This window comes from bacterium SCSIO 12827 (assembly GCA_024397995.1).
Classification (GTDB): Bacteria; Pseudomonadota; Alphaproteobacteria; order Rhodospirillales; family Casp-alpha2; genus UBA1479.
Genome location: CP073746.1, coordinates 1314785 through 1776157 on the forward strand (window position 1 = coordinate 1314785; position 461373 = coordinate 1776157).

General features: G+C 62.5%; 427 protein-coding genes, 8 tRNA genes and 1 pseudogene (2 of these 436 only partly in view). 258 read left to right on the top strand and 178 right to left on the bottom strand.

The features are described from left to right. A protein-coding gene (locus KFF05_06190; GenBank protein ID UTW52946.1) for a tetratricopeptide repeat protein crosses the window boundary here: on the top strand, nt 1-43 show its end. The gene continues 1649 nt to the left of window position 1, outside the view; the window shows 43 of its 1692 coding nt (coding positions 1650-1692); the start codon falls outside the window, past its left edge; the stop codon is at nt 41-43. Nucleotides 44-159: 116 nt separating this feature from the next. Continuing rightward, nucleotides 160-1482 (top strand): (Fe-S)-binding protein, encoded by a 1323-nt coding sequence (locus KFF05_06195; protein UTW52947.1) that lies wholly within the window; start codon nt 160-162, stop codon nt 1480-1482. 6 nt (nt 1483-1488) lie between these two features. Here the strand turns inward: KFF05_06195 and KFF05_06200 are convergent, their stop codons facing one another. The 6 genes from KFF05_06200 to KFF05_06225 form a co-directional block, all read right to left on the bottom strand. Continuing rightward, nucleotides 1489-2475 carry an esterase-like activity of phytase family protein gene (locus KFF05_06200; protein ID UTW52948.1) on the bottom strand — a complete coding sequence of 329 codons (987 nt, stop codon included), beginning with the start codon at nt 2473-2475 and terminating at the stop codon, nt 1489-1491. Between the two features lie 83 nt (nt 2476-2558). Continuing rightward, nucleotides 2559-2828 (bottom strand): hypothetical protein, encoded by a 270-nt coding sequence (locus tag KFF05_06205; protein ID UTW52949.1) that lies wholly within the window; start codon nt 2826-2828, stop codon nt 2559-2561. Nucleotides 2829-2949: 121 nt separating this feature from the next. Continuing rightward, nucleotides 2950-3648, bottom strand: a complete 699-nt coding sequence (locus KFF05_06210; GenBank protein UTW52950.1) for a hypothetical protein — start codon at nt 3646-3648, stop codon at nt 2950-2952. Between the two features lie 149 nt (nt 3649-3797). After that, nucleotides 3798-5666 (bottom strand): cobaltochelatase subunit CobT, encoded by a 1869-nt coding sequence (gene cobT, locus KFF05_06215; GenBank protein UTW52951.1) that lies wholly within the window; start codon nt 5664-5666, stop codon nt 3798-3800. Nucleotides 5667-5718: 52 nt separating this feature from the next. Then, nucleotides 5719-6726 (bottom strand): cobaltochelatase subunit CobS, encoded by a 1008-nt coding sequence (gene cobS / locus KFF05_06220; GenBank protein UTW52952.1) that lies wholly within the window; start codon nt 6724-6726, stop codon nt 5719-5721. A 93-nt stretch (nt 6727-6819) separates the two neighbouring features. After that, a complete protein-coding gene (locus tag KFF05_06225; GenBank protein ID UTW52953.1) occupies nt 6820-7398 on the bottom strand; it encodes a J domain-containing protein in 579 nt (192 codons plus the stop codon). A gap of 357 nt (nt 7399-7755) precedes the next feature. On the opposite strand from KFF05_06225, the gene KFF05_06230 reads away from it, so the two are divergent. Continuing rightward, a complete protein-coding gene (locus KFF05_06230; protein UTW52954.1) occupies nt 7756-8007 on the top strand; it encodes a ribbon-helix-helix domain-containing protein in 252 nt (83 codons plus the stop codon). A 13-nt stretch (nt 8008-8020) separates the two neighbouring features. On the opposite strand, the gene KFF05_06235 is transcribed toward KFF05_06230, so the two are convergent. The 5 genes from KFF05_06235 to KFF05_06255 form a co-directional block, all read right to left on the bottom strand. Continuing rightward, a complete protein-coding gene (locus KFF05_06235; protein UTW52955.1) occupies nt 8021-8608 on the bottom strand; it encodes a DUF2889 domain-containing protein in 588 nt (195 codons plus the stop codon). A gap of 150 nt (nt 8609-8758) precedes the next feature. After that, nucleotides 8759-9208: a CBS domain-containing protein gene (locus KFF05_06240; GenBank protein UTW52956.1), complete on the bottom strand. Its 450-nt coding sequence runs from the start codon at nt 9206-9208 to the stop codon at nt 8759-8761. Nucleotides 9209-9391: 183 nt separating this feature from the next. Further along, entirely contained in the window at nt 9392-10669 is a 1278-nt protein-coding gene (locus KFF05_06245) for an HlyC/CorC family transporter (protein ID UTW52957.1), read from the bottom strand. Nucleotides 10670-10729: 60 nt separating this feature from the next. Beyond that, nucleotides 10730-11866: a 3-dehydroquinate synthase gene (gene aroB / locus KFF05_06250; GenBank protein UTW52958.1), complete on the bottom strand. Its 1137-nt coding sequence runs from the start codon at nt 11864-11866 to the stop codon at nt 10730-10732. After that, the gene (locus KFF05_06255) at nt 11863-12405 is read right to left on the bottom strand and encodes a shikimate kinase (GenBank protein UTW52959.1); all 543 of its coding nucleotides are present in this window, start codon (nt 12403-12405) and stop codon (nt 11863-11865) included. The genes aroB and KFF05_06255 overlap by 4 nt, the downstream gene beginning before the upstream one ends. Before the next feature lie 200 nt (nt 12406-12605). Here KFF05_06255 and KFF05_06260 point away from each other — a divergent pair, with 200 nt between their 5' ends. From KFF05_06260 to xerD, 3 genes are all read left to right on the top strand, one after another. Next, nucleotides 12606-12746 carry a hypothetical protein gene (locus KFF05_06260; protein ID UTW52960.1) on the top strand — a complete coding sequence of 47 codons (141 nt, stop codon included), beginning with the start codon at nt 12606-12608 and terminating at the stop codon, nt 12744-12746. After that, nucleotides 12727-14814: a hypothetical protein gene (locus KFF05_06265; protein UTW52961.1), complete on the top strand. Its 2088-nt coding sequence runs from the start codon at nt 12727-12729 to the stop codon at nt 14812-14814. Before KFF05_06260 ends, KFF05_06265 begins: the two co-directional genes overlap by 20 nt. A 62-nt stretch (nt 14815-14876) precedes the next feature. Then, nucleotides 14877-15761 carry a site-specific tyrosine recombinase XerD gene (gene xerD, locus KFF05_06270; GenBank protein UTW52962.1) on the top strand — a complete coding sequence of 295 codons (885 nt, stop codon included), beginning with the start codon at nt 14877-14879 and terminating at the stop codon, nt 15759-15761. Nucleotides 15762-15783: 22 nt separating this feature from the next. Here xerD and KFF05_06275 read toward each other — a convergent pair whose 3' ends face one another. From KFF05_06275 to KFF05_06310, 8 genes are all read right to left on the bottom strand, one after another. Next, entirely contained in the window at nt 15784-16605 is an 822-nt protein-coding gene (locus KFF05_06275; GenBank protein ID UTW52963.1) for a DUF2189 domain-containing protein, read from the bottom strand. A gap of 131 nt (nt 16606-16736) precedes the next feature. Continuing rightward, on the bottom strand, nt 16737-18068 hold the full coding sequence (locus tag KFF05_06280; protein UTW52964.1) for an amidase: 1332 nt from the start codon (nt 18066-18068) through the stop codon (nt 16737-16739). 38 nt (nt 18069-18106) lie between these two features. Next, the gene (locus KFF05_06285; protein UTW52965.1) at nt 18107-18313 is read right to left on the bottom strand and encodes a hypothetical protein; all 207 of its coding nucleotides are present in this window, start codon (nt 18311-18313) and stop codon (nt 18107-18109) included. 63 nt (nt 18314-18376) lie between these two features. After that, complete coding sequence (locus KFF05_06290) at nt 18377-19744, bottom strand: TRAP transporter large permease subunit (GenBank protein ID UTW52966.1); 1368 nt, start codon at nt 19742-19744, stop codon at nt 18377-18379. 48 nt (nt 19745-19792) lie between these two features. Further along, a complete protein-coding gene (locus KFF05_06295) occupies nt 19793-20374 on the bottom strand; it encodes a TRAP transporter small permease subunit (GenBank protein ID UTW52967.1) in 582 nt (193 codons plus the stop codon). Between the two features lie 108 nt (nt 20375-20482). After that, complete coding sequence (locus KFF05_06300) at nt 20483-21589, bottom strand: TRAP transporter substrate-binding protein (GenBank protein UTW52968.1); 1107 nt, start codon at nt 21587-21589, stop codon at nt 20483-20485. Nucleotides 21590-22000: 411 nt separating this feature from the next. Continuing rightward, nucleotides 22001-22966: a D-glycerate dehydrogenase gene (locus tag KFF05_06305; GenBank protein UTW52969.1), complete on the bottom strand. Its 966-nt coding sequence runs from the start codon at nt 22964-22966 to the stop codon at nt 22001-22003. A 45-nt stretch (nt 22967-23011) separates the two neighbouring features. Next, entirely contained in the window at nt 23012-23716 is a 705-nt protein-coding gene (locus KFF05_06310) for a GntR family transcriptional regulator (GenBank protein ID UTW52970.1), read from the bottom strand. 99 nt (nt 23717-23815) lie between these two features. Here KFF05_06310 and KFF05_06315 point away from each other — a divergent pair, with 99 nt between their 5' ends. The 6 genes from KFF05_06315 (at nt 23816) to KFF05_06340 (ending at nt 30112) form a co-directional block, all read left to right on the top strand. Beyond that, a complete protein-coding gene (locus KFF05_06315; GenBank protein ID UTW52971.1) occupies nt 23816-25060 on the top strand; it encodes a hypothetical protein in 1245 nt (414 codons plus the stop codon). Between the two features lie 222 nt (nt 25061-25282). Beyond that, entirely contained in the window at nt 25283-26260 is a 978-nt protein-coding gene (locus KFF05_06320) for a CoA ester lyase (GenBank protein UTW52972.1), read from the top strand. Between the two features lie 167 nt (nt 26261-26427). Next, complete coding sequence (locus tag KFF05_06325; GenBank protein ID UTW52973.1) at nt 26428-28182, top strand: EAL domain-containing protein; 1755 nt, start codon at nt 26428-26430, stop codon at nt 28180-28182. A 14-nt stretch (nt 28183-28196) separates the two neighbouring features. Further along, nucleotides 28197-28547, top strand: coding sequence for a hypothetical protein (locus KFF05_06330; GenBank protein ID UTW52974.1), 351 nt, complete (start codon nt 28197-28199; stop codon nt 28545-28547). A 60-nt stretch (nt 28548-28607) separates the two neighbouring features. Continuing rightward, a complete protein-coding gene (locus tag KFF05_06335; protein ID UTW52975.1) occupies nt 28608-29564 on the top strand; it encodes an acetyl-CoA carboxylase carboxyltransferase subunit alpha in 957 nt (318 codons plus the stop codon). Nucleotides 29565-29611: 47 nt separating this feature from the next. Continuing rightward, nucleotides 29612-30112: an MAPEG family protein gene (locus KFF05_06340; GenBank protein ID UTW52976.1), complete on the top strand. Its 501-nt coding sequence runs from the start codon at nt 29612-29614 to the stop codon at nt 30110-30112. Nucleotides 30113-30129: 17 nt separating this feature from the next. Here the strand turns inward: KFF05_06340 and secA are convergent, their stop codons facing one another. Continuing rightward, complete coding sequence (gene secA / locus KFF05_06345) at nt 30130-32853, bottom strand: preprotein translocase subunit SecA (GenBank protein UTW52977.1); 2724 nt, start codon at nt 32851-32853, stop codon at nt 30130-30132. Nucleotides 32854-33098: 245 nt separating this feature from the next. Between secA and KFF05_06350 the strand changes: the two genes are divergently transcribed. The 3 genes from KFF05_06350 to KFF05_06360 all read left to right on the top strand — a co-directional run bounded on the left by KFF05_06350 (nt 33099) and on the right by KFF05_06360 (nt 35829). Beyond that, the gene (locus KFF05_06350; protein UTW52978.1) at nt 33099-33941 is read left to right on the top strand and encodes a peptidylprolyl isomerase; all 843 of its coding nucleotides are present in this window, start codon (nt 33099-33101) and stop codon (nt 33939-33941) included. A 67-nt stretch (nt 33942-34008) separates the two neighbouring features. Beyond that, nucleotides 34009-35253: a bifunctional glutamate N-acetyltransferase/amino-acid acetyltransferase ArgJ gene (argJ, locus tag KFF05_06355; protein ID UTW52979.1), complete on the top strand. Its 1245-nt coding sequence runs from the start codon at nt 34009-34011 to the stop codon at nt 35251-35253. A gap of 108 nt (nt 35254-35361) precedes the next feature. Continuing rightward, on the top strand, nt 35362-35829 hold the full coding sequence (locus KFF05_06360; GenBank protein ID UTW52980.1) for a (deoxy)nucleoside triphosphate pyrophosphohydrolase: 468 nt from the start codon (nt 35362-35364) through the stop codon (nt 35827-35829). A 257-nt stretch (nt 35830-36086) separates the two neighbouring features. Here KFF05_06360 and KFF05_06365 read toward each other — a convergent pair whose 3' ends face one another. Further along, nucleotides 36087-36698: a CPBP family intramembrane metalloprotease gene (locus tag KFF05_06365; protein ID UTW52981.1), complete on the bottom strand. Its 612-nt coding sequence runs from the start codon at nt 36696-36698 to the stop codon at nt 36087-36089. A gap of 5 nt (nt 36699-36703) precedes the next feature. Further along, nucleotides 36704-37096 carry a MarR family transcriptional regulator gene (locus KFF05_06370; protein UTW52982.1) on the bottom strand — a complete coding sequence of 131 codons (393 nt, stop codon included), beginning with the start codon at nt 37094-37096 and terminating at the stop codon, nt 36704-36706. A gap of 315 nt (nt 37097-37411) precedes the next feature. Here KFF05_06370 and KFF05_06375 point away from each other — a divergent pair, with 315 nt between their 5' ends. Further along, a complete protein-coding gene (locus tag KFF05_06375) occupies nt 37412-37861 on the top strand; it encodes a glycine zipper 2TM domain-containing protein (GenBank protein UTW53604.1) in 450 nt (149 codons plus the stop codon). A gap of 151 nt (nt 37862-38012) precedes the next feature. Further along, nucleotides 38013-38768 carry a competence/damage-inducible protein A gene (locus KFF05_06380; GenBank protein ID UTW52983.1) on the top strand — a complete coding sequence of 252 codons (756 nt, stop codon included), beginning with the start codon at nt 38013-38015 and terminating at the stop codon, nt 38766-38768. A 9-nt stretch (nt 38769-38777) separates the two neighbouring features. On the opposite strand, the gene bluB is transcribed toward KFF05_06380, so the two are convergent. Continuing rightward, entirely contained in the window at nt 38778-39446 is a 669-nt protein-coding gene (gene bluB / locus KFF05_06385; protein ID UTW52984.1) for a 5,6-dimethylbenzimidazole synthase, read from the bottom strand. A 105-nt stretch (nt 39447-39551) separates the two neighbouring features. Between bluB and KFF05_06390 the strand changes: the two genes are divergently transcribed. From KFF05_06390 to KFF05_06405, 4 genes are all read left to right on the top strand, one after another. After that, nucleotides 39552-39638, top strand: a tRNA-Leu gene (locus tag KFF05_06390). A 234-nt stretch (nt 39639-39872) separates the two neighbouring features. Beyond that, nucleotides 39873-41591, top strand: a complete 1719-nt coding sequence (locus KFF05_06395; GenBank protein UTW52985.1) for an Eco57I restriction-modification methylase domain-containing protein — start codon at nt 39873-39875, stop codon at nt 41589-41591. A gap of 3 nt (nt 41592-41594) precedes the next feature. After that, complete coding sequence (locus KFF05_06400; protein UTW52986.1) at nt 41595-42680, top strand: restriction endonuclease; 1086 nt, start codon at nt 41595-41597, stop codon at nt 42678-42680. 208 nt (nt 42681-42888) lie between these two features. Then, nucleotides 42889-43431 carry a hypothetical protein gene (locus tag KFF05_06405; protein UTW52987.1) on the top strand — a complete coding sequence of 181 codons (543 nt, stop codon included), beginning with the start codon at nt 42889-42891 and terminating at the stop codon, nt 43429-43431. A gap of 11 nt (nt 43432-43442) precedes the next feature. Here KFF05_06405 and sugE read toward each other — a convergent pair whose 3' ends face one another. Both sugE and KFF05_06415 read right to left on the bottom strand, forming a co-directional pair. Continuing rightward, nucleotides 43443-43763 (bottom strand): quaternary ammonium compound efflux SMR transporter SugE, encoded by a 321-nt coding sequence (gene sugE / locus KFF05_06410; GenBank protein ID UTW52988.1) that lies wholly within the window; start codon nt 43761-43763, stop codon nt 43443-43445. Between the two features lie 135 nt (nt 43764-43898). Further along, nucleotides 43899-44219 carry a hypothetical protein gene (locus KFF05_06415; protein ID UTW52989.1) on the bottom strand — a complete coding sequence of 107 codons (321 nt, stop codon included), beginning with the start codon at nt 44217-44219 and terminating at the stop codon, nt 43899-43901. 423 nt (nt 44220-44642) lie between these two features. Between KFF05_06415 and KFF05_06420 the strand changes: the two genes are divergently transcribed. Beyond that, entirely contained in the window at nt 44643-46589 is a 1947-nt protein-coding gene (locus KFF05_06420; protein UTW52990.1) for a cyclic nucleotide-binding domain-containing protein, read from the top strand. Between the two features lie 9 nt (nt 46590-46598). Here KFF05_06420 and KFF05_06425 read toward each other — a convergent pair whose 3' ends face one another. Genes KFF05_06425 through KFF05_06435 form a run of 3 tightly spaced genes read right to left on the bottom strand, consistent with a single transcriptional unit; the run spans nt 46599 to nt 50009 of the window. After that, the gene (locus KFF05_06425; GenBank protein UTW52991.1) at nt 46599-47900 is read right to left on the bottom strand and encodes a phosphopyruvate hydratase; all 1302 of its coding nucleotides are present in this window, start codon (nt 47898-47900) and stop codon (nt 46599-46601) included. Continuing rightward, the gene (locus tag KFF05_06430) at nt 47897-48889 is read right to left on the bottom strand and encodes a phosphotransferase (GenBank protein UTW52992.1); all 993 of its coding nucleotides are present in this window, start codon (nt 48887-48889) and stop codon (nt 47897-47899) included. Before KFF05_06430 ends, KFF05_06425 begins: the two co-directional genes overlap by 4 nt. A gap of 4 nt (nt 48890-48893) precedes the next feature. After that, nucleotides 48894-50009: a chemotaxis response regulator protein-glutamate methylesterase gene (locus tag KFF05_06435; GenBank protein UTW52993.1), complete on the bottom strand. Its 1116-nt coding sequence runs from the start codon at nt 50007-50009 to the stop codon at nt 48894-48896. Between the two features lie 195 nt (nt 50010-50204). On the opposite strand from KFF05_06435, the gene KFF05_06440 reads away from it, so the two are divergent. The 12 genes from KFF05_06440 (at nt 50205) to KFF05_06495 (ending at nt 65326) form a co-directional block, all read left to right on the top strand. After that, entirely contained in the window at nt 50205-51386 is a 1182-nt protein-coding gene (locus KFF05_06440; GenBank protein UTW52994.1) for a phosphoserine transaminase, read from the top strand. Nucleotides 51387-51400: 14 nt separating this feature from the next. Continuing rightward, a complete protein-coding gene (gene serA / locus KFF05_06445) occupies nt 51401-52975 on the top strand; it encodes a phosphoglycerate dehydrogenase (protein ID UTW52995.1) in 1575 nt (524 codons plus the stop codon). 140 nt (nt 52976-53115) lie between these two features. Next, nucleotides 53116-53733 carry a helix-turn-helix transcriptional regulator gene (locus KFF05_06450; GenBank protein ID UTW52996.1) on the top strand — a complete coding sequence of 206 codons (618 nt, stop codon included), beginning with the start codon at nt 53116-53118 and terminating at the stop codon, nt 53731-53733. A gap of 321 nt (nt 53734-54054) precedes the next feature. Further along, nucleotides 54055-55107, top strand: a complete 1053-nt coding sequence (locus KFF05_06455) for an extracellular solute-binding protein (protein ID UTW52997.1) — start codon at nt 54055-54057, stop codon at nt 55105-55107. Continuing rightward, nucleotides 55104-56864 (top strand): iron ABC transporter permease, encoded by a 1761-nt coding sequence (locus KFF05_06460; GenBank protein ID UTW52998.1) that lies wholly within the window; start codon nt 55104-55106, stop codon nt 56862-56864. Before KFF05_06455 ends, KFF05_06460 begins: the two co-directional genes overlap by 4 nt. Before the next feature lie 15 nt (nt 56865-56879). After that, entirely contained in the window at nt 56880-57971 is a 1092-nt protein-coding gene (locus tag KFF05_06465) for an ABC transporter ATP-binding protein (protein UTW52999.1), read from the top strand. A gap of 34 nt (nt 57972-58005) precedes the next feature. Beyond that, nucleotides 58006-58788 carry an aldolase gene (locus tag KFF05_06470; protein ID UTW53000.1) on the top strand — a complete coding sequence of 261 codons (783 nt, stop codon included), beginning with the start codon at nt 58006-58008 and terminating at the stop codon, nt 58786-58788. A gap of 191 nt (nt 58789-58979) precedes the next feature. After that, on the top strand, nt 58980-59735 hold the full coding sequence (locus tag KFF05_06475) for a transporter substrate-binding domain-containing protein (protein UTW53001.1): 756 nt from the start codon (nt 58980-58982) through the stop codon (nt 59733-59735). Next, a complete protein-coding gene (locus KFF05_06480; GenBank protein UTW53002.1) occupies nt 59719-61260 on the top strand; it encodes a HAMP domain-containing protein in 1542 nt (513 codons plus the stop codon). The genes KFF05_06475 and KFF05_06480 overlap by 17 nt, the downstream gene beginning before the upstream one ends. Before the next feature lie 106 nt (nt 61261-61366). Further along, nucleotides 61367-61558, top strand: coding sequence for a hypothetical protein (locus tag KFF05_06485; GenBank protein UTW53003.1), 192 nt, complete (start codon nt 61367-61369; stop codon nt 61556-61558). A 65-nt stretch (nt 61559-61623) separates the two neighbouring features. After that, nucleotides 61624-61809 (top strand): hypothetical protein, encoded by a 186-nt coding sequence (locus KFF05_06490; GenBank protein UTW53004.1) that lies wholly within the window; start codon nt 61624-61626, stop codon nt 61807-61809. A gap of 136 nt (nt 61810-61945) precedes the next feature. Further along, complete coding sequence (locus tag KFF05_06495) at nt 61946-65326, top strand: PAS domain S-box protein (GenBank protein ID UTW53005.1); 3381 nt, start codon at nt 61946-61948, stop codon at nt 65324-65326. Nucleotides 65327-65357: 31 nt separating this feature from the next. Here the strand turns inward: KFF05_06495 and KFF05_06500 are convergent, their stop codons facing one another. The 6 genes from KFF05_06500 to KFF05_06525 form a co-directional block, all read right to left on the bottom strand. Continuing rightward, on the bottom strand, nt 65358-66191 hold the full coding sequence (locus tag KFF05_06500) for a methyltransferase domain-containing protein (protein UTW53006.1): 834 nt from the start codon (nt 66189-66191) through the stop codon (nt 65358-65360). Beyond that, nucleotides 66184-66990, bottom strand: coding sequence for a class I SAM-dependent methyltransferase (locus KFF05_06505; protein ID UTW53007.1), 807 nt, complete (start codon nt 66988-66990; stop codon nt 66184-66186). The genes KFF05_06500 and KFF05_06505 overlap by 8 nt, the downstream gene beginning before the upstream one ends. Before the next feature lie 480 nt (nt 66991-67470). Next, nucleotides 67471-70098 (bottom strand): glycosyltransferase, encoded by a 2628-nt coding sequence (locus KFF05_06510; protein ID UTW53008.1) that lies wholly within the window; start codon nt 70096-70098, stop codon nt 67471-67473. A 255-nt stretch (nt 70099-70353) separates the two neighbouring features. Continuing rightward, nucleotides 70354-71754, bottom strand: a complete 1401-nt coding sequence (locus KFF05_06515; GenBank protein UTW53009.1) for an MmgE/PrpD family protein — start codon at nt 71752-71754, stop codon at nt 70354-70356. Between the two features lie 81 nt (nt 71755-71835). Next, nucleotides 71836-72756 carry a homoserine O-succinyltransferase gene (locus KFF05_06520; protein ID UTW53010.1) on the bottom strand — a complete coding sequence of 307 codons (921 nt, stop codon included), beginning with the start codon at nt 72754-72756 and terminating at the stop codon, nt 71836-71838. Nucleotides 72757-72833: 77 nt separating this feature from the next. Next, nucleotides 72834-73805 (bottom strand): ATPase, encoded by a 972-nt coding sequence (locus KFF05_06525; protein ID UTW53011.1) that lies wholly within the window; start codon nt 73803-73805, stop codon nt 72834-72836. Nucleotides 73806-73996: 191 nt separating this feature from the next. Between KFF05_06525 and KFF05_06530 the strand changes: the two genes are divergently transcribed. From KFF05_06530 to KFF05_06555, 6 genes are all read left to right on the top strand, one after another. After that, on the top strand, nt 73997-74476 hold the full coding sequence (locus tag KFF05_06530) for a 4Fe-4S dicluster domain-containing protein (GenBank protein ID UTW53012.1): 480 nt from the start codon (nt 73997-73999) through the stop codon (nt 74474-74476). Between the two features lie 16 nt (nt 74477-74492). Beyond that, nucleotides 74493-76340: an aldehyde ferredoxin oxidoreductase family protein gene (locus KFF05_06535; GenBank protein ID UTW53013.1), complete on the top strand. Its 1848-nt coding sequence runs from the start codon at nt 74493-74495 to the stop codon at nt 76338-76340. Nucleotides 76341-76344: 4 nt separating this feature from the next. Beyond that, nucleotides 76345-77580, top strand: coding sequence for an NAD(P)/FAD-dependent oxidoreductase (locus KFF05_06540; GenBank protein UTW53014.1), 1236 nt, complete (start codon nt 76345-76347; stop codon nt 77578-77580). Nucleotides 77581-77595: 15 nt separating this feature from the next. Next, nucleotides 77596-77847 (top strand): MoaD/ThiS family protein, encoded by a 252-nt coding sequence (locus tag KFF05_06545; protein ID UTW53015.1) that lies wholly within the window; start codon nt 77596-77598, stop codon nt 77845-77847. Between the two features lie 4 nt (nt 77848-77851). Next, nucleotides 77852-78154, top strand: coding sequence for a hypothetical protein (locus KFF05_06550; GenBank protein UTW53016.1), 303 nt, complete (start codon nt 77852-77854; stop codon nt 78152-78154). 100 nt (nt 78155-78254) lie between these two features. Further along, entirely contained in the window at nt 78255-78557 is a 303-nt protein-coding gene (locus KFF05_06555) for a ferritin (protein UTW53017.1), read from the top strand. A 21-nt stretch (nt 78558-78578) separates the two neighbouring features. Here the strand turns inward: KFF05_06555 and der are convergent, their stop codons facing one another. The 3 genes from der to KFF05_06570 form a co-directional block, all read right to left on the bottom strand. After that, entirely contained in the window at nt 78579-79985 is a 1407-nt protein-coding gene (gene der / locus KFF05_06560; protein UTW53018.1) for a ribosome biogenesis GTPase Der, read from the bottom strand. A gap of 58 nt (nt 79986-80043) precedes the next feature. Continuing rightward, on the bottom strand, nt 80044-81369 hold the full coding sequence (locus KFF05_06565; GenBank protein ID UTW53605.1) for a PQQ-binding-like beta-propeller repeat protein: 1326 nt from the start codon (nt 81367-81369) through the stop codon (nt 80044-80046). A 125-nt stretch (nt 81370-81494) separates the two neighbouring features. Next, on the bottom strand, nt 81495-82154 hold the full coding sequence (locus KFF05_06570) for a tetratricopeptide repeat protein (protein ID UTW53019.1): 660 nt from the start codon (nt 82152-82154) through the stop codon (nt 81495-81497). 185 nt (nt 82155-82339) lie between these two features. Here KFF05_06570 and KFF05_06575 point away from each other — a divergent pair, with 185 nt between their 5' ends. The 4 genes from KFF05_06575 to KFF05_06590 all read left to right on the top strand — a co-directional run bounded on the left by KFF05_06575 (nt 82340) and on the right by KFF05_06590 (nt 87381). Next, nucleotides 82340-82651, top strand: a complete 312-nt coding sequence (locus tag KFF05_06575; GenBank protein UTW53020.1) for a hypothetical protein — start codon at nt 82340-82342, stop codon at nt 82649-82651. Nucleotides 82652-82705: 54 nt separating this feature from the next. After that, nucleotides 82706-83425 carry a sel1 repeat family protein gene (locus KFF05_06580; GenBank protein ID UTW53021.1) on the top strand — a complete coding sequence of 240 codons (720 nt, stop codon included), beginning with the start codon at nt 82706-82708 and terminating at the stop codon, nt 83423-83425. Nucleotides 83426-83449: 24 nt separating this feature from the next. Continuing rightward, nucleotides 83450-84307 (top strand): type 1 glutamine amidotransferase, encoded by an 858-nt coding sequence (locus KFF05_06585; GenBank protein UTW53022.1) that lies wholly within the window; start codon nt 83450-83452, stop codon nt 84305-84307. A 497-nt stretch (nt 84308-84804) separates the two neighbouring features. After that, nucleotides 84805-87381, top strand: a complete 2577-nt coding sequence (locus KFF05_06590) for a HAMP domain-containing protein (GenBank protein UTW53023.1) — start codon at nt 84805-84807, stop codon at nt 87379-87381. Between the two features lie 32 nt (nt 87382-87413). Here the strand turns inward: KFF05_06590 and KFF05_06595 are convergent, their stop codons facing one another. From KFF05_06595 to KFF05_06605, 3 genes are all read right to left on the bottom strand, one after another. After that, the gene (locus KFF05_06595) at nt 87414-88034 is read right to left on the bottom strand and encodes a DNA-3-methyladenine glycosylase 2 family protein (GenBank protein UTW53024.1); all 621 of its coding nucleotides are present in this window, start codon (nt 88032-88034) and stop codon (nt 87414-87416) included. A 9-nt stretch (nt 88035-88043) separates the two neighbouring features. Beyond that, complete coding sequence (locus KFF05_06600) at nt 88044-89222, bottom strand: iron-containing alcohol dehydrogenase (GenBank protein UTW53025.1); 1179 nt, start codon at nt 89220-89222, stop codon at nt 88044-88046. 70 nt (nt 89223-89292) lie between these two features. Beyond that, entirely contained in the window at nt 89293-89922 is a 630-nt protein-coding gene (locus KFF05_06605) for a FecR domain-containing protein (GenBank protein ID UTW53026.1), read from the bottom strand. Between the two features lie 191 nt (nt 89923-90113). Here KFF05_06605 and KFF05_06610 point away from each other — a divergent pair, with 191 nt between their 5' ends. The 4 genes from KFF05_06610 (at nt 90114) to KFF05_06625 (ending at nt 95596) form a co-directional block, all read left to right on the top strand. Further along, nucleotides 90114-91157 (top strand): threonine-phosphate decarboxylase, encoded by a 1044-nt coding sequence (locus KFF05_06610; protein ID UTW53027.1) that lies wholly within the window; start codon nt 90114-90116, stop codon nt 91155-91157. Further along, nucleotides 91150-92919: a tetratricopeptide repeat protein gene (locus tag KFF05_06615; GenBank protein ID UTW53028.1), complete on the top strand. Its 1770-nt coding sequence runs from the start codon at nt 91150-91152 to the stop codon at nt 92917-92919. Before KFF05_06610 ends, KFF05_06615 begins: the two co-directional genes overlap by 8 nt. A gap of 146 nt (nt 92920-93065) precedes the next feature. Then, entirely contained in the window at nt 93066-94499 is a 1434-nt protein-coding gene (locus tag KFF05_06620) for a methyl-accepting chemotaxis protein (GenBank protein UTW53029.1), read from the top strand. 134 nt (nt 94500-94633) lie between these two features. After that, nucleotides 94634-95596, top strand: coding sequence for a tetratricopeptide repeat protein (locus tag KFF05_06625; GenBank protein UTW53030.1), 963 nt, complete (start codon nt 94634-94636; stop codon nt 95594-95596). Nucleotides 95597-95605: 9 nt separating this feature from the next. Here KFF05_06625 and KFF05_06630 read toward each other — a convergent pair whose 3' ends face one another. From KFF05_06630 to radA, 5 genes are read right to left on the bottom strand one after another with little or no spacing between them, the layout of a single operon-like run. Next, a complete protein-coding gene (locus tag KFF05_06630) occupies nt 95606-96796 on the bottom strand; it encodes a glycosyltransferase family 4 protein (GenBank protein ID UTW53031.1) in 1191 nt (396 codons plus the stop codon). Between the two features lies 1 nt (nt 96797). After that, nucleotides 96798-97529 (bottom strand): SDR family NAD(P)-dependent oxidoreductase, encoded by a 732-nt coding sequence (locus KFF05_06635; protein UTW53032.1) that lies wholly within the window; start codon nt 97527-97529, stop codon nt 96798-96800. A 5-nt stretch (nt 97530-97534) separates the two neighbouring features. After that, nucleotides 97535-99037 (bottom strand): amidophosphoribosyltransferase, encoded by a 1503-nt coding sequence (locus KFF05_06640; protein ID UTW53033.1) that lies wholly within the window; start codon nt 99035-99037, stop codon nt 97535-97537. 60 nt (nt 99038-99097) lie between these two features. Then, nucleotides 99098-99796 (bottom strand): CvpA family protein, encoded by a 699-nt coding sequence (locus tag KFF05_06645; protein ID UTW53034.1) that lies wholly within the window; start codon nt 99794-99796, stop codon nt 99098-99100. Nucleotides 99797-99821: 25 nt separating this feature from the next. Beyond that, nucleotides 99822-101246 (bottom strand): DNA repair protein RadA, encoded by a 1425-nt coding sequence (gene radA / locus KFF05_06650; GenBank protein UTW53035.1) that lies wholly within the window; start codon nt 101244-101246, stop codon nt 99822-99824. 159 nt (nt 101247-101405) lie between these two features. On the opposite strand from radA, the gene KFF05_06655 reads away from it, so the two are divergent. Then, complete coding sequence (locus tag KFF05_06655) at nt 101406-101954, top strand: hypothetical protein (protein ID UTW53036.1); 549 nt, start codon at nt 101406-101408, stop codon at nt 101952-101954. Continuing rightward, complete coding sequence (locus KFF05_06660; GenBank protein ID UTW53037.1) at nt 101951-102799, top strand: CoA ester lyase; 849 nt, start codon at nt 101951-101953, stop codon at nt 102797-102799. The genes KFF05_06655 and KFF05_06660 overlap by 4 nt, the downstream gene beginning before the upstream one ends. 61 nt (nt 102800-102860) lie before the next feature. Here the strand turns inward: KFF05_06660 and KFF05_06665 are convergent, their stop codons facing one another. From KFF05_06665 to KFF05_06715, 11 genes are all read right to left on the bottom strand, one after another. Beyond that, complete coding sequence (locus KFF05_06665) at nt 102861-103874, bottom strand: hypothetical protein (protein UTW53038.1); 1014 nt, start codon at nt 103872-103874, stop codon at nt 102861-102863. Nucleotides 103875-103955: 81 nt separating this feature from the next. Then, nucleotides 103956-104729 (bottom strand): ATP-binding cassette domain-containing protein, encoded by a 774-nt coding sequence (locus tag KFF05_06670; protein UTW53606.1) that lies wholly within the window; start codon nt 104727-104729, stop codon nt 103956-103958. A 7-nt stretch (nt 104730-104736) separates the two neighbouring features. Beyond that, complete coding sequence (locus KFF05_06675; GenBank protein UTW53039.1) at nt 104737-105510, bottom strand: ABC transporter permease; 774 nt, start codon at nt 105508-105510, stop codon at nt 104737-104739. A gap of 5 nt (nt 105511-105515) precedes the next feature. Continuing rightward, nucleotides 105516-106652 (bottom strand): alanine racemase, encoded by a 1137-nt coding sequence (gene alr / locus KFF05_06680; protein ID UTW53040.1) that lies wholly within the window; start codon nt 106650-106652, stop codon nt 105516-105518. Next, on the bottom strand, nt 106639-108087 hold the full coding sequence (locus tag KFF05_06685) for a replicative DNA helicase (protein UTW53607.1): 1449 nt from the start codon (nt 108085-108087) through the stop codon (nt 106639-106641). Before KFF05_06685 ends, alr begins: the two co-directional genes overlap by 14 nt. A gap of 300 nt (nt 108088-108387) precedes the next feature. Further along, nucleotides 108388-109632, bottom strand: coding sequence for a class I SAM-dependent methyltransferase (locus KFF05_06690; GenBank protein UTW53041.1), 1245 nt, complete (start codon nt 109630-109632; stop codon nt 108388-108390). A gap of 200 nt (nt 109633-109832) precedes the next feature. After that, entirely contained in the window at nt 109833-110591 is a 759-nt protein-coding gene (gene rplI / locus KFF05_06695; GenBank protein UTW53042.1) for a 50S ribosomal protein L9, read from the bottom strand. Between the two features lie 15 nt (nt 110592-110606). Continuing rightward, nucleotides 110607-111557: a DUF2232 domain-containing protein gene (locus KFF05_06700; protein UTW53043.1), complete on the bottom strand. Its 951-nt coding sequence runs from the start codon at nt 111555-111557 to the stop codon at nt 110607-110609. 52 nt (nt 111558-111609) lie between these two features. After that, a complete protein-coding gene (gene rpsR / locus KFF05_06705) occupies nt 111610-111870 on the bottom strand; it encodes a 30S ribosomal protein S18 (protein ID UTW53044.1) in 261 nt (86 codons plus the stop codon). Beyond that, nucleotides 111867-112316, bottom strand: coding sequence for a 30S ribosomal protein S6 (rpsF, locus tag KFF05_06710; protein ID UTW53045.1), 450 nt, complete (start codon nt 112314-112316; stop codon nt 111867-111869). Before rpsF ends, rpsR begins: the two co-directional genes overlap by 4 nt. 174 nt (nt 112317-112490) lie before the next feature. Then, a complete protein-coding gene (locus tag KFF05_06715; protein UTW53046.1) occupies nt 112491-113009 on the bottom strand; it encodes a general glycosylation pathway protein in 519 nt (172 codons plus the stop codon). A gap of 192 nt (nt 113010-113201) precedes the next feature. Here KFF05_06715 and fabD point away from each other — a divergent pair, with 192 nt between their 5' ends. The 5 genes from fabD to mltG all read left to right on the top strand — a co-directional run bounded on the left by fabD (nt 113202) and on the right by mltG (nt 117758). Then, nucleotides 113202-114161: an ACP S-malonyltransferase gene (gene fabD / locus KFF05_06720; protein UTW53047.1), complete on the top strand. Its 960-nt coding sequence runs from the start codon at nt 113202-113204 to the stop codon at nt 114159-114161. Between the two features lie 42 nt (nt 114162-114203). After that, nucleotides 114204-114941: a 3-oxoacyl-[acyl-carrier-protein] reductase gene (fabG, locus tag KFF05_06725; protein UTW53048.1), complete on the top strand. Its 738-nt coding sequence runs from the start codon at nt 114204-114206 to the stop codon at nt 114939-114941. Nucleotides 114942-115124: 183 nt separating this feature from the next. Continuing rightward, a complete protein-coding gene (locus tag KFF05_06730) occupies nt 115125-115358 on the top strand; it encodes an acyl carrier protein (protein UTW53049.1) in 234 nt (77 codons plus the stop codon). Nucleotides 115359-115437: 79 nt separating this feature from the next. Then, on the top strand, nt 115438-116703 hold the full coding sequence (gene fabF, locus KFF05_06735; protein ID UTW53050.1) for a beta-ketoacyl-ACP synthase II: 1266 nt from the start codon (nt 115438-115440) through the stop codon (nt 116701-116703). 71 nt (nt 116704-116774) lie between these two features. Then, nucleotides 116775-117758, top strand: a complete 984-nt coding sequence (gene mltG / locus KFF05_06740; protein UTW53051.1) for an endolytic transglycosylase MltG — start codon at nt 116775-116777, stop codon at nt 117756-117758. 21 nt (nt 117759-117779) lie between these two features. On the opposite strand, the gene KFF05_06745 is transcribed toward mltG, so the two are convergent. The 3 genes from KFF05_06745 to KFF05_06755 form a co-directional block, all read right to left on the bottom strand. Further along, the gene (locus tag KFF05_06745; protein ID UTW53052.1) at nt 117780-118106 is read right to left on the bottom strand and encodes an NIPSNAP family protein; all 327 of its coding nucleotides are present in this window, start codon (nt 118104-118106) and stop codon (nt 117780-117782) included. A 69-nt stretch (nt 118107-118175) separates the two neighbouring features. After that, complete coding sequence (locus tag KFF05_06750; protein ID UTW53053.1) at nt 118176-118940, bottom strand: SDR family oxidoreductase; 765 nt, start codon at nt 118938-118940, stop codon at nt 118176-118178. 80 nt (nt 118941-119020) lie between these two features. Then, the gene (locus KFF05_06755; protein ID UTW53054.1) at nt 119021-119794 is read right to left on the bottom strand and encodes an SDR family NAD(P)-dependent oxidoreductase; all 774 of its coding nucleotides are present in this window, start codon (nt 119792-119794) and stop codon (nt 119021-119023) included. A 133-nt stretch (nt 119795-119927) separates the two neighbouring features. On the opposite strand from KFF05_06755, the gene KFF05_06760 reads away from it, so the two are divergent. After that, complete coding sequence (locus tag KFF05_06760) at nt 119928-120806, top strand: YicC family protein (GenBank protein UTW53608.1); 879 nt, start codon at nt 119928-119930, stop codon at nt 120804-120806. A 19-nt stretch (nt 120807-120825) separates the two neighbouring features. Further along, on the top strand, nt 120826-121458 hold the full coding sequence (gene gmk, locus KFF05_06765; GenBank protein ID UTW53055.1) for a guanylate kinase: 633 nt from the start codon (nt 120826-120828) through the stop codon (nt 121456-121458). Here gmk and rsmA read toward each other — a convergent pair. The 7 genes from rsmA to KFF05_06800 form a co-directional block, all read right to left on the bottom strand. Continuing rightward, nucleotides 121455-122282, bottom strand: coding sequence for a 16S rRNA (adenine(1518)-N(6)/adenine(1519)-N(6))-dimethyltransferase RsmA (rsmA, locus tag KFF05_06770; protein ID UTW53056.1), 828 nt, complete (start codon nt 122280-122282; stop codon nt 121455-121457). The two genes, gmk and rsmA, sit on opposite strands and share 4 nt — an antisense overlap. A gap of 7 nt (nt 122283-122289) precedes the next feature. Beyond that, nucleotides 122290-123309, bottom strand: a complete 1020-nt coding sequence (pdxA, locus tag KFF05_06775) for a 4-hydroxythreonine-4-phosphate dehydrogenase PdxA (protein ID UTW53057.1) — start codon at nt 123307-123309, stop codon at nt 122290-122292. A 2-nt stretch (nt 123310-123311) separates the two neighbouring features. Beyond that, complete coding sequence (locus KFF05_06780; protein UTW53058.1) at nt 123312-124613, bottom strand: peptidylprolyl isomerase; 1302 nt, start codon at nt 124611-124613, stop codon at nt 123312-123314. A gap of 18 nt (nt 124614-124631) precedes the next feature. After that, nucleotides 124632-126956, bottom strand: coding sequence for an LPS assembly protein LptD (gene lptD, locus KFF05_06785; GenBank protein ID UTW53059.1), 2325 nt, complete (start codon nt 126954-126956; stop codon nt 124632-124634). Nucleotides 126957-126961: 5 nt separating this feature from the next. Next, complete coding sequence (gene lptG, locus KFF05_06790; GenBank protein UTW53060.1) at nt 126962-128062, bottom strand: LPS export ABC transporter permease LptG; 1101 nt, start codon at nt 128060-128062, stop codon at nt 126962-126964. A 17-nt stretch (nt 128063-128079) separates the two neighbouring features. Further along, a complete protein-coding gene (lptF, locus tag KFF05_06795) occupies nt 128080-129192 on the bottom strand; it encodes an LPS export ABC transporter permease LptF (protein ID UTW53061.1) in 1113 nt (370 codons plus the stop codon). A gap of 102 nt (nt 129193-129294) precedes the next feature. After that, complete coding sequence (locus KFF05_06800) at nt 129295-131082, bottom strand: acyl-CoA dehydrogenase (protein UTW53062.1); 1788 nt, start codon at nt 131080-131082, stop codon at nt 129295-129297. Between the two features lie 145 nt (nt 131083-131227). On the opposite strand from KFF05_06800, the gene KFF05_06805 reads away from it, so the two are divergent. Beyond that, complete coding sequence (locus KFF05_06805) at nt 131228-132697, top strand: D-aminoacylase (protein UTW53063.1); 1470 nt, start codon at nt 131228-131230, stop codon at nt 132695-132697. A gap of 6 nt (nt 132698-132703) precedes the next feature. Here the strand turns inward: KFF05_06805 and KFF05_06810 are convergent, their stop codons facing one another. The 5 genes from KFF05_06810 to yaaA all read right to left on the bottom strand — a co-directional run bounded on the left by KFF05_06810 (nt 132704) and on the right by yaaA (nt 137607). Continuing rightward, complete coding sequence (locus tag KFF05_06810) at nt 132704-132937, bottom strand: DUF2061 domain-containing protein (protein UTW53064.1); 234 nt, start codon at nt 132935-132937, stop codon at nt 132704-132706. A gap of 210 nt (nt 132938-133147) precedes the next feature. After that, nucleotides 133148-133966 carry a hypothetical protein gene (locus tag KFF05_06815; GenBank protein UTW53065.1) on the bottom strand — a complete coding sequence of 273 codons (819 nt, stop codon included), beginning with the start codon at nt 133964-133966 and terminating at the stop codon, nt 133148-133150. A gap of 136 nt (nt 133967-134102) precedes the next feature. After that, nucleotides 134103-135227, bottom strand: coding sequence for a DSD1 family PLP-dependent enzyme (locus KFF05_06820; protein ID UTW53066.1), 1125 nt, complete (start codon nt 135225-135227; stop codon nt 134103-134105). 98 nt (nt 135228-135325) lie between these two features. Beyond that, nucleotides 135326-136657 (bottom strand): chromate efflux transporter, encoded by a 1332-nt coding sequence (gene chrA, locus KFF05_06825; GenBank protein ID UTW53067.1) that lies wholly within the window; start codon nt 136655-136657, stop codon nt 135326-135328. Nucleotides 136658-136818: 161 nt separating this feature from the next. After that, entirely contained in the window at nt 136819-137607 is a 789-nt protein-coding gene (yaaA, locus tag KFF05_06830) for a peroxide stress protein YaaA (protein ID UTW53068.1), read from the bottom strand. 135 nt (nt 137608-137742) lie between these two features. On the opposite strand from yaaA, the gene KFF05_06835 reads away from it, so the two are divergent. From KFF05_06835 to KFF05_06845, 3 genes are read left to right on the top strand one after another with little or no spacing between them, the layout of a single operon-like run. Then, nucleotides 137743-138093 carry a Spx/MgsR family RNA polymerase-binding regulatory protein gene (locus KFF05_06835; protein ID UTW53069.1) on the top strand — a complete coding sequence of 117 codons (351 nt, stop codon included), beginning with the start codon at nt 137743-137745 and terminating at the stop codon, nt 138091-138093. 11 nt (nt 138094-138104) lie between these two features. Further along, a complete protein-coding gene (locus tag KFF05_06840; GenBank protein UTW53070.1) occupies nt 138105-139649 on the top strand; it encodes an MFS transporter in 1545 nt (514 codons plus the stop codon). Between the two features lies 1 nt (nt 139650). Further along, nucleotides 139651-140409 (top strand): sulfite exporter TauE/SafE family protein, encoded by a 759-nt coding sequence (locus KFF05_06845; GenBank protein UTW53071.1) that lies wholly within the window; start codon nt 139651-139653, stop codon nt 140407-140409. Here the strand turns inward: KFF05_06845 and KFF05_06850 are convergent. The 4 genes from KFF05_06850 to KFF05_06865 all read right to left on the bottom strand — a co-directional run bounded on the left by KFF05_06850 (nt 140406) and on the right by KFF05_06865 (nt 143432). Continuing rightward, nucleotides 140406-141233 (bottom strand): chromate resistance protein, encoded by an 828-nt coding sequence (locus tag KFF05_06850; GenBank protein ID UTW53072.1) that lies wholly within the window; start codon nt 141231-141233, stop codon nt 140406-140408. The genes KFF05_06845 and KFF05_06850 overlap by 4 nt on opposite strands. A 141-nt stretch (nt 141234-141374) precedes the next feature. Beyond that, nucleotides 141375-141887, bottom strand: coding sequence for a GNAT family N-acetyltransferase (locus KFF05_06855; protein ID UTW53073.1), 513 nt, complete (start codon nt 141885-141887; stop codon nt 141375-141377). 125 nt (nt 141888-142012) lie between these two features. Beyond that, complete coding sequence (locus KFF05_06860; GenBank protein UTW53074.1) at nt 142013-142492, bottom strand: hypothetical protein; 480 nt, start codon at nt 142490-142492, stop codon at nt 142013-142015. Nucleotides 142493-142631: 139 nt separating this feature from the next. Then, entirely contained in the window at nt 142632-143432 is an 801-nt protein-coding gene (locus KFF05_06865; GenBank protein ID UTW53075.1) for a helix-turn-helix transcriptional regulator, read from the bottom strand. A 152-nt stretch (nt 143433-143584) separates the two neighbouring features. Here KFF05_06865 and KFF05_06870 point away from each other — a divergent pair, with 152 nt between their 5' ends. After that, the gene (locus tag KFF05_06870) at nt 143585-144904 is read left to right on the top strand and encodes an MFS transporter (GenBank protein ID UTW53076.1); all 1320 of its coding nucleotides are present in this window, start codon (nt 143585-143587) and stop codon (nt 144902-144904) included. A 91-nt stretch (nt 144905-144995) separates the two neighbouring features. Here KFF05_06870 and KFF05_06875 read toward each other — a convergent pair whose 3' ends face one another. The 5 genes from KFF05_06875 to KFF05_06895 form a co-directional block, all read right to left on the bottom strand. Then, entirely contained in the window at nt 144996-145571 is a 576-nt protein-coding gene (locus KFF05_06875) for an exonuclease domain-containing protein (GenBank protein ID UTW53077.1), read from the bottom strand. After that, complete coding sequence (locus KFF05_06880; protein ID UTW53078.1) at nt 145568-146647, bottom strand: threonylcarbamoyl-AMP synthase; 1080 nt, start codon at nt 146645-146647, stop codon at nt 145568-145570. Before KFF05_06880 ends, KFF05_06875 begins: the two co-directional genes overlap by 4 nt. Continuing rightward, nucleotides 146562-147347, bottom strand: a complete 786-nt coding sequence (gene cysQ / locus KFF05_06885) for a 3'(2'),5'-bisphosphate nucleotidase CysQ (protein ID UTW53079.1) — start codon at nt 147345-147347, stop codon at nt 146562-146564. Before cysQ ends, KFF05_06880 begins: the two co-directional genes overlap by 86 nt. 92 nt (nt 147348-147439) lie before the next feature. Further along, nucleotides 147440-148885 (bottom strand): AmmeMemoRadiSam system protein B, encoded by a 1446-nt coding sequence (gene amrB / locus KFF05_06890; GenBank protein ID UTW53080.1) that lies wholly within the window; start codon nt 148883-148885, stop codon nt 147440-147442. A 49-nt stretch (nt 148886-148934) separates the two neighbouring features. Beyond that, nucleotides 148935-149783 (bottom strand): hypothetical protein, encoded by an 849-nt coding sequence (locus KFF05_06895; protein UTW53081.1) that lies wholly within the window; start codon nt 149781-149783, stop codon nt 148935-148937. 147 nt (nt 149784-149930) lie between these two features. Here KFF05_06895 and amrS point away from each other — a divergent pair, with 147 nt between their 5' ends. From amrS to KFF05_06935, 8 genes are all read left to right on the top strand, one after another. Next, nucleotides 149931-151058, top strand: coding sequence for an AmmeMemoRadiSam system radical SAM enzyme (gene amrS, locus KFF05_06900; protein ID UTW53082.1), 1128 nt, complete (start codon nt 149931-149933; stop codon nt 151056-151058). Between the two features lie 73 nt (nt 151059-151131). After that, the gene (locus KFF05_06905; protein UTW53083.1) at nt 151132-151923 is read left to right on the top strand and encodes a class II aldolase/adducin family protein; all 792 of its coding nucleotides are present in this window, start codon (nt 151132-151134) and stop codon (nt 151921-151923) included. A gap of 187 nt (nt 151924-152110) precedes the next feature. Next, the gene (locus KFF05_06910) at nt 152111-153616 is read left to right on the top strand and encodes a leucyl aminopeptidase (protein UTW53084.1); all 1506 of its coding nucleotides are present in this window, start codon (nt 152111-152113) and stop codon (nt 153614-153616) included. A gap of 31 nt (nt 153617-153647) precedes the next feature. Next, nucleotides 153648-154172, top strand: a complete 525-nt coding sequence (locus tag KFF05_06915; GenBank protein UTW53085.1) for a hypothetical protein — start codon at nt 153648-153650, stop codon at nt 154170-154172. Between the two features lie 53 nt (nt 154173-154225). After that, nucleotides 154226-154675, top strand: coding sequence for a DNA polymerase III subunit chi (locus tag KFF05_06920; GenBank protein ID UTW53086.1), 450 nt, complete (start codon nt 154226-154228; stop codon nt 154673-154675). Between the two features lie 61 nt (nt 154676-154736). Then, nucleotides 154737-155759, top strand: a complete 1023-nt coding sequence (locus KFF05_06925; GenBank protein UTW53087.1) for a cyclase family protein — start codon at nt 154737-154739, stop codon at nt 155757-155759. A 70-nt stretch (nt 155760-155829) separates the two neighbouring features. Further along, nucleotides 155830-157062: a CoA transferase gene (locus tag KFF05_06930; GenBank protein ID UTW53609.1), complete on the top strand. Its 1233-nt coding sequence runs from the start codon at nt 155830-155832 to the stop codon at nt 157060-157062. Then, a complete protein-coding gene (locus tag KFF05_06935; GenBank protein UTW53088.1) occupies nt 157059-157970 on the top strand; it encodes a CoA ester lyase in 912 nt (303 codons plus the stop codon). Before KFF05_06930 ends, KFF05_06935 begins: the two co-directional genes overlap by 4 nt. Before the next feature lie 25 nt (nt 157971-157995). On the opposite strand, the gene KFF05_06940 is transcribed toward KFF05_06935, so the two are convergent. Both KFF05_06940 and KFF05_06945 read right to left on the bottom strand, forming a co-directional pair. Then, on the bottom strand, nt 157996-158550 hold the full coding sequence (locus tag KFF05_06940; GenBank protein ID UTW53610.1) for a YjbE family putative metal transport protein: 555 nt from the start codon (nt 158548-158550) through the stop codon (nt 157996-157998). Between the two features lie 138 nt (nt 158551-158688). After that, entirely contained in the window at nt 158689-160314 is a 1626-nt protein-coding gene (locus KFF05_06945) for a choline dehydrogenase (protein UTW53089.1), read from the bottom strand. A gap of 267 nt (nt 160315-160581) precedes the next feature. On the opposite strand from KFF05_06945, the gene KFF05_06950 reads away from it, so the two are divergent. The 4 genes from KFF05_06950 (at nt 160582) to KFF05_06965 (ending at nt 164548) form a co-directional block, all read left to right on the top strand. Next, the gene (locus tag KFF05_06950) at nt 160582-161664 is read left to right on the top strand and encodes a TRAP transporter substrate-binding protein (GenBank protein UTW53611.1); all 1083 of its coding nucleotides are present in this window, start codon (nt 160582-160584) and stop codon (nt 161662-161664) included. Nucleotides 161665-161778: 114 nt separating this feature from the next. After that, nucleotides 161779-162393 (top strand): TRAP transporter small permease subunit, encoded by a 615-nt coding sequence (locus KFF05_06955; protein UTW53090.1) that lies wholly within the window; start codon nt 161779-161781, stop codon nt 162391-162393. Nucleotides 162394-162395: 2 nt separating this feature from the next. Continuing rightward, nucleotides 162396-163715 (top strand): TRAP transporter large permease subunit, encoded by a 1320-nt coding sequence (locus KFF05_06960; protein ID UTW53091.1) that lies wholly within the window; start codon nt 162396-162398, stop codon nt 163713-163715. A 53-nt stretch (nt 163716-163768) separates the two neighbouring features. Further along, nucleotides 163769-164548, top strand: coding sequence for an IclR family transcriptional regulator (locus KFF05_06965; GenBank protein UTW53092.1), 780 nt, complete (start codon nt 163769-163771; stop codon nt 164546-164548). 50 nt (nt 164549-164598) lie between these two features. On the opposite strand, the gene KFF05_06970 is transcribed toward KFF05_06965, so the two are convergent. From KFF05_06970 to KFF05_06985, 4 genes are all read right to left on the bottom strand, one after another. Next, entirely contained in the window at nt 164599-165141 is a 543-nt protein-coding gene (locus KFF05_06970) for a hypothetical protein (GenBank protein ID UTW53093.1), read from the bottom strand. Nucleotides 165142-165328: 187 nt separating this feature from the next. Further along, nucleotides 165329-166498 (bottom strand): MFS transporter, encoded by a 1170-nt coding sequence (locus KFF05_06975; protein ID UTW53094.1) that lies wholly within the window; start codon nt 166496-166498, stop codon nt 165329-165331. After that, nucleotides 166495-167343: an ABC transporter substrate-binding protein gene (locus KFF05_06980; GenBank protein UTW53095.1), complete on the bottom strand. Its 849-nt coding sequence runs from the start codon at nt 167341-167343 to the stop codon at nt 166495-166497. The genes KFF05_06975 and KFF05_06980 overlap by 4 nt, the downstream gene beginning before the upstream one ends. Then, nucleotides 167340-169238 carry an ABC-F family ATP-binding cassette domain-containing protein gene (locus tag KFF05_06985; protein ID UTW53096.1) on the bottom strand — a complete coding sequence of 633 codons (1899 nt, stop codon included), beginning with the start codon at nt 169236-169238 and terminating at the stop codon, nt 167340-167342. The genes KFF05_06980 and KFF05_06985 overlap by 4 nt, the downstream gene beginning before the upstream one ends. A gap of 501 nt (nt 169239-169739) precedes the next feature. On the opposite strand from KFF05_06985, the gene KFF05_06990 reads away from it, so the two are divergent. Further along, nucleotides 169740-170660: a LysR family transcriptional regulator gene (locus KFF05_06990; GenBank protein UTW53097.1), complete on the top strand. Its 921-nt coding sequence runs from the start codon at nt 169740-169742 to the stop codon at nt 170658-170660. Nucleotides 170661-170869: 209 nt separating this feature from the next. Continuing rightward, a complete protein-coding gene (ndk, locus tag KFF05_06995; protein UTW53098.1) occupies nt 170870-171292 on the top strand; it encodes a nucleoside-diphosphate kinase in 423 nt (140 codons plus the stop codon). Here ndk and KFF05_07000 read toward each other — a convergent pair. Both KFF05_07000 and KFF05_07005 read right to left on the bottom strand, forming a co-directional pair. Then, entirely contained in the window at nt 171289-171942 is a 654-nt protein-coding gene (locus KFF05_07000) for a phosphoribosylglycinamide formyltransferase (protein UTW53099.1), read from the bottom strand. The two genes, ndk and KFF05_07000, sit on opposite strands and share 4 nt — an antisense overlap. Next, nucleotides 171939-173036 (bottom strand): phosphoribosylformylglycinamidine cyclo-ligase, encoded by a 1098-nt coding sequence (locus KFF05_07005; protein UTW53612.1) that lies wholly within the window; start codon nt 173034-173036, stop codon nt 171939-171941. The genes KFF05_07000 and KFF05_07005 overlap by 4 nt, the downstream gene beginning before the upstream one ends. Before the next feature lie 164 nt (nt 173037-173200). Here KFF05_07005 and KFF05_07010 point away from each other — a divergent pair, with 164 nt between their 5' ends. Genes KFF05_07010 through KFF05_07020 form a run of 3 tightly spaced genes read left to right on the top strand, consistent with a single transcriptional unit; the run spans nt 173201 to nt 176018 of the window. Continuing rightward, nucleotides 173201-174289 carry a DUF2066 domain-containing protein gene (locus KFF05_07010; GenBank protein ID UTW53100.1) on the top strand — a complete coding sequence of 363 codons (1089 nt, stop codon included), beginning with the start codon at nt 173201-173203 and terminating at the stop codon, nt 174287-174289. Further along, the gene (locus KFF05_07015) at nt 174286-175365 is read left to right on the top strand and encodes an AI-2E family transporter (GenBank protein ID UTW53101.1); all 1080 of its coding nucleotides are present in this window, start codon (nt 174286-174288) and stop codon (nt 175363-175365) included. Before KFF05_07010 ends, KFF05_07015 begins: the two co-directional genes overlap by 4 nt. Next, nucleotides 175362-176018 (top strand): DNA replication protein, encoded by a 657-nt coding sequence (locus tag KFF05_07020; GenBank protein ID UTW53102.1) that lies wholly within the window; start codon nt 175362-175364, stop codon nt 176016-176018. The genes KFF05_07015 and KFF05_07020 overlap by 4 nt, the downstream gene beginning before the upstream one ends. On the opposite strand, the gene KFF05_07025 is transcribed toward KFF05_07020, so the two are convergent. Continuing rightward, nucleotides 175978-177021, bottom strand: a complete 1044-nt coding sequence (locus KFF05_07025) for a glycosyltransferase family 1 protein (protein UTW53613.1) — start codon at nt 177019-177021, stop codon at nt 175978-175980. The genes KFF05_07020 and KFF05_07025 overlap by 41 nt on opposite strands. 201 nt (nt 177022-177222) lie before the next feature. Between KFF05_07025 and KFF05_07030 the strand changes: the two genes are divergently transcribed. Together KFF05_07030 and KFF05_07035 are read left to right on the top strand one after the other, a co-directional pair. Then, nucleotides 177223-178002 carry an SDR family oxidoreductase gene (locus tag KFF05_07030; GenBank protein ID UTW53103.1) on the top strand — a complete coding sequence of 260 codons (780 nt, stop codon included), beginning with the start codon at nt 177223-177225 and terminating at the stop codon, nt 178000-178002. 37 nt (nt 178003-178039) lie between these two features. Further along, the gene (locus KFF05_07035) at nt 178040-178414 is read left to right on the top strand and encodes a response regulator (GenBank protein ID UTW53104.1); all 375 of its coding nucleotides are present in this window, start codon (nt 178040-178042) and stop codon (nt 178412-178414) included. Between the two features lie 43 nt (nt 178415-178457). Here the strand turns inward: KFF05_07035 and KFF05_07040 are convergent, their stop codons facing one another. Together KFF05_07040 and KFF05_07045 are read right to left on the bottom strand one after the other, a co-directional pair. Continuing rightward, complete coding sequence (locus KFF05_07040) at nt 178458-180179, bottom strand: HAMP domain-containing protein (GenBank protein UTW53105.1); 1722 nt, start codon at nt 180177-180179, stop codon at nt 178458-178460. Then, complete coding sequence (locus tag KFF05_07045) at nt 180176-180595, bottom strand: hypothetical protein (protein ID UTW53106.1); 420 nt, start codon at nt 180593-180595, stop codon at nt 180176-180178. The genes KFF05_07040 and KFF05_07045 overlap by 4 nt, the downstream gene beginning before the upstream one ends. A gap of 315 nt (nt 180596-180910) precedes the next feature. Between KFF05_07045 and KFF05_07050 the strand changes: the two genes are divergently transcribed. Both KFF05_07050 and KFF05_07055 read left to right on the top strand, forming a co-directional pair. Next, the gene (locus tag KFF05_07050) at nt 180911-183115 is read left to right on the top strand and encodes an RNA degradosome polyphosphate kinase (GenBank protein UTW53107.1); all 2205 of its coding nucleotides are present in this window, start codon (nt 180911-180913) and stop codon (nt 183113-183115) included. A gap of 34 nt (nt 183116-183149) precedes the next feature. Next, entirely contained in the window at nt 183150-184697 is a 1548-nt protein-coding gene (locus tag KFF05_07055; GenBank protein UTW53108.1) for a hypothetical protein, read from the top strand. Between the two features lie 12 nt (nt 184698-184709). Here KFF05_07055 and KFF05_07060 read toward each other — a convergent pair whose 3' ends face one another. The 3 genes from KFF05_07060 to KFF05_07070 are packed head-to-tail and all read right to left on the bottom strand — an operon-like array spanning nt 184710 to nt 186808. Then, on the bottom strand, nt 184710-185330 hold the full coding sequence (locus KFF05_07060) for a glutathione S-transferase family protein (protein ID UTW53109.1): 621 nt from the start codon (nt 185328-185330) through the stop codon (nt 184710-184712). Nucleotides 185331-185348: 18 nt separating this feature from the next. Then, on the bottom strand, nt 185349-186500 hold the full coding sequence (gene rnd, locus KFF05_07065; GenBank protein UTW53110.1) for a ribonuclease D: 1152 nt from the start codon (nt 186498-186500) through the stop codon (nt 185349-185351). Next, nucleotides 186497-186808 (bottom strand): NIPSNAP family protein, encoded by a 312-nt coding sequence (locus tag KFF05_07070; GenBank protein UTW53111.1) that lies wholly within the window; start codon nt 186806-186808, stop codon nt 186497-186499. Before KFF05_07070 ends, rnd begins: the two co-directional genes overlap by 4 nt. A 141-nt stretch (nt 186809-186949) precedes the next feature. Here KFF05_07070 and KFF05_07075 point away from each other — a divergent pair, with 141 nt between their 5' ends. Continuing rightward, nucleotides 186950-187726, top strand: a complete 777-nt coding sequence (locus tag KFF05_07075) for an enoyl-CoA hydratase/isomerase family protein (GenBank protein ID UTW53614.1) — start codon at nt 186950-186952, stop codon at nt 187724-187726. Between the two features lie 32 nt (nt 187727-187758). Beyond that, nucleotides 187759-188493, top strand: a complete 735-nt coding sequence (locus KFF05_07080) for a queuosine precursor transporter (protein ID UTW53112.1) — start codon at nt 187759-187761, stop codon at nt 188491-188493. Between the two features lie 84 nt (nt 188494-188577). On the opposite strand, the gene KFF05_07085 is transcribed toward KFF05_07080, so the two are convergent. Next, nucleotides 188578-189102: a tetratricopeptide repeat protein gene (locus KFF05_07085; GenBank protein UTW53113.1), complete on the bottom strand. Its 525-nt coding sequence runs from the start codon at nt 189100-189102 to the stop codon at nt 188578-188580. Between the two features lie 286 nt (nt 189103-189388). Here KFF05_07085 and aspS point away from each other — a divergent pair, with 286 nt between their 5' ends. Beyond that, entirely contained in the window at nt 189389-191197 is a 1809-nt protein-coding gene (aspS, locus tag KFF05_07090; protein UTW53114.1) for an aspartate--tRNA ligase, read from the top strand. A 235-nt stretch (nt 191198-191432) separates the two neighbouring features. Beyond that, nucleotides 191433-192359: an SPOR domain-containing protein gene (locus tag KFF05_07095; protein ID UTW53115.1), complete on the top strand. Its 927-nt coding sequence runs from the start codon at nt 191433-191435 to the stop codon at nt 192357-192359. A gap of 87 nt (nt 192360-192446) precedes the next feature. On the opposite strand, the gene KFF05_07100 is transcribed toward KFF05_07095, so the two are convergent. Continuing rightward, the gene (locus KFF05_07100) at nt 192447-192749 is read right to left on the bottom strand and encodes a hypothetical protein (protein UTW53116.1); all 303 of its coding nucleotides are present in this window, start codon (nt 192747-192749) and stop codon (nt 192447-192449) included. A gap of 693 nt (nt 192750-193442) precedes the next feature. Between KFF05_07100 and KFF05_07105 the strand changes: the two genes are divergently transcribed. Beyond that, the gene (locus tag KFF05_07105; GenBank protein UTW53117.1) at nt 193443-194321 is read left to right on the top strand and encodes a DUF1849 family protein; all 879 of its coding nucleotides are present in this window, start codon (nt 193443-193445) and stop codon (nt 194319-194321) included. Here the strand turns inward: KFF05_07105 and KFF05_07110 are convergent. After that, nucleotides 194305-195222, bottom strand: a complete 918-nt coding sequence (locus KFF05_07110; protein ID UTW53118.1) for an ROK family protein — start codon at nt 195220-195222, stop codon at nt 194305-194307. The genes KFF05_07105 and KFF05_07110 overlap by 17 nt on opposite strands. Nucleotides 195223-195351: 129 nt before the next feature. Here KFF05_07110 and KFF05_07115 point away from each other — a divergent pair, with 129 nt between their 5' ends. The 3 genes from KFF05_07115 to KFF05_07125 all read left to right on the top strand — a co-directional run bounded on the left by KFF05_07115 (nt 195352) and on the right by KFF05_07125 (nt 198947). After that, entirely contained in the window at nt 195352-195819 is a 468-nt protein-coding gene (locus KFF05_07115) for a hypothetical protein (GenBank protein UTW53119.1), read from the top strand. A gap of 75 nt (nt 195820-195894) precedes the next feature. After that, nucleotides 195895-196647: a hypothetical protein gene (locus tag KFF05_07120; protein UTW53120.1), complete on the top strand. Its 753-nt coding sequence runs from the start codon at nt 195895-195897 to the stop codon at nt 196645-196647. 137 nt (nt 196648-196784) lie between these two features. Then, nucleotides 196785-198947 (top strand): alpha/beta hydrolase, encoded by a 2163-nt coding sequence (locus tag KFF05_07125; GenBank protein ID UTW53121.1) that lies wholly within the window; start codon nt 196785-196787, stop codon nt 198945-198947. A 16-nt stretch (nt 198948-198963) separates the two neighbouring features. Here the strand turns inward: KFF05_07125 and KFF05_07130 are convergent, their stop codons facing one another. Next, nucleotides 198964-199554: a TetR/AcrR family transcriptional regulator gene (locus KFF05_07130; protein ID UTW53122.1), complete on the bottom strand. Its 591-nt coding sequence runs from the start codon at nt 199552-199554 to the stop codon at nt 198964-198966. 232 nt (nt 199555-199786) lie between these two features. Between KFF05_07130 and KFF05_07135 the strand changes: the two genes are divergently transcribed. From KFF05_07135 to KFF05_07150, 4 genes are all read left to right on the top strand, one after another. Beyond that, the gene (locus tag KFF05_07135) at nt 199787-200341 is read left to right on the top strand and encodes a carboxymuconolactone decarboxylase family protein (GenBank protein ID UTW53123.1); all 555 of its coding nucleotides are present in this window, start codon (nt 199787-199789) and stop codon (nt 200339-200341) included. A gap of 146 nt (nt 200342-200487) precedes the next feature. Next, entirely contained in the window at nt 200488-201027 is a 540-nt protein-coding gene (locus KFF05_07140; protein UTW53615.1) for a cytochrome P460 family protein, read from the top strand. Nucleotides 201028-201210: 183 nt separating this feature from the next. Continuing rightward, nucleotides 201211-201441 carry a hypothetical protein gene (locus tag KFF05_07145; protein ID UTW53124.1) on the top strand — a complete coding sequence of 77 codons (231 nt, stop codon included), beginning with the start codon at nt 201211-201213 and terminating at the stop codon, nt 201439-201441. A gap of 218 nt (nt 201442-201659) precedes the next feature. Further along, complete coding sequence (locus tag KFF05_07150) at nt 201660-202619, top strand: MBL fold metallo-hydrolase (protein ID UTW53616.1); 960 nt, start codon at nt 201660-201662, stop codon at nt 202617-202619. On the opposite strand, the gene KFF05_07155 is transcribed toward KFF05_07150, so the two are convergent. Continuing rightward, nucleotides 202601-203200, bottom strand: a complete 600-nt coding sequence (locus tag KFF05_07155; GenBank protein ID UTW53125.1) for a DJ-1/PfpI family protein — start codon at nt 203198-203200, stop codon at nt 202601-202603. The two genes, KFF05_07150 and KFF05_07155, sit on opposite strands and share 19 nt — an antisense overlap. A gap of 38 nt (nt 203201-203238) precedes the next feature. Then, nucleotides 203239-204273: a GlxA family transcriptional regulator gene (locus KFF05_07160; GenBank protein ID UTW53126.1), complete on the bottom strand. Its 1035-nt coding sequence runs from the start codon at nt 204271-204273 to the stop codon at nt 203239-203241. 161 nt (nt 204274-204434) lie between these two features. On the opposite strand from KFF05_07160, the gene KFF05_07165 reads away from it, so the two are divergent. After that, the gene (locus KFF05_07165; protein ID UTW53127.1) at nt 204435-205307 is read left to right on the top strand and encodes a 3-keto-5-aminohexanoate cleavage protein; all 873 of its coding nucleotides are present in this window, start codon (nt 204435-204437) and stop codon (nt 205305-205307) included. A gap of 94 nt (nt 205308-205401) precedes the next feature. On the opposite strand, the gene KFF05_07170 is transcribed toward KFF05_07165, so the two are convergent. The 3 genes from KFF05_07170 to KFF05_07180 all read right to left on the bottom strand — a co-directional run bounded on the left by KFF05_07170 (nt 205402) and on the right by KFF05_07180 (nt 210330). After that, on the bottom strand, nt 205402-205728 hold the full coding sequence (locus KFF05_07170) for a helix-turn-helix transcriptional regulator (GenBank protein ID UTW53128.1): 327 nt from the start codon (nt 205726-205728) through the stop codon (nt 205402-205404). 206 nt (nt 205729-205934) lie between these two features. After that, nucleotides 205935-209138, bottom strand: coding sequence for an efflux RND transporter permease subunit (locus KFF05_07175; GenBank protein ID UTW53129.1), 3204 nt, complete (start codon nt 209136-209138; stop codon nt 205935-205937). Nucleotides 209139-209157: 19 nt separating this feature from the next. Beyond that, nucleotides 209158-210330 (bottom strand): efflux RND transporter periplasmic adaptor subunit, encoded by a 1173-nt coding sequence (locus KFF05_07180; protein ID UTW53130.1) that lies wholly within the window; start codon nt 210328-210330, stop codon nt 209158-209160. Nucleotides 210331-210618: 288 nt separating this feature from the next. Here KFF05_07180 and KFF05_07185 point away from each other — a divergent pair, with 288 nt between their 5' ends. The 6 genes from KFF05_07185 (at nt 210619) to KFF05_07210 (ending at nt 216982) form a co-directional block, all read left to right on the top strand. Continuing rightward, nucleotides 210619-211911, top strand: coding sequence for a c-type cytochrome (locus KFF05_07185; GenBank protein UTW53131.1), 1293 nt, complete (start codon nt 210619-210621; stop codon nt 211909-211911). Between the two features lie 46 nt (nt 211912-211957). After that, nucleotides 211958-212887 carry a histone deacetylase family protein gene (locus KFF05_07190; GenBank protein ID UTW53132.1) on the top strand — a complete coding sequence of 310 codons (930 nt, stop codon included), beginning with the start codon at nt 211958-211960 and terminating at the stop codon, nt 212885-212887. An 89-nt stretch (nt 212888-212976) separates the two neighbouring features. Then, on the top strand, nt 212977-213255 hold the full coding sequence (locus tag KFF05_07195) for an exodeoxyribonuclease VII small subunit (protein ID UTW53133.1): 279 nt from the start codon (nt 212977-212979) through the stop codon (nt 213253-213255). An 18-nt stretch (nt 213256-213273) separates the two neighbouring features. Then, entirely contained in the window at nt 213274-214173 is a 900-nt protein-coding gene (locus tag KFF05_07200; GenBank protein ID UTW53134.1) for a polyprenyl synthetase family protein, read from the top strand. Nucleotides 214174-214250: 77 nt separating this feature from the next. Continuing rightward, nucleotides 214251-216176: a 1-deoxy-D-xylulose-5-phosphate synthase gene (gene dxs, locus KFF05_07205; protein UTW53135.1), complete on the top strand. Its 1926-nt coding sequence runs from the start codon at nt 214251-214253 to the stop codon at nt 216174-216176. 59 nt (nt 216177-216235) lie between these two features. Then, a complete protein-coding gene (locus KFF05_07210; GenBank protein ID UTW53136.1) occupies nt 216236-216982 on the top strand; it encodes a TlyA family RNA methyltransferase in 747 nt (248 codons plus the stop codon). A 7-nt stretch (nt 216983-216989) separates the two neighbouring features. Here the strand turns inward: KFF05_07210 and KFF05_07215 are convergent, their stop codons facing one another. Beyond that, the gene (locus KFF05_07215) at nt 216990-217313 is read right to left on the bottom strand and encodes a rhodanese-like domain-containing protein (protein ID UTW53137.1); all 324 of its coding nucleotides are present in this window, start codon (nt 217311-217313) and stop codon (nt 216990-216992) included. Between the two features lie 111 nt (nt 217314-217424). Between KFF05_07215 and KFF05_07220 the strand changes: the two genes are divergently transcribed. Continuing rightward, a complete protein-coding gene (locus KFF05_07220) occupies nt 217425-218753 on the top strand; it encodes a tetratricopeptide repeat protein (protein ID UTW53138.1) in 1329 nt (442 codons plus the stop codon). A 15-nt stretch (nt 218754-218768) separates the two neighbouring features. Further along, complete coding sequence (locus tag KFF05_07225; protein ID UTW53139.1) at nt 218769-219323, top strand: hypothetical protein; 555 nt, start codon at nt 218769-218771, stop codon at nt 219321-219323. Between the two features lie 15 nt (nt 219324-219338). Here KFF05_07225 and KFF05_07230 read toward each other — a convergent pair whose 3' ends face one another. After that, a complete protein-coding gene (locus KFF05_07230) occupies nt 219339-219581 on the bottom strand; it encodes a hypothetical protein (protein UTW53140.1) in 243 nt (80 codons plus the stop codon). Nucleotides 219582-219782: 201 nt separating this feature from the next. Further along, nucleotides 219783-220946 carry a mandelate racemase/muconate lactonizing enzyme family protein gene (locus KFF05_07235; protein ID UTW53141.1) on the bottom strand — a complete coding sequence of 388 codons (1164 nt, stop codon included), beginning with the start codon at nt 220944-220946 and terminating at the stop codon, nt 219783-219785. Nucleotides 220947-221063: 117 nt separating this feature from the next. On the opposite strand from KFF05_07235, the gene KFF05_07240 reads away from it, so the two are divergent. Continuing rightward, a complete protein-coding gene (locus tag KFF05_07240) occupies nt 221064-221936 on the top strand; it encodes a LysR family transcriptional regulator (protein ID UTW53142.1) in 873 nt (290 codons plus the stop codon). A gap of 2 nt (nt 221937-221938) precedes the next feature. Here KFF05_07240 and aroC read toward each other — a convergent pair whose 3' ends face one another. Continuing rightward, entirely contained in the window at nt 221939-223009 is a 1071-nt protein-coding gene (gene aroC / locus KFF05_07245; protein UTW53143.1) for a chorismate synthase, read from the bottom strand. A 27-nt stretch (nt 223010-223036) separates the two neighbouring features. Continuing rightward, on the bottom strand, nt 223037-223849 hold the full coding sequence (gene fabI / locus KFF05_07250) for an enoyl-ACP reductase FabI (protein ID UTW53144.1): 813 nt from the start codon (nt 223847-223849) through the stop codon (nt 223037-223039). A gap of 154 nt (nt 223850-224003) precedes the next feature. On the opposite strand from fabI, the gene KFF05_07255 reads away from it, so the two are divergent. Then, entirely contained in the window at nt 224004-225305 is a 1302-nt protein-coding gene (locus KFF05_07255; GenBank protein ID UTW53145.1) for a YihY family inner membrane protein, read from the top strand. A gap of 2 nt (nt 225306-225307) precedes the next feature. On the opposite strand, the gene KFF05_07260 is transcribed toward KFF05_07255, so the two are convergent. Together KFF05_07260 and KFF05_07265 are read right to left on the bottom strand one after the other, a co-directional pair. After that, a complete protein-coding gene (locus tag KFF05_07260; GenBank protein ID UTW53146.1) occupies nt 225308-226174 on the bottom strand; it encodes a DnaJ domain-containing protein in 867 nt (288 codons plus the stop codon). A gap of 42 nt (nt 226175-226216) precedes the next feature. After that, entirely contained in the window at nt 226217-226693 is a 477-nt protein-coding gene (locus KFF05_07265) for a glycine zipper 2TM domain-containing protein (GenBank protein ID UTW53147.1), read from the bottom strand. 180 nt (nt 226694-226873) lie between these two features. Between KFF05_07265 and pdxH the strand changes: the two genes are divergently transcribed. The 4 genes from pdxH to KFF05_07285 all read left to right on the top strand — a co-directional run bounded on the left by pdxH (nt 226874) and on the right by KFF05_07285 (nt 230578). After that, nucleotides 226874-227494 carry a pyridoxamine 5'-phosphate oxidase gene (gene pdxH, locus KFF05_07270; GenBank protein UTW53148.1) on the top strand — a complete coding sequence of 207 codons (621 nt, stop codon included), beginning with the start codon at nt 226874-226876 and terminating at the stop codon, nt 227492-227494. Nucleotides 227495-227592: 98 nt separating this feature from the next. Beyond that, nucleotides 227593-228465 carry a cation diffusion facilitator family transporter gene (locus KFF05_07275; GenBank protein ID UTW53617.1) on the top strand — a complete coding sequence of 291 codons (873 nt, stop codon included), beginning with the start codon at nt 227593-227595 and terminating at the stop codon, nt 228463-228465. Then, the gene (locus tag KFF05_07280; protein UTW53149.1) at nt 228462-230036 is read left to right on the top strand and encodes an AAA family ATPase; all 1575 of its coding nucleotides are present in this window, start codon (nt 228462-228464) and stop codon (nt 230034-230036) included. The genes KFF05_07275 and KFF05_07280 overlap by 4 nt, the downstream gene beginning before the upstream one ends. A gap of 83 nt (nt 230037-230119) precedes the next feature. Next, nucleotides 230120-230578 carry a hypothetical protein gene (locus tag KFF05_07285; GenBank protein UTW53150.1) on the top strand — a complete coding sequence of 153 codons (459 nt, stop codon included), beginning with the start codon at nt 230120-230122 and terminating at the stop codon, nt 230576-230578. Here KFF05_07285 and KFF05_07290 read toward each other — a convergent pair. Beyond that, nucleotides 230575-231219 carry an SOS response-associated peptidase gene (locus KFF05_07290; GenBank protein ID UTW53618.1) on the bottom strand — a complete coding sequence of 215 codons (645 nt, stop codon included), beginning with the start codon at nt 231217-231219 and terminating at the stop codon, nt 230575-230577. The two genes, KFF05_07285 and KFF05_07290, sit on opposite strands and share 4 nt — an antisense overlap. Here KFF05_07290 and KFF05_07295 point away from each other — a divergent pair. The 3 genes from KFF05_07295 (at nt 231218) to KFF05_07305 (ending at nt 237344) form a co-directional block, all read left to right on the top strand. Further along, a complete protein-coding gene (locus tag KFF05_07295) occupies nt 231218-231994 on the top strand; it encodes an SDR family oxidoreductase (GenBank protein ID UTW53151.1) in 777 nt (258 codons plus the stop codon). The two genes, KFF05_07290 and KFF05_07295, sit on opposite strands and share 2 nt — an antisense overlap. 96 nt (nt 231995-232090) lie before the next feature. After that, the gene (locus tag KFF05_07300) at nt 232091-233035 is read left to right on the top strand and encodes a TAXI family TRAP transporter solute-binding subunit (GenBank protein UTW53152.1); all 945 of its coding nucleotides are present in this window, start codon (nt 232091-232093) and stop codon (nt 233033-233035) included. A 178-nt stretch (nt 233036-233213) separates the two neighbouring features. Next, nucleotides 233214-237344 (top strand): hypothetical protein, encoded by a 4131-nt coding sequence (locus KFF05_07305; protein ID UTW53153.1) that lies wholly within the window; start codon nt 233214-233216, stop codon nt 237342-237344. Nucleotides 237345-237372: 28 nt separating this feature from the next. On the opposite strand, the gene cobA is transcribed toward KFF05_07305, so the two are convergent. Further along, nucleotides 237373-238173: a uroporphyrinogen-III C-methyltransferase gene (cobA, locus tag KFF05_07310; protein UTW53154.1), complete on the bottom strand. Its 801-nt coding sequence runs from the start codon at nt 238171-238173 to the stop codon at nt 237373-237375. Nucleotides 238174-238341: 168 nt separating this feature from the next. Here cobA and KFF05_07315 point away from each other — a divergent pair, with 168 nt between their 5' ends. The 3 genes from KFF05_07315 (at nt 238342) to KFF05_07325 (ending at nt 241966) form a co-directional block, all read left to right on the top strand. Further along, the gene (locus KFF05_07315; GenBank protein ID UTW53155.1) at nt 238342-239400 is read left to right on the top strand and encodes a COX15/CtaA family protein; all 1059 of its coding nucleotides are present in this window, start codon (nt 238342-238344) and stop codon (nt 239398-239400) included. Between the two features lie 107 nt (nt 239401-239507). Further along, nucleotides 239508-240437, top strand: a complete 930-nt coding sequence (locus KFF05_07320; GenBank protein ID UTW53156.1) for an exopolyphosphatase — start codon at nt 239508-239510, stop codon at nt 240435-240437. Between the two features lie 152 nt (nt 240438-240589). Then, on the top strand, nt 240590-241966 hold the full coding sequence (locus KFF05_07325; protein ID UTW53619.1) for a S41 family peptidase: 1377 nt from the start codon (nt 240590-240592) through the stop codon (nt 241964-241966). Between the two features lie 24 nt (nt 241967-241990). Here the strand turns inward: KFF05_07325 and cysC are convergent, their stop codons facing one another. The 3 genes from cysC to KFF05_07340 form a co-directional block, all read right to left on the bottom strand. Continuing rightward, nucleotides 241991-243907: an adenylyl-sulfate kinase gene (gene cysC, locus KFF05_07330; protein UTW53157.1), complete on the bottom strand. Its 1917-nt coding sequence runs from the start codon at nt 243905-243907 to the stop codon at nt 241991-241993. Further along, nucleotides 243907-244701 carry a sulfate adenylyltransferase subunit 2 gene (locus KFF05_07335; GenBank protein UTW53158.1) on the bottom strand — a complete coding sequence of 265 codons (795 nt, stop codon included), beginning with the start codon at nt 244699-244701 and terminating at the stop codon, nt 243907-243909. Before KFF05_07335 ends, cysC begins: the two co-directional genes overlap by 1 nt. Nucleotides 244702-244815: 114 nt before the next feature. After that, nucleotides 244816-245574 carry a phosphoadenylyl-sulfate reductase gene (locus tag KFF05_07340; protein ID UTW53620.1) on the bottom strand — a complete coding sequence of 253 codons (759 nt, stop codon included), beginning with the start codon at nt 245572-245574 and terminating at the stop codon, nt 244816-244818. A 323-nt stretch (nt 245575-245897) separates the two neighbouring features. Between KFF05_07340 and KFF05_07345 the strand changes: the two genes are divergently transcribed. From KFF05_07345 to KFF05_07360, 4 genes are all read left to right on the top strand, one after another. Beyond that, nucleotides 245898-248819 (top strand): molybdopterin oxidoreductase family protein, encoded by a 2922-nt coding sequence (locus KFF05_07345; protein ID UTW53159.1) that lies wholly within the window; start codon nt 245898-245900, stop codon nt 248817-248819. A 1-nt stretch (nt 248820) separates the two neighbouring features. Then, entirely contained in the window at nt 248821-249564 is a 744-nt protein-coding gene (locus KFF05_07350; GenBank protein UTW53160.1) for a 4Fe-4S dicluster domain-containing protein, read from the top strand. Nucleotides 249565-249592: 28 nt separating this feature from the next. Then, a complete protein-coding gene (locus KFF05_07355; GenBank protein UTW53161.1) occupies nt 249593-250540 on the top strand; it encodes a dimethyl sulfoxide reductase anchor subunit in 948 nt (315 codons plus the stop codon). 174 nt (nt 250541-250714) lie between these two features. Next, entirely contained in the window at nt 250715-277498 is a 26784-nt protein-coding gene (locus tag KFF05_07360) for a FecR domain-containing protein (GenBank protein ID UTW53162.1), read from the top strand. Between the two features lie 109 nt (nt 277499-277607). On the opposite strand, the gene KFF05_07365 is transcribed toward KFF05_07360, so the two are convergent. Beyond that, on the bottom strand, nt 277608-279968 hold the full coding sequence (locus tag KFF05_07365) for a PAS domain-containing protein (protein UTW53163.1): 2361 nt from the start codon (nt 279966-279968) through the stop codon (nt 277608-277610). Nucleotides 279969-280219: 251 nt separating this feature from the next. Here KFF05_07365 and KFF05_07370 point away from each other — a divergent pair, with 251 nt between their 5' ends. After that, nucleotides 280220-280855, top strand: a complete 636-nt coding sequence (locus tag KFF05_07370) for a transglutaminase-like cysteine peptidase (protein ID UTW53164.1) — start codon at nt 280220-280222, stop codon at nt 280853-280855. Nucleotides 280856-280872: 17 nt separating this feature from the next. Here KFF05_07370 and KFF05_07375 read toward each other — a convergent pair whose 3' ends face one another. Further along, nucleotides 280873-281067: a hypothetical protein gene (locus KFF05_07375; GenBank protein UTW53165.1), complete on the bottom strand. Its 195-nt coding sequence runs from the start codon at nt 281065-281067 to the stop codon at nt 280873-280875. Nucleotides 281068-281194: 127 nt separating this feature from the next. On the opposite strand from KFF05_07375, the gene KFF05_07380 reads away from it, so the two are divergent. Next, nucleotides 281195-282799, top strand: a complete 1605-nt coding sequence (locus tag KFF05_07380; GenBank protein ID UTW53166.1) for a peptide chain release factor 3 — start codon at nt 281195-281197, stop codon at nt 282797-282799. After that, complete coding sequence (locus KFF05_07385) at nt 282796-283437, top strand: gamma-glutamylcyclotransferase (protein ID UTW53167.1); 642 nt, start codon at nt 282796-282798, stop codon at nt 283435-283437. Before KFF05_07380 ends, KFF05_07385 begins: the two co-directional genes overlap by 4 nt. 1 nt (nt 283438) lies before the next feature. On the opposite strand, the gene KFF05_07390 is transcribed toward KFF05_07385, so the two are convergent. The 3 genes from KFF05_07390 to KFF05_07400 form a co-directional block, all read right to left on the bottom strand. Beyond that, nucleotides 283439-283768: a DHCW motif cupin fold protein gene (locus KFF05_07390; GenBank protein ID UTW53168.1), complete on the bottom strand. Its 330-nt coding sequence runs from the start codon at nt 283766-283768 to the stop codon at nt 283439-283441. Nucleotides 283769-283770: 2 nt separating this feature from the next. Next, the gene (locus KFF05_07395) at nt 283771-284685 is read right to left on the bottom strand and encodes a DMT family transporter (GenBank protein UTW53169.1); all 915 of its coding nucleotides are present in this window, start codon (nt 284683-284685) and stop codon (nt 283771-283773) included. 100 nt (nt 284686-284785) lie between these two features. Next, the gene (locus tag KFF05_07400) at nt 284786-285688 is read right to left on the bottom strand and encodes a DMT family transporter (GenBank protein ID UTW53170.1); all 903 of its coding nucleotides are present in this window, start codon (nt 285686-285688) and stop codon (nt 284786-284788) included. Nucleotides 285689-285847: 159 nt separating this feature from the next. On the opposite strand from KFF05_07400, the gene KFF05_07405 reads away from it, so the two are divergent. Then, nucleotides 285848-287215 carry an MATE family efflux transporter gene (locus KFF05_07405; protein ID UTW53171.1) on the top strand — a complete coding sequence of 456 codons (1368 nt, stop codon included), beginning with the start codon at nt 285848-285850 and terminating at the stop codon, nt 287213-287215. Between the two features lie 6 nt (nt 287216-287221). Here the strand turns inward: KFF05_07405 and KFF05_07410 are convergent, their stop codons facing one another. From KFF05_07410 to rlmB, 5 genes are all read right to left on the bottom strand, one after another. Continuing rightward, nucleotides 287222-287566, bottom strand: a complete 345-nt coding sequence (locus KFF05_07410) for a TraR/DksA family transcriptional regulator (protein UTW53172.1) — start codon at nt 287564-287566, stop codon at nt 287222-287224. A 32-nt stretch (nt 287567-287598) separates the two neighbouring features. Next, nucleotides 287599-289359 carry an arginine--tRNA ligase gene (locus KFF05_07415; GenBank protein UTW53173.1) on the bottom strand — a complete coding sequence of 587 codons (1761 nt, stop codon included), beginning with the start codon at nt 289357-289359 and terminating at the stop codon, nt 287599-287601. Between the two features lie 125 nt (nt 289360-289484). Continuing rightward, nucleotides 289485-289560 (bottom strand) — tRNA-Thr (locus KFF05_07420). A 130-nt stretch (nt 289561-289690) separates the two neighbouring features. Beyond that, nucleotides 289691-290176, bottom strand: a complete 486-nt coding sequence (locus KFF05_07425) for a hypothetical protein (protein UTW53174.1) — start codon at nt 290174-290176, stop codon at nt 289691-289693. Between the two features lie 89 nt (nt 290177-290265). Beyond that, nucleotides 290266-291114 carry a 23S rRNA (guanosine(2251)-2'-O)-methyltransferase RlmB gene (gene rlmB / locus KFF05_07430; protein ID UTW53175.1) on the bottom strand — a complete coding sequence of 283 codons (849 nt, stop codon included), beginning with the start codon at nt 291112-291114 and terminating at the stop codon, nt 290266-290268. A gap of 185 nt (nt 291115-291299) precedes the next feature. On the opposite strand from rlmB, the gene KFF05_07435 reads away from it, so the two are divergent. From KFF05_07435 to KFF05_07680, 50 genes and pseudogenes are all read left to right on the top strand, one after another. Beyond that, a tRNA-Tyr gene (locus KFF05_07435) sits at nt 291300-291385 on the top strand. Between the two features lie 181 nt (nt 291386-291566). Beyond that, nucleotides 291567-291640: transfer RNA gene (locus KFF05_07440), tRNA-Gly, on the top strand. Nucleotides 291641-291755: 115 nt separating this feature from the next. Continuing rightward, nucleotides 291756-292945 (top strand): annotated as a pseudogene (tuf, locus tag KFF05_07445) (elongation factor Tu). Nucleotides 292946-293030: 85 nt separating this feature from the next. Further along, nucleotides 293031-293106 (top strand) — tRNA-Trp (locus KFF05_07450). Nucleotides 293107-293203: 97 nt separating this feature from the next. Continuing rightward, entirely contained in the window at nt 293204-293401 is a 198-nt protein-coding gene (gene secE, locus KFF05_07455) for a preprotein translocase subunit SecE (GenBank protein ID UTW53176.1), read from the top strand. 3 nt (nt 293402-293404) lie between these two features. Next, a complete protein-coding gene (gene nusG / locus KFF05_07460) occupies nt 293405-293935 on the top strand; it encodes a transcription termination/antitermination protein NusG (protein UTW53177.1) in 531 nt (176 codons plus the stop codon). Between the two features lie 148 nt (nt 293936-294083). Next, complete coding sequence (gene rplK, locus KFF05_07465) at nt 294084-294512, top strand: 50S ribosomal protein L11 (GenBank protein ID UTW53178.1); 429 nt, start codon at nt 294084-294086, stop codon at nt 294510-294512. 5 nt (nt 294513-294517) lie between these two features. Beyond that, nucleotides 294518-295216: a 50S ribosomal protein L1 gene (rplA, locus tag KFF05_07470; protein UTW53179.1), complete on the top strand. Its 699-nt coding sequence runs from the start codon at nt 294518-294520 to the stop codon at nt 295214-295216. A gap of 368 nt (nt 295217-295584) precedes the next feature. Continuing rightward, nucleotides 295585-296106: a 50S ribosomal protein L10 gene (rplJ, locus tag KFF05_07475; protein UTW53180.1), complete on the top strand. Its 522-nt coding sequence runs from the start codon at nt 295585-295587 to the stop codon at nt 296104-296106. Nucleotides 296107-296161: 55 nt separating this feature from the next. Continuing rightward, nucleotides 296162-296542 carry a 50S ribosomal protein L7/L12 gene (gene rplL / locus KFF05_07480; protein UTW53181.1) on the top strand — a complete coding sequence of 127 codons (381 nt, stop codon included), beginning with the start codon at nt 296162-296164 and terminating at the stop codon, nt 296540-296542. A gap of 309 nt (nt 296543-296851) precedes the next feature. Continuing rightward, nucleotides 296852-301015, top strand: coding sequence for a DNA-directed RNA polymerase subunit beta (rpoB, locus tag KFF05_07485; GenBank protein UTW53182.1), 4164 nt, complete (start codon nt 296852-296854; stop codon nt 301013-301015). Between the two features lie 62 nt (nt 301016-301077). Then, on the top strand, nt 301078-305259 hold the full coding sequence (gene rpoC, locus KFF05_07490) for a DNA-directed RNA polymerase subunit beta' (GenBank protein UTW53183.1): 4182 nt from the start codon (nt 301078-301080) through the stop codon (nt 305257-305259). A gap of 525 nt (nt 305260-305784) precedes the next feature. Further along, nucleotides 305785-306156 (top strand): 30S ribosomal protein S12, encoded by a 372-nt coding sequence (rpsL, locus tag KFF05_07495; GenBank protein UTW53184.1) that lies wholly within the window; start codon nt 305785-305787, stop codon nt 306154-306156. 12 nt (nt 306157-306168) lie between these two features. Further along, nucleotides 306169-306639 carry a 30S ribosomal protein S7 gene (rpsG, locus tag KFF05_07500; GenBank protein UTW53185.1) on the top strand — a complete coding sequence of 157 codons (471 nt, stop codon included), beginning with the start codon at nt 306169-306171 and terminating at the stop codon, nt 306637-306639. Nucleotides 306640-306663: 24 nt separating this feature from the next. After that, entirely contained in the window at nt 306664-308739 is a 2076-nt protein-coding gene (gene fusA / locus KFF05_07505) for an elongation factor G (protein ID UTW53186.1), read from the top strand. 29 nt (nt 308740-308768) lie between these two features. Then, on the top strand, nt 308769-309959 hold the full coding sequence (gene tuf / locus KFF05_07510) for an elongation factor Tu (protein UTW53187.1): 1191 nt from the start codon (nt 308769-308771) through the stop codon (nt 309957-309959). 58 nt (nt 309960-310017) lie between these two features. Further along, nucleotides 310018-310326 (top strand): 30S ribosomal protein S10, encoded by a 309-nt coding sequence (gene rpsJ / locus KFF05_07515; GenBank protein ID UTW53188.1) that lies wholly within the window; start codon nt 310018-310020, stop codon nt 310324-310326. Nucleotides 310327-310337: 11 nt separating this feature from the next. Then, nucleotides 310338-311165 (top strand): 50S ribosomal protein L3, encoded by an 828-nt coding sequence (rplC, locus tag KFF05_07520; GenBank protein UTW53189.1) that lies wholly within the window; start codon nt 310338-310340, stop codon nt 311163-311165. 5 nt (nt 311166-311170) lie between these two features. Continuing rightward, nucleotides 311171-311791, top strand: a complete 621-nt coding sequence (rplD, locus tag KFF05_07525) for a 50S ribosomal protein L4 (GenBank protein ID UTW53190.1) — start codon at nt 311171-311173, stop codon at nt 311789-311791. Next, complete coding sequence (locus tag KFF05_07530; protein ID UTW53191.1) at nt 311788-312111, top strand: 50S ribosomal protein L23; 324 nt, start codon at nt 311788-311790, stop codon at nt 312109-312111. The genes rplD and KFF05_07530 overlap by 4 nt, the downstream gene beginning before the upstream one ends. Nucleotides 312112-312162: 51 nt before the next feature. Continuing rightward, nucleotides 312163-312999 carry a 50S ribosomal protein L2 gene (gene rplB, locus KFF05_07535; protein ID UTW53192.1) on the top strand — a complete coding sequence of 279 codons (837 nt, stop codon included), beginning with the start codon at nt 312163-312165 and terminating at the stop codon, nt 312997-312999. 11 nt (nt 313000-313010) lie between these two features. Continuing rightward, on the top strand, nt 313011-313289 hold the full coding sequence (rpsS, locus tag KFF05_07540) for a 30S ribosomal protein S19 (protein UTW53193.1): 279 nt from the start codon (nt 313011-313013) through the stop codon (nt 313287-313289). A gap of 2 nt (nt 313290-313291) precedes the next feature. Then, on the top strand, nt 313292-313672 hold the full coding sequence (gene rplV / locus KFF05_07545) for a 50S ribosomal protein L22 (GenBank protein UTW53194.1): 381 nt from the start codon (nt 313292-313294) through the stop codon (nt 313670-313672). After that, complete coding sequence (gene rpsC / locus KFF05_07550) at nt 313673-314353, top strand: 30S ribosomal protein S3 (GenBank protein ID UTW53195.1); 681 nt, start codon at nt 313673-313675, stop codon at nt 314351-314353. Nucleotides 314354-314398: 45 nt separating this feature from the next. After that, nucleotides 314399-314818, top strand: a complete 420-nt coding sequence (gene rplP, locus KFF05_07555; GenBank protein ID UTW53196.1) for a 50S ribosomal protein L16 — start codon at nt 314399-314401, stop codon at nt 314816-314818. A gap of 3 nt (nt 314819-314821) precedes the next feature. Beyond that, nucleotides 314822-315028 carry a 50S ribosomal protein L29 gene (gene rpmC, locus KFF05_07560; GenBank protein UTW53197.1) on the top strand — a complete coding sequence of 69 codons (207 nt, stop codon included), beginning with the start codon at nt 314822-314824 and terminating at the stop codon, nt 315026-315028. Between the two features lie 17 nt (nt 315029-315045). Further along, nucleotides 315046-315282 carry a 30S ribosomal protein S17 gene (gene rpsQ, locus KFF05_07565; protein ID UTW53198.1) on the top strand — a complete coding sequence of 79 codons (237 nt, stop codon included), beginning with the start codon at nt 315046-315048 and terminating at the stop codon, nt 315280-315282. Nucleotides 315283-315339: 57 nt separating this feature from the next. Further along, nucleotides 315340-315708, top strand: a complete 369-nt coding sequence (rplN, locus tag KFF05_07570) for a 50S ribosomal protein L14 (protein UTW53199.1) — start codon at nt 315340-315342, stop codon at nt 315706-315708. A gap of 15 nt (nt 315709-315723) precedes the next feature. Beyond that, nucleotides 315724-316038: a 50S ribosomal protein L24 gene (gene rplX, locus KFF05_07575; protein ID UTW53200.1), complete on the top strand. Its 315-nt coding sequence runs from the start codon at nt 315724-315726 to the stop codon at nt 316036-316038. 16 nt (nt 316039-316054) lie between these two features. Next, a complete protein-coding gene (rplE, locus tag KFF05_07580; GenBank protein UTW53201.1) occupies nt 316055-316600 on the top strand; it encodes a 50S ribosomal protein L5 in 546 nt (181 codons plus the stop codon). 26 nt (nt 316601-316626) lie between these two features. Then, entirely contained in the window at nt 316627-316932 is a 306-nt protein-coding gene (gene rpsN, locus KFF05_07585; GenBank protein UTW53202.1) for a 30S ribosomal protein S14, read from the top strand. A gap of 18 nt (nt 316933-316950) precedes the next feature. Beyond that, nucleotides 316951-317349: a 30S ribosomal protein S8 gene (gene rpsH / locus KFF05_07590; protein UTW53203.1), complete on the top strand. Its 399-nt coding sequence runs from the start codon at nt 316951-316953 to the stop codon at nt 317347-317349. A gap of 35 nt (nt 317350-317384) precedes the next feature. Next, complete coding sequence (gene rplF, locus KFF05_07595; protein ID UTW53204.1) at nt 317385-317918, top strand: 50S ribosomal protein L6; 534 nt, start codon at nt 317385-317387, stop codon at nt 317916-317918. Between the two features lie 3 nt (nt 317919-317921). Then, nucleotides 317922-318284 (top strand): 50S ribosomal protein L18, encoded by a 363-nt coding sequence (gene rplR, locus KFF05_07600; protein UTW53205.1) that lies wholly within the window; start codon nt 317922-317924, stop codon nt 318282-318284. Between the two features lie 33 nt (nt 318285-318317). Continuing rightward, on the top strand, nt 318318-318920 hold the full coding sequence (gene rpsE / locus KFF05_07605) for a 30S ribosomal protein S5 (GenBank protein ID UTW53206.1): 603 nt from the start codon (nt 318318-318320) through the stop codon (nt 318918-318920). Between the two features lie 14 nt (nt 318921-318934). Then, complete coding sequence (gene rpmD, locus KFF05_07610; GenBank protein ID UTW53207.1) at nt 318935-319126, top strand: 50S ribosomal protein L30; 192 nt, start codon at nt 318935-318937, stop codon at nt 319124-319126. Between the two features lie 23 nt (nt 319127-319149). Next, nucleotides 319150-319707, top strand: a complete 558-nt coding sequence (gene rplO / locus KFF05_07615; protein UTW53208.1) for a 50S ribosomal protein L15 — start codon at nt 319150-319152, stop codon at nt 319705-319707. A 43-nt stretch (nt 319708-319750) separates the two neighbouring features. Continuing rightward, entirely contained in the window at nt 319751-321091 is a 1341-nt protein-coding gene (gene secY / locus KFF05_07620) for a preprotein translocase subunit SecY (GenBank protein UTW53209.1), read from the top strand. Then, nucleotides 321091-321741 (top strand): adenylate kinase, encoded by a 651-nt coding sequence (locus tag KFF05_07625; GenBank protein UTW53210.1) that lies wholly within the window; start codon nt 321091-321093, stop codon nt 321739-321741. The genes secY and KFF05_07625 overlap by 1 nt, the downstream gene beginning before the upstream one ends. 229 nt (nt 321742-321970) lie before the next feature. Beyond that, the gene (gene rpsM / locus KFF05_07630; protein ID UTW53211.1) at nt 321971-322339 is read left to right on the top strand and encodes a 30S ribosomal protein S13; all 369 of its coding nucleotides are present in this window, start codon (nt 321971-321973) and stop codon (nt 322337-322339) included. A gap of 24 nt (nt 322340-322363) precedes the next feature. Next, entirely contained in the window at nt 322364-322756 is a 393-nt protein-coding gene (gene rpsK / locus KFF05_07635; protein UTW53212.1) for a 30S ribosomal protein S11, read from the top strand. A gap of 154 nt (nt 322757-322910) precedes the next feature. After that, nucleotides 322911-323927, top strand: coding sequence for a DNA-directed RNA polymerase subunit alpha (locus tag KFF05_07640; protein UTW53213.1), 1017 nt, complete (start codon nt 322911-322913; stop codon nt 323925-323927). A 136-nt stretch (nt 323928-324063) separates the two neighbouring features. Continuing rightward, nucleotides 324064-324492 carry a 50S ribosomal protein L17 gene (rplQ, locus tag KFF05_07645; protein ID UTW53214.1) on the top strand — a complete coding sequence of 143 codons (429 nt, stop codon included), beginning with the start codon at nt 324064-324066 and terminating at the stop codon, nt 324490-324492. Between the two features lie 173 nt (nt 324493-324665). Beyond that, nucleotides 324666-326111, top strand: a complete 1446-nt coding sequence (locus tag KFF05_07650) for a DegQ family serine endoprotease (GenBank protein UTW53215.1) — start codon at nt 324666-324668, stop codon at nt 326109-326111. Then, nucleotides 326108-327424, top strand: a complete 1317-nt coding sequence (locus KFF05_07655) for a replication-associated recombination protein A (protein UTW53216.1) — start codon at nt 326108-326110, stop codon at nt 327422-327424. Before KFF05_07650 ends, KFF05_07655 begins: the two co-directional genes overlap by 4 nt. A 50-nt stretch (nt 327425-327474) precedes the next feature. Continuing rightward, nucleotides 327475-327852 carry a fluoride efflux transporter CrcB gene (gene crcB / locus KFF05_07660; GenBank protein UTW53217.1) on the top strand — a complete coding sequence of 126 codons (378 nt, stop codon included), beginning with the start codon at nt 327475-327477 and terminating at the stop codon, nt 327850-327852. After that, on the top strand, nt 327852-328883 hold the full coding sequence (locus KFF05_07665) for an RluA family pseudouridine synthase (GenBank protein ID UTW53218.1): 1032 nt from the start codon (nt 327852-327854) through the stop codon (nt 328881-328883). The genes crcB and KFF05_07665 overlap by 1 nt, the downstream gene beginning before the upstream one ends. Before the next feature lie 275 nt (nt 328884-329158). Continuing rightward, complete coding sequence (locus KFF05_07670; GenBank protein ID UTW53219.1) at nt 329159-329842, top strand: response regulator; 684 nt, start codon at nt 329159-329161, stop codon at nt 329840-329842. A 15-nt stretch (nt 329843-329857) separates the two neighbouring features. Then, a complete protein-coding gene (locus tag KFF05_07675; GenBank protein UTW53220.1) occupies nt 329858-331009 on the top strand; it encodes a DUF2336 domain-containing protein in 1152 nt (383 codons plus the stop codon). After that, nucleotides 331002-332072: a PAS domain-containing sensor histidine kinase gene (locus KFF05_07680; protein UTW53221.1), complete on the top strand. Its 1071-nt coding sequence runs from the start codon at nt 331002-331004 to the stop codon at nt 332070-332072. The genes KFF05_07675 and KFF05_07680 overlap by 8 nt, the downstream gene beginning before the upstream one ends. Before the next feature lie 349 nt (nt 332073-332421). On the opposite strand, the gene KFF05_07685 is transcribed toward KFF05_07680, so the two are convergent. Continuing rightward, on the bottom strand, nt 332422-333252 hold the full coding sequence (locus tag KFF05_07685) for an OmpA family protein (GenBank protein ID UTW53222.1): 831 nt from the start codon (nt 333250-333252) through the stop codon (nt 332422-332424). Between the two features lie 92 nt (nt 333253-333344). Further along, a complete protein-coding gene (locus tag KFF05_07690; GenBank protein ID UTW53223.1) occupies nt 333345-333821 on the bottom strand; it encodes an OmpA family protein in 477 nt (158 codons plus the stop codon). A gap of 309 nt (nt 333822-334130) precedes the next feature. Between KFF05_07690 and KFF05_07695 the strand changes: the two genes are divergently transcribed. The 3 genes from KFF05_07695 to KFF05_07705 are packed head-to-tail and all read left to right on the top strand — an operon-like array spanning nt 334131 to nt 337877. Next, a complete protein-coding gene (locus tag KFF05_07695) occupies nt 334131-334808 on the top strand; it encodes an HAD-IA family hydrolase (protein ID UTW53224.1) in 678 nt (225 codons plus the stop codon). Next, a complete protein-coding gene (locus tag KFF05_07700) occupies nt 334805-337114 on the top strand; it encodes an AsmA family protein (GenBank protein UTW53225.1) in 2310 nt (769 codons plus the stop codon). The genes KFF05_07695 and KFF05_07700 overlap by 4 nt, the downstream gene beginning before the upstream one ends. A 43-nt stretch (nt 337115-337157) precedes the next feature. After that, nucleotides 337158-337877 (top strand): ATPase, encoded by a 720-nt coding sequence (locus KFF05_07705; protein UTW53621.1) that lies wholly within the window; start codon nt 337158-337160, stop codon nt 337875-337877. Nucleotides 337878-337892: 15 nt separating this feature from the next. Here the strand turns inward: KFF05_07705 and KFF05_07710 are convergent, their stop codons facing one another. Further along, nucleotides 337893-338465 (bottom strand): response regulator, encoded by a 573-nt coding sequence (locus KFF05_07710; GenBank protein ID UTW53226.1) that lies wholly within the window; start codon nt 338463-338465, stop codon nt 337893-337895. 297 nt (nt 338466-338762) lie between these two features. Between KFF05_07710 and KFF05_07715 the strand changes: the two genes are divergently transcribed. From KFF05_07715 to KFF05_07730, 4 genes are all read left to right on the top strand, one after another. After that, nucleotides 338763-340295 (top strand): acyl-CoA carboxylase subunit beta, encoded by a 1533-nt coding sequence (locus KFF05_07715; protein UTW53227.1) that lies wholly within the window; start codon nt 338763-338765, stop codon nt 340293-340295. Between the two features lie 45 nt (nt 340296-340340). Continuing rightward, nucleotides 340341-343217 (top strand): YdbH domain-containing protein, encoded by a 2877-nt coding sequence (locus KFF05_07720; protein ID UTW53228.1) that lies wholly within the window; start codon nt 340341-340343, stop codon nt 343215-343217. Nucleotides 343218-343338: 121 nt separating this feature from the next. Next, on the top strand, nt 343339-344223 hold the full coding sequence (locus KFF05_07725; GenBank protein ID UTW53229.1) for a TauD/TfdA family dioxygenase: 885 nt from the start codon (nt 343339-343341) through the stop codon (nt 344221-344223). After that, complete coding sequence (locus KFF05_07730) at nt 344220-345440, top strand: CoA transferase (GenBank protein ID UTW53622.1); 1221 nt, start codon at nt 344220-344222, stop codon at nt 345438-345440. Before KFF05_07725 ends, KFF05_07730 begins: the two co-directional genes overlap by 4 nt. Nucleotides 345441-345539: 99 nt before the next feature. Here the strand turns inward: KFF05_07730 and KFF05_07735 are convergent, their stop codons facing one another. Beyond that, nucleotides 345540-345965 carry a helix-turn-helix transcriptional regulator gene (locus KFF05_07735; GenBank protein ID UTW53230.1) on the bottom strand — a complete coding sequence of 142 codons (426 nt, stop codon included), beginning with the start codon at nt 345963-345965 and terminating at the stop codon, nt 345540-345542. A 110-nt stretch (nt 345966-346075) separates the two neighbouring features. Between KFF05_07735 and KFF05_07740 the strand changes: the two genes are divergently transcribed. The 3 genes from KFF05_07740 (at nt 346076) to KFF05_07750 (ending at nt 348199) form a co-directional block, all read left to right on the top strand. Beyond that, nucleotides 346076-346279, top strand: a complete 204-nt coding sequence (locus tag KFF05_07740) for a hypothetical protein (protein ID UTW53231.1) — start codon at nt 346076-346078, stop codon at nt 346277-346279. Between the two features lie 90 nt (nt 346280-346369). After that, the gene (locus KFF05_07745) at nt 346370-346978 is read left to right on the top strand and encodes a methyltransferase domain-containing protein (GenBank protein ID UTW53232.1); all 609 of its coding nucleotides are present in this window, start codon (nt 346370-346372) and stop codon (nt 346976-346978) included. Between the two features lie 48 nt (nt 346979-347026). Continuing rightward, nucleotides 347027-348199, top strand: coding sequence for an NAD(P)/FAD-dependent oxidoreductase (locus KFF05_07750; GenBank protein ID UTW53233.1), 1173 nt, complete (start codon nt 347027-347029; stop codon nt 348197-348199). Between the two features lie 10 nt (nt 348200-348209). Here KFF05_07750 and KFF05_07755 read toward each other — a convergent pair whose 3' ends face one another. From KFF05_07755 to KFF05_07770, 4 genes are all read right to left on the bottom strand, one after another. Continuing rightward, a complete protein-coding gene (locus KFF05_07755) occupies nt 348210-349904 on the bottom strand; it encodes a tetratricopeptide repeat protein (protein UTW53234.1) in 1695 nt (564 codons plus the stop codon). Between the two features lie 82 nt (nt 349905-349986). After that, entirely contained in the window at nt 349987-350688 is a 702-nt protein-coding gene (locus KFF05_07760; protein UTW53235.1) for an NAD(P)H-dependent oxidoreductase, read from the bottom strand. An 8-nt stretch (nt 350689-350696) separates the two neighbouring features. Continuing rightward, nucleotides 350697-351632 (bottom strand): N-carbamoyl-D-amino-acid hydrolase, encoded by a 936-nt coding sequence (locus KFF05_07765; protein UTW53236.1) that lies wholly within the window; start codon nt 351630-351632, stop codon nt 350697-350699. A 75-nt stretch (nt 351633-351707) separates the two neighbouring features. Next, on the bottom strand, nt 351708-353099 hold the full coding sequence (locus KFF05_07770) for an SLC13/DASS family transporter (GenBank protein ID UTW53237.1): 1392 nt from the start codon (nt 353097-353099) through the stop codon (nt 351708-351710). Between the two features lie 155 nt (nt 353100-353254). Here KFF05_07770 and KFF05_07775 point away from each other — a divergent pair, with 155 nt between their 5' ends. The 3 genes from KFF05_07775 (at nt 353255) to KFF05_07785 (ending at nt 355977) form a co-directional block, all read left to right on the top strand. After that, nucleotides 353255-353485, top strand: coding sequence for a 2TM domain-containing protein (locus KFF05_07775; protein UTW53238.1), 231 nt, complete (start codon nt 353255-353257; stop codon nt 353483-353485). Nucleotides 353486-353677: 192 nt separating this feature from the next. Beyond that, complete coding sequence (locus KFF05_07780) at nt 353678-355663, top strand: acetyl/propionyl/methylcrotonyl-CoA carboxylase subunit alpha (GenBank protein UTW53239.1); 1986 nt, start codon at nt 353678-353680, stop codon at nt 355661-355663. Between the two features lie 26 nt (nt 355664-355689). Then, nucleotides 355690-355977, top strand: a complete 288-nt coding sequence (locus tag KFF05_07785; protein UTW53240.1) for an acylphosphatase — start codon at nt 355690-355692, stop codon at nt 355975-355977. On the opposite strand, the gene KFF05_07790 is transcribed toward KFF05_07785, so the two are convergent. Together KFF05_07790 and KFF05_07795 are read right to left on the bottom strand one after the other, a co-directional pair. Next, nucleotides 355974-357998 carry a HAMP domain-containing protein gene (locus KFF05_07790; protein UTW53241.1) on the bottom strand — a complete coding sequence of 675 codons (2025 nt, stop codon included), beginning with the start codon at nt 357996-357998 and terminating at the stop codon, nt 355974-355976. The two genes, KFF05_07785 and KFF05_07790, sit on opposite strands and share 4 nt — an antisense overlap. Nucleotides 357999-358255: 257 nt before the next feature. Continuing rightward, nucleotides 358256-358780: a heme-binding protein gene (locus KFF05_07795; protein UTW53242.1), complete on the bottom strand. Its 525-nt coding sequence runs from the start codon at nt 358778-358780 to the stop codon at nt 358256-358258. Nucleotides 358781-358923: 143 nt separating this feature from the next. On the opposite strand from KFF05_07795, the gene KFF05_07800 reads away from it, so the two are divergent. Next, a complete protein-coding gene (locus KFF05_07800) occupies nt 358924-359883 on the top strand; it encodes an MBL fold metallo-hydrolase (protein UTW53243.1) in 960 nt (319 codons plus the stop codon). 9 nt (nt 359884-359892) lie between these two features. Here KFF05_07800 and KFF05_07805 read toward each other — a convergent pair whose 3' ends face one another. Next, nucleotides 359893-360291 (bottom strand): hypothetical protein, encoded by a 399-nt coding sequence (locus KFF05_07805; GenBank protein UTW53244.1) that lies wholly within the window; start codon nt 360289-360291, stop codon nt 359893-359895. Between the two features lie 10 nt (nt 360292-360301). Then, a complete protein-coding gene (lipB, locus tag KFF05_07810) occupies nt 360302-360964 on the bottom strand; it encodes a lipoyl(octanoyl) transferase LipB (GenBank protein UTW53245.1) in 663 nt (220 codons plus the stop codon). Between the two features lie 110 nt (nt 360965-361074). Between lipB and KFF05_07815 the strand changes: the two genes are divergently transcribed. The 15 genes from KFF05_07815 to KFF05_07885 all read left to right on the top strand — a co-directional run bounded on the left by KFF05_07815 (nt 361075) and on the right by KFF05_07885 (nt 371161). After that, nucleotides 361075-361161: transfer RNA gene (locus tag KFF05_07815), tRNA-Leu, on the top strand. A gap of 170 nt (nt 361162-361331) precedes the next feature. Continuing rightward, a complete protein-coding gene (mgtE, locus tag KFF05_07820; GenBank protein ID UTW53246.1) occupies nt 361332-362747 on the top strand; it encodes a magnesium transporter in 1416 nt (471 codons plus the stop codon). A 71-nt stretch (nt 362748-362818) separates the two neighbouring features. Next, nucleotides 362819-363235: a MerR family DNA-binding transcriptional regulator gene (locus KFF05_07825; GenBank protein UTW53247.1), complete on the top strand. Its 417-nt coding sequence runs from the start codon at nt 362819-362821 to the stop codon at nt 363233-363235. 109 nt (nt 363236-363344) lie between these two features. Then, nucleotides 363345-364136, top strand: a complete 792-nt coding sequence (locus tag KFF05_07830; GenBank protein UTW53623.1) for an aspartate dehydrogenase — start codon at nt 363345-363347, stop codon at nt 364134-364136. A gap of 82 nt (nt 364137-364218) precedes the next feature. Then, nucleotides 364219-364686, top strand: a complete 468-nt coding sequence (locus tag KFF05_07835) for a PaaI family thioesterase (protein UTW53248.1) — start codon at nt 364219-364221, stop codon at nt 364684-364686. Between the two features lie 9 nt (nt 364687-364695). Beyond that, nucleotides 364696-365088 carry a hypothetical protein gene (locus tag KFF05_07840; GenBank protein ID UTW53249.1) on the top strand — a complete coding sequence of 131 codons (393 nt, stop codon included), beginning with the start codon at nt 364696-364698 and terminating at the stop codon, nt 365086-365088. Continuing rightward, the gene (locus KFF05_07845) at nt 365085-365522 is read left to right on the top strand and encodes a hypothetical protein (protein ID UTW53250.1); all 438 of its coding nucleotides are present in this window, start codon (nt 365085-365087) and stop codon (nt 365520-365522) included. Before KFF05_07840 ends, KFF05_07845 begins: the two co-directional genes overlap by 4 nt. 18 nt (nt 365523-365540) lie before the next feature. Beyond that, nucleotides 365541-366728, top strand: a complete 1188-nt coding sequence (locus KFF05_07850; GenBank protein ID UTW53251.1) for an acetyl-CoA C-acyltransferase — start codon at nt 365541-365543, stop codon at nt 366726-366728. Between the two features lie 26 nt (nt 366729-366754). Continuing rightward, nucleotides 366755-367441, top strand: a complete 687-nt coding sequence (locus tag KFF05_07855) for an SDR family oxidoreductase (GenBank protein ID UTW53252.1) — start codon at nt 366755-366757, stop codon at nt 367439-367441. 16 nt (nt 367442-367457) lie between these two features. Beyond that, entirely contained in the window at nt 367458-368069 is a 612-nt protein-coding gene (locus KFF05_07860) for a 2-hydroxychromene-2-carboxylate isomerase (protein ID UTW53253.1), read from the top strand. A 6-nt stretch (nt 368070-368075) separates the two neighbouring features. After that, nucleotides 368076-368480, top strand: coding sequence for a rhodanese-like domain-containing protein (locus KFF05_07865; protein UTW53254.1), 405 nt, complete (start codon nt 368076-368078; stop codon nt 368478-368480). Between the two features lie 100 nt (nt 368481-368580). Next, entirely contained in the window at nt 368581-369372 is a 792-nt protein-coding gene (locus KFF05_07870; GenBank protein ID UTW53255.1) for an enoyl-CoA hydratase/isomerase family protein, read from the top strand. A 35-nt stretch (nt 369373-369407) separates the two neighbouring features. Then, complete coding sequence (locus KFF05_07875; protein ID UTW53256.1) at nt 369408-369947, top strand: response regulator; 540 nt, start codon at nt 369408-369410, stop codon at nt 369945-369947. 102 nt (nt 369948-370049) lie between these two features. After that, nucleotides 370050-370487, top strand: coding sequence for a DUF1489 domain-containing protein (locus KFF05_07880; GenBank protein ID UTW53257.1), 438 nt, complete (start codon nt 370050-370052; stop codon nt 370485-370487). Nucleotides 370488-370663: 176 nt separating this feature from the next. After that, a complete protein-coding gene (locus KFF05_07885; protein UTW53258.1) occupies nt 370664-371161 on the top strand; it encodes an Hpt domain-containing protein in 498 nt (165 codons plus the stop codon). An 18-nt stretch (nt 371162-371179) separates the two neighbouring features. On the opposite strand, the gene KFF05_07890 is transcribed toward KFF05_07885, so the two are convergent. After that, nucleotides 371180-371734: a hypothetical protein gene (locus KFF05_07890; protein ID UTW53259.1), complete on the bottom strand. Its 555-nt coding sequence runs from the start codon at nt 371732-371734 to the stop codon at nt 371180-371182. Between the two features lie 95 nt (nt 371735-371829). After that, nucleotides 371830-373221, bottom strand: a complete 1392-nt coding sequence (locus KFF05_07895; protein UTW53260.1) for an aspartate aminotransferase family protein — start codon at nt 373219-373221, stop codon at nt 371830-371832. Between the two features lie 177 nt (nt 373222-373398). On the opposite strand from KFF05_07895, the gene KFF05_07900 reads away from it, so the two are divergent. Further along, complete coding sequence (locus KFF05_07900; protein ID UTW53261.1) at nt 373399-374232, top strand: universal stress protein; 834 nt, start codon at nt 373399-373401, stop codon at nt 374230-374232. Nucleotides 374233-374267: 35 nt separating this feature from the next. Here the strand turns inward: KFF05_07900 and KFF05_07905 are convergent, their stop codons facing one another. From KFF05_07905 to KFF05_07930, 6 genes are all read right to left on the bottom strand, one after another. Beyond that, complete coding sequence (locus tag KFF05_07905; protein ID UTW53262.1) at nt 374268-375176, bottom strand: alpha/beta hydrolase; 909 nt, start codon at nt 375174-375176, stop codon at nt 374268-374270. Nucleotides 375177-375261: 85 nt separating this feature from the next. Further along, the gene (locus tag KFF05_07910; GenBank protein ID UTW53263.1) at nt 375262-376191 is read right to left on the bottom strand and encodes an ABC transporter permease; all 930 of its coding nucleotides are present in this window, start codon (nt 376189-376191) and stop codon (nt 375262-375264) included. Beyond that, a complete protein-coding gene (locus tag KFF05_07915) occupies nt 376188-377153 on the bottom strand; it encodes an ABC transporter permease (protein UTW53264.1) in 966 nt (321 codons plus the stop codon). Before KFF05_07915 ends, KFF05_07910 begins: the two co-directional genes overlap by 4 nt. Before the next feature lie 140 nt (nt 377154-377293). Continuing rightward, nucleotides 377294-378232 (bottom strand): hypothetical protein, encoded by a 939-nt coding sequence (locus KFF05_07920; GenBank protein ID UTW53265.1) that lies wholly within the window; start codon nt 378230-378232, stop codon nt 377294-377296. A 112-nt stretch (nt 378233-378344) separates the two neighbouring features. Beyond that, on the bottom strand, nt 378345-380024 hold the full coding sequence (locus tag KFF05_07925) for a peptide ABC transporter substrate-binding protein (GenBank protein ID UTW53266.1): 1680 nt from the start codon (nt 380022-380024) through the stop codon (nt 378345-378347). Nucleotides 380025-380052: 28 nt separating this feature from the next. Further along, nucleotides 380053-380730 (bottom strand): orotate phosphoribosyltransferase, encoded by a 678-nt coding sequence (locus tag KFF05_07930; protein ID UTW53267.1) that lies wholly within the window; start codon nt 380728-380730, stop codon nt 380053-380055. A 402-nt stretch (nt 380731-381132) separates the two neighbouring features. On the opposite strand from KFF05_07930, the gene KFF05_07935 reads away from it, so the two are divergent. The 5 genes from KFF05_07935 (at nt 381133) to KFF05_07955 (ending at nt 386727) form a co-directional block, all read left to right on the top strand. Next, entirely contained in the window at nt 381133-383115 is a 1983-nt protein-coding gene (locus KFF05_07935; protein ID UTW53268.1) for a tetratricopeptide repeat protein, read from the top strand. Nucleotides 383116-383277: 162 nt separating this feature from the next. Then, complete coding sequence (locus KFF05_07940; GenBank protein ID UTW53269.1) at nt 383278-384003, top strand: GntR family transcriptional regulator; 726 nt, start codon at nt 383278-383280, stop codon at nt 384001-384003. Next, nucleotides 383994-384794 carry a phytanoyl-CoA dioxygenase family protein gene (locus tag KFF05_07945; protein UTW53270.1) on the top strand — a complete coding sequence of 267 codons (801 nt, stop codon included), beginning with the start codon at nt 383994-383996 and terminating at the stop codon, nt 384792-384794. Before KFF05_07940 ends, KFF05_07945 begins: the two co-directional genes overlap by 10 nt. Before the next feature lie 6 nt (nt 384795-384800). Then, on the top strand, nt 384801-386123 hold the full coding sequence (locus KFF05_07950; GenBank protein ID UTW53271.1) for a flagellar biosynthesis protein FlgA: 1323 nt from the start codon (nt 384801-384803) through the stop codon (nt 386121-386123). Between the two features lie 127 nt (nt 386124-386250). After that, nucleotides 386251-386727, top strand: coding sequence for a hypothetical protein (locus KFF05_07955; protein ID UTW53272.1), 477 nt, complete (start codon nt 386251-386253; stop codon nt 386725-386727). Between the two features lie 43 nt (nt 386728-386770). Here KFF05_07955 and KFF05_07960 read toward each other — a convergent pair whose 3' ends face one another. Continuing rightward, a complete protein-coding gene (locus KFF05_07960) occupies nt 386771-387289 on the bottom strand; it encodes a hypothetical protein (protein UTW53273.1) in 519 nt (172 codons plus the stop codon). 136 nt (nt 387290-387425) lie between these two features. On the opposite strand from KFF05_07960, the gene KFF05_07965 reads away from it, so the two are divergent. Together KFF05_07965 and KFF05_07970 are read left to right on the top strand one after the other, a co-directional pair. After that, complete coding sequence (locus KFF05_07965; protein UTW53274.1) at nt 387426-388436, top strand: mitochondrial fission ELM1 family protein; 1011 nt, start codon at nt 387426-387428, stop codon at nt 388434-388436. A gap of 74 nt (nt 388437-388510) precedes the next feature. Next, nucleotides 388511-389509 (top strand): hypothetical protein, encoded by a 999-nt coding sequence (locus KFF05_07970; GenBank protein UTW53275.1) that lies wholly within the window; start codon nt 388511-388513, stop codon nt 389507-389509. A 9-nt stretch (nt 389510-389518) separates the two neighbouring features. Here the strand turns inward: KFF05_07970 and KFF05_07975 are convergent, their stop codons facing one another. Beyond that, nucleotides 389519-390367 (bottom strand): fumarylacetoacetate hydrolase family protein, encoded by an 849-nt coding sequence (locus KFF05_07975; protein UTW53276.1) that lies wholly within the window; start codon nt 390365-390367, stop codon nt 389519-389521. A gap of 197 nt (nt 390368-390564) precedes the next feature. Here KFF05_07975 and KFF05_07980 point away from each other — a divergent pair, with 197 nt between their 5' ends. From KFF05_07980 to KFF05_08000, 5 genes are all read left to right on the top strand, one after another. Further along, a complete protein-coding gene (locus tag KFF05_07980) occupies nt 390565-391185 on the top strand; it encodes a pilus assembly protein (protein UTW53277.1) in 621 nt (206 codons plus the stop codon). 8 nt (nt 391186-391193) lie between these two features. Then, the gene (locus KFF05_07985; protein ID UTW53278.1) at nt 391194-391751 is read left to right on the top strand and encodes a pilus assembly protein; all 558 of its coding nucleotides are present in this window, start codon (nt 391194-391196) and stop codon (nt 391749-391751) included. 65 nt (nt 391752-391816) lie between these two features. Continuing rightward, entirely contained in the window at nt 391817-392533 is a 717-nt protein-coding gene (locus tag KFF05_07990) for a DUF3047 domain-containing protein (protein UTW53279.1), read from the top strand. An 80-nt stretch (nt 392534-392613) separates the two neighbouring features. Further along, nucleotides 392614-393930 carry a GSCFA domain-containing protein gene (locus KFF05_07995; protein ID UTW53280.1) on the top strand — a complete coding sequence of 439 codons (1317 nt, stop codon included), beginning with the start codon at nt 392614-392616 and terminating at the stop codon, nt 393928-393930. Nucleotides 393931-394021: 91 nt separating this feature from the next. Beyond that, nucleotides 394022-395011 carry a hypothetical protein gene (locus tag KFF05_08000; protein UTW53281.1) on the top strand — a complete coding sequence of 330 codons (990 nt, stop codon included), beginning with the start codon at nt 394022-394024 and terminating at the stop codon, nt 395009-395011. An 81-nt stretch (nt 395012-395092) separates the two neighbouring features. Here the strand turns inward: KFF05_08000 and KFF05_08005 are convergent, their stop codons facing one another. The 3 genes from KFF05_08005 to KFF05_08015 all read right to left on the bottom strand — a co-directional run bounded on the left by KFF05_08005 (nt 395093) and on the right by KFF05_08015 (nt 401120). After that, on the bottom strand, nt 395093-398218 hold the full coding sequence (locus tag KFF05_08005) for an efflux RND transporter permease subunit (protein UTW53282.1): 3126 nt from the start codon (nt 398216-398218) through the stop codon (nt 395093-395095). Between the two features lie 64 nt (nt 398219-398282). Continuing rightward, on the bottom strand, nt 398283-399500 hold the full coding sequence (locus tag KFF05_08010) for an efflux RND transporter periplasmic adaptor subunit (GenBank protein ID UTW53283.1): 1218 nt from the start codon (nt 399498-399500) through the stop codon (nt 398283-398285). Between the two features lie 165 nt (nt 399501-399665). Beyond that, nucleotides 399666-401120: a VWA domain-containing protein gene (locus tag KFF05_08015; GenBank protein UTW53284.1), complete on the bottom strand. Its 1455-nt coding sequence runs from the start codon at nt 401118-401120 to the stop codon at nt 399666-399668. 229 nt (nt 401121-401349) lie between these two features. Here KFF05_08015 and KFF05_08020 point away from each other — a divergent pair, with 229 nt between their 5' ends. The 9 genes from KFF05_08020 to KFF05_08060 all read left to right on the top strand — a co-directional run bounded on the left by KFF05_08020 (nt 401350) and on the right by KFF05_08060 (nt 410647). Then, a complete protein-coding gene (locus KFF05_08020; GenBank protein UTW53285.1) occupies nt 401350-401529 on the top strand; it encodes a Flp family type IVb pilin in 180 nt (59 codons plus the stop codon). A 276-nt stretch (nt 401530-401805) separates the two neighbouring features. After that, nucleotides 401806-402333 (top strand): prepilin peptidase, encoded by a 528-nt coding sequence (locus tag KFF05_08025; protein ID UTW53286.1) that lies wholly within the window; start codon nt 401806-401808, stop codon nt 402331-402333. Between the two features lie 9 nt (nt 402334-402342). Then, nucleotides 402343-403344 (top strand): Flp pilus assembly protein CpaB, encoded by a 1002-nt coding sequence (cpaB, locus tag KFF05_08030; protein UTW53287.1) that lies wholly within the window; start codon nt 402343-402345, stop codon nt 403342-403344. A 14-nt stretch (nt 403345-403358) separates the two neighbouring features. After that, nucleotides 403359-404849, top strand: a complete 1491-nt coding sequence (locus KFF05_08035; GenBank protein ID UTW53288.1) for a type II and III secretion system protein family protein — start codon at nt 403359-403361, stop codon at nt 404847-404849. A 50-nt stretch (nt 404850-404899) separates the two neighbouring features. Then, nucleotides 404900-405751: a hypothetical protein gene (locus KFF05_08040; GenBank protein UTW53289.1), complete on the top strand. Its 852-nt coding sequence runs from the start codon at nt 404900-404902 to the stop codon at nt 405749-405751. Then, complete coding sequence (locus tag KFF05_08045; protein ID UTW53290.1) at nt 405748-406983, top strand: pilus assembly protein CpaE; 1236 nt, start codon at nt 405748-405750, stop codon at nt 406981-406983. Before KFF05_08040 ends, KFF05_08045 begins: the two co-directional genes overlap by 4 nt. Before the next feature lie 308 nt (nt 406984-407291). Continuing rightward, the gene (locus KFF05_08050) at nt 407292-408692 is read left to right on the top strand and encodes a CpaF family protein (protein UTW53624.1); all 1401 of its coding nucleotides are present in this window, start codon (nt 407292-407294) and stop codon (nt 408690-408692) included. Nucleotides 408693-408701: 9 nt separating this feature from the next. Beyond that, the gene (locus tag KFF05_08055; protein UTW53291.1) at nt 408702-409670 is read left to right on the top strand and encodes a type II secretion system F family protein; all 969 of its coding nucleotides are present in this window, start codon (nt 408702-408704) and stop codon (nt 409668-409670) included. Next, entirely contained in the window at nt 409667-410647 is a 981-nt protein-coding gene (locus tag KFF05_08060; protein UTW53292.1) for a type II secretion system F family protein, read from the top strand. Before KFF05_08055 ends, KFF05_08060 begins: the two co-directional genes overlap by 4 nt. Nucleotides 410648-410777: 130 nt before the next feature. On the opposite strand, the gene KFF05_08065 is transcribed toward KFF05_08060, so the two are convergent. After that, the gene (locus tag KFF05_08065; GenBank protein UTW53293.1) at nt 410778-411605 is read right to left on the bottom strand and encodes a tetratricopeptide repeat protein; all 828 of its coding nucleotides are present in this window, start codon (nt 411603-411605) and stop codon (nt 410778-410780) included. Nucleotides 411606-411734: 129 nt separating this feature from the next. Here KFF05_08065 and KFF05_08070 point away from each other — a divergent pair, with 129 nt between their 5' ends. Continuing rightward, on the top strand, nt 411735-412187 hold the full coding sequence (locus tag KFF05_08070) for a MarR family transcriptional regulator (GenBank protein ID UTW53294.1): 453 nt from the start codon (nt 411735-411737) through the stop codon (nt 412185-412187). Between the two features lie 18 nt (nt 412188-412205). Here the strand turns inward: KFF05_08070 and KFF05_08075 are convergent, their stop codons facing one another. The 3 genes from KFF05_08075 to KFF05_08085 all read right to left on the bottom strand — a co-directional run bounded on the left by KFF05_08075 (nt 412206) and on the right by KFF05_08085 (nt 414979). Then, nucleotides 412206-412883: an HAD-IIIA family hydrolase gene (locus KFF05_08075; GenBank protein UTW53295.1), complete on the bottom strand. Its 678-nt coding sequence runs from the start codon at nt 412881-412883 to the stop codon at nt 412206-412208. 21 nt (nt 412884-412904) lie between these two features. Continuing rightward, nucleotides 412905-414128 carry an acyl-CoA dehydrogenase gene (locus tag KFF05_08080; GenBank protein ID UTW53296.1) on the bottom strand — a complete coding sequence of 408 codons (1224 nt, stop codon included), beginning with the start codon at nt 414126-414128 and terminating at the stop codon, nt 412905-412907. Between the two features lie 113 nt (nt 414129-414241). Beyond that, complete coding sequence (locus KFF05_08085; GenBank protein ID UTW53297.1) at nt 414242-414979, bottom strand: hypothetical protein; 738 nt, start codon at nt 414977-414979, stop codon at nt 414242-414244. A gap of 194 nt (nt 414980-415173) precedes the next feature. On the opposite strand from KFF05_08085, the gene KFF05_08090 reads away from it, so the two are divergent. The 9 genes from KFF05_08090 to KFF05_08130 all read left to right on the top strand — a co-directional run bounded on the left by KFF05_08090 (nt 415174) and on the right by KFF05_08130 (nt 423293). Then, nucleotides 415174-415749 (top strand): hypothetical protein, encoded by a 576-nt coding sequence (locus KFF05_08090; protein UTW53298.1) that lies wholly within the window; start codon nt 415174-415176, stop codon nt 415747-415749. 7 nt (nt 415750-415756) lie between these two features. Continuing rightward, nucleotides 415757-416647 carry an alpha/beta hydrolase gene (locus tag KFF05_08095; protein UTW53299.1) on the top strand — a complete coding sequence of 297 codons (891 nt, stop codon included), beginning with the start codon at nt 415757-415759 and terminating at the stop codon, nt 416645-416647. Between the two features lie 113 nt (nt 416648-416760). Further along, nucleotides 416761-417243, top strand: a complete 483-nt coding sequence (locus tag KFF05_08100) for a hypothetical protein (GenBank protein UTW53300.1) — start codon at nt 416761-416763, stop codon at nt 417241-417243. Between the two features lie 184 nt (nt 417244-417427). Beyond that, nucleotides 417428-418030, top strand: a complete 603-nt coding sequence (locus tag KFF05_08105) for a hypothetical protein (protein ID UTW53301.1) — start codon at nt 417428-417430, stop codon at nt 418028-418030. Between the two features lie 234 nt (nt 418031-418264). Next, on the top strand, nt 418265-419503 hold the full coding sequence (locus tag KFF05_08110) for an amino acid ABC transporter substrate-binding protein (GenBank protein ID UTW53302.1): 1239 nt from the start codon (nt 418265-418267) through the stop codon (nt 419501-419503). A gap of 159 nt (nt 419504-419662) precedes the next feature. After that, nucleotides 419663-420565 carry a branched-chain amino acid ABC transporter permease gene (locus tag KFF05_08115; GenBank protein ID UTW53303.1) on the top strand — a complete coding sequence of 301 codons (903 nt, stop codon included), beginning with the start codon at nt 419663-419665 and terminating at the stop codon, nt 420563-420565. A 144-nt stretch (nt 420566-420709) separates the two neighbouring features. Continuing rightward, nucleotides 420710-421636, top strand: coding sequence for a branched-chain amino acid ABC transporter permease (locus KFF05_08120; protein ID UTW53625.1), 927 nt, complete (start codon nt 420710-420712; stop codon nt 421634-421636). Next, complete coding sequence (locus tag KFF05_08125; protein UTW53304.1) at nt 421633-422382, top strand: ABC transporter ATP-binding protein; 750 nt, start codon at nt 421633-421635, stop codon at nt 422380-422382. The genes KFF05_08120 and KFF05_08125 overlap by 4 nt, the downstream gene beginning before the upstream one ends. A gap of 134 nt (nt 422383-422516) precedes the next feature. After that, nucleotides 422517-423293 carry an ATP-binding cassette domain-containing protein gene (locus KFF05_08130; GenBank protein UTW53626.1) on the top strand — a complete coding sequence of 259 codons (777 nt, stop codon included), beginning with the start codon at nt 422517-422519 and terminating at the stop codon, nt 423291-423293. A 1-nt stretch (nt 423294) separates the two neighbouring features. Here KFF05_08130 and KFF05_08135 read toward each other — a convergent pair whose 3' ends face one another. The 3 genes from KFF05_08135 to KFF05_08145 form a co-directional block, all read right to left on the bottom strand. Continuing rightward, entirely contained in the window at nt 423295-423828 is a 534-nt protein-coding gene (locus tag KFF05_08135) for a hypothetical protein (GenBank protein UTW53305.1), read from the bottom strand. A 321-nt stretch (nt 423829-424149) separates the two neighbouring features. Beyond that, nucleotides 424150-425862: a dihydroxy-acid dehydratase gene (locus KFF05_08140; GenBank protein ID UTW53306.1), complete on the bottom strand. Its 1713-nt coding sequence runs from the start codon at nt 425860-425862 to the stop codon at nt 424150-424152. 43 nt (nt 425863-425905) lie between these two features. Beyond that, nucleotides 425906-426325: a hypothetical protein gene (locus KFF05_08145; protein ID UTW53307.1), complete on the bottom strand. Its 420-nt coding sequence runs from the start codon at nt 426323-426325 to the stop codon at nt 425906-425908. Between the two features lie 173 nt (nt 426326-426498). Between KFF05_08145 and KFF05_08150 the strand changes: the two genes are divergently transcribed. The 3 genes from KFF05_08150 to KFF05_08160 are packed head-to-tail and all read left to right on the top strand — an operon-like array spanning nt 426499 to nt 429686. Continuing rightward, nucleotides 426499-427914: a circularly permuted type 2 ATP-grasp protein gene (locus KFF05_08150; protein UTW53627.1), complete on the top strand. Its 1416-nt coding sequence runs from the start codon at nt 426499-426501 to the stop codon at nt 427912-427914. A gap of 16 nt (nt 427915-427930) precedes the next feature. After that, nucleotides 427931-428875 (top strand): alpha-E domain-containing protein, encoded by a 945-nt coding sequence (locus KFF05_08155; protein UTW53308.1) that lies wholly within the window; start codon nt 427931-427933, stop codon nt 428873-428875. Nucleotides 428876-428882: 7 nt separating this feature from the next. Continuing rightward, complete coding sequence (locus KFF05_08160) at nt 428883-429686, top strand: transglutaminase family protein (protein ID UTW53309.1); 804 nt, start codon at nt 428883-428885, stop codon at nt 429684-429686. Nucleotides 429687-429689: 3 nt separating this feature from the next. Here the strand turns inward: KFF05_08160 and KFF05_08165 are convergent, their stop codons facing one another. The 10 genes from KFF05_08165 to KFF05_08210 form a co-directional block, all read right to left on the bottom strand. Then, nucleotides 429690-431396 (bottom strand): Na(+)/H(+) antiporter subunit D, encoded by a 1707-nt coding sequence (locus KFF05_08165; protein ID UTW53310.1) that lies wholly within the window; start codon nt 431394-431396, stop codon nt 429690-429692. Further along, complete coding sequence (locus KFF05_08170; GenBank protein UTW53311.1) at nt 431380-431655, bottom strand: hypothetical protein; 276 nt, start codon at nt 431653-431655, stop codon at nt 431380-431382. Before KFF05_08170 ends, KFF05_08165 begins: the two co-directional genes overlap by 17 nt. 2 nt (nt 431656-431657) lie before the next feature. Further along, nucleotides 431658-433229, bottom strand: coding sequence for a monovalent cation/H+ antiporter subunit D family protein (locus KFF05_08175; GenBank protein UTW53312.1), 1572 nt, complete (start codon nt 433227-433229; stop codon nt 431658-431660). After that, entirely contained in the window at nt 433226-434716 is a 1491-nt protein-coding gene (locus KFF05_08180) for a monovalent cation/H+ antiporter subunit D family protein (protein ID UTW53628.1), read from the bottom strand. The genes KFF05_08175 and KFF05_08180 overlap by 4 nt, the downstream gene beginning before the upstream one ends. A 44-nt stretch (nt 434717-434760) precedes the next feature. Beyond that, nucleotides 434761-435129: a cation:proton antiporter subunit C gene (locus tag KFF05_08185; GenBank protein UTW53629.1), complete on the bottom strand. Its 369-nt coding sequence runs from the start codon at nt 435127-435129 to the stop codon at nt 434761-434763. A 67-nt stretch (nt 435130-435196) separates the two neighbouring features. Further along, nucleotides 435197-435619, bottom strand: coding sequence for a Na(+)/H(+) antiporter subunit B (locus tag KFF05_08190; GenBank protein UTW53630.1), 423 nt, complete (start codon nt 435617-435619; stop codon nt 435197-435199). After that, entirely contained in the window at nt 435619-436206 is a 588-nt protein-coding gene (locus KFF05_08195; GenBank protein UTW53631.1) for a DUF4040 domain-containing protein, read from the bottom strand. Before KFF05_08195 ends, KFF05_08190 begins: the two co-directional genes overlap by 1 nt. After that, nucleotides 436203-436559 carry a monovalent cation/H(+) antiporter subunit G gene (mnhG, locus tag KFF05_08200; GenBank protein ID UTW53313.1) on the bottom strand — a complete coding sequence of 119 codons (357 nt, stop codon included), beginning with the start codon at nt 436557-436559 and terminating at the stop codon, nt 436203-436205. Before mnhG ends, KFF05_08195 begins: the two co-directional genes overlap by 4 nt. A 2-nt stretch (nt 436560-436561) precedes the next feature. Beyond that, a complete protein-coding gene (locus tag KFF05_08205) occupies nt 436562-436858 on the bottom strand; it encodes a pH regulation protein F (GenBank protein ID UTW53314.1) in 297 nt (98 codons plus the stop codon). A 4-nt stretch (nt 436859-436862) separates the two neighbouring features. Then, nucleotides 436863-437351: a Na+/H+ antiporter subunit E gene (locus KFF05_08210; GenBank protein UTW53315.1), complete on the bottom strand. Its 489-nt coding sequence runs from the start codon at nt 437349-437351 to the stop codon at nt 436863-436865. Nucleotides 437352-437571: 220 nt separating this feature from the next. Between KFF05_08210 and KFF05_08215 the strand changes: the two genes are divergently transcribed. The 6 genes from KFF05_08215 to KFF05_08240 all read left to right on the top strand — a co-directional run bounded on the left by KFF05_08215 (nt 437572) and on the right by KFF05_08240 (nt 439524). Continuing rightward, a complete protein-coding gene (locus KFF05_08215; protein ID UTW53316.1) occupies nt 437572-438078 on the top strand; it encodes a DUF192 domain-containing protein in 507 nt (168 codons plus the stop codon). 47 nt (nt 438079-438125) lie between these two features. Beyond that, a tRNA-Pro gene (locus tag KFF05_08220) sits at nt 438126-438202 on the top strand. A gap of 131 nt (nt 438203-438333) precedes the next feature. After that, nucleotides 438334-438642: an ETC complex I subunit gene (locus tag KFF05_08225; protein UTW53317.1), complete on the top strand. Its 309-nt coding sequence runs from the start codon at nt 438334-438336 to the stop codon at nt 438640-438642. A 44-nt stretch (nt 438643-438686) separates the two neighbouring features. Then, nucleotides 438687-438763 (top strand) — tRNA-Arg (locus KFF05_08230). Between the two features lie 33 nt (nt 438764-438796). Continuing rightward, nucleotides 438797-439162, top strand: a complete 366-nt coding sequence (locus KFF05_08235; GenBank protein ID UTW53318.1) for a Lin0512 family protein — start codon at nt 438797-438799, stop codon at nt 439160-439162. Continuing rightward, nucleotides 439159-439524 carry a Lin0512 family protein gene (locus tag KFF05_08240; GenBank protein UTW53319.1) on the top strand — a complete coding sequence of 122 codons (366 nt, stop codon included), beginning with the start codon at nt 439159-439161 and terminating at the stop codon, nt 439522-439524. Before KFF05_08235 ends, KFF05_08240 begins: the two co-directional genes overlap by 4 nt. A 24-nt stretch (nt 439525-439548) precedes the next feature. On the opposite strand, the gene KFF05_08245 is transcribed toward KFF05_08240, so the two are convergent. Then, nucleotides 439549-439836 carry a histidine kinase gene (locus KFF05_08245; GenBank protein ID UTW53320.1) on the bottom strand — a complete coding sequence of 96 codons (288 nt, stop codon included), beginning with the start codon at nt 439834-439836 and terminating at the stop codon, nt 439549-439551. Nucleotides 439837-440039: 203 nt separating this feature from the next. Between KFF05_08245 and KFF05_08250 the strand changes: the two genes are divergently transcribed. Then, nucleotides 440040-441044 carry a hypothetical protein gene (locus tag KFF05_08250; GenBank protein UTW53321.1) on the top strand — a complete coding sequence of 335 codons (1005 nt, stop codon included), beginning with the start codon at nt 440040-440042 and terminating at the stop codon, nt 441042-441044. A gap of 203 nt (nt 441045-441247) precedes the next feature. On the opposite strand, the gene msrA is transcribed toward KFF05_08250, so the two are convergent. Then, on the bottom strand, nt 441248-441886 hold the full coding sequence (gene msrA / locus KFF05_08255; GenBank protein ID UTW53632.1) for a peptide-methionine (S)-S-oxide reductase MsrA: 639 nt from the start codon (nt 441884-441886) through the stop codon (nt 441248-441250). Nucleotides 441887-442044: 158 nt separating this feature from the next. Between msrA and KFF05_08260 the strand changes: the two genes are divergently transcribed. The 6 genes from KFF05_08260 (at nt 442045) to KFF05_08285 (ending at nt 446335) form a co-directional block, all read left to right on the top strand. Then, nucleotides 442045-442212, top strand: a complete 168-nt coding sequence (locus tag KFF05_08260; protein UTW53322.1) for a hypothetical protein — start codon at nt 442045-442047, stop codon at nt 442210-442212. Nucleotides 442213-442239: 27 nt separating this feature from the next. Beyond that, a complete protein-coding gene (locus KFF05_08265; protein UTW53323.1) occupies nt 442240-442878 on the top strand; it encodes a hypothetical protein in 639 nt (212 codons plus the stop codon). Nucleotides 442879-442968: 90 nt separating this feature from the next. Continuing rightward, on the top strand, nt 442969-443235 hold the full coding sequence (locus KFF05_08270; protein ID UTW53324.1) for a hypothetical protein: 267 nt from the start codon (nt 442969-442971) through the stop codon (nt 443233-443235). 43 nt (nt 443236-443278) lie between these two features. Further along, nucleotides 443279-444445 carry a TRAP transporter substrate-binding protein gene (locus KFF05_08275; GenBank protein UTW53325.1) on the top strand — a complete coding sequence of 389 codons (1167 nt, stop codon included), beginning with the start codon at nt 443279-443281 and terminating at the stop codon, nt 444443-444445. Between the two features lie 70 nt (nt 444446-444515). After that, a complete protein-coding gene (locus KFF05_08280) occupies nt 444516-445034 on the top strand; it encodes a TRAP transporter small permease (protein UTW53326.1) in 519 nt (172 codons plus the stop codon). Then, the gene (locus KFF05_08285; protein ID UTW53327.1) at nt 445034-446335 is read left to right on the top strand and encodes a TRAP transporter large permease; all 1302 of its coding nucleotides are present in this window, start codon (nt 445034-445036) and stop codon (nt 446333-446335) included. The genes KFF05_08280 and KFF05_08285 overlap by 1 nt, the downstream gene beginning before the upstream one ends. Nucleotides 446336-446342: 7 nt before the next feature. Here KFF05_08285 and KFF05_08290 read toward each other — a convergent pair whose 3' ends face one another. From KFF05_08290 to KFF05_08305, 4 genes are all read right to left on the bottom strand, one after another. Further along, the gene (locus KFF05_08290) at nt 446343-447668 is read right to left on the bottom strand and encodes a TRAP transporter large permease subunit (GenBank protein UTW53328.1); all 1326 of its coding nucleotides are present in this window, start codon (nt 447666-447668) and stop codon (nt 446343-446345) included. Continuing rightward, nucleotides 447665-448207 (bottom strand): TRAP transporter small permease subunit, encoded by a 543-nt coding sequence (locus tag KFF05_08295; protein ID UTW53329.1) that lies wholly within the window; start codon nt 448205-448207, stop codon nt 447665-447667. The genes KFF05_08290 and KFF05_08295 overlap by 4 nt, the downstream gene beginning before the upstream one ends. 20 nt (nt 448208-448227) lie before the next feature. Beyond that, the gene (locus KFF05_08300) at nt 448228-449319 is read right to left on the bottom strand and encodes a TRAP transporter substrate-binding protein (protein ID UTW53330.1); all 1092 of its coding nucleotides are present in this window, start codon (nt 449317-449319) and stop codon (nt 448228-448230) included. A gap of 444 nt (nt 449320-449763) precedes the next feature. Next, complete coding sequence (locus KFF05_08305) at nt 449764-449967, bottom strand: hypothetical protein (GenBank protein UTW53331.1); 204 nt, start codon at nt 449965-449967, stop codon at nt 449764-449766. A 179-nt stretch (nt 449968-450146) separates the two neighbouring features. Between KFF05_08305 and KFF05_08310 the strand changes: the two genes are divergently transcribed. Both KFF05_08310 and KFF05_08315 read left to right on the top strand, forming a co-directional pair. Next, entirely contained in the window at nt 450147-451064 is a 918-nt protein-coding gene (locus KFF05_08310; GenBank protein ID UTW53332.1) for a LysR family transcriptional regulator, read from the top strand. A 61-nt stretch (nt 451065-451125) separates the two neighbouring features. After that, nucleotides 451126-451491 carry a response regulator gene (locus KFF05_08315; GenBank protein UTW53333.1) on the top strand — a complete coding sequence of 122 codons (366 nt, stop codon included), beginning with the start codon at nt 451126-451128 and terminating at the stop codon, nt 451489-451491. Here KFF05_08315 and KFF05_08320 read toward each other — a convergent pair. From KFF05_08320 to metC, 4 genes are all read right to left on the bottom strand, one after another. After that, on the bottom strand, nt 451488-452135 hold the full coding sequence (locus KFF05_08320; protein ID UTW53334.1) for a MarC family protein: 648 nt from the start codon (nt 452133-452135) through the stop codon (nt 451488-451490). The two genes, KFF05_08315 and KFF05_08320, sit on opposite strands and share 4 nt — an antisense overlap. A 175-nt stretch (nt 452136-452310) precedes the next feature. Continuing rightward, the gene (locus tag KFF05_08325) at nt 452311-453450 is read right to left on the bottom strand and encodes a GTP-binding protein (GenBank protein UTW53335.1); all 1140 of its coding nucleotides are present in this window, start codon (nt 453448-453450) and stop codon (nt 452311-452313) included. Next, entirely contained in the window at nt 453434-453838 is a 405-nt protein-coding gene (gene hisI / locus KFF05_08330; protein ID UTW53336.1) for a phosphoribosyl-AMP cyclohydrolase, read from the bottom strand. Before hisI ends, KFF05_08325 begins: the two co-directional genes overlap by 17 nt. A 22-nt stretch (nt 453839-453860) precedes the next feature. Then, entirely contained in the window at nt 453861-455051 is a 1191-nt protein-coding gene (metC, locus tag KFF05_08335; protein UTW53337.1) for a cystathionine beta-lyase, read from the bottom strand. Nucleotides 455052-455299: 248 nt separating this feature from the next. Between metC and KFF05_08340 the strand changes: the two genes are divergently transcribed. From KFF05_08340 to KFF05_08360, 5 genes are all read left to right on the top strand, one after another. Next, on the top strand, nt 455300-456319 hold the full coding sequence (locus KFF05_08340; GenBank protein UTW53338.1) for an amino acid ABC transporter substrate-binding protein: 1020 nt from the start codon (nt 455300-455302) through the stop codon (nt 456317-456319). A 292-nt stretch (nt 456320-456611) separates the two neighbouring features. After that, on the top strand, nt 456612-457709 hold the full coding sequence (locus tag KFF05_08345; protein UTW53633.1) for an ABC transporter permease subunit: 1098 nt from the start codon (nt 456612-456614) through the stop codon (nt 457707-457709). 36 nt (nt 457710-457745) lie between these two features. Further along, nucleotides 457746-458861: an amino acid ABC transporter permease gene (locus KFF05_08350; GenBank protein ID UTW53634.1), complete on the top strand. Its 1116-nt coding sequence runs from the start codon at nt 457746-457748 to the stop codon at nt 458859-458861. A 78-nt stretch (nt 458862-458939) separates the two neighbouring features. After that, nucleotides 458940-459668 carry an amino acid ABC transporter ATP-binding protein gene (locus KFF05_08355; protein UTW53635.1) on the top strand — a complete coding sequence of 243 codons (729 nt, stop codon included), beginning with the start codon at nt 458940-458942 and terminating at the stop codon, nt 459666-459668. A gap of 272 nt (nt 459669-459940) precedes the next feature. After that, the gene (locus KFF05_08360; protein UTW53339.1) at nt 459941-460768 is read left to right on the top strand and encodes an SDR family oxidoreductase; all 828 of its coding nucleotides are present in this window, start codon (nt 459941-459943) and stop codon (nt 460766-460768) included. Between the two features lie 22 nt (nt 460769-460790). Here the strand turns inward: KFF05_08360 and KFF05_08365 are convergent, their stop codons facing one another. Continuing rightward, nucleotides 460791-461373, bottom strand: partial view of a sulfite exporter TauE/SafE family protein gene (locus KFF05_08365; protein UTW53340.1) — the 3' portion only. Its footprint extends 170 nt past the window's final position; the window shows 583 of its 753 coding nt (coding positions 171-753); its start codon lies off the right edge, out of view; it ends in the stop codon at nt 460791-460793.

Genomic DNA, 461373 nt, shown 5'->3' on the forward strand with positions numbered 1-461373 from the left:
GATGCGCAAGCGCGCCGAAGCCGGGAAAGCGGCCGCGGACTGACGGCCCCAGGGGTCTGATAAACTCCCGCTTTGATTGTCCGGTGACAATACTTCCATTGCGCGTGGCCGGGCGCCGCCGCTAGCTTTCACCCAGGTATTACGTTCGGAGGCACAGCCATGGACGGCCAGGAAACCTTCATCGATAGATTGGACGGTCAGGTGCGCGCCATCGCCGACGCCTGCACGGCCTGCGGTGCCTGCGTGCGGACCTGCCCGACGCCGGGAATCCTGGGGCTGACCGCTGGTGACGGCGAAGCCGTCGCGGACGGGGTCCGGGACATCCTGCGGGACGGCCAGGGTGACGCGGTCTCGGCGGCCTGGGCCGATGCCTGCTGCGGCACGGGCAATTGCCTGAGCGTTTGCGAAGAAGGCATCAACCCGCGGGTCATGCTGGCCATGGCGCGGCGCCGGATGGCCGAGGCGGCACCCGAGGCCGAACGCAAGGATGCGGGCAAGGCTGCCTTCAAGGCGATGAGCCGGGGTGTGCGCGTGCTGTCGCGCCTGCAACTGCCGCCGGACCTCATGAACCGGCTCAGCCCGGCATCCCATCCCGAACGGGACACACCACCCGACATCGTATTCTACACCGGCTGCAACATGCTGAAGACGCCGCACATCGGGTTGTTGTGCCTGGACATTCTGGACCGTCTGAATGTGTCCTACGAAGTATTCGGTGGGCCCGCCAACTGCTGCGGTATCCTGCAGTTCCGGCCCGGCGACACGGCCAACTCCGGGCGCCAGATCAACAGCACCATGGACCGGTTCACCAGCACGGGGGCGGCCCAGGTGGTGTCCTGGTGCCCGACCTGCCAGATGCAGATGTCGGAGGTCATGACCGCCGTGCCGGCCCAGCCCAAGCCCTTCGACAACCTCATGATGCCCGTGTTCCTGGCCGACCGCCTGGACGACCTGCGCCCGCTGATGACGACGCCGGTTAACAAGCGCGTGGCCCTTCATGAATATCCGGGATCACCCGGCGTGGTCGATGCGGTGAAGGTGCTGTTGGGCGCCATCCCGGGGCTGGAGCTTGTCGACCTGGAACACCCTGGGGTCGGCTATCAATTGACTTCCCTCGATGCGATGCCGGACCTTCAGAAACGCCATATCGCCGGCACCTTCCGTCAGGCCGAGGCCAAGAGCGTGCAGGTCCTGGCCGGGGTGTTTCACGCCGACCACCGGGAGTTGGTCAGCCATCAGAACGAATGGCCGTTCGAGATCGTCAATTACATGGAACTGATCGGGGAAAGCCTGGGCCTGCGTCATCCCGACCTGTTCAAGCGCATGAAGCTGATGCAGGATGCCGACGAAATCCTGGCCGACGCACAGGACATGATCGCGCTCCACGGCCTGGACGCGGACGAGGTCCGGGCGGTGATCCTTTCCGACATCCTAGGCGAACAGAAGCTGCCGCCGGACCGGGCCCTACATCCGGCGGAATGACGCCGGTCAGTCCGTCAACTCGAACATCATCAGCAGCGTCCGCTGCGGCCCGAAGCGGTTGAAGTTGTTGTCGGAAATCAGGAACAGCAGGGTTTCTCCCTTGGGGCCCTTGACGGCCTCGATGCCTTCGAAATTATCGACCGTCGGGGGGGCGCGGATATCGGCCAGCAATTCCCCGGACACTTCGGCGCCGGCGCGGATGCCGCTGGCCTTGATGCGGCGGAGGCGCGACCGGGCCCCTTCGCGCGGGGTGAAATAGCGTTCGACCACCACCACGTCGCCGCCGGGCAGGGTCGCGGCGCCGGTCGGGCGGTAATTGTCCTCGGTCCGGTAGATCAGCACGCTCCATCCCTTCGGATTGCTGACCCAGGCCAGATAGGTGCCGCCGCGGCCCTTGCCTTCGGCGATGGCGAAAAGGCTGCCGTCGTTCAGCAGGGTCAGGGCCTCGATCCCGTGGTTGTCGGGGGCGTTTTTCATCTCGGCGGGCAGGGGCAGGGGACTTGGTTCGGTCTGGTTCGGCGGATAGGCCCAAAGCCGGTGAATGCGTTCGAAGGCAATGATGATCTCGCCGTCAACGCCCGGCGCCATGGATTCCGCATCGGCCATGGACTTGTCGATCAAGGGGATTCCGCCGGGACCCGTCAGGGTGAAGATTTCCGTATTGGCAAGGCCGCGCAGGTTGCCGTCGGGGTCATAGACCAGATGAGCGTCCAGACGGTTGCCTTCGTCCGTCAGCGCGACCAGGCGCTTGCCGTCGGCGCTGAGGCCCAGGGCGGAAAACCCGCCGAAACGGTCGGACCGGCTGAGCAGTTCAGCCCCGCCCCGATAGGTCAGCTTGCCGATGACCTTCTGTTCTGGATTCTCGGCGTTCAAGGGGACAGGGATGGACTGAACGTCGACGGTGTCGGCGGCTGCCGGGCCGTGGCCAGCCAGAAGCAGAAGGCCGACCCCGGCCAGGACGCGGTGGGCGGTTCGGGCGATGCGACGGTGCATGGCGGGCGAGGTCCTCTCCCAAAAGGTCATTTTGTTCAGGATGGGGGGACGGGCGGGCGTTGTCCAGCGCAGGTAGTGATAGCTCAGAATCCAGTATCGGCTTCCGGCGTGGTCTTGCGGGCACGCATATGGGACGGAACGCGGTTTGCTTCCTCCGGCCCCAGTTCGCGGCAGCTGCTGTCCGTCACGGTGACCGCCCTTCGTACCGCCCCTTCTGTCAGGTTGTACATGGGCTGTTCGGTGAACTTAGCCTGGGCGAAGGTGCAGTAGGATTCGCGGGAAAACCACATCTCAACCTGGACCGTGCCGTCGACCTGCGGCACGGTGAGCATCAGGGTCAGCAGCCAGCCCATGGCGGTGGTCCTTTTCGGCAGGGTAGGCGGGATCGGACGGGGCGGGGCGTCAGGCTCATGGTCCTGATCTTACAGGGCCTTTGTGAACCCTTGATGACCCCCCAAGCTCGTGCGGCAGGCGTTAGGGCTTCTGCTTGAGCTTCTTTCGGCCCTTGCGGATCGTCACGTAGTAGTCGTCGAACAGGTCGATGATCTGGGACATCAGGAAGCGGCCGGAATCCCATTTCTGCATCAGGTCGGGGCGGATGTGGCGGACGTAGCGGCGGAAATCGTGGCACACGCGGCGGTCCGTGGTCCGGCGGAAGGCGACCATCTCCTGGGTGTCCTGGGGCATGCCGGCGTCGGTGATGTACAGCTGCTGCCACAGGCGCGCCTCGCACTCCAGGTCGATGGGCCGGTCGTGGCCGAAGCGGTTCTTGAGGCGCTGCAGGCCGTGGCCGATCAGTTCGTGCACCAGCACCGCCGCCAGTTCGTCCACCGGCCAGTTGGCGCCGAAGCGGCTGACGATGACCGTGAAGTCGCGCTTGCCGTCCTGGGGCTGAAATTCGCCGACCAGGAAGGCGGCGACGATGACCCTGGACAATGAGCGTTCAGGAAAGGCGGCGTCGTAGATGATGCGGATTTGACCGGCGCTGGACAGGGTCTCGAAGCCCCTGGCGGCGACGGGCGACGCCTGCAGAACGCGGTCGACAGCCGCCTTGATCTTGGCCACCGTGGCGGCGGGATCGGCCAGCGGAATGTCGAAATCAGCCTTGGGCGGCAACTGCATGCCGACCAGGTCGATGCCCCGGTGCGCCTCGCGCAGGGCGGCCAGGGTCATGGGCCGGAGACGCCAGACCGTATCAACAAGGTTCTGCGCCCATCCCGGGGTCGGGGCGGTCAGGATAAACAGGGTGGCGGCAAGGGCGGCCAGAAGGGGAAACCGTCTGGAGGACGGGAGGGGCGGTCCGCGGCGGCGGGCCGAAGCGGTCACCCCGCCCGGCGGCGGCCGCGGGCAGCGCCGGAACCTGCGGCCGGATTATCCTCGTCGAACAGTTCGGCCAGATTGGCCATCATGGTGCCGCCCAGTTCCTCGGCATCGACGATGGTCACGGCGCGGCGATAATAGCGGGTCACGTCATGGCCGATGCCGATGGCGGTCAGTTCCACGTCGGACTTGTTTTCGATGAAGCTGATGACGTCGCGCAGATGTTTTTCCAGATAGTTGCCTGGGTTGGCGGACAGGGTCGCGTCATCGACCGGCGCACCGTCGGAAATCACCATCAGGATGCGCCGCTGTTCTGGGCGGCCCAACAGGCGGTTGTGGGCCCACATCAGGGCCTCGCCGTCGATGTTTTCCTTGAGCAGCCCCTCGCGCAGCATCAGTCCCAGGTTGCGCCGGGCACGGCGCCAGGGCATGTCGGCGGCCTTGTAGACGATATGACGCAGATCGTTGAGGCGGCCAGGGTTCTTGGGCTTGCCCTTTTCGACCCAGTCTTCGCGGGACTGCCCGCCCTTCCATGAGCGCGTGGTGAAGCCCATGATCTCGACCTTGACCCCGCAGCGTTCCAGCGTGCGGGCCAGGATGTCGGCGCTCATGGCGGCGACGGTGATGGGTCGGCCGCGCATGGATCCCGAATTGTCGATCAACAGGCCGACGACCGTATCGCGGAAATCCGTATCCTGTTCCTGCTTGAACGACAGTGGGTGCAGGGGGTCGGTCACGACCCTGGACAGGCGGGCGGCGTCCAGGACCCCTTCTTCCAGGTCGAAGTCCCAGGACCGGGTCTGCTTGGCCATCAATTTTCGTTGCAGACGGTTGGCGAGGCGCGCAACCACGCCCTGCAGATGTGACAGCTGCTGATCCAACTGTGCGCGCAGGCGGGTCAGTTCCTCGGAATCGCAAAGCTCTTCCGCCTCGACAACTTCGTCATAGGCCTGGGTGAAGGCCTTGTAGAGTGCCAGGTCGTCGGGTGCGTTGCGCGGCCAGCGGTCGTCCCAATCGGTCGGTCCGGCGGGTTCTTCCTCGCCGTCGCCGGACATCACGTCGTCGTCGAACCCTTCGGTCGAAAACTCCATGTCGTCGGACATTTCCGCCTCGCCTGATTCGCTGGACAGCGAGCCGTCGGTGTCCATGTCGGCATCCGGGTTCTGGTTCTGGTCCTGCCCCTGTTCGGCGTCGTCATCCGCGGAATCCTGCTGATTCTCGGGCTCCGAAGGTGCCGGTGCGTCGGTCATCATGTCGAGGGCGACGATCATCTCGCGCACCAGGTTGCCGTAGGCTTCCTGATCCAGGGCGTTCTTTTCGAGTTCGGCAAGCTGCGGGCCGACCTTGCGGTTCAACTCGTCGCGCCACAGATCGACGATATGCTTGGCTTCCGCGGGCAGGTTTTGGCCGGGCAGGCGTTCACGGGCCAGCAGGCCGAGAACCTCGGGCAGCATGGCGTCTTCGCGTTCGGTCACGCCGCCATAGCCCTTGGCGCGGCATTTTTCCGCCAACAGAAAGTCCAGGTTGCCGGCGACACCGACCATGCGTTGGGCACCAAGGCTTTCGCAGCGCGCCTGTTCCAGGGCTTCGAACACGGCGTGCCCGTCGGGACCCGTGGGCGCCATGCGGCGATGGACGTCGGCATCGTGATAGCGCAACCGCAATGCCAAGGCATCGGCGACGCCACGCAGTTTGGTGATGCCTTCGGCGCTGGGCGGGCCGGAAGGGGCGGGCAGGTTGACGGCTTCTTCGGTGGCCGAAGCGCCAGAGGCCTGAAAATGAACCTCAAGCTCTGGGCGATTGGACATCGCCTTGACCGCGGCCGCCGTGACGCGTTTCAGAAGATCTGCCGGGCGTTCCGAATTGTTCATGTCCTATGGCCCCGATTCCCGTCCGGATACGGCCCGGACGGGCGTGGGTGTCCTATTGCAGCACCGCGCGCATGGCGGAATCGGGAAGTTCCTCGCCCATGCAGCGCTGATAGTATTCTGCCACGACCGGGCGTTCGATTTCGTCGCACTTGTTGAGGAACGTCACCCGGAAGGCATAGCCCGCGTCATTGAAGATACGGGCGTTTTCAGCCCAGGTGATGACCGTACGCGGTGACATGACGGTCGAAATGTCGCCGTTCATGAAGCCCGAACGGGTCAGGTCGGCCAGTTCGACCATGGCGCTGACCTGTTCCTTGCCTTGTTTGGAGGCATAGTCCGGCACCTTGGCGCAGACGATTTCAACTTCCTCGTCATGGGGCAGGTAATTGAGGGTCGACACGATGCTCCAGCGGTCCATCTGACCCTGGTTGATCTGCTGGGTGCCGTGGTACAGGCCCGTGGTATCGCCGAGGCCGACCGTATTGGCGGTCGAGAACAGGCGGAAATAGGGATGGGGCTTGATGACCTGGTTCTGGTCCAGCAACGTCAGTTTGCCGTCGACTTCCAGCACACGCTGGATCACGAACATCACGTCCGGGCGGCCGGCATCATATTCGTCGAACACCAGGGCCGTCGGATTGCGCAGCGCCCAGGGCAGGATGCCTTCGCGGAATTCGGTGACCTGCTTGCCGTCGCGCAGGACAATGGCGTCCTTGCCGATAAGGTCGATACGGGAAATGTGGCTGTCCAGGTTAACCCGGATGCACGGCCAATTGAGGCGCGACGCGACCTGTTCGATATGGGTCGACTTACCCGTGCCGTGATAGCCCTGAATCATGACGCGCCGGTTGTAGGCAAAGCCGGCCAGGATCGCGAGCGTCGTTTCGCGGTCGAAGCGGTAGGCTTCGTCGCGTTCGGGGACATGTTCCTCGGCTTCGGAGAAGGCCGGGACTTCCATGTCGCTGTCGATGCCGAAGGTCTGGCGCACGGAGACGGTGACGTCCGGCACCTGATGGGCCGCATCGATCCCGGGGGTGGCGGTCGATTCCAGAGTTGTCATGCAAATGTTCCAGTTTCTTGAGGCCGCCCCGACGGACGCGGGGCGAAGATCGGTCATGTTTGGCAAACGTCGTAGGGGTTAAGCGGCGGGCCGTCAAGGGCCGAGAAAGTCCAATAACGCCTCATAGGCCTCGGTGACTTTCTTGAATTCTTCCTCCGCCGCCTTGGTGCCGCCGTTGGCGTCCGGATGATGGCGCTTCACCAGTTCCTTGTATCTGGACTTCACGTCGTCAATGGTCACCGGGATTTCAAGGCCAAATACGGAAAGGGCCCGTGAGGTCTTTGGGTCGGTCTTGCGCGCGTCGGTCGCGCGCGGGTCCGCCTGGGGGCCTTGTGACCGCGCATTGGCGTCACGAATCGCGTCGTCATTGCCGAAGGGGTTGAAAATGCGTGAACGGGTGAACTTGGGGGCATCGCCAGCCCCCAGTTTCCAGGTCGGTCGCTGCCATACGGTGTCGTTGCGCACGTCCGCCTCGACCTGATCTTCGTCCATGCCTTTGTAATAGTTCCAGTTGCGGTTGTACTCCCGGACATGGACCAGGCAGAACCAACGGTATTCGTTCAAGGCATCACGGGACCGCGGCGCCTTGAATTCGGCATGGCCGTCGCATCCGGGCCATTCACAGACCGACTCCGCTTGGCGGGATTCGCGATTTTTAAGCAATTCACCCATGACGACACTATGCGCGTGCCCTTTGTTTCAGACAAGACATGTGGATGTTACGGGGGCGAAAATGCACCCGGATTCCGTCGTTATCCGAAGGGTTGAAAAACAGACATATAACCTTCGTCTAACTTGAATTACCTTGCGTTATCCCTAATTCTGAAGGCAGTGAGCGGATGATTCCGCCATAACGTCGGTAATTTGGCGCCTTCATGTGGCGTCTGTGAACCGGTGGGGGAAAGTTTTGGAGGCGGCAGTGCGATTTGTTCTGCTGGGGTGACAGGCGTAATGCGAGTATAATAATCGCCACATACAATAAAAGAGGGTGTCAATCGGACTATGCAAAGCAAACTTATAAGCCGAAACGTGACCGTCAACGGCCGCAGAACCAGCCTGCGGCTTGAAAACGCAACGTGGGATGCTTTGGATCAAATCTGTGAATGCGAAAAGACGACCGTTCACGAGCTCTGCTCGATGATCGAAAGCGTTCGCTTCGGCTCGTCCCGAACATCAACGGTGCGGGCCTTCATCGTGACCTATTTCCGTCTGGCGGCGAACCGTACCAGCATCGAAGTTGGAATTGCCGACAAGGCCCTGACGGCCTTCAAGACGACTTGACGTCCGGGCCGGGTCAGCCGGCCTTCTTTCCTTCGGCCCCGGCGGGGCCATCACCATCTTCTTCATAGAATTCGGGCCAACGAACCTTAACCACAGGGCCGTTGCTGCGAAACGCATAGCAAGTATCAATCAAGGGTGATTTCTTGCCGGGGCCGGGTTCACCCCGCTTCTTGCGGGCGGGAAAAATGGTCTGGAATGCGGTCACCGCCATGGGCCCCATCACGAGGTCGCGCAGATGGGTGCAGCCGTGCACGCCGCCCATGGCTTCGGCCACGGCCCTGCGCCAGCCCGGCCCGACTTTCAATCCGACCAACTTGGAAAATGCCTGGGCGACGTCGCCGCACATGGAAAACGGGCTCGATTCCGTCGATGCTTCGGCGGCCGCGACCACCATGTCGCCGGTCAGGGTCAGGCGGATGAGCATGTCGTGAATGGGCTCGCCCGCCGCGATGCCGCCGCGATCATGGTTTTCAAAGGTATAGGTCTTGGTATCGGTCAGGCGGCCTTCGATGTCCCACAGGCCATCGTCGCGCTCAAAGCCGAGACATTTAATGTCACGGGTGTGGATATGCTTGCGGGCGGCGGGTTTGCTGAGGGGCATGGGCGGGTTTCCTGTTAGGCGAGTTGAGGCCGCCGCTGGGAAGCGGGCGGGGCGTATCGTCCGATGACTTTATCGGCTGTCGGCCACGGGCGGCAAGAGATGCGGCGGGCCGCTGGCGGGCCCCCATGAAAAATAATTTATCTCAATAGATTAGGCGCTGTACCGATCGCCAAAAACGAAGGCTTCCGTCTCGCGGATGTTCTCTTCCAAGCCTTCCTTGACGGCTTCGTAAAGATCTCGGATCGACACCATGGCGACGCATTTGCCGTCCTCGCCCACAACCGGAAGGTGGCGATAGCGGCGGGTCAGCATCAGTTCAAGCGCGTCCGAGGCCCGGTCGTTCGGCGCCAGGGTATCCGGATTGGCGGTCATGATGTCGCCGACCTTGATTTCGCTGGGGCGTTTGTTTTCCGCCACCACACGGCGGGACAGGTCACGTTCCGTCAAAATGCCGATCAACGCCTTGTTTGTATCCAACACGATGATCGCCGCGACATTGGCCGCAGTCATGTCCTTGGCGGCCTGTTCCGCCGTGGCGTCGATGGTGGTCGCTGTCAGTTCCGTGCGCTGAACGATGTCCGGAATAATCTTGCGCTGCATCGGACGTTTCCTCTCGTTGACCGTGTTACCCGGACGTTTGCCGGGCTTTGCCACGGTGCGACAATTGTTGCGTCATTGTACGGGAATTGCACCGCCGGGTTAAGAATTAACGGATGCTCATGTTAACCGTTAACCGGCCGATACATCGGGGCGCGATCATGCATCCCGTCTTGGGGCGGCAGGTCAGTCGGTGGCTTCGCCGGGTTTGGGCGGGGTCACGCGCAGGCGGGTGATTTGATGACGCTGACGGGCCACGATGTCGATGCGGAAACCGAACAGGCGGAATGACTGGCCGACCTCGGGAATGCGCCGGGCTTCGTGCAACACCAGACCCGCGACGGTCGCGGCTTCTTCGTCGGGCAGGCGCCATTCATACTGGCGGTTGAGGTCGCGGATCGTCACCGTGCCGTCGACCAGATACGATCCGTCGTTCTGGGGTTCGACCCCGGCGACGCTCAGGTCGTGCTCATCGTCGATGTTCCCGACGATTTCCTCGATGATGTCCTCAAGGGTCACGATGCCCTGCAGGCTGCCGTATTCGTCGACGACCAGGGCGAAATGCTCGCGCCGTTCACGGAACGCTTCCATCTGATCTAGCAGCGGTGTGGTCTCCGGAATGAACCAGGGTTCGGCGGCAATTGCCTTGATGTCGAGATTCGAAAGGTCTTCTCCGGCGGCGTTGACGGCGCGGAACAGGGCCTTGGCATGCAGAACGCCGATGATGTTGTCCGGCTCGTCCCGCCACAGGGGGACACGAGTATAGGGGCCGTCAAGTACGGCCGCGATCAGTTCCGCCGCGGGCAGGCCGGCGTCCAGGGTGTGCACGCTGGACCGATGGATCATGATTTCCCCGACTTCGACGTCGGCCAGGTCGAGGACGTTGCGCAGCATCACCCGCTCAAGGCCCGTTTCCTCGTCGCCGGTGTGCAGTTCGATGGCGCCGCGCAGTTCTTCCTCGGGCTCGTGTTCGGCATCGTCGGACGCGCGGATGTCGATGCCGCACATATGAAACAGGCCGCGCACGATAAGCTCGACCGTGCGCGTTATCGGCGACAGAAAGGCGACCAGTATCCTGACCGGCGTGCTGACCGCGAGGGCCACCGTGTTGGCGTTTTTAATGGCGTAGGTCTTCGGCATGACTTCGGCGAAGATCAGCACCAGAAGGGTCATGACCAGGGTCGCATAGGCGACACCGGCCTCGCCGAAATAGGTGATCAGCAGGCTGGTCGCCAGCGACGAGGCCAGGATGTTGACCAGGTTGTTGCCGAGCAGGATGGCGCCGATCAGGCGCTCCTTCTGGTCATACAGCCGGTTGACCACCGCCGCCCGCTTGTCGCCGCCCTGTTCCAGACGGTGCATCAGCGGTTGCGAACTGGCGGTCAATGCCGTTTCCGAGCCCGAAAAGAACGCCGACATCAAAAGCAGGAAAAAGATGATGATCAGGCTTGTTTCGTCTTCCATGACTTCCGCTCATTCAATGTGCCGGGTGGTGCCTTGGGCGCGCCGGCGGGTGGGCCCGGGTCAGCCCCGGGCACTGAGGAATTCGTTGAGGACATCGGCCACCGGGCCGGTCGGCACGTCGTGTTCGATGAACGCCTCGCCGATGGCCCGGGCCAGGATGAAGGTCAGCTTGCCGTCCTCGGTCTTCTTGTCCTTCATCATGTGCCCCAGCAGGCGGTCCGCCGTCCAGCCGCGGGTGTCGAGGCGCGAGAGGTCGCCCGGCAGGCCGGTGGCGTCAAGGTGGGCGCGAAGCCGCGCCGCGTCGTTGCCTTTGCAATGCCCCAGGCGGTTCGCCAGGGTCAGTGCCATGACCATGCCGATGGCCACGGCTTCGCCGTGCAGCAGGCCGCCGCCGTAGCCGGTCTCGGCCTCCAGCGCGTGGCCGAAGGTATGCCCCAGATTGAGCAACGCACGCTGTCCTTGTTCCGTTTCGTCGGCGCTGACGATGCGCGCCTTGGCGTCACAGCAGGTCAGGATGGCGCGGCGGCGGGCCGCGGCGTCCCCTGCCAACACGGCGGGACCATTGCCTTCCAGCCAATCGAAGAAATCGGGCATGTCGATGACGCCGTATTTCACGACCTCGGCATAGCCGGCCTGCAGTTCGCGGGGGGGCAGGGTGTCGAGCACGCCTGTATCGGCAAGAACCAGACGCGGCTGATAGAAAGCGCCCACCAGGTTCTTGCCTTGGGCCGTGTTAATGGCGGTCTTACCCCCGACCGATGAATCGACCTGGGCCAGCAGGGTTGTCGGGACCTGGACGAAATCAATGCCACGCAGGGTCAGCGCCGCGCAGACGCCGGTCAGATCGCCGATGACGCCGCCGCCGAGGGCGATCAAGGTCGTCTTGCGGTCGATTCCGCTGGCCAGCAGGTCGCCGATGACCTGTTCAAGATGGGCGAAATCCTTGGTCTGCTCGCCGGGTTCCAGAATGATCGTGCGGCTGGCGATGTCGGCGCCGGCCAGCGCCGTTTCCAGGGTCGCAAGATGTCCGGCGTCGGCGACGTTGCGGTCGGTGATCACGGCCACCCGGCGGGACCGCAACACGGGCGCGATCAGGCGCCCGGCATCTGCCAGCAGGCCCGCACCGATCAGGATGTCGTAGCTGCGTTCGCCCAGGTCGACGCCCAGGCGTTCGATCGTCGTGCCGTCAATGGTCATGCTGTGCCGTCCGTCAGTTTTTCAATGATCTTGTCGGCGGTCTTTTCCGGGGTTTCATCGACGCTTTCAATGATGATATCCGCCTGTTCGTACACAGGATAACGCTCATTTATCAATTGCTTCAGTTTCTCCGTGGGATCCGTGCCCTTTAGCAACGGCCGCCCGGCGGCCCGCCGTTTGGTGCGGCGCTCCAAAATCGCCAGATCGGCGCGCAGCCAGACGCTGATCGCTGCCTCGGCGATGCGCGCACGGGTGCGCGGGTTCATGAAGGCGCCGCCGCCGGACGACAGAATCATCGGCGGGCCGTTCAACAGGCGGTCGATGACCCGTTCCTCGACGTCGCGGAACGCCGGTTCGCCGTAGATTTCGAAGATATCCTCGATACTGCAGCCGGCGGCAGTTTCCACTTCGTCGTCGGAATCGATGAACGGTAAGTCAAGTTTGGCGGCCAAGATCCGGCCGACGGAACTTTTCCCGGCGCCCATAAGGCCGACCAAGACGATAGTTTTTTGTTGTTTTTGAATGGGTTGAGAAGACATGGACCTGTAACTTGTGGGCTGCGGATGGCGTCGGGCGGGCGGCGTTGAAAGCGGGGGGACGAGCCGATAAACTCCGGCCTGCCCGCCGCCGCCGGAAAAATGCCATAGTCACAGTCTAGCAGAAAGCCTGAAGACAGTGGCAAACCCCGATCCGACGGTCACCAAGATCACCCGCGAAGACGAATAGGCCCGCCCTCCCGATGAAAAGTATTTCCAAGATCATCCTCATCCTCGCCCTGGCCTTGGTGCTGGGCGGCGGGACGTTCCTGGTTACCTGGGATTTCCCCGCGCCGTCCAAGGACGTGACGAAAGTTCTCCCCGATGACCGGTTCCCGCGCTAAGCGCCCGGTTTCGGTATCGCGGCTGGCTGCCTTCGCGGTGGCGCCGTTGTTGCTGATCACCCCGTTAAGCCATCCGCAGGCCCAGGCGCCTGCGGCGGATGCGCCGGCGGCCCTGCTGCCGGGCGCACAACCGCCTGTTGCTGAGCCGGTGGCCCTGCAGCCGCCGGCCGCGCTGGCGCCGCCGCGGGCCCTGAAACCACAGGCACCCGCAGCCCCCGTTCAACCCCCGGCGGGCCTAGGGGCGGCCCGGCCAGCGCCGGGCGCGCCTTCGGGCGGTGAACCGGGGGTTCAGGTCGATACCCTGGATAAAGTCGATCCGGAGACGGCGGGCGTCATCGGCCCCGACGAAGGCGGCCTGGGCTTCGATCTCTGGCAGGGCGCTGATCGCGCCTATGTCGCGGCCCTGATGACGAACCTGCCCGTGCGGGCACCTTCGCCGGTGATGCGTGCATTGATGCGCCGGCTGCTGTTGACCGCGGCCCAGCCCCCTGCCTTGGCCAAACCGGCTGAGGGTGATGGCGCGGATGCGGTCAAGACGAAACCGGTCAGTCTGATTACCCTGCGCGTGCAACAGCTTGCCGCCATGGGGGACGTCGCCGGGGTTGGCGACCTGCTGGCGGCGATCCCCGGCAGCATCACCGATCCGGCCTTGCTGCAGGTTGAAGCCAACGCCCGTTTCCTGGCCAATGACAATGCCCGTGCCTGCGGCATCACGGCACATCAAATTCAGGCGGGGGGGGGGCCTTACTGGCAGAAGGCGATGATTTTCTGCCAGATCCTGGCTGGCGAGCCGGAAAAGGCGGAAATCGGCCTTTCCATGCTCAACGAACTGGGGGCAAGGGACCCGGCGTTCTATGCCCTGAGCGACCGCCTATTGGGCGGCACGACCGGGGAATTGACCACGGTGACCGAAGCCGATGGCCTGTTGCTGGCCATGGCGCGGGCGGCCAAAACGCCGTTGCCGGCCGACGCCACGCGGTCAGACCGTCCGGGCGTGTTGCGCGCCATCGCCGTCAACCCAAACGTGGGACCGGATATCCGCCTGGAAGCCGCCGAGCGTGCCGAGGCCGCCGGAGCCCTCGATACCGAGGCCCTGCGCCAGCTCTATTCCAGCGTCACCTTCGATCCGGGCGACCTCAAACGCTCGTTGTCGCGGGCCGACGAAATCGGCGGGCCCGTCGCCCGCGCGCTGCTCTACCATTCCGCCTTGTCGCAGACCGTGCCGACGGCCCAGGCCGAGATCATCGACAAGGCGCTCAAGATTGCCGTCGGCGAAGGCCGCTATGGCGCCGCCGCGCGGGTGTTTCATCCGCTGGTATCGAAAATTCCACCGTCGGCGGACCTGTTGTGGTTCGCCCCGGACGCGGTACGTTTGATGTTGTCGACGGATGATCCCACGGGTGCCGAAGCCTGGTTCAAGCTGCTGCAGGCGAGTGCATTGTTCCAGGACGACAGCCGCAACCTGCTGATCCGCATGACGCCGCTGGTCCGGCTGGTCGGGACCATGGGGCTGGAGAACGAGCCCCGTGATCTAAGTGTCTGGTGGCGTTCGATCGCGGGCGAGAAAGACGCCGCCCGCCGGGCGGCGCTGCTCTATGCGCTGCTTGATGGTCTGGGCGAGGATGTGCCGCTCGACGCTTGGCAGGCGATGGGGCCGGTGATCGGCCATGCATCGGCGGAAACGGTCCACCCGGCGCTGTGGTTCCGCCTGTTGTCCGTGACCGACAAGGTGGCCGCATGGACCGCCGAACGCGAAGCCCGTGAAACCGCCGCTGAATCATCGGCGGCCCTTGACGTGGCGCAGGCCGCGCCGACGGGCGAGCCCATGCGTGAGGCGCAACTCGGCACAACCGACGTGCTGCCGGCACCCACCGTGGCCGATGAAACGGTTCTGCCGCCCCATCGCGGCGAGGTCATCCTGATGGTGTTGGCGGCGATCGGCGATGGCGGCACGGCGCGGGCTCAGGCTCAGGTTCTGCGTCAGGCGGTGATCAGCCTGCGCGCCATCGGCCTTGATCAGGAAGCCCATGACCTGGCGCTGGAGGCCGCGCTCGCGGCGGGCCTGTAATCCCGGCGGAAACTCGCGAAGGGAGGCAACTCCTGTCCCGTTACATCAGCCTATTTCTCGACATGCTGGCCGCCGAAAGAGGTGCGGCCCGTAATACGATTGAATCCTACGGCCGGGATCTGGACGACTTCGCGTCGTTCTGCGCCCGGCGCAAGACGGCCGCCGACGCGGCCGGCCCGGATGACGTCACGGCCTATATGAAGCGCCTTTCGGGTGCAGGCATGGCGGCCAGTACCCAGGCCCGGCGGTTGTCGGCCCTGCGTCAATTCTTTCGCTTCCTGCAGGCGGAACGCATCCGCGACGACGATCCGACACAGGCTGTTGATGCGCCGCGTCAGGCGCGCTCACTGCCCAAATACCTGAGTGAGGAAGAGGTCGAACGCCTGCTGACCGCGGCCCGCGAACGGCCGGGTGCTGACGGCCTGCGCACGGCGGCCTTGCTGGAAGTGCTTTACGCCACGGGTCTTCGCGTGTCGGAACTGGTCGGCCTGCCCATGGCGGCGGTCGCCCGCGACGGACGGGTGCTGATCGTGCGCGGCAAGGGCGGGAAGGAACGCATGGTGCCCATCGGTGGCCCGGCGCGCGATGCCCTTGGCGATTATCTGGCCGTGCGCGACGGGTTTTTGGGCAAGGACAAGGATGCGCGGGCGGCCTTCCTGTTTCCGTCCCGTGCGCAACAGGGCCATCTGACGCGCGCCCGTTTCGGGCAGATTCTCAAGGAACTGGCGGTTGCCGCCGGCATTCCGCCGAAACGGGTATCACCGCACGTCCTGCGTCATTCCTTCGCCAGTCATCTGTTGGCCCACGGCGCCGATCTGCGGTCCCTGCAGCAGATGCTGGGTCATGCAGACATCTCGACCACGCAGATCTACACCCATGTCCTGGAAGAGCGCCTGAAGGCGCTGGTTGACCAAGCCCATCCCTTGGCCAAGGCCCCCCTGGATTAGGTGGAGAGGGGCAGTCTATCCCTCAGGGCGGCGCGACCGCACGGCGGTAGAGATGCCAGGTGGCGTGACCCAGCACCGGCAGAACCAGAAACAGGCCGATCAATCCGGACAGCAGGGCAAGGGCGATCATGGCGGCGATGGTGGCGCACCAGATCGCCATCACCCGTGGGTTAAGGGCGACGAACCGGACGCTGGTCAGCATCGCCGTGATGAAATCGACATCGCGATGGAACAGCATCGGGATGGAAATGACCGAATAGGAAAACACGGCGAAGGCGATGAGCGCCCCGGCTGCATTGCCGACCATCAGGAACAGCCAGCCCGATGGCGTGGTGAAGATGTCATAGATCAGTTCGCGGAATCCGAAGAACTGGAACCCCATGAAGCCGAAGGACAGCAGGGCGGCGATGTCCATCCAGAAGAACAGGGAAAACCCGGTGACCAGCGCCATCCACCCCAATTCACGGCTGAACATGGATTTCACGGTTCCCAGCACGATGCCCCAGCTGAGCACAGCACCCCCGTCCGGGGTAGGGGCTTCCAGGCGCTTGCTGATTACATAAAAGCCGCTGGCGATGAAAGGCGCGATGAGGGCAAATCCCGCCGCTAGGGGATAGACCAGATACGGCAGGTCGAAGGCGACCAGCATCAGAATCAGCAGCCAGCCACCGAGCACATAAATTCCCGCGAAAAAGATGTCGTAGGTAGGGGCTGCCCGGAAATCCCGCAAGCCCAGGGCGAGAACGTCGATCAAGTCATTGACGCCGACACGCATAACCTGCGGTGGCGGCGGGCGAGTTCCCCGGGGGACGGCCGGCGCGGCGTCGACGCTGGGGGCGGTCATGCGCTTATCCTTCCAGGCTCGCATCCATCGAGCCCCGTCTAATAACCATATAAAAAATGTGGATTGATGTCGACGAAGATCGGCGGACAGACACAGAATAAGTTGTGAAGGAAGGAACGGGGGCGCGCTTGTCAGCCTTCCGCCGCCACCTTTTCGACCAGCCAGCGCGCCGTGCGCAGCAGGCGCGCGTCATCGTTTCGCGCGCTGACCAACTGAACACCGATGGGCATGCCGTTGGCCCCCTGCATCAGGGGAATGGTCACCGCCGGTACACCCAGGTATGTCCAGGTTGAGCAGAACACCGGATCGCCCGTGGCATCCAGGCCCTTGGGCGCTTCGCCGCAGGTTGCCGGGGTCAGGATGGCGTCGAATTCCTCGCCCAGGCTTTTCACCCAGCCGGCCAGATGAACCCGCATGTCGACGCATTCGTTGAAATCGACGGCGGTGACCGTCTTGCCTTCCTCGATCATGGCGCGCAGCACGTCGCTCAGCTTATCTTCGCCGCGGGCCACGTATCCGGACAGGTAGCGCACCAGATCGGCACACATGATCTTGCGCAGGTTGTCGACGGCGCCATTGAAAGGATCGGGCAGGGTGACTTCTTCGCATTGATCGCCAAGGAATTCGCGCAGTTCTTCGAACGCTTCCTGGGCATCCGGTTCCGCGCGGTCCCAGACCGGGGATTTGACGAAGGCGAAGCGAGGTTCGATGGGGGGCTCTTGGCGGGTGATCTCCGACAGGCGCGGGGCGGCGGCCGGCTTGGTGTCCGGATCAGCCGGATCGTGGCCGATCAGACAATCGCTGATCAGGGCGGCGTCTTCCAGGGTCCGGGCGAACACGCCGACGTGGTCGAGGGTTCGCGACAAGGCCAGGGCACCGGCGCGGGAAATCCGTCCATGCGTCGGCTTGAAGCCGACGACACCGCAGAACGACGCCGGGCGAATGACGGACCCGTTGGTTTGTGAGCCGATCGCCAAGGGCACCATGCCTGCCGCGACGGCGGCGGCGGAACCGCTGGACGAGCCGCCCGGGGTGCGTTCCGGATCATGCGGGTTGCAGGTCTTGCCGGGGGAATAGACGGCCAGTTCCGTGGTCACGGTCTTGCCCATGATCACGGCACCGGCGGCCCTCAACAGGCGGACGGCGGCGCTGTCGTCATCGGGAAGACGGCCCTTGGACAGGACGGTGCCGTTTTCCGTGGGCAGGTCCGCCGTATCGAAGATGTCCTTGATGCCGACGGGAATGCCGTGCAGGGGGCCGGTCGGCGCACCACTGGCATGCAGTTCGTCACAATGGGCGGCCTGGCGGCGGGCGAAGTCCGGGTCGAGATGCGCCCAGGCGCCGATGGCGTCTTCTTTCGCGTTGATCCGCGCGAGGCAGGCCTCGACCAGTTCCGTGGAGGTGATCTCACCCCGTTCGATCATCCCAACCAATTGGGATGCGCCCAAATCCGCCAAATCCATGGTGCCGGTTCCTAAAGGTATGCCAAACCCGCGATGGTTCAGTCTGATGTGGTCTTCTTCAAGGTGGAGTCCCAAAGGTCGTAGAGGACCAGGGCCAGCACGCCGAGGCTGATGACCCAGAACGGCAGCCCGCCCCAGAACCCGGCGAAGCCGTGGGAGATGCCCCAGGCAAGGCCGAGGACGAACGCCGCCACCATTGCGGTGCCGAGGATGCCACAAATTTGTTCGAATACCCTTGATCTCATGATCGGTTCACTCCTGAAATCCTGGCTTGGATCACCCTTGTTTTGGTTTCGCTCATGCCGGCGTTACGGGATGTACTTGCCGAAGAAGTAATCGGGCAGGAACAGCGCAATCCCCGGGTACTGATACATCAGAACCATGACGGCGATGACGATGGCCAGGTACGGCATGATGCCCCTGAAAATTTCCATCAACTCGACGGCCTTGCCCATCACCCCTTTTAGATAATAGGCGGACATCGCCATGGGTGGGGTGAGGAACGACGTCTGCAGGTTGAGGGCAACCAGCATGGCGAAGAAGTAAGGATTGACGTCGAAGGTCTTCAGCATGGGCAGGAAAATCGGTACGAAGATGATCAGGATTTCCGACCATTCCAGGGGCCAGCCCAGCAGGAAGATGATCACCTGGACAAGGATCAGGAACTGCCAGGGCTCCAGGTTGAAGCCGAGGATGAAGTGTTCGATGATTTCGTGCCCGCCCAGATAAGAGAACACCGAGGCGAAGGTCCAGGACCCGACGAACAGCCAGCAGACCATGGCCGTCGCCTTGGCGGTCAGGTAGACGGATTCCTTGAGCATCTGCCACGTCAGGGAGCGATACATGCCCGCCAGGACGATGCCGCCGAAGGCTCCCATGGCGGCAGCTTCGGCTGGTGTTGCTAAGCCGGCGAGGATCGAGCCGAGAACCAGCAGAATGAGCGCCGTCAGCGGCACGAAGGATGTCAAAAGCTGCCAATAGACGATGCGCGGGGGCGGCACGTCTTCGGCCCGCGGCTTCGGCGCGATGGATGGATTGAACATCACGCGGATGATGACGTAGAGAATGTAGGATCCCGCGAGCAGGAAGCCGGGAAAAATCGCGGCGGCGTAGAGGCGTAGCGGCGACAGTTCTGCGATCGCGGCATAGACGATCAGCATGATCGACGGCGGGATCAAAATCCCCAGTGTGCCGCCGGCGCAGATCACGCCGGATGCGAAGCTCTTGTCATAATTGGCCTTGGCCATGGCTGGGAAGGCCAGCAGCCCCATCAGGGTCACGACGGCGCCGACGATCCCACTGGCCGTCGAGAACACGGCGCAGGTAATCAGCGCGGCGATGGCCATGGAGCCCGGCAGGTTCCGCGCCGCCATCTGCAGTGCGTAAAACAGCTTGTTGACGATGTTCGCGCGTTCGACCACGTAGCCCATGAACAGGAACAACGGGACGGCGACCAGCGTGTCGTTCTCCATCACCGAGTAGGTGTTCTGGTTCAAAAGGTAGAAGATCTTATTGTTAAAGATGTCGGCGAAGGTCGTGATGCTGCCGGCTTCGTAATAGGCGAAATAACCAAAGCCGACGCCCATGGCGAGCAAGGTGAAGGCCACCGGAAATCCGAGCAGCACCATCACAATGAAAAGCGACAACATCAAAATCGCTACTTCGGGGTTCGTCATTCTATAACGTGCTCCGTCTCACCAAAAGTCGGTGTGTAATTATGAGAATCAGGCCTGCGTCTTGGCGGCAGCGGCCTGCTGTTGCAGCAAGATGTCTTCGGTTTCCTGGGCGTCCTTGAGACGCGGCAGCCAACGGCCCGACTTGATCGCGAGATAGCAGCGCATGCATTCGGCGACGCCCTGAACAATGAACAGGCCGGCGGCCAGCGGGATCAGGGTCTTGAAGAAATAGATTTGGATGCGGGCCGGGCTGTTCCAGCTGACTTCCTTGTAACGCCATGAATCGGAAGCAATTTCAGCGCCGTACCAGGCCAGGGCCAGCATGCCCGGGAAAAAGAAACAAAAGTATAAAATCAAATCAATGCGCGCCTGCCAGCGGACCGACAGCAGGCGATAGACCACATCCGCCCGCACATGAGTGTCCTGGGCAAGGGCATATGGCCCGGCCATCAGGAACAAGGCGCCGTACATCTGAACCATCATGTCGAAGGCCCATACGGTCGGGGCATTCAAAGCATAACGGACAAATACTTCATAAGAGACCGACAGGGTCAAAATCAAAATGCACCAACCAAAGGTGCGCCCGACCCAGATGCTCAATTCTTCAATGGCATGGATAGTTTTTATCACGGCTTGGTTTCCCGCCCTTGATGGCTCAGGTCTTGAGGGACAGCCAGTTATGGCTGCCCCTCAATACCGAATTTTTTCGGATTGATCCTAGGAAAAAAAGGGATCAGATCAACCGAAGTAGTGCTTGTAAGCGATACCGTAGTCAGGCTGGTTCAGCAGCAGATAGCCCATGACCTTCTTGGCGTAGTCCTTCTGCGAAGCAACCACCTTGGCGAAGAACGGATCTTCGTCGGAGATCTGCTTGATAACGACGTCCCAGGCCTTCAACTGATCGGCCATGACGGCGTCCGGTGTGCGGAAGACATTGACGCCGTGCTTTTCCTTCAGCGCGACCAAGTCGTCGGCGTAACGCAGCGTGTTGTTCCAATAGAAGTTGGAGTTTTCCGCTTCCGACGCATATTCCAGGATCGACTGGAGTTCCTTGGACAGGGAATCGAACTTCTTCTTGTTGAAGGTGATTTCGAAGCATTCCTGCGACTGGTGGAAACTGGCCAGATGGTAGTGCTTGGAAACGTCCTGCATCCCGAAGTCCCTGTCCGAGGTCGGGTTGTTGAACTCGGCCGCGTCGATCAGACCGCTTTTCATGGCGGGCTGAATTTCGCCGCCCGGCAACTGAACAACCGATAAGCCCATTTCCTGACAGACGTTGGCCGCCAGACCAACGGTGCGGTACTTGAGGCCCTTCATCTGGGAAGCGTCTTTGATTTCTTCCTTGAACCAGCCAAGGGGCTGGGCCGGCATTGGGCTGTTGAAGAAGCTGACCAGGTTCAGGCCGAGGCTGCCCATCAACTCATTGAACAGAGCTTTTCCGCCACCGTAGTGGATCCAGCCGAGCATTTCCTGAGCCGACCAGCCGAAGCAGGGGCCGGTGCCGAACAGCGATGCCGCTTTCGACTTGGAATACCAGTAAGCCGGCACGTAGTGGGCGCCGTCGAGAACGCCACGATGGACGGCGTCCTGCATCTGACTGGTCTTCACGACCGAGTTGACGGACAGCAGATCGAGCTTCAGGCCCTTGCCGGCCATCTTGTTGACGCGTTCGACATAGCTTTTGGCGTTTTCAAGAAAAATGCCACCGCCCCAAGCGGCTTGAATTTTCAGAACCGTGGGGGCCGCCGTCGCGATGTTCGGCATGGCAAGAGTAGCAGCAGTCGCTCCGGCGGCAACGGCGCCGCCTTTAAGGAACTTACGCCGGTTCACTTTTGTGGTCGTCATGTGTTTCCTCCCAATTAATAATCAGCGAATAACCACCATCCGCCGATGGGTATAATTTGCGCGATGCTCGCGCGTTTAATGAACAGCCCAAGACGTCGTGTTGATTTTTTTTGCAATCCCCCGGGCTCGGTTACAACCGCTCCCAAGCCATTAGTGGCGGGGAACCGTTATATCCTGTCGGGAATCTTCCCAATACGCAACGCGAAGGCAAGGCTTTTTCCCTGTATGACTTTTCCTGCAGACGATGCGACACGGATTCGTTGAGGTGCACCCGCAGGGGCTCGGATCAAGATTCCGGGCCGGGGACGGCGGGAAATCGGGGTCCAGAGCGGCCCGCCCAGCTGCTGTCGCTGCAAATGCCGGACCGTGGGTGTTTTTCACGATGCGGAATAGCGCGCTGATTACAGTGTCTCAGGCGACCCGGTCGCCGGGGGTGCCGCCGGCGAAATAGGCGTCAAGATTATCGAGGGCGCGGAATCCCATTGCGTCGCGGGTTTCCCGATTGGCGCTGCCGATGTGCGGCAACAGGAATGTGTTGTCGAGCGCGATCAACCGCTTATCGACATTCGGTTCGTTGTTGTAGGCATCAATCCCCGCCGCGAACAGTTTGCCCGATTTCAAGGCGTCGACCAGCGCGTCGTCGTCGATCACCGCCCCCCGGGCGGCGTTGGCCAGGACGGCCCCATCCGGCAGCAGGGCGAAGCGCGCGGCATTCATGATGCCACGGGTCTCCGCCGTCACGTTGCAGTGAAGCGAGAGGAAATCGCAATGCGGCAACATGTCGTCCAGGGTGTCGTGCCAGACAGCCCCTTTTTCCTTGTCCGGGCTGAGGCGGGAACGGTTGTGGTAGTGGATTTCCATGCGGAAGGCGCGTGCCAGATCGGCGACCGTCTGGCCGACCCGGCCCATGCCGAGAATGCCCAGCCGTTTGCCGGTGACGCCCAGGCCGACCATGAAGGCGGGCGACCAGTCCTTCCAACCACCTGAGCGCACCAGGCGCTCACCCTCGCTGGCGCGCCGCGCCGCGCCGAGCATGAGCAGGATGGTCGTCTCCGCCGTGGCGTCGGACAGAACCTCGGGCGTGTTGGTGACGATGACGCCGTGTTTCTTCGCCGCCTCGACGTCGACATGGTCATAGCCGACGGAGAAATTGGCGATGATCTTCACGCGCTCGGGCAGCTTGGCGAAGACCTCTTCCGTGAAGTGTTCGGTATGGCAGGGCATGATGGCGTCCACGTCCTGGGCTGCTTCGATCAGCGCGTCTTTTGTATAGAGTTTGTCCGTCGGGTTCAGGCGCGCGTCGTAATCGCGGGACAGCCGCGCGTGCACGGCGTCCGGCAGTTTGCGGGTGACGAGTACGGTCGGTTTGGCGGCCATGATTTCCTCCCATCAGGTTGTCGGCATGGGGGTACACCACGGCGTCTAGCCTTGTCGAGGGGGAGCCTCCATTGCCGGCTGGTAGATGTCCATGTCGCGCACGGGTTCGGACACCATGACCTGGCCCAGAAGCTCGTCGCGCAGGTCGGTCAGATAAACGTAGGTCTGGGCTTCGGCCTTTTTCTTTTCACCGTCGCGTAGGATCGCCAGGGCATCCTCGATCCCGGCACGCAGGCGCGGAATGATGACGTCTTCTGCCCACAGCAACGAGATGATGCGTTCCGACCAGTCAAGCATGGGGGCGAGTGCATCCGCCGCGCGCCGGTTGCCGGTGATGCCGAGCACCGCCAGACGAAACCGCCGGTCGGCTTCGAACATGGCGGGGCGGGAGCGGTTAACCTCCGGCTTGGCGGCGTCGCGGGCAATGGCATCCAGCGACCGGATGTCGTCGGCGGTGATCATCTCCGTCGCCATGCCGGCGGCGGCCAGTTCGATCAGCAAGCGGAAATCGAACACTTCCTGGATGTCGCGGACGGTGACGCGGGACACCGTATAACCCTTGCGTGGGGCGGACAGGATCAGGCCGTCGTGGACCAGGCGGATCAGGGCGACCCGCACGGTGGCCAGCGTTGCCTCGTAACGCCGGCAGAACTCCTGTTCCGTCAGGTCCTGCCCCGGCGGCAGGGCGCCCTGAATGATGTCGAAGCGGATGCGGTCGTAGACCAGATCGCTGAGCTTGGGTTTCTCCATGAGAAAACTGATAGCATCAGATTCATCTTTTAACAATGTCAGATGTGGATTATAGACATATCAGATGATTTAACCTCTTCCAGGTGCAGGACCCTCCTCATGACCAAAGATCGCTTCGGTAACGACTTCGCGCCCGGCCTCGCCTATGCGCGCGGCGACATTCTGTCCTCGACCGCCGATGATTTGGCCAAACTGCGGGCCGCCTGGGAACATATCCGGGCGCGCGAGGCCAAGGGCGAGGACACGGTCAACGCCTCGGGCCTGGAGCGCTGCATGTCCGTGGAGCCGGGGGAGGAACACCTGCTCGACGACGAGATGGCGGCGGCCCTGCTGACTGACGAACTTCGTGAACTGGGATTGAGGATGTTCGGCGGCGATGGCGACCGCCACGACATCATGATGACCAACCGGTTGACGGCGGGCCTGCTGATCGCCGCCGACGTGGTGGTGCCCGAGGGATCGCACGTCATCGGCTTTTCGCCGACCTACAGTCATCCGGCGGTGCAGCGCGCGGCCAAACACGCACGGGCGACCTTCACCGACCTGACGGACATCCGCGATGTGGAGGCGGCGCTGCGCGCAGATCCCAAACCGGGGGCACTGTTCCTCACGCGATTGGCGGTCAGTTATCAAATTCTGGACGAGGCCGACCTGCGCCGGGCGGCGGACATCGCCCATGGTCGGGGCATTCCGGTGATCGTGGACGATGCCGGGGGCGCACGCGTCGGGCCGGCCTGTTTCGGTCAGCCGCGCACCTTGGAGTTGCCCGTAACGGTCGCCTGCACAGGGTTGGACAAGTACGGCACACTGGGCCCGCGCTTAGGGTTGATCGGCGGCGAGGCGTCCGTGATCGCCGCCATGCGCGCCCGTGCCTATGAAATGGGGATCGAGGCCCGGGCCATGCTGTTCCCGCAGGTTGTCCGGTCGCTCAAGTACTACAGCGACGAAAAGGTCCAGGCCCTGGTCGCCTGCACCATGACCGTGCGCGACGCGGTGGTCGCGGCGCTTGGCGCCGACCGGGTGCATGTCACGCCGGTGACGGCGCAGTTGAAGGCCGAGGATATCCTGGAGATGGCCATGGCGCGCAGCGGCGTGAACGAAGCACCTTGCGTGCCTTACGAGGCAACGGCGGGCCTCGCCATGCTGCTGCTGCGCGATTACGGCATCCTGACCGTGCATTTCGCAGGTATCCCGCCGGGAACCTCGGCGCTGATGTTGAAGTTCATCTCACCCCAGGTGTTGGCGGCGGTCGGCGGGGCGGATGCCTTCGCCCGCGCCATCGACGCCTCGATCGGCAAACTGGGGAGGTCATCGCCGACCCTGCGGCCCTTGCCCGCCTGCTGAAGGGGGCTGAGGCTTCGGTCCCCGCGTTGCCGGCGAATAGGTGGAGCAGCGGATCCGGGGTTTTTTCCGCATTGCGGTAAGCCTTCCATTCGTGGCTGATTTGCCCTTGCGGGCGCTTGGGGGGCTGGTTATGTTGCGCCCGCGAAATAACAATTCATAAGCGGTGGCGCCATCGGCTTCGAAACCCGAGAACGCCGCCTCATTCGGACGCAGGAGATTCAGATGAGCTTTCATATCGTCGAACAGGCGCCGGCGCGCTTGAACCGCAGCGAACTGGCCGTTCCCGGTTCCAACCCCACGTTCATGGAAAAGGCTGCCAAAAGTAACGCCGACGTGGTGTTCCTGGACCTGGAAGACGCCGTCGCCCCGGATGACAAGGCGCCTGCGCGCAAGAACATCATCGCCGCCCTGAACGATCTGGACTGGTCGGGCAAGACCGTGTCCATTCGCATCAACGGCCTGGATACCCATTACATGTACCGCGATCTGGTCGAGATCCTGGAAGGGGCGCCGGGCAAGCTTGACCTGATCATGATCCCCAAAGTCGGCACGGCGTCGGACGTCTATGCCATCGATATGATGGTGACCCAGATCGAAGACGCGACCAAGGTGTCCAAGCGCATCGGCTTCGAGCTGATCATCGAAACGGCCTTGGGTATGCAGAATCTGGCGGAAATCGCCCAGGCGTCCAAGCGCAACGAATCCCTGCACTTCGGTGTCGCCGACTACGCGGCGTCGACCAAGGCGCGGACCACCGTCATCGGCGGCCCGAACCGGGACTATGCCGTGCTGACCGATCCCGACGACGCCGGCAACCGCGACGTTCACTGGGGTGATATGTGGCATTACCCGATCGCCAAAATGGTCGTCGTCGCGCGCGCCAACGGCCTGCGCCCGATCGACGGCCCGTTCGGCGATTTCTCCGACCCGGACGGCTACAAGGCCCAGGCCATGCGCGCCTCGACCCTTGGCTGTGAAGGCAAGTGGGCGATTCATCCGTCGCAGATCGACCTTGCCAACGAGCTATTCAGCCCGTCGGAAAAGGAAGTGACCCAGGCCCAGCGCATCCTCGACGCCATGGACCAGGCTCAGAAGGAAGGCAAGGGCGCCGTCTCGCTTGACGGTCGCCTGATCGACATCGCCTCCATCCGCCAGGCCAAGGTATTGGTGGAAAAGGCGGCGCAGATCAAAGGTTCCTGATCTGTCTTTTCGGCATTTTTGAACAATAAACGGCGGGTTCCCTGGATTTGGGACCCGCCGTTTTCGTTTCTGTCCCCAGGGTGCCAAATCTATAGCGAAAGTAGGGATGTTCATCGCCCGCATAAGGTTTCTATAATGCCCGCAAAATACAAAGGGCAGGGACGGATATGGCGGAAACTTCCGCACAAGAGGGCAATGGCGCACGCCGGGTTTCGGACCGGGAGCGGTTCATTGCATTCTCTTTCTGTTGGGCCGAAGCCATCATCGAGCTCGACAGCGAGCGAACCATCACCTTTGCCGGCGGTATCCTGCCGCTTTTGACGGGTAAGGATCCGCGCACCCTGAAGGGCATGACGATCCTCGACATCATCGCCGACGAGGACCGTCCGTTGGCCGAACAGATGCTTGACGCCATCGCCCGCACCGGCCGGTTCGACAATATCCATCTGCGCTTCAAGGGAGCCAACGGCAATTCCCAACCCCTGGTGACCTGCGGCTACCGCAATCCGGAATTGGAAAACCGCTATTTCCTGGCATTCCATTTGGCCGGCGGCCTGTCCACGGACAAATCCCTGAAGAAAACGGGCAAGGAAGGGCTCTACGACGCCGACAGCTTCGGCAAGATGGCGTCCAAGATGTTGGCAGAAGGGGTCGACGGCGCCGACAAGATGACCCTGGTCGAACTCGACGGCTTGACCGAAGCTCAGGAGGAAATGGACGAGGCCCAGCGCGAGAACCTGATGGGCGCGGTGGGGTCGGTCCTCAAGATGTCGTCGGTCAACGGCGACGCGGCGGCCAAGCTGGGCGATGGCAAGTACGGGGTGGTCCACGGCCAGGGCCTGGACGTGGACGCCATGAAGGCGCGGATCTCGTCCCTGATCCAGAACATCGCGCCCGAAGCCGATGGCATCTCCGTCGGCGCGGCGACCATCGACGCCGGCGACGGCCTGACCGAGGAAAACCTGACCAAGGGCGTGATCCACGCACTCAACGAATTTTCCAAGTCCAAGGGCGGGGCGGTATCGCTCGAAGCCCTGTCGGGTAGCATGGACGACTTGGTCAAGGACGCCATGGAAACGGCGGAAACCTTCAACCGGGTGGTTAAGAAATCCGATTTTCGCATGGCCATGCATCCGATCATCGGGATCAAGGACGGAGTCATCCACCATTACGAGGCGCTGGCCCGGTTCCAGGGAAAGCATGGTGAAAGCCCCTACAAGTACATCACTTTCGCCGAGGAAACGGGCCTGATCGGGGCCTTCGACCTGTCCGTCATCGACAAGGTCATGGTCTGGATCGACGAGAACAAGGATTCCCCCCTGTTTGCCTCGGTCGCCGTCAACATCTCGGGCAACTCGATCGTCGACAAGCGCTACATCGACGGCCTGCAGGATCGCCTGAAGGCCAACCCCTGGACCCAGGGCAAGCTGATCTTCGAATTGACGGAATCATCGCGGGTCGAGGATCTGGAAACCGCCAACGAGTTCATCCAGAACCTGCGCGGCATGGGCTATCCCGTGTGCTTGGACGATTTCGGCGCCGGGGCGGCCAGTTTCCAATACCTGTCCGCCATCGATGTCGACGTGGTGAAGATCGACGGCCCGGTGGTCAAGAACGCGGAAGCGATCGAGCGCGGCCGGGCGTTCCTCACGGCGTTGGCGTCGTTCTGCCGGGAACTGAAGGTCGAGACCATCGCCGAAATGGTCGATACGCCGGAAACGGTATCGTTCTGCCACGCCTGCGGCATCGACTTCGTGCAGGGCTTTTTGTTCGGCCCGCCCAAGTTCGATCTGACTGAGTACAGTGATTTCCGCGACAAATTGGCGGCCTCCACCGCGCCGGGCGCCAAGGCCTCGGGGCCGCTGACCTCAAGCCACGCGACGTCGTCCGCATCGGCCGCGCCGGAACCGGGTGCGTCCTGACAAGGCCACGGCCGATGGACATCTATCACATCTGGTGCACCCTGAAGGACGGCGTCGGCGACATGGCCTTCGCCGGTCATGTGGGCAAATATCTGGACCATCTGAAGGATCAGGGGCACATCGCGGGCTGGCGGCTGACGCGGCGCAAGTTGGGCCTGGGCCCGGAAGATCTCCCCGAATTCCACATCATGGTCGAAGTCACGGGCCTGGCCCAATTGGATGAGGCGTTCGGTCACGTCGCCACGCGGGCAGAGCCCGTGGAAGGTCTTCACCATTGCGTCAACAGTCTGGTTTCAAAGGTAAAATTCGCGCTCTACCGGGACTTTCCCGACCCCGTCCGGAAAACGGGTGAAGAACGGTTCTAGCGGCGATTTCGGCGATTTTCAGCGTCGCCAAGATGCGAAGGCCTGTGCTAGAAAACGCAGATGCACAATTACCTGGATTTCGAAAAGCCCATCGCCGAGCTTGAGGGCAAGATCGAGGAGCTTCGGCACCTCTCGTCCGACGGCCAGATGAACATCGCCGACGAAGTCGGCAAGATGCAGGCCAAGGTCGACAAGCTCCTGGTCACGACCTATCAGAAGCTCACGCCCTGGCAGAAGACGCAGGTGGCGCGCCATCACGACCGCCCCCATGCCATGGACTACATCAATTCCCTGATCGACGATTTCACGCCCCTGGCTGGCGATCGCCAGTTCGCCGAAGACCCGGCCGTGGTCGGCGGCATGGGCCGTTTCCGCGGCCAGTCGGTGGTCGTCATCGGCAACGAAAAGGGATCCGACACGGTTGCCCGCGTGCGCCATAATTTCGGCATGGCCAAGCCCGAGGGCTACCGCAAGGCCCAGCGCCTGATGAAGCTGGCCGACCGCTTCAACCTGCCGGTCATCACCCTGGTCGATACGCCCGGCGCCTATCCGGGGGTCGAGGCAGAGGCCCGCGGCCAGGCCGAAGCCATCGCCCGGTCGATCGAAGTCTGCTTCGGCATCAAGGTTCCCTTCGTCTCCGTCGTTATCGGCGAAGGCGGGTCAGGTGGCGCTATCGCGCTTGCCGCCGCCAACGTGGTGGTGATGATGGAACATGCGGTCTATTCGGTGATTTCGCCGGAAGGCTGCGCCTCGATCCTGTGGCGCGACGGCGACATGGCGGAAACGGCGGCGGGGGCGTTGAAACTGACGGCGCAGGATCTGGCCGACCTCGGCGTCATCGACGCCATCGTTGCGGAACCGCTGGGCGGTGCGCACCGCGAACGGGATCAGGCGATCCAGTCGGTCGGCAAGGAAATCGACAAGCAGCTCGCCGAATTGGCGGCCCTGCCCGGTGACGCCCTGCGCAGTGCCCGGCGTGAGAAGTTCCTGAAGATGGGTGCCAACGGCCTCGCCTGATTTCTCGCCGTCTTCCGTGCAGGCGCCGGCAAGGGTAGTCTCGCAGGATGACATCCGCACAGAAAATGACTCTCTGGCTCAGCGCTCTTGGCGGCGCCGGTTTGGCACTCGTGCTCTGGGGCCTGCTGGCTTGGCTCGACGGTTGGCCGGGGCCGATTCCGGACGCGGGGGAGCGCATCGGCCTTGCCTTGAAGCTCGCGGTCCTGCTGGTCGTGGTGCAGGGGGTGGCGCTGACGCGGCTGATCACCGGGGCCATCGATCCGCTTACCGATGCGCCTACAACCTGGCGCCGCGTCGACATGCGCGTGCTCGCCAATACGGTCGAGCAGACACTGATCTTCCTGCCGCTCTATCTGGCGGTGGTGATGGTGATCAAGGCCGATGAAAGCCCCTGGCTGACGGCGCTGCCCGTGGCCTTCGTGCTGGCGCGAATTGCGTTCTGGATCGGCTACCGCATCAGCCCCATGGGCCGGGCACCCGGCATGGCGGCCGGGTTCTTCATCAATCTGGGGATGCTGGGCTTCGTGATCGCGCGGTTTCTCTGCTGACTGCTCGGGGTTTGTGACTAAACCTTACCGTGGCAGTGCTTGAACTTGTTGCCCGACCCGCAGGGGCAAGGGGCGTTGCGCGGCACCTTGCCCCAGGTCGCGGGGTCGTTGGGGTCGACCTCGGGGGCGGCCTGGCGATTGACCACGGTCATGGTCGCCGAACCCTCGGCCTGTTCGTCCTCGCCGCCCATATATTCGGGGCTGTCGTGATGGGCCTCGCCCTCGTCACCGGCGCGGGCGGCCAGGTATTCCTCTTCCGAGAAGTCCATGCTGAGTTCCACATGGGCCAGCATCATGGTGGTGCGCTCGCGCAGGCCGACCAGCATTTCCTCGAACAGGGCGAAGGCTTCCTGCTTGTACTCGTTCAAGGGGTCGCGCTGGCCATAGGCACGCAGCCCGATGCCGTGGCGCAGGTGGTCGAGGGTCAGCAGGTGGTCCTTCCACAGCTGATCCAGCAGTTGCAGCAGCACGGCCTTTTCGACCGAGCGGAAGATTTCCGGCCCGGCGTTGGCGGCCTTGGCGGCGATCTGTCCGTCCACGGCCTGGGTCAGGCGGTCGCGGATTTCGGCATCGGCGATGCCTTCTTCCTTGGCCCATTCCTGGACCGGCAGGTCGAGCCCGAAGACCCGCAGGATTTCCTCATGCAGGGTGTCCATGGCCCACTGCTCGGCATAGGCCTTTTCCGGCATGGTCAGGGCAACCATGTCATCGATCACCTGGTGGCGCATGTCGGCGACGTCCTCGGACACGTCCTCGGCCGCCATCAATTCCTTGCGCTGCTCATAGATGACCTTGCGCTGATCGTTCATGACGTCATCGAACTTCAGCAGGTTCTTGCGGATTTCGAAGTTCCGCTCTTCAACTTTCTGCTGCGCCTTTTCCAGGGCCTTGTTGACCCAGGGGTGGACGATGGCCTCGCCTTCCTGAAGCCCCAGTTTCTGGAGCATGCTGTCGATGCGTTCCGACCCGAAGATGCGCATCAGGTCATCTTCCAAGGACAGGAAGAAGGATGAGGCGCCGGGGTCGCCCTGACGGCCGGAACGGCCGCGCAGCTGATTGTCGATGCGCCGGCTTTCGTGGCGTTCCGTGGCGATCACATAAAGCCCGCCGGCCTGCTTGACGATCTCGCGGTCGGCCGCGATCTCTTCGGCGATCTTCTTGTAATGGGTTTCGTATTCCGGGGTGCCCGGCTCGGCCTTGATTTCCTGCAGGGCGCGCATGTCGACGTTGCCGCCCAACTGGATGTCGGTGCCGCGGCCGGCCATGTTGGTGGCGATGGTGACGCCGCCGGGCCGCCCGGCCTGGGCGATGATCTGGGCTTCCTGATCGTGGAAGCGGGCGTTCAGAACGTTGTGTTCGATCTTGCGCTTCTTCAGGCGGGCCGACAGTTCCTCGGATTTCTCGATGGACACGGTGCCGACCAGAACCGGCTGCTTCCTTTTGTGGCAGTCCTCGATCAGGTCGAGGATCGCCTCGAACTTCTCGCTGCCCGTGCGGAACACGATGTCGTCCTCGTCCTTGCGGATGCAGGGCACGTTGGTCGGAATCTCGATCACCTCGAGACCGTAGATCTGATGGAACTCGCCGGCTTCGGTCATCGCCGTGCCGGTCATGCCGGCGAGCTTCGGATACAGGCGGAAATAATTCTGGAAGGTGATCGAGGCCAGCGTCTGGTTCTCGTTCTGGATCTCCACGCCTTCCTTGGCTTCCAAGGCCTGGTGCAGGCCTTCGGAATAGCGCCGGCCCTCCATCATGCGGCCGGTGAATTCGTCGATGATGACGACCTTGCCGTCCTTGACGATGTAATCCGTGTCGCGCTGGAACAGGATATGCGCCCGTAGCGCCGAATTGGCGTGATGGACCAGGGCGATGTTGTTGATGTCGTAGAGCGAGCCGTCGTCGAGCAGGCCCTGCTCGCGCATCATCGCTTCAAGCTTTTCCATGCCGGCTTCGGTGAAGGTGACGGAGCGCGCCTTTTCGTCCTTTTCGAAATCGTCGGGGGTGACGTTCTTCAGCAGCTTGTCGACGGAGACGTAGAGGTCCGAATTGTCCTCGGTCGCGCCCGAGATGATCAGCGGCGTGCGCGCCTCGTCGATCAGGATGCTGTCGACTTCGTCGACGATGGCGTAGTTGAAGGGCCGCTGAACCATGTCGTCGAGCGAGAACTTCATGTTGTCGCGCAGATAATCGAAGCCCAGTTCGTTGTTGGTCGCATACGTGATGTCGCAGCCATAGGCGGCGCGCCGTTCGTCGTCGTCCAACCCGTGCTTGATGACGCCGACGGTGAGCCCCAGGAAATCGTAGACCGGCCGCATCCAGTCCGCGTCGCGCGAGGCCAGGTAATCGTTGACCGTGACGACATGGACACCCTCGCCGGAAAGGGCGTTGAGGTAGACCGCCAGGGTCGAGACCAGGGTCTTGCCTTCACCGGTCTTCATTTCCGCGATTTGGCCCCGGTGCAGAACGATGCCGCCCAGCATCTGCACGTCGAAATGGCGCAGGCCCAGGGTGCGCTTGGAGGCCTCGCGCACGGTGGCAAAGGCTTCGACCATGATGTCGTCGATGCTTTCCCCCGCTTCGAGGCGCTGTCGGAAGGTGGCGGTGCGGGCCTTGAGCGCATCGTCGGACAACTTCTCGAGTTCAGGCTCAAGGCCGTTGATGGCATCGACGTCCTTTTGCAGGCCGTTCAGGTACCGGTCATTGGCGGAACCGAACAGGCTCTTGGCGATGGCGCTGAACATTCGGGGGTCGTCCTTGAATGGGTAAATGAATATGACAAGTATGAAGCGATTGTGGCGGTTCCTGGGCGGAATCGCTGGGGAAGAGATAGAGGGGCTCCCCGGTCCTGTCAATGCGGGCCGCCCCATGAGGTTCTTGAAATTACCCTCACATTCAAATGATTGTCACGGCGACCGGTCGGCGGGTAGGGTGGGGCCCAATCCAGCGGCCGAAGGTTCGGTCGTCTTTCAACGAAAAGGATCTGTTTATGACGTTTCAAAACGCCCTGCGCGCAGGTGGTGTCGCGGTCTTGATGGGTCTGGCGCCCCTAAGTTTTGCCGCGGCGCCGGTTCTGGCCGCCGACGACCCGGTGGCCGCCACGGTGGACGGCACCAAAATCATGCGCTCCGAGGTCACCGAGGCCTACAGCCGCCTGCCGGCCGAATACCAGCAGGTGCCGCTTGAGCAGATCTACCCGGCGTTGCTGAACAGCCTGATCGACACCAAGCTGGCGGCCATCAAGGCGCGCAAGGAAAAGATCCATGAAACGGCCGAGTTCAAGGAGGAACTGGCGGCGTTCACCGAACGGCTGCTGGGCTCGACCCTGATTCAGCGGGCGGTCGATGCCAAGGTCACGGACCAGGCGGTCGCCGCGCGCTATGCCGAAGTCACAAAGGACATGGGCGGCCAGGTCGAAGTCCATGCCCGCCATATCCTCGTGAAAACCGAGGATGAGGCGAAGGCGGTGATCAAGGAATTGGCCGGCGGCGCCGATTTCGCCGATACGGCGAAGAAGAAATCGACCGGTCCTTCCGGCCCCAACGGCGGCGACCTGGGTTATTTCGGCAAGGGTCAGATGGTGCCCGAGTTCGAAAAGGCGGCCTTCGCCCTTGATAAGGGAGCGATGACCAAGACGCCGGTGAAGACCCAGTTCGGATGGCATGTCATCAAGGTCGAGGACAAGCGTTCACAGCCGGCCCCCTCGCTTGAGGAAATGGAACCGCAGATTCGCGACAGCCTGACCCGCGAGATCGGCGCCGAGGTGACCAAGGGCCTGCGCGAGACGGCGAAAATCGAACGCTTCAATTTGGACGGCACTCCGGCTAAGTAGGAGGCGATTCAAGGCCTTCCCCGACCAGGGAAGGCCCTTCCAACTCCTTGCAGACGCGAGTTCGACCATGGCCAAGACCAAGCCCAAAGTCTCCCCCCTGGCGCCCGAAGCCTTCCCGACCATTCCGCCGATCGACGGCGTGCGCGTAGCCACCCGTGCCTGCGGCGTGCGTTACAAAGGGCGGACGGACGTCCTGCTGGTCGAACTGGCCGACGAGACCCAGGCGGCGGGGGTGTTCACCAAATCGTTGACCGCGTCGGCCCCCGTGGATTGGTGCCGCAAGTCCCTTCCGGGCGGCATCGCCAACGGGCTGATCGTCAATTCCGGCAATGCCAACGCCTTCACCGGGCGGCTGGGCGAGGATGCGGTGGAACAGGTGGTCGAGGCCGTGGCCGACCGTCTGGCCTGCCGGCCGTCACGAGTGTTCGCGGCGTCCACGGGCGTGATCGGCGAGCCGCTCAATTTCAAGTCCATCACCGACAATCTGGACGCCCTGGCGGCCGATCTTGCCCCCGGCAAATGGGACGAGGCGGCCAAGGCCATCATGACCACCGATACCTTCCCCAAGGGGGCGGTGAAGGAAGCCCAGATCAACGGCACCAAGGTCACCATCGCGGGCATCGCCAAGGGATCGGGCATGATCGCGCCGGACATGGCGACCATGCTGGCCTATGTGTTCACGGATGCGAAAATCCCGGCCCCCGTTCTGCAGGGCATCCTGGCCCCGATCTGCGAACGCACGTTCAATTCGATCACCGTGGACAGCGATACATCGACCAGCGATTCCCTGATGCTGTTCGCCACGGGGGCGGCGGGCAACGCCGACCGGTTCTCCGGCCCCGACGATGCCGCGCTCAAGGATTTCCGGACCAAGGCGGAAGCGGTCATGCGCGACCTTGCCCATCAGATCGTGCGCGACGGCGAAGGGGCGTCAAAGTTCATCGAAATCACGGTCACCGGCGCCGACAGCGACGCCGCGGCCAAGCGCATCGGCCTGTCGATCGCCAATTCGCCCCTGGTCAAGACGGCGATCGCCGGCGAAGACGCCAACTGGGGCCGCATCGTCATGGCCGTGGGCAAGGCGGGTGAGAAGGCCGAACGCGACCGCCTGAACATCGCCATCGGCGGCATCACCATCGCCGCCAACGGCCTGGCCGTGGACGGCTACGACGAAGCTCCGGTGACGGCCCATATGCAAAGCCCGGAAATCAACATCGCCGTCGACGTCGGCGTGGGCAACGGGCGGGCCACCGTGTGGACCTGCGACCTGACCCACGGCTACATCGACATCAACGCCGACTATCGGTCTTGATATGAACCCTCAGTCGCCGGGCGGACGCCTCCGCGTCCTTGGCTCTCGCGCTGACCGCGCGGCGCCCGCTTGGGCTTGCCTCGACGCCTTGAAAAGGCGCCTCGGTTAATGGCGCCCGCGAACCTTCCCGAAGGCGGCTGCTGGGATGCGGAATTCCGCAAATCCCAGGGCGACGTGCGGACGGTCATCGTGGTCGCCGCCGTGCTGGTCGATATCGATGGGCGGGTGTTGGTCGCGCAAAGGCCCGAGGGCAAGGCCATGGCCGGCCTGTGGGAATTCCCCGGCGGAAAACTGGAAGTCGGCGAATTGCCGGAAACGGCCCTGGTCCGCGAACTGAAGGAAGAACTGGGCATCGACCTGACGGAAAGCTGCCTGGCGCCCCTGACCTTCGCCAGCCACCTTTATGAAGATTTCCACCTGCTGATGCCGGTCTATGTCGCGCGCCAATGGAAGGGTGAGCCCCGGGGCCTCGACGGCCAGGCCCTGAAATGGGTGCAGCCGGTGAAACTGCGCGACCTGGCCATGCCGCCGGCGGACGAACCCCTGGTCGCCCTGATCCGTGATTTCCTGGGTTAGAGCCTATCATCTTGATACGGAACCGCTGAGACGTCGGAGGACGTGTTCTGGCTAGGAAGGCGGTGCGCAGCGATGCGGTGTCATCGGAAGCGCCGCCTGACGCCGCCAGAGCGCGTCATCCGCCGCCTGCGGTCGGTTGTCCGGGCTTCCGGCGTCGTCGAGGCCGCTCGCCGATGCCCCGCATCGCCGTCACGTCCTCTCCTATCAGGAAACCCGGACAACCGATCTCAGCCGCTTCCGTATCAAGATGATAGGCTCTAGCTGAAATACCAGAGGTCCACCACGAAATGGACCAGGATGACCAGCGCCAGGCTGCGGCTTCGCCGGTAGAGATACATCAGCAGTACGCCCCAGACGATGGCGATGGCCGTATCGGCCAGGCCCTGGGGCAGGTGCAGCAGGCCGAACACCAGGGATGATCCGACATACAGCCCGGTGACGCCGCCGCCCCGGGCATGCCACCAATCAGTCCACAGGCGGCGGAACACCAGTTCCTCCGACACCGCGACCAGGACGAGGCCGAAGGTCAGGTCCACGGCCTGCCAGACCTCGTTTTCCGGGGGCGGGAAGGAGACTTCGGGGAACAGGGCCGTATCGAAGGCCGCGCGTTGGGCCAGGCCGCCGGTCCAGGTATCGGCCGCGATGATCGCGGCGGCCCCGCCCAGCGCCAAAAGCCAGACCCGGTCGGTGATCGGCGGCAGGGGGCGGCGGAAACTGTCCGTCAGCGCCGCCCAGCCGAGTGCGATGATCAGGGCGCGCTGGGCGTAGTCGATCAGGTAGACGTCCGTATCAACGGCGGCGAACTTGATCCAGCCGGCGTAGAACAGGACGAGAAGAAGAGCGAGCCGGAACCCCGGGCGGGCCGTCACGGCGGTCACCGCATGCCGTTGATCAGCTTGCAGGTCTTGAACATCTCGGTGATCGAGCAGTCATAGAACGCGTCCATGCGGCTGCGCAGATCCGCCGACAAGGTCAGCAGTTTGGAGCGCGCGTCCTTGGGATTGTCCTGTTCGATCAGAAGGCCCTTCTTCAGGGCGACGTCCAGGTATTTGCCCGCCGTATGCGCGCTTTTGATGCTGGTCATGAACTTGAGTGCATCCGTCTTGCGCACGGGCGTGCGGGCGCGCCACATGTTGTTGAACAGGTCCCAATAGGCAGCGTCGTAGAAATCCGTGTCGCCTTCGAATACTTCGACCCATTCGCGGCCAATGGCGTCGTTGAGCTCCATATAGGCGCGATGCTGATCGTTGCTGAAAGACAGCGTCATTGCTTGTTTTCCCCATAACCTTTTGCGGTGCCCAGGCTCCCCCCATGGACGACCGCATCCCCGCGTTTCTTATATCGCAATGGAAACTAGATGCAAAAATGAAATTAGTTATTGACATCAATTTTGCATGTAATTATACATATGATGTTTCATCAATCCGCCAACGGGGGACATACCGGTTCCGGCGGACCATTGAAGGAGGACGTTATGAACACGACCAAGATGCAGACGACTGAACAGGCCGGTTCCGCCGGCAGCCATCGGACGGTCCGGCGCGCGGCCCGCGGGCCCGTGTTCGCCGCCGTCGCGGCCCTGATGGGCGTGGTGATGCTGGGCGGTTGCGTCACCGACGGCAACACCGGCATGAAGCAGGGGGCGGGCACGCTGCTCGGCGCCGGGCTGGGCGGCCTGGTCGGCTCGAAGATCGGCGGCGGCCGCGGCCAGTTGGCGGCGGTCGCGGCGGGCGCGCTTTTGGGCGGCTTCATGGGCAACGAGGTCGGGGCATCCCTTGATCGTGCCGACCAGATGTACCAGCAGCGCGCCCAGAACACGGCCCTGCACACCGCCGATTGGCAGCCTGTCGCCTGGTCCAACCCGGACAGCGGCAATTCGGGCACCATCACGCCGGTCCGCACCATGCAGAACACCAACACCGGCGAGGTCTGCCGCGAATACCAGACCTCGGTGACCATCGGCGGCCGGGTCGAACAAGGCTACGGCACCGCCTGCCGCACCGCCGACGGCGCTTGGCGCCTTTCCAGCTAGTCAAAATCCCCCCGACAGGGACGGTTCGACCTCCTTCCCTGTCCCTGTCCAAGCCCTGACCGTCCCGCATCCGTGCGGGGCGGTCTTGCTTTGGGCCGTTGCCTTGGGGGCACTGTTCGGGCTAGCTACATGCCGCCGAGCCGGAGGACACATGAGCAACCCCAAGACCGTCACCGCCTGCCTGATCATCATCGGCAACGAGATTCTGTCGGGCCGCACCCGCGACGCCAACCTGCAGTTCCTGGGTGAAAACCTGAACGCGCTGGGCATCCGCCTGATGGAAGGCCGCGTCATTCCCGATGTCGAAGCGACCATCATCGCCAATGTGAACGACGCCCGCGCCCGTTTCGATTATGTGTTCACCACCGGCGGCATCGGGCCGACCCATGACGACATTACCTCGGCCTGTATCGCCAAGGCCTTCGGCCGCAAACTGATCCGCCATCCCGATGCGGAAAAACTGCTGCTCGCCCATTACAAGCCCGAGGACGTGACCGAAGCCCGCATGAAGATGGCCGACGTGCCGGAGGACTCGATCCTGCTCGACAATCCGGTCAGCCGCGCCCCGGGGTTCCAGGTCGACAACGTGTTCGTGCTGCCGGGCGTGCCCCGGATCATGCAGGCCATGTTCGACCTGTTCAAACACCGGCTTACGGGCGGGGCGGAGATGCTGTCCAAATCCATCGCCTCCTACACGCCGGAGGGCAAGATCGCGGCCCGCCTGACGGCGTTGCAGGACGAACACCCGGCGCTGGAGATCGGCAGCTATCCGTTTTCCCGCGACGGCAAGCACGGCTCGACCATCGTCATCCGCGGCACGGATGCGGCCGACATCGCCGATGCGGCGGACAAGCTCCGCGCCATCATGCGCGATCTGGGCAACGACCCCCAGGAAGTGGATTTGTAAGACGCGCGCTCAGCGCTTCAGGATGAATTCGGACACATCGGCCCGATCCTGCCAGCCGGCGCGCACCAATTCCGGCTCCAGGTGCTCCTCCTCGGGCAGGCCCAGGCACAGATAGGCGACCAGGTGCCAGTCTTCGGGGACGTCGAGGATTTGCGACACACGGCCGGGATGGAGGATCGACACCCAGCCCACGCCGACCCCCGCCGCCCGCGCCGCCAGCCACAGGGTATTGACGGCGGCGACCACGGAATAGGGCAGCATTTCCGGCATGGTGTTCTGGCCCAGGCCGTGCCCGCGCTCCGTCGCCCGGTCGGCGAACACGGCCAATTGCACGGGCGCCTTGTCCAGCCCCGCCAGCTTCAACCCCGCATAGGTCTGGGCGCGCTCCCCGGAATAGCCCTGAAGGGCGTCCGTATTGGCGGCCTCGAAATCGTCGCGCACCGCCTTGCGGCGGGCCGCATCCTCGACCACGACGAAGCGCCAGGGCTGTGAATTGCCGACGCTGGGCGCCAGCGCCGCCTGGGCCAGCAGGCCTTCCAGCAGGCCGTCGGGCAGGGGGGTGGCCAGGAATCGCCGCACGTCGCGCCGCCACAGCAACAGGTCGCGCAGCTTGTCGCGGAAGGCCGCGTCGAAATCCGGTGGCTGCGTGCCGGGGCCTGGGTCGGGGCGCTCGCTCATGGGGTCGAGGTGTAGCCCCTGCCGCGAAGGCGGGCAACCCGTCCTTGGCCCTTGCGATGGAAAGCCCGTAGGATTACCAGAGGCATGCCGCAACGGCGGCCGCGCGCGGGCGTGGTGAAATTGGTAAACACAAGGGACTTAAAATCCCTCGGCCTTACGGCCTTGTCGGTTCAAGTCCGACCGCCCGCACCATCCGCCTTCGCTTACGGTTCGGTGAATTAGATATCTGTGTTCCCATAATGTTCTATTTTCTTGTATTCTCTCTGCTGTGATTGCATTCTGTAGTGCGGGGTACAGCAGTGCGGCAAGGCAAATACGAGGTTGAAAATGGGCCGATACTCTCTCGTAAAACAGCAATCAACGCCTCAGGATTCGCATTGTTTTCGAGGGGGTTCGCCTCTCGATACGTTGACTTCCGGTCGGGCTATGGCACGTGCACTGGTGGCCAGTGTTGATGAATCCGATTGCCTTGCTTTGGCCCGGGCGTTTGGAACGCACGTGATATCTGTGTGGTGGGAGGCTTTTACCGCCTCTGAAACGACAATGATTTCTCTGCGCGCTCCCCTGGAGCCGTTCGAGATGATCGACCTTCCTACCGCTGTAAAAAATTTGGCTGACAGCCTCGGTAAAGCGGCAGCGCAACTTGAAGCCGAGGTGGCTGCTTATCATATCGGTCTCATCTACACTTCCACGCTGCCGCTCACGCACCGAGCTTCGTTCGGCGTTTATTATACGCCACCATGCCTGACGGATCGGTTGATTGCTCAAGCCACTTACAGCGGTGTCGATTGGGCTACCTGTCGCGTTCTCGATCCAGCCTGTGGCGGTGGTGCTTTTCTTGCGCCCGTGGCTCGTCGCATCCTTGACGAGTTGACGGACTGTACCCCACGTATCCTGATCGAGAATATTGCCAACCGCCTGCGTGGTTACGAAATCGATCCCTTTGCAGCTTGGCTATCTCAGGTCGCACTCGATGCCGTGCTACTGCCCATTACTTTGGCAACGGATCGTCAGCTTCCTGTTGTTGTCACTGTTTGTGATAGTCTCCGCAAAAATCCGCCGCGCGATCAGTTTGATCTTGTTATTGGCAATCCGCCTTATGGTCGGGTTCGTTTGGCCCCGGACGATCGTGCGCACTTCAAGCGTAGCTTATTCGGTCACGCTAACCTCTATGGGTTATTCACAGACATGGCACTGCGTCACACCCGTTCCGGAGGTGTGGTCGCCTATGTGACACCGACTAGTTTTCTCGCCGGAGAGTACTTCAAAAATCTCCGCGACTTGCTTGGCCGGGATGCTTCGCCCGCAACGCTCGATTTCGTCTCTGTTCGTAAAGGTGTTTTCGACGACGTTCTGCAGGAGACCCTGCTCGCAACATATAAGCGAGGCTCACTCCGTTCCCCTATTGTGGTCCACGAGATCACGCCTGAGAACGATTCCGGCCTGACCGTTGAATATGCAGGATCTTTTGATATTCCGTCGGATTTTTCTAGGCCTTGGATTTTGCCCCGCTGCGCGGAACAGGCTCCGCTTGTCTCCTTGCTTATGGGAATGGAGCACCGTCTTTCCGATTGGGGGTATACCGTCAGCACGGGCCCTTTGGTTTGGAACCGTTACAAGGATCAACTTGCCGAACGGCCGGGCCGGAACCGCTATCCGCTGATATGGGCCGAGGCTATTACTTCGGATGGCCGATTCACTTGGCGTGCCGAGAAAAGAAACCATACACCTTGGTTCGAGATACGAAATGGTGATGACTGGCTTGTTACTGATAACCAATGTGTTCTATTACAGCGTACCACGGCAAAGGAGCAAAACCGCCGGTTGATTGCCGCGGCTCTCCCAGCGGATTTTCTTGGGCGACACGGTGCAGTAGTCATCGAAAATCATGTCAATATGTTGCGACCACTTACCGAAAGCCCATCGATTTCTGCGGACGTTCTGGCTGCTTTTCTCAATAGTGCCGCTGCTGATCGTGCCTTTCGGTGTGTCAGCGGTAGTGTCGCCGTATCTGCGTTTGAGTTGGAGGCGTTGCCCCTCCCAACTCCTGACGATCTGAAGCCTCTCTCCCGATTGGTCCGGGATAATGCCAGCCGTGCGCGGATCGAGGCAGCCTGTTCTAGGCTCTACGAGGGAACCGCCTGAGTCATGTCTGTGCTCCCGCCCTATGTTTCTCGAGATTTCGTAGCAGAAAGACTACCTCTAATCTTTCCCGAAGGCACGCCAAACCGGACTTATTGCGTGCGGGAACTGGCGGCCAGTACTGTCTTCGCGATGCTTTATATTGGGGCAGTTGAAGGTACCGAACGTTACCTTGGTCCGGTCCATGTTTATCGCATGACCAAAGAGCAAGCCGCACAGTCTGGCGATGACATGCGCTTAGGTTATGCCAGTTCAGTATTGAAGAAGAAATATGTTACTCAAGGCACGCGTTGGTATGCTGACAATACTCGCGAGCCGATCCGCGATGAAACTTTGCGCGAGGGCTTGGTTGCCATCGGGGCCGTTTTTACGCGAACCGATTTGCCAACCACCTCCAGTAAGCCTCGATATGCGCTCAAATCAAACTTCGCAACATTGTTTGATCCATCTCTGGATGGTGCTGCACTTGAAACCGCCATCGGCAACTTTCAGGAAACGCACCTGTCCAAGAGTGCGCTTGCGCGCGTCTCGATCATGCGTGCGGGTGCCGCCGCTGGGGCGAGTGGCGTATTAGTCTCGTTCCCCAACAGGGAAACCCGCCAACTCGCACCAGGTCCCAGTTCAATCATTACGCAGGCTGTCATTGAAGTTTTTGCGCCTGCATTTCTAGAAAATCCCGCTGTGCTGTGGCTCAGCGAAAGCGGCAACAAGGTTGTCGCTCGTGACGACAAGCTTGCCGCTGCCATCGGCCTCAAAATCGAAGCCGATAAAAATCTACCGGATATCATCCTTGCGGACCTCGGCCCGACTGAACCGCTCCTCGTTTTTATTGAAGTGGTTGCCACTGATGGTGCTGTCACGACACGCCGACAAAAAGCGTTGTTAGCCCTTACCGACGAGGCGGGGTTCTCGCGAGATCAAGTGGCGTTCTTGAGCGCCTATCAGGACCGGGAGACCGCTGGGTTTCGTAAAACCATCACAGGGCTCGCTTGGGGGGCATTTGCTTGGTTTGCATCTGAGCCTGATAAGCTTGTCATTCTTCGAGACGGCGGGAGTAGCCCGGCCCGTCTCGCCGACCTGCTGGCTTTCTGACGATAGTGTAAGAGGGTTTTATAATCCCTCGGCAATTTCGGCTTGTCGCTTCAAGTCTGGCTGCCCCCTGCTTTCGCTTCGCTACAGCGCGGTTAAGCCCTCAACACGAAATCGTCACCCCCTCGCCACAGGATCGCCCCGTTGCCCCCTAGGATGCCGTACTGTCGGCGCCGCCGCCATTCACAGGCTTAACGAGGGGACGCAATCCATGACCACTGAGAACCCGACCGCGCGCTTCCACGAACAGTTGGGCGGCGATGCCTTGCTGTCGGTTTTGTCGGAGGCCCAGGACACGGTGCGCAGTTACGACAACAAGGCCCAGATCATGGGCGTGGGCTACATCCTGGCCTTGCAGGTGGTGTTGCGCAGCGGCGCGCAGATTCCGGTGCCCATTGATCAGGCGGGGCTTTACGTGTTCGCGGGCTGGGCCATTCTGGTGCTGCCGATCATCATGTTCGCGTTGGTGCTCTATCCGTCGCACGCCAACAAGGTGTCGCGGAAGCGCGATTTCGGGGCCTGCGTGGGGGCGATGTATTTCGATCCGTGCCGCAGCCCCGATGTGGACGCCTATGTGCGCACCGTGGCCGGCGCCGACTGGGTGCGCGAGACGGCCTGCGAGATCATCAAGGTGTCGGACATCCGCGACAAGAAACGCACGCGCTTCCTGCGGGCCCTCTATTGGACCGGCGGGTCGTTCGTCATGCTGTTCCTGGCGCAGATGGCGCGGGCCTCGGGCCTGCTTGCCGAATAGGCCGAAGCCGCTTAAGCCGACGACGACAGCTTCAACCCGACGATGCCCGCCGCGATCAGGCCGATGCAGGCAAGGCGCACCGCCGTTGCCGGTTCGTTGAACAGGAAGATGCCGAAGGCGGCGGCCCCCAGGGTGCCGATCCCGGTCCACACCGCATAGGCGGTGCCGAGCGGCAGGTCACGCACGGCCAGGCCCAGCAGGAGCATGCTGGCGATCAGCGCCGCCGCCGTGGCGATGCTGGGCAGGGGGCGGGTGAAGCCGTCGGTGTATTTCAGGCCGATGACCCAGGCGATTTCGAACAGACCCGCGACAAACAGGTAGATCCAGGACATGGGCGCGCTCTCATGATGGGTTTGGGTGGTGGTTGGACATGACGATCCGGGCGTGCCAGCCTGTTCCCGATGATCTGGGGCGGCCGCCCGGATGGGCATTCATGAATGCGGGATGCGGCGCCGTCAACCGGCGCGTTAATCGTGCGCGGGAAAGGTTGTGCTCAGGGTGTCCAGATAATGTTCGAGCTTCTTGCGGAAGGTGTCGTGCAGGGTGACCAGCTGCGTGCGGGAATCGTTTTCCTTCTGCCGCTTGTCGATCACGTTGTCGGTGGCCAATTGGGCGATCAGCTTCAGGGTCGTCGATTTGGACGCGGCCACGGACACGCAGATGTCCGAGACGTTGAGGTTCTGTCCGGCGTATTGGGCCTCCGCAATGAGGAAAAGAACGTCCCAGGTCAAATTCTGGGTGCCTGCATTTCGGTACAGGGCATTCTGGGCCGCGCGGGATTTTTGCACCCAACGGACCTTTTTTAGGTATTTCGTATACTCCGCTCTTGCTTGAGTTCGAGCGTTCACCATGCTGGCCCCCTCCCCCGAAGGTTTTGCTTTTAATGCGCTGGATTCCTTACGGAACACCACTCGTATATTCTTTTACAATCGTAAGCGTGAGCAAAAAAAGGTCTAGAAATTAGAGGGAATTCCCGTTTCACGATAGTAAGCGCGGATTATTCCTTCGCGAAAATTTCACAATGTGCCCGCATGGCAGCCTTTTACGGCGTATTTGTCCAGAGACTTGCGCCTGATAATCATACGCGGCATCCTAACGGCAATTCTCGCCCGCCGGAACAACCGGCGGCGTGCTTTTGAGGGGGTGCGGTTGGTACGTGGCGCTGTCTGCAGGAGACGGCGCCCAGATCAGCACTTGGGGACCTAACCAACATGCAAACGAACCTTGCGGGGAAGACCTATGAGGTCCAGACCGAATCCGACGGCAAGTGGACCTTTTTCGCTTCCCATAATGTAAAATCGCAGGCCATCCAGCAGGCGCAGGCCCTCTTGGACTCCCACAAATATTCGGGCGTCAAGGTGATCGCCGAAAGCGACCGCAAGGGCGACGAGATCATCTTCAACGAACGGGCCGAGGTCACGGACAAGGGCCTGACCGTCGTGCCCATCGATTCCTCGCCGGTCTGCGAGACGCTGTCCGATTGCTATCAGTTGGAGGCCCGCCGCACGATCGGGCGCCTGCTGCGTCAATACCTGGACGACGTCGGCATGACGGCCATGGAATTGGCCTTCGATTTCGGCCGCCTGAAGATGCTGGAACGCGACGACAAGCTCTATATCGGTGCCCTGTCGCGCCTGGCCAGTTTGCAGGTCGACAAGGACGCCGGTGAAAAGCCCGTCGACCGCCAGAACAAGCTGGAACGTCTGTACAACCAGCTTGTGGCCAACGCGCAAAAGATGATGAAGCGCGAGGACCTGAACGAGGCCCTTCAGGCGGGCGGTCTGCAGGCCCTGATCGACAAGGTCAATGCCGAGGCCCCGGCCGATGAGCGCCATATGCTGATCCTGGCCGGCCTCGCGGTCCATTTGGGCGAGCAGGGCGATTGGAGCGGCAAGATCGAATCCCTGGTCACGCTGTTGGGCGGGCAAGCGGGCGTCGTCGTTCAGGCTTATGTCGATGAGGCCTTGGCGGAAATCCTCGACGGCACCGCCGCCATCACGGAACTGCTGGGCGGCGTCGCCGACGCGGCATCCGCCCACCGCATGCTGGTTCAGCTGTGCCAGGGACGGCTGCCGGAAGTGAAAAATCCGCTCAGCTGCATCAACGAGCTGAACAAGACCATGGCGGCTTACGAACTGGAGAACGCGCGTGACGCGATCCTCGGCCGGGTCGCCCGCGGCATCGGCGGGGTCAAGCCGATGACCCGTGAGGGCAAGGAAGGCGAGCGCACGGCCCTGGTCACCCTGATCCGCAATCTTGAAGGTTATGCCGGGTTGCTCGGTGGCCCGCAGATGGCCGAGGCCCTGACCCTGCGCGCCAAGATGGCCCTGGGCCGCGAGGACGGCGATCTCAGCGCCGAGGAAGCCGTCGCCAGCATCCTTGCCTATCTGCCGTCCCTGCCGTCGCGGGCGGGTTTCGTGCTCGACCTGTCGGCCACGGACACGGGCGCCAAGCAGCAAGCCGCCGTGGTCCGCAACCTGGCCCAGGCCATGCGCGGGTTGACCGGCGTCGACGCCCTGACCGGCGGCGGCCAGGATGCGAAGATGGCCAAGCGCGTGGCCGATGTGCTGAAGGAAAAGATCGCCGCGGCGGGCTTGCCGAATGAATTGAAACGGACGGCGGCCGCGACCCTGGACAAGGCCCTGGCCAACGGGGCCGCGGCGGGGGGCGCGCCGAACGGCGCGGCACCGCAGGAAAAGCGCTGGGACGAAGGGGCTCAGAAACCGGCACAACCGGCACCGGCCGCTGCTCCCAAACCCGCCCCGGCGCCGGCACCTGCGGCGGCGCCGGCCAACGGTGGCGGCAAGGGGCCGGAGCAACGCAAGCTGGTCAAGGGCCAGATATTGTTCGAGGAAGGCGATGCCGGGACTGAGGCGTTCCTGATTTCCACGGGCGCGATTGAGATTTATCGGCGCGGCGCCATCGAGCAGAGTCTGGCCACGCTCGGCGCGGGCGAACTTCTGGGGGAACTGTCGCTGATCGACGATCAGCCGCGCGCCGCCTCGGCCCGCGCCGCCGAGGATTCGGTGCTGATCGTGCTGTCCAAGGAATCCCTCAAGGCCCGCCTGCAGCGCCTGGAGCAGACCGACAAGGTCCTGCACCGTCTGATGGGTGTGCTGGTCAACCGCCTGCGCGGGATGGCCCGCTCGGCGGAATAGGCGGTCGGCCTAACCCCAGGGAAAGGCCGAACGGGGCGGCAGGGCGGCGGAGCCGATGGCGTCGGCGACCCGTAGGCCTTCGTTCCACTTCACCATGCGTTCGGACCGCGTGAACGACCCCACCTTCAATTGCTTCGCCCCCCAGCCGACGGCCAGATGGACGATGGTCACGTCCTCGGTCTCGCCCGACCGGGCGGACACGATGGCGCCGATCCCGGCATCCCGGGCGGCGTCGAAGGCAGCCTTGGTTTCCGTCACCGTGCCGGCCTGGTTCGGCTTGATCAGGGCGCAGTTGAGGGCGCCGTCACGGGCCGCCGCCTGGACCCGGCCCGCGTTGGTCACCAGGAAGTCGTCACCGACGATCTGCAATGACTTGGGGGCGGCCTTCGCGAAGGCGAGGAAGCCTTCCGCGTCGTCTTCGCTCATGGGGTCCTCGACGGACACGATGGGATAGCGGCCGACCCAGCCCAGCAGCATCTCGGCCAATTCCTCGCGCGACATGTCGCGGTCCTCGCGGGCCAGGCGGTAACGCCCGCCCTTGCCGAATTCCGAGGCTGCGATGTCGAGCGAGATGGCGACCTGCTCCCCCGGTTTCAGCCCGGCCTTCTCGATGGCCTGGACCAGGGTTTCGGCGGCGTCCTCGTTGGCGTCGAACGCGGGCCAGAAGCCGCCTTCGTCGGCGACGCCCTGCAGCACGCCGCGTTCGGCCATGATCTTGCCGGCGGCGATATAGACCTCGGCGGTCCAGGCCAGGGCCTGTTCATAGTCGTCGGCGCCGGTGGCGATGACCATGAAGTCCTGCACGTCGATGCGCCGCCCGGCATGGGCGCCGCCGCCGAAGATCTGAATTTCCGGCAGGGGCAGCAGCGGCAGGCCCGGTGTGCCGCCCTGATCCCAAAGGTACTTCCACAAGGGCTGCCCGGCTTGCGCGGCGGCGGCATGCAGCACCGCCATGGATACGGCGATGGTCGCGTTGCCGCCCAGGTTGGCCTTGTTGGGCGTGCCGTCCAGCGCGATCAACGCTTGGTCCACGGCCGCCTGATCGCCGGCATCCATGCCGGTCAGCGTCTTGGCAATGGCGCCGTTGGTCTGCTTCAGGGCATCCGTCACGTCCCAGCCGCCGAACCGGGGGCCGCCGTCGCGCAGGTCGATGGCTTCATTGCTGCCGCGCGACGCCCCCGCGGGCGCGATGGCCCGGCCGAGCGCGCCGCCGGCCAGGGTCACGTCGGCTTCGACGGTCGGCCGCCCCCGGGAATCCCAAACGCGGCGGGCCTTGACGGCGGTGATGGTGGTGGCGGAGGAGGCCGTCATTGGCGGAGTTCCCTTTCCCAGGCGTGGCGGACGTCCGCCAGAATTGGCGGCGGTGTGGTGATCAATGGTCGGGCCGTGCGCCGCACGCGGTCGCGCTCAGCTTCGGCGGTGATGTATTCGACGGGAGACTTACCGTCCACGCGGGCCAGGAACAAGGCTGGAAGCAGGGCGGCGGCCCGGGCCTCGATCGCGGGCTCGGCGGCGTATCCGGCGGCCAGCGCGTCGAAGCAGGCGAGGAACCCGTCCGTCGCGGCGGGCGTCCACAGGCATTTCAAAAGCAGATGGTTGAGGCAGAAGGCCAGGTCGAAGGCCGGATCGCCGTACCAGGCGCATTCGGCATCCAGGAACACCGGCTCGGCCCCGTCGACCAGGATGTTCTTGGGGCTGACGTCGCCATGTACCAAGGCCTCGCGGTGTGACGCCGTGGTCTTGGCCAGGGCCTCCATCCGGGGGGCGAGGTCCGCATGGGCGCCGCCCGTGGCGATCAGATAGGGCTCCAGGCGAATGGAATAGAAGGTTTCGTCCGTCCTGAACCGCTGGGCCACGCCGTCGTCGCCCGCCGTCCCGGCGTGAACTCGTTTCAGGCATTCCCCGACCCTGCGCGCGAAGGCGGGGTCCGCCCGTCCGGCGTGCAGTTCGTCTTTCCAGATCGGGTGAGCCTCTGGCTCCAGATAGGCCATGGCGAACACGCCCTGGTCCGCGTCATGGGCCAGCACGCGGGGGGCGATGCCGGGCTGCAGACCGTTGGCGGTTTCCATCCAGGCGACTTCGAAGGCGTTGCGCTCGACCGGCGCGAACCAGTCGGCCTTGACCTTCAGCTTGGCCAGGGCGCGTTTGACGCAGACCGGCCCGCGCGCCAGGTCCGCGCGCCAGATGTCCGATGACACGCCGCCGGCCAGCGCCGTATAGGCGGGGGTTTCATCCGGGGCGGCGAGGCCGCTTTGACGCAGGAAAGCCGTCAGGAAGTCATCCGCATTGGTGGTATTCATGGTGTTATTTCCCTGCGGCAGCTTGGGCGATGAATTTGAACAGATCGCCCAAGGGCAGGATTGCGTGGCAGTCCCCGGCGGCCGCCACCGCCCCCGGCATGCCCCAGACGATGCTGCTGTCCTTGTCCTGCACGGCGACGGTGCCGCCGCCGTCGGCGACGGTCTTGGCCCCCACCTTGCCATCCGATCCCATACCGGTCAGCACGACGAACAGGATGTTTTCCGCGCCATAGGCCTCGATCAGCCCGCGCATCATGGGCTCGGCCGAGGGTTTGCAGAAATTTTCCTCAGGCCCGTCGTCGATCTTGATTTGCACCCTGCCGGCGTTTCGTGTCGGGACCATGTGGAATCCGCCGGGCGCAATATAGACCTGTCCGTTCTTGATCGGATCACCGTCTTTGCCTTCGGCGCAGGGCCATCCCGTGCGCCGGGTGATGTGTTCGGCGAGCGCGGTCGTGAACCCGGGGGGCATGTGTTGGGTCACGAAGATCGGCTGGGTAACGTTACGGGGCAGGTCCTTAAACAGGGCAAAAAGGGCCTGCGGGCCGCCGGTCGAGCTGGCGATGGCGATGGCTTTCGGGACATGGGGACGACGTTGGCGAACCTCCCCGGAGGGTTGGTGTTCGAAGCGATGGGCGGCCGGCGGCGGGGCGATCACGCGGGTGCCCTTGTCGCGGCGTGCCCGGCCCAGGCCCAGGGACAACTCGGCGATCTGGCGGGTGAATTCGGGCTCGGCAATATGCGGCGTGTGGCGGGACGGTGCCTGGATGAATTCGGCGGCGCCGGCGACCAGGCCGGCCATGGCGTTCTTCACGTTGGCGAAGGTCAGGGTCGCGACCAGCACGACCTGGGCGTCGGGGTCGACCTTCAGCAGACGCGACAAATCGGTCGCCAACTTGACCTTGGCGTCGCCGATGTCGATGAAGATCACGTCGATGGCCTGGCGGCGCAGATGGCTCACGGCATCGATGCCGTCCGTCGCCTCGGCGGCAACATCGACTCCGTCCAGGTCGCGCAGCACCGTCTTGACGGGCTCCGCGACAACGTCCGATGTGCCGACGACCATGGCCTGGATCGCACCGGAAGGGGTGCCTGAAGTGCTGGTGATGCTGTCCGCCATTGCGGCTATGCTCGTTTCCTCGTTTTGTCCGACCATAGTCGCTGGACTTGGGCGAGACAATGGCGTGCGGCGGCCAAACGGTGCCTCCCCTGCGGGTGGTGATTGACCGGAGCCGGGCAACGGGCGTATACCCGCCATGGGCCAGGTCCCCCCAACGGGATCGGACCCTTCTGGAAGCGAAGGGAGTAAAATTCGATGCCAGTTCCTCAGAAGCCGAGCACCCGCCCGGCCAATCCGTGCTTTTCGTCCGGCCCCTGCGCCAAGCGCCCCGGATGGACCGTAGATGTCCTTAAAGATGCCTTTCTCGGCCGTTCTCACCGCCATGCCACGGGCAAGGCGAAGCTGAACGAGGTCATCACCCGTTCCCGCAAGATTCTGGGCATTCCCGACGACTATTACGTCGGCATTCTGCCCGGTTCCGACACCGGCGCCTTCGAGGCCGCCATGTGGAACCTGCTGGGCGAACGCGGCGTCGATATCCTGTCCTGGGAAAACTTCGGTAATGAATGGACCAAGGACGGCGTTCAGGAACTGAAACTGGACAACCTGCGCACCTTCACCGCCCCCTTTGGCGAACTGCCGGATTTGTCCCAGATCGATTTCAACAACGACGTGGTGTTCACCTGGAACGGCACCTCGTCGGGCGTCATGGTACCCGACCGTGGGGCCTGGATTCCCGCCGACCGTGGCGGCCTGACCCTGGTTGACGCGACGTCCTGCATCTTCGGCGTCGATCTGCCCTGGGACAAGCTGGATGCCGTGTCCTGGTCCTGGCAGAAGGTCATGGGCGGCGAGGCCGCGCACGGCATGATCGCGCTGAGCCCGCGCGCGGTGGAACGGCTCAACACCTTCCATCCGGATCGGCCCATCCCCAAGGTCTTCCGCATGAAGAAGAACGGCAAGATCAATCCCGAGCCGTTCGAAGGGGCGACCCTCAACACGCCGTCGCTGCTCTGTGTCGAGGACGCGCTCGACGGTCTGCGCTGGGCCGAGGACATCGGCGGCCTGCCGGTTCTGCTGGGCCGCGTGCAGTCGAACTTCGAAGCCCTCAGCCGTTGGGTCGAGCGTACGCCCTGGATCGACTTCCTGGCTACCGACCCCAAGGTGCGGTCCTGCACTTCGGTGACGCTGAAGATCGTCGACCCGGCCTTCAACGGCCTGAGCGAGGACGACCTGCGCAAGACGCTGCGCCGCATTCCCAAGATGTGCGAGGCCGAGAGGGCGGGGTACGACTTCTCCGAACACCGCGCCGCCCCGCCGGGCTTCCGCATCTGGTGCGGCGCCACGGTGGAGACCTCGGACCTGGAGGCCCTGTTTCCCTGGATCGAGTGGTCGTTCCACCAGATCCGCGCCGAGCTTGCCGGTGAAGCCGCCTAAGGGCGGAAACCGTCATGCCAAGAGTGCTGATTTCCGACAAGATGTCGGGCCTTGCGGCGGAGGTCTTCCAACGCCGCGGGATCGAAGTGGACGTGAAAACGGGCCTTTCGCCCGAGGATCTGTCCGCCATCATCGGGGACTATGACGGCCTGGCCGTGCGCTCGTCGACCAAGGTGCGTGGTCCGATCATCGAGGCCGCCAAAAACCTGAAGGTCATCGGCCGCGCCGGGATCGGCGTCGACAATGTCGATCTGAACGCGGCTACGGCCAAGGGCATCGTGGTGATGAATACGCCGTTCGGCAATTCCATCACCACGGCGGAACACGCCATTGCCATGCTGATGGCCCTGGCCCGCGACATCCCCGCGGCCAACGCCTCGACCCATGCCGGAAAGTGGGAAAAATCCCGCTTCATGGGGGTCGAGATCACGGGCAAGGTGCTGGGCATCATCGGCTGCGGCAACATCGGTTCGGTCGTCGCCGACCGGGCCCAGGGGTTGAAAATGCGGGTTATCGCGTTCGATCCCTACCTGGGCGAAGACCGGGCGACGGAACTGGGGGTCGAGAAAGTGACCCTCGACGAGCTTCTGGCCCGCGCCGATTTCATCAGCCTGCACACGCCGTTGATCGACGCCACGCGCCATATCATCGACGCCGATGCGCTTGGCAAGACGCGAAAGGGCGTGCGCCTGATCAACTGCGCGCGCGGCGGCCTGGTCGACGAGGCCGCCCTCAAGGCGGCGCTGGACAGCGGCCATGTGGCGGGGGCGGCGATCGACGTGTTCGAGGAAGAACCGGCGACGCAAAGCCCGCTGTTCGGCATGGACCAGGTGGTGGCCACGCCGCACCTAGGGGCGGCCACGACGGAAGCCCAGGAAAAGGTGGCCGTGCAGATCGCCGAACAGATGGCCGATTATCTTCTGGATGGGGCCGTGTCCAACGCGCTCAACATGCCGTCGGTGACGGCGGAAGAAGCGCCGCGCCTGAAACCCTACATGACCCTGGCCCAGCAGCTTGGCAGTTTCGCCGGGCAGGCGACGCGCTCGGCCATCCGCGAGGTCACGATCTCCTATGAAGGGGTATGCGGCGAACTGAACTGCAAGCCGCTGACCGCCGTGGTTCTGCAGGGGCTTCTGGGGCCCTCCATGGAAGGCATCAACATGGTCAACGCGCCGACCATCGCCAAGGACCGCGACATCATAGTGCGCGAGGTGCGGACCGACGACGCGGGGGCATTTCATTCCCGCATCGAGGTGACGGTGACGACGGAAAACCAGACCCGGTCTCTTGCCGGTACCCTGTTCCATGACAGCCCGCGTTTGGTCGAGATCAAGGGCATCCCCATCGACGCGACCCTGGGCAGGAACATGCTTTACATCACCAACTACGACAAACCGGGCCTGATCGGGGCGTTGGGATCATTGTTGGGCGATGCCGGCATCAACATCGCGACCTTCAACCTGGGCCGCGCCCAGGCCGGCGGTGACGCCATCGCGCTGTTGGAAGTGGACGAGGCTCCGCCGCCCACGGTTCTGGCCAAAATCCAGGGGCTGGAACATGTCATGATCGCCCAGGCGATGAAGTTCTGAGGCTGACGGCGCACCGGCGTTGGCGCGCCTTCGGGCGAGCTTCCACGGGCAGAATTATATTGACTTGCCATACCCTCGCTGGTGTACGTCACCGCAACATAAAGCAGCTTTCCGAGGGGCATCGTGCGGATTGAGCGAAAATGACGACGAAACGGGCAGGCCCGGATGCGGGCGGCTTTGGCGTCGCGGGGGCGGACCTTTCCGACAAGATCGCCGGTATCGGTGCGCGCATTCGGTTCATGCGTCGCCAGCGCGAGATGTCTCTCGATCAGCTTGGCACCGTATCCGGATTGACCAAGAGCTACCTGTCCAAGGTGGAACGGGGCCTGTCCGTACCGTCCATTTCCACGGCCATGAAGGTGGCCGACGGCTTCGGTGTCAGCATCGGTGAATTGCTGGGAGCCGAACAGGGCGACCAGACCGTACATGTCGTCCGCAAGAGCGAACGCGAGGCCTTCATGGGACCGAGCGGCGGGGCCGGCGGTTACAACTATGAACTCCTGTCCGGCGGCAAACGGTTCAAGACCATGGAACCGTTCATCATGCGCCCCCCCTTCGAATTCGAGGGCCGCCGTCTGTTCGAACACCGGGGTGAAGAATTCATATTCGTGCTGTCGGGGGAAATCGAGATTGAGTTCCCGGCCCGGCGCTTCATCTTGAAAGCCGGGGATTCAATATATTTTGAATCCCATCTGCCCCACCGATCACGGTCCGTGGGCGCGGTGAACGCCGAAGTCTTGGTTGTCGTCACCGGCTAAGATCGTGATGCCCACCGGGTTTTATCGCATCCCGGCCCCTTTCCCGCACTTGAACAATGTTTGGAGCCGACCGCTATGCCGCCTTGCGGCGGCGCGTGCGCATCTGTGAACTTATCCACAGGATACGATGTGTCAGTAGTGACACAGTGTGTCATTGATGCTAGACATGATTTGGGTGTGCTGTCATTGGGGGCGAAGAAGGGTACGGACGTTGATGGAACGAAACGTATCGTTGAAGGCGAATTTTGCCTGTCTCAAGGAATTTTGGGACGGCCGCGGCACCACCTTCGCAACCCATGTTTCAACAAACAGGAGGTTGCCATGTTTCTCATACCAAAACGAAAATTTCGCCGTGGTCTGATAGCGGCGGTTCTTGCTGCGTTCGCCTGGGGTTCTGCCCCGGCGGCGGCGGACAGCGCCCCCGCGTTGGTCAAGGCGGCCAAGGCCGAAGGGGAGCTAGTCCTTTACACCGCCATGCAGCGCAAGGTCATCGCGGATTCCGTCAAGCAGTTCGAAAAGAAATACGGAATCAAGGTGACCTTCGTCCGCAAGGGATCGGGCGGAACGATTCAGTTGATCGAAGCCGAACGCAAGACCGGGGCCTACAAGGCCGATGTCGTCGATCTTTGGGACCCGGCGACCTTCCGCCTGTGGAAAGAGCAGGGCTTGTTCATGGCCTATAAGCCAGCTGGTGGCGACAACATCGCCGGTTTCCTGCAGGATAAGGATTGGGAGATCGTCACCGCGTCGCCGGTGACGGAGGTCATCGTCTACAACACCCGGTTGGTGAAGGCGGAGGACGCGCCGAAAAGCTTCAAGGACCTTCTCGATCCGAAATGGTCGGGCAAACTGGCCCATTCCGATCCCAACTATTCGGGATCGACGACCATGGGGGTCAATGTCCTAGCCAACCTGTACGGCTGGGAATTCTACGAAAAGTTGGCCGCGCAGAAGCCGCTGATCGTGCAGAGCATCGGCGCCGTGCCGCGATTGTTGTTGTCGGGCGAGGCCCATGTCGGGGTGCTGGCCGTCGACGCGGACATCAAGGAGTTCAAGGCCAAGGGCGAGCCGCTGGCCGTCGTCTACGCCAGCGAAGGAGTGCCGTTCTTCACCTGGGATGCGGGAATTCTCAAAACCGCCACACACGTCAACGCGGCGAAGTTGTGGATGGATTTCCTGATGTCGAAGGAACATCAGGCTTATCTGGCGACGCGGATGTACTATCCCAGCCGCACCGACGTCGACCCGCCCGTGGGCGCGCCGCCGCTGAAATCCCTCAAGTTCATGAACCCGGACCTCGCTTGGTTGCAAGTGAACAAGAAGGAACAGAACAACAAGTTTACCGAAACCATGCGTGAAGCGACGCGCAAATGACGTCGTCGGCTTCGTTGCTTCCTTCCTCCGCCGCGGGAGGCCGGGGGATCTCCTCCGGCCTCGCCGTCGCCGCGCTTCGCAAAATCCGTCACGAACGGGGTAAGGCGCTGCTTCTGGCCGGTTGTGTCGCCGTTCTGGGATACTTTCTCATCTACCCCTTCAGCCTGATGCTGGTTCGGGGGATCCAGGACCCTGTAACCGGTGCGCTGACGCTTTCCGTCTACGAGGCCATGATCACCGATCCGGCCTTCTATGCGGCGTTCCAATCGTCCCTGATCATTTCCTTGGGCACGTTGGCCGTCTGCGTTGTCCTGGCCGTGCCCATGGCCTGGGGCGTGTCGCGGTCCGACATGCCGTATCGGGGAACGATCCGGGTCCTGACCATGCTGACCTTCGCGACGCCCAGTTTCCTTGGCGCCATCGCTTGGATCCTGTTGCTCGGCCCCGGCGGGGGTGAGTTGAACCTGTTCATCCGCTGGCTATTCGACCTGGAAAGTTCGCCCTTCAACATCTTCGGGACGGGTGGGATCATCTTCGTGTTTTCCCTCTACCTTTATCCCTACGTGTTCTTCGCCGTGTGTACGGCGCTGGACAACATCGATCCGGCGATGGAGGAAGCGGCGGCCATGCTGGGCGCCAGCAAGCTGCGGACGACCTTTACCGTGACGCTACCTCTGGTGCTGCCAGCGGTCCTGGCGGGTGGTGCCCTGGTGTTTCTGGAATCGACGGTCAACTTCGGCGTGCCGGCCATCGTCGGCCTGCCGGTCCATGTCGAGACCCTGACTACGCGCATCTATTCCCTGTTCCAGTTTCCGCCCCAGTACGAAATGGCGGCGGCCACCGCCGTGCCGATCATCCTGATTGTCGGGCTCTGCGTGCTGATACAGCGGATGGCCATCGGCAACCGCACCTACGTCACCGTCGGCGGCATCTCGGGCCGGCGCGACCGGGTTCGGCTCGGCCGCCTCGGCTGGGTGTTGAGCGGCCTGTCCTTCACGGTGATCGCGGCCAGCATCCTGCTGCCGTTCCTGGCGCTGCTGGTGACCTCGTTAAAACGCACGTTCGGCAATCCGGTCGGGTTCGACAATCTGACGCTGCAGCATTTCAAGAACGTGCTACTGGGGTCGACGGCGCAGGATGCCATCCTCAACAGTCTGATCCTGGCCGCCGGCGCGGCGACCGTCTGCATGGTGTTGGCGGTGATCGCGGCCTGGCTTGTCGAGCGCACCAAGCTGCCGGGACGGGGGCTTCTCACCTTGCTGGTCATGGCCTGTTTCAGCTTTCCGGGCGTCGCCCTGGCGGTGGCCTTGATCTACGCGTTTTCGAACGGGCCGTTGGTGCTTTACGGAACCATGTGGATCCTGCTGCTGTCCTATTCGATCCACGGCCTGCCGGTCGTCTTCAACTACGCCCGGATCGGCCTGCGGCAGGTCAATCCGGAACTGTCCGACGCGGCGGAAATTCTCGGCGCGTCCTGGCACCGGGCGTTTCGTGACATCACCGTGCCGCTGATCAAAAGCGGCATCATTTCCGGCGGATTGATCGTCTTCGTGCTGATGATGCGTGAATTCGGCAGTTCCGTTCTGTTGTCCGGCGGCGGCACCGAAGTGGTCGCCGTCATCATCTATGAGTTCGCGGAAGAGGGCGACAACGGGCGCATGGCGGCGCTGTCGCTGATCGTGTTCGTCGTCAATTTGATCGTGGTCGCGGCCGCGCATCATTTGCGGCGGGCTTGGTCTGATCCGGACAATTCGTAACAAGGACCGATAGACATGAGCGAACGCTACAAACTGGAAATCAAGAACGTCAGCAAGACCTTCGGGGATTTCCAGGCGGTTAAATCCGTATCCCTGGACATTGCCGAGGGTGAATGCTGGGTCTTCCTGGGACCCAGCGGATGCGGCAAGACGACGACCCTGCGCATGGTCGCAGGGTTTCTCGCACCAGACGAGGGGGAAATCCACATCGACGGACAATGCGTCGCCGCCGGGGGCCATTTCATTCCGCCCGACAAGCGGGGTATCGCCATGGTGTTCCAAAGCTACGCCGTGTGGCCCCATAAGACCGTCTACGATAACGTCGCCTACGGCCTTAACCTGCGTGGCGTGTCAAAGGACGAGGAACGCCGACGGGTCCATGACGCGCTTGCCCTGGTTCAGCTGGACGGTCTGGCAGACCGTTATCCGGGGATGCTCAGCGGCGGACAGCAGCAACGGGTGTCGCTGGCCCGAGCCATCGTCATTGAACCGAAATTGCTGTTGTTGGACGAGCCGCTCAGCAACCTGGATGCCCGTCTCCGTGAACAGATGCGATTCGACTTGAAGGAATTGCAGCGGACTCTGGGGCTGACCACCGTCTATGTCACCCATGACCAGTCCGAAGCCATGGTTCTGGCCGATCAGATCGTCGTCATGGAGAACGGGATGATCGACCAGATCGGCACACCGGCGGAAATCTACGGCCGCCCGCGGACCCGCTTCGTCGCCGATTTCGTGGGCCAGAGCAACCTGATCGCGGGTGCCGTCGTCGACGTATCCGATGGCAAGTTCACGATCGATCTGGACGGCGCCGGGCGCTTTCAGGTGCCCACGGACATCGCCGTCGACCACCGGCCGAAACCGGGCGAGGCGGGATTCCTGTGCATCCGGCCGGAAGACATGAGCCTGGGCCGGGGCGGCGAAGCCACGGGGTTTCACGGTCAGATCAGTTCCCGCACCTATCTGGGGGCGAGCGTCGATTATCAAGTGCGGGTGGGGGCGTCGGACGATTTGCGGGTCAGTCTCCACGCATCAAACGATTTCAATACCGAGGAGGCCGTCACCGTCGCCTTCGATCCGGGAAAATGCTCCTGGCTTGTCGGATAACGGCGTCTGGCGGCGCAAACAAAGGAAAACGTCTATGGAACAACCCAAGTTCAAAGAAAAAACCACGTTTGAGGCGCGGGCGACCGCGGACATGAAGAAGCATCTTCTGGTCCCCGATTGGTCGGTGCGCGAAAAGCTGGCCCTCAGTTGCCGCATGCTTGCCGAGGCGGGGCACGAATCCGCCATCGCCGGGCAGATCACGGCGCGCGGCGATGACCCCAGCACCATGTGGACGGCCCGCTTCGGTCTGGGATTGGAGGAAACCCAGGCGAGCGATTTCATTCTCGTCGATAACGACCTGAACGTGCTTGAGGGCGAAGGCATGCCCAACCCGTCGAACCGGTTTCACCTTTGGGTCTATCGCGCGCGGCCGGATGTGCGCTCGATCATGCATACCCACCCGCCCTATGTGTCGGCCCTGTCCATGATCGGTGTGCCGTTGAAGGTCTCGCACATGGACACCGGCATGTTCTATGAGGATTGCGCTTATTTGGACCATTGGCCCGGCCCGCCCATCGGCGATGAGGAAGGGGCCATCATTTCCGAAGCCCTGGGCGACAAGCGGTCGATCCTGTTGGCTCACCACGGACAACTCTGCGCCTGCGGCACGGTCGAGGAAGCGGCGATCATGTCGATGTTCATCGAGAAGGCGGCGCGCCTGCAATTACTGGCGATGTCGGCGGGTACGATCCAGGACCTGGAGCCCAAGCACGCCCGGGCCGCGCATGATTATCGCCTTAAGCCGGAACCGTTGGGGGCCACGTTCCACTATTACGCCCGCCGCGCTCTCAAGGCGGACCCGAATTGCCTGAACTGACCGGACACCCGGGGTGTTCCCGGGCCTGTTCCGCCGGTGGCGGCGGTCCGGGAACACACTCCTCTCGTAACAAAGTTTGAATATTAGATCTGTATCGTGTTTTCTGGGGACATCGTGGCGCACGTCGTGCGGTTTCGCGGTGCTTGGCCCGGGAGAGATGGATGCTCCGATTCTGCTGTGTCGCCGTTGCGGTGCTGTTGCTGACCTGGCCGGCGCGGGCGGAAACCATCCGTCTGGTTTATGAGCCCGTCGAAAACCCGCCGCGCTATTACGGCACCACGGCCAAGGTTCCGAAAGACAGGCCTGGGGTTACCATCGAGGTTTTCCGCGAGGCCGCGCGCCGCCTGAATGTTTCGCTCGATTTCGAACGTGTGCCCTGGAACAGGGGACTGTTCATGGTCGAAACAGGCGAAGTCGATGGTATTTTTCACGCCAGCTACCATCCGGAAAGAGCAGAATTCGGCGTTTATCCGACGCTTGCCGACGGCAAAACGCCGGATGAGTCCCGGGCCGTCTTCTTTCAATCCTATTCCTTTTATGCCCGCCGCGAGGCCGGTGTGTCCTTTGACGGGCGCAGGCTGCGCGGCACGCAGGGCCGCGCGGTGGCGGTGACGCGGGGATATTCGATTATCGGCGAACTTAAAGCCCTTGGTATTCCTTTTGAGGAAGAACGCACGCAAACATTGAATCTTGCGAAATTAGACAACGGACGCGTTGCGGCCTACGCGGAACTTGATAACATGATCGCGCCCTACTTGGCGGACAATGGCGGGCCATTCACTGGAATCGTCATGCTGCGGCCCGCGATTTCGGTCAAGGCTTACTATCTTCTGTTTTCCAAGCCCTTTCATAAGAACAACACAAAACTTGCTGATGCCTTCTGGAATGAAATCCGCGCCATCAACCGCTCGTCCCTTATCGACGAGATCATTGGGAAATACCGCTAAGGCCAACGGCACGCCGAACGCAGGCAGCCGCACCCTTGCCGGGCGCTTGTTTTCATCCATCTTCCTGGCGTTTCTGGGTATCGGCCTTTTGATCACAGCCATTTTGGTCTGGGATGTCCTGCGCCGCGCGGACGAAGAGATCGACCGCGAAATCCGCATCGTCAAAAGCGCCTTCCATGATCCCATCGCGGATCAGCTTTGGGCCTATGACGAGAAGGAACTGGGGGCGGTTCTGACGGCCTTGGTGCGGCTGTCCGTGGCCCAGGGGGTGATTGTCGAGGACCCGTTCAGCGGCCGCCGCTTGGGGGCCCATGGCGTCATCAGCAGCGGCGACGGCTCCGGCATGGCGGTGCACTCATTCGATGTTCATTACGTCGCCCAGGGCTCGGACAGGGCCCGGCACCTCGGGCATGTCAGCCTGTTGGTGCCGGCGAACCTGGCGCTTACCCGGTCGTGGCTGTCGATCATGCTGATTTTCACCGCGGCGATGGTGAAGCTTCTGCTGATCTGGATTTTGTTCAGCTATTTTGCCCAACGCCAATTGGTGCGACCGCTGTCCCGTCTGTCCGATGCGGTCGACCGCATCGACCCGGGTTTCAGGCCTTACTCGAGCATCCAGGCGGTGGGGCCTGGTGATGGCGAGCTCAAGCATCTTCAGGATGCCTTCAACCGGCTTCTCAATCGGCTGGAATCCGCCCATGCGGAACGCGCCGCCTACGAGGAGGAATTGATCGGTGCGCGCGCGCAGTTGGAAGACGCCGTGGCCGAGCGAACCCGGCAGCTGGACGGGGCGCGGCGCCGTGCCGAAGAGGCCAGCGTCGCCAAGTCGCGGTTCCTTGCCATGATGAGCCACGAATTGCGCACGCCGTTGAATTCGATCCTGGGGTTCTCGCAATTCATGGTCGATGAGATCATGGGCCGCATGGGCAATGCCCAATACCTGGAATATGCCGGTGACATTCAGCATTCGGCGCGCCACCTGTTGGATGTCATCAACGATATCCTGGACATCTCCAAGGTCGAGGCCGGTGAAGCCAAACTGGAAGAAGAGGATTTGGATCTGCGCGACCTGGCCGCCGCGGTACAGCGCCTGATGTCGCCGCGCATCAGCGCGAAAAGCCAGGTCCTGTCCATCAATATTCCCGACAGCATGCCCAAGCTGCGGGCCGATGGCCGCGTGATCCGCCAGGTCCTGGTGAACCTGTTTTCCAACGCCAACAAGTTCACGCCCGAAGGCGGCGGCCTGACGATGTCGACCGGCGTCGATTACCGGGGCGGCATCCGGATCGAGGTCGCCGACACCGGCATCGGTATCGCCGCCGAAGACGTGACGTTGGTCCTAGAAGCGTTCGGTCAGGTCCGCACCAGCCATACCGTGACTCATGAGGGCACGGGGCTGGGACTGACCCTGTCCAAGCAACTCGTCGAATTGCACGGCGGCGACCTCGCCATTCAAAGCGAGGTCGGTAAGGGAACGACGGTGATCCTGCGGTTCCCGGCGGATCGGACGATCCGGCTCAGCTGACATTCCACCTTCATGCATGGCATGGACTTTGCTTCATCGGCATTGAGACGAACGTCATTGTCAAAATGACACCGTCAAGCCGAAGCATGCAAAGCCGGAGCCGAACATGGATAAAGAACTTGCCGCCCTGCACCAGAGAATCAGTCACATCGTGGGTGACGCCGAAGAAACGGGACGGGCAGATGTTCGCTGTTTCGATCTCAGCAGCCTGACCGAGACGGAATGGCAACAACTCGCGTTACGAAACGAGATCAGCGTCAAGGGCGCGGCAAGACGACATTCACGGTTTGATAGCTGACCGCAGCGGGGGCCGGGGGGTCTTCGTGCCGAGAATGTATTCAGCAGGTCTAAGAGGTGAAGATAATGAGCGACGAAATCAACACCCTGCACCAACAGATCAAATCCCTGTTGGACGAAACGGTCGGCACCAAAGGCGATGATCTGGGTAAGGACCGGCGTATGTCCGACGCCGAACGGCGCCTGTTGATCCGTGCCCGGATGGCCAGTGGCCCGCGTGCCGGTGGAGAGTGGCGCAAAGGGGCCTTTTAAGACATTATTGCATCGTCGATCAGAAAACTTGGTTCAGGCCTTAGTGTGAAATCCCGTGTGTTGATGCATTAGTGTGAAATCCCGTGTGTTGATGCATTCCTTTACGCTGGGGAGAATCTGGAAAGGAAGCGCTTAAATGGCCGCTGACCGTGCCATCCGCCCATCCGTTATCGGCATTATCGGGGTCACGCTGACAATCGTGGTGTCTATTGCCGCGGGAATTTTTCAACATATTGATAACAATAACCGCTATCACGAGCGGCTTTCCGCACTGACCAAGGAATTCACGACGCTGGTCACGGAACGTTTCCAGCTTTACCAGTACGGTCTGCGGGGAGCGCGCGGCGCGATTATCGCCGGCGGCCGGATAAACATCCCTCGAAACACCTTTGAGGAATACTTCACGTCGCGTGAAAAATTCCAAGAGTTCCCCGGCGCACGCGGTTTCGGGTTCATCGTCAAAATATCGAACGAACAAACGGCCCGATTCATCGAAGCAGCGCGTGTGGACGAGTTTCCTTCATTCAATCTGCGCGAACTTGCCCCGAACACGGGCGAACGTTTCATCATCAAGTACATCTATCCCCTCAAGGGCAACGAAGGGGCGACGGGGCTTGATATCGCGTCGGAAAGCAATCGGCGAACCGCCGCGTTGAGCGCGGCGCGAAGCGGTGAAACCCGGCTGACGGCACCGATCACTCTGGTACAGGCATCGGGTCAAACCAACCACGGGTTTCTTATTCTGATGCCCATCTACTGGCGGGCGAATGTGCCGGATGATCCGGAAAAACGCATCGCGGAAACCGTCGGGTGGAGCTATGCGCCCCTGGTCGTCAGCGAGGTTTTGAAGGATCTGGGCCCGCGCCGGGAGGAAATCGCGTTTTCGATCACGGACGTCAGCGACGGGATCGAATTCTATCGTTCGCCCGGATTCGATCCCAAAGTTGAAGCGGTCGTCGGCAAGGGGGTTGAGGTGTTCGGCCGCAATTGGCGTCTGCGCTTTCATCCGCGTCCGGCATTCGCCAAACGATACGGGGGCATCCAACCGGGTATGCTCGGCTTGACCCTGGTTTTGCTGGGTATTCTGGGCACCGCCACCGCATTCAATTTCGCGCGAAACCGGGCACGGGCCCTGCAGGCTCGGCAGGAAGAAGAGGAACTGGCCTACAAGATCATCGACGCGACGCCCCAGGCGTTGCTTGTTGTCGACCAGGCCGGAATCATCATCCGCGCGAACGCTTATTGCGAACGTGTTTTCGGCTGGTCCATGTCCGACCTGCTTGGGAAATCCGTCGATGACCTGGTGCCGCTCGACATGCGGGACGCACACAAGGAACTGCGCGAATGTTACGATTATAAGCCCCGCAATATGGGTAGCCGCCAGGACTTGGAAGCGGTGAGGGCTGACGGAACGCGGTTTCCCATTACCGCCCGTCTCGCCCCCTTGTCGATCGGCGACAGAAAGCTGGTTGTCGCGGGTGTCACCGATATTTCGGCAGAACGCGAAGCCGTCAAGGTCATGGCGGCAAGCGAACAACGCTGGCAGGAGGTGGCGAACTCTCTGCCGCAGCTTGTCTGGACCTGCAATGCCGACGGTGTCTGTGACTTTCTCAGTCAGCAATGGGCCGACTATACCGGCGCGCTGACAGAACCGCTGTTGGGCACCGGTTGGCTTGACTGGGTCCATCCAGACGATCAAGACGACTTGATGGCCGTCTGGCGGAAATCGGTTGAAACCAAGGTGCCGTTCGCGTCTGAATTCCGCATCAGGGGGGCTGACGGGACCTACCGGCTGTTTTTCTCCCGCGCCGATGCCGTCATAGATGCGGATGGAAGCGTCCTGCGGTGGATCGGCTCCAACACGGATATCGAGGATCGGCACCAAGCGGAACTTCAGGTTCGCGGTCTGTTACAGGACATGGAGGATCGTGTCGCCATGCGCACGGCGGAACTCGATACGGCCCTGCGTGACCTGCGCAACGTGTTGGACAGCGTGCCGTCGATGATCGCCTATTGGGACCGCAATCAGCGCAACCGGTTTGCCAACAAGGCCTACGAGGAATGGTTCGGCGTGACCCCCGAATGGCTGCAGGGGCGCCTGATGTCCGAATTAATGAATGAGGATACCTACCAGGAAAGCCTGCCCTATATCGAAGCCGCATTGAAGGGAGAGCCTCAGTCATTCGAACGGGAACTGACCGATATCCACGGCACGGTCCGCTCCTTGCAGGTGCATTACCTGCCGGATGATACCGACGGAGAGATTCTCGGGTTCTATGTCGTCGGTTTCGACGTGACGGAGATCAGGGCGTCAGAGCTTGCGCAGAAGCAGGCGAGGGAGGCGGCGGAGGCGGCAACCCGCGCCAAATCGGCGTTTCTGACATCCATGAGCCATGAACTGCGCACGCCGATGAATTCCATCCTCGGGTTCACCGACATTCTGCTCTCACAACATTTCGGCGCACTCAATGACAAGCAGCTTGAACACGCCGGCCTGATCAAAAGCAGCAGCCGCCACCTGCTGAACCTGATGGACAGCGTGCTCGAATTGAGCAAGATCGAGGCTGGCCGTATCATGATATCGATCGAGCCTGTCAACGTCACCGCGGTCGTGAAATCCGTCATCGCAACCCTCGAGCCCCTGGCGGAAAAATTCGAGGTTGAAATACGGGCGGAGAACCTGGGCCGGGGTGACGTATTCGTGACGGCGGACATGACACGTCTGACGCAGGTCCTGATCAATCTTGGTTCCAACGCCATCAAGTACAATCACGCGGGCGGCTGGGTGGAATTTTCGTGCGAGGCCGTTACGGCGGACATGTCACGCATCATGGTCGCCGATAACGGCCGCGGCATTCCGGCTGACCTGCAAGACGGGGCCTTTCAGCCGTTCAATCGTCTCGGCGCCGAACAAGGCAAGGTCGAGGGAACCGGAATCGGCCTTGCCTTGGTCAAGAACTATGTCGAGTTGATGGGCGGGCGCATTGATTTCGAAAGTACGGAGGCTCAGGGAAGCCGGTTCTGGGTCGATCTGCAATCGGCGGACGTCGGCGGCGGCATCAAGACGACGGAGAAGAGCAAAGAGGCTGATGTCAAAACGCGCCGGATGGCCGGCCGTATGAAGGTTCTGTATGTCGAGGACAACGACATCAACCGGGCGCTGTTCGAGAACTTCATGGAGATGCTGGAGGACGTTGACTACCTAGAGGCGGAAGATGGGACGACGGGGCTGGCCATCGCGCGGGAAGTGCGCCCGGAGGTCATCTTCCTGGACATCGATCTGCCGGACATGAGCGGATACGACGTCCTTGCGGCAATCAGAGCGGATCCCGACCTGCGTGACACGCCGGTGATCGCCCTGACCGCCAATGCCATGTCCGGCGATGCCGAACGCGGTTTGGAGGCGGGCTTCGAGAGATATCTACCGAAGCCCTTTGGCCTGGATGAAATTCTCGGGGCCGTGACCGAGCAGCAGGAGGCCATCGAACGCAGAAAGCATCCGCGCAAAAAGACATGAGCCGCCACGGCTTGGCCGTGGCGGACAATGCTCACCCCTTCTTGAAGTGCAGGATGCCCCAGGCGAGATACCCCTTGTCGGCGCCGTCGACCCAATGGTCGAGCCCGCGCAGCATGTTGTCGACGTAGGACTTGCCCGACAGACGGACGATTTCGTCATAACGGCTTTTCAGATCCTCGCCGACCCGGAAGTAATGGGTGCGAAGCTGGCCCAGCATGGGTGACATTTGCACCTCGTTGAGACCGCGCTTGGCGAATTCCGCCCGGTAGAACGCGAACGACCCCAGGGTGGACAGATGAATGCGATCCAGGATGGGTTGCAACACGCCTTCGGGTACGTCGTCGGCCTGCATGGGGTCGGTGAAGATGACTTGCCCGCCCGGCGCCAGGACCCTGGAAATCTCGTCGAGAACGCGGGGGCGGTCGCCGGAATGGAGAATGGCGTCCTGCGACCACACAAGGTCGATGGAGGCGTCTTCGGCGGGAATGTCTTCGAACGAGCCGTGAACCACGTCGATCAGGCCTTCCAGGCCTGTTTCCGCGTTCTTGTCGCGGTTCAGGTCGTTCTGGGTCTCGCTCAGGTTCAGACAGGTCACGTGACAGCCGTAGTGGTCCGCCAGGTAGCGGGCGGAGCCGCCGTATCCGGCTCCCAGATCGATGACTCGTGTCTTCCGTCCCAGTCCCGACACCTGCAGGGCCATGGTTTCCACGGTGCGCCGACTGGCTTGGGCGATGGCTTCATCAGGGCTGTTGTAGATGCCGATATGAATGTCCTCGCCGCCCCAGACGTTCTGGTAGAAGGCGTCGGCTTCCGACGAATCGTAATACTCTTCTGCCTTCTGGACCGCCTGTGATCGCCTACTCATGATAATTCTTCTCCGCAACATGGATGAAAAAGTCCGGGTCGTTTTCCTGATAGGTTTCCTGGAAATCGCCGTAGGTCTTGATCTTTTGGAACCCGACGTCGGTCAGCAGCTTGCGCGTATAGGCCTTGCGCAGGGGAAACATGTTGAGATGGAACTGCGAGCCGTCGGGGAATGAGTAGCAAAAGCGGGCCAGACCATCGTCGATATGCTCTGGCTCGGCCGATACCTGATCGCCGCAGTAATAGTATTTGTGCTTCGATGAAAATCCGTGATCGAGCATGCCGTCGTAATTGCGTTGATCGAGAATCAGAATGCCGTCCCATTTCAGGGCGGCATAGAATTCGGCCAGGGCCCGGCGGCGGTCGTTCTCATCGAACAGATGGGTGAACGAATTTCCCAGGCAGATGATGGCGTCGAACTTGCCGTGCACGTCTTTGTTCAGCCAGCGCCAGTCGGCATGGGCCGTGTGCAGCACGAGGTTGCGTTCGCGCGCATTTTCGAATGCCTTGGTCAGCATCTCCGCGTTGCCGTCGGCACTGGTCACGTCGAACCCGGCCTTCAGCAACTGCACGGAATGGAATCCGGTGCCGGTGGCGGCGTCGAGCACGCGATGCTTGCCGCGGGCCTTCAGGATGTCGATGAAGAATTGGCCTTCACTTCCCGCGCGGGCGTCCCAATCGATCAGTTCGTCCCATTTTTCCACAAACGTTTGGACGTACTCCCGCTGGTAGTGGTCGGTTTTGCGGGTTTCCAGCGGATTGTCGCCGAAATCCTGTTGTTCTTGATTGATGTCGTCCATTGCGGCCCTCCAAGGCGTCGTAATTGATCTATGACCGCCTGAAAACAGACGGCGCACAGCAACGGGCGGACCCGGAAGGGCCCGCTCGAATGGTCAACGGCACGGCGCAACTCGGGGCGACAAGGCCCGGACGTGCCGAAGCGATCTGGTTTTATTTGGCGGTTGAAAGGATCCAGAACCCGGTCCGCATTATTGCGATGGGGAATCCGAAAGACGCGTTTTCCTGTTGTCGTTACCCACCCCGTAGGGGTAGCGGGACCGGTGCGATCCCGACGCGTCCACCGCCTGGACAGCAGGTTTTCATGCCCAACCAGCCTTTGCGTTCTCAGGCAAATGCCAGCATGCCGCCCACGGCCAATGGCGCAAGGGTAACAGTCGGGGAGGGGCGGATCAACCTGACCCCCGGGGAAAACCGGCCGGACAAAGGATGGGTGGGCGGCAAGGGCCGGATTACCGGGTCTTGCACGGGATGTGAAAGTTTTATGCCGCCGCTTGATCGGCCGTTTTGGCGGTATCCAGGGCGGGATTACAGATGCTGGCCGCCGCCTTGTCACGGGTCAGGCGGGCGGTGTCCCGGCGTTCCAACACGAACATGGCAGTCGCCGCCAGGAACGGCAGGCTCTGCACCAACAAGGTTCCGGCGAACAGGTATAGTTCGATGATCCCCGTCGTATTGACCGCGAACAGGGCGGCCGAGCTGGCCATCAGGGCCAGGCCGATGCGGGTTTCCGTGCGCACGGGTGATGCCGGGGCGGCCTTGGTGGTTGGGCTGCCTGCCTTTTGAGCCTTGCCCTTCTGGGTCACGCTGAACGGCAGGTCCGGCACCTTGATGCCGTCATAGATGGCGCGTGCCACGGTCCATTGCAGGCTGGCGGCGGCCAGGGCGGCGCCGGCGATGCGCGCCGGGCCGATCTTGACCCGCGCCATGTAAAGCAGCACGCAATGCAGCAGCCCGGCACCGAACGCGGCCAGGATCGGCAGGGTGAAGGGGATCGGCGGCAGCATCACGCCGACGAACAAAATGAATGGCACCCAGGCCAGGTTGACCACGGCGGCGAGTGCGCCAACCGCGTCCGACAGCCAATGCAGCCAGCCGGTGATGTAATGGACCTTCTGCCCCCGGGTCAGGGTCTTGGCACCCGGCAGCATATGGCGCCAGTGCTTGAAGAAAATCTGTACGGCGCCGTAGGCCCAGCGATGGCGCTGTGTCTTGAACGCGCGGTAGGTGTCCGGCAGCAGACCCCAGCCATAGCGCCGGCGCGTATAATGGGCGTGGTATCCCGCCTCGAACAGGCGCAGGCCCAGTTCCGTGTCCTCGGTGATGGTGTCCGGCGACCAGCCGCCGACGGCATCGAACGCGGCGCGGCGGACCAGCAGCATGGTGCCATGGGCGATGATCGCATCGGCCTCGTTGCGCTGAACCATGCCGATGTCGAAAAAGCCCGTGTATTCGGCGTTCATGCAGCGCGCCAGCAACGAGCGTTCGCCGTCCCGGTGGTCCTGGGGGGCCTGCACCATCGCCACCTTGGGGTCGGCAAAGGCGGGCGCCAGATCGCGCAGCCATTTGGGATCGACCACATAGTCGGCGTCGAGCACGGCGAGAATTTCCGCGTCCGGGGCGACATGGGGCATGGCCGCGGTCAGGGCCCCGGCCTTGAACCCCGCGATCTTGGGGAAGTTGAGGAACTTGAAACGCGGGCCCAGTTTCACGCAATGGGCTCGCACGGGCCGCCACAGACTTTCGTCGTCCGTGTTGTTGATGATCACCACGACCTCGAAGTCCGGATAATCCAGACCGGCACAGGAATTCAGGGTCTCGATCAGCATGTCCGGGTTTTCCCGGTAGGCGGGAATCTGGATCGATACCTTGGGCAGAGGGGCATCCGTTGGTGCGTCTTCGGCCCGCCACAGGCGCTTGGGCCGGGGGCCCAGGGTGACCTCGGCGACCTCGTCCAGCTTGCCCAGGGTAACCAGGGTCAGCGGCAGCATCAGCACCATGCCCAGGCCCCAGGCGATGGCGGATCCCACGTTCAGGTAGTTCTCGAAGGGGTAGAGCAGCGCCACGGCCACGGCGGCGGAGAGCGCGTTGGCGGCAATTGCCATGGCCAGGGCATGGCCGAAGGTCGGCCGCCGCGTCATCAGCCACAACACGGTCATCACGGCGCCCAGGATTAGCGCCAGGATGCCCCGCCGCCATTGTTCGGGCTGTTCGACCGCGCCGGCCAGGGAGAACTTGGCAGTGCCGTCATGGTCGAACACACCCCAATAAGGGCCGACGCTTCCTTCCATGGTCTTCCAGGGTTGATCGAAGGCCTCCATCAGGTTGTAGCCGATGCCGTGGCGCGAGGCCTCGGATATGAACTGGCGGATGATGGTGGCCTGTGTCATGGGGTCGGGGCCGGCCTCGCGGTTGCGGTAGCCGCGTGACGGCCAGCCGAATTCGGCGATGATCGCCTCCTTCCCGGGGAAGGTATCAAGCACTTCGCGGTAGCGTTCGAAAGTATAGGAAACGGCATTCTGCGCGCCGACGGCTTCCCAGTAGGGCAGCACGTGGATCGACATGAAATCAACCTCGTCGACCAGATCAGGATGGGACAGCCAGCGGTCCCAGGTTTCACCGGTGGTCACCGGGACGGGCACGCGGGTGCGCACCTCGCGGATGATGGTGATCAATTCTTCCAGCGTCAGGTCTTCGCGGAGCAGCGTTTCGTTGCCGACGAACACGGCACGGATGTTGGAATACTTGCGCACCAAGGCGACTGCGGTCTCGATCTCCCGCCGGTTGGAGGCCTCGTCGCGGCCCAGCCAGATGCCGAGCATCACCTCGATCCCGCGGTCCTTGGCAAGCGCGGGCACCTGCGCCTGAATGCCGCTGACCGTGTAGGTGCGCACGGACCGGGATACGGGTTTGATGACGTCCAGGGCGTGGGCCAGTTCACGCAAGGTTGCCGACCGCCCGAACCAGACTTCGCGCGGGGCGCCGATGTTGAAGGACATGGATTGCACCTTGCCCGTCACGTCGGGCAGCACGGCCGTTTCCAAGGTCGTGGCCCAGGCCAACCCATGCAGGACGGCGGCGACCAGGGCCGCCGCGAGAACGTTCTTCATCTTATTTCAGGCACCCAAGAGCGGTAACGCGGTTGAACCGCTTCACGCGGCGCTTCCGGGCCGCACGGCAGAACGACGGATACTTAAGGCGCGCTGTACCCCGCGCAAGGGGCGGTGAGGCGACACTGCCGGAGTTTCAGGCTCTTTTGGTCACCACGGCGCAGAGATTGCGCCAGTTTGCACCTGCGAACAAGAGGCAGAATTCACAAATTTTCAATCACCCGTAACGGCAGCCGGGAGCAAACGAAACGGACGTTAAGCTTTCGTTTCCATGAGCTTGACGAGTTCGGGAATGCTGGCCGCGGTCTCCAGGGACATCAGGCCGTCGAACAGCGGGCGCAGGCTGCCATGAGGCAGGGCCCGGCCGGCGCAATCTTCGAATTTGTCCCACAGTTCGTCCCGCGACATGGTGTTGTCGCCGCTGCGTCCGATGAGGTTCGACACGGTTTCCGAAAGCTTGCGCCCGTCCTTCAGGGTGACGATGACTTCCGCCCCCCAATTGTCCTTGTCGTCGCCGTCCAGGTCGGGGTGGGGGCGTGCCGTGGTGACCGCGACCAGGCGTCTGACGGCATCCTCGCGGAAGGCGTCACCCTCGAAGTCCTTCAGCTTCACGGTGCCGTCCAGAAGCGCGCGCGCGACTGTGTATTGGACCGAGAACTTGGCTTCCAGCTCGCTATCGGGCATCGGCGTGTTGGTATGCCTGAGGCGCCGTTGATGCGGCATGATCTCGATTCCCGCGACGGCTTCGGCCGGGATGTCATGCTTGCCGGCCAAACGCTGCATGGCGGTGATGCATTGATGGGTCGATCCGCAGCAAGGGAATTGCTTGATCGCCAGGTCCTCGGCCTCGATCGCCCAGGGGCCGTTGTCCCAGCCGTCCAGCAGGCGTTCGGCGGCATAGGTGCCGGGGCCGTTGAAGACCTCGAAAAAGCCCTGATGGTGTTCCATGGCTCCGGGGTTGGCGTCATGGCCCTGTTCGGCCAGCAGCACGGCCAGTACGCCGGACCGTGCCGAATGACCGACATGCAGCGGCTTGGTCATGGTGCCGAAATTGGCCTTCAGGCCGCTTGCCATGGACGCCGCCATGGCCAGCGCCATGGCCGTCTGTTCCGTGGACAGGCCGATCAGACGCGCCGCACCCGCGACGGTTCCGAAAATGCCCAGCGTCGCGGTCGGGTGCCAGCCCTTGTCGTAGTGATGGGGGTGGACGGCACGGGCCAGGCGCATTTCCGCCTCCAGCCCGACGGCGTAGGCGGTGATCAGGCTTTGGCCGGAAAGCCCCCGGTCTTCGGCCAGGGCGAACAGGGGGGCGACCAGCGGCACCGACTGATGGCCGCCGAACACGGAGGAGAAATCGTCGAAATCAAGCGCGTGTGACGCGATGCCGTTGACGAAGGCGGCGTCGAGCGCGCTGGTCCGGCGTCCCGTGCCGAACACCAGTGCCGAACCCGGCGCCGTGGCGACGCCCGGCGTACCGAGGGCGATCTGCGTGCTGGCTTCGGGCAGGCCCGCCAGGGTCACGCCGACGGTATCGGTGATGCCCAGTTTGGCGAGCCACAGACCCTTTTCGGAAATCACCTTGGGGTCGTAGCCGATGATACGCTCCGCCAAACGCGTCAAAAGCGCGCGCTGGTCCGTTGCGGAAATATTGTTCATGGTTGCCTCATCCCTTTATCGCCGGGTTTTTAAGCCCGTGCGCCTCCCTTGATTGTATACAATATCAAGGTGCGGCCGGCGTCAATCCTCGCCGATCCTCTGGGGATCGAATGGCGTCGACTGATAGACCATGTTGATCCAGTTGCCGAACAGGATGTGAGCATAGGCGCGCCAGCGGTTGACCGGCGTCTTGGCCGGGTCGTTGCCGGGGTAGTAGTTGGCGGGGACCTGAATGTCCGCGCCCTTTTCGGCATCACGGCGGTATTCGGCGTCCAGCGTGTCGGAATCGTATTCCAGATGATTGAACATGTGGACGTGATTGAGCTTGTGGTCGTGGACGAGGGCGATGCCCGTGGCCGCCCCCTCCATGAGGATTTCCAACTGTGGGAAGGGCTTGAGGTCGGCGGCGTGATTTTCCGTGTGGCGTGACACGGGAATGTTCAGGCTGTCGTTCAGGCCCCGGCACAGTTCCGACGCGGTGTTGAGCACCTGGTGTTCGAACACACCGAACGCCTTGTGCGGCAACTGATACTTGGGAATGCCGTAGAAATGGTGAAGCGCCGCCTGAGCACCCCAGCACAGGTTGAACAGGCTGTGCACATTGCCCCGCGACCAGTCGAAGATCTGGCACAGTTCATCCCAATAGGTGACGGCTTCGAACGGCAGTTGTTCGATGGGGGCGCCAGTGACGATCAGCCCGTCGAACTTCTGGTCCGTGACCTGGGTCCACGGATGATAGAAGTCGATCATGTGCTGTTCGTCGACGGTCTTGGGTTTGTGCGTCGTCAGCGCCAACAGATGCATCTCGATCTGCAGGGGTGTCGCGCCCAGCACGCGGGCCAACTGGGTTTCCGTCTTCTGCTTCAACGGCATCAGGTTCAGCACCGCGATGCGCAGCGGGCGAATATCCTGAAGCATCGCCTGGTCATCGCCGATGATCGGCACGCCCTCTTTTTCCAGGACGGCGCGGGCGGGAAGGTCTGACGGAATCTTGATCGGCATGGCGGCCTGTCCGGCGTTGGTTTCAGGTTGGGTCTGTACGTGTTTGGTGCGGTGCCGCGGGCGCGGCGGAGACGGTATTAGAAATCCAATGCCCGGCGTTGGGCGCGGGCAAGGCATGCGTTCACATAGTGTGTGGCATTGGCCGCTGCAACCTCGTTGTCGGCGGATTGGGCGCGCATGGTTTCCAGCACCCGCCACAAAATTTTGTTGGCGTCAGGCACCAATTGACCCTGGGGCGGGTCGGTGAACAGGTCGGCGACGTCGATGGTGAAGCCGTATTTTTCCGCCATCCGGGCATAGCGCGGCTTGCGGTCCTGGACCAGGGCGGGGAACAGGGTGCGGGCAAAATCCTTGGGCCCGACACCCTTGCCGTCGGCAGGTTGGCCGGCCAGGTGCTTTTCGATAAACGAGGGGTAATAGAACAGGGGCTTGGGGTCGCTCTCGGCGCGTTCCTTCAGCGCATCCTCGTCGGTTTTACCGGCCCGGATATAGAGGATCAGGGTATCGGCGCGGAGTGCCGTGATCACGGGGTCGTCGGGATCGTCCAGATCGACGATTTCGCACAGGCTGCCCGAGGCATCGTTGATGAAATCCTTGCAGCGGTAGATTTCCCAGGCCTTGGCGATGAAGTGACCGGTGTCCTTCATGGCTTCCTGTTCGCCCCAGCGATAAAGTCCCTGGCGCTTCAGGAACGTGGCCTTGTCCAGGCCGCCTTCGGCAGGGTCACCGTACATGCCCAGGAACGTGGATACGGGATCCAGGTTGTCGACGCTGATGTTGTGGTTGATGTAGATGGAATCCGAGCGCAGGAGGTTGGCCACGAACCTGTCCTGCATGTGCATGATCTTGTACTTGATGTTGTCCAGGATGTGTTCGGCGAGGTAGCGCGTGCCGATGCGGTAGTCGGCCGAATAGTGATACCAGTCCGCATGGCGGCGCAGGCTGGTGGACAGCATGGTTTTGCCCACGCCGGACATGCCCAGCAGCGTGATCGCGTGGGGCAGTTGGCGGAACGCCTCGAAATCGTTGAGATATGCTTCAGAACTCATGCCCATGGTTTGGCGTGCGGCGTTTCGCTTGTAAAGAGCTTTGATTGCGCCCTGGCCCGCAAAAATTAATTCCAGGCCCCCGTGGGTGGAGTGCTAAGCTTGTGTCAGGATAAATATGGCGTCCGGGACCGCGAAACTGCGGGAAACCGACCGGAACGCCTCGACCAGCAAACACCGAACGGGAGGATTTCATGCTGAAAGCCTTGAACATTGATCCGGGCAAATGCACGGGCTGTCTGCAGTGCGAACTTGCCTGCTCTTTCGAAAACGAGGGCGTGTTCAATCCGTCCAAGTCACGGATCAAGGTCTTCAATTTCCACGACCAGGGCCGCTTCGTGCCTTATACCTGCACGCAATGCGACGAGGCCTGGTGCATGCACGCCTGTCCGGTCGACGCCATATCCCTGAACAAGTTGACCGGGGCCAAAGAGGTCAACGACAACCTCTGCGTCGGCTGCAAGGTCTGCACCATCGCCTGTCCCTTCGGCACGGTGAACTACAACTCCGCCACCGGCAAGGTCATCAAGTGCGACCTGTGCGGCGGCGATCCGGAATGCGCCAAGGCCTGCCCGACCGACGCCATCACCTATGTGGACGCCGATTGGACCGGCTTGGACAAGATGCGCAAATGGGCGGCCAAGACCGACGCCGGCCAGCAAGCCGCGCACTGAAGGGGAGGACAATGTCATGGCATGGGCACGGCGGATTCTGCGGGTCAACCTGACCAAGGGCACCTGCACGCATGAACCCCTCAACATGGAATGGGCCAAGCGCTATCTGGGTCAGCGCGGCCTGGCGACCAAATACCTGACGGAAGAGATCGACCCCAAGGTCGATCCCCTTGCACCGGAAAACAAGCTGATCATGGCGACCGGTCCGCTGACCGGCACCTGCGCGTCCACGGCCGGGCGCTATTCGGTGATCACCAAGGGGGCGCTGACGGGCGCCATCGCCTGTTCCAATTCGGGCGGTTTCTTCGGCAACGAAATGAAGAACGCCGGGCTGGACATGATCATCTTCGAAGGCCGCGCCAAGGCGCCGGTCTATCTGTTCATCGATAACGATGACTGCCGGCTGCTCGATGCCTCGGGCTATTGGGGCACCTCCGTGTGGGACACGGAAGAAGGCATTAAGGAAGCCCATGGCGACGCCCAGATCCGCGTCGCCTCGATTGGCGTGGCGGGCGAAAAGGGCGTCAAATTCGCCTGTGTCGTCAATGACATGCACCGCGCTGCCGGGCGATCCGGGGTGGGTACGGTGATGGGGTCCAAGAACCTGAAGGCCGTCGCCATCCGCGGCACCAAGGGGGGGTCCGTCGATGACATGCCGGCCTTCCTCAAGGCCACGGCCGAGGGCAAGAAGGTGCTGGCGGAAAACGCGGTGACGGGCCAGGGACTGCCGGCCTACGGCACCCAGGTTCTGATGAACGTGATCAACGAAACCGGCGCCTTGCCGACCCGCAATCACCGCGACATTCAGTTCGAGGGGGCGTCTAAAATTTCCGCCGAGGCCATGGCCGAACCGCGTGAATCGGACGGCAAGCCCAATCTGGTGCGCAATGCCGCCTGCTTCGGTTGCACCATCGCCTGCGGGCGGGTGTCGACCATCGACCGCACTCATTACACGGTGGCTGATCGGCCGCAGTATCAGAAGGCATCGGGCGGGTTGGAATACGAGGCCGCCTGGGCGCTAGGGGCGGCGACTGGCGTCGACGATCTGGACGCCCTGACCTTCGCCAACTTCATCTGCAACGAACAGGGGATTGACCCCATCTCGTTCGGCGCCACGGTGGGGGCGGCGATGGAGATGTTCGAGGATGGTGTCATCACCACCAAGGAGACCGGCGGGATCGAGGTCACATTCGGGTCCGCCAAGGCGCTGACGGATCTGGCCGAGCTTTGCGGCCGGGGCGAAGGCTTCGGGGCGGAGATCGGCCTGGGGTCCAAGCTGCTCTGCGCAAAATACGGCAAGCCGGAACTGTCCATGTCCGTGAAAGGTCAGGAGTTCCCGGCTTATGACGGCCGGGGCATCCAGGGCATGGGGCTGACCTATGCCACCTCCAACCGGGGGGCCTGCCATCTGCGTAGCTATACCGTTGCGTCGGAAATCCTGGGCATTCCGGAAAAGACCGATCCCCTCGTCACCGACGGTAAGGCGGGTTTGGTCAAGGCGTTCCAGGACGCGACGGCGGCGGTCGACAGTGCGGGCATCTGCGTGTTCACCACCTTTGCCTGGACGCTGGAGGACATCGCGCCTCAGATCGACGCCGCCTGCGAGGGCGACTGGAGCGTCGAGGCCCTGTTGGCAACGGGGGAACGGATCTGGAACCTGGAACGCCAGTTTAATCTGGCAGCGGGCTTCACCGGCAAGGACGACAATCTGCCTCCGCGCCTGATGAAAGATGCGGCCAAGACCGGTCCGGCCAAGGGCCTGACCAGTGGTTTGGACAAGATGCTGCCGGAATATTATCAGCTGCGCGGCTGGTCCAAGGACGGCGTGCCGACCAACGAGACCGTCAGCAGGCTGGGGCTGTAGGGACATGACCTATGTCATCATCGGCGCCGGCCCGGCGGGGGTCGTCGCGGCGGAAACGCTTGCCAAGACGGACCCGGGGTCTGACATCGTGCTGTTGGGCGGAGAAGCCGATCCGCCTTATTCCCGCATGGCCATTCCCTATGTGCTGACCGGCATCATCGACCACGGCGGCACGCACCTGCGCAAGACGGCCGGGCATTACGACACGCTCGGCATCATCTATCGCCAGGTCAAGGCGGCGGGTATCGACGTCAAGGGCAAGAAGGTCGCCCTGGAAGGCGGCGGCGAACAGCCCTACGACAAACTGCTGATCGCCACCGGGGCGAGCCCCATCAAGCCGCCGGTGCCGGGGCTCGACCTGCCCAGGGTGCATCATTGCTGGACCCTCGACGACTGTCGGGAGATCGAGAAGTTGGCTCAGAAAGGCTCCGAGGTCGTCCTCATGGGGGCCGGCTTTATCGGCTGTATCATCTTGGAAGCCCTGGTCGAACGGGGCGTCAAGCTTACTGTGGTCGAGGCGTTGGATCGCATGGTGCCGCGCATGATGAACGAGACGGCGGGCACCCTGATCAAGGACTGGTGTCAGGCCAAGGGCATCACGGTCCATACCTCGACTAAGGTGACGGAGGTCGGCGAACAGAACGGCCGCCTGGCCGTCGCCATGGATAATGGGGAAACGGCGTCCGCCGACTTGGTGGTCGTCGCCGCCGGGGTGAAATCCAATATCGGCTTCATCGACGGCACCGGCATGAAGGCGGAACAGGGCATTCTGGTGGACGAGTTCCTGCGCACCTCCGTCGACGGCGTCTATGCCGCCGGCGACTGCGCTCAGGGACCGGATTTCGGCGGCGGTTTCAACGTCCACGCCATTCAGCCGACCTCGACCGAGCACGGCCGCTTCGCCGCCCTCAACATGGCGGGTAAGGTCACGCCCTATCGGGGCTCGTTGCAGATGAACGTGCTGGACACGGCGGGGCTGATCTCGACCTCGTTCGGCGACTGGGAAGGAGGCGAGGGCACGCAGAGTGCCGAAGCCCTGGACCGCGCGCGTTTCAAGTACCTGCGCCTGAACTTCAAGGACGACGTGCTGGTCGGTGCCCTGTCGCTTGGGCGCACGGACCACATGGGCGTGCTGCGTGGCCTGATTCAGAACCGCACGCCGCTGGGCCTGTGGAAGGCACGACTGATGGACGACCCGCACCGCATCATGGAAGCCTATGTCGCCCATGCCTATGCCTGACGGCGGGGGTAACCCATGAAGATCCGGGTCAAGCTCTATGCTTCCCTCGCCGAACATCTGCCGGCGGGGACCAAGGGCAACGAGGCGGATCTGGAGGTTGCCGCCGACGCGACCCCGGCTACGGTCATCGCCCAGCTCGGCTTGCCGGAAAAGATGTGTCATCTGGTGTTGCTGAACGGCGTCTATGTGGAACCCTCGGCGCGGGCGGCCACGATCTTCAACGACGGCGATGCGCTCGCCATGTGGCCGCCGGTGGCGGGGGGCTGACCCCGTGGCTGGCGAAGAGGCACCCGTCATCATCAGAAAGGAAATGGCCCTGACGCGGGCGGCTTTCTTTCGCGGCATCGCCAAGGCGCTGAGCACCGAGGCCTTCGTCGAGACGGCGGATGGCGTTGTGCTGGAGCAGGACGGCAAACGTCTGGAGATCGCCTTAGGGGCTGAACGCATGCGCCGCATCGCGCTGATCGAGATCGAAGTCATGGATGTGACGCTTGGGTTCCACGGCTATACCGGGGAGGATCGAGCTGCGGCGCTGGTGGCGTTCGACCGGGCGTTTCAGCGGGGTGGGGGTTGATTAGGATAGTTTTTTAGAAACATTCTAACTTTGAGTGTTGATCCCGATGGTGTATCCACTATCTTTAATGTCCACACACGATTTGTATTAAGGAGCTCCCATGTCGAGTGAAGGTTTCCACGAACCCCTGGAAAAGCTGTCCGAAGAGACCATGGACCGTCATCGCGCCATTGTTTCCCTGATGGAGGAACTGGAGGCCGTCGATTGGTATCAGCAGCGCGTCGATGCCACCTCGGATCCGGAGCTCAAGGCGATCCTGGCCCATAATCGGGACGAGGAAATCGAGCACGCCGCCATGGTCCTGGAATGGCTGCGCCGCAGCATGCCGCAGTTCGACAAGGAACTCCGTGAAACCCTGTTCAAGGACGGCCCGATCACCGGCCATCACGGCGACGACCACTAAACCGCCGTCCGGCGGCGGGGCCTATTTCCGGTCCGCGTAGGGGTTGTCGCTCTTGCGGTAGATCAGGCGGATCGGCACGCCGTCGAGCCCGAAGTGGTCGCGCAGGCCGTTGACCAGAAAGCGGGTGTAGCTGTCCGGTAATTCGGTCGCCCGCGTGCAGAACACGATGAACGTGGGCGGGCGGGCCTTGGCCTGGGTCGCGTAGCGCAGGCGGATGCGCTTGCCGCCCTTGCCCATGGGGGCGGGGTGGACTTCCTGCATATCGCTCAACCAGCGGTTCAGGTCGCCCGTGCCGATGCGCGTGTTCCACAGGTCATAGGTTTCGGTGACCGTGGGCAGAAGCTTATCCAGCCCCTGGCCGGTCAGGGCGGAGCAGGTAATGACGGGTATGCCCCGGACCTGCGGCAGGCTGGTCTGCAGGCGGTCGCCGAGGCGTTGGATCGTCTCGCCCCGGTCCTTGGCGGCGTCCCACTTGTTGACAGCGATGATCAGCGCGCGGCCTTCTTCGATAACCTGGCGGGCGATGGTCAGGTCCTGCTTTTCCAGGACCGCGTCGGCGTCCAGCACCAGCACCACGACATGGGCGAAGCGCACGGCGCGCAGGGTGTCGCGGGTGCTGAGGGATTCCAGCTTGTCGGTGATCCGTGCCTTGCGCCGCAGGCCAGCCGTGTCGATCAGCCGGTAATCGCGCCCGCCATGGTGCCAGGAAATGGAGATTGCGTCGCGGGTGATCCCGGCCTCGGGCCCGGTCAGCATGCGGTCTTCGCCGAGCAGGCGGTTGATCATGGTCGACTTGCCCACATTGGGCCGGCCGACGATGGCGAGTTGCAGGGCCTTGGGCTCGGCTGCGTCGTCGCAGTCTTCTTCGTCGTTGAATTCCTCGAGGTCGGCGAATTCATCTTCAATGTCGTAGGCTTGCGTGCCTTCGGCGGCGGCCTCGGCAAAGGGGATAAGCCGGTCGTACAGGTCCGACAGGCCGAGCCCGTGTTCCGCCGAAAAGGCGACAGGTTCGTCCAGGCCCAGGGAATAGGCGTCGAACAGTCCGGACTCGCCGGCCCGGCCCTCGCACTTGTTGGCGACCAGGATCGACGGCGTGCCGCGGGCCCGCAGCCAGGACACGAAATGCTGATCCATGGGCGTCACCCCGGCCCGCGCGTCGATTACCATCAGCGCCACGTCGGCTTCGTCCAAGGCCCGTTCTGTCTGGCCGCGCATGCGGGCTTCCAGGCTGTCGTCGGTGACGTCCTCGAGCCCGGCGGTGTCGATCAGCCGGAATTTCAGGTCGGCAAGCTTGCCCTCGCCCTCGCGGCGGTCGCGGGTCACCCCCGGCGTATCGTCGACGATGGCCAATTTGCGCCCAACCAGACGGTTGAACAGGGTCGATTTGCCGACGTTGGGGCGGCCGATGATGGCGATGGTGAAGGGCATGACATTGGCCGGGCGCGTGTCCGATCCTGATTACCTAAACTGGGTTACGGGTACTGGGTTACTGATAAACGATCAATTCCGCGTCGTCGGACAGGAAGATGACCCGGCCGTCGGCGACGATGGGCGGCACGGAAATGCCGTCGGGCATTTCGACCTCGCCGATGAACTTACCCGAATAGGGCGACAAAGCCCAGGCCACACCATGCGATCCGGCCACGATCAGGCGGTCGGAGGCCAGGATGGGGCCGGTCCAGACGACGGGATCGCGCTGCTTTTCCGGGTTTTCGAAACGGGGCAGGGGGCGGACCCAATAGACGCCGCCGGTATCGCGGCTGACGGCGGCGACTTCGGCGTCGTTGGTCAACACGAAGATGTAGTCCCCGGCGATCCAGGGGCTTTCGATGCCGCCGATATCCCGCTCCCAGATGCGCCGGCCCGTGCGCAGGTCATAGGCCGCCATGATCCCGGAATGGCTGATCGCGATGACCCGGCCGCGATCGATGATCGGGCGGCCCCGGATATGCGACAGGGCGGAGACGATGTCCGAACGCTTCAGGGACGCCAGGGAATCCGACCACAGCAGGCGGCCGTTTTCGGCCCGCAGCGCCACCAGTTCGCCGGACGAATAAGGGACGACGACCACACCTTGATCGACGGCCGGGCTGCCGCTGCCGAGAAGGGAGGCGGACTCGGTAATGCCCGAATGATCCCAAAGCTGCTGGCCCGTGTTGGCGTCCAGGGCGAAGGTGCGGTTATCCAGGGTAATGACGAAGACCCGTCCGCCGCGCACCGTGGGGGCGGCGTGCATGGGGCCGCTCAGCACCGTGCGCCAGATTTCCTTGCCCGTCGCGGCATCCAGGGCGATGACATGGCCGAACCCGGTCGCGGCATAGACGCGGCCGCCCTCGGTGGTGACGCCGCCGGATAACAGACCATCGTCGGCTTCGGCCTTGGGCGCCAGTTCGACGTCCCAGATGGTGTCGCCGGACTTCATGTCGACGGCATAGACCTCGGACTCGGAATCCATGGTGAAGATGCGCCCGCCCGCGGCGACGGGGGAGCCGAGAATGCGTAACTCGTCATCAACGCCCTTGCCGACGTTCGTGCTCCAGGCCTTGGTGATGTTCTCCGGCACCAGGATGTGGTGCATGGCATGGTTCGGGTAGCCGCCCGGCTGCGGCCATTCCGGATTTGGCGAGGGGGCCGGTAGCAGGATCTGATGATCCTTCAATTCGGCATCGGCCGCCAAGGTCCGCTGATTTGTGAGGATCGCGATGCGCGTGCCCGGCAGCGGGACCTCTTCCTTGGAAAACAGGTCTGTCAAATAAGTGCAGCCGCCGACACTTAAGGGCGCCGCCAGGGCGATGGCGATGGACAATGCCATGCCTCGGGCCGTGCCGCGCGAACAAGCCCGCAGGCCCCGTTCCCGGCGATTTCCGCTATTCGGCGCAGCCATACCGATTGTTCCCCTGTTCCCCGTGGCCTACCCTGATTAATTCAGGGGCCCTTTTAACGCAATATCGTTAACAATTCCGTTGCGCGTTGGCGCATGCGGGCCGGCGTTTCCGCATCCTTCGACAGGGTGCTGTAGATTTCCACTGCCTTGGCCTTGTCCCCGGCGCGAAGCGCCAGCGCCGCCGCCAGTTCCTGGGCGCTGAATCGCCACGGATTGCCCGCCTCCATAAGCGGCATCAGGCGGTCCTGAACCTTTTTGGGATCGGCGCTGGGGTCATTCACTTCCAGCCCAGCCGCCAGGACCACAGCAAGGTCCTGATACAGTTTTCCGGCCCCCGTGTCCGCCGCGATGGCGTTATAGGCGGCGATGGCCCCGGCCGTATCACCGTTCTTGGCGCGCAGTCCCGCTTCCTGAATGCGGGCAAGCAGGCCGTAACCGCCGCCTTCGCCGGACAGGTTTTTGAACGCGCCGGCCGCTGCTTCCGTGCTGCCGGTTTCGGCCAGTTTCTGGGCGGCGGCAAACCGGTCACCCAGGGTCTGGCGGGTTTCCAGGTCGTATTTGACCCAGAACTGGTACCCGGCGGCGGCCGCAACGCACAGCCCCGCCGCGACGAGAATGATCTTGCCGTAGCGGCTCCAGACCTTGTGGAACTGTTCCTGGCGCAGTTCCTCGTCGATTTCGCGGATCAGGCTGTTTTCTGTATGATCGGCCACTTTTGGCTCCCGTCGGTAACGGTTGGAATTGGCGGGGAAAATAGTGGCCTTTTCCCGCGATAGCAACTGGCGGTGGCGGGGGACGGTTATGAAGGGATTTACGGCTCCTTAACAATGATGGGCGACAATGCACGGTGGTGGCGGTCTAATGCGCCGTATCCCGTATCGAAGGGCGACCCAAGGGAATGAAACGACTTCTTGCGATTTTCACCGTCTGTTTGCTGACGGCCGGCTGCGTCGGCATTGTCGGGGCCGAGGGCGTATCCGTCATGGCGACGGATAAGACGGTCGTTGATCATGTCATCTCGTTGTCGAGCGGCAAGAACTGTTCGACCCTCCGCAAGGACCTGGGCATGACCTATTGCGAGGAGGACGAGAAGGTCCCGCAGATGAACGTGTTCTGCTACCGCACGCTGGGTGAGATCACCTGCTATGACAGGCCGGTGTACGACGGCAAGCAGGAGCAGGTCCGCCAGGGCGGCGAAAAACCCCGCTGATCGCCGTAACGGACGCTTGTCCTTAAGGGCCTGCCGTCGTTCAATGGCCGCTCCATGCGATTCCTTGCCTATACATTGTTGCTGTCCACGCTCCTGGGTTCCGGCTGGGCCGCCTGGTTCTTTTTCGGCGCGCCTGCCCAGGATGATGATCCCGAACTGACCGCGTTGAAACAGCGCGTGGCGCAGCTCGAGCAATCCGTGGAGAAGGGCGATCTGAACGCCCGGGTCGACCTGGGGTGGATCTTGATCCGCAAAAATTCCCGACTGCCCGATCCGGACCGCGCCGTCGCCCTATTTCGCGAGGCCGCCGGCAAGGGGGCCGTCAGGGCGCAATACGCCCTCGGTTGGGCCTACGCCAAAGGGCGCGGCGTGCCCGTCGACTATACCCAGGCGGCGGAATGGTACCGTGTGGCGGCGACGGCAGGCGGCGACGCCGATGCCCAGTTCGCGTTGGGTGAGCTCTATTTCCGAGGCCTTGGCGTGGCCAACGACTACGGCCGCGCGATCGACCTGTACCGCGCTGCTGCGATGCGCGGCCATCCGATCGCTCAATACCTCATGGGCGTCATGTACCAGGAAGGTTGGGGCGTGAAACGCGATCTGGTCGAGGCCTACAAGTGGCTGACCTTGGCAGCCCCCCATGCGGCGCGCATCCAGGCCCATAACCCTCAGTTCGACCCCCGGGGGCAGCGTGAGCAACTGATGGTCAAGCTGAACCGAACCCAGATCAATCTGGCTGAACGCAGGGCCCGTGAGATGACGACAGGCAAATGAGGAACAGGGCATGGGGGATTTAACATGACCGCGCCGACGCTGCGTCTTCTCATCATTGAAGGCAACACGGCGGCTGGTAACGCGGCCATGGCGGCTGCGGGGGCGGGCAGCAATGCCGATCAGTACGCGGATGCGGTCCGGCGCTCGGTCCCTGATGCGGACATCCATGTCGCCCATCCCGCCGATGGAGCGGTCGTCCTGCCGGCGGGGGCGGCCTTAAGTGATTTCGACGGCGCGATCCTGGGGGGCTCGGGCCTATTCGTGCGCGCCCAGGGAAATGCCCCCGAGGTTCAGCGCCAGGTTGATCTGGTGCAGGCCCTGTTCGAGGCCGGCGTGCCGATGTTGGGAAGTTGCTGGGGGCTGCAGGTCGCGGTGGTTGCCGCCGGGGGCGACGTGGCGCCGAGCCCCAACGGCCGCGAGGTCGGTATCTGCCGCGCCATCACGCTAAGCGACGCGGGGGCTGTGTTTCCCATGTTCGCGGGAAAGCCGGGAACGTTCGACTCCCTCGCCATTCATTACGACGAGGTCACCCGCCTGCCGTCCGGCGCCGCCGTGCTTGCCGCCAATGCTCACAGTCCGATCCAGGCGGCGGCGTTCACCTTCGGAAAAGGCGCGTTTTGGGGTGTCCAGTATCATCCTGAATTTTCATTTCCCCACATGGCGCGGCTGATCCGGCGCTACGGCGCAGACATGGTGACGCAGGGCATCTATCCCGATCAGGCGGCCATGGACCGGGAGACCGAGGCCATGCTGCGCTTGGATGTCGATGCCGAAGAGCCGGTGGCGAACCTGGATTTTGGTGAAACGGTAACGGATACGTCGATGCGATGTCGGGAAATCGACAATTGGCTGCAGTTTTGTCGAAATGAAAAATCGAACTGAATGCGGTGTTGGTGGTCAATTTTTTAGTTTTTTGCGCATTAATTATTAGGATAATATTATTTAAAATAAATATATAAATTATTTTTCTTAAGAAATTTAATATTTATAATTATAATATAATAAAATTAACCATATTAATTATTTGTATATTTAAAATATTAATTTGGTCATAAAAATTACTGGATGTTTTGTATCTAGTACTTTTGTATAGCTAGGATCCCTTGAAGATTCAGGGGTACCCTTTGGCCATGCTGGGGAATTGGGAGTGGCATTCATTTCATGGACACACAGGGGCTTGTCATATCTGCGTCCGTAATCAGGGCAGAGGTGAGGTGTTCCTGATGGCATTCAGCCGGATGAGGAACTCGTCTGTTTCGAAACTGACGAGATTAGAATTTTCGCATAGGATGCATGGCCCTTGAGGGGGAGGACTGCCCGTACCTGCAGGAAACAATGTGGGACGGAGGATCAAATAACCAAGAAAAGGGTTTGGGACGATGAATGACCAAGAAAAGCCCGTCGCCGAGGATGCGGTGGAGGCCCCTTCCGTGGACGAGGTGGGGCCGGAATCTGCGCCTGATGAGGTGACGGCGGAAGTTGAAGATCACGCGGCCGTCGATGATGCCGCGACGCCGGATAACCTGGGGCAGGAAACACCTCCCGAAGAGCAAACCGCATCACTGCCTGGGAGGACGAGGCGTAGCGGAATGGGCATCGGGGGACGGCTGCTGTTGTCCGTTCTGGCGATTTTCGCGACGACGGTTGTCGCCATTGTCATCGGGTGGGTGTCGATGACCTCGTCATCGAATACCTTGAGCGAAATCTCTCATGTGAAATCTCCGGCCGTGGCGGATGCGCTTCGCCTTTCGGAAACGGTCGCGCGCATTACCTCCATCGCGCCGGCCCTGGTCGCCGCGAAGACGACCGATGAACGCGAAAATATCGCCGCGCGGGTACAGTCGATCTTCGAGCAATTCGCCGGGATCGTCGCCAGTGCCAAGATCGGCGCCGAGGTCATGACCAATCTGCAGTCCGGTGCCGACGAGTTGAAGGCGCTGCTCGGTGAGATCGAGGCAAAGGTCACCGAACGCAATAGGCTGGCCGGCGCCCGCGTCGCGTCAATGGAGAAATTGCGGGCCCTGCACAAAGAATTCGCCGTCGGCGCCGCCGGGATTATTGACGACGTGACCTTCAATCTTTCCCTCGGCGTCGAGGCCGTTGATGTAACCCAACCGGGCGCGTTGCTGGAATTCGTCGAGTCCGGGGTGGAACCCCTGGCGGCGGCCATGAACGTGAAGGCGGAAGCCAACCAGATCGTTGGTCTGCTGGGCAATGCGGCGACGGAAACCCAAAGCGAAAACCTGCAGTCGCTGCGGGAACGCTTCCTCACATCAAAGTCACAATTCCTGGACGCGATGTCGCTGACCGGTGAGTCCGATGCGGCGCAAAACCTGGCCGATCAAGGCGGCAAGTTGCTTGCCTTTGGTGTCGACGAAGGCAATGTCTTCGACAACCGCATCGCCGAACTGAAGACGCAGGATGACATCGAAGCCCTGATGGCCAAAAGCCGCGAGCTTTCGGCAAAATTCAGCGACGACATCGCAGGCGTGGTCGATGTGGCGGAAACGCAGATGGCAGAAGAGGCGGCGGCGGCGGAAGCCTCCGCTGCGGCGAACAAGAAGGTTCTCATGTTCCTGGCCGGGTTCTCGCTGCTGATCGCCGCGGGGGTCTACCTGATGTACGTGCGCCGGCTGGTGGCCCGCCTCGTGACCCTGTCGGGCAATATGGTGGCGCTTGCCGATGGTGACCTGACCATCGCGGTTGATACCCACGGATCGGACGAGATCGCCTCCATGGCCGGCACGGTTCAGGTGTTCAAGGAGAACGCCCAGGAAGTGAACCGCATGGCGTCGGAGCGCGAGATCGAAGACCGCCGCAACCGGCGACGGTTGCGCAGTCAGGTTTTGGCGCTCAATGCCGCGTTGGAGGAAGAAGTCGCCAAGGCCGTTGATCTGGTCAAGGAGCGGGTATCGACGGTCGAGAACTCCGCCCGCTCGGCGGCGGACCTGTCGCAGTCGGCCCATACACAGGCCTCGACCGTGGCATCGGCGGCCGAGGAAGCGACGATCAACGTGCAGACCGTCGCGTCGGCGGCGGAGGAACTCTCGGCCTCGATCAACGAGATTTCCTCTCAGGTCGGTCAGTCGTCGCAAATCGCGCGGCAGGCGACCGAGGAAGCGGACCGCACCAACGCCCAGATCCAGGGCCTGGCCCAGGCGGCGGAGAAGATCGGCGAGGTCGTCAGTTTGATCACCGACATCGCCGAGCAGACCAACCTTCTGGCCCTCAACGCCACCATCGAGGCGGCCCGCGCCGGCGACGCCGGCAAGGGCTTCGCCGTGGTCGCAAGCGAGGTCAAGAACCTGGCCAATCAGACCGCCAAGGCGACGGAGGAAATCGGCAAGCAGATCGGCGACATTCAGTCGGCGACGCAGAACAGTGTCGAAGCCATCGCCGGCATCACCAAGACGATCTCGGACATCAACGAGATTTCATCGTCGGTGGCGGCGGCGGTCGAACAGCAGGGCATGGCGACCCAGGAGATCGCCCGCAACGTGGAGCAGGCGGCATCGGGCACCCAGGAAGTGTCGTCGAACATCATCCAGGTGACAGAGGTCGCGGGCCAGTCCGGCGACGCGGCGTCGCAGCAGTTGGAGGCGGCGGCCCAGGTCAAGTCGGGCATCGACCACATGAACGAACGCCTGTTGGAGATCATCCGCGACAGCCAGGACCCGGACTATTCGACGCGCCATCCAATGGGGCAGACGGTCACGGTCACGGTGGCGGGAGTGGCCAAGGAGACAACGTTGCACAGCCTGTCCATGGGTGGCGGTGTGGTGCTCGACCGCGGTCTTGAGGTTACGGAAGGCGATACCTTCACCATCGATCTGCCGGATCTTGGGACTTACGAGGCTTCCATCGTGGCCAAGACCGAAGATCATACCCATGCCCGTCTGGATATGAATGACGCGGATGCGGAGCGCCTCATGGCGTTTGTCAGGGGCCTGGGTTAGATCGTCATTGCGGAATTTGGGGCCGCCGGAAGTTATACCTCCGGCGCGCCAGGTCCGCCCGTGAAGCGGTAGTAATACCACAGCATCAGGGCCGCGGTGGACCGCCACGGCCGCCAGCGCTCGGCGATGACGGCCAGTTCCTTGGGCTTGGGCCGGGCGTCAAGGCCCATCAGGCGGGCGGCTGATTCCGCCAAGGCCAGATCACCCGACGGCATGACGTCGGGCCGTCCCAGCGCGAACATCAGATAGATTTCCGCCGTCCATTGGCCGATGCCCTTCAGCCGGGTCAGGGTCTCCAGGACCTCGTCGTCGGGGGCGTGGTGCAGGGCGTCGAAATCCAGTTCGCCCGACACCACGGCGTCGGCCACGCCGCGGATGTATTTGACCTTCGGCCGGGACAGGCCGAAGGCGCGCAGGTCATCGTCGGTCTTGGCGAGAACGGCCTCGGCGCTCACCGTGCCCAATCCGGCTTCGACCCGGCGCAGGATGGCGGCCCCGGCATGGGCGGATACCTGCTGGCCGATGATGCTGGCGACGATGGCCGGGAATCCGTCCGGGCGGCGGCGGGGCAGGGGGGCACCGGCTTCGGCATAGGCGCGGGCCATGTATTCGCATTGGTCGACCAGTTCCAGAAGGCCGGGTGTGGCGGGCATGGCGGTGTCCTATCCCAGAGTGCCGGAAAGGGCGCGGACCATGACGCCGCGCAGTGCCGCCGCGTCCACGGGTACCGGGTTTTCACGCGCGGTGACGTCGGCGGCGGCGGTTTCCGACAGGGCATTCAAATCGTCCGTGCCGACCCCAAGGCCGTCCAAGGTATGGGGAATGTCGAAGGTGTCGCGGATCGTCAGTGTCCAATCCATCAGGCCGGTGAAATCGGCCCGGGGCAGACCCATGCAGCGGGCCAGTACGGCGCAGCGTTCGTCGATGGCTGCCCGGTTGTGGTCCAGAACATAGGGCAGCACCACGGCGTTGGTCAGGCCGTGGTGGCTGTCCTTATGTGCGCCGATGGCGTGGGAGATCGCATGTACCGCGCCCAAGCCTTTGTTGAAGGCGACGGCGCCCATGGCGGCGGCGGCCATCATCTGGCTCCGCGCTTCGATATCGTTGCCGTCGGCGACGGCGCGCGGCAGCCAGGCGGCGATCAGGCGCATGCCCTCGGCGGCGATGCCATCACACAGGGGATTGTAGGTGGTGGCGCAATAGGCCTCGATACAATGAACGGCGGCATCCATGCCGGTCCAGGCGGTCAGGTTCGCGGGCAGGCCGGTGACCAATTCCGGGTCGCATATCACCGTGCGGGCCAGCAGGTTTGCGTGATAGAGGATGCGTTTGGTCCGCGCGTCTTCGTCGGAGATGACGGCGGCATAGCCCATTTCCGACCCGGTGCCGGATGTCGTCGGCACGGCGATCAAGGGAGCGATGGCCGTCCCATTGATTTCCCGGTAGCGCGGCCCGCCCACGGCATAGTCGAGGGCGGGGCCATCGTGGTCGGCCTGCAGGGCGATGGCCTTGGCCGCATCCATGGCGGATCCGCCGCCGATGGCGATGATGCCGTCGTGCCCGCCGTCCCGAAATGCGGCGGCCCCGGCAGCGACGTTGGCCGCCGTGGGGTTGGATTTGACCTGGGAAAACACCTCGCCGTCTAGGCCCGCGTCGGCCAGGGAGGCTCCGGCCGCGGCGACGATGTCAGATGCCGCTAACCCCGCGTCGGTGACGATCAGGGGTCGCTTGATGCCCAGACGCGCCGTCGTCTTACCCAATTCGATCAGGCGCCCAGGTCCGAAGCGCACGGTGGTGGGAAAAGGCCAGATGGCGGACAGGCGGGCAAGGTCGACGGTCATGGAGAAAGGCATCCTGTGAGTCAGTTACGGGGCGCCAGTTTCCCCAGGCCGGGGTTAAATGTCCACTGCCCTAGAAATCGACCGTCGCCAGCGCGCGGGTCACCTTCGTCTGGGCCCAGGTGATGGGGGGTGCTGGCGGCTGGTTTTCCGATGGGATGCTCGTCCCCTGGCCGACGGTGTTCAGTTCCACCGTTCCCGCCCGCGTGGTGACCGTGACGGCGGTGCCCTCCAGCAGGGCGACCTCGAACGTCGTGTCCAACGTGCCGCCCCAAACGGTGGTACCACGGATGCCGATGGTTGCTGTGTTGGTGGCGACGGTCATGGCGTCGGGGTTCCGTGCGGCAATCGCGCCGGACGCCGCCTTGAACGCACCGGAAAGAAGACGCAGGGTGATATTTTCCTTGGACGGCGCATCCTCGAAATCCGACAGCGCGAAGGTTGCCCGTTCGCCCAAGGTCACGACCGACCCGTCGCGCAGGGAAAATTCAAGACGGGCACCTGCGCCGGTTGAAATCACGTCACCGACAAGAACGTTGCTGCCGACCATCAGGGGCCGGGGTGTCGCATCCTGCATGGCCATGGCGCCGTCTTTCAGGCGCAGGACTTTGCCCGCGACGTCGCCCTCGGCAGCCTGCGCCGCCGGCCCCGCGATCATCAGGAACAGGGCGGCCAACAGCCCCATGGCCAGTGTCCTGCGCATAAGCGATTCTCCTTCTCTCCCGGATCGGCACAACCGCCGAGACGACCAACATCATCGTCCAATTGGGCGACAATGTGGCCTACCTTGGGGCTTTCGTCCATGGTCGGGAGGGTGTTAGTGATCCTGCGGGGCGGCCCGGTATGGGGTGGCTGCGAAATGGGGATAGACTGACCCGCAGATAGGGAGCATCCGTGCCACAGCAAGACGACGAATTCGGGGTTGAAGGTCACGGTGGTGACCTCGCTGCTGCCACGGTGCGTTTCGGCGCGCCGTCGGCCGGCTGGATTGATCTGTCCACGGGCATCAATCCGACGCCATATCCAGTGACCGAGCTATCGTCCGATGCTTGGACGCGGCTGCCGCAGTCGACCGGCCTGAAGGCCCTGAAGACGGCGGCGGCGGATGCCTATGGCGCCGCCGGGCCGGAGTTGGTGGCCTGCGCGCCGGGGACCCAGGCGTTGATCCAGGTGCTGCCCCGGGTGCTGGGCGCATGCCGGGTGGCGGTTCTCGGCCCGACCTATGCCGAACATGCCGCGGCCTGGCGGGCATCGGGAGCGGAGGTGGAAGACCTGGCGGATCTGCCGCCGCCGGATCGCTCATTGGTGTTGATTAATCCCAACAATCCGGACGGCCGTGCGGTTGATCCGGAACGGCTGACGGCCTGGGCCCGTGACGCGGCCGAGGCCGATCACTGGCTGATCGTTGACGAGGCCTTTGCCGATGTCCGCCCGGACATTAGCCTTGTCCCCGCCCTGCCTTTGACGAACGTCATCATCCTTCGATCCTTCGGTAAGTTCCATGGGCTTGCGGGACTGCGCCTGGGCTTCGCCCTTGTCATGCCGCGCATGGCGCGCCGACTGGAAGCGGATATGGGGCCCTGGGCCGTGTCCGGGCCGGCCCAGGAAATCGGCGCCCGGGCACTGTCCGATCAGGTCTGGGCGGCGGCGGAACGCGCTCGTTTAGCGGGCCACATGGTCCGCCTTCGAGGTCTTCTGACCGGCGCCGGTCTGGGTGTTGTCGGTGGCACCGATCTGTTCGTGCTGGCTGATCATGCCGACGCTCCGGCCCTCTACGATCATCTGGCGGGGGCGGGGATCCTGGTTCGGCGGTTCCGGACAAATTCAAACTGGCTGCGGTTCGGCCTGCCGGGAGAGGAAGATCAGTGGCAACGCCTGGAAAAGGCGCTTTCGGCCTTCGCCGGAACCGCGCCGATCCTGGACCGTCGTCATGGCTGAGACGATGGATGCCCTGGCGCGGGGGATCGCCCGCCATCAGGCCGGCGACCTGGCAGCTGCCGAAAAAGCCTACCGAGCGATCCTTGCCGACCATCCTGATCATGCTGATGCCCTGCACCTTCTGGGGCTGGTGTTCTATCAAAAAGGCGATGCGGCGACAGCCATGGAGCATATCCGCCGGGCCATCAAAACCGATCCCCGCGCGGCCATGTATCACGCCAACCTGGGGCGGGTGCTGATGGCCCAGGGGCGGGCGTCCGAGGCCGCGGAGGCCTATCGGGATGCCGTGGCATTGACCCCCAACGACGCCGCCGTGCATTCGGACATGGCGGCCGCCTTGGTGACCGCGGGTGATTTCGATGCCGCGCGGTCGCGCGCACGGCTGGCCCTGGAACTTGCTCCTGATCTGGCGCCGGCCCATCTCAATCTGGGTCTCGCTCTGCAGGGCGGCGGGGCGTCGGCGGCGGCCGGTGCCGAGGCCTGCTTTCGGCGGGCGGCGACGCTCGACCCCAATTTGGCCGACGCCCATCAGGCCCTGGGCCAATTGCATCAGGGGCGCGGCGAGGACGATGTGGCCATGGAATGCTACCGTCAGGCGATCCAGGCAAACCCCGGCATGGCAGAGGCCCATTGCAATCTGGGCAACATCCTGCGTGAACGCCTGGATCTGACCGCCGCCATGGCCCAGTACGATGCCGGCCTGTCGGCGGCCCCCGACATCGCCGCCCTGTATGCCAATAAGGGCGTGGCGCTGCACGAACTGGGGCGCTTCGACGACGCATTGCTATCCTATGACCGTGCGCTGGCGCTTGATCCGGAGGATGCGGAATGTCGGCGTAACCGCGCCATGACTCTGCTGTTGCTGGGCCGCTTGGCGGAAGGCTGGCAGGCCTATGAGGCGCGCTGGAACACGGCCCGTTTCAAGGGTCAGGGCCGGGGTGGAAAGGTGCCGCGCTGGACCGCCGCCGAGGCCGAACCCGGGGCGACGGTTCTGGTGCGGGCGGAACAAGGGTTTGGCGACACGATCCAGTTCGCCCGCTACACGGCGCTGCTGGCGGCAGCTGACCAGCATGTCATCCTGGAGTGCCCGGCAGCCTTGAGACGGCTGATGACGTCCCTTGATGGGGTCATTCAGGTGGTCGAGCAAGGGGACGACAGGCTGCCCGGCCATGATTATCAGATCCCCCTGATGTCGCTACCGGCTGCCTTCGCCACCGACCTTGCGACGATCCCCGCCGACGTGCCTTATCTTCGGGCTCCCGATCAGGATTGCGCCGATTGGCGCCGACGCCTGGACAAGCTTGCGGGCCCGCGCATCGGCATCGTCTGGAAGGGCAGCCCCGATCACCCCCGCGACCGGGTGCGCAGCCCCGGTCTGGCGCCGCTGTTGCCCCTGTTCGACCTGCCGGGAGTGGTCTTCGTCTCGCTGCAGAAGGATGGCGGTGACGCGGATCTGGCCGCCCATGGTGCCGATGCCGTTGTCGATATGACGCCGGACCTGCGTGACTTCGCCGCGACGGCGGCGCTGATCGAATGCCTTGATCTTGTCGTGACCTGCGATACCGCCGTCGGTCATCTGGCCGGGGCGTTGGGAAGGCCCGTGGCGATGATGTTGCCCCAGGTGCCTGAATGGCGCTGGTTGTTGGACCGGGATGACACGCCTTGGTACCCGACCATGCGACTGTTCCGCCAACCGGCCGCCGACGACTGGGAGGGTGTGGTCAAATCCCTGGTTTCTTATATCCGCCGACATTGGTTGTGAATTCATAACAATACATTCGTGAAATAACCCCCCTGCCATGTAAAATTTTGGACGAACACTTGGCGTTCGAAGAAGATCGTGGCACCCTTTTTCGAACGCTATGTAAGCTACCGAAAAGAGTGGCTGTTTTGCATGGGGAGGTGCAAATGACCGACGTCCAGAGCAGGGCGGAGGCTGATATCACGCCGTCCGCAGCCCAGCAGATCGACTACAACGCATTTGCCAACGAAATCCTGAAACGGGTCGAGGATCTGAGCCTGGAACTGGCCGATGTGGCCGGCGATGTGGAATCCATCACAAGTCACTTCCAACAGCAGACGGATATGGTCGATCAGATGCGACAGAAGGCGCAGGAACTGATAGACGCCTTCAATCGCATCGACGCAGCCGGTGGCGATACCTCGCGGGCGGCCCAGGAAGCCGGGTCAGTGATGAATGACTCCCGCGAACAGGTGACCGGCGCCGTGTCGCGCATCGCAGCCTTGGTCTCTTCCGTGACCAACATCGAACAATCTCTGGGCGTGCTGGAAAATTCCCTTTCCGGGGTGACCAAGATCACCCAGGACATCGAGGCCGTATCCAAGCAGACCAACCTTCTTGCCCTTAATGCCACGATAGAGGCGGCCCGCGCGGGTGAGGCGGGCAAGGGGTTCGCGGTCGTCGCGGGCGAGGTCAAGGCGCTGGCCAATCAAACGGGCAAGGCCACCGGCGCCATCGACGAGGCGGTCGCTGATCTGGCGTCCAACGTGTCCGGGCTGATGAACACCAGCCAGAAGACCATCGGTATGGCTGAGGAAGTGAACGCCGGCGTCGGCCAGATCAACAGCGCCGTCGACGGCATCGGTCAATCCATCGGCACCGTGGAAAACCAGATCGCCGAAATCGTCGGCGCATCGTCGTCGTCGCGCGAGCAATGCAACGGGTTCATTAACGAGATGGAGCGCCTTGTTTCCAGCTTCAAAGAAACAGGCGATAAGCTGCAAACGGCGGAACAACGCGTCAGTTCTTTGCTGGAACGCGGCGAAGGCATGATCGGCCAGATCAATCAAGCCGGGCTTGAAACTTCGGACAGCCGCTTCATTCGGGAAATCCAATCCCGAGCCAATGAGATCGCCCGTCGCTTCGAAGCCGCCTTGGACTCAGGTGAGATCACCGAAGAGGCCCTGTTTTCGGAGGCATATGAGCCGATCCCCGGCACCAACCCGGAACAATGCATGACGCCCTTCGTTACGCTGGCTGATCGTCTGTTGCCGGACATCCAGGAGCCTATGCTGACCTTCGATGACAAGGTCGTGTTCTGCGCCGCCGTCGACCGCAATGGGTTTTTGCCGACCCATAACCTAAAGTTTTCGCAGCCCCAGGGCGATGATCCCGTGTGGAATAACGGTAACTGCCGCAATCGGCGCCTGTTCAACGACCGCACGGGCCTACGTGCTGGCCAGAACACGCGGCCTTTCTTCCTGCAAACCTACCGCCGCGACATGGGCGGGGGAAATTTCGTTCTGATGAAGGACCTGTCGGCTCCGATCACTGTACGCGGGCGCCATTGGGGTGGGTTGCGCCTGGGCTACAAAATCTAAAGCGCTCAGCCCGGCCTTGTTGCCTTCGTGCATTGCGCCGGGGGCGCCTCATCTGTTAAGTCCAGCCTTGGAATTCATCCTTCCGGGCCGCCTTCCGGCGGTCCGGCGGCTTCGCCGATCGGAGAGACGTGAGAATGACAAGGCTATTGGTGCGCCTGGCGGCCATTCTGTTGCTGACGGTTGCCGTGATCTGGCCGTCCGGCCCCGCTCAAGCCCAGGCAGCCCAGGATTTCGAAGCCGGCGTCGCCGCGGCCAAGGCCGGCAGTCTACAGCAGGCGATCGACCTGTTCACCAAGGCGATCGACGCGGACACGCTGAACGATGGTGACCTGGCACGGGTTCACAACAACCGGGGCGCGACCTATCGACGGCTGGGCAATATCAATGCCGCGATCCGCGATTTCTCCCGGGCCATCAAGTTGCGCCCCAAATATTACCGAGCCCATGTCAACCGGGGAGCAGCCTACGGTGATGCCGGGAAATTCAAGGATGCGGAAGAAGACTATGCCGAGGCGGCCAAGCTTCGCCCCCAGGAGATGACGACGTTCATGGAACGGGCAAAGACCCGTGCCCAAAGCGGCCGCCTGGATACCGCCATTCTGGACCTCAACGAAGTCCTGCGCGTGCAGCCGCGCAACCGTGAGGCCCTGGTTCTGCGCGGCAAGTACTATCGATCCCAGGGTGATTATAAGCGGGCGCTCGGTGATTTTTCCTTGGCCATCGAGTTGAAGGGTACGGAATCCGATTATTTCACCGAACGGGGCCTGACCCAGGCCTATCTCGAAGACTATCCGGCGGCTCTGTCCGACATGAACATGGCGGTCAATCTAGGCGCGGGTGATCCGGAAAACTTTTATTACCGGGGGCTGGTCCATGGCGCGCTCGGCAATCATGTCAGCGCGATCGAGGATTACAGCCGCGCCATCGCGCTTAAACCGGGATATCTGGCGGCGCTTTACGCCCGCGCGCTGGCTGCCCTGGGCGCGGGCGACGCCAAGATGGCGCGGGCTGACGCCCTCAAGGTTCTGGAACTGGACGCGGCCCATGGCGGCGCTGCTCGGGTGATCAAGACCCTGGACGAACCGCCGGTTCGTTGACCGCAGCATTCAAGGCGTCAGTCGATCCAATTCCGTCAACAGCCTGCCGATCTGGTTGCGCCAGGACCAATCCTGCATGAAGGCGTTGGCGGCCTGTCCCCTGCGGCGGGCTTCCGTGCGGTCCTGATAGATCGCCTCCAGGCTCTCGACGATTTCCTCCACATCGGGCTCGCGCCAATGGTCAGATCCTTGCGGGCCGAAGGCGACGGGCGTCTGGCGGGTCAGCGGATAGCAGTGATCGTCGGTCCCTTGTGCGCCGATCAGGTCCAGGTGTCCGCTGTTGGCCGACAGCACGCAGGGCAGACCGGCGGCCAAGGCTTCCATGGCGACCAGATTGGTGCCGCCTTCACAGCGGTTGGGAAACACGGTCGCGTCGCATTCACGCAATAGCGCCGGCATGTCGGCGTTGAAGGTCGGGCTGAGGTCCATATGGGCCCCTTCCGGCACGCCCTGGGCGCGGACCCAGTCGTTGATGCAATTGGGGAACGGCTGGTCCATGGCGGGCGGTCCGCTGACATGGGGGCTTGCCGCCATATCAGCCATGATTTCCGGCCAGGGGTTCAGCCAGACGGTGACCAGAAGGGCGTCCGGATGGCGGGCATGGAACTTCTTGAACGCGGCGACGACCAGATCCTGGCCCTTGCGCAGTTCCAGCTTGCCGCCGGAAAACACCACGAAGCGGTCGCCGAACCGGCCCGTGCGCGGACCGGGGGTGAAGGCGTCGGGGTCGATGCCCTGGAACACGCAGCCGACGCGGGGAAACCCCAGGTCGCGCAGGATGTCGGCGTTCCAGGTCGACCCTGCCATCATGATCTGGAAATGGGCGTTGCGGGCGACCACGTCGTCGCCAAACACCATGTTTTCGAAGAACGTGAAGCCCACGTTCGGCTCGCCCCGAAAACGCGCGGCGGCGGGCGGCTCCTCCAGATTGTTGCCGAGGGAATGCAGGACATGGACGCCACCCAAGGTTACATTCCCCTGCGCGGCGCCGACCTGTTGTTCGATCTGGCGCTGTTCGGCCATCAGGGGCTGGAAAAGGGTGCGATCGCTGGCGTCAATCAATTCCGGTTGCATGGCGAACAGGGTGACCGGTTTGGGCGTCCCCCGGCGCAGAACTTCGCGCAGCAGGTTGGCCCCGAACACGCCCCAGCCGTGAACGGCGGAAGGCGGCCAGGTCAGGGCGATGGCGTTGACTGCCATGTCAGGTTTCCGCTGGGGTTTCCTTCGCGGTCACGATCTCGCCATGCAGGGTGCAGGCGGGTTCGCACAAACGCACGAAATCATCTGTGATCGAGGCCGGGTCCTTGACCGTTTCCGGGTCTTCACCGGGGAAGGCGCGGGCGCGCATGTTGGTCCGCGTTGCGCCGGGGTTGAGGATGTTGACCTTGACGTTGGTCGTCACGGTTTCCTCGGCATAGATCCGTGTGGCCATTTCCAGCGCTGCCTTGGACACGGCATAGGCCGACCAGTAGGCGCGCGCCTCGTGCCCGACCGTGGAGGTGACCATCACCACGCGCCCGGCGTCGGAGGTGCGCAGCAGCGGGTCGAACGAACGGATCAGGCGCCAGTTGGCGGTCGTGTTGATAGCCATGACCTGATCCCAGACCTTGGGGTCCGTATGGGCCAGCGGACTGAGGTTGCCCAGCATGCCGGCATTGCCGACCAGGATGTCGAGCTTGCCGTGGCGATCGAATAGGGCGGCACCCAGGCGGTCGATGGCGTCGAAATCGGTCAGATCCATGGGGACCAGCGTGGCGTTGCGGCCCGATGCGGCGCGGACCTCGTCGTCCACTTCCTCAAGCGCGCCGGTGGTGCGGCCGATCAGGATCAGTTCCGCGCCCTCGGCGGCGAAGCGTTTTGCCACGGCGCGGCCGATGCCCCGGGTCGCCCCGGTGATCACTGCGATCCGGTTTTCGAGACGGCCGCCCGACAAAAGCCCTAGCCCTCTTCCAGAAGGGAAAGCTGGCGTGGGCCCCGGTCCGCTTCGCGGTCGGTCAGGGGAATGGGATACTCGCCGGTGAAGCAAGCGTCGCAATAGCGCGGGATTTCCATGTCGCGGCCAACCTCTCCGACAGCCCGGTAAAGTCCGTCCCAGGAAATGAAGGCCAAGCTGTCGACGCCGATGATGTCGGCCATGCCTTGGAGGTCGTGCTGGGCGGCGAGCAGTTGCGAGCGTTCCGGTGTATCGATGCCGTAAAAGCAGGAATGGGTCGTCGGCGGGCTGGAAATCCGCATGTGGACCTCGGTGGCCCCTGCGTCGCGCACCATTTCGACGATCTTCACGGACGTCGTGCCGCGGACGATGGAATCGTCAACCAGAACGACGCGCTTGCCCTTCAGTTCGGCAACGTTGCCGTTGTGCTTCAGGCGCACACCCAGGTGGCGGATGTTATCCGTCGGTTCGATGAAGGTGCGCCCGACGTAATGGTTGCGGATGATCCCCAGTTCGAAGGGAATTCCCGTCTCGCGCGCGAAACCGATGGCCGACGGCACGCCGGAATCCGGCACGGGCACGATGACGTCCGCCTCAATGGGGGATTCATGGGCCAGTTCAGCGCCGATGCGCTTGCGCACTTCGTAGACGTTCTGCCCTTCGATGATGGAATCGGGGCGCGCGAAATAGATATGTTCGAATATGCAGAACCGACGTGTGCGGCTTGTGCCGAAGGGGTGGTAGCTATTCACGCCATCGGCGTCGATGACGATGATTTCGCCCGGCTCCACGTCGCGGATGAAGTCGGCGCCGATGATGTCCAGCGCGCAGGTTTCCGATGCCAGGATGTGGGAATCGCCCAGCCGGCCCAGGACCAGCGGCCGCACGCCCATGGGGTCGCGTACGCCGATCAGCTTTTTCTGTGTCATGGCGACCAGGGAATAGGCACCTTCGATCTGGCGCAGGGCGTCGATCAGCCGGTCGATGACATGGCCGGCGTCGCTGACGGCCATCAGGTGAATGATGACCTCGGTGTCGCTGGTCGACTGGAAGATGTTGCCCCGTTCGACCAAGGCCTGGCGCAGTTGATAGGCGTTGGTCAGGTTACCGTTATGGGCGACGGCCAAGCCGCCGAAGATGAATTCGGCGAAAAGGGGCTGGATGTTGCGGATAAACCCGCCGCCGGATGTTGAATAACGCACATGGCCCATGGCAACGCTGCCCTGCAGGCGGGCCATGGTGTCCAGGTCGTTGAAGTTGTCGCCGACGAGGCCAAGGGCCCGGTGGCTGTGGAACTGTTCGCCGTCGTAGGCGACGATCCCGGCCGATTCCTGGCCTCGATGCTGAAGCGCGTGCAGGCCCAGCGCCGTATGCGCGGCGGCGTCTTCATGGCCGTAGATGCCGAATACGCCGCATTCCTCGCGCAGCTTGTCGTCGTCCCAGGGGCCGGCTTTGCGATGGGCCGACGCCGTGAAGGGAGAGGCGGGCAGGAGCAAGGGAGAATTCATGTCGGGTATGTACTCCGGATTGGATCGCTTTTCATCGTTATTTTGCTCCGGCGGGCCCGATTATTTGCTTTGGCCGGTGGCGTTTTCGATGGCGCGGTCCATGATCGCCCGCTCTTTCGAGCCATAGGCGTCCTTTGGTGTGGTTTTCCCGCCGTCCGCCGGCGGGGTGAACAGGCGTTTGAGGGCTTCGCCCTCGGTCTTCGGGACATTGGGCATGCGTCCGGAAAAGCCCGAGGGGGCGGCTTCCTTCAACTTGTCTTCCAGGTTTTCGGGAATCAGGCCGCGCAGGGTGTCAGATCCCCGTAAAATCAGGGGCATGGACTTGGCCTCGCGGATCCATTTCGGCTGTTCCTCGGGCGTCATCAGGAATTCGATGCCGAGGTAAATCAGGCAGACCATGAGCCCCCCCCGCACCAGGCCGAACAGAAAGCCCAGGGATCGGTCGAGCACGTTAAGCGAACTTTGCTGGATGTGCCGGGCGATGGCGCGGATGATGAAGGACAGGGAAAACAGGGTGAACACGAAAACCACGACGCCGGCCGCCAGATCCGCCGCAAGCTGGATGGGGATCAGGTCGCGGGCATAGGGCTGGACATGGGGAAAGCCGTAGATGGTCGCGAAGATGGCGCCGATCCAGCCGCCGATCGACAGGATTTCGTGCATGAAGCCCCGGGCATAAGCGAACACGGCGGATACCAGCAGCACCGCGAGGACGGCAAGATCAACCACGTTCACCGGCAGGTCCTTGAGGGTTTCCATGTCGCGGTTCGCTTCCGGCGCCGGGTCACGAAGCGGACCGGGCGGGCTGCCTGGGCGCAGCACCTGTTTCGAATAGGGTTACAAGGTCGTCCAACCGTTCCAGCGCCTTCACCGTCAGGCCCGCGTCGCGGGCGGCCGCCCCTTCCTTGCTTTTGCCCCGGACCTTCGGCACGAAGGCGCCGGTAAAGCCCAGTTTGCCGGCCTCTTTCAGGCGCACATCCGTGCGGCTGACGGGGCGGATTTCCCCGGACAGGCCGATCTCGCCGAACACCACCGTTTCCGGCGGTAGGGCCACGCCCGTCAGGGACGACACCAAGGCCGCGGCGACGGCAAGGTCCGCCGCCGGCTCACCGATGCGAAGTCCACCGGCCACGTTTAGGTACACGTCACATGCCCCCAGCGCAAGGCCGCACCGGGCTTCGAGAACGGCCAGGATCATGGACAGGCGGCCGGAATCCCAGCCGACCACGGCGCGCCGCGGCGTGCCCAGGCTGGAATGCGCCACCAGGGCCTGAATTTCGACCAGCACCGGCCGTGATCCCTCGATTCCGGCGAACACGGCGGAACCGGCCTCACGGCCGTCGCCATCATCGCGGTCGCCCAGGAACAGGGCCGAGGGATTAGTGATTTCCTTGAGGCCGCCGTCGGTCATTTCGAACACGCCGATCTCGTCGGCGGGACCGAAGCGGTTTTTGACGGCGCGCAGGATGCGGAATTGGTGGCCGCGCTCGCCCTCGAAATACAGCACCGTATCGACCATGTGCTCAAGCACCCGGGGGCCGGCAATGGTGCCTTCCTTGGTCACATGGCCGACCAGGATCAGGGCGAAGCCCCGGCGCTTGGCCAGACGGATCAACTCCTGGGCCGAGGTCCGCACCTGCGCCACCGTGCCGGGGGCCGATTCCAGGGTATCGACGAACATGGTCTGGATGCTGTCGATGATGACCAGATCCGGGCCGCCGGGGGCGTCCAGGGTGGCCACGATGTCGCGCACGTTGGTCGCCGCCGTCAGCTGCACGGGGGCATCAGACAGGCCCAAGCGCCGGGCGCGCAGGCGAAGCTGTTCGACCGCTTCCTCGCCCGAGATATAGGCCGTCGAGTGATTGGCGGCCAGTTTGGCCGCGACCTGCATGAGAAGGGTCGATTTGCCGATTCCCGGATCGCCGCCGACCAGCACGGCGGAGCCCTGCACCAGACCGCCGCCGGTAACCCGGTCGAACTCTTCCATATTGGCGACCCAGCGGGGCGGTTGGGGGGTTTCACCCTTCAGGCCGACGAATTCGATCCTGCGGCCTTTGCGTCCGGTGCCCAGGCCCTTGGGCGTGGCGTCACCTTGGGATTCCTCGACCAGGGTATTCCAGGCGTCGCAGCCGTCGCACTTGCCCGACCACCGGTGATGGACGGCGCCGCATTCCTGACAGACGTACTGGCTCGCCGGGCGCTTGGCCAATGGAACCTTGCCTTTCCGGGGTGATCGAGATGGGCAGTTCGAATTTGCTTCTCATATCGCGTGGGGCGGGCAGGGGCAAGGCAAACCCGGGCTGACGCCAGTTGCGAATCTTGCCCGTCGCCCGGTTTGCCGCCATAAGAATGCGGTCGGGAGGACATCATGAGCGACGATAACGACGCAGCACCGGAGCTTACACCGGAGGCCGCCGAACGCCATGTTGAGCGGGGCATGGTATTAGCTGACCGCATGGATCTGGACGGGGCGCTTGCCGATTTCGCCGCCGTTGAGGCCGCTTTGCGGTTTTCCCACGATCCGGCGGCGCGTGTGCAATGGGCACGATCTCTTAATGGCCTCGGGTTCATCGATCTGATGGATGCCAAGACGGCGCGGGCGGCGGTTTCGGAACTGGATCAAGAGACCGAACGGGCAGTTCGCTGGGGGCTGAAACAGGCGCTTGCGCGGTTCGATCAATCTCTCGCAATTCAGGCTGAACCTGCCTATCGAGCCGATGCGGCAGGTAACAGGGCCTACGCCTTGGCCTTGCTGGGGCGCACCAATGATGCGCGGGAGGCCTTCCGCCGTCTGTTCACGGAAGGTGGGCGCGATGCCTATGACGGCCAGGTGCGGGATATGGAACGCCACGCGATCCCTGAGGACCGGGCGGTCCGGCGGTTAATCGACGAAATCTGGGAGGAAATTGCAGAATGACATTACGGCGAAGCGTGCTGTTTTATCCGGCGCTGAGTGTGGAACGTTGGGACGAGGCCATGGGCTCGGGGGCCGATATGGTCGTGTTCGATCTGGAGGATGGCACCGTGCCCGCCCGCCGGGCCGAAGCCCGCGTCGCCGTACTGCCGCTGTATGCCGGGCAACGCAAGGAAGGCCAGCCGCTGCGCCTGCTCAGGGTCAACAACCCGCGCACGGAGGACGGCCTGCGCGATCTTCTGGCCGTGGTTGACTGCGCCGATGCGCCGGACGGCCTGATCCTGCCCAAGATCGAACACGCGGAGGAAGTGCGCTGGGTCGCGGACGTCCTGCGCCCGCGCCATCCCAATCTGGAACTCGTGGTGCTGATCGAAAGCCCGCGCGGGATCAAGAACGCCATGGAAATCGCCTGTTCGACCGCCGGGCGGGACGGCCCTCAAATCACTTGTCTGTTCTTGGGTACGGCGGACTTTTCCGCCTCCATCGGCTCGGACCTGGGATGGGACGCGCTGGCCCATGCGCGGGCGGAAACGGTCCTGGCGGCGCAGGAAGCCGGGATCGATGCCATGGATGGCGTGTGGTTCGACCCGTCGGACGAAGCAGGGTTGATCGATGAGGCCGGGCGCATTGCAGCCATGGGCTTCACGGGAAAGGCGTCCTATGACCAAGTCCAGATCCCGCATATCCACGCGGCATTCACGCCAACCCCGGCGCAGGTCGATTGGGCGGAACGGGTGCTGACCGCCGCCGCCGCCGATCCCTTAGGCACGGCCCGCGTCGACGGAAAGATGGTCAATGAATCCATCGCCCGCCGCGCCCGGCGTATTCTTGATCGCCGACCGGCGTAGGCTAATCTCCGGGGCAGTGTTCTTGGCCCTCTGGACGGGGGTTAAGGGACGCGATGCTGACCTACTTCAGGTATTTTCCAAAGGTGTCCGACGCCCGCCCGCATCGGCTGGCCGGATGGTCTCTTGTATCCATGGGGATCGCCAGGAGAATGCGTGTGACCACAGGGGTTTCGAGCCTGGAATTCAAGATGGGTCCGACACGCCGCGCAACGCCCGCAAGAACCTGTTCGTCGAACACCTCGATATCCTGGAACGCCTTGCTGAGTTCCACGTTCAGGATACTCAGGATATAGGGAAATTGCCGGCATACGTCGGAAACGGCGCGTTCGTCCGTGATGAAGATAAAGGGCATGACGTGGGTCGGGCCGCGCTTCCACTTACCCAAGCTGCGCGGAAGGGTGACGTGACGTAGAACGATCGCCACGGGTGCGATCGTGGTGTCGCGCACCGTCGGGGTAAATGCGGGCAGGGGCATGTCCTGCTGGGATGGCTTGGTCTTTGGCGTGTCCGCGACGTCTTTTTGTGGATCGGCGGGGCCCTGGCCGGCCGCATGCTCTGTGCGGTCAATATTTTCAGTCGTCGGGGCACCGCCGATGGCCAGGGCCGCGATCACACCGATCAACAGGACCGTCAGGACGAGGCCCAGGCCAATGAAGTATTTGGGGTTCTTGAAAAGAAGGTAGATGGTGTTTTGCGCAGATGCCGAACCGGCCGCGCTGCGCCGGTTCTTTCGGCGTTTCTTTCTTTTCTTGTCGGCCAGATAGGCCTGGGCCATTTCCTGCCGCTGAACCTTGATTTGGCGCAGCATGGCGATGGCGGCATCCGATGGGACGGCGCCACCCGATTGGGCCAGCAGGTCGTCAAGTTGCCGGATTAATTGTGCAACCTGAAGCTCGTCGTCATCCCGGGTGAACAACTGCCGGATCACGATCATCATGCAGGCGCGCAGATTTTCCGACGTTTGGGCGGTGCGGATCACCGAAACCAAACCCTGATCGGGGTCTTCGAAGACTTTTTCCCAATCGGTGACGCCGTCCGGCGTTTGCGGAAAGGCCGGTTTGTTCGTCTCAGCCATTTTCATCACATTCTTTTTCAGGTGTGATGCCCATAAGACAGGCAAGCATTCCCCAACCATCTAATTGGGGACGGGAAATTCTCAGGCCCGCACCTGCATCTTGATCGGCCCGTCGACGCGGCCATGGACGAACTGGTCGACGACCGGATTGGCCGCCGCTTCGGCGGAATCCGGGTCACCTGCCCAGACGATCCTGCCCTGGTACAGCATGGCGATGCGGTCGCCGATCTTGCGCGCGGATTCCATGTCATGAGAGATCGACAGTGCGGTCGCCCCGACCTCGCGGTTCACGTGGACGATCAGTTCGGTGATCATGTCGGCCATGATCGGGTCCAGCCCCGTCGTCGGTTCGTCGAAGAAGATGATTTCAGGGTCCGTGGCGATGGCGCGGGCAAGACCCACGCGTTTCTGCATGCCGATGGACAGGTCCGATGGCGAGGCGTCGGCCAGATGCGGCTTGAGGCCGACCAGGGCAAGCTTCTTCAGGGCGATCTCGCGGGCTTCGTCGCGCCCGCATTGCTTCCGCGACAGCAGCCCGAAGGCGACATTTTCCCACACGGGCAGGGAATCGAACAAGGCGCCGCCCTGAAACAGCATGCCGACCTGGCGGTTGACCTGGTCGCGTTCCGAGGTCGAAAGGCCCGTCACTTCACGGCCGTCGATTTTGATGGACCCCGCATCGGGCCGCAGCAGGCCCAGGATGCACTTCAGGGTCACCGACTTGCCCGTGCCCGAACCGCCGATGATGACCACGCTTTCGCCGCGGGCGATGTCCAGATCGATCCCGGTCAGAACCTTCTTGGGCCCGAAGGCCTTGGTCACGCCACGCAATTGGATTTTCGGCTCGGCCATGATGCCCGCCTTACAAGCCGAAGAACGCTTCGGTCAGGATGTAGTTGAAGCAGAGGATAAGGATCGAGGCCGAGACCACGGAATTGGTCGTCGCCGCCCCCACGCCCTGGGCGCCGCCCTTGGAATAATAGCCGTGGTAGCAGCCCATCAATGCCACCAGGAAGCCGAACACCGACGCCTTCACAAGGCCGGAGATGACGTCCAGCGGCTCCAGGAAGTCCCAGGTGTTCTGCAGGTAGATGGCCGGATTGAAGCCCAGCTTATAAACGGCGACCAGGAAGCCACCGAACACGCCGATGATGTCGGCGACGAAAATCAGGATCGGCAGCATGATCACGCCGGCGATGATGCGCGGCACCACCAGATATTTGATGGCGTTAGTGGACAAGGTGGTCAGTGCGTCGATTTGTTCGGTCACCCGCATGGTGCCGATTTCGGCCGCCATGGAAGCCCCAACGCGCCCGGCGATCATCAGGCCACCCAACACGGGGGCCAGTTCGCGGGTCACGGACAGCACGACCACGTTGGCGATGGCGCCCTCGGCCGAGAAGCGGGCGAAGCCGGTATAGCTTTGCAGCGCCAGCACCATGCCCGCGAAGATCGCCGTCAGGCCGACCACGGGCAGGGAGAAATACCCGATCTCGATCATCTGGCGGATCATGATGCGGGGGTAATAGGGGGGCAGGAAGCAATGGGTGACCGCAGTGGTGGCAAACATGATCAACCGCCCTGCGGCGCCGAGAAAGGCCAGGAAGACCCGGCCGATGGCTTGCAGAAGCTTCATCGTGGCTAGGCCGCGCCGCCCGCGTAAACGCGGTGGTATCGATGGCCGAGCGAGGTCAGAATTTCATAGCCGATGGTACCGGCCTGGGCGGCCAGGTCGTCGACCGTGTGATGCTGGCCGATCAGGTCGACCGTCATGCCGGGCCGGCATTGGGCCTCGGGGACGGTTGTCACGTCGATGGTGATGAGATCCATGGATACCCGTCCCACTAGGGGCGCCTCGTAGTCCCCGATATACGCCGTCGCCCGGTTGCCGAGGGAACGGAGATAGCCGTCCGCATAGCCCACGGGCAGGGTCGCGATGCGGGAAGGGCCCGCGATCCGGTGGGTGGCACCGTAGCCAACGGTCTCGGTACTGTCAACGTCCCGAACTTGCAGGATTTTTGCTTTTAGACGAACGACTTGCGCCATGGGATTGGGGCTGCCGGGGGTTGGGTTGACGCCGTAGAGGGCGACCCCCGGACGGGCCAGATCGAAGTGATAATCGGGTCCCAGGAACACGCCTGATGAATTGGCGAAGGACGCCCGTCCCATGGGCAGATGCGTTCGTGCGCTCCGGAACAGGGCAAGCTGCTCTGCATTCTGCGGGCTGTCTTCGTCGGCGGAGGCGAGATGGCTCATCACGGTTTGGATGTCGAGACCGTCGAGCAGGGAGGGGTCGGCTACTACGCGGGCAAATTCATGCCGGTCCAGGCCCAGGCGGCACATGCCGGTATCGACATGCAGGACACAGGGCAGGAGCTGTCCTACCTTGGCGCAGAAGGCGCGCCAGCGCGCGACATCGTCCAGGCAATTGAGGGCGGGGACCAGATTGTGTTCCAGGAACGCTGCTTCGGCCCCTGCATGGGCCCCATTCAGGACATGGATGCGGGCGTCGGCCAAATGCCTGCGCAGGGCCACGCCTTCGTCCGCATGGGCGACGAAAAAGTCGCGGGCCCCTGCCGTCCACAGCGCCGTGGCCGCCGGGCCGATGCCGATGCCATAGGCATCCGCTTTGACCACGGCCGCCGCCGTGGCGCCGTCGGTAAGCCTACTTGAAATGAGTCGGTAATTGGCTTGAAGGGCGGCCAGGTCGACGGTCAATACAGCGCCGGCCAGATGCGCATCGACGCCGCCGGATTGCTGTTCGTCAGTCTTCGCCATGGAAGCGCTGGCGGTAGGGGTGGTCCTTCGACAGGTTGCCGAACCGCGTGAAGGCGCCGTTGAAGTGCATGGGCACGTTGCCGATGGGGCCGTGGCGCTGCTTGGCGACGATCACTTCGGCGACCTGATGGATATCCTGCAAGGCGCCTTCCCAGCGCTCCAGACGTTCGACCAGCTTGCCGTCGTCTTCGTCGGCGCGGCGCGACGGCTTCTTGCGCTCCATGTAATATTCTTCGCGGTAGATGAACATGACCACGTCGGCGTCCTGTTCGATGGAACCCGATTCACGCAAATCGGCGAGCTGCGGACGGGGCGGGTCGCGCTGTTCGACCGTTCGCGACAGCTGCGACAGAGCCAGCACGGGAACTTCCAGTTCCTTGGCCAGGGTCTTCAGGCCCCGGGTGATTTCCGACACTTCCTGGACGCGGCCATCGCTGCGGCTGGTCGAGCTGCCGGACACCAGCTGAAGATAATCGATCACGATCAGGCCCAGGTTATGGCGGCGCTTCAGGCGCCGGGCGCGGGTGCGAAGCGCGCTGACAGTCAACGCCGGGGTGTCGTCGATGAACAGCGGAATGTTGTGCAGGGTGGTCGAGGCACTGACCAGCTTGGTGAACTCGTCGTTCTCCAGAAGTCCCTTGCGGATGCGGTCGGAGCCGATTTCCGCCTGTTCCGAAAGAATACGGCTGGCCAACTGTTCGGCCGACATTTCCAGCGAGAAAAAGCCGACCACGGCCCCCTCGGCTCCCTGGGTGCGGGAATGGTTCCAGGCCACGTTGAAGGCAATGTTGGTGGCCAGGGCTGTTTTACCCATGGAAGGCCGGCCGGCCAGGATGATCAAATCCGATGAATGCAGACCGCCCAGCAGCGCGTCCATGTCGATGAAGTCGGTGGCCACACCGGCCAGCCCGCCGTCGCGTTTGTGGGCCAGTTCGGCGGAATTGATGGCGGCGACGACCGAGGACTTGAAGTCCTGGAACCCACCTTCGTAATTGCCCGAGGTGGCAAGATCGTACAGCGCCTGTTCGGCACGCTCGATCTGGTCCGTCGCGGTCTCGTCGACCTCGCCGCCGTAGGCGCCGTTGACCACGTCCTCGCCCAGGTTGATCAGCTCGCGCCGCAGGTACAGGTCATAGACGATGCGCCCGTATTCGCGGGCGTTGATGACGGTGACGGCGCTGGCGGCAAGGTCGGTCAGATAGGCCGGACCGCCGATTTCCGACAGGGAATTCTCGTTTTCGAAAAACCGTTTCAGGGTCACCGGGTCGGCGATCTGTCCGTGGTCGATCAGCTTTTCCGCCGCCTGATACACCCGGGCGTGCTGTTCGACGGCGAAGTGCTCCGGCTTGAGGAACTCGGCGACCTGCTCATACGCACGATTGTTGACCAGAAGCGCGCCGAGCAGCGCCTTCTCCGCATCCAGGTTGTGCGGCATGGAACGGAACCCCGCCGCCGCGCCATGGTCATGACCACCGCCCGGATCGCCATGGTGGGGCGCGCTGTCGTGGTACGGATCTTCGGGATGCGACAGGGTGTCTTCGGGGGGATCGGTGAGGGTCGTGTTCATGGCTCTGTGGTAATCCAAAGCCCGCGCGACGGGGAGAGGAATAAGGAATCGCAGGGTGGATGAAACCGCATACCCAGCGGTCGGAATGTGAGTATGGGGATGAATTGTGGGTAAATTCAAGGCGGCGGGCCGAATGCCGGGGCAGGCGCGGGCTTGGGCCTTATGGCGTCAGGCGGCGGCGCCGTCGCGGGTTGATGCCTTTTGCCGGCGATTCGCGCGCTTTTCCCATTCGGTAATGTAATCGCGGGTCAGCGGCAGCGCGTCGCGCTTCTTCGTTAGCTGAATCTGGAACACCACGTTGTCCATGTTTCGGAACGAACATTCGCTGGCTGCCAGATAGTACTCCCACATGCGGCAGAAACGCTCGTCATAAAGCGCTTTGGCCTCATTACGCCGCTTGTGGAAGCGGTGGCGCCAGTGTTTCAGGGTTTCGGCGTAGTGCAGGCGCAGGATTTCCACGTCCGTGGTGATCAGGCGTGTTTGTTCGACGCTGCGCATGACCTCGGACAGGGCCGGGACATAGCCGCCGGGGAAGATGTATTTGCGGATCCAGGGGTTGGTTGCGCGTGGAGTTTCCGATCGCCCAATGGTGTGGATCAGCGCCACGCCGTCGTCGGTCAAAAGCTTCTTCACGGTGTTGAAGTATTCCCGGTAATGCGTGATGCCGACATGTTCGAACATGCCGACGGATACGATGCGGTCGAAGGTGCCCGTCTGTTCCCGGTAGTCGCGTAAGTGGAATTCAACCCGGTCGGACAGCCCCGCCTTTTCCGCCCGTTCCCGGGCCACGCCGAGTTGCTCCGTCGACAAGGTCAGGCCCGTGACCTGGGCCCCGAGTTCACCGGCCAGATAGATGCCCAAACCACCCCAACCGCAGCCGATGTCCAGCACCTTCATGCCGGGTCCGATCATCAGCTTGGCCGCCAAGTGGCGCTTTTTGTTCAACTGCGCGGTATCCAGGCTGTCCTGTGGGGTCTGGAAATAGGCGCAGGAATACTGCCGGTCCCGGTCCAGGAACAATTCGTACAACCGGCCGTTGAGGTCGTAATGATGGGCCACGTTCTTCCGTGCCCGTGACGCAGGGTTGTACTGCTGCAAGCGGCGGAAAAGCGTATCCGCGGCGGCGACCCAGGTCATCATCGGGTGTTCCCCGCTGCCATCCATATTGGCGGTGATGAAGTCTAGGAAATCGAAGATCGTGCCGTCCTCGACTGTGAAGGTGCCGTTCATATAAGCCTCGCCCAGGTATAGGCCCGGGTTGAAGAACAGCTTCCAGTGTAGGGACGGGTCGTGGAACCGAATGGTCAGATTGGCGCCGGGGGAACCGGAAAAGACGTGTTCACGTCCGTGGGCGTCGATGGCCGTCAACCTGCCGGTCTGAACGATATGGCGTAGAACATGCGCGAACAACATTTCCACCTCCCCGGGGCAGGAATGTCTGTTCTTACCCCTGGGCGTTTCCCTGAAACGCAAAAGCAACCGTGGGACTTTATAATTGTTCTAAAAAATGCCGACGGAGTCAATCCGTCCTAATCCGTGGTGTCCGGGCACGAAAAAAGGCGGCCCCGGTGGGACCGCCTTCTTTCACCTGTTCCGCCGGATGGGCGGGAGGCTTACTTGTCTTCGTCGGCCTTTTCGGCGTCATCGCCTTCGGCTTCAGCAGCTTCGGCCGCTGCTGCGGCTTCCGCGGCAGCGGCGGCGGCAACGGCGCGGGCTTCGGCATCGGCCTTTTTCTTGGCGGCGGCTTCGGCCTCGTCAGCGGCGTCTTCGGCGGCTTCGGCGACGGCTTCGCCGGCGACGTCTTCCTCGAACACGGCATCGGCCTGGGCTGCAACGGCTTCGGCGGCTTCGGCCGCGATGTCGGCGGCTTCCTTGGCATCATCGCCGACCAGCGCCACGCCGGTATCGGCCTGGACTTGGGCTTCGTCCGGGGTGCGGGCGACGTTGGCGGTGATGGTCACCGTGACTTCCGGGTGCAGGCGCACGATCACGTCATGCAGGCCCAGGGTCTTGATCGGGCGGGCCAGTTCGACCTGGTGGCGGGCGACGGTGAAGCCGGCGGCTTCCAGGGACTCGGCGACGTCGCGGGCGTTGACCGAACCGTACAGTTGCCCGGCTTCGCCGGCCTGACGGATCAGGACGACCTTTTCGCCGTCCATCTTGGTCGAGACGGCTTCCGCTTCCTTGCGGTTTTCCAGGTTCTGGGCTTCGAGCTGCGCCTTCTGGGCCTCGAACACGCGCTTGTTGTCTTCGGTTGCGCGCAGGGCTTTCTTTTGGGGCAGCAGGTAATTGCGGGCAAAGCCGGCCTTGACCTTAACCACGTCGCCCATCTGGCCCAGTTTCTCGATACGTTCCAACAGGATCACGTCCATTGCGATCTCTCCTACTCAATCATCATGCGGCGAGGTGCCGCCTGCGGGGCCGGTTAGCCGGTGGCGAATGCCGCCCCATTGTTCCAGAACGCCGACCGCGGCGGTCACAAGAAGACCGGCCCAACCGACAATGAAAATTAGAAAGTAGACAGCCACCAGGGCCAACGTCCCGTTCCGGACCCGCCGCGCCCAGTGATGGATGACGGCGAGGCCCAACAGGAAGAACGGTACGGCCAGGGCCAAGGTCAAGTTGCGGGCGAGGAACTGGACCTCGCCGCTTGCGACCAGGGACACCAAGGCCGTCCCCACCATGGCCCAGGAAATCCATTCCGGCAGGACCATGTTGGCGTACCGCGGAGTCGGACGCAGGTTGCGCCCCATCCGGGCCAGGAAGGCCTGCGCCACGGCGGCGCTGACCAGGGCCATGATGACCCAGCTCGATCCCAGGGATGCCGGCAGAAGCGGGCCGTAAAGCTCCACCATTTCGTCACGCGCCGCCTGCGGCGTGTTTGGCGACACGGCCGCCAGAACGTCGGTCAGACGGTCGGTAACGATGGTGCTGAGGCCCGTGCCGTTGGCATAGAACACCAGACCCGCCAGAAGCATCATCGTCGCCGCCATACCGGACAGGCCGGCGACGATCGGACCCGGGGCCATCCATTCCGTATGGCCGTCGGGTGCCGTGCGTTGAAGCATCGCCTGCCGGATCACGGTCCAGGCCGGCAGCAGGTGGACCAGGGCGAATACCCCGGCCACCAGCACGCCGCCCAAAGCCGTTGCCGCGACGAAACCGCTGAGCGTCGCCACCGTGCCCGCCGTCGCGCCGAAGGCGAAACCGGCCATATAGATGGGCAGGGCGGCAACATAGAACAGCAACAACCCACGGGGGGCGCCGTTCAGGGCCGGCATGGCCGCCACCAGGCTTAAAAGACCTGCACAGATGGCGATCAGAAACGATTTCGGCATCGGCTTAAGTATCCCTGTTCCGTGCCCCGTTTCCGCGGGGCACGGTTAGCAGTTACTTCACCACGTAGGGAAGCAAGGCAAGGAAGCGGGCTTGTTTGATGGCTTTGGCAAGTTCACGCTGTTTCTTGTTGGAAACGGCAGTGATACGCGAGGGGACGATCTTTCCGCGTTCGGAAATAAAGCGGCCCAGCAGGCGCGTGTCCTTGTAATCGATCTTCGGACCATTCGGCCCGGCGAACGGGCAGCTTTTACGGCGCCGATTGAAGACCGGGCGGGCGCTACGGCCGGCCGGCTTTCCGGTTTCTTCACTCATGCGTCGTCTCCTTTGTCGCGATTGCGACCGGAGTCGCCACCATCGGAATCAGGGCGCGGGCCACGGTCGGGGCGGTCGCCCCGGTCAGGGCGCGGGCCCCGGCGCGGACGTTCGTCGCCGCGGTCCTTGTTCTGGATGATCACGGACGGACCTTCTTCAAGTTCGTCGACGCGCAGGGTCATGTGACGCATGACGTCTTCGTTGATCCGCATCTGGCGCTCCATCTCGGCGACGGCATTGGCCGGCGCGTCGATGTTCATGAGCATGTAGTGGCCCTTGCGGTTCTTCTTGATCCGGTATGCGAGGTTGCGCAGCCCCCAGTATTCTTTCTTCTGGATGCTGCCGCCGCCGCCGGCGATGGCTTTTTCGAAGGTTTCTACCAGACCGTCGACCTGTGCGGACGAAATGTCGGGTCGCGCGATGAACACGCTTTCGTAATAAGGCATATAAGCTCCCTTTGGCTTGTCTCAGCCCCCACCCTGGGGACATAGCCGGTCATCAGAGTTTCCTGACCGACAAGGAGGTCGGGGAATTTGCCCCGAGGCGGCGCACTATACACATTCCCGGAACCGGCGCAAGCGCGCAGAATTCTTGGATTTAGGTGTCAATGAAGGGAGGGATCAGCCCTCCTTTTTCGTCAACTGTGCCGCCTTTGCGTTCAGCCATTGGAACACGCCGAGGCCCAGGGTGATGACGACGGCGGTCAACAGCAGGTACACCGGATAGATCAGGCGCGGAATATCGTTGTCCTTGATCGAGCCGAAGATCAGCACGATGGCCTCCAGGCTGATGGCGATGGTGATGATGGTGAAGAACTTTGTCAGCGTCGCCCGGGCTTCCGATGCGGCGCCCAATTCCCGGTTGCGGAACACCTCTTCGTCCAGCAGGTACTTCGACACGTCGATGACCGCCAACCCCAGAACCGACAGGGCGACGCCGTCCAGCAGGGGCGTGATGATGCCCGTACCGGCATGGAACGCTTTCCAGATCTCGCCAAGGCCATAACCGACAATGCCGATTGAAATTCCCAGCAGGATCAGGGCGACAATGAAATAGATCATTTTTCCGCACATCACGGAAATCCGCACCTGGGCGTCCTCGACGTCGTAACCCTTGGTTTCCTGGGCTTCGTCAGTCACGTTCGGGGTTCCTTATCGATTGGTAGATTTCAGAGCATCTGATATCTTATTCAGTAATTTCAATATTTTAAAGCCGTGGGCGGTGATGTGACCGCGGTGGGGATGGGGGCGCGACCGTGTGCCCTTGACAGGCCGGGGGCGGGGCGGCAATACCTCTCGCCCCAATTCAACGAAGGGAGCACAGTCGCTTTCATGGCACGCGCACTGATTTTTCCGGGGCAGGGGTCCCAGACCGTCGGCATGGGCAAGGACATCCATGATGCCTTCGCCGCCGCCCGCGAGGTCCACCAGGAAGTGGACGAAACCCTGAAACAAAAGCTTTCCAAGATCATGTTCGAGGGACCGGAGGACGAATTGACCCTGACGGCCAACGCCCAGCCCGCGATCATGACCGCGAGCCTGGCCGTCCTCGCCGTGCTGAAATCCGAAGGCGGGTTCGACCTGAAGGCGCAGGCCGGTTTCGTCGCCGGCCATTCGCTCGGCGAATATTCGGCCCTGGCCGCTGCCGGGACGTTCACTCTGGCTGATACGGCGCGGCTGCTTAAGACGCGCGGTACGGAAATGCAGAAGGCCGTGCCCGTGGGGCAGGGCGCCATGGCGGCGCTCATGGGTCTGGAAATGGACGCGGTCGAAAAGGTCTGCGCCGATGCCATGGCCGCCCCCGGCGCCATGGAGGGCGAGGTCTGTCAGGCCGGCAATGACAACGCGCCGGGCCAGATCGTGATTTCCGGTTCCACCGCCGCGGTCGAGCGAGCCTGCGAACTGGCCAAGGAAGCCGGCGCCAAGCGGGCGGTTCTGCTGCCCGTGTCAGCCCCTTTCCATTGCGCCCTGATGCAACCCGCCGCCAATGCCATGGATGAGGCTCTGGGGGCGGTGCAGATCAACGCCCCGGCCGTGCCGGTGATGGCCAATGTCACCGCCGCCCCGGTCGAGGACCCAGGCGAGATCAAGCGCCTTCTGGTCGAACAGGTGACCGGAATGGTGCGATGGCGTGATTGCGTCACGCAGTTGAAGGCCCAAGGCATTGATACCCTGGTCGAAGTCGGCTCGGGCAAGATTCTGGCCGGCCTGGCGCGCCGCATCGACCGCGAGATCACCGTGCAGAATGTCGGCACGCCGGACGAGGTCGAGGCATTCCTGGCCTCGCTGTGACGCAGGCTGAGCTGTATAATTAAAGGGATAGAGGAAACCGCGATGTTCGATCTTACGGGAAAAACCGCCCTGGTCACCGGGGCCTCGGGTGGCATCGGCGGGGCCATCGCCCGCGCCCTGCACGGTGCGGGGGCCACGGTCGGCTTGTCGGGCCGCCGGGTTGATGCGCTGGAACCCTTGGCCAAGGAACTGGGAGATCGCGCCCATGTCCTGCCCGCCGACCTGTCGTCGGCCGAGGGCACGGACAAACTGGTCGCCGACGCCGAATCGGCCATGGGCGGCATCGACATTCTGATCAACAACGCCGGCCTGACCCGCGATACCCTTATGTTGCGCATGAAGGACGAGGACTGGCAGGAGGTCATCGACGTCAACCTGACCGCCGCCTTCCGCCTGTCACGGGCGGTTCTGCGCGGGATGATGAAGAAGCGCCTGGGCCGAATCATCGGCATCACCTCCATCGTCGGGGTCACCGGCAACGCTGGGCAGGTCAATTACGCGGCGTCCAAGGCCGGCATGATCGGCATGTCCAAGTCGCTTGCCCAGGAAGTGGCGGCGCGCGGCGTTACGGTCAACTGCATCGCCCCAGGCTTCATCCAGACGGCGATGACCGATGACCTGACCGACGCCCAGAAAGAGGCTATCATGGGGAGTATTCCCGCGGGACGCATGGGGACCTCGGAAGAGATCGCCGCCGCGGCGCTATACTTGTCGAGTGACGAAGCCGCCTACGTGACGGGCCAGACAATCCACGTCAACGGCGGTATGGCCATGATCTAGGCCAAAATTCCGGTCCTTGCAGGGACGTGAACAATGGTATGTAGAGGTGGCTGGTCAAACGCGTTCGATATGTGATAGGAAGCGGGCGAACTTGGTCCGGGACCCCCGAAATCCCGCCGCCACCGTCAGAATTTCAACCTTTATTTCCTGATCCATCAATAGGGAATCAACAGGGGAATCGATATGAGTGATGTTGCTGAACGCGTAAAGAAGATCGTCCATGACCACCTCGGTGTGGATGAAGCCAAAGTTGTTGAAAACGCGAGCTTTATCGACGATCTGGGCGCGGACAGCCTCGACACGGTGGAGCTGGTCATGGCATTCGAGGAAGAGTTCGGTATCGAGATTCCCGATGACGCCGCCGAGAAGATCCTGACCATCAAGGACGCCGTCACCTTCATCGAATCGCAGCAGTAATTCTGCTTGATTTCGTCCCACCTGCGCCCGTCCCCTTCGGGGGCCCGGGCGTTCGTGCGGCCTGATGAGATAAGCGAACATGAGACGTGTCGTCGTAACCGGACTGGGTATCGTCAATTCCCTCGGCACGGGTGTCGACCTTAACTGGTCACGCCTGCTTGCCGGGCAATCCGGGATTCGTAAGTTCGAAGGTTACGAAGAATACGACCTGCCGGCCAAGATCGGCGGCACCGTGCCTGTGGGCGACGGGTCCGACGGTACCTTCAATGCCGAGGCCTGGGTCCCGACCAAGGACCAGCGCCGGATGGACACGTTCATCATTTACGGCATGGCCGCCGCCATTCAGGCGATCGAGGATTCGGGCTGGAAGCCGGAAGCCGATGAGGACCGTTGGAAGACCGGCGTCCTGATTGGTTCGGGCATCGGTGGCCTGCCGGAAATCGCCGGCGGCGCCATCACCGTGCACGAAGGCCGTGCCCGGCGTCTCAGCCCGTTCTTCATTCCGGCCAGCCTGATCAATCTGGTTTCCGGCCATGTCTCCATCCGCTATGGGCTCAAGGGTCCGAATCACGCGGTGGTCACGGCCTGCTCGACCGGGGCGCACGCCATCGGCGATGCGGCCCGCCTGATCATGTGGGAAGATGCCGACGTGATGGTTGCCGGCGGGGCCGAAGCGGCGATCTGCCCCTTGGGCGTCGCCGGGTTCTGCGCCGCGCGCGCGCTTTCCACGGGCTTCAACGATACCCCGGAAAAGGCGTCCCGACCTTGGGATCAGGACCGTGACGGCTTCGTCATGGGCGATGGTGCCGGTGTTGTCGTGCTTGAGGAACTGGAGCACGCAAAAAAGCGCGGTGCCAAGATTTACGCCGAAATCGTCGGCTACGGGATGTCGGGTGATGCCCACCACATCACCGCCCCGGCGGAAGACGGCGACGGTGCTTTCCGTTGCATGCAGGCGGCCCTCAAGCGGGCCGGCATGAACCCGGAAGACATCGATTACGTGAACGCCCATGGCACCTCGACGCCGCTTGGCGACGAGATCGAACTGGGCGCCATCAAGCGCGTGTTCGGCGATGCGATCAACGGTGTCTCCATGTCGTCGACCAAATCCGCGGTCGGCCATCTCCTGGGGGCTGCGGGTGCAGTCGAAGCGATCTATTCGATCCTCGCCATGAACAACAGCATCGTCCCGCCGACCCTCAACCTGGACAATCCGTCGGAGGCCTGCAAGGGCGTCGATTTGGTGCCGCACACGCCCAAGGAACGCAAGGTGCGCGCGGCGCTTTCCAACTCCTTCGGTTTCGGCGGCACGAACGCTTCTTTGGTGTTCAAGGCCTACAACTGATCCTTTTGATTTTCGCAAAAGCGTCACCGTGCGCCTTCCGGCGCGCTCGGGATTTGCGGTAGTCTGGCGGCATGATCCGCAGACTTACCCTCGCCGTTCTGGTTCTTTGCGTGCTCGCCGCCGGGGCGGCCGGCGGCGGCTGGTTGTGGTTCAGCAAACAGATTTCCCGTGACGGACCCCATGCAATGGACGAGGTCGTGCTGATCCCGCCGGGCAGCCATATTCAGGCCATCGCAACGACGTTGGTTGATCGCGGAATTATTCGCTCAGACCTTTTGTTCCGCCTGGCCAGCCGCCTGGGCAAGGCCGACCGCGCCCTGAAATCCGGTGAATTCCGCATTCCCGCGCGGGCCAGCGTGACCGGCGTGCTCGACGTGCTGACCAGGGGGGAGACGGTGGCCCGCACGTTCACCATTCCCGAAGGACTGACCGTGGCGGATGCTCTTGAGATTGTCGCCAAGGCAGAGGGCCTGATGGGGCCGCTACCGGCTCCACCGGACGAGGGCCGCCTGCTGCCGGAGACCTATCATTACGCCTATTACGACACCAAGGTGCAGGCCGTGCGCCGCATGGAACAGGCGATGGACGCAGCCCTGGCCAAGGCCTGGGCCGGGCGCGACGAGGGCCTGCCACTGAACAGCCCGGGGGAGGCCCTGGTTCTCGCTTCCATCGTCGAAAAGGAAACGGGTGTTAAGGCGGAGCGCGCGCGGGTCGCAGGCGTGTTCCTCAACCGTCTGAAGCGCGGCATGAAACTGCAGTCCGACCCGACGGTGATCTACGGCATTACGGAGGGCAAGGCGCCGCTCGGCCGGGATCTGACCCGTGCCGATTTGGACGCGCCGACGCCCTGGAACACCTATGCCGTTCACGGCTTGCCGCCGACGCCGATCGCCAATCCGGGGCTGGCGGCGATTGACGCCGTGCTGCACCCGGAGGCGACTAAGGATCTCTACTTCGTTGCCGACGGCACGGGTGGCCACGCTTTTGCGGAAACCCTCCAGGGGCACAACCGCAACGTCGCGAAATGGCGGAAGATACAGCGGAACGGAAAGTAGGGGACCGGTCTAAAGCGGAGCTTATTTGACCTTTGAAAAAGCCGTCGGCTTCAGAATGACGTTTTCCAAGGTTGCGACGATGGCGCCGTCTTTTTCCGTTTCGGCCCGTTTGGCGATCCATTCGGGGTCGCTTTGGAAGGCGGTCCACTTCTCATCACGTTCAGCCAGGGATTCCCATTCCAACAGGTAATACAGGTCCTGGTTGGAGGGGCCGATTTCCGTTGTCCAGAATCCCGCCTGACGAATCCCGTGCCGTTCCCAGATCGCCAAAGTGATGGTGTCGAAACGCTTCAGCAACGCGGGCAGGCGTCCCGGAACGCAGTGATAAATTCTCAGTTCGTGGATCATGTCGGCTCCTTTTTTTGTCGGTGCGGAATACTATTTCGGTCTGCGGCAGTTGCCCACCATTTCGATGACCTATTCCTTGCCGCCGTTGATGGTCAGGATGGTGCCCGAGGTATAGGCCGACAGCGGACTGGCGAAGAAAGCGGCCGTATGGGCGACTTCTTCCGGCAAACCGGCGCGACCGAAGGGCAGAGACTTGTGCAATTCGGGCCAGCGTTCGGGGTCGCCGAACTGAGCCTCGGCCTTGGTGCGGGCCAGCATGATCGCGCGTTCGGTCAGGATCGCCCCCGGGTTGATGCCGATCACGCGGATGCCGTCGCCGTGGGCGCCATGGGCCAAGGCCTTGGTGAAGCCCATCAGGGCTGCGTTGCCCGCCGCCCCCGCGATGTAGCCGGGTGGATGGCTTTCGCCCGCATGGCCGATGATGTTGACGATGACGCCCGATTTGCGCGCCGCCATGGTGGGATAGATTTCCCGGCACATGGAAATGAAGCCGTAAACCTTCAGATCCCAGGCCTTGCGCCAGGTTGCGTCGTCGACTTCGGCCAGGGTGCCCGGCGGAATGGCGCCCGCGTTGTTGACCAGAATGTCGATCTCGCCGACTTGGGTGACGACGGATTTGACCGCGGAATCACGCGACAGGTCGGCGGCGATGGTCTCGACATTCACCTGGTTCTTGGCGCGGATGGCCTGGGCCGTGTCCTCAAGGGCCTGGGCATCGCGGGCGACCAGGATCAGGTCGCATCCTTCCTGGGCCAGAACCTCGGCCACGGCCTTGCCGATGCCCTTGCTGCCACCGGTGACCAGGGCGCGCTTGCCCGCAATCTGTAAATCCATGGATGTTCCTCCCAGAACAGGACGTGGTGTCTGATTGCAGGGAACGGCAGGTAAGGGCAGCGGTCAAGCCGCCGTCAGCACTACCATTCCCGCTCGGAAAGTTTGCGGTTCAGGATCGGGTCCGTCCAAGCCGGCGGCAGAGCCGCCAGCAGCCAGACCGCCAGATGCATCTGCCAGGGAAAGACGATGCGGGCATCATCGCGGGCGAGGCCCCGGCGGATAATCGCCGCCGCCTTGTCCGCCGCCATCAGGAACGGCATATCGAACTTATTGGCGTCTGTAATGCGGCTTTCGACCCAGCCGGGGCAAACCACGTTGATGCGCACGCCGGTCTTCAGCCGCTCCCCCCGCAATCCTTCGCCCCAGGTCTTGACCATGGCCTTTGACGCGGAATAGGCCGACGACGTCGGCAGGCCCCGGAACCCGGCGATGGAGGCGATTAGGGCGATCTGGCCGCGGTCTCGCCTGTCCATGGCGGCCAGTGCAGGCAGTACCGTGTTGACCACGCCGTCCACGTTGACCGCGAGGATGCGACGGGTGCGGTCCGGCCCATCGGCCAAGCCCGAGGTCGAATTGGTGATGCCCGCGTTGGCGATGACGAGATCCAGGGGCATTTTTTCGTCGGCTTCTTTGATCCAGGCGGCCATGGCGTCGGCATCGGTCACGTCGATGATCCGCCCTTCCGCAGTCGCCCCCCGCTGGCGGCATTCCTCGGCCACGGCATCAAGCCGCCCCTGATCGCGCCCGGACAGGTATATCGTCGTGCCGTGCCCGGCATAGGCCAAGGCAAGGGCGCGGCCGAGGCCGCTTGAGGCGCCGCTGATGAGAACGGATTTGGGATGGCTGAGGCTCATCCATCGGTTATAGGGCCCCGGCGGGGGGAAGGGGAAGCCTGCGCCGCTTGTTGGCGGCGAATGCGCTCGGTATAAGTTTTGCTTCGCCCTTGGCACCACGACCGAAAAGGAAAGCACTTTGGCCATCAGTTCAATGACCGGGTTCGCCCGCGCCGAAGGCAGCCAGGACGATCTGACCTGGGTCTGGGAGGTGCGTAGCGTCAACGCCAAGGGCCTGGACCTGCGGTTTCGCCCGCCGCCGGGGTTCGAGGCCCTGGACCCGCTGGTTCGCGCCAAGGTCAACGCGACATTCAAACGCGGCAGTGTGTCCGTGAACCTGTCGACCCGGCGTGAGACGGGCGGCGGCGCCTACCGCATCAATGACGATTTCCTGGCCCAGGTCACGGCCCGCATGGCGCGTCTGAAGGACGAGGTGCCGGACGCCCGCCCACCGTCGCTTGACGGTATCCTGGGCTTGCGTGGGGTGATCGAGCCCATCGACGAGATGATGGCGGAGGATGACTTCGAGGCCATCGCCAAGGCCATGATGGCGGACCTGGGCAAGGCACTGAGCGGTCTGGCCGCCATGCGCGACGAAGAAGGGGCGCGGCTTCTGGCCGTCCTTTCGGGCCAGATCGACCAGGTCGCCGACCTGACGGCCCGCGCCGGCCAGGTCGCGGGGGCGCAGCCCGACGCCATCCGCCAGCGCCTGAACGACCAAATTCAGCGTCTGGTCGCCGACAACGCGACGATGCCTGAGGAACGCTTGGCGCAGGAAGCGGCCATGCTGATGACCAAGGCTGACATCCGCGAGGAACTGGACCGCCTTGCCGCCCATACCCAGGCCGCGCGGGAGCTTCTCGCCAAGACCGAGGGCCCCGTGGGCCGGCGCCTTGATTTTCTGTGCCAGGAATTCAACCGCGAGGCCAATACCTTGTGTTCCAAGTCGCCGGATACGGATCTGACGACCCTGGGGCTCGATCTGAAAACCGTGATCGACCAGCTTCGCGAGCAGGTCCAGAATATCGAATAAGACGGATAGGGACGGCATCATGGATGAGATTTCACGCAGGGGTATGATGCTGGTGCTGTCGTCGCCGTCAGGTGCGGGCAAGACCAGCATTTCACGCCGTCTTCTGGCCGAGGAAACGGGCATCGTCATGTCCGTGTCGGCGACCACCCGTCCGCCGCGTCCGGGCGAGGTCGACGGCAAGGATTACTATTTCTACGACCAGGAAACGTTTGCCAGGATGATCGCGAACAACGAGTTCCTGGAGCACGCGACCGTGTTCGACAATTCCTACGGCACGCCGAAGAAACCCGTGTGGGATGCCCTGGACAGCGGCCAGGACGTGCTGTTCGACGTTGACTGGCAGGGCACCCGAAAGCTCCGGGAAAGTGCTCGTGAGCATTTGGTCAGCGTGTTCATCCTGCCGCCGTCCATCGCTGAATTGGAAAACCGCCTGAAGGGGCGCGGCCAGGATTCCGACGAGGTCGTCGCAGGGCGCATGGCCCGGGCCAAATCGGAAATGAGCCATTACGAGGAATACGACTACATCGTCATCAACGACGACCTGGACGCCAGCGTCGAGAACGTGAAGGCAATCCTCAAGGCCGAGCGTCTTAGGAAGGACCGTCGGACGGGACTGCTTGATTTCGTCCAGGGCATGGGCGTCGCGGGCTAGGCGTTTCGTTCCGCCAAGAGCCGCGCCAAGGCGCAAAATTCTTCCACTGACAGGTCTTCCGCCCGGGCTTCGGGATTGATCCCGACCCGTGCCGGATCGAGCCCGATGCTTTTCAGGCTTGAGCGCAGCATCTTGCGCCGCTGGCCGAAGGCTGACTGAGTCACTTTTTCCAGGTCGGTCATGGCGGCAGGCGCCAGGGGTTCGGGGCGGGGGATCACTTCAACCACGGTCGAGGCGACCTTGGGGGGCGGCGTGAAGGCTTCCTTGGAGACATTGAACAGCGGGCGTACCTGGGCCCGCCATTGGGTGATGACAGAGAGCCGGCCATAGGCCTTGCTGCCCGGTGCGGCAGTAAGGCGGTCGGCGACCTCTTTCTGGAACATCAGGACCATGCGGGTGAACTGATTTGCCTGCCGCAGCCATTGCAGCAGCAGCACGGTCGACACGTTATAGGGCAGGTTGGCGACGATGGCGCGCGGGGCCGGGGTCAGGGCGACCAGGTCCGTCTCCAGGGCGTCGGCCTCCAGGATGTGCAGGCGGCCCGGATAGGCGTCCTGCAGTATCTGCAGGGCGGCGACGCAGCGGCGGTCCTTCTCGACCGCCCAGACGGCGTCGGCGTCGCTTGCCAGTAAGGCACGGGTCAGGCCGCCCGGCCCGGGGCCGATCTCGATCACGTTGACGTTGTCGAGCGGGTCGGCCGCGCGGGCGATGCGTCCGGTCAGGTTGCCGTCCAACAGGAAATGCTGGCCCAGGGACTTTCGCGCGCCCAAGCCGAAATCATGGATCACGTCACGCAGGGGCGGCAGGTCAGTTGGGGCTCCCATGGGCGGGTCAGCCGCCCTGTGCCCGGTTGGCGGCGATCAGGCGCGCCGTCACCATGGCGGCGACCAGGCTTTGTTCGCTGGCCTTGCCCGTGCCCGCGATATCCAGCGCCGTACCGTGATCGGGCGAGGTGCGCACGATGGGCAGGCCCAGGGTCACATTGACGCCGCCGTCGAAGTCCAGTGCCTTGACGGGGATCAGCGCCTGGTCGTGATACATGCAAAGGGCGGCGTCATAGCCCTGCCGTGCGCGCGGGCTGAACAGGGTGTCCGGCGGGGCCGGCCCGGTTGCGTCGATGCCCTCGGCGCGAAGCAACGCCACGGCCGGGGCCACAATGTCGCGGTCTTCGGTGCCGAGCGCGCCGTCTTCGCCGCCATGGGGATTCAGTCCGGCGACGGCCAAGCGGGGGGTGTCGATGCCGAAATCACGTTTGAGGGCGGCCGCCGTGATGCGGCCTTTGGCGACGATGGCCTGAGTGCTGAGACCGGCAACCGCGTCGCGCAGGCTGATATGAACAGTCACCGGCACCGCGCGCAGGGCGTCGCAGGCGAGCATCATCACCGGCTCGTCCCCGCCGCAGAGTTCGGCGATATACTCCGTATGTCCCGGATGCTTGAAACCGGCAGCGTAGAGCACGGATTTCTGGATCGGGTTGGTGACAAGGCCCGCAGCGGCGCCGTCGAGCGACAGGTGCACGGCGCGCTCGATGGCGTGAACGACGGCACCGGCATTCGCAGGATCGGGCGTGCCGGGGGTGACGGGCGCGGGTAGGCGCTCCGCCAGGACAGGCAGGGCGCGGTCGAACAGGGCGGCGGCTTCTGCCGGGTCGGAAATTTCCTCAATCGGGATGTCTATTCCCAGATGACTTGCGAGGGCGCGCAGGCGGTCCGGATCGTCGATCGTGAAAAACGGCCTGGTGCGGCTACGTGCCGAGGTCCAGGCACGCAGAGTCAATTCGCCGCCGACCCCGGCGGGCTCGCCCATGGTCAAGGCAAGCGGGCGAAGGGCGGTCGCCGCGGTCGTGGCCATGTCTATCGCCGTTCGATGAAGGCGTTTCGCCGAAGGTCGCGCAGGAACTGCCGCGCGGCCAGGTCCAGACGGTCGTTGACCAAACGGTTGCGGACTTGGGTCCGCAGTTGCGCCTGGGCGTTTTCCGAAATGCGTTCGCAGACCATGAACAGCATGAACGCACCGGGCACCTTGATGACCTCGCTGGGCTTTCCGTCGGGCAGATCCTTGATGGCGTCCCGCACCAGGGGCGACAATTGGCTGGTGCGGAGACGCAGAGTGTCGGAGGTCAGCCCGCCGGCGACTGTTTTCGGCGTCGCCGCCATGGTGGCGCAATTGTCGGCGCGCAGGCGCAGGCGTTTCGCCAGGTCGCGCTTTCCTTCCAACTCGCTGGCCGGGCCGGTGTCCGAGACCGGGATCATCAATTGTTGCAGCACGATGCTGGGGTCGACAGCGGGCCCGGCAGCGCCCTGGGACACGCGCTGATCCCGCAGCCAATAGATTATCCAACCGGCGGCGGTGCGGATGGGCGGGGAAAACTCTCCGGTCTTAACGGCGGAAAGGGCGCGCGAAACTTCCGGGGCCAGCGAATTCAGGGAGACCCAGCCCAAGTCGCCGCCGACGGCGGCAGTCGGGCTCTGTGAAAAGGTCGTGGCCATTGCCTGGAACGGCGTGCCGTTCTTCAGTTCACCCAGAATTCTTTCGGCAACGCCCCGCACTTCCTGGTTCTTGGGCTGCTCATCCACAGGTAGGAAGATTTCCGACAACAAGGCTACGGGCTTACCCTTTTCGGCATCAAGGCGGGCAATTTCCTCGTCCACTTCCTCGTCGGCGATTTGGGTCAGCGCGCGGAACCGCAACCGCAGGGCATCGTTCCACGCCAGATCGGCGCGGATTTGCTGATAGAGAACGTCCTTGGACAGACTCAGGCTTTCCAGAAGGTTGAGCATGCCGTTCGCGGGCATGCCGCGGGCTTTCTCAAACCTTTGGACGGCGGTTTCGACGGTTTTGTCGTCGATCTCGATGCCGAGGGTTTTTGCTTCCTGGCGTTTCAGTTCTTCGTCGATCAGGGTGTCGACGATTTTGGGCGCCAATTGTTGCGCCGTTTCGCGGGTGGCCGGCAGGCCGGACATGGCGATGACGAGTTTCAGGCGCGCATGAAGATCGTATTCCGAGATCGGCGCGCTGTTCACTGTGGCGACAATGCCCATGCGTTGTGCCTGGGCCGGTGCCGACAGGCCGGCGGCAATCGCCAGCGTCAGGACGACGGCAAGTCGGGCAACCAGGAAGAATGGGGCGGATCGGAGTCCGGCGGAAGCAATCATGATCTGCGGTAATCGCATTTAGAAGGTGATCTGTCCAAGAGTCTTTAACAGCAGGTTGATGGTAAAGGCGTCTGTCGGTTGCAGATCTCTGTCCTCGTAAAACGTCCGCGACAAACGGGTCGTTACGATCAGGCATTCGTTTTCGAATACCAGGTCGCTGACGATGGAGCGCATTTCATTGGCCGCCAGGTCACGAACGGCGCTGACGTTGATGCGCCAGTCCCGGGATACTTGCGAGGATGCAGAGAACGACAGTTCCTCACGGCCGGTGAATTCACTGTCCACCGGCTCTTCAAAGAAGATATAGCCGAGAGACCCGCGCAGCAACGGGACACCGGCGCTGGCTTGTACCTGATGGCGCCGGGCGGAGAACCCGTCCTTGGCGATCTGCGTACGGTAGGCGAGATCAAGATAGGTTGAAGGGTTTATGCGTGCGGTGGCGACGATGTCGGAGAGGTCGTCTTCCAGGCCGCTGCCTTCGGAGAAGGTGTCGTCGGTGTGGAACCGGTACGTCTGGCCTACGAGGAGAGAAAGGCCGAGGCCGGTTGGGCCGTACAGCCCCCATTTCAGGCCATAATTGACGCGGGTGCCGCCTTCGACCCTGTCGATGCCCCCGAACCGGTTCACGTCGAACAAGTTGGTGTCGTCGAATTCGAACTCCTGGCTGTCCTCATTCGGAATTTCTGCCGGGTTTCCGCCATTCGGGCTGGTGATGACATTGATGATGGGCTCAAGCGTCTGGCTGGCTTTGCCCAACTGGCTGATCAGCGGGAACCGCCAATCAAGGGATGCATAGGGGTAAATGCGGCCGGTCAGGCCTGTGAAATCGGTGTCGTTATCGCGGCTCACGTTGTTGACGTGATAGGCGTCAGCCCAAATTCCGGTGGAAAAGCTGAACAGGTTGCCGATGGAATCGGAAAACCGCCGGTTCCACGACGGACGGATGGAAATGCGCCGGGTGTCATTGCCGCTTTCATCACGCGATACGGCAAGCAGGCTGGCATCGACGTTAAAGTTACCGCCAAAACGGTCGGGCTCGCCGACGTGGCTGAATTCAACCAAGGGCAGGACCAGGGGGCTGTCGATGGAATCCGCCTCGGCGCGCTGGTCTTGGAAGGAATAGGCATTCACCGCAAGATAGTTGCGGCCACGGAAGCCTTCGGCGAACACTCTGCTTTCCAGCACGGACGGGCTGTTGAAACCGAACCGGCGCAGGTAGGTATCATCGGTGGCACGGTTGATGTCGAACCCGGCGCGCCAGGTTTTGTTTATGTCCCAAATACCTTCCGAGAATACGTGGCCGCGGAAATCGCCTTCGGAGTCGTTGATGCCACTAACCTGGGTGTCGAGCTTGCCGTTCATGAACCGCTTGCGGTAATCGAGCGTCAACTGGAACCCTTCGGATTCGGAAAGTGCCGGCGTTGCGGTGACATCGGACGATTCGTCGAAGGGATAAAAATAGGGCAGTCGTGTCACGAACCCGAGGTCGGATGATCCGCCAAATCCGGGTGCCAGGAATCCCGCCTTGCGCCGAATGCTGGGATCGGGATGGATGAAATAGGGCGTGTAGAGGACCGGATAGCCGTAAACTTCGAGCCAGGCATCCCGATATTCGATCGTCTTATTGCGCTTGTCGTGGATGACGCGGACGGCCTTGATCTGCCAAAGCGGCGGCGCGTCGGGGTCTTCTGCGCATTGATTGCAGGGCGTATAGACCCCTTTACGTAATTCGGTGACGACCGCGCCGGAGCGCTTGGCGCCTTCCGCCGCAAGGCGAGAGCGGTCGGTGAGGATGAGGCCGATGTTACGGACAAGACCATCCTTCAGGTCGCCGGTGATGGTGATCTGGTCGGCGAACAAGGTTTCGCCGGACGGCTCCAGAATGGTGATGTTCCCGGCCGCCTGCACGATGTCCGTATTTTGATTGTAGGTGACCTTGTCGGCCAGCATCGTGCGGTCGCCATGGGTGATTTCCACATTGCCGTAGGCCGATACCAAACCATTTTCCTGGTCGAAGCTCATTTCATCGGCCAGCAGGTTGACCGGGATTTCCGGCTGCCCCTCGATCTGCGCAGGCGCTTCGCCGCGCGGTTCTGGTCGCGCGCGGGGCAGCATTGGCCGAATGGGCGCAGCGATAGGTTCGGAAACGGGGGCGGCGGGGCGCGTCATGGGGGTGCCGGCGGAAGGCTTGATGGGCCGTGGGGCTGTTTGAAACAGAATGCCCAGCGGTCGTTCGGCGGTCGCGCCGGTCAGGCCGGCCCGCGCCGGCGTCGGCGCGGCCAGCACCGCCGCCAGAATCGGTGCGGTCAACAGGCTGAGAACTTTTTGCCGACTGTTCCGCATGGCGTTCAGCCGTCTTCCAGATGGAGCAGCATCGCGGCGCCCAGCATGGTCGCGACCCCGGAGGGGGTCCACGCCGCGAGCAGCACGGGAATGCTGTCCGACAGGCCAAGGGCAAAAACGATATCGGAGAAGAAATAGAGGACAAAGCCGGTCAGCACACCGCCAGATACGATGTATGTCGTGCCGCCGCGCCGGGTCTGACGCAGGGTGAAGGTCGCGGCGATCAGCACCATTGCGCACATCAAAAGCGGTGCTGACAGGAGCGTGTGCCAGTACAGCCGGTGGCGGACAGCCGAAAACCCGGCGGTCTCCAACGTGTTGATGAAGTGCGGCAAGTCCCAGAAGGACATGGTTTCCGGCGGCGCGAAGTTGTCCTGGATACGGTTGACGGTAAGATCCGTCGGCAACCAGAAATCCTTCTCGAAACGGGCCGGGGCCTCGGGTTCGAACAGCCAGGCTTCCTTGAGGCGCCAAAAGCCGTCCTCAAGGCGGGCGGATTGTGCGTCGATCCGCTGACGGAACGTGTCCTTGCCTTCGTACAGGAAGACCAGGACATCACGCAATTCGACCTCGCTTTTCTGTTGCAGAACGCGTTCCGCGTGGACGACGCTTTGGCCCTTTTCATCGGCCTGGCGCAACCACAAACCCGAATTGGAAATCGACAGGAAACTGGTGTGTCCTTCGATGCGGGTCGCCTCCAGCCGTTCGTAGCGGGCAAGCATGGACGACGACAAGGGGTTGATGACCGTGATCTGCAAGAGGCCCAGCAGGAAGGCAAGAAACAGAACCGGCAGCATGAACTGCCAGGCGGAAATTCCCGTTGCCCGGGTCACCACCAGCTCGTTGGTGCGCGTCAAGCGCCAAAAGGCCGCCATGCCGCCGAACAGGATGGCGAACGGAAAGGTCTTCTGTCCCATGAATGGAAGCTTCAGAAGGGACATCTCCATGACCATCGCGAAGGTAACGGAATCGTGCTGGGCCGTACGCCGCAGCAATTCGACGGAATCGAACAACAGGATCAACATCAGGAACAGGCAGAAGATGCCAAGGAAGCTGATCAGGAAATGCCGCCCGATATAGACCGAAAGGATCGCAGACAATCGCATGCCGTTCTCCTCCCCCCTCAGGCCGTCTTGGCCACGGCCGGCGCCGCCGACGGCGCGCGGACCATGACCAGCCAGGCCAACGGGATGGGCATCAGAACGACGGCATAAAGCAACGGCATCAGTTCCAGGTTTTTGGCGACCATGTTCTCCACGCCCAGGATGATGGCCTGCAGAACGACCATGCCGCCGACGGCGGCGAGGACGCGCACAGTCTGGGTCCGGCGGCCGAAATTACCGGTCAGCAGGCAGCTCAGGCCGATCACCGCGAAAGTCAGGCAGAGCATGGGCGCAATCAGCCGCCGATGGGCCTCGACGATGAATTTCCCGACGTTCTTCTGGCCGATCAGATGGGTCTGGTTGGGGGTGTCGAAAAGTTCGTCAAGCGTGCGCTCCCGGGGTTCGCGCCATCGCGCTCCTTGGGGGCCGCCGATGGCCAGATTGTAGACCCATCGGTCGAAATACAGGATCGACAGTTTGTTGGTGGCCTTGTCGACTTCCTGACGGTTGCCCTTGAACATGACAACGCGGGGGCCTGTCGGGGTGTCGATCATCGCCCCGCGGTCGGCCATCAGAGTGAACGGCTTGGCCTTGTCGCGGGTGTCGTGAACCAGGATGCCGTGCAACTGTCCGTCGGGCGTGCGGGCGCGGACATAAACCGTTGTCGTCCGCCCGACGTTGTTGAATTCGCCTTCCTTCAACAGGACATGGGAGACGCTGTTGCGGATGTCCCACTGCAGATCGCGGAATGCGCGATACGATTCCGGGACCAGTTTCAGGTGTAGGGTGTAGGACAGAACGACGATGACAGCGGCCAGTATCAGCGCCGGTTTGGCGAGCGCGAACTGGCTGAGGCCCGCCGCCCGCATGACCACAAGTTCACGGTCGGTAATCAACTTCGCATAGATGAACACGACGACCGTGAACAACGCGATCGGCAGGATGACGATCAGGAAGTTGGGCAGCAAAAGCCCGGAAAGATAGAAAAAAGTTCCCGCACTCAATCCCCGATTGACGATCATCTCGACAAACCGCAGCGACTGAGTGAGCCAGATGATGCAGGTCAGCCCCGTCGTCACCAGGATCATACCAACCACAAGTTGGTGCAATATGTATCGCGTCAGCGAGTTCATTCGAATCCCCAGGGAATGAGGACCTCAAACTGTAGGAAAAAGGTTAATAAATCAAGGCACAAACCCTGATTTTCCGGGCCGTTGCGGGGCGCGAGGCAGGAACTAGAAGGCGTCCGGTGAAACCGTTGCGATCGTGCCGCCGCCGGCCAGGATCGTCGCCCGCAATGCCGCCGCCTGGGGCAGGTACTGTTCGGCGAAGAAACGGGCGGATACGATCTTGTGATCCAAGTAGGGATCGGTGTCGCCCTGGTCCTTGCGTTGGGCCGCGCGCAAGGCCCCCTGGGCCAGTAACCAGCCGCCCGTGGCGATGCCCATCAGGCGCAGGTAATGCACGGCGCCGGCCGCCGCGGGGGCAGGGTCCTGAGGCCAGGTTTCGACGATCCAATCGGTCGCCGTTTCCAAGGCGCGGACAGCGGTGGTCAAGGGTTCGGCCAGATCGTCCAGGCCGTTGTCATCAGCGGCAAGGTCGGCGATGGTCTCGCGCATGGTCTTGATCAGTTCGCCGGCGGCGATGCCTTCGTCGCGGGCGACCTTGCGGCCGACCAGATCGTTGGCCTGGATGCCGTTGGTGCCTTCGTAGATGCGGGTTACGCGGATGTCCCGCGCGTGCTGCGCGGCGCCCGTTTCCTCGATATAGCCCATGCCGCCGTGAACCTGAATGCCGAGGTCGGCGACCTCCGACGCGATGTCGGTGGAAAAAGCCTTGGCCACGGGCGTCATCAGGTCGATGAAGGCCTGGGCGCGGGCACGTTCCGCTGTATCCGTGTGATTCCGGGCGATATCGACAGCCCCCGCCACCCGGTAGGCAATGGCGCGGATGGCTTCGGTCTGGACCCGCATGGCCAGCAGCATGCGGCGCACGTCCGGGTGATGGATGATGGTCACCGGATCAGCCCCGCCGCCGGTTAGGGCGCGGCTCTGCACGCGCTCCTTGGCGAAATCTCGGGCCTGCTGATAGGCCCGCTCGGCGATGCCCACGCCCTCCATGCCGACGGCAAGGCGGGCCGCGTTCATCATGATGAACATGTATTCAATGCCGCGGTTTTCCTCGCCGATCAGGAAGGCCTTGGCGCCGCCGTCGTCGCCGTAGGACATAACGGCGGTCGGGCTCGCGTGCATGCCCATTTTATGTTCGAGCGAGACACAGCGCAGGTCGTTGCGGGCACCCGGATTGCCGTCCGCGTCGGGCAGGAACTTGGGAACCACGAACAGCGACAAACCCTTGATGCCCTCGGGCCCGTCGGGGGATCGTGCCAACACCATGTGCACGATATTTTCGGCCATGTCGTGTTCGCCATGGCTGATGAAGATCTTCTGGCCGCGCAGCAGGTAATGGCCGTTCGCACGCTCGGCCTTGCAGCGAATGCGCGCGAGGTCTGATCCGGCCTGCGGTTCGGTCAGGTTCATGGTCCCGGCCCATTGCCCGGTGACCAGTTTTTCCAGGTAGGTGGCGTTGATCTCGTCGGACCCGTGGGACAGCAGCAGTTCGATCGCGCTTTGCGTCAGCATGGGGCAGAGGGCGAAGGACAGGTTGGCGGCATGCCAGATTTCCGACACCGCCGTCGCGACCAGCACGGGCAGGCCCTGGCCACCCCAGTCTTCCGGCGCCCAGATGCTGTTCCAGCCGGATTCGACAAACTGCTGATAGGCGTCGGGGAAGCCCGTGGGCGTGCGCACCACGCCGTTATCCAGGACGCAGCCTTCCTGATCGCCCGTATGGTTCAAGGGGGGCAGAACCTCCGTGCCGAACTTGCCGGCTTCTTCCAGGATCGCGTCGACCAGGTCCGGCGTCGCGTCGGCGTAGCCGGGCAGCCGGTTCACGGCGCCCAGGCCCGCGATTTCGTTCAGCGCGAAGCGCATGTCGTCCAGGGGGGCTCGGTATTCCGCCATTGGATGTCTCCTCAATCCCTCGGTTGTAGGCAAGGTTTCGGGCGCTGACAACGGTGCCGTTACGTCAACGGCGGCGGCTGTCTGGTGTGCAGCCCAGAGCCATGTAATATGGCGCCCACCATCGACCAGCAGGAGACCATCCGCCATGCCCACCTACGACCTTTTGATCACCGGCGCCGACGTCATCGACGGCACCGGCGGACCGCGCCAACGCGCCGACGTGGCCGTTTCCGGCGACCGTGTCGCAGCGGTTGGCAATCTCGTGGCGGAAGGGGCCAAGGCCAAGGAAACGATCGACGGTACGGGCCTAGCGCTGGCCCCTGGATTCATTGACGTGCATACCCATGATGATCGGCTTGTCCTGACCCAACCCAGCGTCGCGCCCAAGACCAGCCAGGGCGTGACCACGGTGGTCACCGGAAACTGCGGCGTCTCGCTGGCCCCCTTCACGGCCTCTTGCCGGGCGGGTGAGGCCGACCCGCCGGGCCCCATGGCGCTGCTGGGCGGCTGGGCGGATTACCGCTTTCCCACCTTGGCCGATTACAACGCCGCCCTGGCCGACAGCCCGGCCGCCATCAACGTGGCGTCCCTGGTCGGCCATACGACCCTGCGCGCCGGAGTGATGATGGATACCTTTGACCGCGCCGCGACCAAGGCTGAGATCGATGCCATGGCACGGGTGCTGGAACAAAGCCTGAAGGATGGCGCCGTCGGCCTGTCGACGGGGCTGGCCTATCCCACGGCGATCCACGCGCCGACGGACGAGATCGTGGAACTGGCGGCTTGTTTGAAGGATTTCGGGGCGCTCTATACCACCCATATGCGCAACGAAGGGCCGGATCTGGTCGATTCCGTGGACGAAACCATCGACATTGCCCGGCGTTCCGGTGCGGCCACGGTGATTTCCCACCACAAATGCGTCGGCCGGGAAAACTGGGGAAAAAGCCACGACAGCCTGGCCCACATCAAAGCGGCGCAGAAGGACATGACACTGGATTTCGACGTCTATCCCTACACCGCGACCTCGACGATCCTGTTGAAGGATTTCCTCTCGACCTCGGAAAAGACCGTGCTGACGTCGTCCGCTACCCATCCGGAGATGGTCGGCCGTGAATTCGACAGCATCGTCGACGAATGGGGCTGTTCCGTGGACGAAGCGATCCGCCGCCTGTCGCCCGCCGGGGCAGTCTATTTCCGCATGGACGAGGACGAAGTGCGCCGCATCATGGCCTTTCCGGGGGCGATGATCGCGTCGGACGGCCTACCCATCGACGAAGGCCGCCCGCATCCGCGTCTGTGGGGGACCTTCCCCCGGGTGCTCGGCCATTACTGCCGGGACGAAGGCGTCTTCAGCCTGGAGGAAGCGGTCCACCGCATGTCCGGAAAGCCGGCAAGCGTGTTCGGCCTGAAAGACCGAGGCGTGATCCGTGAAGGAGCCTTCGCCGATCTGGTGCTGTTCAATCCCAAGACGGTGATCGACCGCGCCACCTTCGACGCCCCGGAAACGCCCGCCGGCGGGATCGAGCGGGTTTATGTGAACGGCGCGCTGGTCTGGCACGACCTGGCCTGGACCGGGGCGCGGCCGGGACGGCGGGTCGGGCGGGCCGTGGCCTAAGCCGTTTTACGCCGCCGCCGGGGCTGTTCCGTCGGGGTTGGTTCGCTCATCCCGGGGGGCGTCCTTCACCTTGCCCCACAGGGCTTCGTGGACCGAGTAGGCGACGGTCTGGACCATCGGTTCGATGATGCCCACGCCCAAGGCGACGTGCCAATCGCGGGTCAGGACATAGGCCACCGTCACGGCGACCACCAGGTGCATGGCGGAGTAGGTGCCTGTTTTGATCAATTTGCGTGACATGGTCGGTTCCTTTCGGGTGGCGTGCCGAGCCGTAATCCGGCCGGCCTTGTTGAAAGGAATATAATGCAATTGCGAATTATTATCAATAAATACAGAAATGAATTATTCCATTCCCGGTGATCGATAAAACCACTTTCCGAGCGATCCCGGACATGAAAAAGGCGGGGCCAGATGGCCCCGCCTTTCCCGGTAACAGACTAGGGTTAAAGCCTATTTTCCGAACAGGCCCTTGAGCTTTTCGCCCGCGCCCTCGATGGCCTTGCCGGCCCCTTCGGTGACCCCGCCGGCACCTTCGGTCACGCCTTTCACGGCGTCGGTCGCCCCCTTGACCGCGCCTTCCATCATCTTGGCGGCGTTGCCGATCAGCTTTTCCGGATTGATGGACATGATGCCGGCCGTCAGCTTGTCGATCACGGCCTTGGTCACTGCGGCGGGGCTGGTGCCGCCGGAATCCTTGCCGATGTCGGTCAGGGTGATGTCGGGCAGGGCCGCCTCAAGCGTTTTCCCGTCCAGGATGCCCGCGCTCAGGTTCACCCTGCCGCCGGTGATGGTCAGCTTTTCGATCACCAGCTTCTGTTCCTCGCCGGAGGACGGTTCTTTTTTGGCCTCGCCGCCGGAGCCCGCGAATTTCTTGGCATAGGCGTCGACGTTCGCCTTGATGGCGTCGACGTTGGAGGTGCCGCCGGCTTTCTCATACGTCACGATCGGTCCCGTGATGGCGATGGACTTGATGACGATCGGGTTCTTGCCGATGGAGTCCTTATCGATCTGCAGGGAGATCGCGCCCAGTTCGAACGCACTCGGTGTTTTGAAGCCCGTGGGATTGCCGACGGTCAGCCCTTTCATCGCGCCGGTGCCCTGGAACATATCCAGGTCCACGGAATTCAGGGTCACACTGGCCTGGGTAGCGTCGCTGCCGATGGTTTCCACGGCGGACTTCACCAGATCGCCGGCGAACACGAACAGGTAGATACCGACGGCGACGATGAGGGCGATGATCGCGCCCAGGATGTAGACGATTTTATTCATGACGGACTTTCCTTTGATTCAGCCGAAGTCGTGATATCTCAACACAGCCGCCTGTGCCGCCGCGTCCTCCTCCGTGTCCAGGGGCATCTTAGGCGCAACCGGGGCGGGCGGTCCAAGACTTATGCCATTGATCTCGTCAGGTCAGGGCACCCCGTGCCGTGACCTGCCACAGGGCTTCGACCCGACCGTTGCGCACGCCCACGTACCAGTCATAGAGGTTCACGGTCGGATCGCAATGTCCGGGGATCAGGCGCACCTTGTCGCCCAGCTTGAGGGCCTGACGTGTCTCGCTAAGATCCAGGCGCCCGTGTTCGTCCGATGGCTTGGAATAGGTAACGTCCTCCAACTCGGAAACCAGGGGAAAGCCCTGGTCGTTGCCGAGCGCCTTGTGCCCGGCATCGACGACGCAGAAGTCGTCGCCGGTTTTGGACATTACGGTGGCCAACACGAACAGGGAATTTTCGAAGGCCTGGAACGGCTTGCCGTCGGCCATGCGGTTCTGGCCATAGTCGGCATCCATGAACACGTAGGATCCGCACTGCAGTTCGTTCCAAACCTTGGACTTGGTGTGGAATTCATAGGTGCCGGTGCCGGCGCCGCCGACCGTGTCGCAGTCCAGTCCGACCTCGGCCAGTTGTTCGACCGTTTTCTTGGTCAGAACCTGGGCGGCGTTGATGGCCATCTTGCGTTCGGCGAAATCGCGGATGTGCTGGGCCGATCCCTGATAGGCCTGTATTCCGGCGAACCGCAGGTTGCGCGACCGATCAATTTCCTTGGCCAGGGCCACCGCCGCTTCGCCCGGTGCCACGCCGCAACGCCCGGCGCCGACGTCGATTTCCACCAGCACGTCCATGATCACGCCGACCTGGCCGGCGGCGGCGTTCAGATCCGCCACGTTATCCGCATCGTCGGCGCAGACCGCGACCTTGGCGTGACGGGCCAGGGCTGACAGACGGTTCAGTTTGTGACGCCCGACCACCTGATTGGAGATCAGCACGTCATTGATGCCGGACTGGACCAGAGCCTCGGCCTCCGAGACCTTTTGGCAGCACACGCCGACCGCACCCAGTTCCATCTGCAGGCGTGCGATATGGGCCGACTTGTGGGTCTTGGAATGGGGGCGCAGGCGGACGCCGGCTTCCTTGGCGAACTCGGCCATTTTCCTCAGGTTGCGTTCGAACGCATCGAGCTCGATCAAGAGGGCCGGCGTGTCGATATCTTCGGCGGCGTCACCGATACGCGCAGGTGCGGGTTGCGGCATGGGAAGTCTTCTCCTGATGGTGCCCCCGGTCCGGGGATGCGCATTTGATAGCGCCGGATCGTCATGCGGGCAACGCCCCTGTTGCCGCCGATTATTGGCTAAACGAGTCCGATTGCCCCCAACACGGCGCCGATACCGACCAGGGCCGGGATGGGCACCTTGCCGGAAAGCAGCAAGGCCAGGGCCCCCGTGGCGACGGCGGCGGCGGCCCAATCGACACTGCCAGATGCCGTGACCAGAACCGATTCCCCCAAAAAGACCGCCAGGTTGAAGATCACGCCGACCACGGCGGTGGTGATGCCGGACAACGCCCGCCGGGCGTGTTCGTTTTTTTGCAGGGCGTCCACATAAGGGGCCCCCGCGATGATGAAATAAAACGACGGCAGATAGGTGACATAGGTCGTCAGCGCCGCCGCCAGCAGCCCGGCGGCGACCTGCGACAGATGCGCCGCGCCGGCGCCGTTCCATCCGGCAAAGAAGCCGACGTAAGTATTGACCAGAACCAGGGGCCCCGGCGTGGTTTCCGCCAAGGCCAAGCCGTTCAGCATGTCGCCCGGGGCGATCCAACCATGGGTGTTGACCGCCGCATCGGTGATGTAGGGCAGCACCGCATAGGCGCCGCCGAAGGTGACCAGAGCCGCCGTGGTGAACAGCTTGGCCACGGCCAGGAACGGCGCCGGGCCGGCGATCACGACCAGGGCTGCCACCGGCAGGGCCAACAGCACGAGGAACAGGGCGGTGATGCCCGCCAGCCGTGTCCAGGGGTTGCCTGCCGGGCGCTGTATGTGGTGGCTGTCGCCCTGGCCCGCGTCGCCGCCATGGCCATGCCCGCCGACCCGGCCCAGGGCCGGAATCATGGCGCCCAGGACGCCGGCGGCCAGGATGATCAGCGGGAAGGGCACATGGGCGAAATGCAACGCCGCGAAGGCCGCCGCCGCCAAGGCCACGGCGGGAAGTGAATTGCAGGTCTTCTTGCCGATCCGCCACACGGCGAACACGATGATGCCGATGACGGCGGGCTTGATGCCGTTGAAGATCTTGATGACCCAGGTATTGTCGCCATGGGCGGCGGCGACCCAGGCCAGCGCCATCATCAGAATGGCACCGGGCAGGAAGAACAGGGTGCCGGCGGTCACGGCGCCCCAAATGCCGTGCAGGCGCCAGCCGATATAGGCGGCCAACTGCTGCGCCTCGGGCCCCGGTAGCAGCATGGAATAATTGAGGCCGCGCAGGAACGCCTGTAGGTCGATCCAACGTTTCTTGTCGACGCAGTCAGCCTGCATGATGGCGATCTGGCCGGCCGGGCCGCCGAAGGAAATGAACCCCAGGTGCAGCCAATACCACGCCGCTTCGGCAAAGCTGACGGCGGGCGGGGTGCTTTGGGTTGAGGTTTCAGGCTGTGGCTGGGGGGCGGCGGTTTCTGCATCCATGGCTGTACCCTATCGTTCAGCGGCGGCCCGGAACCGATTGGCGCCGGGTCGGGCCTACGTCAGGGCAGATCTTGGACGACAATGCCGCCTGATGGTGCCGGGCGTCTGCCGTATGCCCGGGGATCGAAAATGGTAGCGCGCCAGCAGGGTCGGCACCAAGTCTATTTCGTCACCTTGGGCGGCTGCTTGCGGGAAAATACCCAGGTCTTGTCGTCGCTTTGATCCGCCTGAAAGCGATAGCCGCCATCCGTGAACTTTTTAAGACCATCTGCGGTTTCGATGCGGTTGACGATCATGTAGCGCGCCATCATGCCGCGCGCCTGCTTGGCGAACAGGCCGATCACGCGGGCCTGGCCTTGGTTGATTTCCTTGAACACGGGCGTGATGACCGGGGCCTTCAAAGTCTTGGGGGCAATGGCCTTGAAATATTCGTTGGATGCCAGGTTCACGATCGTCGGGTCCTTGTGTCCCTCCACGGCCTGATCGACGGCCTTGGTCAGGGCGCCGTCCCAGAATGCATACAGGTTTTCGCCGCCGGGGTTGGCGAACTTCAGGCCCATTTCCAGGCGATAGGGCTGGATCAGATCCAAGGGCCGGAGCAGGCCGTAAAGCCCCGACAGGATGCGCAGGTGATCCTGGGCGTATTCCAGGTCGGCCTTCGACATCTCGCGCGCCTTCAGACCCACATAGGTATCGCCGTTGAACACCATGGCCGCTTGCTTGGCGTTGCTCAGGTCGAAGGGCGGCTTGAAATCCTTGAACCGCTGGAAATTCTGGTCGGCCAGGGTTTCGCTGATGCCCATCAGGTTGCGCAGGTCCTGGCGCGTGAGCTTGCGCGCGGCCTGGACCAGTTTCTTTGACTTGGCCAGGAAGTCGGGCTGGGTATGGCTGTCCAGGGGCGGGTCGGTCTCGAAATCCAGTTTCTTGGCGGGGGAAATTAGGGCCAGCATGTCGGGGTGCCTCTGCGCTGTGGGTCGGGGCGGGCGGCATGCCGCCGGGCGGCGGCTTGGCAAAACTCAATGCCGATGACATATAGGGGCTTGTGCCCGTATCGTAAACGGCGAACGACGAAAAGGGAGGGGGCGATGCTTACCATCTGGGGCTTGAAGACCTGCGACACCTGCAAGAAGGCGCTGAAGTGGCTGGCCGATGAAGGCATCGCTCATCAGGTGAAGGATGTCCGCGCCGACGGCGTGCCGGCGGCCGAACTGGCGCGCTGGATCGACGTCGTGGGCTGGGAAACACTGGTCAACAAGTCATCGACCACCTGGCGCGGGCTGCCCGACACCGACAAGGACGGCCTCGACGCCGCCAAGGCCAAGGCGCTTCTGGCGGCCCATCCGACCCTCATCAAGCGGCCCGTATTCCTGTCCGGGGATGATGTCGTCGTCGGCTTTCGCGATGCCCAGAAGGCTGCACTCAAGGCCGGGGGCTGATCGGCCGGGCCATGTCCATTTCAGAGCGCCTGGCGCCGTCCCAATCCCTGAGCGAGGACGAGGTTGAAACCGGGCTGAAATGGCTGGTGCACAACGGCGTCTGGGCCCAGGGGATGGAGACCCTGGCGCTGGGCCCGATCTTGGTCGCTTACGCGCTGTACCTCGATGCATCGAATCTTGCCATCGGTTTGCTTGCGGCCCTGCCGAACCTGGGGCAATTGGCGCTGCTTCCCGCCGTTCAGGTGGTCGAGAAGGTGCGTCGGCGGCGCTTGCTCGCCGTCGTTTTCGGAGCCGCCAGCCGGCCCATGCTGCTGGTCATGGCGGCGGCGGTGCTGGTGCCGTCGAAAGAGGTGGGTTTGTTCCTGCTGCTGCTCGGGCTCACGCTGCGCTACAGCCTGGGGGCCTTCGTCGGCTGCTCGTTCAATTCGTGGATCCGCGACTTGGTGCCGGAAAACCGCATGGGGGCCGTGTTCGCCAACCGCCTGATGTGGATGACCGGGATGGGCATGGTGGTCAGCCTTCTGGCCGGTGTGTTCGTTGATGAATGGAGCCGCCTGCTGCCCCACCGCGAGGCCTATGGATATTCGATCCTGCTGGTCCTCGCCTTCCTGGCCGGCTGCGTCAGCGTCTACTGCATGTGCCGCATTCCGGAACCGGCGATGCCGCCGGCGGAACGCCATCTGCCGCTGAGCGAACGCCTAGCGCAGCCCTTGAAGGACGTTAATTTCCGCAATTTGGTGATCTTCCTGGGGTCCTGGAATTTCGCCATCAATCTGGCGGCCCCCTTCTTCACGGTCTACCTGTACAAGCGCCTGGGCCTCAGCGTCACCATGGTGACGATGCTGCTGATCATCAGCCAGGCGGCCAACATCGCGGTGATCAAGACCTGGGGGCGGATCGCCGACCGGGTGTCCAACAAAGGGGTGTTGACTGTCGCGGCGCCGTTGTTCGTGCTGTCGATCTTTCTTTGGACCTTCACGACCCTGCCGGAAAAGCATGTCCTGACCATTCCGCTGCTGGTCGTCATTCATATCCTGACCGGTGTTTCGACGGCCGGGGTGACCCTGGCATCTGGCAACATGGGATTGAAGCTGGCCCCCCGCGGGGCAGCGGCGAGCTACCTTTCCGTCTCGTCCCTCATCACCGCGATCTGTGCCGGCACGGCCCCCATCATCGGCGGCCTGTTCGCCGACTGGTTCACGGACCGCGAACTGACCCTGATCCTGCGCTGGACCGAACCGGAAACCCGCCATGTGTTCCAGGCTATTAACCTGCGCCATTGGGATTTCTTCTTTGGCTTGGCGGCGGTTTTGGGGTTTCTATCGCTCAACCGCCTGCGCCAGGTCAAAGAGGTCGGCGAGGTCGAGGAGGACATCGTTCTGGAAGAGCTTATGGCGACGGCCCGCCAGGGCATGCGCAATCTGACCTCCGTCGCCGGCCTGCGCTCGGCGGCGACATATCCCGTGGAACTTCTGTTCCGCAAGGTACGCCTGCGCCGGCGCAAATCCGGCGCCGCGCCGCCGGCCCCCATCACCCCCGACGGACCCGCCCCCTGACATGATCACAGATCCCCTATTCTATTTCCTCGCCGTGCCGGCGGTCCTGATCGCGGGCATTTCCAAGGGTGGGTTCGGCTCGGGCCTGGCGCTGATCGCCGTGCCCATGATGTCGCTGATCGTGCCCGTTCCCATGGCGGCGGCGATCATGCTGCCGGTGCTGATGTCCATCGACTTCATCAACATCTGGGTCTACCGCAAGGACTTCAGCGCCCCCGACCTCAAGGTGCTGCTGCCGGGGGCGGTTCTGGGTACGGCGGCCGGTTGGGCCGGGTTCCAGTTCATGACCGAGGAAGGTACGCGCCTGATGGTCGGGCTGATCGCCATCGTCTTCACCCTCGACCACTGGCTGCCCCTGCGGCCTAAGCCCGACGGCGCCCGCCCGCCCGGCCTGCGCGGAGTGTTCTGGGGCATGTGCGGCGGCTTCACCAGTTTCTTCGCCCATGCGGGGGCGCCGCCGGTGCAGGTCTACCTGCTGCCGCGCGGCCTGGCCAAACGGCCCTTCGTCGGCACCTTCGCGATCTTCTTCTGGGCCGTGAACCTGATGAAGTTTCCGGCCTATTGGGAACTGGGGCAGTTCACGCCGGAGGTTCTCTGGACCGCGCTGGTTCTGGTGCCCCTGGTGCCCATCGGCATCCGCATCGGCCTGTGGGGCCAGAACCGCCTGTCGGACAAGGTGTTCTTCGGCGTCTGCTACGTGCTGCTGTTTTTTACCGGCATCAAGCTGACCTGGGACGGCCTGCGGCCGTTGATCGGTTAGACCGGGTTGGGAGTCCAGTTGTGGGTTTCCGCCGATGCGTGGCGGGCCCAGGCGAACAGCGCGTCATAGACCGCCATGCCGGCGTCGAGCATGGCGAGATCGTCGTCCTCGTACAGCGCCGACATGCCCAGGGACGCCGCCAGCAGCCCGGCGCATTCGGGGGCGAGATCAAGTTTTCCCGTGTCGGCTCCCCTGACGATTTCCGCCAGTCGGTCCAGGGCCGGGTCCGTGATGCCCGACCAGGCGACGAAGGCGTCGAAGCTGCAGTTCTCGTCGACATGACTGAAATCCACATCCGGGATGTCGTATGGGGTGCCGCCGGTTTCTTTCGCCACGTCGGACACGAACTCCTTGCCGACGTAATGAAACACGGCGTCCGGGTCGATGAAGCGGCGAATGAACCAGGGGCAGGCGATGCGGTCGATCTTGGGCCGCTCGCGGGTGACCCAGATGCTGGGCCGGTCTTCGGGGACCAGGCCACGCTTGACGGTGACGCCGCCCGCGTCGGCGAAATGCTCGATCCCGCCATCCAGGTAATAGGCGTCAATGCCCTGCGCCCGTAGGGTCGCGGCGGCACTCTGGCTGATCGCATGGCCGTGTACGCAGTAAACGACGACCGAGCCTTCTTCAGGCAGGTCTTCGGCCCAATCGACCGCCGCCGCATGGTCGCGCCACGTCGCCGTGGCGATCATGGCATCGGCCTTGTCGAAGGCCGCGCGGCGGCGCACGTCGACGATGATGGGGCAGGCGTCCGTACCGATCAGGCGGTTCAACTCATCGGCGGAAACGGCATTGGCGGACAGGGGGAGAGTAGCGGCGACCATGGCTCAAACCTCTCTTGCATCAGAGGGCCGAGCAGTGCTTGGGCGGACCGCCGCCTTGAACGTCGCCGGGGGACTGCGTGACCCCGGTGGAATGGGTGATTTTATACACTGGATCTGAGGTGCGCGCAACGGCGCGGCATCTCAACGCAGACCGAACGCGGTCTGCGGCCTACTGAACATCGACTGAAACTCTGGGCTGCTTCTATCCACGCCGTAAACATTCTCGTATATGTCGCCGAGCCAATCCCGCAAGGACGCCGCAGAGATGCTTGTCAGGTGTTCCGCCGCGCCGATGAGAATAACCATGGGGGGAGGCGTGCCGGCTGTCTTCAATGGCAGAATGTAGCCAAAGTCCTCAATCACCCGCGCGCCGTGGCGCCGGTAGAACCCGATGCGGCGGCTCTCCATGCTGTCGCCGGATTGGTCGGTCGGGGGAGGTGCCTCGACCTCCAACAGCACAGGGGTATCGCCCTGGTCGGTCAGCACATGGTCCAGCAGCCGCCCGCCGATGCCCTGGTTGCGCAGCGCGGGCGTCGTGGCGAAGTACTCCAGAAGCGCGAAGTCCTGGTGGTCAGACCGGTAGACGATGCTGAACGCCGCCACCTGGCCCGCCTGTTCCGCGATATGGATGCAGTAACGGTCGCTCTGCGCCATCCGCGCCAGGGCGTCGCGGTCCTTGCGTTCCGACGCCGGGATGGAGGCGACGTAGATGTCCCAAATTGCCTGGAAAACCTCATCTGTACTGGAGCCGGCTCTATCGCCGAAATTGACCTGCCGGATTACGGTGCTTGTATCGATTGCGTCAGTTCCTTCTTCAGAATTGTTTGAGCGTAGTGTTGAAATTTTTTCTTGAACTGCTTCGCATTATCGGCGGAATCAAACCAGTCCCAGTGACGCGCTCCCTCTTGCTCGATGATGGGCTCCCAAGTTTCTTTTAGGTCAGAATTTTTCTGGCAACGGTCATGAATGGCTTCGAGAAAGTTCCAAACCATGAATGCGTAAAGGTCGTATTTTTCCGACTGCTCCGCCGTCGTGATCGTCTGGGGAGAATGAACGTAGGGATGATCGAAGGCGATCTTCAGAATCTCAAAGTAATTCTTGTCGATGTCATCATAGTGGATGAATTTTTGTGTCTGTTTAAACGCATACACGGAATAGATCAGCGCAAATATGGCCAGGAGCGCGCCGATTGTAGCCGCAGTGCCCTGCACGCCCTCCCAACCCGACCAACTCAATACCGAAGTTATGAATTCCCACACGGACCTGCCCTCCTTATTTAAAACAAAAGTTCCGACCGTTCCCGTTTAAGGGTACGGAACCTTCAAAAGTATATACAACCTTTCGGTGAGGTTCTTTGTTGACATCTAGCAAGGCCGGTGCCGGTGTCGGGGCTTGAGGTCAGGTCTTGAAATACCGCCCCGGCGACACGCCCAACGTCTTCTTGAACATGGCGATGAAGGCCGACGGGCTGTCGTAGCCGAGGTCGAGGGCCGTCGCCGTCACCGGTTGGCCGGCGGCAAGCAGTTCCAGGGCCTTGAGCAGCCGGGCCTGTTGCCGCCAGGCGCCGAAGGTCATGCCCGTATCCTTGACGAACAGCCGCGCCAGGGTGCGCGAACTGGCGCCCGCCGACTTGGCCAGGGCGTTGAGGTTCGTATCCAGCGCCGGGTCATTGATCAGGGCTTCGGCGATGCGGCGAAGGCGTGAATCTTCGGGCCAGGGCAAATGCAGGGGGGCCTGATCGAGGACCCGCAACTGGTCGAGGATCACCGCCATCAGGCGGCCGTCCGGGCCGTCGGCATCATATTCGGCGGGTATGGCGACGGCGGTGCGGATCAGTTCGCGGAGCAACGGCGACACGGTTACGACGCTGCAGGCCTGGGGCAGGTTGCCGGCGGCTTCCGGGCTGACCCAGAGGCTGCGCATCTTGACGTCCGTGGGGAAATCGACCCGGTGTGCCATGCCGCCCGGCACCCAGACGGCGCGTTCCGGCGGCACGACCCACACACCGGCCTCGGTCGTCACGGCCATGACGCCGGAAATGCCATAGACCAGTTGGGCGCGGGGGTGGGAATGCCAGCGCGTCGCCTGACCCGCCGGATAGTCGGTGGCGGCGGCGACCACGGGGCGCGGCACGGCCTGCAGGGCCTGGACCCGGTCGATGTTGTCCTGATGGGTTTGTTCGCGAAAGGGGCCGTCCATGCGGAGCCTCGTTTGTCCGTTTCGCGATATAAATTGACAGAATACCGAAAGACTGTCGAGGCAGGTTCGTGCATCTATCCTAAACGACCACCATGACCAGACCAAAAACCCGGATGGGCATAAAGCCTCACGGGGAAGACGAGGAAACGACCATGTCCTACAACGACCGCCACGGCGTCCAGTTTCTGTTCCTGAACATCGGCCATCTGCTGGATCATTTATTCCTTCTCATCTACGCGACGGCCGTCGTAACCATGTCCCTGGATCCGGCTTTTCAGCTGACTTTCGCGCAGGCAATCAAAGAGTTGGTTGGCGCCCTGCCGTTTGAGGGAGGGGCTACGAACGCGATCGTCGAATGGGCGGACGGATTGACCGAAAAGGGGTCGTACGGGTTTCTCCTGGCGCTCTCGACCGCGAGTTTCGTCGCCTTCGGGGCGTTCTCTCTTCCCGCGGGGTGGCTGGGTGACAAGTGGTCCAAGCACGGCATGATGACCGTGTTCTTCATCGGCATCGGCACGGCATCGGTCATGACCGGTTTTGCCAACGGACCTTATCAGGTCGCCGGGGGCTTGCTTGTCATCGGCATCTTCGCCGCCATCTATCATCCGGTCGGCATCTCCATGGTCGCGGAAAACGCCAAGTCGCTTGGCCGGGAGTTGGGCATCAACGGCGTGTGGGGCAATTTCGGCGTCGCCTGTGCCGCCGTGGTTTCCGGCTTTCTGACCGATCACTACGGTTGGCGGGCCGCCTTCATCGCGCCGGGCGTGATCTCGATCCTTGTCGGCCTGGCCTATCTGGTGTTTTCCCGGAACGCGCCGGAGCCCCACCCGCTCGCCAAGAAAGACAAGTTCATCGGTGCGACGCCGGAACAGGTCAAACGCGCGATCTTCGTCGTGCTGTTGGCGTCGGCACCCGGCATGCTCATTTTCAATTCGACGACGAACTCCCTTCCGAAGCTGTTCACCGAACGGTTGGGCGACCTTGCTGGAAACGTGTCACAGGCGGGATTCTGGGGTTTTGGCGTGTTTGTCGTTGCTTCCATGGCCCAGGTCATGATGGGGCATCTGTTGGACAAGTATCGTCTGAAACCGATTTACATTATCGCCGTTGCGCTGCAGGCACCGCTGATTTTCTTGGTCGCTTATGCCTATAACGAAGGTCTGCTCGGTGCGGCCACGGCGATGATGTTCATCGTCTTCTCGATCATCCCGATCCACGACACCATCATCGCGCGGTTCACATCCAAGGAAATCCGCTCGCGGGTGTTCGCGTTGAAATATCTGGTCGGATTGCTGGTTGGCGCCGCGGCGTTGCCGCTGACGGGGTGGCTGCACTCGGTGGTCGGCGGCTTTACGGTGGTCTTTCTCGTGTTGGGTGCGCTTGCTGTGTTCGAATGCTGCGTCACCTTCTTTCTTCCGGCCCGCGACCACCTGACGCAACAGGCCGAAAATGCAGCTCAGCCCGCGGAATGACCCCACACATACCGTAGGCGCGGAGCGGCTCCATGCACCAGCATGGGGCCGTTTTGCTGTCTGGGGATCGGCTGGACGGGGGGCGGAAAACTTAGAACCGGCCCACCTTGCGTGCCCGGCGCAGCGCCTCGGCGACGCAGCGGCTGTCGGAAAGTCCCTGATGCATGGCACCGGGCGGGGTGAAGTCCATGAGTTCCGGCAGGTCCGAGCTGTTGGGCACCCAGTCAACGCCGAGGTGCGTCATCACCACCGCGCGCACATCATCACATCTGCAATCGGCGAAGGGATTGGCCAAGCCGTATAGCTGACAGTTGGTGACGATATGGCTGAACTCATCGCCAAATCCGAAGGCTTCCGTGGACGGGCCAACAAATTCGGCGAATTCGCCCAGGGCCACTTTCAAATCCACGCCTTCGCGGTTTAGGCGGTCTTGGGTGATACCCGTAAGGTCCGTGAAATAGCGGTCGAGGGTCGAGTTGATGCGGGGGCGGACCAAAATTTCGAAGGCACCCAGTTCTTCCAGGTCGGGCGTATCGGCCAGCCTGACCGCGCCGATCTGAACGACCTCCATTTCTTCGCCGGGGCCTGACCAGGTCCGTTGCCGGGACCCCTCCCAGGCGGTCCACTCCAGGTCCATGACGATCAGTGCCTGATCGTCGCCCCTCATTCCTCCGTATCCTCCGTCCGCGCGGCACGGATCAACCGGTCGTTGATCGCCCGGCCCAGTCCCCGGTCGGGGATCGGCATGACGGCGATGGCCGGGGCCGGCCCATTGTCCAGGTCGTGCAGCATGGCGAACAGATTGGCGGCGGCCTCGGTGGTATCGCCCGTAGGGCTCAGGTTCAGGCATCCTGCGGGGGCATCCGGGCCGAAGCCCAGCAAGGCTTCATCCGTCTCCGCCCGCTGCGCGTTCAGGCGCAGCCGCTTCGACGGCGCGTAATGGCGGGCCAGCATGCCCGGGGAGCGCGGCCCGCCGGGGCCGATCTCGTGAGCTTCGGCGACCGGACCATAGGCACCGCAGACGGCCTCGATGTCTTCCCGCGCAAGGCCACCCGGGCGCAGGATCACCGCGCGGTCGCCGGTGGCGTCGACGACCGTGGATTCCAGGCCCACGGTACAGGCGCCGCCGTCCAGAATGATTTCCGGCCCACCCTGATCGGGGCCGGGCAGGGAGGCCGCGACATGGGCGGCCCGGGTCGGGCTCATATGGCCCGAACGGTTGGCGCTGGGTGCCGCGATGGGCAGGCCGCCCGCTTTTAGAAGGGCCTGACCCACGGCATGGTTCGGGGCGCGGATGGCGACCGTGTCGAGCCCCGCCGACACCAGTCGCGACAGCCTGCAATCCGCCCGCCGGGGCAGGACGACGGTCAACGGCCCCGGCCAGAACGCATCCATCAACACGCGGCCAAGCGCCGTGATCTCGGCATAGTCAGCGGCGGCGTCGGCATCGGCCACATGCACGATCAGGGGGTTGAATTCGGGACGGTCCTTGGCGGCGTAGATGGCGGCGCAGGCGGCGTCATTGGTGGCGTCGGCGCCCAGGCCGTAAACCGTTTCCGTGGGAAAGGCGACCAAGCCGCCCGCCTGAAGAACATCGGCCGCGCGGGCGATGGCGGCGGGGTCCGCCGCATCGGCGATCAAGGACAGGGCGCTGCCGCTATCCGTCAAGGCCGATCCCCTTGCCGACCGCGATGAAGTGGGGATTGTCGAGCCCGATCTTGCCGTAGGCCAGAGGGGCGCCATCCGTCGTCAACACGCGGCCGCCGGCAAAATTCAGGACCGCATGGCCCGCCGCCGTATCCCATTCCATGGTCCGCCCGAACCGGGGGTAGATGTCGGCCGCCCCTTCGGCGATGCGGCAGAATTTCAGCGAACTGCCGGCGCCGATGCGATGCACCACGGTATAGCGTTCCAGGAACGCATCCGCTTCTTCGGCCCCGTGGGAGCGGCTGACCACGGCGGTCAGCCCTTCGGCCGGGGTTTCGCGTGATGCGATGAGGGTAAGCGGGCCGTCGCCGGTCTGCTTGAATGCACCCGGCGCGCCGGCCAGGAAGGTTTCGTTCAGCACGGGCAGATGCACCACGCCCAGGACAGGTGTGCCGTTTTCGATCAAGGCGATGTTGACCGTGAACTCGCCGCTGCGCTTGACGAATTCCTTGGTCCCGTCCAGCGGGTCGACCAGCCAGAACACGGGACCGTTGGGCTGTTTCAGGCCCTTGGCCTCGACCGCTTCCTCGCCGACGATGGGGATGTCGGCGGAAATCTCGCTTTGGATCGCCTGGGTGATCAGGGCTTCGGCAAGTTGGTCTGCCTGCGTGACCGGGGAGTTATCGCCCTTGGTCTCGACCTCGAAATCGGTTTTGTAAACGGTGAGAATCTGCGCGCCCGCGCGCTTGGCGATATCCGCCACCTGTTCAAGCAGGGTCAGGTCGATGGTCAGCATGTCCGGTGCGCCCGGTTATGGGAAATGGGGGATGGGTCCCGTTTCGGTTTGTCGCCCGTGCGCCGCGTGGAGTCAACCGACGGCGGCGTAGGCTATGACGGTTGGGCGCGCCACAGCGGGCGATCGGCGGGCAGGTCCGCAGATTGGGCTTGCTCGGCGACGAATCGCCGCGCCGTGAACGTGGATGACCAGTGATTGCCCGCCATCCCGGCCTTGCGCTTCAGATGCATCAGGAACGCCCGCTTGTCGGGTAGTTGCTCCCAGACAGATGGCAAGAACAGGGCGCGCTTGCCGCCGTCGGCGATGACCAGCCCGTCGATGCCGGGGCGCAACTGGGCTAACAGGTCGGCCTCATCACGGACGGTCATGGGGGCCTGGGGGCTGAGCACGGAGATTGAGAGAGTGATCTCGGGCAGTTCCGATGCCTCCAGTTTCGGGAAACGCGGGTCGCGGAAGGCGGCGGCATAGGCGTTGACGGCGACGTCGGTCAACAACGGGCGGTGCGCTTCCGGTGAGCCGATACAGCCGCGAAGTTGCCCGTTTTTCTTGAGCGTCACGAAGCAGGCCCCGGGGGCGGCCAAGTCGCCAGAGGCGGTCGACATGTCGGGCATCAGGGGCTGGCCCGTTTCCAGGCCGTGCTCGATGGACGATGCGGCCAGGCGCAGCAACGTTGTGCCGTGGCGGGCGAGCAGCGCCTTGGTCTGGGCCGCGAAATCCGTTTCGTCTTCTTGAACGGCGGCCGCCGGGTTTTCCATGAACAGCCAGGACCCATAGCCGACGACCCGGTCGCGCGGCCCCGCCGTGTCGCCCGAATTGCGCAGGTCCACGGTCTCGACCGTCATGCCCTTCGCCTTGGCCAGTTTCAGCAGACCGCCCAGCGGAAAGCGGCCGCAGGCGCCGTGGGTGGAAATCTGCTCCGGCGCCAGGGCCTCGATGGCCCGGCAGGTGCGCCGGTCGATCGCTTGGGCGCTGTCGTAATCGAGATAATGGCTGAGATCCGAAGACACCACGATCAGCGTTTCCGGCCCGCCCCAGAGTTTCTCCAGCACCTCCGCGACCTGGTCCGGCGTGGCCTGGCCGACGACCAGCGGCAGAACCTTGAAATCGTCGAGCACGCGCATCAGGAACGGCAGGTGGACCTCCAGCGAATGTTCCTGGGCGTGGGTGGCGTCGAACACCTGGACCTGGGGCAGATCGGCGATCAAGGCCGCCGCCGCTTTGTCGATCTCGACCGGTCCCAAGGGGGTGTCGAAGGCGTCGGCCCCCGACAGCGCCAGGCCTTTCACCGCGACCCGGTGGCAGGGGCCCAGCAGGATGACCCGTTTGATCCGCCCGTGGGCCGGCTTGATCCGCGCATAGGCGCTGGCCGCCACAGCCCCGGAATAGACATAGCCCGCGTGCGGCGCGACGATCGCCTTGGGCACGGGGCCGACGGTGATCTTGGCGTCGTCCCAGCACCGGGCGATCAGGGCGTCCAAATCCTGCGGCCGGTCCGGATAGAACGATCCGGCGACGGTGGTGGGGCGAATTGCGGTCATTTGTTTAATCCATATTTGGACACGTTACGGTTCCAATGGAAAATGTCAGTCAGCCTGTGAAACTGTTCTCCCAATCTTTGAAGTCATTGGGATCCGGCATCATTTCAGGATGCTTCACTGTCGATAAATCGATTGTCGAAATACTTGGGGCAGGTTCGCCAAATTCTGAAACAAAATGATGCTGTAAAACCTCGCCATGCTTTTTCAAATCATCGACCAACATCTTCGAAAACATGATGCAACTATCATTTTGCATGCACATCGAATCTACCAAGTTTCTGTGGGTTTCGTCACCGCTTCCGTCTTCATTTAGCAGGCCGAGATAAATTAGCGTTTTTTTGCGATGGTCATCAAATTTCGCAGCCTTAAAGGCCCGAATAAATTCTCGTCGATTTACCAGCGTTTGGTTCAGTGAGTGTGTGGCCTGGCTAAGAGTGGCGACAAGATTGATTGGTCTGCCAACTACAGAAAGTTGATCAAAAACGACATCGCGTAATTGCTCATTTGGATTTGGGAATGGATCGACCGTTTTAAGCTCGATCAGTGCGTTGAACGATTTTGCTGTTGGGTCACCAGCGGCTCTTCGGTGTTCGAAGTCAAAAAATCGCTTAGTTTCCTCATCGAAGCTTTTCTTGATATTGGCGAATATCTCGCATTTCAGGCCGAAATGGGTGTTGAACGATGCATATGCTAAGGATATCGCTTTATTAGTTGCGCGAATTTCCTTTTCTATTTCGTTGCGTTTTCGTGAGCGCTCGGCAAATTTTTGAGCGCCTCTTGCACCAAAATAAGCACCGAGCGCTGCGGTCGCACCAGCAATCAAGGATGTTTCAAAGAGGTTACTGGTTACGACTTCGACGACCAGCTTTTGAATGCCTAATAGGGCGTTCTCAATCACGTGCACGACATTGCCACCGAGGAGAAGTTAATCGGAATGTGCATGCATTTGCCTGTCCATGGAACAATGTTGGCGCGGGGTATGGTGCATGACTACATGATAATATAGGCCCGTTCGGGGCCATTCCACAGCCGTTCGAGGAAATAGATGGCGTCCGCCGAAACCGATATTGAAACATTCCCCGACGCCTTTCCCGGCCGTTATTGGCACAAGCTGGACGACGGGCGCATTCAATGCGACGTCTGCCCCCGGTTCTGCAAGCTGCGGGCGGGGCAGCGGGGGCTGTGTTTCGTGCGCGCGTCGGACGGTGAGCAGGTGGTGTTGACGACCTATGGCCGGTCGTCGGGATTCTGCATCGACCCCATCGAAAAGAAGCCCTTGAACCATTTCTATCCCGGTACGCCGATCCTCAGCTTCGGCACGGCGGGCTGTAACCTGACCTGCAAGTTCTGCCAGAATTACGACATCTCCAAGTCCCGCGAATTCGACAAGCTGCAGTCCCTCGCCACGCCCGCGATGATCGCCGAGGCCGCCGTGCAATCGGGCTGCAAGTCCGTCGCCTATACCTACAACGACCCGGTGATCTTTCTGGAATACGCCGTCGACACGGCCAAGGAGTGCCGCAAGCGGGGGATCAAGAACGTGGCGGTCACGGCGGGCTACATCACCCCTAACGCCCGCACCGAATTCTTCCAGCATATGGACGCGGCCAATGTGGACCTCAAGGCCTTCACACCCGAGTTCTACAAGGAACTCTGTTCCGCCGATCTGGAACGGGTGAAGGAAACCCTGGTCTACATCAAGCACGAGACCGATTGCTGGCTGGAGATCACGGACCTAGTGATCCCCGGCCGCAACGACAGCGAAGCCGAGATTGACGCGATGACCAAATGGATCGTCTGCGCCCTCGGCCCCGACGTGCCGGTCCACTTCACCGCCTTCCATCCCGATTGGAAGATGATGGACGTGCCGCCGACACCGCGGGAAACCCTGGTCCGCGCCCGCGAGATCGCCATGAAGAACGGCATCCGATACGCCTACACCGGCAACGTCCACGACAAGGAGCATCAGTCGACCTATTGCCACAACTGCGGCGGCGTCTTGATCGGGCGGGATTGGTATGAACTGTCCGATTTCAATGTCACGACGGCGGGCAACTACCCCGGCAACTGCGCCGCTTGCGGCGCGGAAATTCCCGGCCGCTTCGACGGGCCGGCGGGGGACTGGGGACGCAAGAGGGTGCCGTTACGGTTTCAAGGGGCCAAGGCGGTTTAGGGGGCTTGCGCCTGCGCCCCCATTGTATACAATCCGCCGTTCGCAGATTTCATTCAGGGAGAGGACTCCGACCATGGCCCCCGACGCTTCCGCCGCCTACGACGCAAACCGCCCCGCCGACATCAGCCCCGAAGAATGGGAGGTCCGGGTCAACCTGGCCGCCGCTTATCGTCTGGTCGATCTGTTCGGCTGGTCGGACCTTCTGGGCACGCATCTGTCGGCCCGCGTGCCGGGACCGGACGAGCATTTCCTGATCAATCCCTTCGGCGTGCTGTTCGAAGAAATGACGGCGTCGGCCCTGATCAAGGTCGACGAGCACGGCACCTGCCTGACCAATTCCGAATACAGCATCAACCCGGCGGCCTTCGTCATCCATTCCGCCGTGCATCTGGCCGTGCCGGAACTGAGCTGCGTCATGCACACCCACACCCGGGACGGCGTCGGCGTTGCCTGTCAGGAAGACGGTATTCTGCCGATCTCGCAGCAGGCGCTGTCGATCTATGCCCATACGGCCTATCACGATTACGAGGGGCTGGCCGTCGACCTGGATGAGCGGGAGCGGCTGGTCCGCGACCTGGGCGACAACCGGGTCATGGTGCTGCGCAACCACGGCCTTCTGACCGTCGGCAAGACCATCGGCGAAGCCTTCATGTGGATGTACCGGGCGGAGCGCGCCTGCCGCTATCAGCTGTCGTTCCAGCAGTCCGGCGCCAAGCTGACGCCGATCCCGCAAGAGGTCATCGACAAGACCGTGGAGCAGGGCAAGATCGCCAATTCGCCGAACGGCCACCGTCCCATCGGCCAGAAGGAATGGCCGGCGCTGCTGCGCAAGCTGGACCGCGCCAACCCCGGCTACGACGCCTGATCCGCGAAATTCCAGGCTGCCTCCGGCAGAATCCCCTTCACCAGAAGGGGCATGGAACCCTATATAGTGGAACCCATCCATTCGGCGCGGGCGATTCCGCCTGCGCGTCATTACGCCGTCGCGCGACCGGACCCATCGTTGGGGGACGCGCGCGGCGTCCCACATGAATAGTCCCAAGGACAGATAGATGAAAATCACCTTCGCCAATCCCGCACTTCCCGCCCAGGGCGTCGTCGTCGTGACCGCCACCGAGGACGCCAAGCTGTCGAAAAGCGCCACCGTCCTGGACGTCAAGCTGGGGGGAGCGATCACCCGCGCGGCCAAGGCCGCCAAGTTCAAGGGCAAGGCGGGCGAAAGCCTCGACCTGATGGCGCCGGACGCCAAGTTCGAACGTGTCGTCGTGGTCGGCCTGGGCAAGCCGGATGAATTGAAGGACCTGAGCCTGCAGGAAGCGGGCGGGCGCATCTATGCCATGCTGTCCGGCCAGGGCGCCGCCGCCACCGTGGTGATCGACGCCATAGATGGCGGCAAGATGACGGCCGCCGACATGGGGGCGAACCTGGGATTCGGCGCGCTGCTGCGGTCCTACCGTTTCGACAAGTACCGGACCAAGGAGCCCAAGGAAAAGAAACCGGTTCTGAAGGCGATCAAGGTTCTGTGCCCGACATCGGCCAAGGCCAAGGCGGCTTTCACCGATATGGAAAAGGTCGCCGAAGGCGTGTTCTTCACCCGCGATCTGGTGTCCGAGCCGCCGAACGTGCTCTATCCCGCGACCCTGGCCAAAGAAGCCCAGGCGCTGAAGAAGCTGGGCATCAAGGTCACCGTGCTGGGTGAAAAGGAAATGGCCAAGCTGGGCATGGGCGCACTTCTCGGCGTCGGCCAAGGCAGTGCCCGCGAAAGCAAGATGGTCATCATGGAATGGACCGGCGTTGCCAAGTCAAAACCCGCCAAGGCGCAACAGCCGGTTGCCTTCGTCGGCAAGGGGGTGACCTTCGACACCGGCGGGATTTCCCTGAAGCCCGCCGCCGGCATGGAAGACATGAAGTGGGACATGGGCGGTTCCGGCGTGGTCATCGGCCTGATGAAGGCCCTGGCCGGACGCAAGGCCAAGGTCAATGCCGTCGGCGTGGTCGGCCTGGTGGAAAACATGCCGGGCGGCAACGCCCAGCGGCCGTCGGACATCGTCAAATCCATGTCGGGTCAGACCATCGAGGTCCTGAACACGGACGCCGAGGGCCGCCTCGTCCTCGCCGATGCGCTGTGGTACACGCAGACCAAATATAAGCCCAAGTTCGTCGTCGATCTGGCGACCCTGACGGGGGCGATCATCGTGGCACTCGGCAACGAGCGCGCGGGCATGTACGCCAACGACGATGCCCTGGCCGACCAGATCTTCCAGGCCGGTGAAGCCGTGGACGAGCTGGTCTGGCGCATGCCGCTGGGCAAGGCCTATGACGAGCTGATCAATTCCGACGCCGCCGACATGCAGAACATCGGCGGGCGCTGGGGCGGGTCCATCACCGCGGCTCAGTTCCTGCAGCGCTTCATCAAGGACGGCACCCCCTGGGTCCACCTGGACATCGCCGGGACGACCTGGTCGAAGAAGGCCAAGCCGGTCACGCCCAAGGGCGGCACCGGATACGGGGTGCGCCTGCTGGACCGGCTGGTCGCTGACCACTACGAAGCCAAGTAAGGGGCATCGAGGGCATGGGGAAGGCGACGGTATGAAGCGTTTGATCGGCTCTCTGCTCGTCGCCTTCGGCCTGTCGGTCGGGTTCCTGATTGCCGAGGTGCCGGACAGTGCGGCGGCGGAACCGGCCACGGCCGCTGCCCCGGCCGCGCCCTCGGCGGCGGCTCTGGAATTCGTCCGGCGCACCGGCCTGAACAACAACTTCGTTCAATTGCTCGCCAAGTTCGGGGCCATGACCCGGACCGTGCAAAGCCTGATCGGCAAGTTCGGGCTTGAGGCCGTGACCGAGGTGTTCCGCGCCCAGGTCAACCAGACCGTCGGCAAGTACGGCGATGAATGGACCGCCAACCTGGCCCGCATCTACGGCGCCGAGTTCACGGTGGAGGAATTGGACTCCCTGGCGACCCAGCACAACGACTCACCCCATTTCGCGCGCATGGTCGCCTTTCGCGATACGGCGGGAAAGCGCATGCGCGCGGCCAGCAACGATTTGATGGAAAAAGCCCTGTTCGAGGTCGTCAAGGGCACGGCGGAGCATTTCCCCACACTCGGCAAGTAGCCGTTCCGGCAGGTGTGGCGGAACGGACAGGTTCAAGGCAGGCAAGCGAGATCGTGACCGACATTTCCTTCTATCACTTGGAACGCTCGCCGCTTGAACAGGCCCTGCCCAAGCTGTTGGAAAAGACCCTGGCCGCGGGCAAGCGGGCGCTTGTCCTTGCCTCCAGCGAGGAACGGGTCGAGGCCCTGGCACAGACGCTCTGGACTTACGATCCCGGTTCCTGGCTGCCCCACGGCACACCGAAGGACGGCAATCCGGAAGACCAGCCCGTGTGGCTGTCGACCGATCCGGAAACTCCCAACCACGCGACCTTCCTGTTCCTGACCGACGGCGCGACGTCCGAGTGGGTTGATGCCTATGAGCGCTGTTTCGAGCTGTTCGATGGCCGCGACCCGGACGCCGTTCAGGCCGCCCGTGATCGCTGGAAATCCTACAAAGCCGCCGGCCACGACCTGAGCTATCTGCAGCAGACGGCTCAGGGGGGCTGGGAAAAGAAGGCCTGACTTTCAAGAACCGCACGTCCGAAGAAGGCGGCGGTGATCATACGAAAAACGGAGGATACAGATGACCAACCCGCGCTGGGTCAATCGGCCCGAGGGATCGAATTGGGGCGATTTCGGCCCCGACGACGAAAAGGGCCGCATGAACCTGCTGACGCCCGAGGTCGTGATGAAGGGCGTTGCCGAGGTGAAGGAAGGGCTGACCTTCTGTCAGTCCCTGCCGCTCGACATGCCGGGCGGCAATTCCGTCAATCCGAAGCGCCATCCCCCCGTGATGCACCCGACCAAGCAGGACGGCGCCGATTATTACAACTTCATCTGGGACAAGCATTCCCGTCCCGGATCGACGGACGTCAGCGCCGATGATCTTGTCGTGCTGCATACCCAGTATTCGACGCAATGGGATTCACTTGCTCACTTCGGGCAACTGTTCGATGCCGACGGCGACGGCATTGCCGAGCCCTGTTACTACAACGGCTGGCGCGCCGGCACCGACGTCGCCGATCCGGACGTGCACAATCACGTCAAGACCGACCGCCTGGGTATTGAGAACATGGCCGAGGCCTGTGTCCAGGGACGCGGCGTGATGATCGACCTGCACGGCCACTACGGCAACGAGCGCGTCGCCGTGAACCACGCCATGCTGATGGAGGTGATGGAGAAGGACGGCGTGACGGTGGAGGAGGGCGACATGGTTCTGCTCCATACCGGCTGGGACGAGATGATCATGTCCATGGCCGGTGATCCGGATGCCAAGAAGCTTCATGCCAGCTGCGCCGTGCTCGACGGCTGGGACGATAAACTTTTGCAGTGGATCACCGATAGCGGACTGACGATCCTGGTGTCCGACAACATGGCCGTGGAGAATACGAATTATCCCGGCCATCCTGAGGACGATCACTGCCGCCTGCCGATCCACCGGCACTGCCTGTTCAAGATCGGCGTGCACCTGGGCGAAATCTGGTATCTGGCCGAACTGAAGAAGGCGCTGAAGGAACGGGGCCGTTCGCGGTTCCTGTTGACGGCGCCACCCCTGCGCCTTCCGGGTAGCGTCGGTTCGCCCGCCACGCCCATCGCGACCATCTGATGGACGGACGACGATGACCGAGGACACGCCCAAGACCGGCCCGACGCGTCTGGACGCCAACAAGGTCGACATGTCGCAGTTCGGCCTGCACCGGAAGGACTATCAGCCCGACGCCAAGGGGCCGCTGCACGGCGTGCGCGTGGTCGACATGTCGCGCCTGGTCTGCGGCAACCTGCTGACCTTCAACCTGGGCGACATGGGGGCCGAGGTCATCAAAATCGAGCCGGCAGGCAAGGGTGATCCGCTTCGCGCCTGGGGCGACGGCGGGATCGAGGCGCAATGGAAGGTCTACGCCCGCAACAAGAAAAGCATGGCGCTCGACCTGCGTGACCCCCAGGCCATCGCCATCGTCAAGAAGCTGGTCGCAGGCGCGCAGATCCTGGTCGAGGGCTTCCGCCCCGGGCGGCTGGAGGAAATGGACCTGGCGCCGGAAACGCTCTGGACGATCAACCCCAAGCTGGTGATCGTGCGCATCTCGGGCTACGGGCAGTCGGGGCCCTATAAGGAACGCCCGGGGTTCGGCTCCGTCGTCGAAAGCATGTCGGGCTTTGCGTCCCGCAACGGCTTCGGGGACCGGGAGCCGGTGTTGCCGCCCTTCGCGCTCGCCGACTCAGTCGCCGGATTGCAGGGTGCCTTCGCCACCATCGTGGCGCTGCGCGCCGCCGAACAGGACGGCGGGAAGGGGCAGGTCGTCGACTTGGCGTTGCTGGAGCCGCTTTACGCCATCATGGGGCCGGAAGCCTTGGTCTATCAGCTGACCGGCAAAAGCCGCCCGCGCACGGGATCGTCCTCGACCACGGCGTCGCCGCGCAACGTGTATGAAACGTCCGACGGAAAATTCATCGGCATGTCGGCCTCGATCCAGACCATGGCCGAACGGGTATTCCGCATGATCGGCCGGGAAGATTTGATCACAAAGGAAGGCTTCCGCACGAATATGGAGCGCGTGAAGAACCGCGAGGAAGTGGACCGTATCGTCGGCGGCTGGATCAAGACCAAGACCTTGGCCGACGTCGCCAAGACCTTCGAGGAACAGAGCATCACCGCCTCGCCGATTTACGAGCAGGACGACATCCTGCGCGACGAGCATTTCCGCGAGCGCGAGGTGATCATCGAACTGCCCGACGACCAGCTGGGCACCGTGCCCATGCAGAACGTCAGCCCGCGCCTGTCGGAAACGCCGGGCGTGATCCGCAGCCCCGCACCGCTTCGGGGACAGCATTCCGTGACGTTGCTCGAGGAACTGGGCTACGGCGCGGCCGAGATTGAAAATCTGAAAGAAAAGGGAGTGGTCGAAGGATGACCGATAAAAATACCACCGGTGCGGAACAGCCGATTGTCTGGCGTTCGCTGCTTTATGTTCCCACCAACAACGAAAAGTTCGTCGCTAAGGCCCACACCCGGGGCGCCGACGGCATCATCCTGGACCTGGAAGACAGCGTCCCTGAACAGGAACGCCAGCGCGCCCGCGACATGCTGCCCGACGCGGTCAAGTCGGTGACGCAATCGGGTGCTGATCCCATCGTGCGCATCAACCGGCCGATCCGCCACATGGTCAAGGACGTGGAAGCGGCGGTGAAGGCCGGTGCCCGCGCCTTATTCGTGACCAAGGTCGACGGTGCGGGACATCTGAAACTGGTGGCCGAGCTGGTCGGCGAGGTCGAGCGCGAGGCGGGCCGCCCGCAAGGTTCGGTCAAGCTGGCCGCCATGGTCGAGACGGCGGACGCCTATTTCCGGGCCCATGCCATCGCCCGGGCTTCGTCCCGCCTGATCGGCATGAACCTGGGCGGCGAGGATTTCGCCATGGAAATGGGCATGGTGCCGGATACGGAAACCCTGCTGGTGCCCAAGCAGACGGTGATGATCGCGGCCAAGGCGGCGGGTCTGATGGCCATGGGTTTCATCGGCACGGTCGCCGATTACAACGACACCGAAGGCTTCCGCGCCGCCGTGCGCAAGTCGGTCAAGTTCGGCTTCGACTGCGCCAGCGTTATCCACCCGTCGGGCGTGGCGATTTTGAACGAGGAATTCACCCCGTCAGCGGAAGCGGTCGACCATGCGCGGCGCGTGATTGACGCCTACGCCGAGGCGCAGAAAGCGGGCAAGGGCGCCATTACCATCGACGGCAAGATGATCGACGTGCCCATCGTGATCCGTGCGGAGAAACTGTTGGCGCGCTACGAGGCGATCCGGGCTCGCGCCGGAAACTGACGGTCTGCCAGGGCGGGGATGGTGGCTACAGCATCCCCGCCGCGGCGGTCGCGACCTGATTGCCGCCGCGCCAGATCATTTCCACCGCCACATAGGCGACGACGATCAGCCCGGCGTAGGCCAACCACTTGTGCTTTTCCAGCAGCGACGCCACCCAGTTGGCGGCGAAGGCCATCAGCAGGATCGACAACACCAGCCCGAACACCAGCATGCCCGGCGCGTCGTGGGCGGCGCCCGCCACGGCCAGCACGTTGTCCAACGACATGGTTACGTCGGCGATGATGATCGAGGTCACGGCGCTTCTCATCGTCTTGACTTCGCCCGTCGGCTCGGCGTCGGGATCAGGTGTTTCCAGGCTACCCGAACGGATTTCCTGCCACATCTTGTAGGCGACCCACAGCAGCAGCAAGCCGCCCGCCAAGGTCAAGCCGATGATGCTGAGCAACTGATAGGTCACGGAGGCGAAGATAATGCGCAGCACCGTGGCGACGATGATACCGATGGCGATGGCTTTGCGGCGAAGTGCTACCGGCAGGCCCGCCGCCGCCATGCCGATGATGATGGCGTTGTCACCGGACATCACCAGATCGATGAAGACGATTGAGGTGAAGGCCTTGAAATTGAATTGCAGGAGGGGGTCGAGAAATTCCACGGGCGGGCTCTTTCGTGCGTTCGTGCCCGCCGCGGGGGCGGGATGGGCGTGTCGGGCGCGGGCGCCCTAGCGGTTGTCCTCAATGATCATGTCGGACGCCTTTTCGCCGATCATGATGGCCGGCGCGTTGGTGTTGCCCGACGTGATGGTCGGCATGATCGAAGCATCGGCGACCCTTAAGCCCCGGATGCCCCGGACCCGAAGCCGGTCGTCGACGACGGCGTTCGGATCGCGGCCCATCTTACATGTCCCGACAGGATGATAAATGGTCTGTGCGATGCGCCGTGCCCCTTCCAGAAGTTCGTCATCCGTTTGGGCGTCGCTGCCGGGGCGCATTTCTTCGGCAACATAAGGAGCGAGGGTCTTGGTTTCGACCAGCCGGCGCGTCAGCTTCAGGGATTCGATCGCAGTTTGTTGGTCCAGATTCGTTGACAGATAATTAGGCCGTATCGTCGGGTGGGCGAAGGGATCGGGGGAGGAGAGGCGGATATCCCCCCGGCTTTCCGGGCGCAGTTGGCAGACCGACAGGGTAAATGCCGAGAATCGGTGCGTGCCTTCGCCAGGGCTGTCGGCACTCCACGGCTGCACATGGTATTGGATCTCCGGCGTTTCCAGTTCGGGCCGCGTCTTGGCGAAGATCGCGACCTGGCTTGCCCCCATGGTCAGGGGGCCGGAGCGGCGGAACAGGAATTCCAGGCCCATCAGGACCTTCTGGATCGGATTGCGGGCCTGATCGTTCAGGGTGATGGGCCGGTGGGTGCGGTAGATGGTGCGTAATTGCAGGTGATCCTGCAGGTTGCCGCCGACGCCGGGCATATCCTGGGTCACGGGAATGCCCATGTCCGTAAGGTGTTGCGCCGAACCGATGCCCGACAGCATGAGAATTTGCGGCGAGCCGATGGCGCCTGCCGACAGGATCACCTCGCCCCGGCAGGCGGCGGCCTGGGGCGTGCCCTTCACGTCGAAGGCGACGCCGGCGCAGCGCCCGTCCTCTAGGATCAGGTTGCGGACCTGGGCATGGGTGCGAATGTCCAAATTTTGGCGGCTTTTGACCGGGTTCAGATAGCCGACGGCGGTCGAGCAGCGCAGCCCGTTGCGGGTGGTCAGCTGAAAATAACCGGCCCCTTCCTGGTCGTCCCGGTTGAAATCGTCCCGTTCGGGAATGCCGAGTTCGCCCGCCGCCTTGATAACGGCGTCGCAGATTTCCCGGCGCACCCGCATGTCCGATACGGCGAGAGGGCCGTCCGCGCCATGAAAGTCGTCGGCGCCGCGTTCCTGATTCTCGGCACGTCGGAAATAGGGCAGTACGTCCGCGAACGACCATCCTGCGTTGCCCAACTGCCGCCAGTGATCGAAGTCCTGCGGCTGTCCGCGGACATAAAGCAGGCCGTTGATGGAACTGGACCCGCCCAGAACCTTGCCGCGCGGCCAGCTGATGCTGCGCCCGCCCAGGCCCGGGTCGGGGGCGGTCTTGAAGCACCAGTCTGTTGCCGGATTGTTGATGGTCTTGAAGTAGCCGACGGGGACGTGAATCCAGGGATTGGTGTCGCGCCCGCCGGCCTCCAGCAGAAGGACCCGTTTGGCAGGATCGGCGCTCAGACGGTTGGCGAGCACGCAGCCGGCAGAGCCGGCGCCGATGACGATGTAATCGTATTCCGGCGCACCGGTGAGGGGGGAAGTCTCTACATCCATCGTTGGCTCGTCGTCGTCCTGATTCCGTTGGTTGTGGCGGCGGACTGCTGGAATGAGGCCTCCGCGATGCCGTTCTCATGGGGTGAGGTCGCGAAATCATCGTTGCAGATAATGCTTATGTTTGCAATAATGATACTTAGAAGTCTCAATAATGATAATTAAATACGGCTTCTTGACGGTCCCGGCGGCAATTGTGCACGGCAGGCCCCCATGTTTGGGAGTGGAAGCATGAATAAAATCAAATCTTTATTTGCCGTGTTCGCCCTGATGGCGTTCGCGACGGCCGCGGTCTTCGCGCCCGGCACGGCTGAGGCCAAGAAAGTCAAAATCCGCGTGCAGTCGGTGATCCCGTCCAAGGCGGATGAAGTCACGATGCTGAAGGATTACGCCGACAACGTCGCAAAGTTGACCAATGGTGAAGTCGAAATCGAAGTTCTGCCCGCAGGGGCGGTGGTCGGCGTCAAGGAAACGCTGGAGGCCGTCGACAAGGGGCTGATCGAAGGCGGATTTGCCTGGACCCACTACTGGTCCGGCTATCATCCGGCGGCCATGCTGTTCGGGTCTCCCGTCGCGGGCGGCGGTGTCGGCATGGACAACATCGCCTGGGTCAGCTGGTACCAGTACGGTGGCGGCCGCGCGCTTTATGAACAGCTCTGGAAAGAGATGGGCATGAACATCAAGGGCTTCATCCTGCAGCCCGTGGGCCCGGAAGCCTTGGGTTGGTTCAAGGAACCCATCAACTCCATGGCCGATTTCCGCAAGTACCGGTTCCGTACGCCTCCGGGCATCCCCGGTCAGACCTACAAGGACATCGGCGTCGCCTCGGTGGCCATGGGCGGTGGTGATATCTTGCCGGCCCTGGAAAAAGGCGTGATCGACGCCGCCGAATGGTGCTGCCCGAAACCGGACATGGTGTTCGGCTTCCAGAAGGTGCTGAAGCACTACTATCTACAGGGTCTGCATCAGGTGGTCGTGAACGCCGACATGTACCTGAACGGCGACGTCTGGAAGAGCCTGACCCCGCATCAGCAGCAGGCGATGGAAATCGCCGCCGATGCCTCGCTGTCGCGTGCCATGAGCTGGCGCATCTATGAAAACGGCAAGGCGCTGAAGGAACTGGTGGAAAAGCACGGCGTCATCCTGCATGACACGCCCGCCGATTATTTCACCGAATACATGGAAGCGGCCCGCAAGAGCCTGGAAAAGAACGCCGCCGAAAACCCGTTCTTCAAGAAGGTCTGGGATTCCCAGAAGGACTTCGCCGACATCGCGGTGCCGTTCTGGGCCGGGGCGCAAACGTCGAACGCCAATCTCGGCAACGCCTACGCCAACAGCAAGAAGAAAAAGTAGGCTGATCTCCTGCACATGACATCCGCCGGACATTCGGGGGCGGGCGCCACTGCCCGTCCCCGCATTGTCCGGTTGTGTCTCCCTGCGGAACCCTAAACGGAAAAGAAGGTTCGGATGGCTGATCACGACCCGAATCCCGGTGAACTGGATATCACCGATGAGCTGATCGCCGAGCGCCGGGGCGACCCGTCGGGCAAGATGCCGGACGACATGCCCCGCTGGATGGCGCTGACGATCACCGGCATCGACCGGTTCAGCCTAATCGTCGGCAACATTGTCTGTTGGCTGACGGTGCCGCTCTTCGCTGCCATGGTTTACGAGGTCGTGGCGCGTTACGTATTCATCGCGCCCACCATGTGGGCTTATGACATATCGCGCATGCTGTACGGCGCCTTGTTCATGCTCGGCGCTGGCTACGCCCTGTCGAAGGGCGTGCATATCCGCGCTGATTTCCTCTACCGCCTATGGCCGGACAAGATGCAGGGGCGCATCGATCTGCTGCTGTATCTGGTGCTCTATTTCCCCGGCATGCTGGTGTTTCTTTACATGGCAACCGACTACGCCACGCTGGCCTGGATCCGTGGCGAGAAAGGCATGGATACCGCCTGGATGCCGCATATGGGGCCGATTAAGACGGCGCTGCCCGTGGGCATCGCGCTGCTGATCATCCAGGGCATCTCGGAAACTCTCAAAAGCTACTACGCCGCGACTAAGGGAAGGTGGCCCTGATCATGGAAAATGAAATCCTGGGTCTTGTTCTGATCGGGGTGATGCTGCTGGCGATTTTCGTCGGCTTCCCAATCTCCTTTACGCTGATTTTCCTCGGCTTCGTGTTCGGCTACATGGGCTTTGGCCAGGTCGTGTTCTACCTGATGACGTTCCAATTCTCGAACGTCATGCTGGAACAGACATTGGCGGCCGTCCCTCTATTCATATTCATGGGGATATTGATGGAGCAGGCGGGCCTGATGGAACGCCTGTTCTCCGCCGTGCAGTTGATGTTGTCGCGGTTGCGCGGGTCGCTTTATCTGGCCGTGTTGTTCGTGTCGACGATCTTTGCCGCCGCGACGGGTATCGTCGGCGCCTCGGTGACAATCCTTGGCATCATGGCAGCCAAGACCATGAACAGATCCGGATACGATGTGCGATTGGCCGCGGGGACGATCACCGCCGGCGGGACGCTCGGCATCCTGATCCCGCCCTCGATCATGCTGGTGGTCATGGGCCCGGTGCTTGAGGTGCCGGTCACGGACCTGTTCGCCGCCGCCATCATCCCGGGCATCATGATGGCCTTCCTTTATGCCGTCTATGCGGTTGGCCGCTGCATGATCAATCCGGAACTGGGGCCGCCGTTGGCGATCGAGGACCGCGCCGCCAACATGGGCGAGATCGTCCGGGAATTCATTCTTGGTCTGGTGCCGCCGGCGCTTCTGGTGTTCTCGGCGCTGGGCTCCATCATGTTCGGTTTGGCGACCCCGACCGAAGGGGCGGGCTGCGGTGCCGCCGGCGCCTTGTTGCTGACGCTTGCCTATCGGCGGATGACCTTCAAGAAATTCAGGGAAGCCTTGATCAAGACGTTGGAAATCTCGGCCTTGATCCTGATTCTGGTCGCGGCCTCCAACTTCTTCGGCGCCGTGTTCTCGCGGCTCGGCACGCCGACCATGCTGACGGAAGTGCTGCTCGGCCTCGACCTGCCGCCCATGGTTCTGCTGATCATGATCATGGCCTTGATCTTCCTGCTGGGCTGGCCCCTGGAATGGGTGCCGATCGTGCTGATCATCGTGCCGATCCTGTTGCCGCTGATCGAACAACTGGGATTCAATCTGGTGTGGTTCGGCATTCTGGTCGCGGTCAACCTGCAAACAGCTTGGCTATCGCCACCGGTAGCGTTATCAGCATACTTCCTGAAAGGCGTGGTGCCGGAGTGGGATCTCAAGGACATTTACATCGGCATGATGCAGTTCATGGTGATCCAGCTTATCGGCCTCATCCTGATCATGGTCTTTCCCCAAATCGCGTTGTGGCTGCCGGGCTACATCTACGGGGAATAGGTTCGGCGACGGTGGTGCGTCGATTTCGGTTCATGCGGATGGCATAGTTGGTTATGGCGAACAACGGAGACGAAAAGGGTTCGCGGTCGATCCGTGCGCTGGAGATTGTCGAGGCCATGGTTGGCGAGGGCCGGCCCCTGAGTGCGGCCAAGATCGCCGACCTGACCGGCCTGCCCAAGGCGACGGTGCATCGACTGTGCGCATTATTGACGGAAACGGGCTTCGTGACGCCGTCGCCGTCCGGCGATGGATTGAGCATCGGTCCCAGGCTGCGCGACCTTGCCATGGCGACCGTCGCCGTCGATACGGACTACAGCCAGCGCCACCGTATCCTGACCGATCTGTCGCAGGAAATCGGCGAGACCTGCAATTTCAACATCCCGTTGGGCGGGGAGATGTATTACATCGACCGTGTGGAGACCAAATGGCCGCTGCGCACGCAGTTGCCGATCGGTTCACGGGTGCCTTTGCATTGCACGGCCAGCGGCAAGCTCTACCTGTCCTCGTTGCCGGCCGGGCGGCGGCGCCAGATGATCCAGGCTCTCGACCTGATCCCCCACACGCCGGGCACGATCACCGAACCGGATGCGCTGCTGGCCAATCTTGAAGGTATCCGTCGGGAAAAGGTCGGCACCGACAACCAGGAATTCATCGAAGGCATGGTCGCGGTCGCCGTGCCCGTCACCGACGCCAAGGGACGCTTGGCCGGTACGCTTGCCTGTCACGGGCCGACCGTGCGCATGTCCATGGAAATGGCGCAGTCTTTCGTACCGGCGCTGCGCCGCGCGGCGGCTAAGCTGTCCCAGGTGGGCGGCGAGTTGGCTTCTGAATAGATCAATATAGGGGGCTGGCGGAATACCTCCACCTGCGTGAGGAAACGTCGTCAGCTATCGGCGCGGCGGCGTTTCACCGTCGCCTGATGGCCTTTTTTGCCTTTGGCCGTTATCTCGGCGCGCTGTGCCTGGGCTTCCCGTGATTCCTTGGTCTCTTCGCGGATCTTTTCCTGCATTTTTTTGTGCTTGGCATATTTCCGTTTGGCGACCAGTTCGCGGTAGGCCTTCTTGTTCTTCGAGATCTTCGACCAGAACAGAACCTGGGTGATGACGGAGCCCATGAACCACAATACCGGCATGGACAGCATGGTCGTGACCCAGAAGATGGCCTGAATGGCGTCAATCCGGCCGGTTACGTTCATGTGGTAATAGAAGATGACCGCAACCAGGCAGATCTCATAGAACAGCAGGATTCGAAAGCCGTTGGTTTCCTGAAAGGCGATGGGTTTCAGCGGTCCGCCGAACGCCTTGAAGATGCTGGACAGCATGCCGCCGATGACACTCGACAGTAACAGCACCAGACAGGTCGCGGCGACCAAGTCCGTATCTTTCGTGAACTTGAAGATTCCCAGCAGTGAATCTAGGTAACCCACGTCTCACCTCCGTACCCTCAGAAATTCCCCACCCCGGGTGATCTCGATTTTATGATTCATTGGTTAAGGGTTCACTTATAAAACCAATCTGTACGTATTTGTATTCGGTTTCTGTTTCGAAAGCCGCAAAAACCAACGCAAATTGCTTATACAATCAAGAATTCGAATGTGTCTTTGAGAGGGGATTTCACCCGCCGGAGGCTGCCTTGCTGCGTACCAATATTGAGAATCCGGCGAATCCGGCACCGGCCAGGGCGAGCACCGACATGGTCCAGAAGGCGCCGCCGCCCAGAGACGCGAACAACAGTCCCGCGCCATAGGACGCGGCGCTCATGCCGACGCCCAGAGTGATGGCGAACAGGCTTTGCGCGGAGGCCGACAGGGACGGGTCCACCCGCTCGGTGATCAGATGGATGATGCCCAGGTGTGTCGCGCCGTAGCTGAGCCCATGCAGGGCCTGCAACAGGACCAGCCATTCAAGGTCCGTTGTTCCGGCCGTTCCGGCCCAGCGCAGGGTCGCGGCGGCGGCACCGATGGCAATCATGCGAACCGCGCCGATGCGCCGCACGGTGGCGGCGGCGAACGTGAACAACAGAATTTCGGCAATCACGCCTTCGGCCCAAAGCGCGCCGATGACATCCGCCCCGTGGCCCGCCGCCAACCAGTGGATGGAGCCGAAGTTGTAGTAGACCGCATGCGACGCCTGAATGCAGGTTGCTGCCATCATCGCCGCCATGAGACCGGGTACGGCCATGATCTCGCGGAACGGCCGACCGTCTTTCGCGGCGACCGGCGCGCGCGTGTCGGGCAGGGCAAGGGCGCATAGGAAGGTCAGGGCGATGGATGCGAAGATCGACCAATGGATCCAATCGACCGGGGCGTCGGTTAGCAACAGTCCCATGCCCCAGGCGCCGACGATGAAGGTGATCGAGCCCCACAGCCGCACCCGGCCGTAGTCGAAGGGAGTGCGCTCCCGGGTCAGCATGGTCAGGCTTTCCATCAGCGGCAGCACGGGCCCCCTGCTGGCATAGAACACCACGGTTACCAGGATGATCGGCCAGAAGCCCTCGGCCCAACGGAAGGCAAGGAAGGTCATGGCGCCTAAGAGGCTGAGCAGTACCAGGATGCGTTTGCGTTCGCCGGCACGGTCGGCGGCGCGGGCGAAGTAGGGGGTGACGGCCAGCCGGGCCAAGGTTCCCAGGGCGAACACGAGGCCGATCTGTTCCGCGTCCAGGCCCCGATCCTTGAGCCACAGCGGCCAGAACGGCCCCATGATGCCCAGCGCCAGAAAGATGCCGCCATAAAATACGGCCAGCCGCAAAGGGGCCCGGCGTGGCGCGCTCGTGTCCGGTGTCATGGGCGGGATGCCGACATGCTGTCGGCCAAATCCTTGAGATAGGAAAGGCCTGCAGCTGCGCGCACGCCGTACCAGGACAGCATCTCGCCATCGACCAGCTGCGCCTTGGCGGCGTGGTCCGGATGGTCGGTGCGGAAGGCGGTCAGATGGTCTTCGCCGAAAGGAAAGGGCTCGGATGAAAACAGCACCCGGTCGACGTTGTCGAGGACGGCATCGGTCATGTCGAATTCGGGATAGCGCGCCGCTGCCGGCGGCGCCCAGGTGTGCCAGCCGATCAGGTCGAGGGTGCGCGCGATATAGGTGTCCGGCCCCACGGTCATCCAGGGGGTTTTCCAGATCAGGTAGAGGACGCGGATCTCCATCACAGGCCGGGCCACGGCGATTGCCGCCAGGGAGTCCTCGAACCGCCGCGCCAGGGTTTCCGCCGCCTCGTCACGCCTGAACACGCCACCCAACAGGCGGATTAGCGGGGCGTTGTCGGCGGGTTCAATCGGATGGGTGACCACGGGGACGATGCCGCGGGCCGCCATTTCCTCGGCCATCTCTTTCGGGTTTTCATCGACGTTGAGGACCACATGGGTGGGGGCCGCCGCTGTAACCTTCTGCCAATTCACCTGCTTGGTGCCACCGACGCTTTTGACCCCTTTGATCCTATCCGCAGGATGGACGCAGAAGGCCGTGCGCCCGACGATATTGTCGCCCAGGCCGAGCGCGAACAGGGTTTCGGTCAGGGACGGTACCAGAGACAGGATGCGGGCATCGGGGGCAGGGTCATGACGGCGCCCGGTCCAGTCGGTCAGCCGCGGCGCGGCGGATGCCGGGATGGACGGCACGGACGTGGTCATGAGGCTTCGTCCAGGGCTCCGTCGATGGTTTCCTGGGCGCTCAGCCATTGCTGTTCCGTTTCGGCCAGCTTGTCCTTGGCCTTCTTATGGGCGAGTTGAAGGTCCATCAGCTTGGCCGTCGGGCCGTTGTAGATTTCGGGATCGGCCATCTTGGCCTCCAGGGCGGATATCTCCTGGGTCAGCTTTTCCATCTTGCGCTCGGCGTCGATGATGGATTTACGCAAGGCAGCCGTTTCCTCGCGGCGGCGGGCGCGCTCGCGGCGCAGCTCTTTCTTGTCGATCACGGGCAGGCTGTCGCCGTCTTTGGCGGCGCGAATTTCGCGGCGGGCCTCGCGGCGCTGTTCCATCAGCAGCCCGGCATAGGCATCCAGGTCGCCCTCGAAGGGCTTGCAGGCGCCGTCGGCAACCAGCCACAGGCGGTCGCAAACAAGGTCGATCAGATGCGAATCATGGGTCACCAGAACGATGGCGCCGTCGTATTCGTTCAACGCCTGGACCAGGGCCTCGCGGGCATCCACGTCCAGGTGGTTGGTCGGCTCGTCCAGGAACAGGATATGCGGTGCCTCGGTGCTCATCAGCGCAAACAGAAGCCGCGCCTTCTCGCCGCCGGACAGGACTTCGACCTTGCTGTTGGCAAGGTCGCCGGAAAATCCGAACCGGCCCAGGTGGGACCGCACCTTGGTTTCCGTCGCCATGGGCATGATCCGCGCCATGTGCTGGAACGGGGATTCATTCAGGTTCAATTCTTCCTGCTGGTGCTGGGCGAAATAGCCGATCTTCAGCTTGGACGACTTGACGATTTTGCCGGCCTGCGGTTTCAGGCGGTCTGCCAGCATCTTGATCAGGGTCGATTTGCCGTTGCCGTTGGCGCCGATCAGGCCGATGCGGTCGTCCATGTCGATGCGCAGGTCCAGATTCTTCAGAATCGGTTCGGCGCCATAGCCGACGCTGACCTCGTCCATGGCGATCAGAGGCGGCGACAGGGGGGCGGGGTCGGGGAAGTTGAAGGTCGTCGTTTTGTCCTCGACGACCGAAGCGATGGGTTCCATGCGAGCCAGCATCTTCATGCGGCTTTGCGCCTGCTTGGCCTTGGTCGCCTTGGCCCGGAACCGGTCGACGAAGGATTGGATGCGGCGCTGTTCGGACAACTGCTTGGCCTGCAGTTTGACCTGTTGGGTCATGCGTTCACGGCGCGTGCGCTCGAACCGGTCGTAATTGCCGGCGTAGCGGGTCAGCTTCAATTCGGACAGATGGGCGATCTCGTCGACGACCTTGTTGAGCATCGTACGGTCATGGCTGATGACCAGCAGCGTACCGGGCCAGGACGCCAGATAGGTTTCCAGCCACATGGCCGCTTCCAGGTCCAGGTGGTTGGTCGGTTCGTCCAGCAACAGGAAATCGGGGCGCGAAAACAGGGTTGCCGCCAGCGCCACGCGCATTCGCCAGCCGCCGGAAAATTCGCTGCAGGCGCGGGCCTGGGCGGCTTCGTCGAAGCCGAGCCCGGACAGGATGCGGGCGGCGCGGGCAGGGGCGGTCTGGGCATCAATATCGGCCAGGCGGTTGTGGATATCGGCGATGCGCATCGGGTCTTTCACCGTTTCGGCCTCGGCCAAAAGGGCGCTGCGTTCCGTATCGGCGGCCAGAACGGTGTCGAGCAAACTGATCGCCCCCGAGGGCGCTTCCTGGGTTACCGTGCCGATGCGGGCACTGGGGCGCACGCGCACAGAACCTTCGTCGGGGTGAGCATCACCGAGGATCATCCGGAACAAGGTCGTCTTGCCGGTCCCGTTGCGTCCGACAAGGCCCATCTTCCTGCCCTGGGGCAGATGCAATGTGGCCTTTTCGAACAGCACGCGGCCGCCCAGGCGAAAAGTCATGTCGTTTACATGCAGCATAGTCGGGGTGATAGCACGGGCCGCGCGCGGTGGAAACGCCCCGTGACGGGGTCAGGCGGTGATTTAAAACAGGAGGGACAAATAAAATGCCGGGCCGCGGTTGGTGGGGGGAGGAGGAGCCGCGGCCCGGCACAGGTACCGAAAGACATGACTATGGGGGGAGAGGAGGATCAGCCTTCCGGTACAAAACGAAACGGGCTCGGAAAAGGTCGCTAATCTTGTGGAACGCGCCCCCTAATGCTCCTGCGTTCCTATACAGTAATTTCCGGTATATGAAGCGTTTCGTCAATAAGTCTAAAGGCTAGTGGATCAATGTGATGAAGTTGGTGGAACGCAAGGAAAAGTGGCCGAAAAAGTCTAAGTTCAGATACATTTTTAGGTTGATTTTCTGATAACAAACGATGCGCAGCGGTGGGTTTGGTGTCGCGTTCGATCGATTTAAAATCAATTTCCTGATCGCGCTTCCTTGAACAAATCGAAATGCACGATTAGATCAAATGCATGAGCACCCGGCTTCCGACTCTTCGACAATTGCAATACCTCATCGCTGTTGCCGAGGACGGGCATTTCGGCCGGGCTGCCGAGCGTTGCTTCGTTACGCAGTCGACTCTCAGCGCCGGTATCCAGGAATTGGAATCGATCCTGGGAGTTACCGTCATTGAGCGTACCAAACGCCGGGTTACGGTGACGCCGTTGGGGCTTGAACTGGTCGCCCGCGCGCGCCGTGTCCTGGCCGAGGTCGAAGACATGACCGTGACCGCCAAGGCGAGCACGCGGCCGTTGACCGGTCTGTTGCGCCTGGGGGCGATTCCCACGATCGGGCCTTACGTCCTGCCCAAGGTGTTACCGCCGCTTCGGGCGTCTTATCCCGAACTGCGCCTGTTCCTGCGCGAGGATCGCACCGCCCGCCTGGTCGATCAACTGGTCGGCGGCGAGTTGGATGCGGCGCTGATCGCGCTGCCTTATGACACGGCGGATCTGGAGCACATGGTCCTGGCCGACGATCCGTTCTGGCTGGCCGTCCCGCGGGACCATCCCCTGGCTGGGACCAAGGACGCGGTGGCGCCCGATGTGCTGGATTCCGAGGATCTGTTGTTGCTGGAGGATGGCCATTGTCTGCGCGACCATGCGCTGGCCGCCTGTCGGCGCCAACCGGCCCCCGGCCGTTCCGATGCCTTTCAGGCGACAAGTCTCTATACCCTGGTCGAGCTGGTGGCGGGCGGATTCGGCACCACGCTGTTACCCGGCGTAGCGCTGCAATCGGATCATATCAAGGCCGCCGATGTCGTGCTTCGGCCGCTGGCCGGCGGCGTGGGGCGGCAGATCGCCCTGGCATGGCGGCGCAATTCGGCCCGCCGGTCCGAATACAAGTTGTTGGGACAGTTCCTTAAAAATCAACTGTCTCCGGGCAAAGCCGCCTAGCCGGCCACCAAAGTACTGGAATACGTCGACCCTTTTCCTTGCATGGTGGGGCAGGAGGGACTATAACCCGCGCCGTTTCCGGAAAACCCTTGGGGCGGACCGGAATTTCGGATGCCGAAAACCCGGCCCAAGGATGCCGTGGACGGCCAGACAAAAAATTACCGACAACAGAAACCAGCCGAACGAACAACCATACAAGGGGATCGACCATGGCTCTTGAGCGTACGCTCTCCATCATTAAACCCGATGCTACCCGCCGCAACCTGACCGGCAAGATCAACGCCCGGTTCGAGGAAGCGGGTCTGCGCATCGTCGCCCAGCGCCGCGTGCGCCTGACCAAGGAACAGGCGGAAGGCTTCTACGACGTGCACCGCGAACGGGCGTTCTTCAACGACCTCGTCGCCTTCATGACCTCGGGCCCCGTCGTGGTTCAGGTTCTCGAAGGGGACAATGCGGTCGTCCGCAACCGCGAGATCATGGGTGCGACCAACCCGGCCAACGCCGATGAGGGCACCATCCGCAAGGACTTCGCCGAAAGCATTGAGGCGAACTCGGTCCACGGTTCCGACTCGCCGGAAAATGCGGCCAAGGAAATCCGCTATTTCTTCGCGGAACTGGAAATCGTCGGCTAACCCTTCGGGTTCAGCAACGCGCTTTCTTGAGCGACCGCGCCGGCAATGACGGCGCGGTCGTTTTCGTCTATGGAGACCCGGCCCTCGGCGATCAGGCGCACGGCCAGCGGATAGATATCGTGTTCGCGCGCCAGCACCCGGGCGGCCAGACTGTCCGGCGTGTCGTCGGGATGTACGGGCACCACGGCCTGCACGATGATCGGCCCTGTATCCATTTCCTTGCGCACGTAATGCACGGTGCAGCCGGCGAACCGGGCGCCTCGCGCCAGCACCCGTTCCTGTACGTCCAGGCCCTTGAAGGCCGGCAGCAGCGACGGATGGATATTGATCATCCTGTCACGCCAATGGTCGACGAATTCATCGGACAGCAGGCGCATGAATCCGGCAAGGCAGACCAACTCCGTTCCCGCCGCTTCCATGGCGGCCGTCATCTCGCGGTCGAAGGCCGCGCGGTCGGTGAATTCCTTGTGATCAATGACGCGGGTCGGGATACCGGCCTTGGCGGCGCGCTCCAGCCCCATCGCACCGGGCCGGTTGGACAGCACCAGAATGATTTCGGCGGGGAAGGCCGGATCGGCGGTCGCGTCGATCAGGGCCTGCAGGTTCGATCCCCGCCCGGAAATCATCACGGCGAGTTTCAGGCGGCTCATGCCGCGCCCCAGGCCTCGTCCAGATTGCCGACATGGACATCCTCCGGTCCGTCGGTCTTGACGACCCGGCCGATGTTGAACACATCCTCACCCGCCCCCCGGAACAGGTCTTCCAGGCGCTGCGCCTGATCGGCATCGACGATCACGATCATGCCGACGCCACAGTTGAAGGTGCGCAGCATTTCATGGGGCGTGATGCCGCCCGCCGTGCGCAGCCAGGTAAACACGGGCGGCAGGGGCCAGGCAGCGGCGTCCAGGTCGACACCCAGGCCGTCCGGCAGGACGCGGGGAATGTTTTCCAGCAATCCGCCGCCGGTGATATGGGCAAATGCCTTCACGCCACCGTGGGTGGGCCCGGAGCGGATCGCCGCCAGGCACGACTTCACGTAGATTCGCGTCGGCGTCAGCAGGGCATCAGCCAGGGTCACGCCATCCTGGAACGGGGCCGGGGCGGCGAAATCAACGCCCGCCCGCTCGGCGACCTTGCGGACCAGGGAGAATCCGTTGGAATGCACGCCCGAGGACGCCAGGGCCAGCACCACATCGCCTGCGGCGACATCGGTGCCGGTCAATTCCTGGCCGCGTTCGACGGCACCCACGGCGAAGCCCGCCAAATCATAGTCTCCGGCCGCGTACATGCCGGGCATTTCCGCCGTCTCACCGCCGATCAGGGCGCAGCCGGCCTGCCGGCAACCATCGGCGACGCCGGATACGATCACCGCTGCGGCCTCGGGTGCCAGCTTGCCGGTCGCGAAATAATCCAGGAAAAACAAGGGCTCCGCCCCCTGGACCACGAGATCGTTGACGCACATGGCGACAAGATCGACGCCGACGCCGGCGTGGCTGTCTGCGTCGATGGCGATTTTCAGCTTGGTGCCGACGCCGTCCGTGGCGGCGACCAACACCGGGTCCTGATAGCCGGCGGCACGCGGATCGAAGAATCCGCCGAATCCGCCGAGCCCGCCCATGACACCAGGGCGGTTCGTGGATTTGGCCATCGGGCCGATGGCGGTGACCAGCGCGTTGCCGGCGTCGATGTCGACGCCCGCGTCGCGGTAACTCAGGCCCGCGCCGTGTTTTTCCGTGTCGCTAATCCCTTCCTCCCTCGGTCGGGTGTGCTAGATTGTGCGCCGTCCGGGACCGGCCCAAAACGCGGGTGGGTCCGACGGTGTCGATGGAGGCGAAGATACTTAATCCCCGGCGGTTTGCAACGCACGATTGGTGCCTTGGCGCGCGTGGCTGGGCTGCTCCGGCCGCGGTGCTCTGTCTTCTGCTGGCCGTGCTGGCGCCCCATGGCGCGCTGGCCCAGATCGCCAATCCCTATGAGGTCCAGGGCGTTACCGTCGACGTGACGGCCGAAACCGCGTCCGCCGCCCGGGCGCAGGCCCTGCGCGAAGGACAGCAGCGGGCCATGACGATCCTTCTGGAACGCATGACCCTGAAGTCCGATTATCCGCGCCTGCCCGCCCTGTCGCCCGAGGAAATCACCGAATACATGCAGGACTTTTCCGTCGCCGAGGAAAAGACCTCCGCCGTGCGCTATCTGGCCAAGTTGAACTACCGGTTCCGGCCGGGTGAGGTGCGCGAGTTGTTGCGCGCCTTCAACATTCCGTTCGCAGAAACACCGTCCAAGCCTGTGCTGGTTCTGCCGGTACTGCGCCGCGCCGGGGCGTTGCTGTTGTGGGACGATCCCAACCCCTGGCGCTCGGCTTGGCAGCAACGGTCCAGCCAACTCAGTCTGGTGCCGACGGTCTTGCCGCTCGGCGATCTTGCCGACGTCGCGGCGATCGGCGTTGACCAGGTCGTACAGGGCGATCAGCAGCGCCTGCAGGCCATGGCCAAGCGCTATGACGCGGGCAGCGTCGCCGTCGCCTTTGCCTCGATCCGCCATGATCCGGCGCGCTCGCTCTGGGTGCTTGACGTGACCTTGACCCGCTACAACCTGACGATTGATCCGCAGACCACGGTCGTCACCTATGTTTCCGAATTTGGCGAGACGGCGGATTCGTTGCTGGCCCGCGCGGCCAAACTGGTCACTTCTTTGATTGAAGACAACTGGAAGCGCGACAACCTTCTGTCGTCGTCTCATCAGGAAGCCATCGCCGTGCGCATCCCCATCACGGACCTGCGCGACTGGCTGGACATGAAAACCCGCGTTCATTCCGTCGCCGTCGTGCGTGAGACGGAACTGGTTCAGCTGTCGCGGTCCGAGGCGCAGGTCATCCTGCATTACATCGGCGATATCGGTCAGCTGATCATCGCCCTGGAGCAGGCGGACCTTGCCTTGCGCGGCGAGGGTGACCAGTGGACGCTCGAGAAACTGAGCGGCCGGAAGAAAGCCGGATGAGCCGCGAAGCGCGCATGGCCTATTGGCTGATCGGCCTCATTGTCGCAGGGTTCCTAATCCACCTGCTGAGCGCCATTCTGCTGCCCTTCGTCGCCGGCATGGCGGTGGCGTATTTCCTGGATCCGGTCGCTGACCGGCTGGAAGCCAAGGGCCTGTCGCGAGCGCTGGCGACGACCGTTATCACCATCGCTTTCTTTGCCGGCGTCATCGGCATCATCGCGGTGCTGCTGCCGCTGTTGCAGCATCAGGTGGTCGGGCTGGTCAAATTGGCGCCGGAGGTTTTCGCCCATTTCCGCGCCTGGGTCGAACCGCTCCTGGCCGATCTGCAACTGCACTTGCCGGCAACCGACAGCCAGGATCTGCGCGACGCCGCCAGCAAGTACGGATCGAAAGTGATTCAATGGGTGACCAACCTGCTGGCGGAGATCTGGAGCGGTGGGCTCGCGTTCCTCAACGTCGTGTCCCTGGTCCTCATCACACCGATCGTATCGTTCTACCTGCTGCGGGAATGGGATGAGATCGTTGCCTGGGTCGATTCCTATCTGCCGCGCGATGCGGCCCCTGAAATCCGTGAACAGGCCCGCCGGATCGACGAAACCATGGCCGGGTTCATCCGTGGTCAGGCCTGTGTGTGCCTGACGTTGGCGACGATTTACGGTGCCGGGCTGACCATGGCCGGGTTGAATTCGGGGTTGCTGGTCGGCGTCGCTGCCGGGGCCGTGTCCTTCATTCCCTATTTTGGCGCGGCGTCGGGCATGACCGTGGGCCTTGCCATCGCCTTCTTCCAGTTCGGGTTCGAAAATTGGGGACCGATCGCCGCTGTGGCCGGTGTGTTCCTGCTTGGCCAGACTTTGGAAAGCTACGTGCTGACCCCGCGCTTCGTCGGCGACCGGGTCGGCCTGCATCCCTTGTGGATCATCTTTGCCCTGATGGCGGGTGGGGCCATGTTCGGTTTCACCGGCGTGTTGCTGGCCGTGCCGGCGGCGGCCGTCATCGGCGTGCTGATCCGCTATGCCCTCGGCCGCTACAAAAGAAGCGCGCTCTATAACCACGAGGCGGGAGGCGGCGGCACTTGACCGGCCCGCGCCAAATCCCCATCCCCTTCGAGCACCGCCCGGCCCTGCAACGCGACGACTATCTGGTCACTCCCGCCAATGCCGAGGCCGTCGCCTGGATCGACCGCTGGCCCGACTGGCCGGGGCCGCTATTGGCCGTATGGGGGCCCGAAGGCTGCGGCAAAAGCCATCTTGCCCAGGTGTTCCTGGCGCGTACCGGTGGGCGGCTTCTGACAGTGCCCGATGCGGACGTGGTCGAGGCCGGCGGCGCCTATGTCCTTGAAGACCTGGACCGCATCCCGTCCTTGGACGAGGAAGCCCTGTTCCACCTGTTCAACGCCTTGAAATCGGCGGAGGGCCGCATCCTGGTCACTGCCCGCACGGCGCCCGCCCGTTGGCCCCTCGCGCTGGCCGATCTGGCGTCGCGGCTGAAGGGATCGCCCGCGGTCGAGATCACGGCCCCCGACGACGCGCTTCTCGCGGCCTTGCTGGTCAAGCATTTCTCGGACCGGCAACTGCGCGTGGATGCGGAGGTCGTAGCCTACATGGTGCCGCGCATGGACCGCACCTTTCAGGCGGCGGCCGACCTGGTCGCCGCTATCGACGCCGAGGCGCTGGCGCGCAAGCGGGCGGTCACTGTGCCGCTTGTGCGGAAGGTTCTTGAGGCGGGGTGAACGGCGCCAGGTAGTCGACGAATTCGCTGACCACTGTGTCCCAGGAAAATTTCAGGGCGTGTTCGCGGCACAGCACCGGGTCGATACCCTGGGCCCTGACTGCGGCAATCGCCAGGTCGGTGTCGAGAACGCCCACGGTCGAGGTGCCGATCACGTCCTTCGGCCCTGTCACGGGAAAGGCCGCCACGGGCACGCCGCAGGCAAGCGCTTCCAACATCACCAGACCGAAAGTGTCGGTCACGGATGGAAACACGAAGACGTCGGCGGCGTTGTAGTAACGCACCAGATCCTGATCGCCATCGGCGATGAAGAACGGCGTTTCCGGATATCTGGCCATCAAGCCTTGGCGGGCCGGGCCGCTGCCGACGACGACTTTGGAGCCGGGCAGGTCCAGATCAAGGAACGCCGGCAGGTTCTTTTCCACCGTGACCCGGCCCAGGAACATGAACAGCGGGCGCGGCAGGTTCAGGTGATCCAGATAATCCTTGGGGCCCGGTTTGAAGATGTCGGTGTCGACGCCGTGCGACCAGGGCCGCAGGTTGGTGAAGCCCTTGGCCGCCAATTCGTCGTGGACGGAATGGCTGGGCACCATGACCCGCGACGACGGCGCATGAAACCCCCGGATCCAGCGGTACAGCAGACCGAGCGGCACGAACGGGGCGCGGGCGTGGATGTATTCGGGGAATTTGGAGTGATAGGCCGTTGTAAACGGAAGGTTGCGGGCCTTGCAGTAGCGCCGCGCGGCGGCGCCCAGGGGGCCTTCGGTGGCGATGTGGATCGCCCCGGGCGCGAAGCCGTCCAGCATGTCGGCCACCCCGCGGCCGGGAAACAGGGATAGCCTGATTTCCGGATAGGTCGGGCAGGGCAAGGTGGTGAACAGATTGGGCGAGATCACCTGGATCTCATGTCCCAGCGCCTGAAGGCGGTCGACCACCGTGCCCATGACGCGGACCACGCCGTTGGGTTGCGGGTACCAGGCATCGGTGACGATGGCAATGCGCAGGAGGGGGCTGTTCAAGGGCAGGGCCTTTGGCCGGTTTCAACCAGCTTCTTCTGGGATCCGGCCCCATGGAAGTAAAGTGACGTTCTCATGACAGGGCGGGCCTGTGACGGGGGCTCTTGACCGGGTGGGGTCTTCCCATGTCCTATAGCGGCCAATGATCGGCGCGAGATTGCCGCCGCAACATAAAAAAGGAGACATCACATGGATTTAGGGATCAAAGGCAAGACGGCGCTGGTGTGCGCCGCGTCCAAGGGCCTGGGCCGGGGCTGCGCCTTTTCGCTGGCCCGCGAAGGCGTCGACGTGGTTATCACGGCGCGCACGCCGGGCCCGCTTGAGGAGACGGCCGAGCAGATTCGCAAGGAAACCGGCGTCAAGGTCACCGCCGTGGCCTGCGACATCACGACCGAGGAAGGCCGCAACCTAGCCCTCGCAGCCTGTCCCAATCCCGACATTCTGGTCAACAACGCGGGCGGCCCGCCGCCGGGCGATTTCCGCGACTGGGACCGCGACGACTGGATCAAGGCGGTGGACGCCAACATGTTGACGCCGATCTTCCTGATCAAGGCGACCGTGGACGGCATGATCGAACGCAAGTTCGGCCGGGTGGTCAACATCACCTCGGGTGCGGTGAAGTCGCCGATCGAAATTCTCGGCCTGTCGAACGGCGCGCGCGCCGGTCTGACCGGCTTCATTGCTGGTCTGTCGCGCAAGACCGTGCGCCACAACGTGACCATCAACAATCTGCTGCCGGGGCCGTTTGACACGGACCGCCTGCACACCAACATGAAGGTCAAGGCCGATCAGGCCGGCATCAGCGTCGCCGAGATGACGGCCAAGCGCGCGGCAGAGAATCCTGCTGGTCGCTTCGGCACGGCCGAGGAATTCGGCGACATGTGCGCCTTCATCTGCTCCGATCAGGCTGGTTTCATGACCGGGCAGAACTTCCTGATGGACGGCGGCGCCTATCCGGGAACCCTATGATGGCAGCAGCACGGGCCGAAACGACACCGGTGTCCGCATGACGGTTATTCTTGTCATTGATGACGACGAGGATATGCGTGACGTCATCTCCATGACGTTGATCCGTGCCGGATACGAGGTGGTGACCGCGACGGACGGCGAGCACGGCATGGCCGCTGTGAAGGGTCGTCTGGATACACCATTCGATCTGGTCATCAGCGACATCTTCATGCCGGCCAAGGATGGGATTGAGTTTCTGGGCAGCCTGCGCCAGCTTTATCCCAACCTTCCGGTCATCGCGGTGACCGGTGGGTTCACAGGCGTCAAGAAGCCGTATGCGGATTCCATGACCGCCATGGGCGCCACGCAAAGCCTGTTGAAGCCCTTTACACCGGCAGAACTGCTGTCTGCCGTGGAAGCTGCCTTGAAATGACGTGCAGGCGGGGCGGGGGCAATGCCGCCCCGCCTGCGTGTTTTCAGAGGGCCTTTACGTCCGCAAGGAACGTCTGAACCTGAACCTTGAGTTCTTCGGCCTGCTGCGACAATTCTTCGGCAGCGGTCAGGACCTCGGTTGCGGCGGCGCCCGTTTCCTGTGACGCGGTATTGACGCCCACCACGTTTTCCGCAACCTCGTTGGCACCCTGCGCCGCCTCTTCGACATTGCGGGCGATTTCTTGGGTTGCCGCACCTTGTTCCTCAACCGCGGATGCGACGGAGGCGGAAATTTCATCGACCTGGGAAACGGTTTTGCCGATGCCTTCGATCGCCGACACGGCGGCGTTGGTCGCATTCTGAATGCCGGAAATCTGGTCGGTGATGCTTTCGGTTGCCTTGGCGGTCTGGTTGGCCAGATTCTTGACTTCCGAGGCGACGACGGCAAACCCCTTGCCTGCATCGCCGGCCCGGGCGGCCTCGATCGTCGCATTCAGGGCCAGCAGATTGGTCTGTTCCGCGATGTCGGTGATCAGCGCGACGACTTCCCCCACCTTGTTGGCCGACAGGGCCAGGTTCCGGATCAAGTCTTCCGCCGTTTTGGATTCCTGGACGGCATCCCGGATGATGGTGGTCGTCTGGGTCATCTGCCGGTTGATCTCGGTGATCGAACTGGACAGTTCCTCGGCGGCCGCCGACACGGTCTGCACGTTGGCCGATGCCTGTTCGATGGCGGCCGACACGTTGGCCGTTCTGTCCTGGGTCGTGCTGGCGGTTTGCGTCAGGGTCTCCGCCGTTGACTGCATTTCGACCGAGGCCGCCGACACGGTCTGCAGGCGTTCGCTGACCTTGGCGTCGAATGCGCTTGTCAGTTCCTCCATGCGCTTGGTCCGTTCCTCGCGGCGGGCCTGGTTCGCCCGTTCCTGTTCCTCCAGCTTCCGGCGTTCGATGCCGTTCTCCTGAAACACCACAAGCGCCTTGGCCATGGCGCCGATTTCATCGCTGCGGTTGACGCCGTCGATCTGGGCTTCAAGATTGCCGGCGGCGACGTCGGACATTTCCCGGGTCATTGCGGTAATCGGCTTTGAAATGCTTCGGCCGATCAGAATACCCATGGCGGCGACGATCGAGATGACGATGGCGGCGGAAACGGCGATAGCCACCAACAGGTCGTGCAGCGGGGCGAAGATTTCCGATTGATCGATTTCCGCGATGACGGCCCATCTGGTGCCCAGGAAATCCAGCGCGGTATAGGCGGAGACGACGGGAATACCGCGGTAATCCGCGATCTCGTCAATTCCGGTCCCGCCTTCCAGGGCGTGTTTCACGGATTCGGATTCAACCTTCGTCTTGAGGATGGTCGAGTCCTTGGCAAACCGCGAGTCGCTGCGCATCAGGAAATCGCGACCGACTAGGTAGGTTTCTCCGGTTTCGCCCATACCGTCCGCGGATTGCATGATCTCGTTAATACGCGCGATCGGCATCTGAAACGCGAGCACGCCGATGATCTTGCCGTCGAAATTCTTAACTGCGGTCGAGATGAAGCTGGCCGGCGCTCCGTTGCTCGGCGCATAGGGCTTGAAGTCGAAAAACGCCGCCTCGCCCGGCGTCTTGTCCATTGCGCTTTGATAGGCGCGGCCCAAATCCGTATCGCGCCATTTGCCCGACAGAACGTTTGTCGCGAAGTCCGGTTCCTTGAACACGGTGTACACAAGGTTGCCCCGGGCATCGAAAATGAAGACGTCGTAGTATCCCCGCTCTGTCATGAATTCGCGCAGCCAGGGGTGATACGCTTTATGGGCGGAGGCATAGCTTGACCCGTCCGGTGCGACGTCGAGCAAATGCTTGTTGCCGATGGGGTTTGGATTGTCGGTGATATAGCGCTTCTGGAGTTCGGGGCCCGCTTTGTCGCCAAGCTCGTTCCATGCGCGGGAGAATCACCCAGCGCGCGGCGGATCAAGGGGCTGTCCGATTGAACCTTCAAGTCCTGACGGATGCTGTCCAGGTAACTGTTGATAAATTGGGTTTTGGCGCCGCCAAGCGCGGTCAGTTTTTTCTCGGCTTCTCCTTGCAGTTCGATTGCGGCTTTCCGATAGGACAGCGCGCCGGTTACCACCGTTGCGAGGACAGAAGCGATGACAATCGCCAACGGGACCTTTTTCGATATCTTTAAAGTGGGCATGTAAGGACTTCTCCTGATGTTGATTTCCGGTCCGCGCGTGGGCTCGATGGGTGGCTCGGCTCTGCATCGATGTGGGCGCCAGCCGGCAGAATTTTCAAAATGAATGCATTTTTGACAAAGCTTCCCCCGGATTCCCGGAGAAAAGAGGCGCGCCAGCGCCAATGGTGCCGAATAACGCAACATCTGTGCCGAATGCCGATGGATGAGAAAGGGGGGCGTTTATCGAACGTAACTTAATCCCCTTTAAAGGTTGTCATAATACGATAACCTTTGGCCCCGGTGACTTCCCGGAGGCAGAGGGATAAGATCATCGACATGGACGATATTCAGTTGGAAACCCCGGCCAAGACCGGAGAACACGCCGAAGGCGCCGGCAACGGCGGCGCCAAGGAAGGCGGGGCACGGGCACCGCAGCGCCGGGCCCGCACCCAGCAGCTGCGTGAACGTTACATCAACCGGGAAATCTCCTGGCTGGCCTTCAATTCGCGGGTTCTTGAGGAAGCCAACAACCCCCACCATCCGTTGCTGGAACGGCTGCGTTTCCTGTCGATCTCGGCATCGAACCTGGATGAGTTCTACATGGTCCGTGTCGCCGGCCTTAAGGGGCAGGTGCGGGCCGGTGTGGGCACGCCGTCCGAAGACGGCCAGACCCCGGCGGAACAGCTTCACGCCATCCATCAGGAGGTCGGCCGCCTGATGCAGGCTCAGCACGCCTGCTGGAGCAACCTGATGAAGGAACTGCGCGGCGAAGGCATCGCCGTGGTCGGTCCCGACGAACTGACCTCGCGGGAAAAGACCTGGTTGCGCAAATATGTCGACGGCATCATGCCGGTGCTGACGCCGCTTGCCATTGATCCGGCCCATCCGTTCCCCTTCATGCCCAACATGGGCTTCTCCCTGGTCCTGGCGCTGACCCAGCGCGGGATGGAAGAACCGTTGCGGGCCCTGTTGCCGGTTCCCAATCAACTTGATCGGTTCGTCCGCCTGCCGGGCGAGGCCATCCGCTTCATCCCGCTGGAAGACGTTATCGGCCTGTTCCTGGACCTGTGGTTCCCCAGCTTTGAGGTGCTGCAAAAAGCCACATTCCGCGTCATCCGCGACAGCGAAATGGAAATCGATGAAGAGGCGGAAGACCTGGTCCGGACCTTCGAATCGGCGCTCAAGCGCCGGCGCCGGGGCACGGTCATCCGTCTGACCTTCAATGCCGACGCGCCCCAGGAATTGCGCGATTTCGTGATTTCCGAAACCCATGCCTCGCCCGAGGACGTGATGCCGAACCCGGGCCTGCTCGGGCTGGTCGACACCAAACAGCTGATCCTCAGCGAACGGCCGGATCTTCTGTTTGCGCCGTTCAACGCGCGCTTTCCGGAACGTATCCGCGATTTCGGTGGCGACATCTTCGCCGCCATCCGCCAAAAGGACATCATCGTCCACCACCCCTATGAAAGCTTCGACGTGGTGGTGCAGTTCGTGCGTCAGGCGGCGCGCGACCCCAACGTGGTGGCGATCAAGCAGACGCTTTACCGGACCAGCAACGATTCCCCCATCGTCGCGGCCTTGATCGAGGCGGCGGAGGCGGGCAAGTCCGTGACCGCCCTGGTCGAACTGAAAGCCCGGTTCGACGAGGAAGCGAATATTCGCTGGGCCCCCGACCTGGAACGGGCGGGTGTGCAGGTGGTCTACGGCTTCGTCGACATGAAGACCCATGCCAAGGTCAACATGATCGTACGGCGTGAGGGCAGCGACCTGCGTCCCTACTGTCACTTCGGAACCGGCAACTATCACCCGATTACGGCCAAGATTTACACGGACCTCAGTTTCTTTACCTGCGATCCGTTGTTGGCCCAGGATGCGTCCAAGCTGTTCAATTACATGACTGGTTATGCCAAGCCGACGGCCATGCAGAAGCTGTCGTTCTCGCCGCTGACCCTGCGTGACCATTTGGTGGATCTGATCGAGGCCGAGGCCGCCAATGCCAAGGCCGGCAAACCCGCCGGGATTTGGGCCAAGCTCAATTCCGTCGTCGACCCGGTGATGATTGAATCGCTGTACAAGGCGTCACAGGCCGGCGTGAAGATCGAACTGATCATCCGCGGTATTTGCAGCCTGCGCCCGGGCGTGACCGGCATGTCCGAGAACATCCGGGTCAAGAGCATCGTCGGACGTTTCCTGGAGCATTCGCGAATTGTTTGTTTCGGCAACGGCCACGCATTGCCGTCGCGTCATGCCAAGATCTTCATTTCCTCCGCCGACTGGATGCCGCGCAATCTTAACCGCCGCATCGAAACCCTGGTCCCTATCGAAAACGAGACCGTGCATGCCCAGGTTCTCGACGAAATCATGGGCGCCAACCTGAAGGACACGGCACAAAGCTGGATCCTGAATGGCGACGGCAGTTTCTCGCGGTTGGATTCCGACGGCTTTTCCGCGCATAATTACTTCATCACCAATCCCTCGCTGTCGGGCCGCGGAAGTGCGCTCGACAAAAAGCCTGGGAAGAAGGGGCAGAGCGGCAGGTAGCCGTCCATCGACCGAAAAGAAGCCCGGCGGAAGTATGAGCCTTTTCAGAGACACCGGCACCGGCGATGCCGCGTCCAAGCGTGGCCTGTTCGGCGATGACCGTGCCCATGGGCGCGTCGCCGTGGTCGATATCGGATCGTCGTCGGTGCGCCTGGTCGTCTACGACACGCCGGCGCGCCTGCCGGTTCCCATCTTCAACGAAAAATCCGACTGCGGCCTGGTGCGCGGCCTGGCCAAGACGGGCAAGCTGAACAAGAAGGGCGTGGTGCGCGCGCGGGCGGCCCTGGCCCGATTCATCCGCCTGGCCAAGGTGATGGGGGTCGAGCGCCTGGAACTGGTCGCCACGGCCGCCGTGCGCGACGCGGCCGACGGGCTTCACTTCGTCGAGGAAATCGAGAACACGTTCAAGGTTTCGGTGCAGATCCCGTCAGGCGCGGAAGAAGCGCGGCTGTCGGCGTTGGGCCTGTTGATCGGTGTGCCCAAGGCGGATGGGCTGCTCGGCGACTTGGGCGGCGGGTCGCTTGACCTGATCAGTCTGGACAAGGGGCAGTTCGGCGCCAATGCGACCTTGCCGCTGGGCCATCTGCGGCTGCCCGACGCCGTTGGCAGCGACATCCGCAAGGCGGGGCCGCTGGTTGAGGAACAATTGGCCCAGCATGACTGGCTGAAGGACATCCGCGGCCGCACCCTGTTCGCCGTCGGCGGGTCATGGCGTGTGCTGGCGCGTATCTTCATCGAACAGACCCATTATCCGGTCCATATCATCGACGGCTTCACCATGGGCTATTCCGACCTGCGCCATCTGTGCCAGGTGCTGTCCGGCCTGGGCAAGGATTCCCTGCAGCAGATGCCGATCCCCCGGCGGCGTATTGAAACCTTGCCGTTTGCGGCCCTGACCATGGACAAGCTGTTGAACGTGGCGCGTCCGGAAAAGATCGTGTTTTCCGGCTTCGGCATGCGTGAAGGGCAGATGATCAAAGGACTGCCCAAGGAAATCCGCAGCCAGGATCCCCTGGTTGCCGGTTGCGAAACCCTGGCAGAGCGCAGCGGCCGTTTTACCGTGTCCGGCATTGAAATGCGTGACTGGATGTCGCCCCTGTTCCCGGGCGAGTCGGCGCGGCATGCGCGGCTCCGCTATGTTGCTTGTCTGTTGTCGGATATCGGCTGGACCGAACATCCCGACTATCGGGCGGAACACGCCTTTTTCCGTGTCCTGCGTCTGCCATATGCAGGACTGACGCATCTTGATCGGGCGTTCCTGGCCATGGCCGTGCTGGTTCGCTACAACGGCAATCCGGAGCTGCCCTATGCGGCCCCCGTCCTGCACCTATTGGACGAGGACGACCGGCGGATCGCCAACGCGATCGGCCTGGCTTTACGTCTGGGGCATACGGTGTCCGGTTCGGCCCCGGACTTGATTGGGCGCACGACGTTGAAGCCGACACGGGAAAAGCTGTTTCTGGGCCTGCCGGTCAAGGACCGCGACGTGTTTACCGGCGATGCGGTCGAACGACGGCTGAAGACCCTGGCGACGGCCATGGGATTCGGCGCTTCGGCCTTCGGCAAGGCAGCGGAAAGCTGACGCCGGGCCAGATTAACCCTCAATCAGCGGCACGGACTGGAAACAGTCGAGCGCCATGGCGGCGTCGTAAATACGCTTCAGCCGGGGATGCTTGTCCCAATCCAGTTCCCGTTCGTGGCGGAACCGGACATGGCCCATGGCGGCCGCTGCGGTGATGTCCGCCTGGGTTAAGTTCTCACCGAAGAACCAAGGGCTGTCGGCGGATGCTTCGGTCTCCAGCCATTCCAGGCACAGCTTGATCTGGTGGCGCACGCGATGGCGCCATTGCAGGGATGGCGCGTTGGCGTGCAGATTCTTATCGATGGACAACGCCACGCTTTTTTCCGCCAAACCCCAGCCGATGGTGACGGCGCGCAGGACGGCGCGGCGCTCGGCCCCTTTCTCCGGGGTCAGGGCCTTTTCCGGGCCTGCTTCCTCGTCCAGGTAATCCAGGATCATCTGGCTGTCGAAGATCTTCTCCCCGTTCGGCAGGATCAGCACCGGCACCTTGATCAGCGGATTGATCTCGGCGACCTGATCGGCATTGCGGAATACGGACAGCACGTCCCGTTCATACGGAATGCCGTAATACTGCATGGTCACGGCGACGCGCCGCAGGAACGGGGAATCGTACTGTCCGACAAGACGGTGCATGAAAGCCGGGCTCCGTAGCTACAGGTCGACGACCGTCAGGACACGGTCCTTGATGGCCAGGCCCATGCGTCCGTCACGCAGCTTCAGGGCGGCCTCACCGAACAGTTCGCGCCGCCAGCCCTTGAGCGCCGGCACATCGGCGTCCTCGCCAAAGGCGGCGATGGTGTCGATGTCTTCCGAATTGGCGATCAGGCGCTGCGCCACGCCGGACTCCTCGGCGCACATCTTCAGGTACACCTTCAACAGGTCGGCCACGGGTCCGATGCCGCGCGGCAGGACGAGTTTCTCCACCGGTGTGGGGCATTCGTCATCGGGCAGGGCCCGACCGCGCTCGACGGCTTCCATGATCTGGCGGCCCTGCCAGCCCTCGGCCATCTTTTGCGACAGGCCGCGGATGCGGGCCAGGTTCTCGACCGACTTGGGTGGGTGGTGGGCGATCTCGACGATGGACTCGTCCCGCACGATGCGGTTCCGGGGCACATCGGCTCGTTGGGCCTCGATCTCGCGCCAGGCCGCGACTTCGCGCAGGATCGCGAGCAGTCGCGCCGTCGGGCGCCGGACCTTGAGCCGTTGGTAGGCTTCCATGGGATCGGTTTCGTAGAAGCTGCGGTTGTGCAGGGCTTCCATCTCGGAGGCGACCCAGGCAAGGCGGCCGCTTTTTTCTAGCTTGGCCTGCAGCTTTTCATAAACCGTGCGCAGGTGCGTCACATCCGACAGGGCATAGCTGATCTGTTTGTCCGACAGCGGCCGGGCGGCCCAGTCCGTGAACCGCGAGCTTTTGTCCACGGTCGCCTTGGCCAGCTTGGCGACCAGGGTTTCGTAACCCACGGAATCGCCGAACCCGCAGACCATGGCGGCGATCTGGGTGTCGAACACAGGGGCAGGGCAATCGTCCATGGCGCGGCAGAAGATTTCCATGTCTTGGCGGGCGGCGTGGAAGACCTTCAGCACGTTGCGGTTGGCCAGCAGCTCGAACACGGGCGTCAGGTCGATGCCCGGCGCCAGGGCGTCGACCGCCGCCGCACCGTCGGGCCCGCCGATCTGCAGCAGGCAGAGCACCGGCCAATAGGTCCGCTCACGGATGAACTCCGTGTCCACGGTTACGTATTCCACGGTCGCAAGCGGTGCGCAGAACGCCCGCAGTTCGTCGTTGTCGGTAATCAGGTTCATTTCAGCGGCGAGAAACTGACGGGCGTGATCAGCTTGTTTTCCTGCTTCACCAGCATCCCGGCGGATTTCTTTTTGTAGACGGCCCAGTCCGGATCGGCGTCGCGGGCGGCGCGGCGGCGTTCCATGTCGGTCAGGTCATCATAGCTCCAAAGATGCACGAATTCGTTCTGTGGCCCGACGGAGGTCGTGAAATATCCGATGAGGTTCAGGTGGCGAAGCTGAACGGGCAGGCCTTCGGCCTCAAACAGGTCCAGGTACTGTTTGTTCATGCCGTGCTGAACGGTATAGGTGCGGTGGTCGATGATCATGTTGGGCTATCCTCCTTGGGCGTCGGGCGGTCCTTCGTGCCGGGCCGCTACGCCGTTATACGCTAGAGAATTGCCGCGCCAAAGTGAAACGCTGCGATCTTGCCAACGTGGCCAAGGCACGGAATGCTGCGCGCAACAAACATGGAGGACATTTTGAGCGATACCATTTTGCGTGACGACCGCGGCGGGGTGACTTGGCTGAGCGTGAACCGGCCGGACAAGCTGAACGTACTTAATTCGGCCCTGATGACCGAACTGACGCAGACCCTGCGTGCCCTGGCCGAAGACCGGGATTTGCGCGCCGTGGTGATCACGGGTGCAGGCGATCGGTCATTTGTCGGCGGCGCCGACATCGGCGAGATGGCGGCCCTCGACCCCACGTCGGCCCGGGCCTTCATCACGCGCCTGCATGGCGTCATGGCGGCGATCCGCGACCTGCCGGTGCCGGTGATCGCGCGCATCAACGGCTATTGCCTGGGCGGTGGCATGGAATTGGCGGCGGCCTGTGATTTCCGCATCGCGGCCGACAACGCTAAATTCGGCATGCCCGAGGTCCGGGTTGGTCTGCCCAGCGTAATCGAAGCCGTGTTGCTGCCGCATCTGGTCGGCTGGGGGCGCACCCGCTGGCTGCTGATGACGGGCGAGATGATCGATGCGGCGACGGCCCATCAGTGGGGCTTTGTCGAATTTCTGACCAAACCGGAAGACCTGGACGCCGTGCTCGATCGCTCCGTGCAGGCCATCGTCGAATCCGGCCCGCACGCGATCCGCACACAAAAGATGCTGATCCAGTCGTGGGAGAGCCTGACCCCGGACGACGCCATCGCCGCGACCATTCCCGTGTTCGGTGACAGTTTCGAGACCGGCGAGCCCCAGGCCATGCTTGGGGGCTTCCTGGCGCGCAAGGCGAAGGGTTAGACTGCGGGCGCAACACCTTTGGGGGAAGGGCAATGGGCGACCGCTCGGAAGTCGTATTCAGCATCCTGATGGCGGCCTTCGTGGTCGTCCTGGTGATGACCAATGTTCTCGCGGGCAAGCTGTTTCTGGCCTTTCCCGAGACTTTCCCTGACGGCCTGTTCGGCGAAACGGTGACCCTGACCGCGGGGTTGATCACCTATCCCTTGACGTTCCTGATTACGGACGTGGTTTGCGAGGTTTATGGCCAGCGTCGTGCCAATCTGATGGTTTACACAGGCTTCGCCATGAGCGTGCTGATCCTGGGCGTGATCCAGATCGCCCTGGTCGTGCCGGGATCGCCCGTCTGGCCCGCCGGCAATGCCAACTACGACACGGTGGAGCAGATGCAGCAGGCTTATGAAAGCGTGTTCACCCTGCCGGGCATGCTGATCCTGGGATCCATGACCGCCTATCTGGCGGCCCAGTTGCTGGACGTGAAGCTGTTCCATTTTTGGAAGCGGGTGACGCGGGGCAAGCATCTGTGGCTTCGCAACAATGCTTCGACCATGATCAGCCAGCTTGCCGACACCTGCATCGTCAATTCGATCTTCCTGGGGTTCGGGCTTGGCCTGGCCTGGGACGTGGTGTTCAAGATCATCGTCGCCAGCTATCTGGCCAAGCTGGTCATTGCCCTGGCAGACACGCCATTTATCTACCTGGGTGTCTGGTTGGTCCGCCGGATCGCCCATCTGCCGGACCCGGACGGCGGCATCGACAACCTGGTGTAATCCCCGCGCAGAACAGCGATCAGGGGCGCGTGTGCCGCGCCCCTGATGTGTTTAAGAGACTTTTAGGGCGGTGGCGCCTAGCGCCTACCAGCGTCGTTCCGCTGTCTCGCTCATGCCGTCGATGAAGCTCTTGAGCATGGCCACTTCGGTGCAGCCCTGCGGGCACAGGCCTTCGAGCCGGGCCAGGAGTTCCCGGGCCGTGTCCTGCTGGCCCATTTCCACGTAAAGCTCGCCCATGTATTCAAGGGCTCCCTTATGGTTGGGCTCGATGGTCAGCGCGCGTTCATAATAGTCGAAGGCGACATCGTAATGGCCAAGCTTGCGTGAGGCATAGCCTCGCAGGTTCCAGCCGTCGGCGTTGTCGGGGTATTGGGCCGTATAGGGCATCAGGGCCGCCAGGGCCGGTTCGAACTGGCTCTTTTTCAAAAGTTCCTGAATGTCGCGAAGCGCCTTGCCTTCCTTGTTGTCTTTGTCCTTATCGTCGGTCGACGTCGTCGGCGTGTCACTGCCCGCGGCTTTGGCCTGCTGGGCGGTGACGAACGGGGAGAAGGCAATCAGGGCGCCAAGCGCCAGGACGGGAAGGGCGGTACGCCAAGTGGTGGTCATCATTGGGGCTCCTAACATCTTATGTCAGGCCGTCGCTGGCCGTGTTCGCAGGTGCAGTATAGCAGCTTTTTCAGAAAATCACCTGTCTCGCGTATGTAGTGCCGACGACCGGGGGCGGTGGCCGGTCGGCAAATTCCCTCTGGATTTTCGCCGTTCGACCGCCTAGAAACCCGGGACGTTTGGGCCGCCGGTTCCGGACGTCGGCGGCGTCGTCAGACGAACTTTCAGGGCGCGCGATTGCCCCGCCGGACCAACTCCATCGCGCGCGCGAACCATGAGAAGTAATCCAATGCACCCTTACCGCACCCATACCTGTGGCCAATTGCGCGAAGACAACGTCGGCGACACCGTTCGCCTGTCGGGCTGGGTCCACCGCAAACGCGACCACGGCAACCTGCTGTTCGTCGACCTGCGTGACCATTATGGCCTGACGCAATGCGTGATCGACGTGTCCGGCAGCCTGTTCCCGGCGGTCGAGGGCGTGCGCCCGGAAAGCGTGGTGACGATCACCGGTCCCGTGGTCAAGCGGTCGGAAGAAACCATCAACCCGTCGATCCCGACGGGCGCCATCGAAGTGCGCATTGATGAATTCCATGTTGAGAGCGCGGCCGAGATGCTGCCGCTTCAGGTGTTCGGTGATGCCGACCTGGGCGAGGAAACGCGCCTGCGTTACCGCTTCCTGGATCTGCGCCGCGAACAGCCGCACGCCAATATCATCCTGCGCTCCAACGTCATTTCATCGATCCGCCGCCGCATGGTCGATCAGGGCTTCCTGGAAATTCAGACCCCGATCCTGACCGCGTCGTCGCCCGAAGGGGCCCGCGACTACCTGGTGCCGGCGCGCAATCATCCGGGGCATTTCTATGCCCTGCCGCAGGCCCCGCAGCAATTCAAGCAGCTACTCATGGTGTCCGGCTTCGACAAGTATTTCCAGATCGCGCCCTGTTTCCGCGACGAGGACGCGCGGGCCGACCGTTCGCCCGGCGAGTTTTATCAACTCGACCTGGAAATGGCCTATGTCACCCAGGAAGACGTGTTCGCGGCGCTGGAACCCGTTCTGTCCGGCGTGTTCAAGGAATTCGCGAACGGCCGCAAGGTGACGGAAGGCGCGTTCCCGCGCATTCCCTATAAGGAATCAATGCTGAAATACGGCAACGACAAGCCGGACCTGCGCAACCCGATCGAAATGTCGAATGTCACCGATACCTTCGCCGGTTCCGGCTTCAAGGTGTTCGCCGGTATGATCGAAAAGAACGAGAAGGTCCGCGTCCACGCCATTCCGGCGCCGGGCGGCGGCAGCCGCGCGTTCTGTGATCGCATGAATTCCTGGGCGCAGAGCCAGGGCCAGCCGGGCCTGGGCTACATCTTCTTCCGTGACGGCGAAGGCGCCGGCCCGGTCGCCAAGAATATCGGTGAAGATCGTACCGCGGCGCTCAAGGCATCGCTTGGCTTGAACGACGGCGATGCGGTGTTCTTCGTGGCCGGTGTGCCGGGCGAGTTCGCATCCTTCGCCTCGGCCGCGCGCACCAAGATCGGCCAGGATCTGGACCTGATCGCCAAGGACCGCTTCGATTTCTGCTGGATCGTCGATTATCCGATGTACGAGCTGAATGAGGACACGGGGCGCGTCGACTTTTCGCACAACCCGTTCTCCATGCCCCAGGGCGGGCTGGAGGCCTTGGAAACCATGGATCCCCTGGATATTCTGGCCTACCAGTACGACATCGTGTGCAACGGGGTCGAGTTGTCCTCGGGCGCGATCCGGAACCACAAGCCGGACATTATGGTCAAGGCGTTCGAGATCGCGGGCTATTCCAAGGAAACCGTGGAAACGGAATTCGGCGGCATGTATCGGGCTTTCCAGTTCGGCGCCCCGCCGCATGGTGGTTCCGCCCCGGGCATTGACCGCATCGTGATGATGCTGGCCGACGAGCCCAACATCCGCGAGGTCATCGCCTTCCCCATGAACCAGCAGGCACAGGATCTGCTCATGGGGGCACCGTCCCTGGTGCCTGACGAGCGACTCAAGGAACTGCACCTTAAACTCGCCCTGCCGAAGAAAGCAGGCCCCCAGGCCGGCGGTGAATCGCAGGGGTAGAAAATCTTCTGCCGTCAACCACCCGGGATTCTGTAAATAATAAAAAGAGGTTAGCCGGCTAGAAAAAGCTGGCCCCCGATTCGCGCCTTCGGCTATAACGAATCGGTAGAAGACTTAAAAAATAATAGTCGTTTCGGTTGGCCGCGACGGCCGGGGAGCGAAACGGCGATAGGGTGAACCATTTTTACGGGGTGAGTTTGCCGGTGCGGCTGCCGGTGCCCTACTGGGGGTTAAGATGCGGAAATCCGTAATCGTCGTCGGTGCGTGCGCGCTATTGGGCGGATGCGCCCTGCCGGTTCCCATCCAAGTCGCGTCCTGGGCCATCGACATCATCTCTGTCGTCACCACGGAAAAATCCATCACGGATCACGGCCTGTCGGCACTGACCAGCAAGGACTGCGCGCTCTACCGCGCGGTAACCGAGGAAGACAACGTCGTCTGCCGCGACGTCGACGACCGTAAGGACGTCATGACTGCCGACGCGGGTAAGGACGCCAAGGCCTTGGCGGACAAGGACATCCTGCCAACGGCCCCGGGCTTCGAAGCCATTGAGGCCCAGGTGGCCAAGGCGGACACGGTTTCTGCCATTGACCCGACCGTGGTGCCGTCCTCCGAGACCGCCGTTCAACCTGCGCCCGGTAACGAACAGCCGGTGACCGTCAATATCGATCTGGCCGCATTGCAGCCGGTGACGGAAAAGATTGATCGCCCATTCGTCCGCTTCACACAGCCTGAGGTCGATGTCGTTCAGGTTCCGGCCGCGGCCTTGCAGACTGCCGCGGCCCTGCCGTCGGCTGCCGTGGAGAATGGTAAGCCCAAGGAAGGGTTCTATTACGTGATCGGCAGCTTCCGGGGCAGCGAGCGGGCGAAGCGTCACATGCAGACCTTCAGGTCCCTCATGCCGGCGGTTCTGCACGGCAAGATCGGCCGCGATGGACGCGACGTGTACCGCGTCGTCGTCGGGCCGTTCGACGGACAGGAACGGACCGGTGCGTTCCGCCGTATCAAGCGGGCGGGGATTGCCGATACCTGGGCGATTCGGGTGTCACCAAAGGACTGGTCGATCGCCGCCAAGCTGCGTCCGATCGAGCAGGCCGACGCCAGCGCCGCGCTCAGCGCGCGGGATTGGCCCGGCCTGGCGCACTTCATCGTCCAGCATTAAGCCGCTTTCCGGTTTAAGAGATTATCGGTAGAGCCCGAGAGCCTGCCGTCGGGCGACTTTGCCCGGGGCATCCAATCGATGCGTCGTTCAGGCCGCCATCGGTCTGCCGGAACCGTCGGGCGGGCCGTCCAGGGTCAGCAGCAGGTTGACGATGTGTTCGGTCTTGCGCACGAGCCGGGTGTTCTGCGGATTATAGCGGCGCTCGAAATTCAGCCGATCCTCCCATTGCGTGACATAGTCCCGGGGCCGGTCGGGCCCGGCAGGCTCACCGGTCAAGGCGCCCACCGTGTCGTTGTAGTCGGGGTGGAGTTCGGGCTGGAATGCCAGCAATTCATAGTCTTCATAGGTCAGCACCCCGGCGGCGTAGAGGTCCAGGCTGACCTCGGCCATTTGGCGGGGGGTGAGGTCGCGCAGGGACAGGCCGCTCGTCAGAACACTGAATAGAGTCGGTTCGGGGGTTTCATCCTGTGCCGGCCCTTCGCTTTCACAAGCGTCAGGCGGCGAAATCGGGGTCAGGGGGACAAGTTCGCGTGACGGGCTGCCCAGGCCGGAAAACGGAGAGGCGGGGGCTGGGGATGTTGAAAACAGGTCTACATACGAAATTGGCTGATGTTCTGCTCCCATGAGCAAGGCTCCTTCTTCGTCCGAACGCGATCCGTTCGAGAAACTGAAGGTGTCGAGACCCGGACATGCCAAAGGCGCTGGTCTCCCGTGGACAGTGTGAAACGCGCCTCAGGTGCGGGTTCGGCTGCGGGCCGAAGCACTCCTCATCGCATTTCGTCCTGGCACGGGCTTCGGGGTCTGTTCTATCGCCGTCATGAGTGCCTCCAAATCGTCGGCATGTGGGCTTCGCCACATCCATTTACTCGCTGAAATCCAACGCAAAAGTCGGGCCAGCCGGCAGATGGCGGTTTTTCATATGCTTAACGGAAAATGACTAGGCATAAACCTGTCCGGCCCGGCAATTCCTGCCGACTTGGCGGGCATAAATTGCCGGTCGAAACGGCCGTCCGGCCATGGACAGAGCGCGTTGCGGAGCCTAGTCTCGGCATTGCGGAATTGCTCTTGGGAAGAAACACCGTCATGCCGATCCAACGGTCTACCCGTCGCCGGGACCTGCCGGCGTTCCGCCGCCGGGCATTTGCCGCCGGGGCGGCGATGCTTTTGTTCGCGGGGCTGGCCGTGGCGGTCATGCCGGGGGCTAAGGCGGCAGGGGCGACGGAGCCGAAACTGACCAGCCACCGGGCGGCCTACGAGATCACCCTTAATCAAAGCCGCGAAGGCGTCGGGCCGACGGCGGCGCGCGGCCTCATGGTCTATGAATTCACCGACGCCTGCGAGCGCTGGGTTGCCGAAAGCCGCATCGTGCTTGATGTGGTCTATGGCGAGGAAACGCCGGTGCGCACGGATTGGGGCTTCACCAGTTGGGAATCGAAAGACGGTCGTGACTATGGCTTCAGCATGACCCACAAGCGCAATGAGCGACTGGAAGAGGATCTTAAGGGGACGGCGCGGCTTGATCCCGGCAAGGGCGGCGAAGCGGCCTTCGCCGGCAATGTCGCCAAGCAAATTCCCCTGCCCAAGGGCACGCTGTTTCCCACGGCCCACCTGCAGGCCAGTCTGAAGGCGGCGCTTGCCGGCCAAAAAGTGTTTTCCCGCCCGATGTTCGACGGCGGTAGCCTGGACAACCCCTATGACACCAATGTCTATATCGTCACCGCGAAGGACCGCAGCGACAAGACGCGCGCACTTTTGAAAAAGGCCGGATTCACGCCCGAACTGCCTGTGTGGCGCCACCAGTCGGCGTTCTTTTCCATGACATCCGGGGAAAGCACGCCCGTGTTCGAGCTTGAAGTCGATTACCGCGCAGACGGTGTCGCCGAACGGATCATCCAGTCCTTCGGTGATTTCGCCATCCGCATGACGCCGGTCAAGATGGAACGGATCAAGGGCGGCTGCTGATTTCTGCCGGCCACAGCCAGGCCGCACCCCGCACGCCCGAGGCGTCGCCGTGACGGGCCGGGACAAGGCGGGTCGCCACCTCATCGGAAAATACCCATTGCCCCCAAAGTCGCGGCACGTTCGCATATAGCCGGCCCAGGTTCGACAGCCCGCCGCCCAGGACGATGGCGTCCGGGTCCAGGATGTTGATGATGATGGCAAGGGCGCGGGCCAGGCGGTCTTCGTAGCGCGCCAGGGTGGCGCCGGCGGCGGCATCGCCGGATTCGGCGCGGGCGGCAATGTCCGGCGGGAACAGGTTCTCACCCGTAGTGGCCAGATGATCGCGGGCCAGGGCGGGGCCGGACAAAAAGGTTTCGATGCAGCCGGACAGACCGCAATAGCAGCCTGGACCCGGCCGTTCGTCGTCCTGGGGCCAGGGCAGGGGGTTATGGCCCCATTCACCGGTGATGGCGTTCCGGCCCGTGACCGGTCGGCCGTTCAGGGCGATGCCGCCGCCGACGCCGGTGCCCAGGATCACGCCGAACACCATTTCGGCTCCTTCGGCGGCGCCGTCGGTGGCTTCGGACACAGCGAAACAGTTGGCGTCATTGGCCAGGCGCACGGGGCGGGCCAAGGCGTCTTCCAGGTCCCGGTCGAATGGATGGCCGATCAACCAGGTCGAATTGGCATTCTTGATCAGGCCGGTGGCCGGAGAGAGGGTTCCGGGAATGCCGATGCCGACATGCGTGATCGCCGCACCTGCCATTGCCTCCAGATCATTGACCAGGCCGCGAATGGCCTCAACGGTGGCGCGGTAGTCGCCTTGTGGCGCGGCAATGCGGCGGCGCGCGGCGACCGACCCGGCGTGGTCCAGCACCAGGCCTTCGATCTTGGTGCCGCCCAGGTCAATTCCGGCGCGCATGACCGAAGAGAAAATTAATATTCATGGTGTGACCGCCGTCATGTCCAAAACGAAACGAGGTTAATACTTTTTTACCATTCGGTCCTTAGAACTAAGCGGAACGATCGCTTAGGGACGAGGAAACCGAAGATGACCATCATCGCCGAAATTACGACCGAGAAAAGGGACGTTTATCCGGTGTTTCGCGGACTGACCGAATTGGGCGTAAGCAACGCTGACCTGGCCGAGGCGCTTGAAGCTTCGCCGGCGGCCGTGGCGGCCTGGCGCAGCGGCGAGGCGCGCATGCCGGCCCGTCTGATCGCGTTTCTGACGCTGATCCTCGATTCCCTGGTTGAACGCAAGGGGAGTGAGGCCGCCGTCACCGCCTCGATGTTCCCGGGACTGCCGGAGGCGGGCCAGATCCGCACCGTGCGGGCGCGCGACAATCTTCAGCAGCAGCAGGCCTTCAATTGCGGTTTTGACCGCGCGCATATGGAATCGGGCCTGCGCTTGTTCCTGAACTGGCGAAATCGTAAGGTGTTCACGGATACACGGTTCGTGGGCGTGGAACGCGGCCGAGCCGCGGATATCGGGCATTTGGGCGTGGCTGCCACCTGACGCCGATCAATGCGGTCGGGGGACCGCAGGCGAAAGGGGCCCGCACAGGGTGCCATGGGGTAAGACGAGGGAAGTATGAGCGACAAACTGTTCGGATTGACGGAAGAAGGCGTCAAGACCGCGCTGGATATCAAGACCCGCTATAAAAAGCGGGAACCGCTGGTTGTGCCCTCCGACGGCGACAAGTTCCTGGCGCCCGAGAATTTCCTGAATTCGACTATTGATCTGGGCGGTCTCGAAGACCCGCTGCCGCTTGCCCTGGTGTCGGCCCGAGACCCGGAAGCCCCCATGGCCCTGGCCGCCGTGGCGCGCCTGTCGCCGCTTGGCCGCAAGACGCGGTTGATTTCCGGCATGTTTGAGATCGTCGGCGACATCTCCAAGCACGAAGCGGTCAAGAACGCGATTTCGCTGATTACGGAAAGTGCGTTCGATCCCAACGCCATTGCCAAGCTGCGCCGCGAAACCTCGCGCTTCATCGTGCGCACGCGGGCCGAATACACCACCGCGCTTCGCCAGAACCTGCACAACCTGATGGACGGCAGCGTGTCGCCCCGTTACTTCGTGCAGGAATTCTTCCAGCTGACCGAAGCTGGCAACATGCGCAACGACATCCGCAAAAAGCTGGTGATCAGCCTGCTGATGTCCGAAACCGTGCGCCCCAGCGTCAAGTTCCTGATGCTGGAAAACTTCCATGAAATGCCGGCGCCGGTGCAGACGGCGATCATTCAGGCGCTGCTGCGCGCTGATTCCTCGCGCCATGTCGACCTGATGAAGGAAGAACTGCGCTGGATCGTCGCCCAGGGCGTCGAATACAGCCGCGCCCACTGATCCAATCCCACCGATCCTCTTGGCGCCATGACCTGATCCGGTAAACCCGTTCTGGGTCCTCCCAAGGCGCGTTCTCGCCCTAATTGAAATATTTTCCCATGCGCGTAGGATGTGTAGGCGCTTGGGGAGTAAGTGCAATGCGGATGACGAAATTGCCAGGGATGGGTATGCGGGAGCATATGCAACCGGCGCGGATCATGACGTATTTGCGGATCACCGCCGCCTTTGGTGTCACTTACGTTCTGATGACGGCGGCCGCAAGTACCACTTTGGCCCAATCGACGCTGGAACGGGTCAAGGCACGAGGGGCCGTGACCTGCGTAACGTGGCAACAGCCCTATTTCTTTTCGCATTACGGCAAGGGGGGCGGCAGAGGCATGGACGCCGACTCATGCCGGGCCGCGGCCGCCGCAGTGTTCGGCGATCACAAGCGGGTCAAATATGTATTGGGCCAGAGATCCTTCAACGAAATAGTGGTTGCGGCGGTGCAAGGTGAAATCGATCTCATTCCCAGAGTGTCCTGGCAATCAATTCAAAAGTTCAAAAAAACCATGCGTCCGACGTCGCCCGTGTTCATGGATGGTCAGGGCATTCTTTTGTTCGACCCTGGGCAGCGGGGCGTTTCAGCCGATCTCGGCGGCAAGACAATCTGTACGTATTCGGGGCACAAGTATGAGAAACGTCTGAGAGATTATCAGCAGACGTCGGGAATGGCGTTCAAGATTGACAGCAAATTGTTCGAAAGCCGCCAGTTGTCGCGCACGGCCGATACCCTGTACAGCGCGGTCAAGGATGGCAAGTGTGATGCGTTCAGCGATAGCATCCTTCGGCTGGACGAGATCGCGCGCAAGGTTGATCTTAACGCCTATGTTTTCAACGACACGGTTGCCGTCGATGCCATGGTTCCCGCCGTGGGGCGCGGTGACAATGATTGGGCCAGCGTTGTCTCCGGCGTGGTGAACATGATGGCGTTGGCGGATCAACTGGGATGGTCCGACAAAGAGAAGACCTTCACGAGAAGACACTACTTCGGCGTGTCGCCTAAGGAAGTCGTGTCGTGGATATCGAGCGCGGGAAAGAAATTCGGCCTGTCCGGCGAATGGGCTTTCGATGTGCTTGGGCAGGTGGGTAGCTATCAATCCACTTTTGCGGCGAATTTGGACGGCTTGCGCGGGTTCCCGCTCGTCAGGCGGATCAATGCCGTGGCCACCGAAGGCGGCTTGCGGTCGGCTGGTGTTCCCTTGGAGCGGTCATGGGAGTTGAAGGCGATCCCGAAAGACGTCTCTCCTGCGGTGCGGACGGTCTTTGTTGCGACAGATCGCGTCATTGACACCGAAGCCGACCGCTTCCGCTTTAAGTTCAAAAGCGCGCATGCTGACAACATCAGGTTGGCAAAAGCCGTCGTGGCCTTGCGCAAGACCACGAAAGAGGCGTCGGGCGATATCTGGGGCCTAGTGTATCAATCGATGGATGCAGACGGCATTCCTGAGATCGGGCTGCGTGATACAGAAAGTTCCCTTTACGGTGCGGCCTCCGACTTTTTCGATGATATTCGGCAAGCGCTTCAGGCCTTGAAGAGCGCGCCGAATTATAAGGCACCAGCAATTCTGGTCTACGTCCACGGGTTCCAAAACTCCTTCGCCAATTCCGTCGAGACCATGGCTCGGATGATGAGCAACATAGGGTTTCCTTGCGTCCCCGTCGTATTCGCCTGGCCGACGAACGGCGGCCCCAATTACATCGCCCAACGGGACCGTGTCGCCGATGCGGGGGATGCCCTGTCGGTCTTTCTGCAGACGTTGCACGCGGAGTTCAATGGCGCGGACGTCCATGTGCTGGCCCATAGCCTGGGCAGCGCCGTTACGATCAAGGCATTGCATGAACTGCAGAAGCAGGGGGCCGCGCCGGTCAAGCTCTCGGAATTGATCTTCGCGGCCGCCGACCATCCGCCGGGCGATTTCTACAACACGGCGAAAGAGACCGTTCAGGGGCACATCGTGGACAGGGTGACGTCCTATGCATCATCGAATGACAGGGTATTTGGAGGACGCGGAATCGTCACCGCAAGCCCGCGCGCTGGCTATATCGAGAACGGTCGGATGCGCCAGTCAAAATGGGTGGATTCAATTGATGCATCTGATGCAATCGGCGAATGGAAAGGGCATTCGAATATCTTCAAGTCGCCCTATTTGCTGTTCGATTTTAGCGAAGTCCTGGCCGGACAACCCATGACCCTCCGCAGCGTGACGCTCGAATGTGCGTCAGAGACGGGTTATTGCCGGGTACGCCAAGTGAAGTGATTGGTCTCTGCGTGCGTTAGGTCGGCTCTGGAATTCGACTTGTCATCGCTTTATCGATCAACACCGCCGCCGCCGTCTTGGCGACCGCCGCCGCGCGCGTGCGGTTCTGAGATACTTGGGCGGTGACGGTGGCACCCTCCAGCACCATGGCCAGTTCTTCAGCCAGGCTGGCCGGGTCAGGTGCTCCCATGCCCCGGCACTGTTGCTCGATATAATCGCAGATCATGGATTTGAACGCTTTGCACTGGTGCCGCACGGGGGTGTCCGGGTCGGAAAATTCGCCGACCGCGTTGATGAACATGCAGCCGTAGAACGAATTGTCCTCGAACCAGGCGCGGGCGGCGTCGAACACGGCAAGAAGCCGTTCCTTCGGCGTGGTTCCGCGGCTTTCGACCTCGCGCATGAAGTTATTGCGGAATAGGCCGTCATATTTGCGAAGGGCTGCCAGGATCAGTTCATCTTTGGACCGGAAGTGGCGGTACAGCGTCTTTTTCGACACCCCCGATACGGCCAGGATCCGGTCGATGCCCGTCGCGTGAAAGCCGTGTTTGGCGAACAGGTCGATGGCCGTGTCGATCAGTTGTTCGCGTCTTTGAGAGTCGCTCATCATTGCACCATGGGGATACTAAGTTGTCTCCAATTTATAGGTAATTTGTGGCCGGCGCAAATCTTCATAAAAATCAGATAGCTAAAAAATATTGGGAAATACCTATGTTCACAAAGGTGTGAGTGACGGATTTTTCGTTTTTCGAATGGAGACAGATCTGTTACCTAGTGCGTCACCAGGGAGACAGATTTGTCTCCCTCCTTTAACCGACAACGCAAAAGGAGTTACGCACATGCCCAGAATTCAACCCGTCAATCCCGCCGAAGCCAACGGTGATGCCAAGGTTTTGCTGGACGGGGTCAAAGCCTCGATCGGCGCGGTGCCCAACATTTTCGCCACCTTCGCCCAGTCGCCGAAAGTCCTCGAAGGCTATCTCGGCCTCAACAAGGCGTTGAGCGGCGGCCTTCTCAACGCCCGCCTGCGCGAACAGATCGCCCTGGCCATCGCCGGCGCTAATGCCTGTGATTATTGCGCCTCGGCACACACGGCCATCGGCAAGATGACCGGTGTCGCCCCGGACGAGTTGACCCGAAATCTTGCTGGTCAGTCCGAGGATGCCCAGGTGCAGGCGGCCCTGACCTTCGTGCGCAAGGCTGTGGCGGCCCGCGGTTTGGTCGCCGACGCCGATGTTCAGGCCCTGCGTGACGCGGGCTTTGGCGACGGCGAAATCGTCGAGATCGTGGCGCATATCGGCGTCAACCTGCTGACCAACTACTTCAACCACATCGTCGGTACGGATATCGACTTTCCCGTGGTTCGCGCCAACGCCGACGCGGCGGCGGCGTGATCCGGCACGGGGGCGGCACCGCCACCGCCGCCCCCGTCGTCGGCCGTTGGTTTTCAATTTTCGATGGGGAATTCGCAGATATGACATCGACAGAATACAGCGGGTGCTGCGTCCTGCGCCTGATCCTGGTGGCCGCGGCCTCGGCGATGGTTTTGATCCTGGCCATTGCCGTTGATACGGCCTTCGCGCAATCCAACCGTTCCAATTTCGCCGACGGCGCCGTCGCCGCGGACGGCAGCCTTCGCGTTCCCGAAGGCTTTCGCGCTCGCTACGTCATGCTCGGCGCCTGGGCCGTGGCCGGTGACGCGGACACGGACGGCAAACTTGGCCTGCACGTCGTCTACGCGCCCGGCGATGCCGTCACGGCCTATCGGCAAACCGGACAGTTCCCGGACGGTAGCGTCCTGGTGAAGGAACTGTTCAACGGCAAAACCGAAGACCTGACCACCGGCCAGGCAACCAGCGCCGCCGACGTTGCCGGATACTTCGTCATGGTCAAGGACAGGAAAGGGCGGTTTTCCGGAAATCCCCTGTGGGGTGACGGCTGGGGATGGTCGTTCTTCGCCGCCGGCGAGACGGAAAAAGCCCAGACCAAGGATTACGTAACCGATTGCCTGGGCTGTCATGAGCCGGCCCGCGCCACGGACCTGGTCTACGACTACGCCTATCCGGTTCTCCGGAAATGATGACACGGCATGCCGGGGCGGCAGGGGCTGCCTCGGTATGCTTGTGGTCGTGCATACCTATTCACGCTGAATCCTATACTTTCGGTCAATAGTGTTTGATCGCGTTGTCTGCGATAAAGAACGCGGACAACAACGTCCTCCTTCAAAAACATCCGCTTAAGGAAGATGAGGAGAACCAAGCCGATGAGACCGCAATTGTTGGTTTACGTATCGCGCAACGACCCGGAATATTTCGTCATCACGCCAACCCATTTGGCGCATCAGGCGCATGTCGATTTCTATTGGAGTGCTTCCGACGATCAGCTTTCCCTGGTTCCCCGGGAACGGGCGCGGGAGGTGCTTGAACGCCTTGGCTGTGAAAATGCCGAGACCGTGGCGATTGATGAATCCGGGCCGTTCTGCCATGCCGCTTAGGGCGGGCCTCATCCCCCTCAGCCGTCCTTAATCCGTTCCCTGACGCCGCGACCACCCGGCTTGCCGGGGCGCCGTCATGCGTGGTAGCAGTCACATTCCCGCCCTGACGACCATTCGGAGCCCATCCTTCCGTGTCTTTCCAACCCGATTATGCCTTCGACGGTGAACCGCCCCTTGGCGAAACCTGGGAGGTCGCGCCCGGCGTGCGCTGGCTGCGCATGCCCCTGCCGTTCAAGCTGAACCACATCAACCTGTGGATGCTGGAAGACGGCGACGGCTGGACCCTTGTCGACACCGGTATCAACACCGAGGAAACCCGCACCGCCTGGGACCGTGTGTTCGAGAACACCCTGGGCGGCAAGCCCGTCACACGCATCATCGTCACCCATTTCCATCCGGACCATGTGGGCCTGGCCGGCTGGTTGGCGGCGCGCTTCAAGGTGCCGCTGTGGATGCCCTACACGGAATGGGCCACCGGGCGGATGCTCAGCTTCGAAACGGGACAAACGGCGGGGCCAGTGTCTCACGCGTTTTACAAGGCCGCCGGCTTTACCGGCGACCGTCTGGACCAGGTCGAACATCGGGTCGGGCGTTACGGCGGCAATATTTCGCCCATTCCGGCGGCCATCCGGCGCATCGCCCATGGGGATGAATTCGCTGTCGGGACCCATTCCTGGCGTGTGATCGAAGGCAACGGCCATTCGCCGGAACATGCCTGTCTGTACTGTGCGGACCTGGGTGTGCTGATATCCGGCGATCAGATTCTGCCCAAGATCAGCCCCAATGTCTCCGTCTGGCCGCAGGAGCCGGAGGCCGATCCCCTGGCGCGGTTCCTGGACAGTCTGAAGCGGTTCAAGGACTTACCGGCCGATACCTTGGTGCTACCGTCCCACAACTGGCCGTTCCGAGGGCTTCTGGAGCGCCTGGACGACCTGGCCGCCCATCATGTGGAACGCCTGGACGCCGCCCAGGCCGCCTGTGCGGCGCGGGACGGCGACGGCGGGGCGACGGCGGTCGACGTGTTGGAACACCTGTTCAAGCGCGAGATGGACACCCACCAGATGTTCTTCGCCATCGGCGAAAGTCTGGCGCATTTGCATCACCTGATGACGCTTGGGCGGGTGAGCCGCTCCGTCGACGCCGCCGGGGTCTACCGCTATCAGGCGGCCGCCGTATAGGGCGGGGCGGGGAAGTATTCGATCCCTTTCTGGACGAAGCGGGCGAATTCAGGGCTTTTCAGCTGGCCCAGCAGCCACAACGACATGTCCATGCCGGCGGAAATGCCCGCCGAGGTGACGACATTGCCGTCGCGCACGAAGCGCACATCGTCCATAACCTCGACATTGCCGCCGCCGCGCAACAGGTCGACCGCCGCCCAATAGGTCGTCGCCCGCTTGCCCTGCAGCTGACCCGCCCGGTGCAGCAGCAGCGCACCCGTGCACACGCTGGTCACCCAGCTGCAGTCCGGCGCAACCTTCTTCAGCCAGTCGATTTCCGGCCCGCCGTTGGCGAAGATCGCCCGCGTGCCCTGGCCGCCGGGGACCAAGACGATGTCCAGCTTGGGGTGGTCGTCCAGGGTGTAATCGGTGACGATCCTGAGGCCCTTCGCGCAGGTGATTTCACGGCTGCCCGATCCGATGGTGCAGACGGCGAGGCCGGAATCTTCCTGCTTGGCGGCCCAGGAGAACACTTCCCAGGGGCCGATGGCGTCCAATTCTTCCATGTCGTTGAAGGCGAGAATGCCGATTTGCGTGGTCATAATGATGTCTCCGGTCAGGGTTGGGTTTCGGGAAAGGGTCAGGCGGGTGCCAGGGAGGCAAACCGCATTCGGTAGTCCTGGGGGCTGACCCCCAGATTGCGATGAAAGGCCCGGCGCATGCGTTCTTCGTCACCGAAGCCGCATTGCCCGGCGATCAGCTTGACGGGCAGGTCACTGTCTTCCAGGAGGTTGCGGGCCGCCTCGATGCGGGCCTCTTGGACAAAGCCGGCGGGCGTGCGGCCCGTGGCTTTCTTGAAATGACGATTGAAGGTGCGCAGGCTCATGGCGGCCTGTTCGGCCATGGTTTCGACGCTGATGTCCTCAGCCAGCCGGTCCAGCAGCCAGATCTGCACGTCGCGGATGTTTCCCCGCGGTGCCATCTGCGCCGATAGTTGGCGCGAGAACTGGGTCTGGGAGCCCGGACGCTTCATGTACATGACCATCTCCCGCGCCACCTCGAGCGCCAGGGCCTTGCCGTGGTCTTCCTCCAGCAGCGCCAAGGCAAGGTCCATGCCCGCGGTCACGCCGGCCGAGGTATAGATGTTACCGTCCTTGATGAAGATCGGGTCAGGTTCGACCCTGACGTTGGGAAAGCGGTCGGCCAGATTTCGGCAATGGGCCCAATGGGTCACCGCGCGGCGTCCGTCGAGCCGCCCGGCGGCGGCCAGAACATAAGCTCCGGTGCAGACGGAAACCACGCGCCGCGCCGATTTCGTCAAGCGGCGGATGTCGTCGATGGTATCCGCGTCTTCGGTGAACTTCAGGGACCCCTTGCCGCCGGCGCAGATCAATGTGTCGAACGGCGGGACCGCGTCTTTGAGGGCGCTATCGGCGAATAGGGAGACGCCGGTCGATGTGCGTACGGGGCCCGAGCGGCCGGCGATCATGCGCAGGTCATAAAGTGGTCCGTTGCCGCCGGCAGCCATATGGATTTCGTTGGCGGATCCGAATACGGCGGCGGGCCCGGTCGCGTCGATGATCTGGCAACGGTCGAAAATGACGATGCCGATCCGCTTCGGTGCGGTCTGTCGGCGCGCGGATATATCCGCCTGTGATGTCGTATCGGGTGCCATGGCCGTAGTGTGCGGCGGCCCGGTGTTTGGCGCAATGACAACGACCCCGCTTTTTATGCCATTTGTTCTGGGCAGATGTTTACCGACCTGTTGGCGACTTTCCGCCCGGCCGCCGCTGTGCGTATGATGTCGGCACAATAAACCAGGAGGAAATGGCCACCATGAGCCAAAAGACAATTATCACCTGCGCCGTCACCGGGTCGGCGCCGACCACACAGAAAACCAAGGCGACGCCCGTCACGCCGGAACAGATCGCGCAGTCGTCGCTCGACGCCGCAAAGGCGGGGGCGGCGATCTGCCACATCCATGTGCGTGAACCCGACGGTACGCCGAGCATGAAGTTCGAGTACTACGAAGAAGTCGTGAAGCGCATCCGCGACGCCGGCTCGAACATGATCATCAACCTGACCACCGGACCCGGTGCCCGCTATATGCCGAGCGACGAAGATCCGCTGATCGCCGGCCCGGGCACGGAATATGTCACCCCGGAAAAGCGCACGGCCCACGTGGAAAAGCTGAAGCCGGAGGTTTGCTCGCTCGACGTCGCGACCATGAACTTCGGCGAACGCGCCTTCATGAACGTGCCGCGCCATATGCGCGTCATGGCCGACCGCATCAAGGCGGCGGGCGTGAAGCCGGAATTGGAAGTGTTCGACACCGGGCACATCGAACTGTGCAAGCAGCTGATCAAGGAAGGGCACATTGAATCGCCGCCCTATTTCCAGCTGTGCCTGGGCATTTCCTACGGCGCCACGGCGACCCCGGAAGCCATGATGCACATGCGCGACCGGCTGCCCGAAGGGGCACCCTGGTCGGCGTTCGGCATCTCGCGCCAACAGTTCCCCATGGTCGCCCAAGCGGTCCTTCTGGGGGGCAACGTGCGGGTCGGGTTGGAAGACAACATCTATTTGGGGGCCGGCGAACTGGCACCGTCCAACGCGGCCCTGGTCGAACGCGCGGCAGCGATCATCGAGAATCTGGGATCGTCGGTTGCCACGCCGGACGAGGCACGGGGCATTCTCGGCCTGGGCTGATCCTATCTAGGGAACTGCCGGGCGGCGTTACGCCACCCACATGAAATAACCGGCACGGGGGCGGCAATGCCGCCCCCCAAGCCGGTTTCATGCATCAAACGGCGATACGCGCCTTTTCGATGACGGCGGGCATTTCGAACAGCCCGGCCAGCGCCTCAAGGATCGTCATCGCTTCATCACCGCGCAGGGAATAATAGATCGTCTGCGCGTCGCGGCGGGTTTTGACCACGCCGTCATGGCGCAGGCGCGCCAGATGCTGCGACAGGGCGGACTGAGACAGTCCGACGATGGTTTCAAGTTCGCCCACGCATTTTTCGCCGCGGGCAAGGTGGCACAGCACGAGAAGGCGGTGAGGGTTGCTCATCGCCTTGAGAAGGGCGCTGGCCTGTTCGTGATTCTGTTCTACGGTATAAGTTGGCATGGCGGTTGTTATTGTCCTTATTGCGATGGTTGTTGTTGCTATTGACCGCGCCCGTTCACCCTCAGGTTTACGCGCGGTGGGGTGCTAGGGGCTTATATAAGCATTTTCTCGGGCGGATAAAACCGGACAAAAGGCCAGGGTATGCCCATACTTTTGGACAGACCGTGGTCTAGACGTTTCGATTCTTCGATTTATGGTCATCACGGTTATTCAGCTGCCTGGGGGTCTGCGGTGGGGGCATCGGTGCCGTGGCCGGCCGAAGGTTTCCCCCGTTTTTCACCGACCCCGATGACAAGGGTTAAAAGGGGCGGAATGATGGCAAGGGTCAAGATCGCCGACAGCGACAGGCCACCCAACACGACCGACCCCAACCCGCGATAAAGCTCCGAACCGGCCCCCGGGAACACCACCAGCGGCATCATCCCGAACACGCTGGTCAAGGTGGACATGAAGATCGGCCGGATTCGGTTGCTGGTCGCCTCGCGGATTGCCTCGGCCGCGGTCATGCCGTCTTCGCGGAGGTGCACCAGAGTTTGGTGAACCAGCAGGATGGCGTTGTTGACGACGATGCCGATCAAGATCACGAAGCCCAGCAGGGTCAGCATGTCCAGCGGCTGGAATGTGAACATGTTCAGCAACGACAGCCCGACCACACCGCCCGCCGTGGCCAGCGGCACCGAGAGCATGATGATGAGCGGATACAGGAAGCTTTCGAACAGAACCGCCATCACCAGATAGACAATGATCACGGCAATCCCCAGGTCGAGCTTCATGGCCTGCCAGGTCTGGTTCAGCTTGTCCGCCGTGCCGGTGAGGCGCAGCGATGTGCCGGGCGGCAGGCCCTCTGCATACATGGGGTCGATGATCTTGGTTTTGATGATGTCGAGCGCCTGTTCCAGCGGCACGTCGTCCCGCGGCAAGATCGATAGCGTCACCGCGCGCTGACGTTCGAAGTGATTGATCTGGGTCGGGCCCGTGGTCATTTCAATGTCGGACAGGGACGCCGCCGGAATGATCAGCCCGGCCGAGGTCACGACCGGCAGGTTGCTGATGCCTTGTGTTTCGGTGACCTGATCCAAGGGGCCCTTGATCATCAAATCGACCAGTTTGTTGCCGACGGTGATTTCGGCGATGCGCAGGCCGTCGTTGAAGGCGTCGATGGTGTCCGACAGCTGGCGCGCGGTCACGCCGTTGTCGGCGAGCTTCACCCGGTTGGGGCGGATGCGCAGTTCGGGCGCCCCCAGGACCAGTTCCGGCTGCGGGCGGACTTGGTTGCCTTCCTTGCGGGGGAACTCCTGGTTGACGCGGTTGAAGGTCTTGAGCGCCACCTCCATCAGCGGCTCCAGGTCCGGGCCCAGGATGTTCAGGTCGATGGCGCGGGTACCGGTGACGCCGCGCCCAAATAGGGAGCGTTGGGTGATCTGGCCAAGGGTGCCCGGTTCCTTGAAGGCGGCCTCGCTGAGGATCGGGATCAGGTCCTTGACCCGCGTCGGATCATGGGCGGCGGCGCCCAGAATGGTGCGGCCGCGGAAGGTGACGAAGAAGAAGCGGTTCAGCTTGGGCCGGCCCTGAGCGTCCGGCTCCGGTCCCGAGACCTCGGCCAGCAATGGGAAGACCTCTTTCTCATAGCCGCGGGCGATCTGTTCCATGGTGTCCAGGTTGTAGCCCGGCGGCGGCACGATGAAGCCGATGATGAGGTTACGGTTGCCGCTGGGGAGATACTCCAGCTTGGGCAGCAAAAGCCAGGTGACGCCGGTGCAGATGCTGCACAGAACGGTGACCATGATGACGGAGCGCAGACGCGACGCGGTGACCCATTTGGTCAACCCCATCAGCGACTTCATGAACAGGGCCGCGAAATCGTCGATCACCGGGATATGGCGGCGGACGATGCTGTCCTCGCCGGGCGATCCCAGAATGCGATTGGCCAGCGCCGGGATCAGGGTGACGGCGACCAGCAGCGAAATCAGCACAGAGACGGAGAGCGCCACGGCGATGTCGCGGAACAGCTGGCCGGCCTCCAGATCCATGACCAGGACCGGAATGAACACCATCACCGTGGTCAAGGCGGATACCAGGACAGCGACCCAGACCTGCTTGGCCCCGCGGTAGGCGGCTTCGGCCCGCGTACGGCCCAATTCGCGGTGGCGGAAGATGTTTTCCAGCACCACGATCGCCGCATCGACGACCATGCCGACGGCGAAGGCGATCCCGGCCAGCGAGATCACGTTCAGCGACCGGCCCATGGCGGCCATGGCGACGAAGGCGCCGATGACGGACACGGGGATCGCCATGGAGACGATCAGCGTCGCCCCGCCCGACCGCAGGAATAGCAGCAGCATGAGCGCGGCGAGTGCCCCGCCAACCACGATGTTCTGCTGCACAAGGTCGATGGACGAATTGATGTAGATGGTTTCGTCATAGACCTGACGCAGTTCCAGGGCTTGGGAGGGAAGGGCGTATTCGTTCAACTCCTTCACGGCTTCGCGGATGCCGCGCATGACCTCGATCACGTTGGCGCCGCCTTCACGCACGGCGTTGAAGGCCATGGCCGGCTGGCCGTTGAAGCGGATGCGTTCGGTCGGCTTGGAGGTGTCCCAGGCCACGGTCGCGATATCGCCCACGGTAACGCGGGCGAAGCGGCCGGTCGTGGGGTCGCGGTCCGAGCGCAGGATCACGCTGGATACGTCTTCCAGGCGCTGGAATTCACCCTCGGTGCGCACCACGTAGCGGCGCTTGCCTTCGTCCACGTCGCCCGCCGAGACCGAAGAATTGGCGGCGCGCAGCTTGTCGACCACGTCCGTCACGGTCAGGCCGTAGCGGGCCATGCGGTCCGGTTCGACGAAAATGGTCATTTCCTTGCGCGCGGCGCCATACAGGTTGACCCGCGCCACGCCGGCCACGCGTTCGATGCGGTCCTGGATCACCTCCTCGGCGAAATCGCCGAACCGGTGAATTTCCTCGTTGTTGCCGGGCTTGCGGATGATCACGAACCAGGCGATGGGGTTGTCTTCGGCACTGGCGGTCTGGATCGACGGCTCGTCCGCTTCCTCGGGATAGCCGTTGACCCGATCAAGCCGGTTGGACGCCAGCAACAGGGCCTTGTCCATATTGGTGCCGATGGCGAATTCCAGATTGATGCGCCCGCGCCCGTCCTGGGATTCGGAGCGGATTTCCTCCAGCCCCTCGATGCCCTTCAGGACCTCTTCCTGTTTGACGATGATTTCGCGCTCGACCTCGGCAGGGGCGGCGCTGGGCCAGACTGTTTCGACGCTGATGACCGGTTTGCGGATGTCCGGCGTCAACTGGATCGGGATCGAATAGAGGGCCACCACACCGAACAGAATCAGCATCAGCACCGCCGCCATGACGGCGATGGGTCGCTGGATAGATAGCCGGATCAGGTCCATGGGGGGGCGTCTCCGGGCCTCAGGTCTTCGGCTTAGGCGCCGGGGCCGTGTCGGCGGCGGGGGCAGCCTCGCCGCGGTTCGGCGGCGGGGTGAACGAGATGTCCTGGCCGGGGCGCAGGCGTTCGTTGCCGCGCACGACCACTAGGTCGCCCGCGGCCAAGCCGCTCTCGACGATCAGGCGGCTGCCCATGGCGGCGCCCAGGCGCACCGGGCGGACAAGGGCTTTGCCCCCTTCGTGCAGGAACACGACGGTCTTGCCCAGGCGGTTGAGGATGGCGTCCTTGTGCACGGTGACCACCGAGGCGGCGCGTGCGGCGGGAATGCTGAGCGTCACGCTTTGGTTCGCGGCGATGCCGGTCCCGTCGGCCAGCGCATCAAGGCGGAAGCGTACCGTGCGGGTGCGGGTCTGTGGATTTTCATCGGGCACGACGGCGCGCACGCTGGCTCGGATCGTCGTGGCGGCGGACACCGCAGCAGTGACGCCGACGCCGGGAACCAGACCGCCCACGTTGCGTGACGGCACGTCGGCCTCAATCTCCAGATTCGTGTCGTTGATCAGGGTGATCAGGGGATCGCCCAGGTTGACGAAGGCGCCGGCCTCCGTGTGACGGCGGGACACGACGCCGCCGTAGGGGGCAACGACATCGGCATAGGACAAGGCGATCTCTGCCAATCTAAGGTTTGCCTTGGCGCTGGCCATCTGGGCGCCGGCAACGGCGATTTCGGCCCTGGCGACGGCGACTTCCTGCAGTTTGTCGTCAAGCCGGGCCTGCGAGAACGCGGCCGATTTGCGCAGGCCTTCCAGGCGTGACAGTTCCTGTTGGCGGAGCTTCAGGGTTTCCTGGGCTGTTTCCAGGGCGGCCTGGAAGCGGTTCAATTCGGCCGCCTTCAATTCCTGTTCCCACTTCAGGCTGTCCTTGACCAGCACGGCCAGGACGTCGCCCTTGGCGACCCGATCGCCGACATCGACCCTGAATTCGGCGACGGGACCGCTGATCCGCGCTGCGACGGGGCCGGCCTGGCGGGCGATGAAGCGACCGATCACCGGTACGTTCTGATGCGAAGCCTCGGTTACCACCCGGTCGACGACAACGGGCACGGCCTGCGGTGCTTGCGCCCGGGCGGTTGCCAGAGATAGCAAGGCGGCAGCGATTGTCGATAGGGCAAAGACGGTGGGCCGGGCTGCGGACATCAAGGGGCGTTCCTCTGGTTCGGGCCCGAATTCGGGTCTGGGCCTGCGGCGGGCGCCAGTTTAGGCAGGGGCCGTGCGCCCCGCAATCAGTATTGCAAGCAAATTTGCACGTAAATCCCCGTCAAGGCGGTCTATTTGCGCATGGCGAAAAGGCGGTTGGCAAGGGGCGGGGCTTCTTCCAATATATTTACCATGCCGATGCTGACCGCCCCGCGCGCCGACCTTCCCATCCATGGGCCGACTGTCCGGTTGCCCCGCGTTTTCCAGTTTTTGGTGGGTTGCTTTGCGATGCTGTTGGCCGCGGCGATGCCGGGCGATGCGCGCGCCGACCTGATCGGTCACGGCGGTATGGTGCGGGCCGTCGACGTATCGCCGGACGGCCATTGGGTCGTCACGGCCAGTTTCGATTTCACGGCGCGGTTGTGGGATTTCGGGACGCAGGCGGAAGTGGCCGTCCTTGACGCCCACGAAGGGCCGGTGACCAGTGCCGTGTTCACCCCCGACGGCAAGCATGCCGTGACCACCAGTGACGACAAGTCGGCAATTATCTGGGACGTACCTGCGGGCAAGCTTGTCCGGCGGCTGACCGGGCACGGTCATAAGGTCATGGCGGCGGCCGTGTCGCCCGGCGGCAAGCAGATCGCCACCGGTTCCTGGGATAAGACCCTGCGGATCTGGGATATGGCGACAGGCGAGGCAATCCGTGTGATCACACATTCCGCGCCGATCAACGATGTCGCTTTCGTCAACGGCGGCGCCTGGGTAGCCGCCGGCGGGCACGACGGCAAGGTCGGAATGTGGTCGATCAAAGACGGTCGCCTACAAGGTGTTCTTGAGGGGCACCGTCAGGGCATTACGAAAATGAATGCGTTGCCCGGGGGGAAGCGCCTGTTGACGGCCAGCATCGACCGCACGCTGCGCCTGTGGGACATCAAAACGGGCGCGGCCGTCTCCGTCCTTACCCATAGCGAGGATCGCACCGGCCAGGTCTATGCCGCGGCCGTATCGCCGGATGGGCGGCGGGCTTTGTCGGCGGGCCGGGACGGGCGCCTGATGGAATGGGATCTGGCGACCGGGGCGATCCTGACAACCATTCCCGCCCACGAAAAAATCATCTGGGCCGCCCGCTTCGCACCGGACGGCCGCTTTGCGTTGACTGCAAGCGCCGATGAGACCACCGCCGTATGGCATCTGGAAACGGGGGACCGCATCGGGCTCAAGGCCAGCGACAAGACCGGCAAGCAACCCTGGCTGTCGAGCGATCACCCCGGGGCCCGGCTGTACACCAAATGCGCCAATTGCCATGCCTTGAACACCCAGGCGGCGACGCGCTCCGGCCCGCATTTCGAAGGGTTGTGGGGGCGGCGGGTCGGTGCGGTCGAGGGCTATAACTATTCCGGTGCGCTCAGAAACAAGTCCTTTACTTGGAATGAAAAAACCCTATTTGATTTGTTTTACCAGGGGCCTGACAAGTTTTTGCCGGGTACCAAGATGCCGGTGCAGCGGGTGCCTGACAAAGAACAACTTGCCAATCTCGTGGACTATCTCCGGGTTCTGACGACAGGCGGGGCGAAACAGTGACGCGAACCCGTCCTGAGGACAGGAGCGGGAGAAAGGAACGACGCCAATGACGACGCAGCTATATTTCCATCAAGCCTGCGTGGAGCATGACCCGGGTCGCGGCCATCCGGAATGTCCAGAACGCCTGCGCGCGGTCATGCAGGCCTTGGAGGCTGAGCCGTTCGCCAATCTGCTGCGCCTTGAAGCGCCGATGCTCGACCTGGGTGTGGTCGAGAACACTCACGGTCACGACTACGTGGAAACGGTGATGGACAACGTGCCCACGGAAGGGCGTGTCTACCTGGATCCGGACACCAGCATGTCGCCGAAATCGGCGGAAGCCGCACTCCGCGCCGCCGGCGGCGCCTGTTCCGCGGTCGATGCGGTTCTCAGCGGCGAAGCACGCAACGCGTTCTGTGCCGTGCGGCCGCCGGGCCATCACGCGGAATCGTCGCAGGCCATGGGGTTTTGTCTGTTCAACACGGTCGCCATCGCCGCCCGTCACGCCCAGCGGGCCGAGGGCATCGAGAAGGTCGCCGTTGTGGATTTCGACGTTCACCACGGCAACGGCACGCAGCATTCGTTTCAGAACGACCCCAACCTGTTCTATGCGTCGTCCCATCAATGGCCCGCCTATCCGGGCACGGGCAAACTGCAGGACACGGGCGTGGCGGACAACATCTGCAACCTGCCGCTGAACCCGGGCGACGGCACGGATGCCTTCCGCCGGGGCTATCGCGACCGCATCCTGCCGGCGCTGCGTAAGTTCAACCCTGATCTTCTGATCATTTCCGCTGGATTCGATGCCCATGCGCGGGACCCATTGGCATCGCTGATGCTCACGACCGAGGATTTTGTCTGGGTCACGGTCGAACTTTTGCGGGTTGCCCGCGACTGCTGCGACAACCGGGTGGTGTCTTGTCTTGAGGGGGGGTATGACCTGAACGCCCTGGCGGAAAGCAGTGCGGGGCATGTGCGTGCCCTGATGACACAGTAAACCTCTGAATTCCGCCACCGCCGGGGCTTCGCACTTGCGGTACGGGGGCGGGGGCCCTACACTCCCGCGCCTTGTCGATAAGGTATTCCATGGCCAAGCAGAAAACCCCAGACACCGACACCCAGACGGAAATTCCGGCGGATGTCCGCGCGCTGAGCTTCGAGGACGCGATGAGCGAGCTTGAAGATATCGTGCGCGGGCTGGAGCAGGGGGCCGGGTCCTTGGATCAGGCCATCGATTCCTATTCGCGGGGCGTCGCGTTGAAGACTCATTGCGAGGCCAAGCTCAAGGAAGCGCAACTGCGTGTCGATAAGATTGTCGTCGGCAGCGGCGGCACCCTGACGACCGAACCCGCCGACCAAGAATAGTCCCGGAAAAAGAAGTAAATGAAAGATTCCAATTCGGAGTTTCAGGCCGCACTGGGCGACAACGCCAAGCAAGTGACGGACATGCTCGATGCCTTGATGCCGCTGACGGACACGCCCGAGGCGCGCGTGGTCGAAGCCATGCGCTATGCCTCCTTGGCCGGTGGCAAGCGGGTTCGTCCGTTTCTGGTAACGCAGAGTGCTGCACTGTTCGGCGTTGATACGACATCGGCCCTGCGCGCGGCGGCGGCGGTTGAAATGGTCCATTGTTATTCCCTGGTCCACGACGATCTGCCGGCCATGGATGACGATGACCTGCGCCGCGGCCAGCCGACTTGCCATATCAAGTTCGACGAGGCGACGGCAATTCTGGCCGGCGACGCCCTGCTGACCAAGGCGTTTGAGGTGCTGGCTGCACCGGAAACCCATTCCGATGCCCGGGTGCGCGCCGATCTGGTTCTCGCCCTGGCCAAGGCGGCCGGCGACCACGGCATGGTCGGTGGGCAGATGATGGATCTATGGGCGGAAAAGAACCACCTGGACATGGCCCAGATCACCCGTTTGCAGCGCATGAAGACCGGCGATCTGATTGCCGTTTCCGCGGAAGCAGGGGCGATCCTGGGCAAGGCCTCGGACGAGGCCCGCACGGCCCTGCATGCCTATGCCCACGACATTGGCTTGGCCTTCCAAATTGCCGACGACCTGTTGGATGTCGAAGGTGATGCGGCGCTGGTCGGCAAGGCGACCGGCAAGGACGCCGATGCCAACAAGGCCACCTTCGTATCCCTGCTGGGCGTTGACAAGGCACGTCAGCAGGCTGACATGCTCAGTGAACAGGCCGCGGCACACCTTGAAATATTCGGCGAAAAAGCCGACCTTCTAAAGCAATTGGCGCGATTCATCGTCGAACGGCGCACCTGATTCGACCGATACGACAGAAGCAACAGCAACAAGTGGTCCGGACCGTGTGTCCGGATATCAATTTGAGGGTCTGAAACTTGGAACAAGAAAGCCTCACCCCGATCCTGGACCGTGTCAGCGATCCCAAGGACATGCGGGATTTTTCAGTCGATGAGCTGAAGCAGCTGGTCCGTGAACTGCGCGACGATACGGTGCGTAGCGTGTCGATCACCGGTGGCCATCTGGGCGCGTCCCTGGGCGTGGTCGAGCTGACCGCCGCCATCCATCATGTCTTCGATACGCCGAATGATCGTCTGATCTGGGACGTCGGCCATCAGTGCTATCCGCACAAGATTTTGACCGGGCGTCGTGAACGCATGCATACCCTGCGTCAGGGCGGGGGCCTGTCGGGCTTCACCAAGCGCACGGAAAGCGAATACGACCCGTTCGGCGCGGCCCATAGCTCGACCTCGATCTCGGCCGGCCTGGGCATGGCCGTGGCAAGCAAGCTGGCCGGTGTGCCCAAGAACGTCATCGCCGTGATCGGCGACGGCGCGATGACCGCCGGTATGGCCTACGAAGCCATGAACAACGCCGGGTCCATGGACGCCAAACTGATCGTGATCCTGAACGACAACGACATGTCGATCGCCCCGCCCGTGGGCGCCTTGTCGGCATACCTTTCGCAGCTGATTTCGTCGAAGCAGTTCCGCTCCGCCCGTCATTTCGCCAAGGAACTTGCCAAGAAGTTCCCGCGCTCCATCGAGCAGGCGGCGGCCAAGGTCGATGAATACGCCCGCGGCATGGTGACCGGTGGCACCCTGTTCGAGGAACTGGGTTTCTATTACGTCGGTCCCATCGACGGCCACAACCTGGACCATCTGCTGCCCGTGCTGAAGAACCTGCGCGATGATGCGGTGCCGGGTCCGGTCCTGCTGCATGTCGTCACGGAAAAGGGGCATGGCTACAAGCCGGCCGAGGAATCCGCCGACAAGTACCACGGTGTGTCCAAATTCGATGTCGTCACCGGCAAGCAGCACAAGGCCATCGCCAATGCGCCGAGCTATACCTCGGTGTTCGCCAAGGCTCTGATCGCGGAAGCCAAGGACGACGACAAGATCGTCGCCATCACCGCCGCCATGCCCGGCGGCACGGGGGTCGATAAGTTTTCCGAAAACTTCCCGGACCGTTCCTTCGACGTCGGCATCGCGGAACAGCACGGCGTGACCTTTGCCGCCGGCATGGCGACCGAAGGCTACAAGCCGTTCTGCGCGATTTATTCCACCTTCCTGCAGCGCGCTTACGATCAGGTCGTCCACGACGTGGCGATCCAGTCGTTGCCGGTGCGCTTCGCCATCGACCGGGCCGGTTACGTCGGGGCCGACGGCTCGACCCATTGCGGCGCTTTCGACCTGCCGTACCTCTGCACCCTGCCGGGGTTCGTCGTGATGGCGCCCTCGGACGAGGCCGAACTGATGCACATGACGGCAACCGCCGCCGCCATCGACGACCGCCCGTCGGCGATCCGCTATCCGCGCGGCGAAGGTGTCGGCGTCGAACTGCCGGCCAAGGGCACGGCGCTTGAGATCGGCAAGGGCCGTATCGTGCGCGAAGGCTCGGCCATCGCCATTCTGTCCCTGGGCGCTCCCTTGCATGAATGCCTGAAGGCGGCCGAAGACCTTGGCACGCGGGGGCTGTCCGTGACCGTCGCCGACGCACGGTTCGCCAAACCGATTGACGAGGACTTGGTGCGCAAGCTGGCCAATGACCACGAAGTTCTGGTTACGGTCGAGGAAGGCTCCATCGGCGGCTTCTCCGCCCAGGTGCTGCAATTCATGGCAAACGACGGGCTGTTGGAAAACGGCCTGAAGGTGCGCGCCGTGACCATGCCCGACGCGTTTATCGAACAGGACAAGCCCGAAGCCCAGGTCGCCCAGGCGGGCCTGGATGCCGCCGGCATCGTCGCCACGGTGATGTCGGCCCTCGGCCGCGCCGACGAATTGACCGAACCCGCCCGCGCTTAAAGGCTGTGCGGGTGGCGGCCGGCGTCGCCAAGCCGCGTTCGGCGGGGTAGTCTCGCGCCATGGCAAAAGCACCGAAAATCCGGCTTGACCAATTGCTGGTCGACCGTGGCCTGGCCGACAGCCGGACCAAGGCCCAGGCCCTGGTCATGGCGGGACTTGTCTACGGCACCGATCGCCGCTTCGACAAACCCGGCGCGCAAATCGCGGCCGACACGGACATCTCCGTCAAGGGCAAAGACCATCCCTGGGTGTCGCGCGGCGGGCAGAAGCTGGCCAAGGGCATCGACCATTTCCACATCGACCCCACGGGCCTGATCTGCCTCGATCTTGGCGCCTCCACCGGCGGCTTCACGGATGTGTTGCTGACCAATGGCGCCGCCAGGGTTTATGCCATCGACGTGGGGCAGGGGCAGTTGGATTGGAAACTGCGCACGGACGACCGGGTGGTGGTGCTGGAAAAAACCAACGCCCGGCACCTGACGGCGGACCAAGTGCCCGACCCGATTGATCTGATCGTCTGCGACGTCAGCTTCATCGGCCTGGAAAAGGTCCTGCCGCCGGCCATGGCATTGGCCAAGCCGGGGGCTCGTCTGGTCGCCCTCATCAAGCCGCAGTTCCAGGCCGGCCCTGGCCAGGTCGGCAAGGGCGGCGTGGTCCGCGACCCGGCCGTTCACCAAGCCGTCTGTGACGAGGTCGAGGCCTTCGTCGCGAACGACTGCGGCTGGACGGTGCTGGGCATCACGCCAAGCCCCATCAAGGGGCCGGAAGGGAACATCGAGTTTCTGATCGGGGCGGTGAAGCCCTAGGCGTGGATCAGCCGGTTTCGACCTCGTACCCCGCCATGACCCAGGCCTGGATGCCGCCGGACAGGTTGTAGGCGTCGTCGACCATGTCGTTCTGCAACAGATAGCCGCCGACCTGCATGGAGCGCATGCCCATGGCGCACATGAAGACCAGGCGCTTGCCCTCCAGCCCGGCCAGCATTTCCAGATCGAATCCCGACATCGGGTTGTGCAGGGCGCCGGGCACGCGGGCCTGGGCCAGTTCATCGGCCTCGCGCACATCGATGATGACAGCGCTGCCGTCGTCCAGCCATTGTTTGACCTGGCGCGCGTCGGTTTCGATCATCTGCTTCATATCGGTTTCCTGCTTTGTTGGTTGGGACGGGATCGTGCCCGGTCGCGTCCCAGGACCATATGGTGTAATTTTCCCGCCTGCAAAATGGAATACGGGATCGAGCATCTGACCATGGCCATCTTTACCGACAAACGTGACCTCACCCTGACGGCGGCCGGCGCGGAGGCAGCCCAGGCCTTCGACCATGTCATGGACGGCTATCTGTCCATGGCGCCCGATACGGGGGACCGGCTGAAAGGCGCTTTCGCCGCCGATGGGGATATGGCCATGGCGCATTGCCTGAAGGCCTATTTCATGATGCTCATGGCCATGGGCGGCTTGATGCCGAAGGCAGAGCAGGCCGCCGCCAAGGCGCAGGAACTGGCGGTCGATGCCAGTCCGCGTGAACAGATGCATGCCCGCGCGGCGGGCCTGTGGACGGCGCGCAACATGGATGGTGCCGCCCGGGTGTGGGAGGAAATCCTGCTGGACCACCCGCGCGATATCCTGGCCGCACGCCTAGCTCATTTCGCCAATTTCTATTCCGGCGACGCCCGACGGCTGCGCGATTCCGTGAACCGGATCATGCCGGCCTGGGGCGAGGGCGTGCCCGGGTTTTCCTATCTCAAGGGCATGCAGGCCTTCGGATTAGAGGAATCGGGCGATTACGCCCAGGCCCAGGCGGCGGCGGAAGCGGCCATCGAACTGGAGCCCATGGACCCCTGGGCGACCCATGCCTTTGCCCATGTCATGGAAATGCAGGACCGTCAGGACGACGGCCTGGCCTGGATCGAGCGCCTGCGCCCCCATTGGACCCAGGCCAATAATTTTCAGAACCACATCTGGTGGCACGAAGCCCTGATGATGATGGACCAGAAACGGATGGACGATGTCATGGCGCAGTACGACGCCCATGTCGCCGCACCGGAATCGGAAGAATATCTGGACATCTGCAATGCGGTCTCGCTGCTGCAGCGGTTGGAGATCATGGGCCTGGATGTGGGCGGGCGCTGGGCGCCGCTGGCGGCCAAGGTGCGGGACCGCACGGAAGAACACATCCTGACCTTCGTCGACCTGCACTATGCCTTGGCCCTGGCCGCCATGGGCGACGGCAAGGTCCACGAGATGCGGGAATTCATGGCGGCCTATGAAGGGGTAGAGGACGACAGCAATCTGCCGATCATGAAGGCGCTCGGCGTGCCCCTGGTCGATGCATTGATTGCCTACCGCGAAGGGCGATACGGCGACGCAACCGACGCCATGATCCCGGTGCGCTACGAGATATGGATGATGGGCGGCAGCCATGCGCAACGCGACCTGTTCAACCTGATCCTCATCGACGCCGCCCGAAAATCGGGTAATGCGGCGCTGACCCGCGCGTTGCTGGCGGAGCGCCGCGCCGTCATGCCGCATGACGATTGGACGGAAAAAGCGTTCAACGAATTTTCTGCGGTTAGCTAGGCGGAGGTTGAATTCATGATCTGGCTCATTCTCGGGCTCGTCATTTGGAGTGCCGCCCATCTGTTCAAGCGCGTGCTGCCGCGACAGCGCGAAGCCCTGGGCAATAAGGGGCGGGCGCTGGTCGCCCTGTTGGTGCTGATCAGTTTGGGCCTGATGATCATGGGCTACCGGGCGGCGGAAACGGACTTTCTCTACGCCCTGCCGATGTGGACCTGGCACGCCAACAACGCACTCATGCTGGCAGCCTTGTTCCTGATGGACATCGGCCGGGTGAAGGGCGTCGTCCGCACCAAGATCCGCCATCCCATGCTGTGGGGGGTGACGCTCTGGGCGGCAGCCCACCTGTTGGTCAACGGGGACACGGCGGCGGTCGTGCTGTTCGGCGGGCTGGGTCTATGGGCGTTGATCGAAATGGCGGTCATCAACTGGGCCGAGGGGCCGTGGACGCCACCGGAACGCGGCAGCTACGCCAAGGACGCCATGATGCTGGCGGCGGCGGCCGTCCTGTTCGCCGTGATCGTCGGCATTCACTACTGGCTGGGCTATTCGGTGATCGCGGCCCTGAACTGAACCGCTGCCTTGCGGTCAGTCCAGATAGATCGGCGGGGTCTGCATGGCGCCTTCGAAGGTTTCGGGGATTTCCGCTTTTTCGATATCGTCGGCTTTTTCGTCGCGGGGCGCGCAGACGGGTTCGTCAAACAACGTGCGGTACATGGCACAATCCCGGTCGGTGACGCCGGAAATGACATGGTCGGTCGGGCCCTTGCCCGTGGTGGCATAGGAAATCCCATCAAAGACCAACGAGACGACCGTCAACGGATTGATCACGGGCGCGCAGCCGGACAAGGCCGTAATGACGTGCGCAGCCGGAAGCAACCGGCTTAGGGGCCGGGCAGGGCGCTTTTGGCGCGAAATGACGGTTTTGTCGTGCGCGAGTTTCTGACTCATCATGGCCGGTCTGGTACCACATCAATGCTGCAACGCAGCATACACGATTGGTGCCAGCAGCCATGCGTGAGGCGCGTAGGGTCACTCGGCCAGGTCGCGCATCACCTTGATCAGGTCCGACTTGCCTTCGAAACCGATGCCGGGCAGGTCGGGCATGACGATGTGGCCGTCCTCGACTGTGACCGTGTCCGGGAACCCGCCGTAGGGCTGGAACAGGTCCGGATAGCTTTCATTCCCGCCGAGGCCCAGGCCCGCCGCGATGTTGAGCGACATCTGATGCCCGCCGTGGGGGATGCAGCGGGCGGGCGACCAGCCGGCCCTTTCCAACTCGTCCAGCGTGCGCAGGTATTCGACCAAGCCGTAGGCGAGGGCGCAGTCGAATTGTAGCCAGTCGCGGTCGGGCCGCATGCCGCCGTAACGCAACAGGTTGCGCGCATCCTGGTGGGAGAACAGGTTTTCCCCTGTCGCCATGGGGCCGGGATAGAACTCGGCGAGCGCCGCCTGCAAGGCGTAGTCCAGCGGGTCGCCCGCTTCCTCGTACCAGAACAGGGGATAGTCCCTGAGCATCTTGGCGTAGGCGACAGCGGTTTCCAGGTCGAACCGGCCGTTGGCATCGACAGCCAATTGCGCTTCCGAGCCGATTTCGCTCAGCACGGCCTCGATGCGGCGGCGGTCGTCATCGATGGGCGCGCCGCCGATCTTCATCTTCACCACGTTGTAACCGCGGTTGAGGTATCCGCGCATCTCGGCCCGCAGAGCCGTGTCGTCCTTGCCGGGATAGTAGTAACCCCCGGCGGCATAGACGAAGACCTTGGGGTCGGCATCGCGGCTCTTCATCTGCGCCAGCAGGCGGAACAGAGGCAGGCCCGCGATCTTGGCCGTGGCGTCCCAGACCGCCATGTCGATCGTGCCGACGGCGACGGAGCGCTCGCCATGGCCGCCCGGTTTTTCGTTCTGCATCATGGCGGCCCAGATCTTGTGCGGGTCCAGGTTGCCGCCGCCGTCGTCCAGCAGGCTTTCCGGATCGGCTTCCAGGATGCGGTCACGGAACCGTTCGCGGATCAGCCCGCCCTGACCATAGCGGCCGTTGGAATTAAAGCCGTAGCCGACGACCCGCCGCCCGTCGCGCTCCACATCCGTGACCACGGCGACCAGGCTCGCGGTCATCTTGGTGAAATCGATATAGGCGTTGCGGATGGGCGATGAGATCGGCTTGGTGACCTCGCAAATGTCGATGATGCGCATGGGGGGCGTTCTCTTCGGCTGTAGCTGTTCAGGGAATGTTGCTAAGAGTGATACATAAAGCCCCGGCCGCAGGGCCAATGCCAAGAATGAATTGAGTTATGCGCGAGCCACATTGCCATGGAAATTGACTGGTTGAAGGATTTCCTGGCGCTTGAGGAGTATGGGACTTTTTCCCGTGCCGCTGATGCCCGCAACGTCTCACAGCCGGCGTTCAGCCGCCGCATCCGCGCGCTTGAGGATTGGATCGGCGCCCCCCTGTTTCGGCGCGGTGCGCAGGGGGCGGGGTTGACCCTGGCGGGGGCGCATTGCAAACCCCTGGCCGGAGATCTGTTGCGGGCCATTGAGCAGGCCCGCCGTGATACCCACGCCGTTGGCGAACGCGATACAGCCTCCCTGTCCATCGCCGCGACCCATGCCCTGTCCTTCACCTTCTTTCCCGCCTGGATCCGTGCCCATGCGGATTTCCAGGACCTGGGCACGGTCAACCTGGTGTCCGACAGCATGGACGCCTGTGAGCGCATCATGCTGGCCGGTGAGGTGCATTTCCTGCTCTGCCATTGCCATGACGGCATGCCGAACCGCCTCAATTCCGAGCGGTTCGAGAGCATCGTCGTCGGCGGCGACACCCTGGTTCCGCTGCGCGCGCCGGACGGGGCGGAAGGACGCTTGCTCGGGTACGGCCCGGCCTCGGCGCTTGGGCGCATCCTGGAGGGGGTAGCGCCGGTGAAGGCCGCGACGGCAGCCTTGGAAACGGCCTTTACCTCTCATCTGGCTGCAACCCTCCTGACCATGGCGCGCGAGGGCCATGGCGTCGCCTGGCTGCCCCATACTTTGGCGGCGGACGATCTGCACGACGGTCGGTTGGTTCGCGCCGGGGGTGAAAACTTGGACGTGGCGATGGAAATTCGACTGTTCCGTGCGCCCGATTGCCGCAACAAGACCGCCGATGATCTATGGGCGCGGCTGCGGGACGCTGGGAGCGGGGGGTAAGCTTATCCGCACTGCGCCCGATGGCGCAGCAGATGGTCCGCCAGGACGCAGGCCATCATGGCCTCGCCGATGGGCACGGCGCGGATGCCGACGCAGGGATCGTGGCGGCCCTTGGTGACGATTTCCGTGTCTTCGCCGGACTTGGTGACGGTCTTGCGCGGCGTCAGGATCGACGACGTCGGCTTGACGGCGAAGCGGCAAACCACATCCTGACCCGATGAAATGCCGCCCAGAATGCCGCCCGCGTTGTTGGACAGGAATTCGACGTCGTTGCCATGGGCGCGAATCTCATCGGCGTTCTGCTCGCCGGTGATGCGTGCGGCTTCGAACCCGTTGCCGATTTCCACGCCCTTGACGGCGTTGATGCTCATCATCGCCGACGCCAGGTCCTGGTCCAGCTTGCCGTAGATCGGCGCCCCCAACCCGGCGGGCACGCCCGAGGCCACGACCTCGATCACGCCGCCGACGGATGACCCCGCTTTGCGGATGCCTTCCAGATAGGTCGCGAATTCCTCCGCCGCCTTGGCATCGGGGCAGAAGAAGGGGTTGTTGTTCACTTCGTCCCAGTCCAGGCGCGCGCGGTCGATCTCTTTCTCGCCCATGATGACGAGGCCGGCCTTGATGGTGATGCCGGGGCCCAAAATCTTTCGCGCAACGGCACCGGCGGCGACCCGCATGGCGGTCTCCCGCGCGGACGACCGCCCGCCGCCCCGGTAATCGCGGATGCCGTACTTTTTCCAATAGGTGTAATCGGCATGGCCCGGGCGGAATTTCTCGGAAATCTCCGAATAATCCTTGGACCGCTGATCCATGTTTTCGATCAACAGGCCGATGGGGGTGCCCGTGGTCACGCCGTCGAACACGCCGGACAGGATTTTCACCTGGTCCGGTTCCTGGCGCTGGGTGGTGTATTTGGATTGTCCCGGGCGGCGTTTGTCGAGATGAACCTGGATGTCGGCCTCGGTCAGGCTCAGCCCCGGGGGGCAGCCGTCGACCACGCAGCCGAGGGCCGGCCCATGGCTTTCGCCGAAGGTCGTGAAACGGAACAGATGGCCGAAAGAATTGTGGGACATGGGGCCCCTTTTAGCACAAGCGCCTGATCAGACGACCGAAATATCCGGCGCGTCGACGGCCTTCATGCCGACGATGTTATAGCCGCAATCGACGTGATGGGTTTCGCCCGTGACCCCCGACGCCATGTCGGAAATCAGGTAAAGCCCGGCACCGCCGACGTCTTCCAGGGTCACGTTGCGGCGCAGCGGCGAATTGTATTCGTTCCACTTCAGGATATAGCGGAAATCGCCGATGCCGCTGGCGGCCAGGGTCTTCATGGGCCCGGCGGACAGCGAATTCACCCGGATGCCTTCCTTGCCCAGGTCTTCGGCGAGGTAGCGCACGCTGGCTTCCAGCGCCGCCTTGGCCACGCCCATGACGTTGTAGTGCGGCATCACGCGCTCGGCCCCGAAATAGGTGAGGGTGATCATCGAGCCGCCTTCGGTCATCAGCTTGCGCGCGCGTTGTGCGACGGCCGTGAACGAATAGCAGGAGATGTTCATGGTTTTCAGGAAGTTATCCAGGGTGGTGTCGATATACCCGCCCTTGAGCTCTTCCTTGTCCGAATAGGCAATGGCGTGGATGACGAAATCCAACTTTCCCCATTTGTCGGCGATGGCGTCGAACACGGCATCGACGGAGGCCATGTCGGTCACGTCGCAGGGCAGGACAAGGTCAGAGCCGACGCTTGCGGCGAGCGGCGCCACGCGCTTCTGGAGGGCTTCGCCCTGGTAAGTGAAGGCCAATTCGGCGCCCTGGTCGTGGGCGGCCTTGGCAATGCCCCAGGCGATGGAACGGTCGTTGGCCACGCCCATGACCAGGCCCTTCTTACCGGACATCAACGGCGATGCAGAAGCCATCTGTCTCCTCGAGTTTTTTGTTAGGAACCGGTTCGTCACCAGCGGGTTAGCTTAGTGCGTTCGGGCGAATACTTGCAGTTTGCCCGAACTCCCATGCCATATAGTATGGGGCGGGGGACGTCAACGGGAGGTTCCCTTAGGAGGCGTCAAAGCCATGGATAACCGCGGTTTCGTGCGGCTTGCAAAGGCCCAATGGCGCATCTGGCGCAGCGTACTTGTCATCGCCTTTCGGCGGTTTCAGGCCGACCAATGCCTGCGCATGGCGGCATCGCTCAGCTATACCTCGCTGCTGGCGGCCGTTCCGCTGACCGCCATCGCCTTCGCCATGCTGGCGGCCTTCCCGGTGTTTGAGGGCGTGCGTGAAAGCTTCCAGGACGTGCTGTTCGCCAATTTTCTACCCGATGCGGCGGAATCCATGCGCGAACATTTCGACAAGTTCGTGCGCAACACGGCGACCTTGTCGGCGGTCGGGATCGTCGCCCTGGCGCTGACCGCCATCCTGCTGCTGGGCACCATCGAATCGGCGCTTAACACCATCTTCCGGGTCACCCGGCCGCGGCGGCTGGGCCCACGTCTTCTTGTGTTCTGGGCGATCATCACCCTGGGGCCGCTTTTGCTGGGCGCCAGTTTCTCGCTGTCGGCCTATTTCTTCGCGGCGACGCAATGGATCGGGGTCGATCCCGCAGTGGGCACTCTGGGCGAGGCGGCAAAGCTTCTGCCCACGGCCATCATGATGGTGCTGCTGACCCTGTTCTACGTGACCATTCCAAACCGTCCCGTGGCCTTTATGGGGGCTGTCATGGGGGCGATCGTCGCTGGGCTTCTGATCGCCCTGCTGCGCAAGGGGTTTGGTTTCTACGTCACCAATTTCCCGACGTATCAGAACATCTACGGGGCGCTTTCGGCGGTGCCCATCTTCCTGATCTGGATGTATCTGTCCTGGGCCGTGGTGCTGCTGGGCGCGACATTGACCGCAACCATTTCCGAATGGCGGGAGGCCGGGGGACGGCCGGTTCATCACGGCAAGTCCCCGGCGTCACGCCTGACCACGGCCATGGCGGTGCTGGCCTGTCTGTTCGCGAAAAACCGTGACGGTGGCGGGGCCAGCCGCCGGGAACTGATCCGCGCCGCCAGGGTGTCCCTGGCGGTGTTGGAACCGCTGCTGGAAGACCTGCGCGGGCGGGGTTATGTGGAGCGCACGTCCCGCAATGCCTGGGTTCTGTCCCGCGACCTCCATGTTGCGACGCTCCATGAACTGTATCGGGACCTGGGATTGGGCATAAATGACGATGACGAAAGCCTGGGCGTGGGCGGCTGGCAGGGCGTCTTGGCCCAGCAGCTTGACGGTCTGCGCCGCCGCAACACCGAAGCCATGGGGCTGCCTTTGGCAGAAATCCTGGCGGTGGAAGATGATGGTGACGACAAGGGGGCCGCGTCCCTGAAAAGCGTTTCCTAGGGTTAGGACGCGCGGGCGCCGGTTTTCTTTGCCCATTTTTCAACGAAGGCACGCAGTTCCGGATCGGGCTTTTTGGGCAGCATGACCTTCAGCGTCACGAATTGGTCGCCGGGTTTGCCGCCGTCATCATCCTTCAGCCCCTTGCCCTTGAGGCGCAGAACCGTGCCCGTGTTGGCGTTTTCCGGCACGGTGACGCTGACCTCGCCGTCCAGGGTCGGGGCCTTGATCTTGCCGCCCAGGACCGCGTCCGCCAGGTCAACGGGCACCTCGACATGGACGTCGCGGCCGTCGATGCGAAACCGCCCATCTGCATCGACCTTGACGATGACCAGCGCATCACCGGGCTTGCCGCCGCCCAGGCCGGGCATGCCCTGTTCCTTCAGGCGCAGAACCTGCCCGTCGCGGGTGTCCTTGGGAATGGCGACCTTCAGGCGTTTGCCGTTGGTCATGCTGATGAATTTGGTGCCGCCCTGCATGGCTTCGGCGGCGCTCAAGGTCAGGGAATAATTGACGTTGGCGCCATCGACCGTGACGGTCTTTTCCTGGCGTTTCTTCTGGCGGAAGGTTTCGAACGGATCCTTCTTCCACCGCCGGGTTTTGGCCCGACCCTTGGCGTCGTAACCCGCCGTCCCTTGGCCGGATAGGGGCTGACCGGTCGCGTCAATTTCGCCGTCGTCATAGCGTTTGCGACGGTCGGCGTTGGACAGCACCTCGTAGGCGGCGGTCAGTTCCTTGAAATCGTCCTCGGCCCAGGGGTTGCCGGGATCCAAATCCGGATGGCGCTCACGCGCCGCTTTGCGGTAGGCGGATTTGATTTGGTCCGGCGTGGCATTCTTGGCCACACCGAGAATTTTATAGGCATCCTTCATGCCGCCCCCAGCCCCCGCTGCGTGCCTTCACAGACGCGGAGATCAGTTGACGACGCGCCAGGTTCCGTCGGGCTGCCGACAGGCCGTGCCGGTCGCCTTTTCGGTCTTGCCGTCGACGACGATGGAGGTTTCGTATTCGCGGCAGTTGTGGCCCTCGGCCGTCTGGTAGGTCTTGGTCGGGGTGAAAGTGCCGGCGGCCTTGGAATCTGGGTTGTTCCAGGACGCGGTCTGGTTGGTCTTGTTGTATTCCAGGGCGTCCTGGGCGGTGCGCTGGGCATAGGCTTTATCGGCCTTGTCGAGGGACTTGCCCGTTTCGCCGCCAAGCCAGGCACCGGCAAGAGCACCCACGGCGACTGCCGCCAACTGGCCCTTGCCGCCGCCGAACTGCGAGCCGGCTAAGGCACCCAGGCCGGCGCCCAGAAGGGTGCCGACGGTTTGCTTGTCGCCCTGCTTGTCCGTTCCGCAAGCGGTCAGCGCCAAGGCCAGAACCGCAACCCCGGTGAATTTCACGATGTTCATTCCGATGACCTCTTCGAATGTGCGTCCGTCTGGTTTCCTGCGTCCGCGCTGTTACCGGCGGCGGGATCTGCATTTTATACGCAATCGCCGTTAAAATCCCATATCCGCCGTCATGGACATTATCATGTCAAAGGATTATGGCAGACCTTTGACCATATTCGCCGATCGGAAACGAGACCCATGGACCAGAAATCCCAGGATGACGCGCTGCCGCGCAAACCGGCTACGGACGACCCCATCGAAAAGTTCCGGGGCTGGCTGGGCGAAGCCGAGGGCAAGGAAATCAGCAACCCGAACGCCATGGCGCTTGCCACGGCGACGGCGTCGGGACGGCCCAGCGTGCGCATGGTTCTGTTGAAGGACGTCGATGACCAGGGCTTCGTGTTCTACACCAACCTGGAAAGCCGCAAAGGCGGGGAATTGGCGGAGAACCCCTTTGCTTCCCTGTGCTTTTACTGGAAGACCCTGGAACGTCAGGTCCGTGTCGAAGGGGCGATCCGGCCGGTCAGCCCGGCCGAGGCTGATGCCTATTACGAAAGCCGTCACCGGTCTTCGCGCATCGGCGCCTGGGCATCGCGTCAGTCGCGGCCCATGAAGACCCGCTTCGACCTGGAAAAGCGGGTTGCCGAGTTCACGGCCAAGTTCCATGTCGGCGCCATTCCCAGGCCGGATTTCTGGTCGGGATTCCGCGTCGTTCCCGAACGCATCGAATTCTGGACCGAAGGTGCCTTCCGCCTGCATGAACGCATTGTCTATCACCGCCTCGGCACGGGCTGGGAGACGGAGCGCCTGTTCCCGTGAGCGACGCGACCGAGCCCCCGATCAGTGAACAGGCAACCGCCACCCAGGCGGCGACCGTGGCGGCGAGTGGCGGCCTCGACAGCCGGGCGGCGAGGCTCATGCGGGCCGCAACCTATGCTTCCGTTGGGGCCGCCCTGGTCCTGATCAGTGTCAAATTCGCTGCCTGGACGCTGACCGAGTCGGTCAGTCTGTTGTCGACTCTGATCGATTCCATGCTCGATGCCTTGGCCTCGATCGTCAACCTGATCGCGGTTCACCATGCATTACAGCCGGCCGACCGCGAACACCGTTTCGGCCACGGCAAGGCCGAGCCGCTTGCGGGCTTGGCCCAGGCCGCTTTCATCTGCGGGTCGGGGGCGTTCCTTTTGCTTCAGGCGGGTGAGCGTCTGATCCACCCCAAGGCCATCACCAATACGGATGTCGGCTATGCGGTGATGGTGTTCTCCATCGTCGTCACGGTCGCCTTGGTGCTGTTCCAGCGTTATGTGGTGCGGCGCTCGGGATCGGTGGCGATCAGCGCCGACAGCCTGCATTACCAGACCGACGTGATGATCAACATCAGCGTCATTGCCTCGCTCTATATCGCATCGGAATTCGGCATCACCATTGCCGACCCCCTGTTCGCCGTGGCCATCGCCGGCTACATCGTCATCGGCGCATTGAAGATCGGCAAGCAGGCGCTCGATATCTTGATGGACAAGGAATTGGCCGATGAGGAACGGGCCCGCATCCGCGAGATCGTGACCCGCCACGCCGATGTGCATGGCATGCACGACCTGCGCACACGGTCGTCGGGCGCCCAGGTATTCATTCAGATGCACGTGGAAATGGCGCCGGACATGACCTTGCTGGAGGCCCATGACGTGACGGACGCGGTGACGGCGGATCTGCTGGCGGTCTATCCCAACGCAGAGATCATCATCCACGAGGATCCGGAAGGCCTGGAGGAGGACCGGGCGGTCTTCCGATGAGTGGGACCGACAACCAAGATCAGCGCGCGGTCATCGATTTTCTTGCCGATCCCAGAGCCTTCGGCCTGCCGCCTGGGGCGGTGGTCGCGCGCCAGGAAACCCATGTGTCCCACATATTCCTGGCTGGCGACCGGGCCTACAAGCTGAAGAAACAGGTCCGCTTTCCCTATCTTGATTTCTCAACCCTGGAAGCGCGCCGCCGCGCTTGCGAAGTCGAGGTGACCATTAACCGGCGTACGGCGCCTGCGATTTACCTGGGCACGGTGGCGGTTACGGATGAAGGGGGCGGGCGTCTGGCGCTCGGTGGTGCGGGCGACCCGGTCGACTGGCTGGTCGAGATGCGGCGGTTTCCCGACGGTGCCCTGTTCACTCATCTGGCCGACGCGGGGGCGCTCAACCGCCGCCTGATGGAAAGCTTGGCCGACAGTGTTCAGGCCTTTCACGGCACGGCCGAGATCGACCATGAACGCGGTGGGGCGGCGGGGATTCGCGCCATCATCGACAACAATGACGCCAGTTTCCGCAGTGCCCGGGGCGGCTTGTTCAATGCAGGCGACATCAATGCCCTGACCGAGGAGTCCCGGCAACTACAGGATCGTCTGGCGGCCCTGCTGGACGCGCGTCGGGACGGTGAGCGGGTGCGTCATTGCCATGGCGACCTGCACCTGGCGAACATCTGTCTGTTCAACGGTCAGCCGACCCTGTTCGACGCCATTGAATTCAACGACGCCTTCGCGCGCATTGACGTTCTCTACGACCTTGCCTTCCTGCTTATGGACTTGGACCTACGGGGGCACCGGCGTTTGGCGTCCTTCGTGCTCAACCGTTACCTCGACCGCGTCCCCCTGGATAGCGGCGATCTCGACGGTCTGGCCCTGATGCCGTTGTTCCTGTCCATGCGTGCCGCTGTGCGTGCCCATGTCGGGGCGTCCCAGGCGGCGGCTTTGGCGGATGCGGCCGAAAGCCGCCGCCGCGCCGGGCGCGCGCGGGAATACTTTTTCCGTGCCCAGGAATACCTGGCCCCACCGCCGCCGGTGCTGATCGCCGTCGGCGGCCTGTCCGGCAGCGGTAAAAGCCGCCTGGCGCGGGAACTGGCGCCCCATCTGGGGGCCGTGCCTGGGGCCCGCGTGGTGCGCACGGACGTGCAGCGCAAGCGCCTTGCGGGCATCGACCTGTTCGATCGTCTGCCGCCGGAAAGCTATACGCCCGAGTCTTCGCGCCGTACCTATGACGCCTGTTTCGATGAGGCCGCCCGGGCGCTTGCCGCCGGCCAGTCCGTGGTGTTCGATGCGGTGTCGCTGAAGCCCCAGGAAAGGGACGGGATCGAGGCCCTGGCCGGGCGGTACAAGGTGCCGTTCCTCGGCCTGTGGGCCGACGCGCCGCTTGCCGTGCGTCTGGAACGGATCGAGGCCCGCGAGCATAACGTCTCCGACGCGGGGGCCGAGGTTGCCCGCCGTCAGGAAGAACTCGATCTGGGCGAGGTGACCTGGACTGTCATCGACAGTTCAGGGACACGCAAGAACACGGTCGCGGGGGCCCTGGCGATGATCCGCGACCGCGGGCTGGCGTGATGGCCTGCCGCGGCTGAAGGGTCGTGGCCACGCATCCGCCATGTTAGATTGCCGGGCCAAAGACAGAAAATCCGGACCTCCCCATGTCCCAGTTTCACCGCCGTATCCTGACCGCCGCGCTGGGCGGGCTTGAAGAAGAACAGGCCGTCTATTTCGCCGATATCGCGGAAAAGCTGGGCGAGGATCCGCGCACGGAACGCATGCCTAATCTGGTCTATCTGGTGCTGGCCGACACGGTGCAATTCATGCCGACCTATTTGGCCAAGAAGGAATTCATCAATCGGCTGCTGCGCTTCGTCGAGCGCAATCACCGACGGCTCGCGCGCATCATCTATGACCCGGCCTTCCTTAGCGATAAGACCCTGCTGACCCCCGTCACGGGCGCTTTCGTGGCCGAAGTCGTGGAGGCAACCCTCATCCATTACGAGGAGGGCGAGATCGATGCGGGCGAACAGATCGTCCACCGCATGGCCTTCGACGAAAGCGGCGGCACGCTCAATTTTCCCTATGTCGATGATGAGGACGAAGACGAAGAGGACTAGAACAATTCGCCCTGCACCCGCTCGGGCATCTGTTCCTCGTACATCAGGTCGCCCGCAAAGGGGTGCAGTACGGAGCGGGCATCGGCGAAAGACGGCGCTTTCAGCCATGTATCCGTCCCCGCGTCATCCAGGATCACCGGCATGCGGTTGTGGATATGTGCGATGGCAGGGGCGGGGGCGCAGGTGACGATGGTAAAGGCCGCGCCATCGGTCAGGCCGGCGAAGGCGGCGGGGCCGGCGGTGGTCACGGCGATGCGATTCTTACGTTTGCTGCCGTCGTTGGCCTTGCGCCATTCCAGATAGGCGGTCATCGGCACTAGACAACGCCGTTCCAAAAGCGGGCGGAAGGTCGGCTTTTCCGCGAGCGTTTCCGTCCGGGCGTTGATCAGCGGCTTTTTGTCCCAGGTGACGGTAAGGCCCCAGCACATCAGGCGCGGCCCGGTTCCGTCGATGATCAGGGCCTGGTCCGTCGGCCGCATGTCGTCCGTGTTGGGCACGGGCGGCGGGGCGTCCAGATGGAACTGATCCATGATCACCTGGGGGCTTGCCGACATTTGGTAACGGGCGCACATGGCGGCAGTATAGGACAGGGCAAACGGGCCCTGGAATAGCCAGCATGTTTGCCGTAACGTCCAGCCCATGACAGGGAGCGGAGACACACAGCCCACGGCGGCAGCCGATCAGCGCGTGCGCACGGTGGTTATCACCGGGGCCAGCCGTGGTATCGGCCATGCGACGGCGCGGTTCTTTCTGGCGCGCGGTTGGCACATCATCACCTGTTCGCGGGAAGACACGCCCGAAGAGTGCAAGCGCGATCCGCAATGGACCTGCCACATCCCGACGGACCTGTCCGACGTGGCCAGCGTCGAAAACTTTATCGAAAAGGCCAACGCGGCCCTGCCTGAAGGGCGGCTGGAAGCGCTGGTCAACAACGCCGGGATGTCGCCTAAGACACCGTTCAAGGAACGGCTCGGCTGCCTGAACGGGGACTTGAATGCCTGGCAGGAAGTCTTCGACCTTAATTTCCTGGCCCCGCTGCGCCTGTCGCGGGGGTTTGCGTCGGCCCTGCACAAGGGCGACGGCGCCATTGTCAACGTGACTTCCATCGCCGGCCATATGATCCACCCCTTCGCGGGCTCGGCCTATTCCATCTCCAAGGCGGCCCTGTCGGCGTTGACGCGGGAAATGGCCAACGAGTTCGCGGCCCTCGGCGTGCGGGTCAACGCAGTGGCGCCGGGCGAGATTGAGACGGAAATGATTCAGCCCGAATACGAGGCCCTGATCCCGCGCATACCGCTCGACAAGATGGGCTCGCCCACGGACGTGGCCGGGGCCATTCATTACCTGTGTTCTGACGATGCGCGCTATGTCACCGGTACCGAGATCTGGGTCACCGGCGGCCAGCATATGGTTTAATCAGCCGGCACGGGCCGTTCACGAAATCGTCGCTTGCACCGAACTGGGGAGGGGGATCACACTCCCTGGTCATCATTCCTTGCAGCGGGGGTCGTCATGCGGGCATTCGGTCGATTGGTTCTGGTGTGTGTCCTGGTTCTTGGGTTTCAGGGGGCGGCCCTGGCAGGCAAGACCAAGGTGTCCCTTGGCACGGCGACCAAGGGTGGCGGGTTCGAGGTGTTCGGTGGCGGTGCCGCCCAAGTCGTTAACGAAACCGACCCGACCTTGGATGTGATGCCCGTCGGCACCAAGGGCAGCCGTGAGAACATTCCCCTGTTGGAAGCGGGAAAACTCGATACCGCCCTGGTCGCCAGCCTGCCGGCCTATGAGGCCTTCAACGGCGTCGGCCGGTCACCCACAAACCTGAAAATCATCACCGCCATCTATTCCACCTTCGGCATGTTCGCCGTGCGCGGCGACAGCCCGGCCGCGTCGTTTCGTGATCTGGTCGGCAAGCCGGTCGCCTGGGGCACCAAGTCGTCGGGGCTGACGCTGCTCGGCAAGTATGTGTCGGAGGCCCTGAGACTGGACCGTGACAAGGATTTTCAGGCACATTTCCTGGCCAAGGCCGGGGATGGGGCGCCCATGCTGCTGGATGGCCGGATCGACGGTTTCTGGGGTGGCGGGGTCGGCTGGCCCGGCTTCGTCAAGGCCATGAAGGGGGGCGGGCGGCTCGTCGGGCTGAGCAATCCCGATGTTGCCTTGGTCAACGCCAAGTATCCGTTCCTCAAGCCCTTCACCCTGCCTGCCGGCTCCTACGAAGGACAGAAGGAGGCCGTGACCTCTGTGGCGTCCTACAGTTTCCTGCTGGCCCGCGCCGACCTGCCCGATGATGTCGCTTACCGCTTGGCCAAGGCCTTGCACCAGGGGCATGGCGTGTTGGCGGGGCGGCTCAAGCAGGCGCGGGAGACGACGCCGGAAAATACGATCCTAGCGGCGCCGACGCCGGGGCATATCCATCCGGGTGTCCGAAAATACCTGGATGAGATCGGCCTGCGATGACCGACGCGTGTTTACGCTTTTGAGACAACTGGTTAGCAGGTTTTCCTGCGGGTTTCTTTAACCCCGTCTTAACCACGATTCCACTATTCTGCAGGCTGACCCAAAGGCGTTTCATCCCCACTGGGCGGGGGTGTATCATGCCTTTTGCGCGTTTTGCCCGTGAAGGAGGGCGCAAACCATGGCGAAGCAGGTATCGCAGCAAGGCAATCCGAAACAGGCTGCGGCCCCGAAACCCGGGGAGGTTTCCGCCGCCGGCAAGGCGGCTCAGGCCCGCGCGGCTTTGCCCGAGGTCGATGACCTGTTGGCGCCGGACGACGTGCCTGTGCCGCTTTATCTGCGATGGAAATTGCATCTGCTGCTGGGCGGCACGTTGACCGTGCTGTGGCTCGCCCTGGTTGTTGATTTCATTGATCAGTCCCTGGGGCTCGGCAATCTGACCGAATTACTGCCTCACGAGGTCGGTGGCTTGGCCGCTGGCGCTTTCACGCCGGTCGCCTTCCTGTGGATGCTGATCGCCTTTTTCGAACGTGGCCGCCAACTGCGTCAGGAAACGGCCATCCTGCGCAGCCATTTGAAGCAACTGATTTATCCGTCGGACCGGGCGGACAGCCGGATGCAGGAAATCACGGCGTCCCTGCGCAATCAGACCAAGGAATTGCTGTCTGCCTCGGAAGAGGCCGCGCGCCGCGGTCAGGCTCTGGGCGACCTGATCCGCGACCGGACCCGCGACCTCGCCCAAGTGTCAGAGGACGCGGACCTGCGCGCCCATGCCGTGGCCGATGCCTTGAAGCGGCAGACGGCGGACCTGAGCTCGGCCTCGGAACGGGCTGCCGAGCGGGCCCGCGATGCCGGCGAAACCTTGTTCGAACAGGCCCATGGTCTGACCGTCACGACAGACCGTGCCTCGGCCCGCGCCGAGGACATGATCCAGACCCTGAAGCGCAGGGCCGAAGAACTGGGCGGCGCCGCCCAGGAAGCGTCGGACCGCACCCTGAAGGCGGCCGAGGCATTCGATCGTCGCACGGAGCGTCTGGACACGGTCTCGCGCGAGGCCCTGGCCCGTGGCGTTCAGGCCGACAGCCTGCTGGAGCGCCGCATCGGCGAGATCGTGGATGTCACCGGCAAGGCCAACGCAGCGGTCACCGACGCGGCAGGAACGCTCGACCATAGCGCCCAGGATCTGTCGCAGCGCGCGGAGCGGGCCAAGGATGCAGCGGCGGAGCTGGAATTGGGGCTGGGCCGTCAGGCCGATGTGCTCGATGCCTTGGGCGGGCGTGTTTCGGACCGTATTTCAGTGATTTCATCGGCGCTGCGCGACAATGCGGATGCGCTGGCAACCGTCACCGAACAGGCCGTGGTCCAGGCGACCGACGCCGGTATGCGACTGAGCCGCCAGGCCACCGCCATTACCGAAACCGTCGACCGCGCGGTCAGCCGCCTGACCCAATCGGGTGACGGACTGTCGGCGCAGGTCGACAATCTGCACGGTCAGGCCCAGCGCGTCGCCGAACAGGCCGATACCGCCGCGGGCAACCTGCAACGGGCGACCAGCGAACTTGGGGAAAATGCCGAACGCACGATCACGCGCGCGGAACAGGCTGGCGGCGAACTGCGCGGCCGGTCCGAAGACCTGCGCGGCGTCGCCGATCAGGCGGTCGAGCGGCTGACGGAATTCGGCCGCGAAATGGCACAACGCCGCAACGAGCTGGCCCAGGCAGCTGATGCCGCCGCCAACCGCCTGGCCGCCGTTGGCGCCGACCTGATGCGCCGCCAGGGCGATCTTTCTGCCGCCGCCGACACGGCGGACGGCCGGGTCACGGGCCTGATCGAGGGCCTGCGCGAAACCGAAACCAGCCTTGCCCGGACCGTCGACAAGGGGTCCGCCGACGTCGCGTCCGTCACGCGGGCCATGCTGCACAGCGCGGACAGGGTTCAGGCCTCGACCCAGCGCGCCGAAACCACCGCCCAGGCCTTGCAGGAAACCCTGTTGGGTCTGACGGACGCCAGCACCCAGGCCGTCGAACGGTTGGGCCAATTGGGCGGCCAGATGAACAGCCAGTCGACATTGATCGGCGATGCGTCGGGCCAAGCCATCACGAACCTGGAAAAGGTGTCGGCCCTGCTGCGCTTCCATTCCGATCGCCTGCGCGAAATTTCCCAGCGCGCGGTCGAACAGGTCGGTAACGCCGGGGGGGCCGTCGAAGGGGCTGGCGACCAGGTCAATGCGGCGGTCAACGAGACGGCGAGCCAGCTGCACGAATTGGATGCGACCATGCGCGGGCGTCTGGAACAGATCGTCGCCGCGTCGACCCAGACCACTGCCGCGATCGGTGCGACCCTGGACGCGGTCAAGCGGGGCACCACGGGCTTGCAGGTATCCGGGGCCGAGGCCGTGGGCGAAATGACCAAGGCCGGTGCCGCGCTGAACGGCCAGTCGCGGGCGATCCGTGAAGTGGCGGATCATGCGGCGAACCTGTTGTCCATGGTCACGGAAATCCTGTTCCGTCAGGGCGAGGCCGTGTCGGAAACGTCGGACGCCGCAAACCGCAAGATGAATGCCCTGCGTGACGCGATGGAGCTGCGCACGGTGGAACTGGAGCGGGTCAGCACCCTGACGGATGAGCGCATCGCCAGCGCCCGGCGCTTCTTGAAGGATGCGGCGGGTGAATTGGACGAGGCGACGGCGCGGGCATCTGGCCGGGTGGCGGAAGCATCCGACTCCCTTACGGCTGGCAGCGTCAAGGTCGAGGAAGTGGTCGACCATGCGGTGTCGCGCTTGGGCACCATCGGCGATGTCGTTAAGGAAGTGGTACAGGAAGCGGTCACCGATTCAGACCGTACGACGGCGCGTCTGGCCGGCATCCGCAATGGGTTGACGCAATACAGGGGCGAGTTGGAACAGGCGGTGACGGACGCCCGCGAACGCCTGACCAGTCTGTCGACTGTCATGCGCACCTCGGCCGCCGATGTGACCAAGGCGTCGGAAACTGCCGGCACGGATCTGCATGGGTTCTCGGAACGCCTGCAGGAACAGGCGGTCAACGTCACGCGCATGGCCAACGACGCGGCGGCGCGCTTGATGCGTGTGGGCGAAGGGCTGCAAAGCCGCGCCAACGAGGTTGCCCAAACCGTCGACAAGTCATCCAACATGGTGACCCTGATTTCTGATTCCCTGCATTCGTCGTCGCAGCAACTGACCGGCGTTGTCGAGCGGGCCTCGGGCCAGGTCGAAGCCATCGGCACCATGCTGCGTCAGCGCACCGTGGAATTGGAAGGCATGTCGGACAGCACCCTGGCGGGGCTGAAGGACCTGGGCCGGGAGTTCCGTGCGCGCCTGGACGAATTGGAAAACGTGTCGCGTGACCTGACATCGCGGGTCGATGAGGCATCCCATTCCCTCGATACCCGGGCCGAACAGCTTGACCGCGTGTCGGAACGCGCCGTTCAGCGCTTGGATCAGGCCGGTGAGGCGGTGGCCCGCACCTCGACCGAGGCTGACGGCTTGTGGCGCGAAAGCAGCGAGAAAATTAACCGCCTGTCGGAAGTCCTACGTGCCCATACGGACGAAGCCGGCGGCCTTGCCGATAAGGTTCTGACCAAGATGGATGGCGCTGCCGAAACGCTGCGCCGCCAGATGGACCACCTGTCATCCAACTACCGACTGGCGGAGCAGAGTATTACCGCCCTGGGTCAGTCGATCAGCGAGCGGGGACGTCAGCTTGGCAAGGCGTCGGACGAAGCCATTTCCAAGGTCGGGCTGTGGGATTCGGCACTGCGCAATCAGGCGGAGAACATCAACCGTTCGCTCGGCGACTTCAGCCGCCGTGCCCAGGAAACCAGCACCAATCTGGAAGCCCAGTCGCGCCAACTGCAATTTGCCAGCGATGATGCGCGCTCGATCCTGGATGCCCTCACCAAGCGCAAGGAAGACGTTCAGGTATCTGACTTCCTGCAGCAGATGGGTTTTGTCACGGAACGTCTGCAATCCGTCGCGGTCGATCTTAACCGATCACTGGAAGTGCCGATCAGCGAAGACGAATGGCGTCGCTTCAACCAAGGCGAAAAAGGCGTCTTCGTGCGCAAGATGCTGGGCTTCCGGGAAAAGACGAAGCTTGATGCCATCGCCAAGCTGTATCGCGAGAACCCGGAATTCCGGGATTATGCCGGCCGCTACCTCAGCGAGTTCGAGCGGGTGCTGCGCGAGGCCGCAAAACGCGATCCGGACAACATCCTGCGCACGACCTTCCTGTCGTCCGATGTCGGCAAGGTTTATATGATCCTGGCCCGCGCTCTCGGCAGAAACATCTGATTTTGAAAGAGGCCGGGGGGTGGGGAACTTAGTCCCCGCCGTCCGCTTCGCCGTCTTCGATGCGCCCTGGATTGAACCATTCCAGGTCCTGGGCCAGGCCGGCAACCTTGCCGATCACCAGCAGTGTGGCGCCTACAAGCTGCGCATGTTCAACCGCGTCGGCAAGGTCCTTGAGCACCGCATGCACCGTGCGTTGTTGCGGGCGCGTGCCCTGGTTGATGGCCGCAGCGGGGGTGTCCGGTGCCAGACCATGGCTGATCAGTTGTTCGCAGATCACCGCCAGATTGGTCAGGCCCATGTAGACGACCAAGGTGGTTTCCGGATCAGCAAGTCCGTCCCAATCCAGTTCCAGCGATCCCTCGGTGGCCAGATGGCCGGTAATGAAACGCACGCTATGGGCAAGGCCCCGGTGGGTCAGGGGAATTCCCGCATAGGCGGCGCAGCCGGCGGACGAGGTAATGCCCGGCACGATTTCGAACGGGATGTTCTCCCGCGTGAGATGCAGCGCTTCCTCGCCGCCGCGCCCGAACACGAAGGGGTCGCCGCCCTTGAGCCGCACGACCCGGCGGCCGGACCGCGCGAGTTTGACCAGAAGGACATTGATGTCGTCTTGCGGCATGTGGTGATTGCGGGCCTGCTTGCCGGCGAAGATGCGGCTGGCGCCGGCGGGAATCAGATCGAGAATCTCGTCCGACACCAACTTGTCATAGACCACCACATCGGCTCCCATGATGCGCCGCAGGCCCTTGACCGTCAGCAGGTCCGGGTCGCCCGGACCGGCGCCGACAATGGCGACAGGTGTAACGGCGGGGGGAGATTTTCTGTTCATGCGGTTGGCTTCGTCGGGCGATTGCGATATGACGCGAGGGCGTGCGGGCCTGTGCGGCGGCGTCTGCGCCACACCATTGTGCAAAACCCCCGCTGAATCAATGGCACCGGATATCTTTTCGGTGTCCTCCCGCTGTAAGAATGTAACCGGAAACGTGGACAGCCACCCATGAACACCGCCACGGATACCCGCGAAGCGAACCATTCCCGGCCCGGCGCCTTCGATCCCGTCGCCACTTGGTTGCTGGTGATCTGCGCCATGGTCTTCGCCATGATTATTCTCGGCGGGGTGACGCGCCTGACCCAATCGGGCCTGTCCATGGTTGACTGGCATCCGGTTACGGGTTGGCTGCCGCCCCTGACCGAAGCCGCCTGGCAGGCGGCCTTCGATGCCTACCGGCAAAGCCCGGAATACCGGCATGTCAACGCGGGTATGAGCCTCAGCGGGTTTCAGGAAATCTTCTGGCTGGAATACTTGCACCGCTTGTTCGGGCGCATCATCGGGGTTGTGTTTTTCATTCCCTTCGCCTGGTTTCTGGCGAAAGGGCGCCTGAACGGCCCGATCCGGAAAAAATGCGTGATCCTGTTCGTGCTTGGCGGGCTGCAGGGGGTGTTGGGCTGGTACATGGTGAAAAGCGGGCTGGTCGACGAGCCGTCGGTCAGCCAATACCGTCTGGCCGCCCACCTGTCCCTGGCGCTGGCGATTTACCTGTTTGCACTGTGGACCGCGCTGGACATCATCCAGCCGCGTTATGCGGTGGTGCCCCGGGATCGGGCGCGATTTGTCGCCTGGGCCACGGGAGTGCTGGGCTTCATCTTCCTGACCGTGTTTTCCGGCGCCCTGGTCGCCGGGCTGGACGCGGGGCTGATGTACAACACCTTCCCCCTGATGGAAGGCCGCCTGTTGCCGGCCGACGCCTTTCAACTGCGTCCGGTTTATCTGAATTTCTTCGAGGATCGGGCGACGGTGCAGTTCGATCACCGGGTTCTGGCCGTTTCGACGGTCTGCCTTGTCGTGGCATTCTGGGCCGGCGTGCATCGGGCCGACGCTCCCCAAGGGGTCAAGCGGGGGGCCGGGTTCATGGCCCTGGCGGTCCTTGCCCAGGCAGGCATCGGCATCGCCACCCTGCTGATGGCGGTGCCGGTTGCCCTGGGCGCCCTGCATCAGGCCGGGGCCGTGGTGCTGTTGACCTCGGCATTGTGGTGCCTTCATCAGGCCCGGCGTTGATAGATTTGGGTTCCCTAACGCCACGAATCCCGGCAAACTGCGCCCAGATATCAGCCCACATCAAAACGGGATCAAAAATCGGCCCAGAGACGGGGGAAGACTAGGTTATGACTGACAAATTTCGCCTGATTACCCGAAGCGACTTCGATGGATTGGTCTGCGCCGTCCTTCTGAAGGAACTTGATATGATTGACGATATCAAGTTCGTCCATCCGAAGGATATGCAAGACGGCACCATCCTGGTGTCGGAGCGCGACATCTCCACGAACCTGCCCTACGTTCCCGGGATTCATCTGGCGTTCGACCATCACCTCAGTGAAACCCTGCGCATGGAGGACAAGCCGGAAAACCACATCATTGATCCGGATGCCCCCTCTGCTGCCCGTGTCGTCTATGATTATTACGGCGGTAAGGCCGGATTCCCCAACGTGGCCGACGATATGATGGCGGCCGTCGATAAGGGCGACGCCGCGCAGTTCAACAAGGACGAGGTACTCAATCCCCAGGGCTGGGACCTCATGAACTTCCTGATGGACGCACGCACGGGGTTGGGCCGCTTCCGTGAGTTTCGGGTTTCCAACTATCAGTTGATGATGGACCTGATTGATTATTGTCGGGGCCATTCCATTGAACAGATCCTGGACCTGGCCGACGTCAAGGAACGGGTGGAGCTTTATAACGAGCACCGGGAAAAGCAGATCGATCAGATCAAGCGGTGTTCCACGGTACACGGCAATCTGGTGGTGCTTGACCTGCGGGAAGAAGAAACCATCTTCGCCGGCAACCGGTTCATGATCTATGCGCTGTATCCGGACACCAATATCTCGATCCACGTCATGTGGGGCATGCAAAAGATGAACACCGTGTTCGCGACCGGCAAATCGATCCTCAACCGCACGTCGAATACGAACGTCGGTGAACTGATGCTCAAATATGGCGGCGGGGGGCACCTGAACGCGGGGACCTGCCAGGTGGAAAATGAAGATGCCGAACGGATTCTGGGGGAATTGATCGAACAGATTACCGCGGACGGATAATGGATCGGCCGGGCGAAACCAAACCGCAGGACCCAAGACCGAAGAGAGCGCTCCGCGCGTCCCTGGCATGGACGGGGGCGGCGGTTCTTGGTTTTGGGGTGGCGGTAGGGATCGCCGGATGCACCGCCCAGCAGTCCAGCGTCGCCCGCGTGATGGAGGCGCTTGGCGTCGACCGTCTGGCCCTCAGCGATGAAACCCGCCAGCAGCTTGACCGGTTCAACGCGGTTTATGACCGCTATGTCAGCACCCGCGATGCCGAGGAACGCCTGGATTACTTTCGCTTCGCCTTTCGCCGCGTGCGGGCGTCCTATGTGCGCGATCTCAATGACGCCGAACTGATCGACGCCGCCATCAAGGGCGTGGAGAAGGACAAGCCGGAACCGGCCAGCTTGGCGCCTCGCGATCTGGTCGAGAAGGCGCTGGACGGCATGCTGCAGTCCCTTGATCCCCATTCCGACTACATGAACGCCCGCGAGTTCGAGGAAACCTACATCACGACGCGCGGTGAATTCGGTGGCCTGGGCATCGAGGTGACGATGGAGGAGGGGCTGGTCAAGATCGTCTCTCCCATCGAGGATACTCCGGCCGAACGCGCAGGCCTTCAATCGGGCGACCGTATCACCGCTGTCGATGGTGACCCGGTCCTGGGCAAGAGCCTGAGCGAGGCCGTGGCCAAGATGCGCGGCGATCCGGGGACCGAGATCGTTCTGCGCATCCGCCGGGGCAGCCAGCCCGAATTCGACGTTACCGTGGTACGCGCGGTGATCAAGGTACGTGCCGTCCGGTGGCGGGTCGACGGCGACATCGGTTATGTCCGGGTCACCCGGTTCTCGGAAAAGGTCGAAAGCGGCATCGCCAAGGCCATGGCGGAATTGCGCACCCAGCCCGATACCCAGATTCGGGGCGTGGTTCTGGACCTGCGCTCGAACCCGGGTGGTCTGCTGGATCAATCGTTGATCCTTGCCGACAGCTTTCTGGATAAGGGCGGGATCGTTTCCGTGCGCGGCCGCACGGACGAAAATCAGCGCAATTACGATGCCCGGCCCGGCGATCTTGCCCGCAACCTGCCGATCGTGGTGCTGATCAACGGCGGTTCAGCCTCGGCGTCGGAAATCGTCGCCAGCGCCCTGCAATACCACGGTCGGGCAACGGTTATGGGCACGCGGTCCTTCGGCAAGGGGTCGGTGCAGACCATCATGCCGCTGCCGGTGGAAGGGGCGCTTCGTCTGACCACGGCGCTCTACTATTCGCCGTCCGGCCATACCATTCAGGCCGAGGGCGTGCATCCAGACATCGTCATCCAGCCGGAAGCCCAGGACCCGTCACAACGGGAGAAGGATTTGCCGGGGGCACTTCCCGGCGAGGACCAGGATGCCGCTGACGGCAAGCCGCGCATTCCGGAAAAAAGCTGCCCCGAAGAAGGCGAGCGCAAGGACCGGGTGTTGGGGTGTGCTTATTCGTTCCTCAAGGCCGGATCGACTGAGGGCTTCCTTGCGGAAATGGCCGCGCGCGGCAAGCGCGCCAGCTAGTGCCCGCTGCCGGCGGATGCACCGTCAGCAACCATCCACCTTATCAAAGGTCGCAAGCGCGTAGTCGACCAGGCGTTCGACGCAGGCGTCGACCTCCAAATTGGCTGTGTCGATGACCAGTTCGGGGGCATGCGGCGCTTCGTAGGGGGCGGATATCCCGGTGAACTCGGGAATTTCCCCGGTCCGGGCTTTCTTGTAGAGGCCCTTGGGATCGCGCCGTTCGCAGACGTCCAGATCCGCCGCCACATGGATTTCGTGGAACAGGTCGCCGGCGCGGGCACGCACGCCGTCACGGTCCGCCCGGTAGGGGGAAATGAAGGCGGTGACGACAATGAAACCGGCACGGGCGAGAATTTGCGCCAGTTCACCGACGCGCCGAATGTTTTCCTGACGGTCATCGGGGGAAAAACCCAAGTCGGCGCAAAGTCCGTGACGGACGTTGTCACCATCCAGCACGAAGACTTGCTTGCCGCGCCGGAACAGGGCCTCCTCCAGCCGCAGCGCCAGGGTCGATTTCCCCGAACCAGACAAACCGGTGAACCAAAGGATGCCGCTTTTATGGCCGTTCGCGGCCCAGCGCTCGGGCATGTCGATGCGGTGTTCGACCCGCTGGATGTTTGCTGACTTGGGGGATTGCTGACGATCTTCGGTGGCAAATCCTTCAAGGTCGATCAGGCCGCAGCCGACGATGCGGTGGTCGGCGACCAAGACGAACCGCCCGGTCTGCGGTGCCTCGCCGTATGCGTCTGCCGCCATATGTCCGCGCGAACGGAACACCACGTCGGCGATCTGATTGCGGCTGACCTGCGCCGACGCGGATGTCGACATGTCCCCGGCGTCGAGAACGTGTTCGATCGTCTCGGCGATGCACAGGTATTCGCCCGCGTTCAACTTCATCTTGTAGCGTTTGCCGGGGGTCAGGGGCTCGGCGCCGAACCACACGATGCGGCCGCGCAGGGCATTGATCAGGTGGGGTGGGGTTGCCTTATGGGCGCCGACGGCACCGCGTTCGATGAACGACTGCTGGTCCAGGGTGATGCCGATTGACTGTCCCGTTCCGGCCCGGGTGGGACGGTCCGACGGGTTTTTCGGCGTTGGCCAGATCTCGATGCTCTTGACCCGCCCGCTGCGATTGCCGGGCGAGAATTGAATTTCGTCACCCACGGCCAGGCTGCCGGACAGAATGCGCCCGGCGAGGATGCGGCGTTCATCGAACTTGTACACCCCTTGTACGATGAAACGGAGTGGTGCCGCCGCAGCGTCGGCGGCAGCGGTGCCGGGAACCAAGGCGTTCAGATGCCTGATCAGAGCCGGGCCTGAATACCAAGGCATGGCGGCGCCCTGCGTCAGGATGTTTTCACCGTCGCGGGCGGCCACGGGGATGGCCTTGACGCGCTCAGCATCGAACCCAAGGGAGGCGAGATGGGCCGTCACCTGGCCTGCCAGATCATCAAACCGGACCTGATCGTATCCGACCAGATCCATCTTGGTCACGGCGACGATGACATCGCGGATGCCCAGGAGCCCCAGCAGGAAGGCATGGCGTTGGGTTTCCGCCTGCAAGCCGTCCTTGGCGTCGACCAGCAGCACGGCGGCATCTGCCTGGGCGGCGCCGGTGACCATGTTCTTGATGAATTCGTGATGCCCCGGGGCGTCGATAAAGACGAAGCGGCGGGCATTCGTTTCGGCCTGAACCTGGGTTGAATCGATGGTGATGCCCTGATCCCGCTCGGCGCGCAACGCGTCCAGCAGGAATGCCCATTCGAACACCACGCCACGCCGCTTGCAGCTTTCGGCGACGGCTTCCATCTTGCCTTCGGGAAGGGCGCCCAGGTCGGTCAGCAGGCGGCCCAGCAGGGTCGATTTGCCATGGTCGACGTGGCCTGCGAATACGACTTTGACCATGGGCTTGCGGTTGGCGGATGCGGGAGCGGCAGCCATCACATGTAGCCTTCCGTGCGCAGACGTTCGAAAGAATCCTCGGCCTCGTGATCCATGGCGCGGCCTGAGCGTTCGGCGACGTGGGTCTGTTCCAACTCGGTGATGATGGCTTCGATGGTCGCGGCTTGGCTGGCCACGGGATGGGTGATGTCCTGGTCGCCGAGCGATCGGTATCGCTGGCCGTTGCGGGCGAAGTAGAGGTCGACCACGGGGATTCCCTCGCGCGCGATGTAGCGCCAGATATCGAGTTCCGACCAATGAAGGATGGGATGGACGCGCACATGGGTTCCGGGCGGAAAGTCCGTGTTGTACTGGCCCCACAGTTCGGGCGGTTGGTCACGCACATCCCAGGCCGCATCGACGCTGCGCGGGCTGAACACCCGTTCCTTGGCGCGCGTGCCTTCTTCGTCGCGGCGGATTCCGGCGCAGATGCCGTCAAACCCCTCGCGCTCAATCAGCTCCTTCAGGCCCCGGGTCTTGCGTTGGGCGCGTCGCGTCGCTGGCGGAAGATCCTGATCCATGTCTTCTAGCGGCGGGCAGCCGCCGACGATCAGCTTGACCCCCCATTCGACGGCATAGCGGTCACGGAAGGCGTACATTTCAGGAAACTTGTTGCCGGTATCGACATGCACCAGCGGAAACGGGACATGGCCGAAGAACGCCTTTTTGGCGAGCCAGACCATGACGTTTGAATCCTTTCCGAGCGACCACAACATCCCGAGCCGCGAAAAAGCCTGATAGGCCTCGCGTAGGATGAAGATGCTTTCGCTTTCCAGTTGGTCGAGATCGTCCATTGTCGTGTGTCTTTTCGGTCGTGAACCGCAATTAGCCAAATCGTACGATGTTGCGGGCATGCAGCGTAAATTTGAAAGGTTAAGAACGCCGAAATTTCCCGGTTCAAGTCAAAACTAGGATGGGTTCTGGGTGGGTTTGGTGGTGTGAATTCCGCATTCAATCTTGTCGCTGCCAGGCCAGCGTCCCGCGCGCGAATAGCCGCCATTTCCGGACGGTACCGTGCAGGGAAAGCAACCGATTGACGAGAAGCCGTGTTCGACCAGGGGGTGCGGGGGCAAGCTTGCCTCGGTAAATGCGTGGGCGATGGCGGCTTCGCTCCATTCGGCGAGGGGGTTGATCTTCAGGTAACGGCCATCGACCTCGATGCGGGGCAACGCCCCGCGATCCCCGCCGTGAAAGCGTTTGCGTCCGGAAATCCATACGTCGAACCCGGCTAACGCGTTTTCCAGCGGAATTTCCTTGCGCAGACGGCAGCAGCGGTCGGGATCGTGCTTATGCAGGTCGCCTAGTGGATCTTCGCGTGCGAGATCGTCGGGGGCCGGAGCAACCGTGCGGACATCCGTCAGGCCCAGGTGGCGGACAAGGCTGTCGCGGTAGGTGAGGGTCTGTGCGAACAGATACCCCGTGTCCAGAAACACCACCGGCGTCGCGGGGTCGATTCCGGCGATCAAATCGAGAAGGACCGCCGACTCGGCGCCGAATGATGTGGTGACCACGACGCGGCCGGGAAACGCGTCCAGGATCACTTGGCGCAGTAACTGCTCCGTCGTCAGGGGGGATAACAGCCGGTCCAACGCATTGATGTTCACCGCCGGCGGCAGGGGCGGTGGGGGCGCGACCAGTTCAGAAGAAACGGGCGTGGAAGTCGACATGAGAGTGAAGCCTTGCTGTCGTGGAGGAATGGAGTTTGTATCGAAATAAACTGTTAAATCAATAAATAATTCATGATTTTTTGTAAAATAAACTTGTATCACATAATAAATTTGTAATTTTGTGTTTATCAATGATGGTTTCCCTGGACCCACCTAATCCCCGAGGTTGGATCGTCATCTGATTTGCGTGACGAGTAATATGCCTGTCTGGAAACAAGAGGGGCGCGGCGTTCCTGGGCTGATTGACAGCCCAGGGGTGGACCGTTAGCAATCGTGCCAGATCAACAGCCGAGGCCACGGCGCCTCCATCGGGGTTGGAAACAATGGCGTCGAACGACGATAAAAAGACCACAAGCGGACATACCGCCACGAACGGGCATACGGAAAGCCCGGTCGACACCTCGCCCGAGGTCGCCGACGAAATCAAATGCACCACCTGCTACATGTGCGCCTGTCGCTGCGGCATCAAGGTGCATCTGAAGAATGGCCAGATCAGGTATATCCAGGGTAACCAGGAGCACCCGATCAACAAGGGCGTGCTCTGCGCCAAGGGGTCGGCCGGAATCATGACCCAGAATTCCCCGGCCAAGCTGACCAAGCCGCTGAAGCGCGTGGGGCCGCGCGGATCCGGTGAATTCAAGGAAATCGAGTGGGAAGAAGCGCTGGAGACGGCGACGGACTGGTTGGCGCGCATCCGCGCCACCGATCCGCGCAAGCTCGCGTTCTTCACCGGTCGTGACCAGAGTCAGGCCTTGACCGGTTGGTGGGCGTCGCAGTTCGGCACGCCCAACTTCGCGGCCCATGGCGGGTTCTGTTCCGTCAACATGGCGGCTGCCGGCCTATACACCATCGGCGGCAGCTTCTGGGAATTCGGCGAACCCGATTGGGACCGCACCAAATACTTCATGATGTTCGGCGTCGCCGAAGACCACGATTCCAATCCCATCAAGATGGGGCTCAGCACGATCAAGAATCGGGGCGCGAAATTCGTTTCCGTCAACCCGGTGCGCTCGGGCTATTCGGCCATCGCCGATGAATGGGTCGGCATCCGTCCCGGCACGGACGGTCTGTTCGTGATGTCACTGATCCATCAGCTGCTGACCGCCGGCAAGATCGACGAGGACTACCTCGTCCGCTATTCCAACGCCCATTGGCTGGTGATCCAAGCCCCCGGGTCCGCCGACGACGGCCTGTTCGTGCGTGATGACGCCGGCAAGCCCGTCGCCTGGGACGGCGAGAAAAAGGCGATGGCGGATGCCAACGCCATCGACACCAAGCCGGCCTTGGTCGCCGATGTCACGCTGCCCGACGGGCGGCGCGCTGTGCCGGCCTTCCAGATCATGGCCGAGCGCTATCTGGACAAGAAATACGCCCCCGACGCCGTGGCCGAGGAAACCGGTATTCCTGTCGAAACCATCCGCCGCATCGCGGCCGAACTGGCCCAGGTCGCGTTCGAGGAAACCATCGAGATCGATCAGCCCTGGACCGATTGGGCCGGGCGCAAGCACGACAAGATGATCGGCCGCCCCGTGGCATTCCACGCCATGCGCGGCATCTCGGCCCATTCCAATGGCTTCCACACCTGCCGCGCGCTGCACGTGCTGCAGATGATCCTGGGCACCATCGATTGCCCGGGCGGGTTCCGTTACAAGCCGCCGTTCCCCAAGACGGCGCCTCCACCACTGAAGCCTACGGGCAAGCCGGGCCAAGTCGGTGCCGGGGCGCCGATGCAGGGAGCCCCCTTGGGCTTCCCGACGGGGCCGGAAGACCTGATCGTCAATGCCGACGGGACGCCCCGGCGCATCGATAAGGCCTTTTCCTGGGAATACCCGCTGTCGGCCCACGGCATGATGCACATGGTCATCACCAACGCGGCCAATGGCGACCCGTACCCCATCGATACCTTGTTCATGTTCATGGCGAACATGAGCTGGAATTCGACCATGAATTCCACAGGCGTGGCGGAAATGCTGACCGCCAGGAACGAGGAAACGGGCGAATACAAGATTCCCCGCATCATCTATTCCGATGCCTACTACTCGGAAATGGTCGCCTATGCGGATTTGATCCTGCCCGATACCACCTATCTTGAGCGCTGGGACTGCATCTCGCTATTGGATCGTCCGATCAGCTCGGCCCATGCGGCCCAGGACGCCATCCGCCAACCGGTGATCGAACCGGACCGCGACGTGCGGCCGTTCCAGACGGTGCTGCTTGACCTGGGCGTGCGCTTGGGCTTGCCGGGCATGGTCAAGACTTATGGCGAGCCTAAGTATCCGGGCGGTTATGCCGACTACATCGTCAACCACATGCGGGCTCCTGGCATCGGGTCGCTGATCGGCTGGCGGGGTAAGGACGGCGAAAAGACGGCCAGGGGTGAGGCCAACCCGGACCAGTTGAACAAGTACATCGAGAACGGCTGTTTCTTCAGCCACGAAATTCCGCCCGAGGCGCTGTATTTCAAGATGGCCAACAAGGCCTATCTGGAATGGGCAGCGGAGGCCGGGTTCATGGGCCATGCCGATCAGGTCGTGTTCCAATTGTATTCCGAACCCATGCAGCGCTTCCGTCTGGCCGCCCGCGGTCACGGGCCGAACCAGCCCCCGGAAAAGGACCGGGCGCGCATTGATGCCTATTTCGACCCCATCCCGATTTGGTACCCGCCGTTCGAGGGCTCAATGATCGATACGGACGAATTCCCGCTGCATGCTCTGACCCAGCGGCCGATGCAGATGTACCATTCCTGGGGCTCGCAGAACGCCTGGCTGCGCCAGATCACCGGGTCCAACAAGCTCTACGTGGGTATGGAAGTGGCGGCCAAACACGGGATCGAAGACGGCGACTGGGTGTGGATTGAAAGCTACCACGGCCGGGTCAAGGCGCAGGCGTCGTTGATGGACGGGGTCAACAAGCACACGGTCTGGACCTGGAACGCCATCGGCAAGCGGGCCGGGGCATGGAACCTGGACAAGGACGCCGGCGAGGCGACCAAGGGCTTCTTGCTGAACCACATCATTTCAGAACTGCTGCCGGAGCGCGCCGGTTATCGTTATTCCAATTCGGACCCGGTGACCGGGCAGGCGGCTTGGTATGACCTGCGGGTGCGCATCGAAAAGGCCGCGCCGGAAGAGGTGGCCGAAACTTGGCCTAAGCCGGCGCCCCTGACGCCGCCCCCGGGTCTTCGCAAGCGGCCGGACATTCTGCGCTATGGCGCGGATTTCAAGAAGCCGGGAGGCGGGCACTGAGATGACGACCCTACCCGCCGAAACACAAACGAAGCTGGGCCTGGTCATCGACCTGGACATCTGCGTCGGCTGCCATGCCTGCGCCGTTAACTGTAAGGAATGGAACACGGGCGGCCATATGGCGCCGCTCACGGACCTCAAACCCTATGGTGCCAAGCAGCAGGGGGTGTGGTTCAACCGCATCCATTCCTTCGAGACCCAGCGTACGGACGGCAAGCCGAACCAGACCGTGCATTTCCCGAAATCCTGCCTGCATTGCGAGGACGCCGCCTGCGTCACCGTCTGCCCGACGGGGGCCAGTTTCAAGCGCAGTGCCGACGGCATCGTGCTGGTCGACGAAACGAAGTGCATCGGCTGCAAGCTGTGTTCCTGGGCCTGCCCTTATGGGGCCCGCGAATATGATTCCGACGCCGGGGTGATGAAGAAGTGTACGCTGTGCATCGACCGTGTCTACAACAAGAACCTTCCGGAGCGGGAGCGGGTGCCGGCTTGTGTGTCGACCTGCCCGGCCAGTGCGCGTCATTTCGGTGATCTGGGTGATCCCAATTCCGACGTGTCCAAGCTGGTCGCGGCGCGGGGCGGATACGATCTGATGCCGGAAATGGGCTATAAGCCGACCAACAAGTACCTGCCGCCGCGGCCCCGCCGCGCTGATGCGGCGCCGGGCGGGCCAAAGGATCTGGCCGCCGAGCCCGGGCCCGAAAACCCCATCCTGCGCTGGGTCGACAAGGTCCTGTCCCGCTAACGCAAAAGAACTAAAGAGAACGCGCGTCATGCATCCGGCATTTTCGGTCATTTTCTTCACGGTTTCCTCCGGCGCGGGCTACGGCCTGCTGGCGCTTATGGGCGCCTTGGGCGCGGCGGGGTTGCTGCCCGCTGATCGCCTGTTCGGGTTGACCGGGATCATCCTGGCGCTGGCCGCGGTGACGGCGGGGCTGCTGTCCTCGACCTTTCACCTGGGCCATCCGGAGCGGGCCTGGCGGGCTTTCAGCCAATGGCGCTCAAGCTGGCTGTCCCGCGAAGGCGTGGCCTCCGTTTTGACCTACGGCCCGGCCCTGGCCCTGGCCGCCGTCTGGATGTGGCCGGATCGTTTTGGCGCCTATGGCCCTGCCGCCGGCGTGGCCTCTGCGGTCATGGCCTTGGTCACCATCTACTGCACGGCGATGATCTATCGCTCGCTCGCCACCATCCATCAATGGTCCAACGGATGGGTCGTGCCATCCTATCTGGTGCTTGGTCTGGCCACGGGTCTTGTTTGGTTGAACGCGCTTCTGGCCCTGTTCGGCGCGGAAAGCTATGTCGTCGCGGTGGCGTCCATGTGGGGCGTACTGGTGGCGGCGGCGATCAAGGTCTTCTACTGGCGATTCATCGATACGACCCGCCACGCGGCGACGCCGGAAAGCGCCACGGGCCTGGGGGCTTTGGGCAAGGTGCGTTATCTGGAAGGCCCGCACACGGAACAGAATTACCTGCTCAATGAAATGGGCTACCGGGTTGCTCGTAAGCACGCCCTGAAGCTGCGCCGGATCGTCCTGATCGGCGGGTATCTGGCGGCGATCTGCGCCGTCGGCGTCGGGCTCAAGGTTCAGGGCCCGGGCGAGGGCGCCCTGGCGTTGTTGGGCGCCGCGCTGGCGACGGCAGGCACGCTGGTCGAACGTTGGTTGTTCTTCGCCGAGGCCCGCCACGTGGTGACCCTCTATTACGGCGCCGACCGGGCCTGATTCCAGGCTGGGAATTCACGCCGGGATGTGATGAATATCACAGCCGGTTTATCAGGGTTTTGACATAATCCTGTCTGAAGCGTATATCTGCGCTTACAAATAAAAAGAAAAACAACAACGACTTGGGCTCCGTGATGGCATGTTGGAGCAGCCATCCGTTAGGAGTTCGACAAAATGGCCGAGACCACCCAGACCCCTGGTGGCACCCCCCAGACCCACACCCTGTCGGCGTCTGGCGCTGATGTCTTGACCCTGCCCGAGGGTCTTTCCATATCCGAAGCCGAATTCGCGGTTGATGGTTCCGACCTTGTTTTGACCTTCCCTGATGGGTCGAAGGTCACGGTCGAGGATTATTACGAGCAGGCCCAGCCGCCGCAGCTTGCCTCCGCTGATGGCGCCAATCTTTCCGGCGACATGGTGGTCCAGCTGACGGGCACGCCTGACAGCGCCAATTCCTCCACGATCCAGCAGTTCGCCGATGCCGCGTCCGGTACTCAGGTGATCGGCGGCACCGACGGTGCGCCGATCGGCACGGTCAAGACGCTGAGCGGCGAGGTCTGGGTGACCCGCGCCGACGGAACCCGCGTCCAGCTCCAGGCCGGGGACCAGGTTTACCAGGGTGACAGCATCGAAACCGGCCCCAAGGGTGCCATCGGCGTGCTCCTCGCCGACGAAACCACCTTCTCCATGGGTGAAGCCAGCTCGATGGTCCTGGACGAGATGGTCTACGATCCGGCGACCCAGAACGGCTCCCTCAACGTTTCCGTGGTTCAAGGTGTGTTCACCTTCGTGTCCGGCCAGGTCGCCAAGACCGACCCCGATGCCATGAAGATCGACACCCCGGTCGCCACCATCGGTATCCGCGGCACCCAGGTTGGTATCGAAATCCCGCCGGCCGGCGAGGGCGACATGCAGGTCGTCCTGATGCAGGAAGCGGACGGCTTCGTCGGCGAAGTCGTGATCGAAAACAATTCCGGCCAGGTCGTGATGAACCAGGGTGGGGATTTCGTCTCCATCCCGAGCTACGATTCCCAGGCTTCCCAGCGCGGCCACATGACCGACGACGACATCGTCGAACGCCACGCCACCACCCTGAAGCACCTGCCGGTCGAGTCCACCGATGGTGACCGCACCTCGGGCAACCACTTCGGCCTGCAGGAAGACATCGAACAGGGCACCAACCAGGAACAGGGCCAGCAGGACGATCAGCCGTCCGCCGAGGAACTGGCGAACACGGAAACCGCCGCCGGCGGCAATCAGGACGAAACCCAGCAGCCGACGCCAGAGCTTGATGCGCAGCCCGATTTGACCGATCAGCCTTCGGCTGAAGATCTGAACAATTTGGATACGCAGGCCGGCGGCCAGCAAGGCTTCCAGGAAGACTTCACCGACGTCACGACCGAAATCGACCCGTTCGCCCCGAACACCCAGGACACGGGCTTGGGCGAAAACACCACTCCCCAAAACAATACGACGACACCGACCAACACCGGTGCTTCGGCAAATAAACCGAGCGAGACCGAACAGGTCTTCGTCGGCGACGGTGCCTCCGTCAATGCAGGCGCCGGAAGCGGCCTTGAAGACAACGTGATCAATCTGCCGTTGACGGTCAACAAGGTCGATGCGAACGACACGCTGTCGGTCACCCTTACCGGGATTCCCGAGGGGGCCGTCCTGCGCAGCGGCGGCTCTGTAATCACGGTAACGGGCGGGTCGGCGACTTTGACCGAGTCCCAGATCTCCGGTCTCAACATCACCCCGCCGGAAAACTATTCCGGCAGCTTCAATATCGGTGTGTCCGCGACCACGATCGAAGGCGGCGTGATTTCCAATGCGACCACGGGGACCATCAGCGTCGACGTGACGGGCGTGGCCGATGCGCCGACGTTGACCATGTCGGTCGGCGACGAAGTGTCAGGCGCGGTGCCGTTGAACATCACCGGGACCACGCCGGACACCGACGGCAGCGAAACCGTCAGCGTCACGATCAGTGATATTCCGGTCGGGGCGGTTCTCAATCTGGGCGGCGGCCTGACCTTCACGGCGACGGACGGCAACACCAGCGTTACCTTGTCGCCGGAACAGCTTACCGGGCTGACCATCGTGCCGGTCGGTGAGGATGAATTTACCCTCAGCGTTACGGCGACGACGACGGAGAGGGATGGCGACAGCCAGACGCTGGCCCCGCAGTCCTTGGTTGTTGATCCGGCCAATCTGGCCGACGGCGCGACCCTTGTATTGGGTGATGTCAGCGGCAACGAAGATACAGCCATCGCCCTGCCGATTTCCATCGACAAGGCCGATGAGGGCGAAACCGCCGAGATTACGCTTTCCGGCATTCCGCAGGGTGCGGAATTGTCCAACGCCAATGGCCCGATCACGGTCAATGAAGACGGCACGGTCGTTCTCTCCGAGGCTGATTTGGAAGGCTTGCAGATCATCCCGCCGGCCAACAGCGATGCGGACATGTCCATCGGCGTTTCCGTCGTCACGAAAGACGGCGACAGCACGTCCGAGCCGACAACCGGCACGATCAACGTCGGCGTCGACGGCGTGGCGGATGTGCCGACCTTGGTCGTCGACAGCGCCTTGTCCGGTGTCGAGGACGGTGGCCCGATCGCCCTCGATATTTCGTCCGCACTGACCGATACGGACGGCTCGGAAACGCTCAGTGTGACCATTTCCGACATTCCGCCGGGTGCGACCATTACGCTGGCCAACGGCATTTCCTTTACGGCGTCCGAGGGCAATACCTCGCTCGATCTGACGCCATCGCAACTGCAGGGCCTGACCGTAACCCCGGCCCTGAATAGCGGCGCCGATTTCGCGCTGACCGTAACCGCGACCTCGACGGAAGCAAACGGCGACACCGCGACCCAGACCGCAACCATCGATGTTTCCGTGGCCTCCCAGGCCGACGCGCCGACGGTCACCGTTGACGCCGCTTCCGGGTTGGAAGACGGCGGCTCGATCGCGCTCAATATCGATCCCCAGGCGGCCGCTGAGGACATCAACGGCGAAGTCGTGTCCGTGACCATCACGGGCGTGCCCGAAGGCGCGCAGCTTTCCGCCGGTACCTTCAACGCGGATACCGGCGAATGGACGGTCTACGCGGCTGATCTGGAAGGCCTGTCCGTCACCTTGCCGGAAGACTTTGACACTGACTTCTCTCTGCAGGTCTCGGCCACGGCCCAGGAAACCGATCCGGATACGGGCGCGGTCACCACGGCGACATCCGATCCGGTGGCGCTTGACGTTTCCGTCATCGCGCAGGCCGATGCGCCGACCGTGTCGGTCGATGCAGTGTCCGGTCTGGAAGACGGCGCGGCCATTCCGTTGACCATCGACGCCGCCACGGCGGCCGAGGACATCAATGGCGAGATTACCGGCTTCACTGTCTCCGACATCCCAGTCGGCGCCACCTTGAACCTGCCGGGCGGCTTCACCTTCACGGCGACGGAAGGCAACACGTCGATCGACCTGTCGCCGGCGCAGGTCGAAGGTTTGTCGATTTCCCTGCCTGAAAACTTCGATACGGACTTCGCGCTCTCCGTCAGCGCGACGGCGACGGAAACCGACCCGGAAACCGGTGAAGTTACCGAAGCCACCAGTGCGCCTGTTTCCCTGGGTGTCTCGATCATTGCCCAGGCCGACGCGCCGACGGTCACCGTGGACGCGGCGTCCGGTTTGGAAGACGGCGGCCCGATTGCACTCAATATCGATCCGCAGGCGGCTGCCGAAGACATCAACGGCGAGATCGTTTCCGTGACCATCACGGGTGTACCGGAAGGGGCAACCCTGTCGGCCGGTTCCTTCAATGCGGAGACGGGCGAGTGGACGGTTCCCGCCGCCGACGTCGCCGGCCTTACAGTTTCCCTGCCGGAAGACTTCGATACCGACTTCTCGCTGCAGGTTTCGGCCACGGCGCAGGAAACCGACCCTGAAACGGGCGAAGTCACCACGGCGACCTCGACCCCGGTGGCGCTTGACGTTTCCGTCATCGCCCAGGTCGATGCGCCGACGGTTGACGTCGAAGCCGCGCTCGGTAACGAAGATACCGCCATCGCGCTGAACATCGATCCGCAGGCCGCGGCCCAGGATACTAACGGCGAGGTGACGGAGGTAACGATTTCCGGTATCCCCGTCGGCGCCACCCTGAATCTGCCGGGTGGACAGTCTTTCACGGCGACCGATACCAATTCCAGCGTGACGCTGACCCCGGCGCAGCTTGAAGGCCTGACCATCACGCCGCTGGCCGACAGCGCCGACGACTTCCAACTTACCGTCACCGCGACGGCGCAGGAAACCGACCCGGACACGGGCGAGGTCACCACCGCGACTTCCGATCCGGTAACCTTGGACGTCACCGTTCAGGGCGTGGCCGACGGGGCACAGGTTGGCGACACGACCGCCACGGGTATTGAAGATACTGCGATTCCGTTCACGCTCGATGTGTCCGAACTGGACACCGACGGCTCGGAAACACTGTCCGTCACCCTGTCCAATATTCCCGCAGGCGCGGTTATTACTCGCAACGGCGAAGCGCTTGAAATCGTTGACGGTCAGGTGACCTTGGGCGAGGGCGAACTGGACGGCTTGGCGATCCTGCCGCCGGTCGATTTCTCGGGCAACCTCGACCTGACGGTCTCGGCGACGACGACGGACGAAGGTGATGTGTCGGAAACGGCGCTGGGGAGTGTCTCCATTGACGTGACCGGCGTGGCCGATGCGCCGGAACTGGATCTGAACGACGCCCTTGGCAACGAAGACACGGCGATTCCACTCGACATTTCGGCCACCCTGCCGGACGGTTCGGAAACGCTGAGCCTCAGCATTTCCGGAATCCCTGACGGCGCCGTTCTGACGGTGACGAACCCGGCCGGAAATCCGGTCCAAGTTCACGTTGTCGATGGCGTCGCGAAAATTCCCAACGGCCTTGTGGGGGGCGACATCGCCATCACCCCGCCGACCGACAGCTCCGACGATTTTGCTTTGACCGTGACGGCAACCTCGAAGGACGGCGGCTCTATCGCCACGACCCAGGGCATCATGAACGTGACCGTCGCGGGGGTCGCCGACGGTGCGGTTGTCACCGACACGGTGGCTACGGGCTTGGAAGACACGCTGATCCCGATCACCATCGACGTTGCCGAACTGGACACCGACGGTTCGGAAACTCTGTCGGTGACTCTGTCCAACATTCCCCAGGGCGCGGTTATCCTGCGCAATGGTGAGCCGGTGGCGGTCAACGAAGACGGCACCGTGACCCTTGCCGAAGGCGAACTGGACGGCCTGGCCGTTCTGCCGCCGGCCAACTTCTCCGGTGCCTTCGACATCGCCGTGTCGGCGACGACCACGGACGAGGGCGATGTGTCCGAAGCGGCGCTTGGCTCGATCTCCGTCGATGTGGCCGGTGTTGCCGACGGCGCGGCCCTGAATTTCGATACGGCTGTGGGCGACGAGGACACGGCCATTTCCTTGCCGATCTCCATCGACAAGGCCGATGAAAGCGAAACCGCCGAGATCACCCTGTCCGGCATTCCGCAGGGGGCCGTTCTGGCCAACGCCAATGGTCCGATCACCGTCAACGAAGACGGCACGGTTGTCCTCAGCGAAGCCGACCTGGAAGGTTTGCAGATCACCCCGCCGGCCAACAGCGATGTGGATATGCCGATCGGCGTTTCCGTTGTCACGACCGACGGCGACAGCACGTCCGAGCCGACGACCGGCACGATCACCGTCGGTGTCGACGGCGTGGCCGACGTGCCGACGTTGGAAGTGGGTTCGGCGGTTGAGGGAACCGGCTTCCGCGGCGATGCGATCCCGCTGGATATCTCCTCTGCTCTGACAGACACCGATGGCTCCGAGACTCTCTCTGTGTCCATTTCCGGCGTGCCCGCCGGTGCCACGCTCAGCGCGGGCACCTATGACGAAGAGTCCGATACCTGGACCCTGACGCTCCAGGAACTGGAGGGGCTGTCCGTCAGTGTCGCCGATGATTATGACACCGATTTTCAGCTGACCGTCACCGCGACCTCGACGGAAGGCGACGGCGGCGACACGGCGACCCAGACCGCGACCATCGATATTGATGTCAACCGCGACGTCCTGACCGGTGGCGACGACACGTTCCAGATGGACGACGATGCCGTCGTCTACGCGGGCGAGGGTGATGACGTCATCACCGGCACCGACGGCGACGACGCCATTTTCGGTGAGGCCGGAAACGACATTCTTATCGGCGGCGCCGGAAGCGACCTGTTGGATGGCGGCGACGGCATCGATACGGTCGATTTCTCGGCCCTGGATCCGAATTCACCGCTGTACATCGATCTTGGCGAAGGCGAAGCCACGGTCGGCGACGGTCTGGATACGCTCGTCAGCATCGAAAACGTCATCGGCGGCGCCGGGGACGACATCATCGTCGGTTCCGACGGCGACAACGTTTTGGCCGGCGGTCTTGGCGACGATACGCTCACTGGCGGTGGCGGCGATGACACGATCATCGGCGGCGACGGCACGGATACCGCCGTGTTCGAAGACAATTTCGAAGAATTCACCGTCAACCTGGACAGCGACAGCGGTGAGTTGAGCGTCGGCGGCAGCGACCTTGATGGCAACGACACCCTGATCGATGTCGAGGTTCTGCAGTTTGGCGACCTGACCATCACGGTCGAAGACCTGTTGAACGCGGCCATGCCCGACCTGGACGTGTCGGCGGTCGACACCAGCACGGTTGAAGACGTGGCCGTGGCCCTGCCGATCAGCGCCTCCCTGGCCGACAGCGTCGCCGACGGCACGGAAACCCTCAGCGTGACCCTGTCCGGCATTCCCGAAGGGGCGGTGCTGAGCGTCGACGGCGTGCCGCTTGACGTTGTCGATGGGTCCATCACCTTCGCCGATGGCGTCGTGCCCGAAGGCCTGGCCATCCTGCCGCCGCCCAACAGCGCGGAAGACATGCAGATCACCGTCAGCGCCACGTCCCAATCCGTGGCCACCGTCGACGGTGTGGCCCAGACCACGACCAGCGAACAGGTTCTGAACGTCACCGTTGCGCCGGATGCGGAAGCGCCGGTGGTGACCGCCGCCGGGGCCGATGCCTTGACCTTCAACGAAGACGCCGGCGCCATTGACGTCGGTGCCCTGTTCAGCGCCGTGACTGTGGAGCCGGGCGAGGAAATCGCCTCCTTCACCATCGGCGGCCTGCCGGAAGGTGCCACCCTGTCCGGCCAGGTTACCGACAACGGCGACGGCACCTTCACCATCGCTGCCGAAGATTTGGGCGACGTGAAGCTCAACCTGCCGGAAGACTTCGATGAGAACTTCTCCCTGCAGGTTTCCGCCACGGCCTCTCAGACCGATCCGGAAACGGGTGACATCGACTACGAAACGTCCGCGCCCATCGATGTGCCGTTGAACATCATCGCCCAGGCCGATGCACCGACGGTCACCGTCGATGCGGCTTCGGGTCTGGAAGATGGTGGTCCGATCGCACTCAACATCGATCCGCAGGCGGCAGCCCAGGACATCAACGGCGAAGTGGTCTCCGTGACCATCACCGGTGTGCCTGAGGGCGCCACGCTGTCGGCCGGTTCCTACAATGCTGATACCGGCGCATGGACGGTCGACGCGGCCGACGTGGAAGGCCTCACGGTCTCGCTGCCGGAAGACTTCGATACTGATTTCTCGCTGCAGGTCTCGGCCACGGCACAGGAAACCGACCCGGAAACCGGTGAAGTTACCGAAGCCACCAGTGCGCCCGTTTCCCTGGATGTCTCCGTCATTGCCCAGGCCGACGCACCGACGGTCACGGTCGACGCGGCTTCCGGTTTGGAAGACGGCGGCCCGATTTCCCTGAATATCGATCCGCAGGCGGCTGCCGAAGATATCAACGGCGAAGTGATCTCCGTGACCATCACGGGCGTGCCGGAAGGGGCGACCCTATCTGCCGGCTCCTATAACGCCGAGACGGGCGAATGGACGATCGATGCGGCGGACGTGGAAGGCCTCACAGTCTCCCTGCCGGGAGACTTCGATACCGATTTCTCGCTGCAGGTTTCGGCCACGGCACAGGAAACCGACCCGGAAACCGGAGACATCACCACGGCAACCTCCGATCCGGTTTCGCTTGACGTTTCCGTCATCGCGCAGGCCGATGCGCCGACCGCATCGGTCGAAGCGGCATCCGGTCTGGAAGACGGCGCGGCCATTCCGTTGTCCATCGACGCCACCACGGCGGCGGAGGACATCAACGGCGAGATCACAACTTTCACCATCTCCGACATCCCGGTCGGCGCCACCCTGAACCTGCCGGGCGGCCTGACCTTCACGGCCACCGACGGCAATACCTCTGTCGATCTGGACCCGGCCTTGGTCGATGGCCTTTCGATCTCCTTGCCGGAAGATTTCGACACCGATTTCTCACTCACCGTCACCGCGACGGCGCAGGAAACCGACCCGGACACGGGCGAGGTCACCACGGCGACCTCCGCACCGGTGGCGCTTGACGTTTCCGTCATCGCCCAGGCCGACGCGCCGACGGTTACCGTCGATGCGGCGTCCGGTCTTGAAGACGGCGGCCCGATTGCGCTCAACATCGACCCGCAGGCGGCTGCCGAAGACATCAACGGCGAGATCGTCTCCGTGACCATCAGCGGTGTGCCGGAAGGCGCCACGTTGTCCGCCGGTACGTTCAATTCAGATACGGGCGAATGGACGGTCGATGCGGCGGATGTGGACGGCCTGACGGTCTCCCTGCCGGAAGACTTTGACACCGATTTCTCGTTGCAGGTTTCGGCCACCGCCCAGGAAACCGATCCGGAAACGGGCGAGATCTCCACGGCGACTTCGACCCCGGTACCGCTTGAGGTTTCCGTCATCGCCCAAGTCGATGCGCCGACCGCAGTGGTCGATGCTGCCTCCGGTCTGGAAGACGGCGGGGCCATCCCTCTGTCCATCGGCGGCACCACGGCGGCCGAGGATATCAACGGCGAAATTACCGGCTTCACGGTGTCCGACATTCCCGTCGGCGCGACCCTGAACCTGCCGGGTGGCCTGACCTTCACGGCGACGGACGGCAACACGTCGATCGACCTGTCGCCGGCCCAGGTCGAAGGACTTTCGATCTCCCTGCCGCAAGACTTCGATACGGACTTCTCGCTGACCGTCACGACGACGGCGCAGGAAACGGACCCGGATACGGGCGAGGTTACCGAAGCCACCAGTGCGCCTGTTTCCCTGGGTGTTTCGGTCGGCGCCGTTGCTGACGCACCGACGGTTACGGTCGATGCGGCGTCCGGTCTTGAAGACGGCGGCCCGATTGCGCTCAACATTGATCCGCAGGCGGCGGCACAGGACATCAATGGTGAAATCGTCTCCGTGACCATTACGGGCGTGCCGGAAGGGGCGACCCTGTCGGCCGGCTCCTATAACGCCGAGACGGGCGAATGGACGGTTGATGCCGCCGATGTGGAAGGCCTCACAGTCTCCTTGCCGGAAGATTTCGACACCGATTTCTCGCTGGAGGTCTCTGCCACGGCGCAGGAAACCGATCCGGAAACCGGTGCGGTTACCACGGCGACCTCCGATCCGGTGGCGCTTGACGTTTCCGTCATCGCTCAGGTCGATGCGCCGACAGTTGATGTTGATGCCGCGTTGGGCAACGAAGACACCGCCATTCCGCTGACCATCGATCCCGCTGCCGCCGGCCAGGACCTCCAAGGCCAGGTCACCTCGGTGACGATTTCGGGCATCCCCGTGGGGGCGACCCTCAACCTGCCGAACGGTCTGACTTTCACGGCGACGGATGCCAATTCGACCGTCTCCCTGACCCCGGCGCAGTTGGAAGGCTTGACCATCACGCCGCTGGCCGACAGCGCTGATGATTTCCAATTGACCGTCACGGCGACGGCGACGGAAACCGACCCGGATACGGGTGAAGTCACCACGGCGACTTCCGATCCGGTCACCTTGGACGTCACCGTTCAGGGCGTGGCTGACGGGGCCGCTGTGGGCAACACCACGGCGTCCGGCATCGAAGACCTGGCCGTTCCGTTCACCGTCGACGTGTCCGAACTGGACACGGACGGTTCGGAAACCCTTTCCGTAACCCTGTCCAACATCCCCGAGGGTGCGATCATCACCCGCAATGGCGAAGTGCTTGAAGTTGTCGAGGGCTCCGTCACCCTGGGTGAGGGCGAACTGGACGGCCTGGCGATCCTGCCGCCGGCTGATTTCTCGGGCAATCTTGAACTGACCGTTTCCGCCTCGACCACGGATGAAGGCGATGTGTCCGCCGTTTCGACCGGTACCGTCTCCATCGACGTGGCGGGCGTCGCCGATGGCGCCGGCCTGAACCTGGGTGCCGCCTCGGGCGATGAGGACACGGCCATTGCCCTGCCGATCACCATCGATAAGGCCGATGAAAGCGAAACCGCGCAGATCACCTTGTCGGGCATTCCGCAGGGCGCCGTGCTGTCCAACGCCAATGGTCCGATCACTGTGACCGCCGGTGTCGCGGTGCTGAGTGAAGCGGACCTGGACGGTCTGCAGATCCTGCCGCCGAACGACAGCAGCGCCGATTTCCCGATCAACGTTTCCGTCGTGACGACGGACGGCACGTCCGTTTCCGATGTGGCGTCGGGCACCATTTCCGTCAGCGTCGACGGTGTGGCTGATATTCCGAGCCTCACGATCGGTGACGTGTCGGGGGCCGAAGACAGCGCCATCCCGCTGAACATCTCCGCCGGCCTGGGCGACCTGGACGGCTCGGAAAGCCTGAGCGTCACGATCTCCGGCGTGCCCGCAGGTGCCACCCTGAACAACGGGACCTATAACGCTGAAAACGGCACCTGGACTCTGACCGCCGCCGACTTGGCGGGCCTGACCGTTACCCCGGCGACCAATGACGATACGGACTTCGAACTGACCGTTACCGCGACGGCAACGGACACCGATCCTGACACCGGCGACATTTCAACGGAAAGCGTGACCGGCACCATGAACGTCGTCGTTGACGCCCAGGCCGACGCGCCGACCCTGACCCTGACCGACGCCGCCGGCTCGGAAGACCTTCCGATCGCCCTGAACATCGACGCGGGCCTGACGGACGACAGCGAAGTGCTATCCGTGTCGATCTCGGGCGTACCCGCGGGCGCCACGCTTTCCGCCGGTACCTACGATGCCGAGAGCGATACCTGGACCGTCGATCCTGCCGACTTGGCCGGCCTGACCGTTGCGCCGCCGACCAATTCCAACGAAGACTTCACTTTGACCGTGACGGCGACCTCGGCGGAATCCGATGGTTCCACGGCCAGCACCACCTCGACCTTGAACGTCGCAGTGACGGGCGTTGCCGACGCTCCGACCCTGTCCGTGAACCTGGGTGAAGGCACCTTGGTTGAGAACGGCGACGCGACGCTGGGCAGTGTCACCATCACCAACATGGGTAATGCCACCGCCGGGTATAACAACAGCTATGGCTATTACGTCATCGGCGAGGACGGCACGCCGCAAAGCGGCAAGGTCATCTGGGACAACGTCAAGAACGACGTGGGCGATACCTTCACCCTGGACGGTGTTGATCCCGCCACCATCGGCTTCTTTGTCATTCCCAACGGCGACGACCTGAACTGGAACCTTCAGGACGGCATGGACGTGACCTTCGCCCAGAGCCCGATCACCGGAAACTGGTACGCGGCTGGCCCCAACGGACTTCCCTTGCACGGCGCAGGCGACCCGGTGCTGTTTTCCGATCCGGCCCTGAATGAATTCAACTTCGACTACACCCAGGATACGGGTAGCCCCGGTAACCAGAACTGGGAAGACCTGTTCTTGGGCGGCGACTTCAATTTCAATGACGTCAACATGCAGGTGGACACGGCCCCGGGTCAGCCCGGTGGCCCGGACGTGGTGGAATATCCGCTCGACATCAACGCGGCACTGACCGACACGGATGGCTCCGAAACCCTCAGCGCCACGATCAGCGGCCTGCCCACCGATGCCACGCTGACGCTTGCCGACGGCACGGTCCTGACCTCGACCGGCCCCGACGACAGCTTCGATCTGACCTCCGATCAGCTTCTTGGCATCACCTTGACCGTGCCGGCCGAGGCGACGGACTTCGACCTGTCGGTGACCGCGACCGCGACGGAAAACGATGGCGATACGGCGACCGTGGGAACCACGGTGGCGGTGGATGTTCCAGACCCTGTCGCGGATGCGGCGGAACTGGACGTGTCGCCCGCCACCGGCGACGAAGACACGGCCATTCCGTTGACCATCGATGCGGCCCTGACGGACGAAAGCGAAACCCTCAGCGTGACGGTCTCCGGGATCCCGGACGGCGCCGTGCTGAAATCGGGCGACACGGTGCTGACCGTTGAAAACGGCCAGATTACCTTTGCCGACGGCGTCGTGCCCGACGACCTGACGATCACCCCGCCGACGGACAGCGCCGACGACTTCCAACTGACCGTCACCGCGACCTCGACCGAATTCGACGGCTCGTCCATCGATACGGTCAAGACCCTGGACGTGACCGTTCAGGGCGTGGCCGATGGCGCGCAGGTGACCGACACCACGGCCAGTGGTGCTGAAGACACGGCCATTCCGTTCACGGTCGATGTGACGGAACTGGACACCGACGGCTCGGAAACCCTTTCCGTCACCCTGTCGAATATCCCCGAGGGCGCGGTCATCACCCGCAACGGCGAAGCGCTTGAAATCGTTGACGGCCAGGTCACCCTGGGCGAGGGCGAACTGGACGGTCTGGCGATCCTGCCGCCGGCCGATTTCTCGGGCGATCTCGACCTGACCGTCTCTGCGACCACGACGGACGAAGGCGACGTTTCCGAAACGGCGCTGGGCACCGTGTCCATTGATGTGACCGGTGTGGCCGACGGACCGGACCTGGATCTGAGTGACGCGCTCGGCAACGAAGACACGGCCATTCCGCTTGATATTTCGGCGACCGTTACCGACGGTTCGGAAACGCTGGGTCTCAGCATCTCCGGCATTCCCGCCGACGCCACGCTGACCATCACCAATCCGGGCGGCCAGCAGGTTCCGGTTAATGTGGTCGACGGTGTCGCGAACATTCCGCCGGGCCTGATCGGCGGCCAGATTTACATCACCCCGCCGACCGACAGTGCCGACGACTTCCAGCTGACGGTTACGGCGACCTCGAAAGACGGTGATACGACCGCCACGACCACGGGCACCCTAGATGTGACCGTTCAGGGCGTCGCCGATGGTGCTGTGGTAACCGACACCACGGCCACCGGTGTTGAGGACACGGCCATTCCGTTCACGGTCGATGTGTCCGAACTGGACACCGACGGCTCGGAAACCTTGTCCGTGACCCTGTCGAACATTCCCGAGGGCGCGGTCATCACCCGCAATGGCGAAGCGCTTGAGGTTGTCGACGGCCAGGTCACCCTGGGTGAAGGCGAATTGGACGGCTTGGCAATCCTGCCGCCGGCCGATTTCTCCGGTGATCTCGATCTGACCGTTTCCGCCACCACGACGGACGAAGGCGATGTGTCCGAAACGGCGCTGGGCACCGTGTCCATCGACGTGATTGGCCAAGCCGATGGTGCGGCCCTGAACGTCGCCGATACCTCGGGCGACGAAGACACGGGCATTGCCCTGCCAATCTCCATCGACAAGGCGGACGACAGCGAAACGGCGGAAATTACGCTCTCCGGTATTCCGGAAGGGGCGATCCTGTCCAACGCCAACGGCCCGATCAACGTAACTGACGGCGTCGCGGTGCTGACCGAAGCGGACCTTGCCGGCCTGCAGATCAAGCCGGCTGCCAACAGCGACGTTGATTTCAACCTCGGCGTTTCCGTCGTGACGACGGATGGAACCTCGACCTCCGATCCGGCGACCGGCACCATTGCCGTCGGCGTCGACGGCGTCGCCGACGTGCCGACCCTGACGGTCGACAGCGCCGTTTCCGGCACGGAAGACGGCGGGCCGATCGCGCTCGACATCGCCTCGTCCCTGACCGATATCGACGGTTCGGAAAGCCTCAGCATCACGATCTCGGGCGTGCCCGTGGATGCGACCCTGTCCGCCGGTACGAAGAACGAAGACGGCACCTGGACTCTGTCCTCGGGCGATCTGGACGGTCTGTCCGTGACCCCGGGTACTGACAGCGGTGAAGACTTCCAGCTGACCGTGACCGCGACCTCGACCGAAGCGGACGGCGGTGACACGGCGTCGCAGACGGCGACCATCGACGTCTCCGTCGCATCGCAGGCCGATGCCCCGACAGTGACCGTCGATGCGGCCTCGGGCCTTGAAGACGGCGGACCCATCGCGCTGAACATCGACGCAGCGGCAGCGACCCAGGACGTGCAGGGCGAAGTGACCGGGTTCACCATTTCCGACATCCCGGTCGGCGCCACCCTGAACCTGGGCGGCGGTTTCCAGTTCACGGCGACGGAAGGCAACACCTCCGTCAACCTGACCCCGGCCATGGTTGAAAACCTGTCCATCGATTTGCCGGAAGATTTCGACGAAAACTTCTCGCTTCAGGTTTCCGCCACGGCCCAGGAAGTGGACCCGGATACCGGTGCCGTCACGACCTCGACCAGCGACCCGGTGTCGCTTGCCGTTGAAGTCGGTGCCGTTGCCGATGCTCCGACGGTCGGCGTGGAAAATGCGTCCGGCACGGAAGATGCCGGCCCCATCGCCCTGAACGTCGATCCGCAGGCGGCAGCCGAAGACATCAACGGCGAGGTCGTGTCCGTGACCATCACGGGCGTGCCCGAAGGCGCGACCCTGTCAGCCGGCGCCTTCAACGCCGACACGGGCGAATGGACGGTCGATGCGGCCGACGTCGCGGGGCTGACGGTCTCCCTGCCGGAAGATTACGATACGGACTTCACCCTGCAGGTCTCGGCCACGGCCCAGGAAACCGATCCGGAAACGGGCGCCGTCACCACGGCGACCTCCGCGCCGGTGGATCTGGACGTTTCCGTCATCGCGCAGGTCGATGCGCCGACGGTTGCCGTCGACGCGGCTTCGGGTGTCGAAGACGGCGGGGCCATTCCGCTGAACATCGATCCGGCCACGGCGGCCGGTGACATCGCGGGCGAGGTGACGTCCGTCACGATCTCCGACATTCCGGTCGGCGCCACCCTGAACCTGGGCGGCGGTTTCCAGTTCACGGCAACGGAGGGGAATACTTCCGTCAACCTGACGCCGGAAATGGTCGAAGGGCTGTCCATCTCCCTGCCGCAAGACTTCGATACGGACTTCGCGCTTTCCGTCACCGCGACGGCCCAGGGCGCCGATCCGGAAACCGGCGAACTTTCCACCGCCACCAGTGACCCTGTGTCCTTGACGGTCTCGGTCGATGCCGTGGCGGATGCACCGACGGTTGACGTCAGCAATGCCTCGGGCACGGAAGACGGTGGTCCCATCGCGCTGGATATTGATCCGGCGGCAGCGGCCCAGGACATCAACGGTGAGGTTGTTTCCGTGACCATCACCGGCGTGCCGGAAGGGGCGACCTTGTCCGCCGGGACCTTCGATGCCCAAACGGGTGAATGGACCCTGACGCCGGCCGATCTGGAAGGCCTGACCGTCTCTCTGCCGGAAGACTTTGATGAGGACTTCTCGCTTTCCGTCATCGCGACGGCCGAGGAAACCGATCCGGAAACGGGTACGGTGACGACGGCGACGTCCGCCCCGGTTGCGCTCGGCGTATCCGTTGCGGCGCAGGTCGATGCGCCGACGCTGACCGTCGATGCGGCGGCAGGTGATGAAGACACGGCCATCGCGCTGAACATCGATGCCGAAGCCGCGGCCCAGGACATTAATGGCGAGGTGACGGGAGTCACGATCTCTGGCATTCCGGCCGGTGCGACCCTGACCCTGCCGGGTGGCCTGACCTTTACCGCTTCGGAAACCAGCAACAGCGTCACCCTGACCCCGGCGCAGCTCGAAGGCCTGACCATCACGCCATTGGCCGACAGCAGCGACGATTTCCAGCTGACGGTCACCGCGACGGCCCAGGAAACTGATCCGGAAACCGGCGCGGTTACGACGACGACCTCGGCACCGGCCACCCTTGACGTTACCGTTCAGGGCCTCGCCGACGGCGCGCAAGTGACCGACACCACGGCCACCGGTGTTGAGGACACGGCCATTCCGTTCACGGTCGATGTGTCCGAACTGGACACCGACGGCTCGGAAACCCTGTCCGTGACCCTGTCGAACATTCCCGAGGGCGCGGTGATCACCCGCAACGGCGAAGCGCTTGAAATCGTCGACGGCCAGGTGACCTTGGGTGAAGGCGAATTGGACGGCTTGGCAATCCTGCCGCCGGCCGATTTCTCAGGCGATCTCGACCTGACCGTTTCGGCCACCACGACGGACGAAGGCGATGTGTCCGAAACGGCGCTGGGCACCGTGTCCATCGACGTGATTGGTCAGGCCGATGGCGCGGCCTTGAACGTCGCCGATACCTCGGGCGATGAGGACACGGGCATCGCCCTGCCGATCACCATCGACAAGGCGGACGACAGCGAAACGGCGGAAATTACGCTCTCCGGTATTCCGGAAGGGGCGATCCTGTCCAACACCAGCGGTCCGATTTCCGTGGTTGACGGCGTCGCGGTGCTGACCGAAGCGGACCTTGCTGGCCTGCAGATCAAGCCGGCTGCCAACAGCGACGTTGATTTCAACCTCGGCGTTTCCGTCGTGACGACGGATGGAACCTCGGTCTCCGACCCCGCCACCGGCACCATTGCCGTCGGTGTCGACGGCGTCGCCGACGTGCCGACCCTGACGGTCGACAGCGCCGTTTCCGGCACGGAAGACGGCGGGCCGATCGCGCTCGACATCGCCTCGTCCCTGACCGATATCGACGGTTCGGAAAGCCTCAGCATCACGATCTCGGGCGTGCCCGCGGACGCGACCTTGTCCGCCGGGACGAAGAACGAAGACGGCACCTGGACTCTGTCCTCGGGCGACCTCGACGGTCTGTCCGTGACCCCGGGCGCCGACAGTGGCGAAGATTTCCAGCTGACCGTGACCGCGACCTCGACCGAAGCGGACGGCGGCGACACGGCGTCGCAGACGGCGACCATCGACGTCTCCGTCGCATCGCAGGCCGATGCCCCGACGCTGACCGTCGATGCGGCGGCAGGTGACGAAGACACGGCGATCGCGCTGAACATCGATGCCGAAGCCGCGGCCCAGGACATCAATGGCGAGGTGACGGGGGTTACGATCTCCGGCATTCCGGCTGGTGCGACCCTGACCCTGCCGGGCGGCCTGACCTTTACCGCTTCGGAAACCAGCAACAGCGTCACCCTGACGCCAGCGCAGCTCGAAGGCCTGACGATCACGCCGGCGACCGACAGCAGCGACGATTTCCAGCTGACGATCACCGCCACGGCCACGGAAACCGATCCGGATACGGGCGACGTCACCACGGCGACCTCGGCACCGGCCACTCTGGACGTCACCGTTCAGGGCGTCGCTGACGGCGCCCAGGTGACCGACACGACGGCTTCCGGCGCTGAAGACACGGCGATCCCGCTGACCATCAATGTCACGGAACTGGACACCGACGGTTCGGAAACCTTGTCCGTTACCCTGTCCAACATTCCCGAAGGTGCGGTGCTGACCCGCAACGGCGAGCCCCTTGAAATCGTCAACGGCTCCGTGACCCTGGGCGAGGGCGAACTGGACGGCCTGGAAATCACGCCGCCGACTGACTTCGCGGGCAATTTCGATATCACCGTGTCGGCCACGACCACCGATGAAGGCGATGTGTCCGAAACCGCCACCGGTACCATCAGTGTCGATGTGAGCGGCGGTGCCGACGGTGCTGCGGTCACCTTGGGCAGCGCCCAGGGCGACGAAGACACGTTCATCGACCTGCCGATCACCATCGACAAGGCGGACGAAAGCGAAACGGCGCAAATCACCCTGTCCGGCATTCCGCAGGGTGCGGTGCTGTCAAACGCCAACGGTCCGATCAACGTGACCGACGGCGTCGCGGTGCTGAGCGAAGCGGACCTTGCCGGTCTGCAAATCAAAGCGCCCGCCAACAGCGGCGCCGATTTCCCGCTGAACGTCTCTGTCGTCACCACAGACGGTAACAGCACGTCCGATCCCGCGACCGGTACGATCAACGTGGGTGTCGATGCCGTGGCCGATGTGCCGACGTTGACTGTCGACAGCGTCACCGGCAGCGAAGATGCGGCGATCCCGTTGAACATCTCGGCCGGTTTGAACGATACCGACGGCTCGGAAGTTCTCAGCATCACCATTTCCGACGTGCCCCCGGGTGCGGTTCTGACCCTGGCGGACGGTTCGTCCTTTACGGCGACGCCGGAGAACACCACCTTCCTGTTCGCTGGTGATCAGCTTGAAGGCCTGACCATCACGCCGCCGGAGAATTCCGATGCGGACTTCTCCCTGAACGTCGTCGCGACGTCGCTGGATACCGATCCGGACACGGGTGCGGTGACGACCAGTTCGGTTGAAGGTGCCATGACCGTCAGTGTCGACCCCGAAGCGGATGCGCCGACCCTGGAACTGGCTGATTCCGCCGGCACGGAAGACCTGCCCATCGCCCTAGACATTGGGGCGGCTCTGACCGACGCCAGCGAAACCCTGTCGGTGACGATCACGGGTGTGCCCCAAGGTGCCACCCTGTCCGCCGGTAGCTACGATGCCGAAACGGATACTTGGACCGTTGATCCTGCTGAACTGGGCGGCCTGACCGTCACACCGGCGCCGAATTCCAACGAGGACTTCACCTTGACGGTGACGGCGACCTCCACGGAATCCGACGGCTCGACGGCCTCGACCTCCTCGACCCTCAACGTCGCCGTGACCGGCGACGCCGATGCCCCGACGCTCAGCGTTACCCTGGGAGAAGGTGTGCCGACGACCACTGGTGGTTCCGGCGGTTCCGGTGGTTCGAACGGGTCCGGCGGTTACGTTGGCGACGGCTCAAACCTGCAGAATCAGTTCGTTGACAGCAATGCCCAGAACCACACCGCGGGCGGTGGCGATGACGTCTGGGTCGTCGACCGTGACCTGCGCATGAATGAATCCTTCACCATGGGCGGCGGTAACGACACGCTTGTCATCAACGGTGACGTCGGCGGCGGCACTAATATCAATCTGGGCGGCGGCAACGACAGCGTCACCATCAACGGCGATATCACCGGCAACGCATCGATCAACGGCGCCGGTCAAACCAATGGTGGCGGAGATGTGGTCTACCTGGGCAAGGATTCGGATCACTATGAGTTCCGGAACTTCACCGACAACAACGGTAAGATCAACACCCAGGTGTTTGATAAAGATACGGGTCAGACGCTGACCATCAACAACGTTGAAGCCATCGCCTTTGGCGACGGGACCTTTGTCGGCAACGAAGATCTTGTCCAGTTTGAAACCCCGGGTGGGGTGGATGTCGTCGAGTATCCGCTCGACATTAATGCCGCTTTAACCGACATCGACGGTTCGGAAACCCTTTCGGCGACCATTTCAGGCGTGCCCGAGGGCGCGGTCCTGACCTTGGCCGACGGCACGGTCTTTACCTCGACCGGCACGGGTGATGAATTCGATCTGACGGCCGGACAGTTGACGGGCATCACCCTGACGGTCCCGGCTGATGCCACGGACTTCAACCTGTCCGTCACGGCGACGGCGACGGAAAACGACGGCGATACGGCCAGCGTCAGCACGATTGTCGGGGTTGATGTGCCGGATCCGGTCGCCGATGCACCGGAACTGAACGTGTCCGATGCCTCCGGCGCGGAAGACAACGCCATTCCGTTGACCATTGACGCGGCCCTGACCGATGCCGACGAAAGCTTGAGCGTCACGATCTCCGGCATTCCGGACGGCGCGGTCCTGAAATCTGGCGATACCACCCTGGTGGTCGAAAACGGCGCCATCACCTTTGAAGACGGCGTGGTGCCGGACAACCTGACCATCCAGCCGTCGGCGAACTCCGACGTCGACATGGCGCTGACGGTGACCGCGACTTCGACGGAAGTCGACGGCTCGACGGCCTCTACCACTTCGACTCTCAACGTCGCCGTAAGCGGCGTTGCCGATGCCCCGACCCTGTCGGTTGATCTGGGCGCAGGCGTGCCCACGGGCGGCTCGGAAGAAGTTCCGGGCAGCGTGACGATTACCAACGCGGCACAGGGCGAAGCCGGTTACCACAACACCTACGGCTATTATGTCATCGGCGAGGACGGCGCACCGCAGTCGGGCCAGATCATCTGGGCTGACGTAAAGGACAGCGTGGGTGATACGTTCACCCTGGATGGTGTCGACCCGGAAGATATCGGCTTCTTCGTCATCCCGAACGGTGATGGCCTGAACAACAACCTGTCCGACGGCATGAATGTCACTTTCACCCAGGGGCAGGACGGCAACTGGCATGTGGTCGGTCCCAACGGTCAGGTTCTGTCCGGTGAGGGCGACCCGGTGTTGTTCGACGATCCGACGCTCAACGAAGGCAACTTCGACTACACCCAGGACACCAGTGCGCCGGGTAACCAGAGCTGGGAAGATCTGGTCGGCGGCGGTGATAACGACTTCAACGATATTCATATCCAGGTCGATACGGTTCCGACCCAGCCGGGTACGGGCGGTCCGGAATTCGTTGAATATCCTTTGAACGTCAACGCTCTGCTGACGGACACGGACGGCTCCGAAACCCTTTCGGCGACGCTCAGCGGCATGCCTGCCGGTTCGGTTGTGACGCTTGTCGATGGAACTGAATTCACGATCACCAGCCCGACCAGCGGTGTCGATCTGACCAGCACGCAGCTTCAGGGCATCACCCTGACGGTGCCTGCGGGTTCGGAAAATTTCGACCTGCATGTCACGGCGACGGCGACGGAAGCCGACGGCGACACGGCCACCGTATCGACCAACGTCGGCGTGGACGTGCCGGTGTTCGACAACGAGGCCTCTGACCCGACGCTGACCGTTTCCGACGCTGCGGGTCTCGAAGACGGGACCATCCCGCTCGACATCGCAGCGGCCCTGACCGATACGGATGGCTCGGAATCCCTGACCGTGACTCTGTCGGGAATTCCCGACGGTGCGGTTCTCAAGTCCGGCGACACCATCTTGACGGTTGATAATGGGTCCATCACCTTCGCCGATGGCGTGGTGCCTGAAAATCTGACGATCCAACCGCCGGCCAATTCCGGTGCCGACTTCGACATCACGGTCTCCGCGACGTCGACGGAAGAAAACGGCGGTGATACCTCGACCACCACGGGCACGATCAATGTTGCCGTGGCGGCAGTCGCCGATACGGTGGCTCTCGATGTTTCCGATGCGACGATTGATGACGGCGCCACCACTGTGCCGCTCGATATTTCCGCGCAGCTGGGCGATCTGGACGGTTCGGAAGAACTGACCGTGACCATCTCGGGGATCCCGGAAGGCGTGACGCTGAGCGGCGGCGAGAAGAACAGCGACGGGTCCTGGACCCTGTCCGGCGACGACCTGCAGGATCTGACCATGACCCTGCCGTCCGGCGAAAGCACGACCTCGACGCTGTATTCGCAGAATTTCAACAGCCTGTCCGACGGCACTACTTCTGCCGGGGGCGACAACGGCTTCTCCTCCACCGGCGGTTATTCAGGCAATGACGACCGCACGGCCGTCGATAACGACCGGTTCGAATTCCAGAACCCGGTGGGCGGCAACGTCTCCACCTGGTCGAGCGCCGATATCGACATTTCGGGCCAGGAAGACGTGTCCTTCTCCTTCAACCTGAAGGGCTACGGCGATATGGAGAGCAGCGGGTCTGCCGCCGATTACTTCAAGGTTATCGCCGTGGTAGACGGTGTCGAACATGAATTGATGACTCACAACGGCGACCTGGATAACTGGTCGACCATCACGCTGGACGATATTCCCCAGGGCGACTCCCTCGTCATCAAGATGGAAGTGCGAACCACGGGCAGTGACGAAGTCTACAAGATGGACAATCTGTCGGTCGAAGGCACGACGACGGCCGTCGCGGCGCCGGTCGAGGACTTCAATCTGGAAATCACCGCCACGGCCGCCGATACGGACCCCGACACGGGGGCGATCAGCTATTCCTCGACCGAAGCGAACCTGTTGGTGACGGTCGCGGCTGAAGACGACGCCTCGGCGCCGACGGTGACCGTGTCCGACGCCGCGGGCTTGGAGGACACGCCGATTGCGCTCGACATCACCGCGGCCTTGACCGACCTGGATGGGTCGGAAGAAATCACCTCGATCACGCTGTCGGGCATTCCGACGGGGGCCACCTTGAACCACGGAACCCTCGACGAAGTCACCGGCGATTGGTCGGTTGAACTGTCGGATCTGGTCGACCTGGAAGTGACTCCGGCGGCCAATTCCAACGAGGATTTCGAGATCACGGTTTCCGTGACCTCGACGGAATCCAACGGCGGCGCCACGGCGACCACCACGGCGACCATCGACGTGGATGTAACGGGTGTGGTCGACGACTTCACGGTCGCGACCAGCGATGCCGCAGGTGCGGGCGGCGATGCCCTGCCGCTCGACATCTCGGTTGATCTGACGGACCTGGACGGCTCTGAAACGGTCAGCGTGACCCTGACGGGCATCCCCGAGGGCGCGATGCTCAACCACGGCACCTTCGACGAGGGTTCGGGCAACTGGACCCTGTCCGGCGATGACCTGGATGGTCTGACCATCAGCCTGCCGGAAACGGTCGAAGGCGAGGGCGGCGGCGAGCCTGTTTCCCTCTATTCCCAGAATTTCAATGACCTGAGCAATTACTCGCAGAGTGCCGGCGGTGCCAACGGGTTCACCACCGACGGTTCGGCCGCCGACATTAAAGGCGTCCACGGGGTCTACGGCGATGCTTATTACTTCGGGCAATCGACCAGTGACGCTTACGACGACAGCGACGTCAATCAGTGGAACAGCGCGCCCATCGACATCTCGGGCCAGGAAGACGTTACCTTCTCGTTCGACCTGCAGGCGCATGGGGACTTGGAAGAAAGTGGCTCCTACCACGACTTCTTCACGGTCATCGCCGTGGTCGATGGGGTTGAGCATGAAGTTCTCGTCAAGGACGGAAATTTCGCTAACGGACATTTCGAAATCTCCGATATTCCGGCAGGTAACGAACTGATCATCCGGATGGAAGCGAAGACGACCTCGGGCGACGAATACTTCTCGATGGACAACGTCTCCGTGGTCGGCACACCGGCCGCGGCCGAGCCCCTGGAAAGCTTCCAGATCGGCGTGGAAACGACGGTCACGGAAAGCGATGGGGCGTCTGAAACCCAGTCCACCACCTTGAACGTCGACATCAACAACGACAATGAGGCGGAAGCACCGACCTTGACGGTCTCTGACGCGGCTGGTGACGAAGATACGGCGATTGCGCTCGATATCGCCGCGGCCCTGACCGATACGGACGGCTCGGAATCCCTCAGCGTGACGCTGTCGGGCATCCCGGAAGGTGCCGTGCTGCGGGCGGGCGGTCAGCCCTTGGATGTCTCCGGTGGAGAGATCACCTTCGCCGACGGCATCATCCCCGAAGGTCTGACGATCCAGCCGCCGACCAATTCCAACGACGACTTCCAGCTGACGGTGTCGGCGACCTCGACGGAAGCCAACGGCGGCGATACGACGACGACCTCGGCGACCATCGACGTGGACGTGACCGGGGTGGTCGACGACTTCACGGTGGCAACCCAGGATGCCGCCGGTGAGGCGGGCACGGAACTGCCGCTCAGCATTGATGTCGGTCTGACGGATCTGGACGGCTCGGAAACGGTCAGCGTGACCCTGACGGGCATCCCCGAGGGGGCGACCCTGAACCACGGCACCTTCGACGAAGGGACCGGCAACTGGACGCTATCCGGCGGTGACCTCGACAATCTGACCATCAGCCTGCCGGAAACGGTCGAAGGCGAAGGCGGCGGCGAACCGCAGACCCTCTATTCCCAGAACTTCAACAGCCTGTCCGATGGGGCGACCAGCGCCGGCGGGGCCAATGGCTTCTCGACCGATGCATCGAATTCCGACACCAGCAGCTATCACGGTGTTGATGACGACCGGTATGAGTTCTCCAAGTCCGATACCAACGGCTATGACGGCGAAGACGCATTCATGACCTGGAACAGTGCCGCGATCGATATCTCTGGTCAGGAAGACGTGACCTTCAGCTTCAAGCTGGATGGCGACGGGGGGCTCGACTCAAGCGGTACCTACGCCGATTTCTTCCGCGTGATCGCGGTGGTCGACGGCGTCGAGCACGAGCTGATGACTGAGAACGGCGACGTGTGCAACACGACCTTCACCCTCGACAACATTCCCGAGGGCGACGAGCTGATCATCCGCATGGAGGTTAAGACCACGTCTTCGGACGAAGTCTACAAGATGGACAATCTGAAGGTCGAAGGCACGCCGGCGGCTGCCGAGCCCCTGGAAAGCTTCCAGATCGGCGTGGAAACCACGGTCACGGAAAGCGACGGTGCGTCCGAGACCCATTCGACGACACTCAACGTCGACATCAACAATGACAACGAGGCGGAAGCCCCGACCTTGACGGTGACGGAACAGGCGCCGACCACGGAAGACGTCGCGGTGGCGCTCAACATTGCTGCCGCCCTGACCGATACGGACGGTTCGGAAACCCTCAGCGTAACGCTGTCGGGTATTCCGGATGGTGCGGTGCTGAAGTCGGGTAATACGGTTCTGACGGTCGAAAACGGCGAAATCACCTTCGCGGACGGTGTGGTTCCGGACAATCTGTCCCTGACCCCGCCGACCAATTCGGACGCCGATATCGAACTGACGGTTTCCGCAACCTCGACCGAACAGAACGGTGGTGCGACGACAACCACGACCTCAACGATCGACATCGACGTCTCGGCCCTGGCCGACGTGCCGACGATTACCAGCGTGACGATCGGCGATCCGGTCATCACCGAAGGTACGGAAGGGGGCGCCGAAACGGTGACTATCAGTTCCGCCAACTTCGGCGAAAGCGATGCCGGCTTCTCGATCACGGCCCGGTCGATCAATTCCAACGGAACGTTGTCCGAACCTTCGGCGGATAATGTCTCGACCAACGGCTCGCCGCTCGGCTTTGGCGTTGCCGGCAGTGCGTCGGGTGACGACAGCGAGTTGGGGTACGACAGCCAGCACGATGTGTCCGAGGAACTGATCGTCAGCTTCGACGATGATGTGTCCTCGGCCGACGTGGCCTTCGCCTGGATGCATTCCGGTGAACAGGCGGAATTCAAATTGTTCCGCGATGGCGTCGAAGTCGGTTCGGGTACGATCAACGGTGTGACCGACAATATCGATGATCCGGTCGCCCTGACCGCGACGGACGGTGGCACCTTCGATCAGATCGTGTTCTCGGCGCCGGATAGTGGTGATGACTATTTGATCAACTCGATCAGCTTTGAAACACAGGGCGGCACGCCTGATGTGGCCGAATATCCCATCGACATCGTCGCCGGCCTTGCAGATACCGACGGTTCGGAAAATCTGTCCGTGACCATCGGCGGCGTGCCCGAAGGGGCCAGCCTGTCCGCCGGCACGGACAACGGTGACGGCACTTGGACGGTGTCTGGCGGCGATCTGGAGGGCCTCAGCCTTTCGGTGCCTTTCGAAGACGAAGTCGAAGGCTTTGATCTGACCTTCACGGCGACGGCGACAGAACAGTCCAACAACTCCATGGCCACCTCGGCCGCGGTTGTGGTTGCGGCGGCGGCGGTTGTTGCGCCCGAACCGGAACCGGAGCCCGAACCTGTCGAGGAAGATTTCGACGGTCTGGACATGGACGGTGAAGATAACAACAACGATGAAATGGTCGGCAATGACAATTCGAGCGACGACTGGACCGGCAACTATCAGGCCCAGACCTACGCCGGCAGCACAAAGAACGATGATCTCAACACCGGCGGCGGCGGAGATACGCTGTACGGCGGTGCCGGCAATGATGAACTGACCGGCAGCTGGGGCAACGACACGTTCTTCGGTGGCTCGGGCAATGACGAGCTCGAAGGCGGCGATGGCAACGATCTGCTGTTCGGCGGTTCCGGCAATGACGAAATCGAAGGCGGCACCGGCAACGACGAGATTCAGGGCGGTTCCGGCAACGATGAGATCGAAGGCGATGACGGCAACGATCTGCTGTATGGCGGCGCCGGCAACGATGACATCGAAGGCGGCACAGGCCATGACACGGTCTACGGCGGTTCCGGCAATGACGAAATCGAAGGCAATGACGGCAACGATCTGCTGTACGGCGGTTCCGGCAACGACGAGATCGAAGGTGGCTCGGGCCACGACACGGTCTATGGCGGCGCCGGCAACGACGAGATCGAAGGCAACGACGGCAACGACCTGCTCTACGGTGGTTCCGGCGATGACGAGATCGAGGGCGGCTCGGGCCATGACACGGTTCATGGCGGCTCCGGCGACGACGAGATCGAAGGCAATGACGGAAACGACCTGCTTTATGGTGGCTCGGGCAATGACGAGATCGAAGGCGGGGACGGCCATGACCAGTTGTTTGGTGGTCTCGGTGACGATTACCTGGAAGGCGGCTCGGGCAATGACGTTCTGTTCGGCGGTGCTGGGAACGATGTTCTGAACGGCGGTTCAGGCAACGACACCTTCATTTTCGATGCCGATAGCGGCCATGACATCATCGAAGACATCATGCTGCAGGATACGCTCGAATTCCAAGGCGAGCAGTTCGACATGAACGATATGATCTTCTCGGAGAACGAAGAAGGCGACGCGGTCATCTCCTTCGCGGGCAAGGACGACATGTCCGTGACCCTGGAGGGCGTGAAGTTCGACGACCTCGATCGCAACGGCGACGGCGATGCGTCGGAAGGCTATTCCGTAACGCAGAGCGACGACGGGTTCACCGTGAATATCGACGACACCTGACCACACCCCTCTTAGATCAGGTAACTGAAAAGGCCGGGCGCGTCATGCGTCCGGCCTCTTTTCTTGTGCGTTGAGAATGCCGGTTGCCCGTTAAGCGCCGGCCTATTGCCTATAGTTCCGGTTTGTCCGATGCCGGTGGGTCGCGGAAGTGTGCCCACTTTTCGATGCCGCCGCGGTTTTCCAGGAAATTCATCAGGGCGCTGACTGGACGATGGTCGAACTTGCTGCCTGTTTCCTGCATCAGGATGTCGATGACTTTGCGGAACTCCATGGCGGGCCGCCAGGCACGGGCGCTGGCCATGCCGACGAAGGCATTGGCGACGGCCAGAACCTGCGCCGTCGGAATGATGCGGTCGCCGGAGATATGGAAGCGGCCGGTGCCGTCCCAATGTTCACCCATGTGCAGCACGGTCTTGACCACCGGGCCCTCGAAGGTGACGTCCTTCAGCAGGTCGGCGGTGACAAGGTAGGTCGAGGCCAAAAGCTCGCGTTCTTCATCCGTCAGGTTACCGGTCTTGGTCAGAACCTCGGGCGGCACGAAGATCTTGCCCAGGTTCATCAGGCTGCCGGCGATGTCGACGGTATGGACTTCCAATTCGGAGAGGCCCATTTCCTCGGCGATCTCGCGGGCGACCTCGGCTGTGCGGGTTGAATGGTTGGCGGAATAGGGATCGCGGCGGTCGACCACGCTGACCAGGGTGTCGATCAACTGCCGCATCATGCGTTCCGACCGGCGGCGTTCGCGGGACAGTTCGGAAATGTCTTCCAGCACCATCAGAACGCCCGGCGGATAGTCGCGGTCGCCACGCAGCGGGATATGGTCCGACTTGATGACATGAATGGCGCTGATGTCGTCCGGGTCCGCATCCGGGTCCGTGAAGGACGAAATATGCTGTTCGCGTTCGAAGGTGCGCAGCACGCCGTTGTTGATCTCGGCCAGGCGTTGCGCTTTTACCGGCCCCATGACACTGGCCATGGACTTGCCCATCATGTCTTCGGCGCTGATCCCGGCCGCGCGGGCGGCCGGTGCATTGGCGAAGGTATAGGTGGTGTTGCCGTCGACGGCGACGATCTCCGTCGGCTGGCTGTCGGTCACCACCTTCATGAACTTGGACATGTTGGAAAAACGCTCAAGCGCCACCTTCATGTCGGCCATGGCCTGCTTGGCGCGGACCGACGCCCCATGGGCCCAGACGGCGAAGAACGACACCGAAACGCCGCCGATAATCAGCAGCAGAACGATCAAGGTCGTGCGCAGACGGGTTTCCGTGGATGCCAGGGCTTCCTCGGTCGTGACCTTGCGGACCAGGACCCAACTCGGCACGTTGGCGATGGCGCGTGAGGTGACGAGCACTTCCGCGCCGGCGTAATCGCGTTTTTGGGCGAAACCGCCCGTTTTTTCCAGCGCATAAGCGGCGGCCAGGTCCGGCGTATCCATGGCCATCTGGCGTTCGAAGGCCTTGCTGCCGTCGGCCAGCGGGGTCAGGTATTCGACCGTATTGCCGACCTTGCGGGCGATGAAGCTTTCCGATGTCTTGGACAGTTCGCCTGGCTGTTTCAGGCGTTTGAAGAGGTCTTCGTCGACGATCTTGATGCCAATCACGGCGCCGATGGCCTTGGCGCCGGTGCCTTCCTGCAACTTGAAGATCGGCAGCACGAAGCCCATGGTCGGCTCGTTGGTCGGGCCCTTGAAAATGTCGATGATCGCCGGGTCGCCCTGCAGGGCCTGACGGACGGCATCGCGGATGCGCTTGTTCAGGGGCGGCATGTCGGGGGTCGAGACGATGGCGTTCAGGTTGGTGTCGATCAGGCCGATACCGGCGACGCCAGGCCGTTCGATGTTGGCGGCGATTTCGCCCACGGGGGGCGGCGCCTTGAATCCCGAACGTTCGGCGGTGGCGATCAGCAGGTTGCGCAGGAACCCGACGGAGGCCGAACTGCTGGCGTTCGAATCCAGGGCATCCAGGGGATCGGCGAGGGGGGCGGGAGCCGTTTCGGCTGCAGCCTTGTCCTTGCCGTCCGTCCCGTCCGTCAATTCCGACGACAGGGCGGCGCCCAATTCGCTGCCCAGGGTGTCAAGGGACGGAATGGCGGTTACGCCGCCGCCCTGCCCAACGGGGGCCGTGGCATCCTTCTTGGCACCGGCGGAGGCTTCGGACAGGTAGAGCTGCAGCGAGGCGTTCTGCGTCAATTCGCGCATATGGCCGAACTGTTCCTCAACCCATTGGTTGACCGCGGCGGCGCGGAAATCGGCAACGATGCCCAGGCGGACCTGCCAATTCAGGCGGTCACGGTCGCGTTCCTTGTCGATGAACTGCAGGGTGAAATGAATTGATACCGCGATCGCCAGGGCCGTCGCCGCCAGGATGGCCAGCGCGACCTTGTTGAATTCGCGCTTCGCCTTCTTTGGCTTGGGCTCGCCTGCGGGCGTCTCGGTATCGGTCGTTTTGTTTTCGGCTGCTTCCGCCATGGTGCTCCCCAACGGGCGGTTTCTCTCGCGCGTTCGAGGCATATTAGAGACTTAACCCCTTGCAGCAAAGTCGTTTTCCGACCCTGTGAGCGAGATCACGGCGGCGTCGCCCTGCAAAAGGCTAGGCTGCGCGTCGTCCAAGTTGGCCGGCTGTGCGCGAGGCGATATAATCAAGGGTGGGTCCGCAACGGATGCCGGATGGAAGAAAGACAGTGATAATCCTGCGTTGCATTGGTGTTCTGCTTCTTACGATGACAGCCGTCGCGGCCCTGCCCGTGGGGGCTCTCAGCGCCTCCCCGCAGCCCAGCTTCTTCAATACCAAGGAAGTCCAGTCCGACGACCTCAAGGCCTTCACCAAATGGTTGGGGGCGCTTGAGCGGTTCAGCCAGGCCCGGAAAAGCAACGCGCCGGTGAAATGCTATCCCGGACCCGGACAGATGCAGATCTGCGGCAATGCGGAATGGATCGAATTCCTGAAAAGCGTCAAAGGCTTGAATAAGCTGGACCAGTTGCGTCAGGTCAACGAACGCATGAACAAGGCGACCTACGTCCAGGACAAGAACAATTGGGGCCAGAACGATTATTGGGCCACGCCGCAGGAATTCATGGCCCGCTTCGGCGATTGCGAGGATTACGCGATCATGAAGTACCTGTCCCTGCGTATGCTGGGCTGGGACGACAACGATCTGCGCGTGGTCGCGGTCAAGGACCTTAACCTCAAGGTCGGACATGCGATCCTGGTTGTCTACATGACGGCGAAGTCGGGGGAACGCATTCCGCTGGTTCTCGACAACCAGATCGGCTCGGTGGTCAAGGCGTCGTCAATCCGCCATTACCAGCCGGTGTTTTCCATCAATCAGAAATTCTGGTGGCGCCACCTGGGTTAAAACCGAGGCTGACCGGGTCAATCGCGCCGGGGCCCCGTGCGCCGGGGGGCGCTGCGCCGGGCGGCTGTCCGGCGTTCTTCCTGGCGGCGGTCGTCCTGGCCCGGAGGCGGGCCTTCCTTGGTCTGACGGCGGTCGCTGTCGCGCCGTTCCTCCGCGCGGCGGTCATCGCCGCGTCGATCCGTACCCTTGCGGCGTTCGTCTTCAGCCGTCATCTTGATTGTTTCCCTTTGTCTTGCCGTCCTATGTTGGGCGGCTTTCCTGATGTTCAGCTTAGAAAAATCAACCCGTGAGGCCAAGGATTTCTAGTGGAATTCGGCGACTTGAGATAAAACACGGCCCATGACGACCGAACCCAAATTGCCCCCATCGGTGGCTCGCCGCCGGACCTTTGCCATCATCTCGCACCCTGATGCCGGTAAGACCACGCTGACGGAAAAGCTGCTGCTGTTCGGCGGCGCCATTCAGGAAGCCGGCGCCGTCAAGGCGCGGGGGGAGCGCCGCCGCGCGCGCTCGGACTGGATGAAGGTGGAGCGGGAGCGTGGAATCTCGGTCGCGTCGTCGGTCATGACTTTCGATTATCAGGATAAGACCTTCAACCTGCTGGATACGCCGGGCCACGAGGACTTTTCCGAAGACACCTACCGCACCCTGACCGCCGTCGATAGCGCCGTCATGGTGATCGACGCGGCCAAGGGGATCGAGGCCCAGACGCGCAAGCTGTTCGAGGTTTGCCGCCTACGCAACGTGCCGATCATTACCTTTATCAACAAAATGGACCGCGAGGCCCGTGATCCCTTTGACCTGATGGACGAGGTCGAACAGGCTTTGGCGCTGGACGTCACGCCGGCCAGCTGGCCCATCGGCATGGGCCGCAATTTCCTCGGCTGCTACGACTTGTTCAAGGACCGCCTGGTCCTGATGGAACGCTCCAAGGGCGAGAAACCGGACGAGGGCGAGGCCTGCGAGGGGCTGGAAGACCCGCGCCTCGACGCACTGCTGCCGGAACATGCGGTCAAGCAACTGCGCGACGAAGTCGACATGGCGCGCGGTCTACTGCCGGAATTCAATCTCGAGGCTTACCGTGAAGGTCACATGACACCGGTCTATTTCGGCAGCGCCTTGAATAATTTCGGGGTGCGCGAAGTGTTGCAGGGCTTGGGCCAACTGGCCCCGCCGCCGCGCCGTCAGCATACCCGCGACCGCGACATCGACCCGGCGGAAAGCAAGGTGTCCGGCTTTGTTTTCAAGATTCAGGCCAATATGGACCCGAAACACCGCGATCGCATCGCTTTCATGCGGATCTGTTCAGGCAAGTTCACGCGCGGCATGAAGATGAAGCATGTGCGCACGCAAAAGACCCTGACCATCCATAATCCCGTGCTGTTCCTGGCTCAGGATCGGGAATTGGCCGAGGAGGCCTGGGCCGGCGATATCATCGGCATCCCCAACCACGGCAACCTGCGCATCGGCGACGCCCTGACCGAGGGAGAGGACCTTGTGTTCACCGGCATCCCCAACTTCGCGCCGGAATTGCTGCAGAAGGTCCGCCCGGCGGATCCCATGCGTGCCAAGCACCTGGGCAAGGCCCTGCAGCAATTGGCGGAAGAGGGCGTCGGCCGGGTGTTCAAGCCGACCATGGGGGCGGACTGGATCGTCGGTGTGGTCGGCGGGTTGCAGTTCGATGTGCTGGCCGACCGCATCCGCACGGAATACGACGTGCCCGTGCATTTCGAACCGACGGAGCTTTATACCGCACGCTGGGTCGATGCCGACACGCCGCAGGCCATGAAGACTTTTATGGATGCCAACCGCACGAGCATGGCCGAAGACCACGAAGGCACGCCCGTGTTCATGGCGCGCAATGCCTGGCATCTGAACCACACCCAGGAAAACGCGCCGGGCATCCATTTCCACCGCACCAAGGAAAACGCGGGCGAACTATGACCGACGGCGGCGCAGACCCCTGGGCCAACCGCGGCCCCAAGATCAAGATGACCCCGGAACAGAAGGCGGCGGGGATTAAACGCATCCTGGCCGAACGCCCCAAGGGTGAGCCGTTCCGGGTGTTCGCCTTCGGATCGCTGATGTGGAATCCGGAATGTTGCGTCGCCTCGACCTTTGCGGCGACGGTTCATGACCATCAGCGCCGCTTTCAGATTTGGTCGACACGCGCGCGCGGCACGGACGACCAGCCGGGCCTGGGCCTCTGCCTGGTGCCGGAACCGGGGCAGGTCTGCAAGGGGCTGGTTCTGGAACTGGACGAAGACGTGTTGGCGGAAGACCTCAAGCGTCTGTGGGACCGGGAACAGAATTCCGGCGTGTATCGGCCGACTTGGATCACGGCGGACAGCCTTGACGGTCCGGTCCAGGTGATGACCTTCGTCGTGATTCCTGATCATCCCCATTTCGTGCCGCCCTTGCCCAGGGACACCATGGCCGAGATCATGTGCAAGGCCGTGGGCCGCTACGGCACCAATCATGATTATCTGGTGCGCCTGCTGGAGACCCTGGAAGCCCTGGGCGTCGAGGATCCCGACTTGGCCGACCTGGATGCCTGTATCAAGGCCAAGGCTGCAGGCTGACTCAATCGACGATGAATAGCGTGGCCCCGGTCGCCGTCGATGACCGATGGGGCTCGGCGTTGTCGGCGACCTGATAGCTCATGCCCGGCGTCAGGATGAAGGTCCGGCCGTCTTCCAGTTCGGTGTGCAACTCACCTTTGATGCAGAACAGGATATGGCCTTTGACGCACCAGTGATCGGCCAGGTATCCCGGGGTGTAGTCGACCATACGCACGCGGATGCCACCGAAGGTCTGGGTCCGCCAATAGGCGGATCCGGTCTCTCCCTTGTGTTCCGTGCGCTCAACCGCCGACCAGTCGGTGGTGCCGAAGGGAATGTCGCTCATCTGCATGGCTAGGGCTCCCGCCGTTTCACGACCTTTTCGCGGTGGTAGATGTAGATCCCCGATCCGACGATCACGGCCGCGCCGACGAACGTCCAGGCGTCCGGCCATTCTCCGAAGAACAGAAACCCGGATGCCGCCGCCCAGATCAGGTTGGAATAGGTGAAGGGCGCCACGGTCGCGGCCGGGGCCAGGGTGAAGGCCTTGATCAGCGCGAAGTGGCCCAGCGTGCCGAACATCCCGGCGCACAGCAGCATCCCCCAGCCCAGGGTCGGCAGAGGGGTCCAATAGAACGGTACGGCGGTGCTCATGATCAGCGCACCCAACAATGCCGAATAGCACAGCGTGGTCAGCACGCTTTCGCTGTGGCTGAGAAAGCGGGTTGAAACCTGATAGACGCCGTGGGTCGCGGCGGCGACCAGGGGCAGCAGGGCTGCCAACTGCATGGCGTCACCGCCCGGGCGGATGATGATCATGGCGCCGGCGAAGCCGATCACCACGCCGGCCCAGCGGCGCGGGCCGACCCGTTCCTTCAACAACGGCACGCTGAGCGCCGTCACAACCAGGGGGGCCAGCATCATGATGGCACTGGCCTCGGCGATCGGCACGTACTTGAGGCCGGTGAAGTAGAGGCCGGTGGTCACCAGCAGCAGCAGGGAGCGCACAAGCTGCAGGCCCAGGTTGGGGGTAACCAGCAGGCGGCGCAGGCGGGGGAACAGGATCACCGCCAGTACGGCGACCTGAAAGAAATAGCGGCCCCACACGACCTGGACCACGGAATGGGTCTTCACAAGTTCCTTGGCGATGCTGTCCATGGACACGAAACAGGCCATGGCGACGATCATCCACAACACGCCCTGGCCCGCATGGCCGTCGGCGGCCGTGGGCGGGCCGGGGGACGGCGACGGTGCCGATTGCTGGTTCATGGCGTCTCAGGGCCTGGAGGGCGGCGGAAGTGCGGTTCTGTCATGGCGGTGCGCGGGCCCGCCGTCAATACGCCTTTGGCGCAGGGCGGGGTTGCGGCGGCTAGGTCCTTTGCCCGGCGGCCCGTTCCCGCCGCCACACGTAAATGCCCGATGTGACGATAACCGCCGCTCCCAAGGCGGCCCAAACGTCCGGTCGTTCGCCGAATACGATGAGTCCGACCAGGGCTGCCCATAGCAGATAGGAATAGGTATAGGGGGCTACCACCGCCGCCGAGGCCCTGGCGAGGGACTGAATCAGGGCGTATTCGGCGATGATTCCCGCGATCCCCGCCGCCGCCAGAAGCCCCCATTGCGCGGGTGCCATGGGAGCCCAATGAAAAGGCACGATGGGGGTCATGATCAGCGCGCAGAATAGGACGCTGTAGGTCAGGGTGGTCAGCACGCTGTCCTCACGGGCGACGAAGCGGGTGACGACCTGATAAAGCGCATGCAGCAGGGCCGCCGCCAGCGGCAACAGCGCGGCGACCTGCATGGCCTCGGTCCCCGGGCGGATGATGATCATGGCGCCGAGAAAGCCCGCGGCCACCCCGGCCCAGCGCCGCAGCCCGACCCGTTCCTTCAGGAACGGCACGGCCAGGGCGGTGAAGGCGAGGGGGGCGAGCATGGCGATGGCCCCGGCCTCGGCCAGCGGCACATGGCGCAGGCCCGTGACGTAGCAGACCGAGGTCGCGACCAGAAGCGCCGCGCGCAGCGCCTGCAACCCGACCTGTCGGGAGGGCAGTAGGCGCGGCAGGCGCCGGGCCATGACGGTGCACAAGACCACGGCTTGCACCACATAGATTCCCCAGACGACCTGCAGGGGGGCTTGCGTGCGGACAAGATGCTTTGACAGCGAGTCCATCACCGTGAAGGCGAACATCGCCGCGAGCATGCACAGGATGCCGATACGGACGTCCGTGGCGGTGCCGGATTGGCTGGAGGCGGTCGCGGGTTCTGCGGTCATCGGAAAGCATCCCAAGGGTAGCGGATCATCGTGGCCGCGCAGTTTCGGTGCCGGTGGCGGTGCCGTCAACGCCCGGGCACGGCAAGGTGTGATGCCTTAGAATCCACAGTCCCGAATTAACGCTGTCCTGTGCCGTCACGCGGGGTAAAAGGGGCGGCCATGTATGAAGCCCCGATCCGCCCCGGCGAAACCTGGTTCGCCGCCCGCCTGCGCCGCCATCTGGGCGAATTGATCCGCTTGGCGGTGCCGACGGTCATTTCGCGCTTCGGCGTGCTGATGATCGCCCAGGTCGATGCCGTCATGGTCGGTCACGCGGCGACGGCGGAATTGGCCTATCTGAACATCGGCAACGCCGTGGTTATCAACATCATCGTCGCCTGCATGGGCTTGCTGCTGGGCACCCTGGTCATGACCTCCAACGCTTTCGGGGCGGAAGATTACCGCGCTTGCGGGGCGGCCTGGCGGCGCTCCCTGCCCATGGCCGTCGGCCTGGGGCTGATCGGCTTGACCATCGCCTGGCAGGGCCGGGATCTGATGGAAATTCTCGGCCAGACCGGCGAGCTTGCCGCCGGCAGTGGTGCGGTCGCTCATATCATGGGGCTTGGCGTACTGCCGGTGCTGATCTTCCTGACCACCAACTTCTTCCTCGAAGGTCTGCGCCGCCCTTTGCCGGGCATGGTGCTGATGTTGCTGGCCAACCTTTTGAACGTGGGGCTCAACTGGGTGTTCATCTACGGTGTGTGGGGGCTACCTGCCATGGGGGCGGAGGGGGCGGCCTGGGCAACGACCATCGTGCGCTGGGCCCTGGCGATTTCGATCGTCGCTTACGTGTGGTGGTTGCCGGACCGTGACCGCTTCGGTCTGCGCGCACCCGACCCTGATCCCGCGGCGGGCCGAACGCAGCGGCGCATCGGCTACGCCACGGGCCTGGGCATGGCGGCGGAATCGGCGGCCTTCACGGCGATGATTTTATTTGCCGGCTGGCTTGGCGAATTGTCCGCGGCGGCCTATGGGATCGCCTTCAACCTGTTGGCCCTGTTCTTCATGGTCGCCATCGGCATCGGCGGCGCGACCAGCGTGCGCGTCGGCATCGCCTTCGGACGGCGCGACCGGGCCGATATGGAACTGGCGGGCTGGACCGGCCTGGGCGCCAATACGGTGCTGGCCGGCTGTATCGGTCTGTTGATCTTTTTCCAGGCGGATGTGCTGGTCGGTTTTTACACGGCCGATCCGGCCTTGATCCCGATAGCGCGCTCCCTGGTCGTGGTCGTGGCAGGGGTTTTGGTGCTCGACGGCGGTCAGGCGGTGATGGCACAGGCCCTGCGGGGGCGGCGCGATGTGTGGGCGCCCATGGTCTGCCAGCTCGCCTGCTACGGCGGCGTCATGGTGCCGGTTGCCTATTGGGTGGCAATTCCGTTGGGTTACGGAGTTCAGGGGCTGATTTGGACGGTGATGGGGGCCAGCGCGATCTCGGTCATTCTGCTGGCCGGGCGGTTCCGCCTGCTGGCCCGCCGGCCCCTCGGTTAGCAGACGTCAGGCGCAATCCACGCAAGTCGGCGTCGACGGATCATGGTCCAGGCGCTTGGCGGGGATATCCTCGCCGCAGGACACGCAGTACCCGTAATCGCCTGCATCCATGCGCTCCAGCGCTGCGCGGGCGCGCGCCTTTTCCGAGCGGCGGCGGTCGGCGGTGGCCTCCTGCATGGCCTGAACCTGCAGGGCATCCATGCGCGACAGGCGGCCCTGGGTGGTTTGGTCCAGTTCCACCGGCCGGCGTGATTCCTTGGTCATGGAATCGAGGGCGTCCAATTCGCCGATCAGCGCTTCCAGGCGCGCGCGGTATTGGACAAGCTGTTTCTTGGTGAACGGGCTTTTCATACCCCGATGTTAGCCCAGATCAGGGCAGGGCGTCAGCGCAGTTCTTCGACCGGCGTCACGCCCAGGACATCAAGGCCAGACGCGATAATCGTCGCCGTTGCCTGCACCAGGGCCATGCGGGCGCGTGAGATTTCAGGCGTGTCTGCCTGGATGAAACGCAGGCTGGTGTCGTCCTTACCCATGTTCCACAGGCCGTGGAAGGCGGAGGCCACGTCGTTCAGGTAAAAGGCGACACGGTGCGGTTCGTGGGCTTCCGCCGCCTGTTCGACGATGCGCGGCCAGGCGGCCATGATCTTGACCAGATCCAGTTCCGCCGGATCGGCAAGCAGGGACAGGTCGGCCTTGGCCAGGGCCTCGGCCGAGGTGTCGAGCCCCGCCAGTTCGTCGGGGGCGGAGCGCAGCACCGAGCGGCAGCGTGCATGGGCGTACTGCACGTAGAACACCGGATTGTCGCGCGACTGTTCGACGGCCTTGGCCAGATCGAATTCCATCTGGGTGTCGCTTTTGCGCGTCAGCATCAGAAAGCGCACGACGTCGCGGCCGACTTCGTCGATCAGGTCGCGCAGGGTCACGAAGTTGCCGGCGCGCTTGGACATGCGCATGGGCTCGCCGTTTTTCATCAGGTGCACCATCTGGCACAGTTTGATGTCCAGTTCGGCCTTGCCCTCGGACACGGCGGTGACGGCCGCCTTCATGCGCTTCACATAGCCGCCGTGGTCGGCGCCGAAGATGTCGATCATCTGCGTGAAACCGCGCTTGAACTTGTCCAGATGGTTGGCGATGTCGTTGGAGAAATAGGTCCAGGACCCATCGGATTTCTTCAACGGGCGGTCGATATCGTCGCCGAACTGGGTGGCGCGGAACAGGGATTGGGGTCGGGGCTCCCAATCGTCGGGCGCGGGTTTGCCCTTGGGGGGCTCCAGCACGCCCGTATAAATCAGGCCGCGGTCGGCGAGCGTTTGGTAGACCGCATCGACGGCGCCGGCGGCGACCAGTTCCTTTTCCGAGGTATAGACGTCCTGCTGGATACCCAGCGCCGCCAGGTCTTCCTTCACCTGGGCCATCATGCGCGCCACGGTGAATTCGCGGACATGAGGCAGCCAGGTGTCCTCGTCGGCGGTGAGCCACTTGTCACCGTCGGCTTCGGCCAAAGCCTGGCCCACGGGGATCAGGTATTCGCCCGGATACATGCCTTCGGGGATTTCGTCTACGGTCTCGCCCAAGGCCTCGCGGTAGCGCAGGTAGGCGGAACGGGCCAGGGTCTCGACCTGGGCCCCGGCGTCGTTGATGTAGTATTCCGTGGTCACGTCGTAGCCGGCTTTCTTCAACAGCCGCGCCAGAACGTCGCCGACCACAGCCCCCCGGGCGTGGGCCACGTGTAACGGTCCGGTCGGGTTGGCGGAGACATATTCCACGTTGACCTTGCCGGCGGTCTTGCCGAAATCGGAATCGCCGTAAGCCGTGCCCGTCGTCAGGATTTCCGCCAGCCGCGCGTGCCAAAAGTCATCGGCCAAACGCATGTTGATGAAGCCGGGCCCGGCGACCGCCGTTTCCGTGACCTCGGGCAGGGCGTCCAGCTTGGCCGCCAGTTTGTCCGCAATGTCGCGGGGCTTCATACCCGCGGGCTTGGCCAGGACCATGGCCGCGTTGGTGGTGATGTCACCATGGCTGGTGTCACGCGGCGGCTCGACCGTAAGGCGCGTGGTGTCCAATCCGGCAGGCAAGGCGCCTTCGGCGATCAGGGCGCCGATCTGGCGCGTCACTTCGGCCTGGAAATGCTGGAACAGGTTCATGGCTCGTCCGGTCCGGAGAAGGCTTAAGGGAAAGGTTTGGGCGCCTCTAGGCGCGCCGGGTTTGTCCCAGAATTGCCCAATGGGGTCAATAGGCGCGGTCGATGAGGCGGCGTTATCGGGAAAGCTGGTGCCGGCTGCAGGATTCGAACCCGCGACCCCCTGATTACAAATCAGGTGCTCTACCAACTGAGCTAAGCCGGCTAAGACGGCGATACTTGGTTCCTGGCGCCTTTTCGTCGAGTGTCGACCCGCGAGCCGACATGGCGTGCCCGTCTTGCGCGCCACGTATACTCTCAAGCCGCCTTTCGGCACAAGCGCGGAACGCCCTTGCTCAGGGGCCGAACAGGCTGCCCAGGCCTTTCTTCTCCAGCCGCTTCAGGGCCTCCGGGGAATACCAGACCACGCCGACGATATGGTTGACCGACCGGCCATCATCCGACAGCGGCAGGCGCAGGATGGTATGGGTCTGGGTGAGGCCGCTTTCGAGCGCGAAGCCGAGAACATGAGCGCAGGCCGTGCGATTTTCGCGGATCTCCAGGTGTTGTTTGCGCAGATCCTCGGCGAGTTCACGGGGGGACAGATCGTAAGGGCTTCTGCCGGTCATGTCCTTGCCGTGGATCAGCGTCATCTTACTGCCCCAAAAGCGATATTTGTTCGTGTTCACGTCGTCGAACACGTCGATCACCAGCGTTGTCGGCAAGACCCGCGGCGGCAGAAAGTGCATTTCGAATTGGGACCAGGGACAAGCCAAATCTTCGCCGCCCCGCGCGCGCCAGTGGTCCAGCACGTCGGTCAGCGGCGCCGTCAAATCAGACAACGGCAACCTTTTGCGAAACACCGCTTCGCTCTTCCCCCAAAGAAGGCGGGGTTTCCCCCCTTATTAGAACTTCGCGATATGTACGCCTATTAGCTGCCGGGAGGCAAGACCGGACGTCGCCGGGCGGCTTCATAGAGGGCGACGGCCGCCGCATTGGACAGATTCAGGCTTTCCATGGCCGATTGAATGGGAATCCGGACCAAAAGGTCGCAATGCTCTTTGACCAGACGGCGAAGGCCGGCACCCTCGGCGCCCAAAACCAGGGCGATGCGCCCGGACAGGTCGGCGTCGCCGATCAGCGTCTGGGCCTCGCCATCCAAGCCGAGACACCAAAATTCGCCCGCTTGCAGTTGTTCCAGGGCGCGGCTCAGGTTGGTGGCGACGACCAAAGGCACGGTTTCGAGCGCGCCTGAGGCGGTCTTGGCCAGGGTGCCCGTGGCTTCCGGCGCGTTGCGGTCCTGAACGATCACCGCCAGGGCGCCGAACGCTGCCGCCGAGCGCAGGATAGCGCCCACGTTGTGCGGGTCGGTGGCCTGATCAAGCACCAGAACCAAGGCATTGGCCGTATTGGCTACTTGGGCGCAGATGTCTTCGATCGCCGGCGTGTCCAGGGGCTGGGCCAGCACGGCCAAGCCCTGGTGCACGGCGCCCTGAGGCAATAGGGCGTCGATGTCCCGCCGGTCCAGGGTTTCCGGGGCCGGACGGTCCGGTGGGGCTCCCTTGTCGCGGAGTGCCGCGGTGACCTCGTCGGCCTGGCCAGGGGCCGCGACAATGCGGGAAATGGCACGGTTGGGGTTCAGGAGAGCCGCAAGGGCGGCGTGGCGACCGTAAATCCAGGTCGCACGGCCGGCGCCGCGGGGGGCGTGGCTGTCCTGGGGTTTCGCCCGGGAACGGGCCTTGGGGTGGGGCTTGCGCTTGCTCATGGGGGGATTTAACATGAAACCACAATTGAAGTCTGCTGGAAGCCTCTCTTGATTAAGAGAAGGGGAGGGGCCTGCGGGCTATTTTACTATGTTTTGGCGTTGACAACCGGTTGCTATTCCTCGTATTCCCACGGTCCGTCCGGCGTGCCGGTCGGGCAGATTTCACCGTGGTGCTGCGAAATTCCGGAGAACGGGTCCCAGGAGGGGTGCCCGAGTGGCTAAAGGGGACGGGCTGTAAACCCGTTGGCGTATGCCTACGTTGGTTCGAATCCAACCCCCTCCACCATCTCGTTGCCGGGGGTTGGCGTATCGAACCGGGGCCTGGGTCCGGTTGGTGAACTGCCAGGATGACAGGTGCGGTGAGCGGATAAGACGACGTTTAAGAAGAGTGCGGTGCGGCGAATAGAAATAGTTGAACTCAAGTCCCATGTTAGGGCGGACGGGCTTGCAAGGCGGCGCGACGCCAAGCGGGTGTAGCTCAATGGTAGAGCAGAAGCCTTCCAAGCTTACGACGGGGGTTCGATTCCCCTCACCCGCTCCAACCTTTTTGGCGGCGTGACCCGGCAAGGGGACAGCAGGAGCATTTTCAAGGCGCTTTCGGGCGTCGAGCGATACCAAACAGTTCTCACGTAACACCAGACAGACGAGACCGAACAATGGCGAAAGAGAAGTTTGAACGTAATAAGCCGCACTGCAACATCGGCACGATTGGCCATGTTGACCACGGCAAGACATCGTTGACGGCGGCGATCACGAAGGTGCTTGCGGAGACGGGCGGCGCGACGTTTTCGGCGTACGACCAGATCGACAAGGCCCCGGAAGAGAAGGCGCGCGGGATCACGATTTCGACGGCGCACGTTGAATACGAGACGGAGAACCGCCACTACGCGCACGTCGATTGCCCGGGTCACGCGGATTATGTGAAGAACATGATCACGGGTGCGGCGCAGATGGACGGTGCGATCCTGGTTGTGTCGGCTGCTGACGGCCCGATGCCGCAGACGCGCGAACACATCCTTCTGGCGCGTCAGGTCGGCGTTCCGGCGCTTGTCGTGTTCATGAACAAGGTCGACCAGGTCGACGACGAGGAGCTTCTGGAGCTCGTCGAGATGGAAATCCGCGAGCTTCTGTCGTCCTACGACTTCCCGGGCGACGACATTCCGATCGTCAAGGGCTCGGCCCTTGCGGCGCTGGAAGACAGCGACAAGGCGACCGGTCACGACGCGGTTCTGGAGCTGATGAAGGCGGTTGACGACTACATTCCGCAGCCGGACCGTCCGAAGGACCAGCCGTTCCTGATGCCGATCGAAGACGTGTTCTCGATCTCGGGCCGCGGCACGGTTGTGACGGGCCGCATCGAGCGGGGTGTCGTGAAGGTCGGCGAGGAAATCGAGATCGTCGGCATCAAGGACACGACGAAGACGACCTGCACGGGCGTTGAAATGTTCCGCAAGCTTCTGGATCAGGGCGAAGCGGGGACAACGTGGGTGTGCTGCTGCGCGGCACGAAGCGCGAGGAAGTCGAGCGCGGCCAGGTTCTGGCCAAGCCGGGTTCGATCACGCCGCACACGAAGTTCGATTGCGAAGCCTACATCCTGACGAAGGATGAAGGCGGGCGTCACACGCCGTTCTTCTCGAACTATCGTCCGCAGTTCTACTTCCGCACGACGGACGTGACGGGCACGGTTGAACTGCCGTCCGGCACGGAAATGGTCATGCCGGGTGACAACATCTCGATGGTCGTCAATCTGATCGCGCCGATCGCCATGGACGAAGGCCTGCGCTTCGCCATCCGCGAAGGCGGCCGCACCGTCGGTGCCGGCGTCGTTTCCAAGATCATCGAATAAAGGAACGGGGCCGACTATATAGAGCAAGGTCACCTGGCTGGCGCCCGGACCCGTGGTTCAGGCGCCGGATGACCGAAGCGGCTTTAGGGGTATAGCTCAGTTGGTAGAGCGGCGGTCTCCAAAACCGCAGGTCCCGGGTTCGAGCCCTGGTGCCCCTGCCACTTTCGAGGGGGCTGTTTCGGCGGATCTTGCAGACAGCCCCGTCGGCGTACGAACAAGGCGAAGAAGCCTTACTTAAAAGAAGTCGGATAAACACTTATGGCAAAAACCAACCCGGCCCAGTTCATCCAGGAAGTCCGCCAAGAGGCGGCGAAGGTGACCTGGCCGTCGCGCAAGGAGACTGGCGTTTCCACCGCCATGGTCTTCGTCATGGTGATCATCGCCGCGCTGTTTTTCCTGGTCGTTGACCAGGTTTTGCAGTTCGGCATTCGCCTTGTCTTCGGACTGGGGGGCTGATCCATGGCACTGCGCTGGTACGTCGTTCACGTTTATTCTGGCTTCGAAAAGAAGGTCGCCCAGTCGATCGAGGAGCAGGCCCGTCAGGCCGGGATGGAGGAACTTATCCCTCAGGTCCTGGTGCCGACGGAAGCCGTCGTCGAAATGCGCCGGGGGGCGAAGATCAACGCGGAACGCAAGTTCTTCCCGGGTTATATCCTGGTCGAAATGGACCTGACGGACGAAACCTGGCACTTGGTCAAGAACACGCCCAAGGTTACCGATTTCCTGGGTGGCAAGGGTCGGCCCGTGCCGATTTCCGAGGCCGAGGCCCAGCGTATCCTGTACCAGGTCAAGGAAGGCGTCGACCGGCCGAAGCCGAGCGTCACCTTCGAAGTGGGCGAGCAGGTCCGGGTGTGCGATGGGCCGTTCAACTCGTTCAACGGCATGGTCGAGGAAGTCGACGAAGAGCGCTCGCGGGTTAAGGTCGCGGTCAGCATCTTCGGACGCGCCACGCCCGTCGAATTGGAATACAGCCAGGTCGAAAAAGTATAGACCCGGCAATAATTTAACCGCGTGGGAGGCCCGCCATTGGCCGTACCACGCTCTTCAGGCCCCCAACGGCATCGAATGTCGTCGGGGGCGTAACCCGGCCAAGGGGGCGATGCTCCGGACGGCCATTTGAAAGACTGAGGATAGAGAAATGGCGAAGAAGATCGCGGGGCTGATCAAGCTCCAAATTCCGGCGGGGCAAGCCAACCCGTCACCGCCTGTCGGGCCGGCGCTCGGCCAGGCCGGCCTGAACATCATGGAATTCTGCAAGGCGTTCAACGCACAGACGCAGAACATGGAACCCGGCATGCCGATTCCGGTGGTCATCACGGCCTACGGCGATCGCACGTTTTCGTTCGTCACCAAGACGCCGCCGGCCAGCTTCCTTTTGATGAAGGCCGCCAAGCTGCAGAAGGGCGTCAACAAGCCGGGCCATGAAAGCAAGGGCAGGGTGACCATGGCGCAGCTGCGCGAAATCGCCGCCGTGAAGATGGCCGACCTCAACACCACGGACGTGGAAGCCGCCTGCCGCATGTTGGCCGGCTCGGCCCGCTCCATGGGCATGGAAGTGGTGGAGTAGGAACGATGGCACGTAAATTCGGAAAGCGCCTGCGCTCTGTCGCAGAAGGCATCAACCGGGACGAAGCGCTCGACCTGGATGTCGCGGTGAAGATGGTCAAGGCTAACGCCACGGCCAAATTCGACGAAACGATCGAACTGGCTATCAACCTGGGCGTCGATCCGCGCCATGCCGACCAGATGGTCCGTGGTATGGTCGCGTTGCCGCACGGTACGGGCAAAAGCGTCCGCGTCGCCGTGTTCGCCAAGGATGCCAAGGCCGAGGAAGCCCGCAAGGCGGGTGCCGATGTGGTCGGTGCCGAGGACCTGATGGAAGCCGTGCAGAACGGTCAGATGGATTTCGAACGCGTCATCGCGACCCCGGACATGATGGCCATCGTCGGCCGCCTGGGTAAGGTTCTGGGCCCGCGCGGCCTGATGCCGAACCCCAAGCTGGGTACGGTGACCCCGGATGTCGCCGGCGCCGTCAAGGCGGCGAAGGCCGGTCAGATTGAATTCCGCGTCGAAAAAGCGGGCATCATCCATGCCGGCGTCGGCAAGGCGAGCTTCTCGGAAGATCAGATCCGCGAGAACATTGCCGCCTTCGTCAACGCCATCAACCGGGCCAAGCCGTCGGGCGCGAAGGGCACGTACATGCAGCGTGTCAGCCTGTCGTCGACCATGGGCCCGGGCGTGAAGATCAACGTGGCCAGCTTCGCCCTCTAGGGCAGGCGGCCGCGATTTAAGAATTTCCGCCAACCGGAAGCAATTCCGGGGACGCGGAAAGGGAAGGGATCCAGGGCCTTGATGGCTTGTCGATCCCGACCCACCTGTCCCAGACAGTAGGCGCTCCCTTGATTTGGAGGGGGCTTAATGGGGAAACCCGCCTGCCGAGACAGTGGTGAAACCGTTTTCCTGCGGGTGCCCTGATTGGGGGCCGGCAGTTGAGCGGCTTGAACGACTGCACTGGACAGGCGAGCTGGTCTTTGTTTTGGACCGCCCGCCGGGCGGCCGCGAGGCAAAGGCCTTAGGTGCAACGGTTCGGCCTGTGACCTTCAGGGGTGGCAGTCCGGATCAACTACTGGAGACGATCCGTGGACCGATCAGACAAAGAACAATTGGTTGCGTCCCTCAAGGATGCGTTCAACGAGACGAATCTCGTCGTTGTCACCCACTATTCCGGGATGACCGTGGCCGAGATGGGTGATCTCCGCGACCGCATGCGCGAGGCCGGGGCCAAGTTCAAGGTGACGAAAAACCGGCTCACGCGTCTCGCCCTAGAAGGAACGCAGTTCCAGGGCATCAGCAATCTGTTCACCGGTCCGACCGCGATGGCGTATTCGCAGGACCCGGTGGCAGCCGCCAAAGCGGCGGTCGAGTTCTCCAAAAAGAACGAAAAGCTGGTGCTTGTTGGTGGTGCGCTTGGCGAAAAGGAACTTGCTGTCGACGACATCAAGGCCCTGGCCACGCTGCCGTCGCTGGATGAACTGCGCGCCAAGCTCGTCGGTATGCTGAATACCCCGGCAACCCGTATCGCCGGTGTGCTTCAGGCCCCGGCGGGTCAGGTTGCCCGAGTCATTTCGGCTTATGGACAAAAGCAGGGCGAGGCGGCCTAACCGAGCCTCCTGATCAATACCGATTACAACCGTTCAAGCCGTAGGAGATTTTACAATGGCAAACCTCGAACAACTCGTTGAAGACCTGTCCGGCCTGACCGTCCTTGAGGCGGCCGAACTTTCCAAGCTGCTGGAAGAAAAGTGGGGCGTTTCCGCCGCTGCTCCGGTGGCTGTCGCCGCTGCCGCGCCGGGTGCCGGCGCTGGTGCCGAAGCAGCCGAAGAAAAGGATGAATTCGATGTCATCCTGGCCGCTGCCGGCGAAAAGAAGATCAACGTGATCAAGGAAGTCCGCACCATCACCGGCCTGGGCCTGAAGGAAGCCAAGGACCTGGTCGAAGGCGCGCCGAAGCCCGTCAAGGAAGGCGTGAAGAAGGACGAAGCCGAAGCACTCAAAAAGCAACTGGAAGAAGCCGGCGCCACCGTCGAGCTGAAGTAGTTTCTTTTTACTGAACATCGGGCGCCGCTCTGACGCCCGGTGACGAGTTCGGACCGCGGTGGGGCATTAACAGCCTCCCGCGGTCCACCCGACTAAACCTTGTCCGCCCGTATCAGGTCTTGCCGGGACCGGGAAAGTGGATAAGGGGCCCCGCCGGGCCATCGGTCATGTGGCTGTCTCCCCGACACCTGACCGCGTCCGGATCAAGAGCAGGGCCAAGGCAATCGGTCACGGCGGCCGAATGTCGAGGGGCGACCCCGTCGGAGATCCGGCCGGGGACACATATTTTGTACGTCGTGAGGTCATTCAATGCCCAATACGTTTACCGGTCGCAAGCGCATTCGGAAGGATTTCGGCCGCCTGCAGTGCGTCGCCGAAATGCCGAATCTGATCGAAGTCCAGAAGACGTCCTACGAACAGTTCCTGCAGCGTGAAACCAAGCCCGAGGACCGGACCAATACCGGCCTTCAGGAGGTCTTCCGCTCCGTCTTCCCGATTCAGGATTTCTCAGAGCGCGGCACCCTTGAATTCGTCCGCTACGAGTTCGAGGAACCGAAGTACGACGTCGAGGAATGCCAGCAGCGCGGCATGAACTTCGCGGCCCCCTTGAAGGTGACCCTGCGCCTCGTGGTCTGGGACGTCGACGAGGAAACCGGCGCGCGGTCCATCCGGGACGTGAAGGAACAGGACGTCTATATGGGCGATATGCCGCTCATGACGTCCAACGGCACGTTCGTCATCAACGGCACCGAACGTGTGATCGTGTCGCAGATGCACCGTTCGCCCGGCGTGTTCTTCGATCACGACAAGGGCAAGACCCATTCGTCGGGTAAATACCTGTTCGCCGCCCGGGTGATCCCCTACCGCGGTTCCTGGCTGGACTTCGAATTCGACGCCAAGGATCTGATCTACGTGCGCATCGACCGCCGGCGCAAGCTGCCGGTGACGACGCTTTTGATGGCGCTCGACAACGACGTGACGGAACTGCTGCGTGAAACCCGCGCCGAGGAAGGCAAAACCCTCGATGCGCAGGAAACCTTCGGCATGTCGGCCGAGGACATCCTGGCCTATTTCTACGACAAGGTCGTGTTCGAGCAGGTCAAGGACGGCTGGAAGACGCCGTTGGACGCCGAACGCATGAAGGGTCAGAAACTGACCAGCGATCTGGTTAATGCCAAGACCGGCAAGGTCGTGCTTGAAATCGGCACCAAGATGACCGCGCGCACCATTGCCAAGTTGGAATCCTCCAAGGTTGAGGACATCCTGGTGCCGGCGGAAGACCTGATCGGCCGCTACATTGCCGAGGACCTCATCAACGAGGAAACCGGCGAGGTCTATATCGAGGCCGGTGAGGAAATCACCGAGGAAGTCCTGGCATCCTTCACGGAAGCCAAGATCACCAAGGTTCCGACCCTGTCGATCGACCACATCAACGTCGGTCCGTACATGCGCAACACGCTTGCCGTGGACAAGAACTCGTCCCGGGAGGAAGCGCTGATCGATATCTATCGGGTCATGCGCCCGGGTGAGCCGCCGACGCTGGATACCGCCGAAGCCCTGTTCAAGGGACTTTTCTTCGATTCCGAGCGTTACGACCTGTCGGCCGTCGGCCGCGTCAAGATGAACGCGCGCCTTGGCTTCGAGACCGAGGACACGGTTCGCGTCCTGCGGCGCCAGGACATTCTTGAGGTCGTGCGTACCTTGCACGAACTGAAGGACGGCCGCGGTGAAATCGACGACATCGATCACCTGGGCAACCGCCGGGTGCGCTCGGTCGGCGAACTGATGGAAAACCAGTACCGCATCGGCTTGCTGCGTATGGAGCGCGCGATCCGCGAACGCATGTCGTCCGTCGATATCGACACCGTCATGCCGCACGATCTGATCAACGCCAAGCCGGCGGCCGCCGCGGTGCGTGAGTTCTTCGGCTCGTCGCAGCTGTCGCAGTTCATGGATCAGACCAACCCGCTGTCGGAAGTGACCCACAAGCGGCGCCTGTCGGCCCTCGGGCCGGGCGGCCTGACCCGCGAACGTGCCGGTTTCGAGGTGCGTGACGTTCACCCGACCCATTACGGCCGCATCTGCCCGATTGAAACGCCGGAAGGCCCGAACATCGGTCTGATCAACTCCCTGGCAACCTATGCCCGGGTCAACAAATACGGCTTCATCGAAACCCCGTACCGCAAGGTCGAGGCCGGTAAGGTCGCCTCTGACGTCGTGTACATGTCGGCCATGGAAGAAGGGCGCTACGTGATCGCCCAGGCCAACGCCGATCTGGACAAGAACGGCAAGTTCGTCGACGACCTGGTCAGCTGCCGCAAGGGCGGGGACTTCGTGATGGTCCGCCCTGAAGACATCGATTACATCGACGTCTCGCCGAAGCAGCTTGTCTCGGTCGCCTCGGCGCTGATCCCGTTCCTGGAAAACGATGATGCCAACCGCGCGCTCATGGGCTCGAACATGCAGCGTCAGGCCGTTCCGCTGATCAAGGCCGAAGCGCCTCTGGTCGGAACCGGCATGGAAGCACCGGTTGCCCGTGATTCGGGCGCCACCATCGTGGCGCGGCGCGGCGGAACCGTCGATCAGATCGACGCGACCCGTATCGTTGTCCACGCGGACGAATCGGAAAGCACCAGCGCCGACACCGGCGTCGACATCTACTACCTGAACAAGTTCCAGCGTTCGAACCAGAACACCTATCTGCACCAGAAGCCTCTGGTGAAGGTCGGTGACCGGGTCGAAAAGGGCGATACCATCGCCGACGGTCCGTCCACGGACCTGGGTGATCTGGCCCTCGGCCGCAACGTGCTCGTCGCGTTCATGCCGTGGAACGGCTACAACTTCGAAGACTCGATCCTGATCAGTGAGCGCATCGTGAAAGACGACGTGTTCACCTCGATCCACATCGAGGAATTCGAAGTCATGGCCCGTGACACCAAGCTGGGTCAGGAAGAAATCACCCGCGACATTCCGAACGTCGGTGAAGAAGCCCTCAAGAACCTGGATGAAGCCGGTATCGTGTACATCGGCGCCGAGGTCGAGCCGGGCGACATCCTGATCGGCAAGGTCACGCCGAAGGGTGAAAGCCCGATGACGCCGGAAGAAAAGCTTCTGCGCGCCATCTTCGGCGAAAAGGCCTCGGACGTGCGCGACACCAGCTTGCGCCTGCCGCCGGGCGTCAACGGCACGATCGTCGAAGTCCGCGTGTTCTCGCGCCGCGGCGTCGACAAGGACGAACGTGCCCTGTCCATCGAACGGTCGGAAATCGAACGCCTGGCCAAGGACCGCGACGACGAACGCCGCATCCTGGAACGGTCCTTCGAAGCACGCCTGAAGGCGCTTCTGGTCAACCGCAAGGCTGCTGGTGGTCCGAAGGGGCTCAAGGCCGGCACCAAGCTGACCGACAACGTCCTGTCGCAGTACACTGTCGGCCAGTTGGCCCAGATCGTGGTCGAAAACGACAAGATCATGAAGGACGTCGAGGCCCTCAAGACTCAGTTCGAGGAAGACATCGCAAAGCTGCAGGAACGCTTCGACAACAAGGTCGACAAGCTGCAGCGCGGTGACGACCTGAGCCCGGGCGTCATGAAGATGGTCAAGGTCTTCGTTGCCGTGAAGCGTAAGCTTCAGCCGGGCGATAAGATGGCCGGCCGTCACGGCAACAAGGGGGTCATTTCCAAGATCGTGCCGATCGAGGACATGCCGCACCTGGAAGACGGCACGCCCGTCGACATCGTGCTCAACCCGCTTGGCGTGCCGTCACGTATGAACGTGGGGCAGATTCTGGAAACCCACCTGGGCTGGGCCTGTGCCGGCCTGGGGCGCCAGATCGGCGGCCTGATGGAGGAAATGCACGCGACCAACGGCGACAACAAGAAGCTGAAGGCGTTGCTCAAGGACATCTACGGCAACGACGTCTACAAGTCCGATATCGCCGACTTGACCGACGAAGAGGTCGCGGAGCTGGGCACCAACCTGACGTTCGGCGTGCCGATCGCGACACCGGTGTTCGACGGTGCCCGGGAATCCGACATCGTCGACATGCTGCAGAAGGCAGGGCTCGATTCCTCCGGTCAGATGGTCCTCATCGACGGGCGGACGGGCGAAACCTTCGAACGCAAGGTCACGGTGGGCTACATCTACATGCTGAAGCTTCACCACCTGGTCGACGACAAGATCCACGCGCGTTCCATCGGCCCGTATTCGCTGGTCACCCAGCAGCCGTTGGGCGGCAAGGCGCAGTTCGGCGGCCAGCGTTTCGGCGAAATGGAAGTCTGGGCGCTCGAAGCCTACGGCGCCGCCTATACGCTGCAGGAAATGCTGACCGTGAAGTCGGACGACGTGTCCGGCCGCACCAAGGTCTACGAAGCCATCGTCCGAGGCGACGATACCTTCGAAGCCGGGGTGCCGGAATCCTTCAACGTGTTGGTGAAGGAACTGCAGTCGCTCGGCCTGAACGTGGAAATGAACTAAGCGCACTGACGCGCACTCATTAGAGAACAAGCGTCATTTAGCGCTTTGAAGGAGAAGTAGACATGAACGAACTGATGCGCATCTTCGGGACGCCCGCGGCGACCCAGCAGTTCGACGAACTTAAGATCTCCATCGCTTCGCCGGAACGTATCCGGTCCTGGTCGTTCGGCGAAATCAAGAAGCCGGAAACGATCAACTACCGCACGTTCAAGCCGGAGCGGGATGGCCTGTTCTGCGCCCGCATCTTCGGTCCGATCAAGGATTACGAATGCCTGTGCGGCAAGTACAAGCGGATGAAGTACAAGGGCATCATCTGCGAAAAGTGCGGCGTGGAAGTCACCCTGCAGAAGGTCCGGCGCGAGCGCATGGGCCATATCGAACTGGCATCGCCGGTCGCTCACATCTGGTTCCTGAAGTCGCTGCCGTCGCGCATCGGCTTGCTGGTCGACATGACCCTGAAGGATCTGGAACGGGTTCTGTATTTCGAGAACTACGTGGTTGTCGAACCCGGCCTGACGCCGCTCAAGCTGCACGAGATGCTGACCGAAGAGCAGTATCAGAACGCGGTCGATGAATACGGCGAGGATTCCTTCACCGCCGGTATCGGCGCCGAGGCCATCCGCGACATGCTGTCGGCGATCGACCTTGAGGAAGAACTGACCAACCTGACCATGGATCTGGAGGAAACCGGATCCGAGGCCAAGCGCAAGAAGCTGGTCAAGCGCCTGAAGCTGATCGAGGCCTTCATTGCGTCCGAAGCGCGTCCGGAATGGATGATCCTGGAAGTCGTTCCGGTCATCCCGCCCGAACTGCGCCCGTTGGTGCCGCTCGATGGCGGCCGCTTCGCGACGTCGGATCTCAACGATCTGTACCGCCGCGTCATCAACCGCAACAACCGTTTGAAGCGGCTGATCGAACTGCGTGCCCCGGAAATCATCATCCGCAACGAAAAGCGCATGCTGCAGGAATCCGTCGATGCCCTGTTCGACAACGGCCGTCGCGGCCGCGCCATCACGGGCGCCAACAAGCGCCCGTTGAAGTCGCTGTCGGACATGCTGAAGGGTAAACAGGGCCGGTTCCGTCAGAACCTGCTGGGCAAGCGCGTCGACTATTCCGGCCGTTCGGTCATCGTCGTCGGTCCGGAACTGCTGCTCCATCAATGCGGTTTGCCGAAGAAGATGGCGCTCGAACTGTTCAAACCGTTCATCTATTCCAAACTTGAACTCTACGGCATGGCGACCACCATCAAGGCGGCCAAGCGCATGCTGGAAAAGGAACGTCCCGAAGTCTGGGACATCCTTGAAGAGGTCATCCGCGAACACCCGGTCATGCTGAACCGTGCGCCGACCCTGCACCGTCTTGGCATCCAGGCGTTCGAACCGGTGCTGATCGAAGGTAAGGCCATTCAGCTTCACCCGCTGGTTTGCGCCGCCTTCAACGCCGACTTCGACGGTGACCAGATGGCCGTGCACGTGCCGCTGTCGCTTGACGCGCAGTTGGAAGCCCGAGTGCTGATGATGTCGACCAACAACATCCTCAGCCCGGCCAACGGCAAGCCGATCATCGTGCCCTCGCAGGACATCGTTCTTGGTCTTTACTATGTGACGATGCAGCGGGATGGCGAGAAGGGCGAAGGCATGCTGTTCAGCGATGCCGGCGAAATCCAGCAGGCGCTGGATGCCGGTGTAGTTAGCCTGCACGCCAAGGTTACGGGGCGATTCCGTACTGTGGACGACAATGGCGACTCCATTGTTCAACGCGTGGAAACCACGGCCGGTCGGCTCATGCTGTCAGAAATCCTGCCGCGCAATCCCAAGATCAAGTTCGATCTGATCAACAAGGTGCTGACCAAGAAGGACATCACCACCTTGATCGACGAGGTCTATCGCTTCTGTGGTCAGAAGGAGACGGTAATCTTCTGCGACCGCATGATGACGATGGGCTTCGGCTATGCCTGCCGCGCCGGCATTTCGTTCGGCAAGGACGACCTGGTGATTCCGAAGGAAAAGGAAAAGCTGGTTGCCGAGACCGAAACGCGGGCCAAGGAATTCGAAAAGCAGTACATGGACGGCCTGATCACCCAGGGCGAAAAGTACAACAAGGTTGTCGATGCCTGGGCCCAATGCACGGACCGGGTCGCCGACGCCATGATGAAGGACATCTCGACGGAACGCCCAGGAGAGCCGATCAACTCGGTCTATATGATGGCCCACTCCGGTGCCCGTGGCTCGGCCGCTCAGATGAAGCAGCTTGCCGGCATGCGCGGCCTGATGGCCAAGCCGTCCGGTGAAATCATCGAAACGCCGATCATTTCCAACTTCAAGGAAGGCCTGACCGTGCTGGAATACTTCAATTCCACCCACGGTGCCCGTAAGGGTCTGGCCGATACCGCCTTGAAGACGGCGAACTCGGGTTACCTGACCCGCCGTCTGGTCGACGTTGCTCAGGACTGCATCATCGTCGATCACGATTGCGGCACCGACGGCGGCCTGACCATCAGCGCCATCGTCGAAGGCGGCGAAGTGATTTCGCCGCTGTCGGAACGGATCCTTGGCCGCACCGCGGCTGACGATATCCTGCACCCGACGACGGGCGATGTGATCGTGGCCAAGAACGAAATGGTCGTCGAAGAGCATTGCGCGGCGATCGAGGAAGCGGACGTGGAAACCGTGCGCATCCGTTCGGTCCTGACCTGTGAGCAGAAGGACGGTGTTTGCGGCAAGTGCTACGGCCGTGACCTGGCCCGCGGCACGACCGTGAACATCGGCGAAGCGGTCGGCGTCATCGCGGCTCAGTCCATCGGCGAGCCGGGCACCCAGCTGACCATGCGGACCTTCCACATCGGCGGCGCCGCCCAGCGCGGTACCGAGCAGTCGGCCATCGAAGCCTCGGCGGACGCCAAGGTTGAACTGCGCAACTGCACCACGGTCAAGAATTCGGCCGGGGTCGAGGTCATCATGGCGCGTAACGCCGAACTTCTGTTGATCGACAACAAGAAGCGCGAACGGGCGCGTCACCGTATTCCGTACGGCGCCCGTCTGCTGGTCAAGGATAAGGCCAAGGTCGAACGCGGCGATAAGATGGCGGAATGGGATCCGTTCACCCTGCCGATCCTCACGGAGAAGGAAGGGACCGCCAACTACGTCGACCTAGTCGAAGGCCTGTCCATCACCGAGCGCATGGACGAAGCCACCGGCATCGCGTCCAAGGTCGTCATCGACTGGAAGCAGCAGCCCCGTGGCAACGATCTGAAGCCGCGCATCACTCTGCGTGACGACAAGGGCGAGGTCATCGCCCTGGATAACGGCCTCGAAGCCCGTTACTTCCTGTCGGTCGACGCCATCCTGTCCGTGGAAAACGGCCAACGTGTCTATGCCGGTGACGTGATCGCCCGCATCCCGCGTGAATCGGCCAAGACCCGCGACATCACGGGTGGTCTGCCGCGCGTCGCGGAACTGTTCGAAGCCCGCAAGCCCAAGGATCACGCGATCATCGCCGAAAACGAAGGCCGCGTGGAATTCGGCAAGGACTACAAGAACAAGCGCCGCATTCTGGTCGTGCCGACCGAGGACGGGGAAGAACCCGTGGAATACCTGATTCCCAAGGGCAAGCACATCTCGGTTCAGGAAGGCGACTATGTGCGGGTCGGTGACGCGCTCATGGATGGTAACCCGGTGCCGCACGACATTCTGCGTGTGCTGGGCGTGCCGGCTCTGGCGGAGTACCTGATCAACGAGATCCAGGACGTCTATCGCCTGCAGGGCGTGAAGATCGATGACAAGCACATCGAAGTCATCGTTCGTCAGATGCTGCAGAAGGTGGAAATCACCGAAGCCGGCGATACCACGCTTCTTGTCGGTGAGCAGATCGACCGAGTGGAAATGGACGAAGCCAACGCCCAGGCGGCGGCACGCGGCGGCAAGCTGGCCCACGGGGAGCCCGTTCTTCAGGGGATCACCAAGGCCAGCCTGCAGACGCGGTCCTTCATCTCGGCGGCATCGTTCCAGGAAACCACCCGCGTGCTGACCGAAGCAGCGGTTTCCGGCAAGGTCGATCACCTGATCGGCCTGAAGGAAAACGTTATCGTTGGCCGCCCGATTCCCGCCGGTACTGGTGCGATCATGAAGCAATTCCGCGCCATTGCCACGGAACGGGACAGCGATGCGGCCGCGATCGACGCGGAAAACAAGGAATCGGCCGCCCTGGCGGCCAGCGAAGCCGCGCAAACGGTCGACGCGGACTGATAACGGGATTCGATGCCTCCCCAAATCCCCGGGAACGGGGGGAGGGGAGGTATCGCCGTTCTCTTTGTTACAGGCGGATTACCCTTGGATTTCCGCCGTTTTTTGCCGGCTAATTAAATGCCGGTTTCCGCTTGACGGCGGGGGGGCGCGTCCATATAGTGCGCTCCACTTCGCAGGGGCCGGTGGTGGTGCCTCAAAAGGCTTGGAATTCCGGGCTTTTTAAGGCACTAAACGCGACCCTCGATGCGGCAAGTGTAGGGATGTTTTTTCCGAACGGCTCCTCAGGGCCGCCTCGTTTGAGGCCTTGAGGTTGTCGTTTTTGCCCTTTAAAGGGCAGCGCGCGGCGCCAGGGTGATCCCCACCCGAATAATTCAGGGGATCTGCTTCTGAGCGTCGTTTCCGTTGAAGAGACGTCTTTCGCGCCGGTGGCGCGCTGGGAATTACGGCGCACCGCAAGGGCGCTTAGGACATAACGAAGGTTTGGCCGGACCATGAGGTCCGGCGCGGCAAGGAATTGAGAAACGTATGCCGACGATTAACCAATTGATCCGCAAGCCGCGGAAGGCGCCCTCGACCTCCAACAAGGTTCCGGCGTTGAAGGCCTGCCCGCAAAAGCGCGGTGTCTGCACCCGTGTCTACACGACGACCCCGAAGAAGCCGAACTCGGCCCTTCGTAAGGTTGCTCGTGTGCGTCTGACCAACGGGTTCGAAGTCACCAGCTACATCCCAGGTGAGGGTCACAACCTCCAGGAACACTCGGTCGTTCTTATCCGCGGCGGCCGCGTCAAAGATTTGCCCGGTGTGCGCTACCACATCCTGCGTGGCGTTCTCGACACCCAGGGCGTTTCCGATCGCCGCCAGCGCCGTTCCAAATACGGCGCCAAGCGCCCGAAGTAAGGAGTTCGACTCATGTCCCGTCGCCATCGCGCAGAGAAACGTGAGATTCTTCCGGACCCCAAGTTCGGAGATCTGGTTCTGTCCAAGTTCACCAACAGCTTGATGTATCACGGCAAAAAGTCGGCCGCGGAACAGATCGTCTACGGTGCCATGGATCTGATTGAAAAGAAGACGAGCACCGATCCGCTCAAGGTCTTCCATGAAGCGCTGGACAACGTGAAGCCGTCCATCGAAGTGCGCTCCCGCCGTGTCGGTGGCGCGACTTACCAGGTGCCGGTCGAAGTCCGCTCCGACCGCCGTCAAGCGCTTGCCATCCGCTGGTTGATCGATCATGCGCGCAAGCGTTCTGAAAACACCATGACGGAGCGGCTGTCGGGCGAGCTTCTGGATGCCGCCAACAACCGCGGCGCCGCTGTGAAGAAGCGGGAGGACACGCACCGGATGGCTGAGGCCAACAAAGCCTTCTCCCACTATCGGTGGTAACCCCAGGGTTTATGGATTAAATACATGGCACGCCAAACTCCCCTCGATCGTTATCGTAATATCGGCATCATGGCTCACATCGATGCCGGCAAAACGACCACGACCGAACGCATCCTTTACTACACCGGCAAGTCCTACAAGATCGGCGAAGTCCACGACGGCAACGCCACCATGGATTGGATGGAGCAGGAGCAGGAGCGCGGCATCACCATTACGTCCGCCGCGACCACGACCTTCTGGCGTGACCATCGCGTCAACATCATCGACACCCCGGGCCACGTCGACTTCACCATCGAAGTCGAACGCTCGCTGCGCGTGCTCGACGGTGCCGTCGCGGTGTTCGACTCGGTCGCCGGTGTCGAGCCGCAGTCCGAAACCGTGTGGCGTCAGGCCGACAAGTACGGTGTGCCGCGTATGTGCTTCATCAACAAGATGGACCGCACCGGTGCCGACTTCTATCGCTGTGTCGATATGATCATCGACCGCCTGGGTGCCACGCCGATGGTGCTGCAGCTGCCGATCGGCTCCGAGGACAAGTTCCTGGGTGTTGTCGATCTGGTGAAGAATCAGGCCATCGTCTGGAAAGATGAAAGCCTGGGTGCTGAATTCGAATACAAGGACATCCCCGCCGATCTCGCCGACAAGGCCGCGGAATACCGCGAAAAGCTCATCGAGCTGGCCGTCGATCAGGATGATGCGGCGATGGAAGCCTATCTTGAAGGCAATGAGCCCGATGTTGCTACGCTGATGAAGTGCATCCGCAAGGGCACTTTGGCTGGCGCCTTCGTTCCCGTTCTGACTGGTTCCGCCTTTAAAAACAAAGGTGTGCAGCCTCTTCTTGATGCGGTTGTCGACTTTATGCCGGCGCCGACGGATGTGGCCGCCATCACGGGTGTGGATGCTGATGATCCTGAAAAGGAAATCACGCGCAACAACTCGGACAGCGAACCTTTCGCGGCTCTGGCGTTCAAGATCATGAACGACCCGTTCGTCGGTAACTTGGGCTTTATCCGTATCTATTCGGGCAAGCTCGAAGCCGGTTCCTCGGTCATGAACACGGTCAAGGGCAAGCGCGAGCGCGTTGGCCGCATGCTGCTCATGCATTCCAACAACCGTGAAGAAATCAAAGAAGCCTTTGCGGGCGACATCGTTGCCGTGGTCGGTCTCAAGGACACCACGACGGGCGATACGCTGTCCGATCCGTCGAACCAGGTCATCCTGGAACGCATGGAGTTTCCGGAGCCGGTTATCGAAGTGGCTGTCGAGCCGAAGACCAAGGCTGACCAGGAAAAGATGGGCGTTGCTCTCAATCGTCTGGCTGCCGAGGATCCGTCCTTCCGGGTGACCACCGACCAGGAAAGCGGTCAGACGGTCATCAAGGGCATGGGCGAACTTCACCTGGAAATTTTGGTCGATCGCATGCGCCGCGAATTCAAGGTCGACGCCAACGTCGGCCAGCCGCAGGTCGCTTACCGCGAAACCATCAGCCGCGAAGCCGATGTGGATTACACCCACAAGAAGCAGACCGGTGGTTCGGGTCAGTTCGCGCGGGTCAAGATCAAGTTCGAGCCGATCCCCGAAGGCTTTGAGTTCGAAAACACCGTCGTCGGCGGCAACGTCCCCCGGGAATACATTCCGGGTGTCGAAAAGGGCCTCAAGTCCTCCATGGAATCGGGTGTCCTCACCGGCTTCCCCGTGACCGGGATCAAGGCGACGCTGTATGACGGGAACTCCCACGACGTTGACTCCAGCGTCATGGCCTTCGAAATCGCCGCCCGCGCGGCGTTCCGCGAAGGTTGCCGTCAGGCCGGCCCGCAGTTGCTGGAGCCGATGATGAACGTCGAAGTCGTGACCCCGGAAGAGTACATGGGTGACATCATCGGCGATCTGAACTCGCGTCGCGGGCAGGTCAACGCCATGGATCAGCGCGGCAACGCGCGCGTCATCGATGCCCATGTGCCGCTGGCCAACATGTTCGGTTATGTGAACACCCTGCGTTCACTCAGCCAGGGCCGCGCCCAGTTCACCATGCAGTTTGACCACTACGAAGTGGTTCCGTCCCAAGTTTCAGAGGAAATCCAGACCCGTCTGGCCGGTTAAGGCCAAGGCGCCGAAGGGAGTATCAAGAGATGGCAAAAGAGAAGTTTGAACGTAATAAGCCGCACTGCAACATCGGCACGATTGGCCATGTTGACCACGGCAAGACATCGTTGACGGCGGCGATCACGAAGGTGCTTGCGGAGACGGGCGGCGCGACGTTTTCGGCGTACGACCAGATCGACAAGGCTCCGGAAGAGAAGGCGCGCGGCATCACGATTTCGACGGCGCACGTTGAGTACGAGACGGAGAACCGCCACTACGCGCACGTCGACTGCCCGGGTCACGCGGATTATGTGAAGAACATGATCACGGGTGCGGCGCAGATGGACGGTGCGATCCTGGTTGTGTCGGCTGCAGACGGCCCGATGCCGCAGACGCGCGAACACATCCTTCTGGCGCGTCAGGTCGGCGTTCCGGCGCTTGTCGTGTTCATGAACAAGGTCGACCAGGTCGACGACGAGGAGCTTCTGGAGCTCGTCGAGATGGAAATCCGCGAGCTTCTGTCGTCCTACGACTTCCCGGGCGACGACATTCCGATCGTCAAGGGCTCGGCCCTTGCGGCGCTGGAAGACAGCGACAAGGCGACCGGTCACGACGCGGTTCTGGAGCTGATGAAGGCGGTTGACGACTACATTCCGCAGCCGGACCGTCCGAAGGACCAGCCGTTCCTGATGCCGATCGAAGACGTGTTCTCGATCTCGGGCCGCGGCACGGTTGTGACGGGCCGCATCGAGCGGGGTGTCGTGAAGGTCGGCGAGGAAATCGAGATCGTCGGCATCAAGGATACGACGAAGACGACCTGCACGGGCGTTGAAATGTTCCGCAAGCTTCTGGATCAGGGCGAAGCGGGGGACAACGTGGGTGTGCTGCTGCGCGGCACGAAGCGCGAGGAAGTCGAGCGTGGCCAGGTTCTGGCCAAGCCGGGTTCGATCACGCCGCACACGAAGTTCGATTGCGAAGCCTACATCCTGACGAAGGATGAAGGCGGGCGTCACACGCCGTTCTTCTCGAACTATCGTCCGCAGTTCTACTTCCGCACGACGGACGTGACGGGCACGGTTGAACTGCCGTCCGGCACGGAAATGGTCATGCCGGGTGACAACATCTCGATGGTCGTCAATCTGATCGCGCCGATCGCCATGGACGAAGGCCTGCGCTTCGCCATCCGCGAAGGCGGCCGCACCGTCGGTGCCGGCGTCGTTTCCAAGATCATCGAATAGGGTAACCGTTCAGCCGGCCCCCCTCGAAAGGGGCCGGCGAACTTTTGGGGCAAGAGCCATGGACCAACAAAACATAAGAATTCGGCTGAAGGCGTTTGACCATCGTGTGCTGGACCAGTCCGCGCGCGAAATCGTCAATACGGCCCAGCGGACCGGCGCCTCGGTGCGCGGCCCCATTCCTTTGCCGACCCGGATCGAAAAGTACACGGTGCTGCGGTCGCCGCACGTGGACAAGAAGTCCCGGGAACAGTTTGAAATCCGCACCCATAAGCGGGTGCTCGATATCGTCGATCCGACGCCGCAGACCGTGGACGCGCTGATGAAGCTCGACCTTGCGGCCGGCGTTGACGTCGAGATCAAGCTCTAAAGGGTACGATTATGCGGACCGGATTGATCGCACAGAAATTGGGCATGACCCGCGTCTTCCAAGAAGACGGCCGGCACCTGCCGGTGACCGTCCTCAAGGTGGACAGCGTTCATGTCGTGGCCCAGCGCACCATGGAAAAGGACGGCTATTCGGCGGTTCAGCTTTCCTGGGGCAAGGGTAAACCGAAGAACATGCCGAAGGCGCTGCGCGGACATTACGCGAAGGCCAAGGTGGAGCCGGGCAAGCGGCTGCGTGAGTTCCGGGTGTCGGAAGACAACCTGATCGACGTCGGCGCCGAACTGTCGGCGGCCCACTTCATCGACGGCCAGATGGTCGACGTGGTCGGTACTTCGGTCGGTAAGGGTTTTGCCGGCGCCATGAAGCGTCACGGCTTCGGTGGTCTGCGAGCCTCTCACGGCGTGTCCATCTCGCACCGTTCGCACGGTTCCACGGGTCACTGTCAGGATCCGGGCCGCGTGTTCAAGGGCAAGAAGATGGCCGGCCAGCTGGGCAACAAGCGCTGCACCGTTCAGAACCTGCCGATCGTCGCGACCGACGAAGCGCGGGGCCTGATCCTGGTGCGGGGTGCCGTGCCGGGTTCGAAGGGCGGCTTCGTGCTGATCAGCGACGCGGTGAAGAAGGCCCAGCCTGAAGGTCTGCCGTTCCCGGCTGCCCTGAAGGGTGGCCAGGATGTGAGCGAAGATGCGGCGGCGCCGTCCGAAGAGGACATCGCGACGCAGCAGGCGGAAGCCGAAGCGCCGGCCGAGCAGGCCGTTGCCGAGGATACCGGCGCTGAAAACGCTGCGGCGAGCGACGCCGACGGCGAGAGCAAGGAATAAGGGCGATGAAGCTGGACATTATCTCGCTCGCCAATAAGAAGGTCGGTGACATCGACCTGGACGAAGCGATCTTCGGGATCGACGTCCGCGGCGACCTGATGGCGCGCACGGTCAATTGGCAGCTCGCCAAACGCCGTGCCGGCACGCACAAGACCAAGGGCCGTTCCGAAATCAACGGCACGGGGGCCAAACCCTTCAAGCAGAAGGGCACGGGCCGCGCCCGTCAGGGGTCCAAGTATGTGACCCAGATGCGCGGCGGTGGCATCGTGTTTGGTCCGGTCGTCCGCGACCACAGCCACGACCTGCCGAAGAAAGTTCGCCGCCTGGCCCTTAAGTCGGCCATCAGCGCGAAGCAGAAAGAAGGCAAGCTGGTCATCATCGACAGCGCCGCCATGAAGGCGCCGAAGACCAGTGAACTGGCCAAGCAGCTGGAAAAGCTGGGTTGGGGCCGTGCTTTGGTCATCGACGGTGAGCAGGTCGATACGAACTTCGCCAAGGCGGCCGCCAACCTGATCGGCATCGATGTGCTGCCGTCCGGCGGGGCCAACGTTTACGACATCCTGCGTCGCGATACCCTGGTGATTACCCAGGCCGGCGTGGACAAGCTGACGGAGCGCTTGAAATGAGCCGCTACAGCCCCAACAACGCGACGATTTCGAAAGAGCGCATGATGGAAATCCTGCGCCGTCCGGTGATCACCGAAAAAGCCACCCTGATGGCCGAACACAATCAGGTCAGCTTCTTCGTGCCCATGGACGCCGACAAGTTCGAAGTTAAAGCCGCCGTCGAAGAATTGTTCAAAGTGAAGGTGACTTCGGTCAACACGCTGATCTCCAAGGGGAAGGCAAAACGTTTCCGCGGTCGCCCCGGCAAGCGTGCCGATGCCAAGAAGGCTGTCGTTACGCTGGCCGAAGGCAACTCTATCGACGTGACCACGGGTATCTAGGGGCCTTTCGGGGTTCCCTACGGGATTTGAGAAGAAAAAGGGCAGAGACCAATGGCTCTGACACAATTTAAACCGACAACGCCCGGCCGCCGGGGCCTTATTCTGGTGGACCGCAGCGATCTTTATAAGGGCAAGCCCGAAAAGACGCTGACCGAAGGCCTGCGTAAGAAGGGCGGCCGCAACAATACGGGTCGCATCACCGCGCGCCGGATTGGCGGTGGGCACAAGCAGCGCTACCGCGTCATCGACTTCAAGCGTCAGAAGTACGACGTCGAGGCGACCATCGAACGGCTGGAATACGATCCCAACCGCACGGCGTTCATTGCCCTGGTGAAGTACGAAGACGGCGAGATCGCCTACATCCTGGCGCCGCAGCGCGTGCGCCCCGGGGACAAGGTCGTCTCCGGCGAGTATGCGGACATCAAGCCGGGCAACGCGATGCCCATGAAGAACATCCCGGTCGGCACCATCGTCCACAACGTGGAGATGAAGCAGGGCAAGGGCGGCCAGCTGGCTCGTTCCGCCGGTACCTACGCTCAGATCATCGGTAAGGATCAGGGCTACGCCCAGATTCGCCTGTCATCCGGTGAACTGCGCATGGTCCGTGGCGAGTGCATGGCCACCATCGGCGCCGTGTCCAACCCGGATCAGCAGAACACCAAGATCGGCAAGGCCGGCCGCAAGCGCTGGCTTGGCAAGCGCCCGTCGGTCCGCGGTGTTGCGATGAACCCGATCGACCACCCGCATGGCGGCGGCGAAGGCCGCACCTCGGGCGGCCGCCATCCGGTGACCCCGTGGGGTAAGCCCACCAAGGGTAAGAAGACCCGGAACAACAAGAAAACGGACAAGCTGATCATGCGGTCGCGTCACGTCCGTAAGAAGCGGTAAAGGAGCGATCGATGTCACGTTCCGTTTGGAAAGGTCCTTTCGTCGACGGTTATCTGCTGAAGAAGGCAGAAGAAACTCGGGCGTCCGGACGTAATTCGGTGATCAAGACCTGGTCTCGCCGGTCGACCATTCTGCCCCAGTTCGTGGGTCTGAATTTCGGCGTCTACAACGGCCAGAAGTTCATCCCCGTCCTGGTGACCGAGGAAATGATCGGCCACAAGTTCGGCGAATTCTCGCCGAGCCGGACCTATCACGGCCACGCTGCCGACAAGAAGGCGAAGAGGGGCTAATCATGGGTAAGTCTTCTGCAGAACGTCCCCTCAAGGACAACGAAGCGATGGCCTATTCCCGGCACATCCGGACCAGCGCGCGCAAGCTGAACCTGGTTGCTGAAAGCATCCGCGGTCTGCCCTGCGAACGGGCGCTTGCGCAGCTTACCTTCTCCAAGCGTCGCATTGCGATCGAAGTGAAGAAGGTCCTGGAAAGCGCGATCGCCAACGCGGAAAACAACCACCAGCTCGACGTCGACCGCTTGGTCGTGTCGGAGGCCACCGTGGGTCGCAGCCTGGTCATGAAACGATGGAAAGCACGTGCCCGCGGGCGCGTGGGGCGCATCGAGAAACCGTTCTCGAACCTTCGGGTCATCGTGCGCGAACGTGAGGAGACCGCCTAAATGGGTCAGAAAGTCAATCCGGTCGGGCTCCGCCTCGGCATCAACCGCACATGGGATTCGCGGTGGTTCGCCAACGATGGCGATTACGCGACCCTGCTGCATGAGGACATCAAGATCCGCAAGATGCTGAAGGACCGCCTGCACCAGGCCGGCGTGTCGAAGATCATCATCGAGCGTCCCGCCAAGAAGGCCCGCGTGACGATCCACACGGCCCGCCCTGGCGTGGTCATCGGCAAGAAGGGCGCAGATATCGAAAAGCTGCGCCGCGAAGTTGCCGCCATGACCTCTTCGGAAGTGCACCTGAACATCGTCGAAATCCGCAAGCCGGAAATCGACGCCCAGCTGGTGGCCGAAAACGTCGCCCAGCAGATGGAACGGCGCGTGTCGATCCGTCGGGCCATGAAGCGCGCCGTGCAGTCGGCTCTGCGTCTCGGGGCCGAAGGCATCCGCATCAACTGTGCGGGCCGTCTTGGTGGTGCGGAAATCGCGCGCATGCAGTGGTACCGCGAGGGCCGCGTGCCCCTGCACACGCTGCGCGCCAACATTGACTATGGCGAAGCCACTGCCAAAACGACCTACGGCGCCTGCGGCGTTAAGGTCTGGATCTACAAGGGTGAAATTCTTGCCCATGATCCGATGGCGATGGACAAGCTCGCGCAGGAACAACAGCCGGTCCGCTAAGCGGTATCGGTCGGATAGAAGCAAAACTGGGATAGGCGACGGAACATGCTGGCCCCGAAAAGAATGAAATACCGGAAGGCCTTCAAAGGCCGCATCCATGGCAACGCCAAGGGTGGAACGACACTCAACTTCGGTGCCTTCGGCCTGAAGGCGACTTCGCCGAACCGTATCACGTCGCGTCAGATCGAAGCCGCGCGCCGTGCCATGACGCGCCACATGAAGCGCGCCGGGCGTGTGTGGATCCGCATCTTCCCGGACGTGCCGGTGTCGAAGAAGCCGGCCGAAGTCCGCCAGGGTAAAGGTAAGGGTACGCCGGAATTCTGGGCCGCCCGTGTGAAACCGGGCCGCATCATGTTCGAAATCGACGGCGTTTCGTACGAAGTGGCGAAAGAGGCCATGGAACTCGCGGCCGCCAAGCTGCCCATCGAAACGCGGTTCGTCACCCGCCTGGGCGAGGAGCACTAAGCCATGACGAAGGCTATTGATCTCAAGACCAAGTCCGACGACGAGTTGAAGGACCAGCTCATGGGCCTGAAAAAGGAAGCCTTCAATCTGCGCTTCCAGCAGGCGTCGGGTGCCTTGGAAAACACGGCGCAGGTGCGGGCGGTTCGCCGCGACATCGCGCGCATCAAAACCATTCTGGGCGAGCGCGGCACCGTCGCCGCGGCGTCCTGACAAAGAGGTAGCGAAAGATGCCGAAACGTACCCTGCAGGGCGTCGTCGTCAGCGACAAGATGGACAAGACCGTGACCGTTCAGGTTGAACGCCGGTTCAAGCATCCGCTCTACAAGAAGTTCATCAAGCGGACCAAGAAGTACGCCGCGCACGACGAAAACAACGCGTGCAAGGTTGGCGACCAGGTTCAGATCCGGGAAACCCGCCCGATTTCGAAGCGGAAGACCTGGGAAGTGATTAGCGAGGCGGGCTGACGCCGAACCGGGCCCAATGGCCCAGTGGTAGATGCTCTTTAATCAAGGACAAGAACAATGATCCAGTCCGAAACAAACTTGGACGTTGCCGATAACTCCGGCGCCCGCCGGGTCCAGTGCATCAAGGTGCTGGGCGGTTCGAAGCGCAAGTACGCTTCCGTGGGCGACGTGATCGTTTGCTCCGTCAAGGAAGCGATCCCGCGGGGCCGCGTGAAGAAGGGCGAGGTCGTGAAGGCTGTCGTCGTGCGCACGGCGAAAGACATTCGCCGCGCGGACGGCACGACGATCCGCTTCGACAGCAATGCCGCCGTGCTGATCAACAGCGCCGGCGAGCCCATCGGCACGCGTATCTTCGGCCCGGTGACCCGCGAACTTCGGGCGAAGGCCTACATGAAGATCGTGTCCCTGGCGCCGGAAGTGATCTGACGAGGAACCGCAGAAATGGTAGCGAGAATCAAAAAGGGCGATAAGGTCGTCGTTCTGACCGGCCGCGACAAGGGCAAGGAAGGTGAAGTGCTTAAGGTGCTTCCCACCGCCGACCGCGCCGTTGTCCAAGGTGTCAACCGCATGAAGCGGCACCAGCGTGCGACGCAGACGTCCACGGGTGGCATCATCGAACGTGAAGCCCCCATCCACATGTCGAATTTGGCCCATCTGGACCCCAAGGACGGCAAGCCGACCCGCGTCGGTACCAAGATCCTGAATGACGGCCGCAAGGTCCGCTTTGCCAAGCGGTCCGGCGAGCAGATTGATTAAGCGAGGGCCTCTAACGATGGCTACACGGCTCAAAGAAGTCTACGAGAAGGAAATCAAGCCGGCCTTGATGGAGGAGTTCGGTTACGCGAACACCTATCAGGTTCCCAAGCTTGAGAAGATCGTTCTCAACATGGGTGTCGGCGACGCCACCGAGGATCGCAAGCGCGTCGATGGCGCGCTTGAGGACCTGACCCGCATCACCGGCCAGAAGCCGGTGGCGACCCGGGCCAAGAAGTCCATCGCCGGCTTCAAGCTGCGCGAAGGCATGGTCATCGGCGCCAAGGTCACCTTGCGCAAAGACCGCATGTACGAATTTCTGGACCGCCTTGTGAACATCGCGCTGCCGCGTGTTCGCGACTTCCGCGGCATCCAGGGCAAGTGTTTCGACGGACATGGCAACTTCGCCATGGGGTTGAAGGAACAGATCGTGTTCCCGGAAATCGACTATGACCAGGTCGACAAGGTCCGGGGTATGGACATCGTGATCTGCACCTCGGCCGTAACCGATGATGAAGCGAAGGCTTTGTTGAAAGCTTTCAACATGCCGCTGGCCACTAAGTAAGCCCAACGGCGGATGGAGATCGAGTAATGGCGAAGAAAAGCGCGATTGAGAAAAACAACAAGCGGGCCCGCATGGCGAAGAGCTATGCCGCGAAACGGGCACGTCTTAAGGCGATTACGAAAGACGAAACGGCGTCGCCGGAAGACCGCTTCAATGCGCACCTCAAACTGGCGGCACTGCCCCGCAACTCCTCGCCCACCAGGTACCGCCTGCGGTGCGAATTGTCGGGCCGGTCACGCGGGAATTATCGCAAATTCAAGATTTCCCGCATTGCTATGCGGGATTTGGCCTCTGACGGGATGATTCCCGGCATGGTCAAGTCGAGCTGGTAGGAAGGGAAAGATACTGGCATGTCTATGACCGATCCCCTGGGTGATATGCTCACCCGCATCCGCAACGGACAACAGGCGCGCAAAGCCGTGGTTCTGTCGCCGTCTTCGAATCTTCGGGCCAACGTGCTTGAGGTTCTGAAGCGCGAAGGCTACATCCGTGGCTTTCAAAAGCGCGAAGAAAAGCCCGGCATGGCGGAACTGGAAATCGAACTGAAGTACCACGAAGGCCAGCCCGTGATCCGCGAGATCCAGCGCGTGTCGACGCCGGGCCGGCGTGTCTATTCGGGCATCGGCGACCTGCCCCGGGTCTACAACGGGCTGGGCATCTCCATCCTGTCGACCCCTCGGGGCGTGCTGTCCGATCATGAATGCCGCGAACACAACGTCGGCGGCGAAATTCTCTGCCAGGTGTTCTAAGAGCACCCGGCGAACGAACGAGAAGGCGGTTCATTATGTCGCGTATTGGAAAAAACCCGGTCCAGGTGCCTGATGGCGTCACCGTCGAAATCGACGGCATGACGGTCAAGGCCAAGGGCAAGCTGGGCGAGCTGAGCGAGACCCTGGTCGATGATGTCATCGTCACCATGGAAGACAATCTGATCAAGTTCGCGCCCGCGAACGACACCCAGCGCGCCCGGCAGATGTGGGGCATGAGCCGCACCAAGGTGAATAACCTGGTGGAAGGCGTCAGCCAGGGGTTCAAGAAGCAGCTGGATATTTCTGGCGTCGGCTACCGTGCCGCCATGCAGGGCAACAAGCTGGTTCTGCAGCTCGGCTTCAGCCACGACGTCGAATATCCGGTCCCGGCAGGCATCAAGATCGCCTGCCCGGAACAGACGCAGGTCGTTATTGAAGGCATCGACAAGCAGCTTGTCGGCCAGGTCGCGGCGGAAATCCGCGCGTATCGTCCGCCCGAGCCCTACAAGGGCAAAGGTGTCCGCTATGCCGGTGAATTCATTCTCCGCAAGGAAGGGAAGAAGAAGTAAGTCATGGCCAACGCTCGCGAAAAATTCGAAAAGCGCCAGTCGCGCGTTCGGCGCCAGGTCCGCAAGGCCGCCGGCGGCCGCCTGCGCCTGGCTGTGTTCCGCTCCGGCCTGCACATCTATGCCCAGGTCATCGACGACCGCGCCGGCAAGACCGTTGCCGCCGCATCGTCTCTGGACAAGGAACTCAAAGGCAAGTTGGCCAAGGGCTGCAACGTTGCCGCCGCTGGCGAGGTGGGCAAGCTGATTGCCACCCGCGCCGTCAAGGAAGGCATCAAGGAAGTGATCTTCGACCGTGGTGGCTACAAGTACCATGGGCGGGTCAAGGCGCTCGCCGATGCCGCGCGTGAAGCCGGCTTGTCGTTCTAAATCAACGCATTCTAGGAAATCAGGAACAGCCTCATGGCAGAGCAACGCAACGAACAAGGTCAGGGACGGGGTCCGCGCGGACGGCGTGACCGGGATCGCTCTCCCGAGCAGCGGGAAGATTCTGAACTGACCGACAAGCTGGTCTACATCAACCGCGTGGCCAAGGTGGTCAAGGGTGGGCGGCGGTTCTCGTTCGCGGCCCTGGTGGTTGTCGGCGACGGCAAGGGCCGGGTCGGTTACGGATCGGGCAAGGCGCGCGAAGTGCCGGAAGCCATCCGCAAGGCCACGGACTCCGCGAAGCGCAACATGATCCGCGTGCCGCTGCGCGAGGGTCGTACGCTGCACCATGACGTTGCCGGGCGCTTTGGCGCCGGCCGGGTGATCATGCGCTCCGCCCCTCCGGGCACGGGTATTATTTCGGGCGGCCCCATGCGCGCCGTGTTCGAAACCATGGGCGTCCAGGACGTCGTTGCCAAGTCCATGGGCAGCGCTAACCCTTACAACATGGTCAAGGCGACCTTCGCCGCATTGCAGGAAATTCAGTCGCCGCGCACCGTGGCGGCCCGCCGCTCGAAAAAGGTCGGCGATATCGTGCAGCGTCGCGACGACGTTTCCGCCACGACCGAACAGGCCTGATTGGAACCCTGAAGATGGCAGACAAGAAGACCGTCAAAGTCACGCAGACCGGCAGCCACATCGGCCGTCCGGCGGACCAGCGCGCAACCCTCAAGGGCCTGGGCCTGAATAAATTGCACCGCTCGCGCGTGCTGGAAGACACTCCGGCCGTGCGTGGCATGATTAATAAAGTCAGCCACCTGGTGCGGGTCGAGCAAGGCGACTAAATACTTAACGAAGGAATACCGCCATGCGTTTGAACGAAATCAGTGACAATCTGGGTGCGACCCGTCCGCGTAAGCGCGTCGGCCGCGGCATTGCGTCCGGCACCGGCAAGACGTCCGGCAAGGGCATGAAGGGCCAGAAGTCCCGCTCGGGCGTCAGCCTGCTGGGCTTTGAAGGCGGTCAGATGCCGATCTACCGGCGTCTGCCCAAGCGCGGCTTCACGAACCCGTTCTCTAAGGACTTCGCCGAACTGAACGTCGGCCTGCTGCAGGAAGCGATTGATGCCAAGCGCATCGACGGCTCGAAGACGCTGACGACGGCCATGCTGGTCGAAGCCGGTGTCGCGAAGAAGCGGAAAGACGGCGTGCGTCTCCTTGGCCACGGTGAACTGAAGTCCAAGGTCACGCTTGAAATCGAAAGCGCCACCAAGGGTGCCATCGCCGCGGTCGAAAAGGCCGGCGGCAAGGTGACCGTGTCGGCGCCGACCGTCGCGAAGGACGAAGCGAGCGAAACCAAGGGGATCCGCGGCAAAAACAAGCGCCGCGCCCAGGACAAGGCCGCCGCCGGGGAATCCGCCGAATAACAGATCGGTGAGGGCATTTGCCCCCGCCGCCGGAGAAGACTGAATGGCCTCTGCCGCCGAACAACTTGCCGCCAACGTAAACTTGGGCGCCTTCTCGAAGGCGACTGAGTTGAAGAAGCGCATCTGGTTCACGCTGGGTGCGCTCATCGTTTACAGGCTGGGCACGTTCATCCCGCTGCCGGGCATCGATCCGGTAGTGCTGGAAGAGATATTCCGCGCCAATCAGAGCGGTGTTCTAGGCATGTTCAACATGTTCGCGGGCGGTGCGTTGGGGCGCATGACGATCTTTGCGCTCAACATCATGCCGTACATCTCCGCCTCCATCATCATGCAGCTGATGACGTCGATTTCGCCGTCATTGGAGCAGATGAAGAAGGAAGGCGAGTCCGGCCGCAAGCGGATCAACCAGTACACGCGCTATCTCACGGTGCTGATCTGTCTTCTGCAGGCTTACGGCATCGCCGTCGGGATTGAGGGCATGTCTGGCAACCAGGGGCCGGCGGTTCACGAACCGGGCTATTTCTTCCGGTTTTCCGTGGTCGTGACGCTGACCGGCGGCACCATGTTCCTGATGTGGCTGGGTGAACAGATCACCGCGCGCGGTGTGGGTAACGGCATTTCGCTGATCATCTTCGCCGGCATCGTCGCCGAACTGCCGGTGGCCCTTGCCGGGACCTTCGAAATGGGCCGCACGGGCGCGCTGCCGACGGGCCTGATCATCGGGATCATGGTGATGGCCGTTGCGACGATCGCGCTCTGCGTGTTCGTTGAACGCGCGCAGCGCCGGATCCTGATCCAGTATCCCAAGCGCCAGCGCGGCAACAAGATGATGGGCGGGGAATCCTCCCATCTGCCGCTCAAGCTCAATACCGCAGGCGTCATTCCGCCGATCTTCGCGTCCTCGCTGCTGCTGATGCCGATCACCGTCATCACGCTGTCGGCCGGGCAGGGACCGGAATGGATGACGGAAGCGGCCGCCTATCTGGGCCGTGGTTCCCCCGTCTATATGTCCATCTATATCGGCCTGATCGTGTTCTTTGCCTTCTTCTATACGGCCGTCGTGTTCAACGTGAACGACACGGCTGAAAACCTGAAGAAGTACGGCGGTTTCGTTCCCGGCATTCGTCCGGGCAAGAACACGGCCGAATATCTGGACCGTGTGCTGACCCGCCTGACCTGCGTCGGGGCCTTGTACCTGGCCATTATCTGCGCCATTCCGGAACTATTGATCTCCAACTTCTCCGTTCCTTTCTACTTCGGCGGCACGTCGCTGCTGATCGTGGTCACGGTGACCATGGACACGGTAACCCAGATTCAGTCGCACCTGATCGCGCATCAATACGAAGGCCTGATCAAGAAGCAGCGGTTGCGGGGGAGGCGTTAATGATTCTGTTGCTGATGGGGCCGCCGGGTGCGGGCAAGGGGACGCAGTCGAAGCGGCTTGAGGAGGCTTACGGGCTTGTTCAATTGTCGACCGGTGACATGCTGCGCGCCGCTGTTGCCTCCGGCAGCGACCTCGGCAACAAGGCGAAAGAGATTATGGCCCGCGGTGACTTGGTTCCCGACGACCTGATCATCGACATGATCGCGGCCCGGATCGAGCAGGCCGATTGCGCGAAAGGGTTCATTCTGGACGGCTTTCCGCGCACCGTACCCCAGGCCGAAGCTCTGGCCGCCATGCTCGCCGACAAGGGATTGAACCTCGACCACGTGATCGAGTTGGCTGTCGACGACGACGCCATGGTCAAGCGAATCACCGGTCGCTACACCTGCGCCAAATGCGGCAAGGGGTATCACGACGAGTTTGAAAAGCCCGCCAAGGATGGCGTGTGCGACAAATGCGGTGCGACGGAGTTTACCCGCCGTGCCGACGACAACGAAGGAACGGTGCGGAACCGCCTGGACGCCTATCATGCCCAGACCGCGCCGATCCTGGCTTACTACAAGGACCAAGGGCTTCTGCACGACGTTGACGGCATGGCCGACATCGACGCTGTGACTGCCCAGCTGAAAGGAGTAATCGGTCAGGCGTGAAGGGTGTGAAAAAGGCCTTTCCCCCAGGTTGACTTGGGGGCGCAAGTGCCTATAATCGCGCCTCTTTTCAGGCCCGGCGGATTTTGAAAATTTCCAGGCGAATTCGAACGCACGGAACCGTTCGTTGCGACGTTTTTGCCTTGAATACAACGAGTTAGAGCAAGTCCGGTGATTCTACGGAGCGGGGACTTGCTCTTGAGTTTTTTGTCGAACGTGAGGAGCGAAAGCCTTGGCGCGTATTGCGGGTGTTAATATTCCGACGGCGAAACGGGTGGTGATTGCCTTGACCTATATTCATGGCATTGGCCGCACGTCAGCACGGAAGATTTGTGACAGTGTCGGAATCCCCCTGGACCGGCGCGTCAATGAACTGACGGAAGACGAGGTCGCGCGGGTTCGCGAGACCATCGACCGTGACTTCCAGGTCGAAGGCGACCTCCGCCGCGAAACGGCCATGAACATCAAACGTTTGATGGATCTGGGCTGTTACCGCGGTCTCCGCCATCGTCGCGGCCTGCCCGTGCGCGGACAGCGTACTCATACCAACGCGCGCACCCGCAAAGGCCCGGCTAAGGCCATCGCGGGTAAGAAGAAATAACGGCTAGGGCAAGGATTTTAAGTTATGGCTAAGGCAGCAACAGCCCGCCCGCGGCGCCGCGAGCGTAAGAACATCGCCTCCGGCGTGGCGCATATCAATTCCACGTTCAACAACACCATGATCACCATCTCCGATGCACAGGGCAACGCCATTGCCTGGTCGTCGGCCGGTTCCATGGGGTTCAAGGGGTCGCGCAAATCGACCCCTTATGCGGCGCAGGTCGCTGGTGAAGACGCCGGCAAGAAGGCGCAGGAACACGGCATGAAGACCCTCGATGTCGAGGTCAAGGGGCCGGGTTCCGGTCGTGAATCCGCCCTGCGGGCTTTGCAGGCGATCGGGTTCACCATCACCGCCATTCGTGACGTGACGCCGATCCCGCACAACGGCTGCCGTCCGCGGAAACGCCGCCGGGTATAGTTCCTCCTGCGGGCAGATGGCCATCAGGGGCTCCGATCGGCCGCTGCCCGGGTTCCCGGCCGCAGGCCGCTTACGCCGCTTGGGAACACAATGAAATGGGGACCGCCCGGCAACGGTCCCTGACGATGGTTCAAGTGAACGCGAGGTCACTGACGTGATTCAGAAAAATTGGCAAGAACTTATTAAACCGAACAAGCTCGACATCAACCCGGGCGTCGACCCGCTGCGCCAGGCGACCATCGTCGCTGAACCGCTGGAACGCGGTTTCGGCCTGACCCTGGGCAATGCGCTGCGGCGTATCCTGCTGTCGTCGCTGCAGGGTGCCGCGGTCACGTCGATCCAGATCGATGGCGTGCTGCATGAATTCTCGTCGATTCCCGGCGTGCGCGAAGACGTGACCGATATCGTTCTCAACATCAAGTCTCTGGGGCTGCGCATGCAGGCTCAGGGTCCGAAGCGGATGACGTTGAAGGCCGATGGGCCCTGCATCGTGACCGCCGGCATGATCGATACGGGTGCGGACATCGAAGTCATGGATCCGGATTTGGTGCTGTGCCACCTGGACCGTGACGGCAAGCTGAACATGGAACTGACCGTGGAAACCGGTAAGGGCTATGTGCCGGCCAGTCAGCACCGCGCCGAAGACAGCCCGATCGGCCTGATCCCCATCGACGCCGTTTATTCGCCGGTCCGCAAGGTCGCCTACAAGGTCGACAATACCCGCGTCGGCCAGGTCACCGACCATGACAAGCTGTCCTTGGTTGTCACGACCAACGGTTCCGTCACGCCTGAAGACGCTGTGGCGCTCGCCGCCCGCATTCTGCAGGACCAGTTGCAGTTGTTCATCAACTTCGACGAGCCGGAACACGCCCGCGAGGAAGCGCAGCAGGAAGACCTGCCGTTCAACAAGAACCTCCTGCGCAAGGTCGACGAACTGGAACTGTCCGTGCGTTCGGCCAACTGCCTGAAGAACGACAACATCATCTACATCGGCGATCTGGTTCAAAAGACCGAAGCCGACATGCTGCGCACGCCCAACTTCGGCCGCAAGTCCTTGAACGAAATCAAGGAAGTTCTGGCTTCCATGGGTCTGCATCTGGGCATGGAAATTGCCGCCTGGCCGCCCGAGAACATCGAGGAACTGGCCAAGAAACTGGAAGATCCCTTTTGATCCGGCGGCGCGCCGGTAACTCCGGCGCGCCGTTCCGACTTAAAGAACCACTCCGGTCATCCGATCATCGGCTGGCTGGGCGCCCCAGGGGGTAAAATGGCACGCCCGGGCGAATAACTCAAAAAAGGAGCCTGACATGAGACACCGCAGCGGATACCGCAAACTCAACCGCACCGCCAGCCATCGCAAGGCCATGTTCTCCAACATGGCGGCATCGCTGATCATTCACGAACAGATCACCACGACCTTGCCCAAGGCCAAGGAACTGCGCCGGTTCGCCGACCGCATGATCTCCCTGGGTAAGAAGGGCTCGCTGCATCAGCGACGCCAGGCTGTGTCCTTCCTGCAGGACGATGCCGCCGTGGCCAAGCTGTTCGGCACGTTGGCTGAGCGCTACAAGGACCGCCCGGGTGGCTATACCCGTGTGCTGAAGGCGGGTTTCCGCCACGGCGACGCGGCCCCGATGGCTGTGATCGAACTTGTCGACCGGGACCCGGACGCCAAGGGCGCCGAAGACAAGGCCCGTCACGCTGCGGAAATGGAAGCGGCGGACGCCCTGGAATAGGGATGCCGTCGGTTCAGCCGAGAATTTGGAAAAGCGCGGCTTCGGCCGCGCTTTTTCGTTTTGCGGCTCTCGTGCGCGGGGGCAGGCCTTGACCACGCCACAAATGGGCTAAATCCTGCTATGAACACGGTTTCGGCCGTCCCATACACCTGACTCTGGAGTCTCTCTTGCCGATGATGTCGATCCTGGCCCGTCCGTCCGTTCTTGGTGTCGTTCTCAGCCTGGGTGTTGCCTTGGCTGCGCCGGAGGTTCATGCCCAATCCGCAGGGCGTGAGGTTCCTGATAGCCGGGACCAGGTCATGTTGTCTTATGCCCCTGTGGTTGAACAGGCCGCTCCCGCGGTGGTCAACATCTTCACGGCCAAGACGGTGCAGCGCCGCCGAACGACTCTGTTCGATGACCCCTTTTTCCAGCGGTTCCTCGGCCCGAATCTGGGCGATAAATTCGGGCAGCAGCCGCGAGAACGAGTGCAGAATTCCCTGGGTTCCGGCGTCATCGTGCGGGCGGACGGCTTGATCGTCACCAACAATCACGTCATTGAAGGGGCGGATGAGATCAAGGTCGTGCTGCACGACCGGCGCGAATTCGAAGCCAAGATCATCGGCACCGACGAGCGTACGGACCTGGCCGTTCTGCGGCTGGAAGGGGCGCCGGCTGACCTGCCTGTTTTGGATCTAGCCGACTCCGATTCGATCAAGGTCGGTGATCTCGTGCTGGCCATCGGCAATCCCTTCGGCGTCGGGCAAACGGTGACCAGCGGCATCGTCTCAGCCCTGGCGCGGACCCAGATGGCCAACGCCGGGACGGATTTGAACTTCTTCATTCAGACGGATGCAGCCATCAATCCGGGCAACTCGGGTGGGGCGCTGGTCGGGCTCGACGGCCGCCTGCTCGGCATCAACACGGCGATCTATTCCAAGACCGGAGGCTCCCTGGGGATTGGCTTTGCCATTCCGTCCAACATGGTGCGCGCCGTGGTCAATGGTGTGGTCAAGGGCGGGCGGCTGGTGCGCCCATGGATCGGCGCCGCGGGCCGGCCGGTGACGACGGATATCGCCAACTCTCTGGGTCTCGACCGGCCCGGCGGGGTCATTATCGAAGACGTCTACCCGGCGTCTGCCGCCGATCGTGCGGGGATCAAGCGCGGCGATATCATCCTGGCCGTCAACGGCCATGAGGTGCGGGACACGACGGCGCTCAAGTTCCGTGTCGCGACGACGCCGCTGGGCGAGACCGTGCCGCTGCGCATCTGGCGTCAGGGCCGCCTGGAGGCGCTCAAGCTGGAAATCGAGGCGCCGGTGGAATTCCCCGCCCGAAATCGATCGGAACTGGCCGGACGCCATCCGTTGACCGGGGCGGTGGTCGTCAACATGTCGCCGGCGCTGGGCGACGAATTGGGCGTTGATACCTTCAAGCGGGGGGTCATGGTGCTGCAGATTCGGCGTGGTGCGCCGGCCGACAAGATCGGTCTGCGCCCCGGCGATTTCGTGAAACGGGTCAACGGCTCCGACATTGGGTTGGTACGTGACTTGTTGACCGTGTTTTCGAAGCAAGCGCCGTCCTGGGAAATCACGATCGAACGCCAAGGTCGCGAGATCACCGAGCGGTTCGAAGGGTGAGCACGCTTTTCGAAAGCCAATCACCGCGACCGCTGGCCGACCGCCTGCGGCCAAAAACCATCGCCGAAGTCGTCGGCCAGGCCCATCTGACCGGTCCCGACGGTTTCATCGGCCGGGCGGTCAAGGCCGGTAAGCTGACCTCCATCGTGTTCTGGGGGCCGCCCGGCACGGGGAAGACGACCCTGGCGCGGCTTCTGGCCGACCATGTCTCTTTGCATTTCGAGCCCCTGTCGGCGGTGTTTTCCGGTGTCGCCGACCTGCGCAAGGTGTTCGACCGGGCCAAGGAGCGGCGCAAGATGGGGCAGGGGACCCTGCTGTTCATCGACGAGATTCACCGCTTCAACCGGGCCCAGCAAGACGGCTTCCTGCCCTATGTGGAGGACGGCACGGTGGTTCTGATCGGGGCGACGACGGAAAACCCGTCGTTCGAACTGAACCCGGCCTTGCTGTCGCGCGCCCAGGTGTTGGTGCTCAATCGTCTGGATGCGGGGGCGCTTGAGGAATTGATGGCCCGGGCCGAGGCGGAACTGGGCCATTCGTTGCCGCTGGACACCGATGCCCGACAGGCCCTTGCCGCCATGGCTGACGGTGACGGGCGCTATCTATTGAACATGGTCGAGAACCTGGACGCCATGGGGCTGACGGCGCCGCTTGATCCTGCCGGTCTGGCGGCCGCGGTGCAGAAGCGCATGCCGCTTTATGACAAGGGACAGGAAAGCCATTACAACCTGATCTCGGCGCTGCACAAGTCGCTGCGCGGCTCGGATGTCGATGCGGCGCTGTATTGGTTCGCGCGCATGCTCGAAGGGGGGGAGGACCCGCTCTACGTCGCCCGGCGGCTGGTTCGCTTCGCGTCCGAGGACATCGGTTTGGCCGATCCGCAGGCTCTGCCGCAAGCCCTGGCCGCCTGGGACACCTATGAGCGCCTGGGCTCGCCCGAGGGCGAACTTGCGCTGGTTCAGGCGGTCGCCTATCTGGCCACCGCGCCGAAATCCAACGCCCTCTATAAGGCCGAGAAAGCCGCCCGCCGCATGGCGCGGGAAACCGGCTCCTTGATGCCGCCGAAACACATCCTCAACGCCCCGACCAAGTTGATGAAGGACCTGGACTACGGCAAGGACTACGCCTATGACCACGATGCCGAGGATGGTTTTTCCGGTCAGAACTATTTTCCCGACGGCATGGCGCGCACACGGCTGTATTCTCCGCGCGACCTGGGGTTCGAACGCGAGATCACCAAGCGCTTGGCTTATTGGGATAAATTACGCCGCCAGCGGACCAAGGGGGACGACGGCGGTTCGTCTTCAGGGTAGATTGAGCGCCGAACGGGGGCAAGGACCGGAATAATGACGGGGAACCTGCGATGAAGATGCTGTTTGCCGTGGCCATGGGCGGCGCCGTGGGCGCTGTCGGGCGGTTCCTGGTGATGAACGCCGCGGGCAGTCAGTTGGGCCATGGGTTTCCCTGGGGCACCTTTATGGTCAACCTCGTGGGTTCCTTCGTGCTGGGCGCGCTGATCGAAATCAGCGCCCTGCATTGGTCGCCACAGCCGGAAGTGCGGGCCTTCCTAGTGGTCGGCGTGCTGGGGGCCTTCACGACCTTTTCCACATTCTCGATGGATTCCTATACCTTGATCGATCGGGGGCAGATTGGTGCCGCAGCTCTCTATATCGGTGGCTCGGTCGTGCTGTGCATTTTCGGCTTCTGGGCCGGAATGGCCATGTTGCGTCAGGTTCTGTGATGGCCGATACGCCGCCACCAGATGCCAAGGGGCAGACTGTCTCAGCCGATGAGGACGGCCTGCGTCTCGATCGCTGGCTGAAACAGCATCTCCCCGACCTGCCGTTCGGGCAGGTCCAGAAGCTGTTGCGCACCGGGCAGATCAGAATTGACGGCCACCGCGCCAAGACGGGGACGCGCCTGGAGGCCGGCCAGGAGGTCCGCCTGCCGCCAAGCCTGCGCCCGGGTGGGGAAGGGGTCGTTAATCGCGCGTCGACCGCGACTAAGCCGGCGCCAAAGCCCGCTCCCAAGATTTCAGCCGGTGAGATCAAGGATCTGCAGGCCCGTGTGATCTATCGTGATGATGAAATTCTGGTATTGGACAAGCCGGCAGGCCTGGCCGTGCAGGGCGGATCGGGGCTCAGCCACCATCTGGATGCCATGCTCGGCGGGCTTCGCTTCGATGCGGTGGAACGGCCACGCCTGACCCATCGTCTGGACAAGGATACCTCGGGCGTTCTGGTTCTGGCGCGCACCCGCGCCGCCGCGCGCTGGGTGACTGAAGGATTCCGCCGCAAGACCATCCGAAAGCTCTATTGGGCGGCTGTTGCGGGGGTGCCGGAAATCGCCCAGGGACGAATTCGCCTGAAGCTGGGCAAGAAGCGCGGCGCCGGTGGGCAGGAAAAGATGGACGCCGAGGCCGAGGACGCCAAACGGGCGGAAACGCTTTACCGCATCGTCGACCGCGTCGGCCGCAAGGCGGCCTGGCTTGCGATGGAGCCGGTGACGGGGCGCACACATCAGCTCCGCGCCCATGCCCTGGCCATGGAAACGCCGATCCTGGGTGACGGCAAGTATGGGGGCACGGAAGCATTTCCCGACTTGCCGGTGAAAATCCGTATGCTGCACCTGCACGCTCGGCGAATCGTCATCAAGCATCCCTCAGGCCGTCTGATCGATGTCGTGGCGCCATTACCGCCGCATATGGCCGAGACCTGGAAGGCGCTTGGCTTCACCAAGGATCAATCGGCGGATGAACTCCTTGACGAATAGTCTTAAACTGCGTCCAAGTTGGCCCGGTCGGGGAGGTGCGCCTTCAATCGGTTCGTGCGGGATTGTTCTGTCCGTTGCCGTTTCTCTGGGACAACTGAGGATTCTTAGGTGAGTTTCATGTCGCACGACAATCAAACATTGCATTGTATGCAAAACTGCATATCACTTAGGGTGTGTTTGACGTTTCCGGAATGGCGGCTTGGCACGGGGAATGCATGGTTGTCGAAACAAGACGGTCGGTGCCAAATACCCTCCGTAACAGAGACCTGAGGAACATGCGCCTACTCCTAGTCGAAGATCACAATAGGTTTGCCGAGTCCATCAAAGTCGGCCTGGAAAATCAGGCATTTGCCGTTGATATGGTGGATTCGGGGGCTGGTGCCGACGCCGCTGTGGCGAGCGTCCAGTATGATGCGATCATTCTTGATCTCGGGCTTCCGGATACGGATGGCCTGACCTTGCTTAAGCAATGGCGGGAACAAGGTAATGTGGTTCCGGTCTTGATTTTGACTGCCCGCGACGGCCTGGACGACCGCGTCAAAGGCTTGAATACCGGCGCCGATGACTATCTGCTGAAACCCTTCGAAATGGAGGAACTGGTTGCGCGTATTCGCGCCCTTCTGCGCCGTCCCGGTGGGGTTCTGGGGCTGGTTATGACGGCGGGTAACGTATCGTTCGACACCACGGCGCGGGAAGTGAGGGTCAATGACCAACCCATATCCATTTCTCGACGCGAGATGGGCGTGCTAGAACAACTTATGCGGCGGTATGGGCGCGTTGTTCCCAAATCGGTTCTGGAAGACAAGATTTACGGTTTTGACGAGGAAGTATCGTCGAATTCTGTGGAGGTTCATGTTTCCAGGCTGCGCAAGAGACTTACAAAAAACGGGGCCAGTGTCAGTGTTCATACCCTTCGCGGTGTGGGCTATCTGCTGTCCGAAGGCTCACTCAACAACTGACGATCTGATCGTGAAATGAACGAAAACAAAGAAAACGGCGAACCGACGGTAGACCACGAGTTTCTTCTGAACCTCGCGCGCGAAAAGTCGACCATGGGCCGGGCGAAATTGACCGAAACGATCATGGATCTGTTCGAAAATAAGGGGGATGCCCTGACGGACCGTGAACGGGCCCTGATGTTCGGCATTCTGCGTAGCGTCGTACGTGAGATCGAGATGTCCGTGCGCCGGGGCGTTGCCCAGCAATTGGCGGGATTGGGTGACGTGCCCGAGGACCTGATCCGTATTCTCGCCAATGACGAGATCGAGGTCGCCTATCCGGTTCTCACGGAATCCGGGCTGCTCAAGGATTCCGATCTGATCGAGATCATCCGGCATCGCACGCTGGAACATCAGCTTGCCGTCGCCATTCGCCAGAACATCAGCGAGGCTGTGTCGCAGGCATTGGTCGAAACCGGCAACGAACGCGTGGTCGTGACCTTGCTTAAGAACGAGAACGCGAAGATTTCGCAAAGCACCATGGAATATCTGGTGGAACAGTCGAAGCGCGTCGATACCTTCCAGGAACCGATCCTGCATCGTGAGGAACTGCGCCCTGAATTGGCGCAGCGCATGTTCATGTGGGTGACGGCGGCGCTGCGCGAATTCATCTTGAAGAATTTCAAACTCGACCAGTCGGTGGTCGACGATCTTCTGGAACAGATTGCGTCTCAGGAAGGCGGGGTGCAGCCCGATCAGACAAACGGGCTGAAGGCCAATGAGTTGGCGGCCAATCTGGACCGCGAGGGGCTGGTCACGCCTGAGACGTTGATCACCGCGTTGAGCCAGGGCGAGGTGTCGCTGTTCCTGGCCCTGTTCTCGCGTCTCACGGGTATCCGCGAGTATCTGGCCAAACGCATTCTGTTCGAGCCGGGCGGCGAGGGTATGGCGATCTGCTGCAAGGCAGTGGGGCTGACCAAGGACGAGTTCGCCCAGATTTTCCGCTATTCACAATTGGTTCGCGCGCGTCGCAGTGACCGCATCGATGAAGCCTTGGCGGACGTGATCTGGATTTACGAGGACATGAGCCGTGAGGCCGCCGCAGCCGTTCTGAAGACTTGGCGCCGGAATACAGGCTATTTGGCGGCGATCCGCCAGATTCAGTCGGCTACCCGGCGAAATGCGTGAGCGTAAACCGCGCAGCTGGCCCTCTCTATCCGCTGATCCCGAAACGCGCGCGGCAGAAGCCCTGACGCGGTTGGAAGACGTCACCCGCCTGGTATCGGACCTGGTGTGGGAGACCGATGCGGATTTTCGCCTGGCCTATGTTTCCGAACATGCCTTTGAAGTCATGGGATATGTGCCGCTTCAGCTTGAAGGCATGCGGTTCGAGGAACTGGGCGAATTCGTCGATGACGCAGGCAATCATATTGCGCTCGATATCCGCAAGCCGTTCCGTGACGTCGCCTTCGTGGCCAAGGATGCCGAAGGCGAACAAAGGCGTCTTCTGACCAGCGGTTTGCCGTTTTTTGATCCGGACAGCGGGCGCTTTTCCGGGATTCGGGGCACCGCCCGCGATGTGACGGAAATCTACCGCGCCGAGCGCATCCGCGCCGAACAGGAAGAGCGCCAGCGTGCGTTCGTCGCCGATGTTGCTCATGAGCTCAGGACCCCGCTTGCGGTCTTGCGCACGAAGCTGGATACCTTGAAAGACGAGGCCGCAGCCGCAGTCCTGCGTGACGAGGTGGATGGTATGACCCGCCTGGTGTCCCAGATGCTTTCTTTTGCGCGTTACGAGCTGTTCCGCCCGGGGTCTGAGGAAGAGGCGGACCTACGCGACGTCTGCACCAACGTGGCGACCCATTTGGCGCCCATCGCGATTCTCGAAGATCGTCTGATCGAGGTTCTGGCCGACGCGCCGGTAATCGTGCGCGGCTCTTCCCCGGCGCTGGAACAGGCGGTTCGCAATCTGGTGGAAAACGCCGTGCGCTACGCGCCGCCGCGATCCACGGTCACGGTACCTATCACAGACGAGCCGGCGATCCACGTGATCGATGGGGGGGCGGGCGTGCCGAAGGAACGCCGTGCGACGATCTTCGACCGATTCGATCGCGCGGACCGGCGTGGGGACGGCGCAGGTCTGGGGCTGGCCATCGTTAAGCGGATTGTCGACGCCCATGGCGCCAAGGTCGAAATCGGGGAACCGCCCGGCGGGGGCACGGATTTCTGCGTCAAATTCCCTGCTCGCTAAGCCATCTACCTCAAGATTCTCAATAATGTACCGATTTGTCAGGTAGCGGTCAGCTTGATCGCCGAAACTTCACCATGGATTTAATCATCCGGGGTGGCAGCCATTGGCGGTTCCCCAGGGTGTGGCGGGCCTGGGATAGGTTGGGCAGGTCCGCTGTGTTTAAGAATTCACCGTACCGTCGCAGATCAAATCGATTTGCGGCGGCTCACCCTCGAAACTTAAAGCCGCTCCGTTGAGCGGCTTTTTTTTGTCCGCTGCCGACCCGGGGGGAGGGTGTTGGTTGTTTCCAACGAGAAGGGGCGGCGCCTTGCAGCGCCGCCCCCTGAGATGGTTCCGAAGAACGCCGGTCCTATTGCATCAGGACGATCGTTACCCGGCGGTTTTTCTCATTCTTGACACCGTCGGCCGTCTTTTCGGCCGGTGCATCCTCACCGAAGAATTGGACGATGGTTTTCGCCGGATCCAGGCCGATTTCCGTGAAGGCATTCTTCACGGCATTGACCCGCTTTTCCGACAGTTTGCGATTGTAGTTCTTATCGCCTGCCGTATCGGCATGGCCGGTCAGCATGATCGACTTGTAACCGGAAATGGATTCCGCCATCACCTGATAGGCGACCGCGGTCGCCGCTTCGTTCAATGTCGCTTTGTTGAAGTCGAAGTAGATGATGAATTCCTTGCCAGGCATGGGTTTCTTGGCAGTCTTGGCGCCGCCCAGACCCTTCATGGCTTCCTCAAAGGCGCTGCGGCAGGCCGCGATGTCTTTGGGTTGGTCGTTTTCTTCCTGCTGTTCCATCCAGCAGTCAAACATGGCCTGGGCCCGTGCCGCCTTTTCCGGCGCCGTTTTTCCGGCACCGGCGGCAAGGGCGTCGGTCAGTTTCTTGCGGGCAGCCGTAAGATCGGCGGTTGCGCCGGAGGGGATCTTGCGATCCTTCAGGTCCTGCGGACCCGTGTCCTTACCAGCGGCCGCCATCTTGGCCCGAGTATTGTAGTAGACCGCCGACCGGCTATCGGCTTGCTCGTCTTCAGAACGCGCAAGGTCGACATACTCCTTGAACAACGCCTTTTGGAAGTTGTCGCCCGAAAGCGACATCTTCTTCGTGGCGTCCAGGTCGATGCTGGAACAGGCGGCGACCAATGCGCCGGTCAGTCCCAGAACAGCCAATCTGTTCAGGAATTTCATTTCGGTATTTCCTTCCAAGGTTGAGAGTTGGGTTCATATTGCTTAGGCGTGGACCTCACTCCCCCCGGCCGGCGGCTACTTGAACCGACGACCTAAAACTTCAGAACGACTTCAACCCGACGGTTTTTGTCGTTCTTGACGCCGTCCGCCGTCTTTTCGGCGGGCTCGTCTTCACCAAAGAACTGAGTGATGATCTTGTTCGGATCAATGCCGATTTCCGAGAAGACCTGCTTCACGTTTTCGACACGCTTTTCCGACAGTTTCCGGTTGTAGTTTTTATCACCGGCCGTATCGGTATGCCCTGTCAGCAGAACGGCCTTGTAGCCGCTCATGGTGTCTGCCATCAGCTTGTAGGCAACCGTCGTCCCCTCTTCATTCATACTTGCTTTGCCGAAATCGAAGTATATCACGTACTTCTGGTCCGGTTTGGTCTTCTTTTCAGCAGCCTTGGCCGCGGCGGGCTTGGCATCGGCCTTGGTCGTCGTCGCGGTGTCGCCGTCCATGCTGGCGCAAGCAGCGACCAACGCACCGGTAAGTCCCAAAACAGCAAATCTGTTCAGGATGTTCATAGTCGTATTTCCTTCCAATGAAATTGAGGGTTGGTTGTTGTTGCTTAGGCGCGCCATGCCCCCCGACGGTCCGTTCCAGTGTATCGAGTTCCGTACATACAAATTTCTTCGTACCGAACTCGCCGGCCCGTCCGCTTGTGCTCCTCGTCAACAGTCGGATGCAGAATTGACTATAATGTCGTGCGAAGCAAGCGGTGCAATCGTGAAAAGCGATTTATCGCCCGGATATCCGGCCTTTACATCATGATGTATGAGATTGGAAAAAAGGCGTCCTTGCAGCGTCATAATCCCGTGGCATAGAACGGCGCCATGAATATCAAGCTTTGCGTTTTCGATTGCGACGGTACGCTCGTCGATTCACAGGACAGCATCGTGCGCTCCATGCAGGCAGCGTTCCGGGCCTGCGGTCTGGTGCTGCCCGAACCTCGTGATATCCGCCGCGTGGTCGGCCTGCCGCTGGCCACGGCGGCGATGGTTCTGGCCCCTGAGGGCACGGACCCCGGCATGGCGAAAAAACTGGCGGATGCCTATCGCGATACCTTTTCCGACCTGCGCCGAAACGGGCAGGTTGATGATCCCTTGTTCCCTGGCGTCCACAACGTTGTCGATGCGTTGGAGGCGGCGGGTTGGCTGCTTGGTATTGCCACGGGCAAAGGGCGGCGGGGGTTGGATCTGACCTTGGACCGCCACGGTCTGAAGAACCGCTTCGTGACCTTGCAGACCGCCGACAGCGCGCCGGGGAAGCCCGCGCCGGGCATGCTGCTGAACGCGATGGCGGACGCCGGGGCCGACCCCGGGAATACGGTGATGATCGGCGATACCACGTTCGATGTGGAGATGTCGAATAATGCAGGTGTCCTCGCCATTGGGGTCGCCTGGGGGTATCATGAGGCGGAGGAGCTGACGGCGGCGGGTGCGCGCCGGGTGATCCCCGGCTTTGAAGCCCTCGTTCCCAGCCTGGATGAACTTATGGAGGCATCAACGTGAAGCGGCTGTTCAAGACCATTTCGATCCTGGGCGTGCTGCTGATCGCGGTGGTCGTTGCCGCTGTGGCGGTGCTTAGTTCCCTTGACTTCAATGATTACAAGGGCGTCATCGCCGAAGAGGCGAAGAAGGCGACGGGGCGTGACCTGAAAATCTCAGGCGACCTGAAACTCAATATTTCGCTGACCCCGTCGCTCTATGTCGATGGTGTGACCTTCGCCAACGCGCCCTGGGGCTCACGGCCCGACATGGTGACCTTGAAGCGCCTGGAGGCCGAGGTCGCCTTGCTCCCCTTGCTGTCCAGTAAAGTGGACGTGAAACGTGTGGTTCTGATCGGGCTCGATCTGCTGGCTGAAACGGATAAGCAGGGACGAGGCAACTGGCAGTTCGGCGCGGCGGACGGCAAGTCGTCCTCCTCTGCCGACTCGTCTTCCGGCAGCGGAAATCTGCCGCTCGTTCGCAAGGTTCGCATAAAGGATCTGCGCGTCACTTACCGAGACGGCCGTACGGGCGAACAGACGCGTCTGACCCTGCCGTCCCTCGACCTGGGGGCCGATGGGATTGAGGCCCCGCTGCGCATCGCCTTGCAAGGCGATGTAAACGGCGAGGACTTTTCCGCTGCCGGCACGATAGCCTCGATCCAGCAATTGACGGCGGGTGCCGAGATGCCGCTCGACCTAAAGGCACAGGCCTTGGGTGCTGACATGACGGTACGCGGCGCCATCGCTGACCCCAAGTCCATGACCGGTTTGGCCGTGACGCTGTCGCTCAAAGGGGCCTCCATTTCCGAAACTCTGGCGACGGCGGCCAAGCTCGCCCCCCAATTGTCATCTGTGAAGGTGCCCGACCTTGGCCCCTATGATGTGTCGCTGACAATCACCGGATCGTCGGCCAAACCCAGCGTCAGCAATCTGAAGGTTTCCTTGGGACGGCCCGGGGAAACGGCGCTGACCGCCGCCGGATCGATCGCCGACGCCATCAAGGCCCAGGGCATCGACCTGCAGGTCGCGGCGACGGCCAAGGACCCCTCCGGACTTGCCAAGGGCCTGGGCGTGGAGATGCCGCCGTTGCCGGCCGTGACCGCTTCGGCGCGGGTTGCCGATAAGGACGGCGGATACCGCCTTCAGGACGTGGACATGAAGATTGGCGCGAGCGACCTTAAGGGCACCGCTGCACTATACCTGGGCGGGGCGCGGCCACGAATTACGGCGGATCTGCAATCGGCGCAACTTGACCTGGACGAACTTTCGCCCAAGGGCGACGACAAACCGGCGCCTCCGGCTGCCGACGGCCGCCTGTTCCCGGCCGACCCATTGCCGTTGGACGGACTTAAGGCCGCCGATGCGGACATCAATCTGGCTGCTGCCCGTCTGCGCGTGAACAAAATGGACGTGACCGGTCTACGCCTGGGTGTGCTGTTGCAGGGCGGGCGCCTGACCGTGAAGCCTCTCCAGGCGACTGTTGCCGACGGCGTGATTTCCGGCGAGATCACCCTGGGTGCGGACCAAGCCGTGCCGCCGCTCGGCATCAATCTGAACGTCGCCAAATTGGACTACGGCAAGTTGGCGGCCGCCATGGGCCAGAAGCCCGTGGCCGAGGGCACCGCCGACGTCACGGTCAAGATCACGGGGACGGGGACAAGCGTCCGCCAGCTCATGGCTGGGTTGGACGGCAAGCTGCGCGTGGTTTCGGAAAAGGGGCGGATCGACAGCACGCTGCTGAACGTCGCGTCGGCCGATATCCTGTCAGCCTTGCCGTTGGTCGACAGCAAGGGCGACAAGGATCTGCGTTGTGCCGTCGTTGACTTCGATGTTGTGAAAGGCATCGCCAACGCCAAGGCATTGGTGCTCGAGACAGGGGGGCTTTCCGTGGTCGGCGTTGGCGGTATCAACCTGCGGGACGAAACCTTGAATCTGGTGCTCGAGCCCCGGGCCAAAAAGACCAGCCTGCTGTCGGCGGCGATGGTGCCGGTCGCGATACGCGGCACCCTGGCCAAGCCTGCGCCCAAGGTCAATCCGGCGGACTTGGTGACGGGGGTGGCATCCAACGTCGCCAGCGGTGCGGCCGCCATCATGACCTTCGGTTTATCGGCATTGGCGCAAACTGCGTTCAATCGCGCGACCAGCACGGATGACACGGATTACTGTGCCCTGGCCCTGGCCGGCAAGCAGGTGGCGCCGTCGAAGGGAGCGGCCAAATCGGCACCCGCCCAACAGCAGCCAAAGGAACAGCCCAAGTCCGGCGTCGGCGGCGCCTTGCAGAACCTGGAAAAGGGTTTGGGCGGTCTCAAGGGCCTGCTCGGCAAGTAACCGCCGCTCAACACTCCGGATCCACGCCATGCTGAAACCCGATATGAAACGGTTCTACCGCGACGTCACGATCGCCTCGGTTGCGGTCGATGATGCCGACGCAAGTGGGGCAGGGGAGGCGTTCCAGATATTGCTCGACGGTCGCCGGGTGAAGTCACCGGTTGCCCGCGAGCTTGCGGTGCCGAGCCGCCCCCTGGCCGAGGCCGTGGCGGCGGAATGGGACGCTCAGTCGGAAAAAATTCTGCCTGCCTCCATGCCGTTGACCCAGCTGGCTTTCACCGCCATCGACCGCATCGCGCCGCAGCAGGCCGAAGTCGCGGACCGCATCGTCCGATATGGTGAGACGGATCTGCTGTGCTACCGGGCCACGGCGCCGGCGGATCTGGTGCAGCTTCAGGCCGATCACTGGGACCCTTTGCTGGCCTGGGCGGCGGATGACTTGGGGGCAGCACTTGTGGTGACCGAGGGCATCGTGCCCGTGGATCAGCCCAAGGCGGCCGTCGGTGCCCTTGCCCGTGCGGTCTCCGGCCTGGATGCCTACCGGCTGACGGCGCTTGCTGCCGCCACACAGGCGGCGGGGTCCTTGGTAATCGGTCTGGCTTTGGTGCAGGGGCGGCTGGATGCCATGGCGGCGGTCGCCGCGTCGCAGCTCGATGAAAGCTATCAGAGTGAAAAATGGGGGGAGGACAAGGAATCCCTCGACCGCCTGCGCGCTTTACAGGCGGAAATCACCCAGGCGGAAACCTTCCTGAGCCTTCTCTAGCCCGTCAAATCAGGATCAGTTGTAGATCGGGTTGCTGCCCGGTGCCGGGCCGCTGGTATTCAACGGTGCGGCGGCCCGCCCGCGTGGGGTCGGCAGTTCCGTCGGTGCCTCGTCGCGGCGTTCGCGACCGCGGTAGTTCAGCGCCCGGCGGCGGCGGTCAGGGCCGAAATAGCTGTCGGCGCGGACATACAGGCGAGGGTTTTCAATCAGCGATTTGATGCGCGAATAGATCAGATGGGCGGAAAACGGTTTGGCCAGGAATTCGTTGATCCCGGCATCACGTGCCTTGCACACCTGATGCAGTTCCGTGAAGGCGGTGATCATGACGACCGGCGCGAACATGTCGCGGCTTTCCGCGTGTTTGCGGATTCGGTCGAGGAACGACATGCCGTTGAGGCCCGGGGACCAGTCGGTCAACACCAGATCAGCGGGAAATTCCTGGAACAGTTCGAAGGCGGTCTTCTCGTCGCCGGCGTCGCGCACGTTTTCGATCCCGAACTCGTGCAGGATGTTGCGAATCAGATGCCGCATCGGCGCATGTTGCTCGACGACCAGTACGTTCAGGCGTGAAAGATTATAATCGGGCATGCGTCCCCGAGGCTCCCTTAAACTAAGCCCGACCGCGCGACTCACCCTGATGAGTGGGCTCTTTCGGCCCGGAATTTATTGATTAACCATTCGCGTACACGTTCCCGGCGAACGGTGCGAAATGCTTATATCATGATGGTTAACGGCGGGCCATGCAGATAAATTAACAGTGATTCATCGATTATGGTGGGTACGGAAGGGGGGCGGTATTTTCGCTGGCGCAACATAAGGCCCGACAGTATCCTTTGGCCCCTCCCGAACCCCGCGGCGAAACGACCATCAGCGAGACGCGATTCCATGTACGACATTATCCGGCAGCTTGAAGAAAAACGCGAACGCGCCCGCATGGGCGGCGGCGAACGGCGCATCGACGCCCAGCACGGCAAGGGCAAGCTGACGGCCCGCGAACGTATCGAGGTTCTGCTGGACCCAGGCTCCTTCGAGGAATGGGACATGTTCGTTGAACACCGCTGCACGGATTTCGGCATGGCCGAGCAGTCGACGCCGGGCGACGGCGTGGTCACTGGTTACGGCACGGTCAACGGCCGTCTGATTTTCGTGTTCAGCCAGGATTTCACCGTGTTCGGCGGCTCGCTGTCGGAAAGCCACGCGGAAAAGATCTGCAAGATCATGGACCAGGCCATGAAGGTCGGTGCCCCGGTGATCGGGCTCAACGATTCCGGCGGGGCGCGTATTCAGGAAGGTGTCGATTCACTCGCCGGTTACGCAGAAGTGTTCCAGCGCAATGTCCTGGCGTCGGGCGTGGTGCCGCAGATTTCCTGCATCATGGGCCCCTGCGCGGGCGGCGCCGTCTATTCCCCGGCCATGACCGACTTCATCTTCATGGTGCAGGATTCGTCCTACATGTTCGTTACCGGTCCCGACGTGGTGAAGACGGTGACCCATGAGGAAGTGACGCAGGAGGAACTGGGCGGGGCATCGACCCATACGACCAAGTCCGGCGTCGCCGACAAGGCCTTCACCGACGATCTGCAGGCGCTGCTGTACCTGCGCCGCTTCATCGATTTCCTGCCCGCCAACAACAAGGAAAAGCCGCCCGTGCGGCCGACGCCGGATCCCCACGACCGGGTCGAAATGTCCTTGGATACCTTGATCCCCGATAATCCGAACAAGCCCTACGACATGAAGGAGCTGATCGAGAAGGTCGTGGACGAAGGCGATTTCTTCGAACTGCAACCCGATTACGCGGGCAACATCGTGATCGGCTTCGCCCGCATGGAGGGCTCGACCGTCGGCATCGTCGCCAACCAGCCCATGGTGCTGGCCGGCTGTTTGGATATCGCCTCGGCGACCAAGGCCGGGCGCTTCGTGCGGTTCTGCGACAGTTTCAACATCCCCCTCGTCACCTTCGTCGACGTGCCCGGCTTCTTGCCCGGCACGGCGCAGGAATACGGCGGCATCATCAAGCATGGGGCGAAGCTGCTGTACGCCTATGCGGAAGCCACCGTGCCCAAGGTCACGGTCATCACCCGCAAGGCCTATGGCGGGGCGTATGATGTGATGTCGTCCAAGCATCTGCGCGGCGACGCCAATTATGCCTGGCCGACGGCGGAAATCGCCGTCATGGGGCCCAAGGGCGCGGTCGAGATCATCTTCCGCGGCGATCTGGGCGACGAGGAAAAAATCGCCGCCCGGACCGAGGAATACCGCACCCGTTTCGCCAATCCCTTCATCGCCGGCAGCCGTGGCTTCATCGACGACGTCATCATGCCCCACGGCACGCGGACTCGGATTTGCCGGGCGCTCCGCATGTTGAAGAACAAGGACTTGAAGAATCCTTGGAAGAAGCACGGGAACATCCCGCTTTAGAGGCGATCTTTGCTATGATCCCCGAAGCAACGGGGATCGGATCACGTGGCGGACCAACCGGAAACCATTCCTTCTGACACATCCGCGCCGAAATGGCGGCGCCAGGTGCTGTGGGCTGCGGCCGTCGTTGCAGTATTGGCCGCTGGCATTGCCGTGGTCGCGGTCAACCGCGCGCCCATCGCCGAGAAATTGGTGCGAGGGCAATTGGCAGAGATGGGCCTCGGCGGCAGTAACCTGGAGATCACCCGTCTGACCCCTTGGCGGGTGGATATCCGAAATCTGGCGACCGGGCCCTCCGGCACGGCGCGCATCGCCCGCCTTGGTATGGATTTGACTTGGCCCAGTTGGACCGCGCCAAAGGTCGGCGCGCTATCGCTGGAAGGGGGGCAGCTTTCCCTGACGGTCATGGACGGCGCCGTCGATTGGGGCGACTTGGCCCCGCTGTTTGCCGGGGACGGCGCGGGCGGCGGCGCACCGGCCCTGCCCGAGATTGCCCTGACCGACACCCTCATCGACATCGCCCATGCGGGCGGGCCGACGACCCTGTCCCTGATGGATGTGACCTTGGCGCCGCAGGCGGGTGGCGGCCTGGTGTTGAAACAGGCATCGATCGATTTTGTTCATCCTTTCGGTCAAGCCACGGTTCAGGTGACGGGCAGCCGGGACGCGGCGGGCAGATTGGCCTTTGACTTGATCATTGAGGATGCCGAGGGGGCTGTAGGGCCTGTCTCCTTATCCGCCGCCAAAGGCAGCCTGCGTCTGGCCGGTGATCCCGCGCGTTTGGATGGCCTGACCGGGGAGGGGATTGTCGAGGTATCCGGTCTGGCTCTGCCCGGGGGGCTGCTGACCGAAGGGACCCTTTCGGCGCGTCTTGCGGATGGGCAGGCGATGCTGTCGGCAGACCTGACGGACGACGGTCTGGGGCTGGCCCTGTCCGGCAAGGCCGGGGGCACGCCCTTCGACGCCACATCAGCGGCCGAGGTCAGCCTGCGGGCCACGGCGGCGGACCTGTCGCGCCTGCCGCTGCCCGACAGCGTGACGGGCAAGGGAACGGTGGATCTCCGAACGATGGGGCCGTTGGCCGATTTGCTGTCCGGCGACCCTGCGCGCCTGCCGTCCGTGGAGGCATCATTGACCCTTCCCGAAGTCGCCCATCCCGCCGCGCCGGGCACATGGTCCGTGCGGACCAAAGCAGACATTTCTCTGGACGCCGACTCGGCGACCGTGACGATCACGGAACCGGTGGCGGTCGCGGGCCGCATCCTGGGGGGCGGTGTGACGGCGATGGTGCCGGGGCAGGTAACCCTGACGCTTGATCCATTCAAGGTCACGAAGGCCGATCTGATGCCTGTCCGTGTCAGTATCGATAAATTCACCGCGGGCGGTGCATCGGTTGCAGGGCCTTTGGTGGTGGTGGTGTCCCCGCGCAAGGACGGCGTGACCTTTGCGCCGGATGGAAACCTGGGGAAGGCTGATTTCGCCTTCAAGGTCGAAAGCCCGTCCCTGGGTCTGCGCAGCGGTGGACGTATGGCGGTTTTGCGCACGGCGCGGGTTACGGGCGGGGTGACCGTTACGGTCCCACCAGCGGGGCCGCCGGACGTGCGGCTCACCCTTGCGGGCCTGGATGCCCATTTTCCGGATCTGGATGTCGAAGCCGAGGGCGTGAGTCTGACAGCCACCGGTCAAGGTGCGCCGAATACCGCCTGGAATCTCCAGGCGGCGGCAAAGACCCTGCGCCATACGGCGGCGGCCCCCTTTGACGTGACTGCCAAGGGCCGTTGGAGCCCGCGCAAGTGGGATGTCGAGGGCACGTTGCGGCAGGCGCGCTCCGGCTTGATCGCGAGCTTTGCTGCGAACGAGAACACGCGCACGAAGGCCGGCAACGGCCGCGTCGACATGGTGCCGCTTAATCTGGCGGGGATCGACGGCGGAGTGCATGTCATCACGCCGCTGCTGACCCCCTTCATTAAAAGCATCACCGGTATGGTTCAGGTCTCGGCGATAACGGAGTGGGACAAGACCGGCCTTCGCCCCATCCAGGTTACAGGCAGTCTGCGCGGTGCCGGCATCACGCCCGCACCCGCGCTGTTGCCGCCGGCAGCCAAAGGATTTGTCGCGGGACTATCCAGTCTGGCCGCGGAATTTTCCCTGCCGCCGGATGATCCGGCAGCGGGCACGGGCATCGTCGCCGTGACCGGCGGCAACCTGCAATTAGGCCCCACCCAGGCGACGGGGATATCGGGACGCGTTCAACTGGACCATCTGTGGCCACCCGTGTCCCCGCCGGGCCAGGAAGTCGTGATCGAGCAGGTGGTCGCGGCATTGCCGGCCGCCGATGGGCGCTTGCGGTTCCAGATTCTGGGGCCGTCTTCCGTAAAGGTGGAACGGGCGGAGTTAGCCGGCATCGGCGGCCGGATTTGGGCCGAGGATATGGCCATCCGGGACGGTGTGCCGCCCGAGCGCATGACCTTGCATGTGGACGGGTTGGGCCTCGGCGATTTGGCGGCGCAGATGAATATTCTAGGTCTCAAGGCTGAAGGAAAACTGTCCGGCCGCATTCCCGTCGAGTTGGGAGAGGGCGGGGAGGTGGCGATCCGGGGCGGCCTTTTGACATCCCAGGGTAAGGGGTTGCTCGCGTTCAAATCGCCGACCCGGCTAGTGCCCGGTCAGACTCCCGAAGGTGGCCGAATGGACATGGTTCTCGACATCCTGGAAGACCTGCGGTTTGACGGCATGACGCTGACATTGGACGGCGACGCGCAAAAGGACGTGCAGATTCAGGTTCACGTCCAGGGCAGGAATCCGAAGATCCAGGAAGGCCGACCTGTGGACTTGACGGTGAACCTGACGGGCAATATCGGCCAGGCGATCCAAGCCGAATTGCGGAATTTCGATATCAGGGGGTTGGCCGGGGCAAAGTAAGAGGGGGGCTGTATTTCCAACCGGAATTTGAAAAAATCGCGGAATGCTGGGATTTGCCGGTTGATGGATGTTTTGGATTGTATACAATGTGCCCGTTCAAAAAACCTGAGGAACCCCCCAAATGCAACTGCGCACCCGACCCCTGACGGACACTTTCGGCCTGGAAATCCTGGACGTCGATCTGTCCGAGTTGACTGATGAAACCTTCGATGCGATCTACAAGTTATGGCAGCAGGAACCTCTGTTGCTGTTGCGCCGCCAAAGCCTGAGCGAAAAACAGCAGGTCGAATATTCGCGGCGGTTCGGCGAGATGGACATCATCGTGCGCGACGACATGCTGTCGCCGGACAATCCGGAAATCATCTACATCACCAACCTGAAACGCCCCGACGGCACGCCGCTCGGCGGGCTTGGGAACTACGAGGTTTATTGGCACCACGACCAGATTTATCGCCTGCGTCCGGCCTCTGGCTCGATTTTCTATGCCGCCGAAATGCCGGAGAACGAAGGCCGCACGTCCTACTGCAATACCAGGCTCGGCTATGAAACCCTGCCGGACAATCTGCGCAAGGCGATCGAAGGCCGCCGCGCCACGGCCAAGTACGCCGACCGCAAGGATTCGACGACGATCCTGGACCTCGGAAATAATCCCGAGGAGATGAAGAAAATCCACGAACGTACCCCCGCAGCGACCCACGACATCGGGCTGGAAAGCCCGGCGACGGGGCAGAAGTCCGTGTACATCGACCCGAACAAGACCGTCGGCATCGACGGGCTGGAGGAAGCGGAAAGCAAGGAGTTGCTTGAGGCCCTGACCCAGCACATGCTGCAGGACAAGTTCGTTTACACCCATACCTGGCGCAACGGCGACGTGGTGATGTGGGACAATGCGCGCCTGTGGCACCGCCGCGAGGCCTTTGATATGACCAAACCCCGGTTCGCCCGGCGCACGACCATCTTCCTGCGGCCCGAAGACTTCGCCGTTCCCGAACCAAACGCCGCCTGAAGGATATCAACGTGACAGAACAGAATACGCCCCCGTTGAAGGGGCTGCGGGTCATTGATGCCGCCACGGTCATCGCTGGGCCGACCATCGGCATGCTGATGGGTGATTTCGGCGCCGACGTCATCAAGGTCGAACATCCACGCGGTGACGTGCTGCGGGAAACGGGCCAGAAGAAGGACGGCGTCGGCCTGTGGTTCAAGATGGCCAACCGCAACAAGCGGTGCGTCACCCTGAACTTCAGCCATGAAAAGGGCCAGGCCCTGTTCAAGGAATTGGTCAAGACGGCGGACGTGCTGATCGAAAACTTCCGCACCGGCACCATGGAAAAATGGGGCTTGGGCTGGGAGGACCTGAAGAAGATCAACCCACGCTTGGTGATGGTGCGGGTCACCGGCTTCGGCCAGACCGGCCCCTATAAGAACCGGCCCGGCTTCGGCACGATCGCGGAAGCGTTCTCCGGTTTCGCCAGCATCACGGGTGTTCCCGAGGGTCCGCCGACCCTGCCGAACTTCGGCCTGGCCGACGGCGTGGCGGCGGCCTACGGCACCTTCGCCGCGATGTTCGCGCTGTACCACCGTGACGCCCAAGGGTCGGGGGAAGGGCAGTACATCGACCTGTCCATCTACGAACCCCTGTTCCAGGTCATGGGCCCGCAGCCCATGGAGTACGACCAATTGGGCGTGGTCCAGCAGCGCTGGGGCAACCGGTCGAAGAACAACGCGCCGCGCAACACCTACCAGTCCAAGGACGGGCATTGGGTTGCGATCTCGACCAACTCTCCTGCCATCGTGACTAGGGTTCTGACGCTTTGCGGTGGGCCGGAGGTCGCGGCCGATCCTCGGTTCCAAACGCCGCAGGACCGGGTCAAGCATATCGATGAGATCGACGGGATCGTCGCCGGGTGGATCAAGCAACACGACCTGAAGACGGTTCTGGACGAGTTCGAGAAGGCAGAAGCCGCCATCGGTCCGGCCTATACCATCGACCAGATTTACCAGGATCCGCAGTACCAGGCGCGCAACGACATCATCGAAATCGAGGATGAAGACCTGGGCAAGCTGCGTATGACCAACGCGTTCCCGTTCATGTCCGAGACCCCGGCGAAAGTCCGTCATCCCGGTCAGCGCAAAGGTCAGAGCAATGAGGAAATCCTGTGCGGTGAGCTGGGGATTTCCAAGGAAGAACTCGCCAAGCTTAAGGAAGAGGGCGCAATCTGATCGCCTGAAATTCTGGCCGGCCAGGTAATCGGCCGCCATTCCAGTGATCCCTCGCACCGGCCCGGCCGTTGCGGGGGATTTTGGTTTTCGCTGGGGGCGTCAGGGCGCGGTCAGAATCGCCCGGCCGGCGCGAATGTCCGCCAGGATGCCGTCGCGGTCCGTTTCGATGCGTTTCAGCAGACGGCGACGGCGGGCGTCCATTTTCAGATGGCGGCTGCTCCAGCGGATGATTTCAAGCAGCACGGGGGCCAGGTCCAGGCCCTTGTCCGTGAGGCTGTAGATATAGCTGCGGCGATTTTCCGGATCACGCGCCTTTGAAATGATTCCTTCGCGTTCCAGGTGCTTCAGGCGTTGGGCCAGGACGTTGGTCGCGATCTGTTCCTCGCAGCAGAGAAACTCGCCATAGCGGCGCTTGCCGTAGAGCATCATGTCGCGCAGCACCAGGAACGACCAGCGGTCGCCGAAGGTGTCGATGCCGTAGGCGACCAGGCAGTTGCTGTCGTGCTTTTTGGTCTCGTTCTTCATTCCCACAGCATAAAAAAACAACTTGCATAAAGCAAGTAAACTGCGTAAAACAAATTAACTTGCTTTATGCAAGTTATAATGCGTTGACGTTCGGAGCCGGAGACCCCGCCATGAACATCCTGTCCAACAATGCACTGCAGCAGATCGACGAAGTCGGCCTGCATTCACCAATTGGCCGGTTGAATTCCACCGTCAGCCAGGACGCGATCGATGCCGGGCTCAGGAAAGCGCGGTTGCTACGCGCCCGCGCGTTTCAGCAGGCCGTGGGACAGCTTGTTGCCTTCTTAAAGGGAAGGGGCGGCAGCACTTGGTGACGCCCACGGTAGGGAAAATTGGCCTGGGATTTCGAGGCTGCTCTGTGACATGGTGTTGCGGTACCTTGAAATGCAACCTTTGGCTTGTTTATGACCATGTTCGATCGCCTGTCTGCCTTCTTGGAAGCAAGAAAAGGCGACATCTATCCCGAAGAAAGCAGTGACCTGCACGAACAGATCACGACTCAGATCGTTGATCTCCTGGTGTCGAAGGGCGATCTCCGTCCTGATCAGCGTGTGCTTGATGTTGGTTGTGGGCAGGGCCCGGCGCTGGCTGAATTCAAGAAGAAGGGTATTTCCGCCACTGGCATTACACTCGGCGACGATGTCGCGATATGCCGCGAGAAGGGTTTCGATGTGGCCGAGATGGACATGTCGGATCTGGATTTTGACGATGGGTCGTTCGATTTCATCTGGTGCCGCCATGCGCTGGAGCACAGCATTTTTCCGATGTTTACCCTGTCCGAGTTCAACCGGTTGCTGACGACGGGCGGTGGATTGTATGTCGAGGTGCCGGCACCGGAAACCGTTGCCCAGCATGAAAGCAATCCCAATCACTACAGCGTCATGGGCAAGACCATGTGGCAGCACCTGTTCGCCCGGGCCGGGTTCGAACAAATCTGGGCACATGATATCAACATCCCGCTTTCCATCGGACCGGATGTCTACTGGGGCTTCCTCTTGAAACGTAAAACCTGACAATAACCTAAGCTTGGGAATGAGCCGGCAGTCGGCTATAGGACGCGGATGGAGGACGTTGACGTCATCATCATCGGCGGCGGCGCGGCAGGGCTGATGTGTGCCGCCGGGGCGGTTAAGCGCGGCCGTCGCGTTTTGGTTCTGGAACGCAACGCCCAGGTCGCGCAGAAGGTGCGTATTTCCGGCGGCGGCCGCGCCAATTTCACCAACCTGCATGCGTCTCCCGCGAACTTCCTGTCGGACAATCCGCATTTCTGCGTGTCGGCGCTCAAGCGCTATACCCAGCGCGATTTCATCTCCCTCGTGGAAAAACACGGCATCGCCTATCACGAAAAAACCCTGGGCCAATTGTTCTGCGACGACAGCGCGCAGCAGATCATCGACATGCTGCTGGCCGAGGCACGTGGTGCCGAGATCCGTACGGCGGTCAACGTGACCGCGGTCGCCCGGGACGATGAGCGGTTTCGCGTGCACACGGACAAGGGGGTGTTTTCAGGTTCGGCCCTGGTTATCGCCACGGGCGGCCCGTCGATCCCCAAGATGGGGGCCAGCCGCTTCGCCTATGACGTCGCCAAACAGTTCGGGCTGCGCGTCGTCACGCCACGCCCGGGGTTGGTGCCGCTGACCTTTGACCGCAACATGCTGGCAAAGCTCGAAGGACTTTCCGGGGTTTCGGTCGATGCGACGGCGACCTTGGGCAAGGTACGCTTTGCCGAGGCGCTGCTGTTCACCCATCGCGGGCTCAGCGGACCGGTGGTGCTGCAGATTTCATCCTACTGGCGGCCCGGCGACACCATTCAGTTCGATCTGCTGCCGGGCATGGACCTGTTCCCGATGCTGAAAGAATTGAAGCAGGACCAGCCGAAGAAGGAAGTGCCCACGGCGCTGGCCCAGGTCCTGCCGAAAAGCCTGGCGCAGCGGCTGTGTGAATGGACGGGCTGCCTCGGGCGCCTGGCCGATCAGCCGGACAAGCGATTGCGGGCCCTCGCCACGCAGGTCAACGCCTGGGCCGTCACGCCGGCCGGCAGCGAGGGCGAGCGCACGGCCGAAGTCACCGTCGGCGGGGTCGATACGCGGGACCTGTCGTCAAAGACCATGGAAGCCCGGGACGTTCCGGGACTCTATTTCATCGGCGAGGGGGTGGACGTGACCGGCCACCTGGGCGGCTTCAACTTCCAATGGGCCTGGGCTTCGGGTCACGCCTGCGGCGAGGTGGTTTAGGACATCCGTGTCAGCGGATGTCGAAGGCGATTGAGTGGCGTAGGCCTTCCTGAGTGAATGGTTTGACGCCGTGCCAGACATAGGACGGGAACAGCACCAATAGCCCCGGTTGCGGCCGGATCAGGCGGCGGGTCCGGTTCCGATCGCTGACGAAGGTGTCGGGCGGGGCGCCGAATTGAATGCAGCCTTCACCGGACGCCCATCGCGCTTCGTCCAGGTCGGGGGTCTTCACGTAGTAAACCCCCGACAGCCAGCCTTCGTTATGGACGTGGCTGGCGTCATATCCGGCACCGTAGAGGATCGTCGACCAAGCGCCGGTAAACTGGAAATCCCGATTGATGTAGCGCAGGAACGGGTGCTCGGGGTCGTCCTGCAGGCCGTCGACGTAGGCGCGGATCGCATCAAGGATCAGGTTCCGAACGATCAGGACATTGCCGGACGCGTTCTTGAACAGGTTGTTGGGGATTTGCGTGCCGCCGCGCATGGTCTGATCAAGGGGCAGAGAGCCTTTTTGATGGTGCTTCTCAAGCTCGGTGTGGAGGGTGTCGTTAAAGGCCTTGATGTCCGAAAACCCGGGGGGCGTGGGCAGCACTTGGGTGACCACGTCGGTATCGTAATCCACGAAATCGTCAACGGCCGGGTCCTCGGCTTCGACCATGGCGATGGTCATGGTGCCGATGACGGAACTCATGCGCGGAACGATCCGATGGGCCTTCATGAGCACAGTCACGGCATCCGCAGCGCGGCCGGCGCGGATCAGGCTTTGCCCGTGGCTTTCCAGAATTTGCGGATTGTCCGGCTCCAGCTCGCCCGCCCTGGCATGATGGGTCAGGGCTTCATCGTGCTGTCCCTGCATGGACAGAGACCAGCCGAGGCAGGTCAGCGCGATGGCTTGGTCCGGATCGATCTCCAGGGCGCGGCGCAGGATCGGCTCGGCCTCGGCGAATTGTTCGTCCTGGGCCAGTTCCCAGCCGTATTGTTCGTAGACCTTAGGGTTCTGCGGCATGGCGTCCAGCGCCCAACGGAAGGTGTCGTAGCGCTCGTCCTCGCGGTTCATGGCGTTCATGAGTCCCTTGAAGGTCTTATGGGCGTCGATATGCAGCGGGTCGAGCTTGACCGCGGCCCAGCAGGATTCCAGGGCGTCGTCGTACTGATCGAACAGGAACTGCAGGGACGCCAGCGCGGCGTGGGTGTCGGGGATGCCGCCGCTGACGTCGATGGCTTTTTTCAGGGCCGCCATGGCCGCGGCGTGCTGACCGCCGTCACGCAGCGCAATGCCGTAATTATGGAGGATTTCCGGTTCGTCCGGGGTGATCTGGAGGGCGGTCTTGAAGCTTGCGATCGCCCCGTCCAGGTCGTCAAGCCGTTGCTGAGCCATGCCCAGGTTGTTCAGCGTGTCGGCGTTCTTGGGAGCAAGGGCGAGGGCGCGCTGGTAGTTGGCGCGTGCCGAGGCGGGGTCGTTCCGATAGAACTGCGCCAAGCCCAGGTTATTGAAATAATTCGGATTTTTGTCGTTCAGCCGGGTCGCCTGGGTCAAGGACTCGATGGCGCCGAGCAGGTCGCCCATCTGCATGCAGGCGACGCCGAGCAGATGATGGGCTTCCGCATGGCCGGGGTTGGCGCGGATGAATTCGCGGTACAGGCGCTGGGCATCCTGAAGTCTGCCGGATTGGTGCGCGGCGAATGCCTCTTGCAGTAAATTCACGTTGGGCGCTCTCGAACAAACGGCATGAAGATGACCAAAGGTTTAGCCCAGCGCTGGCCGGGGGACCAGCCGTTATCCAGCCCTACTTGGGCCGCATGGCATCGTCGAAGTTGTCGAGCGAGGGAAAGGTGAGGGGCGCGAGGGTGTCCAGGGTCCGCAGGCGCTCGCCATATGCATCAAGATATCCCGCCCGCGTGGCGTCATCCACATAGGGCACGTGCCAGGCGACGAAGGGCGGCAGCACGGTCATCCCCGTATAGGCCAGGGTGCCCTGCAACAGCGGCTTCAGCATGTCGTCGAGGTGCCCGTGGATCGCGGCGTCACTGTCCAGCATGTGTTCCCGCCCGCCGAGCGTCAGGGTCAGCATGGCGCGCTTCCCCGCCAATCCGCCCCGGTCATAGAACCGCCGCCCACCGTAGGTCAGGCCCGAGATCAACACCCGGTCGATCCAGCCCTTGAGGATCGCCGGCACGGAAAACCAGTAGAGCGGGAAATGCAGGATCAGTAGGTCGCACCACTTCAGTTTCTCGATCTCGGCCGCGATATCGGGCGCGAGGGTGCCGGTCTCATGGCCGTGGCGTTGTTCGAGCGCATAGACCAGATAGTTTGGGTCGGCACGGTCTCCGAAATCCGCCGGTCCCGCCACCGGGTTGAAGTCCATGGCGTAAAGGTCCGAGACCTTTGCTGCATGTCCCAAGCCGTCAAGAATCTTGACGGAATGATCGCGCAGCGCCGTGTTGAACGACCTCGGTTCCGGATGGGCGTGGACGATGAGGACGTTCATGGCGGCCGTTACTCCGGCGGTGGCACGGCGCCGGTGCGCTCCGTGATCAGGCCGTAATGTTCCGTGCGCCGGTGGGTGTCGAAGTTGAAGGTGGAGTTTTTCAAGAATGCGCAGGCATCCAGGTCGCAGTCATGGACGATGACCTCGTCGTCTTCGGTCTGGGCCTCGGCCACCACCTGGCCGTCCGGGTTGATGATGCAGGACCCACCCATCAGGTGATAGCCGGGTGCTTCCTCACCGGCCTTGGCGACGCCGACCACCCAGGTCGCGTTCTGATAAGCCCCGGCCTGCATGGAAAGGCGCGAATGATGCATGCGCAGTTCCGGGGTGTCCGGGCCGCCGAGGCCGTTCCAACTGGGCGTGTTGTAGCCGAGCATCACCAGTTCGACCCCTTGCAGACCCATGACCCGATAGGTTTCCGGCCAGCGACGGTCGTTGCAGATGCACATGCCCATGACCCCGCCCATGGTGCGCCACACGGGAAAGCCCAGGTTGCCCGGCTCGAAATAGCGCTTTTCCAGGTGTTGGAAGCGCCGTTCGGGTTCCAGTTCCGCATGGCCCGGCAGATGGACCTTGCGGTACTTGCCGACGGTCTTGCCGTCCTTGTCGACCAGGATTTGGGTGTTGAAGTGGTGGCCGTCGGGCGTCAGCTCCGCGAATCCAAGGGAAAAGCCGATCTTGTTGTCGGCGGCGTAGTCGAACAGGGGACGCGTTGCGTCGTTCGGCATTTCGCGTTCGAACCACAGGTCCATCTCGGCGCGGTCTTCCGCGTAGAAGCGGGGGAAGAAGGTGGTCAGCGCCGTTTCCGTATAGACGACCAGGTCGGCGCCCTTGGATTTGGCCTGCTTCATCATGTCGAGCAGGCGGGTGACGATAACCTCGCGGCTATCGGTTTCCAGGTTGGGCCCCTGTTGGGCGGCGGCGACGCGGACGATGCGGGTCATGGGTGTTTCCGTTTCTTGAATTTGTTGAATAGGCCTGGGCAGATTACGGGAGCATCGACAACCGGGACAAGAGGGCTAGCCGAACACCAGGGGAACGAGAACCAGCGCCGCCCCGGCGATCATCGCCGTGGCGATCAGGTTCAGGAAGATCCCGGCCGCACACATGTGCATGACGTCGAGCCGTCCGGCGGCGAACACGATGGCGTTGGGCGGGGTCGCCACGGGCATCATGAAGGCGCAACTGGCGGCCAGGGCCACGGGCACGGCGAAGGTCACGGCATCGAACCCCATGCTGACGGCAAGCGTCGCGGCGACGGGGATGAACACGGCGGCGGTTGCCGTGTTCGAGGTAATTTCGGTCAGGAACACGACCAGCCCGGTGATCGCCAGCAGCAGCAGGACCAGCGGCAGATGGCTGCCCCCGGCGACAAGACCGCCCAGCCAGCCGGCAAGGCCCGTCGTCTGAATGGCCTCGGCCAGGGAAAACCCGCCGCCCAGAAGAATCAAAATCCCCCAGGGCAGGTGGATGGCTTGGTCCCAATCCATCAGGAATTCCCGTTTTTTCAGATCCACGGGGATGGCGAAGGCGGCGACGGCACCCGTCAGGGCGATGGCCGTGTCGCTGACCGGAACGACCTCCGCGATCAGGGGTTGGAACACCCAGGCCAGGGCCACGGCAGCGAACAGAATGGCGGTCATTGCCTCGCCGCGTGTGGGTGGGGCGAGGTGGGCCTTTTCAGCCGCGATGCCGGCGGCGACACGGGCCAGGTCAAGGCCTTCCGCCGGGTAGAGGATCCCCGTCAGCAGCAGCCAGGCCGCCAATAGCATGACCCCCGCCAGGGGAATGCCGAGCAGCATCCAGCGCGCGAAGCCGAGGTCTACCCCATGGTTCTGCGCCAGGTATCCGGCCAGAAAGGCATTGGGCGGCGTGCCGATCAGGGTCGCCGTGCCACCGATGCTGGCGGCATAGGCGATGGCGAGCAACAGGCCGCGGGCAAATCGATCCTGGGCCGGTGTCGGCGGCACACCGTCCTGGCGGTGGCCCTCGATGAAGGCGACGACGCTAAGCCCGATCGGCACCATCATCAGGGTCGTCGCCGTGTTGGATACCCACATGCTGAGCCCCGCCGTGGCCAGCATGAAGCCGCCGATCAGGCGGTCCGGCCGCACCCCGGCCAGGGAGACGATGGCGATGGCGACACGACGGTGTAGGTTCCAGCGTTCGATGGTCAGCGCGATGACGAAGCCGCCGAGGAATAGGAACACCAGGGGATGGGCGTATGCCTGGGCCGCGTCGGCGGCCTTGGCGACACCCAACACGGGAAACAACAGAACCGGCAGCAAGGCGGTGACGGCCAGAGGCACGGCCTGGGTCAGCCACCACACGGCCATCCAGATTGCAACCCCGGCGGTCAGCCAGGCTTCCTGCACCAGGCCCTCGGGTGCCGGCAGGGCAGCCAGGGCCATGCACAGAGCCGGTCCCGTCACCAATCCGACGAGCGGCGCGGCAGGGCGGGCACCTTCGGGGTTGGGGGAGGGGGGAATCTAAGGTCATCACGGCTTCCTGTGCTGGCAGTAGCGGCGGGGCGGGCCTAGATTAAGGGCCAGATGAAGGACACGCCATGAACGATCACGATTCTGCCGGTGACGCGCGCACACGCCGACGCCTCAAGGGCTTTGCCCTGCATTTGATGGCATATTTTATCACCATCGCCGGCTGCGCTGCTTTGAACTACCTCAAGACACCGGATCAATTGTGGTTCATTTATCCGATGGTTGCATGGGGTGCACCGCTGGCGTTGCATGCGGCCTGGGTGATGGGGTTGTTCGATGGCTTGACCCGAAGGAACTAGGCGGCGAATGCCGCAAACAGGTCCGAAACGGCCAATTCTACTAGTAGAATCAACGCGGGAAGCCGAATTTTGCGCTGCAATAGCGTGTGAATTCGGTTACACCATTGGCGGGGCTGGATTGGCCGTTTCAGGCCAGAAAGACGAACCGTCGCAGGTTCAAACACGTAAATAACAAACAGGGCCGTCCGAATAATGTTCAAAAAAATTCTCATCGCCAACCGGGGTGAAATCGCCTGTCGCGTCATGAAGACGGCGAAGAAGATGGGGATCAAGACCGTCGCCGTCTATTCCGATGCGGACAAGCTCGCCCTGCATACGGAAATGGCTGACGAGGCTGTGCACATCGGCGCCTCCGCGTCATCGGACAGCTATCTGGTGATCGACAAGATTCTCGCCGCCATCGAGCAGACGGGGGCGGACGCCGTCCATCCGGGTTATGGCTTCCTGTCGGAAAACGCCAAGTTCGCCGAGGCTTTGGCCAAGAAGGGGGTCGCCTTTATCGGCCCGCCCGTGGGGGCGATAAACGCCATGGGCGACAAGATCGAATCCAAGAAGTTGGCGGAAAAGGCCAAGGTCAGCGTCGTTCCCGGTCATACTGAAGCGGTTGCGGATCCCGACATGGCGGTCAAGATCGCCAACAAGATCGGCTATCCGGTGATGCTCAAGGCGTCGGCCGGCGGCGGCGGCAAGGGCATGCGCATCGCCCATAACGACGAAGAATGCCGCGACGGCCTGGAACGTGCGCGGTCCGAGGCCGCGTCCAGCTTTGGCGACGACCGGGTGTTCGTCGAGAAATACATCGTCCAGCCCCGCCACATCGAAATTCAGGTTCTGGCCGACAAGCACGGCAACTGTGTCTATCTGAACGAGCGCGAATGCTCCATCCAGCGCCGCCACCAGAAGGTGCTGGAAGAGGCCCCGTCGCCGTTCCTCGACGCCAAGACCCGCAAGGCCATGGGCGAACAGGCCGTGGCCCTGGCCCAGGCGGTGGATTATTGCTCCGCCGGGACCGTGGAATTCATCGTCGACAAGGACAAGAATTTCTTCTTCCTGGAAATGAACACGCGGCTGCAGGTCGAACATCCGGTGACCGAGTTCATTACCGGCCTGGACCTGGTCGAACTGATGATCCGCGTCGCGGCGGGGGAAAAGCTGCCGTTTGCCCAGAAAGACGTGCCGCTTAATGGCTGGTCCGTCGAGGCCCGCATCTACGCCGAGGACCCGTTCCGCAACTTCCTGCCGTCGACGGGCCGTTTGGTGCGCTACCGCCCGCCGGCCGAGACGGAAACCGTGCGCGTCGACACCGGCGTGTTCGAAGGCGGCGAGATTTCTATGTTCTACGACCCCATGGTCGCCAAGCTGGTGACTTACGGCAAGGACCGGAATGCCGCCATGGACGAGATGGCCCGCGCCCTGGACCGTTTCCAGATTATCGGCATCGCCAACAACATCGCCTTCCTGTCGGCCCTGATGGCGCACGAGCGGGTGCGCTCAGGCGAATTCTCCACCAACTTCATCGCCGAGGAATATCCCGACGGCTTCAACCCCAAGGACGCCGTGCAGGACGACCCGACCCTGATCGTCGCCGTCGCCGCCGCCATGCACCGTGCCTATCAGGACCGCGCCGCCGATATCAGTGGCCAGGTCGAGGGCCATTCCCGTGCCGTTTCCGCCGATTGGGTGGTCGTTCTGGGCCGCGATCCGCACCCGGTCAGCGTCGATCCCGCGGACGGCGGTTATGACGTCACTTATGGTGGCAAGACCTTGAAATTACGGACGGATTGGCAGCTCGGCGATAGCCTGATGGAACTCACGCTGGACGGCAAACCGCAGAGCGTGCAGGTCGGGCGCGTCGATATCGCCTACCGCATCATCCATGCGGGGACGGAATCCCGCGCCCTGGTGCTCAGCCCCGGCACGGCTGAGTTGTACCGCCACATTCCGGAAAAACTGCCGCCCGATACGTCCAAGTTCCTGATGTCGCCCATGCCGGGCCTGCTGGTCTCGCTCGCCGTTGCGGTCGGGCAGGAGGTCAAGGCGGGCGAGGAGCTTTGCGTTCTTGAGGCCATGAAGATGGAAAACGTCATGCGGGCCGAAAAGGACGCCGTGATCAAGGAGATCAAGGCGGCCCCCGGCGACAGCCTGATGGTCGACCAGATCATTCTGGAGTTCGAGTGACCATTTCGCGGGGGTGACGCGCCGTCATGCCTGATGCCGTCGAAACCGTTCATGTCGTCATTTCCGGCCGGGTCCAGGGCGTGTGGTTCCGCGGCTGGACCTGTGAGCAGGCGAGGGCGCTCGGCCTGAGCGGCTGGGTCCGCAACCGCCGCGACGGCACGGTCGAGGCCGTGTTTTCGGGCTCTTTAGATGCCGTCGACCAAATGATCGCAAGATGCCACGAAGGCCCGCCAGCGGCGCGGGTCGAAAGTGTCACCCGCGCGCCGGCAGCCGCCCCCGGCATGGCCGGGTTCGACGCCCTGCCGACGGTCTAGGCCGCCCGCACTCCGCTCAGGAATTTCTCGACCTGCTGTTTCAGGTGATCGGCCTGGGTGTTCAGGGAACTGGCGACACTGGTGACCTGGGTCGCCGCGGTCCCCGTTTCACCGGCCGAATGGGTCACCTCGATGATGTTGGAGGTGACCTCCTGGGTGCCGGTCGAGGCCTGTTCCACGTTACGTGCGATCTCGCTGGTGGCGGCCCCCTGTTCCTCTACGGCGGAGGCGATGGTGCTGGCGATTTCGCTCATCTCGTTGATGGTCGAGGTGATTGATTTGATCGCCCGCACGGCATCGTTGGTTTCCGCCTGGATATCGGCAATCTGCTGGCTGATCTCGTCGGTTGCCTTGGCGGTTTGGTTGGCCAGATTCTTGACCTCGGAGGCAACCACGGCGAAGCCCTTGCCGGCGTCACCGGCGCGGGCCGCTTCGATGGTGGCGTTCAGCGCCAACAGGTTGGTCTGCTCGGCGATGTCGGTGATCAAATTGACGACCTCGCCGATACGATGGGCGGCGCGGGCCAGACCCTGGATCTGCGCGTCCGTGTGGTTGGCCTCGGTGACCGCCCGTTCGGCGACGTTGGACGACTGGGCGACTTGCCGGGAAATTTCCTGGATCGAACTGGACAGCTCCTCCGTCGCCGTGGCGACGGTCTGGACATTGGCCGAGGCCTGTTCGGCCGCTCCGGCGACCGCGGATGCTCGTTCGTTGGTGCCGTCGGCGATCTTGGACATGGTTGACGCCGTTGAGGTCATCTCGGCCGCCGATGTGCTTAGGGATTGCAGCAGTGCCGAGACGTCGGAATCGAACGATCCGGTCAAGGCCTCGATCTGGCGGCCGCGTTCCTCGCGCCGTTTCTGGGCCTCCCGTTCGCGGGCGGCAAGGTCGTCGGCCTTGATCATGCTTTCCTTGAACACCAGAACGGCGCGCGCCATGTCGCCGACTTCATCGCCGTTTTCCTGGCTGGGAATGTCGACGGTCTTGTCACCGCCGGCCAGCGCCGTCATGGCAGCCGTCAGGGCGGTCACGGGCCGCGCGATGCCGTTGCCGATCAGTAACGCCGCCAGAACGCCCAACAGGACGCTGACCCCGGCGACCACCAGGGTCACCATCATCGCCGTCTTCATGGCCTTGCTGGTGGCCGGCCCGAGGGTTTCCTGTACGGTCTTCAGATCGTTTCGCAGGTCGTTCATCAAGGCCGCGATATTGGGGCCGACAAAGCCGATGGTGCCGAGCACGACCTCGTCGCGCTGGGCCATGACCTCGCTTACCTCCGTAAGCGCGGCTTCGTACTGTTCCTGCATCGTGGCGACCTCGGCAGTGGTGGCCTTGCGGTCCTCGTCGAACAGTTCGTTCTGCAGTTCGGCGACGTTTTCCTTCATCACGGCGGCAGCTTCCATGGCCTTGTCGAAATCGTCGAGCTGGTTGGTCGTGATGAACTTGTTCGCGTAAAGGCGCATGAGCAGCAGTGAGCGTTGGGTCTTCGCCGCGTGGTAGGCGGCGGACACGTCCGTCTCGTCATAGGACTTCTGCATGAGGGCGGTAAGTTTGGCTTCCATGTCCGGGCCGATGACGTCCATCCGGCTTTGGGCGATGGAGTTCCGCTTGGTCTGCAGGGACGTGACCTGATCGAATGCGGACCGGTAAGTGCCCAGGTTTTCGATGGCGTTGGTGATCGTCTTCTTGCGCTTGGGGTCGGTAATCTGGCTGTCCAGAGTCTCGATCAAGGTCATGGTTTCGGAAATACGATCCTCGAATTCCGCGATGGCGTCCTCCGACGATTGGGTGATGTAATCACCGACCGCCAATTGAGCCTTCTGCAGGGTGGCCTGCACCATGGCGGCCCGGTTCGACAGGGCGGCTTGTTCACGGTACTGGGTGAAGTTGCTTTCGCCGCTCTGCAGGCTGACGCCGCCCGTTGTGCTGATGACCAGCAACAGGGCCAGGACGATCCCAAAGCCGATGAAGATCTTGGTTTGGATCTTCGTGTTGTTCATGAACGACAGAAACAAAGACATGGTGCGGACTCTCCTTCATACGCGATGCCGCGCGGACCGGCCCGGTCTGCGGCAATGGTCGGCAATACACGGTATATTTAAGCGGAGAAATCTGGCCGTTAGTCATACTTTAAAAATAAGACCGAACGGGCGAATTAAAATAATTATATAAATCAGATTGTTAGTAGAGTTTTTTAATTTTCCATGGCACAAAATTGTATACGATAAAACGCAATTTTTTGTCAGGTTTTTGTCATTTTCGCTGCCGTGACAAGCGCTTAATCCGCGAAATCGAGGATATCGCGCACCTTGTCGATGCCGCCGCGCGCGCATTCCGCATCGATGTCGCCGCCCGGCGCGCCGGACACGCCGACCGCGCCGACAAGGGAGCCGGCAACGCGAATCTGTACCCCGCCGTCCATCACGATGATGCCCTGCATCTGGTTCAATTCGGGGCGGATGTCGTCACGGTTTTTGCGCATGTCACCGGAATCCACGCCGGACATGACGACCAGCCCGGCCTTGCGTTCGGCGATTTCCAGGGTGTGGCGGCTGGCCAGGGTATCGCGCTGGGCGGCGATCATGTTGCCGGCCCGGTCAAGCACAACAGCCGCGGCCTGATATCCCTTTTCCCGGCAGGTGTGGACGGCGCCCTGGGCGATCGTGGCCGCCAAGTCCGACGACATGATGCGAACCTTGATGATTTCGCCTTCCGCCTGTGCGGGCGGGGCGGCAAGGGCCGTGACGGCAAGGGCGGCGGCGGCGAGGGCGGCGGCGGCGAGGGCGGCATGCAGCTGTTTCATGGTGGTGGTCCTCTCCATTTGGCGCGCGGGCAGGCGGGGGAGAATTCGCGCGAAATCTCATATTCGACTTTTTTTAACTGTTATCGCATAGTTGGGCAATCCCCAACCGGGTCCCTACCCTGCAACGACGACAGGACTCCCACATGAAACGTTTATTCGCATTGATCTGCGTCATTCTCGGCATCGCGGCCGCCGCCGACGCACGGGCCAGCGAAGCCATCGCCGACCAGTATCCGGCCTCCGCCCTTTACGCCAAGCCGGTCGAGGTCATCCCCCATGTCTGGTCAGCGATCGGCGCGACGGCGCCGCCGACCTATGAGAATTGGGGACACAACAACAACCTCAGCTTCATCGTCACCGGCGACGGCGTGATCGTGGTCAACGGCGGCGGGGCCTACCTTCTGGCCAAAGCCCTGCACGACGAGATCAAGCGCATCACCGCGCAACCGGTAAAGCTGGTCATCAACGAGAACGGCCAGGGCCATGCCATGCTCGGTAATTCATACTGGGCCGAGCAGATGGTGCCGATCCTGGCCCATGTGGACGCGGCCAAGGAATTCGCGGCCCGGGGCGCGCAGATCCTGGCCTCGGCCCAGGGCATGCTGAAGGAGAGGGCCGAGGGCACACGGATCGTCGGCCCCACGGAAACCTTCGCCGACAAACGCGAAATCAAGATGGGCGGCTTCCGCATCGAGGTTCTGCACCTGGGCCCGGCCCATAGCCCGGGGGATACCCAGGTCTGGCTGCCCGAACAATCCCTGGTCATCGCCGGCGACATGGCCTTTCACGAACGCATGCCGCCGATCTTCGACGATACGGACACCAAGGGCTGGATCGAAACCTGGGCCGGGCCTTTCGAGGGGCTGAAGGCGACCTATGTCATCCCCGGCCACGGCCATCCGACCAATATGGCCCAGGTGCGGCGCTACACCCACGACTACCTGGTCTACCTGCGCGGCAAGATCCGCGAACACCTGGAGGGTGGCGGCGACCTGAAGGGCGCCTATTACGTGGACCAGTCGGCCTTTGCCCACCTCGACACCTTCAAGCAACTGGCGACCCGCAACGCCGGGCGCGTGTTCGTGCAGATGGAATTCGAATAGGCGGCGCCGTCAGGGGCCGAAGCTGGACCGTGACTGAATGCCCCAACGGCCGTTCAGGCGGGTCAGGATGTAGAGGGAATCATAGACGCCGATGACGCTGCCATCACTGCGGAACCGGGTATAGACCAGCTTCCAATGGGCCTTGTCGGCGTTGAACTGGATCAGCTCCCGTTCGTTCCATTCGCTGTGGTGCCAGTCGTCCTGGGCCTTCAGGCGGTCGAACAGGTCCATGGGATTGCTGTCCGGCCCGTCGTAGACGGTGACCTTGCCTTCCGCCAGGCGCGGGTGGGGGTAATGCATCAGGGCGGCCATGGCCTTGGCGTCGTAGGCGTTCAGCGCCGCCATGTGGCGATCGAGAAGGTCCAGCCCGGCAGCCTCGATGCCGGCCCTGTCGGGGGTGTCCCGCAAATTCCGCTCCTTAGTCATGAAGATTGCCGAAGACATCTTCGAAGGTCTGGCGCAGGATCACGTCGACCTCGGGTGTGGACGCCGTGATGCCGAGATCGACCAGGGACGTCACCCCGTGTTCCGCGATCCCGCAGGGGACGATGCCGTCAAAATGGCTGAGGTCCGGTTCGATGTTCAGGGACACCCCATGGAAGGTCACCCATTTGCGCAGGCGCACGCCGATGGCGGCGATCTTGTCTTCGCGGTACAGTTTTGACCCCGGCGCCCCCCGGGAAACCCAGATGCCGACCCGGCCGTCGCGCCGTTCACCGATGACGTTAAAGCGGGCGAGGGCGCGGATGATCCAATTTTCCAGGTCGCAGACGAAGGCGCGCACATCCTCGCCGCGCCGCTTCAGGTCGAGCATCACGTAGCCGACCCGCTGCCCGGGGCCGTGGTAGGTGTAGCGCCCGCCACGCCCGGTCTTATGGACGGGGAAGCGGTCCGGGTCCGTCAGTTCCGCCGGATCGGCGCTGGTCCCGGCGGTGTAGAGCGGTGGATGCTCCAGCAGCCAGACCATTTCCGGCGCGGTGCCGGCGCGGATCGCGGCCACGCGCTCCTCCATCACGGCCACGGCTTCGTCATAGGCCACGGGCGTGTCCGATATCCGCCATTCGACGCCTTGGTCTGTCATCAATTTCCTATTTGCTCCACCGTGGTCGCGCTTCCGCTTGATATGGGTGCGCCGATTTGCTATCTGCCGCCATGTATTTCGCAGGTGACGTGCTTGCGGCAAGGAAAAATGCGGTCGTGGCGGAATTGGTAGACGCGCAGCGTTGAGGTCGCTGTGGGAGAGATCCCGTGGAAGTTCGAGTCTTCTCGACCGCACCAAACCTTGTATTTGCATGAAAAAACCCGGGCCTTGGCCCGGGTTTTTTGCTTTTCCGGGCGAAATTGTAACCTATTCGGGCTATTGTCGGTTCCACGCGGAGCCTATGCGGACGGCCCGCAATCACACGCCATCGGCGGCTGCCTAGACCCCTGGATCGGAGACCCGTGCCATGAGCGAGCGCCCGGACGACACGCTTGAGATGGAGCCCGCCGCCAAGCCGGAGGAAAGCCTCGAGCCCGCCCATGACGATGTCGACGCCGCGGTCATCACGGCGCTGGACGCAGGCGATACCGCGGGCCTTAAGGAACTGGTCGACGGCCTGCATTACGCCGACGTCGCCGACATCGTCGAACGCCTGAGTGCCGACCGCCGTGAACAGCTGATCACCGAGATCGGCCCGGACATGGCGCCCGACGTGCTGGCCGAACTGGACGAGTCGGTGCGCGAGGAAATCTTCGAGGCCATGGCCCCGGAGCAGATCGCCGCCCACGTTCAGGAACTGGATTCCGACGACGCGGTGGAAATCGTCAACCAGATGGAGGCCCCCGAACAGCAGAAGGTGCTGGACGCCATGCCGGCGCCGGACCGGCGGCTGATCGAACAAAGCCTGTCCTACCCGGAGGAATCCGCCGGCCGCCTGATGCAGCGGGAAATCGTCACGGTGCCGACCCATTGGACCGTGGGCCAGACCATTGATTTCATGCGCCAAGCGGCCGAAGGCGACGACGACATCCTGCCGGATTCGTTCTACGACATCTTCGTCGTCGACCCGACGCACAAACCCGTCGGCACGATCCATTTGAGCCACCTTCTGCGCTCCAAGCGGCCCGTGAAGGTCTCTGACATCATGGAGACGGAACTGAAGCTGATTTCCGTCAACATGGACCAGGAAGACGTCGCCTTTCTGTTCCGCCAGCGCGACCTGGTATCCGCCCCCGTGGTCGACGAGGCGCAGCGCCTGGTCGGCGCCATCACCATCGATGACGTCGTCGACGTCATTCACGAGGAGCACGAGGAAGACATGCTGGCGTTGGCCGGGGTCGGCGAAGACGACTTGTACGACGCCGCCATCGACACCACCAAGGCGCGGTTCCGCTGGCTGCTGGTCAATCTGTTCACGGCGATCCTGGCGTCCCTGGTGATCGGCCTGTTCGCGACGACGCTGGAGCAGATCGTGGCCCTGGCCATTCTCATGCCCATCGTCGCCTCCATGGGCGGCAACGCCGGTACGCAGACCCTGACCGTGGCCGTGCGCGCCATGGCCATGCGGGAACTGACCGCGACCAATGCCTACCGCGTGATCGGCAAGGAAGTACTGGTCGGCACCATCAACGGCGTGTTGTTCGCCGTCATCACGGGCGCCATCGCCTGGTTCTGGTTCGGGCAACCGCAGATCGGCCTGATCATCGGCCTGGCCATGATCATCAACATGGTGGTCGCGGGCCTGGCCGGGGCCGCGATTCCACTCGTTCTCGACCGTTTCGGGATCGATCCGGCCATTGCGTCGTCGGTGTTCCTGACCACGGTCACGGACGTGGTCGGCTTCTTTGCCTTTCTGGGGCTGGCGGCGGTGTTCCTGCTCTAGCAGGGGCGGGGAAGGGGCCAGCGCGCCACGGCAAACTTTACGTTAACGTAAACGTTAGCTACAGTCCGGCCATGGCATTGGACCAGACACAATCGACCTTCGGCATCGCCGAACTGGCGCGCGAGTTCGGGATCACCACCCGCGCGATCCGGTTTTACGAGGACAAGGGCCTGCTGAACCCGGCGCGCGACGGTCAGCGCCGCGTCTACGGTTCCCGCGACCATGTGCGCCTGCGTCTGATCATGCGGGGCAAGCGGCTGGGCTTTTCGCTCGACGAGATTCGCGAAATGATTGACCTTTACGATGTCGATCCCAGCGAGGTGTCGCAACTTAAGCTGTTCATCGACAAGCTTCAGTTGCGGCGCGAACAGCTGCGCATCCAGCAGGAAGACATCGCCGAGACCCTGGCCGAACTGGACCGCCTGGAAGCCCAGTCTCAGGACCTTCTGGCCCAACGGGCGTCGGTACGCACCAAGGCCGCCGGTTGATCCCGCCATCCCTTGTGACCAAGATTGATTTTGGGCCGCCCCTGTGAGATGGAAGGGAGCGGAGGATACATCATTGCAAAATACCAAGAATACCCCCCTACGGGTCGCCATGGGCGGCCTGGGCGCTGTCGGTCTGCCGGTGGTGGAATGGCTTGATTCCGGCGAAGAGCCGGGCCTGCAACTTGTCGCCGTCTCGGCCGGCGACAAGGAACGGGCGGCCGGGCGCCTGGCCCATCTGAAGGCGCCGCCCCCGGTGATGGAGCTGGCCGAGCTGGCCGCCGTCGCCGATGTGATCGTCGAATGCGCGCCGCCGGAACACTTTCTCGACGTCTGCGGCCCGGCAGTCGAACAGGGCCGCATCCTGGTGCCGCTTTCGGTCAGCCAGCTTCTCCATCATATGGATCTGGTCGACCGGGCCCGCGAAACCGGCGCCACTATCGTTGTGCCGACGGGGGCGCTGGTCGGCCTGGACACGGTGCGTGCCGCCGCCGAAGGCAACCTGCGATCGGTCGTCATGCGCACCCACAAGCCCCCCGCCGGGTTCCAGAAAGCCCGCTGGGTGCAGGAGCAGGGCATCAACCTGATGGGATTGAACGCCCCGAAAAAGCTGTTCGAGGGCTCGGTCCGTGACGCCGCCGACAAATTCCCCGCCAACGTCAACGTGGCGGTCGCCCTGGGCTTGGCGGGGCTGGGCGTCGATGAAACGCGCTATGAGGTCTGGGCCGATCCGACGATCACCCGCAACACCCATTGGATCACCGTTGAATCCGACATCGTGCGGGTCGAAATGAACATCGCGGGCGAACCGACGGCGGAAAACCCGGCGACGGGCAAGATCGTGCCGCTTAGCATGATTGCCACCCTGCGCGGGCTGGTCAGCCCGCTGCGGGTCGGGACCTAGTCACCGATTGGTCTGGCGGGGGCGCGTTCGATGGTGATAATGGGCACGCGGCCCCTTGGCGGCGATACGCTGCCGCAACCCAATGGACATCATGACCACCGACTTCCAGCCCTTCGACGACGCCTTTGCTCAACGCGTGCGTGACAGTTTCGACAAGCAGGGCATTATGGGCCATATCGGTGCCCGTTTGGGTGAGGTTCGGCCCGGCTATTGCGAGATCGAATTACCCTATTCGGACGCCGTGTCGCAGCAGCACGGGTTTTTCCACGGCGGTGTCGTCGGTACCATCGCCGACAGCGCCGGCGGGTTCGCCGCTTTCAGCCTGATGGGGCCCGGTGACGGCGTTCTGACCGTGGAATACAAACTGAACCTGATGGCGCCCGCCGACGGGGAGGAACTGATCGCCCGCGGCTATGTGGTGCGGCCGGGCAAGACCCTGACCGTCAGCCGTGCCGAAGTCGTGGTGGTCAAGGACGGCCAGGCATTGCCCTGCGCCGCCCTGCAGCAAACCTTGATGCGCGTCCAGGGCCGCGCCGACGTAGTTGGATAGGGGCGTCCCATGAATGATCCGATGAATGAACAGAAACGGGAAGGCGTGGCCCAGTTCATGGCCCGTTGGTGCATCGATGGCTGGAAGGGCAAGATTCCCCTGACGCGCATGTTCTGGGGCGGCGGTGCCGTATGGTTTATCGGCTTTGCGCTCGAACGCGGTGTGGTCAACCTGTTCCGGGTGCCGCAGTCGCCTTATTTCGCGGGCGAACTTTATGTTCTCGATGGTCTGCTGCGGCTGTGTGAATGGATTTTGATGGCGTCTTTCGTGTGGTGGTGCATTGGCGTGTGGCGGTCCGTCGACCATGAAACGCCGGGCACCTGGCCGACCACGGCGCGTGGCATGGTGGCTTTGCTGGTGATCGCCAACATGGCCTCCGCATTCGTGGCGTTGTCGCGATGATCAACGACCAGACCCCCGTATACATCAACCTGCACGGCGGCGGTGGAATGCCAGGCGACGAGCCGCCGGAGCCGATCTTTTCCCGCTGCTGGCACGGCCGGGAGAGGCTGTGGGTCGTGTTCTGGGCTTATGGCATGTTCGGCACGGGCGTCGTTCTTGCCTGTGTCCTGGCCATGATCTTCATCGGCCTGCAACTCGGCCTTATGTTCGCGCCCCAGGACACCCATGGCGGTTACGTCGGCGGGATCACCGGCATGGCCCTTGGCGCGGCGGTGGCGGTACCTTATCTGATCTGGATGACGGTCAGTCTGTGGCGTTGTGCGCCCAATGTTGAAAACCCTGTCTGGACCCGTCTGATGCGCGGCTGGTTGATCGCGGAATGGATTGGCCTGGCCATGGCGGGATACAATTTCGCGCATCTTCTCAAGCTGTAAGAGGGGGGAGTGAATCCAATGAATGAAGACCCGATCGTCATTGCCGGTGCCGCGCGCACGCCCATGGGCGGGTTCCAGGGCGATCTGTCAGGGGCCCGCGCGCCGGACCTTGGCGCGGCGGCAATCAAGGCAGCGCTGGCGCGCGCCGGCATCGCACCCGAGGCCGTCGACGAGGTCTACATGGGCATCGTGCTGCCGGCCGGACTGGGCCAGGCCCCGGCGCGCCAGGCGGCCCTCGGCGCGGGCCTGCCGACCGCCGTGCCGGCCACCACGCTGAACAAGATGTGCGGCTCGGGCATGAAGGCCGCCATGCTGGCCCATGACGGCATTCTCGCAGGCGCCGGGGCGGTGATGGTCGCCGGCGGCATGGAAAGCATGTCCAACGCGCCCTACCTGCTGGATAAGGCGCGGGGCGGCTACCGCATGGGCCATGGCGCCGTGCTCGACCACATGTTCCTGGACGGGCTGGAGGACGCCTACGACAAGGGCCGCCTCATGGGCACCTTCGCCGAGGACACGGCGACCCATTACCAGTTCACTCGGGATGCCCAGGACGATTTCGCCCTGACGTCCCTGGACCGGGCCAAGACGGCGATCGAGGACGGTACTTTCGACCCCGAAGTCACGCCCGTCACGGTCAAGACCCGCAAGGGTGAGGTTACGGTCGAGCGGGACGAACAGCCCCTGAAGGCCAATCCGGAAAAGATCCGCGCCCTGAAACCGGCTTTCGCCAAGGACGGCACGGTGACGCCGGCCAATTCGTCGTCGATTTCCGACGGGGCGGCGGCATTGGTTCTGATGCGCCGGTCCGAAGCTGAAAAACGCGGGTTGGTGCCGCTGGCCGTCATTCACGGCCATGCGACCCATGCCCATGAACCCTGCTGGTTCACCACGGCACCGGTCGGCGCCATGCAAAAGCTTGTGGACAGGGTCGGCTGGGACCTCAAGGACGTCGATCTGTTCGAAATCAACGAAGCCTTCGCCGTCGTGACCATGGCGGCGATGCGCGATCTTGATCTGCCCCATGACAAGGTCAACGTGCACGGCGGCGCCTGTGCGCTGGGCCATCCCATCGGGGCGTCCGGGGCCAGGATCATGGTGACCTTGCTGGCGGCGCTGGAAAAATATGATCTGCGCAAGGGCATCGCGTCCTTGTGCATCGGTGGCGGCGAAGCCACGGCCGTGGCCGTCGAACGCATCACCTGAACACATAACGGCCAGGGGAGGAAACCATGCCGACAGTCTTCATCACCGGCGCCAACCGGGGGATCGGCCTGGAAATGGCGCGCCAGTACGGGGCCGACGGCTGGACCGTCGTGGCGACCTGCCGCAATCCCATCGCACCGGGCGAATTGGCGACGATCCAGGGTGATATCCGGGTCCACGGCCTGGACGTGGCCGACCACCGCCAGGTCGATCGTCTGGCCGGCGAGATGGCGGACACCAAGATCGACCTGCTGATCAACAATGCGGGGGTCTACGGCGACCGCAACTACGGTTATCAGGACATCGACTACGCGGATTGGGAACAATCGTTCCGCATCAACACCATGGCGCCGCTGAAGGTTGCCGGCGCGTTCCTGCCGCTGGTCGCTGCAAACGGCGGCGGCATGATCGCCACAGTGTCGTCGGTGCTGTCGTCGATCGCGGAATCGTCGCCCAATTCGGCATCCTATGCCTACCGCACGTCGAAGGCGGCGGTGAATATGGCCATGCATGTATTCGCCGAGGAAGTACGGGCGCAGGACGTCGCGGTGGTCCTGCTGCACCCCGGCTGGGTGCAGACCGACATGGGCGGTGCTGAGGCGGCGATTGATGCCCGGACCAGCGTCACGGGCATTCGCAAGGTTCTGGCGGATGCCGGCATGGCGGAAAGCGGGCGGCTGTTCGCCTATGACGGGCGCGAGATACCCTGGTAAGACGGAGACCCACGGCATGAGCAACCCAGCGCAAAAGGGCGATATCGAGTTTTATTTTGATTTTGCGTCGCCCTATGGATATTTGGCGGCGCAAAAGATCGATCAGATCGGTGAACGCTACGGCCGCCGCGTCAACTGGCACCCAATCATGCTGGGCGCCATCTTCAAGCACACGGGCAACATGCCCAACGCCGACATCGGGCTGAAGGGCGACTACATGCGCATGGACGTGCCGCGCCTGGCCAAGATGATGGGCGCGCCGTTTACCTGGCCGGAACCGTTTCCCATCGCCACCCTGGCGGCGGCACGGGCCTATTACTGGCTTTTGGATCACGATGCGGCCAAGGCCGTGCCCTTCGCCAAGGCCTGTTATCACCACTACTTCGGAAAAGGTGCGGACATTTCGGATATTCAGGAAGTCGTCCTGATCGCCGAGGAACTGGGCGTCGATGGCGCGGCCCTGGCCGAGGCCGTGACGCGAGACGACGTCAAGCAGCGGGTCAAGGACAAGACCACCGAGGCGCTGGATCTAGGCGTGTTCGGATCGCCTTATTTCCTGATCGACGGCGAGCCGTTCTTCGGCTCCGACCGGATTTGGCAGATCGAACGGTTTCTGGGGAAGGAATAAAAAGCCATGAAGTTGAAAAAAGGCGTGAAGCAATTGGTCGCCGAGGCCAATGCGGAGATCGAGACCGTGCCGGTGGCCGGCGTGGCGGCGTTGCTCGACGATCCGGGGGTGCAATTCGTCGATATCCGTGACGTGCGCGAGTTGGAACGCGAGGGCATGGTGCCGGGCGCCTTTCATGCGCCCCGCGGGATGCTGGAATTCTGGGTCGACCCCGACAGCCCCTACCACAAGGATGTATTCGCATCGGGCAAGAAATTCGTTCTCTACTGTCAATCCGCCTGGCGGTCGGCCCTGGCGACCAAGGCGCTTCAGGACATGGGGCTTGAACCGGTGGCGCATGTCGAAGGCGGGTTCCGCGCCTGGAAGGAAGCAGGCCACCCGGTCGCGGAGAAACCGTCCCGAAAGGCGTAGCCGTTTGGCTAGGTTGTCTCTCACCATTCGGAAAAGTTAATTTCCACATAGGTGGACGCTCGGGATCGGCGGTATATTGGTCCCGACCCTGGAGACACACATGACCACGAGTGCGCCTTTCATCACCGAAATCGCGGGCGGTATCGCGACGGTTACCCTCACGAGACCGGAAATTCACAACGCCTTCGACGACGAACTGGTCGCGCGTCTGACCCGTGAGTTTCAGGGGTTGAGCCGCGATACGGTCGTGCGCGTGGTGATCCTGGCATCGACTGGTAAGAGCTTTTGCGCCGGCGCCGACGTCAACTGGATGAAACGCATGGCGGAATTCGGTCATGAGGAGAACCTGGAGGATGCCAAGGGGCTGGCCGGTTTGATGTTCACCCTGGCCAGCCTACGCAAGCCGACCATTGCCGCCGTTCAAGGGTCGGCCTTCGGTGGCGGGGTCGGCTTGGTTGCCGCCTGCGACATCGCCGTCGCCGCCGAACAGGCCCAATTCGCCCTGACCGAGGTCAAATTGGGCATTCTGCCGGCGGCCATCGGGCCCTACATCGTTTCCGCCATAGGGCCGCGCCAAGCCACGCGCTACATGCTGACAGGTGAGCGTTTCGACGCTGCCCGGGCACTGGAGCTCGGTTTGGTCACCGAGGTCACGGAACAGGGCAACGTTCTGTCCCGGGCCAAGGAATTCGCCGGCATGCTGATGGAAAACGGCCCGCGCGCCATGGGCGAGGTCAAAAACCTGGTGCGATACGTCCAGGGTCATGAACGCAACGAGGCCTTGATGGCGCAGACCGCCGGGCATATCGCCCGCGTTCGTTCCTCCGGCGAAGGCCGGGAAGGGCTGGCCGCGTTCCTGGAGAAAAGAAAACCCAGTTGGATCAGGAAATAGCCGACAGCAACTGACAGTACGGGGAGCAGTCTGCCATGGCTGAATACGATCTATCGCAAATCAAGGTCCTGGTCGCAGAGGACTATGCGCCGATGCGCAAGCTTCTCGGCCAAATCCTCTTCGAACTCAACGTCGGCGACTTCCAGATGGTCGCCAGCGGCAAAGAGGCCATAGATTTCCTTGCGGACTATCAAGCCGATCTGTTGTTGGTCGACAACATCATGGACCCCATTGGCGGAACCGATTTGACGCGCATGGTGCGAGCCGGAAAGACGCCGGCAGACCGCCATATCCCGATCATCATGGTGTCGGGCGAAACCTCGAAGGATCTGATCATCGGCGCCCGTGACGCCGGGGTGAACGAGTTCCTGGCCAAGCCCATTTCGACCCGCATGGTCTATCAGCGCTTCATGAACATCATCGACAACCCGCGCGCCTTCATCGAAACCGATGATTTCTACGGGCCTGACAGGCGGCGACGGCAGATGCGCTTTCCCGGCCTGGAGCGTCGGCGGGCAGCCTATACCTACCAGGGAGCTACAGCCTCGCCCGCGGGTTCCGGCGAAGGGGACTGAGCGGGACCCTGTGGGTAACCTGTCCGGCGCGGGCCTGTTCCGCACGGTGTTTCCTGGTTAAGCTGACACCGTCCTTTTTCATGGCCCGCCGCATACCTGATCATGACCCTGCACCTCATCAAGCTTTCCGTCGGCGTCGAGAGCATCGAGCATCTGGCGCAAATCCAACGTGACCGCCTGCGGGCCCGCCGCGAAGCGGGGCAGGAGCCGCGCCTGTATCACATCACCCGCATGTGGCCCCGGCGCGAGGCAGAGGTTCTTGACGGGGGGTCGATCTATTGGGTGATCAAACGAGCCGTGCGCTGTCGGCAGCGCCTTTTGGCCTTCGACGAGACCGTTAACGGACAGGGGAAACCCGCCTGCGGCTTGGTGCTCGATCCAGAGATCGTGCCCGTGCGTCCCCGTGCATCGCGTGCCTTTCAGGGCTGGCGCTATCTGAATGCGGCGGACGCGCCGCCGGACCTAGGCGGGGAGGCGGGGCAGCTGACCGATCTGCCCCCGGAACTGGCGGACGAACTGCGCGGCCTGGGCCTGATTTAGCTGGGTGTGTAATCCGTTGTTAAACGCCGGAATTCTCGATGTTTAGGGCGCGCAGTTCCGGCGTGGGAACGGCGACCTTGCCCTGAGCCGTCCGGGCCATGTAGGCTTACGCACGAATTGAGGGAAGTTTTGCGTGAGCGCGTGAAGTTTCACCGAATGACCACCCTGGGACGACGATGGCGAAACCGCAGATCATCAATCCACCCAATAAATTGAAGTCCAAGGTATCGATGGGCGGCCCGGGCGCCGTCGATCCGGAACGCCTTGCTCGCGCCGAGGCGGTCATCGAAAAGATGACCGAAAATTATCTCGATTGGGTCGAGGCCGATCTGAAGAAGCTTGAGACGGAACTGGCGGCGCTGACGCCGGGGGCGGCCGAAGGCGACGAGCGGGTTGATCGTATCTACCGCACGTCCCATGACATCAAGGGGCAGGGCGGCAGTTTCGGCTATCAGTTGATGACCGAGGTCGGCGCCCTGATGTGCCGCTATATCGAGAACCTTAAGGGCCCGCTGAACCAGGAAGACATCGACCTGATGAAGCTTTGCTACAAATCCATGCGCGCGGTGATTACCGGGCGTCTGGCCGGCGACGGCGGCGATGCCGGTCGCATGGTGATCGACGGGCTCGGCAAGGTCGCACAGAAGGTCAAGGCCGCCGGCGGGGACGACTGAGCGGCAAGGACTGCGGCGTCAGGCGCCCTCGGCCTCCAGCTTATCCGACATATCCGTAAGCCACTTGATGCGCTGTTCCAGCGCGTCGATGTCGTGGTCGAGCCAAACATTCAACAGGCCGGGATCGGCCGCATGGTGGTCGCGCAGGCTTTGCAGGCGCGCGGCCTCGCCCTCGGCGGCTTCCAGCAACAGGTCGATCTGGTCCAACTGGTCGTCCTTGGGCAAGAGATGCAGGAAGCGGAACTTCAGCGCCATGATTAGTTTGTTCATGTCGTTGGACTGGGCGCGGATGCGTGCGGTCAAAAGGGTCGCCAGTTCTTCGCGCCCGGCGTCGGAAATGGTCAGGACGGCGTTGTCCTCCAGCCCCTTGCCCTCGGCCGCGGTGACCAGGCCTTCGTATTTCAGAAGTTCGATGGATGTGCCCATGACGTCGAGGGACGGGCCCAGGATATGGCTGGTGAAGTGGCGGATTTCTCCCGCCAGATCGCTGTAGCGCCGCGGCCCGGACGCCAGCGTGCCAAGCGCGCAAAGGCGCACGGCTTCACGGGGGGTCAGGGTGTTGTCGGCGTACACGGTATCGGCACCTTCATGAGTTGCGAATGAGTCGCAAGTTTATGGGCAAGTCGAGAGTCTGTCCAGCGGTGGTCGCAGGCGGCGAGGCCGCGGCATTATCCGGCCTGTTGCGCCGCCCAGGTTTCCGTCTTCTTCAGGGCGCGGTCAAACCGGGAAAGAATTTCGCCCACATCCGCCGCCGTGGCGATGAGCGGCGGACAGAACGCAACCGAATCGCCGACGGCGCGCAGCACCAATCCCTCATCATAGCAGTATTCCTGACATTTGGCGCCGATCCCCGTTTCCTTGGGCCAGGGTGTCTTGGTGGCCTTGTCCTTGACCAGTTCAATGGCGCCGATCAGGCCGAGGCCGCGGACTTCGCCGACCAATGGCCGATCTTTGAAGGCGCGCAGTCCTTGCTGCAGTGTCGAGGAAACGGCGCGGACATGGCCGACGATGTCGCGTTCCGCATAGATGGCGAGGGTTTCAAGCGCCACCGCCGCCGCCACCGGGTGCCCGGCATAGGTCGATCCATGGCCGAACACGCCGAAGGCCTCGCTCTGCTTGACCAGGTCTTGGTAAATCTCCTCCGAGATCATCAGGGCAGACATGGGGATGTAGCCTGAGGTCAGGGCCTTGGCCATGGTCATCATGTCGGGCTTCATGCCCAGCGTGGTCGTGCCCCACATGTTTCCCGTGCGCCCGAAGCCGCAGATGACCTCGTCAGCGATCAGCATCACGTCATGGCGCTTCAGGACCGCCTGGATTTTCTCGAAATACCCCTTCGGCGGCACGATCACGCCGCCGGCCCCCATGACCGGTTCGGCATAGAAGGCGGCGACCGTTTCCGGGCCTTCTTCCAGGATCAGCTTTTCCAGGTTTTCGGCGCAGCGGGTGGCGAAGGCCTCTTCACTCTCGCCATCCTCGGCAAAGCGATAGTGGTGCGGGCAGTCGGTGTGCAATACCCGGGCGATCGGCAGGTCGAAATCGCCATGCAGGTGAGGCAGGCCGGTCAGGCTGGCGCTGGCCACGGTGACGCCGTGATAGCCCTTCTGGCGTGCGATCAGCTTTTTCTTTTCCGGCCGGCCGCGGGCATTGTTCACGTACCACACCAGTTTGATCGACAGATCGATGGCTTCCGAACCTGAATTGGCGAACAGCACCTTGGACATGGGCACGGGGGCCAGTTCCAGGATCTTTTCCGCCAGGTCGATGGTCACGTCCGGCGTTTTATGGGCGAAGCCGTGGTAGTTGGGCAGGCGCGACAGTTCCCGCGTCGCCGCGTCGATCAGGCGCTGCTCGCTGAAGCCGAGCGACACGGCCCACAGGCCCGCCAGGCCCTCGATATATTCCTTCCCGGCATCGTCATAGATATGGATGCCGTTGCCGCGGCTGACGATCTGCGGCCCGACTTTCTCGTGCTTCGCCAGGTTGGTGTAGCCGTGCAGGTGGTAGGCGATGTCGCGGCTGGCGGGGGAGTTTCCGGGGGCGGGACGGGACGCGGTCATGAGGAAATCCTGATCGATTTTGCTATGGGAAGGATCGGCGCGCGCAGTTTGGTCCAGGCACATAGCGCAGAGCAATGGGGAAGACGAAAATCTTTGCCACCGCTTGATGCAGGTCATGTCCTGCGACGGTCTTCCCGGCTTTGATAGCGGCATGCCCATTCATCACGGGAGGATTAAATGTCCTTGAAAGATATTCTTGTCCATATCGACCTGAACGCGGAATCGGACCATCGCCTAAAAGCGGCGATGTCCCTGGCCCAGGCGCACGGCGCCCATCTGGCTGGGGTCTACGCCGTGCCGCGTCCTTACATTCCTGCTTATGCTGAAGTGCAGATCACGGCCGAAGTGCTGGAAGCCCAACGCGCTTCGGCCGAAGAGGCCGCGTCCCGGGCCGAGGCGGCTTTCAAGGCGGCGACCGCCAGTTCCGGCCTGTCTGTGGAATGGCGGCAGCAGGAAGGCGACGTGGGCCGGGTGCTCGGTTTTCACTGCCGCTACGCGGATCTGACGATCGTCAGTCAGCCGGACCCGGCGCAAAGCCTGTTTCCCGGCGACCGCGACCTGCCGGATCGGTTGATCCTGACCGCCGGGCGGCCGGTGATGGTGCTGCCCCATGGCTATTCGGGCGACCTGGCCGGAAAGCGCATCCTGGTTGCTTGGGACGAAGGCCCATTGGCGTCGCGTGCCGTACACGATGCCCTGCCGCTGCTGCGGGCGGCGGAAAAAGTCGTCGTCATGGTCGCCAATCCGACCAAGGTGCCTGGTGAGAAACGTGATCCGGGCGCGGATATCGCGGCCCATCTGGCGCGCCACGGCGTAACGGTCGAGGCCAGCCATGTGACCTCGGACGAACTCGACGTCGGCAACCTGTTGTTATCCCGCGCCGCCGACATATCGGCGGACATGATGGTGATGGGGGCCTATGGCCATGCCCGCTGGTCGGAACTGATCCTGGGTGGGGTCACCAACGTGGTGCTGTCGAATCAGACAGTACCTGTGGTGATGTCCCACTAACGGGGCGGCGGGGCCGGGTAGGGGGCTGCCCGGCCTCACCCTCCGGATATGAACGCCTCCATGGCGTCGGCCACGTCCTCGGCATAAAGGTCGAGGAAGAAATGATCGGCGCCGTCGATCACCTTGAAGATGATCCGCGTCCCGTCGGCCTTGCCCGCCATTTTCGTGGGAAGGTCCGCGACGACGGTGTCGTTCGAGCCCGCCATGATCAGGATCGGCACGTTGATTTCGCCCAGGATCGAGGGCGTGTCGAAACGCGGGTCCGGCCGGTAGTAGCTGACGAAACTGGCCGCCGACACTTTGGCGGTCGGGCAGTAAAGCAGGCCCGGCTTTTCCAATAGCGCGTCACCCTTTCCCGCCTTGGCCATTGCCTCGGCGGCTTCAAGGGCCGGTGCCAGGGGGCGGCCGTGCGCTTTCTCGAACCCTTGGGCGGCCTTTTCCGCGCTCCAGGTGGCAGGGGCCATCAGAACCAGCTTGCTCAGAAGCTCATTCCCCCGCTCGGCGACATAGCGGGCAGCCTGATTACCGCCCCGCGAATGGCCGAACAGCACCACGGGCCCGGTGCCCTGGCCCTTGAGCCAGTCCATCCAGGCGGAGATCTCGTCAAGGGCGTCGAGATGGCGGTGACGGTGCGGGGTCTTGCAATCGTACATGCCGTGGCGGTCGTCGATGGCGAGCGACAGGTTGATCGCGAGTGTGTTGAGCCCCCGGTCGTTGAGCACGCCGCGCAGGGTCTTCAGGGTTTCCATGTCGTTATGGGCCAGGGTGCCATGGACGATCAGTACCACGCCGTCCTTCAGCGCCTTGCCGGATGCCAAATCCAATTGCGCGTTGAGGGTGAGGTCCCCCGGCTTGATGCGCACTTCCTCGGCGTCGGCAGGCAGGGCGGCGGCCAGCAGGGTGAACAGGGCAAAGGTGAAGGCGAGGGGGTGAAACAGACGCATTTTGGAGGTCTCCCAGGATGGCGTTTTCGCCAGATTACGTCGTGCCGAAGACACATTCAAAGATTATAAATCGTCACGTGGTCGTCTAGCGCTTGCCGCGCTCCAGCGACCGGGGATCGAGCGCATCCTGCAGCCCGTCGCCGACGAAATTGAAGGCGATCACGGTGACGAAGATGGCGAGGCCCGGATAGACGGCCAGGGCCGGGGCGTCCCAGATCAGTTCCTGGGCGTTGGTCAGCAGGTTGCCCCAACTGGGCAGGGGCGGCTGAATGCCGAGGCCGAGGAAGCTCAAGACCGATTCCAGCAGGATCACGTTGCCGACGGAAAGCGTCGTCGCGACGATCACCGGCGAGGCCAAATTGGGCAGGATGTGCACGGTCATGATGCGGAAGGACGACGCCCCCTGGGCGCGCGCCGCCAGGACGAAGGACCGTTCGCGCAAGGACAGCGCCGTTGCGCGGACCAGTCGCGCCACGGTGGTCCAGCCGACCAGCGCCACGATGACGACGATGCGATAGAGGCTCATGCTTTCCGCCTGGGCCGTCTCGGCGGAAAACCCAAGCTTCTGCAGGTCGATGGCCGCCAGCACGATCAACAGCGGCAGCAGGGGCAGGGCGATGACCCCGTCGGTCAAGCGCATGAAGAGCGCATCCAGCCGTCCGCCGAAATAGCCCGACAGCAGCCCCACGGTCGTGCCCAGGACCGCCGCCGTCAGGGCCGCCGCGATGCCGACGAATAGCGACACCCGCCCGCCGTACAGCAGGCGCAGCAGCACATCGCGCCCGGCCTCGTCGGTGCCCAGCGGATGGGCCGCGCTGGGCCCCGCCAGGCGGTTGAACAGGTCGACCGCGTTGGCGTCGAGGCCGAGCCAGCCTTCGACCACCGGGGCGAGCAGGCTGGCCGCGGCCAGGACCGCCAGCACCCCGGCGCTGATCAGGGCGAGCCGATGGCGCAGGAACCGCCGGGTGACCAGGGCGAGCGGCGTCGAGGCAGCCGCGGCGGCGGCGTCGCTCATTGCTTCTTTCCTTCGAAGCCGATGCGGGGGTCAAGCCAGGCATAGGCGAGATCGGCCAGGATGTTGCCGACCAGCGTTACCAGGGTCGCCAGCAGCAGACAGACGAGGGCGAGGTTGAAATCGTTGCCCATGACCGCGTCGAAGGTCAGCTTGCCCATGCCCGGGTAGGCGAAGATGGTTTCCGTGATCAGCGCGCCGGAAAACAACGTTCCGAAATCCAGGGCGATGATCGTGGTTACCGGGATCAAGGCGTTGCGCAGCGCATGGCCGAGCACGACCCGCCGTTCCGGCAGACCTTTGGCGCGGGCGGTGCGGATATAGTCCTGACGCAGGGTCTCCAACATGCTGGCCCGCATGTAGCGGGTATGGCCGCCGACGCTGGCCAGGGTCAGGCTGGTGGCCGGCAGGACCAAGTAGATCAGCTTGTCCGACCAGCCGTCCATGCCCGGCGTGCCCAGCCCGCCCGCCGGCAGCCAGCCCAGGATCACCGCGAACAGGATGATCAGCAACAGGCCGAGCCAGAACGACGGGATCGAGATGCCGGCGAAGGCGAACAGATTGACCGAATAATCGCGCAGGGAATAGGGCCTGACGGCGGCCCAGATGCCGAGCGGCAGGCCGATGCAAAGGGCCAGGGTCAGGCTGATGCCGAGCAGCATGAGGGTATTGCCCAGGGCCGGGCCGAGGATGTCGAACACGGGCTTGGCGAACAGGCGGGAGAACCCGAAATCGCCTTGCAGCACGGACAGAAGCCAGTTGCCGTACCGTTCCGCCACCGGGCGGTCGAGGCCGTAGATCTCCCGCAGCTTGGCGACGTCGGCGGAGGTCAGGTCCGGATCGGCGGAAATCATCAGATCCACCGGATCGCCCGGCATCAGGCCGATCAGCCCGAAGATGACAAACGACATCACCGCCAAAACGACGGCCGATTGGATCAGGCGTTCACTGATGAAACGAAGCATGGGGGAAGCCTAGTCCGGCGCATGGCGAGGGGCCAGAGAAAGTGGGGGGCCCCCTCACCCCGACCCTCTCCCCCGGTATTAGGTAGCAAACGCACCAAGGGCGGCGCGTTGTGATTAGCGGACTTCTGGCGGCTATGATTTTAGGTGGCGCGGTTCCCAATCTCATAGTTGGCGAACCCGTTTGCAATCCCTATCGGTCCTCCTATGAACAGGCAGAAATCGGTCTCTCGTTCCACTTTGAATGCGTCGATATATCGTGCTTGGCCGACTACAAAAATAGCATGGCTTCCGGCTTTAAGTGCGCGGATCGTTTCTTCGTTCATCGTTCTTTTAAAGATAAGGGGGATGGTTTGGGGTACTGTTGGCGCAAGAGGTGCGGCCACAATATCGTCGGTCTCATCAGGGCGCTCAGTGGGAAGACCCCCTTTGAGGGGGAAGTCTTGGAACCCTGGCACACCCCAAACCCTTACATCATAAGCGGGGGTTTGGCCAAAATTTTTGAGCGTCACGCTGACTTCCGGAATTTCGCCAATTTTCAATTTCTTGATATTGGCGCTTTCAACCATGACATAGGCGCGAAGTTGCCGTTCAGCGTTCTTTCTGGTTTCTTCGACCGTGGCCTGGGCCGCCAAGGTCGTCAACTTCGCCTCATTGAGCATTCCCTCGGTATAATTGGCGGCCCTTCTGGTTTCCCCCAAAGTCCACCAGATAAGGGCGACACCAACACCAGTGAGGGCGGCAGCAAGGAAACTGGCGAGCATCATCCAGAAGGACCATTTCGCCATATCCCCCTGGGCCTTCAGATCGGCTTTCTCGCGCTCTGTCTTGTCGGCGGGCTCATCCTTTGCTTCTATGGCCTCAAGCGCAGTGGCTATGCGTTCGATAAGGCCCGTAATGGGGGGTGGAAGGCCAACCTCAAAGTCGGGCTTTGTGTCTGTGGCTATTTCGGTGGCGCGGTCTTCGCCGCCCTGAGCCTGGGCCTTATCATCAGATTGACCTAACGCAACCCCAGACCAGATCAGGCAACCGATCAGGAATCCTCTAACCGTAAGTTTGCGCAGCCAATAGCAACCAGACATTGCACGAAGAATACAGCGGTGAAGCCTCCACGGGAAATCTTGTTATTTAGTTTTCTCTCAGATTCATTCACGCTGTCATCCTCCGGGCTTTGGAGGCATAAACCGTCCGCGCCTATTTGACGCCCCAGTCCTCGACCCACAGGCTGGACGGGTATTGATGGCCCGTGGGCGCGACGCCGGTCAGCCAGGGCGGCATGATGAAGGTCTCGGCCCGGAAGTAGAGGGGAATGGCCGGCAGTTCGGTGACGTAGATTTCCTGCAACCGATGCCACAGTTTCTTGCGGGTGGGCTTGTCCAGTTCGACCTCGATCTTCTCGATCAACTCGTCCATTTCCGCGTTCTTGAAGCCCGGATAGTTCTGCCCGGCCCAGCCGTTGGCTTCGGTCGGGATATGGGCGGAATGCAGGCTTGTGCGCGGCACGCTTTCCGGTGCCGACGACCAGGCATACATGGCCAGGCCCGTGAACTTGCGCTGGGTCACGGTCTGGCCGAAATAGACGCGGGCCGGTTCGTTCTTGATGCGCACGTCGATGCCGACGGCCTTCCACTGGCTTTGCAGGACCTGCTGGACCAGTTCGCGGGCCTTGGACCCGGCCGTGGTCATGAATTCGAAGCGCAGCGGCTCGCCCGTGTCCTTGTGCTGTCGCACGCCCTGGACAAGCTTGGTAAATCCAGCCTTTACAATAAGTTCCAGGGCTTTCCTTGGATCATAGGTGTATTTCGGAATGTCCTCGGCCGCGACCCAGTCCAGGGGATTGACCGATGACTGCGCGACCGGCTGGCGGCCGCCGAACAGCTGCTGGGAAATCGCCTCGCGGTCGATGGCGTAGACCAGGGCGTGGCGGATGTCCCGGTTCTGCAGCAGGGGATTGTCCTGATTCAGGTCGATGTGTTCGTAAACCAGGCCGGGCTTGTAGAGGATGCGGAATTTGCGCCTATGGCGTTTTTCGAAGCGCAGGGCCTGATCGACCGTGAAGCCCAGTTCGCCCGAGATCATGTCGATGTTGCCGGACAACAGATTGGCTTCGAGCGCCGCCGTGTTGGGGATGATCTTGACGACGATGCGCTTGAAGGCGCCCGGCTTGCCCCACCATTTCGGATTGCGTTCCAGAATGATGTAGCTGCCGCGCTGGGTTTCCGAGATCAGGTAGGGGCCGAAGTACAGCGCCTCGTTGGTGGTCTGGGTGTCGAAGGCGGTCTTGTTCTTGTAGTTCACCGGATCGGCGTCGAAGTTGACCGCGTCGACATGGGCCGGGATCAGGTTGAAGGAATTGATGGCGTTGTAGTCGAAGGTCAGCTTGTCGAAATGGAGGGTGAAGGTCTTGTCGTCCTTGGTGTCGAGCTTGTAGGCCGAGCGATAGAATTCGATCGGCAGGATGCCCGTCTTGCCCTGACGGCCCGCGCGCCAGGTGAATTCGACGTCCCTGGTCGTGATCGGCGTGCCGTCGCCCCATACAGCATCGGGGCGGATGGTGTAGGTGACGGCGATGCCCTTTTTGCCGTTCGGCGCCGTTTCCGGCACGGCGAGGCCGTTTTCGAGGGTCGGAAGCTTGGTACAGAGCATGCAGACCAGTTGCCAGTTCTGGTCGAACACGGTGAACGGCCGGCGCGTGAAGCCCAGGATGTAGGACTTGGCCACCATGCTGTCGATGTTGGGGTGGAAAGTCGACGGATACTGGGTGATGCCGATGGTGAGCTGGTCGCGTTCCGCCGCCCGGGCAGGCCCGACGGCGCAGAGCATCACAAAGGCGGCGGTAAGGAGCGATTTCAGGACAGGGCCAGCCGGTCGCATGGAGTCTCCCCAGATCGTCACTCAATCATCAGTCGTCGTAGCCGCGTCCGCCGTGGGCCAGGGACCATTTTTCCGGATCGTCAAGGAACGCCCGCACCCCGGCGATGGTTTCCGCATCGAAGTATCCGCCATCTTCGGCCACCTGCAACACATCTTTCCAGGTCGCGAGGTAGCGCAGGGTCACGCCTTCTTTCTCCAGGGTTTCCAAGGCCCCCTTGAACACGCCGTAGAAGAACACGACGAAGGCGTCGGTGCATTCGGCGCCGGCGTTGCGGATGGCATGGACGAAATTCAGCTTCGACGCCCCGTCAGACGCCAGGTCCTCGACCAGCAGCACCTTGGAACCCTCGACCAGATTGCCCTCGATCTGGGCATCGCGGCCGAAGCCCTTGGGCTTCTTGCGCACATAGAGCATGGGCTTGGACGCGGCTTCGGAAATCCAGGCGGCATAGGGGATGCCGGCCGTTTCACCGCCGGCGACGGCGTCAACGTCGTCCAGACCCGCGTCGCGGCGCAGCATCTCGACCCCCAGTTCGATGATCCGGCGGCGTGCTTCGGTGAAGGAAATGACCCAGCGGCAGTCGATATAGACCGGGCTGGCCCAGCCGGAGGTGAACATGTAGGGCTCCTGTGGCCGGAAGTTCACGGCCTTGATGTCGAGCAGAAGTTTCGCGGTTTCCTGGGCTGGGGTCATGGCAGCGGTCATGGGGGCCTCGTGTGCTCTGAAACCCGCCGAACAGGGGCGGGCGGACTGTGTTGGTCGGATGGTTCGGGCCAGGGTTTCATGGCCGATGTCTGCGTTTTCGTTTAACGGGTTCGCCCCAGACCCGCAAGCGCGCGAGGGGCGGGGACGGGGGATAAATCCTGCCGGTGACGATCCTTGTTGCGCTCAAGTGGTCTGTGGTATACCATATGCCAGTTGATTGAACGCCGCTGCCGATGGTGTCCTCCCAGGGGCGCGACCTCGCAGTTTCAGATTGCTCCCTGCTTGGCACGGCGACCTGTGATCACTATTCTCCCTCCCTGATCCTGGGGGCTCGGTCGACCACCGACCGGGCCCCGTTTCTTTTTGTCCGCGGCAGAACGGACCGGCCGGGAGGGCCCACGAGTGAACCGACAGGAACGGCGCCGGCAAAAGAAGCTTGCGGAGACGGCGGACCGTCTTTCGCCCAAGGGCCGCGCGCGCCTGACCGCCGGGGTTCAGGCCTACCACGCGGGCCGTTTCAGCGAGGCCGAAGAAGCCCTCACCAAGGTCCTGGCCGAGCGTCCGCGCGAGGCCCAGGCCCTGCATCTTCTGGGATTGATCGAATACCGCACGGGCCGCCTGGAATTGGCGGCGGATCATCTGGTCGCGGCTTCCATGGTCGACGGCGAGGATCCGGCGATCCATGCCAATCTGGCCTCCGTCCTTAACCTGTGCGGCCGCGGTGCCGAGGCCGAGGCGGCATCCCGCCATGTCCTGGAACTGCGCCCCGACAATGCGGAGGCCTACAACAACCTGGCCGTGGCCATGGAACTTCAGGACCGCATCGACGAGGCCGAGGCCTGCGGCAAGCGGGCGGTCGAACTCGATCCCAAGCATTTGGAAGCCCATATCAACTTGGGAAACCTCTATTTCCGCAAGGGCGCACTGGACGAGGCGGCGGCCATGTACCGACGCGCCGCCGAGATCGATCCGACAAATCCCATGCCGGCGGGGAACCTTGGCGTCGTGCTGCGCCGCCTGGGCGATCTGGCGGGGGCTGAGGACTTCTGCCGCAAGGCGCTGGCCCTCCGTCCAGATTATCCCGAGGGCTTCAACGCGCTGGGCAACGTGCTGATGGCGCGGGGCGACATTCTGGGTGCCCAGGACGCCTTCCGCGCGGCGTTGACCCACCGTGAGGGGTATCTGGAAGCGCGCGCCAATCTGGCGGGGGCGTTGTTCAAGTCCGGCGATCTGGGGCAGGCGGAAGACGCCTACCGCGACACGGTCGCGCGTTTCGACCGTTTCGCCGGCGCTTGGTCAGGCCTGGGCACGGTGCTGCTGGCCAAGGGCGATACGGCGGGGGCGGAAGACGCGTTCCTGCGTGCCGTCGAGGCCCATCAGGGTTTGGGCGACGCCTGGGTCAACCTGGCCGCCGCCGGGGCCTTGACGGAAGATCACGAAGCCCAGTTGACCGAATTCCTGGAGACGGCGCCCGAAAACGATCAGACCGCCCAGGTTCTGTTCGCCTTGGGGGCGGCCAAGGATCGGCGCGGCGACCCGGCCGGTGCGTTCGACGCCTTCGCCAAGGCCAATGCCATGCGCCGCCGCCTGCTGGACGGGGCCGGGCAGGGCTTCGACGCGGACCGCTTTGATCAATGGGTCGATGAGATCATCGATACCTTCGGCAAGGATGTGCTGACCAAGGCCAAGGGCTGGGGCGATGCGTCGGAGGCACCGGTTCTTGTCGTCGGTATGCCGCGCTCGGGCACGACCTTGGCCGAACAGATCATTTCCAGCCATGGGCAGGGGGCAGGGGCCGGGGAATTGGACGCCCTGTCGCGGCTGTTGCCTGACTATCCCATGGGCGTGGCTGGCCTGGATGCCGACAGGGCGGGCGCCCTGGCGGCTGACTTCCTGAAACGCCTGGGGGCAGGGCGGCATGAGGCCCTGCGCATCGTCGACAAAACCCCCTTCAACATCTTTCTGTTGGGGCTGGCGCAGATGCTGATGCCGGGGGCCCGCATCGTCCATTGTGTACGAGATTCCCAGGACACGGCCTTGTCCTGCTTCTTCACCAATTTCACCCAGGGCCTGACCTGGTCCACGGACCTGGCCGAGATCGCCCGCATGCAGGCTGCGCAGGACCGCGTCATGGCCCATTGGCGGGATGTTCTGGACCTGCCGGTCCATGAACTTCGTTACGAAGACCTGATCGCAGACCAGGAAGGGCAGAGCCGCGCGCTGATCGACTTCCTGGGCCTGGATTGGGATCCCGCCTGCCTGGATTTCCACACCTCAGGCAACGCGGTGCTGACGGCCTCCAACTGGCAGGTCCGCCGGCCGCTCTATAACAACGCCGTCGGACGGGCCGATGCCTATGCGGCGTTTCTGGCCGGCCCGTCGTAAAGCCCCAAACCTTTCAACCTTCGTGAATTCCGCGTCGGACGGCATCGTTGCCGTCTGTATCCGCGTCTGTTCAAACCGCGTTTAGCAGCTGTATTGACAGGGCCGAAGGGGAGTCATATTGTCTTTTTGGATTCGGAATTCACAAATTAAAAAATATAATAAATGCAACAACTTAAAATTAAAAATGACCTAACGAAAGAGGCGTTTGACGCCATTCGGGAGGCGATCCTGTCCGGCAAGCTTCCGCCCGGCACGCCTGTCGGCCAGGAAGAAATGGCGGAACGGCTTGGCGTCAGCCGCCAGCCGGTCAGCCGCGCCCTGGTGCTGCTCAAGCGCGAAGGGCTGGTCGTCGACCGCGGGCGCAAAGGCCAGATGGTTGCCCCCATTGATGCGGATAGGCTGGTTGCTCTTTTCCAGGTGCGCGGTGCGCTGGATCGTTTGGCCGCGCGGCTGGCGGCGGCGAACAGAGATGCCGCGAGCATCGCCGCGGATCGGCTGGGTGAGCTGATCGTGACCGGCAGGGACGCCGCTGCACGTCAGGATTTCGCTGCCCTGGTCGATGCTGATGTCGTTTTTCATCGCACGCTTTATGAACTGGCGGGCAATCCCGAGATCGCCGCGGCGGCGGATGTCGCCTGGCCACATATGGTGCGGTCCATGCACGCGGTCTTGTCGGATGTTGCGCGCCACGCCATGACCTGGAACGAACACGAGGCCATCGCCAATGCCGTTATCTCCGGCGACATCGAGCGCGCCGGAGAACTGGCAGCGCATCATACGGAAACGGCGGGCGAGGCGACCTATCGCCGACTTAAGAATTTCGCCGGAGCGACAGACTCCGGAGACGACAAGCAAGACATCAATCGGAGGATGATCCAATGCGCTTGACCGAAGAAGAACTGAAACGCTTCGACGAGGACGGCTACCTGTTCTTTCCCGGAAAATTCACGCCGGAGGAAGCGGCCTGTCTGAAGGCCGAGGCCGAGGCCGTCTATGCCCTGGACCGGGAAGAGGTCTGGCGCGAGTCAAATGGCGTCGCCCGCACGGCCTTCGCCGCGCACAAGTACAATGAGGCGTTCCGGCGCTTAGGAGCCCATCCGCGCATGATCGATCCGGTGACCCAGGTTCTGGACGGCCCCGTCTACATGCACCAGTACAAGGTCAACGCCAAGGCCGCCTTCGACGGCGCCGTCTGGCAGTGGCACCAGGATTACGGTACCTGGAAGCGCGATGACGAGATGCCGGAACCCCGGGCCATGAACATCGCCGTGTTCCTGGACGACGTGACGGCGGCCAACGGCCCGTTGCTGTTCATCCCCGGCAGCCACAAGCAAGGCGTTGTCGACGCGGGCCACGACCTGGAGACGACCAGTTATCCGCTGTGGACCCTGGACCGGGACAAGGTGTCCGAATTGGCGGAACGGGGCGGCTGCGTCGCGCCGACCGGCCCGGCCGGCAGCATGCTGATGTTCTCGTCGCTGCTGGTTCATGCCAGCCCGCCCAACATCTCGCCGTTCGGGCGGACGATCGTTTATCTGTCGCTGTGCCATGTCGACAACCACATCCGCGCCTTCAACCGGGCGGAGTGGATCGCGCACCGCGACTTCACCCCCATCGAAGCCCTGAGCGACGATTGTCTCGACGAATTGGTCGCCAAGCGCCAACAAGCTGCGGAGTAATCAATTTTGTATATCTATCAAGAACTCGCGGCCCGCGCCGCAGCGGGTAAGCCCGTTCGTGTCGGCCTGATCGGGGCCGGGAAATTCGGCTCCATGTTCCTGTCGCAGGTGCCGACGACGCCGGGCCTGGACGTCGCCGTCATTGCCGATCTGAGCCCCGACGGCACCAAGAAGGCCTGCCGCAACGTCGGCTGGCCGGACGACCTGATTGCCAAGACCAAATTCGTCGACGATGCCATGGCCATGATGCAGGCGGGCGGCGTGGACGTGGTCGTCGAGGCCACGGGCAACCCGGTCGTTGGCCTGGTCCATGCGCGGGAAGCCATCCGCAACGGCATCCACATCGTCATGGTCAATGTCGAGGCCGACGTTCTGGCCGGCGGCCTGTTGGCCGAAGAAGCCCGCAAGGCGGGCGTCGTCTATTCCATGGCCTACGGCGATCAGCCGGCCCTGACCTGTGAATTGGTCGAATGGGCGCGGGCCACGGGTTTCGAGGTCATTGCCGCGGGCAAGGGCACCAAATACCTGCCGTCCTATCATGCCTCGACCCCGGACACGGTCTGGGACCACTACGGCCTGACCCCGGAACAGGCGGCCGCCGCCGGCATGAATAGCCAGATGTTCAACAGCTTTCTCGACGGCACCAAGTCGGCCCTGGAAATGGCGGCCATCGCCAACGGCACGGGCCTCACCCCGCCGTCGGACGGCCTGAATTTCCCGGCCGCCGGCATGGACGATCTTGCCCATGTCCTGCGCCCCATCGCCGACGGTGGGATGCTGGAACACAAGGGTCAGGTCGAGGTCGTGTCGTCCCTGGAACGCGACGGCCGCCCGGTGTTCAAGGATCTGCGCTGGGGCGTCTATGTGGTGATCGAAGCCCCCAACGATTACGCCGCCGCCTGCTTCCGCCAGTACGGCATGAACACGGATGCCTCCGGGCGCTATTCCGCCATGTTCAAGCCGTTCCACCTGATCGGTCTGGAATTGAATATCTCGATCCTGTCGGCGGCGCTGTTGAACAAGCCGACGGGCTCGACCCTGGGCTTCCGAGGCGACGTCGTGGCGACGGCCAAACGCGACCTGAAGGCGGGCGAAATGCTCGACGGCGAGGGCGGATTCACCGTCTGGGGCAAGCTGTACCCGGCGGAAAAATCGCTAAAGCTCGGCGGCCTGCCCATCGGTCTGGCCCATAAGGTCAAGTTGAAGGCCGACATTCCAGCCAATCAGCCGGTGCGATGGCAGGACGTGGACGCCGACGAAACCCTGGATGCGGTGAAAATTCGCCGGGAAATGGAAGCGCACTTCCGTTTGCCGGTCGCGGCCGAATAAACCTGTCGTTTCGACGGATGCGGCGCTTGGTGTACCCGTAACGGGCGAAATCTCCATAGGTTTACCCGTTGGGCTGCCTATTCTACAATCCCGTATCAAGCTGAATGGGTGCGTCGTGAGATAGGTTTTGGAACGTCGAAATTCTTCAGAGTCGGCCAGTTCTCGCGTTCAGGATGAAAACCTGCGACTGATCCTGTCCACGGAACAGGAGCAATGGATAAAACAGCAAATCGGCATGGCTGCGGGTCTTGCGTGGGCTTCCGTGTTTTTCCTGATGTTGAGCGCCGGCTGGCTGACTGCTGTGTTTTCCGGGGCGATCTCTGATCGCGCGTCTCAAAGCTGCTTCGAATTGGCGGTGGATACACCGAATTATCAGAAAGTGTCCGAGGAACTTCGTGCACAGGGGCTGTCGCCCTGCCCAGCGGCAGGCGACGCGAGCCAGGAGTTCAAATGGCGTGACCTGGTCTGGCTGCCGACGCTGATCGCCATGATCACATTGATGATTTCCACGCTTACGCTTGGGCGGAATTTGTATCTGTTGCGTCGATACAAAGGATACCTAACTGATCACGATGCATTCTTGCGCAAGTACAACCGCCCGTAACCGGCGGCCGCGCTGCGTTTTTGATTGAGCCTGCAGGCAAGCTTTAGAACAGGGTCGGATCGGTAGGCCGCGACGTTTTCCGCTCCTTCAGCCGTTCGACGACGACGATCAGTTTATCGACGTCGCCGGATGGCCCCAAAAGCGGCAAGATCAGGCGTTCGTGGTTTCCCGAGGCGTCATAGGTTTCAAAGCTCCGCTGCAACAGGACCGGGTGGCCGGTGCTGACGCAGCGGTCGTAAGATTCTTTGACTTCCTGGAAATCATATTGGTGACTGACCTCGTAAAAGGTCAGGCCCGTGTGGTCTGGAACCTCAAGCTTCCAACGGTTCTGGACAATGGTGGTGCCGACGAAACGATAGCGAAAATCGGTGACGTCGGGACGTAATAGGACGTCGAGAACCAGCATGATGGGCGCGTCCTGATAGACGTCGATCAGCTTGAAATCATCCCAGGATGGCGTCGGTGCGGAACCGGCCTGCCCACGCCAATAATCCCAGACGCGGCGAGTGCGGAGGCCGGTCAGGTGGTTGTCGATATCGTGGATTGTTCTGTAGGTCGCCATGAACGCGGAGTCATACGAAGAGATGCAGTTCCGCGAAAGCTGGACAGAAGTGTTAGACCAATTTTTAGGTGCAGCGGCGGCCCCGCCACGGCACTGATCCGTTGCCGGGGCGGGGGACCCGTGCCATAAGCGGGCGATGTCCGAAACCCAACAAAGCGCTGATTCGCCTCGTGTCTGGGTGCTGGCCGACGACCGGCCCGGCAACCGCAGCCAATGCCTGGGCGTGGCCCGGGTCCTGGGTCTGCCGTTCGCGCAGAAGGACATTGAATACGGTCCCCTGGTACGTCTGCATAACGCGCTGCTGGGGGCGTCCTTCGCAGCCATTACGCCGGCCTCGCGGGCCCTGTTGACGCCGCCCTGGCCGGATCTGGTGCTCGGCGCCGGGCGGCGCTCGGCCTCCGTTGCGCGCAAGATCAAGAAACTGTCCGGTGGCCGCACGAAACTGGTTCATGTCATGCATCCGGGGGCCGGGGCAGGGGATTTCGATCTGATCGCCCAGCCTGCCCATGATGCCCGGCCCACGACCGCCAACACCTTGACCATTCCCGCTGCCGCCCATGGTGTGACGGCGGACATTCTGGACGCGGCCAAGGAAGAATGGGAAGCGGCCTTTGCCCATCTGCCGCGCCCGCTGATTGCCCTTATGGTCGGCGGCAGCACCCGGCGGCGCGAGTTCGGCCCGGAAATGGCGGCCGAGGTCGCGGGCCTTGCTGCTAAGATGGCGCGGGAACGGGGTGGCTCCTTGTTGGTTTCGACCAGCCGGCGGGTCGAGGAATCCGAAGACCCGGGCACCATGCCGGCTCTGCTGGCCGCTTTTGCAGACGTGCCGCACCATCTGTATCGCTGGGGCGATCCGGCGGGGAACCCTTACATGGGCTATCTCGCCCATGCCGACGCCGTGGTGGTGACGGGGGATTCCGTTTCCATGTCGACCGAGGCTTGCGCCCGCCCGGGGCCGGTCTATCTCTACGCGCCGCCGCCCTTGATCACGCCCAAGCACAAGCGGTTCCATGACTACCTGTTCGGCGAAGGTTATGCCCGGCCGCTGACGGCGGAAACGGTTTGGGACGATTGGACCCACGCGCCCCTCAACCCGGCGGAAGACATCGCTCGCGCTATCCGGGAGCGCCTGAACATCGCCGCCTGATCTCTGCGTTGCGTCGGCGGGTCGTTGCGCTACGATGCGGCCGGGGGCGATCACCAGGGGACGGAAACAGACATATGGCCAACGAGCTTCTTTTCGGGATTCAAACCAACGGCATCAAGCACACCCATGCGGACCCCATGCCGGATGTGGATACGCGCTTCCGCATGGTGCGCGATGCGGGTGTGTTCGATTACATCGACAAGACCCCGGACCCGGATCAGATCGACGATTTCGAGCGCGCGCGGGACAAATACGGCCTGCCGGTGCGGGCGGGCGGTTGGTTCTATGTCCTGGGCCAGGACGAGGCGCTGCTGGAAAAGAACCTGGAGACGGGCCGCCGGCTGGGCTCACTCGTCCATAACACCCAGATCAAACTTCACCATGCGAAGGGCCATGTGGTCACGGACGAGGAAGTCCTGAACGCCTACTTATGGGCGGCGGAGTTGGGCGAAAAGTACGGCGTCACGCCCTGCTTCGAGGTCCATGTGAATATGTGGTCGGAAGACTTCGCGCGGGTCGCCCGTGTCGGTCGCATGGTCGAGGCACGGGGGATGGAGTTCAACATCACTCTCGACCACAGCCACGTCATCTTCAAGATCGACAACCCCAAGGAACAGAAGATTTTCGACACGGCAGGGCAGATTGCGGCGGGGGAGGTGATCCTTGATCCCTACACGCCCGGAAATGTGGTGCAGCAGTGGATCGAGGCTGGCTGGGTCCGCCATTGCCATGCCCGGGCTGCGATCCCCAACAACCCGGTCAACGAAACAGGCCGCCATCCCGACGGCAGCGTCGGCAGGGGGATCCAGTATCCCTTCGTGCAGCCGGGGCCGGGCGAGTATCACGCTGACTGGGACGGGGCGTTGCTGGAGCCGTGGAAGGAATGCATCCGCATGCTGATGCGTCACCACGCGGCGGACCCCACGGGCAAGCTGGGCCAGATTTCGACCGAATTCATTCCCGGCACGGATTACGGCGAGGGATGTAGATATTCCCTTTTCGACCAGGCAGTCGCCTGCGTCGAATGGATGCGTGACACCTGGGACGTGATCCGCCGCGAGGCGGCGGCATAAGACCGGGGATTATTCCGGCCAGGCTTTGACCTCGGTCTTCTGCTCGCCCAGACCTTCGATGCCGACGCGCATGACATCGCCGGCCTTCAGGAAGCGCGGCGGCTTCATGCCGAGCCCCACGCCCGGCGGCGTGCCCGTGGCGATGATGTCGCCCGGCATCAGGGTCATGTACTGGCTGACCACGGACACCAGATTGAAGACGTTGAACACCATGGTCTTGGTGCTGCCGTCCTGCATCATCTGGCCCGAGACCTCGCACCAGATGCGCAGGTTCTGCGGGTCCGGCACCTCGTCGGGGGTGACCAGCCAGGGACCGAAGGGGGCGAAGGTGTCGAAGCTTTTGCCCTTCACCCATTGGCCCGTGGTTTCCAGCTGGAATGCTCGTTCCGACACATCGTTCATGACGGCATAGCCGGCGATGTGGTTGAGGGCGTCCGCTTCCTCGACGTATTGGGCGCGCTTGCCGATGACGACGGCGAGTTCCGCTTCCCAATCGCCTTTTTCCGAGCCCTTGGGCAGCACGACAGGGTCGGTCGGGCCGCTGAGCGAGGTGATCGCCTTGGTGAAGATGATCGGCTCTTCCGGCAGGGCCATGCCGGCCTCCGCCGCATGGTTGGCATAGTTCAAGCCGATGGCGACGATCTTGCCGACGCCGGCGACCGGCGCACCCAAGCGCGGTGATCCACCGACGGCGGGAAATTCTTCCGGGTCCATGGCGTTCAGGCGGGCCAGACGGTCGCTGACCAGCGTTTCCGGCGTGATGTCGGGCAGGCGGTCGGACAGGTCGCGGATGCGGCCGGCGGCATCCAGCAGGCCGGGGCGTTCCTCGCCCTTGGGGCCATAGCGCAGCAATTTCATGGATGGGACTCCCGGATGGATTTTAGACGTCTTTGACCGGTTTTCGCACCGGTGGCCGCATTAGGCTTCGCAGGGCCGGGAAGGTCAAGACCGTTACCTGGAATTTTATGAAAGTTTTATAGAATATTGAAAACACTTAATATTTTTGTTGGAATTTGAAGCGGAGCGTAAGCTGCGGAAGAAAAGGAATTTCCGCCATGGTGCTCCGCCGACCCGGTTTATTGTCCTTCGGGCGCCCGGCGCTGGTTGAAAACCAGCGGGGCTCGTCCCTGGTCGAATTCGCCTTCGCAGCCCCCCTGGTTGTGTTGATGCTCATCGCCATCATCGAGTTCGGCATGATCATGTTTGTCTCGACGTTGATGGAAAGTGCGCTGCGTGATGCCGCACGGTTCGGCATCACCGGTCAGGAGCCGGAGGGGGGCACGCGTCTGGAACAAATCATCGCGATTGTCGAGGACCGCACCATCGGCCTGGTCGATATGGCCGACGCCAAGGTCGAGGTTCGGGTCTACCCCACCTTCGGCGATGTCGGCCGCGGCGAAGCCTTCGTCGACGGCAACGGTAATGGTGTCTACGATCCGGGCGAGACCTTCACCGACGAGAACGGCAACGGTGCCCACGATGCGGACATCGGCGAGGCCGGGGCCGGCGACGCCGGGTCGATCGTCGCCTACCGCATGGAATACGCCTGGCCGCTGCGCACACCGTTGGCGGGGCCTTTGATCGGCGAAGACGGCAAGTTCGTTTTGAAATCGGCCATCGCCGTGCGCAACGAACCCTATGATCAGGCCATCGGCGCACCGGCGCCGGGCGGGTGAGGGGCGTCATGGGCGTTATCCGCAAGTTCCTGAACCGGTTCCGGCGCGACGGGCGGGGGACCATCTCCGTCGAGTTGGCGATCGCCGTGCCGGTGCTGACGGGCCTATTGATGTCGGGGGTCGAGGTCACGCGCTATGTCCTGATCAACCAAAAGCTGGAGCGCACGGCGGCGACCATGGGCGATTTGATCTCGCGCATGCCGGAACTGACCGAAGGCGACATTACGTCGTTCTTCGCAGCCTCGGACCAGGTCATGACCCCATATGACGTTCAGGTCGGCGGCCGGGTCATCATATCGTCGATCGCCCGGGACGGCGGCGGCCCGGAAATCATCTGGCAGCGAACATACGGTCTGGCGCCGGCGGCAAGCCGGTTCGGCGCCATGGGCGACCCGGCGGTGTTGCCCGCCGGATTTGAGGTCCGCGACAGCGAAAACGTCATCACCGCCGAGGTGTTTTATGATTTCGAGCCGATCATGATGACCGCCGTGCTGGAGGCTGGGCAGCTTTATTCCAGCGCCGTGTTCCGACCGCGTTTCGGAAGCCTGACCACCGTCAATCCCTGATCCGGTCCGCCCGCCAACCAATTCGTGATTTGAGCGGACTGGGGGCGGTGGGGGATAGTGGGTCCATGAAACGTCTGTTCATTTCGTGCCTGGGACTGTTCCTCGCAACCGGTGCCGTATCGTTGGCCGTTGCGGGGGGCGACGCGTTGCCGGCGGATCTGGTCGCGCGGTCGTGGGAGCAGATGACTTTCGACGGCAAACGCGCCAACCGATACAGCGCCTGCGGCGACGACTGCATCGCGGTTGATACGGATTCCAGTGTGTCCCTGATCGGGCGGCCCATAGCGGTGGATTTGGCGCAAATGCCGGTGCTGACCTGGGAATGGAAGGTGGATCTGCCCGTGGCTGCGACGGACTTGACCGTGAAGGGGCGGGATGATCGGGCCCTGGCCCTTTACGTGACCTTCCCATACGACCCTGACACGGCGACGTTTTCGGAATCTCTGCTGCGTCCCTTGGTCGAATTGACGCGCGGCAAGGACGCACCGGCGCGAACCCTGTCCTATGTCTGGAGCGGCGACACGACCACGCCCGGCACGGTCGTCGCCAGCCCTTATTTCGGCGACGTCAACGTGATGATCGTGGCGCGCACCGACCGTGCCCCCCTGGGTATGTGGCTGCGGGAAACGGTTGATGTGGCGGCGGATCATGAACGGGTGTTCGGCCGTCGTCCGCTGCGTGCGTCGCATGTGCTGATCGGTGCCGACACCGACGATACGGGGACACGCAACCGGGGTCTTGTACGCAATATCGCGTTCCAACCGCGACCGGGCGACAAATGATGAAGGTTTTCCTCTTGAATGCGGAACGATAAGGTCTTCACGTCGGATAATATCGAATACTAAGGGAGACCGTCTTAGGGATGACTATGGAAGCGGATGCCCGCACGGGAAATCCCGTGATTCTCTTGGACGTGGAGGGCGGTCTTGCGCAATCGCAGTCGCCTTCCCGCGATCTGTTGATTGACCAGATATTCGATGACGAGGATTTTAAACGCGGCCTGCGGGCCGATATTGCGAAGAGCGCGATCCCATTCAGCGGTCTCAGTGCGTTCCTGCAGTTCTGTGCCACGTACCTTGACCGACAAGGAGGTGGGAGTGGCGCCGATCCGGTGATTGAGGGACAACGCGCGCGCCTGTTTGATTATGCCGGGCGAATTAATCAGATGGCAGACCGGTTCAATACCGAGACCAAGCCAAACCCGGATGCCGTGTTCTGGCCGGACCCGGAGCGCGGCGGTAAACCGCTGAAGGACGTGATCCCGGTCGCCAAACGCTATCCATTTATCGACCAGGGAACCAAAATCGGATCGGCCGGAAGCTGTTTCGCAATCGAGATTGCTAAGAACCTGCTCGACCGCGGGTTCAATTACCTCTGCCTGGAAAAGACCTACGATCCGGAAACCGGCACGCTGGTCATGGATACCAGTTCCGACGATCCGGTCATTCAATATTCCTGCCGCTGGGGCATCATGTTCAATACGCCCAGCTTCACCCAGATCGTCGAGAACGCCTTCGGCGTTCGGCCGCTTCCCAAACTGCTGCTGAAACTCAGTGACGCACCGCCGGACATCTACATTGATCCATTCCGGGAGGCGGTCATGTTCCCGTCACCCGAAGCCTATGAAATCGAACGCGAAAAGCATCTGGAAAATACTCGGAAGGTCTTTCTTGAGGCGGACGTTTTCATCCTGACGCTCGGCTTGAACGAGGCTTGGCGTTACATGCCGGACGATGTCTATATCTCGCGTAACCCGCGGAATAAATCCATGACCGGTCTGATCGAGCACCGGACCCTGACGGTCGAGGAAAATATCGATTACCTGCAGCGCTTCATTGATGTGGTGCGCGCCCACAACCCGAATTTGAAACTAATTCTGACCGTATCGCCGGTGCCGTTCCTGGCCACCGGGCGGGCCGATATCCATCATGTTGTTACCGCCAACACGCATTCCAAGGCTGTGCTTCGTGTTGCTGCCGATATCATCGTCGAGCGCAATACGGATGTGTTCTATTTTCCAAGCTACGAGGTCGTCACTGTTTGTTCGGAAACGATCTGGACGGAAGATCAACGCCACATTCATTCTTCGGCAGTTGCGAAGGTTATGGAGACCTTTGACGAAATGTTCCTGACCCGCGCGGCGAAGACCCTCGTTCGGCTGAACACGGCCGGTGGGTGACGTCTCAACGTCCGCAGTTTAGGGGATATTAATGAGTCATCCCTAGAGTTCACGCGGTTCGTATCTCGGTCGGTCAGAGGCGACCAAATCCATGGATTTTTCGCAGTACACGGTTGATTCGTATGGCAACGTCCACCTTTCGGGCGACCTGAACGCCTGGATGCTGTCGTCGTCCTGGCGACGCCACGGCCTTTACCACCGTATCTGCCAACAGGAATACCGTTCGCAGCATGGCGGATTGCCGCCGGCGCGCGCCGCCGCTGACGATCTGCGCGATCATGGCGTTTGCTTATTGCCGCGGGTGTTGGCCGATGAAGAATGCTCAGCCTTTACCCAATCCATTGACGGCTATGTCGAAGGGTTGGCGCGAGACGGTCTGACCGGTTTGCCTGACACCTATTTCGTCCCCTGGTCGCAGTATCGGGCGGGCATCCTACGCCGGGTCTTGCCGGAGATCTTGTCGCCGGATCTGACGGCGAAAATTGAAGACTACTACGGCAGCCATTTCCAGGTTCTGTCGGTGTCGTTGAACCGCTACCTGGCGGAGATGGGGCGCGACGTATCTTTCCAATGGCATCGTGACGAAGAGCCACCGCAGCAACTGCACCTGATGGTGTATCTGTCCGGCGCATCGGATGAGGGCGGGCGTACGGAAGTCTTAGACCGGGCAACGACCCGCCGCGCGGCTGAAAACGGTTACAGTTATCCGCCCTTGGGCGAGCGTAGCGATGATCTTACGAAAATCCTTGGCTCCGACACGCTGGCAGGAACGGCAATTGTTCCTGATCTAAACGCGGGTGGGGCATTGATGTTCGCCGCGCCGCGCAATCTTCATCGCGGAGTGAAACCACGCGTTGGGCAGCGGGATACGCTGCTGATTCTTCTGATGCCGAGCCCGCTGCCTTGGCAGGCGCGACTGGGAGCGAATTTCCGGCAGGTTCTAAGCAGTGGGAAGCACACCACCTGTTGTCTGCTCAATCCATTCGATGAATTCTCCGAAGCGACATTGGAGCAGCATGGCCAAGCGCCTGAATGGGCGAAACTCGGGGAAATGTTTCCATCCGACGATTCCCTTTATTAACGTAATAGCCGACGCGGCCCCGGTCGCCTTTGCTGTCGCCAACGGCACACGCCGCCATTTCCAGGCGGCGGAATAGGGGGGCTATTCCGCCGGCGCGCGGCCCGGTTCGGCGCCGCCGGACGCCCCCTGGATCGCCTTGGTCGGGAACAGGCGGTCCAGGTAGATATAGACCACCGGCGTCAGATACAGCGTGATGACCTGCGACATCAGCAGGCCGCCGACCACGGTCAGGCCCAAGGGCGCACGTGCCTCGCCGCCCTGGCCGAAGCCGACGGCGATGGGCAGGCTGCCCATGAGGGCGGCCATGGTCGTCATCATGATCGGGCGGAAGCGGATCAGGCAGGCCTGATAGATGGCTTCGTCGGGGCTCAGGTTGTCCTCGCGCTGCGCCGACAGGGCGAAGTCGATCATCATGATCGCGTTCTTCTTGACGATCCCCACCAGCATGATGATGCCGACGAAGCCATAGAGCGTCAGCGGCATGTCGAAGGCCATGAGGGCGAGCAGCGCCCCCACGCCCGCCGCCGGCAGGCCCGACAGAATGGTCAGCGGGTGGATGAAGCTTTCATAGAGAATGCCCAGCACGATGTAGACCACGATAATGGCCAGCGCCAGCAGCATGCCCATGCCGGCCAGGGATTCCTGGAACACCTTGGCCGTGCCCTGGAAACTGGTGGTCAGGGTTGCCGGCACCTGGATTTCGCGTTCCAAGGCGTGAACCCGGTCGATGGCCGTGCCGAGGGAGACCTCGGGGGCGAGGTTGAACGAGATGGTGACGGCGGGGATTTGGCCCTGGTGGCTGATGGTCAGGGGCGACACGCCGCGGGTCAGGGTGGCGACGGCGGCCAGCGGCACCAGACGGTCGCCGGGGGCCCGGATAGATAGCTTCTTCAGCGCTTCCGGGTCTTTTTGGAATTCGGGGGCGACTTCCAGGATTACCGCGTACTGGTTGGCGGCCGTATAGATGGTCGACACCTTGCGTCCGCCGAAGGCGTTGGCCAGCACGGCCTCGATCTCGTCGGCTTTGATGCCCATGGTGCCGGCGCGGTCGCGGTCGATATCGACGACCAGCGAGGGGCTGCGGATCTTGAGGTCCGTGGTCACGTCCTGGAAACCGGGCAGTTTGCCCAGTTCGGCGGCCATGACTTCGGCCCATTTGTAGAGGGATTCCAGGTCCAGGTCCTGCAAGGTGTATTGGTATTGCGCGTTGGACAGGCGGCCACCGACGCGGATCGCCGGCGGGTTGCGCACGAAGGACTTGATGCCGGCGACCTTGTTCAGCTTGCGCCGCAGTTTCTGCACCACGTCGTTGATGTTGGCGTCGGGGCGCGCGTGGCGCGGTTTCAGGCGCAGGAACAACAGGCCCGCGTTGTTGGTGATGCGGCTGCCGGCGGCCCCCACGCGCGACATGGTCGCGGCGACGTTGGGGTCGTTGTTGACGATGTCGGCGACTTCTTTCTGATAACGCTTCATGGCGTCGAACGACACGTCTTGGCCGCCTTCCGTGTAGATGATCAGGCGGCCCGTGTCCTCGGCCGGCAGGAAATCCTTCTGAATCAGGGCATAGAGCCCCCAGGTCCCGACCAGGGTGCCCAGGAACACGGCCAGCACGAACGGCTTGCGCTTGAGGCACCAGAGCAGAGACACGTCGTAGCCGTGCAGCATGGCGTCGAACGCGCGCTCGGTCATCGCCATGAAGCCGCGCTTTGGTTTTTCCGGGCCGTGGGCGGCATCGGAAATCCATCGGCTGCACATCATCGGCGTCAGCATCAGCGACACGATGCCGGACACGATGATGGTGGCGCTGATGGTCATGGCAAATTCATGCAGCAGGCGTCCGACCATGCCGCCCATGAACATCACGGGAATGAACACGGCGACCAGGGACAGGGTCATGGATAGAATGGTGAAGCCGATTTCCTTAGAGCCCTTCAACGCCGCCTCCATGGCGGACAGGCCCTTTTCCTTGTGGCGGATGATGTTTTCCAACATGACGATGGCGTCATCGACGACGAAGCCGACGGACAGGGTCAGGGCCAGAAGGCTTAGGTTGTTGAGCGAGAACCCCATCACGTACATGACCGTGAAGGTGCCGATCACAGAAATCGGCAGGGCGACGCTGGCGATCACCGTGGCGGCCAGGTTGCGCAGGAACAGGAAGATCACCAGTACGACCAGGGCCGCGGCCAGCATCAGGGTGAATTCCACGTCCAGGATCGATTCCTCGATCGACTGGGCACGGTCGTACATGACTTCCAGGTTCACGGACTCGGGCAGTTGCTGGCGGAACAGTGGCAGGATGTCGTTGATCTGCTTGACGATCTGAACGGTGTTGGAGCCGGGCTGACGGTAGACCGCCAACATGATGCCTTGGCGGTCTCCGAAATAAGTGGCGACGCGGGTCGCTTCGACCCCGTCGATGGCCGTGCCGATTTCTGACAGGCGCACGGGCGCCCCGTTGCGGTAGGCGACGATCAACTTGTTATAGGCGGCGGCGTTGCTCATCTGGCCCGTGGTCTTCACGGCGATGGCGCGGTCGGGGCCGTTCAGGGTACCCGTGGGCTGATAGCTGTTACCGCCGCGGATGGCCTGCTCGACCTCGCCGATGGCGATGCCGCGGGTGGCCAGGGCGTCCGGGTCGACCTGGGCGCGCACGGCGAATTTCTGCTGACCCCAGATTTGCACCTGGGCGACGCCGCCGATGGTCGACAACTGCTGCGCCAACATGGTTTCCGCGAACTCGTTGACCATGGAGATCGGCAGCGTGTCCGACGACAGCCCGATGTAGAAGATGGCGAAGTCGGCGGGGTTGATCTTGCGGAACGACGGCGGGTCCGTCATGTCGTCTGGCAAAGAGCGGAGCGCCGTCGAAATCGCCGACTGTACGTCCAGCGCCGCGGCGTCGATGTTGCGGTCCAGGTCGAACTCAAGGGTGATGCGCGACGTGCCGGATGCGCTGATCGAGGTCATGTTGCGCACGCCGGCGATGCGCGAGAACTGACCTTCGAGCGTCGTCGCCACGGCGGCGGCCATGGTTTCCGGATTGGCGCCGGGCAGGGAGGCCGTGACCTCGATGGTCGGATAGTCGACGTTGGGCAGTTCCGAGACCGGCAGGACGCGATAGGCAAACACCCCGAACAGGACAAGCCCCAGCATGACAAGGGTCGTCATGACCGGTCTGCGGATGCACAGTTCCGACAAATTCATCGTTCGTTCCGCGGCCTGTTCAGCCCGCTCCTTCCCGGGGCGCTGCGCGGGGCGATGGCCCCGGTCAGCCGCCCGCCTTGCCTGTGCCGCCGGTTGCCGTCGGCGCCGCGTCGCCTGTTTTCTTTTCGCCCTTGGCCCTCTTGGCGTCGTCCATTTTGAACGTCACCTTGGCGCCCTTGAACAGGCGCAACTGACCGTCGGTAACGACCGTGTCGCCCGGCTTCAGGGCGTCGCCGATGGCCACGAAATCGTCGATCGACGGCCCCAGGACCACCTGCCGGGGCTGCACCGTCATGTCGGCCGGATTGACGACGAAGACGTAGTTGCCTTTCTGGCCGCTCTGCACGGCCCGTTCGGGCACCACGGCGGCGTTCTGGATCGAGTCCATTTCGATGACGACGCGCACGAACTGCCCCGGGGTGAGGAACCCATCGGTGTTGTCGAATTCGGCCTTCAGCAGGATCGTGCCGGTTTGCGTGTCGACGGCGTTGTTGATGAACACGACGCGGCCGCGGTTCGGCGGGCGATTGCTGTCGGGCACGGTGGCTTCGACGGCCAGGGTCCCCTCGGCAAGCCGCCGCTTGATTTCCGCCAGATGCCCCTCGGGTACGGACAGGGCCGCCAGGATGGGGTTGACCTGATTGATGACGACCAGGGGCTGCTGGTCGTCGGCCTTGACCAGGTTGCCGGCCTGGACCAGGACGCTGCCCGTGCGCCCGCCCAGGGGGGCGCGGACGGTCGTGAATTCCAGGTTCAGCTTGGCGATGTCGACGGCGGCCTGACCGGCGCGGATGGTCGCCGATAGGCTGTTAACGGCGGCCCGTGCTTCCTCGAACTTCTGCTGTGACGAGAAGCCTTTGCCGCTGAGCGACTGGTAGCGCTGAAAATCGCCCTGGGCTTTTTCCAGGTTGGCGCGGTCGCGGGCCAGGTTGGCCTCGGCCTCGCGCAGGCGGGCCTGGAAGGGGCGGGCGTCGATGTGGAACAGGGGATCGCCCTTGGCTACGGTCTGGCCTTCGGTGAAGGCCGTTTCCATGATCTGGCCGTCGACGCGGGAGCGAACGGACACCGTGGCCAGCGCCTGGATGGTGCCGATGGCGCGGATGGTGACCGGCATCGTGCGGGTCGTCACCTGGGTGACAAGGACCGGTGTCGGCGGTTTGCCGCCCGCTTTGGCCGCAGGTTTATCGGCGGCAGGCCCGCCAGCCAGCATGAAATAGGCACCCGTGCCGACCGCAATCAGCAGGACGCCAAGCGCCACGCGCCGAGACGAATGCGTCTTCATTGAATTTCGGTGATTCCGTTCCCCTGAGGAAAGTACTCAGTAGATGCAAATATGACGGAAAATATTAGGACAAGCCGCAACTCTTGGCGAGCGGGCAATTGTAACGAATTGTATTCAACAAGGGGGGGTGGGGGCGTTCGGGCGCACCGGAAACGCCGTACAGGTTTACTTCGACAGCCGCAGTTCGGTCAGGTGATTGGCGACTTCGCGGAACACTGTCTGCAGTTCCGCCGCCCCCGGCGCCAAGTGATAATAGGGGGCCTCGGGGCCGCTCGCGACCTGCTTGAGGATGTTCTTCAGGTCTTCGTCGTTGTTGGCGAATTGTATGACGTAGACGATGACGCCGTCGGCCTTGACGTTGTTTGCCAGGGCCAGCAGGCGGCTGTTCATTTCGTCGTGGGCGGTGCCGCCCGTGCCCCAGGTTCCTTTGTAACCGTCGCCCGATCCGCCGACGTTTTCGCCGTCGGTCAACAGCACGATGGCCTGCTGGCGGCGGTAAGGGGGATCGGGGATCGCCTCGGTGAAGGGGGCTGACGGTTTCAGTACCCGCCAGGCCCAGCCCAGGCCCTGGGGAATGTTGGTCTGCCCCCGGGGCGAGGTCAGGGCATCGATCTTGCCTTCGATGACGGCCTTGGAATGCTGCAGCGGTGTGATGCCGTGGCTCAGGCAGGGACCGCATTCGTTGCCGCCCACGGCCATGGTGCAATTGCTCCAGCCGGGCTGCGGATCGCCGTCCGGTCCGATGGACTCCCAGGCGACCCAGTCCTTGTCCCCGATCTGGCCGATGCCGAGCAGGGCATCGCCGTCGTTGCCGTCGTCGCCGTCATCCGCATAACGCTGAAACACACAGCCGGTCCAATCGGGGCCGGGATCGTTCAGCAGCGGTACGGGCGAGGCGTTGACCGTGAACACGCTGCTTTGCGCGGCCCCCGTCACTGGGTGCGCATAGGCGGCGACGGCGGTCTCGGTCGTCATGGCGGGATCATAGGCCGTCCCATCAATGGTCACGTTGACCTTGGAATTCCAGGGCACTAGGCCGATGCCCAGAAGGTCCTTGTCCGGCGCCGTGCCGAACAAGATGCCGACCAGGGTCTGGGCGGCCGTGCGTGCGGCGGCGATGCGCGATCCGCCGCCGATGGCGCCCGACGTCATGGACCCGGACATGTCGATGGCCAGCACCACGTCCAGGGCGATCAGCTCGCGTTTGACCTCGGAGGAGGCGGACACGCTGACGTCCTCAAACCCCAGAATACGCATGAAGCTGGTCGGAACCACGGCCGAGGCGGTCAGCTCCAAGGTCTCGTTATCGACGTCGGGGAACTTGAGTGGCCCGGTTACCGTGGCACCGAGATAGGCAGCCGGGAAGTTGGCATTGAAGAACATATCGATGTCGGCGTCGCGGGTCGGCAGAAAGAACGACCGTCCGCCGGCCAATGCCGCCGCGTCGAGGGCCGACGACAGGCGTGACTTGACCAGATAGGCACGGGCCACATCGGTGCCGATACCGACGAAACCGATGACCGGAATAATGGCCAGTGCAAGGAAAACGGCGACGCCGCCGCGTCGGCAAGCACCGAGCCGAGTTATGATTTTTAAAATGTTTTCAATGAGTTGCGTCATGTCAAGAGTTTCCTGTGCAGACGCACTAATAGTTATAGAAAAACAATCTGGTCAATTGAAACGTTTGCATAAAACAAATAATAAAAATTAGATAAAATTTTATATAAATGTACAAATAAAGTATTGATTGTTTGAGTGTAAATAAAAATTTTGACTTATAACTTTAGGCATAGAAAATTGGGCATCGAGGTTCACAGCGGACCACGAAGAATGTTTCAGGAGAGAAGCCATGAAGACCACGATCACAAAACTGTTGAAGGATGAGTCCGGTGCCACGGCCATCGAATACGGCCTGATCGCCGCCCTGGTATCGGTCGCCGCCATCGGTGCCCTGACCACCATGGGCGAGTCCCTCGAGACCATGTTCACGACCGTTTCGGGCAAGCTTGACGAAGCCGTCAGCGAGTAATCCTGACGGATAAGACTGCCCTACGATCTCCATGTCCCTCCCCAGAACCCTTAGGTGGGTTCGAACTTCGGGTCCTCAATTCCCCACGAAATCGGTCCCCCGGTTTCGCAGGGCCCGAAGGGGGGGGGCGGAGCCCCGGCCCGGAAAGGCCGAGATGACCAGCTCATTAGTTAGTCAATTTTCCTGACGAATAAATGAAGAAAGAGCAGCGCGTAACGTGAACCCGGGCGGGTGGCCGCACCCAGCCACCCGCCAAGTCGGAAAAGGCCCCAACCCATGTCCCTTACGGCCGCCATTCATGCATTTCCCCTGGCGTTGTTTACCGGTCTGCTCGGCCTGGCCGCACTGACCGATCTTCAGGAATACCGAATTCCAAATTCGGTGACCTTGGCCGTCGCGGCCCTGTTTCCCGTCTATGCCCTGCTGCCGGGCGCCGGTGTCGATGTCGCCGGTGCGCTGGCCGTTGGTGCCGCGGTCTTGGCCGGCGGCACGGTGCTGTTCGCGTTGGGTGTGTTGGGGGGCGGCGACGTGAAATTGATGGCCGCTGTAAGTCTCTGGGTCGGTCCGTCGGCATGCCTTGATTTCATCCTCGTCACGGCATTGTTCGGGGGGGGCATCGCCCTGATTCAAATCTCGCACTGGCGTCTGGCCGTTGCCCAGGTTCTCGCCGATCGGGGAGAAACGGGCGTCGCCCATACCTTGCTTGGCCGTGACGTGCCCTATGCCGTGGCCATTGTCGCCGCCACCTTCGTCACCATGCCCGTGCCGCCCTTGCTGGGCGCCACCCCGGCGCTGGCCGGTTAGGAGGCTGATATGTCCCCGATCTCCCTGCGCGGAATTCTGCTGATCATCATGGCGTTGACGGCGGCCGTCGGTACGGCGCTGTTCGCCCGCAACTGGATCGCCCAACAGCAGGCAGCGTTCAAGGCCCGGCCGATGCAAACCGCCCCGGCCACGGAAACCCGCCGGGTCCTGGTCGCCAAACAAACCATGGAGGCCGGCCGCTTCGTGCGTGCCGAGGATCTGCGTTGGACCGCATGGCCCAAGGACGGCGTTGCCGAAGGCTATGTCGTCGAGGGCGCGGCGCCGAAAGGGCTGAAGCCCGCGCCGAATGCCGCCGACGGTGGAAAATCCAATACCCATGGCACGGCCGTGTTCGACGGCGCCGTCGTGCGTACCCGCATCACGGCGGGCGAACCGGTGACGGCGCTGAAGCTGGTGCAGCCGGGCGAGCGCGGCTTCCTGGCGGCGGTGCTGAAGCCCGGCAAGCGCGCTGTTTCGGTGCCTGTCAACGCGACCACGGGGATCGCCGGGTTCATTTTTCCGGGTGACCAGGTCGACGTCATCTTCATCGGCCAGATGCGCTTGGAAACCCGGCGCGGCGATGCCGAGGGCAGCAAGGTGAAGAAGATCGAGTTTTCCGAAACGCTGTTGTCCGGTGCGCGCGTCATCGCCATGGATCAGAAGGTCGAGGCCGGTGACGGTCAGGCCAAGGTGGCAAAGACCGCGACCCTGGAGGTCACGCCCAAGCAGGCGGAAAAGGTCGCCCTGGCCCTGAAGATGGGTGGGGTTAGCCTGAGCCTGCATTCCCTGGCCCGTCACGATAATGCGGGCGTCGGCCAGGACCGTTTCGCGGATGTCGCACAGGCCGTCGGCGCCATGGAAACCGGGGCCGCGCCGCAGGACCAGAGCGGCAGCTACACCCTTGAATTCGACATCATGAGCATGCTCGGCGACAAGCGTTTCGGCCCGGGTGCGCGTGCGCGCGGGGTCAACGTGATCCGCGCCGACAAGGCCGAACAGGCCAATTTCTGAAAGGGTGGACGGTCATGCGACCCCAGGCGATGGACATCTTTGACAATCGGCCCAGGCCCCGCGAGATCAAGCGGTGGAGCCGCCTAATCCTGGCCGCCGGCGTCTTGCTGGCCCTGATAATGGCGATGCTGTTCGCACCGCCGCTGGCCGCTTTTGCCTCGGCCCAGGGCCTGGACGCGGGCCGGGTCGAAGTCATTAGCCCTGCCGGCGCCAACATCAAGATGGAGGTCAACAAGGGCCGCCTGGTGCGCCTGTTGCGTCCGGCCTCGACCGTGTTCATCGCCGATCCGCGCATCGCCGACGTACAGGTCAAGTCGCCGTCCCTGGTCTACCTGTTCGCCAAGGCACCGGGCGAGACGACTTTGTATGCCGTCGATCAGGCCGAACGCGTACTGGCCAATGTCGACATCACCGTCGGCCACAACCTGTCGCGCCTGCGTGACGCCCTTGCCAAGCTGGCGCCGGACCACGACGTCACGGTCGACAGCATCGATGGCGCGCTGATCGTCGACGGCATCGTGCCTACCGCAAGCAAGGCCGAAGATATTCGACGTCTCGCCGTGTCCTTCGCGGGGGCGCCGGAAAACGTCATCAACCGCTTGGGCGTCGACGCCCCTAACCAGGTCAACCTGCGGGTCCGTGTCGCCGAGGTGTCGCGCGACGTCGACAAGCAGTTGGGATTCAATTGGAGTGCCGTCGGCTCCATCGGCGCCTTCGCCTTCGGTGTCGCGACAGCAAATCCCTTCGCGGCGAATGTCATCAGCCAAACCCTGACCGCCAATCCGGGGACGTTTTCCGCCGGCAACGGCAAGTTCACTTTCGACGTGAACGGCGTGATCGACGCGTTGGAAGAAGAGGGCTTGGTCACCGTCCTGGCCGAACCCAACCTGACGGCCATGTCCGGCGAGACGGCCAGCTTCCTCGCGGGCGGAGAATTCCCGATCCTGGTGCCGGAGGGCAACGACCGGGTGGTCATCGAGTTCAAGGAATTCGGCGTGTCGCTGGCCTTCACGCCGACGATTTCCGGCGACAGCCGCATCAACCTGCACGTCCGGCCCGAGGTCAGCCAACTGTCCAACGCCAATGCCGTGACCCTGAATAACTTCCAGATCCCGTCGTTGACCACGCGCCGGGCGGAAACCACGGTGGAACTGGGCAGCGGCCAAAGCTTTGCCATTGCCGGGCTGTTGCAGAACAACGTGACCCACAGCATTTCCGAATTTCCCGGGCTCGGCGACGTGCCGGTGCTGGGCAGCCTGTTCAAGTCCGACCGCTTTCAGCGCGAGGAATCCGAGCTGGTCATCATCGTCACCCCCTACATCGTCAAGCCGGCGCCGTCGCGCAAATTGGCTGCCCCCACGGACGGCTATCAGGCGCCCCACGACATCGAACGCATCATCGGCGGCTCCACGGGCCGCCACGCCGACGCCCCGGCCAAGCCCCGGACCGTGACAAAGAACGGCCGGGCGCTGATCGGTCCCGTCGGATTCACCTTCGAGGATTGAGAACCCACTATCCGTATTCCCCAATGTCTTCACACCCCAGGAGCATTGCCATGAACACCCCGAACCGGATCTACACCAAGCCCCGCAAGGCCAAGACGAAGCCGGCCGCGTTTGTTTCCGCCGCGAAGCGCAAGCCCACCATCTGGGACCGCGGCGTCGGCGGCGGAAGCAGCGGCAAGGGGCGGTCCCTCGGCTGGCGGGCAGGCGCCCATGCCGGCAGTTCCTGGGCCGGGATTCTGTGTCTGGTTCTGCTCGGTGCCTGCAACCACATTCCCGATTTCAAGGCCTACGCGCCCTATGACCCGCCCACCACGCGACAACCCCGCGTGCAGCCTGTCGCCATCGCCCATAAGGTCGCCTTCTCCCAGGGAACGGTGACACTGGACGCCACGGCGGGCCGCGATATCGACGCCTTCTTGGCGCGTCAGAAGGTCGACCGGGCGGATGCCTTGGAAATCGCCATCCCAGTCGGTGGCGGCGAAATCGCTCGTGGCCGGGCAGCGCGGGTCGCGGCCTATCTGAAGCTTAAGCGCTTGGCCGCGGGGCTGGTCATCGACGACGATCCCAAGATGGCGGCCGATACGGTGCGTTTGGTCGTCCACCGCTATCAGGTCGCCCTGCCGGGATGCCCTGATTGGTCGGACCGCAGCGGCATCACCCATGGCAACCAACCTTCAGGAAACTGGGGTTGCGCCACGGCGGTCAATCTCGGCCTGATGGTCGCCAATCCGGGCGATCTGGTGTGGGGGCGTGACGGCGGGCCCGCCGACGGGGAGGCCCAGGTGTTGGGCATCCAGCGCTACCGCAAGGGTGAGACCAAACCGCTTCTGGGTGGCGCGACGTCGCAGGCACCGGCGGCCGGAACAGGTGCGCCCGCCGGCGGCGAAGGAGCCGGCAAATGACCCCGGCCCCGGAAAAGAAGCTTGCCCCTACAGCGGCCAGCAAGCCCAAGCCCTTCATGGCCTTCGTCATGGACGAGATCACGCGCAGTCAGCTTGAGCGCGCGGCCGAGGATGCGGGCTTTGCCGGCGACGTTTATGTGGGCGACACGGATGCGGCCCTCGCCACTCTGGCCGAGGTCGTTCCTGCCCGTTACTTGGTTCTTGATCTTGCCGACCGCACGGACCTGGTTGCGGCCGTGAACGACTTTGCCGAGGTCTGCCAGCCGGACACCCGGGTTCTGGTTTTGGGCGCGGTGAACGACGTCGCGGTCTACCGCGCCTTGGTCGATCTCGGCGTGTCCGACTATCTGGTCAAACCGGTGGCCGGGCCGCAATTGACAGCGGCCCTGGCGCGCCTGGGGGCAGAGGCGCAGCCGGATACGGGCGACAAGGCGGCCTCGGCCGTCAGGTGCGGCACGGTCACGGGCGTCGTGTCCGCGCGGGGTGGGGCAGGGGCCAGCACGGTTGCCGTGAACTTGGCCTGGGCGTTGTCGGTCGAAGCGCCGGGAAAATGCGCCCTGGTCGATCTCGATCTGCGGTTCGGCACCGCCGCCATGATGCTGGACCTGGAGCCGGGACGCGGCTTCAAGGAAGCGCTCGACAACCCGGGGCGCATCGACAGCCTGTTCATGGAACGCGCCATGGTGCGCGCCACGGACAATCTGTCCCTGCTGGCCGGGGAAGAAGACGTGTCGGCTGAACCGGCGGTTGCCGAGGGGGCCCTTGATGTCTTGTTTGACCGGTTGGCGGGCGCCTTCGACCATGTGGTGGCGGATCTGCCGCGTTGGCGCCTGGGCGATCACGTGAAGCATCTGGACCGCCTTTTCCTGGTGACCGAACCGACCCTGGCCGGCCTGCGCGATGCGCTGCGCCTGAAGGATGCGGCCTTGGCCTTGGCCGGCACCGACCTGCCGGTGCAGATCGTCCTCAACAAGGGCGGGGCGACGAAGAAGGGCGAATTGACGGAGGCTGATGCGGTCAAGGGCGGGCTGCCCAAGCCGGCCTATGTGTTGCCTGATGAGACCAAGGTGCAGGCCCAGGCCCAGGCCACGGGCAAGCCCATGGTGCAGATCGCCCCTCGGGCCAAGGCGTCCAAGGTGATCGTCGAGATGGCCCGCGATCTGGCGCTTGATGACAGCGACGCGGTTCCGACGAGGTCTCTGTTTGGTCTGATCCTCGGCGGCCGGGCTTAGGAGGCGGGATCGTGAGTTTCGGACGCAGAGATACCTCGAAAGTCGTCGCCTTGGCGGCGCATCGTCTGCCCACGCAAGGTGATGCGGACCCGGTTCCGGGCGAAATGCCTGCGGTTGAGGAATCGGTGCCGGAACCGCCGATGCGCGAGGTCGAAGATGCTGAAGAGTATCGCCCCGAAATCGTTGCCCGCGCGGTCGACAAGATTTGGCCAAGCGTCCGGATCGGCGCGAAGGATCTATTGAGTCCGGACTACAGCCGGGGTGATCGCGCAGCCTGCATCGGCGTGATTCTCGATGCCGAAAGCAGGATGTCCGGCGACCCGCTGTTCGAATCCGAACGCCGCGACGTCATCACGGAATTGCTTAACCGTCTGACGGCCCTACCGGGCGTCGGCGGGGTGGGCGGCCGCACGTCGGTGCCTGACCCGACGGGGATGGCCAAGGAGCGGGTCCAGCCCTTGTTGATGGAACGCATGGACGTATCCAAGGCAGCCGAGTTGCCGCGTGCCGAGATGGCCCGTCAGGTCACGGATCTTGTCGCCGAAATTCTGGCCGAGGAGAAACTGCACCTCAACCTGATCGAGCAGCGCGATTTGGTGACCATGTTGCTCAACGACATGCTGGGCCTGGGGCCGCTGGAACCGCTGCTGGCCGATGACAAGGTCACCGATATCATGGTCAACGGGCCGGATCAGGTTTACGTGGAACGCGGCGGACGTCTGGAATTGGCCGAGGTCAGGTTCCGCGATAACGCCCATGTTCTGAACGTGGCGCAGCGTATCGTGTCCGCCATCGGGCGGCGGGTCGATGAGACCTCACCCTTGTGCGACGCGCGTCTGGCCGACGGCTCGCGCGTTAACGTCATCATTCCGCCGCTCGCCATCGACGGGCCGTCGATCTCGATCCGTAAATTCGCCAAGCAGAAGATCACCATGGAAAAGATGGAGCAGCAGAACAACCTGTCGCCGGCCATGGCGACGGTGCTGCGCATCGCCGGGCGGGCGCGCCTTAACATCATCATTTCCGGCGGCACGGGGTCGGGCAAGACGACCTTGCTGAATGCCCTGTCGCGCATGATCGACCCCGGCGAGCGCATCGTGACCATCGAGGACGCGGCCGAACTGCAACTGCAACAGCCCCATGTCGTGCGTCTGGAAACCCGGCCCGCCAACCTGGAGGGCGAGGGCGAGATCACCCAGCGTGAACTGGTGAAGAACTGCCTGCGCATGCGCCCGGACCGCATCATCCTGGGTGAAATCCGGGCCGGGGAGGCGCTGGATATGCTGCAGGCCATGAACACGGGCCATGACGGATCGCTTTGTACCATCCACGCGAACCGCCCGCGCGAAGCCTTGACGCGGTTGGAGAACATGGTCGCCATGGCCGGGGTCAAGCTGCCCAACGAAGCCGTGCGCGCGCAGATCGCCGGTGCCGTCAACATGATCGTGCAGATCGCCCGCATGCGCGACGGCGTGCGCCGCATCACCCATATCACCGAGGTCGTGGGCATGGAGGGCGAGGTCGTCACCACCCAGGACCTGTTCACCTTTGAATTCGAGGGCGAGGACGCCGATGGCAAGCTTTACGGCGCCTTTAAGTCGTCGGGCCTGCGCCCGGCCTTCGCCGCCAACGCCAAATACTTCGGCCTGGAAAAGGCATTGCTGGAGGCGATGTCCCTGCCCGATCACGTGACGCAGCGGGCGGGATAACGGGCGGCCATGGAAATCCTGCTGATATCGCTGGGCGTGTTCATCACCTTACTGACCGGCTGGTACGGGCTGGGGGCGGAACGGTCCAAGCGGGCCCGCATCCTGACCCGCCGCCTGACTGCCGTCGGGCCGGCCAAGGCGCTGCCGGGCGGCGGGGGTGCCGTGACCCTGCGCCGTGACGACGGGGCAGGCAGGGGGTTGGAGAAATCCCTGGGTCGCCTGCTGCCGCGCATCGCCAGCCTGCGCAAGCGGCTGGCGCGGACCGGCAAACGGATGTCGGTCACGGGCTATCTGTGTGTGTCGGCCGGATTGGCGGCGACCGTGTTCGCGGTCTTGTTCCTGGTCCTGAATCTGCATCCTGTGCTGTCCGCGCTGTCGGCTTTGGCCGCTGGATTGTTGTTGCCGCATATCGTCGTTTCCATGATGGCGACGCGGCGGCAGAACCGATTCAACAGCCTGTTTCCCGACGCTATAGATCTCATGGTCCGGGGACTGCGGTCCGGCCTGCCGGTCACTGAATGCATCAAGGCCGTGGGCCGCGAGCTGGCAGAGCCGGTCGGCGCCGAGTTCCGTCGCATCACTGACGAGGTCAAGTTCGGGGCCAAGATCAACGAGGCCCTATGGGCGGCGGCCCATCGCCTGGACATTCCCGAGTTTAAGTTCTTCGTGGTCAGCCTGTCCGTGCAGCAGGAAACCGGCGGCAACCTGGCCGAGACCCTGGCCAACCTGTCGGACATCCTGCGCCGCCGCCGGCAGATGAAGCTGAAGATCAAGGCCATGTCGTCCGAGGCCAAGGCCAGCGCCATGATCCTGGGCTCCCTGCCGTTCATCATGTTCTGCATCATCTACATGATGAACCCGGGTTATGAATCCCTGCTATTCACGGACCCGCGCGGGCGGCTCATTCTGGGTGGTGGGTTGATCGCCATGGCGATGGGCGTGTTCGTCATGAGCCGCATGGTGAGGTTCGAGATATGAGCGCCCTCGACCTGATCCCCGGCCTGGACGCAGCCGACCTGATCACCGCCATGGCGGCCCTGGTGGCAGGCTTCGCCGTCTATGCGGTATGGACGGCGCTGCTGGTCCGCGACCCCATGGCCGGGCGCATCAAAAGCGTCGGCCTGCACCGGGACGAATTACGCCAGGCCATGCTGGCGGCCCAGGGCAACCGCGCCAGGCGGCGTGAGACCACGGTCGATTTCATGCGCCGGGTGGCCTTGCGCCTGAAGCTTCTGAAGACCCAGCAGGCCGACGCCGTCACTCTGCGTTTGGCGCAGGCCGGGTTCAGGTCCAAGGACGCGCTGGTCATCTATCTGTTCGCCAAGCTGGCGTTGCCCTTCGTGCTGGGGGCCGTCGCCGTGGTTCTGGTCTATGTCTCGGACTTTTGGGCGATGTCCGGGATGATGAAGCTGTTCGTCGCCATCGCCGCGGTGATCGTCGGCGCCTACGCACCGGAGGTCTTCGTCGCCAACATCCGGCAAAAGCGCCAGCAGGCCATGCAGAAGGGGCTGCCGGACGCCCTCGACCTTTTGGTCATCTGCACAGAGGCAGGCCTTGCCCTTGACGCCGCTCTGACGCGGGTGGCGCGAGAGACCGGCCCCGCCTGTCCGGAACTTGCGGAGGAATTGAGCATCTGCGCGGTCGAGCTCGGTTTTCTGCCGGACCGCCGCCAGGCCCTTGACAACCTGTCGACGCGCACGGCCCTGGCGTCGATCCGGGGTGTCGTCAATTCCCTGCAGCAGACGGAGAAATACGGAACGCCGCTGTCGCTGTCGCTGCGCGTTTTGTCCACGGAATTCCGCAACGATCGCATGATGCGGGCCGAGGAAAAGGCAGCCCGCCTGCCGGCGACGCTGACCGTGCCGCTGATCCTGTTCATTCTGCCGGCGCTGTTCGTGGTGCTGCTGGGGCCGGCCGTGATCAGCGCCATCGACGGACTGGGCGGCCTGAAATGAATGTTGGAGAGATTGGAGATAAGTTGGGTGAGCCGCCTTCACTTTAGGGGTCAGGCGGACCACCTGGCCGGAGGACGGAGGGGTGCCGTCCTCCGGCCGCTTTACCGGCGGTCGGAACGGTGGCGGCTGTTTAGCCGTCGGGACCCTGGCCCGTGTGCACGGCCCGCGCGCGGGCCTTGTCCGACAGCTTGCGCAGTGCCTCGTAGCGCTTGAGGTTGCTTTGCACCTGAGCTTCGGTGAGATCCAGGCGGCCGATCCTGGTGGCGCGGTCCGTGTCGCCGGACAGGCCGTAAACCAGGGCCAGATTTTGGCGTGCACGGGGGCCGGCGCCCGGCGATTTGGCGGCATCGCCCAGCACCTGGATCGCTTCCGCGTAGGCGCCGGACAGGGCCAGGGACAGGCCAAGGTTGTTCTTCAGGGACAGGCTGTCCGGGGCCAGGACGAGACCCTGGCGGTAGAGCGCCTGGGCTGCGGCATGGTCGCCCGCAAGGTCGCGCGCGATGCCGAGGCCGTTGAGGGGGCGATGATCCTTGGGTGCCGCCGCCTGGGCGCGGGTGAAGGCGTCGGCGGCCTCTGCCGGACGGTCGAGAGCGACGAGGGCTTGGCCCAGGCCTAAAAGGGCGGCCGCGTCGCCCGGTGCCAAAGCGGTCAGGCGGGTATAGGCCGCGGCGGCTTCTTCCGCCAGGCCGAGGGCCAGGGCCGTCTCGCCGCTGCGCCGGTAGGGTTCGTCCCAGTCGGGGCGCATGGCCTGGGCGCGTTGGTAGAAGGCGAGGGCGGAGGCGCTGTCGCCACCGGCGCGGGATGCGTCACCGACCCGAACGAGCTGGCGGGCGCGGTTGTCGGCGTTGTCCTGCTTGATCTCTTCCGGCGTCGGCACCTTGTCCGTGGCACAGGCGGCGACGGACAGCAGGGCGATGGCGAGGAAGATTCGCCGGAATATGCGGAACGGCGTGGTCATGGTCCGAGCCTACAACGCAGCGGCGCAGCGGGCCATAGGGCCGTCACGGTAGCCTGCTCTCGGTGTCTGACTTGGTTGTTGCGAAATGGGACAGAAAATATAACAGTCTTGGGATAGAGGAGACGTCACGTGAGCCGAACTTATTCCGAATTGACGCGCCTGATCGAGCGCCTGCATCGGCGCTTTCTCGACGTCATCCGTGCTGAACTGAATCGCCTGGGGGTGCGTGACCTGAACGGGGTGCAGGCTCTGCTGCTGGCCAATATCGGGGACGAGGCCATGGCCATCCGTGATCTGGTCGAACGCGGCTACTATCAGGGCTCCAACGTGTCCTACAACATCAAGAAACTGACGGACATGGGCTATCTGACCCAGGAACGCTCCCTGCACGACAAGCGATCCATCACGGTGCAGCTGACCGACAAGGCGCGGGCCGTGGTCAAACAGGTCAAGGCGCTTGAGGATCACAACGCCAACGCCTTCAGCGAATACATCGACGAACCGAAGGTCGAGGAGGTCTGTCAGGCCTTGCAGCGGCTTGAGCGGACCTGGGCCGACTACATCCATTACGGCGGCGAATAGCGCTTTCCGCCCGGCCGTTCAGTCCTGTGCCCATAGTGGATTCAGGACTTCCGTCAACTTGTCCGCGTCGTCACAGGCGCGGACCCGGAACCCGGCATCGGCCAGCGCCGCCGACTTGCCGCGTTCGGTTTCGGAATCCTTATGGGCGGAGCGCATATGCACCGCACCGGCCAGGCCGGCGGCCTTGGCTGCCTGAACGTCGATCACGCGGTCGCCGACCATCCAGGATGCCCCGGCGTCGATGGGCAGGAGTTCCATCGCGCGCAACAGCATGCCGGGGTTGGGCTTGCGGTCCGGGTGGCTGGATGTCCGCAGCAGGCCGCGGCCTTCCGGGTGGTGTGGGCAGGCGAGGATCGCGTTGACGAAGGCATCGGCCTGGGCCAGTTGCGCCCACATCCAGTCCTGTAGGCGGGCGAAATCCGGCCAGTCATACTTACCGAGCCCGATGCCGCCCTGGTTCGTTATCACGACGACCGGCATGGCGCGCGCATTGGCGGCGCGGATGGTGGCCACGGTGCCGGGGATCAGGCGGGCGTCTTCGATACGGTGGAGATAGGGAACCTCCTCGACCATGACCCCGTCACGGTCGAGGAACAACGCCCCCCGGCGGACCGGGCCCGGCGTGCGGTTGACGATCTGGCACCAGACGTCGTCGTCGCCGGCGAACAGGTCCGGGACGTCGGCGGATGGTGCCATGGGGTCGCCTTTCGCCCGGGATTACGCGGTGAAGGCCTGAATGCCCGTCTGCGCCCGGCCCAGGATCAGGGCGTGGATGTCATGGGTGCCTTCGTATGTATTAACCGTCTCAAGGTTAAGAAGGTGCCGGATGATATGAAATTCGTCGGCGATACCGTTGCCGCCGTGCATGTCGCGCGCCATACGCGCCACGTCGAGCGCCTTGCCCGTCGAATTGCGTTTGACCAACGAGATGTTTTCCGGCGGGCAGGTGCCTTCGTCGAGCATGCGGCCGACCCGCAGGCAGGCTTGCAGGCCGAGGGTGATCTCGGTCAGCATGTCGGCCAGCTTTTTCTGGATCAGCTGGTTGGCGGCCAGCGGACGGCCGAACTGCTTGCGGTCGAGGGTGTATTGGCGGGCGGCATGCCAGCAGAACTCGGCGGCGCCCAGCGCCCCCCAGGAAATCCCGAACCGCGCTTTGTTCAGGCAGCCGAAGGGACCGGCCAGGCCGGACACGTTGGGCAGCAGGTTTTCCTCGGGCACGAAGACATTATCCATGACGACTTCGCCGGTCAGCGACGTGCGCAGCGAGAATTTGCCCTCGATCTTCGGCGCGGACAGGCCCTTCATGCCCTTTTCCAGCAGGAATCCGCGGATCTTGCCGTCGAGCTTGCCCCACACGACGAACACATCGGCGATCGGGCTGTTGGAAATCCACATCTTGTTGCCGGTCAGCACATAGCCGCCGTCGACCTTCTCGGCCCGGGTCTTCATGCCGCCGGGGTCCGAGCCGTGGTCCGGTTCGGTCAGGCCGAAAGCGCCGACGATCTCGCCCTTGGCAAGGCGCGGCAGGAATTTCATGCGCTGTTCCTCGGTGCCGTAGGCATAGATCGGATACATGACCAGCGACGACTGCACGCTGAGCGAGGAGCGGTAGCCGGAATCAACCCGTTCCACCTCGCGCGCGATCAGGCCGTAGCACACATGGCCGACGCCGGCGCCACCGTACTGTTCGGGAATGGTCGGGCCGAGAAAGCCCAATTCGCCCATTTCATTGAAGATTTCACGGTCGAAGGTCTCGTTGCGGAAGGATTCGAGAACCCGCGGCATCAGTTTGTCCTGAGAATAGGCGCGGGCCGTTTCGGCGACCATTCGTTCGTCCTCGGTCAGCTGATCGACCAGCCCGAAGGGGTCTTCCCAGTTGAATTCAGGCTTTGCCTGCGGGGACTTCGGGGCAACTTTGGGGGCGTCAGCTGCATCCGGCATCGGGTGCTCCTTCCTGTTTGCTTATCGTTGGCGCCAAATGAGGCGTCAAACTCGCACGGTTCGGAGGTGCGGGCAAGATTCAGAGCATTTCGCAGGTTGAAATGGGGTGAGTGTCAGCTGCCGGTGGCGGCGGCGACTTTGCCGACCGACCATCGGCGGCCTTCCGTGCGTTCATCGGCGGCATCGACCCGCAACGTGATTTCCGGACGTCCGTGCAAGCGGTCGTTGGTCACGCGCAGCTGGGCATCGACGCGCACGCCGTTCACGGGCCACCACTGGTATCGGCAATCCTGGCCGTTGCCGTAGGACAGACGAGTGCATTCAGAGGTTGATGGCTTGCCCCACAAATTGCCCAGATGCTCGGTGATTTCGCGCTCGGTATGAAACCGGAACGTCTGCGTATAGCTCAGGCGAAAGGCGGTGGCGTCCTTTTCACCCGTCGGGAAATGAGCCGTGAATACCCCCTTGTCCGTACGCAGGACGCCGATCACACCGGCCTGGGCTGCCTTCAGGGATTCTGGCGTGGGGATAATCTTGAGGAAATTCTCATACGTCATGCCGATTTCGATGGGGCCGATGAAGAAATTCGGATCCGCCAGGGGCGCGCGCACTCGGGCCACGTAAAGCTGCAGGGCCGCTGCGCCGATGTGCTGGGCTTCCCGCTTTTTGATTTCCATATCAGGCAGGTAGCCGGCGACATCCGCCGTGTCGGTTTCCTGGGGGGCGGGGGAGGCGAAATGCGCGAGTAGACCGAAGGCCACCCCCAACACGCCGAAGACCAGGGCAAGCGCCCGGAACGGGCGGAACCTGCCTCGTTTCGGTGTCGTCATCGCCTGTGCTGCGCGTGCCATGCCTTCTATTCCTTTCCTCAATCTGCGTGGTGTCGGTTCGTTACATGGCTGGACTTATGACTTTCGACATAGTGTAAGGTATGAAAAATAAGCATTCGAATGAATAATTTGCCGGTACTTTTAGATAAAATTGTCGGTAATTTTCGTCAGGCATGGGATTTGCCGGGGCGCAAAAAAGAGGTTATAGCGGGACCATGATCACGCCGCACCAACGCACCGATCGGGCAAGGGCAACCCGTTTCAAGGCCGTCCGTATCGCAACCTTGTCCGTTATGGCCGGGGTGCTGCTCAGCGGTTGCGGAATGGCCAAGCCCTATGTTTACGATTCCATCGCCTACAACCGCGATGATCCGGATTTTGCCAAAGTCCCGGAAACACGGGATTCGGTGACCATCTGCTATTCCAAACGGTCGACCACGCCGGCAGAAGTCGCGCGGCTTGCGGCTGAAACCTGCGCTCCTTACGGGACCGGTATCGCTTATGTCGGCAATAGTTACGCCGAATGCCCCATGCTGACTCCGGTCGGTGCCGTATTTGCCTGTACCGGGGCGGTGGGAACGCGAGCCGTGGCCGGGCGGGGCGCTGGCTCGCGGTCTTCCACCGCAGGCGGAACGCCCGGACAGCCGGGCACACCCCTGACGGGGTTCGCGGAAGGCGCTCGTCCCATGGGTGTGCTGTTCGGCCGGCAAGGCTCGACGGCCTCTCCGGCGGCGGCACCGCTTCCCGCCTTGCCGCCGGCTGTTCCCGGTCAGCCTGAAACGAAGCCGTGAACCGAAGATGCGGGGCCTTGGGCCGGTCCGGCGGCCATACGGCTGGATGATGCTGGCCGCTTTACAAGTTTTGATCTTCGCCGCCGGCATTTACGTTCTTGTCGTCGGGCTGGTGTTCCTTGGGCAGCGGCGACTGATGTATCACCCGGGTGGTGTGGCCGGCGCGCCTGCCGATGCCGGCCTGCCTGATGCGGGCGTGGTCCGCGTATCCACGGCGGACGGGTTCGGCCTTCAGTCCTGGTATTTGGCGCCGCGGTCCGGCCGTCCGGTCCTTCTCTATTTCCACGGTAATGCGGGTACCATCGCTGACCGTGCGTTCAAGGCGCGTCTCTTCGCGCGCCAGGGGATCGGCGTGATGTTGGCGGAATACCGAGGTTATGGCGGCAATTCGGGTGCCCCAACCGAAGCAGGACTCTACGCCGATGCCCGGGCCAATCTGGCATGGCTGGCGAACCAGGGGCATGAACCGGGGGACATCATCCTCTACGGCGAATCCCTTGGTACCGCTGTTGCCGTTCAGGCGGCCCTTGAACAAGCCCAGGCGGGAACGCCGGTGCGGGCCTTAGTGCTCGAAGCGCCGTTCACGACCATGTCCGATGCGGCGGGCGTGCATTATCCCTGGCTTCCGACCGGACTGCTGACCCGTGATCGCTATGCTTCCAGTGCCAAGATCGGCGCCGTGCAATGCCCGGTCCTTGTCGTCCACGGCAGCGCCGACCGGGTCGTGCCGCAGGACCAGGGAAAGCGCCTGTTCGCCCTTGCGGCGGAGCCGAAGACGGCGGCTTGGCTTTCGGGAGCAGGGCATGCCGACGTCTATGACTTCGGTGCCGGGGAGATCATTTTAGACTTTTTCGACGCAAGCCCGAACGAAGGCGGGGATATTCCCTCAGCGCGTTAATCATAACATCCTGAAAAGGCTGGGGCTTCTAGGGTTGTTCTGTCGTTAAGACTCCTATAATTTATACAGTGTAATGGTGTATCTGCGCCTTAATGGAGCAGTGTGCCCGGTTCGTGCGCGCCGCACGTGATTGGGAACCCACAAACGAAGCGTTAACGAACGGGAATATGGCGAAGATTTCTCCAACCGCCGCGCCGGCTATTTCCAGCGTCTCGACGGCCCGCATGACGGGCGTCGCGGGCGTGTCCGGCCATGGCCGGATTGAGGAGATCAGCGGCGGCAATGCGATGTCGTTCGAAGCCGCCCAGTTCGGCTTCCAGAATGCGCCGGATGACAAATATGACGACCGCCGTGCCCTGTCCGACGACCGGCGGCGCAATCCGAACCTCGGGCGCGGGCGCTTCACGGCGCCGAACGACACGTTCGCCAAGATCATCCAGAGTGAACTCACCGCCCCCAAGGTTTACGGCGAGGAAGGCAGGCCCAGGAATTTCGGGGGTCTTGTTTCCAAGGCGATTGCGACTTACGAGCTGAACGCTCAGGTCATCCACGGCACGCTGCCCAGAAAGGGCACGACCCTTAGCATGCGTCTTTAGCCGAGCCCGCCGTTGACCGAACGACGCGCCGGCCCGATGGCCGGTTTTTTCATGCGCGGAAGGTTGGGGGGGGGGGGAACCGCCGATATTTGTGCCGGATGTTTGGGCTGGACCCGTCATGGCGGGCTTATGTTAATCTTTCCTTGGTCAATGACGGGGCATACTCGGGCCGCCCGCCCAAGACTTGCGGCGTGGCGATGATCAAGCCGGGCAGACCGGCGCACCGGAACGACACCGGAAACAAGGGGAAGGCATGCGTGCCGATGTAAAAAGCGCCTTCGACGTGGCCTTCTGGTTCGCGGACACGGCGTTGGAACAGAATGAATATCTGCAGCCGCAAAAGCTTCAGCGGCTTCTGTTCCTTGCGCAGGGTTATTATGCCGTGCTGCATAACGGGCGCAAACTGATGCCGGCCGTTTTCGTCGCCGATGAACTCGGCCCCATGGAGCCGAATATCTACGCTGGATTCTCCCGCGGGCGCCCCAACATCGATGTCGAGCTGTTTATCCCTCACGAAATCGACGGTTATCTGACCAGCCTGTGGCGTCGGTTCGGCCATGCGTCGATGGAGCGTCTGAACCAAATAACCAAGGGAACCAGCGCCTACAAACAGGCCCGGGCCAAAGGCGCCCGGACGGAAATCACCCTTGATGCCATGCGCCTGTCGTTCGTGCGGGCCGAGAACACGCCCGGGGTTCAACAGGTAGTGAAGCCCAAGGTTTTTGTAACCCAAACAGGCAAGCCGGTTCAGGTCAAGGCCTGGGATCCAGGCGCGAAAAACTCCTAGCTAAAAAAACTCTCATTGATATCAGTTTCTTAGGCCGCGTTCCTGGGGTTCCGCTTGCGCCTTTCCATGACTTGTCTAATATCAGGCGCGAACGGTTCATCTGGGCTGCTCTGTGCCAGTCATGGTGTTGGGGGTGTTCCGGGGGGCCGGCAATAATGAGGCAGACGTTTCGATAAGCGCCGAATAATGGCGCACGGAATAAAGCGCCTTACACATATGTCTGGGAGGACACGCATGAACACGAAACGACTCATCCCCGTCGTCGCCGCAACCCTTGCGGTTGCAGGTTTGGCCTTTGCCGGCCCGGCGCAAGCCAAGGTCGAAGGTGACACCATCATTCTCGGCTCGGCGATTTCGTTCACCGGGAAGTATTCGACCAACGGCATTCATGCCAAGAACGGCTACGACATCGGCGTCGCGAAGATCAACGCGATGGGCGGCGTCAAGGTCGGCGGTAAATCCTACAAACTGAAAATTCAGTATTACGATGATGAATCGACGCCACTGCGCACGGCGCAGCTGCTGGAACGCCTGGTCAACCAGGACGGCGTGAAGTACTTCCTGGGGCCGTATTCGTCGGCCACGACCAAGGCCGCAGCACCGATCATCGAAAAATACAAGGTGCCCATGATTGAAGCGGAGGGTGCGTCGCGCTCGCTGTTCAACAAGGGCTACAAGTATCTGTTCGCGGTTCTGTCGACGTCCGAACAGTATCTTGCCAGCTCGATCGGGTTGGCCGCCGAAATCGCCGAGAAGAACGGCAAGAAGGCATCGGACGTGAAGATCGCCATGGCGTTCGAGAACGATCCGTTCTCCCTCGACGTGCGGGCCGGTGTGCTGGAAGACGCCAAGAAATACGGCATGAAGGTCGTCATCGACGACAAGATGCCACGCGACCTGAACGACATTTCCTCGACCCTGACCAAGGTCAAGGCCCTGAAGCCTGACCTGCTTCTGCTGTCCGGCCATTCCAAGGGTGCGGCCACGGGCGCGCGTCAGATCAAGGAAATGAAGATCGACGTGCCGATGATCGCGCTGACCCATTGCGAGGCGGCCAAGATCACCAGCAAGTTCGGTGCCTCGACCAATGACTTCCTGTGCCCGACCCAATGGGCACCGACCTTGACCTATAAGGACAAGTATTTCGGCACGGCCGCCGACTACGATAAGGAGTTCAAGAAAACCTTCGATGGTTACAAGAACGTGCCTTATCAGTCGGCCCAGGCGACCGCGTCGGTTCTGGTGTGGAAGGATGCCTTCGAACGGGCCAATTCCCTGGATCCGGAAAAGGTGCGTGACGCCATCGCGGCGACGGATATGGAAACCTTCTACGGCGGGATCAAGTTCGCGCCGGAAGGCAACAACATCGCCAAGCCGATGGTTCTGCGTCAAATCCAGAACGGCGAGTACAACGTGGTGGCCCCGTCCAAATGGGCGTCGCATCCCGTGAACTGGCCGCGGAAAGCCCAGTAATCAGGGTTTTACGGCCTGACGGGTGACCGCAGGCAAAGCTTGAACCCCGCCCTCGGCCAATGCTGGCCGGGGGCGGCCGGTTCCTGCGCATACCAGCATTTATATTTTCGGATATACCGACCAATCGCTTCTCCACTGAACTAGGGATGGATCAGGGACATGTGGGACAATATTTCAATTCTGACCGCAGCGCCGGTCTTCAATATTCAGCTGATCCTCGACGGTCTGTTCATCGGCTCGACCTTTGCGTTGGCGGCCTATGGCCTGGCCCTCGTATGGGGCGTGATGAACGTGAAGAACTTGGCGCAGGGCGACTTCGTCATCATGGGCGGCTACGTCGCCTGGTGGCTGGGTAAGCAGGGCATTCATCCTCTGTGGGGCCTGCCGGTTTCGATCATCGTCATGTTCGTATTCGGCTGGGTGGTTTACGTCACCATCATCCGACGCGTCATCGACAAGGACATGTTCACCTCGCTGCTAGCGACCTTCGGGCTTGCCATCGTTCTAGCCCAGGCATTGAACCTGATGTTCGGTCCCGAGGTGCAGACGGCGGAAAGCGATTTCGCCATCCGCAGCTATTTCGATAACAGCGTCACCGTTGCGGATATCAAGCTGGTCGCCTTCGCGCTTTGCGGTGTGCTGGCGGTCGTCGTGGTGTTGTTCATGAAGAATTCGCGCATGGGGCAGGCGATCCGCGCCACGGCCCAGGACGCCCGCGCAGCGCGGGTCATGGGCATCGACACGGACAAGGTCTATGCCTTTACCTTTTCCCTGAACGCGGCGATCTGCGGCGCGGCGGGTGCCTTGATCTCGATGATCTGGGTGATTCAGCCGTTCTACGGTATCGGCCATTCGATCCGATCCTTCGTCATCGTCACGGCGGCCGGGTTCGGCAACCTGGGCGGCGTCATCATGGCGGGGCTGGGGCTTGGCGTTATGGAACAATACGGCGGTTTCGTGCTTGGCGCCGAATTCCAGCAGGCCTGTGTGGTCGGCCTTCTGGTCGCCGTGCTGATCTACCGTCAGCTTGAAATGCGTCGCCACCGCCAGGTCGTGCAGTAAGCGCGCGGCCCAAGAAGAACGATAACGGGAGCAAAAACCTTGGAATCATTCAATCCGAAACTGCATCTGCCGATCCTGATCTTCGGTATCGGGGCCCCCTTCGTCATTCCCGGCGTGACCATCCAGATCGCCGTCCTTTGGGTCATGGTCCTGTTCGCTCTGACCTGGGACATCATGGGCGGTCAGATGGGCTACAACTCGCTCGGTAACATCCTGTTCTTCGGTTCGGGCATGTATATCTCGGCCCTGGTCCAGATCAGCATGTTCGCCGAGGTGTCCGAATATACGGCGTCCTCTGGCGCGGTCGATTTTTCCTATACGAGTTCCGAATACTTCTGGGGCTTGGGATGGGGGATTCTGGCAGCAGGTATCGGTTCGGCCCTGTTGGCGGCGTCCCTTGGTTGGACCCTGTTCGGTCTGCGCGGACCTTATTTCGCCATCGGCACCCTCGGCATCGCGCTGACGGCCGGTGAACTGATGGGGACCTGGGAATGGGTCGGCGCCGGCGGCGGCTTGGCCATGCCCGTCTACCCAGGTAGCGCCGACGGCAAGTCGTTCATGTTCTATTTCATGTGCTTCTTCGCCGCGATCGGAACCTATCTGTTCTGCAGCTGGCTTTATTCGACCCGTTTCGGCCTGGCCATCAACGCCATCCGCGACGACGAACAGAAAGCCGAGGCCATGGGCATCCATACCCTGCGCTACAAGACCATCGCATGGTCGGTATCGGCATTCTTCCTTGGGATTTCCGGCGCCCTGTTCGGCAATATGACGGGCTTTGTCGAGCCCCTGGAAGTGGCCTTCCCGGTCGCCACCTTCGGCATCTTTATGGTCGCCATGTCGCTGCTGGGCGGTAAGGGGACCCTGTGGGGGCCGATCCTTGGCGCCGCCCTGTTCCACGTCCTGAAGGAATTCACCTGGACCTACTTCCTGGGTTGGCAGTGGGTGGCGCTCGGCGTGCTGATCATCGTCAACGTGGTGTTCTTCCAGCAGGGCATCATGGGGTGGCTGATGGAAAAATTCCCGGAACGGTTCGGCATCATCGTCGACAAGAAGGAGACGGCAAAATGACCGATACCGTCATTGAAATCTCGGGCGTATCGAAGTCCTACGGGGGCGTGGTCGCCAACCACAACATCTCGCTGAAGGTGCCGTCCGGCGGCATCACCGGCCTGATCGGGCCGAACGGCTCGGGCAAGACGACCCTGTTCAACTCCATCGTCGGCTACCATCCCATCGACGAGGGCTCGATCAAGTTCAAGGGCGAGGAAATCTCCTCCTACCGGGTGCCGCAGATCGCGCGCCTGGGCCTTCTGCGCACTTTCCAGCAGACGCGCATCTACTCGAACATGAACTGCATCGACAACATGTTGATCTCGATCCCGCACCGTAAGTTGGGCTTCGCGGACATGTTCAAGAACCGCGGCGACAAGGAAACCATGGAAGAGGTCGACCGTCTGCTCGACTTCGTGGGCCTTTACGAAAAACGGCGGCTGATCTCGGGCGACCTTTCGTTCGGGCAGCAAAAGCTTCTCGAATTCGCCATGGCGCTGATGAACCGGCCCGAAGTGCTGCTGCTTGACGAGCCGACGGCGGGCATCAACCCGACGCTCATCAACGGGCTGATCGACCGGCTCCGCCGCGCCAATGAAGAACTGGGCATCACCCTGTTCGTCATCGAGCACAACATGCGCGTGATCATGAACATGGCCCAGTCGATCTACTGTCTGGCCCATGGCGAGCTTCTCGCCCATGGCACGCCGGACGAGGTCCAGAACGACCAGCGCGTCATCGACGCCTATCTGGGAGCACACTGAACATGGCCGACGAAAACAAGGCACAAGAAAACGAATCCGCCGGGGCCGCCGCGAACCGCCGCTCCACCGGCTATCACATGGGAACCGTCGACGCGGTCATTTCCGTCGAAGACGTCAACCGCCAGGCCAAAGCCATGGCTGTCGAGGTCCCGCTGGAGCAGGTCGCGTCTCTGGCCAACAACGATCCCTTCGTCAATCTGAAGAATCTGCGTTGCGGTTACGGCAAGATGGAGATCATCCACGGCCTCAACCTGCAGGTCGCCAAGGGGCAGTCGCTCTGCCTGATCGGCCCCAACGGGGCCGGCAAGTCGACGGTGCTGCACGCCATCTACGGCCTCAATACGGTGATGGGCGGAAACATCCTGGTGGGTGAGGGCGCCAAAGCCCAGGACGTCGCCCATATGACCGCCAACCAGAAGCTGAAGCAGGCCGGCATCGCCTATATCCTGCAGGACAAATCCATCTTCCCCGACATGACCGTGGAAGAGAACTTGTGGATGGGCGGATTCCTCATGGAAACCACGGCCCAGGCCAAGGAAGCGGCGGAAAAGGTGTTCGCCAAGTACGACCGCCTGGCCCAGCGGCGCAAGCATCTGGCCAAGGTGCTGTCCGGTGGCGAGCGCCGACTTCTGGAAATCTCCCGCGCCCTGGTCATGGACCCGGACGTTCTGCTGGTGGACGAACCATCCATCGGGTTGGAACCCCGGTTCATTGACATGGTGTTCGACATCCTGGACGACCTTCAGCATACCGAAGGCAAGACCATCATCATGGTCGAACAGAACGCCAAGAAGGGCCTGGAATTCGCCGATATCGGCTATGTCCTGGTGTCGGGCGAACTGGCCATCGCCGGCACCGGCGACGCGCTGCTGGAGAACGAGGACGTAGGCCGCCTGTTCCTGGGGGGATAGCTCAGCGGTTGTTTCCGCTGATAAGCTGCTTTTCATCCCAATACGTTACGGAAGCGATTCCCGTAACCTGCTCTCCGTCGTTTGAAAGCGGAAGACGGAGAGCCAGTTGGGGGAGGGGTAGTCGACCATCTGGGAATTCGATCAGCCTGGAAAACAGCAGCGGGATGTGTCGCTCGACGACGGTTTGGTATTCACCCGCGACCTTGGGGCCGCGCCCTTGGGGATGTTCATCAGACGTCCTTTGCCCGGTACGGTCGATCTTTTTCCGCTCTACATGGGCGGTGCCCCAAAAACGGTAACGGAAGTCCAACGGATCGCGGAGAACATCGACAACCAGTGTCAGGGAAATGGCCTCTGGCGATAGGTCCTGAAGCCTAAAGACACCCCATGCCGGGCCGATCGCACCCTTGGGCGTAACTTTTTTCCAATAAGCGAATGTTTCCACCAGTATGGGGGCGGCAAGTTCGTCCAGGCGTTCTTCGCGCGAAGCGCCATAAGAAAAATCGCCCCAGGAATTCAAGCTACGAAAAGCCATTGTGATTTCCCTCTTGATAGGCTCCCCCAACGCCTGCGGGCACCCTATCACGTACATGCCTAAATCTATCCGGTGTTAATGCATTAAGCGTGCCGGTTTTCCTCCATGGGCCATGCCGTTTCGGTTCTGGAATCGCGGCGAGAAAAACGGCCGTCAACACAGAGCTTGGAACGTAAACACGTGCCGTAAACGGCGTATATTACTTTTATTTCATCTATAAAAACATCTGCAACTTGTTGTTATTCGGGGAAATAATGCGCAGAGATGCCATTTAACTGCTGAAGCGGTTAAGGATAACTACGTTTGCAGATGTCCCGGCTGTTATGAGTTGCCGGTTGCCTGAAGAAAGTCAAAATCGGCGCCTTCCTCCGCCTGGGTGACCGTGTCCAGATAGAGTTTCAGATAGCCGCGGCCCGATCCCTGATGGGCCGGGGGCGGGGTCCAGGCGTCGCGTCGGGATTTCATTTCGGCCTCGTCTACTAGTAGAGTAAGGCTGCGGTTCGGGGTGTCCAGGCGGATGCGGTCTCCCGTTTGCACCAGGGCAAGGGGGCCGCCATCGGCGGCCTCGGGCGAGACGTGCAGGATGATCGTTCCGAAGGCGGTGCCGCTCATCCGGCCATCGGAAATGCGCACCATGTCCTTCACGCCTTGGCTGGCCAGTTTCTTCGGGATCGGAATGTATCCGGCCTCGGGCATGCCGGGGGCTCCCTTGGGCCCGATGTTGCGCAGCACCAGCACGTCGTCGGGCGTCACGTCCAGGTCGGCACTGTCGATGCGTTCGGCCAGGTCTTCCAGGTTTTCGAACACCACGGCGCGGCCTTCATGGACCAAAAGGCCCTGGTCGGCCGCCGACTGTTTCAAAACCGCACCGTTCGGCGCCAGATTACCGCGCAGCACGGCCATGCTGCCCTTGGAGAACAGGGGATTGCTGCGTGGACGCACGACGTCCTGATCCCAGCCCGGGGGCATGGCGGCCAACTTCTCGCCCAGCGTCTTGCCCGACACGGTCGGACAATCCAGGTCGAGAAGATCCTCGATCTCGCGCAGGATGGTGGTCAGGCCGCCAGCCTTCCACAAGTCTTCCATGTAGTAGCTGCCGTTGGGTTTCAGGTCGACCAGCATGGGGACGTCGCGGCCCATCGTATCGAAGGCGTCCAGATCAACGTTGAGACCCAGACGTCCGGCCACGGCCGCCATGTGGACAATGCCGTTGGTCGACCCGCCGACGGCCAGTAGGGTCTTCATGGCGTTGTTCAGGGACGCTTGCGTAATGATTTGATCTGGCGTCACTTTTTCCTTGGCCAGGGTGACGGCGCGGGTGCCTGTTTCCTCGGCATGGCGCAGGCGGTCGGAGGCCCAGGCCGGGATCGCCGCCCCGCCGGGCAGCATCATGCCCATGGCTTCGGTCATCAACGCCATGGTCGAGGCCGTGCCCATGACGCCGCAGGTGCCCGCCGTGGGCACCAGTTTGGAGGAAATGTCCTCGATTTCGGCCTCATCGATCTCGCCGGCGCGGAACTTGCCCCACATGCGCCGGCAATCGGTGCACGCACCCAAACGCTCGCCTTTGTGGCTGCCGGTGCCCATGGGGCCGGTGACGCAGACGATGGCCGGCACATTGGCCGAGGCGGCGCCCATCAACAGCGCCGGCACCGTCTTGTCGCAGCCGCCGATCAGCACGACCGCATCCATCGGCTGGGCGCGGATCATTTCCTCCGTGTCCATGGACATCAGGTTGCGCAGGAACATGGAGGTCGGATGGGCGAAGCTTTCATGGATCGAGATGGTCGGAAACTCCACCGGCAGGCCGCCGGCCAGCATAACGCCGCGTTTCACGGCCTCGATCAGGTCGGGCACGGTCTTGTGGCAGGCGTTATAGCCGGAAAAGGTGTCGGCGATGCCGATGATCGGACGGTTCAGGGCGTCATCGGTGTAGCCCATGGCCTTGATGAAGGCCTTGCGCAGGAACAGGGAAAAGGCGTCGTCGCCATAGCGGGTCAGGCCTTTTTTCATGCCTGTTTGATCATCGGACATTCGGAGGTTTCCTTGGAGGGTCTGTTTGGTGTCTGCGTTTGTTCTAATTGTTATAGCACTGGTGCCGGAGCAGGCGCGATGCATCCAGGTTCCGGAATGCGAAATAAGGGGCGTTCTGGGAACTGGGGGCGACCACGGCGGTGATGTCGAGCCACAGGGTCGCCCCGGGCGCGAGGTTGAATTCACGGCCCGGCAGCGGCCAGTCCTGCAATTCCATGCCGGAAGTCACGATGGTGGCCCGGGCCGCCGGTCCGGTCAGCGAGCACTTGACGTCGATCAAGGACGGTGTTGCGGCGGGCAGGGTATGAAAACGGGCTTCCTGGCCGGGTTGGACATCGTGGGGGTGGGAGTCCTCTTCCAAGATTTCGGCCCGGGGCAGGTCGCGCCACGGTGCCTCCGCCGCATCGGCGGCGACGGCGAATATGAACACCGCGAGAGCGGCGAAGGACGGATAAGTGGACATGGCAAATCCCCCCGACGCCTCTACACGGAAAACCTTAGCAGGCCAACCCGTTAAACGTTACAGACCGGTGTCGGCTCTGTTGCGCTGCACCAAATGATGCTCTACGGTTTAATGGCAACTGGGCTCCTGGGGTGAATTTGTCCGATAGAGAGAAACTCGACATTTTCGACGAAATGCATGCCGCGAACGGAGACATCCGAGCGGCTTATAGAGATTATTCGGCCTGGCTGACCGACCAGTCCCTGGAGCGGCTTCGTCAGAAGCACGCACAGGCGGATTTGCTGTTCCGCCGGCTCGGCATTACCTTCACCGTTTATGGCGAGGACGAGGGCGGCGAGCGCCTGATTCCCTTCGACGTCATCCCGCGCATTATCAGCCACGAGGAATGGAGCGTTCTGGAACGGGGCGCCATTCAGCGGGTCGATGCGCTCAACGCCTTTCTGCACGACATCTATCACGAACAGGAAATCATCCGCGCCGGCATCGTGCCCGCCGAACTGGTGATGACCAACGAGGCCTTCCAGCCGCAGATGTTGGGGCTCGACCTGCCGCGCCGGGTCTATGCCCATGTGTCTGGCGTCGATGTGGTGCGGGTCGACGACAAGACCTTTTATGTCCTGGAAGACAACGTGCGCACGCCGTCGGGCGTGTCCTACATGCTGGAAAACCGCGAAACCATGATGCGCCTGTTCCCGGATCTGTTCGCGCAGTCCGTGGTCGCACCAGTGGATCGCTATGCGGAATATTTGCTGCGCTCGCTCCAGGCTGTGGCGCCGGCAGGCGTGGATGACCCCACGGTCGTGCTGATGACGCCGGGACAATACAACAGCGCCTATTTCGAACATGCGTTCCTGGCCATGGAAATGGGGATCGAACTGGTCGAAGGGCGCGACCTGTTCGTCGACTCGGGCTCCATGTTCATGCGCACGACCGAAGGGCCCAAGCGGGTCGACGTGATCTACCGCCGGGTCGATGACGGGTTCATCGACCCGCTGGCCTTCAATCCGGACTCGGCCCTGGGCGTGCCCGGCATGCTGTCCGTCGTGCGCAGCGGCCGCGTGACCGTGTGTAACGCCATGGGCACCGGTGTCGCCGACGACAAGGCCATGTACTGCTTCGTACCCGACATGATCCGTTTCTACCTGGGGGAGGAGCCGGTGCTGCAGAACGTGCCGACCTATTCCTGTCGCAAGCCGGACGACCTCAAGTACGTGCTCGACAACATCGCCGATCTGGTGGTCAAGGAAGTCCATGGGTCCGGCGGTTACGGCATGCTGGTGGGGCCCAAAGCCACCAAGGCCGAATGCGACGATTTCAAGCGGCGCCTGAAGGCGGAGCCGGACAATTATATCGCTCAGCCGACCCTGGCGCTTTCGACCTGCCCGACCTTGGTTGAGGAAGGCATCGCGCCGCGCCATGTCGATCTCAGACCCTATGTGCTGTCGGGCGACAAGACCCGCGTGGTGCCGGGCGGCCTGACGCGCGTAGCGCTGAAGCCGGGGTCGCTGGTCGTTAATTCTTCGCAAGGTGGCGGGACCAAGGACACCTGGGTTCTCGAGGCGCCGGTCGTCATCGAGGAAGAGGAATAGGGAGGGCGACGCAGAGATGTTATCAAGCACCGCCGAAAACCTGTTCTGGATGGCGCGCTATATGGAGCGTTCGGAAAATACTGCGCGCCTGCTGACCGGGCTTTATCACATGTCCCTGCTGCCGGCGCGGCGGGGGGCCCAGGCGGGCCTGTGGGAAGGGCTGTTCCAGTCCGAGGCCGAACGCAACGCCTACCTTGCCAAGTACGATGCCTTCAAGACCGATCCGGTGCTGACCTACATGGTGCTGGACCGCGAGAACCCGTCAAGCATCCGGTCTTGTGTTTGGTCGGCGCGCGAGAATGTGCGCGCCACGCGCCATGTGTTGACCACGGATATGTGGGAGACCATCAATTCCACTTGGTTGGACATTGCAAAGACCACCTATGCCGACATGCAGGACATGGGGCATCACGAATTCCTGGAGTGGATCAAGGTGCGCTCGCACCTGTTCCGCGGGGTTGCCCATGGCACCATGCGGCGTGGCGAAGCTTTTGAATTCTGGCGCATGGGCGTTTTTATCGAGCGGGCGGAAAATACCATTCGCTTGCTGGCCGCCCGCGCCCATACCTTCAAGCCGACGGGCCCCATTTCGCGTGAGGACACGGCGACCCTCGATTATTACCAATGGGGTACGCTGCTGCGATCGGTCAACGCCTACAAGGCCTATCGGGAAATCTACAAAAGCCAGATCGACCCGCGCCGGGTCGTTGAATTGCTGACCCTGAACGAGGAGATCCCGCGTTCCGTCATGGCCTGTGTCGAGGAGATTTGTCAGGTTCTGGAGGGCTTGCGCCCGCGGTCGCGGTGTTTCGAACAGTCGCGCGACCTTCTCAACCGGCTGCAGTCGGCGCGCATCGAGCGCGTCTACCGCACGGGCATGGCGCGGTTCCTGGAAGATTACCGGGCCGGCTTGCACGATCTCAGCCTGCAAATCCAAAAAGACTTCCTGATGATCCAATGAGTGCGTCATGCATCTGACCGTCAAGCACGTCACCCAGTTCAAGTTCGCGGAAGCGGCAACCCATTCGATTCAGTACATTCGGATGACGCCGCGCGCAGACCTGTGCCAGCGGGTCCGCCAATGGGAGATCACGGCGAGCGGGCGCCTGACGCCCTGGACCGACGGGTTCGACAACCACGCCCATGTCGTGACCTTTGACGGAGAGCACGACGAGGTGCGTGTCACCGTCAGCGGCGAGATCACGACGTCGGATACCAACGGCATCCTGCCCATGGATGACGGGCTGCCGCCCTATATCTTTCTCACGCCAACGGATTATACGGATGCCGACGACGGAATCCGTAAGTTCGCCAAGCCGATTGCCAAGATTCTTGAATCGCAGGGGGCGCTTGCCGCGGGCCATGCGCTGATGGCTGCCGTGGCCGAGGCCGTGCAGTACCAGTCCGGTCAGACCACGGTGGAAACCAAGGCTTCCGAGGCGCTGGCCGCCGGTAAGGGCGTGTGCCAGGACCAAACGCATCTGTTCATCGCCGCCGCCCGCCACTTAGGCTTGCCCACGCGTTACGTATCCGGATACCTGGCGGCGGGGAAGGGCAACGACAGCCATTTGGCAAGCCACGCCTGGGCGGAGACCCTGGTCGAGGGCTTGGGCTGGGTCAGCTTCGATCCAGCCAACGAGCAATGTGCGACGGATGCCTATATCCGGTTGGCGTTGGGGCTAGACTACGGCACGGCCTGCCCGATCCGGGGCCTGCGCTCGGGCGGCGGGCTCGAGGAAATGGACGTCAACCTGCGCATCGACGAACAGTAGCGGTCAGACGCCCCGGGCGAAGTCCAGGATCAGCACGAAGGCCAACGCGGCCACCACCCAGAACACCATCGAACTGAGATGCAGGGTCTTGGCCATGAAGCCTTCGGGGCCATGGTGACGGCGGATGACCGTGATCGTATCGACCACGGCCTTGGTCAGTATCCCTTCGACTGCGTTGCCGATGGCGGCCAATCCATGCACCAGACGGCCGACGACGACCGGCCCGGCAATCCGGTAGAACCAGTCCGTGTCCAGGTTGGTGGATCTAAGTTCCGGGGGATAGATGCGCGTCAGCATCAACACTGTGAAGGCCAGTGCTGAAAACATCAAAAGTTGCAACTGCTGAATCACGTGATACGACGTGTACGGCTTGTAATCGACGGCATAGGGCAGGATGTCGTATAGCGCCGTTGGGTAGACCCCGATAAAGATACACAGGAACGCCGTGAGTCCCATGGCCAACAGCATGTGCCAGGGGGCTTCCTTTACGCGTCGGCCGCTGTCATGAGCGAAGAACGCGAAATAGGGAATCTTGATGCCGGAATGATGGAACACGCCTGCCGATGCGAACAGCAGCGTTCCCCAGATGAACCAGCGATGCTCTTCAGCAACGGCCGTAAGAATCATTGATTTGGAAATGAAACCGGAGAAGAGAGGAAACGCTGAAATGGAAGCCGCGCCGATGATGCAAAATCCGGTCGTTAAGGGCATGGACTTGTAAAGCCCGCCGAGTTCGGAGCCCTTGCAAGTGCCGGTTCTGAACAATACAGCACCCATGGACATGAACAGGAGGGCCTTGTACAGAATGTGGCTGAATGCGTGGGCCGCTGTGCCGTTCAAGGCCAATTCCGTTCCGACCCCCACGCCAACGACCATAAATCCGAGCTGGTTGTTGAGCGAATATGCCAGAACGCGCCGAAGGTCGTTCTCGATTACCGCATAGAAGATTGGGAACGCGGTCATGGTCGCTCCGATATAGATCAGAGCTTCGGTCCCGGCATAGCCACGCGCAAGCGCGTAAACCGCAAGTTTGGTCGTGAATGCGCTGAGGATAACAGTTCCGGTCACGGTCGCCTGTGGATAGGCGTCCTGCAGCCAGTTGTGCAGAAGCGGAAACGCGCATTTGATTCCAAATGCCAACAGGATCAGTTTTCCGGCGACGGAATCGATGCCGATATGGCCGAAGTCGATAGAACCTGTATCTGCATACCAGATGATCGCTCCGGCCAATAAAATGACGCCGGATGTGACTTGAATCACCAAGTAGCGCATGCCGCACCGATAGGCTTCCGGGGTCCTGGACGCCCAGATGAGAAATACCGAGGATATCCCGGTGAGTTCCCAGAATACGAACAGTGTCACCAAGTCGCCTGCGAAGACCGCGGCGATGGCAGCACCTGCGTACACCAGCGCGGAAACTTGCTGCAGAATGTCGCGTTCATGCCATGCGAACAGAAGACCCAAAAACGCTGCGATATTGAAGATGTAGCCCCAAACGAGGGACAGACGATCAACCTGCAAAGGCTCCAGCGTCATGCCGAAGGCTTCCATGGTCACAAGGGTCCCCGGCTCTAACTGATGGACGAGCATGAACCCGGCAATCGGCAGAGCGAGGATATAGAGGCGTCTAATAACCGACGGCAGTAGGAGCGCCGGCAGCGCGCCTAGGATAAGGATCAAGCCCGGGTTGATGCTACTGATCGCGGTCATAATAATCCTCGTCGCGCATTAGAAAGATGCGCATCACTTTTGCCGCAAGCACCAGGATGACACACATTACGAACCCGTAGATCGCATAGAAGCCGAAAACATCCTCGAACCCGAAGTGGGAATGCTTTTCATAGAAACCGTCCGCCAGGAAAAGCAGTCCGCAGACGATGAAAAGCGTGATTATGATCTTTCGCACGTTCTTCTGGTCGTCGAGCCAGTACCGGCGCGCGCTGTTGCCCTGCTCTTGGTGCTCGCTCATGCTCAGCCTCCAAATACGGGTGTTAGGAATATGCGAATTCGGTCCGCATAGAAGAACAGAAGGACACAACCCGTCGCCGTCAGCACGATGGGAAGCAAGCACATAAAGGAGGCATCGGATATGCCCTCTCGACCGAACGTCATATGCCGAAGAAGTGGATGGTTCGGCGGTGCATGATGGTGTTCATGGTCGTCATGATCGTTATCCGCGCCTTCCTCCGACTGTATCGATTCTTTGCCGAAGAAGCCGTATAGAACCACCGGCATTAAATAGGCCAAATTCAGGAGCGACGACACCATAAGCACCGCGACGAATACCAGTTGATGGGTCTCAGCCGCGCCTAGGGCGATGTACCATTTCGACCACATTCCGCCCATGGGGGGCAGGCCGATCAAGGACATCGACGCTAGGAAGAAGCAGAAAAAGGTCACCGGCATCCGGTGGCCAAGCCCTTTCATGTCGGAAATATCGGTCTTGTGGGCGAATACAATGATCGCGCCGGCGCAGAAGAACAGGGTGATCTTGCCGAAGGCATGCATCACGATGTGCATCGCCGACCCAAGGGCCGCAATATCGGACGCCAGCATGGCGCCCAGGACGATGTAACTTAACTGGCTCACTGTCGAATAGGCGAGGCGAAGCTTCAGGTTGTCCTGACGCATGGCGACGATAGATGCCGCGATGATGGTGAACGCGGCGACATAGAGTAGAAAATCCGTACCCGGCGCCAGTTTCAAAAGGTCGATTCCGAATATGTAAACGACGACCTTAAGAACAGAAAACACGCCTGCCTTGACGACCGCGACGGCGTGCAGCAGGGCCGAGACCGGGGTCGGTGCTACCATGGCCGCCGGCAGCCAGCGGTGGAACGGCATCAACGCCGCCTTGCCGATGCCGAAGGCATAGAGCGCCAGCAGGACTGCGATCATCGGGCCCTGGGCCTGTTCGGCATTGAACACGCCGCCCCGGACGAAATCGAGGGTTCCTGCGATCTGCCAGGTCCAGATCATGCCGAACAGCAGGAAGCCGATTGAGGTCGACAGCAGAATGCCGAGATAGATCCGCCCCGAGCGTTTGGCTTCCTCCGTCCCGTGATGGGCGACGAGCGGGAAGGTGGAGACTGACAACACCTCGTAGAACACGAACAGCGTCAGCATGTTGCCGGCGAGGGCGACGCCGATGGCTGACGCAATGGCGATGGCGAAGAAGAAGAAAAACCGGGTCTGGTTTTCTTCGTGATGACCACGCATGTAACCGATGGCGTACAGTGTCGTGACGATCCACAGGAAGCTGGCGATCCCGGCGAAGATCATGCCCAACGGTTCCAGCGTCAGACGGATCGACAGCCCCGGCACCATGTCGGACAGCACGATGTCGGGCCGGCCGCCGGCCGCGACGATGGGGTAGAATTGGGCGACGACGTAGAACAGGCAGGCGGCGGTCAGCAGGCTGGCGCCGTCGCGGGCGTTTTCCCAACGCCCGAGGGCCAAGACCAGAAAGGCCCCGATAACCGGAATGACGAGAGCCAGGACCAGGGCGTCGCCCGGTGCCCAGCCGGCAAGAAGACCGGTCATGGCTTGCCTCCACTGGCGGGACCCATGAGGGCGTTGGCCGCCTCACCGGCGATGCGCAAGGTGGTGTCGCCGTCGATGCCGAACCAGATGGTGGCCGCGGCCAACACAATCATCGGCACCAGCATGGACAGCGGCGCCTCGCTGCGCCCGACGGCGCCTTCGGGCGGGGCCTTAAGATACGCGACCTCGACCACCCGCCAGACGTAGACGATGGCGAGCAGCGACGACAGCAGGATACCTGCCGCGACATACCACCAGCCGAGGGCAAGCGAAGCCTGCACCAACTGCCATTTGGAAATGAAGCCGACCGTCACCGGCGTGCCGATCAGCGATAGACCGGCGACCAGAAACACCGCCGTGGTCACCGGCATGCGTTTGCCGATGCCGGCAAGGTCGTTGAGCCGGACCGATCCGACGACATAGAACATGGCGCCCACGGCCATGAAGGCAGCCCCCTTCATGACGGCGTGGTTGAACAGATGGACAATGCCCCCGGTCAGGCCCGCGGCGGAGGCCATGCCGATGCCGAGCACCATGTAGCCGACCTGTGACACGCTGGAGTAGGCCAGCATGCGTTTCACGTCATTCTGGAAGATGGCGACGAAGGCGCCCGCGAACATGCCGACCAGGGCGACGATGATCAGCATCAGACTGATGTCCGTGCCGATGAACAGGTCCGTTCCGCCGAATACGGTGAAGACGAGGCGCAGCAAGGCATAGATCGCGACCTTGGTCGCCGTCGAGGCAAGGAACACGGTGACCGCCGAGGGTGCGAAGGCATAGGCATTGGGCAGCCAGGTGTGCAGCGGGAACATCGCGAGCTTGAGCCCCAGGCCGACCACCACGAAAGCGAAGGCGGCCAGCACCGTACGCGTGTGATCCACGGCCGGCAGCAGGGTCGCCAAGTCCGCCATGTTGAGCGAGCCCGTCATCATGTACATCAGGCCGACGCCGATGATGTAGAAGGTCGCGCCCAGGGTGCCCATGATCAGGTAACGGTAGGACGCGGTGAGCGCCCGGCGATTGCCGCCCAGGCTAATCAGCACATAGCTGGACAGGGACGAGATTTCCAGGAACACGAACAGGTTGAAGGCATCCGCCGTGGTCGTGATGCCGATCAGACCCGTCAGGCACAGCATGTACATCAGGTAGAACAGGTAGATGCGGGGTTCCGACACTTCTTTTTCGACGCTGGCCTTGGCATAGGGCAGGGTGATGGCGCCGATGGCCGTGATGATGACTAGAACCAGGGCGTTGGCCGCGTCGATGCGGTATTCGATGCCCCAGGGCGCCGGCCAACTGCCGAGCTCGTAAATGATCAGGCCGCTGGCCAGCACCTTGCCCAGCAAGACCAGGGCGATGAAGAAGGCGATCCAGGTAACGATCGTCGCCCACAGCCAGCTCAGCTTGGCGTCGCGTAGCAGTACGCAGATCGGTGCGCACAGAAGCGGTACGACGACCTGCAGGATGGGCAGATGCGGTTCGATCGCGGCGGCAAAGGGCAGCGACAGGAAATAGGTGTAGAAGGCGGTCACCTGTCCTCCTCCTCTTCCACGGCCAGGATCTCGTCATCCTCGATGGTGTCGTAGGCGTTGCGGATGCGCACGACCAAGGCGAGGCCGAGGGCTGTGGTTGCAACGCCGACCACGATCGCGGTCAGGATCAGGACGTGGGGCAGGGGGTTTGAATATAGTTTGATGCCTTCGTCCAGGATCGGCGCCGTGCCGCCCGTGACCTTGGCCATCAGGATGTAGAACAGAAAGACCGAGACCTGAAACACGTTCAGACCGACGATCTTCTTCACCAAGTTGTCGTGGGCGATGACGATGTAGAACCCGGTCATCATCAGCGCGATGACGATCCAGTAACCGAGCAGACCGGGCGACGCCGGGCCGACCATGAAGGCTTCGAAGGAAAGCCACAGGTCGTACAGCGGTTTGAAGATGTCGACGAATCCCTGCATGGCCTCAGTCCCCGCCCGACTGGCCGGCGAACACGTTGAAGATCGTGATCATCGACGCCGCGACCGTGATGCCGACACCCAGTTCGACGATCAGGATGCCGTAGTGCTGCCCGTGCAAGGGGTCGTGGGCCAGGACGTTGTAGTCCAGATAGTTGCCGCCCAGGATCAGCCCTGCGACTCCAGTTAGTCCATAAGTCAGCACGCCGACGACCAGCAGCAGGCGCGTCGACCAGGGCGGCAGCACCCGTTTCACCGTCTCGACGCCGAACAGGATGGCGTAGAGGATAAAGCCCGAACCGAAGATCACGCCCGCCTGAAACCCGCCGCCGGGGCCGAAGTCGCCATGAAACTGAACGTAAAGCGCGAACAGCAGGATCGGTGGGATCAGGAACTTGGAGACAACGCGGAGAACGACCTTACGGTGCATCATGATGCGGCCCCCTTCGTGTCCGAGCCGCCTTCATCCGCTTCCTCGTCTTCGCGCCGCCGGCGGGCGCGGCCCAGGATGGCCAGCACGCCCGTGGCGGCGGTGAAGATCACGAAGACCTCGCCGAGCGTGTCATAACCGCGGTAGCTGGCCAGCACGCTGGTGACGATATTGGGCATGCCCACTTCTTCGCCCGATTTCTCGATATAACGGGGCACCACGTGGTGGTGGATGGCAGCGATCTTGTCGCCGTAGCGGGGCATGTCGAAGGTGCCGTAGACCAGCACGGCGCCGGTCACGGCGACGACCAGAAACGCGGTCGTGCTCTTGCTTTTGCCGCCGCCCAGCTTTTCCTTGCGCGTGGTCAAGGCCAGGGTGCCCAGCATCAGGACGGTGGAGATTCCCGCACCCACGGCGGCCTCGGTGAAGGCGACATCGACCGCGTCCAGCACCACATAGGCGGCAGCGCCGATCAACGAGAAGATGCCCGACAGCATGGATACGGCGAACAGGTCGCGGATGCGCGCGATGGCTAGGCCCACGGCCCCCATCATGAGCATCAGGACGATGATGATGACGTTTTCTATGGTCGGCCTCCCCGGCTGAGGGCCGCGCTTTTCTCCTCATCGACCCGGGGCGTGACGCCGGCGTTCAGGCAGGCGCGGGCCAGGGCGTGGGTCGCCGTCGGGCTGGTGAAAAAGATGAAGGCCAGGATCAGGGCCAGCTTGACCGTGACAATGGTCAGCCCGGCCTGGAACATCAGGCCGACCAGGATCAATTCGCAGCCCAGCGTATCGATGACGCCCGCTGGATGCATGCGCGCGAACACGTCGGGCATTGTGATCATACCGATGCCGCCGATGATCAGCAGCACCGCGCCCGGCAGAATGAACAGCCAGGTCAGGATGTCGAAGATGATCGGATCAACGGGGAACGCCATGGTCAGATATCCCCCGCATCGGGGCCGGCGGCTTGTTCGCCATGGCCCATGTCCCGGAACTTGATGAACTTGGTCACCGCGATGGTGCCGATGAAGTTGATCAGCGCATAGACCAACGCCAGATCGAGAAATTCCGGGCGGCCCTGCAGGAACCCGACCACGGAAATCAACAGGACCGTCAGCGTGCCGAAGGCATTCACGGCGAGGATGCGGTCGAACACGGTCGGCCCTTTGAGGGCACGCACCAGGACCAGAGCCATGGTGACCAGAACGGCGAGGGCGGCGGCGGCGAAGCTCATGGCGTTAGCGGTCCTCTCCGGGCGCGCCTTCGACGGCTGTGCAGCGGCGGTCCATCTCGCCGGACTTCAGCCCGTCGGCCGCACCCCGCGTCAGCGCGTGGACGATCATCACTCCATCTTCGACGGCGAGGGTCACCGTGCCCGGCGTGAGGGTAATGGAATTGGCGTAGATGACGTGGCCCAGCTCAGTCTTCTGCGTCGCCTTGGTGCGCAGGACCGAGGTATGGACCCGGCCCTTTGGCGACAGCACCGCCTTGACCACGTCGATGTTGGCCGTGACGATCTCCTTGCCCAGCCAGGGCAGGTAGGTCAGCCAGCGCCAAGTCACCTGGATGGGGTGGCCTTCGTGGTCGACCACGTCCATGCGGTGGGCGATGAACACGACCAAGGCGACGGAACCGGCGCCGAAGGCCAGGATCAGCGGAATCGTATAGCCCGACAGCAGCCACCAGAGCGCGGCCAGGCCGATGCTAAGGCTGATCGCATGGAGCACTGAAAGGTTCCCCCGTTCTTCCCCTGGTCGGTATTGCCGCACCATTGAAGGGCGGCGCCGAGCACCACGTTATCCGAGGCTCAGGTATACCACCCAAAGCCATCGACGTGACAACAAAATGGGCATAATTTCATGGAATAACAAGGACGTTCGCGCTGGTATACCAAGGGCGGCGGAAATCTACGGAAGCTGTATTATTAATAGGTGCGATGGACCTGAAATGATCGACAGGATTTTCGGATCGTGGAAAATCACGCGCCGCGCCGCCCTGCGTTTTGCCGGTGTGTTGGCGGTTCTTTGCGTCGTTTTGAGTGGCACGGCCGCACCTGCGGACGGCCAAACGGTCAGATTCGCCGAATCCGAAGTGGTCGTGCATACGGCGAACGGCGCGCATCCGTTCAAGGTCGAGGTGGCGGTCGACGACGCGCAGCGCGCCCTCGGTCTGATGTACCGCCGCGACCTGGCCCCGGACCGGGGCATGCTGTTCGACTTCGGGCGCGAAATCTATATTTCCATGTGGATGCGCAACACCTTCATTCCGCTTGATATGCTGTTTATCGGCGCGGATGGGCGCATCGGATTCATCCGCGAACGCACGACGCCGCGGTCCCTGGACACCATCGAGGCACCGGAGCGCAACCGCGCCGTGCTTGAGGTCGCGGCCGGGACGGTGGCGCGGCTCGGCATCCGCGTTGGCGACCGGGTCGACCACGCGATCTTCCGCTAACCGCGTGCTTGCCTTGGGCAGGCTTAAATCATAGGTTTCCCCCGCGTCGGGGCGTAGCTCAGCCTGGTAGAGTGCGTGCTTTGGGAGCACGATGTCGCTGGTTCGAATCCAGTCGCCCCGACCAGTATCCAGGCAGGCGGCCTGGGGCCGTGCCACCGGGTCCGTCCATGTCACCGTTGACGGGACGGCCCGATGGCCGCATAGAAGACCTTAAGACGCGCGGCAATCGGCCGCGCCAGAATGGGAATTGGGAAGATGAGCGAAGCGCGCATTTTTCAGCCGGCGAAGAACGCCATGCAGTCCGGCCGGGGCAAGTCCCGGCGTTGGATTTTGGAATACGAGCCGGCGGAACCCCGCGTCGCCGATCCCCTGATGGGCTGGATCGGCTCGGGCGATACCCGCGGCCAGCTACGGCTCAAGTTCGACAGCAAGGAAGAAGCCGTCGACTACGCCAAGAAGAACGGCCTGATCTACAAGGTGATCGAGCCCCATACCCGCCGCGTCAAGCCGAAGAGCTATTCCGACAACTTCGCCTTCGACAAGGTCGGCGTCTGGACCCACTGAATGGGGCTGCGCCGGGCCGTGTCTCCGGCGTGTTGTCCGCCGGGGACTCCGTAGCTCAACTGGATAGAGCAGCTGCCTTCTAAGCAGCAGGTTGCAGGTTCGAGTCCTGCCGGGGTCGCCAGTTATTTCAATGACTTAAAGGGAGTGGGCTGCGGTGAGCTTGAAACGCATGGTTCTGCAAATGGGGCAGGGCACCGATATCCACGGCGGGGACAGCACCAAGGCCGCCGAACGGGCCGTGCGGGATGCGCTGTGGCGGAATTTCCTGCAGATCGCCGATGCCCTTGGGCAGCCGCGCGACAACATGGTCATCGAGGTGACCATCGGCGCTCCCCGTCCCGAGACCATCGACAAGGCGGCCGTCGCGGCCGTGTTTCCCTACGGTCAGATCACCGTGACCTGCCAAGAGGGGGGGCTGGAAATCGCGACACCGGACGGCACGGATTCGACCTTGCTTGCCCATGCGGCCGTCGTGGTCCGCATGGATGTTCCGGACGATGTTCTGGGAGACGCCCAATGAGCAAGAAACTGGATCGCGTGATTTTGGAAATGGGGTCCGGCGTTTCTTTGCGCGGGGGCAATTATACGAAAGCCGCCTGCCGCGCCGTCGATGACGCCATCCATCATTCAAGTCTGTCGTTCATGCGCGAATTGGGCCGGGACCCGGATACCGATATGACGGTTGAAGTGACGATCGGCGTACAGGACCCGTCGGCAGTCGATATCGAAGCGGTGCAGGCCATGCTGCCGCACGGCAGTGCGTCGGTCCGTGTTGTCAAAGGCGGTTTGAACGTTCCTTACCCGGAGAGGGGTTACGAAACGGTCATCGCCAGTGCCGCGGTCGCGGCATTCGCCGACATGTCGCGGTACAGAGGCTCTTAAAGGCCGGCCATCCTCAAAACGCTGTTAAGCCGCGTCTTCTTGGGTTGAGCCGGGGCGCCGGGCGATGCCCTTTGCGGCCTGCTCCACGCCATAGGCCTGAACCAGGATGTCCGTCGAGACTTCGGCCAGGTCGATGCATTCCGTCAGCAGGTTGAGGATGCGCATGTTGTTGGCGACGACTTTCTCCGTCTCCCGTTCGTGGGTGGCGACGGAGACATTGCAGCGCGCGATGATGTCGTTGCGCAGGATGCGGAGAATATCCTCCAGCTTGGCGCCGTTGGGGTTGTCGTCCGATACAAGGAGCTTCGTCATGGTCATGGTCCTTTCCTCAATGGGCTCCCCTTCTTATTTCGATATCAAAATAATATAGAGAATCCCTAGGGAAAGTGATGAAAAACACACCCTAGCCATGGGTCGTAGACTGAAATTTTTTTTTAAGGTGAAAGTAGGGCCTATCTTTTAATTGGTGTTGTTTTTTTGAGGCTACTAGGTGTTTTTCTCCAGATAGATTTGTAGTGCCTTATAACGAGATATTGCATATATATAAAATCGGCTTAGTTGAATTTCTGCAAATTTCTTTATGTCTTGGTATATTCATACTGTCTGGTGTCGATGCATATGGGGGAAATTTGATGTGGCGACGAGTTCTGTTCAAACTAAAAGATAGCCGTGTGCTTCTTGTTGTCGGTGCTGTTGTTGTTGCCTATGCTGCAAGCGGCATAGGCGGGTATTTTTACAGTGACCTTCTGCATGTAAATGCGGATGCAATTGTTGTGGCGGTGTATGCATCATGGGTGCAGGACGTACTCTTTTTCAGTCTTGTAGGCATTGCGGTCTTAGCTTTTACAGCGCCGTTTCGGCCAGACATTGCTACGTTTGATGAACGGATCATCGCTTTTTATGGCAGTCGTTCTCCGAAGCCCTTGCGAGATTACGCTAAAGAAGAATTAAAGCGCTATGGGGGTTATTCCCCGTATGCTGAAAGATCTTGGACTATTAGCGACTATAGAGAGGATATAAATGCATTCAAAATTTCAGCAAATGTAAAGTACAATGTGAAGAATATATTTGATGTTGAATATTATGATAATCCGAAAATGAGTGTTCGACCGGATAAGTTCGATATTGATGTAGGTGTTGTGGGAGAGGTTGAATGGATATCCGTGAACGATGTTGGCCAACTTGCGAATGGGCGCGAAGCAATTGATTCGGAACGGGGTTGGAACGGGTCGATTGACTTGCGCATTCCTCCTAACGGGGATGTTCTGCTTGATTGTCAATATTGGATTTGGGCTGGAGCGGGAGTAGAATGTGGCTTCACGCCCCAACGAGTCGTGGAGCATTTCGATATGGTCGTTCGTAATTCCACAGATGGAGTACCCATTAAACTCGGATTGACTGGGGGTAAAATTGTCGACATCAGGCCTGGTGAAGTGTACAAGATGGCGCCAGAGGAGAATGCAACACCCAATGATCGGATTTTTGTGTTGTCCCTTGATGTGATAGAAGAGCCTGCCTAGATAATTGTTAACGGATTGTTAGTCGATTTTTTGGAACTTAAAACTACTGAACTAGCTTTGGAGGCCTGAAATGTTTCTGTATGAGGAAAAGGGTTTCTAGGCAGGTGATCTAGAACACTAGTACCAAGCGAAAGAGCCCCGCATTTTGTGCGGGGCTCTTTAGTTTCTAATGCAATATTTTCTGATTTGAAGTTGTAACTCTTTTAAGATTTGACACCGATCGGGCAGGCCACGCCCGTGCCGCCCAGCCCGCAATAACCCCGGGGGTTCTTGGCCAGGTACTGCTGATGGACTTCTTCCGCGTAATAGAAGGGGCCGGCGTCTTTGATTTCGGTGGTGATGGGGCCGTAGCCGGCCGTGGACAGCTTTTTCTGATAGGCCTTCAGCGAGGCCCCGGCGGCGCGGCGCTGCTCGGGCGAATTTACGTAGATGCCGGAGCGGTATTGGGTGCCCCGGTCGTTGCCCTGGCCCATGCCTTGGGTCGGGTCGTGGTTTTCCCAGAACACCTTCAGCATGTCCTCAAAGCTCGCCTTGGCCGTATCGTAGACGGCCAGCAGGATCTCGTTATGGCCGGTCTGGCCCGTGCAGACCTCCTGATAGGTCGGGTTGGGCGTGAACCCGGCGCCGTATCCCACCGCCGTGGTCCAAACACCGGGGGTTTCCCAGAACTTGCGTTCCGCCCCCCAGAAGCATCCCATGCCGAACACGGCGGTCTCCATGCCGTCGGGAAACGGCGGCTTGATGCGATTGCCGGTGACGACATGGAATTCGGAGGTGGGGATCGGCGTGTCTCGGCCGGGCAGGGCCTGGTCGGCAGTCGGCAATTCTGATTTGTTCGGCATCTTGAACAGGGAAAACATGGCGGCATTCCTCGAAAATCCGGGTGTTGCTCAGCATATAGGAAACACAGCCCGGATATCCATCGTGGCTCTCGAAAGCGTGACCGGGGGCGGCTTCGGCCCGGCCATTTTTCTTGGATCGCGCGCCGTTCGGCCATATTATGGCGGTTATGCAACGGCAGATCGCACTCGCCGCCCTGGTCGGCATGGCTGCTTTGATCTTCGCGCCCGAACTGAGGGACGCGGGGGCCTTCGTGCTGTCGAAAAGCCTGGATGCCAACGCGATCAAGGTGGTTCAGAACAGCCTGTACGGCCTGGGATGCTTCTAACCCGCCGCAGAGCGGCCTGCGCCTGACATGTCCGACACTTCTCAAGACGGTATCCTCGACCTGTGGCCGACCAAGCTGGTCCGCCGGCACCTGCCGGGCTTCGAGGAACCGACCCAGGCCCTGGTCAAGCTGATCCGCGATATGGAGCGGGTGAACAAGAACCTGACCACGGATTATCTGGCCCCCGACTTCTTCAACCTGGACGACCCCGCCGTCGGCTGGCTTCGCGAACAGATCAACCAGACCGTGGTTGATTACCTGCGCGCCATCGGCATCGATTACGATGTGAAGTGGACCATCCAGGGCTGGCCCAACATCAACCGCCTGGGCGATTATCACGACGCCCACAATCATCCGGGGTCGTACCTGTCGGGGACCTATTACCTGAAGATGCCGGGGGCAAAGGAGCCCATGCGCAACCGCGCCGACCTGCGGCCCTCGCACATCACGTTCTACGATCCGCGCCCGGGCGTGAACATGACGGCGATCGCCAAGGATCCCTACGTCGATCCGGAATTCACGGTGCTGCCCGAACCGGGCCTGCTGATGATGTGGCCGGCCTTCCTCAGCCACTTCATCCACCCGAACCTGTCCAAGGAAACCCGGGTCTCGGTCAGCTTCAACATCGTGTTGAAGTGGCAGGACCACTACCTCCCGCGGCAGTAGCCAACGGCATCGGAAACGGACTGGACAGTGGGCCGAGCCGGTCCCTAGAGTCATCCGAGACAAATCGATAGGGCGGGGAGGTGCCACGGCATGGACAGATCGCGTGCGTTTTTTCGGGCGGCGGCCCTGGTGTTCGCCGTTTTCGCCGCCGACATTCTGATCGCCAAGGCGCAGATCGTCGCGGGAAACACAATCCCCTTGCACCTTCCGGAATGGTTGCAGTTCCTGACCCTGCTGCTGGCTGTCGTATTTTTTGTGGTTGGCACCTTGATCCGCGAACGGCAGGAGGCGGATGATGACAATGCCGAAGCTGTCGTTCGTGACGACGGTCGGCCGGACGCGCAATCCGCAAGGTGACGCCCGCAGTCCGTATCAAAACCGTCTTTGGGAGGAGACAACGATGTCAGACAAGCTTCAGCGCGAAAACGTGTTCCAGACGCCAATCGATCGTCGGCGCTTCTGGCAGTTGACCAAAACCTATGGTTTTACCGCCCTGGCGGTGACGGCGGCGGGATCGGCCCTGTTTTCCGAGCAGGCCGTGGCGCAGACGGCCAAGGAAGAAAACGAACGTCAGAAGGCCGCCAAGACGACCATGAATCTGGCGACGGAATATGTCGTGGGCGCCACCCGGTACTATCCGTTGGTGCAGTTGAACCTGAAGGAAAACATCCAGAACCTGACCAACGGCGACGTCTACGTGAAGTTGTCGCCGGGCGGTGTCCTGGGCAAGGGCGGACAATTGGCGTCCAAGGTGCAGTCCAACACCATCCAGGCGGCGCAACATTCCGTGTCCAACTTTGCGCCCTTCGCGCCGGCCATCGACCTGATCAACGTGCCCTATTGGGCCAACACCAACCAGAAGTTCACCAATCTGGTGACCTCCAAGACCTGGAAGGACGACGTCCACACCAAGGTCAACGAGAAGGGCTTCGAGGTGCTGCTCTATCTGGTGCTCGATCCGCGCACGGCGGCTACCCGCAACGGCTTCGGCAAGGTTCTGAAAACGCCGGAAGACATGAAGGGCATGAAGTTCCGCGTGCCCGGCTCCAAGATCCTGCAGCAGTTCTACCGCATGGCCGGCGCCAATCCGACGCCCGTGGCCTGGGGCGAAACGCCGACCGCCATCAAGGAAGGGGTCGCCGACGGCCTGGATCCGGCGCTCGTCGCCCTGTATGCCGCCGGCTTCAGCGGCCTTTTGGAAACCGTGTCGTTCATCAAGTCGGTCGAAGACGCCCAGGTCTATTCCTGCAATCTGCAATGGCTGCGCAGCCTGCCGGAAAGCACCCAGGCCGGTATCCGCACCGCCGCCGACATCACCTTCCAGCAGAACCTGGCCCAGGTGCCGGCATCGCGCGCCTACGCCATGGCGGAAATGGCCAAGGGCGGCACCAAATACTACGCCCCCAACGAGGCTGAATTGCAGCAGTGGAAGGAAGTCACCGGCGCCCAGCGCCCGGAATGGAACGACCTGAAAATTCAGCTTGCCGGAAGCCTGGCCAAGTTCGGCGCCTTCCAGGAAGCGGCGGAAACTCAGGGTCAGTACTACGTGGACGACGTCAAGGGCTGAGGCCCATCCGTGCATGGCGGGCCGCTTGCGGCCCGCCATTTTTCCGTTGATCAATGAGATATAGACCGCGATGACGCGCGCGATCCTACGTACCATCGACCAGAACGGCGAACGCTACCTGCTTCTCGTCTTCTACGCTCTCGTCGTCGCCGTTATCGGCGTCGAGGTCGTGCGCCGGTTCCTGCTGTCGTACTCGAGCATCTGGGGCGAGGAAATCGCCCGTTTTGCCTTCATCTATCTGACATGGGTGGGGGCCAGTGCCGGGGTCAAGAACCGCAGTCATATCCGCATCGACATCATCTATGGCTGGGTGCCGGAACGCCACCATGTCTGGCTGTATGTCTTTGCCGATTTGGCGACCATGGCGTTCGCCATCGTCGCGCTCTACTACTCCATGATTCCGATCCTCACAGCGATCGATTTTCACAACGTCACCGACGGACTGCGCATCAATCGGACGTTTTTCCTGATCGCCGTGCCGCTGGGATTCGCCATGACGCTGGGGCGCATCGTGCAGAACATGGTGCGCGACATCGATGACCACCGTGCCGGACGTCCGGTGTACCGCGGCAAGAAGTTGTTCGAGTGATGTACCAACTATACGCCGCGTCAACGGAGCTGGGTTGGACGGTCTACGGGCCGGTGCTGGGCATGGCCGCCCTGATTTTGCTGGGAGTGCCGATCTGGGTTGTTCTGGGCCTGGGCACGGCGCTGTTGCTGTCGGTCACCGAAGTTCTGCCGTTGACGTTGATCGGCGAAACCCTGTTTTCCGGCATCGACAGCTTTTCCCTGATCGCCGTGCCGCTGTTCATTCTGACGGGCGACGTCATCGTCACCACCCGGATGTCGCATAAGCTCTTGGGCTTGGCCGAAGCCTCATTGGGCTGGATCCGCTCCGGCCTGGGCACCTCGACGGTCATGGGCTGCGGCTTCTTCGCCTGCATTTCGGGCTCCGACGCCGCCGATGCGGCGGCGCTCGGGCGCATCACCATTCCGCATCTGGTGGCGAGAGGATATCCGCTGCCCTATGCCTGCGCTCTGGTGGCCAGCGGCGCGACCACCGGCATCCTGATCCCGCCGTCCATTTCATACATCATCATCGGCCTGACATTGGGCATCTCGGCGTCGACACTGTTCCTGGCCGCTGCCCTGCCGGGGGTAATGGTGCTGCTCGCCATTATCCTGACCAATGTCGCCGTGAATCGGGTGCGCGGCTATGAGCGCAGCTCGGGTGGTTTTTCCGTGCCGGTGTTTGGCCGCGCCTTCTGGGCGGCGCGTTATGCCTTGATGGTGCCGTTCATCATTCTGGGCGGGATCTATTCCGGCATTTTCACCCCCACGGAATCGGCCTCGGTGGCGGTGCTGACCGCAATCGCCATCGGTTTCGGCACGAAACAGCTTCGCCTGTCGGACGTCCCCCGCATGATGGAACGTTCGGCCGAAGTGAACGGCGTCATCGCGCCGATCATCGGCATTGCCTTGTTGTTGGCGCAGGCCCTCGCGGCCCTTGGCGTGCCGCAGGCCTTCGTCGGCACCATCACCACCCTGACCACCGAGCCCTGGATCGTGGTCCTGCTGATGCTGGGCGTGTTCGTGGTCGCCGGATGCGTCATGGAGACGACGCCGAACATCGTCATCCTGGCGCCCCTGATGCTGCCGCTGGCTCAGGAAATCGGCATGGACAGCATCCATTTCTGCATTTTCATGGTTACGGCCCTGGGCGTCGGCTTCATCACGCCGCCGCTCGGTCTCAATCTGTTCGTATTGTCGGGCCTGACAGGGGTGCCGGTGATGCAGATCGCCGTACGCGCCGTGCCCTATGTCCTGACCATGCTGGTGGTCGTGCTGCTGCTTGCCTTCGTGCCGTGGTTGTCGCGGTGGGCGATCTAAACAAGCGCTACCACCCGATCGCCTTGGGCAGCCAGGTCGCGATTTCCGGGAAGGCGAACAGCAGGCCCAGCGCCACCATCTGCAAGGCGATGAACGAAATGACACCCCGGTAGATGTCGCCGGTGGTGATTTCCGGCGGCGCCACGCCCTTGAGGAAGAACAGGGCCCAGCCGAAGGGCGGCGTCAGGAACGAGGTCTGCAGGTTCATGGCGACCAGGATCGCAAGCCACACCATGTCGACGCCCGAATTGGCGAACACAGGCAGGAACAGGGGCAGGGCGATGTAGGAGATCTCGATCCATTCCAGGAAGAAGCCCAGTACGAAGATTACCGCCATCATGAACAGAAGGTCGGCGGTCACACCGCCCGGGATGAATTCGAACATGTAGCCGACCAGGTGTTCACCGCCGAGGCCCCGGAACGCCAGGCCGAAGGGTTGGGCGCAGATCAGGATGAAGAACACCATGGCCGAGGTCAAAAGCGTGTTTTTGCAGACGTCGGCCAGGACGCGCAGGTTCAACCGTCCACCCATGAGCGCCAGGATGAGGGAGCCGAGAGCGCCCATGGAGGCAGCCTCCGTCGGTGCCGCGACGCCGCCGACGATGGAGCCCAGCACGGCGAAGATCAGCACCAGCGGCGGCAGCACGACCTGCACCAGCTTGATCAGCAATTCGCGACGGCCCATGGCGTCGCGTTCGGTTTCGGGGATGGCGGGGGCCATGTCGGGGCGGAAATAGCCGAGCAGCAGCAGGTAGAGGGCGAGAATCCCGGCCAGCATCAGGCCCGGCACCATGGCGGCGGCGAACAGCGTGCCCACGGACAGACCCAGGATGTCGGCCAACAGGATCAGCACCAGGCTGGGTGGAATGATTTGCCCCAGCGTGCCCGAGGCGCAGATGGTGCCGCAGGCCAGGCCCTTGTCGTAGCCGCGCCGCACCAGGGGGCCGAGCGCCAACAGGCCGACGGTGACGACCGTGGCCCCGACGATGCCCGACGACGCCCCCATCAGGACGCCGACGATGATGATGGCAAGCCCCATGCCGCCGCGCAGGCGCCCCATGGCATGGCCAATGACGTCGATCAGGTCCTCGGCCATGCGGGATTTTTCCAGCATCACGCCCATGAAGATGAACAGCGGCAATGCCAGCAGGGTGTAATTGGTGACCACGCCGTGAATGCGCCCCGGCAACAGGCCGAACAGGCTGGTTCCGAAGCCGAGGTAGCCGAACAGCAGGCCGGAGACGGCCAGCGAAATGGCGACGGGAATGCCGATCACCAGAAGTCCGAAGAAACCACCGATCATGCCGATGGCGAGCAGTTCCATCTCCGTCATGGCGCGCTAACCAGCTGGGCGCGCGCGGCGGCGAAGGTGGTGAGGGCACCCATGGCCTGACTGATCGCCTGTAGGCCGAGAAGCCCGAAGCCCAGGGGAATGAAGGCTTTCAGAACCCAGCGGTAGGGCAGGCCGCCGGGATCGGGCGAGCCTTCAAGAATGCCGTAGGACAGCTGCACATAGGGCAGGGACAGCACGACGATGGTGACGGAAACCCCGATCACGAGAAAATCCGTGACCAGGTCGATCACCGCCTGCCAATGAACGGGCAGGCGGGCATAGAGGAAATCCACGCGCACATGCTCGCCCTTCTGCATGGCATAGGACATGCCGATCAGGGCGATGGGCGAGACCAGATGCCATTCCAGTTCCTGCAGGGCGACGGAGCTGATGTTGAGGCCATAGCGGGTGAGCACGTTGCCCGCGACGACGAAGACCATGAGCAGGCCGCAAGCGGCCGCGAGACGGCCCGCCCATTCCACCGGAATGAGCAGGGCCGCTTCGAGACGCCGCAGGCCCGAGGGGCTGCGTGGATTCATGTGCGATTACCTCGCCCGGGTTAAGACGAGATCATGCCCTGATAGGGCTTTTCCGAAATCGCCGCCCAAGACCGATGCTTGGCGCGGAAGGCCATGAAATGGTCGTGGACCTTCTTGGTCAGCGGATCGGCCGCCGATTTTTCCGCCAAAACCTGTTCGGTCAGCGTCTTCAGTTCGGCGACGACGGCGTCGGGCAGGGTTTGGGCGATGACGCCGTGGTTGGTCACCAGATCCGTCAAAGCATCGGCGTTGTTGGCCTCGCTCCAGGCATGGCTGTCTAGGTTACAGGCCTGGGCGCAGGATTTGACGATGGCCTGAAGGTCCTTGGGCAGGCTGTCCCAGGCCTTCTTGTTCATCAGCAGTTCCGTCACGTTGGACGGCTCGTGCCAGCCGGTGGTGTAGTAGTACTTGGCGGCCTTGTGCAGGCCCATGCGGCGGTCCTGGAAGGGGCCGACGAATTCGGCCGCGTCGATCACGCCGCGTTCCAGGGCCGGGAAGATTTCCCCGCCGGGCAGCAGCTTCACGGCGACGCCGAGTTTTTCGTACACCTTGCCGGCCAGGCCTGGAATCCGCATCTTCAGACCGTCGAAATCCTTAACGGATTCAATGGGTTTCTTGAACCAGCCGGTCATCTGCACGCCCGTGTTGCCCATGGGCAGGGCGGTCAGGCCGTAATCGGCATAAACCTCGTTCCACAGCTCCAAGCCGCCCGCGTGGTACATCCAGGCGTTAACCCCTTGGAAGTTGAGACCGAAGGGTACGGTGGTGAAGTACTGCGCGGCGAAGATCTTGCCGGCCCAGTAATAGGCGTTGCCGGCGTTCATTTCGATGGTGCCGGCGCGCACGGCGTCGAAGCCTTCCTTGGGCGGGATCAGTTCACCGGCGGCGAAATGCTGGATGTTCAGGCGGCCGTCCGACATTTCCTTCACGCGGGCGCAAAAGTCCGTGGGGCTGCCCGGGCCGACCGTATAGAAGGGGGCGCCGGCCGGATACATGTTGGTCATCTTCCAGTTGAAGGTGTCCTTGGCGCGGGCGATGGCCGGGGCGGCCAGCAGGCCGCCGGCGGCGGCACCGGCGGTTGCGGAGGCTTTCAAGAGGTCTCGGCGATTCATGACGTTCTCACTTTTCCCTGTCTGATTGGTTTTTGGAGGCACCGGTTATGGTGATGCGTGCCAAACGAATGGTCGGGGTGAACGCCGGGCGCCGTTGCCGGGCGGGTCTGTCCTTCTCTGAAATCCGAATCCGGTCAAGCAACTGCCTGATTCCATATGAATTTGACACTACCTAGCCCTGGCGGCTGGTAGTGGATTCGGTGTCGTTGTTTGAATGGGAACCCGCGCCGTTGCGGGATGGAAGCTGGCCACTGAAGGGCCGGGCCCATGCGGGCCGAAACAATTGGGCCGGACCGGGGCGCCCCCTTCCTATGGCTGACTGGGCCAAGGGGGCGCCACCGCTCCGGCCGACGGAGTAAGGACGGGACCACGCGCGGTGGGAGGTCCGCTTGAACGCCCGTCCTATAGCTACTCCGCCGGAACCCGTGGTGGTACGGGTTTAAACTAGCGGGCGCCTGCGGCGTTCGGATGGATCAGGCCATCTAAACCGTGGCGGATCGAGCCGACAACGCGGGCAATGCCGCGGCCGAGGGCGAACAAATGATCGCGTACCGCTTCGGCGCGAAGCAATTCGGCTTCGTGCAACATCCGCGTCATTTCTTCGGGGGAGATTTCTTTGTAGGTCGTATGTCCAATGATGTCGTTCATCTGAGGACTCCTTTCGAGGGTTGGTGTGCGGTTGGTCACTGATTCTGCGGCTGCTGCAATGCAACAATCGTGTTGCAGTGCAATATAATGGTAAGATGGATCAGCGATAATCCCCTCGAAATGCACAAGGCTTGTGACTTTCGCGCACAAACGGTAAAAAATTAATCAGGAATAAGTTAATGGATATAGCGACACAGATGATCATGTTCGCCACCGTCGTTGAAAACGGCGGGTTTTCCGCGGCTGCGCGGGATTTGGGACTGACCCCGTCGGCGGTCAGTCGCCAGATCGGCCAACTGGAGGATCGCCTGGGCACGCGCCTGTTGAACCGGTCGACCCGACGCATCTCCCTGACCGAGGTCGGGCGTGCCTTTTATGCGCGCTGCGCCGACGTATCGCAGGGCGTGCAGGAGGCCGAGGCCCTGGTCCTCAACATGGTTGACCATCCTCAGGGAACCCTCAAGGTGGCGGCAACCGTGGCCTTTGCGAAGGCGCAGCTTTTGCCATTGTTGCCCGTGTTTCTGGCCAAGAATCCGGATTTGAAGATTTCCCTCGACGCCACGGACCGGGTCATCGATCTGGTCGAGGAACAGGTTGACGTGGCCATTCGGTTTTCCGAGCAGATCGACGATTCGTCCGTGGTATCACGCAAACTGGCGACCAACCGGCGGGTCTATGTGGCGGCGCCATCCTATGTCGCCGAACATGGCCTGCCGCGTACTCCGGACGATGTGGCGAACCATAATTGTCTGCGGATTTCGACGGTGGAGGCATGGAATACCTGGACGTTCGAGAATGGCGCCGACCTCCAGCGGCTGCCGATCAAGGGCAATTTCGAGGCCAACAGCGCCGACGCCATCTATTATGCGGTGTTGGCGGGCGTCGGAATCGCGCGACTTTCCACATATCTGGTTAACGATGCCTTGGCCCAGGGACGCCTCGTTCGCGTGCTGCCGGATTATGCGGACGAGACCTCGGACATTCTCGCGATCTATTCCAACAAACGGAATCTGTCGCCCAACGTGCGTGCCTTCATCGACTATTTCGCCGAGAAGTTCGGCCCCGTTCCCCCTTGGGAAAAGGAACAGGCGGCCTAGACGGCGGCGCCTGCAAGCCCTACCTAATGGTCAGTTGATCAGACATTGCGGACAGACGCCCTTGAAAATCTTCATCGTCGATGATGACGAGATCACGCTTGAAATTCTGAGGTCCATTCTCGAGGGCGCCGGCCATGAGGTGACGAGCGATCTCATGGGGGCCACGGCGATTTCGTCCATCAAGAAGCATGTGCCGGATGTCGTGTTGACGGACCTTCAGATGGCCTCCGTTGATGGGTTCGACCTGTGCCGCGAACTTCGCCAGATCCCCCGCCTGCGCCGGACCAAGATCATCATCGTATCCGCCCATTCCGCCGAGACCTGGAAGAAGCGCGCGGCGAAGCTGGGGGCCGACGGTTATGTCGAGAAGCCGATCAATGCGGACAAGCTGCTGGCCCTGATCGAGGAATTGGTCAAGACCGCCTAGGTTCCGCCGGCCAGCCCGGTCAGCAGGTCGCTGGCCCGGATGCCGTCAAACAGGAACTGTACGGCGAGCGCCGCCAGCAGAATCCCGAACACGCGCGACAGCACATGCACGCCGGTCACGCCCAGGCGTTTCTGAACCTGCGCCGCCACAAGCATCAGGGCCAGGGAAATGATCAAAACCGCCGTCATGGCGGCCGCCACGGCGGCTAGGCGCAACGGATCGCCATGGGCGTCGGCGACCAGCAGCAGGACCGCTCCGATCGTGCCCGGCCCGGCGATCAGCGGCGTCGCCAGTGGAAACACCGAGACATCCTTACGGGTAATCGATTCGGCATCTTCCTCGTCGGTGGTCGACGTTCCGCCGGAGGACCTGGCGAACACCATGTCGATGGAAATCAGCAGCAGGAGAATCCCGCCGGCCGTGCGGAGCGCGGGCAGGGAGATTCCCATGTACGTCAGTACCGGTTTTCCCAACACGGCGAAGAACAACAGAATGCCGCCGGCGATGACGACCGCGCGCACAGCCGTGCGCCGTCGCGCCGTTGCCGAGGCCTTGGGGGTCAGGGCGGCGAAGGCGATGGCCACGTCGGGCGGCCCGACGGTGGCGAAGAAGGTCGCGAAGGCGATGAGGGCCAGTTCCAGCATCAGCGGATACTAAGACATTCCGGGCGCGGGCGGTATCCGCGCATCACCCAATCAAAACGCCTTGATGTAAACCCCGCCGCATTCGGCGGTATCGGCCGCAGCGGCGGGGGGCAAGATGGGCATCAGGCAAATCGTCAGAACGGAAGGTCAGCGCCCGAAACATCCCGTGTCTCGGTTATTCTGTCGTGGCGACGAAGGCATGGAACGTGTCCTCGATCACCTTGCGGCCGATGTCGCGGGTGATGAACACGATCTTGGATCGGTGGTCGTCGTCCGGCCAGGCGGGCAGGCCCACGGGCGGGTGGAACAGGTGCTGCACCCCATGCACGGCGACGGGGTTGGGCTCGCCCGCGACGTTCAGGATGCCCTTGATGCGCAGCAGGTTTTCGCCCTGGGTCGTGATCAGCATTTCCATCCAGGTGACGAATCCGTCCCAGGGGATCGGGGCGTCCACGGTCATGCAGAAGGATGAAATGCGCGCGTCGTGGCGGTTGGGGTCATGGTGATGATCATGCCCGTGATCGTGACCGTGAGCATCGTGGTCGTGGTGGTCATGGTTATGGACGTCGTGGTCTTGGGCAAAGGCTTCCTCGCGCAGCCAGCCCGCGACGTCGGCGATCTTGCGGTCGGTGGAAAACAGCCCGGCGTCGAACAGGTCCTTGGGCCCGAAGTCGGCGGAGGCGTCGAACACGGGGGCCGACGGGTTGAGGATGCGAAGGCGGTCCTGGATCGTCGCCAGTTGTTCAGCCGTCGCCAGATCGGTCTTGGTCAGCACGATGCGGTCGGCGACGGCGGCCTGTTTCACGCTTTCCGGCTGGGCGTCCAGGGTCTGCGGCCCGTTCACGGCGTCGACCACGGTGACGATGCCGTCGAGCCGATAACGCGGCCCCACGGTCGGGTCAGTCATTAAGGTATGGATGATGGGGGCGGGGTCGGCCAGGCCCGTGGTCTCGATCACCACGCGCTTGAACCAGGGGATTTTCTTGTCAAACCGCTGCCAGAACAGCTCGCGCATGGCGTTGACCAAGTCGCCGCGCACAGTGCAGCACAGACAGCCGGAATTGAGCAGCACCGTGTCCTCGCGGGTTTCCTTGACCAGCAGATGGTCGATGCCGATGTCGCCGAATTCGTTGATCAGCACGGCGGCCTCGCCCATGTCGGGATGGGATAGCAGTTTGTTGAGCAGCGTCGTTTTCCCGGCCCCGAGAAAGCCGGTCAGCACGGTGACGGGGATGGTCTTGGCGATTAGCCGGGCGTTGACGTCCTGCGGCGCGTCGGCGGGGGCGTCGTCCCTGGCGTCAGTCTTTTCCGCCATAAAGGGCCTCCGGCGTGACCTCGGGCTCGGCGATGACGCGGATGTCGCCGTCGCGCACGGCGTGGAAGAAGCAGTTGTGGCGGCCCGTGTGGCAGGCCACGCCTGTCTGATCGACCAGCAGCAGCACCGCATCCTCGTCGCAGTCGAAGCGGAATTCCTTCAACATCTGAACCTGGCCCGAGCTTTCGCCCTTGCGCCACAGCCGGCCCTTGGAGCGGGAGAAATAACAGACCCGGCCCGTTTCCAGGGTTTCACGGATGGCGTCGGCGTTCATCCAGGCGAGCATGAGCATTTCGCCCGTGTCGTGCTGCTGCGCCACGGCGGGAATCAGGCCGGCTTCGTTGAATTTCAGGCGGCCGATGACCCGGTCCGCCACGTCGTTGCTCATACTCGTCGTCCTCGTTACGTCGTCACCTCGCTGCGTTGAGCCGCGCAAAGCCTTCCTCCAGGTCCTCGATCAAGTCCTGCGGATCTTCCAGCCCTATATGGAGGCGTACCATCGGATTGTCATGGCCCCAGGTCACGGCCGTGCGTGATCCCTTGGGATTGATGGGAATTGCCAGGCTTTCGAAGCCGCCCCAACTGGCGCCGATGCCGAACAGATCCAAACCATCGACCATGGCCGCGACTGCGGCCTTGGGGTAATCGCCGAGCATCATGCCGAACAGGCCGGACGCCCCCGTATGGTCGCGCTTCCACAATTCATGGCCGGGGTCGGAGGGCAGGGCGGGGTAGAGGACGCGTTCGACCTCGGGCCGGGCGGCCAACCAGGTCGCGACTTCCATCGCGTTTTTCTGGTGGCGCTCCATGCGCACGGACAAGGTGCGGATGCCGCGCAGGGCCAGATAGCATTCGTCGGGCCCGGCACGCGACCCCAGGGTGTTCTGCATGCCCTTCAGGGCCTGGAACTGCTCCTCGGTCGCGACGGTGACCGTGCCGAGCATGGCGTCGGAATGGCCGCACAGGTACTTGGTCCCGGCTTCCAGCACGATATCGACGCCCAACGTGAACGGATTGCAGAAGAAGGCCGATGACCAGGTGTTGTCGATCACGGTGATGATGTCCCGCGCCCGTGCGACCTTGGTGATGGCGGGCACGTCCTGCACCTCGAAGGTGTGGGAGCCCGGGGATTCCATATAAATCATGCGTGTGTTGGGTTGGATCAGATCCTCGATCCCGGCACCGATCAGAGGGTCATAGAAGGTGATCTCGACCCCGGCACGTTCCAGAAGGTTGGCGCCGACCCGCTTGCGCGTCGGGCCATAGACGGAATCGGAAATCAGCACATGGTCGCCGTGCTTGAGGAACGTGATGGTCGCCGCCGCGATGGCGCCCAGGCCGGATGGAAAGGTCACGGTGCGGTGGGAGCCTGCGTAAAGCGCCGTCACGGCTTCCTCGACCGCGAACTGGGTCGGCGTGCCCGAACGCCCGTACTGCACGCCCTTGAAGGGCGGCCGGTCCCGGGTTTCGAATTCCTCGATGGTCGGGAACAGCACGGTCGAGGCGTAATAGATGGGCGGATTGGGAATGCCCACGTTGTCCCAGGGCTTCATCGCCGTATGGGCGATCACCGTGTCCTTGCGCCGTGATTTCTTCGTCATTTCAGGGGGAGTCCTTGGTTGGTTGGGCGTTTTGGCAAGATAGCGGGAAACCATGTTTTCGCAAGGCGTTACACATGCGCACCGCTTCAAAGGGAGCGGCTTCCTGGGGAAAAAAGACAATCATTCTCGCTTGAGGGATTTTTGTAGGTTATGTTACGCCTGTAAGCCTTCGCGGGTGCGGTATGAACATTCGCCCGCGGAAAACAAAGTAATAAACCGATTTCAGATAGCCAGGGAGCAATCTACAAATGTTCAAACGAGCAAGTATTGTCGCCGCCGCAGCTGCGGTCGTCGGCATTGCCACGGGGGCACAAGCGGCAACGCTTGATGACGTCAAGGCACGCGGAGTTCTGCATTGCATCGTGAACACCGGCCTTCCGGGGTTCTCGTTCACCGACGCCAACGGTAACTGGGCCGGCTTCGACGCCGACATGTGCCGGTCCGTTGCCGCCGCCGTCCTCGGTGATGGCGACAAGGTGAAGTTCATTCCGGCCACCGGCAAGACCCGGTTCACGCTGCTGAACTCCAAGGAAGGCGACGTGATCTTCCGCAACACCACATGGACCTTCGTGCGCGACGTGGACGTGAAGCTGACCTTCATCCACCCGACCTATTACGATGGCCAGGGCTTCATCATCCGCAAGTCCAAGGGCGTGAAAAGCGCCAAGGAACTGGACGGCGCCACGGTCTGCATCCAGACCGGCACGACGACCGAACTGAACCTCGCCGACTTCTTCCGCGCCAACAATATCAAGTACACGCCGGTGCCGATCGAAGACAGCTCGGAAGCGCGTAAGAATTATCTGGCCGACCGTTGCGATGCGTACACCACGGACGCCTCGGGCCTGGCCGCCACCCGCGCGACCTTCGAAAAACCGTCCGACCACGTGATCCTGCCGGAAATCATTTCCAAGGAACCGCTGGGACCGGTCGTCCGTCATGGTGATAACCAGTGGGAAGACATCGTCCGCTGGGCCGTGTTCGCCCTGATCCAGGCTGAGGAATCCGGCGTCACCGCCGCCAACGCCGACGAAATGGCCAAGAACCCGCCGAACCCCGACGTCGCCCGCCTGCTGGGCGCCGAAGGTGACCTGGGCGCCATGCTCGGTCTCGACAAGGCCTGGGCCCTGCGCGCAATCAAGGCCCGCGGCAACTTCGGTGAAATCTTCGAGAGCAATCTCGGCACGAAAACGCCGATCGGTCTGGAGCGTGGGTTGAACGCGCTCTATACCGCAGGCGGTCTGCAGTACGCGCCGCCGTTCCGGTAAGCCGGGACTTAATCGTGCAAACGACCTGAACGATACGCGCCGGTGGGGGTACCCCTCCGGCGCGTCTTCGTTTCGGGAGCCGATAATAAGAAATGGCCTTCCCGTGCTCTGGGAAAGGAACAAGGCGGCGGAACACCGGTAAGGTTTGAATCAAACCGCCCAATAACGACAGGGGGCTGACGTGACCACGACTGTGGATCAAGGAAGCGCGACGGCACGGGGCGAACCCAATGTGCTGTTGAAGCTCTGGCGGAACAAGGAGACCCGCTCGGTCATCATCCAGATTGTGACGATGGCCCTGCTGTTCGCCTTCTTCGCCTATATCATCAACAATGCGGTATTGAACCTGCAGGCGCTGGGCAAGACGTTCAGCTTCGACTTCCTGCAGGAGCCCGCGTCCTACGACATCAACCAGACGCTGATCGAATACACCTCCCGGTCGTCGCACGCGCGGGCCATGCTGGTGGGCATCCTGAACACCGCCCTGGTGGCTTTCTGCGGCGTCATCCTGGCAACGGTCCTCGGGTTTATTCTCGGGGTTATCCGGCTATCCAACAACTGGCTGGCGTCGCGCATCGTCTATGTGTTCATTGAATTCACGCGCAACGTGCCGGTGCTGCTGCATATCCTGCTGATCCACGGCATCATGGTGCACTTCCTGCCATTGCCGAAGCAGGCGATCAGTGTCGGTGATGCCTTGTTCCTGTCCAACCGCGGCGTCTATGCGCCGCGCCCCGAATTTCTCGACGGCTTCGGCTTTACCGTGGCGGCCTTCGGGATCGCGGTGATCGCCGCCTTGGTCTTCCGCCGTTGGGCCAAGAAAGTGCAGGAGGATACGGGCAAGATCTATCCCGTGTTCCTGATCTGCACGGGGGTCATCATCGGCCTGCCACTGATCGTGTTCCTGATCTCCGGCTCTCCCTTGGTGTGGGAGATGCCCAAGATGGGGCGCTTCAACCTGCAGGGTGGCGTCATGATGCTGCCCGAGTTCCTGGCCCTCTGGCTGGCGCTGTCGTTCTATACCTCGGCCTTCATCGCCGAGATCGTGCGCTCCGGCATCATGGCGATCAACAAGGGACAGTGGGAAGCCGCGGGGGCTCTCGGTATTCGCCGAAACCGCGTGCTGCAACTTGTCATCATCCCCCAGGCGCTCAGGGTCATCATTCCGCCCCTGGCCAGCCAGTACCTGAACCTGACCAAGAACTCGTCGCTCGCTATCGCCATCGGCTACATGGACATCGTCGCCACAATCGGCGGCATCACGCTCATGCAGACGGGTAAGGAAATGGAGACGATGATCATCGTGCTGCTGATCTATCTCAGCTTCTCATTGGTCATCTCGGCGTTCATGAACTGGTACAACAAGCGCATTGCGCTGGTTGAAAGGTAAGGGGAAGGGATCATGGCAAACACACAAAACCCCGATATGACACCCGGCCTCGTGAACGCTTACGAGCCAGGCGAGCACCCCGATTGGCCGGCGCCGTCGTCGGTCAAGGGGCCGATGCATTGGATCAAGACGAACCTGTTCGGTTCGGTCACCAACACGCTGCTGACCCTGCTGACCATCTACCTGCTGTACAAGATCATCCCGGCCATGGTGGATTGGATGTTCATTGATGCGGCCTACACCGGGACCTCGCGTAAGGATTGCGAGGCCCAGGCCAGCGGCGCCTGCTGGGCCTTCATCGGGACTCGGCTGCAATTGTTCATCTACGGCTTCTATCCGGAGGCCGAGCGCTGGCGAGTCAACCTGACGGCGGTCCTTCTGGTCGTCGCCTTGGCGCCGGTGCTTTATGACAACGTGCCGCACCGGGGCAAGGCGCTGATCTTTACCGTGCTTTACCCGTTGATTGCCGGTGTGCTGCTGGTCGGCGGCATCTTCGGGCTGGAATACGTGGCGACGGACCAGTTCGGCGGCCTGATGCTGAACGTCATCATCGGCGTTACCGGCATCGCCTTCTCGTTGCCCATCGGCATCTGCCTCGCCCTTGGGCGACAATCGCATCTGCCGGTGCTGCGCATCGTCTGCGTCGCGTTCATCGAGTTCATCCGCGGCGTGCCGCTGATCACCTTGCTGTTCGTCGCGGCCGTGATGCTCAGCTACTTCGTGCCGCCGGGCACCAACTTCGACCTCTTGGTCCGCATGCTGATCATGGTCACCCTGTTTGCTTCGGGCTATATGGCCGAGGTCATCCGCGGCGGCCTGCAGGCGATCCCCAAGGGACAGTACGAAGCGGCCGACTCCATGGGCCTCAAGTACTGGCAGTCCATGCGTCTGATCATCCTGCCGCAGGCCCTGAAGATCGCCATCCCCGGCATCGTCAACACCTTCATCGCCCTCTACAAGGATACGACCTTGGTCATCGTCATCGGCCGGCTCGACATCCTGGGCATCGGTCGGTCATCGTTGGCGGACAGCAAGTGGCAGGGCCTCTCGACCGAGGTCTATGTCTTCGTCGCCATCTTCTTCTTCATCAGCTGCTTCCTCATGTCGCGGTACTCCCTGTACCTCGAGAAGAAGCTGCACACGGGTCATTAAGAGGAGCCAGCAATCATGGCTGAAACACAAACCGCCGCAACGGCCGGCGCGATCGGGTCCTCCAAGGGATCCGACGACATCATCCAAATCCACGGCATGCATAAGTGGTATGGCGATTTCCATGTGCTCAAGGACATCAACCTGTCCGTGAAGGCCAAGGAACGGATCGTCATCTGCGGACCGTCCGGGTCGGGCAAGTCAACCCTGATCCGCTGCATCAACCGGCTGGAGGAACATCAGAAGGGCGAGATCCTGGTCAACGGCATCGAGCTGACCAATGATCTCAAGAACATCGACCTGATCCGGCGCGAGGTCGGGATGGTGTTCCAGCACTTCAACCTGTTCCCGCATCTGACGGTGCTGGAGAACTGCACGCTGGGTCCCATCTGGGTGCGCCAGACGCCGAAGAAAGAGGCCGAGGCCATCGCCATGGAGTACCTGGAGCGGGTCAAGATTCCCGAACAGGCGCTGAAGTACCCCGGCCAGTTGTCGGGTGGTCAGCAGCAGCGCGTCGCCATCGCGCGCTCGCTCTGCATGAGCCCGAAGATCATGCTGTTCGATGAGCCGACCTCGGCCCTCGATCCGGAAATGATCAAGGAAGTGCTCGACACCATGATCGAACTCGCCGACACGGGCATGACCATGCTTTGCGTGACCCACGAAATGGGCTTCGCCAAGACCGTGGCCGACCGGGTGATCTTCATGGACGGCGGCGAGATCATCGAACAGAACGAACCGCATTCGTTCTTCGACAATCCGCAGCACGAACGCACTCGACTGTTCCTCAGCCAGATACTGGCGCACTAGAACAACCAGTCTCCGAACATGGAAAAGGCGCCCTTCGGGGCGCCTTTTCCATTGCCGTAAAGCAGTGACCAGTTTGTCGGGTGGTGCACCCGACTGTTTCCATGTCACCTGGACTTGGTAATCTGCAGAGCATCGACCATTTCTTCTTCCGACCATTGGGAAAACATCATGACCATCAGCCTCATCCCGTTCTTCCGGGTATTCACGGCCATCCCGGCACTGCTGGCCCCTTGCATCCGCAAGACTTTCTCTTGGCCGTGGGAGGCTGAGAAATGAGCGGCGTGGCAACCCCGGAACTGAGCGGGCGCGTGGCCCTGGTCATCGGCGCCGGGTCGATTGCACCCGGGATCGGCATCGGGCGGGCGATCTGCCTGGCCTTGGCCCGGGAAGGGGCGCATGTGATGGCCGCTGACACTGATCTGGCCGCCGCCCAAGTAACCTGCGACATGATCGCCGAGGCGGGGGGAAGCTCGGAAATCTCCGAAGTCGACGTGTTGGACGATGCCTCGGTCGAGGCACTGGTGGCCGGCGTGGTCGACCGTCACGGCCGGCTCGACATCCTGCATTGCAACGTGGGGCTCGGCAAAAGCGGCTCGTCGGACGCAACCTCGGCCGCCGACTGGCGGCGGATCAGTGACGCCAATCTGACGTCGCTGCATGTCGCATCACAGGCGGCGATCCCGACCATGCGCGCCCAAGGGGCGGGGGTGATTACGATTACGTCCTCGATTGCGGGAATTCGCTATCCCGGATTCCCGCATCTTGCCTATAGCGCGACCAAGGCGGCGGCGAGTCACTTCGCGACGGCCCTGGCGGTCGAACTGGCGCCCGACAATATTCGCGTGAACTCCATTGTCGCCGGGCTGATCGACACGCCCCGGATCGGGGTGACGCTGGCCAAAAGCTACGGCGATCGCGACGAGGCACAAATGCGTGCCGCGCGCGATGCCAGTTGTCCCATGGGGCGGATGGGAAGTGCCTGGGATATTGCCGAGGCAGCGCTGTTTCTTGCCTCGGACAGGGCGGGCTATATCACGGGCACGTCGCTGGTGGTCGATGGCGGGCTGTCGGCGACGGTCCGTCAGCCGGCGGCGGTTTGAACAGCAGGACTGCGGCCTGTCGCTAGGAAAGCCCCCGCCAGATCAGCATCAGGCCCAGCAGAATCAGGCCGATCTGCACCAGCCGGCGGAAGAAAGCCTCCGAAATGCGCTTTCTGATCCAGAACCCGGTGGCGATGCCGATGCCGACGGGGATCATGGCAAGGGCCGAGGCCGTGAACTGCGGCCAGGACATATGGCCTTCGGTGATCAGGCGCAGATAAAGCGGCACGGAGCCGACCATCGCCGCCATGGCCATCTGGGCCACGAACAGGTTCTTGGGCAGGCGCAGGGCCGCGAAATAGACGATTACCGGCGTGAACGCCCCCGTGGCGCCGGAACACAGGCCGATCAACCCGCCGGCCACGGGATTGGCGACGCGGGCGTGGCGCTGCAGGAAGGTGGCGTTGGGGGTGAAGATCTGCGCTAAGGTCGTGGCGATGACGACGCAGCCGAGGGCCAGGGCGATCACCTGCGGGTCCAGGTTGGTCAGGGCGCCCGCGCCGATCCACACGCCGATCATCAGCAGGATCAGGAACGGCCAATACCGCCGGGTCGCTTCCTTGAATTCTCCGGATTCGATGATCTGCCAGACGTTGGAAATCGCC

Bases quoted from the DNA above. Each gene is read 5' to 3' on its own strand.
- KFF05_06260 (UTW52960.1), top strand. From the start codon at position 12,606: ATGAAAAGTATTTCCAAGATCATCCTCATCCTCGCCCTGGCCTTGGTG.
- rplL (UTW53181.1), top strand. From the start codon at position 296,162: ATGGCAAACCTCGAACAACTCGTTGAAGACCTGTCCGGCCTGACCGTC.
- KFF05_06745 (UTW53052.1), bottom strand. From the start codon at position 118,106: ATGATCCACGAACTGAGAATTTATCACTGCGTTCCGGGACGCCTGCCC.
- KFF05_06595 (UTW53024.1), bottom strand. From the start codon at position 88,034: ATGCCCGCCACACCCGGCCTTCTGGAACTGGTCGACCAATGCGAATAC.
- KFF05_07145 (UTW53124.1), top strand. From the start codon at position 201,211: ATGAGACCGCAATTGTTGGTTTACGTATCGCGCAACGACCCGGAATAT.
- KFF05_08115 (UTW53303.1), top strand. From the start codon at position 419,663: ATGTGGGACAATATTTCAATTCTGACCGCAGCGCCGGTCTTCAATATT.
- yaaA (UTW53068.1), bottom strand. From the start codon at position 137,607: ATGCTGGCCCTAATTTCCCCCGCCAAGAAACTGGATTTCGAGACCGAC.
- KFF05_08215 (UTW53316.1), top strand. From the start codon at position 437,572: ATGATCGACAGGATTTTCGGATCGTGGAAAATCACGCGCCGCGCCGCC.
- KFF05_07995 (UTW53280.1), top strand. From the start codon at position 392,614: ATGACTATGGAAGCGGATGCCCGCACGGGAAATCCCGTGATTCTCTTG.
- KFF05_08000 (UTW53281.1), top strand. From the start codon at position 394,022: ATGGATTTTTCGCAGTACACGGTTGATTCGTATGGCAACGTCCACCTT.
- secA (UTW52977.1), bottom strand. From the start codon at position 32,853: ATGTTCAGCGCCATCGCCAAGAGCCTGTTCGGTTCCGCCAATGACCGG.
- KFF05_07220 (UTW53138.1), top strand. From the start codon at position 217,425: ATGGCCATCTTTACCGACAAACGTGACCTCACCCTGACGGCGGCCGGC.
- KFF05_07920 (UTW53265.1), bottom strand. From the start codon at position 378,232: ATGTCTGGTTGCTATTGGCTGCGCAAACTTACGGTTAGAGGATTCCTG.
- KFF05_08135 (UTW53305.1), bottom strand. From the start codon at position 423,828: ATGGCTTTTCGTAGCTTGAATTCCTGGGGCGATTTTTCTTATGGCGCT.
- cysC (UTW53157.1), bottom strand. From the start codon at position 243,907: ATGGCTGCCGCTCCCGCATCCGCCAACCGCAAGCCCATGGTCAAAGTC.
- KFF05_08125 (UTW53304.1), top strand. From the start codon at position 421,633: ATGACCGATACCGTCATTGAAATCTCGGGCGTATCGAAGTCCTACGGG.
- KFF05_08260 (UTW53322.1), top strand. From the start codon at position 442,045: ATGGCGGTTATGCAACGGCAGATCGCACTCGCCGCCCTGGTCGGCATG.
- rpmC (UTW53197.1), top strand. From the start codon at position 314,822: ATGACGAAGGCTATTGATCTCAAGACCAAGTCCGACGACGAGTTGAAG.
- KFF05_06280 (UTW52964.1), bottom strand. From the start codon at position 18,068: ATGGATTTGGCGGATTTGGGCGCATCCCAATTGGTTGGGATGATCGAA.
- rpsS (UTW53193.1), top strand. From the start codon at position 313,011: ATGTCACGTTCCGTTTGGAAAGGTCCTTTCGTCGACGGTTATCTGCTG.
- KFF05_07885 (UTW53258.1), top strand. From the start codon at position 370,664: ATGGCGAAACCGCAGATCATCAATCCACCCAATAAATTGAAGTCCAAG.
- KFF05_06615 (UTW53028.1), top strand. From the start codon at position 91,150: ATGGCTGAGACGATGGATGCCCTGGCGCGGGGGATCGCCCGCCATCAG.
- secE (UTW53176.1), top strand. From the start codon at position 293,204: ATGGCAAAAACCAACCCGGCCCAGTTCATCCAGGAAGTCCGCCAAGAG.
- chrA (UTW53067.1), bottom strand. From the start codon at position 136,657: ATGGATGCAGAAACCGCCGCCCCCCAGCCACAGCCTGAAACCTCAACC.
- KFF05_07050 (UTW53107.1), top strand. From the start codon at position 180,911: ATGGACGATATTCAGTTGGAAACCCCGGCCAAGACCGGAGAACACGCC.
- KFF05_06510 (UTW53008.1), bottom strand. From the start codon at position 70,098: ATGAAGAACGTTCTCGCGGCGGCCCTGGTCGCCGCCGTCCTGCATGGG.
- KFF05_06370 (UTW52982.1), bottom strand. From the start codon at position 37,096: ATGACGCTGTCTTTCAGCAACGATCAGCATCGCGCCTATATGGAGCTC.
- KFF05_07255 (UTW53145.1), top strand. From the start codon at position 224,004: ATGGATAACCGCGGTTTCGTGCGGCTTGCAAAGGCCCAATGGCGCATC.
- KFF05_06405 (UTW52987.1), top strand. From the start codon at position 42,889: ATGACCACTGAGAACCCGACCGCGCGCTTCCACGAACAGTTGGGCGGC.
- KFF05_08165 (UTW53310.1), bottom strand. From the start codon at position 431,396: ATGACCGCGATCAGTAGCATCAACCCGGGCTTGATCCTTATCCTAGGC.
- der (UTW53018.1), bottom strand. From the start codon at position 79,985: ATGCCCTTCACCATCGCCATCATCGGCCGCCCCAACGTCGGCAAATCG.
- KFF05_07390 (UTW53168.1), bottom strand. From the start codon at position 283,768: ATGCAGATGAGCGACATTCCCTTCGGCACCACCGACTGGTCGGCGGTT.
- xerD (UTW52962.1), top strand. From the start codon at position 14,877: ATGCTGGCCGCCGAAAGAGGTGCGGCCCGTAATACGATTGAATCCTAC.
- KFF05_06515 (UTW53009.1), bottom strand. From the start codon at position 71,754: ATGAACAATATTTCCGCAACGGACCAGCGCGCGCTTTTGACGCGTTTG.
- KFF05_06225 (UTW52953.1), bottom strand. From the start codon at position 7,398: ATGGGTGAATTGCTTAAAAATCGCGAATCCCGCCAAGCGGAGTCGGTC.
- lptF (UTW53061.1), bottom strand. From the start codon at position 129,192: ATGAACTCGCTGACGCGATACATATTGCACCAACTTGTGGTTGGTATG.
- KFF05_07165 (UTW53127.1), top strand. From the start codon at position 204,435: ATGAGCCAAAAGACAATTATCACCTGCGCCGTCACCGGGTCGGCGCCG.
- KFF05_07870 (UTW53255.1), top strand. From the start codon at position 368,581: ATGACCACGAGTGCGCCTTTCATCACCGAAATCGCGGGCGGTATCGCG.
- KFF05_07190 (UTW53132.1), top strand. From the start codon at position 211,958: ATGACGACGCAGCTATATTTCCATCAAGCCTGCGTGGAGCATGACCCG.
- fusA (UTW53186.1), top strand. From the start codon at position 306,664: ATGGCACGCCAAACTCCCCTCGATCGTTATCGTAATATCGGCATCATG.
- KFF05_08010 (UTW53283.1), bottom strand. From the start codon at position 399,500: ATGAAGACGCATTCGTCTCGGCGCGTGGCGCTTGGCGTCCTGCTGATT.
- KFF05_07035 (UTW53104.1), top strand. From the start codon at position 178,040: ATGACGGTTATTCTTGTCATTGATGACGACGAGGATATGCGTGACGTC.
- KFF05_06945 (UTW53089.1), bottom strand. From the start codon at position 160,314: ATGGATGTAGAGACTTCCCCCCTCACCGGTGCGCCGGAATACGATTAC.
- KFF05_06750 (UTW53053.1), bottom strand. From the start codon at position 118,940: ATGGATTTACAGATTGCGGGCAAGCGCGCCCTGGTCACCGGTGGCAGC.
- KFF05_08130 (UTW53626.1), top strand. From the start codon at position 422,517: ATGGCTGTCGAGGTCCCGCTGGAGCAGGTCGCGTCTCTGGCCAACAAC.
- KFF05_07185 (UTW53131.1), top strand. From the start codon at position 210,619: ATGCTGTTGGCCGCGGCGATGCCGGGCGATGCGCGCGCCGACCTGATC.
- KFF05_07120 (UTW53120.1), top strand. From the start codon at position 195,895: ATGAGCGACAAACTGTTCGGATTGACGGAAGAAGGCGTCAAGACCGCG.
- sugE (UTW52988.1), bottom strand. From the start codon at position 43,763: ATGTCCTGGATCTACCTGTTTGTCGCGGGTCTGTTCGAAATCGCCTGG.
- KFF05_08320 (UTW53334.1), bottom strand. From the start codon at position 452,135: ATGCTGGAACTGGCCCTCATCGCCTTCGCGACCTTCTTCGCCACCGTC.
- alr (UTW53040.1), bottom strand. From the start codon at position 106,652: ATGGCGAAGACTGACGAACAGCAATCCGGCGGCGTCGATGCGCATCTG.
- cobT (UTW52951.1), bottom strand. From the start codon at position 5,666: ATGAACAATTCGGAACGCCCGGCAGATCTTCTGAAACGCGTCACGGCG.
- KFF05_08290 (UTW53328.1), bottom strand. From the start codon at position 447,668: ATGACGGAGATGGAACTGCTCGCCATCGGCATGATCGGTGGTTTCTTC.
- KFF05_07170 (UTW53128.1), bottom strand. From the start codon at position 205,728: ATGCCAACTTATACCGTAGAACAGAATCACGAACAGGCCAGCGCCCTT.
- KFF05_07040 (UTW53105.1), bottom strand. From the start codon at position 180,179: ATGACAGAGCGGGGATACTACGACGTCTTCATTTTCGATGCCCGGGGC.
- KFF05_07985 (UTW53278.1), top strand. From the start codon at position 391,194: ATGGGCGTTATCCGCAAGTTCCTGAACCGGTTCCGGCGCGACGGGCGG.
- KFF05_06440 (UTW52994.1), top strand. From the start codon at position 50,205: ATGCCAGTTCCTCAGAAGCCGAGCACCCGCCCGGCCAATCCGTGCTTT.
- KFF05_07000 (UTW53099.1), bottom strand. From the start codon at position 171,942: ATGAGCCGCCTGAAACTCGCCGTGATGATTTCCGGGCGGGGATCGAAC.
- KFF05_07070 (UTW53111.1), bottom strand. From the start codon at position 186,808: ATGATCATCGACCACCGCACCTATACCGTTCAGCACGGCATGAACAAA.
- KFF05_07845 (UTW53250.1), top strand. From the start codon at position 365,085: ATGATCAACGACCAGACCCCCGTATACATCAACCTGCACGGCGGCGGT.
- KFF05_07835 (UTW53248.1), top strand. From the start codon at position 364,219: ATGGACATCATGACCACCGACTTCCAGCCCTTCGACGACGCCTTTGCT.
- KFF05_08075 (UTW53295.1), bottom strand. From the start codon at position 412,883: ATGGCACCATCCGCCGACGTCCCGGACCTGTTCGCCGGCGACGACGAC.
- rpsE (UTW53206.1), top strand. From the start codon at position 318,318: ATGGCAGAGCAACGCAACGAACAAGGTCAGGGACGGGGTCCGCGCGGA.
- KFF05_07030 (UTW53103.1), top strand. From the start codon at position 177,223: ATGGATTTAGGGATCAAAGGCAAGACGGCGCTGGTGTGCGCCGCGTCC.
- KFF05_06400 (UTW52986.1), top strand. From the start codon at position 41,595: ATGTCTGTGCTCCCGCCCTATGTTTCTCGAGATTTCGTAGCAGAAAGA.
- KFF05_07100 (UTW53116.1), bottom strand. From the start codon at position 192,749: ATGGCCGAGGTCAGCCTGGACCTCTACGCCGCCGGGGTGCTGACCTAT.
- KFF05_07685 (UTW53222.1), bottom strand. From the start codon at position 333,252: ATGAAATTCCTGAACAGATTGGCTGTTCTGGGACTGACCGGCGCATTG.
- KFF05_08005 (UTW53282.1), bottom strand. From the start codon at position 398,218: ATGAATTTGTCGGAACTGTGCATCCGCAGACCGGTCATGACGACCCTT.
- KFF05_07290 (UTW53618.1), bottom strand. From the start codon at position 231,219: ATGGGCTGGACGTTACGGCAAACATGCTGGCTATTCCAGGGCCCGTTT.
- KFF05_07625 (UTW53210.1), top strand. From the start codon at position 321,091: ATGATTCTGTTGCTGATGGGGCCGCCGGGTGCGGGCAAGGGGACGCAG.
- KFF05_08040 (UTW53289.1), top strand. From the start codon at position 404,900: ATGAACACCCCGAACCGGATCTACACCAAGCCCCGCAAGGCCAAGACG.
- KFF05_07340 (UTW53620.1), bottom strand. From the start codon at position 245,574: ATGTCGACTTCCACGCCCGTTTCTTCTGAACTGGTCGCGCCCCCACCG.
- pdxA (UTW53057.1), bottom strand. From the start codon at position 123,309: ATGGCCACGACCGCGGCGACCGCCCTTCGCCCGCTTGCCTTGACCATG.
- KFF05_06565 (UTW53605.1), bottom strand. From the start codon at position 81,369: ATGGCATTGTCCATCGCCATCGCCCTGGCGGCGCCCTTAAGTGTCGGC.
- KFF05_08190 (UTW53630.1), bottom strand. From the start codon at position 435,619: ATGCACCGTAAGGTCGTTCTCCGCGTTGTCTCCAAGTTCCTGATCCCA.
- rpmD (UTW53207.1), top strand. From the start codon at position 318,935: ATGGCAGACAAGAAGACCGTCAAAGTCACGCAGACCGGCAGCCACATC.
- serA (UTW52995.1), top strand. From the start codon at position 51,401: ATGCCAAGAGTGCTGATTTCCGACAAGATGTCGGGCCTTGCGGCGGAG.
- KFF05_07200 (UTW53134.1), top strand. From the start codon at position 213,274: ATGAAAGATTCCAATTCGGAGTTTCAGGCCGCACTGGGCGACAACGCC.
- KFF05_07725 (UTW53229.1), top strand. From the start codon at position 343,339: ATGCAACTGCGCACCCGACCCCTGACGGACACTTTCGGCCTGGAAATC.
- rplV (UTW53194.1), top strand. From the start codon at position 313,292: ATGGGTAAGTCTTCTGCAGAACGTCCCCTCAAGGACAACGAAGCGATG.
- KFF05_07135 (UTW53123.1), top strand. From the start codon at position 199,787: ATGCCCAGAATTCAACCCGTCAATCCCGCCGAAGCCAACGGTGATGCC.
- KFF05_07530 (UTW53191.1), top strand. From the start codon at position 311,788: ATGAGCCGCTACAGCCCCAACAACGCGACGATTTCGAAAGAGCGCATG.
- KFF05_06535 (UTW53013.1), top strand. From the start codon at position 74,493: ATGGCATGGGCACGGCGGATTCTGCGGGTCAACCTGACCAAGGGCACC.
- KFF05_06810 (UTW53064.1), bottom strand. From the start codon at position 132,937: ATGTCACGCAAATTGATCAAAACAGGCACCTACTCCGCCATGCACCTG.
- KFF05_07800 (UTW53243.1), top strand. From the start codon at position 358,924: ATGAAACGTTTATTCGCATTGATCTGCGTCATTCTCGGCATCGCGGCC.
- KFF05_07785 (UTW53240.1), top strand. From the start codon at position 355,690: ATGCCTGATGCCGTCGAAACCGTTCATGTCGTCATTTCCGGCCGGGTC.
- KFF05_07350 (UTW53160.1), top strand. From the start codon at position 248,821: ATGACGACCCTACCCGCCGAAACACAAACGAAGCTGGGCCTGGTCATC.
- bluB (UTW52984.1), bottom strand. From the start codon at position 39,446: ATGAGCGAGCGCCCCGACCCAGGCCCCGGCACGCAGCCACCGGATTTC.
- hisI (UTW53336.1), bottom strand. From the start codon at position 453,838: ATGAGCAACGACGTGGCGGACCGGGTCATCGGCCGCCTGAAATTCAAC.
- KFF05_06855 (UTW53073.1), bottom strand. From the start codon at position 141,887: ATGGCGCAGAGCGACCGTTACTGCATCCATATCGCGGAACAGGCGGGC.
- KFF05_06495 (UTW53005.1), top strand. From the start codon at position 61,946: ATGGCCGCTGACCGTGCCATCCGCCCATCCGTTATCGGCATTATCGGG.
- KFF05_07895 (UTW53260.1), bottom strand. From the start codon at position 373,221: ATGACCGCGTCCCGTCCCGCCCCCGGAAACTCCCCCGCCAGCCGCGAC.
- mltG (UTW53051.1), top strand. From the start codon at position 116,775: ATGATCCGCAGACTTACCCTCGCCGTTCTGGTTCTTTGCGTGCTCGCC.
- crcB (UTW53217.1), top strand. From the start codon at position 327,475: ATGAAGATGCTGTTTGCCGTGGCCATGGGCGGCGCCGTGGGCGCTGTC.
- KFF05_06360 (UTW52980.1), top strand. From the start codon at position 35,362: ATGGCGCCCGCGAACCTTCCCGAAGGCGGCTGCTGGGATGCGGAATTC.
- KFF05_07735 (UTW53230.1), bottom strand. From the start codon at position 345,965: ATGAAGAACGAGACCAAAAAGCACGACAGCAACTGCCTGGTCGCCTAC.
- KFF05_08140 (UTW53306.1), bottom strand. From the start codon at position 425,862: ATGTCCGATGATCAAACAGGCATGAAAAAAGGCCTGACCCGCTATGGC.
- KFF05_07345 (UTW53159.1), top strand. From the start codon at position 245,898: ATGGCGTCGAACGACGATAAAAAGACCACAAGCGGACATACCGCCACG.
- KFF05_07110 (UTW53118.1), bottom strand. From the start codon at position 195,222: ATGCGCGCCGGAATTGACCTGGGCGGCACCAAGATCGAAGGCCTGGTG.
- ndk (UTW53098.1), top strand. From the start codon at position 170,870: ATGGCTCTTGAGCGTACGCTCTCCATCATTAAACCCGATGCTACCCGC.
- KFF05_06815 (UTW53065.1), bottom strand. From the start codon at position 133,966: ATGAATAAAATCGTCTACATCCTGGGCGCGATCATCGCCCTCATCGTC.
- KFF05_06210 (UTW52950.1), bottom strand. From the start codon at position 3,648: ATGACCCTGGCCGCCCTGCGCGAGGCGCACCGGGGCATCGACCTGGTC.
- KFF05_08310 (UTW53332.1), top strand. From the start codon at position 450,147: ATGGATATAGCGACACAGATGATCATGTTCGCCACCGTCGTTGAAAAC.
- KFF05_06990 (UTW53097.1), top strand. From the start codon at position 169,740: ATGAGCACCCGGCTTCCGACTCTTCGACAATTGCAATACCTCATCGCT.
- KFF05_06555 (UTW53017.1), top strand. From the start codon at position 78,255: ATGTCGAGTGAAGGTTTCCACGAACCCCTGGAAAAGCTGTCCGAAGAG.
- metC (UTW53337.1), bottom strand. From the start codon at position 455,051: ATGACGAAGAAATCACGGCGCAAGGACACGGTGATCGCCCATACGGCG.
- msrA (UTW53632.1), bottom strand. From the start codon at position 441,886: ATGCCGAACAAATCAGAATTGCCGACTGCCGACCAGGCCCTGCCCGGC.
- rplI (UTW53042.1), bottom strand. From the start codon at position 110,591: ATGGACGTGATCCTGTTGGAACGTATCGAGAAACTGGGCCAGATGGGC.
- KFF05_07355 (UTW53161.1), top strand. From the start codon at position 249,593: ATGCATCCGGCATTTTCGGTCATTTTCTTCACGGTTTCCTCCGGCGCG.
- KFF05_07315 (UTW53155.1), top strand. From the start codon at position 238,342: ATGAACACCGCCACGGATACCCGCGAAGCGAACCATTCCCGGCCCGGC.
- KFF05_08285 (UTW53327.1), top strand. From the start codon at position 445,034: ATGTACCAACTATACGCCGCGTCAACGGAGCTGGGTTGGACGGTCTAC.
- KFF05_06925 (UTW53087.1), top strand. From the start codon at position 154,737: ATGACCAACCCGCGCTGGGTCAATCGGCCCGAGGGATCGAATTGGGGC.
- KFF05_06580 (UTW53021.1), top strand. From the start codon at position 82,706: ATGCGATTCCTTGCCTATACATTGTTGCTGTCCACGCTCCTGGGTTCC.
- KFF05_06500 (UTW53006.1), bottom strand. From the start codon at position 66,191: ATGAGTAGGCGATCACAGGCGGTCCAGAAGGCAGAAGAGTATTACGAT.
- KFF05_06685 (UTW53607.1), bottom strand. From the start codon at position 108,087: ATGCCGCACAACCTGGATGCGGAGAAGGCGCTGCTCGGCGCGCTTCTG.
- KFF05_06915 (UTW53085.1), top strand. From the start codon at position 153,648: ATGAAGCGTTTGATCGGCTCTCTGCTCGTCGCCTTCGGCCTGTCGGTC.
- KFF05_08150 (UTW53627.1), top strand. From the start codon at position 426,499: ATGCATGCCGCGAACGGAGACATCCGAGCGGCTTATAGAGATTATTCG.
- KFF05_06800 (UTW53062.1), bottom strand. From the start codon at position 131,082: ATGGCGGAATACCGAGCCCCCCTGGACGACATGCGCTTCGCGCTGAAC.
- KFF05_06275 (UTW52963.1), bottom strand. From the start codon at position 16,605: ATGACCGCCCCCAGCGTCGACGCCGCGCCGGCCGTCCCCCGGGGAACT.
- KFF05_07075 (UTW53614.1), top strand. From the start codon at position 186,950: ATGGAGGACATTTTGAGCGATACCATTTTGCGTGACGACCGCGGCGGG.
- KFF05_07280 (UTW53149.1), top strand. From the start codon at position 228,462: ATGAGTGGGACCGACAACCAAGATCAGCGCGCGGTCATCGATTTTCTT.
- rpsL (UTW53184.1), top strand. From the start codon at position 305,785: ATGCCGACGATTAACCAATTGATCCGCAAGCCGCGGAAGGCGCCCTCG.
- KFF05_07265 (UTW53147.1), bottom strand. From the start codon at position 226,693: ATGAACATCGTGAAATTCACCGGGGTTGCGGTTCTGGCCTTGGCGCTG.
- KFF05_08350 (UTW53634.1), top strand. From the start codon at position 457,746: ATGACACCCGGCCTCGTGAACGCTTACGAGCCAGGCGAGCACCCCGAT.
- rnd (UTW53110.1), bottom strand. From the start codon at position 186,500: ATGAACCTGATTACCGACAACGACGAACTGCGGGCGTTCTGCGCACCG.
- KFF05_06955 (UTW53090.1), top strand. From the start codon at position 161,779: ATGGCTGATCACGACCCGAATCCCGGTGAACTGGATATCACCGATGAG.
- KFF05_07795 (UTW53242.1), bottom strand. From the start codon at position 358,780: ATGAAACAGCTGCATGCCGCCCTCGCCGCCGCCGCCCTCGCCGCCGCC.
- cysQ (UTW53079.1), bottom strand. From the start codon at position 147,347: ATGCTGACCATCGACCTGACCCTGCTTGAACAGGTGGCGGATATCGCC.
- KFF05_07365 (UTW53163.1), bottom strand. From the start codon at position 279,968: ATGGCGGAAGCAGCCGAAAACAAAACGACCGATACCGAGACGCCCGCA.
- KFF05_06575 (UTW53020.1), top strand. From the start codon at position 82,340: ATGAAACGACTTCTTGCGATTTTCACCGTCTGTTTGCTGACGGCCGGC.
- KFF05_06540 (UTW53014.1), top strand. From the start codon at position 76,345: ATGACCTATGTCATCATCGGCGCCGGCCCGGCGGGGGTCGTCGCGGCG.
- KFF05_08160 (UTW53309.1), top strand. From the start codon at position 428,883: ATGCATCTGACCGTCAAGCACGTCACCCAGTTCAAGTTCGCGGAAGCG.
- KFF05_07360 (UTW53162.1), top strand. From the start codon at position 250,715: ATGGCCGAGACCACCCAGACCCCTGGTGGCACCCCCCAGACCCACACC.
- rpsJ (UTW53188.1), top strand. From the start codon at position 310,018: ATGGACCAACAAAACATAAGAATTCGGCTGAAGGCGTTTGACCATCGT.
- KFF05_07225 (UTW53139.1), top strand. From the start codon at position 218,769: ATGATCTGGCTCATTCTCGGGCTCGTCATTTGGAGTGCCGCCCATCTG.
- KFF05_06425 (UTW52991.1), bottom strand. From the start codon at position 47,900: ATGACGGCCTCCTCCGCCACCACCATCACCGCCGTCAAGGCCCGCCGC.
- KFF05_06395 (UTW52985.1), top strand. From the start codon at position 39,873: ATGGCACGTGCACTGGTGGCCAGTGTTGATGAATCCGATTGCCTTGCT.
- KFF05_08205 (UTW53314.1), bottom strand. From the start codon at position 436,858: ATGAGCTTCGCCGCCGCCGCCCTCGCCGTTCTGGTCACCATGGCTCTG.
- rplD (UTW53190.1), top strand. From the start codon at position 311,171: ATGAAGCTGGACATTATCTCGCTCGCCAATAAGAAGGTCGGTGACATC.
- KFF05_07275 (UTW53617.1), top strand. From the start codon at position 227,593: ATGCGGGCCGCAACCTATGCTTCCGTTGGGGCCGCCCTGGTCCTGATC.
- fabD (UTW53047.1), top strand. From the start codon at position 113,202: ATGGCACGCGCACTGATTTTTCCGGGGCAGGGGTCCCAGACCGTCGGC.
- KFF05_06520 (UTW53010.1), bottom strand. From the start codon at position 72,756: ATGCCGATCAAGATTCCGTCAGACCTTCCCGCCCGCGCCGTCCTGGAA.
- rsmA (UTW53056.1), bottom strand. From the start codon at position 122,282: ATGGGAGCCCCAACTGACCTGCCGCCCCTGCGTGACGTGATCCATGAT.
- KFF05_08325 (UTW53335.1), bottom strand. From the start codon at position 453,450: ATGGCGGAAAAGACTGACGCCAGGGACGACGCCCCCGCCGACGCGCCG.
- KFF05_08050 (UTW53624.1), top strand. From the start codon at position 407,292: ATGTCCGGCGACCCGCTGTTCGAATCCGAACGCCGCGACGTCATCACG.
- lipB (UTW53245.1), bottom strand. From the start codon at position 360,964: ATGACAGACCAAGGCGTCGAATGGCGGATATCGGACACGCCCGTGGCC.
- KFF05_08060 (UTW53292.1), top strand. From the start codon at position 409,667: ATGAGCGCCCTCGACCTGATCCCCGGCCTGGACGCAGCCGACCTGATC.
- KFF05_08265 (UTW53323.1), top strand. From the start codon at position 442,240: ATGTCCGACACTTCTCAAGACGGTATCCTCGACCTGTGGCCGACCAAG.
- KFF05_08300 (UTW53330.1), bottom strand. From the start codon at position 449,319: ATGAATCGCCGAGACCTCTTGAAAGCCTCCGCAACCGCCGGTGCCGCC.
- rplE (UTW53201.1), top strand. From the start codon at position 316,055: ATGGCTACACGGCTCAAAGAAGTCTACGAGAAGGAAATCAAGCCGGCC.
- KFF05_08035 (UTW53288.1), top strand. From the start codon at position 403,359: ATGCGACCCCAGGCGATGGACATCTTTGACAATCGGCCCAGGCCCCGC.
- KFF05_07760 (UTW53235.1), bottom strand. From the start codon at position 350,688: ATGAACGTCCTCATCGTCCACGCCCATCCGGAACCGAGGTCGTTCAAC.
- KFF05_07930 (UTW53267.1), bottom strand. From the start codon at position 380,730: ATGACCGCTGCCATGACCCCAGCCCAGGAAACCGCGAAACTTCTGCTC.
- KFF05_07060 (UTW53109.1), bottom strand. From the start codon at position 185,330: ATGCACCGTCTTGTCGGACAGTACGATTCCCCGTTCCTGCGGCGCGTC.
- KFF05_06300 (UTW52968.1), bottom strand. From the start codon at position 21,589: ATGACGACCACAAAAGTGAACCGGCGTAAGTTCCTTAAAGGCGGCGCC.
- KFF05_08280 (UTW53326.1), top strand. From the start codon at position 444,516: ATGACGCGCGCGATCCTACGTACCATCGACCAGAACGGCGAACGCTAC.
- KFF05_07115 (UTW53119.1), top strand. From the start codon at position 195,352: ATGACCATCATCGCCGAAATTACGACCGAGAAAAGGGACGTTTATCCG.
- lptG (UTW53060.1), bottom strand. From the start codon at position 128,062: ATGCGATTGTCTGCGATCCTTTCGGTCTATATCGGGCGGCATTTCCTG.
- KFF05_06845 (UTW53071.1), top strand. From the start codon at position 139,651: ATGATCACAGATCCCCTATTCTATTTCCTCGCCGTGCCGGCGGTCCTG.
- KFF05_06585 (UTW53022.1), top strand. From the start codon at position 83,450: ATGACCGCGCCGACGCTGCGTCTTCTCATCATTGAAGGCAACACGGCG.
- KFF05_07295 (UTW53151.1), top strand. From the start codon at position 231,218: ATGACAGGGAGCGGAGACACACAGCCCACGGCGGCAGCCGATCAGCGC.
- KFF05_06805 (UTW53063.1), top strand. From the start codon at position 131,228: ATGCCCACCTACGACCTTTTGATCACCGGCGCCGACGTCATCGACGGC.
- KFF05_06530 (UTW53012.1), top strand. From the start codon at position 73,997: ATGCTGAAAGCCTTGAACATTGATCCGGGCAAATGCACGGGCTGTCTG.
- KFF05_07160 (UTW53126.1), bottom strand. From the start codon at position 204,273: ATGGCACCCGATACGACATCACAGGCGGATATATCCGCGCGCCGACAG.
- rplA (UTW53179.1), top strand. From the start codon at position 294,518: ATGGCACGTAAATTCGGAAAGCGCCTGCGCTCTGTCGCAGAAGGCATC.
- KFF05_07125 (UTW53121.1), top strand. From the start codon at position 196,785: ATGCGGATGACGAAATTGCCAGGGATGGGTATGCGGGAGCATATGCAA.
- KFF05_06875 (UTW53077.1), bottom strand. From the start codon at position 145,571: ATGAGGGGCGACGATCAGGCACTGATCGTCATGGACCTGGAGTGGACC.
- KFF05_07175 (UTW53129.1), bottom strand. From the start codon at position 209,138: ATGGACCTGATCCGGCTATCTATCCAGCGACCCATCGCCGTCATGGCG.
- KFF05_08025 (UTW53286.1), top strand. From the start codon at position 401,806: ATGTCCCTTACGGCCGCCATTCATGCATTTCCCCTGGCGTTGTTTACC.
- KFF05_07335 (UTW53158.1), bottom strand. From the start codon at position 244,701: ATGGACGATCTCGACCAACTGGAAAGCGAAAGCATCTTCATCCTACGC.
- KFF05_07970 (UTW53275.1), top strand. From the start codon at position 388,511: ATGGCCAACGAGCTTCTTTTCGGGATTCAAACCAACGGCATCAAGCAC.
- KFF05_06315 (UTW52971.1), top strand. From the start codon at position 23,816: ATGACCAAAGATCGCTTCGGTAACGACTTCGCGCCCGGCCTCGCCTAT.
- KFF05_07860 (UTW53253.1), top strand. From the start codon at position 367,458: ATGAGCAACCCAGCGCAAAAGGGCGATATCGAGTTTTATTTTGATTTT.
- KFF05_06690 (UTW53041.1), bottom strand. From the start codon at position 109,632: ATGTTGTTCGCGCATGTTCTACGCCATATCGTTCAGACCGGCAGGTTG.
- rpsF (UTW53045.1), bottom strand. From the start codon at position 112,316: ATGCCTTATTACGAAAGCGTGTTCATCGCGCGACCCGACATTTCGTCC.
- KFF05_07180 (UTW53130.1), bottom strand. From the start codon at position 210,330: ATGTCCGCAGCCCGGCCCACCGTCTTTGCCCTATCGACAATCGCTGCC.
- KFF05_07960 (UTW53273.1), bottom strand. From the start codon at position 387,289: ATGGCGACCTACAGAACAATCCACGATATCGACAACCACCTGACCGGC.
- KFF05_08015 (UTW53284.1), bottom strand. From the start codon at position 401,120: ATGACGCAACTCATTGAAAACATTTTAAAAATCATAACTCGGCTCGGT.
- KFF05_06850 (UTW53072.1), bottom strand. From the start codon at position 141,233: ATGGTCGCCGCTACTCTCCCCCTGTCCGCCAATGCCGTTTCCGCCGAT.
- KFF05_06620 (UTW53029.1), top strand. From the start codon at position 93,066: ATGACCGACGTCCAGAGCAGGGCGGAGGCTGATATCACGCCGTCCGCA.
- pdxH (UTW53148.1), top strand. From the start codon at position 226,874: ATGGACCAGAAATCCCAGGATGACGCGCTGCCGCGCAAACCGGCTACG.
- KFF05_06665 (UTW53038.1), bottom strand. From the start codon at position 103,874: ATGGCTGAGACGAACAAACCGGCCTTTCCGCAAACGCCGGACGGCGTC.
- KFF05_07705 (UTW53621.1), top strand. From the start codon at position 337,158: ATGAAACGGTTCTACCGCGACGTCACGATCGCCTCGGTTGCGGTCGAT.
- KFF05_06840 (UTW53070.1), top strand. From the start codon at position 138,105: ATGTCCATTTCAGAGCGCCTGGCGCCGTCCCAATCCCTGAGCGAGGAC.
- KFF05_06285 (UTW52965.1), bottom strand. From the start codon at position 18,313: ATGAGATCAAGGGTATTCGAACAAATTTGTGGCATCCTCGGCACCGCA.
- KFF05_08345 (UTW53633.1), top strand. From the start codon at position 456,612: ATGGCCCTGCTGTTCGCCTTCTTCGCCTATATCATCAACAATGCGGTA.
- rpsH (UTW53203.1), top strand. From the start codon at position 316,951: ATGTCTATGACCGATCCCCTGGGTGATATGCTCACCCGCATCCGCAAC.
- KFF05_07900 (UTW53261.1), top strand. From the start codon at position 373,399: ATGTCCTTGAAAGATATTCTTGTCCATATCGACCTGAACGCGGAATCG.
- KFF05_07710 (UTW53226.1), bottom strand. From the start codon at position 338,465: ATGCCCGATTATAATCTTTCACGCCTGAACGTACTGGTCGTCGAGCAA.
- KFF05_08110 (UTW53302.1), top strand. From the start codon at position 418,265: ATGAACACGAAACGACTCATCCCCGTCGTCGCCGCAACCCTTGCGGTT.
- KFF05_06950 (UTW53611.1), top strand. From the start codon at position 160,582: ATGGCGTTCGCGACGGCCGCGGTCTTCGCGCCCGGCACGGCTGAGGCC.
- rplR (UTW53205.1), top strand. From the start codon at position 317,922: ATGGCCAACGCTCGCGAAAAATTCGAAAAGCGCCAGTCGCGCGTTCGG.
- KFF05_06435 (UTW52993.1), bottom strand. From the start codon at position 50,009: ATGGCGGACAGCATCACCAGCACTTCAGGCACCCCTTCCGGTGCGATC.
- KFF05_06905 (UTW53083.1), top strand. From the start codon at position 151,132: ATGGCCCCCGACGCTTCCGCCGCCTACGACGCAAACCGCCCCGCCGAC.
- rplX (UTW53200.1), top strand. From the start codon at position 315,724: ATGGTAGCGAGAATCAAAAAGGGCGATAAGGTCGTCGTTCTGACCGGC.
- KFF05_07080 (UTW53112.1), top strand. From the start codon at position 187,759: ATGGGCGACCGCTCGGAAGTCGTATTCAGCATCCTGATGGCGGCCTTC.
- rplF (UTW53204.1), top strand. From the start codon at position 317,385: ATGTCGCGTATTGGAAAAAACCCGGTCCAGGTGCCTGATGGCGTCACC.
- KFF05_06290 (UTW52966.1), bottom strand. From the start codon at position 19,744: ATGACGAACCCCGAAGTAGCGATTTTGATGTTGTCGCTTTTCATTGTG.
- nusG (UTW53177.1), top strand. From the start codon at position 293,405: ATGGCACTGCGCTGGTACGTCGTTCACGTTTATTCTGGCTTCGAAAAG.
- KFF05_06235 (UTW52955.1), bottom strand. From the start codon at position 8,608: ATGCCCCTCAGCAAACCCGCCGCCCGCAAGCATATCCACACCCGTGAC.
- KFF05_07410 (UTW53172.1), bottom strand. From the start codon at position 287,566: ATGAAAAGCCCGTTCACCAAGAAACAGCTTGTCCAATACCGCGCGCGC.
- fabF (UTW53050.1), top strand. From the start codon at position 115,438: ATGAGACGTGTCGTCGTAACCGGACTGGGTATCGTCAATTCCCTCGGC.
- rplN (UTW53199.1), top strand. From the start codon at position 315,340: ATGATCCAGTCCGAAACAAACTTGGACGTTGCCGATAACTCCGGCGCC.
- KFF05_07105 (UTW53117.1), top strand. From the start codon at position 193,443: ATGCCGATCCAACGGTCTACCCGTCGCCGGGACCTGCCGGCGTTCCGC.
- KFF05_06975 (UTW53094.1), bottom strand. From the start codon at position 166,498: ATGACACCGGACACGAGCGCGCCACGCCGGGCCCCTTTGCGGCTGGCC.
- KFF05_07285 (UTW53150.1), top strand. From the start codon at position 230,120: ATGTCCCAGTTTCACCGCCGTATCCTGACCGCCGCGCTGGGCGGGCTT.
- KFF05_07095 (UTW53115.1), top strand. From the start codon at position 191,433: ATGCGGAAATCCGTAATCGTCGTCGGTGCGTGCGCGCTATTGGGCGGA.
- KFF05_07015 (UTW53101.1), top strand. From the start codon at position 174,286: ATGAGCCGCGAAGCGCGCATGGCCTATTGGCTGATCGGCCTCATTGTC.
- KFF05_06310 (UTW52970.1), bottom strand. From the start codon at position 23,716: ATGGAGAAACCCAAGCTCAGCGATCTGGTCTACGACCGCATCCGCTTC.
- KFF05_06205 (UTW52949.1), bottom strand. From the start codon at position 2,828: ATGGGCTGGCTGCTGACCCTGATGCTCACCGTGCCGCAGGTCGACGGC.
- KFF05_08055 (UTW53291.1), top strand. From the start codon at position 408,702: ATGGAAATCCTGCTGATATCGCTGGGCGTGTTCATCACCTTACTGACC.
- rplB (UTW53192.1), top strand. From the start codon at position 312,163: ATGGCTCTGACACAATTTAAACCGACAACGCCCGGCCGCCGGGGCCTT.
- KFF05_07130 (UTW53122.1), bottom strand. From the start codon at position 199,554: ATGAGCGACTCTCAAAGACGCGAACAACTGATCGACACGGCCATCGAC.
- mnhG (UTW53313.1), bottom strand. From the start codon at position 436,559: ATGGCGTTCCCCGTTGATCCGATCATCTTCGACATCCTGACCTGGCTG.
- KFF05_06755 (UTW53054.1), bottom strand. From the start codon at position 119,794: ATGAGCCTCAGCCATCCCAAATCCGTTCTCATCAGCGGCGCCTCAAGC.
- KFF05_06880 (UTW53078.1), bottom strand. From the start codon at position 146,647: ATGGCGCCCCTCTGGCCTACGGCAAGATCGGGCTCGACAATCCCCACT.
- KFF05_08245 (UTW53320.1), bottom strand. From the start codon at position 439,836: ATGACGAAGCTCCTTGTATCGGACGACAACCCCAACGGCGCCAAGCTG.
- rlmB (UTW53175.1), bottom strand. From the start codon at position 291,114: ATGTTAAATCCCCCCATGAGCAAGCGCAAGCCCCACCCCAAGGCCCGT.
- KFF05_06420 (UTW52990.1), top strand. From the start codon at position 44,643: ATGCAAACGAACCTTGCGGGGAAGACCTATGAGGTCCAGACCGAATCC.
- KFF05_06940 (UTW53610.1), bottom strand. From the start codon at position 158,550: ATGTCCGGTGACAACGCCATCATCATCGGCATGGCGGCGGCGGGCCTG.
- rplQ (UTW53214.1), top strand. From the start codon at position 324,064: ATGAGACACCGCAGCGGATACCGCAAACTCAACCGCACCGCCAGCCAT.
- KFF05_06590 (UTW53023.1), top strand. From the start codon at position 84,805: ATGAATGACCAAGAAAAGCCCGTCGCCGAGGATGCGGTGGAGGCCCCT.
- aroB (UTW52958.1), bottom strand. From the start codon at position 11,866: ATGACCATTGACGGCACGACGATCGAACGCCTGGGCGTCGACCTGGGC.
- amrB (UTW53080.1), bottom strand. From the start codon at position 148,885: ATGACCGCAATTCGCCCCACCACCGTCGCCGGATCGTTCTATCCGGAC.
- KFF05_07910 (UTW53263.1), bottom strand. From the start codon at position 376,191: ATGAGCGACGCCGCCGCCGCGGCTGCCTCGACGCCGCTCGCCCTGGTC.
- KFF05_07260 (UTW53146.1), bottom strand. From the start codon at position 226,174: ATGAAGGATGCCTATAAAATTCTCGGTGTGGCCAAGAATGCCACGCCG.
- KFF05_06645 (UTW53034.1), bottom strand. From the start codon at position 99,796: ATGGAAACCCTCAAGGACCTGCCGGTGAACGTGGTTGATCTTGCCGTC.
- KFF05_08155 (UTW53308.1), top strand. From the start codon at position 427,931: ATGTTATCAAGCACCGCCGAAAACCTGTTCTGGATGGCGCGCTATATG.
- KFF05_08020 (UTW53285.1), top strand. From the start codon at position 401,350: ATGAAGACCACGATCACAAAACTGTTGAAGGATGAGTCCGGTGCCACG.
- KFF05_08045 (UTW53290.1), top strand. From the start codon at position 405,748: ATGACCCCGGCCCCGGAAAAGAAGCTTGCCCCTACAGCGGCCAGCAAG.
- KFF05_06255 (UTW52959.1), bottom strand. From the start codon at position 12,405: ATGTCTTCTCAACCCATTCAAAAACAACAAAAAACTATCGTCTTGGTC.
- KFF05_06470 (UTW53000.1), top strand. From the start codon at position 58,006: ATGGAACAACCCAAGTTCAAAGAAAAAACCACGTTTGAGGCGCGGGCG.
- rpsR (UTW53044.1), bottom strand. From the start codon at position 111,870: ATGAGTGAAGAAACCGGAAAGCCGGCCGGCCGTAGCGCCCGCCCGGTC.
- cobA (UTW53154.1), bottom strand. From the start codon at position 238,173: ATGAACAGAAAATCTCCCCCCGCCGTTACACCTGTCGCCATTGTCGGC.
- KFF05_06980 (UTW53095.1), bottom strand. From the start codon at position 167,343: ATGACCACGTCCGTGCCGTCCATCCCGGCATCCGCCGCGCCGCGGCTG.
- KFF05_06305 (UTW52969.1), bottom strand. From the start codon at position 22,966: ATGGCCGCCAAACCGACCGTACTCGTCACCCGCAAACTGCCGGACGCC.
- amrS (UTW53082.1), top strand. From the start codon at position 149,931: ATGGCGTCCGCCGAAACCGATATTGAAACATTCCCCGACGCCTTTCCC.
- KFF05_07840 (UTW53249.1), top strand. From the start codon at position 364,696: ATGAATGATCCGATGAATGAACAGAAACGGGAAGGCGTGGCCCAGTTC.
- KFF05_07940 (UTW53269.1), top strand. From the start codon at position 383,278: ATGCAACAACTTAAAATTAAAAATGACCTAACGAAAGAGGCGTTTGAC.
- KFF05_06380 (UTW52983.1), top strand. From the start codon at position 38,013: ATGAGCAACCCCAAGACCGTCACCGCCTGCCTGATCATCATCGGCAAC.
- rplC (UTW53189.1), top strand. From the start codon at position 310,338: ATGCGGACCGGATTGATCGCACAGAAATTGGGCATGACCCGCGTCTTC.
- rplK (UTW53178.1), top strand. From the start codon at position 294,084: ATGGCGAAGAAGATCGCGGGGCTGATCAAGCTCCAAATTCCGGCGGGG.
- KFF05_07415 (UTW53173.1), bottom strand. From the start codon at position 289,359: ATGAACCTGTTCCAGCATTTCCAGGCCGAAGTGACGCGCCAGATCGGC.
- KFF05_07765 (UTW53236.1), bottom strand. From the start codon at position 351,632: ATGACCCGCATCGTCCGCGTCGCCGCCGCCCAACAGGGGCCCAACCTG.
- KFF05_07140 (UTW53615.1), top strand. From the start codon at position 200,488: ATGGTTTTGATCCTGGCCATTGCCGTTGATACGGCCTTCGCGCAATCC.
- KFF05_06195 (UTW52947.1), top strand. From the start codon at position 160: ATGGACGGCCAGGAAACCTTCATCGATAGATTGGACGGTCAGGTGCGC.
- KFF05_06660 (UTW53037.1), top strand. From the start codon at position 101,951: ATGACATTACGGCGAAGCGTGCTGTTTTATCCGGCGCTGAGTGTGGAA.
- KFF05_06325 (UTW52973.1), top strand. From the start codon at position 26,428: ATGGCGGAAACTTCCGCACAAGAGGGCAATGGCGCACGCCGGGTTTCG.
- KFF05_06265 (UTW52961.1), top strand. From the start codon at position 12,727: ATGACCGGTTCCCGCGCTAAGCGCCCGGTTTCGGTATCGCGGCTGGCT.
- tuf (UTW53187.1), top strand. From the start codon at position 308,769: ATGGCAAAAGAGAAGTTTGAACGTAATAAGCCGCACTGCAACATCGGC.
- KFF05_06820 (UTW53066.1), bottom strand. From the start codon at position 135,227: ATGCCGCAACCCGCACCTGCGCGTATCGGTGACGCCGCCGAAGATATC.
- KFF05_08170 (UTW53311.1), bottom strand. From the start codon at position 431,655: ATGAGCGAGCACCAAGAGCAGGGCAACAGCGCGCGCCGGTACTGGCTC.
- KFF05_06450 (UTW52996.1), top strand. From the start codon at position 53,116: ATGACGACGAAACGGGCAGGCCCGGATGCGGGCGGCTTTGGCGTCGCG.
- KFF05_07680 (UTW53221.1), top strand. From the start codon at position 331,002: ATGCGTGAGCGTAAACCGCGCAGCTGGCCCTCTCTATCCGCTGATCCC.
- KFF05_06340 (UTW52976.1), top strand. From the start codon at position 29,612: ATGACATCCGCACAGAAAATGACTCTCTGGCTCAGCGCTCTTGGCGGC.
- rpoB (UTW53182.1), top strand. From the start codon at position 296,852: ATGCCCAATACGTTTACCGGTCGCAAGCGCATTCGGAAGGATTTCGGC.
- KFF05_08295 (UTW53329.1), bottom strand. From the start codon at position 448,207: ATGAATCCACGCAGCCCCTCGGGCCTGCGGCGTCTCGAAGCGGCCCTG.
- rplO (UTW53208.1), top strand. From the start codon at position 319,150: ATGCGTTTGAACGAAATCAGTGACAATCTGGGTGCGACCCGTCCGCGT.
- KFF05_06485 (UTW53003.1), top strand. From the start codon at position 61,367: ATGGATAAAGAACTTGCCGCCCTGCACCAGAGAATCAGTCACATCGTG.
- KFF05_07975 (UTW53276.1), bottom strand. From the start codon at position 390,367: ATGAAATTGCTGCGCTATGGCCCCAAGGGCGAGGAACGCCCCGGCCTG.
- KFF05_07240 (UTW53142.1), top strand. From the start codon at position 221,064: ATGGAAATTGACTGGTTGAAGGATTTCCTGGCGCTTGAGGAGTATGGG.
- lptD (UTW53059.1), bottom strand. From the start codon at position 126,956: ATGCGGAACAGTCGGCAAAAAGTTCTCAGCCTGTTGACCGCACCGATT.
- KFF05_07770 (UTW53237.1), bottom strand. From the start codon at position 353,099: ATGGCCCTGGCTGCCCTGCCGGCACCCGAGGGCCTGGTGCAGGAAGCC.
- KFF05_06760 (UTW53608.1), top strand. From the start codon at position 119,928: ATGACCGGGTTCGCCCGCGCCGAAGGCAGCCAGGACGATCTGACCTGG.
- KFF05_07715 (UTW53227.1), top strand. From the start codon at position 338,763: ATGTACGACATTATCCGGCAGCTTGAAGAAAAACGCGAACGCGCCCGC.
- rpsQ (UTW53198.1), top strand. From the start codon at position 315,046: ATGCCGAAACGTACCCTGCAGGGCGTCGTCGTCAGCGACAAGATGGAC.
- rpoC (UTW53183.1), top strand. From the start codon at position 301,078: ATGAACGAACTGATGCGCATCTTCGGGACGCCCGCGGCGACCCAGCAG.
- KFF05_07965 (UTW53274.1), top strand. From the start codon at position 387,426: ATGTCCGAAACCCAACAAAGCGCTGATTCGCCTCGTGTCTGGGTGCTG.
- KFF05_07325 (UTW53619.1), top strand. From the start codon at position 240,590: ATGGAGGCGCTTGGCGTCGACCGTCTGGCCCTCAGCGATGAAACCCGC.
- KFF05_06600 (UTW53025.1), bottom strand. From the start codon at position 89,222: ATGACCGTCGACCTTGCCCGCCTGTCCGCCATCTGGCCTTTTCCCACC.
- KFF05_06545 (UTW53015.1), top strand. From the start codon at position 77,596: ATGAAGATCCGGGTCAAGCTCTATGCTTCCCTCGCCGAACATCTGCCG.
- KFF05_06630 (UTW53031.1), bottom strand. From the start codon at position 96,796: ATGGCAGTCAACGCCATCGCCCTGACCTGGCCGCCTTCCGCCGTTCAC.
- KFF05_06935 (UTW53088.1), top strand. From the start codon at position 157,059: ATGACCGATAAAAATACCACCGGTGCGGAACAGCCGATTGTCTGGCGT.
- KFF05_08065 (UTW53293.1), bottom strand. From the start codon at position 411,605: ATGACCACGCCGTTCCGCATATTCCGGCGAATCTTCCTCGCCATCGCC.
- KFF05_06455 (UTW52997.1), top strand. From the start codon at position 54,055: ATGTTTCTCATACCAAAACGAAAATTTCGCCGTGGTCTGATAGCGGCG.
- KFF05_08090 (UTW53298.1), top strand. From the start codon at position 415,174: ATGATCACGCCGCACCAACGCACCGATCGGGCAAGGGCAACCCGTTTC.
- KFF05_07905 (UTW53262.1), bottom strand. From the start codon at position 375,176: ATGCGTCTGTTTCACCCCCTCGCCTTCACCTTTGCCCTGTTCACCCTG.
- cobS (UTW52952.1), bottom strand. From the start codon at position 6,726: ATGACAACTCTGGAATCGACCGCCACCCCCGGGATCGATGCGGCCCAT.
- KFF05_06320 (UTW52972.1), top strand. From the start codon at position 25,283: ATGAGCTTTCATATCGTCGAACAGGCGCCGGCGCGCTTGAACCGCAGC.
- KFF05_08340 (UTW53338.1), top strand. From the start codon at position 455,300: ATGTTCAAACGAGCAAGTATTGTCGCCGCCGCAGCTGCGGTCGTCGGC.
- KFF05_06700 (UTW53043.1), bottom strand. From the start codon at position 111,557: ATGCCGAAATCGTTTCTGATCGCCATCTGTGCAGGTCTTTTAAGCCTG.
- KFF05_07380 (UTW53166.1), top strand. From the start codon at position 281,195: ATGACGACCGAACCCAAATTGCCCCCATCGGTGGCTCGCCGCCGGACC.
- KFF05_07650 (UTW53215.1), top strand. From the start codon at position 324,666: ATGATGTCGATCCTGGCCCGTCCGTCCGTTCTTGGTGTCGTTCTCAGC.
- KFF05_08185 (UTW53629.1), bottom strand. From the start codon at position 435,129: ATGGTCGGCCCGGCGTCGCCCGGTCTGCTCGGTTACTGGATCGTCATC.
- KFF05_07235 (UTW53141.1), bottom strand. From the start codon at position 220,946: ATGCGCATCATCGACATTTGCGAGGTCACCAAGCCGATCTCATCGCCC.
- KFF05_07945 (UTW53270.1), top strand. From the start codon at position 383,994: ATGCGCTTGACCGAAGAAGAACTGAAACGCTTCGACGAGGACGGCTAC.
- KFF05_06245 (UTW52957.1), bottom strand. From the start codon at position 10,669: ATGGAAGACGAAACAAGCCTGATCATCATCTTTTTCCTGCTTTTGATG.
- KFF05_07775 (UTW53238.1), top strand. From the start codon at position 353,255: ATGAACGATCACGATTCTGCCGGTGACGCGCGCACACGCCGACGCCTC.
- KFF05_06525 (UTW53011.1), bottom strand. From the start codon at position 73,805: ATGAGTTCTGAAGCATATCTCAACGATTTCGAGGCGTTCCGCCAACTG.
- KFF05_07370 (UTW53164.1), top strand. From the start codon at position 280,220: ATGACAGCCGTCGCGGCCCTGCCCGTGGGGGCTCTCAGCGCCTCCCCG.
- argJ (UTW52979.1), top strand. From the start codon at position 34,009: ATGGCCAAGACCAAGCCCAAAGTCTCCCCCCTGGCGCCCGAAGCCTTC.
- KFF05_06505 (UTW53007.1), bottom strand. From the start codon at position 66,990: ATGGACGACATCAATCAAGAACAACAGGATTTCGGCGACAATCCGCTG.
- rpsG (UTW53185.1), top strand. From the start codon at position 306,169: ATGTCCCGTCGCCATCGCGCAGAGAAACGTGAGATTCTTCCGGACCCC.
- KFF05_06865 (UTW53075.1), bottom strand. From the start codon at position 143,432: ATGGACGGCCCCTTTCGCGAACAAACCCATCAGGACAACATCGACCGG.
- KFF05_07990 (UTW53279.1), top strand. From the start codon at position 391,817: ATGAAACGTCTGTTCATTTCGTGCCTGGGACTGTTCCTCGCAACCGGT.
- KFF05_06730 (UTW53049.1), top strand. From the start codon at position 115,125: ATGAGTGATGTTGCTGAACGCGTAAAGAAGATCGTCCATGACCACCTC.
- KFF05_06780 (UTW53058.1), bottom strand. From the start codon at position 124,613: ATGATTGCTTCCGCCGGACTCCGATCCGCCCCATTCTTCCTGGTTGCC.
- KFF05_08275 (UTW53325.1), top strand. From the start codon at position 443,279: ATGTCAGACAAGCTTCAGCGCGAAAACGTGTTCCAGACGCCAATCGAT.
- KFF05_06965 (UTW53092.1), top strand. From the start codon at position 163,769: ATGGCGAACAACGGAGACGAAAAGGGTTCGCGGTCGATCCGTGCGCTG.
- KFF05_07085 (UTW53113.1), bottom strand. From the start codon at position 189,102: ATGATGACCACCACTTGGCGTACCGCCCTTCCCGTCCTGGCGCTTGGC.
- KFF05_07155 (UTW53125.1), bottom strand. From the start codon at position 203,200: ATGACCACGCAAATCGGCATTCTCGCCTTCAACGACATGGAAGAATTG.
- KFF05_07865 (UTW53254.1), top strand. From the start codon at position 368,076: ATGAAGTTGAAAAAAGGCGTGAAGCAATTGGTCGCCGAGGCCAATGCG.
- KFF05_06460 (UTW52998.1), top strand. From the start codon at position 55,104: ATGACGTCGTCGGCTTCGTTGCTTCCTTCCTCCGCCGCGGGAGGCCGG.
- KFF05_08120 (UTW53625.1), top strand. From the start codon at position 420,710: ATGGTCCTGTTCGCTCTGACCTGGGACATCATGGGCGGTCAGATGGGC.
- KFF05_06640 (UTW53033.1), bottom strand. From the start codon at position 99,037: ATGAATTCTCCCTTGCTCCTGCCCGCCTCTCCCTTCACGGCGTCGGCC.
- KFF05_06490 (UTW53004.1), top strand. From the start codon at position 61,624: ATGAGCGACGAAATCAACACCCTGCACCAACAGATCAAATCCCTGTTG.
- rpsC (UTW53195.1), top strand. From the start codon at position 313,673: ATGGGTCAGAAAGTCAATCCGGTCGGGCTCCGCCTCGGCATCAACCGC.
- KFF05_07375 (UTW53165.1), bottom strand. From the start codon at position 281,067: ATGACGGCTGAAGACGAACGCCGCAAGGGTACGGATCGACGCGGCGAT.
- KFF05_07740 (UTW53231.1), top strand. From the start codon at position 346,076: ATGAACATCCTGTCCAACAATGCACTGCAGCAGATCGACGAAGTCGGC.
- KFF05_08175 (UTW53312.1), bottom strand. From the start codon at position 433,229: ATGACCGGTCTTCTTGCCGGCTGGGCACCGGGCGACGCCCTGGTCCTG.
- KFF05_07215 (UTW53137.1), bottom strand. From the start codon at position 217,313: ATGAAGCAGATGATCGAAACCGACGCGCGCCAGGTCAAACAATGGCTG.
- secY (UTW53209.1), top strand. From the start codon at position 319,751: ATGGCCTCTGCCGCCGAACAACTTGCCGCCAACGTAAACTTGGGCGCC.
- mgtE (UTW53246.1), top strand. From the start codon at position 361,332: ATGAGCGAGCGCCCGGACGACACGCTTGAGATGGAGCCCGCCGCCAAG.
- KFF05_07665 (UTW53218.1), top strand. From the start codon at position 327,852: ATGGCCGATACGCCGCCACCAGATGCCAAGGGGCAGACTGTCTCAGCC.
- KFF05_06675 (UTW53039.1), bottom strand. From the start codon at position 105,510: ATGAAGCTTCTGCAAGCCATCGGCCGGGTCTTCCTGGCCTTTCTCGGC.
- KFF05_07690 (UTW53223.1), bottom strand. From the start codon at position 333,821: ATGAACATCCTGAACAGATTTGCTGTTTTGGGACTTACCGGTGCGTTG.
- KFF05_06870 (UTW53076.1), top strand. From the start codon at position 143,585: ATGTCCTACAACGACCGCCACGGCGTCCAGTTTCTGTTCCTGAACATC.
- KFF05_07405 (UTW53171.1), top strand. From the start codon at position 285,848: ATGTATGAAGCCCCGATCCGCCCCGGCGAAACCTGGTTCGCCGCCCGC.
- KFF05_07675 (UTW53220.1), top strand. From the start codon at position 329,858: ATGAACGAAAACAAAGAAAACGGCGAACCGACGGTAGACCACGAGTTT.
- KFF05_07980 (UTW53277.1), top strand. From the start codon at position 390,565: ATGGTGCTCCGCCGACCCGGTTTATTGTCCTTCGGGCGCCCGGCGCTG.
- KFF05_06430 (UTW52992.1), bottom strand. From the start codon at position 48,889: ATGAATACCACCAATGCGGATGACTTCCTGACGGCTTTCCTGCGTCAA.
- KFF05_06910 (UTW53084.1), top strand. From the start codon at position 152,111: ATGAAAATCACCTTCGCCAATCCCGCACTTCCCGCCCAGGGCGTCGTC.
- KFF05_07395 (UTW53169.1), bottom strand. From the start codon at position 284,685: ATGAACCAGCAATCGGCACCGTCGCCGTCCCCCGGCCCGCCCACGGCC.
- KFF05_06330 (UTW52974.1), top strand. From the start codon at position 28,197: ATGGACATCTATCACATCTGGTGCACCCTGAAGGACGGCGTCGGCGAC.
- KFF05_06605 (UTW53026.1), bottom strand. From the start codon at position 89,922: ATGCGCAGGACACTGGCCATGGGGCTGTTGGCCGCCCTGTTCCTGATG.
- KFF05_08225 (UTW53317.1), top strand. From the start codon at position 438,334: ATGAGCGAAGCGCGCATTTTTCAGCCGGCGAAGAACGCCATGCAGTCC.
- KFF05_08270 (UTW53324.1), top strand. From the start codon at position 442,969: ATGGACAGATCGCGTGCGTTTTTTCGGGCGGCGGCCCTGGTGTTCGCC.
- KFF05_07915 (UTW53264.1), bottom strand. From the start codon at position 377,153: ATGCTTCGTTTCATCAGTGAACGCCTGATCCAATCGGCCGTCGTTTTG.
- KFF05_08360 (UTW53339.1), top strand. From the start codon at position 459,941: ATGAGCGGCGTGGCAACCCCGGAACTGAGCGGGCGCGTGGCCCTGGTC.
- gmk (UTW53055.1), top strand. From the start codon at position 120,826: ATGGATGAGATTTCACGCAGGGGTATGATGCTGGTGCTGTCGTCGCCG.
- KFF05_07750 (UTW53233.1), top strand. From the start codon at position 347,027: ATGGAGGACGTTGACGTCATCATCATCGGCGGCGGCGCGGCAGGGCTG.
- rpsK (UTW53212.1), top strand. From the start codon at position 322,364: ATGGCTAAGGCAGCAACAGCCCGCCCGCGGCGCCGCGAGCGTAAGAAC.
- KFF05_07385 (UTW53167.1), top strand. From the start codon at position 282,796: ATGACCGACGGCGGCGCAGACCCCTGGGCCAACCGCGGCCCCAAGATC.
- aroC (UTW53143.1), bottom strand. From the start codon at position 223,009: ATGTCCCACAATTCTTTCGGCCATCTGTTCCGTTTCACGACCTTCGGC.
- KFF05_06655 (UTW53036.1), top strand. From the start codon at position 101,406: ATGAGCGACGATAACGACGCAGCACCGGAGCTTACACCGGAGGCCGCC.
- rpsN (UTW53202.1), top strand. From the start codon at position 316,627: ATGGCGAAGAAAAGCGCGATTGAGAAAAACAACAAGCGGGCCCGCATG.
- KFF05_08095 (UTW53299.1), top strand. From the start codon at position 415,757: ATGCGGGGCCTTGGGCCGGTCCGGCGGCCATACGGCTGGATGATGCTG.
- KFF05_07875 (UTW53256.1), top strand. From the start codon at position 369,408: ATGGCTGAATACGATCTATCGCAAATCAAGGTCCTGGTCGCAGAGGAC.
- KFF05_06335 (UTW52975.1), top strand. From the start codon at position 28,608: ATGCACAATTACCTGGATTTCGAAAAGCCCATCGCCGAGCTTGAGGGC.
- KFF05_07305 (UTW53153.1), top strand. From the start codon at position 233,214: ATGGCGAAGCAGGTATCGCAGCAAGGCAATCCGAAACAGGCTGCGGCC.
- aspS (UTW53114.1), top strand. From the start codon at position 189,389: ATGCACCCTTACCGCACCCATACCTGTGGCCAATTGCGCGAAGACAAC.
- KFF05_08240 (UTW53319.1), top strand. From the start codon at position 439,159: ATGAGCAAGAAACTGGATCGCGTGATTTTGGAAATGGGGTCCGGCGTT.
- KFF05_08305 (UTW53331.1), bottom strand. From the start codon at position 449,967: ATGAACGACATCATTGGACATACGACCTACAAAGAAATCTCCCCCGAA.
- KFF05_06960 (UTW53091.1), top strand. From the start codon at position 162,396: ATGGAAAATGAAATCCTGGGTCTTGTTCTGATCGGGGTGATGCTGCTG.
- KFF05_06465 (UTW52999.1), top strand. From the start codon at position 56,880: ATGAGCGAACGCTACAAACTGGAAATCAAGAACGTCAGCAAGACCTTC.
- KFF05_07320 (UTW53156.1), top strand. From the start codon at position 239,508: ATGACTGACAAATTTCGCCTGATTACCCGAAGCGACTTCGATGGATTG.
- fabG (UTW53048.1), top strand. From the start codon at position 114,204: ATGTTCGATCTTACGGGAAAAACCGCCCTGGTCACCGGGGCCTCGGGT.
- KFF05_07925 (UTW53266.1), bottom strand. From the start codon at position 380,024: ATGCGACCGGCTGGCCCTGTCCTGAAATCGCTCCTTACCGCCGCCTTT.
- KFF05_06625 (UTW53030.1), top strand. From the start codon at position 94,634: ATGACAAGGCTATTGGTGCGCCTGGCGGCCATTCTGTTGCTGACGGTT.
- KFF05_06835 (UTW53069.1), top strand. From the start codon at position 137,743: ATGCTTACCATCTGGGGCTTGAAGACCTGCGACACCTGCAAGAAGGCG.
- KFF05_07055 (UTW53108.1), top strand. From the start codon at position 183,150: ATGAGCCTTTTCAGAGACACCGGCACCGGCGATGCCGCGTCCAAGCGT.
- KFF05_06350 (UTW52978.1), top strand. From the start codon at position 33,099: ATGACGTTTCAAAACGCCCTGCGCGCAGGTGGTGTCGCGGTCTTGATG.
- KFF05_07780 (UTW53239.1), top strand. From the start codon at position 353,678: ATGTTCAAAAAAATTCTCATCGCCAACCGGGGTGAAATCGCCTGTCGC.
- KFF05_07790 (UTW53241.1), bottom strand. From the start codon at position 357,998: ATGTCTTTGTTTCTGTCGTTCATGAACAACACGAAGATCCAAACCAAG.
- KFF05_07850 (UTW53251.1), top strand. From the start codon at position 365,541: ATGAATGAAGACCCGATCGTCATTGCCGGTGCCGCGCGCACGCCCATG.
- KFF05_06200 (UTW52948.1), bottom strand. From the start codon at position 2,475: ATGCACCGTCGCATCGCCCGAACCGCCCACCGCGTCCTGGCCGGGGTC.
- KFF05_07695 (UTW53224.1), top strand. From the start codon at position 334,131: ATGAATATCAAGCTTTGCGTTTTCGATTGCGACGGTACGCTCGTCGAT.
- KFF05_07300 (UTW53152.1), top strand. From the start codon at position 232,091: ATGCGGGCATTCGGTCGATTGGTTCTGGTGTGTGTCCTGGTTCTTGGG.
- KFF05_08085 (UTW53297.1), bottom strand. From the start codon at position 414,979: ATGGCACGCGCAGCACAGGCGATGACGACACCGAAACGAGGCAGGTTC.
- KFF05_06375 (UTW53604.1), top strand. From the start codon at position 37,412: ATGGGCGTGGTGATGCTGGGCGGTTGCGTCACCGACGGCAACACCGGC.
- KFF05_07195 (UTW53133.1), top strand. From the start codon at position 212,977: ATGGCCAAGCAGAAAACCCCAGACACCGACACCCAGACGGAAATTCCG.
- KFF05_07150 (UTW53616.1), top strand. From the start codon at position 201,660: ATGCCCCTGCCGTTCAAGCTGAACCACATCAACCTGTGGATGCTGGAA.
- KFF05_07880 (UTW53257.1), top strand. From the start codon at position 370,050: ATGACCCTGCACCTCATCAAGCTTTCCGTCGGCGTCGAGAGCATCGAG.
- cpaB (UTW53287.1), top strand. From the start codon at position 402,343: ATGTCCCCGATCTCCCTGCGCGGAATTCTGCTGATCATCATGGCGTTG.
- KFF05_07745 (UTW53232.1), top strand. From the start codon at position 346,370: ATGACCATGTTCGATCGCCTGTCTGCCTTCTTGGAAGCAAGAAAAGGC.
- KFF05_07670 (UTW53219.1), top strand. From the start codon at position 329,159: ATGCGCCTACTCCTAGTCGAAGATCACAATAGGTTTGCCGAGTCCATC.
- KFF05_07400 (UTW53170.1), bottom strand. From the start codon at position 285,688: ATGACCGCAGAACCCGCGACCGCCTCCAGCCAATCCGGCACCGCCACG.
- KFF05_06985 (UTW53096.1), bottom strand. From the start codon at position 169,238: ATGCTGCATGTAAACGACATGACTTTTCGCCTGGGCGGCCGCGTGCTG.
- KFF05_08145 (UTW53307.1), bottom strand. From the start codon at position 426,325: ATGTCCACTTATCCGTCCTTCGCCGCTCTCGCGGTGTTCATATTCGCC.
- rplP (UTW53196.1), top strand. From the start codon at position 314,399: ATGCTGGCCCCGAAAAGAATGAAATACCGGAAGGCCTTCAAAGGCCGC.
- KFF05_07830 (UTW53623.1), top strand. From the start codon at position 363,345: ATGGGCGGCCTGGGCGCTGTCGGTCTGCCGGTGGTGGAATGGCTTGAT.
- KFF05_08080 (UTW53296.1), bottom strand. From the start codon at position 414,128: ATGCCGGATGCAGCTGACGCCCCCAAAGTTGCCCCGAAGTCCCCGCAG.
- KFF05_06240 (UTW52956.1), bottom strand. From the start codon at position 9,208: ATGCAGCGCAAGATTATTCCGGACATCGTTCAGCGCACGGAACTGACA.
- KFF05_07210 (UTW53136.1), top strand. From the start codon at position 216,236: ATGGCAAAAGCACCGAAAATCCGGCTTGACCAATTGCTGGTCGACCGT.
- KFF05_06930 (UTW53609.1), top strand. From the start codon at position 155,830: ATGTCGCAGTTCGGCCTGCACCGGAAGGACTATCAGCCCGACGCCAAG.
- fabI (UTW53144.1), bottom strand. From the start codon at position 223,849: ATGGCTTCTGCATCGCCGTTGATGTCCGGTAAGAAGGGCCTGGTCATG.
- KFF05_07855 (UTW53252.1), top strand. From the start codon at position 366,755: ATGCCGACAGTCTTCATCACCGGCGCCAACCGGGGGATCGGCCTGGAA.
- KFF05_07825 (UTW53247.1), top strand. From the start codon at position 362,819: ATGGCATTGGACCAGACACAATCGACCTTCGGCATCGCCGAACTGGCG.
- KFF05_07045 (UTW53106.1), bottom strand. From the start codon at position 180,595: ATGCCCACTTTAAAGATATCGAAAAAGGTCCCGTTGGCGATTGTCATC.